We start from the raw sequence: 461373 nt of genomic DNA on the forward strand, positions 1-461373 counted from the left end.
CCTTTCACTTTTATTTTTAACGCCAGCCACATGGTACCCAAAATGCTTAGTTCCAACAAAAAAACCGTTGGGATCAGGGTGCCGGATAATAATATAGCCCGCGAAATTGTGCGCGTGTTAGGTAACCCTATCCTATCAACGTCCATCAGGGATGATGATGATATCATCGAATACTCAACCGATCCGGAACTGATCCATGAAAAATATAAAGACCTGGTTGATATTGTAATTGACGGCGGCTACGGCGACAACATCCCATCAACCGTGGTTGACTGCACTACAGGCGATTTTGATATTATACGTGAAGGCAAAGGTGATTTGGAGTTATATTTGTAAATGTTTTTCCCGACTCGTCGCTGCGAGGTACAAAGCAATCGCAAACTATACTATACAGGGATTTGCTTGTATGCGATTACTTCATACCTTATAATGACGTTGTGGATATAGTGGAAGCACGTTTCTATTACGGCCTTATTCCTTTTACAAAGCCCTCAATCTTATCCATATACCCGTCCTCTCCTAAAAGCTTCACAAAGCGGCTGCCAATAATGGCGCCGTTAGCGTAATTGCACGCCTTGGCGAAGCTGCTGCTATCGGTAATACCAAAACCAATAATAGTTGGATTTTTTAGCTGCATGGCGGTGATGCGCTTATAATATTCCTCAATGCTATCGCTCAATTGTAAATTATAGCCGGTTATGGTTGATGACGACAGGAGATAAATAAAACTATTGCTCAATTCGTCAATCTTACGGATGCGCTCTTCGGACGTTTGCGGGGTTACCAGGAATATGTTACTGAGCCCGCTATCAATAAAGTAAGGCGAATACATATTTTCGTATTCAAACAACGGTAAATCGGGTACGATAATACCGTCAACGCCCGCTTCGGCGGCGCTTTTGCAAAAACGCCCGATACCGTATTGCGCTATAGGGTTAAAATAGCCCATCAGCAATACCGGGATGCTGACACGCTTGCGTAATTCGGCAAGTTCTTTAAATAAAACCTTCAGGCTCATGCCGTTTTCGAGGGCAACTTCCGAACTATGCTGAATGGTAGGACCATCGGCAACCGGATCAGAATAAGGAAAGCCGATCTCCAGAAAATCAGCGCCAGACTTTTCGAGCGCTTCGGCAATATCAACCGTGGTATTCAGCGCGGGGTAACCGGCTGTAAAATAAATAGACAACAGGTTTTTGTTTTTTGTTGCAAAAAGCTTGTTTAAGCGGTTCATGATATTAATAGCCAAAGTATTTAATGTATGTATCCAAATCCTTATCTCCCCTACCCGATATACAGATCACCACATTATCGTTAGGCTCGAAGGTCATTTTCTCTAATTGAGCTAAGGCATGCGCGGTTTCTATGGCCGGGATTATACCTTCCAGCTGGCTGCAAAGCAAACCGGCCTGTAAAGCTTCATCGTCGGTAATACTTACGTAACGCGCACGGCTTGTTTTAAACAAATGCGCGTGCTGCGGCCCTATGCCGGGATAATCCAGCCCCGCCGAAATGGAATACGGTTCAACCACCTGTCCGTCTTCCGTTTGCATCAATATCGTACGGCTGCCGTGCAATACGCCCTCTTTACCTAAAGCGGTAGTGGCTGCAGATTCGCCGCTGCTCACACCTTTTCCGGCAGCTTCAACAGCCACCAGTTTTACGCTTTCATCATCCATAAAATGATAAAACATACCCATGGCATTACTGCCGCCGCCTACACAGGCCAGTACATATTGCGGTAACTCGCTGCCGGTATTTTCCAGGAGTTGTTTTTTTGTTTCTTCGGAGATGATAGACTGGAAACGTGCCACCATATCAGGATAAGGATAAGGACCAACTACCGAACCGATGATGTAATGGGTATCAACTGGGTTACCGATCCAATCGCGCAGCGCCTCGTTAGTAGCATCCTTTAGTGTTTTACTGCCCGATGTTGCCGGTACCACTGTAGCACCCAGCATTTTCATGCGCGATACGTTGGGAGCCTGGCGGGCCATATCAATCTCGCCCATGTAAACCACGCATTCAATACCCATCAGCGCGCAAACCGTAGCCGTTGCCACACCATGCTGACCGGCACCTGTTTCGGCTATGATACGTTTTTTGCCGAGGCGTTTGGCCAGCAGGATTTGCCCTATGGCGTTGTTAATTTTGTGAGAGCCGGTATGGTTCAGGTCTTCGCGTTTAAAATAGATATTCGCGCCATATTTTTCCGAATACCTTTTGGCATGGTATAAAGGCGAGGGCCTGCCAACATAGTTTTTAAGCAGATCATCAAATTCGGCTTTAAAACCCTCATCGTTTATGATATTGAGGTATTGCTGCTTTAGTTCTTCTACATTAGGGTACAACATTTCGGGAATGTACGCGCCGCCGAAATCGCCGTAATAACCATGCTCATTAACTCCGTATTTCATCTCTTATCTTTTATTGTTTGATGATGGCAAATGCCTGCTCTAATTTTTCGATATTTTTTAAGCCCGGTTCTATCTCAAACCTGCTGTTCAGGTCCACTCCGTAAAACCGCGAATGTTTGATATTTTTTACCTCTTCAATATTATCAGGCCCAAGTCCGCCTGATAAAAAGAAAGGGACATCTAATTCATATTGATCTAAAATCCCCCAGTCAAATGTTTTGCCCGAGCCGCCGTATTCTTTGGTTTTAGTATCGAACAGAAAAAAGTCGACATTGTTGATGTAAGCTTTCAGTCGCGTAAAATCAAAATCTTCGTTGATGCCAAAGGCCTTAATCACTGTAGCTTCGTTTTTAAATGCCGCGCAAAATTCCGGGCTTTCATCGCCATGTAGCTGGATGGCGCCCAAATCATATTGCTTTACCAAACGCTCAATATTTGCGGCACTTTCGTTTACAAATACCCCCGTTTTGTTTATGTCAGAAGGCAAATCCTGTAAAACACAGGCATTCAAATCAGCCATATAACGCGGCGATTTTCCATAGAAAATAAAACCCATATAATGGGGCTGTAAAGCAGCAACCGCTTCAATATTTTCAGGATACTTTAAACCGCAAACCTTAATTTTCATGGCTTAATTTTGTATTAGCCTGTTAAAGCTTATCAACGCCTTTTTACTCAGCAAAGCCTCTTCGGCTTCGTAATAGCAATCGGCAAAAGTTTTTTCGGGGTTGATGGTTCGGATGGCCAGCGCGGCATTGGCCAACACCACATTGTTTTGTGCCGATGTACCATCACCTTTTAATACGTTACTAAATATCGCCGCCGATTCGCTTACGGTTTCGCCGCCGGCAATTTCCCGGGGATTGAGCTTTTCAAAACCAAGGTCCTCAACCGTATTGATCTTCTCGCCATCTGCCGAGAACGTTTTAAAATCGCAGGTAAGCGATACCTCGTCATAACCTTCAAGGGCATTTACAATGGTATAGTTAGCATCCGATTTTTGGTACAGGTAGGCATAAACACGGGCCAGTTCCAAATTAAATACACCCACCAGTTGATTTAATGGCTTAGCCGGGTTAACCAGCGGACCCAGCATATTAAAAAATGTTTTCACGCCCAGTTCTTTACGGATCGGCGCTACGGTTTTCATGGCCGGGTGAAACAACGGAGCATGCAAAAAGCAGATATTGGCCTCATCGGCATTGCGTTTCAGCTGATCGGTATCATTGGTAAACCGGTAGCCTAAATACTCCATCACGTTTGATGAGCCACAGCCCGATGATACGCCATAGTTACCATGTTTGGCCACTTTATAACCGGCACCTGCAACCACAAAGGATGCCAGGGTTGAGATATTAAAAGTATCCTTACCATCGCCGCCGGTACCGCAAAGATCAATGAGATCATTAGTACCCAGATCAATAGGCAAACAAAGCTCCAGCATTGCATCGCGGAAACCTTCCAGCTCATCAACGGTAATGCTGCGCATACAGTAGGCCGTCATGAAAGCTGCCATTTGCGAGTTGTTATACTGCCCCCGGGCAATATTCATCAAAATATTTTTCGACTGCTCCCTTGTAAAGGTTTTGTGTTCAAAAAGGTGATTAAGTATCTGTTTCATTTCTCGCCCCCCGGCCCCCTAAAGGGGGAGTTGGAATAGTTTTAATTTCATTTAAATAGCCCCCGCTAAGCACTCCCCCTTCAGGGGGCCGGGGGGAATAAAAAAAGGGCTGCCGTATGGCAACCCTCCTGAATATATCTTGTTAAAAAACAAACATGGAATTGCCTTACGATTACTCGTTAAGCCACCACCAATTGTTGTTTAATTTTATCATTTTCATTTGTTGGCACAAATATGGAAATTGTTTTTATAAAAACAAACAGATTTTACTTAGTTAGTGAATTAATGATTTATTGAATTAGTGATTTAATATCATTTAACGAATTAGTGCGTTAGCGAATCAGTGTTTCAATATGGAAAACAACCCCCAGATTACTTAAATTAGGTATTTTAGCTACTAATTTATTGTATTGGTTGTACCATCGGCGTTCAAATCAAAAAATTCACTAAATCACTAATTCAATAATTGCCCCCATGTCCATACGTAAAGAGAAAATAAATCCTGAAGATGACCTCGGTTTTGGTAACCAGCCGGTTATTAAAAGCCAGCCTGTTATTAATAAAGATGGCAGCATTAATGTAAAACGTACCGGGCTCCCGTTTTTTAATACGTCGAACAATTACCATTCGCTTATTACCATGAGCTGGCGCAAGTTCTGGTTCATCGTTTTCAGCGCTTATTTTATTGTTAACATCATTTTCGCGATTATTTATTTTTCACTTGGCGCGGATGTATTGGATGGCAAAAGTGGCAGTACAGATTTCGACAGATTTATGGATGCGTTCTTTTTTTCGGCGCAAACCATATCAACGGTAGGGTACGGACATATCAGTCCGAAAGGGATCGTCCCCAACACCATCGCCGCGCTCGAGTCCATGATGGGATTGCTGGCCTTTGCTTTGGCGACCGGTTTATTATACGGCCGTTTTTCGCGCCCGTCGGCTAAAATTATGTATAGCCGTAATGTATTGATCGCCCCCTATCGTGATGGCGGCAAAGGACTGATGTTCCGCCTGGCCAACCAGCGTAAAAACATCCTGATAGATTTGGAAATGGAAGTGGTGTTCAGTTATAATGATGAGGAGAACGGCAAAACAGTCCGCAAGTTTTTCCAGTTAGAATTGGAACGTAAGTTTGTAAGCATCCTTACCCTGAACTGGACCGTGGTTCATCCCCTGGATGAAAACAGCCCGATCAGGGATATTAACCCCGAAGAACTGGAACGCCGACAGGCCACCCTATCGGTAATATTGAAAACCTTTGATGATACCTTTTCGCAAACTGTCCACTCACGCACTTCGTACACCGCAGACGATTTTATATGGGATGCCAAATTCAAACCGGTTTTTGAACGGGATGAAACAGGAAGAGTAGTTCTGGATTTACGCAGGATAAGTGATTTTGAGGTTGTTGTCTGAATCAGAATTTACAGAATTTTAGAATTGACAGAATTTAACAGAACCCATTCTGAGCATTCTTAAATTCTGTAAATTCTGATTCAGACGATTAATGTAGTAGCGGATCCCGCTCTTTCGTAAAATGCTTATAAACCATTTTATCCAAAAACGCCGGTACAAATTTGCTTAGCGCTACCGTTAGTTTACCCTGACCGGTGAGCGTTAAAGTGCGCGAACGGTTTTCAATAGCATCAGCAATGTGTTTGGCTACCTCATCGCTGCTCATCATTTTTTGCTCTTCAAGCGTGCTCTCACCTTGTTGTTTGCCATCTTTATTGAGGGCGCTATTGCGGATGTTCGACGCCGTGAAGCCCGGACAAGCGGTTAATACATGTACGCCTGTTTTGAGGTTTTCGATCCTCAATGAATCTAAAAATCCGTTCATCGCAAATTTGGATGCCGAATAGCCTGAGCGGCCTGGCAAACCCTTATATCCTGCAATAGAGGAAACCCCCACTATACTGCCTTTGGTTTTAATAATTTCGGGCAGGGCGTATTTAATGCAGTTCACCATCCCCCAAAAGTTAACGTCCATTACCTGTTTTAGTACATCAACTTTGGTATCCTGGAAAAGGGCACGCATGGTAATGCCTGCGTTATTGATCAATACATTAACCTTGCCAAAGGTTACCAGGGTTTGTTTGATGAGTTGTTTGCAATCTTCCTCGTTGGTAACATCGCATTGGATGGCGAGAGCCTTTATTTTGTATTCCTGCTGTAGTTTTTCGGTAAGCTGGCAAAGGGTAACAAACTGGCGGGCTGCCAACACCACGTTAGCGCCGCGCCTGGCGCACTCATAAGCGAGCGATTTACCTATCCCGGACGATGCGCCGGTAATTATAACAACCTGATCATTTAACTTCATACGAAGGCGGAATTAACTGGGGGATGCCTTCAACCTTAATTTCGGGCACCTTGAATAAATATTTGGTGGCGAAGATAATCATCGCCCCATAATAATCCTTCACGTGTTTCCAGCTAAATTTAACCTTGTTCTGTATATCGAAGTTGATAATATATGTTTTACCGAAGTAGTAATTCCTGAAACCGGCCAGTTTAATGCGGTACGAATAATCGATATCGTATCCGTAGGTAGCGAAACGTTCATCCATCAGGCCCGCACCGTTTACCGCGCTGCGGCGCAACAACATGAAAGCGCCGTTGATTACATCCGTTTCGGCCGTTTGAAACTCATTTACCCAATCTTTACTTGGCGGGTTGTTGAGTCGTGATTTTGAAAAATAACGCGCCAGGCCGGTCAACCTGAAAAAAGCTTCCCACGGACGGTTAAAGCCGCGTTTAGACTCTTTTAAAAAACTACCTTCCGGTGTGATCATCCTCACGCCTAAACCACCTGCATCCGGGTGCTGATCCATAAACTCAAGGGCTTTCTCAATAGTCTTCTTGCCTGTAATTGTATCCGCATTGACCAGTAAAACATACTCTCCCTGAACCTGCCTCAGGGCCTGGTTGTATGCTTTGGCAATACCTTCGTTTTTATCGTTGGCAATGATGTTGATACCCTGAAACTCGCTGTTAAGCATGGCAACAGAATTATCCAATGAAGCATTATCAACCACGAAAACCTCGTGACTGATATCCTGCGCCGCTCTGATGGCTGCGTTTAGGCCAATCCGGAGCAGGTTACATGCGTTATGGCTAACAACAACTATTGATAATTTCATGCTTTACTTAGATAGTGAATTTTCGTACGGTACACGTGTAGCGATCGATCTGCCGAGCGTTATTTCGTCTACGTACTCTAATTCACCACCAAAAGCTATGCCACGTGCTATAGTTGTGATAGGAATATTAAAATTTTTTAACTTTTTATGAAGATAAAACAGCGTGGTATCGCCCTCCATGGTAGCACTGAGGGCAAAAACCACTTCGCGCACCTCTTTATCACCGGTTTGCTTCAGGCGCTCAACCAGGCTTTCCACTTGCAAATCTGACGGCCCAACGCCGTCCATCGGCGATATTAAGCCACCTAACACATGGTACACGCCGTTAAACTGGTTGGTATTTTCAATAGCCATTACATCGCGGGTATCCTCCACCACGCAAATCAAACCATGATCGCGCCGGTGCGATGAGCAGATCTCACAAACCTTCTGATCGGAAATATTATGGCAAACACCGCAAAACTGAATTTCGTTGCGCAGCTTGGTTACCGCCGTACTAAAACGCTCCACATCCTGCTTATCCTGGTTCAGTAAGTGCAGCACCAAACGCAGGGCGGTTTTTTGACCCACACCCGGTAATTTGGCAAACTCAGCTACAGCATTTTCCAGTAATTTGGACGAGAAATTCATTGTGCGAAGATAGGGTTTTAGTCGGGAAGTCCGAAAGTCAGGAAGTCCGGAAGTCGGAAAGTCGGGAAGATGAAAGGTTTAGTTGAAAGCGGGGAAAGTTGATTGGTAAATTTTGCTATGTATTTGTATTTTGCAAACAAATCTTTCGGACTTTCCCGACACTCGGACTTTCCGACTAAAAAAACTTTCGGACTTTCGGACTCACCGACTTCCGGACTAAAAACAAACGCCTATGTCGCCCGGAGTATTATTGTCATTCATTATCGGTTACTTTTTGGTATTGCTGATCATTTCCTGGCTTACCTCCAAAAAATCATCAGATAACGATACTTTTTTTGTAGCCAACCGAAACTCTAAATGGTACCTGGTTGCCTTCGGGATGATTGGCACGGCGCTGAGCGGCGTTACTTTTATCTCGGTACCGGGCAAGGTGGGTACCGACCAATTCGCTTACTTTCAGTTTGTACTGGGTAACGCGGCCGGGTTTGTAGTTATCGCTACGGTTTTACTACCGCTATATTACCGGCTTAAGCTAACATCAATCTACAGTTATATCGAAGGCGCCTTAGGTACCTGGAGTTATAAAACTGCCGCCGCTATATTTTTAGTAAGCCGGGTTATAGGTTCGGCATTCAGGCTTTACCTGGTGGTTATTGTATTGCAGAAGTTTATTTTTGACAGTTATCATGTGCCATTCGCGGTTACCGTGCTTATCTGTTTGGCGCTCATCTGGTCGTACACGTTTAAAGGTGGGTTAAAAACCATTATTATTACCGATAGCCTGCAAACGTTTTTCCTGGTGTTATCGGTTTTCCTGTCAATTTATTTCATTTGCCAAAGCCTCCACATGAATATTTTTGAGGCTGCCGAAACCATTAAAAACAGCAGTTATTCCAAAATATTTTTCCTGGACAATTTTGCCGCCAGCAAGCTGCATTTAGGCAAACAGTTTTTCGGCGCACTGTTCATTACCATCGGCATGACTGGTCTTGACCAGGATTTGATGCAGAAAAACCTCAGCCTGAAAAATATTAAGGAAGCTCAAAAAAACATGTTCAGCTTTGTAGGCGTGTTCGTGGTGATCAACATTTTCTTTTTAAGCGTTGGCGCATTGCTTTACATGTATGCCGCCAAAAATGGCATCAACGTAACCAAAACCGACTACCTGTACCCAACCATTGCCCTGCAATACCTCGGCGTTGTGCCGGCCATGGTATTTATGCTGGGCTTAACGGCGGCAACCTTCGCCACCACCGATTCGGCATTAACGGCGCTTACCACCTCTTTTTGCGTAGACTTTTTAGGCTTTAACAAACGGGCCGATGTAAATACCCCAAAAATGGTATCGGTACGGCATTGGGTGCACATCGCTTTTTCGGGGCTAATGTTCCTAACCATTGTAATATTTAATGTTATTAATGATGATGCGGTGGTTAGCGCCATATTCACGGTGGCATCCTACACTTACGGACCATTGTTAGGCTTGTATTCATTCGGTCTATTTGTAAGCGGCAGGCAGGCAAAAGATAAGCTGGTGCCTTTTATCTGTATCCTCTCCCCGGCTATATGCTATTTTTTAAATGCTGAATCGAAAAAATATTTAGGCGGGTATGTTTTTGGTAACGAACTTATCATTGTAAACGGATTAATTACATTTATTGGGTTGTTGGTTACTTCGGGTCCGAAAGTCGGCAAATCCGGAAGTCCGAAAGTATTAAAATCTGGTAGCTAAAATTTAAACAAACAAACGGCAATTAATTTTCTTTTACTTTGCGTTAATTAATAAAGGATAAAAAAACTTCCGGACTTTCGGACGTTCTGACTTCCGGACTGAAAACACCTTCCGGACATTCTGACCTCCCAACTTCCGGACTAAACAAAGGCTATGACCGGAGAAGATAAAATAAGACAAGCATTCGAGAACAAAGACTGGCAGGAAATTAAGGTTACCGATTCCTGGCAGATATTTAAAATAATGGCCGAATTTGTTGACGGCTTTGAAAAACTTGCTAAAATTGGCCCCTGCGTATCCATCTTCGGATCGGCACGTACCCATACCGATAACAAATACTACAAACTGGCCGAAGAAACCGCCCGCCTGCTAACCGAGCATGGCTACGGTGTAATATCGGGAGGCGGCCCGGGCATTATGGAGGCGGCCAACAAAGGCGCTTACGAAAACGGCGGTAAATCAGTTGGTTTAAATATCGAATTACCGTTCGAGCAATTCCACAACAAATACATTGATCGGGACAAGCTGATGGAGTTTGATTACTTCTTTATCCGCAAGGTCATGTTCATGAAGTACTCGCAGGGCTTTATTATCCTGCCGGGCGGCTTTGGCACTATGGATGAATCGTTCGAGGCGATCACCCTGATCCAGACCGGTAAAATTGCCCGTTTCCCGATCATATTTGTAGGTGTGGATTACTGGAAAGGACTTTTTGATTGGGTGGAAGAAAAAATGCTGAACGATCAGCATAACATTAACCCCGATGATTTAAACCTGTACCGCGTAGTTGATACGCCCGAAGAAGCAGTTGAGCATATTACCCGTTTCTATAATAAATACGTGCTTAAACCCAACTTTTAAGAAGTTACAATGTAAAACGCCGCTCATCACCAGACGGCGTTTTTTGCTAAGCAATGTTTTGCCGCGGGGATACCGAGGCATCGAATTGTAAAACCTTTTTCGGCTATGCGCCAGCCTAACTATTTAAAAAACAATTATTTTAACAATTATTAACCTCAAACCTATTATTTTGCAGAATGGATTCTGCCCAAAATAAACCTCAAAAAGCATTAGGCTTTATTTTTATCACTTTACTCATTGATGTTGTTGGCTTAGGTATTATAATACCGGTATTGCCCAAGTTAATTGAAAAACTGATCCACGCGGGTTTAAGCGAGGCATCACTATACGCGGGCTTTTTAACGCTGGCTTACTCGGTAATGCAATTTTTATTTTCGCCGGTGATAGGTAACCTGAGCGATAAATACGGGCGCAGGCCGGTGCTGTTATGCTCATTGTTGGGTTTTGGTATCGATTATCTTTTCCTGGCTTTCGCCCCATCTATCGGCTGGTTATTTCTGGGCAGGGCCATTGCGGGTATAACAGGCGCCAGTTTCACCACGGCATCAGCATATATCGCCGATGTAAGCACGCCTGAAAAGCGTGCGCAAAACTTCGGGATGATTGGTGTTGCCTTTGGTTTGGGTTTTATCATTGGTCCGGCTATTGGCGGTTTATTGGGTAAAATGGATGTGCAATACCCGTTTTTCGCAGCAGCGGGTCTGGCTTTTTTAAATGCCATTTACGGTTACTTTATCCTGCCCGAATCGTTGGATGATGCACACCGCCGCCCATTCGATATTAAACGCGCTAATCCGCTGGGTTCGTTACTTCAGCTTAAAAAATATCCGTCTGTAGTTGGCCTAGCGCTATCATTGTTTTTAGTGTACTTCGCCGGGCAGGCCGTACAAAACGTATGGACTTACTTTACCTTCGAGAAATTTAAATGGGGCGAAGATACCGTTGGTTACTCCCTTGCGTTTGTTGGTTTAATGTTTGCGGTGGTGCAGGGCGGCTTGATGCGCATCTTACTTCCGAAATTAGGGATGGAGCGTTGTATATGGGTTGGCTTGTTATTATACAGTACCGGCCTGATCCTGTTTGCTATGGCAACTCGTGGCTGGATGATGTTTGCCTTTATGGTTCCATATGCCCTTGGCGGTATTGCAGGGCCGGCCTTGCAGGGTATCATGACCAACCAGGTACCGGCTAATGAACAGGGCGAGCTACAGGGTGGGCTAACCAGCTTAATGAGCCTGAGCGCTATTTTCGGTCCCTGGGTAATGACTACTTTATTTTATTATTTCACTAATAACAAGCGGCCATTTTACCTGCCGGGCGCTCCGTTTATTTTAGGTGCGGTTTTGATGCTGATCAGCGCACTGCTGGCTATCCGTAACTTTAAAAATGTTAAAAAATCATCGTTAAAAAACATTGACGCTGCTACACCATTGCATTAAATTACTTTAGCTTACTTATAAAACTACACATTTATACGATGGCTTACATTATGGTGGATATAGAAAGTGATGGCCCTATTCCGGGCGACTATTCTATGATTTCGTTAGGTGCTGTGCTGGTAGAAGAAGGCCTCTGTCAAACTTTTTACGGGCAGTTAAAACCCATCTCTGATGATTACATTCCCGAAGCGTTGGCAGTATCCGGTCATACCCGCGAAGAAACACTCACATTCGACGATCCGGCAAAGGTTATGCACGATTTTGCCGATTGGCTAAAACGTGTTTGCCGAGACAAACCGCATTTCATCAGCGATAATAATGGCTTCGACTGGATGTTTGTATGCTGGTATTTCCATCATTTTACCGGCGAAAACCCGTTTGGCTTCAGTTCGCAAAACCTTGGCAGTTTATACAAAGGGCTGGTAAAGGATATGTTTCAAAACTTTAAACACCTTCGCCGCACCCAACATACCCACCACCCGGTTGACGATGCCAAAGGCAACGCTGAAGCCCTGCTTACCCTGAAAAAAGAACTGGGGTTGAAGATCAAACTGTAAAACACAGTCCGTAAAAACTTTTATCCCGCTTAAACCTTTATCATCATTAATGAGCTCCACACCTAAAAAGAAACACACCGCCGCCTTAGGGTTTATCTTCGTAACGCTTTTTATTGATGTGCTTGGCCTGGGCATCATTATCCCGGTAATGCCCAAACTGCTCGAAACCTTGGGGCATGTTGATGTGAGTACCGCCGCGCAATATAACGGTTACCTTACGTTCACCTACGCTTCCATGCAATTTTTATTCTCATCATTTTTGGGTAACCTGAGCGACAGGCACGGGCGCCGACCGGTTTTACTGGGCTCGTTGATCGGTTTCGGGATCGATTATATTTTTATGGCTTTTGCCCCAACCATCGGCTGGCTGTTTATCGGCCGCGCCATAGCAGGTTTTGCCGGGGCAAGTAATACCACCGCCACTGCTTACATTGCCGACATCAGCACCGGCAAAAACAGGGCGGCCAACTTTGGTTTGGTTGGCGCGGCATCGGGACTGGGTTTTATAATCGGCATAGGTACCGGCAGTTTTTTGGGCGAATTAAACGTTAAATTTCCATTTATGCTTGCCGCGGGCCTGGCCCTTATTAACGCTACATACGGTTATTTTGTACTGCCCGAATCATTAGACTTAAAAAACCGCAGGCGTTTTGAATGGAAAAAATCAAACCCCATCAGTTCCCTGCGTAATTTGGGCAGATACCCTTCCTTAACCGGCTTAATCGGCGCTTTCTCGTTGGTGTATATCGCCCAAAAATCAGTTGAATATGTGCTATCCTTTTACGTTACCGAAAAATTTGACTGGACACTGAAAAGCATAGGTTTTTTAGGTTTTTTTATTGGGATTGTACTCGTAGCTATACAAGGTGGCCTCATCAGGATTACCATCCCCAAATTCGGGCAGGAAAAAAACATCATTGCAGGTTTACTATTTTACACTATCGGCCTAACGCTCATTGCCTTTGCCAGCCAGGGCTGGATGATGTATGTTTTTATGGTGCCTTACTGTCTCGGCGGCATCTCCGGCCCATCCTTACAGGGGATGATTACGGGTACCGTATCCCCCAAAGAGCAGGGCGAATTACAAGGATCACTCACCAGCATCAGCAGCCTGGCGGTGATTATCGGTCCGTTGCTGATGAGTTCTGTTTTTCATTTGTTTACGCATCGTAACACCTCTGCTTACTTTCCGGGAGCGCCCTATATTTTAGGGGCAATATTGATGTTGATTGCTGTTTTTATGGCCATGAAAAGTATCAAGAAAAACAGGCTGAACCCCGGACCAACCCTACCTGAAAACGAGGGCCTTGAATACGAAAAAAAGTCTTCCCTACCGGGGGAGATTTAAAGGAGGCTGGCTAATCCAACCCGCTTACCCCGCCTGATATTACGAATTTCATCATATCCGCGGCGCTTTTGTCAATGGGTTTTACTTTGTCGGCAGCAATGATCACTACCTGCCCGGCAAATGAATAGGAATAAGGGAAATAAACGGCAACCTCGCCCGGCAGGCCTATTTTTTCCAGGTCTTTCTGAACCAAAAAACCTATTTTTTTTAAGCCGAATTCGTTCACTTCAACCAATACCGGCTCATTAAATTTCTTCTCTTCGCCAACAAACGCCTCAGTAAGATCTTTTATGGATGAATACAAAAAAGCGAAGATAGGCAGCCGCGCAAACCAGCGCCTGAACCAGGCTTTTATCGGCTCGGTAATTACATTGGTTACCAGCACGCCCATTACCATGATCACCACGATGACATTCAGGATGCCTAAACCGGGGATATAGATATGCCTGCCTGCCTTATCAACCCAAAGGTCGCTAAGGTTAAGCGCTTTATCTATCGAAGCTACGGCCCAGTACATCAGGAAAATGGCGGCTCCCACCGGCACAACCACCAGCATGCCCTTTACAAAATACCTGAATAATGCCCGCGCTACCCTGTTCATTTATAGTACTTGAATTTACTCGTAAAAGTACACCCTTTTTACCCTTTGCGAAATATTAGTTAATATTTCATAAGGGATGGTGCCTATCTGTTTAGCCAGTTCTTCAATACGGTGCTCGGCATCAAATATAATCACCTCGTCGCCCTCCTGCACATCGAGTCCGCTTACATCAAGCATGCACATATCCATGGTAATATTGCCTACCGTTGGCACAACGGTACCCCGCACCAGCATTTTGCCTACGCCTTTGCCAAAGGCGCGTAAGTAACCGTCGGCATAGCCGATGCGCACCGTGGCAATTTTACCGTCTTTTGCCAGGCTACCGCTGCGGCTGTAGCTGATGGTATCGCCGGCGCCAATCTTTTTTACCTGCGCTACGCTGGTTTTTAAGCTGGCAATGGGTTGTAAACCCGTTTCGGACGCGGACACCGACGAATCGATACCGTACAATCCGATCCCTAATCGCACCATATCATAATGCGCCTGCGGCCAGCGGCTGATGCCCGAGGTGTTGCAGATGTGCTTAATTACTTCATAGCCCAATGTAGCTTCAATCTGTTTAAAAGCTTTCTCAAAACGTTTGATTTGTTTTTTGGTAAACTCATCATGTTCCGGCGCTTCGCTCGCGGCCAGGTGCGAAAATACCGATTGCACCCTTAAGTACCGGTTGGTTTCCAGCATATCGCATAATGTTTCTATCTCATAACCTTCAAAACCAAGGCGGTGCATGCCAGTATCAATTTTAAGGTGAACAGGATAATTAACAATGTTTTTGCCTATGGCGTAGGTAACAAAATCATCCAGCAGGCCAAAGCTGTAAATAACGGGCTCCAGCTTGTTTTCGGTTAATTTATCAAATGCCGATGCTTCGGGGTTAAGCACTTTGATGGGCAGGGTAATACCGGCCTGCCGCAACGATACGCCTTCATCAATATAGGCTACCGCCAGGTAATCAACCTTGTTATACTGCAGCATATTGGCTACCTCAAACGTGCCGCTGCCATAACTGAAAGCCTTAACCATGGCCATCACTTTTACACCCGGCTTCAGCTTAGCGCGATAAAAGTTGAGGTTGTTCAGCAAGCTGTTCAGGTTAATCTCCATAATGGTTTCATGCGCCTTTTGGGCCAGAGCTCGGCTCACCAGCTCAAATTCAAAACTTCGGGAGCCTTTGATCAGGATGGTTTCATCTTTAAAAGCAAGCGATTTTAATTGCTGCAGCAGCGTGGCGGTATCTTTAAAAAAATACTGTTCGGCCACATCGAAATAGTGCTGGTGAGCTTGTAAAGCTTCGCCTACCCCAACAAATTTATCCACCTTTTTAGTGCCGACCAATTCGGCCACCTGTTTATACAAAACATCCTGCGGTAAACCGGATTGGTAAATATCCGACAGGATGAGCGTTTGTTTCTGGTGCTGATTTTGTTGCGATAAAAAATTTAACGCAATCTCGAGCGATTGCAGATCGGAGTTGTACGAATCATCAATAACCGAGCAATTGTTTACGCCGTTTTTCAATTCCAACCGCATGCTTACGGGGGTAAGGCGTTCAATGCGTTTATCGGTTTCGACAGCGCTGTACCCCATCGCCAGCATAACGGCCCAGCAGGTAATGGCGTTCTCTACCGAGGCCTGATCTGTAAAAGGAATGAGGCATTCAATTTCTTTACCCTGGTAACGCGCCCGCAGGTAGTAATTTTTGCTGATCACCGTTTCGCTGAAAACATACAGGTCGGCCTCGCGTAACTTGCGGCTCCAGGTAAAGGTTTCCAGGGCCGTGATCTCGTTTTTAAAATCGAGCAGCTGATCATAATTATGAATGAGCAGTTTGCTGCTTTTAAACAACTTTAACTTTTCGAGTAGCTTTTGTTTTGGCGATTCAAAGCCTTCGTCATGCGCAGGGCCCATGTGGGTAAGCACACCTATTTCGGGCTTGATCATAGCCTCCAGGCGGTCCATCTCGTTAACGGTAGAAATTCCGGCTTCGAAAATACCCAGTTCATTCCGCTCACTAATCTGCCATACCGAAAGCGGCACGCCTATCTGCGAATTATAGCTTTTCGGGTTCCGCACAATATTTTTATCGGCCGAAAGCAACTGGTACAGCCATTCCTTAACAATGGTTTTGCCATTACTGCCCGTAATGCCAATTACCTGCAAATTAAAACGATTGCGGTGGTAAGCAGCCAAAGCCTGCATAGCGGCCAGCGGATCAGGAACCAATAAGAAGTTGGCGCCGGGCAGGTTAAACTCAGGGCCATGCCCCACTACAAAATTACGCACACCGGCGGCATAAGCCTCGGCAACAAACTCGTGCCCGTTGCGCCTGCCCCTCAATGCGAAAAACAGGCCTTCGGCAGGGTTATTGATTCGGCGGCTATCGGTAAACAGTGCGCTGATGGTATAATCATGCACAATATTGCCGTCGGCCTTGATAATTTGCTTAATGGCTGCTATGGTATATGTAGTGTTGGGCATGCCGCTAATTTGGAGATATTTAAAACAAATAGCATAATTTTTAACGAATTTTGACTTTTGATGGAGCAACCCCGAGCAATAAAAATAAGCGACCCGAAAATTGCCCTTACTAAAGCAGAGCATTTTTGCGCCTACCAGGAACGTTCGCAACAGGAAGTGCGCGATAAGCTTTACGAGTGGGGATTATGGCCGGATGCCATTGAACAAATCATAACCCAACTGATTGAAGGCAACTTTTTAAACGAGGCCCGGTTTGCCAACGCCTACGCGCAGGGCAAATTTAAGCAGAAGGCATGGGGTAAGATCAAGATAAAACAAGGCCTTAAATTAAAACGCGTACCCGATGTACTGATCAAAAAAGCGCTGCTGGGTATTGACCTTGATGATTACTTAGCCACCCTAACCCGGCTGTTGCAAAAAAAGGCGGCCACCTTAACCGAAAAAAACGAAATGAAACGACGTTACAAACTACAACAATACGCCATGGGCCGCGGCTATGAATCCGGGCTTATTGCTGATGTTTTGAAAAACAGCGGGTTATAAACTATTTAAAAAAAATTGAAAATTTTTCTTGCAGGCTATTCAATTCTGCCTATATTTGCACTCCCGCAAACGAGATAGGCAAACGATTAACGAAAGCCAACTCAAAAAAGCGAGAATACCAATGCGAAAGTAGCTCAGTTGGTAGAGCACGACCTTGCCAAGGTCGGGGTCGCGAGTTCGAATCTCGTCTTTCGCTCAAAGCCCTTCCGGTAACAAAGAAGGGTTTTATTTTTAAAAGGTTAACACCTGCTCAGATGGTGGAACTGGTAGACACGCAGGACTTAAAATCCTGTTCCCGTAAACGGAGTGCGGGTTCGATTCCCGCTCTGAGTACAAAAGCAGAGTAAAATCGCTTCAAAAGCCCTTAAATCAAATGATTTAGGGGCTTTTTCTTTTAAAACCCCTCCAAAAGATTCATTCAACCTCATGTTTTAGTTGAACGATTCGTTGAACTCGCAAGAGCATTCAAAATCGTTCAACGAAAAGCTTACAAAGCTTTGTATATCAACATGTTTCAGAGATGAACATCTTGATAAAAAGGCCATCAAAATCGACATTTGTTTAACTTTTTTATTGAATGATTATGTTGGAAAAAAGCTTCGGGTTAATGTTCTTCATGCGCAAACCCAAAAACAGCCCAAATGGTATTTATCCTATCTACCTGAGAATTACAGTCGATGGTAAATCTAGCGAGCTATCTACTAAAAGAAAATGCCACACTTCTACCTGGAGTGCAAAGACCGGACGTTCAACCGGTAGCAAAGAAACGACCCGGGAATTAAACTCCTTTCTGGATACACTTACACAGCAAGTCTACCAGGCAAAGCGGCGACTGATGGAAGCTGATAAAGAACTTACAGCCGAGGCCATCAAGAAGAATATGACAGGTGCCGATGAAGACAAAAAGACAATCATTGAAGTATTCAATAAGCATAACCAACAATTGAAAGCACTTGAAGGGAAGGAATTTGCAAGCAATACCATCAAGCGATACGCCACAACACTGGAGCATACAAAAAGCTTCCTAAAATGGAAATATGGCGCAGAGGATCTTGACGTCAGAAAACTGAATCATGAAACGATAGCAGAATTTGACTTCTGGCTGAAGGGCGTTCAAAAATGCAACCATAACTCAACAATGAAATATCTGTCAAACTTTAAAAAGATTGTTTTAATTGCGGTTAAAAACAAATGGCTGTCATCTGATCCCTTCGCAAACTTTAAATTCACTAAAAAGCCTGTTCAGCGACACGCTTTAACCGAGCATGAGTTAAATGCCATTGCCACCAAAAATTTTAAAAACGAAAGATTACAAAGTGTAAGGGATATTTTCATTTTTAGTTGCTACACTGGTCTCTCTTATGCTGATGTCCAAAAATTACGGACAGATGAACTGCATATCGGCATCGATAAAAATCTATGGATTTTTACTAATCGGCAGAAAACCGGCGCTTCGACAAGAATGCCCCTCATGCCAGAGGCCCTAGCCATCGTTGAGAAATATAAAGCGCATCCAAGATGTGTTGTAAGCGGATTACTCCTGCCTATTTTAAGCAACCAAAAGATGAATTCTTATCTGAAGGAAATAGCTGATACTTGTGATATAGATAAACCACTTACATTCCATATCGCAAGGCACACATTTGCTACTACGGTTACATTGAGTCATGGAGTTCCCATAGAAACAGTTTCTAAAATACTGGGACATTCATCGATTAAACAGACACAACATTATGCTAAACTTACTGATAATAAAGTCAGCGACGATATTAATCAGTTGATCACCAAACGCCATCTAATAGGTTGATATTAAAACATCAAGCATTTACAATCACTAAAAACATAACTTAATGGAGAATTTGATGATGCCAAAGAATATAGACCACGAAAAGCAGCATAAGGTATATTATAAGCTTATGCTGCTTTAAAACATCTGATTTAGATAAATTATTTTAGTTAATTTTGTATGAGAACATTACAACAGATCATGCGCAGCACAGTAAAAGACATACGTTCCAAATCGATATTCGAATTGTCGGGTCAGGAACTGGCCGACAGGCTTCGTCCTACCGCTGATGTCGTAATGCGCGAAACATTCAATAGGAATGGCTATCTCACCTACTTCGATAAAGCGGTCTGTCCCAACACCGACTACATGGTGCATGAGTATCGCGATAGAAAAGAGCTGGTACGAATAGATGACCAAGGCACAGCACACCTGATCAAAATCCTTTAGTTATGACTTTGGATAACCCGCAACTACTGATCGTGGCGGGGCCGAACGGTGCAGGTAAATCTACTTTTTCAAAAGATTTATCCGCAGCCGGTGAATTTATCTTTGACGCAGATAAAGAGGCTGCAAAGATTGAAGCACTTTATCCCGGCCTCTCAGGCGAAAGCATATCTTACGTAGTTGAGCAATATTTCCAGGACTGCATAGCACAAGTATTAAAAAACAAAACGGATTTTACGGTTGAAACAAATTTAAGAGATACGGGGCTTCTGGATATCGTAAACCGGTTTAAGGAAAATAATTATGTTGCCAGCGTAATTTATATTGGTCTGGGCGACGTTAAGCAATCCATGGAACGCGTTACAGCGCGTGTCAAAGGAGGCGGTCATTTTGTAGACACAAGTAGCATCCGTTATAATTTTATCGAAGGGTTAAAGAACTTTGAATACTTGGCGGATCGTTTTGAAAACGTTGAATTCATCGATGCCAGTGGAAATTTATACGGGCTGAAATCATTACTAAGCGTACAGAACCGGCAAATAGTTTTTGTGAGTAATGACTTGCCTGAATGGGCTAAACCTACTATTTCGGCAATTGTAAAGGTATTCGGTCGTATTTTACCGGAGCAAGACAACGATAATGAACATCGTCGAGGTCCCAGACGTTAGAGAAACGATTGAATGTATATTTCTATTTCGAAATAAAATGAAGTGTCGATATCATTTATAGGTCTTTATTTTCCACTGGCACAATGAGAGCCTAAATGCGCCACATTGACCAAATTTTTTATTAAGAGTCTTTTACTTCATAATCCTTCGATCTACAGTTCGAATCTCTCCGGGATCACTTTCTCCGGTCGGGCTATGCACGTAAGTCTTACTTCAGAGAAGAACTTACTGCAGCATAACCTATCTTCCTTATAAGTAGCGGTTCTTTTGCACTGATATGAACCAGGTTCAGAGGCTCCCCGGGGAAGAATATATTTGTTATTACAGACAAACCGTCATCAGCAAAAACCTCAGCCGAAGCCACATCAATCAATATTTTTATCGACAAGCCGGTTCCGGTTGCGATACGGGGAGCTATTGTTTTACGGGCAAAGCTTTTCTCAAACTCTATATTGCCAGACCGCGTTCTGTCGGTATAATAGGTATTACTAACCTTATCGTAACCTACAATCACTTCATTGCCCTCAGCATTGGTTAAGTGCAGTGTTAAATCCTGTAAGTCAGCCATTTCAATATTCAACACATATTTCCCTCCCAACGGTTTTATCTGCGGGGACAGGTCAAACTCCTTATCCACGTTCACATTGTAAAGATTGTTAACCGAACCGGTGATCTTAGCGAGTTCATTGACAGGCGTTGATGTCAAAAAGGCCTGCCCCTTGATATCAGCCAACCTTAATTCACGCGGAATGGTATTAGCACTTCGCCAGTTTTGGGTGGGCACCACATTGGCATATTGCCAGTTACTCATCCATCCGATAAAAATTTTGCGCGAACCGGTATTTGAAAAGGTTACCCCTGCGTAATCATCAGCACCGTAATCGATCCAACGTGTAGATGTATTATCAGGTACAAATGTTTTACCATCAAAACTACCGGTAAAGTACTGCGTGGCAGAACCACCGCTTGGGCCACCGGGATTTATGCTCACCAAAAGCACCCATTTTTTCTGGCCGTTATAATTCAGGCTGAACAAGTCGGGGCATTCCCAAACGCCCGTGTGGGCACCAAGTGTTGCACCGAAATCACTTTCTTTAGTCCAACTTTTCAGGTCGGGCGATGAATAGAATGTGATGCGGTCCTTCGTGGCGAGTGTCATTATCCACTTCTGTCCAGCTTCAAACCATTGTACTTTCGGATCGCGAAAATCCCAGATACCGGGGTTGGGCAGCACCGGGTTCCCTTTGTACTTGGTCCAGGTTTTCCCTTCGTCCGTACTGTAGGCAATGCCCTGGTACTGATGCAAGCCTGTTTTGGCCTCTTCTATTTTTTGATTGTGATACGTAAAAATGGCTACCATTGCATTTCTGCCAAAACCTGCCGTATTCTCTTTATCAACAACTGCGCTTCCGGAAAAAATCGTACCCAGACTATCGGGATAAAGCGCTATCGGCTGCTCTGACCAATGAAGCAAATCGGTACTGGTGGCGTGCCCCCAATGCATTGGCCCCCAGGTAGTGCCACCCGGGTTATGCTGAAAAAACAAATGGTAGGTACCATTTAAATATACCATGCCGTTTGGATCGTTCATCCAGTGTGCTTTTGGGGAAAAATGGAACTGGGGACGGTGCTTTTCAGCCATGTAGGGCTGCGAGGCAGTTTTTGTTGCGGCGCAACCAAAGGTCAGTGCACCAATACACAGGATCATTAATATGTTAAATTTGTTCATAATTAGCGGATGTCTTTTCAAATGTTAAAGTAATTTATTGCTCCCAAATGGTTTTAAGTTCCCAGGCTTTCAGGGAGACATTGGTTGGCCCGCCATTTGAAAAAAGCAGGATACCGAGCTGTTCCTCCGACGGAAAAGTAGCCGCACTCAATATCATCTCGCCCTCGTTGGCAAAGACCTCGACAGATGCACGATCCACAAAGATATGCAAATGCAGCTTGCCATTTTTAAGGGCAACCGGTGCTGTTATCTTCCCGGCGAATAGCCTGGTAAACGCTGTGTCGGCAACAAAATCGGTGCAATTGGTCCTATCTAAAGTTAATATGGATGTAACCGGGTCATAAGAGAGCAGCAGTTTTCTGCCTTCACCTGTCAGCAAACTCATCCCAAAGTTGGCTTTGACCGAAGGCGTAAAAACAGCCGCTATTTCATAACTGTTTTTTGTGGGTTTAAAACTGTCCAGTTTTTGCGAGCCCGTAACGTTGACCGTCGCCCTGCGTTCAGGTCCCCGTAACTGAGCCAACTGCGGTACCGGCTGCTGAATTATTTGGTAACCGCTATTAGTCTGCCTTAATGTTAACAGCCTTGGTAAAGATTCAAAGCCTTTACCCCATGTAGTTGGTACTTTCCCGGCATACTGCCAATTGCCCATCCAACCCAGAGAAAATACCGAATCACCCATATTTTTGCCGGCATCATAATTGCGCCAGGTACGGGTGGCGTAATAATCCGGTCCATAATCCAGCCATTGTGCGTGTTCCAGCTGATGGTTCATCAGCTTATTGGAGAATATAATATGATCAACTGCTATGTACGCATTAGAAGTATCCGGATTGGAATCAATTATCTCCAGCCGAGCTCTTTTCCCGATGAGTTCACGTACATCCCAGCCATTCCATTTAAGCACCTTTGTATTGTCACCGGTTGCAGTACGATAAACTTTCTTTCCGATCACCAGGCTAATGCAGATGCTTTGCTGATGGTTGCCTCCTGCCAATAAGAAATTAATGGCGCTATGCTTAATAGTAAACGTTTGTGATATCATTTTACCGGTTGAGGAACTTTTTACTGCCGAACCCGCAAAACCATTACCCAAATAGTCAGAGACATCCAACTTCTTACTCACTCGAAAAGCCGCGCCATCGTATTTCCAGCGCTTTTCAACACCGGTTTCAAAATCATCGAAGACAATACCGTCAATACCCTTGCCGTTTTTAAGATAATCAACAGTCCTGGCGGCTGGTATGAATTGCCTGCCATCAAAATCACCAACAAAGTATTGTACTTTGTTCGGCCCCCGCCCGATGATCATAACCCATTTCTTCGTATTCCTGCCCTCAACAGGCAGTTGAAAAAGATCAGGGCACTCCCAGAAGGAATTTTTGGCACCAAGTCCGCTGAAGCTGCTGCAATAACTCCAGTTTTTCAGGTCGGGAGATTCATAAATACAAATCTGTTGTATATCCGGCCGGGTTACAACCATCTTCCATCGCTTATCGGGCTGGTAGAAAAAAACCTGTGGATCCCGGAAAAAAATCTTTTTGATATCCAGCACCGGATTATTTTGGTAATAATGGAAAGTTTTTCCGCTATCGTTGCTTATTGATAACACCTGTGTTTCCGGTAGTGTATCCCCTGGAAAGTGTCTTGTAAAAACAGCTACCATGCTTTTTTTACCAAACCCACTGGTGTTGCTGTTATCAACAGCGACTGATCCGCTGAAATAAGAGAACCTGCCATCGTCTCCTTTCATGGGCCTGGGCTGTTCCTGCCAGTGTACCAGGTCGGGTGATGTAGCATGCCCCCACCAAAACAAGTGGTATAGGCCGTTATTAAAAACGAGGCCATCGGGATCGCCTATCCAGCCTTTTGCCGGACTGAAATGATAAAGCGGGCGATATTTTTGCTTAATGACTTCAATCCGGCTCTGCTGGGCTTTTAAACACATAGGGGCAAATGCAATCAGTAACAATATATAACGTTCAATTTTTTGCATATATAGTTATCAGGCAACACGTTAATGTTTAAAGACTTTCAGGTTAGTGATATTGAAATTCAGCATATCTGCAGACAGGCTCCAGGGATTTCCGGCCATGCTGTAAACACGGTTACTAAGGGCAACCTGATCGTTCACATACAGAACAGCTACCGAGGCATCCATTACTAAACTGAAATTATACGCTTTCCCTGCTTCGAATGTAAACGGTACCCGCGTAACTTCCTTTCCATTATTATATGCTGCGATGCGATGGTTGGCAGGCTCCATTTTAATGACATAAGTACTGGAATTATCTGCCCTGGTGTTTAACCCTATAGATGCGGTACCCGTAACATTACTTAAATTAAAAGTTCCCCTTAGCATTACAGTACTATCCATGGCACCGAATTTATACAGGGCCGGTGCGGTGCTTCCGTTTAAAGAATAACTCCCCCCTGTTTGGGAAACTGTACCCGCATTCCCGCTGATCGCAGGTTCGCTTTGTTTTCCGAAATATCCATTCAAAGAGGCGGGACTTCTGACGCCCAGTTTATCGCTGCCTATGGCAAAAACTTCGTGTGCTATCATATTACCGGCATAGGTTAGTGTCCCCCCGTCATTTTCGGGGGTACGGCGGTGTGCCCAGCCGAAAGCATAATACTTAGCGCCATCTGTCGTTTCCCGGCCGGCATAGAACTGGTATCCGTCGAACATATCCTGCCCGTCAGCCGGTTTTAACCATGGGCCGGCGGTTGTGCTCGCAACACGATAATGCGTTCCCGGTGTGCTCGTCCAATCCTCTGCAAACAACATAAAGTATTTTCCATTTATCTTCAGTATCTGAGAACATTCCAGCATCAGATAATCCCCTTCTACGGTCAGGGGACCTTTTATCGTCCATTTGTTGGAAGCGAGGTCATCTGCTGTATATACGAGTACGACACCTTTTCCATTCTGCTGCGTGCTTACCAGCATCCAATATTGGCTAAATTCGTCGTTATAAAAAACGTAGGGGTCCCTGAAATCAGTACCGGAATATCCCGTGGATGCCCTCAACACATAATCGCTTTTCTTAGTCCACGTCTTCAGGTCCTTACTGGTGGCATACATGACAGCTTCGCGGGTGTTGGCGTTCGCAAACCCGGGGTTGTTGTTAGTCAACCAGTTGGCATTGCCGTTAAAACCTGTGTAATAGTAATAATAGGTATCCCCTACTTTGATCATTGATCCGGTACCGATCAGGTTGTCCTGGGTATTTGCGTTCCCGTAAGGAATCGCTTCACCGTCGTCGCTGAAATTCAGCAGGTCCTTGCTGCTAAATTTATGGATATCGTGCTGACCCGGGCTGCTCTGTTTAACCTGATCCGGCGCGTCATGGAGATAAAAAAGCTCAAACTGGCCGTTAACATAGTAGGGCATTACATCACCAACCCAGCCCTTTGTGCTCCCCGTTGCCGTATTGGATACGGCTTTCGGGTATATATTGAATTTAGCGTCTGCTGTTAGCTCCAGACTGGTTTTATTTACCGTGTCTTTTTTACAACCGCCAGCCATCAGCGCTACCGTTATGGCAGCCGCCAAAATATATCTGTTTAAAATCGAGTTCATGTTAAATTGATTTTAATGGCTATTGATGTAAATAATCGATAGCATTTTTTGTGATTTTCTTGATATTATTCAGGTAGATATTGGTTGTGCTTGCACCTCCAAGTGGTTCAGAATACCAGTCGTATGCACCAAAGGCCACTATCACCACGTTGGCTTTACCGGCGGCGTTTTGCCATTCAGCTATGCCTACCCGGCCATTCAGCGTATCGTCCCAGTTTTCTGATGCAAGGTTGATACCTCCGGTCTGCGATCTCCAACCAGCACCATCGCCGTAACCGCCCCATTCGTTCACATACCACCACGCGGTATGGTTAAGCCGGAAAGTTCCTTTTTGCAACAACCACATTTTACCGGGTTCGTAAGTTTCCACACCCTGAAAGATGGGGTGGCTTTCCCTGGTTTTGAAAGAAATCCCCCAGTTATTCCCGTTTTCAATAAACCCATTAGGCGGAAAATCCCCGAAAACGTTGTTGGGCCCGCGTCCTGCTGGAACCACGCCTAACGCCTCTACATAACGGGTAGCGTAAGTGGTCAGCAACAGGCCGCCGCCACCTGCCCGGTAGGCTTTTAGGGCTGTAACGACAGGCGTTGTCAGTGACGCGGCGGGCAGATCCTGCGCTGAATCGAAATGCCACCAGATCACTTTATAATTGGATAGCTTACGGCCTCCTTCGATACTGGCGAATGAAACATAATCAGCAGTTGGATAGGTGGTAAAGAACCAATCGGCGGCCGCTTTTTCGTCGGGGTTGCTTATTGCCGCCCTTGTTGCAGCCAGTCCTAAAAACGCGTACTCACTGATAGAATTGCTGATTACATTTACATTGTACACCGCACTGGTTCCGCCTACAGATACCGTATAAGCAACGGGCCTGGAGAAATCCTGTGCAACACCCGACGCAGGTGATACGGTTGTGCCCGAAGGTAATACCAAGGTAGGTATCAGACTGCTGAGGTCGGTTCCATCCGGCAGAATCAGGGAGATATTTTTACTTTCCTGGTCGATCGTACCGTTTATGCCTTTAATGGTGAACGACGTTAGCGGCGGTATGATCTTCACCACAACGGTGTAGTCATGATAGAGATTGCCGCCGGTCACCCGGTACGTTACGTTGCCAGTAAAGTTAAGCGCCTTCCCTTTCGTAGGAGAAATGGTTGCATCAGTGCCTATTTCTATCACCGGTGTAAGGGATGTAAGATCCGTCCCGAACGGTAAACTAACGGTGATCTGACCTGTGCTGTTGTCCACAACGCCCTTCACATTGTTTATAGCAAAGGATTTTACCTGCACATCGGCAGACGTATTGAATGCAGATTTCTTATCTTTTGTGCAACCTGCCAGGCAAAATGCCGCAAGCCCTATCAGCAAAAAAAAAGCTCTATATGAATTAAAAAACCTGGTCATAATTTTATGGTTAATATTGGGTTAGTAGCCTGGGTTTTGAACATATAATCCCTCGCTAAAAAAAATCTGGTTTTGCGGAATTGGCAAATATTCGTCACGGCCTTTGGTAAAGCGTGCGCCCTGAAAAATAGAGCGGGTTGTTTTTTCGGTATTGAAATAGTCGTTAATTACCTGGTCTGCCACGCCCCAGCGAATCAAGTCGAAAAAACGTTCGCCTTCAAGTGCCATTTCCAGTCTTCGTTCAAAACGAAGAGCTTTGCGGGCATTTGCCTGGTCCCAGACGATATTTACCCCCGGCGCATACGGCTTCACGTTGTATCTGGAGATGAAAGAACCGTTCTCCATTTTTAGCCTCGCTGTACTGTTCGCTGCCCGCGTCCGCAGATCGTTTATGAGCGGCAGAGCCTCACTCTGTCTTCCGAGCTCTATAAGCGCTTCAGCTTTAAACAACATGACATCCGCCAGCCTGACAATGATACGGGCCTTGGTATTTCCGTAAAACGGCGCGATATTGATAAAACATGCACAATCGGGCGACACATTTTCCTTCATGGAATTATACGTACCGTAGATCGGCACATTACGGCTCCACCCGGTAGTTACCAATCTCGTCGGCTCGTATTTCCATGGTGCCCCCGGGCGCGATATAGTGTGATCCAGGCGTGGATCAACGGTATTAGTTCCAAAATCTATATTCTGCTGATTGAAAGTATCAAACAAAGGAATGCCGTCTGCATTCGTCCGAAACACGTTCATCAGCGTTTGTGATGGTTTCTGGAAATCGCAGCAACCAATGCCTTGCGGAACCGTTAACATGTCGCCAAAATTTACCCTTCCGCGGCCTGCACCATCATCGGTAGAGAATTGTACGGACATGATCGCTTCTGAGCCATTCTCGGTGGGGCCCGGTAAAAAGTTATTGGCAAAATCCGGCTGGAGTTTATAGCTTGAAGCCATCACCTGGTTCGCAGCATCAACCACTTCCTGCAAATGAGTATTATCAAGGCTGGTTACGTTATGCTTATCATCCTGTTTATAAGCCTGGTACAATCTCGTCTTAGCAAGTAATGCATAGGCTGCATACTTATTGGCCCTGCCAATTTGCGACTGAGTTGCAGGCAGTGTTTCTGCTGCAAACTTAAAGTCAGCGGCAATTTTCTCCAGGATCTGGTCGCGCGTAAATTCATTATTAGCTTTTTTCTTATAATCGTCAGAAGGAACATTTTCATCGATATACGGGATGTTTTTGAAGAGGTTCTCCAGCATCAAATACCAGTATCCCCTTAAAAACCTCAATTCGGCCTTACGGGTAGTTACCAGAGGGAATTCAGCTTCGGTAAATTTATTCAGGATCCTTAGGCCTTCGTTGGCACGGCGGATACCGACATAGATATTAAACCAGATACCGTCATAATTCCATTGATCAGGCCTTGAATTCACAAAAGTTTCCATCGAATGGAAGACATCACCGTCATTAATACCACCGCCGCCTTTATAGGCATCGTCCGCGCGGATATTTCCATATTGGTACATACTGAACGCCCGGTTGATCTCATCATTACCTAACTGGGAATAAGCAGCAGTTACAAAACCATCGGCCTGTTCGGGCGTAGCCACCTGCTCCTCGTTCAGAGTGCCTTTGGGGCCAACATCAAGTGCTTTCTTACAGGAGCCTAATATGAAGAAAGCTACTAAAGTGATGTAAATATATTTTTTCATAAAATTTATATTTTAAAGTTTGATATTAACGCCTGCGGTAAATACTGTAGGGTTAGGATACCCAAAGGCAGGGCTCTCCGGATCAAGGCCGGTAAATGATTTGGACTTCCAAAGTATAGCCAGGTTATCGCCTCCTATATAAAACCTTACCGACTTGATTTTAATTTTGGATGTTACATTTTTGCTCAAGGTATAACCTACCTGCGCGTTCCGCAATTTCAGGTACGAACCGTTCTCTATAAAATAGGTAGAGGGACGCGCCTCGAAATTATTATCAGTCAACGCAACGGCCGGGATGGTTGAGCCGGTATTAGTTGGAGACCATGCATTAAGCAACCTTGCACCTTTATTGGAGGAAGATTCAATAGCACTCCAAAAATCAGTGTATAATTTGGCCTCGTTACGCACATCAACAGAACCTACCCCCTGCAGCAGGAAAGAAAGGTCGAAGGTTTTGTAATTGATTCCTGTGTTGAAGCCATAAGTGAACTTTGGCAGGGGATTTCCTATCCAGGTACGGTCGTCATCATTAATTACACCATCCTTGTTAAGGTCAACATAACGTATACGGCCGGGAGCAGCCCCATTTTGCGTAGCATGCGCGGCTACCTCTGCCTGGTTTTGAAATAACCCGTCGGCAATGTAACCGAAAAAAGAACCATAAGTGCGGCCTAAAATATTCTGCCCTTTGCCGTCACCGCCGTAAGCATTGATTACCGAAGGCGGCAGCTTGGTAACTTTATTGCGCACTAGGTCGATATTACCTGTCAGGTCAAGCGACAGGTCTTTTCCAATTGTACTACGATGCCCTAATGAAAGCTCAAAACCTTTATTTTGCATCGAAGCGCCGTTCACGTAGGTGTTTCCACCCTCGCCCAGCACGCCGATATATGGCGGGAGCAGAAGAATGTCTGAGGTGTTTTTGATATAGTAACTGGCGCTACCATAGATCTTTTGATTAAACAGTGAAAAATCAAGGCCAAGATCGGTCATTTGCGTAGCTTCCCATTTCAGGTTTGGATTGGCATTCTGCGCCAGGTAAAAGCCTGATGGCAAAACGCCGCTCTTATTGCCGTTTATATCATAAGCCGTGATGTTATAGCTCGAAAGATAAATGTTGTAGATGGCGTTATTATTGATCTCCTGGTTACCGGTTTTACCCCAGCTGCCACGTATTTTCAATTCATCAAATGCGGTGGTGAGCTTTTTAAAGAATGGCTCTTCGCTCAGCCGCCAACCTGCAGAAAAAGACGGAAAGGTACCGTATTTATTATTTTTACCGAAACGTGATGAACCATCGTAACGCACTGTTGCTGATAACAGGTACCTGTCCATGAAGGAATAATTTGCTTTACCGATGTACGAGAACAACACATTTTTAGCCCCGTAACCACTATTATCTTTTATTCCGGTGCCGGCATCCAAATACATGTAGTCCGGGTCTTCGAGCACAAAGCCTTCCCGTGATGCTGTAAATGAGGTAGTTTTATCAATATAATATTCCGTGCCGGCAAATACATCCAGCCGGTGCTTTTCGGTTGCCAGCTTATAGTTGAGCGAGTTTGTCCAGGTAGTTTTAATGTTGTGTGTCTGCGTGTTGATCGCCTTGTTGACATCATTTACCAGGTAACCGCTCACATATTTTTTTTGCCAGTTACGCGAGGTATAATCACCATAATCAACACCGATATTGGACCGGAAGGTAAGGCCTTTAAAGAGGTTTACGTCTGCAAAGAAATTACCGAAAAGGCGGAAGTAATCATAACCGTTTTGTTTATTGTCTTCCAGTACCCTAACCGGGTTTTGCCGGTCGTTCATCCCTTCAACGGGCCCTCCCCAGCCAATGCCGTCCACTGTATGTATAGGAATTATAGGAAGCGCCTGCAGCGCAGAATTGATGATATCTGCAGAAACCTCATGTGTCTTGGTAAGGCTCAGATTCTCTCCGATCGTTATCAGGCCGTTCAGCACCTTATAGTCGGAGTTTATCCTTGCAGAGATCCTGTTGAATCCGGTAGTTTTGATGATACCCTTATTATCGTAATAGCCGAGTGATAAAAGGTAACGGCCATTGTCATTTCCGTTGGATACCTGCACGTCGTGATTTTGTAACACACCCACCTGCGAGATTTCGTGAAACCAATCAGTGTTGGCCGATTTAATGGTTTGCGAACTATTGAGGTATTCTGACACATAAACTTTGTTCAATACCGGTTGGTTATTTGCGGGATTTACATTCCAGTCGAACTGATAATGCAAACCATTGCTGTTCGGGTCGAAACCGCTGTTTACATTGGCTTGCCAAAGTACGCGGCCGTAACCATCTGCATCAAGCATTTTTAGCTTGTTGATATAGGTTGATATTGCACCATAGGAACTCGCGGTTACCTGGGTGCTACCTATTTTGCCGTGTTTGGTTGTAATCACAATAACTCCGTTGGCCGCACGCGAACCGTAAACACTTGCAGAAGCGGCATCTTTCAATATCTGCATCGACTCAATATCGTCCGAATTCAACTCATGCAAGGCCGCCTTCGTAGGCACACCGTCAATGATATACAACGGATCATTGTTATTTAATGTACCGATACCGCGGATACGGATTGTTGTGGGAGAACTTGGCGCACCATTACCGGTGATATAAACACCCGGTACCTGCCCCTGTAAAGCCTTCATAGGATTTGCTACGGTTTGTTTTTTAAGATCCGTAACATCTACCACGGCCACCGAACCGGTGAGGTCCTTTTTGCGCTCCGTCTGGTAACCCGTGACTACAACCTCGTTAAGGCTTTTGGTATTCGTTTCCAGCGTAATACTTAAAGCGGTCCGCTTGTTAACCGGCACTTCCTGGGTTAAAAATCCAAGGAACGAAAATACGAGGATGCCGTTATCATCCGCGTTAATGATATACTGCCCATTTAAGTTTGTGGCCGTTGCTGTAGTAGTGCCTTTAAGTGATACGCTTACGCCGGGCAAGGCCTCGCCCCTGGCATCAGTCACCTTCCCATTAATGGTGATTTTGTTCTGAGCCCTCGTTATTTGAAAAACAAAGGACAAAGAAATGATAAGTAGAAAATATTTCAATTTCATCTCCTCTAAAAATTGGTTAATAAAAATTTATAGGGCCGCGCCCTGCTCATAATTTCAATTGGTAAAAATGCCTGGTCAGGGCGAAAAAGTAATTGGTCTCGTCATAAATTGTTTTTCTTGGTTTTAAATGGTTATATCTTATTAGTTAACTGGTTATATTCTGGCATGCTGTAAGGCGTTATTCACCCCAAGCTTTTTCCTCCAAATAAACCTTCCCAGATCATACTTTGAATAAACCGGGCAGGCACCTGACTGCGACGTAATGAAAGCGCCCATCGCTACGGCGTGATCCAGTGTTATTTCTAAGGGTTCGTTCTTCAGTTTCATCGCTAAAAACGCCGCAAGGAAAGCGTCGCCGCTACCAATAGTATCAGCGACATTTATTTTATAGGCAGGATAATCATACCTGTATTGAGGAGTGTAATAAGTTGCACCGGTACTACCTTTGGTAATCAGCACCTCTTTTAACTGGAATTGTGAGAAAAGCAGGTTTACGCATTCGCTTTCGGTTTCACGGCTTTCATCGAACCATCCGGCGATAAGCGACAATTCATTAGCATTCAGCTTTACCAGATCAGCACGGCTTAGTAAATCCGAAATGGTTTGCACCGAATAATGTGGTTCGCGCAGATTCACATCGAACACGCAATACTTCGCATAATCCAGCATTTTCATTAAGGTATTACGGCTTTTCGGGTCACGTGAACCAAGGCTTCCGAAAACAAAGGCTTCGGATTGGTCCACCAGTTCGGCGAGATTCTCGTCCCAACTGATTTTGTCCCATGCAACCGGGTAAATTATTTCGTAAGACACTTCGTTATGGTCACCGATGCTCGCTAATACTTCGCTCGTAGCATGGTGATCATTGATTTGTACGTGCGCTGTGGATAAGCCAATAGAATGCAGAAACCCGGTTAAATCAGCACCGGCTTTGTCCTTTCCTATACTGCTTACGATATGACTACGCACACCCAGTTTATGCAAGTGATAGGCTACGTTCATCGGTGCTCCGCCTGGAATGCGCCTATCTGGCAGAACATCCCACAACACCTCGCCGAAACAAACTACTGATGCGTTAACTTTTTCCATGACTTGATTTAGTGAATTAGTAAATTAGTACCTATCTGCTCTAAAGATTTGCCCTTGGTTTCCGGCATCAATCGCCAAACGAAAATCAATTGCAAAACCATCATACTGCCAAAAAAGAAAAAGGTGGTGGCTCCGCCAAGTCTCTCGGCAAGGTATGGGAAACAAAAGGCTATTACGGCCGCCATTATCCAGTGGGTGGAACTGCCCAGGGTCTGCCCCTTTGCCCTCATCTCATTGGGAAATATCTCCGATATGAATACCCAGATGACGGCACCCTGCGAAAAAGCGAAAAACCCGATGAATACCATCATGTAAACCGGGATTGCAAAGCCGCTGAACTGGCCTGAATAAAATGTGAAAGCTACGAGGAATAACGAACTGATGAGCCCAACAGAACCGATAAGCATCAGCACACGCCTGCCTATTTTATCTATAATATTGATGGCAATCAATGTAAAGACGAAATTGATAAGCCCCAGTCCTACAGTAGAAAGCAGCGAAGAATGAGCACCCAAGCCAGCCATTTCGAAAATCCGAGGAGCGTAATAAATAATGGCGTTAATGCCTGATACCTGGTTAAAAAAAGCAAATAATATTGCCAGCATTACCGATGTTTTATATTGCCCTGAAAAAAGACGCGCCGTTTTCCCGGTGTCTCCGAGGGTAGAATTTTGTATGGTAATAAGCTCCTCATCGCAATTCAGCGGATTGATAATCCTGAGAATTTCCAGTGCTTTGACGGTCTCACCTTTTTTAAGAATGAGCCAGCGCGGGCTTTCTGGTATGAATTTGATCAATACTAAAAAAAGGAGCGACGGAAATGCCTGCACGCCCAGCATCCAGCGCCACGATGTTTCGCCACCCTGACTGATAAGGTAGTTGGAGAGGTAGGATACCAGGATACCGAGTACCACATTAAATTGAAACAGGCCCACAAGCTGGCCCCTTCTGTCGGCAGGAGAAACTTCGGATATATAGATAGGTGCGGTAACGGACGAAACTCCGACACCAAAACCGCCGAGCAAGCGAAATAATAGAAAAACATACCAGTTGCTGGCCATTGCGGTACCAAGCGATGATAGCAGGTAAGCTGCCGCTATAAAATATAAGGTATTTTTCCGGCCAAAAATATCTGATGGCCTTGCACCAAAAAGTGACCCGATTACTGTACCAATCAACGCTATAGAAATAGTAAGCCCATGCGCTACTACAGAAAGGTGCCAGTATTGTTGAATTGATTTTTCGGCACCGGATATAACAGCGGTATCAAACCCAAACAGGAAGCCTCCGAGGGCTACAACCATAGACCAGGCAAGGACGGAATGTTTTCTCATAAAATTTAAAAAAGGTGTTATTGGTTTTAACTATCGCAAAGTAGTGGGATTACAGCGGCAGTGGTTATTGATTTTGTACCAAAAAAGTATAAACACTATAAAACATACAAAATATTGATTATGAGATAAATAAAATAAAATGTTTAAACGCCCAAAAAAGCAATGTTAGGTTTTGTTACAAAAAAATTATGGTTTTGATACATTTTTCGATCAAAATTGGCGATCAAAAAAATGGCCATTTGCCATGTCAAAAAATTTATTTATACTTTTGGATAATGATGCACGAAATCTTAGTGTAAACCTTCAATATCCATCATTTATTACTTGACTATAAACGGACCTATGACTTTCATCGGCAAAAGGCAGATTGCTATTCTATTACCTTTGGTATGCATGTTTTTGTTAATTGGTTGCAAAAAATCCGATAAAAAATCCCTTTACACCATCGGATTTTCACAGTGCATTGGTTCCGATCTATGGCGCCGCAACATGCTTGACGAAATGAGAATGGAATTGTCACTTCACCCCGGAGTAAATTTTGTGTACGCTGATGCCAACGGGAACAGCGCAAAACAAGTGGAGCAGGTAAAATCTATGCTGAATGAAGGTATCGATTTGCTAATCATCTCCCCCAACGAGGCACAACCACTTACCGGAATTGTGGAACAGGCCTATAATAAGGGGATTCCCGTTATTGTCATCGACAGAAAAACAGCTTCAGCTTCCTATACGGCATACGTAGGTGCCGATAACTACCAGGTTGGCAAACTGGCCGGCGAGTATATGAACACGATGCTAAAGGGCAGGGGTAACATAGTAGAAGTAATGGGCCTTCCCGGTTCCTCCCCGGCAATTGAAAGGCAACGCGGGTTTTACGAAGCAATTAGCCGTTACAGGGGAATTCATATCATTAAACAGGTGTATGGCGATTGGTTAAAAGACAGCGCGGAAAAGCAATTGATCCAAATAGAACCGGCACTCCGGACAGCGGACGCCCTGTTTGCACATAATGATGTAATGGCCTTAGGTTCCCGCGAAGTACTTGAACGTTTAGGCTTACGTAAAAAGATTAATATACTGGGTGTAGATGCGCTGCCGGGCAACGGAGGCGGCTTGCAAATGGTATCTGCAGGGAAGCTCAATGCCAGCTTAGTTTATCCAACCGGAGGGAAAGAAGCTATTATGACCGCCTTCCGTATCCTCAACAAGGAATCGTTCAGCCGGGAGACGATTTTACAGTCGTTTGTGATCGATTCTGCAAACGTACAGCTCATGAAACTGCAATGGGGCAAAATTAGCAGCCAGCAAAAAGATATTGAACGCCAGCAGGTATTGCTGGCTGAGCAGCGCGAAATTTATAACAATCAACAATTGGTTCTTAATATTATCGTTATCACGCTTGTCTTAGCAATCGTTTTTGGAGGTCTTGCGTTTTATTCATTAACAGAGAACCGTAAAATCAATAAGAGCCTTGGAGCGAAGAATAACGAGATATTAAACCAGCGAAATCAATTAATCGAGATGTCGGCCCGTGCAGAGGCCGCCACGGAAGCTAAGCTTAACTTCTTTACCAATATTTCACATGAATTCCGGACTCCGCTGACACTGATCTTGTCGCCTGTCGAAGAAATGATTCAAAGCGAAAAAATCTCCCATTTAGCGGGAAAACAGCTAAAACTTATTCATAAGAATATCTTCAGATTGTTGAGGCTGGTGAACCAATTGATAGACTATCGTAAAATAGAATATGATAAACAGCAAATCAGTGTTTCGCGCAATAACCTCGTAAGCTTTGTGAGGGATATCCTTGAAAGCTTTCAGCACAATGCCCTTAAAAGGAATATCAGCCTCAGTTTGATTTCTAAAGAACAAGCGATTATGGTGTGGTTTGATGCTGACCTGCTTGACAAGGTTTTCTTTAATTTAATTGCAAACGCATTAAAATTCACCAATGACGGCGGCCGCATTCAATTGATCTTAAACCTTCGCGAGGATATGATTGAAATAGCCGTTCAAGATAATGGCATAGGCATGGAACCAGGAGAGGCCGCGCATGTTTTTGAACAATTTTACCAGGCAGATAACGGCATGGGGAGAGGCTCCGGCCTTGGCTTGTCGCTTAGTAAAGAAATCGTTTCCTTACATTTTGGCACCATCAAGGTAAGCAGTAAAAAATGGCAGGGAACGACATTTACGATCAGTTTGCCCCTGGAAAATAAGCACCAGCCCCACCCGTTGCCGAATGCTGCCGATTCGAACAAGCTCTCCATAGCCGAACGTGTAAAAATATATACCACCGATTTGGAGGAAAACGCTAAGCCGGCATCCACCGAGGCATTCCTGGCACCCAAGGAACATTCGGTGCTGATTATAGAAGACAATACTGACCTGCTGAATTACCTGGGAGAAAAACTCGGAAAAAGCTATGAAGTATTTTTGGCAGATAATGGCAGCGCGGGCCTTTCTGAAGCGTTTCAAAACATCCCAGATATTATTATTGCGGATGTGATGTTGCCCGGCGTCTCGGGTAAAGCGATTGCGGAGACCCTTAAAACGGATATGCGGACATCGCATATACCCATTATCCTGCTTACCGCACAGGTGAGCATGGAACAGCAGATCGATGGCATCAAAAGTATGGCCGACGCTTACATGACCAAACCTTTTAATTACGCCCATTTGCAAGCCACGGTTAAAAACCTGATCGGCAACCGGCTTATTTTAAAAGAACATTTCACCAGTGAGGTGAGTCATGGAACGCTGCCGGTTTCGAAAACACTGGATAAAAAGTTCATCAATGATTTTTCAGGCATAGTTGAACAGAATCTGGCAAATGAAAATTTAAATGTGGACGAGATCTGCAAGACACTCAATATTTCCAGGGTACAGCTTTACCGTAAAGTAAAAGCTCTGCTTGGCTGCAGTGTAACAGATTATATTTTAAACAGGCGGTTAAAAAAGGCGAAATATCTATTGTTAAATGAAGCTTATTCCATCGCGGAAATAACATACATGGTAGGATTTTCCAGTCCTAATTATTTTTCCACAGTCTTTAAAACGAAATATAGTTGCACTCCCAGTGAATTTAAAAAACAACATTCATAACCGACGGTTGCTGACTTCTTGTTGCAAGCTGATGTATGGCCCAGCTTAGCTATTGCTTTAAATGCGGTACAATGAAACGGATGTCAACATCCTGATAAAAATACTTCTTTCAATGATTCGACGGATCCGTTATTGTCAACCCGGATCAGTAGCATAACTGGTAACATTTATAGCAACATAAAGATTTTCTCCGTTGGGTTTTCCTGATTCTATAATATTCCTTCCGTCAAAATCGGTAAATAATCCACAACCATTGTCTATGCTTAAACCATGTTCCTAAGGTCCTTATTACTATTAAACTACTGACTTCAGCTTTTTACTGATACTACACAGCTTTTTCAAGATCATTTTCCCGTAAGTGCATTATGCCAATGGGTGAGCAAGATCACAATTCAGTGACCCTGCAACACTTCCATTAGACTACCAGTCCTCGGTTAGAATTTCTTGTTTCTGTGTATTCAATTCGGTTTACAACCAGTTAGGCGGAGTGGCGGGGCGGCCTGAGAAACTAAACCGCCCGCCAAAACTGCCGTACCATTGAAATTTCGTGAGCCTTCATGTCAATTTTAAGGCGCTATTCCAATCTTTGTTTTAAAAGCCATCCGGCATCAATTAAACGCTTTATACAATTTTGAAATGTCATAACGTCAATCGGTGGCAATACATCGAAATCCGTATGGGTCGATAAAGCAGCATGTAACCAGGCGTGTAAATTATCCCGGTAAATTTGAGGCGGAAATTCTTTGAAGCAATTTTCTAAAACACAGTATGGATCGATAATTTCGTCGTCGGAAAGATTAATCGGATAATAATCCCATTCCCGCCTTTCTATATCCAATTCATCTTTTGACATTCTTCCCGGGAAACGATTAAGGTCGTTCTGCTTTAATAGAAATAAATGAGTGGCCTCCATAAACCTCAAATTTTGATCATAAACTAAAAGTAATGGCTCAGGGCCAAGATCCGGATCATTGTAATAATCTTCTTTGATAACAAAATCCCGCCACTCATCTATTTTACCAAACTTTTTCTTTGGTAGCCCTGTATCAAAATATTCCTTTATGGTGATTAATGGATTAAGCAGTTCGCTTATCGTCAACGTCTTGGGAAGATGCTCCCATGGTGCTATTTCTCTATCGTACATCTTCTTGTATTTTTTAAACCCTATCAATTTTCTCTCAGATTTCATTACAGCGAAGCTGGTAGGGCCGGGGAGTAATCCACGACTTCTGCAGATGCTTTCGCTGCCTCCTTAGCCGTACCCGGTGTGATTTCTTTTTTTGCCAGTTCTCCTATAAGATCAATAAAGGCACTTACCTGCGTGCATAGCAGATTAGCTTCATACTCGTTTACCTGGTAATTATCTTTATATCTTGCTTCGGAATAGCTTGCGGCAAGTACCTTAAACAGGTGCTTTTCTTTTGCAAAATGCCGACGGAACAATTCGGACGGCTCCGATGAAAAGCAGTTACAGAGCTCGAGTAACCGGCTGATGTTATGGATATCGGAACGGTATCCCGTAAATAGCCTGATCAAGGCCCGGCATCCCTGTTCCACAGCCTGGTGAAGCAGGAAAATCACGTTATCATTAAACTGGTATTCCAGGCAAATAAAAGCGCTCTTAGAAAAGCCCGACGCCAGGTTATAAATCTTTTTGAAAACCTTTCTGTCTTTTAAAAGCGCTTCCTCCATTTTTGATTCATCAAAATCCGGAATCATTGTAAAACCATCTTTTGTATAAATCAGCGCTCCGTTCAGGCAGGCATTCAGAAAAAAGGTATCATAATTATAAACCAGGTTCATTACCGTTTCTATACCGTGCTGTAAAATAAAAGTACCAGGAAAGTGTTTATTGATGTAATCCTGCATCGCATGCTCGATGCGCATAATCTCGGTTGTCAAAACCAATAAGTAATATTTGTTCGTTGAATGCATTTGTGAAACCTCGAAGATGGTATTCTCGCTGGTCAATGAACTCAATGCGCCAAAGCAGATGATCTTTTCGATTTTATATTGAGTACAAAGCACTTTCGCAATTTCCTGTAGTTCCTTGCTTTGTGCATCGGTAAGTTTGATTGGATTATTTTTCATTGTAAAAGAAATATGTATAGCGCCATGTGTGACCAGCGATTCGAGGATATGAGCAGATCAATAAAAAATTATGCACCATGGCTATTCTTCAGTTGTTTCGGACATCAGGTGATGATATAAGTTTTCCACCCGGATAGCCAGAATTTCCGTACTTAGAATTAACGTGTTGATAGCTGCTTCTTCTATGGGTTCTGTCCTCTCCACGCGTATACCATCAAAACCGGCGGTCAATAGCGCAAAAGCTTTGACGCTTGATTCCGAATTTTTGTGGAACAGGTTCCAATACCGGTCTGTAAAAAGCAAGGTAATTTTGAGTAGCCGCCGGATATCAATCGTTTGAGGATCATGACCTGTTTCCATGATGATCGCGGTTCTCAAAAGATATTCGATGGCCTGGTCGGCTGTAAATACTGCCTCCTGGTAACTATTTTTAAGTTGGTATTCCCTTGCAGCGATGGAAAGCGAACAACCAATGCTTCCATATTTTTCCCAGGCATCATTTAGTTCGCCGCGGGTCATCCTTATAGCAGTAGTTTTTTCTTTTCCGGGTATTTTCAGCGACTCAGATATGTAAAGTGTTTTGTTCCAGATCGAGTTGGTAATAAACCGGGAGCCACGATCAAGCTTTTTCCTCACTCCGCGAAGTTTTTTCACAATTGCGACTATGGATACCAGCGTTCGGCACTTCTCTTCTATGTCACGGGTTATTTCTTCCTTATCATCCATATCAGTATGATCCACTACGATAAACAGGAAGAAAATAAACGGTTCGCGATGTGTGCCGAGGTGATTGATGAGTTGTACCGCCGGTGTTGATTTAATGATAAAGTCTACTACTTGTTTTAGGGTCATTTCCTCCGCAACTGTTGGTTCCGTTACCATAACCGGAACAGCCGCTTGTTCAATTTCATTTAGTGGTTTTTCTTCTTTGACATCTTTAGTTAAATACGTTTTTTTTATGCTTGTTTCGGACGTTTCCTGCGTTTGCGATTTTTCGATACTGCGCTGAAAAATCAGCCATGCAGCCGAGTACATCTTTTTGAGGTGCTCATAAACAGTGATGATTTCACCCGGCGACATAGTTTCATCGATAGCGTGCGTCGATAATACTGCTGCCAGCCATTCGCTAAGGTGATCCCTGAATTCCTGTAGCTTTACTTCTTCAAAAGCAGCTTTAAGAATAGTAAAAGGGTTCCGTAACTCTTCTTCCGTCAATTCAACCGGGTACCAGTCCCATTCTTGTTTTTCAGTATTCAATTGCTCATGAGATACTTTCTTTCTATGATAAGAATGTTCCTGATCTTCCAGGAAAAGCAGATAAAGCGATTCAATAAGGCGGACATTCAGTTCGTAATCATGATAAAGCACACTAGGGCCGAACCGTTCGTTATTGTAATATTCATCGTTCACCACATAATGCCGCCAGTTTTTTAACGCCTGTTGGTGCCCTTCCACATCATGAGCATCAAAAAAATATCTCACAGGGTTCATTGGATCCATTACTTCTGAAAAGCGCAGAAATTTAGGGGCGTGGTCCCATGGAGCATATACACCGCAATACATAAGCTTTCAATTTGATGCCGCTCTCCATTGACCGGCAAAACAAAATTGATAAACCATAACATGCTAAACCATCTCTAAAAGGTTTATCCGAAACACTGTAAGCGATATTTTACCGGTTATTATTTCTATTTTAGCACAACAGCACCTATTTATTATTTTTGCTATTTTTGACCAAAACAACGATCTATGAGTACTACCAGCGAAAAACCAACCCAAATTCATCACGGCCGTAACATCAAACGTTTCAGGGAAATGCTCGGCATCAAACAAGAGGCATTGGCTTTGGAATTAGGAGAAGACTGGAGCCAAAGACGAGTTTCGTTGTTAGAGGCCAAAGATACCATAGAAGATGATATTCTTGCACAGGTAGCCTCCATACTTAAAGTGCCGGTTGAAGCGATCAAGAATTTTGATGAGCAGGCAGCAGTAACATATTTTAATACTTTTAATGATACCAGTGTCAATCACGGTCCATTTATGGGCAACTATGGAACTTATAATTTTAATCCCGTAGAAAAGTGGCTTGAAGTTATCGAAGAAAACAAAAAGCTATATGAGCGCCTTTTACAGAGTGAACGTGAAAAAGTAGAAATCTTAAAGAATAAGGGTTAATGGAAGAGCATGCTGGTGAAAGCAATTACCAGGACAGGTTATTTGCATTTATCAACGATAATGAATTTGCTGTTATAGGTCAACGGTTTAAACCTTACTTCGAACTTCATAAGATTGAAGGAATTTTTGATCTATTTGATGATATTCAATCCGATTCCGGTGGTAATAATACAGCCAAACTCATTTGGAAAACGCAACGGGACTTACCGATTGAACTTAAGAAAGCAGTTATCGACGTTTACAGCAGGTATTTCCAGAATTAGATTTACCTCTAAATCTTAGCCTACGGGCCAGATAATCACAAACACACCCAGTCATATCACCGCTTAAACAACCGGAGCTGTTAGCAGGAAAACTGTCAAGGCCCGGCGATAGCCGGTTTATATAGCCTTGACTGTTTTCCTGCGTAGCTAACTTTGTGACTGCGGTGCTGTGACTAACCCATAGCCTGTGGGTGGGAAAGGCATGTGTGTATGAGGAATGAATACACTCCTGCACGCGCGGAGGCGAGGCTGGCGGCGTAATGAAACCCGCAGCGAAGCGCGTAGTGTAATGAAGCCGCCTGCCGCAGCCGCATCGTCTATTAAAACAAGGAATATCCATTTATAATAGCACACTGCTTCAACGCGATATCTGCTGGCCCCGGGATTTTTTCTTTCGTCGTTTCTTTTCCTCTATCTCGCTTTCCGAAACAATATTAGCACCTCCCGTATACATCGGTTCCAGCATCACCTCCAGGAAGCTTGCAGCCGTCTTACCCGCTGCAGACAGCATCCCTGCCGTTGTCGTAAACAAGCCGTCAGCAACTCCCCGGGCCATTTCATTAGCCACCGACCTGCTTTCATAATTCTGCGAAGCACCTTCTAACAAAACACCCAGCTGTTCCCGTTGCGATAGCTCGCCGTTTTTCTGCACGTTAGCGTATGCCATGGTATCTTTAAGCTGCCTGTCAAACTCAAACAGGCTGTCAAAAAGAGATTCCCCGCTCTGTTTAAATGCTACCCGGTCAAACTGTCCCATCTTTTTTGAATGCTCCGCATTCTTTCCCCTTGACGTATTCATCGGGCTAAGCTTGATCTTATTGGTTATATCCCTACGGCTCACAATAACCTGCACATGCATTTGCTCACCCTCTTTACGTTCGCCCCGTTGTTTCAGGCCTTGTTTTACTTCCGGGTCTTTATAATTGTAGTAACGGTAGTTTTCCAGCTTGGCAAACCATAACAGGTCTTCATTATTGTTTACACCATCCCGGTTGAAGTTCCTGGCATAGGCATCCATCACCCTGACCGCAAAGCCTTTCATCTGTTCTTTAGCACCATCTTCGCCATATTGTTCTTTCAAAAACCTGATCTCCTTCTGGCTCGGGCTGATATTGACCAGGAAAAACTTAGCATCGTCTTTGCCCAGTTTGGCAACGTTATTATCGATACTGCGCATTACCTCATAAGGCTCGATCCTGATCTTCTGTCCGTTAAACCAGTATTCTGGTTCCGGCTTATTGTTGATCCGGTTTTCTTTTTCAAGGTAATTTACAAGCCCCGTGCTGCTGCCTTTGTTTGCGGCTTCTTTACTATCTGTAATATTGATAAACATTAAATCCCCTACCTCCTGAAAGGAAAGTTTAATACATAATTAAAGCAAACCGACCTGCGATCTGGTAACAGCGATCAGCTCATCTTTTTCCCGGCCCGAGGTCATCATCCCGAAAGCATCTCTGGATTTAATATAACCATCAAGAATGAACAGGAACTGTTTTTTCAGGTTATCCTTGCTCTTTTGGCTTTTCGAAATCGTTTCCATCAGCGCATCTATGCCGGTTAACTTCTGCGCCAAAGCATGCTGATTATTCAGCAAGTCCGTATTTGCCTTGAGCACTTGCGTATTGAAACTCTCGATGATCTTGACCTGTGATACAATCATACTGTCCATTTCCGTTTTGATCGGAATGAGCAACATATTCTCCTGGTTTCGGATAAAACCAATATACTGCTGATGATTTTTCATCAGCGCATTTTTTAACAACTCATCATTCAGGTCCAGGGGATCTTTCTTGCTTTTATAAAAGTAATCGACCATCTGGATAAACACCTGCCGCTTCGTCCTGCCCAGTTTAAGGGCGATCTTTTCAAATTTCTGATCTACCGCAACAGGGTACCTCACTGATCTTACATTGATATCTTCCATACTCATATTCTCAAACCGACCAAATGGCTGTCTATGCAACTATGCCTTTATTTCTATATGCAGGATACCGCCGGGTATCCTGTTTTCTTTTATTCCATAGGCGCAAACGCCCTAAAGTATCCCCGGAGGATACGTAAAACCCCCGTAGCGAAGCGTAGGGCAAGCAAAGTAGGGCTCTGCCCAACTTCCGCTTGCTCCCTCCGCTTTCGCGAAGCGACCACCGCTTTTCTTCCTGATTTGCGAAGCAAATCTTTGCCGGTGTCTTTGGCTGCACCGGATTTATATATTATATAGCTAGATATCTGTTTATACCCATATCGGAATAACCAGTTATTCCGATATGGGGTTATCGGCATAGCCCTGTATACCGCTATGCCGATATAAAATACCGGGCTACACTTTCCAACCGGCAGGCCAGTAAACCTGGCTACCCAGTTTGGGATGGTATGACGGCTGATAACGGATGTAACCATATTCGTCAAGTTCTTTGATACACTTATGATAAGTTGCGATTGATGCCATCCGGCTAAAAGCCATCAGCGTCTTTCTGGTAACAGAAAACGGGCTTTTGAATCCACCGCGCTGCCATTGGACGAATAATGCACTGAACAAGCTGATGTGTGTCGTGTTCAGCCGCCCGTCTGTACTCATACGTTTAAGCAACTTACTATACCCGGCAAGTTCAGTGACCGCAATTTTATGAGTACTCATTGCAGTCCTCCTTCCAGTAGCTTGTTAATGTCGTCGAGCTTGTAATACATGATGCTGCCGATGCGGGTATAACTCAGTGTCCCGTTGATGCGCAGATTCTGTAAGGTGCCCGGAGATATTTTCAGCAGCTTTCTTACCTCGTTACTTTTGAGCCATTTTTTAGACTGGCCCTGGCCATCCACTTGTACCAGCCTTTTAATTTCTGTTAACAGTTCGCTTTTAAATTCATTCAGATCTCCTTTAGTGATCAGTTCACTTGCTTGCATAATCGCCTCCTTCGTTAATCGTTACTTAATACTTGTACCACAGGTACCGGGTACTAAGCAAAGGTGTGGGCAAACGGATATTTTTCATTACCATAGGCCAAGCTATGGTAATGGCATACAAAGCATAATGCTGAAAAAGAGCGCACTGAATAGTTTAAAGGCAATTGTTAACGTTTGCCTGCAAAAGAAAAATGAAACTAAAATCCGTTCTTAACCTGCCCTGCGTTTTGCCGGAACGATGTTAAAATTCTGGTTTTCGGAGGGAATAGAAGAAGACCTTCCACTCGGGTTACCTGCGTCACGCGGGTAATAGCGCCGTACACGGTCTAATTTAATCGGTTCACCGTCTTCCTGAAAGTACCGGCAGATTAGTTTGGCCCAGGTGATGGGCATCTGCGAAAATACGAGTTCCTTATCACCTACTTTTAATGCTTCGATCTTCTTGAAAAGGTCAACTACAGTGAGGAAATGACCGCTGGCAATATTGATCGGATAGTCGGTATCCAATTTCTCAGCCTCCCTGCGCTCATCCATCAGGCGCTGCACCTGTTCTTTGAGTATTTTGATCTGGCCTTCCTTCTCTGCAATAATCTCAGCCTGCGTGCGGCCAAGGTTCCACTCATCGATACTTTGAAGATATTCTTTAAACTGGTTGAGGTGAAATTTATACCGGAAGTTGCGAGCATGGCCGGAAGTATATCTGTCCTTATGTCTTAATTGCGCAATAGCATCCTGTATTACTTCCCAAACATACCTAAAGAACTCCTGCTCAGTTGCATCATCGTATTCAGATAGGAAAAATTGCAGGTGATATTTATACAGTTCATCGAATCCCTGTTCGCTCTTTCGATAAAGCCGATTGAGAAAGTGGTTGTCCTCAACTTTTTTATTCCAAAAAAATGGGCGGCCTATATCGTTAGAAAAGTTATTAAAATCGAATGCTGGACGGTGTTTAAAGTATTGTTCGCGCATAGGTTGGACTTTAACCTAAAGTTAATAATATTAGTAAATCTTTGCATTTTGAAAACGGAAGAATATCGAAGTATCTTAAATACTAAGTTTAGTCAGTCTTATTGTACCAACAGGACTAAAGTCGAACCGCTTGATCAGTGATTTGATAATATTCTCGACTATTTAGCTGCCGGTTCGAGCGCAGTTTCGGGACGAATCATTAATCGCATATCCTTAAATGATTGCTCCTGAGGCTGGGCTCGAACCAACGCCCCTCCCAACCAAAGTCGGGACGCCCTAACCGAACCAAATACCATAAAATTTAGCCCACAAAAAAAGCCTTACATTTCTGTAAGGCTTTATATTTTGGCTCCCGAAACCACATATTTTTCCAGAAACCTGTTTGATGATTTGAATAGAATTGCAAATATTTGGGATAATGATTACGAAAATTATAAATATCGAGTTGTCACATGGTGTACGTTTCAACAAAATTACACCATGTACAAAAAACTCATATTTTGCATTTTACAACCCATTCAACCACAAATTATAATTAATCGATTCTGTGTTTCAGCCGGAAGTCTGGGTCAGTCATGTCTCCGTGATAAAATGTAGGGATCACTTTAGGTTGACTGTAACCTATGTCACCCGCAAGACGAGGAAGTGTAATCTTAACTGACGAATGCCTAAGCGGTTTTTGGGCGTTTGCGGGATAATCATAAATTACTGTCATAAGAATGCCGGATTCCGTTGTTTCTATATTGACGTTGGTTATCCAATCCAATTCATTTGGATCCATTCCCATCATTCTGAGGTTTTCAAAAGCCCGTCCATCTGCTAATGATATACCAGCTTCATGAAAACCAGCATAGATTTTCGCCGAAAATTGCTCATCGGCTATTATAGGAGCGTAAACACCTTCAGCAAGAAGTTCGCTGCTCGGAAGTTCCGAAGGCAAATTTTCCAAAGTTTTAAGTCGATGATCGACAAAAAGTATTGGTGGGTTTAGGATAATGATTTCGGCATCCATAAGCTTAGTTATGGGATAGCTTTCGTCTGCGAGTAACGCAGCACGAGAAGAATAGCCCAAATAAGCCGCCACAAGCTCATGTGCATGGGAGGATTTTAATTTGATACCGTAATTGTTTTGGGTGAAAGCGCGTAAAGAATCTGCGCAAGCTTTTGTGATGTCAAGTTTCATAGCATCATTTGTTAATGCTGGACTTTTTAGTCGCCGAGAGTGTTTAAAGACAACCATGCCAGCGGTTTAACAAAAATTTGCTGTTATGACTTGTCAATTATTGATTTACTTTGCGTTTCAGTCACTCACAACTGGGGCGCTCAATTCCTTGGTCTAAAGTAAATATAATAATTGATTATCAACACTTTTTAGCGTAATAATTTTTCCAACCCGTCGCGTAATGATGGTGCGACAGTATTATTTATTGATATAGTTTAGCGACTTCGGATAAGGCATCTTGAATATCATTTGATTGTGATTGTGCCAAGTAAAAGTTAAATTCCATTCGCTCAATCATTGGGTGAAGAAAATTAACATTCTTAATTTGTCCATCATTCTTCTTTATGAAATCTTCGAGTGCAGTTTTTACTTTAGACAGATTTTCCTCTGAAATCAATCCAAGATTATATAAAGAATCAGAAACTATGCTATCAAAGCGGTTAAAGTCGTCCTGCATAAATTCTTCTTGATTGGCTTTCTCAAGCAACTGTAATAAAATCGGCAGAAATTCAATATCCTTAATTTGACGCATTATCTGCGACTGATGATAAAAATCAAAATTGGGCCTGGCCGTTTCAAGAAGATAATTTAAATAGAATGAGGTACCCTCTTTGTCACCTTTCTCTGTTAAGTAAGTTGCCGCAAGGAATTTTTCTGTTGGTTGAACATGTTCATTAACCAACTTTTCAGTTAAGAATTTCCGCAAATCAGCATCGATAGCGGGATAGTCTTTGATTTCACGCACAATCTCCCACAACATATCGCTGTTATGTGTCATTTTTAAACCAACTAATAATAATTCCGGATTGCCGCCTTGCTGTAAAAATGTTTTTAATACAGGGCGTCGAGAATATTCAGATTTGCGATGATCAAACAAACTATTGATAATACTGCCAATAGTATTTGGAATGTTATTTTCGAGTGCATATATCGCGTTATTACGCCAAGATTGATCGTATTCAATTCCTGCTATTAAATTATCATGTACTCGAACTTGAACCGCATCTTTACCTACTTGATTTTCAATTACACTAAATTCTAACCCTTGGTTATCATTATTTTTAACTTCATCGAACAACGTAAAATCAAGCAACTTCTCTGTGAGTACAGGGATTTTATAAATTTTTATAAACGCCCATAATACCATTACCAACTTACTGTACGTAGTACGATTACTGTTTTCAACTTTGATCGCATTAACAATATCTGTATTCAAAATTACATTTTGCACCCAGGCCGTTATTATCTGTATTTGTTCTTCGCTAACTAAAACATCTGGCCGGTTGCTTATCTTGTCTTTAATTTTTGAAAATCTGTAATTGGCAAAACGTTCTTCATCATTCACGAATTTCAATACTGATGCTAGGTCAATGCTTTGTTTATTACGAGTAAACTCTATTAATAATTCATGAATAGCTTCAGGAACATGATAATTTCGATCATTACGGTTGTATTGAAATTGCCATAAAGTATCCCAATCTAGGTCGGCGATTTCATTAGCCTGAAAAAATTGGACAAGTTCATTTGTGAAAGCTTCTATGCTAAAATATAACTCAAAGCTCTTTTGCTCGTTTTCCAAACGAATCTTAGCATAATCTATATCATTAAAATTGGTGAGCACCTGCGTTTCTTCAGTTAATATCTTTGTAAGATAGTGCAATTCTACACTCTTATCCGTCTTATATATATTCCAACGAAGATTATTATAGAATTTTAGCAATTCTTCATTGGTAGCATTGTGCGTTTTATATTGATTAACGACATAATCGATATTTTCTTGATTAACTAAATGCCTGAGCAGTAAACCTTTTTCGTAATCCTCGATTTTCTTATCGTTAAAAATCCGCTGAAAAACAGCATTTGTTTGCCCTGTTTTTTGGAAATATACCGCGATTGCTTGTGCAGTAAATTCTTCTGAATGCCGGCCATACGCCACATACGTTCTGTAAACGTCTTCCGAGAGTTCGGGATGAGTTTTAAAGATGCTTGTAGCCCTCTCGATCAAATTTTCAAGTACTTTGTTTTTCTCAAAGAAGTTTATAATACGACGGTCGTAAGGGTTCTCGAACAACTCAAGTAATTTTTTAATGTTCGCTGGTTCTTTGATATTAGTTAATCCCTGTCTTAACAGCATATCTTCGTCCATTAAACTTACTTCCCCACGATCAGCCGGGTCTAATTCATCCACAAAACCACTTATAAAGTAGTCTACATAATCATCAATCATACCAGCTTCAATGATAACCCGATATAAAGCTGAACGAATGTATTGATTGCTACGATTGCCGAATAATTCCATCAATTCGGCGATCATTTCTGCATTTATTACCCCCAAGGAATCTAATGCATAAATACCGCTATGTACGATATAATAATCGCCTGTATTTTCAATAATATGCTGCCATATTGCATTTTTTGTTTTGTTAAGGTAATCCCCGCTCAACTTAAAATACTTAAGCATGTTCATCGCGTTGAAGCGGGTTGTACGTGCATTTTCGCTGTTATTAAGTTCTGCAATCAAAAAGTCTACCGCGTCTTCACTTTCGCCAAATGATGCCAACTCTCGATCTGAAAATTTATTCGAACGCAACCATACGCGTTGCGCTTTGTAATGATTGAAAATGGTCTTAAAAATCTCAAACCTTGTGGCTGAATTTACTTTGTCAGGCTCTACACGCACTAATACTTCAGGTTCAACAATCAATATCCAGTCAATCAAATCGTTCCTTTTAGCATCGGGTAATAAACTTATGAGGAAAAATAATGTATTTAACCAACTTGGTTTGATACGCTCGTTCTTAAAGGACAGAAAAGCCTTTATCCGCTCTAAATGGAAAGCTAGCAGTGCTTTGGCCGCAAGGAACTCTTGGATATTATTATGTTCAAATCCCCAATTATTCGTACCATCCTCCATACTACGGAATGCAGTAGAGAATTTTATCAATTGTAAGTCTTCAGGGTTTGGCAACACTTTCAATAGTTCATCAAATGAAAGAAAATTGCGTCCCAGATATTCCATACAAAGCGCAATTTTTTGCAATAACTGTAGGATGTGTTCTTTGTGGTCTTTTAAATTGGTGGTTAATTCAAAATGTTGCTGGTCCAGCGTAATACGTTCATCTAACAATATATTAAGCAAATCAACACGATTAAGCGACAAATTGCCCCGCTTCTTAAATTGCTCCAACAATATTCTCAAAAAAAATGGCTGGCCTGTGAACTCCTGGAAACCACGGTCATAAGCTTCATTTCTGAATTTTTGATAATCCAATTGATATTGCTCTTCTGCAAACTCTTTAGTTTGTGCATCACCGACTTGTGCCAGGAAGTAAATACTAAAATCAGCCAAAGTTCCCCCTGAGTGCTTATCCGGCAAATGATAAAAATTGGTTCTGCAAGACACTACAATATGGACGTTTGGAAAGTCTTCTTTAAAGCTTAAAATTTTCCTAACTGCTGTATTAAAGTGCTTGGGCCGCACTTCGTCCAATCCATCTAGTATAATCAGCGCCGTATTTTCTGGAATGTCTGTCCAACCAGTAGGAAGAAAATCACGAATATCTTCTTCTACATAAGTATTCATCCGACTATACACAGGTATAAATGGTGTTTCTTCGGAAGCGTAAAAATTAGCCAATTTAGCTAATTCAGTTGATTTGCCTGAACCAGCATTACCTAATAGAACGACAAAGTTTTTTTCCTTGACTAACTTAATGAGTTCCAGGTCACCGGTTCTCTCTATGTAAGCCGTTAAAGGGTCTTTCTGTCCCTCGAACGATAATAATACCCGGGGTATAGTTGTGTCTATTTTAGGTGCCTTGGTGATAAACTCTGCTGGATTTCGTAGAACAGCCGGAATAGTTTCAGATGCAGGAGTACTCAGAAAGGCGTTTTTTTCATTGATAAGTTCTTGTTGGTCTATCTGTTCCGCACGGTTCATTAGAATCGTAGAAACCTTGTTATAAAAATCATGTGTCGGTGTAATCGGGAACTTCATGACCCACCCCAAATTACAAACCTCTTCAAAAAATTCCTGTACCTGTAAAAGCTGCCTGGTTTCTGAAGCCCCACCTTTGATAGCGCTCGGCTCTTTGAATAATAGATAAACATTTATGTTTTCGCCTGCTTGTTTACGTTGATAAGCTAAACGAAATTCTTCTTCAGTACCACTCAAATAGGCTTTACCCGTTGCTGGATCTTCGGCTCCGCTTGGGGTACCAAAACGCATCCATAACATACCAATATAGATGTCATAATCCGAGAAAATCAAATTGATTTGTTCTTGCGGTCGACCATCCATATCGGCAACAATATCCCTGAAATCTAACACCCGGAACCGAACTTTCCGTTTATTATTCATATTGAAGTTATTCAGGTTCTCACAAATCGCTTTGATAGTATCTTTCTCCGGTGTAACATCACCAGGACAAGAAACAAAAACTTTTATTTCGAGGGTATCGACCATGACAGGTTTACATTTCTGGTAAAGATAGCTGTTTTGGGATGTTTCAAAGTATATCCCAAGCTCACTGTACAGCTACACATTGTTATTAATCTATGAACTACAACATCGAACCGCTAAAGTGAGTTTGGTGTTCTCGCTAACCTATATGATTAATAGGCAATTACAAGAGAAAAAAAGAAGGGCAAGCGACCGTAAAACGTGCTTGCCCATTGTGGCTCCCCAGACTGGACGTAATTCGAACCACCGAGTAGCACAATTGAAGATTTTAGATAATTTAAAGGTTGCTAAATAAAGGTTCATTCTAAACGAGCAAGCCTATTAATTTTCGAAGGACATTAATTTGACACGAAATCAGTGATCACCTACCGCCAGAATCAGGTGGTCAACTTCGGCGGAATATCCACAAACAGCGTATCCCAGCCTCTGTTGTGAAAACAACTGTACAAGGAACCGGCGATAAGTTCGTTGGTGATCAGCGGTTTAACGTTTTTTATTACAAATATCGGAAATTTAGTGCAAGGAAAAACTCAGGTCAGCCTCAGCAGGGCCTTCAAATGCGCGCTGGCGTACTGCCGAACGAGGTCGCGGTTCAGTTTCGACAAGGGATGAAAATGGTGAGCGGGCATCTCGTATAGGGTTTTGAAAAGCTGCTCATAGTCTCCGGTGCGCGTTATGCGCGTCAGTTTGATAATGCTTTCGATCATTTCACGCGGATAACGGTCCGCAATGATCAGACTGTTGACCGCGTTGCGCTTGTGTGCGCTGTGAACGGTCTCCAGTTCAAGCAGGTCCTTGTTGCCATCATTAGGACCCGCTTGGTAGACCAGCAGGTACTGGCGCTCCGACGCAAATTCTTCGACCTCCGGATCAGCGGCCAGTATCGACGCGATCGTTTTTAACAGGGTGGATTCCCCGACACTATTCTCGCCGGCGATGATGTTGATGTTCTGTATCCGGGTGCCTAGGATGCCACGGTACAGGTCCAGCGCGCTGTCGATCGCAAGCCGTGCCCGTCGAAAGTCAGTCTCAGGTCGTCGCTGACGTTGACACTAAAAGTTTCAAAGCTCGGCTCATTCAAAATTAAAAGATAAACTAAACTGCTCATGAGGTTCAAGAAGAACGAATATAGCGTTATAGTTCAAATGCGCCATAACTTTTGCATTCCTTCATCACGAAGCAACTGTTCAGTGGGCGATATTGCGCGACTGTTAATGTGTTCCATCAGGAAGATAAAATAAGCCTGTGAAGTGGTAGCCGTAATGTGCAGAATAAGCCCGCGACCTTCATCACAGGCTATCATAGCATTGAAGCTTCGTGCCGCAAGGCCTTAAAATACTAAAAGGGAACGGTTGACGCTCTCGTGGGTGCGCGTCCGGCGACGCTCCTGGTAGGCGTTATTGATGATCGTCCGGATATAGGGCGAAGTGTTTTTGAACGTCGTACCGTGGTTGATCTTGTCCCATTCATAGGTAAAGATCAGCTTGGCGAAGCACTCGTCGGCGAAGGAACTGGATACAGCTTCTACCTCCGCGAAATCGAATTCCACGCGGCCGCAGCGGTTGAACTGCTCAATGATCTGTACGCGCACACAGGCCCCTTTAAAACGCGTACCAAGATGGGTTCCGTAATCTTTGAATCTGATGGTCATTTTTTCCATTTAAAAGGGACGGCAAAAGTAATCATAATTATGTATTAATTCCCAAACATTTAACACTTTTTAACGCAGGCGCGAATCCTTGAACGCCTGCAGGATCGGCAGCATGCCTCTGATGCACAGGTAGCTCATTTTTGCAGCGTTGTATTTGATCTCCCCTTTTTTACCATCCGATTTATGTTCGTTGGTAAAATCCATCACCGACTTCACGATCAAGCCGTACTGGGCGTAGGAAGCGAACAGGTTCGAGGCGCGTATCACGCCCAAGCTTTCCATCTCCAGGCCGACGATGTCATCATTGGTGGTCTTGGCGATATCCAAAAGCGCGCCATTGGTCTTGACCACCCAGGGACCGCAGGCATAGTCTTTAAAGTGTATCTTAAAGTTGTCATCCAATATGCTCTTCTCTACGCCGCTGGCCAGCGCGCGCATATTTGTAATGAGCTGTTCTTCGTTCGTTATCAGGTGTCCGATGAGCTGCGCGTTAGGCTCTGCCGGTAAGGGGCGCGGAATAAATTCGCCTTCGACGTATTTCCCGGACATATAATCATGGATATTACGTGGGATGACCACATCATACAGTTTGACCTCACCCTCCCGGCCGCCGCAAACGCCGCCCATGATCAGGAAACGCGGCTCGTACCGGGAGATCAGCCAGGAACTGAAGGCCGCCGCGTCGACAGCACCCATATTTTGCTGCCAGGACAATAAGAGTTCACCCTTATAATCCGCCGCAAAATTTTTGGCAGGGAGAAAGGTGCCGCAGTTCACATTCTTTTCCTCCACGATGGTGGTCGTGGTCATATTTTCATTGAAGACCTGGTGCTCATCCTTATATAACGCGGTTAGAATTGCAAAATCCAGCTTCGCGGCTAGCGCCCCGACCGTTGCGCCGCCCGTCTCCGGTGCCGGGCTGACCAGGTTACTTTTGACATTAGGCCGGTAATCGTCAAAAGTGAACTCTTCGAAGCCCAGCTCCAGGGCGTATATTGTATCGCTGTTCTTGAACTTTTCCGCGCCCTCGCGTGAAGCGAAATAATAATGGAGCTTAGAGAAGTAGGGTTGCTTTTTCAGTTCCTTTTCGAATACAATGCGGTCTATGCTGGGATTGGAAGCATGGAAGCCCGTATGGATGACCAGGTAGAAGGAAAACTCCGGCGGGACGATCTGCAAAAAGTCATTGAAGTCTTCAACCGTCGAAAACATATAGACCCGGGCTTTGGCGCGTAAATGCGAATCGTGGCGCAGCATTAAGGTATAGAAGCCGGCATCTTCCTTGGAATCCGCCTTTGCGATCACGACGAGGTTGTCTTTAACTTTTGTACTCATGATGGTGTAAGGTAATATCGATGATAAAGGGTTTTTGTTGTGCAAAGCTGACCGCATCATTGTCATCATAACCGCCGCCGAACTTATGCACGAAGTGGCGTACATTATTATATAGGCCGCCTTCGGCCCTCCGTTCCCGGAAGGCCTTGTTCTGTTCGATATTGATGAAGATGCCGTTATCGGTGATATGGCAGCGGATCACCAGTTTAAGGTCGGACATATCGCAAATACGTTCAGCGTTATTGAATATCTCTTCAAAAATGCCTTTGAAGATCGTCGTATTGATCGCCATGTTCCGGTTCTCCACGTTTTGGTCGTTGATCACCACCAGTTTCGCGTATGCACGCTTGCTGACCATATCGTTCAGCACCTGCTGGAAGTCACAGGGGTACTGCTGGCAGATCCGGAAGAAAGTGTTGGTCGCTTCGTCCTCGACCAACACGATCGTGACGAGCTCCACACAAATGGCCCGGGCATGCTTGAGTTCCTTCTCTACCAGATGGATCGGCTGCTGTCCGTTCTTGATCAGCGCCTGGTTGATCTTTTCCAGTTCATTAAGGTAATACAAAATACCCGGTTTTTCATCACCGAGCAGGTTATAGATGATCTGGTAATATTTTTTCAGGTGGATATCGCGTATCAGCTTGACATTGGGTTTGATATCTTGTTTAAAGATGGTGAGTACATTTTCCAGTTCGGCACGGATGTCGGTCAGGCTGGGCTGGGTACTGGTCAGCGTATAGATCAGCTTGTTCAAGTATTCCTTTAGCAGGAAGTGGCGCGCGCGGTACTTGCCGTTCAAAACGAATTTTTTCAAATTATAGAACGGGGCCAGCAGGTTATCGCTGTCGGCCAGGTCCTTGAAATTGTAATAATCGGTCAGGGTGCTCATGATCTCTTTCAAGCCCTCTGCCGCATCCGGGCCCAGGCCCTGTTCCCCTTTCAGCGCTGCATCGGCGCTTAATAACAATTCCTCCACCTGGGTCTTGATCGTCAGCGACACGGTCTTGCTGTAGAGCAGGTCCCAGAACTTATACTGCAGGAACAGGAAGGCATCCTTATCGGCGTAGCGAATGATTTTTTCAAGTACGGGCAGTTCGAAGATTTCCCGGAAATTCAGCGTAAACATTAGCATGACCACGGATTTCGGAGCCCAGTTATACAACGGTTGGAACTGCGCCGGACCTTCGATCAGGTGGAATAGGTATGCCTTAAGTGCGGGCATAAGCTCGTTCATAAGGCTGTTGATCAGCTCAAAGAGGTACGACTCGTGCAGGATGCAGGCCAGCAGGTTTTCGATATCGCGCTGGACCTGCCCGTTTTTTGCCCAGTCCTGGTCACGGGCGATCGTTTTGATCGTCTCATCAAAAGCCTGAAAGTATTCCGGGTAAAAGCGGTAACTGTCGATCTTGCCGATAATATCTCGGGTAATGAACAGGTGCCGGGAGTCGACCGCCCCTGTCGAGGGTAATTTCGGCAGGTAGGGTGTATCGACGAGTTCATCCTTACTGGCATGCAGCAGGGTCAGCTCTTGCTTGCGGAGGATGATGTACTTTTTAACCGCATCGGATGGCCCCTGAATATGCTTCAAGGCGATATCATCCAGGTATTCGATCTCTGCACAGAAGGGACAGGAGGTCGGCTGATAGACAGGGATATGCAGGTTGATCCCGAACAGTACTTCGATGGTGACCGTCTTTTCGCGCAGGGTGCCCTGGAAGACCATCTTATTCTTCAAGCGCTTCACTTTGATCGCCCGCAGCCGGGAGTAAAATTCCCGGTAAAAGTCCTCGATGCGGGTGATGATCGAGATCACGGTAATACTGGCGACATCCAGGAAGGCCACATTGTCGATCAGCTGAACCAATGACTCCCCCGTAAGGGAGCCGGAGTCCAGGATGAGAACCTTTTTATTTTTGGTGGTCTGGTTGTGCCGCTTGGCCGGGAAGGGGAACCGCCAGCCTTTAGGGGTATCGAAGCGCTGCAGCCCGATCACATTGTCGGGATGCACTCCGAATATTTTCCCCAGCTTAAAGTGGCGGATCTTTTCGATCCCGGAAAACACCGGATAAAAGATAAAGTCAAATTGACCGGCACGGTCCGGCTGTGCGCCAGCCTGCTGGTTTAGCGATACTTCTCGCAAACCAGTGATGGCAGCCTCGAGCTGCGCCAAGTAGAGCGCTGACGCATCCGCCGGCAGCAGGTCGCGAAGTTCATCCCGTGCCGCTTCCAGATCCAGAAAGGCTAAAGCATGGCCATCCGTACGGTTGGTGCCATCACCGCGATGTTTGCCGGAGGCGATCACATCCCGGATCTTGGAGATGATGTCCAGGCCATCCGTCGAGCCGAACAGCGGCCGCATGGCCGTCAGGTAGCCGATATGGGTCAGATTCTGGTGAAAGTGACCGATCTTAAAATATTTGGGGTCAACACCGGCTTCCACGATCAGGTCCGCGGGTTCGCGGAAAAGGATCTTATCCTGCTCGCTATGGATAGATTTGAGCTCCACGATCGTATTGAGCAGGGGATTAATCCGCTTGATCACCACCGGATGTTGTCTATTCTCCTGATATGGTCCCTTGAACTTATGCAGGCGGATGCCATCCGCATAATTGGCCAGCGTAAAGCAGAGGACCTCATAGTCATCGAAATCCACCGACTCCGCTTCGTCCGGTAAATAGGCCTCGGCAGGTACGCGGGTATCGGCGATGGAAAAGATCGCGTTGATAATCGCGTTCTTGCCGTTCTCAATCTTATCGATGAGCTTTTCAACTAGCTTGCCAGTCGAGATTACATCATTGACGATCAGCAATTTATCCAGTAATTCGATGCGGTCAAAAGGTTTCTCGGTATCAAAGGAATAATAACTGGACAGCATGATCAGGTCCGGGGAGCGGTCCAGGCTGCCCGGCGCCACGTGATCGTTACGCAGGAAGCGGTAGGATTCATCCTCCTCGATTAAATCGCGGATCGCCACCCCGATAAGCTGGCTACTGACCGTTACCGCGATGATCTTGTCGAGCTTAAAGTTGCTGATCGCCTGTCCGCGGGCTACTTCGCGGGCGACATAGCTGCAATACTTGTCCAGCAGGCAGCGCCCGAAATAGCGGGCGATGAATTTATCATGCATCGGCTCATAGAGCGTAAGGTAACTGGATTGGTAGGCGTTGTTGGATACTTGGAAGATCTCGCGGGGCTTGCCGCTGACCGGGTCGATATCTTCCTGAATGAAGCCTTTCAGCAGGCCGACGATTGCAGCCTTGCGCACTTCAAAGAAGGTCTCAGCGATCTCCTGGATGCCGGAGCAGACCGCGGTCAGCCAGCCGGCGTTCTTGACCAAAAGGTTGCCTTCCCCCTTATCCTGCAGGCCGTGAAGCTCGATGTTCAAAGCATTGCCGCCCAGTAAAAGGCTGGAGAACAGATCCGCATGCTGTTCATTCTTCAGGCCGATCCAGTTGATCATGTCTTCCTCCTTTTCGGCATCGATCTTAAAGTTCAGGCAGGGTATCGGCCGGTACAGGTAGGGTTCCGGGAATCGCTGCCGGACGGTCTCGCCGTCGCGGTCTAGCTGGAAGTAATTTCGCTTCAGGTCGCGGATGATATCGCCCTCGTCGGGCGGCAGGTTGACGATGATCGCCTTGGTGATCTCGTTGATCTTGGGCGTCAGAAATAAATAATAGATGATCTTGATCCAGGGCGCATTGCCTGAACTGAGCCCGCCAAAGTCAAAGAAGATGATGCAGGGTGATTCCCGGTACGCATCCAGGCGGCGGTTCACTTCGCAGAACAGCCGGTCATAGACATGATGAATATTGATCTCCGACTGGCTGCGCCGTAGCTCCTCGACGATCTCGTTATAGATGAACAGGATGCTGACATAATGGAACTGGTTGTGCACGAATACCTCCACGGCCTTTTCCTGGCGAAGCACATCGTCGGCCCGAATGGCGTAGGCGTAATCGGCCAGCACCGGCAATTCCTGGCGTACCGCCGGGATGACCGCCCTGTCGTCCACTGAGCCAGAATCACCAGGCCTGCGAGACAGTTCCTCCGTCCGGCGCTCGGGCAAGATGATCGTGGTCATTGTGCCGGGGAATTCATGCTCGACGCTGACGTGGGTGATCGCCTCGCGAATTCGCATCCGTGGTTCCAAAATTGCTACCGGGTAAGTACCGGTATTCCGGATAACCAGTTGGTCGCTGAAATCAAAGACGATCTTGCCATGGCCGCTGCGTACCATCATCAGGCCCTTATAGCGCCTGACCATGTCTACCAGGAAGAACAGGCCGCGGGGAACCAGATCGTAATAGGCAATGGTTTTATCCAGCGGGTTTTTGGAGGTCTCCAGTTGGAATGCGTATTCCAGGATCTGACAATCTTCATTAGCGGCATCAAAACCTTCGCTGAACAGGTGCCGCTCCCTGAAGTCCGCCGCCCGAGAAGCTTCCCGGAACATCGGCCGCAGCGAGCCCGCTATACCATCACCCAAATCCAGGAAGGCGAACTCCAGGTAAGAAATGTTCCGGTATAATGGGTAGCTCTGCAAGCTGGGCACCCGGCTGGGGCTGTGCCGGTGCTTAGGTGATCGCAGCAGCTGGGACATCTCCTTCCGGATGGCGTCCTTATCTTTATAAAAATCAAGTGTTTCCGGGTACTTCTCCTGGGAGAAGGATGGCACAAAATGCCTGCTTTCCGGGTTGGGCCACTGGTTGGAAAGAAATGCGGTCACATAACATTCCGGCAGCAGGTCGCGCTTATTCTGCTCGAAGGAGTGCTGCAGGGAGTTTATGAACAGTTCCTGTGTAATGACATTACTGAGGATCTTACTTTCAAAGGGCAAATAACTGGCATAACGCTTTAAAAGATCCTGCATATCCTTTTGAAGATCAAATATCGGGTAACTGCCCTTCTCCTTGTTGAAGATATCGTTAAAATAGGTATCGTATTTGATATGTCGCTGATCAAAGCCGATGTCAAAAAAGGTGAAAGGGATGATTTGCAGGGCATTCTGCAGGGCCACTTTTTCTTCCCTGTTCACCGTACCGAAGTCCGCGATGTTGTCAAAATCCGAGGAATCAAGCCCCAGATGGGTCCGCATGCGCCAGATGGACAGCAGATAGATATTGCGGGTGCGCCGGCGCTTGATCCTTTGCTCGTTCTCCACATAACCGCGGCCATCCTCTACGTAGCGTTGCTTCAGATATTCCAGCTGGTTAGCTTTATAATAGCCGGTCTCGGCCAGGTGATTACGATAAGGCAGCCTGACCTTGATCCTTTTACCGATCAGCTTGATATTCCGGATCCATGCGAACAGGAAGACGATCTGCTCCGTTCCGATCCACTCCATAACAGAAAGGTCAAATACTACGAATTGCGTAGTCGCTGAAAAAGATTCCGAATAATGATCGGCCCGGAGCACACCGTCCGCTGCCTTCTCCCAGATGGTCTCGTCAAAAGTGGCCTGGGTGAATTTCGGCCCGAAATAGATAGTATGATCAGCGCCTGGCATGGATCAATAAAGACAATGATGAATTATAATAAGTAGTAAACATGATGAGTTAGGTTCCGAATGTAAGTATAAGAAAATATTATTTTAAAAAACATACTTAGGCGAAATTCGCCTAAAAAAAATTTCAGGCATCATCGCTCAGAGAGAAGATGCTATAACTTTTGCATTCCTTCATAACGAAGCAACTGTCCACTTAAGCTATATTGCCGCGGCAGTTGATGTGTTCCATCAGGAAGATAAATAAGCCTGCGGTGTGGTAGCCGTAATCTGCAGGAAAAAATTCCAGTTGCCGGATACGTGCAAACAAAACTGAATCTGTGCTAACGCCTGCATGGCGGATTCGATTTCAGCTAGGAGTTCAGTGTTTTGCTTTTCGAGCTTGATGTGGGTAATGACCAGGACCGGCTGGCCGATCTTCTCGCAGTCCAAAATGTCCGTAAATTGCCGGACAACGCCGGTAGCTTTGAGTTTCGCAAACACTTGGCGACCGACGTTTTGGTAAGGTTAACCCAACGCACGAGCTGCATGAGTTCGATGCGGCCGTTCTGCTCCATTGCAGGGAAATCGATGACTACCGTATCTTCCATATCCTTAAAATAATATCTAAGGTCGTCATAAGATCGCGTGCTAATAAACTTAGTTTTCCAAAATCTTGCCGTCGCGCACATCTGTATAATGCAAAAAAAACACCTGGCTCGTACGTGTTACTTTTTACGTCCCTAATATAAATTGCCGATTACCTGAAATCTTTGGAATCGAAAGCATTTACGACGGTGAAATTTTTATACAATCAATAAAGGATAACTAAGCATTATCCTCATGATGTGGAGCTAGCCATGTTTTTGTCAGACGAAAAACCGCTTGCCGGAATACCCTGGCCAGTATACTTCACTGCGTTCTGCGTACGAAAGTCATTATCAGGCTTCAAATGGAATTATCTTTGATATTCATTACATAAAATATTTAATAAGTTATTGAGGAATTTTCTTCTTCTCAAGCATATAGTTTGTACATTTGTAACACAGCGATTAATGGCCAAATCCAGTTTTGTACAAATCGTTGAATAATCTTTTGAAGGTTTATAACACATTATAATTTAAGGACTTACAAGCGAGGTTCGATTCCCGCTCTGAGTACTTGAAAATGAGGCGATTAGGTGAAAGACACTAATCGCTTTTTTATTTCTGGTGAAACATTTGCACTCTGTTTCACCAGTTAATTTTTTTCCACCTATTGCGTTCGCCGCTCGGTCTGGTTCATCTCTTCCCAATACAATGTTTCAAGATAGATGCCGTTTTGAATGGCTACGCGGGCGCGTATTTTTTCCAGTTCGGTCCTGATCTCTTCATCGCTAAGCGCCCCGCTTAACGAATGGTAATAAATGGCGTAACCGGTTTTGCTGTTTACGCATTTATAGTGTTTATCCGCCGCTTTCATGATGAATTATTATAAAAATACAATAGCACCAGCCCTTATTTTGTTTTACAACATAAATGTGTTCCTGCTGCTTCATTTTATTACCCTGAATACAAATCGCCGAAGTATAAAAACACAAGAACTCAATTTTTTACACTCACTTAACCATTGTTAACATTAACTTAACACAACACATTGTTTTAATGGTTACTTTTACGCACTGATTAATTTATAGTAATGTATTTTAAGTTCGACCGAAATAACTACTGTAAATTTACGACTGATAAAAAAGATCAATGAAGAGCTCAAACTCAAAATCGATATTCCCAAGTTCAAACCAGCTTTTTTACGATTTATTTAATGATGCTACGGCTAACGTTACCGAAATGGCCCGCCTGCTTGATGAGGCTGTTAACGCGCCTACGTCGTACGAGCAAAAGTTTAATTTTGCCCATATTGATAAGCTGAAGTTTAAAAGTTACGAAATTACCCACAGGGTTTTCAATGAATCGGGCAGGATGCTGATCTCGCCTTTTGGCCGTAAGGACATGTGCGACCTTGCCTCGGCTATTGACGATGTGGCCGACAGTATCACCATTGCCGCGCGCCGTATTAACCTGTACAATGTACCGGAAATTACGCAGCCTATCATTAACCTTGCAGCGCTCATCTTTAAAACAAGTACCGAGCTGGAAAGGGCGGTAAATATGATGAACGAGTTGAGCCGTTCGGCCGAAATATTTGAGATCTGCGCCAATATCAAACGCATTGAAGCCGATGCCGACCGCGTTTACAATACCGCTTTTGCCGACCTGCTAAGCAACCAGACAGACGCCATCGAACTAATTAAATACACCGACGTATTTGTAGCCATGGAAACCGCTACCGATGCCTGCGAAGATGTAACCCTGATTATTGAAAGTATTTTGATAAAGATGGGGTAACCCAAGCCTCACTAAATCCGCTCCACAAGAGAGGACTTGAAAAAAGCTAAACTAAAAAGTCGATGAGTAATCATCAACTTTTTGGTTCTATAGCCCTTTTCCTCGGAGAGGGCTGGGTAAGGTTTACTTCCCTCTGTCCTGCCCCGGGCCATTATCTCCGCCGTTGTTATCCCGGTTGTCATCGCCTTTTTCCCGGTCCTTTTTAAACTCAAGCTTACCAAATTTATAGCTTAGGCTGATGCCGAACGATTGCACAGGTACCAGCCGCTCATTAGTTGCGTAAAAGTTGCTGCCAAATGTTGATGACCGCTGACTAACATATTTGGCGAACGGGTTGGTAGCAGTAAGGCCGATGCTTGCCTTTTTATCCCAGAACATTTTACGCATGGCAATGTTGTAAAACACAAATTTTGGATTGGTACCCTGAATACCTCTTTGCGATGAGTTGTAGTTGCCAAAAAACTCGGCGCTCAAATCATGACCGAAACTGTATTGCGCGTTTAAGTTGATACGATAGGCAAAGGCATTTACAGTGGCAAAACCCGGGTTGGTGGAACGCCTGTTACTGAAGATCATATTGGTGCGTAAATTCAGTTTGCCGGTTATCGGTACCGAAGCGTAAATATTAATACCCTGTCTGTCTTCCGATCCGATATTATAACGCTGGTTAAATGATACGCCCCTATAAACACGTCCGTTTACCTGCAACGAATCATAGTAGGTGGTAAATTGCTGAATATCATCCGTGTTGTGACGATAGAAAGCGGCGATATTAATATTAGCCCCCTTATCGAACGATTTATTGTAGCCCAACTCAAAATTATCACCTTTTTCAGGTTTCAGGTTAGGGTTACCTGTGTTGATGTTATGAGGATCGCTGATATTCAAGAACGGGTTCAAATCGCCATAATCCGGGCGCTGGATGCGGCGGGTATAGCTTAATTTAACAGACTGCGAACCATTGCTACCAAATTTGTGCGAAAACACCAATGATGGCACCAGGATATTATAATTAGGGATATTCACATTCTGAAAATCGGCTTTGGTGGTGGTATACTCGTCTCTTAAACCAGCTTTTACATCCAGAAAGCTGTTAAATAACGATGCCGATCCCGAAAGGTAATACGCATAGATCTTCCTGTTGTAAGTAAAACCATAGGTTTGCCTCGGGTCGAGGTTAAAACCGCCGTCGGTAGCCAGGGTATCGGTAACTACATTATTATTGATATGGTTAAAATCAAGCTTTCCACCGGTTTCAATGGTTACCTTTTTGCTGATCGGATGGGTATAATCAACCGAGATATTGGTTTCACGGTCTTTACCCGGGTTATTGTTGGAGATGCCTGTTGATGGTTTTACGCCGTTCAGGTAATCCTGCACCTGCGATGAACTGAAGCTGTTATTACCAAAGCTTTCGGTATAAAGGATGTCCAGCTCCTGTCCCTCTTTGTCAAATGTTTTTTTGTAAGCCAGGCTTACATCGGTTGACCGGCCGTTGAATTTACTGCTTGAGTTACGGATATCCGCTGTATCAGAAATAAACGCGCCCGAAGCCGAAACAATCCTCGAATCTTCGTTGGTAATGCCATTACCATGGTTACCAAAATGGTTAAAACCTACACCGGCGGTAAGGTTATCGTGTTTGCTGATGTCCCAGTTAAAGTTAATGCCCGATTCATAACCGTTACGTTTAAAATTATTGGAACCCTGCTGGAAGAAGGTGGTTTGATCGCCTTGCCCGTTGGTTGATACACGGTTACGGGTATACGGAGCATTGGTATTGATCTGGGCGTTGCCGCTAAAAAAAGCGTTTACCCCAAAATTGCCTTTACGGGCATTTAAGTTGAACGAGCCGTTTTCGCGGCGCGTACCTGCCGATAGGTTAAAGCTACCGTTAATACCCTGAACCTTGCTGTCCTTCAAAATAATATTAACAATCCCACCGGTACCGGCAGCATCATACTTAGCTCCCGGACTGGTAATTACCTCGATACTTTTAATCTGGCTGGCCGGGATACTGGCCAAAGCATCGGCCAGGCTGGCGCCGAAAATGCTTGATGGTTTGCCATTGATCAGGAAGCGGATATTGGCGTTACCCTGCAACTCCACGTTGCCATCAATATCAACAGTAATTTGCGGTACTTTTTTCAACACATCAATAGCCACACCACCCTGCGCGCTCAAATCATTTTGCGGGTTGTACACCATTTTATCAATCCGGTTTTCAACAGTTGGCACTTTGGCGGTAATGGTTACCCCTTTCAATTCGTTGGCCGTAGGCGCAAGTTTGATCTCGCCTAATGATAATGTAGCGCCCTCTTTCACTATTACATGCTCGATGATCGCTTTTTGATAACCTAAAAATTCGGCGGTTACCTTGTATTCTCCGGCAGGGATATTGCTGATACTGAAATTACCTTTCGGATCGGTACTCATGCCGTTAAACGGCGAAGCGGCACCTTGTTTAAATATGGACACGGTAGCATAATCAACCGGTAGCTTGGTAGACGCGTCGGTTACCTTACCGCTGATCTTACCTTTAGCCCCGGGAGCGGTTTGGGCCTGTATATTAGCTGTAAAAATAAGTGAAAATAGTATGACAAAAACAGACTTCATTATATGGTTGTGCATAGTGTAACCACAAAGCTGCTAAGAAAGATTGGATAAAAACTGAATTTAGCGGTATTGAAGTGTATTTGTTACAGTATGATTTCACTATGTATACACGCTTGTTACATTGTATATGAAACTGTTACAAAAAAGTTAGAAAATCAATACAATGGTACCGCCGATAATAAGCAAAGCGCCGATTGCATTTTTGAGTGTAAGCGGCTCGCCCAGAAATAAAACCGATAACACGATAGCCAGCGCAACGCTCAGTTTATCAACCGGGGCCACCTGCGTTACCTTCCCCAATTGCAACGCGCGGAAATAACAGATCCACGAAAGGCCGGTGGCTAAACCCGAAAGTATTAAAAACGTCCAATTGGTTTTAGTGAGACTGCCGATACCATTGTGTCCTCCCTTAAAGATAGCAATAGACCAGGCTAATATCAGTATAATTACGGTACGGATAGCGGTAGCCAGATCGGTATCTACTCCTTTAATACCTATTTTGGCAAATATGGCCGTAAGCGCTGCAAATAAGGCCGACAGTAATGCGTATATCCACCACATAATAATTGAATTTGATGTTTAACTTGCAACAAGTTAACGGCTAATTTGAATATTCATTCTGTATTAAATCTGTTAAAATCCAGAATCTGTACAAATTGCCCTTATACCTTTAACCTAAAAAAGTTTTGAAGATACTTATTGTTGAAGACGAAGAAGGCCTGCGCGAAAGTATAGAAGAATACTTTGCCGATGCCGGTAATATTTGCGAAACCGTAGCAACCTACCAGGCCGCGCTGGCTAAAATACAGTTATACCGTTACGATTGTATCCTGCTGGATATTACACTACCGGGTGGCAATGGAATAGATATATTAAAAACCCTTAAAGCCGGTGGGTTTCCTGATGGTGTATTGATCATCTCGGCAAGGAACTCGCTGGATGACAGGCTGCAGGGCCTGGACCTGGGCGCCGACGATTACCTGGTAAAACCCTTCCACCTTTCGGAATTGAAAGCCAGGGTATCGGCCATAGTGCGCCGCAAAATGTTTAACGGCAGCAATGTGCTTAATTTTAATGAGTTGAGCATCGATCTCATGGCTAAAACGGTAACTGTTCATGGTGTCCCGGTAAAATTTACCCGCAAGGAACTTTCGTTGTTGATTTATTTTATCAGCAATAAAGGCAAAGTGATTTCCAAAAACGCCATTGCCGAACATTTGTGGGGCGATGGCATGGATATGGCCAACAACTTCGATTTTATCTACTCGCATATTAAAAATGTTCGTAAAAAAATAATGGAGGCAGGCGGCAAGGACTATATTTATGCGGCCTATGGCATGGGCTATAAATTTGCCGATCAATAAATGAAGCTCTCCGAAAGGTACAACCGGGTAAACCTCATTGCAACCATAGTTATTATGCTGATAACAGGTGCTATATACTACCTGGCTATCAGTGTCATCCTGACTAACCAAATCGATAAATCGCTGGAGGTTGAAGAGCACGAGGCGTTCGACTATGTAAAGCTCAACCATCGCCTGCCGCAGGTTTTTGAGTCGAAAGACCAGCAGATCACTTTCACACCGGCTGAACCAAATTCGGTTAAGCGGGAGTTCATCAATACGGGTTATTACCGCGAAAAAGGTGCATCAGAAGCTGGTCGTGGTTTAATCAGTTCCGTTACTGTAAACGGCAGGTACTATAAATTACAGATAGTAGAATCGAAAGTAGAAACAGAATACCTGATCCAGATCATTTTCGGCATTACCATTGGCGTGATATTGTTGTTATTACTGGTTTTACTCATCACCAACCGGCTTATATTAAGCAGGCTTTGGCAACCCTTTTACAGCATCCTTGGCGAACTTAAACAATTTAAAGTTACTGATAACAGCGATATTGCCCCCCTAAACTCCCCGATAGACGAATTTAACGACCTGCACCAGGAAGTAACAGCCATGGCCGAACGTGTAAAACGGGATTATAAAGACCTGAAAACCTTTACCGAAAACGCCTCGCACGAACTGCTAACTCCCATAGCGGTAATCAACTCCAAACTGGATACCTTGATCCAGACAGAAAATTTTAGTCCGCAGCAAAGTAAACTTTTGGGCGACCTATATGGCGCTGTTTCACGGTTGAGCAGGCTTAATCAATCGTTATTGCTTTTGGTTAAAATAGAAAACAAACTGCTAACCGATCAGCAAACTATCAATCTCAAAGAACTGATTGAAGAACTATTATATCAGCTGGAAGATATTTTCAGCGATAAGCAGATCACCGTTTCGGCTAATTTTGAGGATAAAGAAATAACGGCCAGCAGGTACCTGATTGATATTTTGCTCAACAACCTTATTATTAACGCCGTTAGGCATAACCACCAGGGCGGCGGGATCATCGTTAACCTTACAGCAGAGGCCCTCGTTGTAAAAAACACCGGCGAAAGTATGCCCCTGGATAACGAACGCATTTTTACCCGTTTCCACAAATCGTCTTCGTCAGAGGGGAGCGGTTTGGGGCTTACCATATCCAAACAGATCTGCGAAAGTTTGGGCTATCAACTGGGTTATAGCTATGAAGCTGCTCATCATTGCTTTGTGGTTAGGTTTTAAGGCCATGCGTTGATTACCTAATTTTTTATTTTTCAGCCCCAATCCAATTTGTCAAATATTTGATAAATTGAACTTGTTTATCATTGCTGTTATTCAAATAATCAATGAATACACATTTCCAATTTAAACAACGATATTTGATGCTGTTAATGATATGGATCATCAATTAAAAAACATAACAGTTAGAGGGTATAAATCAATCGCGGAACAATCGATACAATTATCTGATATAAATGTATTGATTGGACAAAACGGTGCAGGAAAATCCAATTTCATTTCACTATTCAGGTTTTTGAGAAACATTATTGAAAGACGACTACGAAATGTATCGCTAAAAGCGGGGGCAGAAAATCTGTTATATTACGGCAGCAAAACAACCGCAGAAATTACAATTGACCTGAACTTTGATCCTAACTACTATTACCTGAAATTACAGCCTGCTAATGATGATAGTTTGTTCATTGCGTTTGAAAATTGTGCATACAGGGGCAGAGGATATATGAACCCCTATATTACGGGTATTTCTGCTGATGAAAAGGAAAGTAATCTTTCTGCACAAGCTAAAACTTACAAAATAGCCGAACACGTTTATGATGTTCTTAGAGATTGGCGTGTATATCACTTTCATGACACCAGCGAATCTGCCGGAGTAAAAAAATATGGTTCTCTTGCTGATAGCAAATTCCTCTTTGAAGACGCTTCGAATTTGGCAGCTTTTTTATATGTTTTAAAAAATACACAATATGGTTTTTATGAGCGTATTGTAAAAACAATCCAATTAGTTGTGCCGTTTTTTGATGATTTTGTATTACGACCAAATCCTTTAAACGAAGAAAATATCCGGTTAGAATGGGTTGACAGATATTCTGATAAAACATTTACTGCAAATGAATTATCGGATGGCTCATTAAGATTTATTTGTATGGCGACCTTATTGCTTCAAAAAGATTTACCCAAGCTAATATTATTGGATGAACCCGAATTAGGCCTTCATCCTTCGGCTATAACAATTTTATCGGGCTTGTTGAAAAAGGCATCTAAACGATCACAAGTAATTATTTCCACACAATCTGTAAGTTTGGTTAACGAATTCGATGCTGAAGACATAGTGGTAGTAGAAAAAGCGGAAGCCGAAACAACTTTCAGAAGATTGGATCCTGAAAAACTTGAATCATGGTTAAATGATTATTCGTTAGGTGATCTTTGGGATAAAAATATCATAGGCGGTAAACCATGATCAGATTAAATATTACGTCCGAAGGCTTTTCTGAAGAGCGTTTCGTTACCGATATTCTTCGACCTCATTTACTCTCTTTCAACATATACGCAGAAACCAGAAAGGTACTAACAAATAGAAAGTTAAGGAAGCGCGGTGGGGTTGTAAGCTACGCCAAATTTAAAAATGATATCACGCAATGGTTTAAAGAATGTCCAGGTGTTTATCATACCACATTGATTGACCTTTATGGCTTAAGCAATGATTTTCCGGCGTACGCATCAACCCAAACACTATCGCCTTACGAAAGAGTTGCTGCAATGGAAAATGCCCTAAAAGCCGATTTGAATTTTCGAAAGTTTATCCCATACATTCAACTGCATGAATACGAGAGCCTTTTGTATTCAGATACAGATCTATTGGAAGAATGGTTGGGATTATACAATAAACTGCCTAAGGATTGTTTTAATAAAATCAAAAACTCTGTTACTGATCAGAACCCTGAACTAATTAATGAAGGGCCTGCTACTGCTCCATCTAAAAGAATCTTAACCATATGCGATTCATATGATAAAATAAACGATGGGATTTTAATCATAAAAGAAATCGGGCTTCAAAAAATTCGCAAGGAATGCAAACATTTTGATGGCTGGTTAACTACACTCGAACAATTGAAATAGCTTATTGGGGCTAATTTAAGGCCCCAAATAGAATTGTCTCTCCTAATCTATCTCTTAAACAGACTATAATTTTACGCCGTTCTGGTGGTGATTTTGCTATGTTCCACAAAAAGTATTTATCTCCATTTAAAATTGTTATTCTCCCCATACCAATTTTTTCCAGAATTATGCTTTAGCTTAGCTATTGTCAACACAATACACATTATTTTGAATACCCTTATCAAATGGTTTACTTGTCTGCTACTTTGCCTGTATAGCAATGTAATACAGGCGCAAACATATAATCTTGATCATTATTTAAAGCTGGCTAAAAACAATAGCCCGCTGCTCAGAGACCTGCAGAACCAGATCGTTTCGGGGCAGTTGGATAGCATGCGCATCAAGGCGGGCTACCGGCCCCAGGTGAGCGCCAACAGTTCGGGTTTGTACGCCCCTGTTGCAGGCGGATACGGTTACGCGCCAGCCATTACCAACGAGCATACCCTGGCCGCGTTAATGGGCGTTAACCAATCGCTGGATAGCAAAAAAAATATTGCCGCGCAGATTGATGCCGTTAAACTCCAATCACAAACCATCAGCAATACGGCAAAGATCTCCGAGCAGGATTTAAAGAAAGCTGTTACCGCGCAATATATCGCGGCTTACGGCAGCCTGCAGCAGGTAAAGTTTAATCAGGATGTAATTGCCTTACTTAACCGCGAAGAAAATCTGCTCAAAAAACTTACCCGCAGCAACGTTTACCGCCAAAGTGATTACCTTACCTTTTTAGTAACCCTTAAACAACAGGAGCTTATCTTGTCGCAGGCCAGGTTACAGTATAAAAATGATTACACTACACTTAACTATCTAACCGGTATTACCGATACCTGCTATGTAGAGCTGCTCGATCCTATACTTCAAAAAAAAACATCGGTTGATGCGGCCAACAGTATCTTCTTCAGCCAGTACAAAACCGATAGTTTAAAAACGGTGAATAGCCGCGCTCTGGTGGATTTTAGCTACAAGCCCAAAATAAACCTGCTGGCAGATGGGGGCTACAACTCCGATTTTTTAAGCGGGCCGGCTTACAAGAACTTCGGTGTAAGTGTTGGCTTTAGCTTTACCCTACCGCTGTACGACGGCGGACAAAGGAAGATCCAATACCGTAAACTCTCCCTCGAAGAAGACACCCGCCGCACTTATAAGGCATTTTTCGACAGACAGTACCGGCAGCAAATCGCCCAGCTTGATCAGCAGATCACCGGCAGCGAACAACTGATAGCCCAAATTGACGAGCAAATGAAATACACCGAAAGCCTGGTAAAGGTAGACACCCAGTTGATGCAAACCGGCGATGTGCGCGTGGCCGACCTGGTGCTGGCTATTAACAATTATCTCGCCATCAAAAACCTTAAAACACAAACCAATATCAACAGGCTGCAACTCATCAATCAGCTAAATTACTGGAACAAATAATATGAAACTCAAACATATATTTATTACCGCCTGCATATTGGCAACCTTGTACGGCTGCAAGGGCAAAACCCAGGCTGCCGATGATAGCGGAGAAGATGTGGGATCCGCACAAACCCCTGTCACCGTAACCACCGTAAGCGATAGCGCTATGGTTGATTATATCGACCTTAATGCCACTTCTGTTTTTCAGCAAAAAAACATCGTAAAAGCCAATGCTAACGGCTATGTGCAAAAGGTAAGTATCCTGCCTGGTCATTTTGTAAACAAAGGTGAACTGATATTCAGCATCAAAACCAAAGAAGCCCAAAGCATAGGCAACAGCATTAATGTATTGGACACCACTTTTAAGTTTTCGGGTATTAATAAAATAAAAGCCCCGGGCAGCGGTTACGTTACCCAGCTCAACCACCAGCAAGGCGATTACGTGCAGGATGGCGAACAACTGGCCGTAATAAGCGACCGCGAAAGCTTTGCATTTATCATGCAGCTGCCTTATGAGCTTAAGGGATATTTGAAAAACAATGCGAATGTTCAGCTGATTCTCCCCGGCGGTGAAAAAATTACCGGGCAAATAGCCTCGTCCATGCCCGCGGTCGATTCGCTTGCACAAACCCAGGGTATCGTGATTAGAGTTAATGGCAACAACCCGATTCCCGAAAACCTGGTAGCCAGGGCCCGCATTATCAAAACCGTCAGGCCGCACACCACATCGCTGCCAAAATCGGCTGTATTGAGCAACGAGACACAAACCGAGTTTTGGGTAATGAAACTCATCAACCCTACAACCGCGGTAAAAACACCTGTAACCAAAGGTATTGAAGCCGGTGACAGGGTGGAAATATTAACGCCAAAATTTTCGGTAGGCGATAAAATTGTGGTAACAGGAAATTACGGGCTGACGGATACGGCAAAGGTAAAAATAAGCCCCCTCTAAATCTCCCCCGGTAGGGGAGACTTTTTGTTCGCGTTAAAAACGAGCTAATGTGGCAAAATAATTTAATAACTAATTTTCTCCGGGTATCCCACAACCGGAGCAGTATTTAAAGCCCTCCCTACCGGGGAGGGTTTGGGTGGGGCTTATATGAACCAGCAAAAAAACTATTTCATAACGCACCGCAAGCCTTTGGGGCTGGTACTGGCGCTCATTATCATGGGCGGACTTTTTGCCTATTCCAAACTGCAAACCTCGCTTTTCCCCGAAATTACTTTTCCGAAGATCAAGATCATTGCCGATCAGGGTTTACAGCCGGTGAACAAAATGATGGTTACCGTTACCAAACCGTTAGAGAATGCCATTAAACAGGTGCCCGATCTGCAATTGGTGCGCAGCACCACCAGCAGGGGCAGTTGCGAGATCTCGGCCCTTTTTAACTGGAATGCCGATATCGACCTGAGCCAGCAGCGTATCCAATCAAGCATTGACCAGATCAGGAATGATCTGCCTGCCGATGTTAATATCAGCGTGGCAAAAATGAACCCCTCCATTTTGCCGGTTAGCGGTTATACTTTAGAGAGCCATAACCTCTCGCCTATCGAGTTGAGGCAACTGGCCACCTATACGGTAAAACCATTCCTATCGCAGGTTGATGGGGTATCCGAAGTGCGGGTGATTGGCGGTAAACTAAAGGAGTATTGGCTTATGCTTGATCAGGAAAAAATGACCGCTTTAGGTCTTACGCCTGATATTATCAGTACCACGCTCTCAACCACCAACTTTGTAAAATCGGAAGGTTATTTATCAGATTACAAGCGCATGTACCTCACAGTTACCGATGCTACAATTAATACCAAAGAGCAACTGGAACAACTGGTAATCAGCAACAACCGCAAGCGCGTAGTCCGCCTGGTCGATTTTGCTAAAATACAGGTAAATGAAGGCATCGAATACACCCGCATCAATGCCAACGGACACGACGGGGTTTTGATAGCGGTAATCAAACAACCCAACGCCAACCTCATCTCGGTAAGCAATGATATGGCCGATAAGGTGGATGCGTTAAAAAAGATCCTGCCGAAAGGCGTAACCATCAGGCCATATTATGTACAGGCCGATTTTGTGAACGATTCGGTAAAAAGCGTGAGCGATAGCCTTTGGATAGGTTTGTTACTGGCCATTATTGTCGCCATCATTTTTCTGCGCTCGGTAAAGGCAAGCGTTACCATATTGATCACTATCCCGGTAACATTAGGTTTATCCCTCCTGATCCTTTACTGGTTAGGTTACACCTTCAATATCATGACCTTGGGAGCCATTGCCGCCTCGATAGGTTTAATTATTGACGATGCCATTGTGGTAGTAGAACAGATTCACCGGGTACACGAGGAACATCCCGACGAGTTGAGCAGTCACCTGGTACGCAAAGCTATCGACTACCTGTTCCCGGCCATGGTGGGTTCATCTATCAGCACCATTGTAATTTTTATTCCGTTTGTGCTGATGAGCGGCGTAGCCGGAGCCTACTTTAAGGTATTGACCGATACCATGATCATTACCCTGCTTTCTTCTTTTTTTGTAACCTGGATAGGGCTTCCGGTAATTTACCTGCTCATCACGGGTAAACCTAAACTGAAGCAAAACGCCCAAACCAAACACGGGGAAGTACATACCGTAAAGCAACAAAAGTGGGTAAGCTTTTTCATACTGAGGCCTTATGTAAGCATCATCATCATAGCAGCGCTTGCAGCAGCTATTGTAATAGTGCCGTCATTATTAGAGACCGGCTTTTTACCTGATATGGACGAAGGCGCCATAGTGCTCGATTACAAATCGCCTCCGGGTACATCGCTCGAGGAAACCGACCGCATGCTACGCCAGATAGAAAAGCAGATTATAAAACACCCTGACGTTACTGCTTACTCGCGCCGTACCGGCACCCAAATGGGCTTTTTCATCACCGAACCCAACAGCGGCGATTACCTGATCCAACTTAAAAAAGACCGTGCCAAAAGAACGGAAGAAGTAATAAGCGACCTCCGTAAAATGGTGTCAGAAACCCAGCCTGCGCTCGAGGTAGAGTTTGGGCAGGTAATAAGCGATATGTTGGGCGATCTCACCACATCGGCCGAACCTATAGAAATCAAAGTATTTGGCGATGACCAGCAAAAATTGCAAAGCTTATCCCGACAGATTGCCGCCCTGGTTGAAAAAGTTCCGGGTACTGCCGATGTGCTGCCGGGCATCATCATCGCCGGGCCTACCGTGAGCATTCAGCCGCATTACAGCAAACTGGCCCAATTTGGCATTACCGCTGCTGACCTGCAAATGCAGGTGCAAAACGCTTTGGAAGGGAACGTGATAGGCAGTCTGTTGGAAAAAGAACAACTCTCCCCTATCCGTATGGTTTATCCGGGCAACCGCGTACTTGATGTAAACGGCATCCATAACCTGCGTATATTTTTACCTAATGGTAAACTGATTCCCATAACGGAACTGGCCACGGTAGAATTGAAAGAGGGCGACGCGGAAATAAACCGCGAAAACCTGCAAAGCATGAACGTGGTAAGCGCCCGGTTAGAAGGCAGCGACCTGGGGACCGTGATCCCGGCCATACAGAAAACCATACAAGATCATGTTAACCTGCCAGGTGGCTATCACGTGGAATATGGGGGGGCCTATTCGCAACAACAACAATCATTTAAAGAGTTGTTATTGATACTCATTACCGCCTGCGCGCTGGTTTTTGGCGTGATCCTGTTCCTGTTCAGGCAATTCAGGATAGCCATACTGATCCTGGTAATTGGCATCTTAGGTATTGGCGGAAGTTTCCTCGCGCTCTATTTAACAGGCACGCCGCTTAACGTGGGCAGCTATACCGGCCTCATCATGATTGTTGGCATTATTGGCGAAAATGCCATTTTCACCTTCCTGCAGTTTAAGGAAAGTGCCCTCGGAAATCAAAACCAGGATATCGACGCGGCTATAACCTTTGCCATCAGCACACGCCTGCGCCCAAAACTCATGACGGCTTTGGGTGCCATTATCGCCTTGATGCCGCTGGCCTTAGGCATCGGTGCCGGTGCCCAACTGCATCAGCCCTTGGCCATAGCAGTGATCGGTGGTTTTTTGGCGGCGCTGCCATTGTTACTTATTGTGTTACCGGCTATGTTGCGTATATTGTACCGCAAAGGGTTTCCGGAAAATAATAACCAATTAAATGAACAACAGGTGGCTTAGTACAGCATTTTTACAGATTCGGGATATAATTTCATGGCAATAAATAAGTCAGGAAAAATGAAAAAACACATTGTTGCTGCCGCACTGCTTTTTGCCGCTGCAATTCCCTTTAAACTGAGCGCACAAACTTATGTGGCCGATAAAACCATAGCCCTTCCCGGTAACGGCGGTTACGATTACCTGGCCATTGATCAGGTAAACCGTAACCTTTATGTATCTCACGCCACTACGGTCAATATCATTAACCTGGATACCGAACAACCGGTTGGCGTTATCGAAAGCATGAAAGGTGTACATGGTATAGCCATTGTAAACAAGCTTAACCGCGGTTTTATCAGCGATGGCAAAGCGAACGCGGTTGTGGTATTTGATCTCAAAACATTTAAAACCATTACCACCGTTGCCCTTACGGGAGCAAACGGACCGGATGCCATTATGTACGACGCTTTTTCTGACAGGGTATTTACTTTTAATGGCGAAAGCAAAAACTCGTCGGTAATTAATCCTTTAACCTTAAAGCAGGTTGGTACCGTTGCACTTGGCGGCAGCCCGGAGTTCGCCGTTAGCGATGGCAAAGGACTGATCTATAATAACCTTGAAGATAAAAGCAGCCTGGATGTTATCGACAGTAAAAAACTGAAGGTAGTTAAAAACCATCCGCTGGCACCCTGCGGCGGCCCAACAGGTTTGGCGCTTGATGCGGTTAATAAACGTTTGTTTACTGTTTGCCGTGAAAATAAAGGTGTAAGCGTTGTTGATATTAATACCGGTAAAGTTATTGCTACACTGCCTATAGGTGCCGGTGTGGATGCAGTGGCTTACGATGCTGAAACTAAACTGATCTTCTGCTCGTGCGGCGATGGAGTTACCACCATCATCAAACAAAAATCAGCAAATGATTATGAAGTTGTTCAATCTCTTAAAACTGAAGAGCGTGCGCGTACTATGGCTTTGGATGTAAAAACGCATAAAATTTACCTCAGCGCAGCACAATTTGAGCCAGGCACACGTACAACAGTGCCGAATACCTTCAAAGTTTTGGTGTATAAACCAAAGTAAATTTTATATAAAATAGCTGTGAAATATTCATGAAGAATTAATTTATTCCTGATATTACTAATTAAATTTTACAAAAAAATGAACTTTAATAGACGTTATTACTATATTTAACGTTTTACCACTATATGATTAAAAAAACTGATTTTGTCTATTCACAGGAATCTGAACCCCACAGGATCCGGACGAAGAAAATTTTAAAAGAGTTTCCGCAACTGCGTAAGCTGATAGGTAAAAACCCCAAAACCATATGGGCCATTATCGGGCTTGTATCTTTCCAGGTGATATTGGCCTGGTTTGTACGCGACCAATCATGGTGGATTGTTTTTGGTGCAGCCTATCTTTTAGGTGCTTTTGCTGATCATGCCTTGTTTGTAATGATTCATGAATGTACCCACCAGTTGCTTTTTAAAAACCGTAATGCTAACCGCTGGGCATCTATGTTTGCCAATTTACCGCAAATATTGCCAAGCGCTATTTCGTTCGAAAAATACCACATCAAACACCACGCTTTTCAGGGTGTGCATGAGTTGGATGCCGACCTGCCTAACAAATGGGAAGCAAAACTGATCAACAATTCGTTTTTTGGTAAAGCCTTATGGTTATTGTTTTTCCCGGTGTTCCAGTTATTCCGTTTATCGCGTTTACGCGAGATTCATCCGTTTGATAAATGGATCCTGACCAACTGGTTGTTGCAGGCAGCTTTTACTACAGCTATAGCCTACTTTATGGGCTGGCACGCGGTAGCGTTCCTGTTACTCAGTTTTTCTTTTTCGGTTGGCCTGCACCCGCTTGGCGCCCGCTGGATCCAGGAGCATTACCTTACCGTTACCGAAGAGCAGGAAACCTACAGCTATTACGGTAATTTTAACGCGGTAGCGTTTAACGTAGGTTTTCATAATGAACACCATGATTTTCCTTCTATCCCATGGAATAAACTCCCCGAGATCAGGAAAACGGCACCGGAATATTATGATACCCTGTACTACCATACCTCATGGACCAAACTGTTCTTCCAGTTTTTGTTCGACAGGGAAATCTCGTTATTTAACCGCATCGTTCGCCGTGACAGGGGAAAAGTAGCCCTAACCGATATCTCCAAACCAGATATCGACCTGGTAAAAGCCGAAGTTTCAAAACCCCAGCTTGAAGAAGTAGAAAAATAACAAAAAGGGCCCCTTTAAAAGGGCTCTTTTTATTAGATACCGTACTCTTATCATGCTTACTAATGCCCCGGCACAAAAAATTAAACCTTTTTTATTGCACACCTTGTATCCATCCAAATAATTTACGTATTTTGCTAACAAAATTAGCAAAATGAATAACCTAAGCATATCCGACCAACTGGTAATTTTCAGCCGCTATATTGGTCAACAAGTACTGGTTAGCAGCAAGTTGAATGATAATATCAGTACCGGCACGCTAAGCGGTATAAAATCAGATGCTATTGCGATTACAATTGACGGAATAAGCCGGTGGATTCCCCTGTATGACAATTTCAGGCTTTGCGAGATCAGGTTACTACTGAAACCTTTAAGAAAACAAACCGACGATATTAAGGCAACAGCCAACAGCTTGCTCAACCAGGCTTTTATAACTGCCTATTATCAACAGTTGGGTTATGATGTACCTGTATTTATCTCACCAGGGCATCCATACAATGACGGTACATTAACGAACTTAACCTGGCTGATTATCGTACAGCTACCGAAATTTATCAACAGAATACATTGCTTTACGCCTTTAATTCGGTGTAGCTAAAGTACTGGTATGAATATTGTTAACCAGTTAACGTTTTGTTGTCCGTTTTTCATATTGAATAATAAAATCCAATAATTAATAACATCTTCATACTAAAAGACTTTATTTGCGTTATTATTCGCAATAGTTAAGATGAGCCGATCAAAAAAATTAAATATACTGATACCACTTGTTTCGCTGTTTTTTTTAGCAGCATTTGCCAAGCACCGCCTGCTTGACAAGCAGGATATAACCGGCACGTTAAGCAGTAAGGAAATGGATGAAACTTCGGGTATAGCGGCGTCAACAATCAGTCCGGATACTTACTATGTGCATAATGACAGCGGGGATACCAGTCGCTTTTTTGCTATAACTCCCGAAGGTAAGTTAAAAACTACCATCTATTTTAAAGGAGATACCCATAACCCGCAGGGCGTTGCCGATTGCGAAGACATTGATGTTGGCCCGGGTCCGCAAAAAGATAAAAGCTATGTATACCTTGGCGATATTGGCGATAATGCCGGCAACCGTAAGTATATAACCGTTTACCGTTTTTTAGAAAACAAAGCCTGGGCAGCCGGTACCAACGCTAAAACTAATGCACCGGCTGTTGCTGTAAATTTCAGATACCCCGACGGCCCAAAAGATGCAGAAGCGATGATGGTTGATCCTATTGATAAGCAGTTGCTAATTGTAAGCAAACGCGGCGATACCGTGGCTATATATTCATCCCCGTTAAATTATAAAGCGAACGATACCATAACGCTTACTAAACGCGGCAAACTCTTTTTCCCCGGATTCAAGCCATTTAAATGGATCACGGCGGGTGATATCTCAAAAGACGGACAGCAAGTACTATTAAAAAGCTACGATAAAGTATATTACTGGCGCCGTCAAAACAATGAGCCGATCTGGGAAACCATGAGTCGCAAATACCGTGAATTGCCTTATAAAGGCGAAAAGCAGGGCGAAGCGATTGGCTTTACACCCGATGGAAAAGGGTATTATACAACCAGCGAGGGGGTGTTCGCGCCGATTTATTATTATAAATCCCCGGAGTGACTAAATTTTCTTTAAGGCTGGCGCTTGCGTGTCGCTCGTATCTTTACCACGATACAAGATTTATAAACCCGGCTGTTTATCGTTTGCCTAAACTGCACACGCGGTACGCGTGCGCAAGCGTTGGGATAAAATCTTCTTTAAAGCTGGTGCGCGCGTGTCGCGCGTATCTTTACCGCGATATAAGATCCATAAACATGTCTGCTTATCGTGCCTAAACTGCACATGCGACACGCGTACGCAAGCGTTGCCATTTTATTCTATCAATAAAAAAAGCCATTCAGCGTTTAAAAACTGAATGGCTTTCTTTTTGGTGTTTCATTGGATTTTATTTCTCCAATTTCACCAGTAACACACCGTGCGGGGCTACTTTAGCGGTAAAAGTTTTGCCGGTGCTTACAATAAATTTCTGCTGCCAAACATCGCGGTATTTGGTAAAGCCTTTTAAAACATCACCGGTTTTGTCCAGATCAATAGTTTGGTATTTATCAGACAAGTTGAAGATGCCGATTGCTTTGCTGCCATCCTTCAGTTCTTTAACCCAGATCTGGTAACCATCTTTTTTAACCTGCGGCATAGCGCCTTTGCCCAAGGCATCCTGGTCAATAGCCAGTACTTCGTCGTTGGTAAGTAGGCTTAAAGTGAACCTATCCAGATGGCCCATATCACAGCCAATCAGCAAAGGTGCAGAAAGCAGGCTCCAAAGGCTGATGTGGGTATATTGCTCATCAAAACTCAGGCGCGTATTGTGCAGGCTTGGCCCCCAGCCCACTTTACCCACCACCAGCATATCCGGATCATTAAAATGCCCCGGACCGGCATATGGCGAAGCTGCATCCTGCCTGAAACCGATATCGCTCATACTTCTCCACGTATCCTCGATATCGCCGGTTGTACGCCAGCTGTTACCACCGGTTTCGGCGCCCCATTTCCATACATCCCCCCAACCGTATTGGCAAAAGCTGAACATAATATCACGGTTAACTTTATTAAGTGATGAACGCATCAGTTGGTAAGGCTTTTTCAATGCGGCCAAATCAGGGTTTGGCGGCGTAACCTCCGAATAGGAACACCAGTCATATTTCAGGTAATCGAAACCCCAGTCGGCATAAGTTTTTGCGTCCTGGTCTTCGTGTTGCCAGCTACCCAAAAATCCGCCGCAGGTACGCGGGCCCGGCGATGAATAGATACCTGTATGCAAGCCTAAACTATGCACATAATCGGTAAGGCGTTTCATATCCGGAAATTTGCTGTTGGATACTATGGCACCATCTGCCGCGCGGTTTTCGGCTTCCCATCCATCGTCAATGTTTACATAGTTCCAGCCGTAAGCGCTTAGCTTATCGGCCATAGCTTTTGCCGAAATCTTTACTTTATCCTCGTTAACACTTAATCCCCATGCATTCCAGCTGTTCCAGCCAAGCGCCGGGGTAAGGCCAATTTTATCACCAATACTAATAGTAAACTCTTTTGATTTTGTGCCGAGACTATTGCTTACGGTTAATGTAACCTTATAATCACCTGCCTGGCTAACCGAGCCGGTTATGATACCCGTAGCGGCATCCAGTTTTAAGCCCTCTGGCAGGCCTGTAGCTTTATAGGCAAGCGGCTTTTTACCGGTAGCGGGAACCAGGTACAGGAAAGGGTTACCCGGCCTTGCACCATAAACCTCTGGTCCGTTAATTTTTGGTTTGGCAGATGGAGAAGGCGTTAAGATGTACGGTGTGGTTTCGGTTTTAACAATATCCTTGCCCGATTTTTCATCATGAAAAGTATAAGCGATGTTGTATGATTTTTTTGCGAGCCTTGCTATCACAAACGAATAAGTAAACGGTTTACCCGATGTAAAATGAGCCGGGTTTGTTTTTTCGTAAATCACCGCACCGGTTTCGGGATCGGTAACTTTAAAGGCAAGTTGCCCCTGGTACTCGTACTTATTGGTAGTTTGCAGTTTGATGGCTTTGGCCAGGCTGTTATTTTCTTCAAAACTAAAATCGCCATCGGTGTTCACATGCACATTATCCATTACATCGGCCATTGCCAAAGTAAACTTCTCGCCGTAAATACCACCATCACCGCCGGTATCAAATACCCGGATAGCCAGCACATTTTCCTGATCCCATAAAATAGCGGGGTTGTTGGCCGCGATGGTATAACTACGCCGACCGTAATGGCCATCTTTTATGGAACCGCCTGCACCGCCGTATTTGGCTATCAGTTTACCATTCAGGTAAACCTCATCATTATCATCAACGCTGGCCAGGTTTAGGCGCACGCTATCTTTTAAAAACGACTTTTCTTTAAGCGATGCCGGGATCACTACATGGATGCGGTACCAGCCGAAGCCGTCGTAACTCGGATGGCCCTGACGTTCCCAATTGTGATTTACATCAATGTCCTGCCAGTTTTTATCGTTAAAAGTTGGCGACGCCCACTGTACCGAATCGCCTACGGCAAATTTCCAGCCTTTGTTAAGCTCAACCTCCTGTGCCGACACAGCAAGGCAGCCGCCGACCAGCAAAAGCAAGGTAAAAATCTTCTTAATCATTTATTAATGGTTTAAAATTTAAATTGAAGGCCCGCAGGCCGGTTAGTATCTGCATTTTAAAGGTACAATGATTTTGAAAAACAGGAAATGTATTGGTAACATTTATTTTATCCGATCATTGCGGGCCAACCTAAAGATTTGGTTAATATCAGCGTAAACAACCAAAGAGCGATATCACAGTATTAAAACTGATTATCAGTCTCTTTAGCAGAGTTTATAGCAAACAACAGGCGGGCCAAAGTAAACTTAACACACAGTTTACGTTTTGGTTTAATACCCGCTTTACATTTACCACCATAAAAAAACAGGATGAAAAAAGCTTTTTTAACCTTAGCGCTTGCAACCGCATGCATTGCGGCTGCTATAGCTGGCATTACCAACTTTGCCGGCAAATGGGAAGGCAAACTGGAAACCGAAACCGGCGACGTTTATCCGCTGCTGTATAATTTTCAGGTTGATGGCGATAAGCTGAGCGGTACGGCCAAAACGCCCAAAGGTGATATGCCAATTGAAGACGGCAAAATAAACGGCAATGAATTTAAATTCACGGTTAGCATAGAGGATATCCACATTGTCCACACCGGCAAATTTTATGGCGACTCGGTTGGGGTTGATATTGAAGCTAACGGAACCAAAGTGCACACCACACTGAAAAGGTGCCCCCCTGCCCCCTAAAAGGGGAGTTTGGCAATATGAGCTACATGATATAGTTCTTAGCAATCTTTTAATCCCATAAATCACGGTTCAGAAAAATCGGTGTAATCAAAAACAATCGACGTAATCCCAAAAAATAAAAAACAGCGAAATCATCGTAATCAAAAAAATAAACGGTTCTTTCTTTATATTTATAACAACCAAAATACAATTTATGAAAAAGAAATTTTTTACTACAACCTTATTGGTAAGCTGCTTTATGATAGCACTTGCCGCCATAGCCGATTTAAATGGTAAATGGGCCGGAAAACTGGTAATGAGCGACGGACAGGAATATCCATTATTGTACAATTTTAAAGTTGACGGCGACAAACTAACCGGTACCGCTTTAACTCCCGAAGGTGATGTTGACATTAAAGAAGGTAAAACAAACGGCACCGATTTTTCGTTTACCGTTTCAACCAGCGGCATTGTGATCCCTCATACAGGTAAATTCATGGGCGATTCGATTAGTGTTGAACTGGATATCAACGGTTCAAAAGCTAACTCGATTTTAAAGAGACCAAAACAATAAACACAAGATCACAAAATCCTTCATGCCGAACTTTTTCGGCGCCCCTGGATAAAAAACCTTACCGGTAGCGGTAAGGTTTTTTATTTTAAATAAACTTTAAAGAAATAAAATTGTATATAGTTTAACTCACAACAAAATAACATCTGCTAAAACTATATCTGCAATGAAAAAAGAATTCCTGATCGTATGCGCTTTTGTCGCTATTACTGCATTCAGTTTTATTTCGATGGCAAATATTAACGGCAAGTGGACGGGCGCTTTAAAACTGCCCGACGATAGTGATTTTCCGTTAAGTTATACTTTTAAGGTAGATAGCGGCAGGTTAACCGGCACTGCGCATGCCCCGCAAGGTGATGTAACTATTACCGATGGTATGATCAATGGCGATAATTTTTCGTTCAGCATCCCCGTACCCGGAGGCACATCGCCACATACGGGTAAAGTATACCAGGATTCGTTAAGTATGAACCTGGTTTATAAGGGGCAGCATCTGCATGCAACACTCGTCCGCAGCAATTAGTAACGTTTATCGGTAGTGTTTAAAAGTTTATTTTAAATTACACGTTGCTTGTTTAGCGCTTTGAGCTTACCTTTGCGGCATGCTGCAACGTATTACAGCCTATTTACTCATCTTTTCGCTGATCACGGCAAACTTTTCGCGTTTTTTTGTTTACGCGGGGTTTGAAATGAACAGGAATTACATTGCTGCGAAGCTTTGCGAAAACAGGGACAAGCCCTGGATGCACTGCGATGGCAAATGTTATTTCATGAAAAAGATAAAACAGGCAGAGGACAAGCAGGCCAGCGACGAAAGGCAGTCGCAAAAGAGCCTCTATCAGGAGGTTTATGTCATCAGTTCAACTGATGTTAAATTCCACTCCAGCCTGTTGCAAGTTATTTCAACCCCTTACCTCAAAACCGTACCGGCCGATCGCCCGGTTACGATATTCCGCCCTCCGCAATTAGGATAATCATTTCATTTTTTGGTTTTTGATTGAATGGGATAGGTATGCCCGATGCTTAACGCGCGTGTAACTTACTAACCTGTTCTGCGCTTCGCCGAACCACCTTCTCTCCTGCTACGCAGCAAAGAGGGTTGGGAAAACACTTTAAAAAACATACTTTAAGAGATTCTCCCTCTCCTTTGGGGAGGGCCGGTGTGAGGCTTTATCCTCCTGCCCCTATTTATGCGCAGCATAGAGAGGGGTGACGAGCGCAGCGATGCCAGGGTGAGTAACCTCTCTGCCCATCAATCAAAATCCGCCGTACCCTACACTACCCATTTTTACACCGGGAGGCAACTCCCGCAATACTATATAATGAAACGATATTTAATCCTGATCATACTATTTATACTTACTAACACCCTGACTTACGGGCAAACCACCATAAAAGGAACTGTTACTGATGCCGTTACCCACGAAGCCATTGCCGGCGCATCCATATGCAAAGCCGATGCCACCAACGGGCAAAAACTGGGCATGACAAATGCCAGGGGGCAGTTCAGCATCAACATCGATGGCGTAACGCAAATTAAATTTGCCATGGTTGGTTATAATACGCAGATCATCAATGTATCCACCATAAAAGATCAGAGGCTTGATATCGGCCTGGAGCCTTCTACTGTCGATCTGCAGCCGGTTGTGGTAACCGCGAGCCGGGAAGGGCAGGCAAGGCAGGATGCACCTATTGCCATCAGCAAAATTAACTCCACCCAAATTAAGGATACTAAAGCAACCGCGCTTTACCAGTTGCTGAACAAAGTGGCGGGCGTATATATGGTAAACCTTGGCAACGAACAGCATACTATGGCTATCCGTCAGCCCATAACCTACAACGCATTGTATCTGTATATGGAAGATGGCTTGCCTATCCGTCCTACGGGCATCTTTAACCACAACTCGTTGTATGAAATCAACATGTCGGGCGTTAAAGATATTGAGGTGGTAAAAGGCCCGGCCTCATCGCTTTACGGCAGTAACTCCATTGGCGGCGCGGTTAACTTTATTACCCAGGGCCCGCCTACGGGTTACGCCGGTAACGTATCGGTACAGGGCGACAATTATCACTACCGCCGTGTTGATGCCGATGGTGGTTTTACCCAGGGCAAATTTGGTTTATATGTGGGTGGATATTTAGCCCACCAGGGCGAAGGCTGGCAGGATTACTCTGCTTTTGATAAGTACTCGGGCAACTTCAAAACCACTTACGATTTTAGCGCGAAAACCAAACTCACCACTTCGGCTGCTTACAATTACCTCAATACCCAAACTCCGGGCAGTTTGGATAGCGCACACTTTTATAATCGCAGTTACAGCGCTAACCAACGCTTTACCTACCGTAAAGTAAAATCATTCCGCGCCAGTACAAGGTTAGACCAGCAATGGAACGATAAGAACAGCACCTTTGTAACCTTATTTTTCCGTCAAAACTCTACCGCACAGTTGCCAAGCTACTTCATTTCGGACGTAAGGGATAACAACGGCGTTTACCAAAGCAGCAACGGACAGGTAAATGATCAACGCTTTCACAGCTTTGGTTTATTGGCCCAGCACCGGGTTGATTTCGATTTTCTGCATTCGAGGTTAATAGGGGGCGTTTACGTAGATGACAGCCCAAGCTCGTACTACGCGCAGTACCTGGATATCACCAAAGATGTTGCCAACAACTACTACACCGGCTTCACCAATACCGGCCGCTATATTGATGATTATAAAATCAAACTGTTTAACACAGCCGCGTACGTTCAATACGAGGTTAAACCTACCGAGGCTTTGCGTATTACCGGTGGTTTAAGGTACGATAGGGTTCACTACGATTTTACCAACGGTATCCCGGCAGGCCAAACCAAATACAAACAACAGGAAACCAATAATTTTAATATTGTTGCTCCCAAACTGGGCCTAACCTACAACTTTGGCGCTAATAAAGGTATTTACGCCAACTACAGCGTAGGTTTCCAGCCGCCGGAAACAGGCGACTTATACAGTTCGCGCCAGTTAACCCCGCTTAAACAGGCTACTTTTGATAATTATGAGGCAGGGGGCTGGTTCGCGGCATTTAATAAGATGCTGTACTTTGAATTGAGTGTTTTTGATCTGGAAGGCCACAACGAGATCATCAGTCAGCTATTGCCTGATAATACAACACAAAATCAAAACGCGGGTGCAACCCGCCACCGTGGTATTGAGTACGCTTTAACCCTTGCTCCGGTTAAGGATTTAACTTTCCGTTTTAGTGGCACCAATGCCCGCCATACTTACGTAGAGTACAGTGAGGTGCGCACCAATTACAGTACCGGTGCCAATACCGTGATTAGCTACAATGGTAACCGCATGACTAACGCCCCGGCCTGGATAGCCAACTCCGAGCTTACTTACAAACCACATGATCTGCCAGGTTTCAGGATAGCTACCGAGTGGCAGCACATTAACCACTACTTCACCAATCCGGCAAATACCAAAACTTATGGCGGTTATGATATTTATAACTTACGTATGGGTTACGATGTTAAAAGCGGTGCGTTAAAACGTGCGGGCATCTGGTTTAATGTGCTTAACTTAACCAACAAGCTGTACGCTACAACAGTAACCGGTAACCAATGGGGCGATACCTATAATGCCGCGCCGCCGCGTACCTATACCTTAGGTATCAGTTATTCATTTTCAAAATATTGATCATGGCATCAGCAGCAATAAAAAGCAAATTTTACAAATGGCACAGGTTGCTGGGGTTAATATCCCTGGTACCGGTGATATTCCTGACACTGAGCGGGTTGTCGCATCCCTTCATGTCAAACTGGTTCAGGCCGTCAATAGCGCAAGAGCTTTTCAAACCCCTTGCGCAAAACCAGATGAAACCAGCTTTATCTTTACAGCAGGTATTGGATAAAAACGGCATTAGGGCTATCCGCAACTTCGCGCTGGTTAACTTTAAGGGCAATACCTTTTACCAGGTTTTAGGGCAGGATAGTGTTTACAATTACTATTCGGCGGGTGATGGTGTTTTGCTAAAGGATGGCGACCGCCTTTACGCCACCTACCTGGCCCGGTATTTCACGCAGGACTCGACATCAAACATCAAAAAGATCGACTATCAAACCACATTCGACGAGTTTTATCAGCCTATTAATCGTTTGCTACCCGTTTGGAAGATCAGCTTTGACCGCCCCGACGGTATGGATGTTTATGTAGAAACCGGCCAAAGCCGTATGGGTACCTTCAATAACAATACCCGTAAGGCCTTTTTGTGGACCTTTGAACAGTTCCATACATGGCAGTTTTTAGCCGATATTGGCGGCGATACTTTCCGTAATGTGGTGCTGCTGATAATTATGGCGGCGATGCTTTTCGCCCTGCTGAGCGGAATAACCGTTTATGGCCTGTTTTGGAAAAAGTTTAAATCCATCCGCCAAAATCAAAAAGTTAAGGGTACAGATGACAGGCGTTTTGTTCACCGCTTTCACAGGCAACTGGGGCTTATTGTTTCTTTCGTGATGTTTACCTTTGTTGTAAGTGGCGTATTTCATCTTGCCGTTAAACTGCATAATACGGAGCACGGCATAACCAATTACGGCGCGGTAATCGAACGGAATGAACTTGGCATTTCCAATTTGCAATTGCCGCTGGCGGATAGCCTGATCAGCCATATCGGTTTGGTTTCGTTTGCCGACAGCAGCTATTACCAGGTAACAGACACTAAAAAGCAGATTCGCTATTTTAATAGCATAAGCGGCAAAGAATTAAATAACGGCGACGAACAATATGCCCGTTTTTTGAGCGCTTATTATCATGGCAACAAACACGATACCCAAAAAAACTATGGCAGGATCAAGGTGCAACCTATTAAACAGTTTACTGAAGAGTATGGCTTTATTAACAAGCGCCTGCCTGTGCAGCAGGTAAACTATCCCGGTAACCAAAACTGGTACATTGAAACCACCACCTCAAAACTGGCTACAAAAGTTGCAGGTATTGACAGAATAGAGGGCTTTTCTTTTATATTTTTACACAAATACTTTGGCATGACCTGGGCTGGTAAAAACGTCCGCGATATGGTGAGCATGCTGGCCGCCCTGGGCGTGCTGGTGGTATCAATATTCGGTTTTGCCTCATTCATCAAAAACAAATAAACCCGATATGAAAAAAAACCTCATCCTTTTTGCACTGGCTGCTTTAGCCTTAGGCGCCTGCAACAGTACCGTTAAAAACAAAGAAAAAGCCGATACTACCGCCGCCGCCAAAAAGAAAGGGAAATATACATGCACGATGCACCCTGATTTGACCTTTGATAAACCCGGCGATTGCCCTAAATGCGGCATGGCTTTGGTTGAGCGCGATACTACCACGGATAAAAAGTAAGCCAAAAAGGCTTTTATAACTTGCGCTCGCTTGCAACGAGGGCTTAATATGGGTTTGCGTTTATAACACAAATTGCGCGATACAATTGCGAAACCACGTTAAGCACTCGTTCTGTAAACGAGCGCAAGATCAATCGCAAGGAAGCGGGTAAAAAGTAAGCTTAACATTTCGTAGATCATTTTAAAAGTGTCATTGCAGAACCAGGTAGTTACATGAGCGGGTGCAGCTCTGACTTTAGCATTACTTCATTTTGCAATGACCTTTTTTTATCCGCTATCCTCCTTAACAAATAAATCACTAATTTTGGCCGAATGAAAAAGGTGGAAGTATTGAAATTGATTGACCTGGTTGAAGAGATCAGGAAACTTGATGAGCTGATTCAGCAGAGCCGCGCAAAAAAAACTTCCGATTTTGTGATCAACCAATACGAAGCCAAAAAGGTTAAACTGGTGGGTTCTATTATTACTGAACTTGCCTCCGCTCCTATCCAATCTGTTGAAAGTTTCCTGCTTGTTCAAAAAATCCTGAACAAGTACTATCCTAACGTTAACGAAGAGGGGCTGCTTAAAGATGATGACATCAGCAAAATTGCTGCTGTTATTTAATAACCGCTATAATAACATATCCAGAAAAGCGGTTTGTTCCAACCCGCCTTCGCCTTTCCAAAAGGTTGTTTTCGGGTGAAAATGCTTCCATGAATGCCAGTATTCCTGGTAGGCCTGTACTTTGTTTAGCTTTTCGCCTTTTCGCGTACCGGAGATACAAAGCCCATCCCAATCCCAAACAGATGCCGTTTCATCGTCGGTAAGCATTCCGTTAGCATTCAGTTTAAAATGAAGGGTTTTGCCTTTTACCATTGTATTCCAGGCATGATAGCTCAGGCTGTCTTTTTCAACGCCTATCAATAAAGGCATGTGGTTAACCTCGTCATTCAGCAATCGCTTAATGCGCATATGCCGCCAGTTATAAGCTTTGGCCTGCCCGTTGATAATTACACCTATAACCCAGCTTTTACGGTTTAAGGAGTCTTTATTTTTAAGCGAACTATCCTTATCTACAGCCTGCACGCGATCATAATTTTTCAGGTCGGCATAATCAGCCGTATAAAGTTTATCCGGCTGCAGGATCAGGGTTTCCGGGTGTTTTTGCAACCATGATGACAGGGTAAGCTGCTCATAGGGCAGTTCGGTTAATTGTTTGCCCTTCAGCTTTCCAGCGGCAGCGCTGCCGGTGGCCTGGTACCACCAGGTTTTGGTACTTTCATCTTCAATAATGGCATTGTAATGCCTTGCGCCCACCAAACGGAAATTTTGCCGTACGCCATTAATAACCGGGCTGTAAACCCTGCCTGTGCGACACATGGTACAATAGGTTATTAACACCGGTTTATTGCCAACCTCATCCTGCAATTTATGATGGTAACCAAGGTATATTAACGGATAAGCTTTAGCAACGCCATTATTAACTACGCCAATAACCAGGTAGTTTAAAGGCACATGATTGGATAAGCCGGTGGAGAAAACCGGTTTATCGGTTTCTTTAAACATGGTTTCGGCTTTGTACATATAATCGGTAATATAAAAGCTGCCTATGCAAAGCATAAATACCGAAGCCTTTACCACCTTTTGTTTAAATGTATTTTTAGCGTAGTATTTAAAAAGGTACCAAACAATAAAAAGCAAACCTATAATGCGCAAAGGCATAACCACTTTTTCGAGGTAGTAGCAAAAAGTGATGGCGTTTAAATCCTGGCTACCCGGAAAAGGCATCAACAGGTAAGCATGCACCAAACCCGGAATCACAAGCAATATGATGCCGGTCCAGAATACCTTAGCGCTATTCCATTTCATTTTAGTCGGGTAACTTCGCCGATGCCTGAGCCTGTGTTTCAATGTTTACAATCGGTTTATAATTTCCTAATTTATAAAATTTTATAAAAACCAATAGCACCTGTAATAAATAGTTGCAATTGAATTTTACTTTACCCTTACGTTGATCACAGGCCCTATTCATAAATTTGAATCAACACAAAAAACTGAATGATGAAGGTAGAAATATGGTCGGACGTGATGTGCCCGTTTTGTTATATAGGTAAACGAAGATTTGAAAAGGCATTGGCGGGCTTTGAACATAAAGACGAAATTGAGATTGAATGGAAGAGTTTCCAGCTCAACCCCGATCTGAAAACCAACCCGGATATCAACATTAACCAATACCTTGCCGATATTAAAGGTTTCAGCGTTGATCATGCCGCGCAATTAAACAACCATGTTACCCAAATGGCGGCGAATGAAGGGCTCACTTATAACTTCGACAAAGCTATAGTAGCTAACAGCTTTAACGCGCACCGCATGGCCCACCTGGCCAAACAGCGCGGTTTGGGTGACGCGGCAGAAGAAGCTCTTTTTAAAGCTTATTTTACCGAAGGCCGCAATATCGATGACATTGAAACGCTTACAGAATTAGGTATGGGTTTAGGATTGCCGCCAGAAGAACTTAAGCAAACATTAGCGAGCGACCGGTATGCCGATGATGTGAAACACGATATTGCCGAAGCGCAATACCTTGGTGTAAGGGGCGTGCCGTTTTTTGTACTTAACCGTAAATATGCGGTATCCGGCGCGCAGGAGCTTCCCGTTTTTAACGATACCCTTACCAAAGCATTTACAGACTGGCAACTGGAAAACCCGAAGCCAACTTTTGATACTACGGAAGGCCCATGGTGCGGGCCGGATAGCGATTGCTGATTTTGGCCAGGAAGAAGAGTTTGGTGACTGACAGCTTCATTTTTTCAACATAATGTACAAGGCGAATAAATTGCTTATATTTAAGCACTTAAAAACTATCGCAATTGGTTTTATCATATGAAAAAAATTTACCTTCAAATTTCGGCCTGCTTATTCGTAATAACTTCAGTATTGAGCAGTTGCAAACTTGATCCCATCCTTCCTCCTGATAAAGAACTTAAAGCTATTGATAAGAAACCTGATACCGGCACCGACCCAGGTACAGGCACAGATCCTGGCACCGGTACCGATCCGGGAACAGGCACGAATCCGGGTACCGGTACAGGAACGGACCCTGGAACAGGGACAGATCCGGATAGTGGAGCGGAGGATGGCTCTGACTATCCTGCTGCTGCACAGGGAACTATTTCGTACCAGGTTAACGGGGGTGCTAAGGTAACCAAAAGCAATGCCACACTTGTTACTGTTGAGCCGGGTGGCTTTTTCGCTAACGGATCAAGTTCCGTAAACGCTGTAAATATGAATACCGGAGATATGTTCCAGTTAATGATATTGAATGTTAAACCGGGTACTTATGATATTGGCGCCCTTAACGCGGATGTTGACGGAACTTTTTTTGGAGGCAAAGTTAAGTTTACCACGTTGAACCATTCAAGCGTTTCGAATGGAAATGCCGTAGGCACATTTAAGGCAGAATTTAAAAATCTCGGCACCGGTAAGATTAATGTTATAGTGGGATCTTTCAATATAAAAAGCTAATCAATAACTCATTAAGCTTAAAAAGCGGTTATATTGTCTCTTCAGGCAATATAACCGCTTTTTTATTAAATACCTCGATACCCTATCATGAAGTTAAAAACGATTTAGCTTAACTAATTTATATTCAATTACGTATCTTTGCGACAAATACACATAGTGTCATTTAGACACATTTGATATTATTTTAACATGACCAACTCTCCTGCTTCCAAACCACCGATAAATAAGATAGCGCTCCGTATCGCCGTAGGGGCTATGTTTTTTATGGCAGGTTTAAGCTTTTCGAGCTGGGCTTCACGCATTGCAACCGTTCAGCAAAACCTTGGCTTATCTGATGCCGGCCTTGGAGCCGTGTTATTCGCCTTACCGGTTGGGTTGATGTGTTCGCTGCCATTTTCAGGATGGATCATCACTAAAATAGGCAGTAAAAAGCTTGTGATCATAGCGCTTATTGTTTATGCAATGGCATTGGTTACGCTTGGCCTGGCCCAAAACCCGTTTCAACTGGTTATCTGTTTAATGTGCTTCGGTTTTTCAAGCAACGCGGTTAACATAGCCGTAAATACCCAGGCTGTTGCCACCGAGCAATTGTACCAACGCCCTATAATGGCATTTTTTCATGGCTTATGGAGTTTAGCGGGATTTACAGGCGCAGGCATAGGCACATTCATGATAGCAAACGGCGTTATCCCCTTACATCATTTTATGGCCATGCTGATAGTGATAGCTCTTGGCGTATTGATAGCGGCACAGTATCTTAAAGACGACAAGGTTACCGATGCGGGGCCTGCTTTTGTTATGCCCGATAAATCGCTTATTAAACTGGGGGTTATAGCCTTTTGCTCGATGATTTGCGAGGGGGCAATGTTCGACTGGAGCGTGATCTACTTTAAAAAGGTAGTGCTTGCGCCAACAGCACTTGTAGGCGTAGGCTTCACTACTTTTATGTTTACTATGGCCGGGGGCCGCTTTATAGCCGACTGGTTTGCACATCGCTTTGGTTTAAAACGAACCCTGCAGGTAAGCGGCTCGTTAACAGCCACAGGCCTGGCTATTGCCGTAATATTCCCTTATGTGTACACCGCCCTGTTTGGCTTTCTACTGGTAGGTGCAGGCGTCTCGTCGGTTGTGCCTATGGTGTACAGCGCCGCGGGTAAATCAAAAACCATGGCACCAGGGGTAGCGCTGGCGGCGGTATCAACCATAGGCTTCCTGGGCTTTTTGGTGGGTCCGCCGGTAATAGGTTTTATAGCAGGTATAGCTACGTTGCGGGCGTCATTTATTCTGATAGCCTGTATGGGGATCTCGGTGGTAGTGGTTTCAACCAAGGCCAAACTTGACCAGGACAATAAAACAGCAAACATTACCGACGAACCGCCTATAGATTTCAGCCCTCCCGTGTCAGATCTTCGTTCGAAGGATTAAGGAGGTATTCAAATTGCTCATGCCCGTTGTGAAAAATAAACTTGAGCCGTTCTTTAGGGGCATCAATATCCAACGATATTAAACCAAGTGTCTGGGGTAAGTTATCCCTGATCAATTTCAAATCAGTAACGTTAGGCATCTCTACAAAAATATCATCGCCCTGCGGTTTAATGAGCCAGTTTTGCAGGTTAGCATTTCTTAATGTATCAATCCATTTTTGTTGGTAAGCATTCATATATCGTCCTATTTAAGGAATAAAATACCTTAACAGCCTTTTTGTTTTGTTACAAGCCTTAGTTTAGCTACATCAAACTGTAATAATAAGGGAATAATGGCATCATTAGTAGGCCCTGTTGGGCTGCCCGTAAACACCCAGCGGTGTAATCCTGTTTTGAAAAATAACCGTTGGGCTGTTAAAAAAACGCACAAAATCATCAGCGCTTTGCTGGCCGGGATAGGGCGCGTAATAATGATGTTCGTTACCGTTACGCCAGGCCATCGCATAACTCACTTTGTGTTTTTTAAGGATGGGAAGCAAAACGTTGGTCCACCAGTTATCCATCGGGATAGCTTCGTATCCTGTTTCGGGCAGGCAGCTTAATTTACGGTGTTTTTGGGCAACAGCGTCAACAATACCAAGTCGCTTATCCAGCTTTGTTTGATAATAAGCCACGTTTGTTGTACAATAGTTGTCAAAGCCTACAAAATCCACATAGTCGTCGCCAGGATATCTCTCCAAAAATTCTTCTTCCGATTCAAAATCCGCAGCCGAATATACAATGAGCAGGTTATGCAGTTTCCTTTTATCGCGAAGGTAATTGATGGTAAATTGCCATAACGTTTTAAAATCAGCAGGCGTACAGGTGTTTTTGCACCACCAGAACCAGTTACCCGTAAGTTCGTGAAAGGGCCGGAACAATACAGGGATAGGCTCACCATCTGAACCCTTCATACCAGCGAGATAATCGGCAGCTCTGTCGAGATATGCTTTATACACATCGTGAAAGCTACCTCCCGCAATTAGCTCTTTAACTGTTTGCATGGTGGTGTCCCAGGCAGTTTTGCCATTGACCGGGTTGTCCATATGCCAGCAGAAAGTGTTGATGCCGCCACGTTCATATACTGTTTTTACAAACTGTTGCTGTTGTTTAAACGCAATGCCATTAATATCATGAATACTATCGTGTTCAATCTTTGCTAAATCCCATCCGTATAGGGCAGGATATGATCCGGTTACACTCTTTACATCCGACCTGCCTGCCTCATCCCGCCAACCTACTCCGTAAGCCAGATCATCGTGGTGACCAAATATTACACCGCCATTAACCAAACGCTGCATGCTGTAAAATAGCTGCCGGGTTTGGGTTGTCGCTTTCCTGTCAGAAGGTTCAAACAGTTGAGCCATAGCAGTATAGTTAATTACCAACAATAGTAAAACAATCCATTTTTTATAAAGCTTCGCCATTATACAGATAACTTTTTTGAGCCAATATTATTTTATGGCAATTTGCCGCCTAAGTATAAGTTTACTGCAACAACAACCGGATAACCCAATCAGACCAGACAATTTCCTCTTAGTAATTATCAATGGTCATTTAACCTGCTCCACCAGGTGCGTTTTAGTATTAAAACAGTTACCGCCAATAAGGCTATGGTAACCATTAAAGCTATTCTTTGTGCCAAAATGAGGTACATAGGCAGTATGGTAAGGCAACACTGGGCGGTGGTACCAATCACCACATTGAACATATTCAGTTTAAAATTTTTATTCGGCACAAATGCGGGATCGTCTTTCATTACCAACGCTTTAACAGGCTCCCAAAAGCCCCAGGGGCGAACGGTTGTATAAAAAGACTTCAGTACTTTCAGATCTGTAGCGGGAGCTGCGTAGGTGCCGATGAGCGATCCGAGCAGTGATACCGCGAATAAGGCCGGAACCCAGTACAGCAATTGCAACGAGGGAATCACTACAGAAAAAACCATTGCGCATACTATCCCCGAAAGCATCCCGTAAAAAAAACCATTGGCATTAAATCGCCACCAATGCCATTTCAATATGTTGGATACGATGTAGCCCGCATACAAAGCCGATACGATCCACAGTAAAACCGAATTAACATTTTTCACAAAGAAACCAAGTATTATCCCTACCGCTACAACAAACACACCCACCAAATAATTAGCCCTGATAATATTTTTGGTAGAGGCTTTAGGGTTGATGTATTTGATATAAATATCATTTACGATATAGGCCTGTGCAGCGTTCATGGTACCGCTAAAGGTACTCATGAATGCCCCCAGTAAACCGGCAAGTAATAACCCAACCAGGCCAACGGGCAAAAAGTTATTGATCACTGCCGGTAAAATCCGCTCAAAATCAATAGCGCCGCAGGCATCCTTTAAATCCATCCGGCGATAAAACAACAGGCCCAGTACAGTTAAGCTGATAATGAGCAGGTAACGTACGGGTAACAAAATGATATTTACAAAACCGCTCATCTTGCTGGCCTCTTCCGGCGAACGGGTTGAGAGGATTTTTTGCATATCATAGTTTGGCGCGGGGCCTGCCAATGCTGCGAAAACACCTTTAAAGGTCATCATCATAAAAAACAAACCGAATAACGAGTAGCCGTCGTCCCTGATCTTATCGTTTACCTCGTTGATAATACCTGTCCAGCTTAAACCAAGTTTTTTGCCGAAAAACGGGCTATACCAGCCGTCGGGCACATTTAAATGGTGCCCCTGCAATTTAGCTGCGGCTATAAAACCTATCCAGATACAGGCCACTGTCATGATGCCGTATTTAAGCATATCACCCAGCACAATACTATGCATGCCGCCCATAACGGAGTAAAACATGGCAAACAAGGTAAATACAATACCATAAACATGCGGCACGTACTGCGGAGCCACATTAAACGGCACATAAGCGCTAACCATTTGCCACGGGATAAAAATTTCAATAAACTTGCCCAGGCCAATAAAACCATAGGCCAGGTAACCGAAACAACTTAACAGCGCAAAGCCGATCACCACCACATTAGCGCCCGTTACGCCGGTGCCGGATGTGCCAAAACGGGTGCCCAGCCATTCGGCCCCTGTAGCGGCATTTGAGCGGCGCAGCCAGCGCGAAAGGTACATCATTAAAAACACCTGGTTAAATACCGGCCAAAGCCAGGGGATCCAGATGCTTTTCATCCCGTACACAAAACACAGGCTCACCATCCACATCGTGCCGCTGATATCGAACATATCCGAAGCATCACTTAAGCCGAGTTTATACCAGGGCAATGATTTGCCGCCAAGCATATAGCTCTCTTTGTTTTCGCGCGCTTTTTTTCGGTACCAAAGCCCGATAACGACGGTACTCAGCAGGTACAGAACGATAATAGCAACATCAACTAAGTGTAGTTTCATCAATTGGCAGCATCAGAATTTACAGAATGAGGTTATCAAAATCAGTTCGCACAAACCATACTAAGCCCCGCTATTCTGAAAACCCGTAAATTCTGAAAATTCCGGTTCAGATCAAAAACTAATTTATTATCAAACAATTTCAATACTATTTTAACCTCTTTTCAACATCAGGAACCGGGTAATACGTTTTCAATTCCCGGCGATGCCCATGCGCAAGGTTAAATAAACACCCGGTTCCCGGTATAGGTTTCCCTGAACTCTTTAGGGATGCACATTTTTTTGCGCTTGAAGATCCTGTTGAAATTGGAGATATTGTTGAAGCCGCATTTATAGGCAATTTCGGCTACGGTAGCTGTCGAATCGATCAACATGCGGGAGGCATGACCGAGGCGAATCTCGTTCAAACTATCAATAAAAGTTTTACCGGTACGCTTTTTAATAAACCTGCTGAACGAGGCTTCGGGCATATTGGCAATTTTAGATACCTCGGCAAGGGTAATCTGCCTGTTATAATTAAGGTTCATGTGTTCAAAAACCTTCTCTATACGGCGGCTATTGTAATAGAACTTTTCGTTGGTAAAACTCGCGTCCGACAGCAGTTTCATATCGCGGGAAATGGAAAGTTCATGCAGGATAGACAATAACTCAAGCACCGAATCGAAACCTGTTTTTTTATCCAGCTGCATAATCCTATCCTTGAGTGCATGGATAGTTTCAGCCGGGAAGGCAATTCCGCGCTGCGAGCGATCCAACATGCTCTTCACAAAGCTTAACTGGTTACGTTTTAAAAATTTTTCATCAAACAAATCTTTATGAAACTGTATGGTAACTTCAGCAATTTGTTCGCTTTGGCACTGGTGGGTAAACCATGCATGGTACAGGTTAGGCCCGATCAGGGCCAGCTCCACCTCATCAATAACCTCGATATGGCCGCCCACTACCCTTTTTGCTCCTTTAGCATTGATAACCAGGTTCAATTCGTATTCATCATGGTAATGAAGCGGAAAATCAAACTTGTTTTTCACCCTCGAAAAAATGGTAAAACAATCACTCGGCGTTAGCGGTGTTATTTCCCGCATTACATTACTTGTAGTCATATATCCGGCAATATAAAAGGCATCAAACTGATGATACTAATTTAACCATTTTATATTATCAAAACATATAAATCACTTTTTGTTATCATCAAAAATCGGTCAAGACAAGGATTCAACTGCTGTGCCATCTGCGAAGATGCAGTAAAGGTTGCGCTTCGCCTTACTATTCAAATCGCAAAAACAAACCCGAGCGATGTAGTTATTTGCCTACACCCTTTGCCGGTGGTTTATTTGAATAACTGCTTACAGCATGTTTAAATAAACACCTCACTGTGTCAAAGATGGCATGAGCAAAGCAACATAATGAGATGAATGGTCAAAATTTTACACTTCATTTACTATAATTTCATGGCGATGCTATGCTATTAAAATTTAAAACTTTTAGGTTTGCGGGCAAATTGGATTTTAACTTTTAACCCAATTGGTCAAACTTTATTTAGCTGTAATTTAACCTGACGGTAATACTGCATTGATAATTTGCCGACTTATTACAAAAGTACTTGCCAGCCAAAATGAGTAGCAATGGTTCATAAACCGGCTTAACATCAAGTGTAATTCAATACAGGTTGAGTCATAATACTTTTTTTACATTGTTTAATTTTAAACTAACCGGAAACACTATAAAAGCGATCACAAAATCAACAGCATAAACACAGGCAATACTTTTATTTCATTTTTTAAACAAGAACGTATTATTAAGGTAAAACCACCCATTCCGGGAAAGTAACATGTTTAGGACACGAGATTCCGCAAGAGCCCCATATTCACAAAAGGATATCTTTCAAATAAACAGGCAGGCAAACAAGATCAGCTTTTTTTTGTAGATTAACCATAAACGCAAACAGCAGTACATTTTTAATGGACAATACGCAAAGCATAAACGGGGAAACACCGAAAAAGATGTCAAAGCTAAAGCAAAGCTTTGCCGACTTTTTCTTAACCCTTTACAATATCAATAAATTTATACTCCGCTTTTTCAGGGAAGCATTTGTACCACCGTTTGAACTTAAGGAAGTGGTGCGCCAGTGTTATGAGGTAGGTGTACGTTCATTTACGCTGATATCGGTAACCGGCTTTATAGTAGGCGTAATATTCACCAAGCAATCAAGGCCATCGCTATCGCAATTCGGCGCCGAATCATGGCTGCCATCATTGGTATCTATAGCTATTATGCGCGCGCTGGCGCCACTGGTTACCGCGCTGATCGCCTCGGGTAAGGTTGGTTCAAGCATCGGCGCCGAACTGGGCTCTATGCGCGTAACCGAACAAATTGACGCCATGGAAGTATCGGGCACCAAGCCCTTTAAATACCTGGTATGTACCCGTGTGCTGGCTACTACGCTTACCATCCCTATCCTGTCCACTTATACAGGCTTTGTGGCCCTTTTTGGCGGCTATTTAAATGTAACCCAAAATGAAGGCACCACCTGGACCACTTTTATACAGGAAGTGTTTGAGCCATTAACCTTTACTGATTTTGTGGCCTCGCTTATTAAATCAATTGTATTTGGTTTTACCATAGGCATTGTTGGGTGTTACCAGGGCTATAACTCCAGCAAAGGTACCGAGGGTGTAGGTAAAGCGGCCAACGGAGCGGTTATTACTGCCATGTTCCTGGTGTTTATTGAAGAAGTGATTATTGTACAGATAACCGGATGGTTCCGCTAATATATCAACATGAAAAAAGCAGCAATACAGGCAGACCATAGCAACCCGGTTATCAGCATCAGGGGTTTGAAAAAGGCATTCCAGGATTATTCCGTGCTCCGGGGTATCGATCTTGATCTGTACCAGGGCGAAAACCTTGTGGTATTGGGGCGTTCAGGTACGGGCAAATCAGTACTCATTAAAATCATTTCAGGGCTCTTAAAACCGGATGCCGGGCAGGTAGAAGTGTTGGGTTATAATATCGCTACCATCAGCGAAGATGAATTGCAGGCCCTCCGCATCAGGATAGGTTTTTCATTTCAAAACAGCGCTTTGTACGATAGTATGACGGTGCGTAAAAACCTAGAGTTTCCGCTGGTGCGCAACCGCCGTAACCTTACCCGCGGCGAAATCAATACCAATGTAGAAGCCGTGCTTGATGCCGTGGGGCTTTCGCAAACCATCAACCAGATGCCATCCGAGCTATCGGGCGGGCAGCGTAAACGTATTGGTATTGCCCGCACACTGATCCTGAACCCCGAAATTATGCTGTATGACGAACCTACAGCCGGTTTAGACCCGATAACCTGTATAGAAATCAATGATCTGATTAACGAGGTACAACAGCGTTATAACACGTCATCTATCATCATTACCCATGACCTTACCTGCGCCAAACAAACCGGCGACAGGATTGCCATGTTGCTTGACGGGCAGTTTCAACGCACCGGAACATTTGAAGAGGTTTTTGCTACCGAAGACGAACGGGTGAAACCTTTTTACGATTACAACTTTATTAAATAATAATAGCTAACAAGATATACCATCATTCAAATGGATCAGGCAGATAACAAAAAATCGATCATAGTAGGCATATTCCTGGCATTGGGCCTCGTATTATTCATATTAGGGGTATTTACCCTTGGCGGGCAGCAAAAAACCTTTGTTAAAAACATAAAACTAAGCGCCGTATTTACTGATGTTGCCGGGTTAAAAAAAGGCAACGCGGTATGGTTTTCGGGCGTTAAGGTTGGCACCATCAGCAATATTAAATTCATCGGGCCGTCGGAGGTGCAGGTGTATCTGAATGTTGACCAGGCTACGCAGCAATACATCCGGAGCAACGCCATGGTTAAAATTGGCTCAGACGGCCTAATTGGAAATAAGATCATTGTAATAGAAGGCGGCAGTCCGCAGGCGCCTGTTATTGAGGATGGCGCGACATTAAAATCAGAAAAGCTTTTATCTACAGACGATATGTTAAAAACGCTTCAGGATAATAACCAAAACCTGCTTGCCATTACTACCGATTTTAAAACCCTAAGCCATAACATATTGCAAGGTAAAGGTACCGTTGGAGCCTTATTAGCCGATAGCACTATGGCCATACAGTTACGCGCTGCCATGCGCAACCTGCAGGCTACCACCCAAAGCGCTTCGTTAATGGCCGTGCAACTGGATCAGTTCAGCCGCAAAATGAACACCAAAGGCGGTCTTGCAGATAAAATACTCACCGATACGGCTACCTTCGGCCAGATTAAGCAGGCGGCAACCCAACTGCAGCAAACTGCTGCCAACGCTGCAACGCTTACCGCTAACCTGACTAAAGCAAGCAATAAGCTCAATACCACCGATAATGCTTTAGGCGTATTATTGAACGACCCTAAAGCGGCTGTAAAAACGCAATCGGCCATCAATAACCTGCAGGCAGCATCTATCAAACTAAACGACGACCTGGAAGCCGTACAGCATAACTTTTTACTGCGTGGATTTTTCAAAAAGAGAGAAAAAGCCAAAGCCGACAGCCTGAAAGCCAAACAATAAAAATATTAGCGGGGCAGATCGCCTCACCCGGATCACCCCGCTTTCCATTTATCCTGGCGTCCTATCAGCCTCATTAAAGAAACGGCTTGCCAGCCGGTTGAAGCATCTTTATAAAAGATGTAACTAAAGAAGCCGGAATACGTACAACGTTGCACCGTATTTAATTACGATACAAATACAACCAGGCAGAGTATAAATACTTTTTGTAAAAGTTGTTTATTTAATACCTTTGACAGATTGTTCACTTACATTAATTAACTGCCCCCAATTTGAATACGCAGTGGCAAACTTCAGGCTCAATGAGCCAGAGCAAGCTATCAGCTGTCAGCACGTTGTACGCCAACTACGCCGCTAAGCTATTTGGCTACATTTTCGAAGTGGTAAAAAATCAGTCTGTTGCAGAACAATATCTTGTAGCGGTTTTTAATGATGTACCCAACGAGATAGATGATTTTTTAAAAACCGGCGCCAACGCCTTGTGCCGCCTGCAAATGATGGCCCGCAAAAAGCTATCGGAGTTTTTTGAAACATTAGATAATGAAACCGATAAGCAAGCCTTGCAAAATCTTCAACCATTGGCCAACAATAAATATGTTGCCATGATGAGCCCTTTGCAGCAACAGGTGTTTTACGCTATTCATTATCGAGGCCATACTATAGCACAGGTTGCCGCCGAACTAAGCAAAAGTAACGAGGAGGTTAAAAAAGTGTTAAAACAATGCTTTACCATTATCCGGAACGGGAGGGACAATGAAAGATTACATAGATAGTGGTGCGCTGGAGGTATTTGTGATGGGCTGCGCCACCGATGAAGAGGTGGAGGAGCTTTTATACATGAAAGCCAAATATCCCGAAGTAAATGAGGCACTGAAACAACTGGAAGCCGACATGGAAAAAATGGCTCAAAACGCTGCCATTGCGCCGCCGCCGAGGACCTGGGATAAAATTGAGGATGAGATTAACAGCCTCATACTGACAGAGGAGCGCTTGAACAAACCTGTTCAGTTCCGCGCTTATGATACCGGTTATGGCGGGCAGCCCAAAACACCTGCTGCAGATCAGTACATTGAAGTTGAAGGAGCATCAAGCCATATGCGCCTGCATAAAGCCTGGCGTTATGTGTTTGCGGCCGTGTTTATTTTAGGTAAGATATTTTTAGGCTTTGCGATATACTTCTATCTCGAAAACCGCCAGGCCCAGGAACAAATAAAGGAGTTAAAAACGGAGATAAAGGAATTGCGTCGTTAGAGGTTAGACTTCCTTTAGATATTAGATATTTATCAAGGCATCCTTTGGGATGCCTTTTTTGTTGATTAGTTAATTTTCGCTGCCTAACTTTAGTTATGAAAAACGATTACCTGGAAAGCGCAAAAAAGCAGTTCGCCTACTATAAATCCCTCGGCGAAAAGACATTTGAGCAATTAACGGATGAACAATTGTGCTGGCAGTACAATTCTGAATCGAACAGCGTGGCCATCATTGTAAACCACCTGGCGGGTAATATGCTGTCGCGATGGACGGACATCTTTACCAGCGATGGTGAAAAACCCAACCGCAACAGGGAAACCGAATTTGCAAACATAACCCCTACCCGCCAAACTATTTTAGATACCTGGCATAAGGGATGGCAATGCCTTTTTAATACACTTAACAGCTTAACTACCGATGATTTGGAGAAAATTATATACATCCGCAATCAGGGGCATACCGTTATGGAGGCTATTAACCGGCAGCTGGCGCACTACCCTTATCATGTGGGTCAGATTGTATTTTTGGGCAAAATGATGTGCAATGAAAACTGGTCTTCGCTTTCTATTCCACGCGGTAAATCTGAAAGCTATAATGCAGATAAATTTGTCCTGGAAAAAAGGAAAGCGCATTTTACGGATGCGAAATAAGATCAATTCAATCATTGAAACATCTACCTAACGTTTATAGCAATCCAGGATATATTGTTTATCGATAAATTTATTTTGATATTCGATATATTTATTTATACTTGTGCTATAAAAAAAACATTTTATGAAAAATCTGAAAACTTGGATAAAAGGGATTAAAGTGCTATTATGGATAGCGCTGATCGGGTTTGGCATCACCCTGATCAATACAACCGGTGCCTTGATCTCGTCGAGCGATATGGTTGCAAATGTTTACCTTAAAAATACCAAAACAACAACCTTATCAAAAGCTGTACTAAACGTTAACGCCGGTGTTTTATCATTCAGATCGAAGCACGTACTGGATAAACTCCTGTTTAAACACATTTACGGCTATCATGACTTTATGCAATCATTATTCACATTTGTTGTTTGCTGTTTGCTTCTGTTTGCTTTAAATAAATTAAACCCCGATCATCCTTTTAACCCGGATGTAGCTAAACACATTACGTGGCTTGGCCTACTTTATGTTTTTTATGGCGTTATTACAATTTTTGCGGCCCTGTATATGGCTTCAAGAATTGAAACCCTCAGCCACGAAGTTACCGGCGCCTACACTACGTTCAGGGACGATTTTTCCAACATAAAGATTGGGATATTCGTTCTGATTCTTTCAGTTATTTATCGGGCCGGTATTACTTTTCAGGAGGAAAATCGTTTAACGATATAAAGTATGCCTATAGTAGTGAATCTGGACGTCATGATGGCGCGTCGCAAACTATCAATGAATGAGTTACAACAAAAAGTTGGCATTACACTGGCAAATTTATCTATCCTTAAAAATGGTAAAGCCAAAGCCATCCGCTTTGAAACACTTGAATCCATTTGCAAGGCATTAAATTGCCAGCCGGGAGATATTCTGGAGTATCGGGCTGATGAATAAAATTGTTTTCCTTATTCCTTAAAACAACCAAAGGCACCCTTGCAGGTGCCTTTGTCATTGATCGGTTTAGGTTAAAAGCCTCGTCAATTATATCAGTGCAGTTGGATGGTAAAGAAGGATACTATCGCAGCAACCTGTCTCTAAGCTCCAACCTCTGATCTCTTTAAATAAGGTTTAGGTATAAAGAACGTATTATCTTAAGCAGGAGACAGCAACTAATCACTAACCTCCAATCTCTGATCTCTTAATAAAAAAGGTTTAGGATTTTGAAATTTCATGTACTCTTCCTTCAAAAATCCCTTATCAAAAACCTTTACCATGATGTATAATTTGCAGGGATTACATAACCTGCCTGCAAATTTTTATGCATCCGGATATTTCAATTATTCGCCCTTAGGAGCGGCATTGCTTTTACCTTCGTTTTCTATCTGAAGTTTTTTAAGCATCTCGGTACCAATCAGGGCATCTATCATCCCCCCGTTACCGCCTTCTTTACCGCTTACCAAAATCTCAGGGACTAACCTGATGCCGGCGGCAGCTAAAGCTTCGGCCACACGTACAATGGCGTATTGTTCGGTACCCATGGCTTCGGTTTTTTGTTTGGTAACCTCGGCTTCGGCCATACCTATGGCTTTAATTTTAGCGCCTTCGGCAATACCGTTAACTTCGGTAGCGTTGGCATCGGCTTTGGCGTTCACCGTTTTCGCTTCCGCATCGGCTTTAGCTATCGTAATCCTCACTTCGGCATCGGCTTTGGCGTTAATGGTTTTGGCTTCGGCCTCACCTTTAGATGCGGCTACCCTTGATGCAGCCATTTGCGTATTGATCTCTACCTGTCGGGTTGATTTTACTACTTCCGGCTGCATATCGGCACCGGCGCGGGCGCTTTCAAATTCCTTACGCTCAATCTGGGCATGACGCTGAATCTCGTAGGTAACTTTCTCTTCTTCGGCCAGTTTACGGTCGGTTAAGGTTTTCATGAGTGCTGCCGGTGGCACTATGTCGCCTATCAGGGTGTCCACCCCTATTACGTTGTAAGTTTCCAGTACCCGGCCAATATGTTCGCGGGCGTCGGTTTGCCTTTGGATACGGTTAGCCAGGAAGCCGATCACATCACTTTTTTGCGCCGAGTTACGGAAGTAGTTGGCAATGGTTGGCTCCAGCACCTGCGATACCAGATTTTTCATTTTACCAAACCTTGCAATCACTTTAGGCGCTTCGTTACGTGGCACGTGGATGATCTGCGATACATCCAGGTTGAAGGTAAAACCATCGCTTGATCTTACGGTAATGGTACACAGGTTTTTATCCAGCTCGTGCGATTCGGTACGGCTATCGGCCCAGTTCAGTACGATGTTGGTTGTAGGCACAATCTCTACCGCATGGGTATAAATATTTACCGGGTGTTTACCAGGGTCTAAAGGTTCGTCCCATACGCCTTTTTCGTTGCGCTTAACAATGTTACCGTGTTTAAAATTGTCGCCGCTGGTATCTTTACCTTCCGGACCAACAAATGAGTTTACTACTCCCACATAACCGATTGGAATGTAGATCATATCTACCTGCTCAACACTTACAAACCATGGGTTTAAATAGTAAGTACCCGCCAATATCACATCTTCCTGCAAACCTTTACGGCCACCCGCGTTGATGAACGCGATAGGATCCTGGTAATTTTTATGCCCATGAACCGATTCGCCGGCTATCTCGCCTTTGTTAAGCGGCTCACCATCAAGCGTTGTGATGATCCCTACCTTGTTTTCGTGAATCTGGGTGATTGGCACCATTTCTATCTCGAATAAAAAGGTATTGATACGATAACTACCCGGCGTAAGGAAAGCAGCCTGCGGGCCTTTCTGGCCGTTATTATCCAAAAATGCTATGGCATCCTGAAACTTATCGCACTCCACAGGTTTACCCAAAACACGACCGGTATCAAACGAGGCGCCATCTTTTGCCTTTACCAGGCCGAGTTTGCCTTGCTCAATAATGGTAAAGGGCTGCATTATAATAGTATATTGCCAGGGCCACATTTTCCAGTATAAACCCGGCGCTAAGGCTTTACCCTGCATACCAGCTTCACCTTTGGTGGCTATGATACGGCCATCGGGCAGACGGCTGTTACCGGTAAGGGCAAATTTTTTGATAACCAAACCAATACGGTCATCAGGAACGATAACCATACCGCAAAACACGCGCAAAACAAATTTGTACATCAGCAATAACACTATGACGGGTATAACCCACCACAGACTAACAATTAGATTGTCCATTTTTTTAAAAGATTGTTTTTGATTTTTTTTAACGGAACCCTTAAGGTGCGGGCCCTCACAATACTTATAGCTTACCTGGAAGAGTACCTTGGCTATATAGTGTCATTAAGACAGTTGCAAAATTACTTTGTTACGAAAAAAATGAAAAATATTTTATGGCACACGTCAAAACGATGCAATTAATTGATTTACAGAAAGTAAATTTTATATAATTTCCCCGAAACATTTGGGAAATAATGCAGGTTACTCAGGTATGATACGTTTAATGCTAACTTAACATTACCGTTATGAACAGTACAAAAAACAACCGGAAAGAGGGGCAGGAAGTAACCAAACCATCAGATACCAAACATAAAGAGCTGAAAACCGAAGGACCGATAAGCGAAAAGGATGAAGTAAAAAAAGCTGAAGACAGGACCAATAAAGGCACAAAAAAACAATCCGGTGCCGATTTATTTAAACACGAATGCCTGTCTATCTCTTATAATTAAATCGAATTACACGAATTTTGATTGATGCTCAAATCTGAGTTTGCGAAATTTTCGATTCGTAGAATTCAAAAAATCATTTACAACATACAAGCGTTCGTGTACTATTTTTTATTTTGGGGGCAATTACATAGTTTTATCACACAATAAACCTGATGATGATAAAACAAAGCCTTTTGTTGTTTGCCGTTGTAATACTATTCCTTACATCATGCGGCCCCAATGTTTCAGTTAGTACGCTCACGGGCAAATGGAAGTATATAAAAATAGAACACCCTAATGCAAGCCCTCCCGATACTGTAAAAAAAGCCGAACTGGATCAGGCCGCGCCTTATATACAATTCACGCCCGAAATGAAATACCTTATAGTATGGGAAAATAAATTCCTGTCGCATGGTTCGTTCACGCTGAATGGTAAAAACCTGAATGTTACCGAGAAACTGCCCGATGGCAAGACCCGCGATTTTGTTTTCACGGTTTCCGAACTAACGGATAGCAAAATAGTTTTTGAAAGCAGCGGCCCGGAAGGCTCGAAAGTTACCGCGCTCAGGGCAAGTAAATTTTAATCTAAAGGCTAAAGGCTAAAGGCTAAAGGCTAAAGGCTAAAGGCTAAAGGCTAAAGGCTAAAGGCTAAAGGCTAAAGGCTAAAGGCTAAAGGCTAAAGGCTAAAGGGCAATGCATTTTGAAATGAGTTGTTTTATTTTATTTTCATTTTTTTTTGAAAGTTTAAAAACTTAATTATATTTGTGCATGGAATTGGCAGAAGCGAGATTAAAGTTTATTGAAGCATGGGGCAAGTTGGGGTCTGAATGGGGCATTAACCGCACCATGGCCCAGGTACATGCGCTGCTCATGATCTCGCCGGAGGCCCTTACCACCGAAGAAATCATGAACGAACTCAGTATCTCGCGCGGAAACGCCAACATGACCCTGCGCGATCTGATTGATTGGGGTTTGGTTGAAAAACAACACAAGACAGGTGAACGTAAAGAATATTTTTACGCCGAAAAGGATGTATGGATCATAGCCCGCCGCGTGGCCGAAGAGCGTAAAAAACGGGAGCTTACCCCTATTATTAAAATACTCGATCAGTTAACGGAAGTAAAGGGCGACGAGAATGACCCGGCCTTCAAAACCTTTAAAACATCGATAACGGACATTAACAAACTGGCCGGCAACGTAAACAAAACCCTGGATACGATGCTGAAAGCCGAAGAGAACTGGTTTTTCGGTTCGATACTAAAAGTATTCAAATAATTTTTTTAACCTTTTATTTCAAATTTTACTGAAAATACTATATAATTAAAAATAAATAAAACCACAACATCATGAATTACTTTATCTTAACATATGCTATTTACTTATCGGCAAGTATAGCTTTAACCGTATGAGTTGCCAAAGTGTTGTTTAAAAACGGGAGAATTTTTTTAGTAGATATTTTTCACGGCAATCATGAATTGGCCGATTCTTTGAATAAATTATTGGTTGTAGGCTTTTACCTGGTGAACATAGGCTAAATGAGCCTGGCCTTAAAAGAGTACGGAACTATAGCCAGTTTACAAACGGTAGTTGAAGTATTGAGCTACAAAATCGGCTGGATCATTTTAATATTGGGCGGTATGCATTTCTTAAACCTTATCCTATTTTTCAAACTGCGCAACCGCGCTAAAACAGACAAGGCCTTTAATATAAATGTTTAGTTTTTGTTTTTTTGTTTTGATTTGGCAGGGCGGGACAGCGATTGTCCCGTCTTGTTTTTTATCAGGCCGCGGTATTTAGCTGCCGCCTTATGCTGCCCAATAAATCATCAATATCAAAAGGTTTGGCAATAAAATCATCCGGAGCACCTGCCTGGTTCAATTTTCCCGGATTGTGGCTGGCGGATACTAAAATAACTGGGATCGACCTGGTTTCAGCATCTTCCTTTAATTTCCGGCAAAGTTCCCTTCCGTCTACACTTCCCAGCATAATATCAAGCAATATCAAATCGGGCATAAAATTTTTAACGCGGTCAAAAAACTCCTTTCCGTCTGCCAGTAGGTTAACTTCGTAGCCGGATTCTTCTAAAATGTAATGTATAATTTCTAAGATGTCCCTGTCATCATCCACCGCTAATATCCGTCTCATATATAAAATCAATGGTTTAAAGTATCTGCAAAAGCTGTAGTTACGCACGGATAGTATTGTATTCGATAATAACCAAAACAATTAGTTACAATTTTCATACCACTATGATTTTGTAAACAGCTTTAGCGTTAAATGGGTACAAATTGCTGTTTATACTCCTGATAATAAAACCAGACATCAATATTTGTGCTTTTTATGTAGAGAAATAAGGTCGGATATTTCTGCAATAACAGATCACACTATTCTATTCAAGATGAGATGTGAACCTTGCGCTTCTGGTAACGCCCTTGAGTATCTACTGATCTGCTTCAGGATTAGTCCCTGTTTATAAAGATATGCTGAGGTTTTTTGCACTTGGCACAAAAGTATTTTCTGATAGGTAAAAAAAACAACACGTTTTTTACAAACCAACTCCTCTTCATTTGAAAATGATAAGGACTTCCGCATTTCGGGCAATAATAGGTTTTTCTTGGCTTAACTTCGTTCTCTATCACAAGTTTTCGAATAACAAACGCCAAAATACAACAACTAATCCATTACAAAAGAACAAAAGAATAAAAAAATCCTTTTGGCATGTATTAATTTAATATTACGAAATTAATTTCCTTAAACTAAAACATACCTTTTGCGCTGGCATTTGTAGCACATATATCGTTTTATAGGAAGAAAAAATAATAGCTTTTTTACCAAAAAAGACCGTGGCACGCGGTTATCCAATGCAGATTTGCACCTCGGGCACACCGGTGATTTTTTTGTTTTAGCTTTCAGATCATCACTTATAGGGATTACCATAATACAATCCGGGGTTATTGTATCTAACTAATTATTAAAACCTTATATAACAAAGTTAATTTAATTATTAATATTCTAACCATCAAGCTAAATAATTAGCAATAACACTATTTTAACGCAATTTTTTGAGATAAATACAATTTGATGCTTTTTTAACCGCGTTTTTTATATTTTTTGCAAATGCGCCGGGAAAGAAAGTTGGCAGCAACGGTAATTTTATCAACGCCGGTTATAAAGTAACAGGAAATTAAAGGAGATTGTTAACCTTGCCAACAAGTTCGGTTAAATCAAAAGGTTTGTTTATAATGGCATCGCAGCCATAGCTTACCAATTCGTCATCGTTATTTACATAAGCTGAAAATATGATAACCGGCGTATTGCCAAACCTTGGATGTACCTTAATAGTGCGACAAATTTCTCCGCCGTTCGTACCTGCCACCCGGTAATCTAAAATAACCAGGTCAGGCTCAAAACTTTCTATAAGCGGCAAAACTTCGGCACTGTTTGATGTACTTTTAACTTCAAATTGCTCGTAGGTTAGCGTTTCGTGTACTATATCCAATATGTCCTGGTTATCATCCAATACTAAAACACGCTTTAACATAAATGCTTTTTATTTTTGATTGCCGAAAAGGTATTAAAGTATTGCGCCTGCTAAATATAGTAACAATAGCCAAAGTATTGGGCTTAAATCTCCCTCGGGTATAATTTTTTACAAAGCTAAAAGTTTTTTTAACATCTACACCTAATTCCAACATAAATTTAACCTATTTTATAATATATACCTTAATACGATTTTTTTAGCCGATATCTTTAAATTAAAAATTAAACAAATTACCCATTTGCAATTAATACCGAAATTTAACTACTAAGGCCCGGCATATGTTAAACTCAATTATTGTTATTACATTAGGCCATAAACTGAAACGGCTTTAGGGCCTAAGCTACAACACCAACCCGATGGCATTATTAATTATATTTATTTGTATTGGTTTATTGGTTTTACTGGTTAGCTGGATAAAGGTTAACCCTTTCATCGCGTTCCTCGTGGTATCCATTATCGCCGGTGCGCTGCTGGGTATTCCTATTAATAAGGTTACAGCATCGGTGCAAAAGGGCATGGGCGATATTTTAGGCCAGCTGCTTATTATTATATGCCTTGGCGCTATGCTGGGAAAATTGGTGGCCAACAGCGGGGCCGCACAAAAAATTGCAGAATCGCTGGTTAAGGCTGTAAGTAAAAAGCAGTTCCTTAGCAACGGCGAGGCAACAGAAACCGCCAGTCCGCAACGCATTCAACTGGCGCTGGTTGCAGCCGGTTTTATTATAGGCATACCGTTATTTTATGGTATTGGCTTTGTGTTGATGGTGCCGCTTATATTTTCGGTAACTTATAAGTATAAGTTACCTGCGGTTTATATAGGCCTGCCCATGCTGGCATCACTTTCGGTTACACATGGTTTTTTGCCCCCCCACCCTTCACCGTCGGCATTAGTTGCGCTGTTTCACGGCAATATGGCAACCACTTTTATTTACGGGTTGATGATAGCTATACCGGCCGTAATACTCGCGGGGCCTGTATTTGCCCAATTCCTGAAAAAAATCCCGTCGCAGCCATTGGCAACTTTTCGCGCGGAAGAACTACCCCTTGATCGGCTGCCGGGAGCGCTCAACAGTTTTTTAACTGCTTTACTCCCTGTTATTTTACTGATGATTAGCGCTTTGTTCCCCTATTTAAATATCCAGGATCCCAATATCGCTAAAATCATCGCTTTCCTGGGCGATCCATCTATTGTAATGCTGATAGCGTTAATGGTAGCTACATTTACTTTAGGCATTAAACAGGGCAAAAGCATGGGCCAGCTTGCCGGTAATTTTACCGACGCGGTTAAAGATGTAGCCCTAATCCTGTTAATTATTGCAGGTTCGGGCGCGTTTAAAGAAGTGTTAACTGCCAGCGGTGTAAGCACGCAAATAGCCAACCAGTTACAGGCGCTTAATTTGCCGCCATTGCTGCTGGGTTGGGTAATAGCTGCAATTATCAGGATCAGCCTTGGCTCGGCTACAGTTGCCGGGTTAACAGCTGCCGGTATTGTAGCTCCGCTGGTTATTCAAAACCACGTTAACCCTAATTTAATGGTATTATCTATAGGCGCGGGCAGCCTCGCTTTTTCGCATGTAAATGATTCAGGCTTTTGGTTATACAAAGAATATTTTAACCTGAGCATTAAAGATACCATCAAATCATGGTCGATGATGGAAACGTTGGTTTCCGTTATTGGACTGATCGGTGTAAGCCTTCTTAACATTTTTGTTAAATAAGAGCCATCAAAGCATGAAAAAAACCTTAAAGCCACTGCATCTTTTACTCTTTATGCTGATAGCGGGCAATACAGCATTTGCATGGCAAGCCACACCGCCTGGTAATTACTACACCGCCCGGGATGGCGTTAAAATTTACTACGAAGTTCAGGGCGATGGCTTCCCGGTTATTTTGGTCCACGGTTTTTCAGGCACCTGTCAGGGCTGGAAAAAAGGACAACTTTACGCAGATTTGCTTGGTGCAGGCTACAAGGTGATCATCCTGGACCAGCGGGGGAACGGACAGTCGGACAAGCCCCACACCGATGCAGGCTACGCCAATGATGCCGAAGCTAAAGATATTATGGGCTTAGCCACCAGCCTTGGCCTTAAAAAGTATGATATTGTTGGTTACTCACGCGGATCGATCATTACATCGCGCGTGTTGGTTTTAGACAAGCGCTTGCATAAAGCGGTAATGGGCGGAATGGGCGATGCTTATACCAACCCCGAATGGCCGCGCCGCATTCACGCCTATAAAGCGCTCATGGGCGATACCAGCTTTCATGATGTGGATGGAATGATCAAATACATCCGCAGCAACCCGTTTGATGAACTGGCTTTAGCTTACCAACAAAAATGGCAGCCTTCAACCAGCGCCAAAGAACTGGCGAAAGTAAAGATTCCGGTATTGCTGATAAACGGTGACGACGATCACGATAACGGCGATGATATGGCATTGAATAAGCTTATCCCTGGCTCGAAACTGATACACGTTCCGGGCGACCACAACAGCGCTTCCCGCACACCAGAATTTTCAAAAGCGGTAACATTTTTTTTAAAATAACTTTTGCTTTTTAAAAACGGCCTGCTATTTGCTTAGCGGTTTATTAGTTAACACTTATTAAACACATACCGTTATGAAAAAGTTAATGATATATATGAGCCTGATTATGGGCTTAACCCTTTCAATCAATGCCAATGCAGGCGCCCAAACCAAAAAGGGCATTAGTAAACAAGGTAAAGGCGCTATTATTGGCGGTGCAGGCGGCGCCATTGTAGGCGGATTAGCTACACACAGCGCAGGCGGTGCGCTAATTGGCGGTGCTATTGGCGCCGGAGGCGGTTATATTATAGGCAATGAAGCCCGCAGGCGCGAAGAAAAAAGAAAACGCGCGGCGCGCATTGCATGGCGCAGGGCGCACCCCAACCACCATTACACCACTACTAAAACAACGGTTACCAAAACAACAACCTATCATTAAATACCCGGCTAACCGCTAAAATAAAAGCCTGCAGGTATCAAACCTGCAGGCTTTTTATTTCCCTAAATGTTAAAAAAGGTTATTAATCATGCTCATTTGAAGCGTTTTCACGATTTTGTACGTTATTGTTAAATATGCCCTACCTCTAAAACAGGGCGTTAACGTTTCGGTTTAGTATGTAATGGTTAAAGTTTTATCGGCTCTTCTTTTATGCTTTATACCCATAGCGATACATGCGCAAAGTATTGCCGATAGCGCCGTGAATGTTAAAAAAGATACGGTAGCGCAAAAAGATGTGATCGATATTTTCCGTTCGCTTTTTGATATCAAAACACGACAAGCACCCGCAGAAAAGAAAACGGTTTATTTTTCATTCTTCCCAACCACCTCAAGCGATGGGCGCAGCGGCGGCAAAGCGCTGTTTACATCAACCACCGCGGCCTTTTACCTCGGCGACCAGGAAACAACCAATATTTCGAGTTTGGTTTTTACACCCTATTTTAATTTCAGGGGCAGGTATGGTTTACCCATACGCTCCAACATCTGGCTTGCCAATAACGAGTGGAACATACAGGGCGATACCCGCCTGATGGTATATCCACAATACACCTGGGGCCTGGGCGGCAACCAGGGGCCAATGGATAGATTCCTGGTAAATTATAACTACCTGCGGTTTTACCAGAGTTTTTTAAAACAGGTAAAGCCTTACTTTTATGCCGGGCTGGGGTATAACCTTGATTATTACATAGACATAGAAAGTAACGGAGATCAAAACCTGCGTGATTTTACGGGCTATAAATACGGCACCGCTGCAGATCAGGATGCCTTTTCATCGGGCATGACGGTCAATTTACTTTACGATTCACGCAAAAACTCCATCAATCCCCTGCCCGGTGCATATGCAAATCTGGTTTACAGGTTAAACAGTAAAGTATTTGGAAGCCATACAAACTGGCAATCATTATACGTTGATGTGCGCAAATACCTGCAGTTAAGCCATAGCGGACCGAAAAATGTTTTAGCCTTCTGGGCTTTTTACTGGACAACCTTAACGCCGCGCACACCATACCTTAACCTGCCAAGCTTAGGCTGGGAGCCCTACCAGCGCTCGGGCCGCGGCTTCCCGCAGAGCCGTTACCGTGGCGACAGGCTGATATATTTTGAAACCGAATACCGGCGTGATATTACCCGCAACGGCCTGCTGGGTTTTGTGCTTTTTGCCAATGTTAACGCCGTTACCCAGCCTCAGGATCACAGCATTAAGTACTGGCACCCTGCAGGCGGCACCGGCTTGCGTTTCAAGTTCAACAAAAAATCGGGCACCAATATCAGTCTCGATTACGGGGTAAGCCGCAACTTCTCGTCAATTAGTCTTAATTTAGGCGAGGCATTTTGATTTGGTTCATAGTACATGGATGATAGTTGATAGTGCCTTGCTTGATGTACTTAACTAATAGCATATTCCGGCTATGAACTATGAACCATCAACTATGAACCCTAAAACCGCATGACCAAACAACGATATATGATACTGATCCTTATATTAGGATCGCTTACAGCAATTGGCCCTTTTTCTATCGACATGTATTTGCCTGCTTTTGAGGCCATCGCCAAGTACATGCGCGTTTCTACCGATGACGTAACGTTGTCGTTATCCAGCTATTTTATCGGTATTGGCGCCGGTCAGTTACTTTACGGGCCACTGTTGGATAGGTTTGGTCGCAAGCCGCCGCTTTACTGGGGGCTTGGCCTTTACATCGCGGCATCGATGGGTTGCTTCTTTGCCACCTCGCTTGAGGTGTTGATCATTTTACGTTTTTTCCAGGCGGTAGGCAGCTGTGCGGCCAGCGTTGCCGCCATGACGATGGTGCGCGACCTGTTTCCGGTTGAAGACATAGCTAAAGTTTTCTCCATGCTTATCCTGGTACTTGGCGCGTCGCCAATGCTGGCGCCAACCATCGGGAGTTATATCAGTACCCATTTTGAATGGCAGATCATCTTCCTGATCCTGACGATAATCTCCATATTGATCCTGTTGGCTGTGATATTCCTGTTGCCCGAAAGCTATCAACCCGACCCCACCTACTCGCTAAAACCAGGCCCTATTATCGGCAACTTTTTAACCGTGCTTAAAGATGCCCAGTTTGTAACCTACGCCCTTGGCGGGGCTTTCGCTTTTGCCGGGTTATTTGCCTACGTATCGGCATCCCCTATTGTATTTATTGATGGGTTTCATCTTACCAAAAACCAGTTCGGATGGCTTTTCGCCGGGTTATCGGTTGGCTTTATCGGTTCCAGTCAGCTAAACAGCCTGTTCATCAAAAAGTACAAAAGCGCGCAGATGATCAACGTGTCCATCGTTTGTATGGTCATTATATCAACGGTATTTTTCATCGGCTCCCTTAACCATTGGTTCGGCATGGCGGCAACTATAGCCTTAATATTCGGGGTATTGTGTTGCGTAGGCATCTGCGCGCCTAATACTTCGGCCTTATCGCTGGCGCCATTTACCCAAAACGCGGGAGCGGCTTCAGCATTAATGGGAGCCGCGCAAATGGCTGTGGGCGCCGCCGCCTCTATAGGTATTTCGGCTATTAAAATTCACAGTTCGCTGCCCATGTCGGTGGTGATGATTTCGTCATCGATAATTGCAGCGCTAATAGTGTTTATCGGGAAACGGTTTATTAAACATAAGGTTGAAGCCAGCGGCGAGGTAGTTGTTGCGCATTAACTATTGACTTATTCCAGCGGTTTGAACAGCGTACGTTTAAAACCGAAGTTGCTTTACAATACCTCTTTCAAATCCTTGTCAATCATCGCGTTCCATCTTTTCTGGGCAGCTACGTTCATACCATGGCTGGTTTCGTGATCATATTCTTCCTGTAAGCGGTTCATCTCCCGGTACGAATCGAGGTATTGCACATTGATATATCCGTCATAATTATCAGCCGGTATTTTCATGGCTAATAAGGCCTGCTGAAAGTGCCGGGCCGCAATTTTGGCAATATCAAAATGCCGTTGTTCGTGACTGAGGGCATAATCATTACGACTTCCGCTTTTTACCCATGCCGCGCTTTTAGGTAAAAATACCCGCATGCTTATCCTCACTTCAACAACTCCTTTTACCACCCCGGCCTGCTCGGTATAACCAAAGCCGGGCAGCACTTCTGCTACATACTTATCGCCATAGGGCTTATCCTTAAAGTCATCCCAGGTTAGCGGGCGTTTAGGCGAGTAGTATACCGTATCCCCTTCTGGTTGCTCGGTATAATCGGTAAATATCAGCCTAACGCCCCGGGCCAGCTTAATATTGGTATCGGCCTCGCGGTTAATCCAGTTGTTAAACCAGGTTAACCCACCCGCAAAGGCCCGGCTCAACAGTACACCAAGGTCGTATTGTTGTAAAGCGCTCCGGGTGTAGGTTGTTGTGGCCGGGTAACTTGCCAGCCTTACCATCCCAAAATCTTTCTCCAATTCAAATACAAACTCAATCTCCAGCTTGCCGCGCACCTCATCGTTACCTTTTAACTCTTCAACAATACTTAATTTTTTTATGCGGATGTTTACCGGGCGCGGGTTTTGGGCGGATTGAATGGCGTAACCGGCAAAGCGTTTTAAAGCCCGAGCCGCGCCATCCTTTACATCCACTTGATATTTATTGTAAGGGGGCGTGGTTGATAAAAGGGAAGCCACAACATTATTATCTCTACGATCATCAACAACACCGGCAATATAAAATCCCATAGCTTTTTCAGTTAATTGCCTGTTTGGCAAAACAATTGGCCCGTTTATTTTTTGTGCATTTAAAATCGACGGAAAAAATATGACAACACCTAAAAAAACCAGCAACACAGCGGCGTTCGGCCTTCTCCTAAATACATTCATAACCGGTAAAAATCAAAATGGCTTGGATAACCCACATTTACTATAATGCTTTAAATACAAATAAATTGTGTGGTTTAAAAGCCAGTTATTATTTTTGGATATCCGCTGCCGTAATCATGGCAAATACCCAACAATTTTAAAGTTTTCCACACGCATATTATCTTTAGTAGTACCTTCGTTTAAAGAAGTGTTATCCACATTTGTTAATTTCTATTGTGAAAAGCCTCTTTTTGGTTTAGCTATTTTCGCACTATCATTAGTATGCGCTTTATGATCAAAACAAAATACATCGCCCTGCTCATTCCCGTATTTATCGCTTCAGCTGCCCGGGCACAGCAAAATCCATCCACCCAAATTTACCATACCTACCACACGGCTATCGACCTGATGGATAAAGGTAAATTCGCGTCGGCTGCCGAGCAATTCCGCCTGGTTGAGGCCTACAAAATTAAAACAAGTACACAGTCGCAATTCGAAACCGAGCTGTCGCTTACCAAAGAAAACAGCCAGTACTATGAGGCCTTTTGTGCCCTGAATTTAGGTAACGACGATGCCGAAAGCATGTTTCTGCGCTTTATTAAAGAGCACCCGGAAAACCCGCTTACCAGGCAGGCGTTTTTCCAGATCGGTAAATCGTACTTTAAACAAGGTAAGTACGAAGATGCCATCCGCTGGTTTAATAAAACCGAAGCAAGCGAGCTTAACGGCCATGATAATACCGAATACAAATTCAGAAAAGGTTATGCCTATTTTGAACTGAAAGATTATAAAAACGCGCAGCTTCTTTTTGGCGAGGTAAAAAACAAACGCTCTGAGTTTACCGAAGACGCTACTTATTACTTTGCCTACATCGCCTATTTAAACAAAGATTACCACCTGGCGCTGGTAAACTTCGAGAAGCTGAAAAATTCAAAAAAATACGAAAACAGCTATCCGTATTACATATCGGCGGTTTACTTTTTAGATAAACGTTATGATGATGTGATCAACTACGCCGTACCTATTGTTAACGGCACACATCAGCAAAACGAAACCGAAATGCTGAGGATCATTGCCGCGTCGTACTTTGCGAAAGCCAATTATGATAACGCAGTAAAATACTACGCCCGCTTTGAAGACCGCGACCAGGGCCGTACCCAAAATACGCAGGATAGCTACCAGATGGGTTATACCTACTATAAGGTGGGCAACTACACCAAAGCCGCCAGCGAATTGGAAAAACTGGTTGAACAAAAGGATGTTTACAGCCAAAGCGGTAACTATACGCTGGGCGATGTGTTCCTGAAAATGAACAATAAGCAAAGCGCGCGTAACGCCTTCCTGAACGCCTCAAAAATGGATTACGACAAGCAATTACAGGAAGACGCGCTTTATGAATATGCCAAACTATCGTACGAACTTGATTTTAACCTGCAGGCTTTAGGCGCTACAAGGTTATACCTTGCCAACTATCCGCGCTCAAAACGCATTAACGAGGTAAAGGTATTATTGGGCGAAGAGTTATTGAATTCGCGCAGCTACAAGGAAGCGGTAGAAATTCTGGAACCTATTCCCAATAAAAATGAGGCGGCCCGCTTAGCCTACCAAAAAGTAACCTATTACCGCGGTTTGGAGTTTTATAACGAACGTGCCTTTGAAAATGCCATCGGCATCTTCCTGCGTTCATTAGCTGATCCTGTTGATACTAAAACACAGGCATTAACTACCTACTGGATGGCAGAGGCGATGTATGAGGTGCGCAAATACGGCGAATCGGTAGAAAACTTTGAGAAGTTTTTATCAATGCCCGAAGCTAAAGAAACCGATGTATCCAACTATGCTAACTATGCTTTGGCTTACGCGGCCTTTGGCGGTGAACAATATAAAAAGGCGGCTAACTATTTCGAGAAGTTTTTACAGGGCGATGTAAAAGACGCCGCCACCCAAAATGACGCAATAACACGTTTAGCCGACAGCTATTTTGTGCTGAAAAGCTACAGCAATGCCATGACCTATTATAACCGCATCATAGCCATGCACAACCAGGGCGAGGACTACGCCTTGTTTCAGCGAGGCATGATCCAGGGTTTGCAGGGCGCTTTAGATACTAAAATAGCTACCCTGAATGATGTACTGAACAAATTCCCTAATTCGGATTACGCGGACGACGCCTCGTTCGAGATAGCCTATACTTATTTCCTGAAAAACGACGGAGAAAAAGCCAAAACCGATCTGCAGGCCATGATCCAGAAATATCCGCGCAGCAGTTATATCCCGCGCGCGCTGGTAACCATCGGCCTGATCGATTACAACGCAGGGAATGACGACCTGGCTGTAGAATCTTTCAAAAAGGTAGTTCAGGATTACTCATCAACAGATGAGGCTAAGCAGGCCCTTAAACAGATCGAGAAGATTTATACCGATAAAGGCGACGCGCAGACATTTATCAACTACGCGGCCACTACGCCTATAGGCAACTATACCACTGCCGACCAGGAAAGTATCCTGATCACCGCGGCTAATAACCTTTATTTAAAAGGCGACTGGCAGGGAACCGTAAGCGGCGTTAACGCTTATTTTGATAAATTCCCGAGCAAACAAATTTACGAGAAACAGGCACGCTTTATCCGCGCGCAGGCTTTGGCTAACTTAGGGCGTACGCAGGAAGCCGTGGTTGATTACAATGTAATATTGAACGACTGGACCAGCGCCTACAGCGAAAAAGCCCTCATCAGCATGGCTAAACTGTACATGCAGCAGAAAAAATACAATGAGGCCGTAGTATTCCTGAAACGCCTGGAAACCAATGCCGAGTACAAGGCCGATTATACCTTCGCTATCACTAACCTGATGTACTGCTACTCGGAAATGTTAATGACCGACGATGCCATTAAGTACGCCGAACTGGTTAAAACCAACGACAAAACATCGCAGGAGGATAAATATAAAACCGGCTTATACGAGGGTAAAGCCTACCTGGCAACCGGTGATACCGCCCTCGCTGTTAAGCAGTTTACCTATACTGCCACCAACACCAAAACCGTAGCCGCTGCCGAAGCAAGGTACAACCTGGCCTTTATTGAATATGGCAAAGGCCGTTACAAAACATCGCAAAAAATGTGTTTTGAGCTGGCTAAAGAGTTACCTAACTACGATTATTGGATAGCTAAAACGTACATCCTGTTAGCCGATAACTACGTTGGTTTAAAAGACACTTTCCAGGCTAAAGCAACCCTGCAAAGCATCATTGATAACTACAAAGCCGATGATGATATCCTGCCAACCGCCAGGGAGAAGCTGGATAAGCTGAATGGCCGTAAAACCAAACAGGCACCTGTAAGCAAAGAGACCGCGCAGCCTGATACCACTAACAACCAGTAACAAAGAATAAGATAAAAGAAGACAAGCAATGAACTCAAGATACACCTACACGCTGCTTACCTTATTGATAGCATTATACTTTGTTCCTGCACAAGCACAAACAAAGAAGCCTGCCAAAAAAGCGACGGTTAAAACCGAAGTCAAAAAAACTACAGCCAAACCGGCGGTTAAAAAATCCGCCGCAAAACCGGCAAACAAAAAAGTAACCGACAATAGCTTAGGCGATGCCGCTGCCAGATCGTTACAGGATACCACCAAAAAAGGCGGGGGCAATAACCCCAACAATCCCAATAACGGCGGCAGCCTTTCGGAAGAGATTGTGGTAACAACGGCCTATAAGCCTGTACTTGCCGACGCTGTAAAAATTCGCCGCAACCCCGATCTGGAAGATAAAGCGCCCTTTAAAGCGCCCCTAACCTATGCCCCGCTGGATAAACGCCAGGAGCAAAACTCCGAGATCAGGCAGTTAGACCCCATGAAGCGCCCTGCCGAACAGGATTCGGTACTCACCAACAATATTGTTAAGGTTGGAGCAGGCAATTTGAAAACAATTTTTGGCGAGGCTTACTTTGGTAACGGTCGCGATGAGGCTTTACAGTTTGGCGGTCACCTCAAACATTTTTCGCAATCAGGCTCGTTACAAAAACAAACTGAAAGCCGCGATGAGGCCGGAGTGTTTGGTAAAAGCGTTATAGGCGATAACAATGTATCCGGCAGGATAAACTACAACCGCCTGGGCACTTATTTTTACGGTTTTAACCAGGATGCTCCAAGTACCGCCTTTGTGCCGGCCAAGCAGCACTTCAATACCATAAGCGGTGAGGTTGAACTGGCCAAGAACTATAAAGACGTTGAAAACGATTTTACCTATGCCGTAAAATTAAAAGGCTACGCTTTTAGCAACGCTTATGCCGCCCGCGAAAACAACGTGGTAATCTCCGGCTTTTTAAACCAGACGGTTAAACAGTTTTATGCCGGCCTAAGCGGATCAATAGATCTGGCGAGCCAGAAGGATAGCTTATACAGCCTGGGTAATAACATTGCCCGCGTTAACCCCTACATCAAGTTCCAGGGCGATAATTATAAAATAGAAGCGGGCGTTAACATTGTGAAGGAGTTTGGCGACTTCGGCAAGTTTTATATTTTCCCGGCTGCTAAATTGGAAATGCAGATAGTACCTAAATATGTACGTTTATTTGTAGAGGCAAAAGGAGATGTAAACCGCTCATCATTGCGTGATTTTGCCATGATCAACCCTTTCCTCGGTCAAAATATCAATATCAAAAACTCGGTAGACCAGTTGGATATTGCCGCCGGTTTAAAAGGTACCATCGCGCCGGGCTTAAGCTTCAAAGCAACAGTATTCCGCAACAGTGTTAAAAACATGCCTTTAATAGCAAGCAATTTCTTAGCAGAAGGCAACAAGTTTAATGTGATTTATGATGATGGCAAAGCCCGGGTTAACGGCTTTAACGGTGAACTGGATTTTAAAGCGACCGACGATTTTAACATCTTCGGCCGTGCCGAGTTCAGGGATTATCAATTAGCATCTGAGGCCGAAGCCTGGAACCTGCCTAAGTTTACCTTAACCGCCGGTACCGCTATCCATATCGACAGCAAGCTTACTGTTACCGGTTCGTTACTGATCCGCGGCGATTCTTACGACAGGCTTGAAGTGATTAACCCATCACCTGCACCAGGTACTCCGGGAACATCGTTTGTGAAACAGAACATTAAAAGTTTTGCCGATTTGAGCGGCAGTGTTGAATACCGCATTAACAGCAAGTTTTCGGTATTTGCGCAGGCTAATAACGTATTAAGCGCCTCTTACCAAAGGTGGTTATACTATCCTAATTACGGATTTAATATCTTTGGCGGCGTAAGCTATGCTTTTTAAGCCGCTTTGATGTTTTAAAATTAAGCGTATTTTTACCGGATGGATATAGCCAACTATTTGAGCGAATTACTTGGCCGGCACACCGAAGTGAGTGTGCCCGGTCTTGGCTGCTTTTCGCGGCAACGTGTTAACGGCTATTACGACGAAGTGCAGGCAACTTTTTTCCCGCCCGGTTTTAAGCTCGTTTTTGAGCCGCAGCCTAAAGATGACGAGATCCTGGCCCGCTATATCGCCGAAAAGAAAAAGATATCGCTGGCATCATCCAAATATTTTACCGAAAAATACATTAACAGCCTTAAGCAGGAATTGATGCTGCACGAGGTAACTTTTGCCGAACTGGGCTGGTTTTACCTGCACGATGGCAAAATAAGTTTCAGGGTACAGGAAAATCAGAGTAACGATCCGCTGTTTTTTGGTTTGGCGCCTGTTAAAATCAACAAGGTTGATCATGTACCGCCTCCACCGCCCGCTGCCCCCTTGCCGGCCACCGTTCCGTTATCATTTACGCCTCCACCCATAGCTACAACCGCCGAGCAACCGGAATACACCGAAGAAGCGCTTAAACCGAAACGCAGGACCGGCGTGTGGATAGCTGTTGCCGTAGTGATTTTGCTTGCGGGCGCGGCATTTGCCGTTTATAAATTTAAACCAGAACTGCTGCACCTTAATAAAAACAACACTACGCTGCCAGCCACCGTTGAACAGCCGCGGAGCGCGCCTGTTATAAAACAGGACAGTACCGGAAAAGATACCGTTCCGGCCGCGCATGATACCGCTAAGACAATTTCACAGGCAGGTAAAACGTTAGATAAACCGGTAGTGACCGATACAACGGCAAAACCTGAATATGCCATCATTTTAGAATCCTATAAAACTTTAGCTAAAAGTGAAACAGAGGCAAAAAAATATATCAAAAGAGGCGTTAACGCACGTGCATGGACAGGCCCCGGTACTGGTTTACGTGTAAAAATTATCATTGGTGGTTTTGCAACTGCCGAAGAGGCCGAAGCCGAGCGCAAAAAACTGATATCAGAACACAAAATAGCAAAAGACACTTACTCAAAATTAATTACTGACAGCACGAAATGACATTATTATTAATACAGCAACTAACAGATACAGCCAAACATCTTGCAGACACCACCAATCACGCCGTAACAACAGCGGCCTTGCCAACCGAAGAACTTCGTTTCGGAGATTTGTTGCTTAAAGGCGGTTGGGTAATGATCCCGATAGGTATTTTAGCAGTACTGGGACTTGTAATATTCTTTGAACGTTATTTCACCATCCGCAAGGCATCGCGTAACGAATCGAACCTGATGGTGCAGGTACGCTCCAGCATCCACTCGGGTAACCTCGAATCGGCCATTGCCATTTGCCGCAACAGCAACACACCGCTTGGCCGCATGCTGCAAAAAGGTTTGTTACGTATAGGCAGGCCGATAAAAGATATTGAAGGCGCTATTGAAAACGTTGGAAAAATTGAAGTATCCAAACTGGAAAAAAACATTGGCATATTGGGTATAGTTGCCGGTATAGCGCCGATGTTCGGGTTCCTGGGTACTATCGCGGGTGTAATCAAGATTTTTTATGATATCTCAAAAACAGATAACATCAGCATGGGCGTAATCTCGGGCGGTTTGTATGTGAAGATGGTAACATCGGCGGCAGGCTTATTTGTAGGTATCGTGGCTTACGTTTGCTACCACGTTTTAAATATGATGGTTGATAAGGTGATCCTGAAGCTGGAAACCGATGCCATCGAATTTATTGACCTGTTAGAGGAGCCGAGCAAATGAATTTAAGGAAAAGAACCAGGGGCGCATCCGCAGAGGTACATACATCGGCAATGAACGATATCATGTTCTTCCTGCTGCTGTTTTTCCTCATCGCATCAACGGTTACCAACCCTAACGTTATCAAATTGGTACTGCCTAAGTCATCAAGCGGGCAATCAGTATCTAAAAAAACAATTACGGTATCGGTAACTAAAGATTTGAGGTACTACGTTGATAAAAAAGAGATCCCGGTAGATGCCCTGCAAACTACATTGGCCGGATATAAAACCATGGCTACCGAACTAACAATTGTTTTATATGTTGATAAAACCGTAGCCATACAGGATGTGGTGCAGGTGATGGACGTGGCCCAAAAATTGAATATTAAACTGGTTTTGGCAACAGAACCAAAGGGGTAATTAGTGGCAGTTGCAGTTTTTAGTAGCAATAGCATTTTTTTTTAAGATAAACTAACTGCTACCAGCTGCTGCAACTATTCAAAAACTGCCACTGTAACTTAAAAACTGCGACTGATTAAAAATGGAGTACAGGGAAGAAAATAACTATCCGAAAGCGTTTATTGCAACAGGCATTATTATGGCTGTGCTGATAGCGGCATGTTATTTTATCGTATTCAAGAACCCGCCTGTTGAGGAGAATGGCACGGGCGGTATCCTGGTAAACTACGGTACAGTTGATGAAGGTATGGGCGATGACTATATGAGTACCGAAGAACCATCGGTAGCCGAAAAGGCCAATAACACCAAACCGGACAAAGTTACCGAAGCCAAACCAACCGAAGAAAAGCCAACGCCGCAAAGCAGCGAAAAAGCGGTAGTTACCCAAAACACCGAAGACGCGCCCGAAGTGGCTGCTCCTGATAAAAAGCCAAGCCAAACAGTAGCGACACCTCAACCTGTAAAAACTCCGCCTGCCAAGCCAACGGTTAACCAAAACGCGCTTTACAAAGGCAAAGCCTCGACGGGTACCGGCGAAGGCGACGGCACAGGCAAAACCCCAGGCAACCAGGGTAAGCCAACAGGCACTACGCTTACCAATAATTACAACGGTACAGGATCAGGCAATGGTGGCAGCCTGAACATGGCGCAGCGTAACTTTGTGAGTCGCCCATCGGTGAGTGATGGTAATCGTCAAACTGGTAAAATTGTAGTTGATATCCGGGTAGATAAAGATGGAAACGTAACTTATGCCAAAGCCGGTGCCCGCGGAACTACCATATCTGATGATGCATTGCTCCAAAAATGCGAAGATGCTGTGCGTAACTCCAAGCTTAACCCGCTTGATAATGCCCCTGATCAGCAGCAGGGTACTGTAGTTTTTGTGTTCAAGGTAAATTAATTTTTGTGGTTCATGGATCATTGTTCATGGTTCATAGTTCATGGATCATGGTTCATAGTTCATGGTTCATAGTAGCAAACGAATTATAGTTGATAGCTTAGTTGATAGTTCATGTTTTTCTGTGGAATAATATTGCACTTGTCCGGCATCTAAGCAACTCCATAATGCTATTTTTGCCCACAAGTAATGGTTCTAACCATGAACCATGAACCATGAACCATGAACCATGAACTACAACGCAACCATCCAATACCTCTACACCCAGCTCCCGATGTTTACGCGCGACGGAGCTTCGGCATTTAAAAAAGACCTCACCAATACCATTGAACTTTGTAAACGCCTGGATAACCCGCAGCATCAATTTAAAAGTGTGCATGTAGGCGGCACCAATGGCAAGGGTTCAACATCGCACATGTTGGCAGCTGTTTTGCAAACCGCGGGTTATAAAACTGGGTTGTACACCTCCCCTCACCTTAAAGATTTCCGCGAACGCATCCGCGTTAACGGCCAAATGATTAGCGAGCAAACGGTTATTGATTTTGTTGATACTCACAAAGCGGATTTTGAAGAGATAGCCCCCTCCTTTTTCGAGATGACCGTGGCTTTGGCTTTTAATGTGTTTGCGAAAGAAAAGGTAGATATAGCTATTATTGAAGTTGGCCTTGGCGGCAGGCTCGACTCGACCAATGTGATCACCCCGCTCCTATCCATTATAACCAATATTGGCTGGGACCACATGAACATGCTGGGCAACACCTTGCCGCTGATAGCCGGTGAAAAAGCGGGCATTATAAAACCCGGCGTTCCTGTGGTTATCGGCGAACGGCAACCTGAAGTGGCAGAGGTATTTATCAATAAAGCCAAAGCAACCGGAAGCAACATCCGGTTTGCATCGGAAGAGTGGGTTGTGGTGAGTCCGGAAGTCGGAAAGTCCGAAAGGCCGGATGTGAGTGACGGACTACGTAAACTGCGATTGAAGAAAAGAGATAATCCTTCGGACTTCCGGACTTCCGGACTTTCGGATTCCTTCTCCTTAGAACTTGACCTCACCGGTACCTATCAGCTTAAAAATGTAAAAGGTATCTTGTCTGCCGTTGATGAATTACGTGCCCAGGGCTTTAACATTACTAATCAACATATCCATTCGGCTTTAAAGCAGGTTAAAACCCTTACGGGTTTGCATGGCCGATGGGAAACCTTAAGCCAAAACCCACTGACCATTTGCGATACCGGTCATAACCCGGATGGCATTAAAGAAGTGATGAAAAACATCGCATCAATTAAACATGAATACCTCCATATGGTGATTGGTATGGTGAATGATAAAGATACCGCCAAAGTATTACCCATGTTTCCTAAAGATGCTACGTACTATTTTTGCAAGCCTGATATCCCCCGTGGATTGGACGCCGAAAGTATGAAAGCCCAGGCCGCAACGCATGATTTAAAGGGAGAAACATATCCGTCTGTAAAACAAGCCTTACTCGCGGCTCAAAAAAATGCCGGCGCCCAGGATTTAGTGTTTGTTGGGGGCAGCACCTTTGTGGTGGCAGAAGTTGTCTGAATCAGAATTTACAGAATTTTCAGAATTGAAAATTTAATTACTTAATTTCAATAATTTTCAACGTAGAAAATCATTCTGTAATTTTCGGCCGGAAAAAACAATTAATTAGTTTTTGTCTTACGAAATCATTCTGTTAATTCTAAAATTCTGTAAATTCAGATCAAAAATAAATGACATACATCGCATCTGCCGAGAGGTACCAAAACATGCAATACCGCCGCTGCGGTAACAGCGGGATTAAACTCCCGGCTATTTCCCTGGGTCTTTGGCACAATTTCGGCCATGTGGATGTGGCTGATAATTACCGCAAAATATTACACCTCGCGTTTGATAGCGGCATCACCCATTTTGATCTTGCCAATAATTACGGTCCGCCGCCGGGATCGGCAGAGGAGAATTTTGGTAAGATCCTGAAAGAAGATTTTCGCGATTACCGCGACGAACTCATCATTTCGAGTAAAGCCGGTTATACCATGTGGCCCGGCCCTTACGGCGATTGGGGATCGAAAAAGTATCTTGTATCCAGCTTAGATCAAAGCCTGAAGCGTATGGGGTTAGATTATGTAGATATTTTTTATCATCACCGCCCCGACCCGGATACACCGCTTGAAGAAACGATGACTGCCTTAGATCTGATCGTTCGGCAGGGCAAGGCTTTATATGTCGGCATCTCCAACTATCCGGCAGAATTAGCTTCCGAAGCTATCAAAATGCTAAAGGAACTGGGCACGCCATGCCTTATCCATCAGCCTAAATACTCCATGTTTGAACGTTGGGTTGAGGGCGGATTATTAAATGTTTTAGGTAATGAGGGCGTAGGCTGTATCCCCTTCTCTCCGTTAGCGCAGGGAATGCTTACCGATAAATACCTGCACGGCATCCCCGAAGATTCGAGAGCGGCAAAGCCTACCGGATTTTTACAAAAAGGCCAACTAACCGATGAACGCCTGAGCCAGATCCGCGACCTGAATAAACTTGCGCTTGAACGTGGCCAGTCGCTGGCACAGATGGCATTAGCCTGGCTATTGAAGGATGAGCGGGTAACCTCAGTGCTGATAGGAGCAAGCCGTCCGGCACAATTGTCAGATTCTTTAAAAGCATTGGATAATATTGTATTCTCGGCAGAGGAGTTGGCGAGGATAGAGGAAATTTTAGCCCCCTAACCCCCTGAAGGGGGAACAATGGTTGGTTATTTAATTTTAAAACGTAAAATACAAGTCTCCCCTTCGGGGGCAGAACCGTCAATTTAGAAATAAGGCTTTTGAGTTCCCCTCTTGAGAGGGGGCGCAACGGAAAAGAGCGAGAGCAGGGGTGTGTTATACGGGCGATAAACCTTGCGCAGAATAACACACTCCTCCACCCCTCTCAAGAGGGGAATCGCACAATTCCGCCGCTTTTTTGCTTAAGTTGACAGCTATGCCACCGGGGGAGATTTAGAGGGGTTATGAACACAATAAAATGGGGCATCATCGGATGCGGCAATGTAACCGAAAAAAAAAGCGGACCAGCATTTAAAAAAGTAGCAGGCAGCGATTTGATAGCAGTAATGCGGCGTGATGCGGAGAAAGCGGCAGATTACGCTGCACGGCATGGCGTAGCTAAATGGTACAATAACGCCAACGCCTTATTGGATGATGAAGGGTTGAACGCCATTTATATCGCTACTCCCCCCTCATCGCACCTTGAATATGCTTTGCAGGCATTAAAAAAGGGTTTTAATGTTTATGTAGAGAAACCGGTAACCCGGAACTCGGCCGAAGCAAGAGCCATGGCCAATGCCGTTAAAGAAAGCGGGCAAAAACTTACGGTGGCGCATTATCGGCGTGCCCTGCCTATGTTTTTAAAAATAAAGGAGCTTATCGACATCAAAAAGGTAGGTGAAATTCGCACGGTACAAATTAGGATGTGGCAGGCCCGCAAGCCCAAACTGGTAGCCGATGTGGAAACAAACTGGCGTGTACTGCCCGAACTGTCGGGCGGCGGCTATTTTCATGACCTGGCTCCACATCAACTCGACCTGATGTTATACTACTTTGGCGAACCCGAAAAATACCACGGCTTTTCGCTCAACCAGGCTGGCTCAACCCCGGCCGATGATCATGTATGCGGGCAGATCCTGTTTAAAAACAAGGTAGTGGTAAACGGCTCATGGTGCTTCAACGTAGCCGAAAGCGAAACCACCGATACCTGCGAAATTATAGGAACCGAAGGTAAAATCACGTTCCCATTCTTCGGTAACTACATTACCTGGAAAACCGAAACTGAAGAAGAAACGATAACTATCACCCATCCGGAGCATATCCAGCAACCATTCATTACCAAAATAGTTGCCTATTTTAAAGGCGAGGGACCAAACCCCTGTACTATTGAGGAAGCTGTAACGCTGATGGAGATCATCGATGCATTCACAATAAAATAAATAATGAACAACCTAACCTTATCGTATCCGCCTATGCCTGCAGGGGCGGATAAAAGTATTATTAAGCCTTCAAAAGCTTTTAAAAAGCACGTATACCTATCAATAGGGGCTATACTATTATTCATAGTATGCTATCTGCTGCTGTTTTTAAGTGCAATCGGCATAGCTGTGGCATTTGGTTACCTGGGTGTATTTGTAATGCAGTTACATGCCACTTTTTTAACCCTGGCCTTCGGCTTTGCCCTGATCATTTCGGGCTTGCTGCTAATTTACTTTGTGATCAAATTTATTTTTAAACGAACCCGTATCGATCAGTCTGATTTGATAGAAATTAAACAGGCAGATGAACCCGCATTATTTGATTTTATTCATAAGGTAACTGCAGAAGCCGGTGCCCCAAAGCCTAAGCGAATTTATTTATCGGCCGATGTTAATGCCGCGGTATTTTATAACTCCAGCTTTTGGAGCATGTTTTTGCCAGTGAAAAAAAATCTTAAAATAGGGCTCGGACTGGTTAACGCCATAAACCTATCCGAATTTAAAACTGTAATGGCTCATGAATTTGGTCATTTTTCGCAGAAGAGCATGAAGGTTGGCAGCTACATCTACAATTTCAATAGGGTAGTGTACGATATGCTGTATGATACTGAGGATTACGGCAAAATACTCAATAGCTTTTCAAAAATGCATTCGGTATTTAGTTTGGTAGCCGTGGTTAATGTAAGGATTGTACAAGGGATACAATATATTTTAAAGAAGCTTTATGTAGTGATCAACAAAGCAAACCTCGCGCTGTCGCGCGAAATGGAATTTCATGCCGATTCGGTAGCAGCCTACGTAAGCGGATCAAATCATATTGCAACTTCTCTGAAACGTGTTGACATAGCGCAGGTATGCTATGATAACCTCATTAACTACTCGCGGGCTAACCTTGCTGAAAATAAACGCACCGCCAACCTATATCCTCAGCACCTGGAATTTATCAAACAGTTTTGCCGTCATCAAAAAATGGATCTTGATGAAACTGATCTACCGGTAATAAAGGATGGATGGAACCCTGCTTACAACAGCGAAATCATCATAAAAGATCAATGGTCGTCACACCCAACTACTGAAGACAGGGAGGCGCGGGCCAATCAGCTCAATTTGCCGACAACGCCCGTAACAACATCCGCGTGGGTTCTTTTTAAAGACCCGACAGCAGTACAGGCGCAGATAACCAACCATTTATATGCCATAGTTAATACCGATCCGAAAGCCGACGTGATAGATTTTGAAACTTTTAAAGAGGATTTTTATAAGCAGATTAGTACAAGTTCATACAACCCGGTGTTTAATAACTATTTCGATAATCGCAACATAACCGAATTTAATATTGATGATACAATAAAAACCATCGATACCCCGGTTTTCGCAAGTTTTGATACGCTGCTAACTATAGAAAACTCCAACCTGCCGAAAGTAGTAAACCGGATACAACAGGACATTGATCTTCTTGCCCGTATTAACCAAAACACATCAATCAAAACCTTTGATTTCAGGGGCGATAAATACAGCGTTGATAGTATTTACGATGTTGAAGCCATACTTAAACACGACCTCGCACAAACCCAAAAACGAATAGAAGACCTTGACAAACACATCTTCCTGTTTTTTTATAATAAGGCAGATGCCGACCACAAACCGATCTTAACAGATAAATACCGGTATCTGTTCAACTTTCAAAAGGAGTTTGCGGTAGATTATGATTTTTATAATGACATTATAAAAGCCATCAGTCCTGTTTACAGCCAAATGAAACCGGAGCAAATTGTTGAGACACTTAGCGAAGTATACAAACAGGAGCGAGAGGTTAAAAAACGAGTAAAAGAAATTATAGACACTCCCGTTAGCCGGACCTATTATACCGATGCGCAAATAATTATTTTGGAAGAATATCTTGCGAGTCAGTATGTCTACTATAACAATCCGGGATATGATAACACTGCCATCAATAAATTTCATGAGGCATTAGGTGCCTACATCACTGGTATCTCCGACCATAATTTTGAAATCAAAAAGGATCTGCTTAATTTTCAGGCTGAATTACTCTAAATTAACCTTAACCCATCACAATGAAAAAAACATTCGTCCTGATTTTTGCCGCTGTTACATTTAGCCTTGCTGTAAAAGCTCAAACCTTCCATGTACCCGAAAATTATGTACTGAAAGAAAAAGCCGATTACGCCAAATATGAAGAAGACGTAATAAAAGGTATAGATTGGCTACAGGATACCCCGTGGGCGCTTGAAGAACAAAAGCGAATGGAAACCAATGCCTTTTTATTGAAATGGATGCAAGGCAACCCCGCCGTGAACATCGAAATAAATAGCAGTGTTGCAAAAATGACCGACAAAAACCCACCATTACTGATAACTTTTATGGGTGGCTACACCAAATACGCCCTGCAAAACAAAACCGGTTTTAATAAAGACAAAGCCAACCTTGCCGGTGTAAAAGCGGTAATTGATAAATACGTGCTGGAAACTGATCATAAAAACAACAGCCTGCTCAATAAACTGGTAAAAATTGATAAAGAAGGCAAACTGTCCAATTGGATAGAATCTGATTTTTACAAAACGAAATAAATAATAAACGCAATCGGGCAATGCGCCATTGCCGGATTGCTTATTAAGGTTTTAGCCTTTCTTTTTAGGCACTTTAGCACCTTCCTTACGTGCTTCAGAAAGGCCTATGGCAACAGCCTGTTTTTTGCTGGTAACCTTTTTCCCGCTGCCGCTTTTTAGTTTGCCTTCCTTCATTTCATGCATGGTTTTCTCAACTTTCTCCTGCGCTTTTTCTGAATACTTTGCCATGATAGTATGATTTGTTATTGTAATTAATTGAAAAGCAATTTTTCTGCCAAATATTTAACCTTGCTTCATAACCAGCATCTTCATACAAGGGCTGAAAACACCTTTGAACTAAATGCTTTGCGCAATAATAGTTAGCGATTGTTCAAAGCGTTTGCTATTCAAATTACAGCACAATTGCTTAAAATGAACAAGGGCATATTGCTGCCGGGCATCATTATCAGCCAAATTAATTTCACCGTTCCACATCCGGGTGTGCAATTCCTTGAAATCTGGCAGGGGGAAATCTAAATCAACCTTGCAGCCTGCCCCGGCGGCCAACAACATAAAAAATGTAAAATATGATACGTGAAGCACCTGCCGCATCAGGAAAAAACGTGCTAAATGATATTCGGTAACCTCAGGCACAAAATAAGCTTTAAGGTATGCGGCCTCTTCATCTTCATTACTTATCACAAAATTGGCAATAATGGCCAGGTCCATATACCTGTCGTTTAAAAACGCCGCTTCCCAATCAACAAGCCATATCCGCTCACCATCAAATAATATATTGTCGGGCTTTAAATCATTATGGCATGATACTAAATTATCGCTATCACGGGGATAAGCGCTTGCCACCCGACTGTACGCCTCGAATATCCCATCAGTTATACTTGCCGGCATAATACCTGCCGCTTTAAATTTTTCAACAAAGCCGGATACCACATCGATATAATTAACGCGTATGGGAAACAGCGGCAGATTATGCAGCCGTTTTAATAAGCCAGGTAGCATGGCCCTGGCATAATCTACCGGAAAAGGTTTTACATCAATAAAATCTGTAATGGCAATCCGATCATAGGCATTAAGATACCATACGCGTGGAGCAAGCCCGGCTTCGGCTGCGCTTTGCATACAGCCAAACCAATGCACCGGATCGGCCATTGCGTCTTCCCTCGTAATAATCCTCAACAAATACGGCTTACCCGAAACACATATTTTAAATATAAGTGCCGACGAAAGCCCCTGGGTTAACATAGTTACATTATCAAACCAGGCAACGCCGAATGTGCTGTACAAGGCTTGTTTTACAGCCTCTTTTTTATTTTCAGGAATCATAAAATAAGCAATAATTAACTGTGGTTTAATCAAATATATATCTGTATTTATTTATTAACCGCGTTTTTAAACTATATTTTTTCGGGCAAAATTTATTCTGAAAATTACCGTTAACCATTTGTAAGCATCCTCCAAATTGCTTTAAATCGCGGCTTGTTTTAGCTGATTTCCCAATTATTCGTTATCTTCAAAACATCTGTAATACTTACCTGTTAAGGCATCAACATACCCCAATAAGCGCTTATGCTAAAAAATAAACTACTCGTACCTTTTTACGAACGTATGGCATTGGTACTGATAGGCTTTATAGCACTCGGTTACCTCGTTATCATGGGCAAAGACCTGCTCGACCCTTTAATCTTTGGTTTTATATTTGCCATACTGCTATTACCCGTATGTAATTTTCTGGAAAAAAAGCTCCGTTTGCCGCGTAGTATGGCATCGCTTGTATCGATACTTTTGTTGGTTGGGGGAATCTCGGGCATATTATACCTGGTAGGATCGCAAATTTCAAACATGGCTAATGATTGGCCTATGCTTAAAAAGCAGGTGTCGCAATCGGTACAGGATATCCAACACTGGATCCAGCACGCGTTTCATGTTAACGCGGAGAAACAAATAGCTTATGTTGACGATACAGCCAAAAAACTGATGGAATCGGGGACGGACGTTTTAGGAACAACGTTTGGGGCCATCTCATCGCTGATGCTGTTTTATGTATTTATCCTTATTTTCACTTTTTTCATCCTTTTATACCGCCGCCTGCTTATCCGCTTTATAGTGTGGGTTTTCCGGGATGAAAATGAGCATATCGTAATGGATATTGTTGAGAATATTCAAAGCATTTTAAGGCAATATATTATAGGCTTACTGCTGGAGATGGTTATTGTTGCGGGTGTAGCCATCACGGTATTCTGGATGATCGGTATCAAATACGCCGCTTTGCTGGGCATTATTGTGGGCTTGTTTAATATTATCCCTTACATCGGTATCTTCACCGCGTTGATATTAAGTACTGTAATAACTTTTGCCACCGGCAGCCTTAGCCATACCATCACTGTTGCGGTAAGTGTAATCGGCATCCACGCGGTCGACGCCAATTTCCTGCTTCCAACTATAGTAGGATCCAAGGTGAGGCTCAATGCTTTAATTTCATTTATCGGTATCATCATAGGCGAAATGATCTGGGGATTATCGGGCATGTTCCTGTCTATACCGGTTATTGCCATATTTAAAATTATTTTCGACAGAATTGAGCCGCTCAAACCATGGGGGTACTTGTTTGGTGGCGATTACGAATACAAAGAACAGGCGGCTAAAGCGATGAAAACGGAATAAATATTCTTAATTAGGGTAAACCTATTCAATTAAACTTTCGTTTAAGGTTAGTATTGTTATAAGTTGCTAAAGCTATTGCCCCCCTATCATGATGCAAATTGTAAAAAACGATTCCCGTCCGGTATACAGATGCAGGCGATGCAATGAACCATTAAAAACACGCCGTAAACGTGGTTTATTGCTAAAAATAGCCTTGTTTTGGCTGCCCGTACGTAAGTTTTTTTGCGAACGCTGTCTTGCCAATCGTTATGTAATTTAACATTTAAAAATTACCGCATCGCGCTTTTCATAAAAACAGCTTTAATTTTACTTTGATTATTTGGGCATATCCTTAATTTAGTAGCGTAGCCAACTAAAGCTATATCTGCCTAAAAATGAATTTAAAACATAAGCTGCTGCCAATTCTGTATTTTTTGCTATTGCCTGTATTTTGCCTGGCGCAGGCAAAAAAGTTCAGGGTAGTGCCTTTGGGGGTACTGGGCGGTATTGACGAAAGCAATCTTTCGGCCTATATGGTTGCCCCCGGGGGCAGTAATAATTATATATGCCTTGACGCCGGCACACTTCATTACGGCATTGAAAAGGCGGTAAGCAATAAAAGTTTTAATACTGATGGCGCCACTGTTTTAAAGCAATATATCAAGGCGTATTTGATATCTCATTCGCACCTTGATCACATCGCGGGGCTGATCATTAACTCGCCCGAAGACAGCAGCAAAAACATTTATGCCTTTAATGACTGCATCGAAACCATCAAATCCCGCTATTTTACCTGGAAAAGCTGGGCGAACTTCGGCGATCAGGGCGAGGCGCCGACCTTAAAAAAATACCACTATAAAGTACTCGAGCCGGGCGCCGAAACCCCGATCGAAAATACCAAACTGAAGGTAACGGCTTTCCCGCTTGCCCACTCCAACCTTACCAGCACCGCCTTCCTGGTAAATAATAACGATAATTACCTGCTTTATTTAGGCGATACCGGCCCCGACGAGATCGAGAAAAGCGATCATATGCAAAACCTTTGGCAAGCCATCGCCCCGCTGGTAAAAGGCAAAAAGCTTAAGGCTATCTTAATTGAAGTTTCCTTTCCCAATGAGCAGCCCGATAAAACGCTGTTTGGCCACCTTACGCCAAAGTGGTTAATGGCCGAAATCGACAAGCTTGGCGCACTGGCAGGTACCGAAAATATAAAAGGTTTAAATATCGTGGTAACGCATCTGAAACCGCCTGCCGCAAACATCAGTAAAATTAAAATCCAGTTAAAAGCTGCCAATAAATTGCAGGTAAATCTCATTTATCCGCAGCAGGGTAAAGCGCTTAATTTTTGACCTCTAAACATCATCAATCCATGAAAATATCAATAACCGGTCTGCTTTTATTATTCGTTTTTAGTTCCGCAAACTTATTCGCGCAACAGGGCGGTAAGGTTTTGGAAGAGCAGCATATCAAAAGCAAAATATTAAAACGCAATGTTGATTATGCCGTTTACCTCCCGCCCGATTACGGTACAGCACACCGCAGCTACCCCATTGTTTATTTGCTGCACGGCTACACCGATAACCATACCGGCTGGCTGCAATTTGGCGAGATAAACCGTTATGCCGATAAGGCCATTGCCGACGGCACCATTCCCCCTATGGTAATTGTGATGCCTAATGCCGATTCGAGCTGGTATATTAACTCGTATGACGGAAAAGAAAAGTATGAAGACTTTTTTGTGAAAGAGTTTATGCCCCAGGTAGAAAAAGAATACAACATCAAAGCCGAAAAGAAATATCGTGGAATTGCAGGCCTTTCGATGGGTGGTTACGGCACTTTAATATACACGTTAAAACACCCCGAACTGTTTGCTGCCGGGGCGGCATTAAGTGCCGCCGTTTTCCCCGACGACCAGATCATCAGTACGCCCGACGATACATGGGATAAAATTTTCGGCCAGCTTTGGGGCCGAGGCCTGAAGGGTAAGGACAGGATTAACGCCGCCTGGCAAGGTTATTCGGTTTTGGGGCTGGTGCAAAGCAAAAGCGCCGATGAACTGAATGATGTGCGCTACTGGATTGATTGCGGCGACGACGATTTTTTAACCAAGGGTAACTGTATGCTGCATATAGCCCTCTCAGAAAAAAAAGTCCCTCACGAGTTCAGAGTACGTGACGGCGCCCATACCTGGACCTACTGGCGTACCGGCATTGTTGATGCCCTTGCTTTTATTGGGGATAGTTTCAGGCAGAAATAATTGGGATACGCGGATTTTTAGATATGCAAATTTCAGATGTGCGGATGTACAGATTGAAACCTCACATCAACAAAACCTAAAATTTAGATTTCATTCACTCATGAAGATGATTAAAAAGCTTTTACTGATATGTCTTCTACTCGTTGCGGGCAGCGCTTTTGCGCAGCAAACGGGCAAAGTAATTGAAGAATTATATGTAAAAAGCGATATTTTAGATAGGAACGTTAAATACGCGGTGTACTTACCGCCCGATTACGAATCATCAAACCGTACTTACCCGGTGGTGTACCTGCTGCATGGCTACGGCGACGACCATACCGGCTGGTTGCAATTTGGCGAAGTGAACCGCTACGCCGACAAAGCCATTGCCAGTGGTACCATCCCCCCTATGATCATTATCATGCCCGACGCAGGTACCAGCTGGTATATTAATAACTATAATGGCAAACAGCGTTATGAGGACTTCTTTTTTAAGGAATTTATCCCGGCCATTGAAACAGAATACCGTATAAAAAACAAAAAGGAATATCGTGGTATTGCCGGCCTGTCTATGGGTGGCTACGGTACCCTGGTGTACAGCTTTAAACATCCAGATATGTTTTCGGCAGCGGCAGCCCTGAGCGCGGCGGTGCGTAACGAAGATGATTTTATGGCAATAACCGATGCCCGCTGGAAAGAAGTCTATAGCAATGTGATTGGCCCCAACCTGCAGGGAAACGCGCGTTTGAACGCTACCTGGAGGGCCAATTCGGTACTTGACCTGGTACAAAACAAAAATGCCGAGGAGCTTAAAAACGTACGCCTCTGGCTGGACTGCGGTGATGACGACGCCCTAAGCAAAGGCAACATACTGCTGCATATTGCGCTTACCGAAAAAAAGGTTCCGCATGAATTTAGGATCCGCGATGGCGCCCACAATTGGACCTACTGGCGCACCGGGATTACCGACGCGCTGGCATTTATCGGCGACAGCTTCAGGCAGAAATAACGATAAATTTGAACGGGTGTTGCCCCGGCCCTGCGCTGAAGCAGGACTGAGCAGCACTACAAATGCGTATTGCTCCTGAACAGCTTAATAGCTATCGCCAGCAAAATAATTCCGAAAGCCTTACGTAATACGCTTAACCCTATAGGCCCAAGCAGTTTTTCGAGCCACTTTACATTTTTAAGCACCGCGTAAACCACTACGGTGTTCAGCACAATACCTACCAGGATGTTTTGTGTTTGATATTGCGATTTAAGCGAAAGTAACGTTGTCATGGTACCGGCGCCCGCGATGAGCGGGAAAGCGAGCGGCACAATTGAGGCGGCCTGCGGCAATTCTTCCTTAAAAAAGTCGACCCCCAAAATCATTTCCATCGCGATAATAAAGATCACCAGCGAACCAGCTATCGCGAATGAGGAGATATCAAGGCCTATAACCGCCAGTAACTCATCCCCAACAAACAGAAAGGTTACCATCAACACCAGCACAGCTATACTGGCCTTTTCCGATTCGATGTGGCCTACACGCTGCCTCAGCTGGATAATTACCGGTATAGCGCCCAAAATATCGATAATAGCGAAAAGGATCATTGTTACCGAAATGATCTCCTTAATAATAAACGGGTGCGGCATTGCTTTACGGGTTTTATTCTTTACGCTTTAGCCGGAAGCTGATCACAAACGCGGCCAAAATATAGCATGAAGATAAGAAGAAAATTGCATGTACCGATAGCAAAGCTGCAAGGCCGGCCGTAACCGGCCCGAGGGTTTGCCCGACGGACGCGTACGACTGGTTGATGCCCAGCACCTTGCCTTGTTCTTCATGGTCGATATGATCGGCAATAATTGCGTTCAGCATAGGGTTGCGCAGCCCGTTGAACAGTCCGTAAATGCAAATACCGGCAACAAAGGGAAAGAAACTATTAGCTAAGCCGGTTGTAAACATCGCGGCAAAACAAAGAAAAGTGGATAACAACAGGATAAGGGATTTTGATGAGAACCATTTGGTAAACAGCGGCACACAAAGTTGCATAATGATTCCGCTGACACCGAAGCCTGCATATAAAATACCAATCTGCGTAGGGTTGATCTTCAATATATCTACACTAAAAGTCTGGAAACCGATAATCATGGTAAACTGCGCCATAGTTAACAGAAAGCCCGTAAACACTGCTGTGCCTATGACCGGCCTTTTCAGGGTAGTGATCAGTGAGCCAAAGGTAAATTTTGAATTTTCTGAAGCGTTTTTCGATTTATCCGGCGGATTGGTTTCCTTTAAAAAGCAAAGGCTGCAAAGCGTACCGATCAGCGAAATTCCCGCCGCGAAGTAAAAAGGCACCTGCATGCCGTAGCGGTTAAGCAGGCCTCCAACTGCCGGGCCTATCACAAACCCGAACCCAAAGGCTGAACTCAAAATGCCAAAACGTTTGGCGCGGTTATCGGGCTCAGCCGTATCCGATACCATTGCCTGCGCCACCGATACATTACCACCGGTAAGGCCGTCTAAAATACGGGCTGCAAACAGCATGATCATACTGCGCGCTTCAGCAAAAAGAATAAAGGAAATACAGGTGCCCGCCAGGCTGATCACCAATAAAGGTTTGCGTCCCCATTTATCAGATAAGGAGCCTAAAACAGGGGTGGCAAAAAACTGCGCAACAGAGAAAGAGGCGGTAAGCACGCCCAATGTCTCGCCGGTAATGCCGAACTTTTTACCATACGAGTAAAGTATTGGTACGATAATACCAAACCCTAACGAGTTGATTACGCATATAAATACTAATACCCACAGGTTTTTATCACCCTTCATCAAGCGGTTGCATTGGTTAGCAAGGTAAAAACTGAACGTAACAAAAAAGGTTCTGAGCATTCAGAACCTTTTTTGATTTATAATAACATTGTTATATACTATTCAACAAATTTAGGGTTAATTGGGTCGTTAGCGCCTTCAACTTTACCATGGCGCACGTGCGAACGTTTGATGCTGTAGCCAAAGTAAACCGCGAAACCGATCAACAGCCAAACAATAAGCCTTGCCCAGTTTTCCCAGCCTTCACTGGCGATCATACACAAACAAATGAGTGCACCAAGCGGACAAACGATCATATAAGCAGGTGTTTTAAACGGACGAACAATATCCGGATCTGTTCTTCTTAAAATAAAGATGCCAATACACACCAACACGAAAGCAAACAAAGTACCTATACTCACCATGTCACCCACATATTTATCAGGGATAAAACCGGCAAATAATGATACGAACACAAAAAACAACCATTGCGATTTGTATGGCGTACGGAATTTAGGGTGCAATTTCGAGAAAACCTTAGGGATCAAACCATCGGTACTCATGGTGTAAAACACACGGGTTTGGCCCATCAGCATCACCAGGATCACTGATGAGAAACCTGCCAAAATTGACACGGTAACAAACGAAGCTAACCAACCATAACCAGGCATTGCTGTTTTGATTGCATAGCTTACAGAAGCTTCTTTACCTTGAATAAGGAAATCTTTATATGACACCAAACCTGTTAACACGTGCGAGAACAGGATGTAAAGCGCAGTACAAAATACCAACGAGATCAGGATGCCTTTAGGCATATCTTTTTGTGGGTTTTTAGCTTCCTGTGCTGCAGTTGAAACGGCGTCAAAACCGATGAAGGCGAAGAACACCACACTGGCCCCGCGCAATACGCCAAGCCACCCATGGTTAAAGGTATCAGAATAGTCAACCGTGCCTGCGCTCACCTTGATCACGCCCGCATCGGCAGGGATAGTGTATGGCGTATGGAATGCAGGATTAATGAAGTGCCAGCCTAAACCAATGATCATCAACACAATAGCAACCTTTACAATTACGATAATGTTGTTCACGATTGCCGATTCGGCAGTACCACGGATCAGTAATAATGTAAGCAGGAACAAAACAAAAATAGCAGGGAGGTTAACAATACCCCTGGTTCCCATTTCGTTAGCGTACATGCCAACGGTAGTGTTCGAAACTTCCATAAATGAGTGCGACCATGCGTACGGGATATGCACATTAAAGAAAGTTGTTAAAAACTCATTGAAATATTGCGACCAGCCAATAGCCACAGTAGCAGCACCGAGCGCGTATTCGAGCACTAAGTCCCAGCCAATGATCCAGGCGATGAATTCGCCCATGGTAGCATAAGAGTAAGTGTAAGCAGAACCTGCGATAGGAATCATACTGGCAAACTCCGCGTAGCACAAACCTGCCAGCGCGCAACCTGCAGCAGCGATAAGGAAAGAGATGGTAACTGCAGGACCAGCGTGTTCACCGGCAGCAGCGGCAGTACGCACAAAAATACCCGCGCCAATAATAGCGCCAATGCCCAGTGCGATAAGCGAACCAACGCCTAAAGTACGCTTAAGCGACTTTTCTGTCTCTGCCGAGGCAGCCATTAGTTGCGCAAGCGGTTTCTTGATAAATAACTTCATTTTAAATTAGTAAGATCAGTCAAAAATTAAAAATTTACATTTCCCCAAACGTACTTAAATTTATTGAAAACATAAAGCGCCGAATGAAACAACAGTTAAGGTTTAATTATCAAAATATTAAACTGTTAAAGTCGATTAGATGAGTAGAGATTTGTCTGAATCAGAATGTTCAGAAAACGGAAGGATCAACAGCATTGGAAGCCCAATTATATGCCGCGGGTTAAACGCAGCCTAAGCCGTGGTGTAAAACAGCTTAAGTTTGAAACTTAAGCACGCTAATAATATTGTCTGAATCAGAATTTACAGAATTTCATGATTAACAGAATTCTAAACGCATCTATTCTGAAAATTTAAAAATTCTGTAAATTCTGATTCAGACACCAGTCTATTACGCTTTCGCATCAGCCTTAACAATCACCTGCGTAACAGCATGCTGCTTGTCAAAACTTTTGATATGATTAGCGCTTGTATTGCCCGAATGATTTAAATGCGGTGCAATAACCAAAGAAACGATCGACATCAGTTTGATCAAAATGTTCATTGAAGGCCCGGAAGTATCTTTGAAAGGATCGCCTACAGTATCACCGGTTACAGAAGCTTTATGCGGTTCTGATTTTTTATAAAAGATCTCCCCATTGATTTCGCAACCCTTTTCGAACGATTTTTTGGCATTATCCCACGCACCGCCGGCATTGCTTTGAAAAATACCCATCAACACGCCCGAGACGGTAACACCGGCCAGTAAGCCGCCCAACACTTCCGGCCCGAAAGCGAAACCGATGACAATGGGCGTGATTAACGCGATTAAACCGGGTGCTACCATTTCGCGAATAGAAGCCTTGGTGGAGATAGCCACGCATTTTTCATATTCTGGCTTAGCTTTGTATTCCATAATACCGGGTATTTCGCGAAACTGGCGTCGTACCTCTTCTACCATCGCCATGGCTGCCCGGCCTACCGCCGAGATACATAGTGCCGAAAAAATGAACGGGATCATGCCGCCCACAAACAGGCCAGCCAGCACATCGGCCTTATAAATATCAATATGCTCAATACCTGCCACACCCACAAAGGCGGCAAACAATGCCAGGGAGGTTAAAGCTGCCGAAGCGATAGCAAAGCCCTTACCGGTAGCGGCAGTGGTGTTACCAACAGCATCTAAATTATCTGTACGATGACGAACCTCTTCGGGCAAACGGCTCATTTCCGCAATACCGCCCGCGTTATCGGCAATTGGTCCGAAAGCGTCTATGGCCAACTGCATGGCGGTGGTAGCCATCATGCCAGCTGCCGCTATAGCTACGCCGTACAAGCCCGCGAAATAGTATGAACCATAAATACCCGATGCCAGAACAAGGATGGGCAATACTGTTGATTCCATACCTACGGATAAGCCGCCAATGATATTGGTAGCATGTCCGGTTGACGACTGCCTGATGATACTCAACACAGGGCGTTTACCCATTGCGGTATAATATTCGGTAATGATAGACATTAAGGTACCTACCACAAGACCTACCACAATCGAACCAAAAACACCGTTTTTGGTGAATTCAACAACACCTGATTTTAAGGTACCTGTTGAATTAATATCTCTCAACATGCGGAAGTTTCCATCTGGCAAAATCCATTGAACAACAAAATATGTTGCTATTGCTGTTAAAACAATTGATGCCCAGTTACCGATATTTAATGCATTTTGTACACTGTCGGTCTCTTTTTTAATTTTCACCAAAGAAGCGCCAACAATCGAAAATATAAGCCCTAAACCTGCGATAACCATTGGTAATAAAACAGGCCCAATACCTTGGAAGTGATCTTGCAATGCTTTTCCATCTTGTCCCACTAATTCGCGGCCCAATACCATCGTAGCCAGCATGGTAGCCACGTACGAGCCGAAAAGATCGGCACCCATACCTGCCACGTCGCCCACGTTATCGCCTACGTTATCGGCAATAGTGGCCGGGTTACGCACGTCATCCTCGGGAATGCCTGCTTCAACCTTACCCACCAGGTCGGCGCCTACGTCGGCCGCTTTGGTGTAAATACCGCCGCCTACACGGGCAAACAACGCTATCGATTCGGCGCCTAATGAAAACCCGGCCAAAACATCAAGCGCTTTCGCCATATCATCACCATTAACGGTGCTGCCGGTAACGCCTACAACATACATCTGGTAAAAAAGAATAAAAAGCGATCCTAAACCAATAATTGCCAAACCTGCAACACCAAGGCCCATTACGGTGCCGCCTGTAAATGACACTTTTAATGCTTGTGCCAAACTGGTACGTGCCGCCTGCGTAGTGCGTACGTTTGCTTTAGTTGCAATGCGCATACCCAGGTACCCGGCAAAGGCCGATAAAAATGCGCCTATTAAAAAAGATACGGCGATAACAGGGCTTGAAGTGGCAACTGTTGTACCCGACCAGGCCAGCAACATACCGGCTACCACCACAAAGCCCCCGAGTATTTTCCACTCGGCACGTAAAAAAGCCATGGCGCCATCAGCAATGTAACCGGCCAATGTAACCATGTCGCCGTCGCCGGCATTTTGTTTAGTAACCCACGCGGCTTTACCGGCCATAACCAGTATACCGATCAACCCCATCACCGGAATTAAATAGATCAAGTAAGTGTTTAAAAAATCCATAGTCTCAAAAATTGGTTTAGTAAGAAGGTATCCAGGTAAGCACCTGGTTTTTAATAAAATTGGTTATTGCAAAATAGTAATTTTATTTATTTAGCAAGCTTACTGTCAATATTAAAGTTTTTTGAATAGTTTAGAGATTTAAACTCTGAAATAATATATGGCGAAAAACGCATCGCAAACAAAAATGAAGCACGAACTAAGCCTGCTGGATGGTACCATGCTGGTTTCAGGCTCAATGATAGGTTCAGGTATTTTTATTGTAAGCGCCGATATTACGCGTAATGTGGGCTCGGCAGGCTGGCTAATAGCAATCTGGCTCATTACCGGCTTCATGACACTTACTGCGGCCCTGAGCTATGGCGAACTGAGCGGGATGTTCCCTAAAGCGGGCGGGCAATATGTTTATCTAAAGGAAGCTTATAATAAACTTACCGCATTTTTATACGGATGGAGCTTTTTCGCGGTGATCCAAACAGGTACCATTGCCGCCGTGGGTGTGGCCTTCAGCAAGTTTACAGCCTATTTGATACCTTCATTCAGCGAAGATAACATCCTTTTTCAGGTAGGGTTCTTAAAGATCAGCGCCGCGCAAATTGTATCAATTATATTGATCATTTGCCTTACCTATGTTAATACCCGCGGTGTAAAGGGAGGCAAACTGATCCAAACAGTTTTTACATTAACCAAGCTCATCAGTTTGTTCGGTTTGATCATATTCGGCTTGTTTGCTTTTAAAGCCGATATCTGGCACAGCAACTGGACAAACGCCTGGGATTTACACAACCTGAATAAAGACGGCAGCATTACTACGCTCACCACCGGTACGGCTTTAGGCGCTATAGCGGCAGCCATGGTAGGCTCCATTTTCAGCAGCGATGCCTGGAACAGCGTAACCTTTGTAGCCGGCGAAATGAAGAACCCCAAACGCGATGTGGCGCTAAGTATGATGTGGGGAACCATCATTGTAACTTTTATTTATGTAATGGCCAACGTGGTTTATACCGGTGTTTTATCGCTGCATGATATTACTATTGCCGATAAGGACAGGGTGGCCGTGGCTGCCTCACACGTGATATTTGGTAATTGGGGCACCTATGTTATCGCCGTAATGATCATGATCTCCACCTTTGGCTGTAACAACGGCCTGATCCTTTCGGGGGCACGTGTTTATTATACCATGGCTAAAGACGGTGTGTTTTTCAAGCAAACCGGTACTTTAAATAAATTTGGCGTACCTCAGTTTGGCTTATGGATTCAGTGCGTGGTAGCGTCGTTATTATGTTTAAGCGGACGTTACGGCGATTTGCTGGACATGATCTCGTTTGTGGTAGTGATTTTTTATGTATTAACCATTCTGGGCATTTTTATACTTCGCGCTAAAAGACCAAACGCTGAGCGCCCTTACAAAGCCATAGCTTATCCAATTTTACCGGCGTTATATATTGTTATGGGTATAGCGTTTTGTGTACTGCTATTTGCGTACAAACGTGATTTTGCCCTTTATGGCCTGGTAATTGTTTTGATTGGTGTGCCGATATATTATATTTCGCAACGGAACGTTAAACAACAGGATGAGGCGCTTACTGGTAATTAGTTTTTTATTTTTTGGAGGATGGGCGGAGGCGCAAACGCTTCAGCAAAAACTGTCGGCAGCGTTTAACCGTTTGCAGGCGGATAGCCAATGCAGCTATGCATCGGTTTCGCTAACGGTATTGGATGCCAAAACCGGCGAACAGGTGTTTACCGGCAACCCCAATATGGGCCTGGCTACGGCATCAACCTTAAAAACCATCACCAGCATTACGGCATTTAATATGCTCGGCCCCGATTTTCAATATCAAACCCTATTGGGTTATACGGGCGAGCTTGGCGCAGATGGCACCCTTAACGGCGATATCATTATCAAAGGCGCGGGCGACCCCACGCTGGGGAGCTGGCGCTATGAGCAAACTAAAGAAAACCGGGTATTGGCTACCATGGCCCAGGCCCTGCAAAAAGCCGGTATCAAAAAGATAACCGGAAGGATCATCGGTGATGATAGCCTGTTCGGCACACAATCCATCCCTGAGGGCTGGATCTGGCAGGATATCGGTAATTATTATGGTGCCGGAACATCCGGGCTTTGCTGGCGCGAAAATCAGTTTGATATTAAGTTACGTACCGGTGCTGTTGGCAACCCGGTAGGCATTCTGCGCACGGTTCCATCCGTACCGTACCTTACTTTTAAAAGCGAACTTACTAATGGCGCGGCAGGCAGCGGCGACAATGCCTATGCTTTTTTGCCCGTAGGCAGTAAAGTGATGTATTTGCGCGGCACTTACGCCATCGATCAGGATAAAAAAAGCATTTCGGCCGCTTTACCCGATGCGGCCTATGATGCGGCTTTGAGATTAAACGATACGCTCAGGAGCCTGGGGATCATTATCGGCGCCGGGCCGGAATCTGCCGTCACCTTGAGCGCTAAAAACCAGTCTGTGCCGGTTATAGCCAAAAACCTGGCCACTATTTCATCTCCAACATTAAGCAAAATAGTTTACTGGCTTAACCAGAAAAGCATCAACCTGTATGCAGAGCAACTGCTTAAAACGCTGGCCTGGAAACAAGGCAAAAAACCAACCACAAGCAATGGCGTTGATGTAGTGCAGCAGTTTTGGCAGGCCCACGGCATCGATGCTAAAAGTATCAATATTTACGACGGCAGCGGCCTTTCGCCCGGCGACAGGGTAACTACGCTTACACTGGCCCGTATCCTGCAATCGGCTAAAAAGGAAAGCTGGTTTGCTGACCTATATGCCAGTTTGCCGGTTTATAATGATATGAAAATGAAAAGCGGCAGCATTAACAGCGTGCTTTGTTATGCCGGCTATCAAACCAAAAACGGGCGTGAGCTTTGCTTTTCCATCATGGTGAATAATTACAGCGGATCGAGCCGGGGGATTAAGGAGAAAATATTCAGGGTGCTGGATGAGTTGAAGTAATAACGACTGTAAACGAGCGTTTTAATTTATTATAAACCTCGTCATGAAAATATTATCCATTACTCCTCACAAACGTGTTAGCTATACCCCCGGATTAATAAGTTTGATTTTATTGCCTGTGCTTTGCCTGGTATTTCTACATCAGCAAAAAAAATTTAAACATACAGGAGTTTTGGACATTGGTATAGTTGATCCGGATATCGGCAGGATAATGGCAAAAAAATATCATTTTAAAATTCCGCCTGAAAGGAATTATGCAAAGGTCAATTTTAACGGAAGCATAAGCGGAGACAAGTCGTTACTTGATTTTGCAAAGTTGGAAATTAAAAATATGATTTGTACAAAAAGTCGGACTCTGGGTTTACAATTACATTTCGGAGCGCATGCAAAATATCAGACATTTGTAAGCGTAATTGATATGTGTTCGGCCGATGCATTGACATGGGTTCCGATTCAGGATGACATTTATGTTTATTATACCAAAAGATAATTATTGAGTTTGCCCGCATGACTAAAATTCGCTTCGATTTTCCTCAATCCATTTATCAAAGTTTGCTTAATAAACAAATTGACGCGCGGCAATTTATTGCTGAAGTTTTAGGCTTACCAAAGGGTAACCCTCATTTAGATGCCCTGACCTTAAATCTGCGTTTCAACCATGCTACTGAAGGCGGTTCGCCTGAGATTACTAATTTAGAGGTGATTAATGCTGTTTATGATGCCGCAAAACAAACAGGCTGGTTTGAGATAAGCTATCAGGTAGAACGGCATTACACCTGCTCGGATGTAAAAAGCCAACAAAAGCACACGGAAGTTTGCCCTTTCGAAATCACCCCGACCGAACAACTACTGGTGCTGCAAATCCCCGAAGATGAAAGCAGGGATACTGTATTTGAACTGTGAAAAGCTAAAGGATAATTTGTAGGTTTATTAGCAAATAAAACCTGTTTATGAAAAAGCTCACTGCTGTAATATTTTCCGCGCTTTTAACTGTAAGCCTGTTTGCCTGTAAAAGCAAAACCAACCCGGCTGATGATGTGCAATCCATCAAATTCAAATTTACCGAATTGGGCCGTGAAACCCAGTTCAGGATCACCTGCGATAAGTTTGACTATTACTTCCCCGAAGGTAAAGAGAAAAACTTTGACAAAAAGCCCGGCATTGATAGCGTAATGCAGCTGTTAACCGGATTAAAGATGGTGAACGATGGCACCGAGCCTGATGTACGCGGCAAGATTTATATCACCCGTAAAAACAAAGTCGTCGATACCTTATGTGTGGGGGTTAAAGCTTTAAAGTACAAGGGAAACACTTACGAAACACCGCAGGGTTTGTTGGTATTGATACAACAATAAGTTGTATCACCATGTTATTTTTCAAAACTAACCGGCACCTATAATGTTAAAGTAGTTATATTATTGAATTGAGATAGTCACATTTCCAGTAAAATCATCCTATTTTACCCTACCAAATTCCTAACCTCAACCGGCGACAACGTAGTTTGCTTTTTAAAAAAGTTTGAAAAATGCGAAAGCTGTTCAAAACCCAAGCTATAAGCTATTTCAGAGATATTCCAATCAGTTTGCCTCAATAGGATACGGGCTTCCTGGATCAGCCGGGCGGCGATATGTTCGGTAGTGGTTTTGCCGGTACTTTCTTTTAATACTTTATTGAGGTGATTGCTGTGTACAGCCAGCCGGTCGGCATAATCTTTGGCGGTACGCAGTGATATTTTCTGATCGGGCGATGCTATCGGGAATTGCCTCTCCAACAGCTCAATAAACAGTGATGACACCCGGGCTGAAGCGTTATGCGAATGATGATAGGCGGTTAACGGCTGTAGCTTCTGCCCGTAATGGATCAGCTCGAGCACATAGTTCCGGAGCAGATCGTACTTATACAGGTAATCGGAAGCTATTTCCTGCTGCATTTTTTTAAAGATGGCGGCTATTTCTCCGGCCTGTTCATCAGTAAGCAAAAATACAGGGTAACCACCTGGACTAAATAAGGGCAAAGCATCCAGCACTACGCCGCTTTTTGATTGCACCATGAACTCATCTGTAAAAATACAAAAGCTGCCCGCCTGTTTCAGATCCTGAGGCTTCCAGCTATAGGGGATTTTGGGGGTACCAAATACCAACGCGCTTTTTTCGATATGGATTACCTTATCGGCATATTCGGCAATGTTATGGCCCTGCACCAGGTTAATTTTATAATACAAACGGCGGTTGTAAGGCATATGCGAAGGGTCTTTTTTGATCCGCTCAAATATTTCCTTAACGTTAAACACGTTGAAGTGCCCTATTTCTTTATTAATGCCCGGAGGCAATAACGATTGGACTGTGGTATCGGCAAACACCGCGGCATCTTTATAAAAGTCTTCTACAGTTACCGTTTTCATACCTTATAACCTTTATTGAACAAAGCTATTGATTAAAAAACGAATGAGGTAAAAGCCCAGGTCAGCGGCAAGTCATAAGAAAATAGTACATCTTATTAAAAAACAACTAATTAAAACCAGGAACACCAACGCGGCCCGCTAAATATCCAGACACCGTTATTTGAATTTGATAAACAATGGATTGAAACAGATAAACGCCGGCTTATCCCCGCTCCTACTTTTATCCATTAAAAAATAAACAATGAAACTTAACAACAACACCATCCTGATAACCGGCGGCACAAGCGGTTTCGGGCTTGAATTTGCTACCAAATTAATGGCTTTAGACAACACAGTAATCATAACCGGCCGTAATCAAAGCAAACTTGATGAGGTAGGCAAAAAGCTGCCCGGCGTTTACACTTTTCAAAGTGATGTTAGCAACCCTGAAGCAATTGAACAGCTTTATAAAGAAGTAAGGGCCAAATTTCCGGCTTTAAATATCCTGATTAACAACGCAGGCGAAATGCGGGCCATCAGCCTTAACAACGCCTCAACCAACTTAAGGGATATCACCCGTGAGGTAGAGATTAACCTGATGGGACCAATCCGCATGGTGCAGCAGTTTTTGCCGCTGCTTAAAAAGCAACCGGCAGCAACCATTATGAATGTAACATCGGGTATAGCGCTGATGCCCTTCCCGGCTTCACCAATTTACGGGGCCACAAAATCGGGGCTGCGATCTTACACCAAATCCTTACGGGTACAGCTAAAAAATACCGGGATAAAAGTTTTTGAATTGGTAGCGCCGGGCTCAAGCACGCCGTTAAACGATAAGTTTATGAATATGGATGGCGTTAGTACGAATATGATGATGGACCCCGGCAAACTGATTGACCAGGCAATAGCAGGATTAAAAAAGGATCAATTGGAGATTTATCCCGGATTGGCCCGTGTAATAAAAATAATGAGCAGGCTGGCTCCCGGCTTTTTATTGAAGCAGGCGAGTAAGGTTGGGGCAAAGTTTATGGAAACAAGAAAGTAAAAAATAAAATTCTAATTTCCTATAGGCTTGACACAGTTCAGTTTACACACCCTACAAAAAAGATCCCCAGATAAGTATTGCAAAAATCAAGGGCGGAAATATTGATTTCCGCCCTTTTTGTTCCCTACAGAATTCGAACCATTATTTGTAAGCACCTTTCGGCTAACTATGCAGGTTCCTTTTCCTCAGGTATCGCAGCAATTCCCGCGGCCGGTCAGTTTGTATAATGGTAGCCCCGTGTTGGATGATCCATTCCCAGCTGTCTTTAGTATTACCTAAATCTACCGCTGTATCATCATCATGACCAGCATTAAGGCTTGCCCATAATGAATTGATCCAAATCCTTGCTCCATTCCGGTTAATAAACCGGTTGCTTTTAAGAATCGCTGAAGTATCTTTGCCGAAATTCAGTTCAAATGCTACCGGTTTGATATGACGCTGGTAATTTTCGATTGATTGTTTAGCGCCGGGCTTATCCAGGTCAATTACTGCCATAAAGGTAATGCTATCAATAATTGCGGGATATTGGTTCCTTACTGTTTCATAAGCTTCTGTGGTTTTAAAAATGGCTTGATTTAGTGTGCCGGTAGTCTTCAAAACCTGGTAAGCCTCGTTGTAGTATAGGTAACTTTTATCAAGGTTTACCAAAATTTTGCCTTTGATTAGTTTCATTACCTCCTGCAGTGTGGGTATGGCATTTACGGTAACCCTGCCCAAACCATTTTTCAGGTGAAATTTCTTTAGCTCAGCCAAAGTATAGTCACCCGGGCTTCCCTTACCATCAGTTGTACGATCGATAGTTTGATCATGCATGATCACTATTATACCATCCTTTGTTTTGTTCAAATCGAGTTCGATGATATCCACCCCTATGTCCATCGCATATTTAAAAGCAAGGAGCGAGTTTTCCGGAGCATCGCGCCAATCTCCACGGTGAGCTGCAACCATGATATGTCTATCTAACGGCTGATGTAATTGTTTTATTAAACTATCGCACTTTGTAGCTTGGGCATAACTATTTGTGAAATAAAGTAATATAGCCCAGGTAATGCTTGCGGCTGCTTTTATATTTTTCAGATACATGTTATATTTTATGATGTGTTAAATAAGGGCCGAATATTTGTTTCACCCTAATTAAAGGGCTTCTATCATCAAGGATGAATACGAAATATGATCCGCCGCCTTTTGAAACGCGGATGAGCACATGCCCTTCAAAGCTTTTAAATCCCTTAGCAATCCAGAAGCCGAGGTAGGTTTTAGTTTCGGGCTGCATATACGTGTCAAACACATCGGTGCTATCTTCCGAAGCTGTTTTATTCATCAGCCTGAACGCTACTTCCTGCCCTGGCTGATCTGAGCACCAGCTTTGTTCAACGGCAATTTTTGGAGCAAGCGCTTTTAAAAAAGCATCATTAGTTGCATCGCGATTACCGTGATGGTTGAGTGTAAGAGCATCTACCCGGCCAATTATCTTTGCCATTGGTGTTTCAACATCTCTCCGGCCGGGATAATTACTTCCCTCATAACCGGTGTTGTCGCCGCCTGAGTAAAAAATAAAAGGGCCATAGCTTATTCTTATAGCATTGCTAAGCGGGTTTTCATTGAACTTCCCCTTTTCCAGCAACTGGTCTGTTGTAAAGCAGGTGCGTGTCCCATCACCTTTTCCAGACCAGATCACGGCGTTTGATTTGATATTGCGTACCTCAAAGCCAGGATATAATTGGGGATGGATCAGTAATTTAATCTGGCTTGCGCTGCCCGCTTTTAAAGCTTCATATATCATCCCCTTATGGCCCGATTGATATTGAACAAAGGCAAGGTAATTATTGAACGTTGCATTTTTACGATAATAAGTCAACAAATCAACAGGATAAACACGGCCTCTATCCAGCATATGCTTAATCGGGATAGCATCGCCTACATCAGTCAGCCCGGATAATTGGTAAGCGCCGTTGGCCGCCTTGGGACTATTCTTTTCGATGTTGCCGTAATGATCACCATGAAAATGAGTGATCAACGCATAATCAATAGTAGCTTGTCTGTCGGCGGGGATTACCTGTTTAATATAAGATGCAATCCACTGCCCCGGTCTTAATGAACTATCGGGCAGTGCCGGTGGAATTTTTAGCGGGGCATTTGTGTTTTCAAACTCATTGGCATCCATATCGCCTGCATCGATGAGCATGGTTGTACCATCCGGAAAAACCAGGAAACTTGAATTTCCACGTCCCGTATTGATGAAATGGATATCCAATTGCCCCTCCTGCCAGGCAGGCAATTGCTCATTCACTTTTTTTTCCTGAGCATAACCACTCATTATGAAAAGCAAAGCAAGAAGCATTACAATTAATTTCTTCATAAAGCTTTTTATTAAGCGGGTCACCTTTCCGGTAACCCGCTTTTAATTTAATATCCGGGGTTTTGTTTAATAGCCGGATCTGTGTTGATTTGTGATTGAGGAACCGGCATCAGCAGGTTATGCTGATCAATAGTGATCAGGATGTTATTATCCTTAAACCATTTGTTCATCACGTTTACAGCCGTACCCGTACGAAGCAGATCAAACCAGCGGTGCCCCTCTCCAATCAATTCCAGTCTGCGTTCTAAAACAATGGCGTCGCGAAGATCGGCCTGGTTACCCGCAGTTGTATTAGCCAGGCCTGCACGGCTGCGGATACTGTTGAGGTAAGCAACAGCCTGGGCGGTGTTTCCTAATTCGTTCTCAATTTCGGCCAGCATCAGTATGACATCAGCGTAGCGTAAAACCACAAAATCGCTTGGCCCGTCGGTAATGATGGTTGTCGGGGCGGTAAGCTTATTATCAAAAGGCGCACCGCTTGGCGCAAGGGTAACATACACGCCTTTACGAAGATCATTTGAGGCGTAAAGATTGTAAAGGCTTAAGGTTGGCAAATTGTGTCCTTTCGCGCCGGTTACAGTAGCCGATGGACTAAATTGCTGAAACATGATACTACCTTCCGAATTACCGTTCACTCCTGATGTAAACTGAACCGCGAAGATAATTTCCTTATTGTTTTCATTGTTAACAGCGAAAACATCCTGCGGGCGGGTGAGCAATGCGTGTTTGCCGGAGTTTACAACCGCCAGTAACTGTGTTTCGGCATTGGTATAATCCTTCAGTGTAAGATAAACCTTACCCAGCAGGCTTTCCGCAGCGGTTTTAACCACTCGTCCGGGTTGGCCGGGCACCTCTGGCAATAAAGGGATAGCGGCTGCTAAATCAGTTTTGATTTGGTCATAAACCTGGGCTGCAGGCTGGCGGCCTAAACCAAAGTACTGGTTAGGGTTAATGGTTTCGGTAGTTACCAGCGGCACATCGCCGTACAACCGTACCATATTAAAATAAAGCAACGCCCTGATGAATAACATTTCGCCTTTGCGGGCCTGTTTCACCGCAGGATCGGTGTAAGTGATCTTATCTATCCTGTTTAATACCACATTTGCTTTCTGGATACCCTGGTATGAATCCCGCCAGGTGGTTTCTATGATATCATTTGATGGTATGGTTGTAAACTGATCAAGTTGTCCGTAGTTACCGCTATCATTAGATGGTACCTGGTCGTAAGTATTATCAGATGGGATCTCGGCAAATGCAGGCAGATACAATCCGTAAAGACCAGTTGACTGTAATGTTCCGTAAACGGCGGCTACATACTCTTCGGTTTCGGCCTGATTGGTGAGAAATTTACCGAGGTCTTTAGAGGTAGCAGGGGTTTGATAAAGTTCTTTCTTACATGATGAAGCAGTTGCCAAAAACACTGCTGCTATGATGATATATTTGATTTTCATGTCTGTAACAGTTAAAATGTAACATTAGCGCCAAAAATGAATGACCTGGCAACCGGGTAATTAGCATTCGACAAACCATCTGTTAGCACATTGCTGCTTGTTGCATCAGGATTGTAGCCCCTGAATTTTGTCCAGGTAAACAGGTTATTGGCCGAGCAATATAAACGGATATGGCTGATCTTAACTTTTGAACTTAAAGCATCCGGCAGGTTGTAGGCCAGCTGCGCATTCCTTAGCCGCAGGTAATCACCTTTGTAATAAAAGATGCTTGCGGCGCGGGTAAGCCTCCTGGCCGAAGATAAATTACCAAGATTTGGCTGTGCGTAGGTTCCGTTGGGATTATCAACAGGATGATACCTGTTTTCAAAATAGTAAACACTTGGCATAGAAAAACCTTCGCCCGAATCATCAAGGGTGGCCAAGCCGTTATCATATATTTTACGGCCGTAAACCCCGTTAAACGCAACGTTAAGTTCAAAGCGCTTATAAGCAATATTGGCACCGAAACCATAGGTGAATTTAGGACTATAGGTTCCGTAGGATACCTGGTCACGGCTGTCAATTATACCATCATGATTCGTATCCGCAACTTTATAATCCCCGGTTAATGTACCGGATAAATGCGGACTGTTAGTGATCTCATCCTGCGTTTTATAAATACCAATAACGTTGTAGCCGTACATAGCCGCAACAGGGCCGCCCACTTTGGTAATAAAATTACTTGCCGGTCCTTGTATAATCTGAGTTTGTCCCGGAGCTAAGGCCAGCACCTTATTTACGTTGGTAGCCAGGTTAGCGTTAAAACCTATTTTAAATGGCCCCGCGTTAAGGTTATTACCCGAAAGCTCAAACTCGAAACCATGGTTGGTTACTTTGCCGATATTCTGGATGGAATTGGTAAAACCTGATTGCTCCGGGATAGGTACATTCAGTAGCAGGTTTTTAGTAGTGCTTTTATAATAATCGGCCACAAGGTTAAATTTTTGAAAAAAAGCGAGGTCGATACCGATATCAGTCGAATTTTTGGTTTCCCAGGTAAGATTATTGTTGGCCGTAGTTGTAGCTGCGAAACCGGGGCTTAATGTGCTGCCAAAAACATAATTGTAGTTATAATCATTAGCACCGTTTGCAGATGCCGAACCGATTAATGCCTTTGAACTGTATGAACCTATCTGGTTATTACCTGCAGCGCCCCAGCTTGCGCGGATCTTGGCGAACGTGATAACCTTGTTTTCGGGAAAAAAAGATTCCCTGCTCAAAATATACCCGCCCGTTACTGATGGGAAGTTGCCCCACTTATTGTTATCGCCAAAGCGCGAAGAACCGTCACGCCTGATGGTTGCCGACAGTAAATACTTATCTGCATAAGCATATTGTAAACGGGCCAGGTAGGAGATCAGTGTCCACTGATAGCGTGCCGATGTTACGCTGAACGCGCTGGCGCCTGCAATATTGGTAATATTATCATCAGGGATGCCGGAACCGTTTACCACAGTATTTGCCCCATTTTCGGACTGGAAGGTATAACCAGCCAGAATATCAAAATCATGGTGACCGATGCCTTTTGCATAATCAACCGTATTTTCGGTAATGTAATTATACACATGTCCGTTAGTTTCTGTGGCTGAAGCCGGTTGTGGTGCTGCTGCGCGGTACCCGCCCACATCAGATGGTCTGTAATAGTCATAAAAATTGCTCCTGATATCCGTACCCAGTACGGTTTTGAACTTAAGCCCGGTTATTGGTTCAAAAACCAGGTAAATATTACCAAACAGGCGGGTATCGTTCAGGTTATTTTTAATTTTGGTGGCCAGGGCAACAGGGCTTTCGCCAAGGGCACCGTCTTCGGGCGTATTGCCTTTTATCTGATGGCTGATAGCAACTGAACCATCCGCATTATAAGCAGGAAAAAATGGATAGCTTATGGTAACATCACTCACTACATCGTTAGAATTGTTGGCGTTGTTGTTAAAGTATTTTTCCTTGTTAAACGATGGGCTTGCCGAAATACCGTACGTAAACATTTTGGATAGCTTTGATTCAACCTTAATTGTACCGCTGTACCTTTCCAATCCGTTATTTATCACAATACCATCCTGTTTAAAATAATTGGATGAGATATAATAACTGGTTTTACCTGATGAACCCGAAACCGAAAAATTGTAACTGCTCATCGGCGCCCTGCGAAATACTTTGTCAAGCCAGTTTGTATTGGTAAGCCCCTGCTTACCATCAAGATAAGGCTGCAGGTAATTTAAACGCAACTCCCTTAATGATGCGCCCTTTGCAACTCTGGTGGCACGGTCGTCATTGATACTCCTGTTATTCGGATCTTTTGATACATAACCCCAGTCGCGTGCTTCTGTAAAATAAGTGGCTGCCTGGTACGCATCAACATATTTCATGTTATCGTTTCTTTCCTGAAACCCTGAATATATATCCAGTGAAACTTTTACCTTATCGCCGCTGCCTTTTTTAGTGGTGATGAGGATAACGCCGTTTGCAGCTCTCGAGCCATAAATCGCAGCCGACGCCGGATCTTTCAAAATATCTAACGTTTCTATATCGAGCGGATTGATAGAATTAAAGCTGCTGCCTTCTGATAATGGAAAACCATCCACTACAATAAGCGGCGCGCGTCCGGCTGTTAATGTACCGATACCCCTGATCACGATTTGCGGGTCGGATCCGGGTTGCGCAGAAGCGTCATTGATCACCACACCGGCCGCTTTGCCTGCAAGCTGCTGGGCAAAACCTGCGCCTGAATATTTGTTTAAATCCGTACCCTTTACGGTAGTTATCGCATCGGTAATTTTTTCGCGCGATTGCTTGCCGTAACCAATAACAACTACCTGGTTTAATTGGCTAACATCGTCATCAAGGGTGATAGCCAAAGCCGTACGACCATTTACAGGTATTTCCTGTTTTTTGTAACCTACTGAAGTAATTTGCAGTACGGCTTGTTCTTCAACTACAATTTTAAAGAAACCATTACCATCGGTAACTGCCGATGATTTGCCGTCTTTAACCGTTATCGTAACTCCGGGCAGTGCAGCCCCCCTGGCATCTTTCACCGTTCCGGTTACAGTAATTGGTTTAGGAGTTTGCCTGGTTGCGGCATTTGCGGCGTTAATAACAATAATATTGTCAATTATTTTATAGGTAAGCGGCTGATTTTTCAATACCATATCAAGTACATCGGTCACCGGCGCGTTTTTAACATCAATGCTTACTTTATTAAGGGTGTTCAGCAGTTCGAGTTTGTAAAAGAAATTGTAACTGGTTTGTTTTTCGATGTTTTTAAAAACACTTTCCAAACTCACCTGCTTTTGTGAGAGGCTGATGTTTTGACTATAGCCGGCAGCGCTGATTTGCAAACATGCAGCGAGCATTAACAGTGTAATCAGTTTCATGCGAATGAGCATTGATTGTATCCGGGACATACCCGGCTTATATTTTACAGGTGTTGCACCTGCGGGCGTAGTTTGTACCGGCAGATATTGCACAAACCGGCGGCAAAGCGTATAAAATTGCATACCTTTGTAATGGTTAGGGTTACTTGTTGATTTAGTTGCCAAATTATTTGAATGAGCCTGCCCAAATCGTTGCCGGATTGTGCGCCAACACGTTCCGGCTTTTTTTATGGGCAAACTTTAAAAGGCGCCGACCTTGCCGGGCGCATTTCCATGTTTGGTATATTTCTTTATTTTACGATGATTTTTCCTCCTTCAATTGTAAAATGCATTCCACTTAACTCCAGCACCTTCAGCACCTTTGAGGCGTTTACATTCCTGGAAATTTTACCGTAATAGTGCCCCGGCTGCGGCTGGCCTTCGTACTTAACCTCCACATCATACCAGCGCGAAATCTGGTTCATAATGGTTTGAATATCCGCCTTGTTAAACCGGAAAAATCCATTTTTCCAGGCCACCACTTCGTCCATATCAATATCATCGCTTACGGTCAGTTTATTTTCGATACCAATTTGTGATTGTTGTCCCGGTTTAAGTAACACCATGTAATCTCCTGCATTTACTTTTACACTTCCTTCAAGCAGGGTGGTTTTTACAATGCCCTCATCCGGATAGGCATTGATATCAAAGTGGGTACCCAACACAGTTACCCTTTGGTTTCCGCTGGTTACGATAAATGGTTTGTATTTGTTTTTAGCTACCTCGAAATACACCTCTCCACTAATCTCCACGCGCCTGTCATTACCGGTAAACGCTACCGGGAAACGGATTGATGAAGCTGTATTAAGCCATACCCTTGTGCCATCAGGCAATACCACCTGGTATTGGCCGCCCTTGGGCGTACTAACGGTGTTATATAAAGCAGCAGTATCTTTTGCATTCACCCCCGCTGTTCCGGGGCGGTATTCAACCCTGCCTTCATCTTTTTTACTAATGGCGGTTACGCCCTGACGGGCCAATAGGCCTTTATTCCCACCTGTTAAACTAAGTGTTGAACCATTAGCCAGTTTAAGTACAGCTTTATTACTTCCTGGAACAAAATCATTTTTGATGACATTGTTCATTACCAGATGTTGTTTTGCAGGTTGCCTGTATAAATAAAAACTAACGGTAAGGCATAATAAAATACTTGCTGCGGCGGCGTAGCCCAACCAGTACCTTTTCTTCCTCATCACAACCGGAACAATATCATGAGCAACAGGTCTTGTTTCAGGTACCAGCTCATCGTTGCTCATGGCTTCGGCCAGGTACTTGTCCAGCTTTCCGTCATTAAGTAAGTGTGCAAATACTTCTAACTCATCATCGCTAACCTGCTTTTTGAGATACCTGTTTACCAACTGCCTGTAGTACGCTTCTTCCATTTATTGGCGGCTTTTAATACCATGACTGTAAAAGGCAAAAACAGGGTAGCAGAAAAATGATAGTTTTTGAAAAATTTATTTTGTGAACATAAGTGCAAGCAAAACGCTAAGCGAAATACCAAGCTCAGTTTCAACTTTCGAGCTTAAAACCTTCATGGTTAACACCATATGGTTTTTGATGGCGTTACGGGAAATACCTAATTGTTTGGCAGCCTCATCATAACTTTTGCCCTGCTCACGGCAAAGCATAAAAACTTCTCTCGAACGCCGGGGCAAGGTAGCCAGTACATTTTCTATAAACAGCAGGTACTCCCTTGTAAGACGCTCGTCTTCTACCGTGTTACGGTGTTCGGTAATAACAGCCGAGATCTGGCTGATTGCCGTTTCTGTACGGAAAGCGCTTTTCAGGTAATCAAAGGCCAGATTACGTGCCACTGTAAAAAGGTAGGCTTTAAATGATTGTACGTTAACAAGCTGCTCACGTTTATTCCAAAGTTTGATGAAAACATCGTGCGTAGCGTCTTCACTTAAAGCTGCAGTATGCAGGTACTTTTGCATAAACCGGTTTACCGGAACAGCATACCTGTTATACAATTCGGTGTAGGCAGCCACATCTCCGCCAACAAATAAATGTTGCAATTCAAGGTCGGATAATGATTCTACTCGCTGCATCTGGAAACTGCTTATGCTTTGGCAAAGTAAGCTTTGGAATATTACCTTAACGTTAAGCTATTACATTGCTTGAATAATTTATAAAGTTAGCGTTCAGCTATCGACTTATCGTGCCTGCCCATTCAGGCTGCTGATGGGGCGGAATTCGAAATGTTTATGATCCATTTATTTAGGGGCCGGGTTCTGTTTGGGTTGAAGCGGCTTTGCTAATAAAACATCGACTTTTTAATGTACGCCAAATACCACCGCCGCTTTGCGTTTTATAGATAGTAGCTGAAGTACATAAACTGAATGCATTTATGAAACTACAGGTAACAGCACAAATAATTAACCTTTACAATTATTTTTTTGCCTATGGATAAAATATGAGTTACAACGACCCCGCCCAATGCAATTCGCGGATATTAACTTAAATAATCATTCCTTTCAATTTATCTCAGTTTATAATTCTCTAATACGATTCCAATTAAAAAAAAGCTAAAGCTGGAAATTTCGACCACCAAAAGACCTGTTGATACGGAGGGTTAGGATAAATCCTTAAAAAATCAATTAATTTCGTCGTTTTTTAAAAAAAAGACAGGTTTAATCCCCGGGTAATGTCAATTTAACATTAGTTTTTACTAAATTCAGCCGAAAATTACCTGGATATAATGTCATTCAGTAGCGAAAAGCAACTTTTAATTGATTTGAGCAACGGGCATGTTGATGCATTTCATAGTATCTATGCAATTTACGCCCCCCGTTTAAGCAGGAAACTGTTTCAACTTTTAAAATCTGAAGAGTTAGCTCAGGATGTATTACAGGACATCTTTATCAAGGTATGGGAAATTCGCCAAACAATAAACCCGGAACAGAATTTCGCTGCGTTCCTCTTTAAGATGGCCGCTAATCGGTCAAAAAATATTTTCAGGGCCAACGTTTATAATGAATCCATGCGCAATGTGATCGGGCAGGAAATTAGCTATAACCCCATTGAAGATGCGATGAATGAAAAAGATGCAAAGGAGATACTTGATGCTGCGTTAAATACGCTAACCTCACGGCAACGTGAAGTTTACACGCTGCAAAAGTTAGAAGGGCATAGTTACCAGGAAATCAGCGAGCGCCTGAACATCAGCTCATCAGCTATCAATCATCATATACAAGAGGCCGGAAAAAAACTAAGAACGGTGCTCAAAAACCACCAGAATGAAATTTTAATACCTTTATTATCAGTACTTTTCAAAAAATATTTTTTTTAGGGTGCTATTTTTTTTATTTCAGGTGTATTTAGTGCGTAGGAGGTTAAACACCTCTTATCTGATACATGGACGAAGTAAAGATCATTCAAATACTATTCAGGAAATATATCGATAATACGATCAACCACGAAGAGCTGGAGCAATTGAGGGTAATCCTCGGGCAGCAAGAAGGGGAAGACGATTTAGATAAATTACTTCAGGATTATTTTCAGGATGATATAAAAGCTGCCGCTGAATCTGAGCTTAAAGGCCAGATTATTGAAAGTAGAGCGTGGAACCAAATAGAGAAAAACATCACTCCACAGGAAAGACCTCACTCCTATTTAAATTTCTTTATTAAGGTTGCTGCCGCGGTACTGATTTTTGCTATTTCAATATCGATATACTTTACAAGCTGGAAAACTTCTACCGCTACGGATAAAGCAGTATCTATCCATGATATCCAGCCAGGAACCAGCCGTGCTACATTAACGGTTGCAAACGGAACCAAATATGAGTTAAAAGGTGCAAAACATGAAATTGTTGCCGGCCGTAAAAATATACATTATACCGACGGAGAAGTGGTGACCGATGCGCAACCCGGGCAAAACACCACTTTAACTTTAACTACGCCCCGCGGAGGGCAATTCCAGGCAACTTTAAGCGATGGCACCAAAGTATGGTTAAATGCGGCTTCTTCCCTATCCTATCCGGAAAATTTTACGGGAGCAGAGAGAATGGTGACACTTGAAGGGGAAGCTTATTTTGAGGTAGCCCATGATACCCGCCACCCTTTCATTGTGAGCACCAACGGGCAGCAAATTAAGGTACTGGGCACAAGCTTTAATGTTAACGCTTATAAAAATGAGCGCAAAACCGTTACATCCTTATTGACGGGGCACGTTCAATTGAGTAACCCGGCAACTACAGCAACTGCGGAACTTCATCCGGGGGAACAAAGCTTATTTAATCATGATCATTCTGGCTTTAAAGTAGTAGCAGTAGATGCTGATTTGTATAGCGCCTGGAAAGACGGCGAATTCCGCTTTAAAGCCACACCTTTAAATGAAGCGCTGCGCCAGATTGAGCGTTGGTATGACCTGGATATCGACTACACCGGCATCCCGGAAGATATACTGATTCATGCTTCCATAAGCAGGAATAAAAAACTATCGGGTGTGTTGCACGCGCTTGAAAAAATAACCGATTTAAAATTTGATGTAAATGGAAGAAAAGTAAAGGTTATAAAGTAAAACTGCCCGGGCCGTGCAATCATTGCGAAGACTGACAGTAATGTTTACCCGGCGATTAGGTAAAAACAAATATTTAAAACCTACTCCAAAGCCGAAACAACATATCCGCTCAGCAATAAGCAACTAAACCTTATAACATAACAAATGTAAATTAAATGGTTTAAAAATTAAAACAACAAGAAAGGAGCTCAAAATATATGGATTGAAAATATACCTAAACACCACCACCCTGAAAGATCATACCAAAATAGCTGAAGGCGCTGTAACACCTCCAGCATAATAAGGTTTGATATTTAAACTAAGCTAAACTCAAACTTAAAACTCAACAAATATATGAACTATTTCCTTATTAAAAAGGATAATGGAAGGCCTGTGGCATGTGGTCAGGATTTGGAATCCATCCGCGGGAGCAAACCACACATATCTATCAAGTTTTTTCTCATTTTTTTATTACTTATTACCGTTCAGCTTTTTAATCGGGCTAAAGCTCAAACTGTAACTCTTAATTTAAAAAACGGCTCGTTTGTGCGTGCAGCCGAAGAAATCAGTAAGCAAACTAAATATGATTTTAGTTATAACGACCGCATTATAAAAAAAACAAAACCTGTTACACTAAAACTCACTAACGAACCGCTGTTAAGCGCGCTGGAAATGCTGTTTGCCGGGCAGCCCCTTACCTACGAGATCAAGGATCGCATGATCATCATCACCGAGAAAAGCAAATCTGATCAGGCTCCTTCATCCCAAGGGTCACAATCGCCTGTAAACGGACATATTACCGATGAAACAGGGAAACCTTTGGCCGGAGCTACCATTAAGGTAAAAGGGACACCTTATGCCGCCATAAGCGATAGGTTTGGCGACTTTGTTATTCCCGCTGTATATGCCGATGCAATACTTGAAATAAATCATATAGGTTACGCTAAGCTTGAGGTGGCCGCACAACGGGCCAGAACTGTGACCTTGAAAATGATGGTATTTGGCTTGAATGAGGTTGTAATTAATACAGGCTACCAGCAAATTGATAAACGGAAAGCTACCGTAGCATCTACAACCCTCAAAATGGATAGCATTATTGTGCCGGGCATCAATACCATTGATAAGTTGTTAGAGGGAAGGGTACCGGGAATGATTTATATGCAAAACTCCGGCCAGGTTGGCGCTGCCCCCAAATTAAGGATCCGTGGTACATCAACAATTTTGGGTAACCGCGAGCCGCTTTGGGTAGTAGACGGGATTGTATTGACCGACCCGGTAAATGTTGACCCTCAGCAATTAAACGATCTGGATTTTGTGAACTTACTCGGTAATGCTATAGCCGGGTTAAACCCCCAGGATATTGAACAGATTGACGTGCTCAAAGACGCCGCCGCAACAGCACTGTATGGCGCGAAGGCCGGAAACGGTGTAATTGTAATCACTACCAAAAAGGGGAAGCCCGGAAAACCTACCATATCATACTCAAATGCAATCACATTTAGCAGACGCCCGCGGTACTCAGATAAAGGCGTAAATATGATGAACTCGCAGGAACGGATGGACGTTTCAAAAGAAATGGTGGAGCGCCGTATGCAATACAATAACGTTACGCAATTTGTTGGTTATGAAGGCGCACTCCAGGATTATTACAATGGCACGATAGGGTACGATCAATTTAAAAAAATGAGTGATTACTACGCCAATGTAAACACCGACTGGCTGGGATTGCTAACTCACGACTCCTTCTCGCAAAGCCATAATCTGAATTTGTCTGGCGGTACCAATGATATCAAATATTACTCATCTATCGGGTACCTTAATGAAAACGGAACAATCAAAGGCGAAAATGGAAAGCGCTATTCATCAATGATGAACATAACCGCAGATTATAAAAAGTTCATGGCGCAAATAACCTTCAACGGAAATTATTCTACACGGGATTATGCACCGTCAGACTTGGGGGTGATGGATTATGCCTATAATACCAGCCGAACCATACCTGCTTATAATCCTGACGGTAGTTATTTTTATTTTCCGAAGACGAACGGATCCCTCTATTATAACTATAACATTTTGAAAGAAATGGATAATAGCGGCGACCATACTGATTTAATTGCCGCCAATATTAAAGCATATGTAAAGTACAGATTATTTCCGCAATTAAATCTGGAAGGAACCTTTGCTTATGGTGTCAGTAACAACGTAAGGGAAGTATATCACACCAAGGATACTTACTATATCAACCAGCTGCGGGCCGATCAATCCTTCAGATCTGACCTAAGCCCGGTTGGGGGCGAACTTGCGCGCGAAGAAACCCGTAACAATAATTACACAACCAGGTTCCAGGCCAATTATCTTAACGAATTTGGCCGTGACCACAAGCATTCTATCACCGCTTCGGGTGGTTTGGAGCTCAACTCCAACCGGTACAATGGGTTCGATATTACCAAAAGAGGCTATTTCCGGGAAATGGGCGGCTATTTCGACATTATTCCAACTACTTACTCCGGTTATTACAATCAGTTCATGAGCACCAAAGCGGCCCTGGGTTACTACAACAGGCAGCTAACCAATGAACTGGCCTGGTACGGTACAACCGGCTATTCGTGGAGCAACCGTTATATTATTAACGTGCATATTCGTGGCGAGCAATCTAATTTGTTCGGAACCCGGTCTAACAACAAGTTCCTTCCTATCTGGGCTGTTTCAGGCCGCTGGAATATAAAGGATGATTTACTAAAAAATGCATCATGGGTAAACGATCTCGCGGTAAAAGGTTCATGGGGCTGGCAGGGAAATATGCTGCCCGGACAAACGCCTTACATGATCATTAAGCAAAATCTCTCTACCGACCCTTATTATAACTCAACATCGGCTAACATCACCAATTTTCCAAATCCTGATCTGAAGTGGGAGAAAACTTCTTCTTCAAACATAGGGATAGATTTCTCCTTGTTCGGTAGCAGGATCAACGGATCGGTATCTTACTTCTACAAACGCACAACGGATGCCTTCCTGAACAAAACAGTGTCTGAAATTAATGGCGTACAAACGTATGTTATCAACAGCGGCACATTAGAAAATAAAGGCATAGAGTTGGCATTGAGCGTAAATGTTATTAACAATGTAGGCTTAAATAAAACAAACCGCGGATTTGTATGGCGCTTTGACCCGCAACTCGGGCAGGTATTGAATAAACTATTGAATAGCGCCATCAATAACCGCAATAACGTTTTAATTGACAATGTAACGTATAATAATTTCCTGAACGGATCGGTGCAACTGGCAGGTAAGCCTATCAATACCTTCTATTCCTACAAGTTCAAGGGCCTGAGCCCGGTTGATGGTTCTCCTATTTTTTATGGTACAGAGCCTGATCAGGCTGCTGCTTATCAACAAAAATATGGCAACATGAAACCGGAAGATGTTTTCCTCCAGGTAATGAGCGAATCCGGGCGCCGCGAACCATATATCCAGGGTGGATTATCCAACTATTTCGGATACCGGAATTTCGGCTTGTCTTTTAACCTTACCTATTCATTGGGCAATAAGATCCGCCTGATGAAAATTGCCTCGGGATATGCCACAACCAGTGTATATCCGCAGCAAAACCTCCGGAAAGAATTCGTGATGAGGTGGCGCAAACCTGGAGATGAAGCCTATACCAATATACCGGGGTTAGTGGCATCCAACAATGTAGGCCTTTCATGGTGGCAGCAATATCCGGCTACCAATTATCAACTGGGTGGAAGTGTTTACGAAATGTATGATAACTCCGACATCAGGGTGGTTAGTGGCGACTATCTGAAACTACAGTCTATTTCTTTGAGATATAACCTTTCAGACCGCTTTGCTCATAAGCTTGGTTTAGGATCGGCCTACGTGAGCCTGTCAGGAACAAATTTGTATACCTGGACTAACAAAATGCTGATTGGACAGGATCCGACACAATCAGGCTCTACTCCAAACATCAATCTTGCTGTAATGCCTACTTATTCAGGTAGCATTAATGTTTCATTTTAAAGCTTTAACAATATGAAATACATTTATGTCATTATACCTTTTTTGCTGGTGCTCACATCTTGCAAAAAATTTCTGGAAGAGTATTCTACAGATCAAAAGTATCTTGAAACTACCGATGATCTCAATAAGGTCATGATCGGCGAAGCGTTCATGACCAGCACTAACCTTTTCATTTACAGCCCGGCTACCATGGGCGACATGACTTCAGAAACCGGGATTACCGCACCCTGGCTACATGTTATGGATGATGACAGCGAACCTTTTATGCTTGATGTTGTAGCAACAGATCAAGCCACCCCGTTGTACATGCTGTCGGGCTTCCATAACTGGAACCAAACACCGGCCATTAATATTATGAACTATCCATGGTCTGACGAGCTTTGGAAAAAAATATATAAACGTGTAGGCGCTTTAAACGCGTTGATTTTTAAAGCCGCAGATATGGCGCAAAAATCACCGTCAGACGTTGTGCTTAAGCACCTTCGCGGCGAAGCTTATTTTTTACGCGCCTACTATTACTTTATGCTTCAGAATATTTATGGTTCACCTTATCGCGTGGCCACAGCAAGTACTGATGATGGAGTTCCTTTAAAAATTTCTGAAAAAATTGATGATAAGTATTTTAAAAGAGACAAAAACGATAAGATATACAATCAGATTATTGCCGACCTGGACCAGGCAGCACAGTACCTTGACGGGTATAATCCCCCTACTAAAATAAGGGTAGGAATAGCCGCGGTTAAGGCACTTCAAAGCAGGGTTTATCTATATACCGAGCAATATGACAAGGCGGTGGCTGCTACCAACGGTTTTGAGTTGATGGGCTATAACCTGATCAATCTCAATCAATATACCCCAAACACAAACTTTACGTCCCGTAATTCAAGCGAAACCATTTTCACTATGGGCGGCAATGTGGTTCCTGCCGTATTTATGAACGATTCGTTATCTGCCTGGGGTGGAAACGACCGTCGTGTTTCGGCCTTCAAAGTATCAGATGATCTTATCCAAAGTTATGATTCAAATGATTTAAGGCTTAACGCTTTTTATACCCGGTCAACCAAAAGCAAGGCTTTTCTGCCTGCTAAATACCGCAGTTACAATACCTATAATGATCCTGACCAGGTATCATGCATTTTCTCGTTTCGTTTTGTTGAAGTAATTTTGAACCGGGCCGAAGCCTATGCCATGTCGGGATCTGATGAAGCAGCCAGAACGGAGATCCAGAAACTCCGTGTAATGCGTTTTGCCAATGCACCAACCACCCAGTTGCCGCAAACAAACCAGGGCCTGGTTGACTTCATCAGAGCTGAACGCCGCCGCGAATTGTGTTTTGAAGGCCATCGCTGGTTTGATTTGAGGCGTTACGGTGTAAATTCCAAATATCCTTTGCCCGCAAGCTTTACCATTACGCATCCTGCCTATAGTTATGATTCACAGTCAAACTCCTACACCAAAACGGGTAAATATGTACTGAAATCTATTATGCAGGAAGGGCCAAGCTGGCAGGTCCCTATTCCTGATTATGCCATAGAGTTTAACAAGGGTACGCTAACTAATCCTGTTCGCCCCATACATAATATTCAACCTTTATAAATCCAGAACACATGAAAAGCAATATATATGTTGTATTGATGGTACTTTGTGCCGTTCTGTCATCATGCCGAAAAGAACATGCTACGGTTTTTCCGGATTACGACAAAAACTGGCTTGTTGTGGAAGATAATCCAAATGATGCCACCGTACATGACAGTTACCTTTTTTATAAAGACACCGGGATTCCGGTTTACACCAATGATACCATTGGTTCGCAAAAGCGTATCGATGTTTTTGGCCACCCATACACCTACTATGAAGTGTTATCCCTGAGCTACTCCCTGGGTGGTGTACAAAGCGGAGCCCCGCCATTAGTACAGTCTTTCAGCTATTGCGCAAAATCTGACGTACCGGCGGCACTTGCCTTTTTAAAAAATGAGATTATACCGGTTTTGCCCAAAAGTGTTCACGTGCCGAGTATCCTGCTGGTTGAGAGCTTAAACACCAACGCGTTCGGATCAGTCGCTTTTAAAGGTTTCAATACCATTGTAATGGCACAAATATCAAGGATCCCAACTATGGACCAGGCCACAAAAGCGGCCTATAAGGGTGCCATATTACGTGCAATGCTCACCAACGCTGTGCTTGCCGATAAATACGCTGATATATTGGATAAGTTTTACAGCGTATCCCGAAAGTACATGACTACACGCGATGCCTACGGAACCTATATTTATCAACTATCCTATTATGTGAGCGGACTTCCAGACGGGGTCGCCGCAACACCACAAGCCATAGGTTACCTTGACGTTGACACCCGTAACCCCTACTACACACCAATTTCAACCTGGATAGATGTAACCATGTACCTGGAAGCGGCGATGTCAAATACTGATACCCAATTCAGGCAGCTTTACGGAAATAATCCTGTCATCATGCTTAAATATGGATATATAAGGCAAATCCTTACAGATTTAGGCATTCCAGCTAAATAATTACAAGGGCATATTAGCTATTACAAATCCAACATAATTGGAAACTCGTTGCACAAGCGACAATTACGACAAAAAACAAGCTTTTTAAAATAAATACTAATTAAACGTTAATGAAAAAAACAATTATCTTACTGATGATGGCAGCCTTAGGTACCTCATCATGGGCGCAAGAGGCAGTGATTACAGGTAAGTTTAAAAAAATGCTTCCCAATGGAAGACCGGTAGACAGAGTTTTTATTTCAAAACCTGAAGCTGGTGATTTAACTATAATGGCTGAGCCACTGATTGATTCAGCCAGCCGAACCTTCCATCTGGATTTGGTTCCTGCAGACCAAAATGTGATTCGCTATGTAGGTGTATTTGACGAGCAATATCCCTTTTATTTACGTAAAGGAGAAAAACTGGACATTGATGCCGCCGACGGAAAAATCACTTACTCTGGAAAATTAAGCAAAGAAAACCAGGTTTTTGCCGATTGGTATAAGATGCTTGCCCCACTCAGATTTTACGGCTATTCGGCAAAAGGCTACCTTTTACCAAGCGAACGCTACGTTGCCCTGCTGGATTCATTATCGCAACCGGTAAATAACTTTTTAAAGGGCATCCATACCGGTAACGATGCTTTCGATAAGCAAGTTAAATATCTTTTAACGTACAGTTACAAACTTGATGTAACGATGCCTGTTGCCACAGGTTTAAACGTTGGGGCTAAAAAAGATTATCCTGCTTACCTAACCGATTTTTTCAAAAATGAAACCTTTTCAGATAAACAAATTTGGACACTGCCTTTTGCATTCAAATACATGGGATACTTTGCTTTTGCAAAACACATTATCTACGGAGGAGAGCAAGGCATAGCAGGCGAAATGCTGGTTCCGGAAATTGCCGACAAAGAGCTGCGTGCAAATTTTGTGCTGAGCCAGGCTGAAAAAGGCACCACCCAAAACCTGGTTGCATTTTTAGAGAAAAACCATTCGGCCATGATAACTGATTCGCAAAAGGCAAAGATGAAGGTATTGGAGGCCCGCGCAAAAGTACAGGTTGAGGGTGGCGAATGGATCGATTTCTCTTACCCTGACCGTAATGGCAAAATGTGTCGCTTATCTGATAATCTTGGAAAAGTGGTTTTAGTTGATGTATGGGCAACCTGGTGCAAACCGTGTTTGGCTGAGCAGCCTGCAATGGAGCGTTTGGAAAAAGCCTTTGAGGGTAAAGATGTTGTCTTCCTGGCCGTTTCAGTAGACACGGATAAAGAAAAATGGAAAGCGATGGTTGAGAGCAAAAAATTATCGGGCTTGCATTTATTTACCAACAGCAAGGGGCCTATTGTAACTGACTATGAACTTACAGGTATTCCCCGTTACATTTTATTTGACAAAAATGGCAAAACCGTTTCCTTTGATGCTCCAAGGCCTTCCGATCCGAAATTGCAGGAACTCATTAACTCAAAATTGTAAGTTATAAACACATCTAATGAAGAAACTGATCAAATCGCTGCTATTTGTAATTGCCGTGTTTTACTGCCAGGCACTTGCTGCGCAGGGCGTTAATTTTGAAACGTTAACACTTCGGGATGCCATGTCAAAGGCCAATGACCCGGCGAATCCGAAATTAATTTTAATAGATTGTTATACCAGCTGGTGCATGCCATGTTTAGAAATGGCCCAGCAGGAATTTCCAAAGAAGGTAGCAGGCGACTACATCAACCCTAAATTCGTTTCCATTAAATTTGATATGGAGAAAGGCGAAGGAAAGGAAATTGGGAAAAAATATGGCGTGACCGCCTATCCTACCTTTTTGATTTTGAATGCCCATGGGCAGGAAATCAACAGGGTGGTGGGCAAGTCGACCGCAGACGAGTTTATCGAGAAAGTAAAAACAGCCTTAGATCCTAAAAACTCCTTAGCCGGCATAAAAAAGGCTTATGAGGAAAATAAGAGTATGGCCACCGGTATGCCCTATGCCCTGGCGCTTTATAAAAACGCCAAAGATCCTTCGCCCGTTTTGGAGGAGATTTTTGATAAAGCCATGGATTTTGAGCGCTTTAGCAATGATTATCTGGAACTTGCCCTTGGAACGGTAAAGTTTGGCAGTCCGTTTTTCCGGAAAATGATGATGTACAAGGCAGAGATGGATCAGGCCATGGGTACCGAGGTTATCAACAGAATTATATTTGATAAAATCCGCAAGGACATGTACCAGATTGCCGCCGGAACAGCAGCCAGATACAATATCGTTTACACCCCTCAGCAAGTGGAAGATATTGCATACACCGTTGGCTTAATGAAATTGCCTTCTGATCGTCCTGAAACCCACATGTGTAAAATTGCCTTATACGCCATTAACAAGGATTTAGACGGAATGATCGATTATTACAAGCGTTACATCGCCTATTTCCGGCAAACCGATGTATTTAAGGGCATTCTTGACGGTATCCTGAGAGCTCAGGTATCCAAAGCTTCAGAAGCTCAAAAGGCAGCTATCAAAGCTTATTTTGAAAATAACGCAAAATCCTTAAACAAGGAGGCTCAACAATCTCAGTTTCAAGCAGAATCCATTAAATAAACGAAATGAAAACATTTAATATAGCTAATATCGGGAAAGTGCCGCGGATATTGTTATTATCAGTATGCCTGCTATTTATAGCAGGCATTGCTGAAGCTCAATTTACAGATGATGCCAAATTGCTTGAAAGCTTTCAGAAATCTGCAGACTCAATCCTGGCCAAAACCCACACCATCACAGCAGAAGAGGCTCAAAAAGGACTTTTAAATACAGGAAGCGTTGTTGCCCTTAATCTTCAAACACCTTATAAAAAAGTACTCGCAGCTCATGCGCTTTATGAACGAGCCAAACAGGCTACGGTTATTACAGGTTGTGCATATCTGTGCCCCCGTTGCAATAATACGCATATGAGCGAATCTTCCGGTTATATCATAGATCCCAAAGGAATTATGGTAACGAACTATCATGTGGCGGCACAGTATGCTTTTATGAAAGATGGCAACAAGCCGGTAGGCCTTTTTGTGCGCCTGGCCGACGGGCGTACCTACGCGGTGAAAGCGATTTTAACCGCGTCAAAGCAAAAAGACCTCGCCATCCTGCAATTGGAAACAAACGGGAAAGAATTGCTGCCTTCGCTCCCCCTGGCTGATGCCGCCCAGGTAGGCGATCATATCTATGTATTGGGCCATCCCAAAGGGATGCATTATTTCTTTTCTCAGGGCGACGTTACCAATAAGTACTTTGAAAATGCAGGGGAACCTGACCATAAATTTTTTCGTGAAATGATGGTAGTTTCAGCGGATTATGCCACCGGATCAAGCGGCGGACCAGTACTTGATGTATACGGAAACGTGGTAGGTACGGTATCTAACACCAATATGCTGATTCACAGCGAAATGAACCCAAGTGTACAGATGATCGTTAAAAACACCGTCCCAGTTGAATCGTTATGGAAACTCGTTAGTAAGGGAAATAAATAGTTGGTATAAACGGTATATTTATACCAGGAACAGCTGTCGCTATATCCTATCCGCTACGCACTTTAGCTAATAGGATATGGCGGCAGCTGTTTTAACATCGAGATATCGTTTATATTAAAAAACGTTATAGGATATTTCCATCTATTACTTTTTTCATTCTCAATATTGAATAAGCTTAATCGACATTTATCAACGAAGTGATTCGTATAGCATTCAATTAAGACGTTTTATTTAACTGAAATAAGAATATTACGACAGGGTTTAGATTACCGCTTTGAATACTTAAAATAAGGCGATTATTTGAAAAACACTTATCGCCTTTTGTCGCCAAAATCACTGATGAACATTTCAATTTACATCCCTCCCAGTATTGGATAGTTCGTTCCAGGCTCCTTTGATGTTTTCATAAAATAACGCCATATCGTTAATTAAATATCCTCGCTATTTAATTAACAAATTGGCTTGTAAGCAGTTACCCTACGGTTCCTTTTTTGAATAAAACCAACAAAAAAAGAACTTATGGAAAACCAGCCAACTACAAACGTTAACGAAAAATTTAACCCCAATAATTTCCTGATTGTACCTGCGAGGACTTTTGAAGAACTTAAAGTAGGCGAGATATTCAGGGCACCGAGCCGTACGCTGACAGATGCCCATTCGGCAGCATTTCAAACCGTTTCGTGCGATAATCATCCGGTACACTACGACGATGTATGGGCTAAAAAGCATGGCCACAAGGCTCCCGTTGTACATGGTTTGCAGGTTCTGGCTTTTACAGCCCCGGGGGCCACCCTGTTTCCGCATGTAATCGGGGAGGCGTTCGTCGCTTTTACCGAGCTGTCGTGCAAATTTCTGAAAGAGGTGAATGCCGGTGATACGCTTTATCCAGCGCTTCAAATCATCGCCCTCCATCCGCAGGGAAGTACCGGAATTGTTGAAACAGCGGCCACCATTCATAACCAAAACGGCGAACTGGTGCTGTCTGGCACGCATAAATATCTTTTAAAAGCAAATTCAACTATTTAACACATATCATCATGGAAAAAACGCAATCTGAAAAACAAATATTTGTGCTGGTGCACGGCGCATGGGCAGGGCCTTTTGCCTGGCAAATGGTTAAAGATACACTGGAAAGTTCAGGCAATGAGGTGGTAGCGCTCCAGCTGCCCGGGCATGGTACTGATAATACCCCTGCCGGTACCTTGCACATGGATACTTACATTAACTACGTAAGTGGTGCCATCGAAAAAATTGGCAGAAAGGTAATTTTGGTGGGGCACAGTCTGGCGGGTATGATCATTTCAGGCGTTGCCGAACAGGTGCCCGGGCTGGTTGAAAAACTGGTTTATATTGCCGGATATGTTCCGCAAAACGGTCAATCTGCCTATATGATCTCGCTGGAAGATACGCAATCACTACTTGGCGCTTCCCTTATAGTCTCTAACGATCAATCGGAATTTGATATCAAAAGGGAGGACATTATCAATATCGTATGCCAGGACGGCACTGAAGAGGTTCAGGAACTAATCCTCAATAATTACAAAGCCGAACCTGCGGCACCATTTTCAGACCCGATATCGCTAAGTGACGAAAAATTTGGAAGCGTTGAAAAGTATTATATCGAAACGCTGCAAGACCATGGCATTGGTAATGAGCTACAGAAAAGAATGATAGCGCAGGCAAAAATCAAAAACAGCTATCAGCTAAACAGCGGACATACCCCCCTACTCTCCCAACCTGCCGAACTTAGCAATATACTACAGGTAATAGCACAACATTAATCATTAAATAAATAACCGGGATGACCGTTTTTCACGGTTGCTCCTGGTTTATTTATTATCCCCTGTTTGATCCGGCAACTTGTTTTAAAAACTGCCGGACCAGATAATGGATAATTACAGTCTCCTATACCTTTTTCACAGCTTTGATAATATAACTACCTGATGCTACACGAAATAAAATGTGGTCATTAATCCGGCCTAAATATTTTAAAACAGCCGTGTTATCAACGGGTTTTTTGTTTGACCATACGGTGTGTTTATTGCAGCTAATCTGAACAACCTGATCTGCCGGGACACCAATAACAGCTTCTGTTCCCGGCGGTACAAGGACGGTCATATTAAAACCGGCGGCCGAGTTTTCAAAACTGGTTTTAATTACTCCTCGCACAGACTGAACCGTTGCCGAACCTATTTTTACAGCGCCTGGATTGGGCACGATCTGGAATAATTTATAGCCCGGCTCAAGGGGAGCTATACCGCACAGATATTGAGATAGTAAAGTTAACGCACCGCCACTCCAGGCATGGTTGGTAGTACCGCCTCCATAACCTTCTTCGCCAATGCCCCAGCCTTCAAACAGGGTTACATAACCCGGGTTATTCACCATGCTGCCAAAACGCTTTTTCATTCTGGCTATAGCCTCATCTGCATACCCCATCTGAAACATCGCTTCTAAAACGTATTTCTCCATATACGGGCTGGCGTGCTCTTCTGTTTTAAATACTTGCAACAGCGCGGGATATTTATCCTGATCTGCGATGCCCGAAACTACGGCAACGGCCTGGCTGCGGTCGTCCGTTTTTCCTTTATAGTCCGGGTGCCGGTAAGCCGTGCCATCCCAAAACCTGGTGTTGAAAACGGTTTTAATGCGCTGCATGTCCCGCCGGTATTCGGCGGCATCGTCTTTCAAATTGAGCGTTTCTGCCATATTCAAAGCGCCTTTCAATGCTAAATAATAGAAGCCGTTGGTCATCAGTTCCATATCGATCTCGGTACCCCAATCGCCCCATGACCAGCCCCCTTTACGGAATTTAACCGAGCCGTCATCATTCCGCTTCCATATTTTCAGATATTTTCTTACGCCCGGGTACAGGTCAGCAACAGGCTTTTTATCGCCGGTGTTCAGGTAGTAATTCCAGAATCCGTAATAGCCAACGCTGGTCAGCATCTGGATCGGTAATTCATCTTTATAGTTTCCGGCCGGGATGGGCGAAAACAAAGTACTGTCTGCCCGCTGCCAGCCAATCAGTTCGTACATGCCTTTTCTAAACAGCAAATGGCTTTTGGTATCCAGCGCATAAAATGCCTCGCCCGATTCGTTTACCTCATCGCCCCACCATTGGGCGCGTTCGCGGTCGGGGCAATCCATATAATTGTCGCGCATGGTAATATAAAGCGTGCGTAATGATTTCTGCCATATGTTATTTAAAAAATCATCCGAACTGGTAAAGTTTCCGGCAAAGGTGGTGTTGTAGCCCGTTTCCCGGTATTTAAGTTCCAGAACTTTTACGCCGGCCGGAATTTTATAAGTTACGGTTTGGCCATTCATCCAGCCATAGCTTTCGTAAGCCTGAATCCCGTTACGCGTTACGTATTGCGCATATACATTAGGGGCACCGCCGCCGTTAAAATCTTCCGTCTTCATTTCGATGACTTTACCTTCGGTTGCTTCAACTTTCAGATAAGGAGTTACCTGTAAATTAGAGGGCAGCTTGCAAATGATCATGGTATCTTTACCCGATTGAAACGGAAAAGCCGGCGCTGAACTATAAGGTAACAATTTGGAATCCTTCCATTGCGGTATCGGCCTTAGCACCAAATTATTCCAGGGAGCCGCGGATGCGGGGCCCATCACTTTAGCATTATTCCATTTAACGGTTGAATAATTAGCCGTGTACCAGTTAGCAATATCATTCCCCGCGTCGAATTTGATGCTTGATTCGGCTAAACGAAAATTAGGCAGCGGAGGCGGACAAGTGCCATATGCGGGGTGACGTATCACCTTCCACGACGTGTCGCTTAACACCTTGAACTCAGGAGTTATACATTCAAATAGTAAACCGGGCTGGCCGCTACTGATATGTGAAAAGCCGTCTTTGCCAAAGTACCAGCCTAATACCGCAATTGTATTCCTGCCATTTACCAGGTATTTTGCAATATCCACCTCGTCGTAATAGGTATCTTTCGAATTCGGTCCGCGTTTTAGCCCACCCTCAAATATTACCATCCTGCCATTGATCCACAACCAATATTTCGTATCGATAGCAATTTTTGCCAAAGCCCTGGCAGGTACTTTACCGGTAAAAAAATCTTCACGATAGCAATACCAGGCATTGGGCTCATCCCTGGCATTGGGATCAGCAATCCATTTGGCCTGCCATGGTGTTTGCGCGCTTAGGGCCAATGGCACAACCAGCAAGAACAATAGTATAATTTTCTTCATATTAAAACCTTCAAGGGTCTTTTTACCGGTTACCTGATTAAACATTGTTCAGCACCAGATCATTCGGCTTTTGAAAACCTGTTAATCGGCATTAAACAATAAAATCATAATCTCCTCAAAAGAACCTTGGAGCAATAATAATATTTACTTTCCATAATCCTGTCCCTATCACTCTTTCAGATGGTGGTTATTTTCAAGGTGCTCCCATCTCATAATTTTAGCTAAAACTGCTCCCCTCGCGGTTGGATGGCGACGTCGGAAGTTCCGCTTTGTTGCTGATAGTTCCTGGCAGATTTACTTTGTAAGCACGGTCGGCGCAAAGCGAGCGGTCAAAATCCGTCGTTCGGCGACACGCGTTTTAAAATATAGGTAAGCAGGGCAGCAAACAGCACATAACCGGCAAAAATGAAATATCCCGGCTGTAATGAAGTTCCGTTAGCTGTAATTACATTTAATGATGCTGTGTGAATGTTGAGGCTGGAAAGCTGGCTTTTCAGGATGCCGTTTAACCCTATATAGGTCATCAACATACCAACAATCATCACATCCGACATATCCCATTTGCCAAGTTCAAAAGTGAGATAGCGCACAATGCCGTTACGGCCCAATTTTTTGGGGCTGAATACGTAGATACCCTTGGCAATAAGCCGGAGTAGTGGCAACACAAGTATGAATAACAAAATAAGCACCCCAACCAAAATAGCATCGGGTTTGGGTTGCGCTATCAGTGTTTCAACAATTCCGAGTATGCTTTTGCTCTGGTAAAACAGCACCTGATTTTTAAACTCCACATCGCCGTTCAGCAGGGCCAGATGTAAAGATTGGATCCTGGCATCTACCTCAACTACCGGTAACAGGCTGCCCGTAGCCAGCATTACAAATGCAAACAGCAAAGCGAAAATGAATAAAGGCGTTTGTAAATGCACCTGCTTACGTAAGGCAAACCAAAGCAACAAGGCAACTATTACACAACCCAGCATGATACATACGTATTGCACAAGCTGAATTTTCAGCTCGGCAAGCTTCTGGTCAATACGGTTGTTAAAAGCTATAGGGTCAGCTACTTTATACTTTTTGTAAACATATTTGGTAACTGTATAGTTAGCTACGCTTACGCTATCGTAAATCTGGCTGGTTAGCTGGTTAACTTTACTCCCTGCAATATTTTTTAGCCGCTTTTCGCTTTCGGGACTGCTAATTTTGGCTACCACGGTTTTTGCGAAGGGCTTTACCTGGGCCTGTAATTCGGCAGAATCAACAAGGGTATTAAAGGCTAATTTTTTCAACTTCCCCCCCAACCCTTTCTGGGGCTTATTGATCTCGGCTACGGTTTTGCTTACCAGTCCGTGCATTTCTTTTTCAACCATCACCAGCATATCGTGTTGCTGGGCTTTGGTAATATGGAAATCCTGGATCTGGTCACTCAAAACTTCGGTAATACGGTCGCGCCACTGATCAATCGAAAATAAGCCGAAGGTAACGCTGTTGGATAAGCTGTAATCTTCTTTTACCTGTTCGCGTTCCGCAGAGATATCGGCCAGCCGGTATCCCGAATAAGCGGCCCCTGCCAGTAATATGCTGAGCCCGATAAGCATGATAATATTTAAAACGGTGTATTTCATGTTAGTGGGCATCGTGTGGGGTAATATATTTCAGAATGGTTGATAAGATCAGCCCATACAATACAAAGCTGATAAAAATAATATAGCCGGGCTGTAAGGCCGTGTTATTGGTGGTAATGAGGGTAAGATCCTGGCCGCGGATGTTGAGCATGGCAAGTTGTTTATCAAGTAAACCATTCAAACCAATGTAAGTCATCAAAACGGCTATCACAATCACATCAGCCATGCTCCATTTTCCGGATTGAAAAGCAAAGTACTTGATCACCCGGTTTTCGGCCAGCTTCCTTTTACTTAATAAATGAATGCCGGTAGATGATAATTTCATAACCGGGAACAGGATGCTGAAACAAAGGATGAGGATGCCCACGGCAATGGAATCGACGGCGGGCTGTTTTACCAAAACCTCCACCACTCCCAAAATGCTTTTACTTTCGTAAAAAAGCACCTGATCTTTAAATGAAACGTGCTCGCCAAGCAACATAAAATCCAGCTTCTTGATGCGGCAATCCACCTCTATCATTGATGCGCTGAGCCCCACAGCAAGAAGGATAAAGGCAAACAGTAACGACAGGATAAATAGCGTGCCATGAAGCTCGGTACGTTTACGCAGCACCCACCACAAACCCAATACCAGCACTATACAGCCCAGCATAAAAAAGCAGTAACGGTACATCTGTACGCGGATTTCCTGTAAAAGGCCATCAAGTTTATTATTCAACTCATCTTTAGAATGTACGTGGTATTTGCGGTACATGCCATCAAACAAGGCACGGTTGGCCCGCAATGCGCTATCAATACTTTCGCTGTGCTGCAACTGCGTAAACTTGCCCATGGCCATGTTGCTCAGTTTGTTTTTTTGATGCGGATTATCGGCTTTAGCTATGATTGAGCGCGCCAGTCCGGGTACCTGGGCTTTAACCTTATCTGTTTTAACAAAGGTTTTTATAGCAAGCTTCCTGATCTTTCCGATCAGGCTTTGAGGCTTCTTTTCAACCATGGCCTCAGCTTTATTAATCAGGGCGTACAAAACCGATTCAACCTCGGTTTGTAATTCCCGCTTCTGCTTAGGTGTGAGCTTAAAATGCTTCACCTGCTTGTTTACAATACCGGATACCTCATCACGCCATTGATCTACAGACAATAATCCATAGGAGATATTGTTGATGTTCGAATGATCGAGCTTAATATTTTCCTGCCGGGCAGATAATTGGTGCAGCTGAAAACCAAAAAAGCCCTCAAGCGCCAATAGTATAAACAGGCCGGATATAAGTAAAAGTTTGGGTAGATATTTTGGGTTAGTCAAGACTTAATTGGTAAAAAAATTCGCATAATTACAGGTTCAGCATTAAACCATATAATATCATGCCATTTCAATTTCTTACCTGAATCGGGGTTTTAATCCGCTTTCTGTACTTTTTTCCGAACATTTAAAAAGTCACCTTATATCATTCACCGGATGGCTTTCGCCCCCTACCGGATCCTGCGCCCGATTTCCAAACTATAAACCGTGTCCTTTTGATCGACCAAAAAGGGGATGGCAATTTCACTTAATCCATTCACCCAATTAGTGTTACCCGGCTTAATTCAGGTAACTGCCAGGCTAATGTGTGAGACCCCAATTAATACGGAAAACAGTTTTAAGCCGCTTCAAACTCATCGCTATTAATGCCCATAGCCGTATTTAAAGGAAACGCTATGTGGATATGAAGCCCCTTATCGCTCGTTAAGGTAAACGTTCCGCCAAGTTGTTCGCTCAAGCCCTTCATCAGGTTCATACCAAGCGAATTTAAGCTGCCTTCATCAAACCCTTCGGGCAGGCCTATGCCGTTATCCGCTATCATCAGTGTACAATTATGCGCGGTATCGCGTTGCAGTATAATGCTTACTGTACCAAACCTTTTGTCGGGAAAAGCATATTTGATGGCATTGGTTACCGCTTCGTTCAGGATTAAACCAAGCGGAACGGCCTGCGCTACGTCAAGATTAACCTCATCTGTCTCAATCAGGAAGCGGATGTTTTTATCTATATCAAAACATTCGCGCATGTACGATACCAGTTCATGCACATACCACTTCATGTCGATAGTGGCCAGGCTGTCGGACTGGTAAAGTTTTTGGTGAATCAGCGACATCGCGTACATCCGGTGCTGGCTGTTTCGTATCGCATCCATCGCATCCTGGTTGTTGATATAGGCCGATTGTGTATTTAACAGACTGATCACGATCTGCAGGTTGTTTTTAACCCGATGATGGATCTCCCTAAGCAGCCATTCTTTTTCGCTGAGCACTTTCTTCAGGGTATCATACTGCCGGTTAATTTCTTCCTGTTTAGCCTGGAGCAAGGCATTGCTTTTCTGTTTTAAACGATAACGGTTATAAATCAGGGCAAGCAGTAATAACAACAATGCCACGGCGCCCGCAATAACCTGTTTTATGGTGTTATCTTTTCGGATGGTTTCGGCCTGCAGGTTATTTTTTTGGGTAAGCAGTTTGATATTCCTGTCTTTTTGATCGGTTTCAAACTGTATTTGCAGGCTGCTGATCTGGTTAGCCTTATCAGCGTTAAAAACGGAATCGGAAAGCGATTTATACAATTTATAATGCGTGATGGCTGATTTGAGGTTACCGGCTGTAGAGTCGGCCAGGTACCATTGCAACTGGTTTTCAGACCGGAACAGGTTATTGCCGGTAGATTTTTGAAGATCATCCTGTTTTTTTAAAAAAGGATAAATTTCTTTGAGATTTTTAGTTACAACCATATAACGGATTATCGAGCTGTACAGATAAACGAGGTTAGCATCGTCGTCAGGTAGCTTTTCCTGAAAGGAGCGCAGTTTACGATAATACGGGGCAGCTTTGGCATAATCGCGCATGCTCATATAGGTATTAAAATAAATATAAGGTATGCGCAGCTTCATCTGTACTTCGGTAGGCGGGTATTTTTGTTCTATCACGGCTAACAGGTCAAGCGCTTTCCGGTATTGTTTTAACCTTACCCATGATGTGGCCATATTGGATAATATGGTTTGCATATACCCGGCGTCATTATATTTTTGCGCGATGTTTTTTGCTTTTTCCCAGTATAAAAGCGCTTCTTTATCCTGTTTTAAAAAATAGTAGGTTAGCGCGATGTGGTTATATATCGAACTCAGCTGCAAACTGTTATCGCCTAAAGATTCAGCCGTTTGGGCAGATAAGAGTTCATATTTTATCGATAAATGGTAATTTCCCAACTGCGTGTAAACATTGCCCATCAGGTTATAAACGCCCTGTAAATCCCGGAAACCAATCTGTTTGTAGATTGCCAAAGCCTGTTCCAGCGCCGTAAGGGCTTCCGATGCCCGGCCCCTTAAGTGCAGGTAGTCGCCGGTGTATTTCAACGCTGTCGCTTCCTTTTCCCTGTCACCTGCTTCATGATACAACCGGGTGGCTTTTTCCTCCAGTTGAAGTTTATGGGCAATGCCTTCGTTTTCATTATCATAAAATTGGGCTTCCGCTTCGTAGCATTGCGCCTGCTCAACTAACAGTTTGTGCTTTTGGGCAAAAACCAGGGCTGCGGCTACACTGGCCTGCGCTTTTTTCTTATCGCCGGCTTCGTTTCTTATTTTCCCATCCAGTAACAGCGCCCTTGCTTCGCCGGCTTCAAGGCTTTCCTTCCTGCTTAAATTTAGCGCAATATTTTTTAACAGCATGGCGCTGTCCAGGTCTGCTTTCAGTTCGCCCGGTTTGTTAAGATATTGCTCCGACAACCTTAAATAAAGATCAATCTGCATTTTCACGTCACTTGCAACAGCTAAATTTTTTCGCAGCTCTGTTATATTATCGTGCCGTTGTGAACGGGCCGATAAAATTGTAAATAATAGCCCCGTTAAAATGATGATCCTTTTTTGAGTTTTACAGAAGCTGATTTTCATGTTGAAAGCGATTTAAATACCCGTTTTAAGCCGGTGTTCAAAAATAACAAACTCCTCCCGGTGCAAAGACGTAGCTTCACCGGCAGGAGCGTTTTTTATGAAATTGTTGCCTATGCCGCCTCCAAGCGGCAAAGTATTATTTTCCGTTGGCTGCGGCTTCAATAACTGCGGCCACGGCCTTGGGTTGGGTCATGAACAGGGTGTGCCCGCCTGTTACCCCGGTAACTTTCGCGTTGGCGCGTTTGTACATGGTATCTTCAAGCCCCATATTAATAGTTTCGTCATTGGATGGTTTTATGGCATAAACCGGCTTGCTTTTCCAGGCTGCCACGCTTACCTTATCGGTAAATGCTTTTACAGTGAGCGGGATTTGCGAATCATACATAAAGTCTGATTTTTCTTTTGTCTGACCGTTGGCAAAAGTTTCCTGAAAAGTGGCTTTGCCTAAATAAACATTTCCTTTAGCATCAGGCGGCAGGATACCTTTGGGTTGTTCTTTAACTGTTTGTACCAGATCAAGCGTTGATTCGCCGGCATCGGGGATGAATGCGGCTACATAAACCAGGCTTTTAACGTTATCGGCTTTGCCTGCCTCTGTAATTACTGTACCTCCCCAGGAGTGGCCTACTAAAACCACCGGTCCGTCCTGGCGTTCCAAAGCGAAATTTGTTGCTGCCACATCATCTGCCAGCGAACTGGTGGGGTTTTGTACCAGGGTAACTTTGTACCCGTCTTTCACCAGTATTTTGTACACAGCTTCCCAGCCTGATGCATCGGCAAAAGCGCCATGCACAATAACAATGTTTTTAATACCGGCAGCTTGCGCCCTCGTTTTTGCCGGATTAACTGTTGATACTAAAATGGCCACTGCTGCAGCGGCTATCATTTTGATGGTAAATTTTGTTTTCATGTTTCGATTATCTGCCATAGCGATAATCTACAAACATGCCTTTATTTAAAATTTTGATTTTCAATAATTTGCAACCATTTCAAAACTAAACATTATTACGGCATTCCGTCAATTTATGAAAGCCATGAACCTAATAGCGCTAAAAATGCTGTTTGTTTAATCCTAATTTTTTTATTTTGGAGTTGAGCGTTGTAGCAGGTACCCCCAATAATTTAGCGGCGCCATGTGGCCCCGAAACCCTCCCCTTGCATAATTGAAGTACAGCGAAGATATGATCACGTTCATTTTCTTCAATGGTTTTGATCTGCTGTTTTGTACCCGTCCCGTTAACCATTGTTTTGCCGGTTACCGGGATATTCATTTCGTTAATAACCGGGCCGCTGTTTAGTAGAATCTGCCGCTGTATCAGGTGTTCCATTTCCCGGATATTGCCCGGCCAGTTATAATGGATCATTTGCTTTATTGCTTTTTTTGAGAAACCGGCCTTCTGCTTACCAAACTTTGTTAAAAAAAAGTTGGCCAGTAGCGGAATGTCTTCGCTGCGCTCCCTTAATGGGGGCAGGTTGATTGGAAACACATGCAGCCTGTAATATAGGTCCTGCCTGAACCGCCCCTGCTCCACCTCGGTTATCAAATCCCTGTTTGTCGCAGAAATAATCCTCACATCTGTTTTTATGGTGGCCTTGCCGCCAACTCTTTCTATTTCTTTCTCCTGCAATGCCCTTAGCAACTTTACCTGCAACTCTAAAGGCAGTTCGCCAATTTCATCAAGAAACAGTGTTCCGTTATTGGCTAGTTCAAATTTGCCTATGCGTTGCTCAGTCGCTCCTGTAAATGAGCCTTTTTCATGGCCAAACAATTCGCTTTCTATCAGGTTAGCCGGTATGGCGGCACAGTTTACGCTGATCATCGGGTTGTTTTTCCTGGCTGATGCCGCATGTATGGTTTTGGCGATCAGTTCTTTGCCTGTTCCCGTTTCTCCGGTAATCAAAACCGTCGAGTCGGACTGAACTACCTGATCCATCAGTGCGAAAACCTTATTCATTTTTGGCCCAGCTCCAATAATCTGCGGGTAGTTACCCGAGCTTGTTTGCTGCTGGCCTGTATAGATGCTTCCTGTTTCCTGCTTTTCGCTAAAAGCGCGGAACTCCTCCAGTTGTAATTTAAAACTCGCATTCATTGCCGGAAACAAGTCGGCCGCTTTATTTAAAAAGTCCTCCAGCGTATCTGCTTCGTTTAACACGGCCAATTTTTCGTTCAATTCGAAAAGTTGTGTAGCGGCTGCTTCAGGTCCGGCCTCATCATCTTGGTTAAACGGCCTGCTCAATTTTTCCGTTGGAGATACCACGTTGATTTGTTGCGAACGCTGCCGGGTAAAAAAAACAATATCAGCAAACAGATCGGCAATGTTGCTGCAAAACGTCAGGCACTCAGCGCTAAAATCCCGGGCGTGGTTATGCAATTCCAGTGTCCCTAAAATCTTGTTTTCCACCTCAAGCGGAATATAACAGTGAAACAGGTAACCAGCCTCACCATTAATAAGACAATGATTTTGGTTTTCTTCTTCCAGCCACTCATCTTTCGACTTAATTACCGGAAACGAAAATTCGGCGACAGTTTTTTGTGCAGCCTTAAGTTCGCAGGGCTGATTGATCACCGCTGTGCGCGGCTCATCCATACCATCTGCAATGGTTGAAACATAAGCTTCGCTGATCACTGTAATCTTTTCATCGTAAATTAACAGCGCCGCGCAATCTATTGAAAAAAGCGGGTGCAGCCTCCTGAAAACGATATCCAGAAGCTCGGCCAACCCGAGCGTGCTGCCAAGTAAGGGTATGCCTTCAAGGTGAACCGGGGCGTTTGAACCGGATGGGCTGTTTATACGGGAAGAAAGAGATTGGATTGTGCCATGCATATGCTTGCCTGTTTCAAATGATACTTGCTGCAGTATATAAAAAGAAGATGGTAGTGTGCCAAATATGGCGAATATATTGCTTTTTACTGATCAAAAAACCTATTTTTTGGTACGTAGCAGCTAACTTATAACCGCCACGGTTCCGGGCAAGTCGTAAAATCACGATATTTCATCAATTTTCAGTCGCCGGATATTTCACAAATACCTCATTATCAATTTCTTAATTTACTGGCATTGTTCATGAATAAAAGCCTGCAAAACTTTATTTTATGAAACCATCACCAGACTTACTAACTCCTGACAACCACGTATTGGTTTTGATCGACTTTGAAGGACAAATGGGCTTTGCCACCAAAAGCATCGCCATAGCCGAACTGCGTACCAACACGGCTGTTATCTCAGGCGCGTCGAAAATCTTCAATGTAGCAACCATCGTTACCACCGTAGCCGAAGCATCCTTCAGCGGTCCGGTATTCCCCGAAATTGAAGAGTACTATCCGCAAGCTACTTCAAATTACATCGACCGAACTTCGATGAATACCTGGGAAGACGAAGCCGCTTACAAAGCCATCACCGGCACCGGTAAAAAGAAAATAGTTTTGGCAGGCTTATGGACCGGCGTATGTATTGTTGGTCCGGCTTTATCCGCGCTTAGCGAAGGATACGAAGTTTATGTTATTACCGATGCCTGCGGTGATGTAAGCGCAGAAGCACATGAGCGCGCCATTCAGCGTATGATCCACACCGGCGTTAAACCGGTAACATCTATCCAATACCTGCTGGAGCTTCAGCGCGATTGGGCCCGCCAGGAAACCTATGTGGCCGTTACCGATTTGATGAAGAAACACGGCGGCGCTTACGGTATTGGCATCCAATACGCGCACCGTATGCTGGCGCACTAATAAACCGCGCTGCGGTTGCTGCAAATCCTATTTATCTGTACTTATTCAAACTCCGTGAAAAAAATCGTTTTGTCGCTACTTATTCTTTCATTGTTCAATTGCCGCGAGGCTTTGGCACAGTCGTTTAAGCTGATGCGTTTTGACGAGGATTATAGCGCGCTGAAAACGGATACCACTCATAGCGCTTATAATAAAATCAAATATATAGGGTTATCGGCAAACCGCAGCGTCTACCTCTCTGCAGGCGGCGAGATCCGGTATGAATACGCCTCAAAAATTGACGAGAACTGGATTGCCGGTCAGGGTTATAACTACAGCTTTTTGCAACGTTACTCGCTGAATACCAACCTGCAAATGGGCAGTAGCTTTCGCATCTTCGCGCAAATAAACAGCGCGCTTGAAAACGGCAGCAAGTACGGCCCTGCACCTGTTGATGAAGATAAACTCAATATCCAAAACCTGTTTGCCGAATTAAAAGTATGGCAAAAAGACGATAAAAGTTTTTCATTACGAGCCGGCAGGCAGGAACTAAATTACGGCACCGGCCGGTTGATTTCAGTACGCGAAGGCACTAACGTAAGATTATATTTTACGGGCGCCAAAGCCATGTACCGGGCTAAAAACTTTGTGCTGGATGGCTTTGCCATGATGGCCGACAATGTTAACCCCGGTGTTTTTGATAATAAACCAACGCATCAGTTAAACCTTTGGGGCGCTTATTCAAGCCTGATCATACCCAAAGGCGGAAATTTTGACTTTTACTATCTCGGCGTAAAAAATGACAACAAGCGCTTTGAAGAAGGAATAGCCAACGAGACACGGCACACCCTTGCCACCCGTTACTGGAAATACGGCGGCGGGTTTATTTACAACCTTGAAGGGGCATACCAGTTTGGCAGCTTTGGTAAGGGTAACATTAACGCCTGGACATTGGCTATTGATTTTGGTTACGTGTTTGATAAAGTAAAAGGCATGCCAAGCATCAACCTCAGGAATGATTATATCTCCGGGGATGCTAAAAAGGGGGATGGAAACCTGCAAACTTTCAATCCGCTTTACCCGCGTGGCGGCTACTTTGGGTTTAACCCGCTTATTGGCCCGGCCAACTTAATTGACCTGCATCCCTACGCTACCTATAATATATTTAACCGCCTGGATTTACAAGCCGATGTTGTGTTTAACTGGCGCTATTCCACACAAGACGGCTTGTACAGGCCAAGCGGTAATTTTAACCTGCCCGGCGCGGCTTCAAATAAAAAGTACATTGGCACAACCTACCTGGCCAGCGCCGAATACAGGTTCAGTAAATTTTTTACCCTGAGCAGCGGCGCGCAATATTTCCGCACAGGGGCTTTTATTCAGGATGTGGTGAAGCCCACGGCTAACTCCTGGTTTTACAACATGCAATTCACGTTTAAATTTTAACACCTAATAATAAAAACATCATGTTCAAATCATCTACACCCGCCAACGGAATCTGGCAAGGCCGTCTTAAGGCAACCGTATTATCTTCTCTGTTATTTATTGGTTTAAGTTCGGGCGTTTTGGCGCAAAACGCTTCGCCTCAGCTGGCCGCGGTAAATACATCGGCAATTTTAGGTAAGGCCGATGGTATAGCTATTGAAGGCAAAGTGCAAAGCCCTTCGGCACAGCCCACCCCCTTACAAATAGTGTGTGTATTTGAATATACCGAAGGCGACATGACCAGCCCACAAGCTTTACCGGCTGCGGCAAACGGCTTACTGCATGTAGATGAGGCGCTAAATGGCCTGATTACCGATTTACGTAAAAGCGGAAAATTTGCCGGCCACGCACTCGAAACTTTACTGATCACCCCACCCAAAGGCAGCATCCCGGCACAAAAGCTATTACTGATAGGCCTGGGCGATCGTAATCAATTTACACCCGAACTGATGACCAACGTAGGCCGGGTAGGCATGCGCGAAGCGCTGAGGTTGGGCGTAAGCAGCTACTCGCATGCAAGCGACCTGAAAGATGCAGGGATCGATTCGCCGACCGGCCCGGTAGCAGTTAACGTGGTTAAGGGCGCGCTGGAAGCTTATGAAACTGAAGAATACCTGGTAAGCAAAAAACTATCTGCCCATAAACCATTAACCAAAGTTACCCTTTTGGCCGGCCAGGCGTTTTTCGCCCCCTCAGGAGCGGCTATTAAGGCTTACCTGGCAACCAAACAATAATTACCGATATGAAAAAAGCCGATATGGTATTGTTTAACGGTAAGATCCACACCGTTGACGCTAAGCAGCCCTCTGCCACCGCGGTGGCCATACTCGACGGTAAATTTGTTGCCGTGGGCGATGATGCTGAAGTGCTGAAACTGGCCGGCGAAGGCACCACCAGCATCAATCTGCAAAAACAAACGGTAATACCGGGCATCAACGATTCGCACACGCACCTCATCAGGGGAGGGTTGAATTACAACCTCGAACTGCGCTGGGATGGCGTACCCTCGTTGGCAGATGCCTTGCGGATGCTGAAAGAGCAGGTTGACCGGACACCATCGCCGCAATGGGTAAGGGTGGTTGGCGGCTGGTCGGAATTTCAGTTTGCCGAAAAACGCCTGCCAACCCTGGCCGAGATCAACGAACTTTCGCCGGACACCCCGGTATTCATCATGCACCTGTACGACAGGGCCTTTTTAAACCGGGCTGCCCTTAAAGCTGTAGGCTATACCAAAGATACACCCGCGCCGCCGGGCGGACACATTGAAAGGAATTCGAAAGGTGAACCCACCGGGTTGATCCTTGCCACGCCTAACGCCCTTATTTTGTATGCAACCCTGGCTAAAGGCCCTAAATTATCATACGAGCACCAGGTAAATTCAACCCGGCATTACATGCGCGAAATGAACCGTTTTGGCATCACCAGCGTAATTGACGCGGGCGGCGGCTATCAGAATTTCCCCGATGATTACCGGGTGATAGACGAATTGAACAATGAAGGCAAGCTCACCGTACGGATAGCCTACAACCTGTTTACCCAACGCCCCAAGCAGGAGCTGGAAGATTTTGAAAGCTGGACAAAAACAGTAAAACTTTACCAGGGCGATGACATGTACAGGCACAATGGTGCAGGAGAAATGCTGGTATTCTCTGCCGCCGACTTTGAAGATTTTGTACAACCACGCCATGAACTGCCTGAGCAAATGGAAGATGAGCTGGAACGCGTTGTACGCCTGCTGGTTGAAAACCGCTGGCCTTTCAGGCTGCATGCCACTTATAACGAAAGCATTACCCGCTTTTTAAACGTTTTTGAAAAAGTGAACCGCGAGATCCCATTCAACGGCCTGCCCTGGATATTCGACCACGCCGAAACTATCCACGAAAAAAATATAGAGCGTGTTAAAGCATTGGGCGGCGGCATTGCTATACAGGACAGGATGGTTTTTCAAGGCGAATATTTTGCCAACCGGTATGGTGAAAAAGCGGCCCTGCAAACCCCGCCGGTTAAAAAAATGCTGGAGATGGGCGTACCTGTGGGCGGCGGTACCGATGCTACCAGGGTATCGAGTTATAACCCCTGGCTGGCGCTGTACTGGTTAACATCGGGCAAAACACTTGGCGGCACAACAATTTACGATGAGGAAGGCAGGCTTAGCCGCGAAACGGCCCTGGAACTTTACACCAGGGGAAGCGCCTGGTTCTCGAACGAGCAGCAGAAAAAAGGCGCGATAAAAGTTGGGCAGCTGGCTGATTTAGCTGTGCTTGACAGGGATTACTTCAGCGTTGACGAAGAACAGATTAAAGCGATAGAAGCGGACATGACTATTTTGGGTGGTAAAGTGGTTTATGCTAAAGGAGCGTTTTCATCCCATAACCCGCCGCCCATCCCGATCCTGCCAGATTGGTCGCCCACTAAAATTTATAACGGTTATTTTCCCGGCAGCAACCATTTAGCGCCGGCCAATACCCACCAGGCACAAGCCGAAAAACGCAAGGCCGACCAAACGCTAATGCAGCAGCAGATAGCCAACGCGGTACATAGTTGTATGGGGAGTTGCCGGGTACACGGGCACGACCACAACCAGGCCCGCATGAGTAATTTGCCGGTAAACGATTATACAGCATTCTGGGGCGCGTTGGGCTGTTCATGTTTCGCATTTTAACGGAGTTGTTTTTATGAACGATATTATTAAACACCTGCTTTACTCAGACCTGGGTACGCCGGTAGCTAACTGGGCCATGTTCGCGTTTCGGATTTTGCTGGCTGTTGAACTTTTCAGGGTGCATGGCATGAAAAAATTCAGGGGTAACGATGGTAAGCCCGAAGTTGTACCTAACCCGCTGGGTTTGCCCCAGGCTATCAATAACCTGGTAGCCACGCTTTCAGACACCGTTGTGCCGCTGATGGTAATATTGGGTTTATGTACCCGCGTAGCAGTGTTGCCAACCATAGGTGTAACCGCTGTTGGTTACTTTGTGGTACACCGGCACGATTCGATTGAGGTGCGCGACGTGCCTTACGTATATACCATTTGCTTTTTATTGCTGCTGGCCACAGGTCCTGGCAGCATCTCATTTGATCAATTAATTTTTAATCATTTCTTTAATATTTAAATACATTAACCATGGAACCAAAAATCGGAATATCGGCAGACAACCTGGCCAAAGTGGCCCACGCCCTGAACAGTATCCTTGCCGACGAGTATGTGCTTTATACCAAAACCCGCAACGCCCACTGGAATGTTGAAGGCCCTGACTTTCATACCAAACATCTGTTTTTTGAAAGCCAGTACGAACAACTGGACGAGATTATGGACAGCGTGGCCGAACGCATCCGCTCGCTTGGCCACTACGCGCCGGCTACTTTAAAAAGCTTCCTTGAATTAACCCACCTATCCGAAGTATTACACAGCAAAAATGACGGCGCGGGCTTTATTACCGAGTTGCTGAATGACCATGAAAGTATCATCATCCGTTTGAGGGAAGACATTAATATTTTCGCCAATGACCTGAAAGACCTCGGCACCAGCGATTACGTAACCGGCCTGATGGAAACACACGAAAAGATGGCCTGGATGCTCAGGTCGCACTTAAAATAAAACAACATGGAAAATCAACACAATATCTGGTTTGTAACACTTATTTTATCCGCCGTGGCGGGTTATTGCGATACGGTAACCTTTGTATCTGCCGGTTCTATTTTTTCCGCTCATGTAACCGGTAACTTTATCGTGTTCGCTTACCAGATCATCAAAGGTACGGATGCACAGGCCTGGGTAAAACTGCTTACATTCCCGGTATTTATGCTCTCGGTCATCATTGGCGGGCAAATTGCGGCAAGATCGGTAAACCGCTACAAAATATTGCTTGCCGAAGGGCTGGTGCTTTTGCTGAGCGGCATCATCTCCGAACTTTTTGTGCATACCCCCGCGCTAACCCTGCAAACTTATCTGGTGGTGATGCTGGTGGTATTTGCTATGGGGCTGCAAAATGCCTTCGGTAAATTGTATGCTAAAGAAACATTCGGGCCAACAACCATGATGACGGGCAACGTAACCCAGTTTTCGCTTGATCTTGGGAAATCCGCAGGTTCGGCATTTAAGGACCTTATATCGATAGAGAGCCTTAAAAAGCAAGGTGTTACTATCGGCGGTTTCCTTTTTGGATGCGTGGCCGGGGCTTTATTGGCTAAGCACTTTGGCCTTACGGTGATTGTTTTGCCGGGAGCCGGTATGATTATTTGTTATTTCAGCACAGGTAAAAACGAGCCTGTTACCACGGTTTAATCGTGACATAGTTTAAGGCCGTTATCTTTTACGGCCTTAAATTAAAAACCTTTTATCGCAAATTGACGAAATGCCGCCATCGCTCCCTAACAGGATTGTATATAAACTAAAGATTAACAGCTGGTTAAGCAATGGTATTCTTCTTGACGGCAATTGATAGGAACTTATACATGAGGCGGGTTAAAATCTTTTTATTGGCGGCAATGATGTTAACGGCCACAGCTGTTTGTTCGCAACCGGCAAAGTTGAAAAACATACTGGAGGGCTTGAAGGGCAGCGGGCAGGATACCACGAGAGTTAACTTGCTTATAGGTCTTGGCAAGTTCTATTTAAATAAGCCCGGCGAATTTAAAAGTGACCTGGACAGCGCTTTGCTGCTGAGCGGACAGGCCAGGCAGTTGAGCCAAAAGCTAAACTATAATGCAGGCGTAGGTAAAAGCCTGATACTGGAGAGCCAGGTTTTTAGTGAAACGGGCAATAAAAGCAAAGCTATGGCAACAGCGCAAAACGCGCTTCAATTTGCTCAGGGTCATCATTTGCTCAAGGAGACGGCAGACGCCTATTTATCCATCGCTAATTTTTACGGTATTGAAAACAGCGACCTTGCTGAAAGGATCAGGTACACGGAAAAAGCCATACCATTGTATCAGCAGGGCGGCTTTAAAATGGAACAGGCAGGCGCGTTAAAATCGCTGGGAGATTATTACCATTTACAGGCTGATAACCCCAAAGCGTTAAAGCTGCTGGAGGAGTCGCTGGCTTTATACAAGGCTGTTGGTTTTAAGGAACTACAGGGCGTTTACGATTTGCTGGGCTATTTGTATGCCCGCACCGGCAATGACGTTCTTTCTTTAAAATACGGCCTTATGGCAGTTAAAACAGCAGAACAGGTACGAGATACCAGCATGCAGCTGTGTACAATTTATAACAGGCTGGCCATCACTTATAACGGGCTAAAGAGATATGACCAGGCCTATGCCTATTATCAAAAAGCGCTTAATGTTGCGCTGCGGTATCAGCAAACAGATGCCGTGCAACAAATTAAATTTAACCAGATCATCTTAATGATGGGGATTAAACGGCCTGAACAATCGCTCGCAACGTTAACTGAGGTTGTTCAAAAATATCCGCCCGGCGATAACACCCGGCTCAGGATAACCGCTTTATCCCTTTTTGCAAAGATATATATGGACATGAAGCAACTGCCCAAAGCGAAGAGGTTTGTGGATTCGTTGCTGTTTTATTACCCGGACTTCGGAAAAGAATTTGGTTATGCCCCATTTGTAAACGAACCCATTATCAAATATTATTTCCTGACTAAAGCATTCAATAAGGCCTATCCTTATCTAAAAACCAATGACAGCCTGGCCAGGCTTCGCCATAATTTAACAACAATTGCCACCAATGAACTAAATTGGGCAAAAATCGATTCCGCGTCGGGAAAACCTGTTTCAGCGCTGCAGCATTACCAGGAATACAAATCGAAAAGCGATTCGATCAAAGATCTGGACCTGAAAAAGCAACTTTCAATTTTGCAGTTCCAGTTTGATGTTGATAATAAAGACAGGGATATCCTGCTGCTCAGGCAAAAAGGCCAGCTGCAGCAAAACCGCCTGCGTAACGAAACCATACTTCGTAATGTTGTTATAGGCGGATTAATTGTTGTAATGATGTTTGCAGGCCTTTTGTACAGCCGTTACAACGAAAAAAACAAGAGCAACAAACTGCTCACCAGCAAACAAACCCAGATCAACCGCCAAAACGATGAGTTGATCAGGCTTTTGCAAGAAAAGGAATGGTTGCTAAAAGAGATTCATCACCGGGTTAAAAACAACCTCCAGATCGTGATCAGCCTGCTGAATACGCAATCGGCTTACCTGGATAACCAGGACGCGCTGGAGGCCATTAAAAACAGCCAGCACCGGATGCAAACCATGTCGCTGATCCACCAGAAATTGTACCAGTCCGAAAATTTGTCAACCATTGATATGGCGGTATATATCCGGGAGCTGGTTGAATATTTAAGTGATAGTTTTGGCCGGAACAAAAATGTGGTGATGGAGATTAAGGTGGCTCCTCTGAAACTGGATGTTGCACAAGCCGTACCGCTGGGGCTGATCCTGAACGAAGCCATAAGCAACGCTATTAAATATGCGTTTCCAGGAGAGCAGCGCGGGCGTATTGATATTTGCCTTGAACCGGTGGCAGACGGCAAATACCTGCTTTGTGTTGCCGACAATGGCCCGGGCTTGCCCGAAAACTTCGACCCCTATAATACCAGCTCGCTGGGTATGAGCCTGATGTTGGGCTTAAGCCAGCAACTTGACGGCGACTTTATGCTGAAAAACAATAATGGCTTAAGAGTTTGCGTCACTTTTAAGGCCATGAAATTTAATAACTTAGAAAACGAATTAGCCTGACCGTTTGTCGGGCATGATATAAGCAATGAAAGAGCAGATTTTAATAGTTGAAGATGAGTTTATAGTCGCGAACGATCTGAGGATCATGCTTCAAAAAGCAGGTTATAAAGTTTGCGGCATTGCGCCATCGGTAGCCAAGGCTACAGACCTGATCAAGGCTAAAAACCCTGATTGGGTGCTTCTTGATATATTTTTACAGGGCAGCAAAACGGGTATAGATCTGGCCGGTCAATTAAGCGAAATGGGCATTCCGTTCATTTATATATCGGCAAATACCAACCAGGCTATATTGGAGGCCGCGAAGGCTACGGAACCTTATGGTTTCCTGGTTAAACCGTTTAGGGAAAAAGATTTGTTGGTGATGCTCGATATCGCCCTTTACAGGCATGAACAAAGTACAAGGCTTAATCAGGCGCGGGTTACATCGCTTAAAGATCAGGTAGCCATGATAGCCGCTAAATCCGATACCAGGGACGAGAAGCTGAAACAGGCGGCGGCTGTTTTGCAGGCCGTGGTGCCGTTTGATTGTTTACAGATCAGCAAAAACGACCCATCGGCCGAGCAAGAGCAGGTTTATCTCGTAAAAAACAACCTGAACCTGTTCCAGGTGCAAACACTTAACGACCTGTTGCAGCTAACGGGTGTTACACAAAGAGATTACCGGTCATGGAAACCCTCGCCAGCCGACACCAAAAACCAGTTTTACAATAATTTTGAGTTCAGGCGTTTAAAAATGGATAGCTTGTGGCTAAAAGCCCTGAGCGATCATTATCAATATCAATCCGCCTTGTGTTATGATGTGCTTTTGGATGATGGGTATGTTTATAAATTCCTGTTTTTAAGCACCGCTCCTGATGGTTACAATAAGCTACAGCTTGACTTGCTTCAAAAAAACGACGTAGCGCTGAAACAATTAATTACCGATGTACTCCTGAAAAAGGATGCGGAAGTAAAACAGACGAGAACTGTTAAAACAACGCCGCTGCCGCTCAGCCTGCCGGCGGCTTCTCAGAATTTTAATGGTATTATTGGCGAAAGTCCTCTGCTCAAGGCGGTATTTCATAAAATTACCATCGTTGCGCCCGATGAAACCTCCGTGTTAGTTGTAGGAGAAAGCGGGACCGGGAAGGAGCGCATAGCGCAAACCATCCATAAACTGTCACCAAGAAAAAATAAGCCTATGGTAACGGTTAACTGTGCAGCACTTCCCATAAGCCTGATAGAATCGGAGTTATTCGGGCACGAGCGGGGCGCATTTACCGGCGCTACCGAAAAAAGAACGGGTAAATTTGAACAGGCCGACGGCGGTACCATATTCTTGGATGAGATAGGTGAATTGCCGCTTGAAGCACAGGTTAAACTGCTGCGCGTTTTACAGGAGAAGGAAATTGAACGGCTTGGGGGCAACTACACCAAAAAGGTGAACGTGCGGATTATAACAGCTACCAACCGAAACCTGGAAAAAGAGGTAGCCGAAGGGCGTTTCAGGCTTGACCTGTATTACAGGCTCAACGTATTCCCGATAGAGCTGCCTGCACTGAGGCAACGGAAGGAAGATATCCCGCTGCTGGCCAACTATTTTTTAGACCGTTTTGCCAAAAGATCGGGCAAAAATGTTTCAGGAATCAGTGAAACGGCCATGCAGACTTTGCTACAATACGACTGGCCTGGAAATATCCGTGAACTTGAACATTTAATTGAGCGCAGTTTGTTAATGGCGACCGGTGATAGTATTGAGACGATTGAGATCCCTAAAGTTTCGGCTATGGCTGCCGGGCCGCAGAAAGAAGGCTATCGTGTAAGGACAATGGAAGAGATGGAACGGGAGCATATTCTTGAGATATTGAAAATTTGTAAAGGGAAGATCTTTGGTGAGGGCGGCGCGGCAGAAATGCTGAATATGCCATCAACAACGCTTAATTCCAAGATCAAACGATTGGGGATTAAGTATGAGTATGTGAAATAATGTCAAAAACAGGAGATCTGGCGGCGTAACGGTCAGTTCTCCCGTTCTGAAAGCTCCGGCCTGAATGTGATAACTTCCGGTTGCAGCACCGTATCAATTGCTGCGGGGATATCCCAGAACTGCCGTGCTGCCTTATTGATAAACTCCATTTCCCCGGGATAAATTACGGCGGCGGGTATTGTTACCCTCTTATAACCGCCTGTTAAAGTAAATACTACCAGGTTTGTTATTTACCCGCAAAAAAAAGTCCAGGGAATGTTTGTGCACTCCCTGGACCCCGTTATAAATATTATACGTTTTAAGACTGGATGAAGCTTAAAATATCAGCATTAATGGTAGCCGCTTCGGTTGCAGGCATACCATGCGGGAAGCCCGGATAAGATATCAGTTTACCGTTTTTCAGCAAGGTAACGGCTTTTTTGCCCGAGATTTCGAATGGTACAATCTGGTCATCTTCGCCGTGCAGCACTAATACCGGTATATCCACATTTTTCAAATCTTCAGAAAAATCGAATTCTGAGAAAGCGGCGATACCAAAATAATGCGCGTTTACAGCGCCCATCATTCCCTGGCGCCACCAGTTATCGCGGATACCTTGCGATATCCTGGCACCTTCACGGTTAAAGCCATAAAAAGGCATGGTGAAATCCTGAAAATATTGCGCCCTGTTGGTAGCGGTGTTCAGGCGGATCTCATCAAATACCTCCATGGGCACGCCGTCGGGGTTATTTTCGGTTTTCACCATAAGTGGTGTTACGGCACTCACCAGCACAGCCTTGGCCACCCGGCCTTTGCCATATTTATTCACGTAGTGGATCACTTCGCCACCACCTGTAGAGTGGCCAACGTGGATGGCATCTTTCAGGTCGAGATATGCTGTAAGTTCGGCAACATCTGCCGCGTAAGTTTCCATGTTATGATTGGTTCCTCCCTGGCTCGACCTGCCATGCCCGCGGCGGTCATGGGCAATAACGCGGTAGCCTTTTTCTAAAAAGAACATTAATTGCGCGTCCCAGTCATCGCTTGATAAAGGCCAGCCATGATGAAACATAATCGGTTGTCCTGTTCCCCAATCTTTGTAATAAATTTCGGTGCCGTCTTTTACTGTAATTTTCATGTTGTGTAGTTGTGTAATTAAAAGATCAAAAAGTTAATTAATTCTATTTTTTAACTGAACCGCGAACTTATTTACGTTGCCCGCCAGGTAATGAATTACCATTTGCGTGCCGCAATTACAACTACTTAAATTCCAACAATTTAAATAAACACTATAGTATTTTCGCTTACGCTATTTCGTGATTTTACGTATAAACGCCGACACCAGCCGCGAAAGGCGCATAAATTTTAAACCTCACTTTATAATAATAGGGCAAGACAATCAGAAAAAGGCCCTGCCTGTTAAACGGGAAACGCGATGGCAATAACCGTTCCTCCGTCGGTAGCGAAACTCACCCTGCCACCCAGCTGATCAGTGAGACCTATGATCATATTTACGCCTAATGAATTACAGGCATACATATCAAAATCGTCCGGCAAACCGCGGCCGTTATCCCTGATCACAAGTTCGTAAAGATTATCATCGGTGATGGAAGATGAAAGCGTTATGATACCGGTGGTAGTTTTATCAAAAGCGTATTTAACGCTATTGGTAATTGCCTCATTCAGGATGAGGCCAAGCGGTACTGTCCGGGCGGTATCCAGCAGGGCATCTGTCAGGTTTATTTTAAACTTGATCCGGTTATTGCCGTGGAAGGAATCAAGAATACATTCCGAAAGTTCTTTGATATAAAGTCGGATGCTGATGGTGGCCAAGTCATCCGATTGATAAAGTCTTTGATGAACGATAGAGATTGCCTGCATGCGGTTCTGGCTGTCTCGTATGGCGGCTACCGCCTGTTCGCTATCCAGGTAGGATGCCTGCGTATTTAACAGACTGGATATGATTTGAAGGTTATTTTTAACACGATGGTGGATCTCTTTAATCAGCCATTCTTTTTCCTGGAGCAGCTGGTTGAGCTGGTCGTTCTGTAGACTGATCTCCTCCTGGTTTGCCCTCAACTGCTCGTTACGTGCATTGATCTCATCCTGGTGTAATTTCAATTGCTCATTCTGTGCTGTAATCTCTTCCTGGCTCGCCTTTAATTGTTCATTCTGGTTATGGATCTCCTGCTGGCTTTTATGCAAAAGCCTGTTTGTTTTCAGCTTTACGCGATAAAAATAAAGCATCAGACCGCTAATCAACACAAAGGCACCCAACGCGATAGAGATGAGTTTACGGTGCAGCATGCCCTTTTCCAATTCGCTGTTTTGCAGATTATTGCGGTTGCGCAGATCAAGGTTTTCCCGGTCGCGCTCGGCCGTTGCAAACTGCAACTGCAGCCGCTTTGTTTGCTCCAGTTTTTTAGCGTTGTAGATAGAGTCGCTGATGTTCTTGGATTTTTTGAAATAGTTTAATGCAGATAAATAATTACCGCGGGCAGAATCAACCTTGGATTGGAACGAATAAAGCAAGGCCATTTCTGCTGCCGGAACAACCGCACCTCCGGCATCAAAAACCATCTTTAAAAAGGGAGCCGCTTTGCTAAACTGTCCATGAAGAACATAGAAGCTCGCCATTCTTTTATAAGCCGAGTAGTAAAGATAATCTTTCAGTCCGCGTACCTCAACTTGATTAATGATCACTTTATTGAAAAATTCGGCGCTATCGGTTTTATGCAGTGCTTCATAACAATTAGAACGCAGCTGCGGAAGGAAGTACGCTGTGATCTCATCATGTTTAAATAGCTTTTGCGCACTATCCAGCATGTTTAAAACCTGCCTCGGTTTCCCCGCCGCCAGCATTTCATCGGCCAGTTCAAAATAGGCCTGCTGAGGAAAATTCGCTTTTTTCAAAACTGCGGCATCACGCCATTTTTTATACCACATAGCGCTTTGCCTGTCCAGTCCCAGATCTTTACAGATGCCGGCCAGCCTTGAATAAAACCCGTTAAGGGCTATATCTGTACCGGTGCTCTCTGCTATACTGATCAGGGTGAGGCTGTAGCGCATAGCCTGATCAAGGTTGCCCCTTACCATAGCCGTAGCAACCAACAGATCGTAGGTGAACTGCAGGTTTTTATAACCCAAAGACTGGTAAACTTTTAGCACGCGATTAAGGTTTATCTCGGCAGAATCAAGGTTTCCCTGCCTTAAATAGTAATCGGCTATCTGTTTACGGCAAAATGTTTCCTCCGGCACATCGTGAACAGCCCTGGCTGCAATCTCTGCTTTATACATGCTGCCCACCAGGTTGCGGTGATAGAAATCATGAATAGCCTTGGCCTGTAAAGCCTTTAACCTGATGTAAGGTAACCGGTAAGATTCGCATAAGTTTAACACCTGCTTCAGGAAGGTCTCACAGCTCTGCTCATCCTTGCGCCTTTCTATCATCACGTTGTATCGATAAACCATGTTGATCAGTTCTATCGAGGGCATACCCTTATTGTGCGCATAGCTTTGGGCGGTCAAAAAATGCCCTTCAGCAATATCCAGGTCGCTTTTATCTTCACCGGGCTTTTCCAGGAAGTAATTACCGGCCAGGGCGTGTAACTGGCAAAAGAGCGCTCCCGATGCCTTACCGATCATTTCATTTACAGCGGCGAATTTTTCTTTGCGTAAAAGGATCCTGGCCTGCAGAATGGCGATCAGATCGGCCGATGCCTTATCGTTGATATTCTTATTGATGGATTCTGCCACAGTTACATACTTGCCCGCCGAATCTTCCACCATCTCATACCTTTCCTTATTGGTAAGAAAAAAACCACCTATGGTTACGGCCAGCCTGATCCTGGATTTATCGTCTGCGGCATTACGAAATTGCGTTTTCAGGTCGGGGAGGGAATTCTTAAGATCGATCTGCCCATAGCCCTGGTAGCCGCATAGCATGATAAGCACGGTAAAACATGCCCGGTAATACGGACGCCTGATTTGCTGAAGTATCTTCATTTTTTGCTCCGGTGGCTTCGTCACAGGTGTAAGATGGTCATGAAAAAGAGTTACGGAACTTATACCCGTCAAATATCCTTCCATTTAACAGGAAATTGATTTTAAGAAAGTTAAATAAAAACATGCCCCAAACAACTTACGATATATCGTGAATTTACCGTCGGGGTACGATGATTAAACGAAAGAGCGCTAATACTCTGCCAGTGGACAAAGATCATGTAAAAACGGCAAAGCGCGATAATCATTACCGCATCGGTTTGATGATGGAGCTATCCCCTATTCTTTTATAAACATTTAGTTATAAAAATGGGCGTATATCACCTATTGTTCAATTATTTTGGCAATCCCCTTTAAAATGAGCAGTTTTGGGGGTTTAATATTTAAAATCAAACGCAGAAGCCTGTTAAAAACGGTTTGATAAAAAAAGCCATTAAAGCAACCTCTATCCGGCATCATTAGCGCCGGCAATTCTCCGTTGCGATCACTTATGCTAAAGGGGATTGATCGGTTGGTTGTGATGGCTCCTTTTTCAAACAGCTTCTCTGCAAAAATTATAAAAAGCGGGATGCTCCCCTTAAAAGAACTTAAATACAAGAATCAAGATAACCCAATGTTTACCCAACACAATTTGATGAATTTAAAACCCGAATGGCTAAAAAGCAGGCAATTGCTACTGAAAGTAGCCGGCACCGCATCACTTTTATCAATGCTGATATTTTCATCATGTGGCAACGGTAACAACAAAAATAAAGGCGGCGAAGGCGCCGAACAGATTCTTGATTATAAAGTGCTTGAAATACAACCAAGGCAGGCAACCCTCAATGTAGATTATCCTGCAAGTATCCAGGGGCAGCAGAATATCGAGATCCGGCCTAAAGTTGACGGTTATGTAGAGAAAATTTATGTAGATGAGGGCAGCACCGTAACTAAAGGGCAACTCCTTTTTAAAATAAGCGCCCCTCAATATGAGCAGGATGTACGCACGGCCCAGGCTGGCATAAAAACCGCCGAGGCCGACCTGGCGCTTGCCCGCATGCAGGTTAACAAAGTAAAGCCGCTGGTACAGCAGGATATCATCAGCAAATATGAGCTGGAAACCGCGGAATATAATGAACAGTCAAAAGCGGCGGCGCTGGCGCAGGCTAAAGCGGCGCTTGTAAACGCGCAGATTAATGTGGGTTACACTACCATTACCAGCCCGGTTAACGGCGTAATAGGTTCATTACCGTACAAGTTGGGCAGCCTGGTAAGCGCGAATACTACCGAACCGTTAACCACTGTTTACAACACAGCTAATGTATACGCCTATTTCGCTTTAAATGAAAAGGCGCTGTTAGCTTTTACCCGCGATAGCTCAAACAAAACATCGTTAAGCGCCAAAATTGCCAAACTGCCTGATGTATCGTTAATATTGCCCGATAGCAGCGTTTATGAACATACCGGCCGTGTTGAAACCATTAACGGCTTAATTAATACGGCGACAGGTGCGGCCAACGTACGCGCAGATTTTATTAACCCACGCGGCGTGATCCGCAGCGGGAGCAGCGCTACGGTTAGGATACCCAATGTAATTAAAAATGCCATCATGGTACCACAATCGGCCACTTACGAGTTGCAGAACAAACGTTTTGTTTACGTGGTAGACGCGCAAAAGAAAGTTAAAAACACCGCCATCGACGTGATGGATAATACTGAGAGACAGTTTTATGTAGTTACCGGAGGCTTAAAGCCCGGCGATGTGATTATCCTTGAAAGCAGCGGCAATTTGAAAGATGGCACCGTAATAAAACCTACCCCGGTAAGCGCGCAAAGCGTTTACGGCGATATTAAATAAACATACAAGCACCTTACCCCATACATAAAGCAATACCATGCTTAAAAAATTTATAGAACGCCCTGTACTGTCAACCGTTATATCGGTGATCCTGGTGATATTAGGGGTACTTGGCCTTGCTACATTACCGGTATCCCAATACCCGGATATCGCCCCGCCTACCGTACAGGTACAGGCTTTTTACAGCGGCGCCAATGCCGATGTGGTACTTAAAAGCGTGATCATCCCGCTGGAAGAACAGATAAACGGCGTTGAGAACATGACCTACATGACCTCATCGGCCAGTAATGATGGTTCGGCATCCATTACCGTATTTTTTAAAGTAGGCACCAACCCCGATCTGGCCGCCGTAAACGTGCAAAACCGCGTATCAAGGGCTACCAGTTTACTGCCTTTGGTGGTTACGCAATCGGGGGTATCGGTATCCAAAAGCCAGAGCAGTGAGCTGGTTATATTTTCCCTGTACAGCGAAGACAAAACCTACGATGAAACCTTTTTGCAAAACTATACCAAAATTAACCTTGTACCGCAAATTCAGCGTGTTACCGGCGTGGGGCAGGCACAGGTTTTCGGATCGAAGGATTATTCGATGCGCATCTGGCTTAAGCCTGATATCATGTCGCGCTATGGTTTGGTGCCCGATGATATTACCGAGGCCCTGAACGAGCAGAACATTGAAGCTGCGCCCGGTAAATTCGGCGAAAACAGCCACGAACCGTTTCAATATGTACTGCGCTACAAAGGCCGCCTGCAAACACCTAAAGAGTTTGGTGATATGATCATCAAATCGGTAGGCAACGGCGAGTTGCTGCGGTTGCATGATGTAGCCCGCGTTGAACTTGGCGCTCTCGACTATTCGTTTGTGGAGCAAACCAACGGTTTGCCATCGGTGGGCGTGGCCATCAGCCAAACAGCAGGCTCAAACGCGCACGATGTAATTAATGAAACCAGGAAAATCATCGATCAGGCAGCTGAAAAATTTCCGCACGGTGTAAAAGTTGCTTACCTGGTTGATGCCAATGAGTTTTTAAATGCTTCGATAGAAAAAGTGATCAGCACCCTGATAGAAGCCTTTATACTGGTATTCATCGTAGTGTTTGTTTTCCTGCAGGATTTCCGGTCAACCCTCATTCCAGCCATAGCCGTTCCGGTAGCTATTGTAGGCACCTTCTTTTTCCTCAACCTGTTTGGCTTTACCATTAACCTGCTTACGCTATTCGCATTGGTATTGGCCATAGGTATTGTGGTAGATGATGCCATTGTGGTGGTAGAGGCCGTACATGCCAAACTCGACCAGGGCTATAAATCGGCCCGGAAAGCCTCGGTGGATGCGATGAACGAAATTTCGGGCGCTATCGTTTCCATCACGCTCGTTATGTCGGCCGTGTTTTTACCGGTTACGTTTATATCCGGCTCTACCGGTGTGTTTTATAAGCAGTTTGGTATTACACTGGCGGTGGCCATTATATTATCGGCGGTAAACGCGTTAACACTAAGCCCTGCCCTATGCGCGCTGTTTTTAAAACCACACCAAAAAGGCCAGCCTAAACACGGCTTCATCAACCGGTTTTATGTAGCGTTCAACACCTCGTTCGATATGGTAAGCGGTAAGTACCAAAAATCAATAGGCTTTTTGGCCCGCCGCAAATGGATAGTGATAGCCACGGTGCTAGTATTTGCCGGGGCTTTCGCCTTCCTGGTAAAAACCACGCCATCCAGCTTTGTGCCCAATGAAGACCAGGGTACGATATTTGCAGCCATCAGCTTACCGCCTGCCTCATCCATGGAGCGTACCGAAGCTGTAGCCACTAAAATTGACAGCATTGGCCGTACCTTTCCGGAGGTGGAAAATTCGCTTAAACTGGTAGGTTTTAACTTCCTGGCCGGGTCGGGCAGCGCTTATGCCATGGTGATCCTGAAATTAAAAGACTGGGACCACCGCAAGCAAAAAAATCAAAGTCTTGAAAGTATTATCGGTCAGCTTTTTGCTAAAACCGCCGGGCTGCGCGAGGCCAGCGTATTTTACTTTTCGCCCCCTACGCTACAGGGCTTCGGTAACAGCGATGGCTTTGAGTTCCAGTTACAGGATAAAGGCGGCCATACCATTAACGAGATCTTTAAAGTAAGTAACGATTTCCAGGCGGCCTTACGCAAACGCAAGGAAATTCAAAACCTGAACTCATCATTCAATCCTAACTTCCCACAGTTCCAGGTTGATGTAAACGTGGCCAAATGTAAGGAGGCAGGCGTTAGCGTAAACTCGGTATTGGGTACACTGCAGGGATATTACGGTGGTTTGTATGCCTCAAACTTTAACCAGTTTGGTAAACAATACAGGGTAATGGTACAGGCCGATTATGATTACCGCACTAACCAAACCGGCTTGAGCAAAATATTTGTGCGCAATAATGCCGGGGTAATGGCCCCCATTACTACCTTTGTTACGTTGAAGCGGGTATTTGGCCCTGAGTCTATCTCACGCTTTAACCTGTTTACGGCCATATCAGTATCAGGTTCGCCTAACCCGGGTTACAGTACCGGCGATGCCATTAAAGCCATCCAGGAAACCGCGGCGCAAACACTCCCGGCCGGTTATGATTACGAGTTTTCAGGGTTAACCCGCGAGGAATTAAGTACCGGTACACAATCAGCTTACATTTTTATCCTGTGCCTGGTGTTTGTTTACTTTTTGCTCAGCGCCCAGTACGAGAGCTATATCCTACCCTTTGCGGTGCTGTTGTCGCTGCCGGTTGGTTTGGCGGGCACTTACATTTTTGCCCGGATCTTCGATATCGGCAGTAACATCTATTTGCAGATCTCGCTCATCATGCTCATCGGTTTATTAGCCAAAAACGCCATCCTGATTGTGGAGTTCGCGCTCGACAGGCGCAGGGCGGGTATGGAGATCATCCCCGCGGCGATTGCCGGTGCCGAAGCCCGCTTACGCCCCATCCTGATGACGTCATTCGCCTTTATTTTCGGGATTATGCCGTTGATGTTTTCAACCGGTGCCGGGGCTAATGGTAACCGCTCCATCGGTGCCGGCGCGGTGGGCGGCATGTTTGTAGGTACGGTGTTCGGCGTATTCGTGATCCCCGTGCTGTTCATTATTTTCCAGTTACTGCAGGAGCGCGTAAGCCCGCCGAATAAATACCGCGACGAAGACGACGACGCGCCCGAAACAATCCCCGCTCCATAACTTCACCTTTTGCAATGAATAAAAAAGCTATAAAATATACCTGTTTACCTGCAATATTGCTCCTGGCGATGTCGTCGTGCCTGGTTAATAAAAAATATCAGCAACCGGGTTTAAACACCGGAAATTTGTACCGCGATGTGAATACTACAGACAGCGCTACGCTGGCATTAATGCCCTGGCAAACGCTTTTTACCGATACCACTTTAAAGGCCTTGATCCGGGAAGGATTGAATAACAACCTCGACCTGAAAAACGCTATTCAGCGCATTGCCGAAGCGCAGGCAGCTTTGCTGCAAAGCAAAGGCGCTTTGCTACCCAATGTAAGCGGCAACGCATCGGTAACCCGGTCCAAACAATCAACCGCCGGACTAAACTTTCCGTCGGGTATAGGTTTTAACACATTAACCACTACCTACCAGGCCGGCTTAAGTACCTCCTGGGAAGCAGACATTTGGGGAAAACTAACCAGCGCCAAACGGGCCGCGCTTGCAGGCTACCTGCAAACCGATGCCGCCAAACGGGCGGTACAAACCCAGCTGATAGCTGATATAGCCAATAATTATTTTTTATTACTGGCGCTTGACCGGCAGCTGGAAATAACCAAAGAGACCCTGGCCAACCGCATTAAAGATGTGGAGACGATGAAAAAGCTGAAAGAAGGCGCAGTGGTAACCGGCGCTGCCGTAGTGCAAAGCGAAGCCAATCGCTACGCCGCCGAAGTATCCATCCCCGATCTGAAACGCAGCATCCGCGAAACTGAAAACGCCCTGGATATTTTACTGGCCCGCAGCCCCGGTCCGATCAGCCGTTCAGCGCTCGCAAACCAAAATATTACTGCGTCTTTGCAAACCGGGCTGCCTTCACAACTATTGGCCAACCGCCCCGACGTACAGCAGGGGGAATACGCTTTCAGGGCAGCATTTGAAAATACCAATGTGGCCCGCGGATACTTTTATCCCCAGTTTACGATCACTGCATCGGCCGGATTTTCAAGCCTGCAGCTGAAAGACTTTTTTGATCACTCGGTATTCTATAATATTGTTGGGGGATTAACCCAGCCCATATTTAACCAGGGTATCAACAAAGCGCGCCTGCGTACGGCCCAGGCCCAGCAGCAGGAAGCGTTGAACAGCTTTCAAAAAACATTGCTGGTAGCAGGCCAGGAAGTATCGGACGCGCTTTATGCGCACCAAACCGCGGTTGAAAAGCAGGATGCCCGCGCTAAACAAATAGCAGCGCTGCAAAAATCGGTAACTTACACACAGCAGCTGCTGCGTTACAGTTCGGCCACAAATTATACAGACGTGCTTACATCCGAGCAAAACCTGCTGGCGGCGCAACTAAGCGGAGTAAATGATAAACTGCAGGAATTACAATCGGTAGTTAATTTGTACCGGGCCTTGGGCGGTGGCTGGCGATAGATTTTTAATCGATACCTTTACAGTAATCAATTATTAACCTTAGCTGCTTCAACATCATGAATACCAACACCCATAACGAGCGTATTGCGAAAATGACCTTCGCTTCGGTATATCCCCATTATGTGGCAAAAGTAGAAAAGAAAGGCCGCACAAAACAGGAACTTCACGAGGTGATTACCTGGCTAACCGGCTTTGATGATGAACAGATTGCTGATTTGGCAGACCGGAAGGTAACCTTCGAAACATTCTTTGCCTCGGCCTCGCTCAATGCTAACGCGCCACTTATTACCGGCATGATCTGCGGTTACCGGATTGAAGAGATCGAAGATCCGCTAACGCGCAATGTACGTTACCTGGACAAACTGGTAGATGAACTGGCCAAAGGCAGAAAGATGGAAAAAATATTGCGGGCCTGAACCGCATTAAATATTCAGCTACACATCGGCCAGGGTTTTACATCCCTGCCGCGTCCTTATTATAGCGGTCGCGATAGGCTAAAGGCGAAAGCCCGGTGATTTTACGAAACACCTCTCTAAAAGCTTTCATATCGGCATAGCCAACCTCGTACATCACTTCATTAACTGTTTTGCGGGTGGTTTCAAACGCTTTCTTGGCAATTTCCATTTTAACCCGCTGGGCATATTCTACAGGGGTGTTACCGGTAGCTTTAATAAAACGCCTGTCGAAATTGCGACGACCGATGGCGAAGCTGGATGCGAGTTGTTCGACAGATATTTTTTCTTCCGGATTATTTTCAATATAAACCTGTGCTTTTTTGATAAGCTCGTCGCTATGCGAGCGTTGACCCTTAAAAATAATGAAAGCCGACTGGCTGTGGCGGTCCATTTCGATCTGGAAAACCTTCGAACAGAAAATAGCCGTTTGACGGTCGTAATATTTTTCAACCAGGTAAAGGATCAGGTTAAGAAAGGAATAAGCCCCGCCGTTGGTGTAAATGCCCTGTTCATCGGTAATCAGCTGGTCGGTTTTTAAATTCACTTTAGGATAAAGCAGCTTCAGTTGGTCGGCCGCCGACCAGTGCGTGGAACAACTTTTACCGTCGAGTAAACCGGCAGCGGCCAGCAGGTAGGCACCGGTACAAATACTGGCAACGCAGGCACCGTTACGATATTGCCTGGCTATCCAATCAATTAACTCACCATTAGCTTGTATGGCTTGCTGATAGTTATGGTTAAGAGAAGGAATGATAACCAGGTTGGTACGGTCAATTTCCGAAATATGTTTATGCGGCCGGGCCGTAAAAAGGCCTCCGTAAAAATCAACTTCGCCCGAAATGCCGGCCAGTTCAATCTTAAAAACTTCCTTTTTGCCTGCATCTTTACAGTAAGCGTTGGCGCGGGTAAAAATTATGTAGGCGCCTACAATGCTGCTCAGGTTATTTTCCCCTTGGGGTACGATGATGGTAAGGTGCTTCATAACGATGGCTTTAAGATAAAGATAAGTATTTGAGGATGTCTAAATCAACCCGTCATATTGTCTAAATAACACCCCATTGCAGCTACAAATGGATTGTAGATTTGTGTGAACCACTGTTGGTTACACCATATCAATAAACCAATGAAAAAGAAAACTTTTGGGGTTTTGTTGCCCTTGCTGGGCCTTAGTCTTTATAACAGCCATGCCCGACCTAAAATGATCAACCAGCAACAACATACAGTTATGATAGCAGCACCAACAACAAGCAAACAGGTTGAACTTACGCCTAAGGAAAGAGCATATGCTGTTGATCTTTTAACGCAGACAGAATCGGCGGTTTTTGCTTCTGTAGAGGGCCTGACGGAGGCACAGCTACAATTTAAGTCGGCGACGGACAGGTGGAGTATAGCCGAATGTATTAAACACATAGCGGCAGCCGAGAAAAACCTTTGGGAGCTGGTGGATGCATCACTAAAACAACCTGCGAACCCCGAAAAAAGAGCGGGTATCCAATTTACCGACGAACAATTGATTAAAGCGGTAGAAGACAGATCGCACAAATCGAAAACCTTTGCCGCGCTTGAGCCTGAAAACTCGCCTTATAAAACTACTAAAGAAGCGCTCGCCGCGTTTAAGGAAAACCGTGAAAAGCTGATAGCATTTGTTAAAAAAACGCCGGACGACCTGCGGAACCATGTATCCGTATTACCTATCGGAACGTATGATGCCTACCAGTTTATCCTGCTGATCCCGGCGCATACCAACAGGCATACACAGCAAATTGCGGAGGTGAAAGCAGACGCCGGTTTTCCGAAAAGTTAAGCTTATGAATGATTTTAGGACTTCATTTACCGTTACCCAAACACCGCAAGAGGTGTTTAACGCTGTAACAAACGTTCGCGGCTGGTGGTGGGAAGGATTGGAAGGAGAATCGAAACAGCCGGGTGATGAATTTACTTACCGCCACAAAGATATCCACTACAGCCGGCACCGGCTAACGGAAGTTATTCCGGTTAAAAAGATTGTTTGGTTAACCACCGACGGCAGCATTAATTTTGTTGACGACAAAACCGAATGGACGGGCACCAGTATGGTATTTGATATTGAAGCGCATAACGGCCAGACAACACTTTACTTCACCCACATAGGTTTAACGCCCAACCTGGCCTGTTACGGTGCCTGCAAAGGAGGCTGGACCTACTACCTGCAAAGTTTGCATAACCTGATAATTACGGGAAAAGGCCACCCGGACCCATTGATGGACTAAAACAACCGTATAAAAACATTACGCCTCAAATAATGCCCTGCTCATGGGCGTTATTTTACCTATGCGGTTATCCTTTGCCGACACCAATTCACAGAGTTGGATAGCTGCGTTTTCAAAATCGTCGTTTTTATCGCTAAGCAGTAGCCAGGCCGTATCAAAACCTTCTTCCAGCTTAAAATCAGTCAGCGCCCTAACCTGTGTTTTCAGGCTATTATGATGCTCTCTTTGGGTAGATATCCAAATTCCGTTATGTTGAGGGTTTTTAGCCGTTTGCCTGAAAATGAAAACCAACTTTCTATCAAAATAAATATTAAACATACCGATAGCCGGTTTAATGATAATAGTAGCGGGAAGGTAATGAAGCAGAAAACTGAAAGGTACCGGCTTTTTCATTGTTCGCCTGGATTTTCCGGTTAAAAGGCTATAAAAAGCTGTTAATCAATTAAATATAGTTTAAATTTTTGATTTATAAAAAGCATAACCAGAGGCGCCTTTTCGGCGCAGGAAAAACAGGATGAGCCGGTTTGCAGCCAAAAAGCCGCCTATAATTAAAAGGATCAGCAACGTATTACCGATGTTACCAAACAAAAACACAATGCCTATCATCATTAAATTGATAACCGAAAGCAACAATGTAGCCTGTACGTGGGTAAGACCTAATGATAATAACAGGTGATGAATATGGTTCCGGTCGGCATCAAAAGGCGATCTCCCTTTGCTGATCCTGAGTACAAACACCCTCAGGGTATCAAAAATAGGTCCCGACAATATGGCTAAGGTCAGTGCCGGCCCGCATGAATGCAATAGCGGCTCAACGCTGTTGTTGCGGCTGATTTCCATAAACCTGATAGCCATTACCGCCGACAATAAACCGATAAGCAGCGCGCCGGTATCGCCCATAAATATCTTGGCGGGGGTGATGTTATATCTTAAAAAACCAACTGTAGCGCCAACCATAGCGAGTGATATAGCAGCAAGTTCATACTCGCCCATGTAAATGAACAATGCAGCGAAAGTGCTGTTGACAATGATACCGGTGGTAGCAGCCAAACCGTCGATGCCGTCAATGAGGTTAAACGCGTTAATGATGAGCATAATACCCAGTATGGATAATATTACGCTTGGGGCATAGGGCAAAGCTGAAATATTAAAGATGCCATACATGCTTGTTATCCGGATATCGCCCGGAATTACCAGGATAGCGGCAACAACAAACTGAATAAGGAATTTAGTACTTGAATTAACCCCGGAAAGATCATCCTTTAGGCCCATGGCAAACAACATAATACAAGCCGTAAGCAGGTAACTTAAAGGTAACGACTTATCAATAACACTGAACAACATGGCCGTGATGGTAAAACTCACAAAAATGGCCACTCCCCCCAACCTTGGTATTCCATGATCATGCTGCTTACGGAAATGACCAACATCATCATATAAATGGCGAGCCCGGGCAACGTGCAATATAGAAGGGATGCATAGTAATGTAATGAAGATTGAAAAAACAACAATCAATACATTATACACCAAATGAGAAGAGCGTAAAAGTTCAAGCATATGCTATTAAAATATTTATAATAATCAGCTTACTCATCTTACCTTTTATATGGCATTTAGTCAACTCTAACCTGTAATTAAAAAAACTGAAAGATTTTTCGCAGCGGCTTTAACGTGAGGGCAAACAAGGGATACCCGACTCCGTTTGTCTTCATAGCCTTAAAATCATGTGACCAGGCCTTAAAGCGGTTTATAATATTCTTGTTACTTACCCCACCAACCTGCATCTTAACCATTACCGTATTTAAATAATGGCTTTTTATATGATACTTATGCATAAATCTTACCATCAATTCATAATCGCCCGCCGAACCGTATTCAAGTCGATAAAAACCCAGTTTTTCAAACAGGTACCGCCTGCAATAAAAAGTGGGGTGAGGGGGCATAAATCCCCAATTAAAGGAATTTTTTCCACACTCCGCGCTTTGCCACTTACGTATAACCTTACCGGCCGGATTTACATAATGAAGGTTTCCATATACAATTTCGGTTTCATGAGCTAAAAAAGCGGCTGCTACAGATGATAAAACATCCTCATTTACAAAAAAATCATCTGCATTGAGCGTTCCAACAATTTCGCCGGAAGCAAGGGCTATACCTTTATTCATGGCATCATATATGCCTTTATCCGGTTCGGATATGAAAATATGGATGTGGGGGCGATATTGATCTATTACCTGGAGGGTGCCATCGGTTGATCCTCCGTCGATGATGATATATTCAATATCGGGATAATTTTGCCCGATTACCGATTCGATACATTTGCTTATGGTATCACGGGCATTGTAAACAACAGTGATGAGTGAGATTTTCAACCTGATAACTTTGAGAAAAATACACGGTATTCAAAGCCGCAAATTATGTATTTTTGGTTTTGCAGCCTAATTATATTAAATATTAAAGAGACTTTTACAGCTTTACATGCGCAATTATAAACCTGACTTTTTCCTTATTATCAGCGTGTTTTTTATATTAACATCCTGTTCAAGCAAGCCATACCAATATCTTTTTGAACAGAAAATGCCTGTTACTGATACTGCTTCAAAAAACACCGGCGCGGCAACGGTGAGCTACCGGATTAAACCCCAGGATATCCTGCAAATCAAGAACCTGCAAAATGTAAAGTATATTGTTGATGAAACTCCGGGTAGCGCAACGGGAACAACCGCGGGCGGGGGCGCCGCCAATACCCCCGGTCAAACCTTCCAGGTTGATGATGACGGAACGGTGGCTTTGCCTGTGATTGGGCACGTAAAGGTTGCGGGGCTTACCAGGTCTGAAGCGGCTAAGCAAATTGAAGATCTTTACCGTAAGAGTTTGCTCAAAGACCCTATAATCCAGTTAAAAATAGTTAACCTTAAAGTTACGCTGCTTGGTGAAGTAAAGGGACAGGGAAATTATGCGCTGACGAAAGACAGAACTACTTTGGTTGAAATGATAGGTGAAGCCGGTGGCCTTACAGAAAAAGCCAACGAATCAAATATAAAAATCATTCGCGGAGACCAGCTCAACCCGCAGGTAACCGAGATTAACCTGCGCGATCTTCAATCGATCAACGATCCGAGAGCTATTCTTCAAAATGGCGATGTTATTTATATAGCGCAAAACAAGCGGGCCGTACGTAATGACAAACTACAAAACCTGTCGGTATTAGCTCAACCTGTGTTACTGTTACTGAATACAGCATTAATTATTTTCACGCTTTCGCATAGGTAAATGGAAGAGTTAGAGAAAGTTCAAAGAAAGCTTCCCAACCAGGAAATCGATTATTTTAAAATCGGTAAAATACTGCTTAGCCGCTGGTATTGGATTGCCTTATCGGTAATTATCGCCTCGGCCATATCCTATACCTACCTGTGGTACACGCCTAAAACTTATGCTACATCCGGCACGCTGAAAATAGAAGAGAAAAAATCAGAAATTTCAGATCTGATCACCGTAATGACCACACCCGAGCGCGGCCCTTCAAAAATACAAAGCATTACATCGGTATTAACCAGCCGTAAACTTATTTTGACGGCTATAAAAGACCTCGACTACCGCATCAGCTTTTATTTATCAGGCCGGGTGCGTACTACAGAAAGTTACCCTCAAAAACCGCTGGATATTAACCTCGTAAAGTTTGACAGCCTCAATTTTTTTCACAGTATTATCACCTTTAAGCCAATTAACCGGCAAACGTTTAACCTCAGCTACAAATTAAACGGGAAAGACATTCAAACCAACTGTAATTACGACAAGCTGATTTTTATCGGCAATACCGGTTTCAGGATTAAATACCCGGGCGCTATACCTTCAACAACCATTTATCAGTTCAGATTCAACATTCCCGAAGATTTTATTGGCAGGGTTCAGGGTGGTCTTTACGCGGGCGAAACAGCAAAAAACTCGAACATTATAGCCATCCAGGAAACTGATTCAAACCCGCAGTTTGCCGCCGACGTGCTGAATGCCATCATGAACGAATATGTGATATTTGACCGAAACCAAAAAGCGCAGTCGGCATCACAAATGATCGACTTTATCGACAGGCAGCTGGAATACCTTTCAAGCGAAGTAAAAGGATCAGAAAATTCGATTGAAAAATATAAGAAGAAATCAAAGATCCTCGATGTAACTACAGCTTCTACAACTTCCATCACCAAGGCCGCCGAAGTTGAATCGAATAAATCGTTATTAAAAATACAGCTTATAGCGCTCGATCAGCTTATTGACCAGATCAATAAAGAAAAGAATAACGTAACGCTAAACTTTAATGTGGGCGGCACCAACATGCCATCTATCGAAGCCCTGGTGAGCCGTTTAGACAACCTGATCTCCGAAAGATCAAGCCTGCTGGCTACGTATAATGCAGATTCGCAGCCGATTCAAAACATCAATCAAAGCATCTTACAAATAAAAACTTCCGCGCTTAATAACATCAGGCAAATTAAAGCGGGCATCGAAAAAAACATACAATATCTTGATAGCCAGCTGGGGCAAATCAACTCAACCATAGCGGCCCTGCCTTCGGCCCAACGGGATATGGTGAGCCTGCAACGTGATTTTGAAATTAACGATAAAGTTTACTCCTTCCTTTCCGAAAAAAAACTCGAAGCACAAATCAGCAGGGCCGGGATATTGCCTGGCGCAACCATTATTGAACTTGCCCAGCCCAATTTTAACCCGGTGTCGCCCAATGAGCATAGCATTCATCGCACGGCAATTATTTTAGGTTTGGCAATAGGTTTAGGCATGATCGTGGTGATCAGGGTGCTTAACCCCTATATCTATGATAAGGAAACTATAGAAAGCCTCACGCCTATCCCGATATTGGGAGTGATCAGAAAATTCCCCGACGAAGTTGACGAGAATAATAAACAGGCGCTGGCGGTGAGCAAGCCAAAATCTATTTTTGCCGAATCGGTACGCGCGGTACGTACCAATCTTAGCTTCCTCGCTTCCGAAAAAGCCAATAAAGTGATCTGTATTACATCAGAGGTAGCCGGCGAGGGGAAATCATTTGTGGCGGTAAACCTGTCGAGCACGCTCTCACTGATCGATAAAAAAGTAATATTGATTGCCGCCGATTTAAGACGGTCGCGCCTTCACAAAACATTCCAGGTGCCTAATGATACAGGTTTAACAAACTATCTTGCGCACCAGGCCGAAATCAGCGAAATCATCTTACATTCAGATAATCAGCCAAATCTTGATTTTATAGTTTCGGGACCGGTGCCCCCTAACCCATCTGAGCTATTGCACAGTAAAAGGATGTACACCTTGGTTGAAGAGCTGAAAAAGAAATACGATGTAATTATGATAGATACAGCCCCTATTGGATTGGTATCTGACGCCATACCGCTGATCAGGATGAGCGATATCAATGTTTTTGTTATCCGCTCGGGTAAATCCAAATTTTACGCGGCTACCGTACCGCAACGTATTTCGCAGGAATATCAGCTTGACAATACCGTAATAGTTTTAAATGCTTTTGAGGAAGACTTACTGCACTCCAGGTATTACACCACCAAGTTTACCGGCGAATACACGGGGTCGCGGTATTACTATTATTCGGATTACAGCGGTTACGAAGGTTCCGGCTATTACCTTGATGATGAAAAGAAAAAGTGGTGGAACCCCAAACGGTGGTTTTAATAAGCGGGTTAATTAACAATTGTTTTTTGTATAAAACTGAGCATGGCAGTAAACAAATGGTATCCGGTTTACACCAACCCCAGGGCCGAAAAAAAGGCGTATGAAGCCTTATTAAACAAAGGTATTAAAGTTTATTTGCCGCTGCGGCGGCAACTTAAGCAATGGGCCGACCGCAAAAAATGGGTTGAAGAGCCACTTATAAAGTCGTATCTGTTTGTAAACATTACTGAATTTGAGCAGGCAGAAGTATTGATGACCAAAGGAATTGCAAGGTTTCTTTATTTCTCGGGTAAGCCGGCTGCCATGCCCGACAAACAGATTGAAGAACTCCAATTGCTGATGGCAAGCCCTTACGAGCTTGAAATAACAGAAGAAGACCTGCAGCCGGGCGAAAAAATAATTATCAGGGCCGGCGCCCTGAAAGGGATGACGGGCGAGGTGGTATCGCGCAAATCGCAAAAGCAGTTGATTTTGCGGCTTGAAAACATAGGCTACTCAATTATTGTGCACGTTGCGGCATCGCTTATTGAGCGTTTTTAAAACGGGAAAATTGTTTGGGCCTGTAAATTATATTTATTATTTACGCCCACTCACAGATAAGTAAAACGGTTTATGCCCTTACAGCATAAACATTTAATAAATAATAAGTTACAAAAAAGCGCTGTAACTTACGGGGCGAAGCTGTGAAAAATAACCAACGATGTGCCGCATAGCAGGAATTGTTTCGGGCCGGTTGCCAATTGGCGAGATCAGGGATAAAGTAAACCAGATGTGCCGGGCGCAACAACATGGGGGGCCGGACGGCGATGGTGTTTTCTATGATGAAAACGTGGGGCTGGCCTTTGGTCACCGGCGCTTATCCATCATCGATTTAAGCAGCAACGGTAGCCAACCCATGGCCGATCACCATCAAAAAGCCCGGATCACTTTTAATGGTGAGATTTATAACTATCCCGACCTGAAAATTGAACTTTTACAATCAGGCGCTAAGTTTAAATCAGATTCTGATACTGAAGTTATTTTGCAGGCCTACGTATATTGGGGTACCGCGGCTTTTTCAAAATTGAAAGGCATGTTTGCCTTCGCCTTGTATGATATTGAAAAAAACGTAACTTACCTTGTGCGCGATACCGCGGGGATAAAGCCTTTGTATTACGCTACGGCAAATCAAACGCTTGTTTTTGCTTCGGAGGTACGGGCATTTAAAGCAGCGGGCCTCCATACCGAAAATGATGGCGAATGGCAGATCAGGTTATTGGCATTCGGTAATATACCGGAACCCTATACAACGCTGAAAAACGTGTTCAGCTTACCTAAGGGACACTTTTTAAGCTGGGATAATAAAACTGCCGGTTATACATTAAATTCATATTGCGCCGATGAGCCGTTAAACACAGTTATGCATACTGAAGAGGCCCGGCAACTGATTAATTTTACACTTAACAAAAGCGTAAAAAGGCAACTGGTAGCCGATGCGCCTATCGGCGTATTTTTAAGCGGCGGTATTGATTCAAGCCTGATTGCGTTACTGGCCAATCAATATAAAAAAGAGCAGCTTAAAACCATTTCGATATTTTTTGATGAAAAAAGTTACGACGAACGCGCGTACCAGCAAATCATCTGCGGTAAAATAAACGGCCAAAATTTCTCGCACCTGGTAAAACAAGGTGATTTTGAAAACGCCTTCCCGCAAGTTATGAAGGCCATGGATATGCCTACCACCGATGGTATTAACAGTTGGTTTATAAGCAAATATGCTCATGAAAACGGTTTAAAAGCAGTATTATCGGGCATAGGCGCGGATGAGCTTTTTGGCGGTTACCCCTCGTTTAAAAGGATAAAATACCTTGGTTATTTACGTAAGTTACCTGGCAGGTTACTCCGCTCGCTAAGTTTCCTTGCCCCGGGTAACTATAAAAGATTAAGCCTGCTGGGCATTGACCATCCTGTAGCCGCCTATTTGGTGCTAAGGGGCTTGTTTTTACCTGAAGATATTGCCGCTATACTTGACACAGATACCAAACATATAAAAGAGGTACTGTTCAGCTCGTTTGGCGATGCGGTACCGGATACTTATGATAACGAGCACGCCTCCTGGTTTGAAACCGAGTTGTACATGCAAAACCAATTGCTTCGCGATACGGATGTAATGAGCATGAGCCACGGACTGGAAGTGCGGGTTCCATTTTTGGATGAAGATTTTACCAGGGCGGCTAAATCTGTTGCCCCTTCAATAAGGTTTAACGCCCAACAACCCAAAAAACTATTAATAGATAGTTTTAGCAGCCTGCTTCCCACCGAAATATGGAGCAGGCCTAAAATGGGGTTCACATTTCCGTTACAAAACTGGATGACGGAGCTTGACCAAATGAGCGACATCAATAGCTTTAAAGGAAAAAAGGCCCGGGAAATCATTACGAAATTTAAAAACAACAACCTGCACTGGTCAAAAGCATTTGCTTTGTACCAGGTACAAAACCATGGCTAAAAAAGTAACGCTGTTTACTTTACAAACATTCAGCAGTACGGGCGGCATTCAAAAGATGACCCGTACGCTCGGGCACTCGCTTTACAACGCGGCCTTAAAAAATAAATGGCGCTTTGAATTATGGTCGGCATATGACACCCCTGCCGACCTGATGCAACAGTACCTGCCAGCCGCATGTTTTAAAGGCTTCGGCGTAAACCGCATCAATTTTGTTTTAAAAACTATTTTCAACCCGGTTATACTTGATGTGGTTATACTAAGCCATGTTAACCTGGCTATTATCGGGCACGTTTTGAAGTTTATAAATCCCGGTTGTAAAATATGGCTGGTTGCTCATGGTATTGAAGTTTGGCGACCGCTTTCATTTGTTAAACGCAAGCTGCTTAACCGCTGCGATAAAGTGATTTGTGTGAGCAATTTTACCAAACAACAAATAATAACCAGGCATGGTGTCAATAAAGACAAATGCGTTGTACTAAATAACGCCATCGACCCGTTCATGCAACTACCCCATACTTTTCAAAAGCCGGAACAGCTTTTACAACGCTATGGGTTAAAGAATGATGATGTTGTTATTTTTTCATTAACGCGTCTGGCCTCAACAGAGCAGTATAAAGGTTACGACCACGTTATCAAAGCGTTAAAAAGTTTAAAAACTAAATTTCCGCAAATTAAATACCTGCTTTCGGGCAAGTATGATAGCCAGGAGTATGACCGGATCCAAGAACTGGTTGCCCGATATGATGTAAAAGATCAACTCATCCTGACCGGTTTTATTGATGAGTTTGAATTGTCCGATCATTTTTCACTGGCCGATCTGTTTGTTTTACCGAGCAAAAAGGAAGGGTTCGGGATAGTGTTTATCGAAGCTATGGCCTGCGGCTTACCGGTGGTTTGCGGCAATACCGACGGTAGTTTAGATGCTATACGCAACGGCGAGCTTGGCGACGCCATTGATCCTGATGACCCTGAACAGCTTGAAAGCGCTATTTCAAAACACCTTCAAAACCCTTTAACCGCCGCTAAACGCCTGCAACTGCAACAGGAATGCGTAGCTCACTTTAACGAAAACAATTACATGATGAAACTGGAGCAACTGATTAATGAGTAATACGGTCAACGAAAAATGGGATTTAGAAATAAATGCCAAAAGCAGCCTGTTCGATCTGAAGCTTAAAGAGCTGTGGCACTACCGCGATTTACTGATCCTGCTGGTACGCCGCGATTTTGTTTCGTTTTATAAACAAACCATTTTGGGGCCGGTATGGTTCTTTGTGCAACCGGTTGTAACTATCGCGTTTTACACTATTGTATTTGGCGGCCTGGCCGGAATTCCGGTTGACGGGTTGCCGAAAGCATTATTTTACCTGGCAGGCACTATTGTGTGGAATTATTTTTCTGATTGCCTGATTAAAACATCTACCGTATTTAAAGATAATGCCGCCATGCTGGGTAAAGTTTATTTCCCGCGATTAATTATGCCCGTTAGCATCGTGCTGTCAAATCTGGTGCGTTTCGCCGTGCAATTGCTCCTTTTTGTTGTATTATACCTCATATTTTTAGCAAAAGGCGAGCATATAGCGCCTAATTATTTCGCGTTGCTGCTGCCGCTGCTTATCCTGATGATAGCATCGTTGGGATTAGGCTTAGGGATGATCATATCGGCAATAACCACCAAATACCGCGATATCGCTTTTTTGGTAACTTTTGGCGTACCGCTTTTAATGTACGCTACCACGGTCGTATACCCTTTGTCGGTAGTACAAACACAACATGCACAGTACGCGTGGATCATCAAAGCAAATCCCATCACCGCGGTAATTGAAACCTTCAGGTTTGGTTTTTTAGGCAAGGGAACCTTTAGCTGGCAACTTTTGGGTTACAGCGCCTTATCCACAGCGCTGATCCTGGTAGCGGGCACAGTGATATTTAATAAAGTAGAAAAGGCTTTTGTTGATACGGTATAAATGAGCGCGGTAATCAAGGTTGAAAAACTGTCGAAAGCGTACCAGCTTGGCGATTTCGGTACGGGCACTATCTCGCGCGACCTGGAACGGTTTTGGGCAAGGCTTCGCGGTAAGGAGGATCCGTTTTTAAAAATAGGCGAGATCAATGATCGCAGTACCAAAGGCACAACCGGCGTAGTATGGAGCCTGAACGATATAAATTTTGAAATTGAACAGGGCGATGCCGTTGGGATTATTGGCCGTAATGGCGCCGGCAAAAGCACTTTACTCAAAATTTTAAGCCGGGTTACCTCGCCCACTACAGGTTCGTTAAAAATGCGGGGGCGGATAGCAAGCCTGCTTGAAGTTGGCACCGGTTTTCACCCAGAATTAACCGGGCGCGAAAACATCTATCTTAATGGAGCCATTCTGGGTATGCGCAAAGCCGAGATCAAACGAAAATTTGATGAAATAGTCGATTTCTCGGGCGTTGAGCGTTATATAGACACTCCGGTAAAACGCTACTCATCGGGTATGTATGTGCGGCTGGCGTTCGCGGTAGCCGCGCACCTGGAAAGCGAAATTTTAATCATTGACGAGGTGCTGGCCGTAGGCGATGCCGAATTTCAGAAAAAATGCCTCGGCAAAATGGGCCAGGTAAGTAAAGGCGAAGGACGTACGGTGCTGTTTGTAAGCCATAACATGGCGGCAGTAAAAACACTTTGCAATAAGGGCATAGTGCTGGCCAATGGTCAGCTGGTTTACCAAAACAAGCAGCTGGAAGCGGTGAGCTTTTATCAAACCAACAACAACACCAAATCAAGCTTTGAACATCACGGCGATTTGGATTCGGCACCGGGCAATGAAAACATCAGGGTTTTAAAGTTTGTGATCAGATCGCTGGAGGGCGAAAGTATCTCCATTTCTACCGGGCTTAGTTTCGATCTGACATTTTTTAACCAGAAAGCGGGGATCAACCTCGATGCCACCTTCGAATTAAAAAACAGCGATGAAATACCGGTGTTCCATAACGGTACCCTCATCTCAACCAATAACGATTCAAAAACCGGTATCTACACCGTTAAGGGGATTATCCCGCCTCATTTGCTAAATGCCGGCAACTACGCATTCAAACTTATATTTGGAGAAAACCAGCGTTACCTGCTGTTTGGAGCAGACGATTTTATAGGTTTTGAAGTTGAAAACGAAAGTGAAGGGAGCAACAGCTTTTTAGCGCCGGGCGTTATCCATCCCAAAATAAACTTTACCGTTAATTACCAGGTTTAATACGATATATGGAAAGCCCCTACATAATACAGTTGCCAAAGCTTTTAGATGACCGGGGTAACCTCTCGTTCATTGAAGAAAACAACCATATCCCTTTTAAAATTGAGCGCACTTACTGGATCTATGACGTGCCGGGCGGCGAACGCCGGGGCGGGCATGCCTACCATAACCTGCAGGAATTTATAGTTGCTTTAAGCGGGAGTTTTGACGTGGTATTGCATGATGGTTACAAGGAAACGCGTTTTAGCCTTAACCGTTCATACTACGGCTTATATGTACCCCGGATGATGTGGCGCGAGATCGAGAATTTCTCTACCAATTCATTAGCGCTTATTTTGGCCGATGGTAAGTATAACGAGCAAGATTATATCAGGGATTTTGACCAGTTTGTAAACCAGGCCCATGTGCAGTAAAATAACCACCGTTTTTGATTGCAATATCATCCACCTGCGCCGCATCCATAACCGGGCGGGTAATATTACGCCCGTAGAAAATAATATCCATGTACCTTTCGACGTAAAGCGGGTTTATTATTTATATGATATTCCGGGCGGCGAATCGCGCGCGGCACACGGCCATAAACAACTGGAACAGTTTATAGTGGCCGCGAGCGGGAGTTTTGATTTAACCATCGACGATGGGATCAACAAAAAAACGGTGCAGCTGAACCGCCCTTACATGGGGCTGCATGTAAAACCGGGGATCTGGCGCGATATTTCCAATTTCTCATCAGGCGCTATTTGCCTGGTGCTGGCTTCAATGCCCTATACCGAGGATGACTATTTAAGAGATTACGAGGTATTTAAACAATACAAGAACCTGTGATAACCTTACCCGCACATCAATACGGCTTAATTTTCAGACTGGTGGAAGAGCGCGACGCCGAATTTATTTTGAGCCTCCGTACAGATCCGAAACTTGCCAGGCATTTATCTGCAACCGAAAATGACCTGCCCAAACAACAGGCATGGATCAGAACATACAAACAAAGGGAAGCATTGGGGCAGGAATACTATTTTTTGTTTGAAAATGAAGATCATGAACCACAGGGCCTTGTACGCCTTTATGATTTTGACGGAAAAACATACACCAGCGGCAGCTGGCTGATAAAACCGGGAGCAGACGAGTTTGCAGCCATCAAAGCCGATTTGTTCAGCGCCTCCTTCGCCATGAATGAGCTCGGTTTTGAACGTTGCGTTTTTGACGTGCGAAAGGCCAATAAAAAAGTATTGCGCTTCCACCTGATGTTTGCCAGCGTAACAGGTGAAGATGAACTTAATGTATACCTGGCATTAGACAGGGCGGCTTACGAACGCAAATTTAAATACCTTACAAGCATAATCAAACCTCAAGAATAAACACTTATGAATGTTGAACAGTTTATACGCCGCTTTGCCGAACAGTTTGATGAAACACCTACCCACGATTTTACTGTTGATACCCGGTTTAAAGAAAACGATGAGTGGAGCTCGATGACTGCTTTATCGCTGATAGCGATGGTTGACGAAAGCTATTCGGTAAGGCTTACCGGAGATGACATCCGCCAATCATCAACCATAAAAGATATTTATGATATTGTTAGCGCCAAGATACCTAATCAACAGGCTTAACCCATCAATGTTCACCCCTGCTTATAATGGCTGATTATACGTACAATTTTACCGGCAAAACCATCCTGGTTACAGGCGCGTCATCAGGCATTGGCAAACAGATTTGCCTGGATTGCGCTGAAGCGGGAGCTACGGTAATCATGCTCGGCCGCGATGAAGAACGCCTTAAGCAGTTGCTGTATCAACTTGAAGGCGGCAGCCACCAGGTAATAACCGGCGACCTGAAAGACGAACAATTTATTGAGCGCGCCTGCCAGGGCCTGCCCCTGCTGGATGGTGTAGTACAATCGGCGGGATTGATGAAACTGGTTCCGTTAAAATTTATAAATGCCGCCTTTATTGATGAAATGCTGGCTGTTAACCTGCGTGCGCCCATTTTATTGCTCAGTGCCCTGCAAAAGCAAAAAAAGTTAAAGCCTGCTTCATCCATCGTTTTACTCTCATCCGTAAACGGGGTGGCTGTAGGCTCGTTGGCCAACTCGGTTTACGGGGCAACCAAGGGTGCATTACAATCATTCTGCAAATCGGCATCGCTCGAATTGGCAAAAACCAACATCCGCATTAACTGTATAGCGCCGGCAATGGTTAACACCGAGGGCACGGCAAAAATCAGCGAACATGTATCGGCAGAAGCTATTGAAGCTGATCAAAAAAATTATCCTTTAGGCCGTTACGGTACGCCTGCAGATATAGCCGGTTGCTGCCTGTTTTTATTATCAGGGGCGGGCAGCTGGATAACGGGATCTACCATAACTATCGACGGCGGTTTCACCGCACAATAACATGAACGCTTATATCAAAGCTATATCCTACCACCTACCCCAAAACCAGTTGGATAACGCCGCGCTCGCCGCGCTTTTTCCGGAATGGGGGGTTGAGAAAATAGCCCAAAAAATAGGTATCGATACCAGGCATATCGCCGCTGCCGACGAGTTTGCATCAGACATGGCCATAGCCGCGGCCCAAAAACTTTTCGCCGAGCACAGCGTCTCCCCTGCCAGAATCGATTTTATACTCTACTGCACCCAAAGCCCTGATTATTTTTTGCCAACCACGGCTTGCATCATACAAAATAAATTAGGCATCCCTGTAAAAGCCGGGGCGCTTGATTTTAACCTGGGATGTTCGGGCTATATTTATGGCCTGGCCCTGGCTAAGGGCCTGGTAGCCGCGGGAATCGCTAAAAACATCCTGCTGCTTACTTCAGAAACCTATTCAAAATTCATTCATCCCGGCGATAAGGGCAACCGTACCATTTTTGGCGACGCTGCAACTGCTACCTTGATAAGCACCGATGGATTTGCAGCCATAGGCGAATTTGAGCTTGGCACCGATGGCGAAGGGGCAACAAACCTGATGGTAAAGCAGGGCGCTATCCGTTACCCCGATAAAAATGCCGATAGCGTAAATGATGATTACGGCAACGAGCAGTCGCCGGGTCATTTATATATGGATGGGCCTGAAATTTTCGCTTTTACATCAAAGGCGGTGCCCCGTCTTGTTGCTGATACGTTAGCTAAAAATAATGTAGATAAAGCCGGTATCGACCTGTTTATATTTCACCAGGCCAACCGGTATATGCTGGAACACCTGCGCAAAAAGATAGACATCTCGGCAGAAAAATTCTTTACCTATATGGCCAATGTGGGTAATACGGTCTCGTCCTCCATACCCATCGCGTTATATGAGGCCCTGAAAGAAAAACCCGCGGGTCCTGAAGCAAAATGGCTGTTGGCCGGTTTTGGAGTGGGGTACTCCTGGGGGGCAACCGTCATAACCTTTTAACGTCGCTCATGAATATTCCCTTTTTATCGTTTACCGCCCAAAACAACTTAATTGAAGAAGAGATCCGCACGGCGTTTGAGCGAGTTTTTCAAAACAAGTGGTACGTTTTGGGTAAGGAAGTATCCGATTTTGAGCAGGCTTATGCGCGCTATAACCATGTACAGCACTGCATTGGCGTAGCTAACGGGCTCGACGCATTACATATCGCCTTAAAAACACTTGATATTGGTAAAGGCGACGAAGTAATAACACCTTCAAACACCTTTATCGCCACGTGGCTGGCTATATCGCAAACCGGCGCTACCATAGTACCTGTTGAACCCGATGCTCAAACTTATAATATTGATGTAGACCGGTTAGCGGCATCCATCACGCCCAAAACCAAAGCGATTATGCCCGTACACCTTTACGGCCAGGCCTGCCGGATGGACGCGGTTATGCAAATAGCCCAAAAACACAATTTGTTTGTTGTTGAAGATAATGCCCAGGCCCAGGGCTGCACTTATCATGGTAAACTTACCGGCAGCTTCGGCCACATCAACGCTACCAGCTTTTATCCAACCAAAAACCTGGGTGCCTATGGTGATGCGGGCGCTTTAACCACCAATGATGCAGGGCTGGCTCAAAAAGCAAACCTGCTGCGCAATTATGGTTCGGAGAAAAAATATTACAATGAGGTTATCGGCGTAAACTCGAGGCTTGACGAGCTGCAGGCGGCCTTTCTTTCGGTTAAACTAAAATACCTTAATGGCTGGCTCGATGAACGGAAACGGATAGCTGCTGCCTACACCGAACAACTTTCCGGTATTCCGGGCCTTATATTACCCTTTACCGCGCCGGGCGCAGATCACGTTTATCATTTGTATGTTGTCCGTACAACCAAACGTAACGAATTAGAAGAGTATTTAAACCGCAACGGTGTTGGTACAGGTATTCACTACCCGGTAGCGCCGCACCTGCAAAAAGCATATCAGCATCTTGGCTATAAAAAAGGGGATTTCCCTGTAGCGGAGGAAATAGCCGAAACCTGCCTCAGCCTGCCGCTTAACCCCGGGATGGGTATGGACGAGATTAATTACGTGTGCCGTCAGATTCATGGCTTCTTCAAATAAAATATTGATCATAGGCAACCTGCTCAGGATCGGGGGCGCCGAAAAACTGATTTACGAAATTGTTTGTTTCGCGAGGGCCAACGCCATCCAGCCGGAAATATTGATACTCGACAATTACGAAAAAGAACACTACGACGAAGTGTACGCCCGGATGGGGGTACGCGTAACCCGGACAAGGCTTGACAATATCAAGCACTTTCGTGCGCCTTTAAAAATGTTAAGATCGTTAATCTGGCTCATAAAACTTAAATTCTTCTCAGGTTCGGGCTACGCAAGTGTTCATGTAATCGGGCTTTACAATGTATACCGGGTGATAGGAAAGCTTAAACACCCGAAACGTTTTTTCTGGAATGTGAATAATGCTATTCAGTTTCCCGACAGAAAGTATCCGTATCCCGCCGAATACTTTGCAAACACCGATGATACCATAGTTTGCATTAACAGGTTTCAATTAATTGAAATGAACGAGCAATATGGCGCCGTAGCGTTAAAGGCTAAGCTGAGCCTGTTTAAACTTTTTATAGCAGAATGATACAGATTAACCTGGTTTCGCGGATAGATACTGATAAAAACGCTTTCCTCGACCTGGTGTATGCAGGTTACAAACTAAAAGAATCGGGCATTACCGGTTTTCAGATATTGTTTATAGGCGCGGTTTATAACACCGGCATTTACCAAAATATTTTACAGATGGCCAAACTGCTGGGCGTTTCTCATCACATCAGTTTTACACTAAAATCTATCCCGATAAACCAGTTATCGCCGGAAATCAAAAACGGGTACTTCGTGATCCAATCCGTTGGTGATTTTATAGGTTACGCGGGTATTGAAAGCATTGACATGGGCCTTAAAACAATTTACTACAATGCCGACGAACATTTTAACAGCTACTGTGCCGATCAGATCAACATATGCCGGGATATTGACGGCGTTATCAGTTTAATTAAATTGATTGATAAAGAAAAAGAAACGGTTGACGAGCAGATAACCGCCGCCAACCTCGAGGTAAAAAAAGCTTTTTACCTCGAGGCTTCGGAGAAGCATAATTTACTGTCTCTTTTGTTGCCGGGTACAACTGAATGAAACCGGGAATATCTGTGATTATATGTTGTTATAATGGCGCCGCGCGGTTGCCCGAAACGCTTAGGCACCTTGCGCTGCAACAAGTTTCGCCGCAAATTAGCTGGGAGATCATCATTGTGGATAATGCATCAACAGATGGTACCGGTGCCGTGGCCCACACCGAATGGCAGCAGTATAACCTGCCCGGTGTAAATTTTAATGTATTGAGCGAAAAGCGCCCGCGTAAATATTACGCGTTGCAAACCGGAGTGGCCAAAGCAGTTCATGAATTTATAGTGATCTGCGATGACGATAACCGGCTAAATCACAATTATATAAACCAGGCTTTCCAGATTATCAGCTCAAACAATAAAATCGCCGCTGTGGGAGGCCGGGGCATAGCGGTGTCAGATGGGCAAATCCCGGGTTGGTTTTGGCAGTATCAGCACATTTACGCTGTAGGTAAACCCGCGGCCGGGTCGGGTGATGTATCGGCTAAAGGATATTTATGGGGAGCAGGCATGGTTTTCCGCAAATCGCTGTACGATAGGGTTAACCGCGACGTGCCATCCTTATTGCTTGGGCCGGATCAACAGGAAACGGCAAGGGCGGAAGATGTTGAACTTTGTATGCGTTTTATTATGGCAGGTTACAGGCTTTACTATGATGAAGCACTGGTTTTCGAGCACTTTATTGATTCGACCAGGCTAACCGACAGCTACCGGAATAAACTCCTGGATGCAGGCAGCCATGAAATTAGGGTATTAAACCTGTACCGCAAGCAAATAGCTATTAATAATTTGCCTGCCATACAAAAAGCGTGGCTACTTTGTGCAACCTTGCTGCGCTATTTTACCTGTAAAGTATTTCCGGGCCTGCGTACCTGGAACTATCAATATGAGGCCGAAGTGCTTTACATGCTCACCGGGCTGAAAATAACCGGAATATCTGACGAGGCCGCCGGCATAGGAGCGTTAAACCGCAGCTTATCAAAAAAAAGCATTGCTTAGTATTTATAAACATTCTCATTTTTTACCCAACGCTTTTGGGCACGGCGGCGATAAAAGGACGGCGCAAATTGAGCACCTGTTAGCAGCGGCTGGCATGGTTGTAAACAAAGCTGAACTAAACTACATGATAGCTACCGGCAGCAAACTTTCTTTTTATTTAAGCGGCTTGTTGCATCATACAACCTTACACACCGGTAATAAAAGCAAATACGCCATAGGGCGATATAAGGCTATTTTTGAGCAGTTTGTTAAGCAATATAAACCGGATCTTTTTATTTGGGAGTCTACCATAGCCTACCATCTTTTATTGGCTGAGGTGCTGCACAAATACAATGTTCCGGTTGTCGCGTTACCGCATAACCTGGAGTCGCTGGTGGAAGGGTCAGCAAGTGTATTCTCCGGCAAGCTATCGCCTAACTGGCTTTTTGAAGAAATGGATTACCTGAAGTACTGTACAAAAGTTTTCACCATTTCGCGCGAAGAAAATTGGTTACTGGCCAATTACGGTATCAATTCGGCTTATTTACCCTATTACCCCAGTCCGGAGGCAGCGTCTTTTCTGCTCAACATCCGCCGCGAAAAAGAAAGCAGGATGAATAGCATAAAGCAAGGCCATCAAAACATATTATTACTTGGCACATTTCACAATCCGCCAACAGTTGCCGGATTTTTACAGCTGCTGCAACATCTGAAAACTATACGGGGGATAAAAATAAATATAGCCGGTTTCGGTTCCGAAAAGTTCGGCGATCAGTTTTCGGGCGACAATATATCCGTAATGGGTTCGGTTACCAATGAAACCCTGGCAAAACTGATCATCAATTCAGATTGTGCCATAATCCACCAGCAACCATCGGGCGGAGCCCTAACCCGCATCCCCGAGTTGCTGCTGGCCGGGTTGCCGGTTATAGCCAATACGCACGCGGCCAGAAGCTGCGAAAAAACGCCAGGATTGCATGTATATGATTCGTACCAGGAACTTACCCGCATCCTGTCGGGCCGCAACTACGTTAGTCCGGCGGTTATTGAAAAACCAGCGGAAGAACAGGCATTTATCAATTATATAAAAACCTTGGTTGGCTCGTGAAGCTGGAGAAAATTATATCCCTCGCCAATAAAAACAGCGAATTGCGGTTCCTGGCGATGGTAAGATCGCTCAGGGCTACAGGCTGCAATTTACCTGTATGGGTTATTCCTTATGATGATAATCAATTTGATTTGCCCGATAACTGCCTGTGGTGGGAACTGGAGGAAGTGACCAACATGCTGAACCGGCAAAAAGCCCACCCTATGAAGCGCAAGTACCAGTGCCTGCTTACTGCCAACTACCAGTTTGTAGATTCGGATATTGTTTTCCTAAAAAATCCCGAAGATGAGTTGAAAAACTTATCCGGCTTTATAACTTCATGCTGCCACTGGAACAATCCGGAGTATACCTTCACCCAAACATCTGCTGTGATGTTTAAAGAAAAAAGTACCACATGGCAAAAAAATGTATTTAACGCGGGGCAATTTGCCTGTGATACCAGCCTGTATTCATTAACCGAACTAAAAGCGGCTTTTGCCGAACCTGCTTATAAGGAATGCCTTATTGACTTTAATTATCATGACCAGCCCGCTTTGAATTTACTGGTGTTTTTAACAGGGATCAAGATCACCAATATCACATTGCCGCCTTATAACGCGGAATCGACCTGGGCGGGCGACTATCCTAGCGCCGACTATGAAAAATATTGGACTGATAACGCCAAAAAGCCCTATCTTATTCACTGGGCAGGCTGCAATATGAATTTAAACCGCCCTATCGACCGTCTGTTTACCGGTTACCTCACTGCTTCCGAGCTTGAGGCGTGGCAAAGCTATCTTTCGGCACAAAGCAATTACCAAAAAGCTTCAACCTTACGCAGGCTGTTTAATTTTATAAAACGAAGTTTACCAAATACCTGATTTTTCCTTGAACCTTCCTAATCTGACATCTTACCGCGAAGCATTTCTGGCCAAAGGCGTGGGGTTACCTCTGCCTGTAGTGGAACCGCATGCTGAGGGGCTGTTAAATAAAATACCTGAGCCCGCCGCAGAAAAAACCGGCTGGCCCTGGAATACCGAGGTAAACCCCGGTATTTATGATGAAAAAATAAACTGGCCAAAACTTACTATTGTATCACCCTCCTATAACCAGGTCGGCTTTTTAGAGCAAACCATCAGGTCGGTGTTGTTGCAGAACTATCCTAACCTGGAGTATATTATTATAGATGGCGGCAGTAACGATGGGTCATTGCAAATTATTGAGAAATATGCCCCATGGATAAGTTACTATCAAAGTGAAAAAGACCGGGGACAAAGCCATGCCATCAATATGGGTTTCAGCTTATCGTCGGGTAGTTACCATGCCTGGATCAACAGCGATGATTATTACCTGGAGGGTGTTTTTCACCTGGTGATCACCAACTTTATAAAAACAGGGGTTGATTTTATTTATGGCTACGGTATTGACCACAACATTTTAACCGGCGAATACAAACTCAACCGGATCCTCCCTTTTATTGACTATTTTATCAAGATACCCGGCCTGGTGCAGCCCTCAACCTTCTGGAGTTCTGGCATACATGAACCCATATGGGAAGAATTACATTGTGCGCTCGACTATGAATTGTGGCTCCGGCTGGTTAAAGGACACCGGCGATTATTGCTCAAACAACCATTGTCTGTGGCCCATATCCATGATGAAGCCAAAACGCATTCGCCCAAAATGAAAGCCCGTTGGGAAGCCGACCACCAGCTAATCTGGGGACCGGAAGCGCACGGTACGGTGCATGAATGGAAAAAGATCGTGTTTTTAAACCGCATAAGGGTTAAGCTTTACCGTTTGTTTAAACTGATATAGCAACTAATGACACTATCATTCGCTGAACTGAAAAAAAACTTAAAAAAAGACGTGACCGGCTTCCCGGCTGTTAAGGTAGCCGTTCTGGCAGATAGTGCTTCGCAGTTTATTACCACTGCCATAAAAGGTTACGGTATAGAACTGGGCCTAAACCCGGAGATTTACGAGGCTGATTACAACCAGGTGGAGCAACAGGTATACGATCCTGCATCCGGGTTGTATGTATTACAACCCGGCTATGTGATCATCATTCAATCAACCGAACACCTGCTGCAAAATTTTTATAAACAGGATAACCGCGCTGCCTTCGCGGATGAAGTTATCGCGCGCGTAGCCGGTTTATACGGCACATTATCGCAACGCTTAAAAACCCAGGTCATCATCAATACTTATATTGAAATTAACGACCAGGTTTTTGGTAGCTATGCGGCCAAAACACCGGCTTCGTTTTTATACCAGCTCCGGAAGATAAACCTTGGTTTGATGGACCTGGCCATACAGAATACAGGCTTGCATATTACCGATCTGGCTTCGTTAGCATCGGTTAAAGGCTACGAAAACACTTTTGATACCAAAATGTACATCAATGCCGATATGGTATTCGGTATTGATTTTTTGCCGGTTATTGGCCGGAGTATTGGCCAGATCATCGCCTCGACACTCGGCAAATCAAAAAAATGCCTCGTGCTCGACCTCGATAACACCCTTTGGGGCGGCATCATCGGCGATGACGGGATGGAAAGTATTATGATCGGCGCCCTTGGTATGGGGAAGGCCTTTACCGAATTACAACGCTGGTGCCTTGAACTTAAAAACAGGGGCATCATATTGGCCGTATGCAGCAAAAACACCGTCGAAATTGCGCAGGAGCCTTTCATCTCACACCCCGACATGGTGCTACGGCTGGATGACATCAGCGTTTTTGTAGCCAACTGGGAAAACAAGGTTGATAACATCAGGCATATACAACAGGTATTGAATATAGGTATGGACAGTATGGTGTTTTTGGATGACAACCCTTTTGAACGCGAAATGGTGAAAACCGCCATCCCCGAACTTACCGTACCTTCATTACCCGACGACCCAGCCGATTTTATGCTGTTTTTACGCGGGCTTAATTTATTTGATACGGCTTCATTTACCAACGACGATAAGGACCGCACAGCACAATACCGCCAGCAGGCGCAGCGCGCCGCCCTGCAAAACAGTTTCAGCAACGAAGCCGATTACCTGGCCAGCCTTAACATGCAATCCAGGGTAAAAAGCATTGACAAGTTTACCTTGCCGCGCGTAGCTCAGCTTATCTTACGCTCAAACCAGTTTAACCTGCGCACCATACGTTATACCGAAGCTGATATAGCCTCCATCGCCGCTTCGCCTGATTACTTTACGCTTACTTTTACCCTTGAAGACAGGTTTGGCGATAACGGGCTGATCGCCGCCATTATCCTTAAAAAGGCAGATAAAAACACGCTTTTTATCGATACCTGGATCATGAGTTGCCGGGTGTTAAAACGTGGCGTGGAAAATTTTACGCTTAACCAGATCGTAGAGGTTGCCAGGGCCAATGGTTTCGGTAAAATCACCGGCGAATATCTGCCCACCGCTAAAAACGGCATCGTAAAAGATCATTACCAAAACCTTGGCTTCACGCAAAACAACGGGATTTGGGAACTTTATACAGATAACTACACTACACAGCAAACTTTTATTACCAGTAAATAATAATGGATACCGAACAAATATTAAATCAGGTTAATGACATTTTTAAAGATGTGCTTGAAAACAACGACATCATACTTTCCGCCGCTACTACTGCCGCCGATGTTGAAGAATGGGACTCGTTAAACCATATCCAGCTAATCGTGGCTATTGAAAAACGTTTTGGTATCCGCTTTACCACTGCCGAGATTTATACCTGGAAAAATATTGGCGATATGTGTACCGTAATAGCGCAAAAACTGCAAAAATAAAACGGTAATCTGCCGCTATGCTTTTTAATTCACTCCTGTTCCTTCTTTTTTTCCTGATTGTAACACCGGTTTATTACCTGCTGCCACACAAAGCCCGCTGGGGCTGGCTGCTGGCCGCAAGCTGTTACTTTTACATGTACTTTAAACCGGTTTACATCCTCATTATATTTTTCACCATAGTTGTTGATTACATAGCCGGAATTTTAATTGAACGATCAGAAGGCAGTAAGCGGAAGCTGTTCCTGATTTTAAGTTTGACCGCCAACATCGGGGTACTGGCTTTTTATAAGTATTTCAATTTCCTGGCCGAAAATATCAACTTCATCGGTTCATCATTTCATGCGCCTGAAATTCCGCTGCTCAACTTTGTGTTACCTATCGGCTTATCGTTCCATACCTTCCAGGCCATGAGTTATACCATCGAGGTTTACCGCGGCAACCAGCAAGCCGAGCGGCATCTGGGCATCTACTCATTGTATGTAATGTTTTATCCGCAAATGGTGGCCGGCCCTATTGAACGCCCGCAGCATATTTTGCCGCAGCTGCACCGGGTAAATAATTATAGTACCGAAAACCTGGTAACCGGCATTTTCCTGATGCTGGTAGGCCTGCTGAAAAAAGTGGTTATTGCCGACAGGCTGGGTTTATACGTCGACCCGTTGTTTGCCAACCTGCACGCCCACTCGGCGCTGGATATGATAGTTGGTATCTTCTTTTTCGCCTTCCAGATCTATTGCGATTTTAGCGGGTACTCTGACATAGCCGTAGGCGCCGCCCTTACCCTTGGCATCAGGCTGATGCGCAACTTTAATTACCCTTTTACCAGCACCTCCATCACCGAGTATTGGCGGCGCTGGCATATCTCGCTCTCCACCTGGCTTAGCGATTATGTGTTTACCCCCATCCTCATCAACAAACGCGATTGGGGTAAGGGAGCCATATATTTTGCCTTACTGGTTACCTTTTTTATAAGCGGGTTATGGCATGGCGCAGGCTGGCCTTTTATTATCTGGGGCTTATTGCATGCGGTAGCCATGTGCTATGAAGTTTACACCAAAAAGCGCCGCGGCAAACTGGCTAAAAAGCTTCCGCCACGCTTATACCAAAGCCTTAGCGTAGTTTTCACCTTTATGTACCTCCTTTTTGCCTGGATCTTTTTCCGGGCGCATACCATACAGGATGCCTTTTTTATGCTGGGCCATATCGTAACCTTCAATAATATGAGCTACACGGCAGCGGGATTGATGAGTGTAAAAGAGATTTTTTATTGCCTTGCCATTATTATCATACTGATGACCGGCGAAAAAAGTCTGTACAAAATTGAGGAATGGAGCATCGCCAAAAAAGTACTGGCTTCGGTTATGTTGTTGGTGCTATGCTACTTTTTGGGTGTTTTTAATGAAGCACAGTTTATTTATTTCCAGTTTTAATGCGTAAGGTATTTGCCATATTAACAGCCATTACGGGCATAACGGTTTTACTGACGGCCATGAACCAGGGTTTTATAAACCGGATTAAGCAAGACCGGTATTTCGACCACCTCACCCCAGAAAGCGCCCGACCTAAATCACTATACCATAAAGTATTCATTCGCAGCGATAAATGGAACTACGGCGACCTGTACGGTATCAGCTTTATACCCGAATACCGGCTTAAACTGTTGCCGTTTAAAAACTACATTAACCCGGCCGGTAAAAAGCAAACTCATAAAGTATTGTATATTATAGGGGATAGCTTTACGGCTGATAAAATGCTGGATAACGCTTTCGCCGGTTTTGACAGGGTCGTTTTTTTTGACAGGCGGTTTCCATTCGGTCCGGTTAAGCCCGATACCGCCAATCAAAACTACCTGATCATGGAGTTTTCCGAATTAAGCATAGCCAACTACCGGTCAAAAACATCATTGGAGATTTTAAAGGATACGGCTACTCCTACTCCTACCCCACCCAAACCTGTTTCCCTTTTTGAGCGCCTGGGCAATATCATCTTCAATAAAGACCTGAACAAGAATATCGAATTGCTGCTTTTTGATGATAAAGCATTTACGACGGCTAAAGAACTGAAGGCATCTTTCAATTATCATGTTTTAGACAGGTTGCCTAAAGAGGTTGCGGTAAGTACTGATAAAAAGCGCCTGTTGTTGAACAGTGCGGTAGATACAGCCTCCGCCCGGTCGGTATTCAGGAGCTTATCAAATGCCGAAGTTGATTCGGTAACCGCGAACCTCAAAGCAGATGAGCAGCGCTATCTTTCGATGGGTTTTAAAAAAGTTTATCTGTCAGTTATCCCCAATGCCGTATCTGTTTATGATGAACACAGGCTTGCCTACAACCATTTACTGCAACGTATAGAAAGTAAAACAAACATCCCTCTTATTTCCGTTTACAATACTTTTAAACAGGATAAAAGAAATTTATACTCGCGCAGTGATGCACACTGGAACACTACAGGCTACGGGATCTGGATAAGCAAGGTTAATGAAGCTTTAAACACAGGCGCCAATTGACACCCTTTTTTTCCATCATCATCCCCCTGTACAACAGCGGTAAAACCCTGCAGCAAACCCTTGATAGTATCACCCGCCAAACTTTTAAAAGCCTGGAACTGGTTTTGGTTGATGGCGGATCGGTTGATGATACGCAGTTTATCGTAAGCAATTTCAGGAAAGCGGGAAAAACGGCTGTTCAATTTATATCCGAACCCGACAAAGGGATTTATGATGCCATGAATAAGGGTATTGATCTGGCGAAAGGGCAATGGCTTTATTTTATGGGCGGCGATGATTTGCTTGCCGAAAATGTGGTATTGCAAACCATTTACGAAGTGATTGAAAATCAAAACATAGATTTGATTTACGGCAATGTAACCGGCATCACATCAGGCACAAAATACGCCGACGACACACCAAATAAGGTTTTATCACGCGGCATCCATCACCAGGGTGTATTTTACAAACGGGAGATTTTTAATTACACCGGGAATTACCGGCTTGATTTTAAAGTGGCCGCCGATTATCATTTAACCCTGAAAGTGTTTTGCAATACTGTTTTCGCTACAAAGTACATTAATACCAACATCGCGTACTTTGGCGAAGCGGGGTTAAGCTCAACCATGTATGATTATCGCTTTTACAGTTATCATTACCGCTTTCTGGCTAAAAACAAGGGGGTAGAACAGGTTGAAGATAAGTTATCGCTCATTAATCAATCTGTTTACTGCTGCCTTTATCTCGCCCGGCAAAAACAAAGTATAGGCTTCGCCTGGATTAATATTTTATACTATGTAACTATGCCTAACCCGCTCGGTATAGCCCAACGGATAAAAACCTTTTTAAGGATGCTGGCATGGACCATCAAATCATCAAAATGAATATAGCGCTCGTTACGCCTTATTTTCCGGATGAACATACCATGGATAGCGGCATAGCTAATCATTATCAATTACTGGCGCAAAGCCTGGCAAAAAGCGGCCATCAGGTTACAGTGCTGCATGTGCGCGGGCGCTACGAAAACGAGCAGGACGCATTTAACAGTTATACGCCCGCCCCAAACATTACCGTATTAACCTATAAAGTTAAAGTGCCGCCAACAGTTTACCGGCTGTTTAAAAACAAATGGGCAATTATTGATCTGGTGATAAAACTTAGGTGCATGCTGGTTACCGCCAAAGTTTTAAATAAAATAATAAAAGCCAGCAAAATTGATGTGGTAGAAACCAGCAGTTACTTTTCGCTTTGCTATTTTACCCTGTACAAAAAAGCTAAAGCGCCCATAGCCGTAAGGGTAAGCACCACCTTCGCGCAAATGATGAAAGAGCATTACCCCTTTAAATCAAGGGGGATGGACGTGGTTGCTGCTATGGAAATTGCTTTTATAAAAAAAAGCAGCAACCTGGTTACACACGCTTACAGCCATGCCGAAGAGCTGGAAAGGCTTTATCATGTTAACGCAAATAGCTTTGTCATTATTCCGCATGGCGTAAACCTTCCGCCTGTTTCTCCACAAAATAGTAGCGGGGCCTTGCCTATTAAGGTATTGTACACCGGCAGGCTTGAATACCGTAAAGGTACTGATGTGCTGCTGGCTGCCATTCCGCTGGTATTACAGAAAAATCCTGAGGTTTTATTTGAACTGATCGGCCATGATCCCGGTAACCAATACCAAACCTGGTTTGAACAGGAAAATGAAGCGTATATTTTACAGCAGGTGAATTTTAGGGGGAGGGTACCGGATCAGGCATTGGCCGATGCCTATCAGAATTGCGACCTATTTGTTGCCCCGTCCCGGTACGAATCTTTCGGAATCATATACATCGAGGCCATGAGCTATGCCAAACCGGTTATAGGATGCAGCGTTGGCGGCGTACCCGATATTATAACCGATAACCATAACGGTGCCCTCGCAGATCCCGGCGACGCGCAAAGCCTGGCAGATAAAATACTGATGCTGGTAAACGATACCGCTTTGCGCACCGAAATGGGCCGGAACGCCCGCAAAACGGTTGAAGATAAATTTACCGGCGAAAAACTGGCGGCCAATTCATCCTTCTACTATCAAACTTTAAGGTAAAACTTGTATTAAGTGAAGCTTTCGGTTATCATCCCCACCTACAACCCAAACCAGGAACGACTGGCGCAAACGCTTAACGGTTTAAAAAACCAAACCCTGAGCATGAGCCTATGGGAGTTGATCGTGGTTGATAATCACTCATCCAATAATTTTTATGAACAACTTGATTTGAGCTGGCACCCCTCTGCCATCATCATACCCGAATTGAAACAAGGGCTAACCTATGCCAGGATCAGGGGATTCAGCGCTGCCAAAGCCGATATTGTGGTAATGGTAGATGACGATAACATCCTGAACGATGACTATCTTGAACAAATACTTTCAATTTTTGATCATCATCCAGAGGTAGCCGCGATTGGCGGGAAATCGTTGCCATTGTTTGAAACCACACCTCCGTCATGGCTTCATGAATTTTACGGCAACCTGGCCCTACGCGATTTGGGCGAAGCTGCCATTATATCGCGTTTGGACAATAAATATCCCCATGCCGCCCCAATCGGCGCCGGCATGGGGATCAGGCGGAAAGCGCTTTCTGTTTATATCAATAAAATAAGATCAGGCAAAAACAACATCAGCGACCGTAGCGGCGACAGCCTGAGCTCGGGCGGAGACAATGACCTGGTACTCGAAATGCTTAAATCGGGCTGGCAGGTTGGCTATTTCCCTCGGCTTCAACTGAAACACATTATTCCCGCCGGTCGCATGGAGGCATCGTACCTGGCCCGTTTGGCTCATAACACCAATAAATCGTGGGTGCAGCTGTTACAAAGCCATGGCATTAACCCGTGGAAAAAAATACCTGTTGCCGGTGTATTGCCCAGGAAAATAAAAGCCTGGTTCACTTACCGGGCCTGGCAAAGCAAAGCCGCCTACATTAAATGGCAGGGCGCCTGCGGCCTGTTTGAAGGTCTGGCTAATTTGCCCTAAACTAAAAATGCAAAACCTGATCAACTTTTTATACCGTACCCCAAAGGCCAGGCTCAAGCATTTTGCACGTTTTGGCGGATACATCAATTACCGCAAAATGATGGCCTCCCGCAAAATGATGGAAAAGGCATCGCTTAATTTGCCTCCCGTACCATCAGCAACAAACGGGCTTCCGGTTTACTTTTTAACCGGGCAAAATTACCTGTACCAAACCCTGTTTTGTATCTGTTCGCTGGCGCGCGTAAGCAAAATAAAATTGAAATTTGTGTTGGTTGATGATGGCAGCTTTGATGATAACCTCATTGGCCGGGTAAAAAAGCAATTACCCGGTGCCGACCTTGTTACTGCCGAAATGATATCCCAAAATCTTCAGCATGTAATTCCGGCGGCGCAATTCCCTAATCTGCACAAAAAAAGGGCTGTTTATCCGCATATAAAAAAACTAACCGATATCCATACCCTACCCGGCAACAGTTGGAAACTGGTACTTGATTCGGACATGCTTTTCTGGCATGAGCCCCTTGAAATACTTGAATGGCTTAGCGCGCCTAATCATCCACTGCATATGGTTGATTGCGGTGAAGCTTACGGATATAGTAAACAATTGATGGAAGAACTGGCTGCAACAACCGTTAAGCCACTTATTAACGTTGGCGCCATAGGTTTAAACAGCGATACGATAAACTGGCGGCAACTGGAGCATTGGGTAGCTGAACTGGAGCAACGTGAAGGCACCTCCTACTATTTGGAGCAGGCGCTATCGGCTATGTTGATAGGTGATAAGAGCACCACGGTTTTACCCACGGATAAATATATCGTAAACCCCGGAAAGGAAACCGTGGCCGCGCGAAACGGCATCCTGCACCATTACGTCGATCTGTCGAAAGAATATTATTATAAACTGGCGTGGAAGAAACTGGTTTAAATATGCCGCTTGTTTCAGTTTGTATCCCGGCTTATAACTGCGAAAAGTATGTTGGCGATGCCGTGCGATCAGTATTGAGCCAAAACTATAACAATATCGAGGTAATTATTGTTGACGACGGCTCGACAGACGGTACATTAAATGCCATCAGGAAGATTGATGACAGCCGGGTTAAAACAATCACCTCCCGCAACAAAGGGGCTTCCGCGGCACGCAACCTTGCTTATCAAAATTCAAACGGCCGGTATGTTATCTTTTTTGATGCTGACGACTTGTTGCCCGCTGATTTTATAGCGAAACAAGTGAACCGGGCAAACCGGCAACAGGATGTTGTTGTACTATCGGGATGGGGGCGTTTTTACAATGATGATCCGGGTACCTTTAAACAGGAAGAAATCCCCTACCGGGAAATGCTGCTTGCAGACTGGATCAATACTTACTGGTATCAGGGCAATCCTATGACCGCGCCCGGACGAGCCCTCATTCCGCGCCAACTGCTTGAAAATGCGGGCTTGTGGAACGAAGAACTTACTCTTAACGACGACCTGGAGTTTTACACCCGCCTGTTCATCAAAGCCCGGTGTATCTTATTTTGTACCGATGCCTTATTGTACTATCGCTCCGGCATCGGCGGTTTATCGGGGCACAAAGGCGATAAAGCTTACCGGTCGTTATTGAAATCTATCCGGCTGTCTGTAAACCATATACTACAGGCATTAGGCAACCATGATCAAATAAAACAAAGCTGCGCCAATATGCTGCAGGGCTTTATTTACGAGCTTTACCCGCGCCACCGCAAGCTGGTGCAGGAGGCACAAAATGAAATTGATACGCTGGCCAAACCCAATCTCAAGTTTATGGCCGGGGGGCTTACCGCTTACCTTGTTGCTGCAATCGGATGGAAATTTACCAAATGGGTAAAACTGTTTTTAAAGGTAATACCTATTAACCGTCAAATTATAAAACCACATTGAAGCAGGCTCCGGCTAAAATTACCATAGTAAGTCAATCGCACCTGTGCCGTAACCCCAGGGTGCTGAAGGAAGCTACCGCACTTGCTGCCGCCGGTTATAATATAAGCATCTTCACTGCTGTTTACAGCGATGAATTGTACCGCGAAGACCTGTCTCTGCTTGCGGGCACCGGGATCAGCTATGAAATTTACAGCGATCTGCGTAAACGGGATTGGGCTTCGTTCAAAGCAAGACTAAGCCGTAAACTTTGGCTAATTGCGCAAACCTGGGGTATTGAAAGCAGGTATATCCTCGGTTACAATGCCGGCAACTTAAAAAAGCGGATTACGGCGAGCCGGGCCGATCTGTATATCATGCACCAGGAATTGGCAACCGTTACCGGCGGTTTGATGGTGGATGACTACCGGGTGGCTTTTGATCTGGAAGACTGGTATTCTGAAGATCTGCTGCCCGAAGCGCGAAAGAACAGGCCGATAAAACTTTTAAAACAAGCCGAAAAAACTGCTCTTGAAAAGGGTGCCGCCTGTTACACCACGTCGCATGCCATGGCTAACGGGCTTAAGGCTTTTTATAACTCCGGGCGTACCTCAGCCGTTATTTACAACTCGTTCAACGCCAATAATACTACAGGCGAACAACAGCTACAGCAAGATTATTTGCATTTATACTGGCTATCGCAAACCATTGGCCCGGGGCGCGGACTGGAGTTTTTTATAAGCTGCATGGCCAAAAGTAAGGTGAGATGTAAACTGAGCCTGCGGGGCAATATTGCGGAAGGTTACAAAAACAGCCTGCTCGCCATACTGGCGCCCAAGGATAGCATTGAATTTTTGCCGATGATAAAAAACAGCGAGATCCAGGCGGATATGGGCTGTTACCATATTGGCCTGGCGCTTGAGCCGGATACACCGCCCAATAAGGATCTCACCGTTTCAAACAAGCTTTTTCATTACATGGCAGCCGGTCTGCCGGTTATTGCTTCATATACCCGCGGCCAGGCCGAGATTGCACAACAATGCCCCGGCCTTATTTTCATGTACCGGCAAAACCATGTTGATGAGTTGGTGGGCATATTGAATGAGCTGGGCGCAAAAATTGAAACGGGTAGTTTGCCTGCATTAAAAACACGGATGATTGAATTTTACCAGGCAAACTTTTCATGGCCAATTCAGGCCGAAAAATTAGTCAACCTTATTAAAAACATCTTTGAAACAGCCCGTTAGCTTACAGATCAGCCTTGCACCCGGCGATTACCGACATGCGTTGCACTTACTGCCGCACCAGCTAAAGCAACTCCACACGCAGGTTGATGAAATTATTTTAACGGTAGATACCCTGCCCGGCAGGGGTCGTTTTGCAGCAGGGTGGGCTCAATATAAAGACGTTTTAGATCAATTTTTGCGAACGGACATCATGCCGCATTATAACGTTAAAGTTGTTCCGGTAGACTATACCCCTGCCGTTAGACAAAAAATTTCCCGGTACTTTTTTGGCAGGGACAGTATGCCCGTTAAGGATTTTAGGGGCGGACCGTTTTACGCTTATTTTTTTGGTTTACACCACGCCACGAATAACTTAGTTTTTCATCTCGACTCGGATATGTTTTTAGGCGGCGGCAGCAAGCTATGGGTAGCTGAAGCTGTACAGCGTTACGGCGCTGATAACAACAATTTTGTAATGGCTCCCCTCCCCGGCCCCCCGCGTACCGATGATACCTTGACCGACCAACAAGTTATCAAAAAAACGGCGCCTTTTACATGGCAGCTTGGCGGCATGAGCACCCGGATTTTTTTGATAGACAAGTCGAAATTTGATAACCATAAACTGATCCTGGCCAAACCCTCGCCGCGGAACCGTTTAAAAGCCTTGATACAGGGGCATGATAACGCCGATTTACCGGAACATTTAATAGCCGACTTTATAAAAAAACATCAGTTAAAGCGCGTAGACTTTTTAGGTGACGGTGATGGCATGTGGTCGTTACATCCGCCCTACCGCACTGAAAACTTTTATGAACAGTTGCCGGCAATTATCAAACGGATTGAAAACAACGATCTTCCCGAAAATCAGCGGGGCTTTTACGACCTGGTTGATGAGGTTTGCGACTGGACAGAGGCACGGGAAAAATTGAAACGTAACAGATGGTGGAAACCACAACGATAAATAACACAACAACAGCGTCCGCCGAAACCATCGTGATGATGGTATCGATAGGTAACCGTGTACATTTGAGCAACTTCACGTACCCAAGGCTGGCGGCCTGGGCTGCATCGCACGGCTACTCATGCATGTTGGTTAAAAAGAAAATAATAACCGATGACCGGGCCCCGCATTTCAACAAGCTGATTGCGCACCGCCTGGCACCGGGCTTTAAGCGTTATATTATTATTGATGACGATTTAATGCTGAAAGCAGGCAGCCCACCGTTACCAGATTTTGATGAAAGCAAAGTTGGCCTGTGCGAAGATCCTGTTCAATCAAATACACCCGCGCCCCATGTTAAATGGACCGCCAACACCGGTTTTATTGCAGCTTACCATCATTCCCTGCATCTCCTGGAACAAGCCTACCAGAACGGCGAATACCCGTACAACTGCTGGGATGATAGCGGCAAAGGCATATGGGGTCCGCATGACCAGGCCGCGCTAAACAATATCTTGTTTCAGAAAAACCTTGTCCATCAGCTCGACAGCCGATGGAATTATCAGCTTGTGGTTGACTATTATACAAACCGGGGCAAAGGCTGGTATAAATGGACCCAAAGCCGTTTTTACCGGCTGGGCTTTTACATTTCCCTTTTTCTTCCCTTCAGCAAAAACAAAAAGCTGCTAAAACAAAGCTACGGCCTGCACATGACCATGGGGCTTTATCCAAAGTTTTTTTCATTAATTTTTAAATAGTTGCAAAAAAAACTACTGATCATATCACCATACTTTCCGCCGGTAAACGCTGCCGATATGCAACGCGTACGCATGAGTTTGCCTTATTTTGAAAATTTTGGCTGGCAGGCGGAAGTGGTAACCGTTGCGCCTCCATATACGGATATGGCGCAGGATGAGCTTTTATTACAAAGTGTTCCAACTTTTGTAAAAGTACACACGGTTAAAGCGCTGAATAAGTCGTTCACATCTAAAATAGGATTAGGCAGCATAGCGCTGCGCTCGCTTTGGTACTATCGCCAAAAGATAAACAGGATTTTAAAAAAACAGAAATTTGATCTAATCTACTTTTCAACTACGCAATTCCCGGTTTGCATATTAGGGGCATACTGGAAAAAGCGTTTCGGCATCCCTTATGTGATTGACATGCAGGATCCCTGGCATTCCGATTATTACATCAACAAACCCAAAAGCCAGCGGCCACCCAAATACTGGTTTGCCTACCGGCTAAACAAATATCTCGAACCTATCGCCATAAAGAATGTGGACGGACTGGTCAGCGTATCGGCCGGTTACGTCAGCCAGCTTAAATCCCGTTATCCTCAAATTAAAAATGTTCCGTCGGCAGTGATCACCTTCGGCGCCTTTGCCCCTGACTTGCAAATTGCCGTGCAAAATGGCGGGCGCTTTCCATCATTATTAAATGAGGGTTATTTCAACATGGTGTATGCAGGCCGGGGAGGCACAGACCTGCACCAGGCTATACGCCCGGTTTTTGAAGCATTTAAAATCGTCTTAAAACACGATTTTGCCAAATACTCAAAAATAAGGTTTCATTTTATAGGTACCAGCTACGCCCCTACCGGGCAAGGCCAGGCCACTATTTTACCGTTGGCCTTGCAACTGGGCCTGGAAAACTACGTTACCGAACTAACTGGCAGGATAAGCTATTATCATACGCTGCTTACGCTGCAGCAGGCCAACGCGTTACTCATCCCCGGTTCTGACGATCCGCAGTACACGGCCTCCAAAATATTTCCGTACCTGCTAACGGGCAAACCTGTGCTTGCTATCTTTAATAAAGCCAGTTCGGCCATACCTATTCTAAATGATTACGGTGTACAACATGTTTATAATTATGATGAGGTGAGTGAGGCCGACCTGCTAACGTTTTTTGATCAGCTTAGCAACAATAATTTTAATCATACAGAATACAATACCGATGCTGTTGCCAAATACTCGGCGGTTGAAATGACGCGGGCACAATGCCTCTTATTCAACCAGATAGTTAATGGATACCGTTAATCAAAGCAATGAACAAACGCATCTGATGCAGAAGTTAGCCATTATTATCACCCATCCTATCCAATATTATGCGCCGGTGTTTAAGCTGCTTCACGAAAGGCAAAATATCAGCATACGGGTGTTTTATACCTGGGGCGAAGCTGCACAGCAAAAATTTGATCCGGGTTTTGGCAAAAAGATCAATTGGGATATCCCGCTGCTGGAAGGCTACCCTTACCGGTGGCTGCAAAATATAGCCCGCGATCCGGGCTCGCACCATTCAAATGGTATTGATAACCCCAACCTGATTGAGGAGGTAAGTTCCTGGCAACCGAACGCGGTACTGGTTTACGGCTGGTTTTATAAAAGCCACCTTAAAGCCCTGCGCTATTTTAAAAACAAAATACCTGTTTTTTTTCGCGGAGATTCCACCCTGCTTGATGATAATGGCGGAATAAAAGGCGCGTTAAGACGCCTGTTTTTAAAATGGGTTTACAGCCACGTTGATTACGCGTTGTATACCGGCATCAACAACAGGGCCTATTTTAAAAAGTTCGGCTTGAAGGATACGCAGCTCATTTTTGCGCCGCACGCGGTTGATAACGACAGGTTTGCTGTAGCAAAACCCAATGAAGCCCTCGCTTTAAGGGAAGAAATGGGCGTAAAGCCAAACGAGAAACTGGTGCTTTTTGCCGGAAAGCTGGAAGCTAAAAAAGCGCCCGCTCTGCTGCTCAGGGCTTTCGCAGAGCTAAACATACCGGGCACACACCTGCTTTTTACAGGCAATGGCATTTTAGAGGCGGAATTAAAAAAACAGGCGGAACTGTATAAAAACATTCACTTCCTGGATTTTCAAAACCAACTGCGGATGCCGGTAGTATACCACGCCTGCGATTTGTTTTGCCTGCCCTCCCGCGGACCAGGCGAAACCTGGGGGCTGGCTATAAACGAAGCTATGGCCTGCGGTAAAGCCGTGCTGATATCAGATAAAGTTGGCGCCGGTACCGACCTGGTTAAAGAAGGCGAAAATGGCTCGATATTTAAAGCCGCCAGCTTCGACGATTTGAAAAGTAAGCTAAGCGCCTTGCTTCAAACAGATAAAACCACTTTATTTACAATGGGTCAGCGCTCCGCGCATATTATTGCCAACTGGAGCTTTACCAAACAGGTAGAAGTAATTGAACAAATAACAGTAAATGCAGGGAAACAGTAAAGCTATAGAACGGTACATTGTACTATACATCCCTTGGTTACTGGCTTTAATGTGCAAAAGCGACAGTGTTTTATCGTACCTGGTTGCCTGGCTTGGGTCGTTCTTTATTTTTTTAATTACCTTAAGCGGCTGGGTGCGCCCCATCCCCAAAGACCGCACCATGGCCGAGCAACTGATGAGGCCCCTGTTTATCATCCAGATCATATTTGCGGGTTATATGTGCTGCACCTCGATATTTTATTTTTTAAATAGCCTGGGGTACGAAAATTTCAAACAGGTAACCTTCCATGCCTTGCATGATAAGGATACGCTTGGCCTTATAGCCCAATGCCAGCGTTATTACTGCTTAGCCCACGCTTCGTTTATTACCGGGGTGCTAATCTTCATGAATTACCCCACCAAAAAAAAGTATCATATTGAAAGCACCAAACTGGCAAACCTGCTCATGGCCGCGGCGGTTATCAGCTTCCCGGTATCGTTATTCTTTTTAAAAGTACCGGGGTTATCACAATTTTATTACCAGTTCAGCTCATTAAGCTTCATCGCGGGTACCCTCGCCCTGGCGTTCGCTATCCCGCTGAAAAAGGTTGGGAACACCATTATTTGCCTGGCGCTATATTCGTTTAACTTTTACCAGGCTTTAATATCCGGCTTTAAAGAGCCTATTATTATCAGTGTGCTGGTATTAGGCATTTTCTTATATCCAAACTACAAAAAAATAGTAACCATAACCTTTGTACCGCTTATGCTGTTGCTGTTTTTGGTTTTGCCCACCTATAACCACATTTTCAGGTCGGCCGCCTGGAACGGCGATACCAGTAGCGACGAAGCCTCGCAAGCGGCTTTAAGCGCGGCACTGAACACAGATGATGGCGAAGTTGAAGATACAAACTGGGATTTTTTGGTTTACCGCCTAAGCGAGATAGACATGTTTACCAAATTTGTTCAATCTACGCCCAAAACCATCGATTATTATGGCCTTGATCTTATTAAACAATCGCTTATAGCCCTGGTTCCCCGCGTACTGTGGCCGTCAAAGCCAATTACCGAAGACCTGATCATGCAGCGGGTTTACGATGCCGGCGTAGTGAACCGCAACTCGGTTGTCTCGGCAAAACCGGCCTATGTGGTTGATGCTTACCTTTCGGGCGGCGAATTTGGTATTTTCTTTTACCTTTTTGCCTATGGCGCCATAGCACAACTTATCAGCGTTAAGGCCGAAAAACTTTTTGGGGGATATATACTGGGTACGGCGCTGATATTTTCGGGCCTGTTCCAGATCATGTGGCGCGGCATCAGTTTCGAGTTTATTTTCAATACAATTTTCTGGAGTTACGTGAGCATGCTGCTGATCCATAAAATACTGGTAGGTACGCATATTTTAAAGGAAGTATGAAAATACTCCACGTTGTAGCTTCATATAAACCCGCTTACATATATGGCGGCCCCATCATGTCGGTAGCTATGTTGTGCGAAAACCTGGTAAAAGCGGGCCATGAAGTACAGGTATATACCACCACCGCCAATGGCCTTGCCGAACTTGATATACCAACCGGGCAGCCTGTTGATGTTGACGGAGTACCGGTAACCTACTTTGCACGGATAACCAAAGATCACAGCCATTTTTCGCCCGCGTTGTTTAAAGCCGTGTATCGCGACGCGAAAAAATTCGACCTGGTACATATACACGCCTGGTGGAACCTTGCCGTTGTAATGGCAGGCTTGGCCGCTATCAGTAAAAAAGTCCCCTTATTAATTTCACCGAGGGGAACTTTGAGCGCCTATTCTTTTCAAAATAAGAACAAGGTTATCAAATCGCTTATGCACCGCATCAGCATGCCTTTTTTAAAAAGGAGCCATTTTCATGTAACCTCTGTTCATGAAATGGAAGCTGTTGAAGCTTTGGTAAAAGGTAAAAGCATTACCAGCCTGCCTAACTTTGTAAAGTTGCCGCCCTTAAAGATTAATAACAACGAAAATACAAGGCATGGCCCTTTTAAACTGTTGTTTTTTTCAAGGATAGAAGAAAAAAAAGGACTGGATATATTGATAGCCGCGCTAAACCTGGTAACATTTCCCTATCACCTTACCATAGCGGGCAGCGGCAATGACGACTATATAAACAGAATAAAGACACAGGCAGTTAACCGGGGCATTAACCATAAAATAACCTGGGTAGGCTTTGTTAACGAGGGGAAATTCGATTTATTGCGCCAGCACGACCTTTTTGTGCTACCATCATACGATGAAAACTTTGGGAACGCGGTGATTGAAAGCCTGAGCACCGGCACTGCCGTATTAATTAGTAGGGGTGTGGGTTTGGCCGGTTATATAGCCGAAAACCGGCTTGGATGGGTATGCGATAATAACGAAACATCGGTAGCCGCCCATATCAACAAAATAATCGGCAATGAAGCCGCCGCGCTCGATCGCATCAGGAAAAACGCCCCTGAAATTATTTATCAACATTTTGAAGGTGAAGCTTTAGTAAAAAAGTATACCGATATGTACCAGCAAATCATTACTTCATGAGTGCTTATAAAGATTACGGCTATCCCGACAACAGCCCATGCCATATGGTTAAATACCTTGAACAGCCGCTGATGTCATTACTGGATAAAAACACCAATACCAGTATTCTCGACCTTGGCTGCGGGAACGGCTTTTGGGTAAACTATTTACTGGCGCATGGTTTTAATGCTTACGGTATCGATGCATCGGCACAAGGTATCGCGTTGGCAGATCAAATAAATCCGGGCAGATTTTTTCTGCATGACCTCTCGGTTCCCGGCTTGCCCGGGCAGCTGGATGGAATCAAATTCGACACGATTATCTCAACCGAAGTTATTGAACACCTGTACGATCCTTTTGCTTTTGTATCGCTTTGCCGGGATGTGTTGAGCGAAACCAGGGGTGAACTGATCATCTCCACACCTTACCATGGATATTTAAAAAACCTTACGCTGAGCATCTTCAATAAATGGGATAGCCACATCAGCCCCTTGTGGCAGGGCGGGCACATCAAATTCTGGTCGGTTAAAACACTTACGCAGCTATTAAACCAACACGGATTTGAGGTAACCGCGTTCAGGGGCTGTGGCCGGATCCCTTATTTTTGGATGAGCATGATTATAAAAGCCAGACTGAAATGAGCGACAGTCTCGACATTGTCATTTTGACCTTTAATGAAGCGCGTAATATCCGGGCCTGCCTGCAAAGCGCGGCATTGTTAAATGCCAATATCTTTGTTGTCGATTCAGGATCAACGGATGAAACAATTGCTATCTGCCAACAATTTACATCAAATATTTTTCATCACCCGTTCGAAAACTATGCCCTGCAGCGTAACTGGGCGCTTAATCATTTACCGCTTACCGGTACATGGGTGTTAAACCTTGATGCCGACCACCGCGTAACAACTGAACTGGCAGCACAACTCAACCAAATTTTCGCTCAAAACGTTAACCAGGAACTTAATGGCTTTCTGATCAGTCGGCGTACCCTATTTATGAACAAATGGATCAGGCATGGCGGTCATTATCCTACATATCATGCCAACTTGTTCAGGCGTGGTTTTGGTATGTGCGAAGAAAAGCTGTACGACCAGCATTTTAAGGTAAACGGCAAAACGCAGGCCCTTAAAGCCGATATTATTGACGTTATTACCGATTCACTTACCAGTTTTACAGCCAGGCATAACCATTGGGCAACGCTGGAGGCGCAATACCAGTTTGAACAGCAAAACAAGCCCGCGCTTGACGATAATGGGCAACTGATACATCCCCGACTTTTTGGTAACCCGATAGAGCGCCGCCGGTACCTGAAAAAAAGGTATGAAGCTTTCCCGTTGTTTGTGAGGCCTGTAATTTATTTCACCATCAGGTATTTTTTTAAGCTGGGTTTTTTAGATGGCAAAACCGGCCTGGTGTTTCACTTTCTCCAGGGTTTTTGGTTCAGGTTTTTAATCGATGCCAAAATTTATGAACTACGGAAAGGGGGCACGAAATTATGATACGGCAGGCTTTGCATAACCCGGTTGTTCGTTTTGCGGTTTCGTTTGTATTCCTGTTTGCGTTGTTTTACGGTTTTAACCTCTTCTTTTTCGGCATTACAAGTCCGGGTAATCATTACAGCCATTTTTTAGCGCAGTACTTAAATTATATCGCTGCATTACGGCAACTTTTGCTTGATTGCAGTGCCCGCATCCTGAACGGGCTTGGCTATTCAGCTATTGACAATAACTACGAACTGCTGGTTGCCGGCAGGGGCAAGCTGGTGGTAGTGTACAGTTGCCTGGGCCTGGGGCTCATCAGCTTCTTTGCCGCATTTGTATTGGCTTATCCATCGCGTTTAAAATCAAAAATTATATTTCTTTTTGCCGGGATATTGATTATCGAGTTTTTAAATGTGGCACGCTTTGTATTGCTGGCTATTTTTTGGTCGAAAAAAACGGAGCGCATTGTTGATCACCATACCATTTTCAATATTATTGTTTATATCCTCATAGCTATCGGCCTGTACTGGTGGATTAAGCTTAATGATAAAACAACCTTTTTTCCGGCGACGAACAAATAAGATCATCAGGCTACATCCTCCAACCAAAGGGAGTAAATATTAAAGGCTAACCATTTAAACAGTTAGCCTTTAATATTTACTTCTTATTGATACTCCGTTGCACCTATATCAACCCTTCCAAATGCTACCCGGGCTTTGCCGTAATAATCGGCAGGTATACCGTATAAAGTTATGTCAGCCCCTTTATCAATTAACGGCGAAGATGACTTTAAGTGAAAATTATCGGCATTATAATTAATGAACTGGCATTCGCTCACATCTTTGCCAAAATAATTATTCAAAGACGTGAGCTTAACATCGCTGCTCTTGGTTATAATGGTTGGAACCCCTGTTGGTTGTATGATTACATTATTGATTACGGTATTCATCGGAACAGTTTCTGAGTTTAACTTAATCCCTCCCAACACCGAACCTATAATGGTATTATTGATAAACCGGAAATAGGGGCCGGGTGTGTATCTTGAGTCGGCAAAAATCCCGTACGATTTTGAGTTTATAATGTAGTTATTATACACCATATTATCACCTAATCCTAAAACGATGATGCCATTGCCCGGAGCATTTTTGATCACGTTATTATAACATTGACCGCCGGTACCCTCACCTATCTGGATGCCGTTATCCTGGTAAGCTGAAAAAGGCGAAACGCCAGGGTGGTTTACACTGTTTCCCCAAACTACGCAACCCGATGTTGCGCTTCCCACTTGTATACCTTCCGCGCCGGTAGAGTCAGTTACGTTTCGCCATACCCTTGCATTCACCACATCGTGCGGCAATACTGTTCCACATGAAATTGAAACACCCTCTGCATAAAATGAATTACCAATATATAAACCCTCGCCACCTGTTTGGTGAACATGATTATGATGGATATTTACATTGCGCATGGTGAAATGGCCGCGCCAGGTTGCCGGGTCGCACGATGGGTCTGTTTTTGCCATAATGCCCGCAAAGCCGCTGTTGTGTACATCAACATAGGCTATCTCAAAATCCGAGCTCAGATCGTCCATCGTCATACCAATATTTCCGCCGTTTACCTCAAATCCGTATTGAATACCCGGGGTACCGTTGCCAAGCACTTTAAAATAGCGGCAGTTTTGAGTTTTAAAACCATACGAAGCCGTAACATCAGTTGAGAAAGTAACCTTTCCGCCCTGGTTAATCACGATGATCGGAGCAGCCGATGTTCCCTTCAGGTTTTTAAGTAGCAACGAGCCCCGCCTGCCTGCCGGGATGTAAATTGTGCCCCCCGCGGGGATGTTGGTACCATCAACCATCCATTCGCTGGTTTTCACCGTGTAGGTAAAAGTTGCCGCAGCAGCTATTTGCATACCCGCTGTAGAGGTGTCCTGCATGGTTGCCATAACCGGCTTTGCTGGCTTATCAATCGTGTTTATTTTTTTGGTACACGCGCCCAAAAATGACAGTACCAGCGCACCGGCAGTCATATAAATTAAGTAATTTTGATTTACCATCTGTTAGTTAAAAACGTTCGCCAGTTATTACTTAAATCATATTTCAGGTGTTCTGATTTAAGATAGCAGGAGGTTGTACGTTTTTTTTTATTCAGGGTTGCTTAAAATTTACTTTAATTAACTGCGGTGATAAACGCGGGAATACTTTTTTTGACTTTGCCGAAATAAAACTACCTGGGTTTTAAAGGGAGATCGCTTTATACCCGGTACAAAAATTATGGTTCCTGCTAAACTTTTAACAAACCACGGAACCCTCTCGCGGCATAATATGATTCAGCTCCGTTATGATACATAAAAACGGTGTCATATCTCCTGTCGCAAAAAACAGCCCCGCCAAGTTTTCGGATATTAGCAGGGGTTTTCACCCAGCTTGATGTTTTCAGATCAAATTTCCCGAGCTTTTGCAGATCGCGGTATTGTTCTTCGGTCAGTATTTCAATACCCATATCACCGGCTGCCGCTATTGCGCTGTTAGCCGGCTTATTTTCTTTACGGGCCTCAAGCGCTTCGTGGTCATAACAATAGCTTCTGCGCCCCTTAGGACTTTCGGCAGCGCAATCATAAAAAATGTATTCGGCCGAGCTTTCATCATAAGCTACAACATCAGGCTCACCGCCGGTTATCTCCATTTCATTGAGCGACCATAATTTTCCGGCATTTGCACGCAGCTTTGCCAGTACATCAGCCCATTCAATATCTTTATGGCGGTTTGTATTTTTTTCGAACCGCGTTTTAAGTATACCCAGCAGTTCTTCCTGCTGGGCTGTAGATAGTTCCTTTTTCATTAGGTTTAATTTATTGGTTTACTGAAACAACTCTTTTATAGCCCGGATGTGCAATCATCGCCGATTCCTTTTTCGTTCCTATCAGCTGCACTATACCTGTAGCTGTCATTCCTAACGCGAGCCAAAGGGTGGCAATCCAGTAAATAACCTTATTCCTTTTGCTCATAATCTGCTATTTTAGTTTACCTGCAACCTCCTGTAATCGGTTGTGCGCCCAATTAATGCCCTGGGCAAAAGGTAATTTCAGCATTTCATCTCTTTGCGCTGCCGATTGATATATGGATTGCATATTCAGTTTACTGGTGCTATCGGTCAGTTTTTCAAAAGTCAATACCTCCAGCTGAGCGCCAAAACCTGCATTTTCCATTTCGAAGGTGCGGACTATTTTTTGGTTGGGCTTAAACTCGTGAATGGCACCGTTGGCACTGAATACAACGTTGCCTTCCTGGTTGGAGGTTTCAAAGCGGTAGCTGCCATGGTTTTTATTTTCAAGTTTCAGCACTTTAGTACCCATCCATTGCTCCACAATTTCGGGCTGGGTGTAGGCTTTAAAAAGCAGTTCCACCGGCAAATCAAATTCACGGGTAATAAGCAGGTCCTGCCTGCCGTCTTCTGCTATGATCTTTGTTTTGCGTTCCATGCTATTCGGTTTGTTTTGATTGGTATTGTTTCATAATAGCTTCCAGTTTATTGAAGCGCTCATCCCACATCTGGCGAAACGGTTCGATGAAATCCGCTACTTCCTTCATTTTTTTTGCGTTGATGTGATAGTAAATTTCACGGCCACTTTGTTCCTGCTTCAGCAATTCGCACTCGGTAAGAATTTGCAGGTGTTTGGAAACCGTCGGCCTCGCAGTATCAAAGTTGGAAGCTATTACGCCTGCCGTCATAGCCTGCGTGGCAACCAATGTGAGTATAGCCCTGCGTGTTGGGTCGGCAATGGCCTGGAATACGTCGCGTCTTAAATTCATCGTGTAGCTATTTAACTACGAACATACATGTAGTTATTTAACTACGCAAATTTTATTTGATAATTACGGTTGATCAGCGCATGTGGAAAAGTTCTCTGCATATTTTTATCTTCGCGCCATAATGAGTACCGAAAGATTAGCAGCACAGTTAGAGACCAGGATTTTTTATTTTTATTTGGTGGACCAAACCCCGGACAGGATCAGGATCACGATGTACAGCACGCCTTACACCTTACGGAAGCAGGGTGAAAAATGGCGAAACGCGTCGGCCAACGTAATGCAAATGTCGCAGGAGCTAATCGATTCGGTTGTTGCTACGGTATTATCAAAAACATCGGTATAGCCTGGGTATCCTTCACTAATCCGTTGTCATCTATTGCATAGCCTATTTCAGTTCGCCACTTTCGCTATCAACAATTCCCTTGATCTCGCCGGCACTTAAAGGTTCTTTGTAAACTTTTACCTTTTCCATATATCCATGAAAAATCCGTTCGGACGGGAACTCTTCATTCCTTCCTAAAGTCCATTTATTATTGTTAGATAAATTGGCGGTGGTTTCAATTACCGTAGTACCTGCAAGTACGCCGTCGATATATAAATACAGCGTTTTACCGGTGCATACTCCTGCAATGTGGTGCCATTTGTTGTTCCAGTCGGCAGGCAAGTTAACCATGCAGTCGCCCCTTCCCCAGCCACCGGCAAAAAAGGTGAGGGTTTTGTGGTCGCTTACCTGTAAAACATGGCTATCGCCTTTGGTGATCATATCAACCAGGCCCGCTTCGTTACCGGTTGGATAAACCCAGCCCATCATCGTTAACGTTTCGCCCATATTATCGAGCGCTGGTGCATTGGGCACCTCCACAAAAGTATTTTCACCGAAGGTTAGTTTACCAGTTGAATTTAAAGGGTCGATGATATGCCCGTTGTTCTGATAGCCTGACCGGTCTTTTATGAATTTGTCCGCAGTATAGTTTACCGGCGAAAGATCAAGTAGTAAAGAAGCCGTATGATCCTGGTAAATCTTGAACACCACTTGTTCACCGCCTACTGCTATTTTTTGAAAACCAACTGTTTGGCTATTGATTGAATGTTGTACCCGCTTTTTTTCGCCCGGTCGCAATTCAAGCTTATCGTTAAAAAGCAGCTCATCATTCCTTTTTACCGGGATTTGAAAAACCTGTTTTACGCCGCCTACGTTTTGTACAGTATAACTGATCCGCTGCTGTTCATTTAAATGCAGCATGGGTAAAATACTCAATTCAGATACCTCGAAAGGATGCAGAGACGCATTTAGGGCTCGTTTTACCTCGATATTTTCAGCAGGCATCCCCTCTAAAGCGAGGGTTGTTTTACCCAAAGGATAAAGGCGACAGATGATGGAATCTTTTTTTACGCCGCCCGAAGTAACCAGGCAGTTTTTATAAGCATAAGGCTTGCCGTTTACCATCAAGCGTACAATTTTAACGCCCGTTGCACCGGTATTACTGATTGAAAAACGTACAGTAAAAGGCTCATTCACCCTGATCTGTTTGGTTGACAAAGCGTAGCCCAGGATTTTAAAGCGCGGGCTTTGCTTTGTTTCAGATAACACAACCGTATTTTTATTCGCGGGCCATTGTGCAGGCAGATCCGCCATATCAAAAGTTATCGAACCTCCCGCTAATAATATGGTGTGGGGTAGGGTTAGCTGCGGCCATGGCTTGCCATTTACCTGAACATTTTTGACGTAATTGTTTTCTAACGACGAATTGTTAGCACCGATGGTAAAATCTTTACCGTTGGGCAGGTGCAGCGTAACAGATTTAAATAATGGCGCGCCGATAGCATAGTACGGCCTTCCTGGGCAAACGGGGTAAATACCCATGGCGCTGAACAGGTACCAGCTTGAAGTTGAACCCAGGTCGTCATTCCCCGGCAAACCACCCGGACTGTTGCCGAACCGCTGCAGCATGATTTCGCGCAGCCACTTTTGAGTTAATGCCGGCTTGCCTGCCTGGTTAAAGAGGTAAGGTATATGAAATACTGTTTCATTATCAAAGGGGATAACACCTGAAAGCACCGAATGTAACCTCAACGAAAATTGCGCATTCCCTCCGGTGATATTGATCAGATCTTTGGTGTTGTGCGGAACAAAATAGGAGTATACCCACTGATCCCCCTCTTTATAGCCCGACATGCCGGGGTTCAACTTAAACTCGTTGTTATTGCGGGGCAGCATCAGTAACTGATCAGTATTGAGCAGGTTACGGTAGTTGAAACCACGCTGCTTTAGTATCCCGTAATCTTTATCATTATGGATTACCAGCTTTGCAAACTGCGATAGTGCCCAATCGTCATAAGCATACTCAACCGTTCGGGTAACCGATTCGGAACGGGTAAAGGGGATATAGCCTTTTTGATTATAGATTTCCATATCCGATTGCACAAAAGGCGGCTCCAGAACACTTTTTTTCATCGCCGTGTAAGCCAATTGCTTATCAAAACCGGTAATTCCCTTTAAATAACTATCAACAATAATAGGGATAGCGTGGTTACCCGTCATCGATTCGGTAGGCAGGTGCCCGGTTTGCTTATAAATATCCAGCATGGATAAGATCACATCGTTTTGCTTATCCGGATAAAGCAGGGTTAATAAAGGATGCAGCGAACGAAAAGTATCCCAGGGCGAAAAAGCGCCATATTGGTTAGTTCCTGCTTTTTGATGCACTTTTCCATCCGCCCCCCTGTACCTGCCATCAGCATCGTCAATAACCCAGGGTAATAGTAACGAGTGATATAAGGCGGTGTAAAAAACGGTTTTGTTTTGCTGGTTGCTATCATTAACATCTATTACAGATAGTTTTTGCACCCATTCCCGCTCCGCCCGGTTATGGATTTCATCAAAGGCCGCTGTGCCGATTTCCTTATCGATGTTATTTTGGGCACTGGTATGATCTATCGATGAAGCGCTTATTTTAAGCCCGATAACATTGTTTTGGGTTGATTTGAAAGTGAGGAGCCAACCGTCTTTAACCTGCTTTTTATCGGTGTAAGCTTCGGTAAAATTGATAACGGTATGGTGGTTTGAAGCATGCATTACACGGTTGTTTATCGCCGTGATCTCGCCTGCATCTGATATATAGATTTGCGGAGTTACGCCAGTTGTAAAAGTAAACCGGAATAAGCCTGTTCTTGTAGTTGTAGTAGCCTCAACTGTAGTACCATCATCATTAAAAGTTACTTTATAATATCCGGGAAAGGCAAGTTCATCAGCATGAGAAAATTTCCGGTTGTAAATACCCGCTTCCGGGTTAACCGGCATAATATGAAAACTTCCTGCCGAACCTTCAGGGAAACCGCTCATGTGCCCGAAGCAACTGAAATAGCAAATAGTGGTATCGGCATAATTATAACCTTTACCCATGCGGGTTTCGGGACTAATTTGTATAAAGCCAGATGGTGTCACCGCGCCGGGATATGTACCACCCTCGCTGCCCCATTTAGTGAATACATTGCTTTTGCCTGTGCCGATAAAAGGATTAACGTATTGCAGATGGTTAGCTTGCTGGGCGTTAGCATTGCTGCCCAATATCAGCAACAGAACAGTGAATAGAATGAATTGGAGATGCTTGTTCAAATCAATTTCTTTTTAAAAACACGATTATTTTTGAAATCAAAAGTGGCTCTTTTAATTCCCTAACTCGGGAGCAAAACGGAAAATATCGCTAATACAACTATATCTTTATATAAATCTTCTTCTTATCCAGCACATAAGCAACCAACCAGCACAGCATCATATAACAAATGGCAAACACCAGCGTACCCAAAGGCCCGGGAAATACCCGCTGATAAAACACCTGGTTTATCCAGTCATAAAAACTCAGCTGAGGTGCCACCCAAACGGTTTGCAATACGGTAAGCAACAACTCTGACAACAGGTAAATAGCCAGCGAATTACGCCCCAGGATCAGGAAAAAATCAGTTCCGCTTTTAACCTTTTCTATCTCGATAATATAGATCAGCAAACCGAGGATAGCCAGATCGATACCGATGGTAAGCAGCGAAAACGTACTTGTCCACAGTTTTTTGGCAATCGGGAAAAACTGGCCGAAAAACAGCGCCAATACAATGAGCAAACCACCAACAATGAATAGCTTGGCTACCGTTTCGTAAGTTTTGCCTTTACGTTGTATAAAAGCCCCGGCTAAAAAGCCGCCTATTACATTTACAATACCGGTGAGCGTACTTAACAAACCTTCCGGATCAAACGCTATCGGACCGCCTTTATCGTGGTATAAATGATCGTTACCCATTATGGCGATATCAAGTTTTGTACCGGCGTTGCCCAGCATGGTAAACTCCTTGCCCGGTTCGCCAAACATCAGCAGGAATAACCAATAGCCCAGCAGCAATACAACCGATATGATTACCGCCGTTTTCCGGCTGCAATAATGCACTATCAGCGCGCCAAAAAAGTAACACAATGCAATACGCTGCAACACGCCCATAATACGGGTATGGCTTAGGGGGTTAAAGGCCCAGCTATTGGCCGTGCGGTGAAAAAACGGGAACCAATACATCAAGTAACCGAGCAAAAAAATGATCACCGTACGTTTTAGTATTTTACCGATAAACGCGGCATCGGTTTCAAATTTCTTTTTAGAGAAACTTAAGGCATTGCCTACCGCGAATAAAAATGAGGGAAAAACAAGATCGGTAGGTGTAAAACCAAACCAGGCCGCATGATCAAGCGGAGCCCAAACCGTCGCGCCCGATCCGGGGGCATTAACAATGATCATGAAACAGATGGTCATCCCCCTGAAAATATCCAATGCCGTGAAGCGTTCGGTTGCTATTGCCATGTTTTATCAATTAAGGTCTGCATTTATTGGTGTTATTGTGCGGCCTGCTACCTGCTCGGCCACAATTTCGGATTGGCCGGGTTGTTTACCATCTTCATCATAAACCACCAACTGGTTTAATCCATTATTTAACCAGCACTCCGGAATGTAAAAACTTGAAACCGGGATTTTTTCGGGATAACGGCCGATGTTATGCCCGTTAATCCATACCGTACCATGGCCTAAACCTTTAGGATCAAAACGCCAGATGAGGGTTTTACCTTTTACCTGTGTCACTGTGAATGATGAACGATAAAAATGCGGACCGCCGGTTGAGTCTTTACTAACCATCATTTTTGTCCAGCCATTTTTTTTAGCCGGATTCCCCGGACCGCCTTTCATTTGCCAATTGCTTACAGTCTGCGCATCACCAATGGCATTGATTTTTACAGGTTGATCGATACCGCCTTCGTTCGAGTAATTTTCAATAAATAAAGTGAGGTTTATCGGCGCTTTCAACACGGCTGCGTCGGTTATCTCTACCTCAAAAGGCTGGTTCCAGCCTTCGTGATGAAAAACTTTTTTGCCGTTGATGAATATGGTGGCATTTTCATCAACACTTTTAAATAATAAGGCAAGTTTATCAGTACCAGCAGCCTGTGCCGGTATAGTGGTATGGAACCATGCGTAACCTTCGCGGGTGTTGAACACATCCGTACCTATTTTATACTTTTTAAATTTAACAGTATCAAATGCCGGTGGGCCCTGGCTAACATCACCTTTTTGTGCGGGTGTATAATACCAGTTACCTAATTCGCTGATAAACGGTCCGCCTTTTTTAATAAGTGCCTTACCGAAGATGCCTTTGCTGTCAACCTTATCAACCGGGCCAATATAGGCGGCCAGTTTATCCCGGCCATCATGCGCCGCGAATATGGCTAAGGTGTGTTTGCCTTTTTTCAGATTTAAAGTTAGTTCGCCGTTGTTTAACTTCCATTTCGCGGCGGGCTTACCATCAATAAATGCCTGCCCCCTGCCGCCGCCGTTTACCTGCAAGGTATATTTGCCGGTTTCGGCTATATCGACCTGCGCCCTGTACCAGGCATCGGGGCTGATATCGCCATCTGCACCCATCGGCTGTGGGCTAACAGATTTGAGCCAGTTAATAGCTTTATAATCTGAAGCGGCAAAACCGGTAGCATTTTTAACCATCCAGTTATTTAAAGCTATTGATGCCGGTTGCCTAAAGGGATCCTGCCAACCTGATTTTAACAAGGTTGATTTCTTTTCGGTGTAAAGCCAAACCGCGGTATCTTGTGTTGATAACAACGGGCTTTCCTTTTCGACCAACAACTGGTTATTATTTATTGTTGCATTGCCGATATAATCCGCGCCGGTTAAAATATAGTTCAGGTCATTTACTTCATTAATATATGTTTTATCAGTCCAATGCCTGTTCATGGCCAGAACCCGGATGCTTTGATCGCCGACCTTGAAGAGATATTCTACCGGTTTCAGGATGGCTGGCATTGTTTGGCTGATACTTACCGATAAGCCGTTAATTTTTACTGCCGGATTGGTGGTGGAAGCTGGGCTTTTAGCAGCGAAGTGCAGATCAATCATCTGCCCCTTTTCCGCATCGACAATAATAGTTGTGGTATTGCCTTGTTTGGTGATAGCGAATACTCTGGTTAATGCCCAATCGAGTGTAACCTCGTCGTTAAGTTTAAAATGATGGATGAGGGGGTAAATCTCACCGGGCAAAACAGTTAAGGCGTTGTTGCTATCGCCGATATTAACTGAGGCAGATATAGCCTTTTTACCGGGATTATCGATAAATACGATGTCTCCGGCCGGGCTTTTACGCGCCGTTATCTTTAACGTGGTATCGGTGATTAATTTATTATAAGATGAATCGGCAACGCTGTTTTCCAAAACGTCCTGAAAACTGCGGGCAAACAAAGCCGCGCGTTTAAAAGTGTAATAAATCGGCCGCAGATCACCGGCCTGTCCAATGGCTGAACCATAATCATAAGATGCGGCATCTTCGTCATTATTGGTATAGCCGAAGTTCGATCCGCCGTGCACCATGTAGTAGTTGTAACCGTTACCGCCATGGGCTATGATTTTCCAGGTACGGCGGTCGTACAGATCATCATCACCCGGTTTTGCGCCGTATTGTGAATACCATACGCTCCAAAACTCCGTAGAGAACCAGGGATTAGGACGTTTAGGGTCATCCAGTTTGCCATCACCGACAGGATCGCTGGCGTGGTGCAGACCGCTGAAAAAGTAAGGCACCTGGATCCCGACTTCAAGCGCCTTGGCTTGCAGATGTTTAAAATAACTGTCGGGCATCGCCGTTCCCCAGCCGTTGGGGTGTTCATTTTCCAGCTGCACCAATATTACCGGGCCACCTTTGTTAATCTGGTTATTGGTCACGATAGGTAACAGGTGATCAAAAAAGCGATCAACATATTTTTCAAACTGCGGGTTAGGTTCCCTTACTTTCAATCCCGGCTTAAATTTGAGCCAGATGGGGTAACCGCCAAAATCCCACTCGGCGCAGTAATACGGGCCTACCCGCACTATCGAGTACATGCCCAGGTCCTTCACCATTTTCAGGAAAGCGTTCAGGTCACGATCTCCGGTAAAATCAAATGTTCCCTCTGTTGGCTCGTGAAAATTCCAGATGGTATAGATTTCGATGCAGTTAAACCCGGCGCGTTTTATCTTTAATAGTCTATCGTACCAAAGCTCGCGCGGGATGCGGGCATATTCCACCCCTGCCGAAACAATGAATGTGCGCTTGCCGTTGACAAGGAAACCTTTACTATCAAAATCGATGTATGGTTTTGCTACCGCGGATGCAGGGAAGATATGATCGTTGGAGCCCTGGCCGTATAAGGTTGCAGAAATCGATAATAATAAGCCTGTTAAAAACAGGCGAAGGATTTTCTTCATAGCTATCTTAAATCCGTCATTATAAGGAACGAAGCAATCGCGAACTATACAGGGTGGACCTGCCTATGTGCGATTGCTTCGTTCCGCAATGACGTGGTTGTATATTTATTATCTAACAGCTTATTGTTTTAATAAGCCTGCTCAATAACGTCTTTATACTTCACAAACAAAGCCTTAGCCTGCTCAACCGGGTTACCTTTGGCAACATCGGTATAAGCATTGTCATGGCGGTTAACCCAGCTCCACTCCCAGTCTTTCACCTGCTTGTCAAAGGCTTTGTCGTCAAACGGAGTCCCGGTTGCTAATGCTTTGTTGAGTTGTGTAAAGTATAACTCCCAGCGTGGTTTGTAATAACCCTTTATTAAACCTGCCCATTGCCTGTTCGAGTATTCGCGCAGGCCGCTTTCTTTATCGCCCCAAAGGGTTACCAGGTCGCGGGCATTAAATTCGTACAAGTTCTTTTCTTTTTCGGTAATACCGTTGGCGCGGGCCTCGTTTATCCATTTACCCAGCAAAAAATCCTTGCGGGTAGCGAGCAGCGCGTCCAGATCATCCATCAGTTGTAAAAAGGCGGTGCTGTACTTTTTAAAATCCGACTTGTTGCCGCTTTGGTAAGCAGCGGCCATTTTTTGCTGCAGCAGGCTTGCATAGTTAGCCAATACCTGCCGGGTTACATCCACCAGGTCATATTGAAACCCGTCGCTTTGTTGCAGGCTATAAGTAGCAGAGACAAGCAATTCCCAGGCTTTATTCAGTTTTTTAGGATCATAGTCCAGGTGAGTTAAAACACGGTCTATTTTAGGTAACATGGTAGGCCTCGCCACAATGATAGATTCCGGTCCGCCTTCGGTAAGCCCGCCCGAATAAACCGAGTTTAACAGGATATGCCATGCTTCACCAGCCTTGGCGTTTACCTGCCCATACCTCCGTTTCGCGTAATCCTGGATCCAGGCATCGGCATCTATCGGGGTATCGCGCCAAACGTTTTCCAGCATCAGGGCGAAAAGCGCAGGATTTTGTTCAATACCTTCGGGCGTAATACCTATGCCCTGCATATTTTTTGATTCAGGATCATGCAGGGCTATGGCCGGGTCGGCGGCCACGTGGCGCATCCTGCCGAACAGACTAATATTGCCGCCAAAGTTTTGCAGCATACTCCAGATCCAGGGCTTGCCATAATAAGCTTCGGTACGGTTCCATACCGGATGGGCATCGCTGTACAGGTCAAGCACAATCATGTGTTCATCGGGTACGGCGTTCAACAAAGCTTTGATCTGTGGTTGCCCCCAGAATTTGCCGTTATAATGAAACATCCAGCCCTGCATTACCCAAACCGCTTTCGGATCGGCAGCTGCCATGGAGTTGAATACCTTTTTGCTCATGCCATCCAGGTAGGTAGAATCGTTGGTAGGCGGCACGTTTTCATTAAAAGTATCGGCCGAGTAAAGATGATCGGTACCAAACGCTTTAGTTTGGGCTTCGATATATTTTTTGCCGATGGTTTCAAACATTTCATCATCCGGGTCGAGGATAAACACATCCGGGAAACCGGCATCCCAGTTAGTACGCTTAACTTTGGCTTTCGGGAACCGATCCTTAAATGATGGCGGCACGTGACCGGTAAATGACGACAATACCGTTTTCATACCAAATGAACGCTCCCGCTCCAGGATCTTTTTCTGCAGTTCCCTATGCGAATCCTTCCAGTGCTGCGGCAGCGGACCGCCCCAGGCATCGATATTCCCCATCCAGAACCACGAAAAATAAGCCGGGCCGCTAAAAAAGGTGTCAAGTTCCTTATCGGTAAAACCCATGCTTTTGTATACATCCTGCCAAACAGCTTCCTCACCGGTAATAGCCAGCGGCATATTGATGCCGTTCAGCGCCATCCAGTCAATTTCCTTTTGCCAGCGTTCCCAATCCCACCAGGCCATGGTGTAGTTAAAAGTGCAATAGTTTAGGTAGTACCTGTACTGGTATGGCGTGTTTTTATGAATAAAACCCTGTACCGTTGGTAATGTGGCAGGCAGGTTTAGGTTGGTACCATTCCAGCCGATATCGGCATTGCAATAATTTTTGAGGTAGTAATTTAATGCCGAGGCAATGGAAAGGCCGTTGTTGCCTTTCAAAACGATCTTCCCATCGCGGCTGCCTAACTCAAAAACATCTTTGCCGTTTTCCTGCGGAATAGCTTCAACCACAAACGAAACCGAACGACCGGGAATAACCCTTTCAATAAAATCATGACTGGCCTGTTGGTTTACCTGGGCCCGGGCGCTTAAACCCAATGCAATAACAATAGCTGTAAGTATGCCTTTTTTCATCAATATCACCGATATAAACTAAGGGATGTAAAATTCAATAAAAATGCCGGTAACAGCGTATAATGGTTACCGGCATTTTATCATTATGGTTTATTTAAAGTTAGGGTTCTGCACCAAAACGCCTTTACTTTTGTCAATTTCCTGTTGTGGTAACGGGAAATAATAGTTTTTAGGGCGAACAAAGGTTATTGTTTTTGATTGATCGACAGGAGCTTTTGAAACCGGCAGGTTATAAATAGCCGCGATATCAACAATGTTCTTTTTATCCCAGCGCATTAGATCTTGATGGCGCTCGCCTTCGCCGGCAAGTTCCACACGGCGCTCATGAATCAGTTCCTTCATACCTGCGCCTGAAACCGGCTTAAGAGATGCTGATGCCCTGTGCCTGATCTGGTTGATCAACGCATCGCCTGCACCCGCACCTTGCGTACGGATCAAAGCTTCTGCAACTAACAGGTAAATATCTGCCGAACGTAATAATGGCACGGCAAAGGTATGATCAACACCGCCATCGTTTGTGCCGCTTGGCGGATTAAATACAGCGTATTTTCTAAACGCAAAGCCGGTAGCCGACAGATCGGCTGTAAACACGGTTTGGCGGGTGCTAACTAAACCTATATCAATAATATCCCCAACAGCTAATAGGGTAGCCTGTTTACGTGGATCGCCAGCCTCAAATTCATTGGCAAGTCCCTGTAACGGCTGGCTAAAACCATATCCGCCCCATGGCCTTGGAATGTAGTAAACCGTAAAATCGTTTTGTACTACGTTTTGTAAAGCCTGGATGGAGAAAAGCAATTCCGTGCTGTTTTCATTGGCGCGGGTGAAGTTATCGGCATAATTAGTCGCCAATGCATAGTGCGGATTTGAAATTACCTTTTGCCCTGTAGCAATTGCTTCCGGCAATTTTTCCCAGTACATATATAGTTTGGTTAACAAACCTAAAGCAGTGCCTTTGCTTACACGTCCACGATCTGATGGGCCATAGCTTTCAGGCAGCAAGTCAACAGCTTTCAGCAAATCGCTTTCTATTTGTTTTCTAACCTCTTCAATAGGCGATTTAGGTACGTTAAACAATTGTTTTGCGTAATCCTCGTCGGTAATGATCGGCACATCACCATGAATCAGCATAGATCGCCAGTAACCAAACGCCCTTAAAAAATAGGCCTCACCCAAGCTGCGGTTTTTGATATCGGCAGAAATGGCTGTGATTTTAGGTATATTGATGATACAGTTTGTTGAACGATTAATCTCTTCATACCTCCACTTGTAGGGATACCTGATGGCGGGGTTAGAGGCGTCGTAAGTTAAGTTTTCGATAGCTTCGTCTTCACCATGGTCGCCCGAGCGCCAGTAATCATCAGATGGGGTATCGAAGGTTGATTCGGCGTGACCGATGTAATCTTCTTCCTCTAAAAGGCTGTAAATCCCGCTCACCGCGTTGATAGCGTCTGTTTCGTTGCGGAAATAATTATCAGAGGTATAAACCCCTTGCTGCTTTAAATCGAGCGCTTTTTTACAACCGCTGTTAAATAAAGCCAGTGCTATCGCTATATATAATATGTTATTCGATTTCATGATTTTATAATTTAACTGTTACACCGAATGTAATTGTGCGTACCGAAGGATATTGTGCCACATCAACACCACGTTGCTTGTTGCCATCGGTATAACCTAACTCAGGTGTGTAACCTTTGTATTTAGTTATATAAAAAATGTTTTGGCCCGAAGCGTAGACTCTTACGCTTTTCAGCGCCGCCTTTTTTGACCATGCCAAAGGCAATGTATAACCAAGGGTAGCATTTTTTAAACTAACGTAGTTACCGCTTTCAACAAACAGATCGGATGTGCGGTAGTTATCGTTAGGCCTGTCTAACGATAATCTTGGTATGGTATTGTTCGTACCCGCACCTGTCCAGCGGCCTAAGCTTTCAGCATAAAGGTTAAACGGATAAGTTGGATCTATACCCTGCATCCTGTCGGCATTATATAAGCTTACACCAAACACACCGGTAACGTTGGCCGAGAAATCGAAGCCTTTGTAGGATAAGCTACCTTGTATGCCGGCTGTAACGTTAGGGTTTGGATCGCCAATGTAAGTGCGGTCGTTACCGTCAATTACACCGTCATTGTTAATATCCACGAAGCGTACATCACCCGGGCGGATGCTTCCTTTTCTCGAATCGTTTTTAAGTGCCGGATCATTGTCAATATCGGCTTGGGTTTGGTATAAACCATTGGTTTTCCAGCCAAAGAAAGAAGCGATAGGCAAGCCTTCATACGTACGGGAAATTTCCTGGTTTGAGCGGCCGTAATTTACCGAGTTGATGTAGGCTCCTGCACCATAAAGCTTGGTAACCTTATTTTTGATGAATGAAGCGTTGGCACCGATGGTATATTTCAACTTTTCGCCACCCTGGTAGTTAATGTCAACCTCGATACCGTGGTTATTCATGTTAGCTATGTTTTTATCAGGAATAGATACGCTGCCTACTGTAGAAACCTCTGACGATGGTACCAGCATTTTTTTGGTTTCCTTATTAAAATAAGTTAACGTGGTATTTAACCGGTTATTTAAAAATCCGGCTTCAAGACTAACGTTGGTCATCGCGCTGCGTTCCCAGGTAATTTCGGGATTGGCAATGCTAACAACAGCCGCGCCGCTTACACCCGATCCGCCGAATACATATCCGCCGTTTTCGTAAGTGCTGCCTATTTTAATCAGGCTCAGGTATTGATAAGGGTTAACATTCTGGTTACCCAATTCGCCGTAGCCGCCTGTTAATTTCAGGTTGCTGATCCAGGTTAGGTTTTTAATGAATTGTTCGTTAGATAATCTCCAACCCAATGAAAACGCCGGGAAATAACCCCATTGTTTGCCTGGCGCAAATTTAGATGATCCATCCGCACGGAAAGTAACTGTTGCTAAAAACCGGCTGTCGAAATCATAAAACAACCTGCCGAAACCCGACTGCAGCGATGATGGCTGAACAGGTAGACTTGAATTAAACTGGCTGTTACCCTGGCTAAGCACCCTTTGGGCAGGGTCGGTATCATCAAAACCAATTCGTTGCGCGTTAAAACCATAATCGTTAAAGTTTTGGTATGAATAACCACCTGTAAAAGTTATGTGGCTTTTACCAAATACCTTATCATAGGTAAGAAACGATTCGAGCAATTGTGAAGAAACCTCTTCTTCGGTTTGTGTTAAAGTTGAGGTAGTATTTTGCCTGGCCTGGTTAACATCGGCAATGCTAAAATTATAGCTGCGGATCAGTGTTCCGTCAAACGCGTAATTAACACGTAATTTCAAATCCTTGGTAAAAGAAATTTCGGCAAAGGCATTGGCCAGTGCACGGTACCTTTTGGTATACTTATCAGTTTCCTGTATGGTTGCATAAGGACTGTTGATATCACCCAACTGGTTGGCAAAAGCTTTTGATGTACCATACGTACCATCAGGATTTACCAGCGGGATAGCTGGATTAAAGCGCAGTGCCGAGAAAAGCAAGCCGGTTTGCGAGCTTCTGTTATCAAACCCGTTTTGGTTACCATAAGTTAACTGTATGTTTTCGCCCAGTTTTAACCACGATGATACCTTATGTTCTGAGTTAACACGGGTGCTGTAACGTTTAAAGTTAGCCTTATCAATAATACCATCCTCGTTATAAATAGATTGAGAAAAGTAATAGTTAGAAACATCGTTGCCACCCTGTATGCTTACGTCGCCATTAATTACGTGGCCTGTCCCCATAATGGCGCGTTGCCAGTCGGTACGTTGGATGGCATAATAATTATCGGTCCACGGGGCTTCTATTGCAACGCCATCGTTAGTATATCGTTCGCGTTTTAACTTGAACAAATCGGGCGCGGTAAGTACCTTAAGATATTTGGTAGTGTTTGAAAAGCCGTTGTAGAAATTAACCGATGTTGCAAGCTTTTGATTGTAAGTACCTTTTTTGGTTGTTACCAAAACTACACCGTTTGCAGCCCTTGTACCGTAGATGGCACTTGAGGATGCATCTTTCAAAATGTCAACCGAGGCAATATCATTGGGGTTGATATCGCTTAGCGCATCGGGGTTGCTGGTAGGTACACCGTCAATTACAATAAGCGGGTTAGCATCATTAACTGTACCCGTACCACGGATGCGGATACTTGGCGCTGCGCCAGGCGAACCATCATTACGTACAACACTTACACCTGCCGCACGGCCATCCAGGGCCTGGGCTGCCGAAGCTACAGGCAGATTTTGGATATCACCACCTTTAACACTTGCTACCGAACCGGTAACATCCACTTTTTTGGTAGTGCCATAACCAACTACAACCACTTCGGTTAAAGCAGATGGCAGAGCTGTTAGGGTTATGTTTAATGATTGCGCACCGTCGACAACCACAGTCTTCTTCTCGTAGCCTATGTAGCTGATCTCCAGTACGGCTTTATCAGCCACGTTCAGGTTAAAATTGCCATTAATATCCGTAGTGGTGCCCTGGTTTGTTCCCTGTACGCGGATGTTTACGCCAATCAGTGGCTCCCCCTTGGCGTCGGTAACTTTACCTTTTATAATAACAGGGTTGTTGCCGGCCTCGGGGGTTGAAATGATAACCACATGATCATCAGCTATTTTATAGGGGAGTTTATCGTCAATAAGCGAGTTCAGGATTTCGCTTACCGATGCGTCTTTTACATCAATATCAACCTTGCCCAGCCTTTTGATGGCCGAGTAATTGTAAAAGAAGCGATAATCGCTTTGTTTTTGAATTTTAGAGAGGATAGTACTTACCTCGGTTTGCTTCAGGCTAAGTGTAAACTTTTGCTGCGAGTAAACGCTTGCAGAAGCCTGCAGGCAGGTAGCCAATATCACAAAGAAAACTGCTTTCATTAGCAAGATAACTTTAAGGCATACGGGGGCACCCGGAGTGGCAAATGCCCTTCTTGTTTTTTTCATTACATTTGTTTTGAAAATTAATGGATAGAGTAAGCTCGGTTCCAACTCGCTTACTCACAATAATAAATCCCAGATTTTTGCGGGGAAGAGTTGCACCTCTTCCCTAATTTGTTAGCAGGATTTTCAGGAATCTGATAAGTAAATGTTTTTTCTCATCCGTTTTGTTTAAGTTAGTAATGTTAGTTTGTTATCGTTTTGTTTTATAAGCCAGGTAAACGGTATCGCCCCCGGTTTTAGTTCGCAAATCAACTATCTGCTTCAAATAATTCAGCGCTGTTTCAAGGCTTTCATTTTCAAGTACACCGCTGATTTGCTCTTTTTTTAGCTTCTCATCAGTAAATACCATATGTATATTGTATTTACGCGCTATTTGCAGGGCCACATCTTCAAAAGCGCTGTTGGCAAACATTATTTTATTCACCGTCCAGGCATTCTCAACATAAGTATCACCGGCAGTCACGGGCAGGGTTGATAACTCATACTTTACTTTGCCGGTTATTGCCGGTGTTTGCTGCTTACCTGTATATTGCCGGTTATTGATGGTTAGTTTTTCGTGGGGGGCGAGGATCAGTTTTTTATCGGGATCATCTTTCAGTTCAACCTGTACCTTGCCTTTTAACAGCGTAGTTTCGGTAGATTTATCGCCGCGATAGGCTTTCACATTAAACACGGTACCTAACACCCGTACTGTAAAACCTTCGGTATGCACTAAAAATGGTTTTTTGGCATTTTTGGTAACCTCAAAAAAGCCCTCCCCTTCCAGGGTAACTTCACGCTGCGAGCCCACAAAGGCCGATGGATAACTGAAGTGACTACCCGCGTTTAATTTTACAGTGGTACCGTCGGGCAGTGAAACCTGTGCCAGGCTGCCATAAGGCACATCAACCTTCTTTATAACAACAGCTTCTGTTTGGGCTTTAATGGCTATCTGTTTATAAAACCACAAGCCGCCTATAGCAAAAACGGCTATGGCTGCCGCCAGGCCTAACCATTTAAAGTTCCTGCCAATAGGTTTAACATTTACTTCCGGAGGCAAAGCGTCAACCTGCTCCTGATTTTTGATCTTCACCCATAAATCGCTAAGGCTGTTATTTATCGCGGTTTCTGATAAACCTTCCCGGTCATTTTTGAGCGTGCCGGTAAGCGCGTTGGTTAATGCTTCAAACTTTTTATTGGCCTGATGCTGGTCTAAAAAAAATTGTAATTCGGTTAGCTCGGCCTCGGTTGCCGAACCATCCATTTTTTTAGCCATCAGTTCAATAAACCTCGATTTTCCCATATAGTTCAGTGGTTCTGTAATAAGGACACATGAACGCAGGGATATTCCTAAAAGAAATTTAAAAAAAATTAAAAGAGTTTTGAAGCTATTTATAACTACTTTATAACACTTTCCAACCTCTTCAACGCGATTACCAACTGCGCGAAAACCGTTTTATGAGAGAGGTTAAGAATATCGGCTACTTCCCTGCACGATAAACCGTCTTGCTTAACCATTTTAAAAATGAGCTTGCAACGCGGCGGAAGGCTATCAACAGCGGCTAAGATATCCGACTGCAATTCTTTGCCGATGAGTAACTGGGCAGGATCAACCGAGAGGTGAAAATAATAAGCTTCTGCGATACTGGCTTCTTTAGATTGTTTCATCAAGGTGCCACGCAGGTAATTTAAACAGGCATTTTTTACCGTTACATACATGTAAACCTGCATATTGCGGATGCTATCCAATGATGAGCGGTTGAGCCATATCTTCAGGAACAGATCGTTAACTATTTCTTCGGCGGGTTCTTTATCGCCTAAAAACGAATATGCAAACTGGTACAGCTTGTTTACCTGCAGGCGGTAAAGCCGGTTAAACGCAGCCTCATCATCATCAAACCGGATAAGATGTACAAGCTCCTGTATATTCAACGTGTCAAGTCAATTAAAAACGGCTCCAATCTGCAAACCGAAACCAAAAGTAAATGTAAAGAAAAAATTACATGAATGGGGCTACAGTCATTGAAAGAGATGTAAACAAGTGTTATATCCCAATAATTATCGAACGTTACACAAACCGCCGTAACAAGCACTAACACCACTATTTAAGCTTCACCTTATACTCATTTATTATGCCTAACTTTGTTTAACATAATTTAACTATCATTCATTTGTTGTTTCGCGTTTGCTTCCTTTTATTTATAAGCGTAATGCTGGCTTCTTTTTTTCAAACTAAAACTCGCAGGCTGTTACTTACAGGCCTGTTTTTCTGCTTTTTACCGTCGATGCTTTCGGCGCAAAGTCTGTTTCTTCAAAAAATAGATTATTGCCAATCGGCCCAATTCTGCGTTGAGTGCGGCAATCCGCGCGCATACTGCGATCAGCTAACCCTTGATTTTGTGGCCGCGAGGATCAATCAGCGTTATATGCTGAGGGATGCACAGGGTTCGATAACCTTCCAGGTATATGTTGATGAAAAGGGCTTTGCCTGCGTGCTAAGTCATAACGACGCCACTAAAAGCCCGCTCACTGCCGAGCTGATCACGTACCTTAACGGCTGCCCATGGAAGCCCGCCCTTGTTGACGGTAAACCGGTGGCCTCATCGGTAAACGTTATTTTCCGTTTCATTAGTGGTGGCATATACGGGCAAATGGCACCGATGGACCTGAGCGAACAAGCCCCTCCCGGCGATCCCGTTATCTATAATAAAAACGCGTACGCAAATCTGTCGTTAAAAAACTACGAGTTTACTACCTGGACCAAATATAACTCGCCCCTGCCTGATAACATCAGCCAATCATGCGCTATCGATCAATCGGATATGTTGTGGTATGCTACCGCTAAAGGCATGACCCGTTTTGAGGGTACAACCTTTATCCCGGTTACTGAATACAATTCGCCATTTGCCTCGGATGCTGCCATTAAAGAGGTTTTGATTGATAAAGACAACAATAAATGGGTATATGCCAACAACCAGGTGTACCTTTACAATCAAAGCGGCTGGCAGCTGTTTGATTTTAAACAGTTTTTATCGCGCGGGGTTACACAGATCCTGAACAGCCGCAATGGCGAGCTGCTTTTTGCTACCCAAAACGGACTTGTAGTGAAGCGTAAGGATAAGGTAGTGGTAATTAACAAAAAATCGATGCCCGAACTGCCTTCAAGCAATGTGATTTTTGCTTATGTTGACAGGTATAAACGCCTCTGGATAGGTACATCAAAAGGAACTATCATGATTGATGGTACCATCATCACGTCCTACAACAATTTAAATACGCCATTAAAAAACACCTGTATTACCGGCGCTGTAGAAGATGAAGCCGGTAACGTGTATTTCTCGCTTCAGGATTGTAACCAGCCCGGCAGCGAAACAGATAAAGAAGGTATAGCCGTTATAACCTCGCGCGGAAAATGGCTGCATTATAACGATGCTAATTCGGGCATGCCTTCAAACAAGGTTAATTGCATGTTGTATGATAAGTTTGAGCATGTTTTGTGGCTCGGTACCGATCAATCCGGCCTGGTAAGGTTTAACCTGACGGATAGCTGGGAAAATTATCATAACAACAATTCGCCGCTTCCCGGCTTTAAAATTTACCAGTTGCTGCAAGACTCGAAAGGTACCGTTTATGCCACAACAGCCAATGGCCTGGTACGGGTGAAGAAAAAACAGGGGCATAAATACTAAATTAAGGTATGGTTCTGTAAATTTTTTCGGACTGAAAATCAAAATTTTAAAAAATAACTGTGTGTATTTTTTGTTAACACACTTTTAATTATGCGGGAATTTATATCTTTGCACCACCAAAAAATGATACACGATGTATCATTAACAAATGCGAAAGTAGCTCAGTTGGTAGAGCACGACCTTGCCAAGGTCGGGGTCGCGAGTTCGAATCTCGTCTTTCGCTCCAAAGTCTTCCTCTAAATGCGGGGAAGACTTTTTTGTTCCGGCGCTTACCGGCATGGCGGTGTCCACCACTTACAGCATTCCAAAAATTCTTTCAGATATCAACCGGTATCTTTAGCCGCCCCCGGGTTCTGTTAATGATAATATCATATTAAACTACAGCATTACTTATCTATCATTAAGCCATGCACCCGGGAAGATCAACTGCTATTCGGTAATATCACCCTAAATACCGGCACAGGAATGTAAGATCACCCTTGCCGTCGCCCCGAAAATTAACAATCCGCCGTTTTCGCTTACAAAATTGCGCACCGCAGGTAAGAGCTGCCTGCTTTTTTAACGGTAAAAACATGGGTGTTTTTACGGGTTGCTACCGTAGCTATTTATATCGAAATTTAACGGAAACTAAGGGCTATGAATTAAAGCTTGCCGCGTTTAGACAACCGAAATCAACATCAACATCTAAATACTTATCCATGACAGCTATCAAAAATCTAAAACTCGGCTTCGCTATGGGCGGCGGGGTTTCGTTAGGCACATTTTCGGGCGCGGCCCTTGCCGAGTCAATTAAACAGGCGGTATTACGCGCCGGCTATATTGACGGAGAGGGAAAATTCCAGCAATACAACGAAGTGATTATTGATGTATTTGCAGGGGCCAGCGCGGGTTCCATGTCCTTAGCTATTATGTTGCGGGGCCTTGCGCATCAAACCGACGAAGAAATTGCACGGGCTACCAACGATTTAAAAAACGACCATTCTTTCGATTTCAATTCATTATCTGCCGAAAAACAAAGGGCGCTGATAGTTGCCCAGGTGGTAAAAAACCTTGAAGCAGATATCTGGATCAACGAAATTAATATAGATAAACTGCTTGGTGTCGGGAACACCAGCCAGCAGGCCAACCTGGTTTACGAAGCAGGGATTTTACGCCGCGGTGCCCTCGAAGATATCGCCAACAAATATTTCGCGCTCGACGAAGCTTATGCCAGCAAATTTGAAAGGAAGTGCCTCCTGGCCGACGAAGTAATTTTTGGCAGTACTCTGGCAAACCTTACCTCTATTCAATATAACTGCGCCCCGAAACAGATAAAAGACCCGGTAAATTTTGCAGGGGCAGCAGATGCCTTCACCTCGTCGGAACATAAGGAACTGCGGGTTTTCCATCTATTTTTCAGCGAACAGAACAAGGAAGAAATTGATCAAAAACCGGAAGACTTCCCGGCTAAATGGGTACGGTACCATACCGGCGATAAACAAGCCGGGTATTTTGGCAACATTTGCGACAAAGGAGCCTGGGCGCGTATGGTGGCAACATCAATGGCCTGCGGCGCCTTCCCTTTCGCCTTTGAACCCGTAGTGCTTGAACGCTTTAAGTTTGAATACGGATCGGACTGGCCCGAGGAACTGAACGATAATGTTTGCAAGCTGGCCACAGGTTATACAGGCAACGGCGAGGGTTACATCCCGTCCTATCCGTTTACCTATATGGATGGCGGAACCTTTAATAACGAACCGGTACGGGAGGCTTTCAGAATGGCCGCCTATCTTGACGCCGGCGATGCATCGGACTTTGACCGCATTGTTGTTTTTGTTGACCCAAGCGTAGACAGCTCGGGCGTAGATTACCGGCTTCCGGTACACCAAACCTATGGTATTAACAAGCCGCGCGCGTTTTTGGGCGCTTTAGATGGCTACGACCTGGTGCACCGCTCAACACTCGACAGGCTGCTGGCGCACCTTGGTACCCTTGTATCAATGATAGTTGACGAAGGACGGGTTAATGAGAATGATAAAATTGCGTATGTATATGATCTGTTTGAAAATAAAATTAAGTACTATAATTTAATCAGCAACCTGATTGTTGGCGCCAACGTTAATGCAAGCGATATCGACGGTCTTCGCGATCAGCTTGACGATATATTGAGCAAACAAAAACTGAATGATATAGTACCGGTTGGTTCACTAACCGTCCGGAACGAATTGATAAGGGTGGTTAAGGAAAACCCGGCCAAATACGGGAGTCTGAAAGATAGTATTGATATTTTTATCAATGGTCAGGCAGGCGCAGTAGATCCATCGCTGTATAAATTACTGCTCGAAGCGCTTTATACCATTTTTATTGATCTGTTAATGGGCCTTTCGGGGAAAAGCAAAGCCGATAAAATTATAGCTATAGCGCCGATAAAAGATAATAACGGCGAGGCCGAAATTGTTACCTTGCCGGGCGATTATCTCGAAGCTTTTTCGGGATTTACATCAAAATACCCCAATATTTATGCTGCCGAAGTAGCTACCTATTCGGCGCAATGGCTAATGAACAAACTGGGCTTGTTTGATAAGAACTTCAAACTGCCGCCTTTTAAAGCATGGAACAAACAGGCTGAGTACGAAAAGGATTTCAGGCAAAAACTTTTGGATATTGATGAAAGGATAGACAGCCTGTTTAAAAACTCATCGGTAATTGATCTGTTTCCGGGCGCAGATCAGATCATTTTATCGGGGATCAGCAGCATGGTGAAAAAAAGCCTGTCGCGCATGGAACTGAAGGCAGATCCTTACTATACTTTTGTATTTACTATCGAAGTAAATGACAAAAAGTTCGAGATAGACGGCAGCGGCAATTTTGAAGATATAGCCCCGGTAAAAGCAGGCAGCAAACTGCTGCTGATAACCGAACTGAAATACTATTACAACCGCGACAGCATAGCCGCGCGCTGGGATGGTCACCATGCGCAAAACTCAACCATCGTGATTGACAAAGATGGCTTTCTGCTCGACCGCAAGTTTTGCCGTATTGATCTGCCCGGACATGACGCGGTAACACTCGCCAATATGATGCCCAATCCCAAATTCACCTATCGGTTATTAAAAGATGCAGACGCGGGCAAAACCCTTCCGGCTGCAGATTGGGTGATAGACCCCGGGGTTAATATTGTTGAAAGAACCTTATTGTAACTTAAAGATAAAGTCATTTTACACAAGGGCACTTAACTGCGGGGGAGAGTGCCCTTGTGTACCTGAAGGCAGCCACAGCGTATAAATACGCATTAAAAAACTAAGGTATTTATACGCATATACACATCGTAAACCATTAGTATTTTTAGCGCAAATTAAATAAACGGCTGCCCGATCAATTCACTGTAAACGGGATATCACTGGCAGCAATGAAGTATTATCTTTTGATTATTATCAGTAATTATTTTAATAATATAACTAACTTACCTACACATTAAACCGAATTATATCATGAAAAAAAACGACCCCCCAATTATCAAATTAATCTACTTAGGCCTCGTAGCCGGTTCATTGCTGCTTATGGGTTCCTGCAATCCGACCACCCACCCTACCCGTGAAAAATTTGCGCAGGTGAAATACACCAGGGAGCAGGTAAACCACTGGCTCGACTCGTCAAAAGTCGACAATTTTATTTTCCAGTTTTACACGCCCGATGTAGCTAATGCAGCTCATCCATTGCAACTGGTATCCTACGTAATCGATACCGCGGGCAACTACCTGAATGCCCTGCATCCCGACACACTGTCCATAGCCAAAGATACCACGGTAAACCTTTCGGGTCCAGCAGTTTTAGGCAACACTTATCTTACCAAAAAGGCTATTATTGCGGTAATAACTACAGACAACGGTAAACTACGCGATTATGATTACCTTACTTTTACGCCTAAAATAATGACCTCAAACAAGCACGTGGTATATGCTATTGGCCTGGTAAAAAATGGATCTCCGATTGATTACGGAGACGCGGATACGGGTAACGCCGCCATTGATTCAAACCCTTCGCCTCCGGCAAAATTACCGTAGTTTTTAATATTATTTTAGCGTGCTCGAAATCATAAAAAGTATAGCTGACTGGTCGGAGGTTTGGGCTTTGCTCATTCCTCTGGCCATTCTTATTTTAAAACGAAAACAACCGTTTTTCAGCAAGCCGGTAGTAATATATATATGGACAGCCCTTATCATTAATATTACTATTGATGTCGTGTGGAAATTAAAGCTTTCGTTGCCGAGGCCTTACAATACCAACAATTATCTTTATAACATACATTCGGTGATAAGGCTTTTGCTGTTCAGTTCGTTTTTCAATAGGTTAAATCAACCTTTTTTATCACGAACAAAAAAGATAGCACCCTTTGCCTTTCTGGCTTTTGTGCTTGTTAATTTTAGTTTTTATCAAAACTTTTTCGATTACGGGCATTTAAGCAGCCGCCTGCTGTCGTTCGAAGCGGTAATCATGATGTTTTACTGCATGCAATATTATATATTTAAAATAACCGAAGATGAAGAGCCCGGTAAAAAACAGCCCGATTTCTGGATAGTTACCGGCATTGGAATTTATTACACGGTAAACTTTTTTATCTTTTTGCTTTACAACCAATTAACTATTCGTCTTCATAATTTTGCCATAAGCCTGTGGAACATCCACAATTTCACATATACTATTTTATGTATATTTATAGCAAAAGGCCTTTATGAATCAGACGAATGAGGATATTAAACTCCTGCTTTTTATGGGAATAGCAGTTATGCTTTCATTATTTGCGAGCATACTGCTTATTTTCATTTTTTTTCAGCGCAAAAAATACCAGTATCATAAAAACATACAACAACTGCATCAAACCCAGCAAAACCAGTTAATTGAAGCCGCCGTACGAAGCGAAGAAACCGAACGCCACAGGATAGCAGAGGAACTGCACGATGAGGTAGGCGCCATTCTATCGGCGGCCAAGTTGCATTTTCAGGGAGTGACGATCAATGCCTCTGATAAAAATAACGTGCCCCGCTACCAGAAAGGGCAGGAATTACTTGACGGCGCAATTAAGCAGGTACGCGGCATATCGCACAACCTGCATTCGAGCATATTGAAAGAGTTTGGCTTAAATGAAGCGATAAGGCATTTTACCGAAAAAATTGCGCTGCATGATGTGATTAAGATCACCACACGGCTTGATAGCGCCTATGAACCTCAAAACGCAGAAAATGATATGAGCATTTACCGCATGGTGCAGGAGTTGATGAATAATATTATCAAGCACGCGGTACCCAAAAACATCCGTATTACCTCGAAATATCATAACAGCATGTTAAACATAAGCATTTTTCATGATGGCAAAGGTTTAGCCCATGAAGAGTACGAAGCTTTTAAATTTAATAAAAACGGAATGGGGCTTAAAGCCATCCAAACCCGGATAATTTTACTGAAAGGCGAATTAAAGTTTTCAAAAACAGACACGGGCTACCGCATTGACCTCAATATCCCCCAATAATTATCAAAACATTTACCTATCAATATTTAAGGCGATGAAACATATTAAAATAGCCATAGCCGATGACTACACTATATTTAGAGATGGCCTGAAAGTTGGCCTTGCTATTGACGATAATCTTGAAGTAATATTGGAAGCAGGCGACGGTGAAGACCTGGTTAAAGGCCTTGAAACGCACAAACCGGATGTAATTATTATGGATTTGAAAATGCCTGTGATGGACGGCATGGAAGCCACCAAACTGATCAAAAAAAAATACCCCGAGATAAAAATTGTAGTGGTAACCATGTATGATGATGAAAAATTTGTGATTCATCTGATGGAAATTGGCGCCAGCGGCTACCTCTTGAAAAACGCCGACGCCGATGAGATCAGGAAAGCCGTTTATTCGGTGTATGAAACGGGTTATTACTTTAACAACGTGGTTAGTAACGCGTTATTGAAAAAGCTGGTTATAAAGGGAAACATCAAACCATCATTTAAAGAAGGCGTTGAATTAACCGAACGTGAACAGGATGTTTTGAAATTAATCTGCGCCGAAAAGACAGCCGTTGAAATGGGGCAACAGCTTTTTCTCAGTCCCCGCTCGGTTGAAGGCATCAGGCAAAGGCTTATTGACAAAGTTGGCGTACGCAATACCGCGGGGCTGGTGATGTTTGCGGTAAAAAACGGAATTATATAAAAACTTAAAACGGCTTTTATTTAAGCTCACTTCTATAAGATGACCTTGAGCCCTGAACAAAACATACAAAGTGATAAAAAAAGCAAAATCACACACAAAATCAAAAATTTTATCTAAATACCGACAATAAAAACCATAAAATCAATTTACAATCAGCAAACAATCAACATTAAACAACAAATAGATGATTTAAACTTAAAAAATTTACAACAAATACAATATTCATTAATATTTTTACATCCTAAGTTGACATTTAGGGGTAATTTTAATGAAAAGAAACATCCAGTGCGATAATAACTCTTGTTTTTTGTGTAAAAACTGCATCAATGAATGGATTCCGGCAATTTCGGCCAATAAAAAAAACTTTGCAGTTAAAAAAGGTCAGGTTATTTTCAGTGAAGGAGATTTAGTAACAGGTATTTATTTTGTTTACGAGGGCAACGTAAAAGTGCATAAAAAATGGGGGGCAGATAAGGAGCTCATTATACGCTTTGCAAATAAAGGTGCCATTTTTGGGCACCGTGCATTAGGCACACACGCCACGCGCTACCCTATCTCGGCAACAGCGCTCGAAGCCGGGATTATTTGTTATGTAGATATGTCGTTTTTTGAAGCTACATTGAAAGTGAACCCGCAGTTCACGTATAAAATGATGCTTTTTTTTGCCGACGAACTACAGGAAGCCGAACGCAAAATGCGTAACCTGGCCCACATGCCGGTAAAAGGCCGTGTAGCACAAGCACTCATTTCCCTTAAAGAACAGTTCGGCACCAATCCCGAGGGCCATATCAACGTTGAACTTACCCGCCAGGACCTGGCCTCATACGCCGGCGCCACCTACGAAACTGTCTTCAGGGTGGTTAATGAACTGACACTGGAAAAACTCATTAACACCAATGGAAAGAAAATAAGTATTTTGAATTATGACGGCTTGCTGGGATTGACTTTAGATACAGATTTGTAAAGAAATATTAACCTCATCTTTCATATTTATTTAATAAAGCCTCCAGCAATTGATCTGAAATACGAAAATCCGGATACAATTGCCAAAACCTTTCACAGTGTAATTCAAATTTCAATAAGAAATAAAAAAAATTAAAACTACTTTCCATTAACTTTTTCCGTTTTTGGAATCGTTAAAAAAGGCCAGTTTTAATTGTAAAAGTTCAGATATTATCAAGCGGAGAAACAGAACAGCAAGCCCACTTCCATATCAACCAATGAATTAAAGTCTTTCTTCAGCCATCGGTTTTTTCAAATACCTAAACTGAAGTGCTTATTGGTTGGTATGTATATCTCAAAACAAGAAAACCGTCGATAGAGTTTCCTTAGTCATAAACAACTATAAACATGTATTAAAAAGCCGGAATTTCATCCGGCTCTATTTTTATCGAAAATAGCATTGCTGACAAGTTGCACTCCTGCAGAGCTTGTTTCCTCTTATACTTGAAATTACTACTTATTATTTTCCAATTAATCTAATCAACCATTTTTGGCAATATTCGTGGATTTTGTCCCTTAAAACCGGCTTACGCGTAAGTAACGCTCAATGTAATTGGCACGCTCAGCGCTTTTGAAATAATACAGCCGGATTTGGCGCCCTCTGCAATTTCCTTAAACTTCTCTTCAGAAACGCCATCAATAGCCGAACCCTTAAGCTCCAGGTGAATACCTTTTACTTCTAAAGCCTGCATATCCAGGTCAAGGATGGCATCAGTAGTTAAATCATTGGGTGTAAAACCCGCCTGAGTTAAAGCAGCGCCAACAGCCATGGTGAAGCAGCCGGCATGTGCAGCCGCCAATAATTCTTCGGGATTGGTGCCGATACCGTCGGCAAAACGGGTTTTAAATGAGTACTGGGTTTTGTTCAATACGGTACTTTGGGTAGTAATTTCACCCTGGCCTGCCTGTAAGGTGCCGTTCCAATGTGCATTTGCTGTACGTTTCATAGTTTGTGGTTTTTGTATTTTAGTTATTTGGTTTATAGACCATGCTTCATAGTTCTTTGCTCAACTTAATGACCTCATCCATGGACCATTAGCTATGGACTTCCCCGTTAATTACTCCATTTTGCCCGCTCATATTGTACCGGCCATTTCACGTCTTCGCCAAGCTCGTGAGCGGCACGGAGGGCGAAGTGTGGGTCACGCAGCATTTCCCTTGCCATAAACACCAGGTCGGCCTGTTCGTTCTCAATAATATCGTTTGCCTGCTGTGCTTCGGTAATCAGGCCTACGGCTCCGGTAAGTATACCACTTTCTTTTTTTATTTTAGTTGCAAATTCAACCTGATAACCCGGCGTTAATGGTATTTTAACATTGGGGATATTACCACCGGTAGAGCAGTCGATCAGGTCGACCCCTTTATTTTTTAAAATGTTGGCCAGCGCTACCGAGTCGTCCGCGTTCCAGCCACCCTCTACCCACTCGGTAGCCGAGATGCGCACAAACAACAGGTTTTCTTCAGGCCAAACCTGTTTCACCTCGTCAATAATTTCTAAAAGAAAACGAATGCGGTTTTCAAAACTTCCGCCATATTCATCAGTACGCTTATTGCTGAACGGCGAAAGGAACTGGTTAATCAGGTAGCCGTGGGCGCCATGCAATTCAATCACCTCAAAACCCGCGGCAACAGCCCTAACGGTTGCGGCTTTAAAATCGGCTTTTACCTTTTCTATTCCGGCTTTATCCAAAGCAACCGGCGCTTCTTCGCCCTCTGTAAAAGGGATATTGCTTGCCGAAACGCTTTTCCAGCCATCCGGCTGATTTGAAGGAATTTGTTTGCCGCCAACCCAGGGTTGCCTATGGCTCGCCTTTCTGCCGGCATGTGCCAGCTGCGTTCCGGCAACAGCTCCCTGTGCTTTAATAAAACCGGTAATTTGTTTCAGCTTTTCAATATGCTCGTCTTTATACAGGCCGAGATCGGCAAAGGTGATGCGGCCTTCCGGCGATACTGCCATGGCTTCGGTGATGATCATTCCGGCGCCGCCTGTAGCAAAGCTGCCCAGGTGCACCAGGTGCCAGTCGTTAGCAAAACCATCGGTGCTCGAATATTCGCACATGGGCGACACCACGATGCGGTTTTTAAGTTCGATATTTTTTATTTTAAGGGGTGAAAACAGTGTAGACATATGTATTTTCTTTTCACAAATATGCTTAACAACACACGGTATGCGCATAGGTTTTTTGTAAAATAAACATCAGGGTGATAAATATGACCGTAGCTTGTTTTTTTTAGGCGATTACCCCCGATCATAAAATGATCACACCGATTCCACAGTCTTTTTATCGGGAGGGAGAGCGATTTTAGGGATTACTTTGAATTGATGATTAGTTCATTACATTTACCGCCATGTCTGTAATAACTACCCGCCTGGCAACGCCGGATGATATTCCGGAGTTGCAGCAATTGATCGGTATTTCGGTTCGTGGTTTAAGTACCGCTTACAATACGCCGCAGCAAATTGAAAGCGCTATTAAATATATTTTCGGAGTAGATACCCAACTGGTTATTGACGGCACCTATTATGTAGCCGAAATGGAAGGCGTTACCGTAGGTTGCGGCGGTTGGAGCAAAAGGAACACGTTGTACGGCGGCGATCAGCACAAAGAGGTGGAAGACCCGCTGCTTAACCCGGAAACTGATCCGGCGCGCATCAGGGCTTTTTTTGTTCACCCGGATTATGCCCGCCGGGGCATCGGCACCCATATTATTAAAGTTTGCGAAGCTGCCGCGCGACACGCCGGTTTTAAAAGCCTGCAATTAGGCGCAACACTCCCTGGAGTACCGCTTTACGTAGCTATGGGATACCAGGCTTTAGAAAATATACAACAGCCTATGCCTGACGGCCACGTATTGCCCATTATTAAAATGTACAAAAACTTGTAACAAAGCTTATATTTACTTAGTACAGGTTAGCAAGTTCCGGGTTTTATTGGCATGGCGGCCTCTATAAATTTGTAGTGTACAAATAATAATTAACGTTATGAGCACACAGGAAAATATCAATTACGGGCGTGTTGCAGAGGCAATAAAATATATTCAGCTTAACTTTAAAAACCAGCCCGACCTGGACGAAGTAGCCGAAAAAGTAAATCTCAGCCCTTTCCACTTTCAGCGACTGTTTACCGACTGGGCGGGCATCAGTCCTAAAAAGTTTTTACAATACCTGAGCCTCGATTATGCCAAAAACATTTTGAAGCAGAAACAGGCTACCCTGTTCGATACAGCCTTTGAAACGGGTCTTTCCGGGACAGGCCGACTGCACGATCTTTTCATCAATATTGAAGGCATGACGCCTGCCGAATATAAAAGCGGTGGCAAGGCACTTGAAATTAATTACAGCTTTGCCGGAAGCACCTTCGGCGACATCATTGTGGCTTCGACAGCTAAAGGCATTTGCTACCTCGCCTTCGCCGATAACCGTGAAACCGCTTTAAACGAGTTACTGCTGCAGTTTCCGAATGCAACCTACAGGCAAATGGCTGATGCGGCCCAGCAAAATGCTTTATTGGTATTTAAAAAAGATTGGTCGGAATTATCGTCTATCAAACTGCATTTAAAAGGCACGGGCTTTCAGCTTAAGGTATGGGAAGCGTTGCTTAAAATACCCATGGGTGGTTTAAACACTTATTCAGATGTATCGCAAACCATACAAATGCCAACGGCCAGCAGAGCTGTTGGCAGCGCGATTGCTGCCAACCCGGTAGCTTTTTTGATCCCGTGCCACCGGGTAATTAAATCAACCGGCGAATTTGGGCAATACCACTGGGGCCCAACCCGTAAAACAGCGATGATAGGCTGGGAAGCGGCAAAAGTTCAGGAACCCTTACACATGCAATAACCACATGAATATCAAACAAAAGATTGATAGTTTAAACTGGACTGAAATAGCCGCAAGCCTTGATGCAAAGGGATACGCGCAGGTGAAGGGAGTATTACCCCATGACGAATGTGAAAGGTTGAAAGCTGCTTATCCAAACGGGGCGCTTTACCGTAAAACGGTAGTGATGGAGCGGCACAATTACGGCATCGGTGAGTATAAATACTTTGCCTATCCGTTACCGCCGGTTGTACAGCAGTTAAGGGAATATGTTTATCCGTACCTTGCGCCGGTTGCCAACAACTGGATGCGGCAATTGAACAAAGAACATCCGTTTCCGGCTAACCTTAACGAATTGATAGAACACTGCCACCAGCACCAACAAACAAAACCAACTGCCCTGATCCTGAAGTATGAAAAAGGCGGCTTTAACGCCATGCACCAGGATTTATACGGCGAGATCTATTTCCCGATGCAGCTTGTGTTTATTTTGGATGAGCCCGGCCGGGATTATGAAGGCGGTGAATTTGTATTAACCCAACAAAAGCCCAGGGAGCAATCGCGGGCTATGGTATTGAAACCGGCCCAAGGCGATATGCTGATCTTTACCACCAGTTTTCGCCCGGTTAAGGGAACAAGGGGTTACAACCGGGTAAATATGAAGCATGGCGTAAGCGAAGTAACCGAAGGTAAGCGACACAGTATGGGTATCATATTTCACGATGCCAAATGATAAAGCATCTTGATTTAGGCGATACCAATTTTGCGCGAAGCCGGAAACTGAAACAGTTGATAGACGCCGGTGAGATTAAGTTTGGCGGCTATATGAAGTCCAAAATTTACGGCTTGTTAAAATGCCCTGCGGGCAAACGCATGAAAATGGGAAACCGGATTTTCTTCATTTCGGAAGAGGAAGCTTTACAGGCAGGCTACAGGCCTTGCAGCAGGTGTATGAAGGAGGCCTATTTAAAGTGAAAAGCCTTGCATGTATAATTTCATAGACGTGCAAGGACGCAAATACGCTAAAAAAACTTTGCGTCTTAGCGCCCTGGCGTGCTTAAAATCTCAAACTTTTTAACCTGCAAAATACTTCACGCCTTAGCGTCTGCGTGAAATAGATTTTACACCCTGCCTGCCGGTACTTAATCCACATTATCGTCGTTATAAACAAAACTAAAACCGCAATCATGTTCAGGCAAATCCTGCTGTTATTTTCCTTGCTGTTTATTGTAACCATTTCCCGTGCCCAGACGGCAACTGCAGATGAAGTATATGATAAATACCTTGATTTTAACCTTGCACGTTTACAGGGAGAGGTAGAAAAGGCAACAGACCTGGCAGAACAACTGATGAAGGATACCCTAAAACTAAAGCCCCATGTCCGGGTAAATTTTTACAATTCGGCAGCCAAGCTTTATGAAGATGGCAGCCAAAGCGTAAAGGCTATCGAATTGTATGAACGGGTGGTTGCGGCCCAGCCGCAATATTACGTGGCCCATAGGGCTTTGGGCTATCTTTACCTTAAATATATTCCCGATGCAGATAAACCATTAGATATCCCCTCAACAAATCCGGACTATATAAAAGCGGTAAAAAAATCCCTGCCCCAGCTTGAAAAGGCCCAGGCCTGCGACGCGGACGATAACACCTTAACGCTTATTAAAACTTTGTACAAAAATATCGGGGACGTTAAAGGATTAACTTCTCTGAACGAACGATTGAAGGGCTTAAGTAAAAATTGTATTGATATTTTAAGCGATGAATAATATTCAGTTAACCGCAGCACTAAGCCTTGCCACAAACATGGTATCCGCTTTGCGTTCGTAGCCCTTCAAAACGGCCTTCTCTTCGAGTTTCATCCCCAATTCGTTCACCAGGTAATCTACCACATCCTCATTCTCGCCTTTAAAAGCCGAACAGGTGATATAAATAAGCGGTTTCCCCGGCTTCAGGTATTGAAACACATTTTGAGCGATACTTTTTTGAAGCTTTTGGAAAAACTCGATCTTATGGGTATCAAACTGGGCTATCATTTCCGGTGTACGCCCCCAGGTGCCCGAACCGCTGCAGGGCGCATCAAGGATAATACCATCAAAAGCATAATCGTGCATTACCGAATCAACATTTTGGGTAAGATCGAGCGCTTTTTTTTGATACTTGCTTAGCCCGGCCAGATGAAAACGCTCATCAAGGTTAGCTAAAATCGACTCGCGAATGTCAGATACCACGAGTTTGATATTTGGTTCATCCTCATGCAGCAGGAGCGATTTACCGCCCGATGCCGCGCAGGCATCCCACCAGCTATCCCAACGCTGCGGCTTAAAATAATTGCCGGTTTGCTGCGACGAGTAATCCTGTACCTCAAACCAATGCTGTTTGGCAAAGATGGTTTCTAAACGGGTACCATTAGGCAGCGAATAGCAGCCGTTACCCTCATCTTTAAAAACTACCTGCGCCTTGGTCAATTCGGCTTTAACAAGGTGATCATAGCCATTGCGTACACGGATAAACAGATCAGGCTGGCAGAAAAATGATTTCAAAAAAGCTTTTTTATCAATCCCTTCCGAAAGTTCATTACTCCAGGGAAAAACATCTTCGAGATTGAAATCGGGATAGGCGGCTTTTACAATGGCAATTTTATCATCATCGTTAAAACCAACGCAGGCGGCCCAATCGGGCTTAAAGTTTTGCAGAAAGGAATTAATCTGGGTATTGCACAAAAACTCGGCAACCATCAGGCGCTCCTCTTCGGGCAAATTGGGTAAGGCCCTGCCCAACCTGAAATAATTGTACACTAACCGGCTGGCTACCCGCCTGTCGGTAGAGCCCATTTGTTTATTTTGACGATAAAAGCCTGGTAAAAATTTACTTAGTGGCGTATCGGCAGGGTATTCACCCAAAATTCGCTGAAACGTTTTAAGCTGGTTTATAGCCTTCATTCTACCTGTTTTAACTCAAAGTTAGTGTATGTTAATATATTTACGTGGGTATTTATCCAACCCAAGCCAGGTTTCTTTATAAAATGGAAACTGTTATGCAATCCCTTAAAATCGGTTTGCTCCATATCCGTCAGCCCTTTATTGGCAAAAAGCAGCTTACCGAAATACAAACCTTCGTCAAAACCTTTTATGGCATATTCGGTCGGTTCAACGTGATAAGCCTTGCGATAGTTACGCGAAAAGGTAATTGTAGCCCAGGCTTTGTAATTTATTTTTTCGGCGGAGGTGATGTGCGTTTGCAAACGCTGCAAAAGCTGCGGTTTCAGGAAGCTGAACTTCTCCCAGCTTGGGTGACCGAACAATACTACCGGGTAATGCTTTTTCAAAGTATCGAGCGAACGCAAGGTTACACCGAGAAAAGCCTGATCGGTAGCGGGTATAACAAATACGTTTTTATCTGTTTTGGAGAGCTGCGGCAGCAGGCTGCTCAAATTTCCCCTCACCACAAAAAGGCTAACAACCTTTATTTTCTTTTTACTCAGGCTGTCTGTAGCTCTTTTAAAATTAACGGCATATTCCTTTTCCTTGCTGAAGCCCGACCGAAGTATAAAAATCTTTTTAGGCTTAAGGGTACGGTTAATATATTCGGCGGCTCCCCAGGCGTGGTACTCCAGGGGCGGGATCACGGTAACCAGATTCTGCCTTTTAACGGTGGAAGGATTAGCGGGCGACAGCGGCGATACAATAGCTCCCTTTGAATAGGATAAGGCAGCACTAAAAGCCCTCATCCCCTCCGGAAATACAGGGCCAACAATCAGATCGGCCGAACGAACAGCCGGGTTTAACGCTATATTCCGGGCCTGCGAAATCTCATCCTGCGAATCGAACAATTGCAGTTTGAAATTACTTCCGTCGGCAGTAAGCGAATCGAGCGCAAGTTTAAAGCCCTGATAATACTCTACAGACATATTGGCTTTACTCAGATCGGCAGGGCTGTAGCGCTGTGCAGGATTTAAATGCTCAAGGCCAAAAGGCAGGATCATAGAAATGGTAGCAACCTTATCCTCAGCAGCTTTCCCGTGCTGTTTTTCGGGAGTATTATCGGACTTTTTGGTAACGTTATCAGCCGTTTTTTTTACGGTAGTTGCTACCGGCCGCGTTTTGGGTGAACAAGCGGCCAGCAGCAATGCTATGGTAAAAAATGGTAACCACTTATTCCCACTCAATAGTGGCCGGTGGTTTCGAGCTGATATCATATACTACCCGGTTAATTCCTTTTACGTTGTTGATGATCTCGTTGCTGATCTTCGCCAGCAGATCATATGGCAGATGGCACCAGTCGGCGGTCATCCCGTCAACCGATTCAACGGCGCGCAAGCAGATCACGTTTTCATACGTGCGCTCATCGCCCATTACCCCTACCGATTGTACCGGTAAAAATATTGCGCCGGCCTGCCAAACTTTATCGTAAACCCCGGCACTGCGTAAATTGTTTATATAAATCGCATCGGCCTCCTGCAAAATGGCAACTTTCTCCGGCGTGATATCGCCCAAAATCCTGATTGCCAAACCCGGACCAGGGAAAGGATGACGGCCTAAAATATTAGGATCGATACCTAAAGCTTTGCCTACTTTCCTCACTTCATCCTTAAATAAAGTGTTCAGCGGCTCAACAACTTTAAGCTTCATAAAATCGGGCAAACCGCCCACGTTATGGTGCGATTTAATGGTAGCCGACGGACCTTTAACCGAAACAGACTCGATCACGTCCGGGTAAATAGTACCCTGGCCAAGCCACTTCACATCCTGAACCTCGTGCGCGGCATCATCAAACACCTCGATAAATACCCGGCCGATAGCTTTACGTTTCTTTTCAGGATCGATCAGGCCAGCCAGTGCATCATAAAAGCGTTGTTTGGCGTCGATGCCTTTTATGTTTAAGCCCATGTGTTTGTATGATTCAAGCACCTGCTCAAACTCATCTTTACGCAATAAGCCGTTATCAACAAAAATACAATGCAGGTTTTTACCGATAGCGTGGTGCAACAACACCGCTGCAACCGACGAATCCACGCCGCCAGATAAGCCGAGCACCACTTTATCATCGCCCAATTTTTCGCGAAGCGCGGCAATGGTAGTTTCGATGAACGAATCTGGTGTCCAATCTTGTTTGCAACCGCAAATGTCAACCAAAAAGTTTTGCAGCAATTGCTTGCCGTCGATACTGTGGGTAACTTCGGGATGAAACTGGATGCCGTAAGTTTGCGTACCTGTTACCTGGTAAGCGGCAACCCTTACACTATCTGTACTGGCAATAACCTCAAAATTATCGGCAATACGCGCAATGGTATCTCCATGCGACATCCAAACCTGCGAACCGCCCGGAATATCTTTAAACAGCGGGTTTTCCTGGTTAATATATTCCAGGTTAGCCCTGCCGTACTCGCGGGTGCTTGATGGCAATACCTCGCCGCCATGAAAATGCGCAACGTACTGTGCGCCATAACAAACACCTAAAATAGGGCGCGTGGTATGGAACTGCGCAAAATCAAAGTGAGGCGCATCTTCCTGCCTTACAGAATACGGACTGCCGGAAAGGATGATACCTTTTACACTGCTGTCAATTTCGGGATAATGATTGAAGGGGTGGATCTCACAATAAATATTGAGCTCCCTGACACGGCGCGCTATAAGCTGGGTGAATTGCGAGCCAAAGTCAAGAATGAGGATTTTTTCTTGCATGGGCAAAGATAGGATTTTGACCGCTGATTTATAGTGATTTTTTTGATTTCGTTGATTACGCTGATTTTTCAGCACCGCAATTTTGTCGGAACTGACTTTATAGAATTAAGTTGAGAACATAATACTAATTAAATTCAATAAGCCTGAGTTCAGACAAGAAGATCAAGGTAATAATAAAATCAAACTAATCGGTGTAATCAAAAACACAATCGTTGTAATCACAAAAAATAAAGATCAGCGAAATCACTTACAATCAACGGTCAATATTCTGATCTCATAGTTTTTTGGCGAATAGGCTAAATGTTAATCCTTCTGGCTATCCCTTTTTACCAGCAGCACCTCATCGTTATCCAGCAATAAATACCCGTATTCGTAGTTAAAATAGTAGGTCGAATTATTCTTTGTTTGGTAGATACTGGTGATGTAATCAAAATCAAAACCTTTGGCGGTAAGTTTTTTGCGGGTAGTTTTGGTTTTTCCGGTTGGATTTAGTTCTTCCAGTATGCGGCGGTTGCGCTTTAAAGTATTGTTAATATTCCGCACCAGGTTATAGCTATTGCTGTTAAGCTGGTTATTATAATTATTGCGGCACAGATCGTTACAAAACTTTTTATCTGCACGGCCCTGCAGCGGTGTCCCGCAATCCAAACAAACTCTTTCCTGGTTCATGGTATAAAGGTAGGCAATAAATTATCCGTTTGCAAACGCTTACAAACGGATACTATCGACTATAAACGGTTAATAACCGGGTAATCTTTCTGCCCCTCCCCACCTTTGTATCGTTAACTCAAACGAACCAAAACATTTAAATAATAAAACGATGAACTCATTAAGAAACAGTGTACGTCTGGTAGGCAATTTAGGTATGGATCCTGAAGTAAAAGTTTACGACACCGATAAAAAAATGGTGCGCCTTTCCATAGCCACTAACGAAACTTACAAAAATGATAAAGGCGAAAAGGTTACCCAATGGCACAATCTTGTTTTCTGGGGAATGCAGGCCAAACTTGCCGAAGACTTTTTAAAAAAAGGCGATGAAGTTGCTATTGAAGGAAAACTGACTAACCGCAGCTATACCGATAAAGAAGGCGTTAAGCGCTACGTATCCGAAGTGGTGGTAAATGAATTTTTGAAAATGGGTAGAAACTGAAGAGCCCAGGGCCCACAGCAAAAACCGGCAGGGCGACGGGAAGCCAAATCAATAAATAATGTTGGTATGTTTCTCCAAAAGATATGCCTCCAGCCAGAAAGTGCCCCCCTTGCCTAAACAAACTATTTGGTGTTTCCGACAATAACAATACCTTTGCCGCGTTAAAAACACCAGACGGATGGTATTTTCTGCCTCGATAATATAACAACACAATACCTTAACCTTTGATTAAAACTTCTGATGACTGCCAAATTACGTGTACTACTTTTACATTTTATATTGTTATGCTTTTTTGCAACCGGGTGCAAAAAAAACAATCCGGCTCCTCCCCCGCCACCGGAAATTACAATAACTATTGATCCGCCTTTTTTAAATAAAGTTAAAACCTCAAGTTATTATTACAGACTTACTGCTACCATTCATAACGGTTCAGGATCTGAGCATATTACATGGAGTTCTGAAAACACCAGGCTCGCTACTGTTACAAGCGAAGGATTGGTTTCATGCCTGGCGGCCGGGCAAACTAATATAGTAGCCACGGTTGATAACGGAAAAGCATCCGCAAAATGCAAAGTAACCATCACCGATAACAATGACTACAAATACAGGATCATACTTAAAGACAAGGGGACATCTGCTTATTCAATAAATAAACCTAATGATTTTTTATCAGCAAAGGCAATTGAGCGCCGCAGGAAACACAATATCCTTATAGATGAAACAGACCTGCCTATTTCTCCCGATTATATTAAAACCATAAAACAAACCGGAGGCACTATAGTGGCGAAAAGCAAATGGCTTAACACAGTTTGTATTAACACATCCGACCAGTTTTTGGTAGATAAACTTAAAGCGCTGCCATTTGTAAAAGATGTGATACTGGTTTGGGAAGGTCCAAGACTTAACACACCGCCTGCTCAATATAACGACGTACCACAAAAAGGTTCAAACCAAACTACCGATACACCGCTTGATTACGGTGAAGCAACTCAAAATATTAGTCTTTGTAATGGGCAGGCCCTGCACAATAAAGGGTTTAAAGGTGCCGGAATTGATATTGCCGTTATTGACGGAGGTTTTATCAACCTTAATACCAACCCAACCTTTAGCAATGTAAGTATCAAAGGGGCAAAATCATTTGTTTATGAAAGTCCTGATCCTTATGCCATTGATAACCATGGCGTATGGGTTACCTCATGTATGGCTGTTAATAAACCCGGCACCTACGTAGGCACGGCTCCCGAAGCAAACTACTGGTTACTGCATACTGAAGACGACGCGACAGAATATCCTATTGAAGAAGACTATTGGACCAACGCTATTGAATACGCCGACAGCGTTGGGGTTGATCTTGTTAATAGTTCGCTCACTTATAGTATAAATTATTACTTGCCGGAAGCGCGTTATAAATTTGAAGATATGGATGGCAAAACCGCGCTGGCCAGCAGAGCAGCCAATGCAGCGTTTAGCAAAGGTATTTTTATTGTATGCTGTGCTGGTAACGATATGCAATGGGTAGGCACCCCCGCCGATTCCCCCGACGTACTCACAATGGGCTCTGTTAACTATCGAGGTGAGGGCGGTCTCATTACATCGTGGGGAATAACTGTTGACGGGCGGGTTAAACCAGATCTTGTAGCATTAGGCTTGAGTGCCGCCGTAATCACGCCGGGCGGCGTTCCGGAAACAAGAAACGGTACATCTTACGCCAGCCCAATTATGTGCGGCTTGGCCGCCTGTTTGTGGCAGGCTTATCCTAAACTTAACAATAAGGAATTACTTACGGTGATGCGGCAGGCAGGCAACAGGTATAATAACCCGGTTATGCCTTATGGTTATGGCATTCCCGATATGCAAAAGGCTATGAATTTGGCTAAAACTATATCTGACGGTAAATAATAGCCAAAATGAACGTTTAATGAAGTGCTGTTGCCTTTTTCTGAATTGGGTGGGCATTTAAATATATTTGTACAACAGTAGGCGCATAACTCAACTATGTTGATATTTTTGATGCCCCGTCAATACTTTCAGAATCCTGTAAAAGTTAAGCTAAACGCTCTCCTGTTATAAAAAATATGTATTCATTAGGTTGGCTGTTGTTCAAGCTTGCATCAGCATCAACACAAAAATAGTATTGCTTTTTTTGCGGGTTTATCAATAAAAACATCATCATGCTCCTTTTCAAACCAATTATTATTGCAGCTTTATTGTTCGGCGCTGCCGGTTTTTCAAATCATACCGTAAATAAAAAAAGCCTTGTTCCTCCCGGAAAGGTGGAGGGGAATTTTACCTCCCATAAAAACAAAGAATCAATTTCCGTTATCAAACCGAAGATCAATGCCGACGGAACCGGTTGCGACGGAAAATGTGAACTCATACTCCGTTTTTCCGGCGACCATACACCGCCCATCACGATTGAAGATTGTATTGGCGGCGAACCGGTTAATCTGGGTGATCTTGATGGTGATGGGAAAGATGAAATTGGTGTGCTGCGGGAATGGTTTAACAGTTGCTGGCACAACTATAACGTATATACCTTTAAAAACGGACGGTGGCAGTTTGCTGTTCCGCCGATACATACTTATTGCGACCAATGGGAAAACGGGATAAAGGCTATAGAAAAGTATCCGTTGAAAAAGGGTTATGTGAAGATCAACTATAGCATAATGGCCGACTCCAACATTGTAGTTAAAAACAAAATTATCAAAGTGAAATAAGCCATATGAGCGTACTTGCGATTGCTTAGGCTGTATCGCAGCTTCAGTCAGTACTTACCTATTATTGCGGTTGTTTGAAAATATACCTATCATCAACGCAATACCAAAGCTTTCAATATTTCCTGGTACTCTTGCAGAAATGTTTTCTTACTATGGTGCTTTTGCCGGTTTAATATATATTTTACACTCAGTAAACCTGCGACCGGCTATGGGTAAAAGCGCCATAGCCTTCCTGTCACTGAAATTTGCCTTTGGTTAGCTTTTCTTTGTTGACCCGCTCGGATGAGTCACTTTTCACAATTCGCATAAAATCAGAAATTGCCTGATTGGTATTTTACACCAACAAACATGTGTATATGATCGGGCATATTGTTGATAGCGATTATTTTATGCCCATGGTTTTGAGCAATAGCTATAATAAAATTTCTTAACCGTTCGGCCCATGTATCATCAATTAACGATGCTTTACGGCAAATTCGAAATGTAAGTACATTGTATGTACGTGTTATTGGTTGCCATGATTGCTAAGTTTAGGTTAAACCCCTCCGGGGTGGTAAATATCAGGTTTTTAATAGCAACAAAGCTACTGCCCCTCTCGGGAATCATACATAACTAATTTATTTTCAATACATTAGTAAAATCATATCGCCGGACTAATCTTTTTTTGTAAACCCCAGAGGGGGTGAAAGCTTTGTAGACATTCCAATCTCACGCCCTTTGCCCCAAAGGGGCAAAGGGCGTGAGATTGGAATGAAATTTCACCCACTGTAAAAGCCCTACAGCCTCACCCCTCTCAAAAAATCTTCAACCCCCATCCGCTTTTTTCCTTCCAGCTGCACATCTTTTAAACTGACAAAACCGTCCCTCGTTGCAAATTTCAAAAACGTTTTGTTATCTGTTAAGAAAGCTCCGGGTTGAACACCGGGTTCGCTAAGCTCAAATTCTGATGCATAAACTTTCAGTACCTTACCGTTAAGCTCGGTATAAGCGGTTGGCACCGGGCTTAACCCGCGGATTTTGTTATATACCGCTTCAGCCGGTTGAGTCCAGTCAATCAGGCAATCTTCTTTAAAAATTTTGGGCGCGTGTTTTAGTTCGGCGCCTTCGGCAAGGGCGGCCTGGGGGTGTTCGTTAAAACGACCGCTTTCAACGGCCTTAACCGTTTTTACCAGGATCCCGGCACCTTTGTTCATCAGCCTGTCGTGCAATTCGCCGGCATTTTCATTACCGGTGAGGGTTATTTTTTCAGTAAACAGGATATTGCCGGTATCAATTTCATGTTTCAGGAAAAAGGTGGTAACACCGCTTTCCTTTTCACCGTTAATCAGCGCCCAGTTAATGGGGGCTGCGCCGCGGTATTGGGGCAATAATGACGCGTGAAGGTTGATGGTACCCTTTGGCGGCATGTTCCACACACTTTCGGGCAACATCCTAAAAGCCACCACCACCTGCAAATCGGCCCTGAGAGCTTTAAGCTCGGCTAAAAACTCCGCGCTCTTTAATTTTTCGGGTTGCAGCACCTTTAAACCGTTGGCAACCGCGTATTGTTTAACCGCCGATTCGTTAACTTTTTGCCCCCTGCCGGCGGGCTTATCGGGCGCTGTTACTACGGCAACAATATCGCATCCTGCAGTGATCAGGGCATCTAACGAGGCAACGGCAAACTGGGGGGTACCCATAAATATAATTCTCATAGTATGTTTAGGTAAATGATGTTCTTGTTTGTTATTCGTACAACAGATATTTTTTTCGTGTTATTTTAAATTTTTCCAGGCCCGGCTGCCAGCTTTTCCTGATGGCGGCTTCGCTTTCACCGGCTTCAATCTGTTTACGCAATTGGGCCGAACCCGCAAGCTTATTGAAATAAGCGTTAAAAAAATGCGCCTTATCGGGCATTGCCTTGTATAATTCTATGAGCCAGCTCAGGTTAATTGAGCCCATCGCCCTTACCTCATTTGCCGACATTTTTTCCAGATCGATGCCAAAACACTCCTGGTCTTTTTGCGGCGGGTTTTCGCTCATGCCCGGTATGCTTCGGGGGGTGAACGAAAAACTGTATTTACCCTTTAACAACGGGTGCCCTATTTGCACAAAGGGCAGCATAGTGCCCCTGCCCAAACTAAAAGTAGTACCCTCAAACAAACAGGTACTGGGGTATAACAACACCGATAAATCGGTGTTTAAATTGGGCGAAGGGTTTACCGGCAATTTATAATACAGGCTATGTTTATAATTTGCCACTTTAACGATATTCAGTTTACACTTTACCGAGTTTTTAAGCCAGCCTTCGCCGTTTATCATTTGGGCATACTCGCCAATGGTCATGCCGTGGGCAATAGGGATGGTGTGCATACCTACAAACGAACGGTATGCGGTATCCAGTATCGGCCCGTCAACCAGGTAACCGTTAGGATTTGGCCGGTCAAATATCATCAGCTCCACATTATTTTCGGCACAGGCCTCCATTACATAGTGCAGGGTTGATATATAGGTGTAAAACCGGGTGCCAACATCCTGGATATCGAAGATCATCAGATCAATCCCCTTAAGGTCGTCGGCTGTGGGTTTGTAATGTTTATTGCCGTACAGCGATATTACGGGTAAGCCTGTTTTCGGGTCGTTGGCATCATTAACGCTGGCGCCGTTGCTGGCATTGCCCCTAAAACCATGCTCGGGCCCGAAGATCTTTTTAATAGCAACACCTAAATGCAATAAACTATCAACACTGGGCGTAAGGCTTTCGCCAATAACCGAGGTTTGATTAACCACCATCCCGATATTTTTTCCCTTAATATAGTCAATATAAAGCGAAACCTGGTCGGCGCCGGTTATGATGCGGGTATTTATTTTATTTTTTTTTGGCGATGGCCTTGTATCCGGCTTGCTGTTACCCGCCTGGCTGCAGGCGGTATGGGTAAGTAAAACAACTATGGAAATGTATTGCAAAAATGTTTTGAACTTCATGATAAAATATTGAGTTGAAACAATTTTAAAAATAGCAGGTTTAACAGCAAAAACCGCATATTTGCGAAGGTACAAAAAAACAATCCGCATTGAGTTTCGCCTCCTTTATATCAGCCCGCATCACCTTTAAATCAAAACGTACATTCTCTAAGTTGATTGTACGCATCGCGATTATCGGTATTATGCTGGGGCTTAGTGTAATGATATTGTCGCTTGCTATAGTTAAAGGATTTAAACACGAAATACGCGATAAAGTTCGCGGCTTTGGGGGCGATATACGCGTAGTTAAGTTTGATCTGAACAACTCGTACGAAAGCTCGGTTGTTGAAACCGACCATGCTTTTGAAAAACGGGCGCTTAAAAGCCCTTATATTATACACATCATGCCCGTGGCTACCAAACCCGGCATTATCAAAGCCAATAACGAAATTGAAGGTGTTGTGCTGAAAGGGGTTGACAAAACTTACGACTGGAGCTATTTTAAAACAACGCTGGTATCCGGTCAATTGATCAATTTTGCCGATTCGGTTGAAGCGCAGAAGGAGATCATGATATCGCAAACCACCGCCAACCGCCTCAGGCTGAAGGTAGGCGATAAACTGCTGATGTATTTTATACAGGAGCCCCTGCGTAAACGCCAGTTTAAAGTAAAGGGAATTTTTAATGTTGGCGTTGAAGAGATCGATAAAACTTTTGTCGTCGGCGCACTGTCATTGGTTAACCGCCTTAACGACTGGAAACCGGGCGAGATCGGGCAGTACGAAATCCGCGTAGCTGATTTTGATCATCTTGACGAAGCGGCCAACGCGCTGACGAATGTTTTGCCGGTTAAATTAAAACAATATACCATACAGGAAGATTATCCCTCCATATTTGAATGGCTTAACCTGCTGGATGTTAATTTTGTGGTGATGCTGGTGCTGATGATGGCCGTAGCCGTTATCAACATGATCTCGGCCCTGTTAATCATGATCCTGGAGCGTACAGCCATGATAGGTATTTTTAAAGCTATGGGCGCCAGCAACTGGGAAATACGAAAAGTGTTCCTGATCAACGCGGCTTACCTGATTGGGATAGGCCTGTTGTTAGGCAACCTGCTTGGCATAGGCCTGGGTTATTTTCAACAGCAAACGCACTTTTTTCAGCTCGACCAGGCTTCATACTACATGAAGTTTGTGCCTATTGAGTTTAATGCCGTTGATATCGTTCTTTTAAACCTTGGCACCATGGTGGTATGCCTGCTGGTGCTCATGATTCCTTCATCGCTGGTAAGCAGAATTTCGCCGGTAAAGGCTATTCAATTTAAGTAGTTTTTGAGTTGATCAGCGATTGGAGATTAGAGGTTAGTTGAAAACCACTCATCGAATCAACCCCCATTATGGCGCAAGTCTTGAGCGTTAGGTAAGCCTCGCTGACTAGCGCCTTTAAGCGGAAACTTCATTACAATCACAAATCATCATCCCGCAAGACTTTTGCTATTTCGGTATCTGTCTAAAAAATCCGGAATCGAAAATCCGATATTCGAAATTGCCCTATAAAACCATTCACTCAATCAACCGCTCACCAATCAACCACCCCTAAAACAACCTATAGCTCAATCCCAAACGCCACAATTCGCTATGGGCATCATTTACGCCGCCAATCCAGCCTTCGCGGTAATTAGTTAAACCATGGGCAAAAGAGGCGTTTAATGCATAGCGGCCATAGCTGGCTGCCGCGCCCATGCGTAACCTGACGTCGGTTGGCGATTTGGCTCTTTCATAATCAACTTTATACAATCTGCCTTCCTTGTCTTTTGCTTCGCCCTTATCGCGGGTGCTAAGCATAAGGCCAATATCCACACCTGGCAAAATATCCAGCTTAACTTTGTTAAACTGAAAACGATAGCCGATATACGGGTTAAGGTTAATGGTTTGGTTTTGCAAAGCAACGTGGCCGGTTAGCGGAAAAGTCCAATCATTGCCGGTAATTGTTGGTAAGTTTGAAGCTGTTACTATCGGCGAATATCTGTTAGCATCCGCTTTACTTCTCAACACTTCGTAACCAGTCTGTAAGCCCACAATAAAACCACCTTTTAGTACCAGTTGCGCCTGGATGCCGCCGCCATAGCTAAAGCCGTTTTTACTGCCATAAGGGTTATTAGCCCGGTTCATTGGGTCGCCGGTGGTTGAGCCCTGCAGTATCATGGTAGCAGGCGTTGCCGATGCGCCCGAAAAACGGAATAAACCCGAAGCAGCCTGTACCGAAACTTCAATTTTTTGGGCAAACAAACTCGTTCCGCAACATAGCAGAACAACGGTTAAGAAACGCTTTTTCATTTTTTATGGGTTGTAAAGTTTAGTTTCAGGTTTACGCCGCCCGCGCCAAATTTAATTTGCTGCGAGCCAAGGCCATCTAACGGGTATTTAAAAAACGGCTCAATTACAATGCGGTTGCTTTTGCCAACCGGGTAGCCCACGCCAAAAGCGAGGTTAAGCGTTTTGGCTACATAAAAGCTGTTGAAGCTTTTATGGGTTGTTTCATCGGCCGGTTGCTGTTGTACACCGGCTGCCTGGGCCAGGCCCGGGTAGCTGTAACTTGCCGTATAAGCCTCATTAACAAATGTGCCCGAGCTTACGCCAGCCAAAATATAGGTATCGGTTTTTTGCGGGTTAAATTCGTATTTAATGTTGAGCGGTATATCCAGGCCAACCAGTTTCGCATTATAATTGGTAAACGATGGCGTAGCCGATACCTTGCTGAACTCGGCAAGGTTGTTGTACGAGGCGGTTAAAACCGGCGAAAATGAAACGGCGTCGCGGGTGTTTTCGGGCTGCCGCTTATCATAGTTAAGCGTGTTTTGCGCTATTGCAACTCCCGTTGCCAGTTTCAGGTTTTTGCTCAGCCTGATCTCGGATGTAATACCTGCACCGGCGTTAACCTGGTTCTGGCTGCCCTTGGCGTAGTTAAAAAACGTAGCCGCGTAAACACCGAACTTCACCCGGCTTTCCTGAACACTGTTATCAATCTTTTCGGGCGCGTTGTCTTCGCTGGCCAACAGGGCTTCCATGCTGTTAATTTTGGGTTTAGGCTTCACAATAACGGGCGATAAAGCCGTGTTGTTTGATACCGCGTTGCCCCTATTCACCCCGCCGTTATCAGCAATAGGCTGGGTTGCCGCCGGGTTAGCCGCGTATTGCGGCTCAGTTGTTTTTGGCAGCGCCGATTTTACACTATCCATTTTTTTTGTAGCCGACTTGTCGAGGGCTGTATTACTATTGCCCGATTGTATGGGCTGCGGTGTTGTGATTTTAGCAAGCGATGCCTGTTGCCCCGGGCCTGTTGCCGGAATTTGTACAAGTATAACCGGGGAAATAGGCACAGCCGCCCCCTGCAAGCCGTTAGCCGGTTTAGGGTTAGCGCCGGTACTTTTGGCAATTGTATTTTGCAGCCCGCTGTTTGCAGCGCCAGCCGCGGCCGGGTTTGGAGCAGGCGCTTGCTTACCTGTACCTGCAGGGTTAGTGCCCGCCGCGTTGAGCGGGGCAGCCACGGTATCAGCGGCATTATTTTGTTGCTGTGCAGGTTGAGCTGGTTTAACCGCCACAAGGTTGCCATCAGTACGGGGATCTTTTTTATTTGTAAACATCCAGGTACCGATACTTAAAAATAACAACAGGGCTGCGGCTACGCCTGCCCACCACAGGTAAACCGGGCGGCGCTGTTTATCCTGCGCAGGGAATTTCTCTCTGAGCAACTGCCAGCCCTCGTCGGCGGTAGTGTCTTCGTAATTATCAAACACTTCCCTGATGCGGTTTCTTAAGTCGTTATCCAACTGGTCATCCATGGTGTGCTTCTTTTCTTAATATATTCCTTAATCGTTCCTTCGCCCGGCTCAGGTAAACACGCGATGAGCTTACCGGGATCCCAAGCATGGTGGCAATTTCTTCGTGATCATAACCATCTATCTCATACATATTAAAAATAGTACGCTGAATAGCGGGCAGCTCAACCATCAGCTTTAATATGTCCTGCGCGTTTAAATGATCAACCGGCCCCATATTGCTCCGTATAGGTGCGGCATTGTCCAACTCCACATTCAGCTGAAATTTCAGATCTTTTCGCCTCCTGTCTATAGCGGTGTTAACCATAATGGTACGCAGCCAGGCTTTAAAAGGCTTATCAGTATTATAAGTGCCAATGGCATTAAATACTTTTATAAATGCATCATTTACAGCCTCCAACGCATCATCGCGGTTTAAACTGTAACGCAAACTAATACCCATAGCATAGCCATAAAACTGCTTATACAGCAATTCCTGGTATTTTAAACTGCCTTTTTTGCATTGCCTTACAATCTCTTCTTCGGTAATGCGAGGGGGTGGATGCATTAAATGTTCTTTGTTCCGCTAAATATTTTTGTTGTTTTACGCCCTTACGGCATAAACAGGGCGAATGATACAATTTAAAAAATATTTTTTATTGAAAAAATCACCCGCTTTTAAACAAGCAAAAAAAGCCGATGCCCTTTTATAGGCACCGGCATGGTAATTAAAACAATAAAAAGCTTTTTAGTATTTTTTCAGAGCATACTGTACAGCGATGGTATCGCTGGTGCCGGTATCATTACGGCGCAGTAACTGGAAGTTATTGCCGTCGTAACCATATTGGTAAACACCTTTTAAGTGAAATTTAGCTCCGTTGCCTGATGCCAATGTGCTCGAATCGGCAAACTGGATATAAATCCCGTTATAAGCAAAAGCTCCAAAACTGGCCACATGGTGCGGGGTTTCAGCCTGAACCACAAAACGGGATGAAGCAGTTAACGCCACTCTGAAGTTAGTATCTCTGATGGTATCATAACCAGCATTGCCGGTTTTTTTCACAACGGCAGCAAATACGCCTTTAAAATTACCCTGCGGTTGGGGTATAGGCGTTACATCGCTTTTAGGTGAGCAGGCAACACCTAATGTTAACAATAATGGAAGCAGGTAAAATAAATTGCGTTTCATATCTTATCTTATTTAATCGTCGATATTTAACCATTACGCACGTAAATTTCCAAACGCTACAGGCGGCAAATTATTTTTTAAAGTTTTTTTGCCTCATCCCAAAAAACATCCATCTCGGCTAAACTCATATCCTGCAGCTGTTTGCCGTTTTCTTTGGCCTTAAGTTCAAGATACTGGAAACGTTTAATAAATTTCTGGTTTGTTTTTTCGAGCGCGTTTTCAGGATTGATATTGATAAAGCGGGCGTAGTTAATGAGCGAGAACAGGAGGTCGCCAAATTCGGCCTCCGCCCTTTCTTGATCGATGGCGCTTTCATCTTCGGCGTTAAATTCATTCCTGAATTCCTGCATTTCCTCCTCAACCTTGGCCCAAACCTGGCTTTTCTCTTCCCAATCGAAGCCAACGCCACGCGCTTTCTCCTGTATGCGCGATGCTTTTACCAGGGCGGGCAATGAAGCAGGCACACCGCCCAGTACAGACTTATTGCCCTCTTTAAGCTTAATCTGCTCCCAGTTTCGCTTTACATCCTCCTCGTTCTGCACTTCGACATCGCCGTAAATATGCGGATGTCGGTTAATCAGCTTATCGCAAACGCCGTTCAATACATCGGTGATAGTAAAATCATTGGTTTCTGAGCCTATTTTGGCGTAAAACACCAGGTGCAGCATAATATCGCCCAGTTCCTTTCTTATTTCGGGCATATCATGGGCCAGTATGGCATCGCTCAGTTCATAAGTTTCTTCGATGGTGAGGTGGCGCAGGCTCTCGAGGGTTTGCTTCTTATCCCAGGGGCAGTTGGCCCGGAGGTCGTCCATAATAATAAGCAAACGGTTAAAGGCTATGGCGGCGGTTGGGGCGGTTTCTGGCGCTTTTAAAGGCATAATATTTATAGATGAATTGCTATCACAAAGGTATGACATAGTGATTAATGAAAACCTTAAGTAACATTAATTTTAAGCTAACATTAATTAATGTTATTAGCCAATTGTTAATGCTACCTCTTCATCAAAACAATCAGTATCATGCAAAAGCTTTATTTTACGTTTATCCTTCTGGTTGCCATTGTTAATTTAGCCGTGGCGCAGCAGGTTGCAGGCAATGATGTAAACGGTACATTGAGCCAGCCCCAGCCTTTTCTGTTCACCATGAGCACGCTAAACCCGCAGGGCCGCAACTGGAGCCTGAATTACTCGGGCGGTTACGGCCAACGTACCGTTACCGCGATTGGTTTTGATGGGGTTGATCAAAATTTTTCGGCAAAAGGATACCTCGGTAATAAATTTACCTTAATGGCTATGCTGGGTACAGGCTTTGCCAATAACGGCGGGGTACGCACCATGCAACAAGCCGAAGTACTGCGCGATTTTATAGGCGGCAAGCAGCCAATGGGTTTCCGGGCCGGGGCAAGCCTGGGTTTCAGGCGCGAATTTAACAGTGACGCGGTTGCTTTTAGCAGGGTAACCGCCGCTTACGAAGTTACTAACTGGAAGCTTGGCGCCAACCTTCGTTTTGAAAAAGCATTTGATTCGCACCGCGACGGGCTTGACCTGATTACCAGCGTTGGTGTGCACCGCCATATATCCGGACAATTTTTTGGTGGCTTTGAAGCCGTTGGGCAAGACCTGGAAGGTTTTTGGGAGGCCGATGAGGCCGAAGGCGGCGCAAGGTTGCTGATCGGCCCGTCGTTAAACTATGCACCTGTTAACTCGCGGCTGGCATTTTCACTTTGCGGGGGGCCCATCATTTACGCTACCCGCAGTGCAGCCACACAAGGCCAGTTTGCTTACCGCGAACTCCCTACCACCAACGGCTTTACGCTTAAGTTTAATGTAGGCTTTCGCTTTTTGTAATTAAAGCTTAACCGCCCGCAGCATTTCGCGTTTGCCGGGTGCGCCGGGCGCTTTCTCTACCTTAAAATTCATGGCTTTGAGCATGCGTTTCAGGTTGCCGGTAATGGCATAGGTTACAAATACGCCGCCGGGCTTTAAAAAGCTAACCGTATGGCTAATGGCTTCTTCGTTCCACATTTCGGGCTGGTGGATGGCGGCGAAGGCATCAAAATAAACAACGTCAAACCGCTGTTCTGTTTCAAAGTTCAGCAGTTTGGTGTTTGCAATTTGAAGGCTTGCTGTTTCATTAATATCAACGGTGGTTTTTAACGCCTGCGGATAGCTGCTGTTAAACTGCTCCCAAAGCAAGGCCGGTACGTATTGTTGGTACCCGGTTAGCGCTATCATTTCGCTGTTTATGGGATAAGCCTCGATCCCTGTGTAATTAAGCTTTAACTGCTTGCAGGTACAGGCATCGGCGGTAAGCAAAAAGTTCAGGCCGGTACCAAAGCCTACCTCTAAAATATTTAAGCCGTTAACCTCATTCCTATCCAAAAAATACGCCATTCCCGATTTTACAAACACATGCAAACTCTCCTGCAGGGCCCCGTGCCGCGAATGGTAATGTTCGCCCACTTCGGCATTGTAAATGGTGTTGGACCCGTCGGCGGTGGTAACTATTTTTAGTTCATAGTTCATAGTTGATAGTTCATGGCTTGTAGTGGCAGATATTATTCATGTAGGTTAGTTGACAGATCATGGCTATTTATTCAAAAGTCTTGCTTCTTTATTTTGCTATGAACTATCAACTATGAACCATGAACAATTAATGTACCGCTTTCATCATTTCTGTAACCACCTCACCTAAATCATATACAGGCACTTCATTCACCCGGGCTGCGATAATGCTTGAGCCTGCGGCCGAGCGGTAGCCTGCCGCGCAATGCACCACAATGGGTTTATCTGTAGCTATTTCGCCAAGGCGTTCGCGCAGTTCGGGCAGTGGGATGTTGATGGCTGAGTTAAATACCTTACCCGTTGCAACCTCGCCGGTATTGCGGATATCAACAATGGTATAATTTGCCTCATTAGCCTTAAAATCATCAAGATCAAGCACAGGTGATACTTCGTTAGCTGATGCAGGAGCTAATAAACCGGCTTTAATATTGCTTTCGTAGCCAATTTTCGCAGCTTTTTTAATCAGCGCATCCAACTTCTCTTCATTTTCGGCAATGAGGTAAAACTGCTCGTTAGGACCGATGACCGAACCCAGCCAGGTTTCAAATTTTTCGCCATCCTGCAGGTTGATCGCGCCATGCAAATGGCCGTTCCTGAACCGGGCTTTGGGGCGGCTGTCAACAACTAAAATATTTTTATCTAAAACGGCATCGGCATCAAGGTGCGGTACCGCTGCAATACTTTGTTCAAAGCTTAAAGCGCCCGCTTTGTTCAGCTCCACGTCATGGCCAAAGTATTTTGGCACAAAGGGCTGATCGGTAGTAAGTGTTTTCACAAACTCCAGCTCATCCATCAGCTGCAATGCATAGTTTTCACGCAGCTCGCGGCCAATGGTACTTTCCAGGTCGGGACTCATGTTTTTGCCGCATAATGAACCAGGGCCATGGGCCGGGTAAACCACCACGTTTTCAGGCAAAGTCATCAATTTCTGGCGGGTGCTCTGGTACATCTGCCTAGCAAGTTCTTCTTTTTTTGCGGTGATATTGCCCACATTCTCGCGCAAATCCGGGCGACCAACATCGCCCACAAACAAGGTATCGCCGGTAAAAATGGCGCTTTCGCGGCCTTCCTCGTCAACCAGCAAAATACAGATCGAATCGGGTGAGTGACCGGGGGTATTCAGGGCTTTAAGTTTGATATCGTTCAGTTCAATCACGTCGCCGTCGTCAAAACTTTCGTGGGGGTAAGTAGCGCCGGTAAGTTTGCTGTTATAAATAACCGCGCCCGTGGTTTGATGGATCTCGAGGTGCGAGCTTACAAAATCGGCATGGGGGTGCGTTTCAATAACGCCAACAATGGTGGCATCGTGCTGTTCGGCAAAATCGTAATAAGGCTGCGGGTTACGCGCCGGATCAATCACTATCATTTTACCTGTACGGATCACGGCATATGAGCCATGCGCCAGGCCTTTATCGTAAAATTGCTGTATGATCATTTGCTGGCAAAGATAATTGTTTGTGCGGGATGTTGGGCAGGGGGAATGTTTGTGCGGGGTAAAAGATTAGAGAATATCCTTCAACGTCTGGACAATTTAAGACATAAATAATTAAATTTGATAATGACCACAACTGAATTAAAGACGGAGATCAATAAAACATTGGAAAATATTCCTGAAGAGGCCTTGAACGATGTGCTATTGTACCTGCAGCATCTGCAGGCAAAAGCGCCATCCGATATTAAATTAACATCGCATTTACGGCAGATACTCACCGAGGACGCCGAATTACTTGAAAAGCTTGCTCAATGATAAGTATTGAACAGGCGGAGCAGGTACACAATGTGCTTATTGAGAAATTTGGAGGCTTAACAGGTATTCGTGATAAGGCAGGACTTGAGGCTGCCCTGGCACGCCCATATGCTACTTTTGATAGCTTGGAACTATATCCTGAACCTGCGGATAAAGCGACGGCCATTTTTGAGAGCCTTGTAATTAACCATCCTTTTATGGATGGAAATAAACGGATATCCTATGTTTTAATGCGCCTTACATTGCTGAACAATGGATTTGATATTGTAGCTTCTCAAAACGAAAAGTACGAAATGGTTATCAACGCCAGTAAAGGTGAGATCAGGTTTGAAGAAATAAGAAACTGGATTGTAAGCCGATTAATAAAAAAAGGATGATCGTCTCATTGCTCAACAAAACAGGCCCGGCTTCGCCGGGCCTGTTTTGTTTCGTGAAAATTTTGATACTACCATATCTTAATCCTCTCTTCCGGCTTTTTATACATTTTATCGCCCGGTTTCACGTCAAATGCCTTATACCAGGCATCCATATTGGTTACCGGCGCGTTGGTGCGAAACTGCTCGGGCGAGTGCGGGTCTGTTAAGATCCTTTGCGCGGCAGCCTCGGGCGTTTGAGCCGAACGCCATACCTGTGCCCAGGATAAAAAGAAACGCTGATCAGGCATAAACCCATCTGCTTTATTACCAGACCGGGCCTGTTTGGTTTTACTGAAAGCCTCATACGCGATGTTCAAACCGCCAAGATCGGCAAGATTTTCGCCAAGGGTCAGCTTCCCGTTTACGTGCAGGCTATCGAGTACCTTGAAAGCATTGTATTGGGCAACCACCTGGTCGGCGCGCGATTTAAATTTATTGGCGTCTTCGGCGGTCCACCAGTCGCGCAAGGTGCCATCCGCATCGTACTGACGGCCCTGATCGTCAAAACCATGGGTCATTTCATGGCCAATCACAGCCCCGATTCCTCCGTAGTTAATGGCATCATCAGCATTAAAATCAAAGAAAGGGAACTGCAGTATGCCTGCCGGGAACACGATTTCGTTATTCGTTGGGTTGTAATACGCGTTAACCGTAGGCGGTGTCATGCCCCAGCGGGTTTTATCAACCGGTTTGCCTAAGCGGCTAACATTGAAATTGTATTTCCATATATTGATAGCAGTCAAATTGCCGTAATAATCATCGCGGTTAATCACAATGCCATCATACTTTTCCCAGTTATCCGGATAGCCGATTTTTACAGTAAAGGCGTTCAGTTTTTTCAGCGCGCGATCTTTGGTGGCGGGGCTCATCCACTCCAGGCGTTTTATACGATCGCCGAGGGTGGCTTTGAGGTTATTCACCAAAGCAACCATGTATTGTTTGGCGGCCGGAGTAAAATACTTCTCAACAAACAACTGGCCCAATAGTTCGCCAAGGCTATTATCAACAAAAGCGCTCATGCGCTCCTTGCGCGGTGTTTGTACTTTTTGCCCGCTTAAAGCGCTGCTAAAAGCAAAGCCCGCCTTAACAAAATCAGAGCTCAGGGAAACAGCGGCCCCTCTTAAAATATGCCAGCGAAGATAAATTTTAAGGTTAGCAACCGGCGTTGCGGCCAGCAGCGAATCTGTTGTTCTAAAAAAAGAAGGCTGCGCAACAATAATACTGTCCTGGCTACCGGCCTTAAGCGCCGGTAATATTTTGCTCCACTTTAAGTGGGGCGTTTGCTTTTCAAAATCAGCTACCAGGAATTTGTTGTAGGTAACATGCGGATCGCGCATAGCCACACGGCTTAACTGTGCCTTTGCCCAGGTATATTCGAGATTGTAAACGATATCAGCATTTTTTGCAGCTTCGTCTGCGCTGCTGCCGGTAAGCGTAAATAAAGTAACAATTAATTTTTTTAAAGCTTCCTGCGCTTTTTTTGAACGCGCATCACTTTTCAGGTAATAATCCCTGTCGGGCAGGTTGATACCGCCCTGTCCAAGGTTAACAATGTACCTGTTTACATATTTATCATCCTGATCTACACTAAACCCGAAAACAGCAGAGCCCGCGCCGTTTACACGTTCATAAACTAATTCGTTAATAACATCGTCAAGGTTTCTGATTTTGTCTATACGGTTTAAAAATGGCTTAATGGGGTCGTAGCCACGTTTTTCGATAGTGAGGGTGTCCATGCCGCTGGCATACAAATCGCCTACGCGTTGTTTCAGGCTGCCTTTGGGTTGTGATGCCGAGGTTTTGCTTACTTCATTTAACAGCCCAATCAGTTTATCGATATTTTCCTGGCGCAAAATATTGAAGCTTCCCCAACGGGTTTCTTTAGCAGGAACGGCATTACGCTTTAACCAGCCGCCGTTAGCGTATTCAAAAAAATCATCGCCCGGTTTAACGGCCAGGTCCATGTTGGCCGGATCAATAAATTTTTTAGGAGGAGCGGCGGTTTTACGCTTGGCTTTTACCGGCTTAGGGCCATCCGCAGCGAAAACATTTACCGACATGCCGAGAGCTGCAGCCAGCACAATAAAGTATAACTTTAATTTCATATTAATAATAAAAAAGTTAAAGTTAATGAATAAAGTGCAACATGAACAGGCCTGCCTGAACCGAGGCCTAACGATTGAACCAGTTGATAATGGCTTCCAGCTTTGATTTTTTTAAAATATCAAGCCACAAACGGTGCAATGGCATTGTTTTCATAATAATCGCGTTGTTAGTACTATCAATAACTGAAGGATTGTAAAAATATTGTTTGAGTTATCTGAATCAGAATTTACCGAATTTTAGAATGAACAGCATTGTTAGTAATCATGATTCAAATTTTGTGTTTTAGTTTACGTTTTTATATGACTCGGGCACCTAATTATCCTGCAAATTCTAAAATTCTGTAAATTCTGATTCAGACAATCACTAACTATCGTATTTTTGCGCGTTATGAGTATTGCTAAAACATATATCCCTAAAGAAACCGAAGAAAAATGGTACAGTTACTGGTTGCAGCACGGCTTTTTCAAGTCGGTGCCTGATGAGCGTGAGCCTTATACTATAGTCATTCCGCCGCCAAATGTTACCGGGGTTCTGCACATGGGCCACATGCTTAACAATACCATACAGGATGTGCTGGTTCGCCGCGCCCGTATGAAAGGCAAAAACGCCTGCTGGGTTCCCGGTACCGACCATGCCAGTATTGCCACCGAAGCCAAAGTTGTTGCCATGCTGAAAGAGCGCGGCATCAGCAAAAAAGACCTTACCCGAGAGGAGTTTTTGAAATACGCCTGGGAATGGAAAGAAAAATACGGCGGCATTATCCTGGAGCAGCTTAAAAAATTGGGCGCCTCATGCGATTGGGACCGTACCAAATTTACCATGGACGAGAACCTGTCTGAAGCTGTTATCGATACTTTTATCCACCTGTATAAAAAAGGCTGGATTTACCGCGGTATCCGCATGATTAACTGGGACCCGCAAGGTAAAACTGCGGTGAGCGACGAAGAGGTGATCCGTAAGGAAGTTAACCAGAAGCTTTATTATATTAAGTATAAAGTCTCAAGTCTGAAGCCCGAAGTTGTAAGTCAGGATTTGACTTCCGACTCAGAACTTCCAACTTCTGACTTCTTAACTATAGCCACCACCCGCCCCGAAACCATTATGGCCGATGCGGCGATCTGTATCAACCCTAATGATGAGCGCTACCTGCATCTGCATGGTAAAAAAGTGTTTATTCCGTTAATTAACCGCGAAATCCCGGTGATACTGGATGATTATGTTACCATGGATTTTGGTACCGGCTGTTTAAAAGTTACCCCTGCACATGATTTAAATGACTATGAACTGGGCCAGCGCCACAACCTGCCCGTTATTGATATTTTGAACGACGACGGCACGCTGAACGAAAAAGCCCAGATACTGGTTGGGGAAGACCGCTTTGCCGCCCGTAAAAAAATCGCGTTATTGCTGGAAGAAGCCGCTGCGCTGGAAAAGGTGGAAGAATATAAATCGCAGGTTGGTTTTTCTGAACGCACCAACGCGGTGATCGAGCCTAAGCTATCTATGCAATGGTTTTGCAAGATGGCCGAAATGGCTAAACCTGCTTTGGATTATGTACTGAACGGCGAAATAAAACTGATCCCTGACAAATTCATCAACACCTACCGCCACTGGATGGAAAACGTACGCGACTGGAACATCAGCCGCCAGTTATGGTGGGGACAGCAAATTCCGGCCTGGTATTTACCTACCGGCGAGTTTGTCATTGCTAAAAACATAGAAGAAGCGCTGAAAGAAGCACAGGCAATAAATCCGGCGCTTACCGCAGCCGATTTGAAACAGGATGAAGACGTGGTTGATACCTGGTTTTCGTCATGGCTATGGCCTATTTCGGTGTTTGATGGCTTTAAAGACCCTGATAACGCCGATATCAACTATTACTATCCAACCAACGACCTGGTTACCGCGCCGGAAATTTTATTTTTCTGGGTGGCAAGGATGATCATGGCGGGGCACGAGTTTAGGGGCGAAGTGCCTTTCCGTAATGTTTACCTTACCGGTATTGTAAGGGACAAGCAGGGCCGTAAAATGTCGAAATCGTTAGGCAACTCGCCCGATCCGCTTGATCTGATTGAGAATTACGGTGCTGATGGTGTTCGCGTGGGGATGCTGCTCTGCTCGCCTGCCGGCAACGATTTGATGTTTGACGAAAGCTACTGTAAACAGGGGGCAGGTTTCGCCAACAAGATATGGAATGCGTTTAAGCTGGTAAAAGGCTGGGAGGTTGATGCAACACTGCCTAACCCCAATGTTGTAGCTATAGAGTGGTTTGGCAACCGGTTTAACCAGGCCCTTACAGAAATTGAAGCCAACTTTGCGCAATACCGCCTCTCGGAAGCGTTGATGGATACCTACAAACTGGTATGGGACGATTTTTGCGCCTGGTACCTCGAAATGATCAAACCGGCCTATCAGCATCCTATTGACAAGGCAACATATGAGGCTACTATCGGCTTTTTTGAAAATATCCTGAAGGTGCTGCACCCTTTTATGCCGTTCCTTACCGAAGAGTTGTGGCATGACGAGTTGTTTGGCCAACGCACCGAAATGGACTGCTGTATTGTAGCGCAATTACCCGTTATTGGGGAAATAAATTCACGGCTGCTTGCAGATATTGAAGTGATAAAAGATGTTGTTACAAACCTCAGGAATACGCGCAAAACAAAACAGATAGCAGATAAAGAACCGCTTGAGTTATTTGTACGTCCAAATTCCGGTATTGATTATCATCAATACCAGGCTATTATCAGCCGCCTGGGTAACATCGGCAAGTTTGATACCGTTACCGACAAGGTTGAAGGCGCCATCAGTTTCCTGGCCTCTACCGATGAATTTTATGTGCCGTTTGAAGAGGAAATTGACCCGGTGGCAGAATGCGCCCGTTTGGCAAAGGAGAAAGAATATTTGCTCGGCTTTTTAAAGGCCGTTAACGGCAAATTAACTAACGAACGCTTTATGGCTAATGCTAAGCCTGAAGTTATAGCGGCCGAGCAAAAGAAAAAAACTGATGCCGAGGCTAAACTGGCTATCATAGAAGAAAACCTGCAGGCTTTGGCTTGCTAATTGCAGGATTCATCAACTTTGCACTACAGGAAACCGTACCGAAAGTACGGTTTCCTGGCAATGGCAAGGTTCATGATTTGTCCTGAATATGAATGATAATGTAAGTTTTTTTAACTTATCGATCTATAAAATCCTTCGGAAGGAACAGCCGTTTCTTGACCAGGCACGTATCCGTTTACTGTATTATGGCTTTTTCCTGGTATTTGTTGCGCTTTGCGCGCTGTACCTGAACGTGTATTTTCAAAACCAGGGTATGTTAGCCAAAACCACCCTGGTGCTCATGTTATCGGTTATAGTGCTGTTTAAATATTTAACATGGACATCCAACTGGCGGCTGGCATCACACGCGCTGCTTATAGTTGGCACCCTGGTAAACACCAGTTTGGTTTATATCAGCCTGCAAACCGTAAACATCATTGCCGTACAGGTTATTATCATCGTAGTGGCATTTAGCTTTTATATGCTGGGGCAAACCTGGGGGCTGATCTATTCCTTGCTCAATACCGTGCCGGTACTGATTTTCATGATCATTGAATATAACAGCGGCTATGTTATCGGTATAAAACCCAATAAGATAGATCAGTCGACGATCATTATCAGCCTGTTTGCCAACTTTATCCTGCTGATATTTATTCACAGCCACTTTTACACCGCTTTTTTAAAAAACATTAAAAACCTTAAGGATAGCAGCGAAGAACAAAAAAGACTTTACCATGAAATGGAAGCGGCTATTGAAAAAGCCGAAAAATCGGCCCTGGCAAAATCGGAGTTTTTGTCGACCATGTCGCACGAGATCCGCACTCCATTAAACGCTGTGATCGGCATGAGCAATTTGCTGATGATGGGCAGCCCAAGGCCCGATCAAAAAGAAAACCTCGAGATCCTGAAATTTTCGGCCAATAACCTGCTTGCCATTGTGAATGATGTGCTTGATTTCAGCAAGATCGAATCGGGCAAGGTGGTTTTTGAAAATATCAGGTTTAACCTGGTTGATCTGATGAACAATATCTGCGGCGGGCAGATGCTGAAAGCCGAAGAAAAAGGTTTATTGTTTAAGCTGGATGTTGACAGTTCATTAAAACGCAGGGCGCTTTTTGGCGATCCTACACGCCTTACCCAGATCATTTTTAACCTGGTAAGCAATGCCATTAAATTTACCGAAAAGGGCAATATCTGGGTGCGGGTTACCTGCGTTGAAGACAGGCACAACACCGTTACGGTAAATTTTTCGGTGAGGGACACGGGCATAGGCATAGAGAGCGATAAACTTGCCAACATATTTGAGCCCTTTACCCAGGAATCATTAGCTACCACCCGCAAATTTGGGGGCACCGGCCTGGGGCTGGCTATTGTTAAGCGTTTGCTGGAGTTGCAGGGCCTGCAAATGACGGTGAACAGTACACGCGGTTACGGCTCCGAATTTTTATTTAATATGGAGTTTCCGGTATCAACCGAAGTTTTACCCGAGCCTGTTGAAGCCGCCCCCGCTAACAACGCTGCGGTTGATGGTTTGCTTAGCAGCCTCAGGATATTAATTGCCGAAGATAATATGGTGAACGTAATGCTGATGAAAAAGCTGCTGGCTAAATGGAACATTACGCCAACCATTGCCGAAAATGGCGAGCGGGCGGTTGAGTTTATGCAATACGGAAACTTTGATATTATACTGATGGATTTACAGATGCCGATAATGAACGGCTTCGACGCATCGAAAGAGATTCGTAAAATGGCCGATCCGCGCAAATCACGGATACCGATCATCGCGCTTACAGCATCGGCCTTGTTTGATATTAAGGACCAGGTTTATGAGGCCGGCATGAATGATTATGTATCAAAACCCTTTAAACCAGACGAACTACTGGAGAAACTGCAAACCTATGCACCAGGTAAAATGGCGTAGGAGCCCACCCAAACCCTCCCCGGAAGGGAGGGCTTTAGAAAATTTCCCTTGCAATCGTTTGCAACGCGAACAGTGATTTTTTCTTTTTGTCTCTTGAATCTTCCTGTCCTGATTCTACCCTCCTATTTATTCAATGCATCTCCGGCTTTAATCACCGCCTCATTCACCTCTTTAACCCTATCCAATTCCATTTTTTCAACAGCGCGATCATAAGTTAACACGCCATTTACTTCATGCTCCACATCTGTTGTTTGGGTATATATGGCTACACTTAAGCCTTTGTATTTCATTAGCTGCTCCACCTCGTCAAGTAAAAAAACATAACGATCAGTAAGGCGGGAACGCGTTGGTTCGTAGTCATACGCGTTGTTGTGAACGGGCCACATGTGGTTGCGCACAAACAGGCCTACGCCTCCAAATTCGCCTAACGAAGCCGCCCGGTGCGCATCTGGTACAGAAGCGCCGTAAGGGCCCACGTAAATATGGGTATCTACATAATCCCCATTGCCCGGGTCGCCATATGGCTTTTGATAGTCGGGGTTGTTGTTAAAACCGGAGTTGCCGTTAACCAACCGTGACGGATCATACCGTTTAACCCAGTTGGTGATGTTTTTAACATCAAAGGCACCCCAGTTTTCGTTGAACGGCACCCAGGTAATTATTGAGGGCGAGTTGTAATGATCATCGATAATGGCCTTCAGTTCCTTGCGATAAACCTTGCGGTTTTGGGTAGAATCCTCGTTTTGATACCAAATGGCAGGCATATCCTGCCAAACCAGTAGCCCCATTTTGTCGGCCCAATAGTAAAAGCGCTGGGGTTCCGTTTTCATGTGTTTGCGAATGAGGTTGTAGCCCGCTTTCCTGGTGTATTCCATATCAAACTTCAGGGCATCTTCAGTTGGGGCGGTTAAAACGCCATCGGGCCAGTAACCCTGGTCAAGCAGGCCCAGCTGCATCATGAATTTGCCGTTGATGAGTGGCCGGACCACACCGTTTAGTTTACCGAGTTTAATATCGCGCATACCGAAATAGCTTTTTACCTTGTCAGCCTCGCTCCCGTCGGTATTGTAAAGCGAGAGTTGCAGATCGTACAAAAACGGTGAATCGGGCGACCATAGCCTGGCATTATTTACCGGCAGATAAAAATACGTGCCGCCAACAGCTTCCGTTTTGGAAATTTCTTTACCATTGTTCAGCGCTACGGCCTTGATCTTTCCTTTGCCCTCGGTATTGACCCAAAGTTTTAAACGTTTACCTTCCACATCAGGCAATAGCCGGATACTTTTGATATACGATTTGTTTAGCGGTTCCAGCCAAACAGTTTGCCAGATGCCCGATGAAAAGGTGTAATCACCCCGCGGACCGTTTTTGCCGGAGGGCGTTTTGCCATCATTAGGATCTTTAGCGGCTACCACAATGGTATTGCCGCCTTTTTTCAGATAAGATGTAATATTAAAACTAAAGGAATCATATCCGCCAGAATGCGAACCTACCTTTTTATCATTTACAAAAACAGTTGCATCATGATCTACCGCGCCAAAATGCAGCATAACCTGTTTTCCCTGCCAGTTTGCCGGGAGCTCAATGTTACGGCGGTACCACATATTAATTTCCTGTTTGCGCTGTATACCTGATAGTACCGATTCGGGGCAGAAGGGTACCTGGATCCTTTCGGTTTTACCTTCAAAAACGGCAGGTTTTTCAGGGTTTAAGGCATTAGGGGCATTCTTGCCGCCCATGTAATCCCATTTGCCGTTTAAACAAAGCCAGTCGGCACGTTCTAATTGAGGGCGGGGATATTCGGAGAGCGGGGTTTCTGCCTGTATGGCTTCCCTTGTCCAACGTGTGGGCAGTTTGGCCTCCTGGGCCAGGGCGGTGCATGCATATAAAAATGCTGCCAAAAGCAGGGCTTTTGCTTTGAGATAGGTATTCATGGGTAGATGTTGCAGTTAACAAGGTTATGAATGCCTAAAGTAAGGAATAGATAACCGTTATCATAACATTTTATTTGTGGGGCTTACACCGATTGATTTTTGATTACACCGATTTTAACCGTTGATTGGGGATGATTACGCTGATTTCGCTGGATTTTTTTCTTTGTGATTAAAATGATTTTTATGATTACGCTGTTTTTTCTGAACCAGAATTTATAGAATTAAGGAATTGATCGAAATTTCGCTGCATTCTGTTGATTCCTTTAATTCCCCCCAATTTAAGTTCAGACAAAACGCCATGCATCAGGTCGTGACACGACCTCCGGGAGAAAATTAACAGGATGCCTGCAAAACTCCTTATTCTGAAAATCCTACAATTCTGTAAAGTCTGATTGACGACAATCCACAGAGACAGCAGGGGATAGTTAAAGGATTTATATTATCTACATTAGCCTTACCAATGTAAACCAATTAAGAGTATGCAAGTAATTTTAGGAGTCATCTTCCATTTTATAGGTGGCTTTGCTTCGGGGAGTTTTTATATTCCCTATAAAAAAATAAAGGGCTGGGCCTGGGAAAGCTACTGGATAGTGGGCGGTCTTTTTTCATGGTTGATTGTGCCGCCGCTGGCCGCATGGCTTACCGTTCCGGGCTTTGCCGATATTATAAGCCATACCGGCTCGGCAACGCTTGGCTGGACCTACCTGATGGGCTTGTTATGGGGGATAGGCGGGTTGACGTATGGTTTGGGGGTTCGATATTTGGGGGTATCGTTGGGCAGTACTATTATATTGGGCTTATGTTCGGTTTTCGGGGCGATCATCCCCTCGGTGTATTATGATCTCTTCCCTAAAAAAGGGAAAGATACTTTTACGCTGATGCTGCACACACCATGGGGGCAATTGGTTTTATTAGGCATTTTACTGTGTGTAGTGGGCATTATTATATGCGGCAAGGCCGGTACAATGAAAGAGCGGGAATTATCTGCGGATAAAACAGTAGCCGAAGAAAACAAGGATTACCGCTTTGGTTTGGGCATAGTTGTGGCAGTTATATCCGGCGTGTTAAGCGCCTGTTTCAACTTTGGGATTGAGGCCGGAAAACCAATGGCTGAGATTGCCAACCAAGCCTGGCAGGCCTCGCATCCGGGACAGGGCGATTTCCTGTTCTCCAACAATGTACCCTACATCGTTATACTGTGGGGAGGCCTCACCACCAACTTTATATGGTGTATGATATTGAACGCCCGCAACAAAACGTTTAATAACTACACTGATAAGCAAACGCCCCTGCTTAAAAACTACCTGCTTGCCGCGCTTGCCGGTACAACCTGGTTTTTACAGTTCTTTTTTTACGGCATGGGCGAAAGTAAAATGGGCAATGGCGCCAGCTCATGGATATTACACATGGCTTTCATTATCCTTATCGCCAACACCTGGGGCCTGGTATTAAAAGAATGGAAAGGGGTAAGCAGGAAAGCATTTGTAACCGTAATAGCCGGTATAGTAGTCATTGTATTATCGGTATTGGTGGTAGGTTATGGCAACAAAATAAAAGCCAAAGCAGAGGCCAAACAAGTATCTGATTTGACAATAAAAAATTAAAATAAATCAATAATTCACTAACTCGATAATTCACTAATTTAAAATATGTCTGTTAAAACAACACCATTTAAGCATGTAAGTTACCTTTGGGATGATGACAAAGCCGCCGGAATGGAAGGTGATGAAGTAGCCCTGCTCATTTACCGATCCAACCTGTTAGGTGCCGACCTGCGCCTTACCAACTACGGCGGGGGCAACACCTCGTGCAAGCTGATGGGCAAAGATCCGCTTACCGGTAAGGAGGTGGAAGTAATGTGGATCAAGGGATCGGGCGGTGATATTGGTACGCTTAAAAAAAGCGGACTGGCAGCCCTTTACGTAGATCGTTTACGAAGCCTGAAAAATATTTACCGCGGCGTTGAATTTGAGGATGAAATGGTTGAACTGTTTAACCACTGCATTTATGATCTTAACTCCAAAGCGCCGTCAATCGATACCCCACTTCACAGCTTCCTGCCATTTAAACATATTGATCACCTGCACCCTGACGCGGCCATCGCTATAGCGGCTGCAAAAGATGGTAAAAAAATAACGCAGGAATTGTTTAACGGTACCATTGGCTGGGTTGAATGGAAAAAACCAGGCTTTGAACTGGGTTTACAATTAAAACAGTGCCTTGACGAAAACCCCGGCATCCGCGGTATTATGTTAGGTTCGCACGGATTATTTACCTGGGGTGATACCGCTTACGAAAGCTACATCAACACTCTTGAAGTGATAGAGCGCTGCGCCGAATACCTGGAAGAAAACTACGGCAAAAAAGGCCCTGTTTTTGGCGGGCAAAAAAATGAAAGCCTTGAAGAACCGGCCCGTAAAAAACAAGCCGCGGCACTGGCTCCGGTGTTACGCGGCTTCTGTTCAAGCTACCGCCATATGGTTGGTCATTTTACCGACGACGCGCGCGTGTTAGAGTTTATCAATTCAAATGACCTGGATCGTTTGGCCCCATTGGGCACCAGCTGTCCCGACCACTTTTTGCGCACCAAGATCAGTCCGCTGGTGCTTGATTTGGCACCGGACGAAGATCTGAGTGATGTCACTGCCTTGAAAGCCCGTTTGGCGCCCGCATTTGAGGCTTATCGCCAAATGTATACCGATTATTACAATACCTGCAAACATGATAACAGTCCGGCCATCAGGGATACCAACCCGGTAATTATCTTATATCCGGGTGTGGGTTTGTTCTCTTTCTCGAAAGATAAACAAACCGCCCGTGTAGCGGCCGAGTTTTATACCAATGCTATCAACGTAATGAAAGGGGCCGAGGCTATTTCTGAATATACCTCGCTCCCACGCCAGGAAGCTTTTGATATTGAATATTGGTTGCTGGAGGAAGCTAAACTACAGCGCATGCCTAAACCAAAAGCATTATCAGGTAAAATTGCCCTGATCACCGGCAGCGCGGGCGGGATAGGTAAAGCTATCGCCAAAAAATTTGTTGATGAAGGCGCGGTTGTTATTTTGAACGATATGAATGCCGAACGTTTGGAAGGCGCAGGCGAGGAATTTAAAAAGCAATACGGTAAAGATTCCTACACCACGGCCATTCTTGACGTTACCAGGGCCGAACAGATTAATGAAGCGCTTGAAATAGCGGCGCTGACGTTTGGCGGGGTGGATATTGTGGTAAATAACGCGGGCTTATCCATCTCCAAATCCATTGCCGATCATACCGAAAAAGATTGGGACCTGCTATACGATGTATTGGTAAAAGGCCAGTTCTTTATTACCCAGGCTGCTGTAGCGGTGATGAAAAAACAGGATATCGGCGGCGATATTATTAACATCGTAAGTAAAAACGCTTTGGTTAGCGGGCCCAATAATGCCGGTTACGGCTCGGCAAAATCGGCCCAGTTACACCTGAGCAGGTTGAATGCCGCCGAATTGGGTGCCGATAGGATCCGCGTAAACGTAGTTAACCCGGATGCCGTGATCAGCGACAGCAACATCTGGGCCGGCGGATGGGCCGAGGGTCGGGCTAAAGCTTACGGTGTTACCGTTGAAGAATTGCCTGCTTACTATGCTAAACGCACTTTACTAAACGAGGTAATTTTACCTGCCGATATCGCCAATGCCTGCTTCGCCTTTACAGGCGGCCTGCTCAACAAATCAACCGGTAACGTGCTGAATGTTGATGGCGGGGTGGCGATGGCGTTTGTAAGGTAAGCCCCCTCTAAATCTCCCCCGGAAGGGGAGACTTTAAAATAATACAAGGACGGGAGTTCGCGCTTAAACTTGTATGGTAGTAGGTATCCACGCTTACTATATGATTTGTAGATATTAACATGAGTGTGGACACTCATATTTTAGGTAGTTCAGGTGCGCGAGCCTCTGGACTACGAGAAACTTCAAAATAAAAAAGCCCTCCCTTCCGGGGAGGGTTGGGAGGGGCTTATGCAGTTAGAAAAATATAAAATTGATGAAGCCAATCATCAACAGATCAATGACCATCAGCGCAAATTTGATTTTGTTGCGGCCGATATAAAAAACCTGGATGCTATCCTGCAAAAACTGATCGACTTCAATATCGCTATACCAAGCTGGGCCCTTGGTACCGGCGGCACACGTTTTGGGCGTTTTTCGGGCGGTGGTGAGCCGCGCAGCCTGGAAGAGAAAATAGATGATGTAGGTTTAATCCACGCGCTTAACCGCAGCAGTAATTCTATCTCATTACATATCCCGTGGGATATCCCTTCCAATGCTTTGGCTGTTAAAGCCCACGCGGCGGAGTTGGGTTTACATTTCGACGCGGTTAATTCCAATACATTTCAGGATCAGCCTGACCAGGAGTTGAGTTACAAGTTCGGATCGTTACACCACGTAGATAAAGCAGTGCGCAAGCAGGCCATTGCCCATAACATCGAAGTGATTAAATATGGAGTTGAACTTGATTCGAAAGCCTTATCGGTTTGGCTGTCGGATGGTTCAAACTTCCCCGGTCAGTTGAATATGCGCGGTGCGTTTGAACGCACTTTGGAAAGCCTACGGGAGATTTATGACGCCCTGCCTGATGACTGGAAAGTTTGGGTGGAGTATAAGCCTTATGAGCCTAACTTTTACTCCACCACCATCGGCGATTGGGGGCAATCATACCTGCTCTCATCCAAATTAGGCCCAAAAGCACAAACACTGGTCGACCTTGGCCACCACCTGGGCAGTACCAATATCGAGCAGATAGTTTCGTTATTATTAATGGAAGGCAAACTGGCCGGCTTCCACTTTAACGATTCGAAATATGGTGATGACGACCTTACCGTAGGCAGTATTAACCCTTACCAGCTATTCCTGATCTTTAACGAACTGGTTGAAGGCATGGACGCCCGCGGCATGGCGCACGCTACATCCATAGGCTGGATGATCGATGCTTCGCACAATGTGAAAGATCCTATTGAAGACCTCTTACAATCAGTAGAGGCCATAAAAATAGCCTACGCGCAGGCCTTACTGGTTGATACGCCTGCTTTGGTACAGGCCCAACAGGATAATGATGTGGTACTGGCCCAGGAAATTTTACAACATGCTTATCGAACCGATGTGAGGCCGTTACTGGCTGAAGCAAGATTAAGAGCGGGCGGAGCTTTAAACCCGCTAACTGTTTACAGACAGCAAGGCGTCAGGCAACAACTGATCAATGAACGCGGAGCTAAAGCGATATCAACCGGATTATAAGCCTATGGAGCCGATACCCGTTATAGCCGTTTTTGACGTAGGTAAAACCAACAAGAAACTCTTCCTGTTCGACGAAAACTATAAGATAGTTTTTGAGCGTACAGCCCGTTTCCTGGAAACCCACGACGAGGATGGTGATACCTGCGAGAACCTTGACAGCCTCAGGCTTTCGGTGTTTGATTCTCTGCGCGAGATTATCAAGCACAAAGAGTTTTGCCTTAAGGCGGTCAACTTTTCAACCTACGGGGCCAGTTTTGTTTATGTAGATGAATACGGGAGGCCGCTTACACCGTTATATAATTACCTTAAACCATACCCACCGCACCTGGGCTCCCGGTTTTATGACAACTACGGCGACGAAACCAAATTTGCTTTAGAAACCGCCTCGCCCATTTTGGGCAACCTCAATTCGGGGCTGCAATTGTACAGGCTAAAGCATGAGCAACCTGCCATTTTTAAACGGGTAAAATACGCGCTGCACCTGCCCCAATACATGAGCTATCTCATTAGCGGCCAAATGGTAAGCGATTTAACCAGTATCGGCTGCCATACCGCCCTTTGGGATTTTAGCAAAAATGACTATCACTACTGGCTGAAACAGGAAGACATTCTATCCAAAATGGCGCCACTGCACCCCGCGGACAGCGTGTTAACATCAGAATTTCCGGGTAATGGTTACAAAGTTGGTATTGGGTTGCATGATAGTTCGGCAGCGCTGATCCCCTACCTCGTGAGTTTCAGTATGCCCTTTGTATTGATCTCGACGGGTACCTGGTCTATCAGCCTCAACCCTTTCAATCAAACACCGTTAACTGCGGATGAATTAAAGCATGATTGCCTCAATTACCTGCAGTACAAAGGCAAACCTGTAAAGGCCTCACGCCTGTTTACCGGTTATGAGTACGAGCAGCAGGTAAAACGCATCGCCGCTCATTTTAAGCAGGATGAGATCCGTTACCGTACCATCCAGTTTGATCCTGCCATTGCAGCCAAATTACAAAACGAACCACGGTTAAAAGCCGACGAAAAAGACGGACAATTACAACGCTCCGTATTTGAACAGTGCGATCTTGATAAGTTTACTAACGACACCGAAGCTTATCATCAACTGATGCTGGATATCATCGCGCAGCAAACAACATCAACCAATTATGTATTAAACGGCTGTGCCGTGAAACGTATTTTTGTAGATGGCGGCTTTAGCAAAAACAGCGTTTTTATGCACCTGCTGGCGGCGGCATTTCCTCATTTAGAGGTTTACGCTGCATCAATGGCGCAGGCTACGGCAGTGGGTACGGCTTTGGCTATACACCAGCATTGGAACAGTAAGCCACTGCCGCATGATTTAATTGAATTGAGATATTACTCGGGGATTCAGAGTGAGGCGGTATAATATTACAGCCTTCGCCTCTTTTATTGAAAACAAACATTTTAATAATCCGGTTATCAGCCGGATTTTTTTAATTTAGGGCAACCAATTACTGCTTTCATGAAAAAGATAGCCTTGTTTTTATTATCGTTAGGTTTTGTATTTACTGCCGAAGCCCAACAGGCAAAACACAAAAAAGCTATCATCGTCCTCACCTACGATGACGGCATCAATTCGCAATTAAACATTGCTATCCCGCAACTTGATTCGGCACACCTTACAGGCACGTTCTTTTTAACAGGCGGCATGTCAGAAACTACCATCCCCCGCTGGCGCGAAGCCGCTAAAAAAGGATATGAACTTGCAAATCATACCTTATACCACCCCTGCCTGCTTACTACGGTAAAAGGAAACCCCGCAAATAATTCCGCAGCTTATACCCCATATATGATGCTAAGGGAGATCAACGAAATGAATACCCTGCTGTTTGCGTTAGATGGCAAAACCGGCAACCGCACCTACGCATACCCCTGTACCGAAGAGATGGTTGGCGGCATAAATTACGTGGATACCCTGCGCAAAGCGGGATTGGCTAAATACGCCCGCATAGGCGGCGGGCCGGACGCCGTGATTACCGATTTTAAAAACCTCGATCCGCTTCGGGTACCATCTTTCGCGGTTACCGGAAACCCCGTAACCGGCGACATGCTGATAGCATTTGTAAAAAAGGTGCAGCAAAGCGGCGGCATGGGCGTGTTCATGTTTCACGGGGTTGGCGGCGATTACCTCATTACCCCGGCCGATGCACACCGCCAGCTTTTGGCTTATCTAAAAGCCCATCGCGACGAAATTGAAGTAACCACCTTTATGAAAGCGATGGACGAAGTAATGGCTAACAGATAATCAAATTACAAGAATATGCCCTTACTTTTTTAGTTCTTTAAAACGCCGAACTTGCTCTACTTCCCTTGTCCTAACCAAAGCAGCGAGTTAATGATCAGTTTATCCACATCCCCGTTGGCAAAGGTTTGGGATAATTCCTTATTGGTGCCCCCATCGTAATCCATATCATTGTGGCCTATGTTGAAATAAACCATCCTGTACTTTTTGTTGGTCCAGGCTACGGGATAATAACCGCTATGCCAGATCTCATACTGTTTCGGACCGTTACCCAACGGAAAACTCGTCGAATCAACTGAAAGTAATATATCAATATCCGAATTTTTGCGCAGGTCGTGTTCCCAGCGGTACCATTCGTTAGGATTGGTTTTAAAGGTTTGCGGAAGGCCTTTGGTTACCGGATGTTTAACATCTTCAACCCTTAAAATTGCCGGTGTTGGGTGCCAGGTATTGCTTACATATTGCCCCGAACCTAAAAAAACGTTGTGGTACCAATCCCAGTTTTGCGGAAAAGCCGAGGGCGTAAGCGCAAAAGCCGAGAAATGGAAACCCATCCAGGCGCCGCCTTTTTTCATATATTGTTCAAAAGCCGCGCGTTGTTCGGGGGCATCGGGCCGGGTATCTAAAAATACTACCACCTGGTATTTGGCCAGGAACGCCGGGTTCATGTTAGCCCAGTTATTGGTGCTATCGTAAGTAAAATTGTATTTCTTAGCCACCTCCGGAAACCAGCGATTTGCCTCGTGTACAAAACTGATATGCGCCAGATCGGCCCGGCCAGTGTAAAAGGCTATTACATTGAATTTCTTTTTACTTTGAGCGCTGGCGTTTAATGCTGTAAAAACTGCCGTAATAAAAATGGCAAAAAATAACATTATCCTTTTAATCAAATTTAGGTTGATGGTCATATCTGTGTGTTTATCATTGCGGTGATAAAACTAAGGGATTTGCATTGATGACGATGGAAAAATGGGATAATGAGAGGTAATGTAGGGGGTAGAATCCTGACCTACCGTATCAAAATAAGTTCCGTCGCTGGCGCACGCGTGCCGCGTGTGCCTTTCCTTTTTAAAAGCTCAAAATCGCTACTGTTAAGCCGGGGGTATATGCGGCACGCGTGCCGTCGCTGGCGCACGCGTGCCGCGTTTGCCTTTTCCGCTTTAAAAGCTTAAAATCGTTACTGTCATGCGGGGGCTGGTATCGTTGCTGGCGCACGCGTGCCGCGTGTGCCTTTTCCTTTTTAAAAGCTCAAAATCGCTACTGTTAAGCCGGGGGGTACACGCGGCACGCGTGCACCAGCATTAGGTGAGTTTACTATTTACTTTATCACAACACCATCTGCTCAAACAACCTGTTCAAAGTAGCTTCTGCATCAGTAGTCATACCAGGATGTACTTTTGATGCCTGTACCACCGTGCTTCGTGTGGCGGTAAGCCAGCGGAAACGCGAGGGTTGATCGAGTTGCGCTATCGGTCCGGCATCTTTTTCGCCATTGCAGATCCGTTCAAGCGAACGGATGTTATCCTCCAGGCAATCCAGATCCAGATCACCGCAAAAAACTGCCAACCTTTTGTTATCAAGGTTGAACAATACTTTTAAAAATTTTTGTTTGGCACAGAACAGGATCACCCCGATATTGATAAATTCCTCGCGCTCTACCCTGGGTACAACGCGGATTACGGCGTACTCAAATACCTGCATATAGCGCTTGTTTTGCGGCTGTAACAAATACTTCGGAAGCGGCCAGCCTGGTTATGATAAAACCGGCATAGATGTTTCGCACTTCGTCGGGCGTTTCTTCAAAATCACGGTAGGTGATCCACTCGTCGGGGATGAGGGCTACAATATCGCGGATTTTATCTGGGGTTAGTATGGCCTTAAACTCGGCATCAACGGCATCTAATTGAATGGCACGGGCCAGCAGCACGTGATCTTTAACCTGTGCAAACGGACGGGTTGCCATCTCCTGCCAGTTATGCCACGAGTGGTGGAAATACAGGGCTGCACCGTTATCTATCATCCAAAGCTCTTTATGCCACATCAGCATATTGGTATTGCGGGCGGTACGATCAACATTGGTAAGCAGGCAATCAAACCATACTATCTGCGAGGCCAGTTTGGCATCAACTACGGTAACCGCCGGATCAAAGGTAATAGCGCCTGATAAGTAATGCAGCGCAAGGTTAAGCCCCTCGCTAAATTTCAATAAATCCTGGATCTCCTCATCAGCTTCAGAGCGACCGAAGGCCTCATCCAGGTTAGCGAAAACCAGTTCCGGCACCTTAAAGCCCAGCAGGCGGGCAATTTCGCCGCCTAGCAATTCGGCAATAAGGGCTTTTACACCCTGGCCCGCACCGCGGAATTTGAGTACATATAAAAAGCCGTCGTCGGCCTCGGCAATGGCGGGTAACGAGCCGCCCTCGCGCAGTGGCGTTACGTAGCGGGTTACGTTTACCGTGCGGAGCTGTGGTGGTGTGTAGTTCATAGTTTTTGTTGAACAAAAGTTCAGCATTAAAGCTATTTAGCGATAGGGATTACAGCGGATACCGGCCCTGTGGCTAATGCCTGCGCAGTATGAGCGGAAAGCCCGGGCCGCAGGCAACGCCACGCTATTAATGAGCGCGTTTTCAAATGGCAATCATTCGCCGTTCATTTGCCGCGAAGCTGTTACTTTGTCTTGATGCAAAAGTAAACAAAAACCCAGTACAGAAAAACGCCTTCAAACAGCGAGGCCACCTCCCCTACGGCCCGCTTTTCTGCAAACCTACCGATTTTTGGAATGAGTATAATTTGTAGCATTATTTTTACCTTTCGCTCATTACCCGGCTGTTCTTAAAATCACATTCATACACATCACCACAATTTTTTAGTTTTTGATTGTTTAACGGCCCGGCTTATTTTTTAGCCGGGCTGTTTATTTCTATCCAATACCCATCCGGATCCTGAAAGTATAATTGCAATACACCATCGGCCCTGAAGGTAGGCTCCTTACTATCGCCTTTCCAATTGCTGTAAGGGATGTTCATTGCCTCAAGGTTTTTGGCAAAATCGTTTACCGACGATACCGTAAAGCACAAGTGTACGCCTTTAACCTGTTTTTCATTTCGCGCGGCTTGTATTACGTGTAGTTTTACATTGTTACCAAGGCTGTACCATTGATGCAAGGTATCGGCAAAGGGGTTATCTACCTTCTTAAGGTGCAGTACTTTGGTGTAAAATTCGGTGCTTTTTTTCAGGTTGCCGGTAGTTATAGCAATATGGTCAACAACGGGCACAAGGTCTGTCCCGGTTTGTGCGTGGCTTGCTAATGGCATGATGCCGCAAACCATCAGTATCAATAAAAAGTGTTTCATTTATAAATTGGCGTTTTGATCTGTTAAAGATATAGGTTTATCCCGGCCCCTAAATCAATTTGCAGATTAATTACAAAAAATATTGCTTAAATAACAGTGGCGCCTCGCTGTTTTTACGCGCGATAGTGTTTCTGATATCAAAACAAACAGGCCACACTAATAACGCGTGGCCTGTTTATTATGTTAAAGCGGATCAATTCATGCTTAGTCGTTCCAAAGTGTACGGTGAGTAAAACTATTATCCAGTTTGTTTTTGATATAGATATCGTCTTTGTGTACGATGCAATCACTTGCATGGATCTCTTCTTCGGAGGTTACCTTAATAATGGTGCCCGAAATTTGCTCAACTATACTTGATAGCGTGAGGATTTCGGTATCGGGGATTTGAACGGTTAGTATTGCCATGGGTAGATGTTGTTTTTTTGATAATTCAAAAATATGGCAATAAAATCCGGCTTATGTTTTATCAAAGTAAAATTTAAATAACCTTTATTTTATAAATCTCATCAATAATATCAATTCCCGTTTTTGGTTATCAGAACCCAATCTACCACTACTTTAGCCTGCCCGGCTTTGATTTTATCAACTGTACTTTGCGGCAGGCCGTGATAAGGTTTGGTTACCTTGTTAACCCCGCCCGGGTAGCCGCCGCCGATGGCGAAATTAAGGATGACGAATTTTTTATTATCAAAGGCCCATCTGCCGTATTTTTCAACCATAGCCCTGGTTACGGTATAGGTAACTTTACCGTCAACCTTAAAAACAAGGCTTTCGGGCGACCAGTCTACCGTGTAAATGTGCCATTGTGTAACGTCAATACCTGCTGGAAAGAATACCCTTTTGGTAAGGGGGGTATCGCCAAAGTAACCGGGGCCGTGCAGTGCGTGGCTCACCCAACTCGAATCGCCTACGGTTTCCATAACATCTATCTCGCCGCAATCGGGCCATTTACCGTTGCCCAGCGCCCAAAACGCGGGCCACAAACCCGCTCCGGCAGCCATTTTCATCCGGGCCGAAGCTGTGCCGTAGGTAAATTGCATTTTGGCGCGGGTGTTGATCCTGCCAGAAATAAAATCATACTTACGCTGCTCTTTACTGGTAAAGCCCGGTTGGTAAAGTGCTTTTAATATCAGCGCGCCATTGGTGGCGCCCTCGGCTTTGCCGTCAATCAAATATATAGTAGCTGCCGAATCCACATAGGCCTGTTGCTCGTCATTAACGGTATGCCCTGTTACTTCAACATTCCAGTAGCCGCGGTCTATAACAGGCTTGTTGAAATCTTCAAAAAATACGGTATCTGTTTTGGTTTGCGCTATGGTTCGCGTGGCCGCTAAAAGGTTTGCTGATAGCAGCAGGTATTTTAAATTCATAGTTGAAAGATAATAGCTTAAAAGTAATTAATAGTTATAAAGTTCAATTGGGTGTGATAGATATTTTACAACAACCATGTTTTTTTACAGTTACGGCTTTAAAACGCCATTGGAAGTTATGATATAACAGTTACTTGTTTAAATTGCAAACCTTGAACATTTAATATGCATAACGGCGGTTTTTTAAGGGTGGTTTTAATAGTCTCGGCTATAAGCTTTTTGCTTGATTGGTATGTACATTCAGGGCTGAAAACCCTTACTGCCGATTGGCGGTCAGGCTTGTGGCGTAACGTTGTATTGTGGGGGTACCTGTTTATTGCTATAGGTGTAACTATTATTTTTATAGCCGGTTTAGGCGCTTTCAATACTGCCAAAGGCATGCGCCCTTTTCATGAGTGGATGTTGAGCCTGTTCCTTGCTTTTTTGGTTACCAAAATATTTTTCATCATCATCCTTTTCCTGGGGGATATCAGCAGGTTTTTTGTCGGCTTATTTAACCTGATCAATGATGCGGGCAAAAACAAAGGACTGTCTGCTTTCCCCGGCCGCCGTAAATTTATAAGCGAGGTAGCCGTTTTGGTGGCGGCGGTGCCCTTTACATCGCTTTTATATGCCATGTTTAAGGGCAAGTATGACTACCGCGTACACCGTACCACCCTCTATTTTGATGACCTGCCCGATGCTTTCGACGGTTTCACCATTACCCAGTTATCAGATATCCATTCGGGCAGTTTTGATAACGTGGAGGCTATGCAGCGCGGCATCGACCTGGCTAAAGCGCAAAAAAGCGATCTGTTTGTTTTCACCGGCGACCTGGTGAATAATGCCGCATCCGAAATTGAACCCTACATTGACAGGTTCGGGCAAATTAAAGCGCCTTTCGGCCAGTTCTCTGTTTTAGGTAACCACGATTATGGCGACTATATTCAATGGGATACCCCGCAGCAAAAGGTTGCCAATCTTGAAAAACTCAAACAGCATCACCATGAATTAGGCTATCGTTTGCTATTGGACGAAAATGTAACCATCGAAAAGAACGGGCAAAAAATTTCATTGATCGGTGTACAGAACTGGGGAAGGGGTTTCATCCAGCTTGGAGATTTGAAGAAAGCGTTACAGGGTGTATCCGATGATGCGTTCAAGATATTGCTCTCGCACGATCCAACCCATTGGGAAGAACAGGTGCGATATCATCCTTCAACCATTCACCTTACCTTGTCTGGCCATACCCACGGCGCGCAGTTTGGTGTAGAAACAGCCGGGTTTAGGTGGAGCCCGGTAAAGTATCGTTACCTCGATTGGGCCGGGTTGGCTCATGAAAAAAACAGGTACCTGTACGTAAACAGGGGTTTCGGCTTCCTTGCCTTTTCGGGCAGGCTTGGGATCTGGCCGGAAGTTACAGTGATTGAGCTGAAAAAGAAAACTGATCTCAGTTGATCAGTTTGTTTATTGTTGGCAGGGTTTTTATGCAGTTATCATAAAGCATAAAATATGGCAACCAATAACATTAAACAAATAGGAAAAAGCAGCCCGCCTGTACAAACCCAATCTACCAATGCCTGGCAGGTGATGAAGCCCTTTGTACATTTTGGTATTAAGGCAACGGCCGCTATAGCGCATACGTTAATAGCTATAATTAAACATATCCCCAAGCCGGGCGACCACCAAAAGGAAAAAACCGGATCTAACAGCAAGATTGTCAAAATATAACGATTCCTGGCTGAAGTCGTCTGTTACTAAATTGCTTGTTTACCGTTTTTTTACGGATAAAAATACGGTGTTTTCACGGATTGTGAATTGGCGTTATTATGCCGAAATTTAAGCATTGATTAAAACCAGCGAAACAAAGACACCGGATAGTTTGGCGTTGACATAGTGTTGAATTGAATGCTGTTGTAAAAAAGGACTTTGTGAATAATGGTATAAACAATTTAAAAGCATGGCCGACTCTTAACCAAGTGGCAAGCTAAAATATATTACCATCTAAACCCTTCACCTTTAATGTTGTATTTACACCCGTCAATTTTTTTTGACGGGTGTTTTTTTGCCCTTATATTCAAAATTTAGGCTTTGTTAAACACGTAATTTGTGCTTACTTTCACCCTTGATGAATCATCTGCCTACCGGTTATTTAACGCTAAAAAAACTACTTTTTCCGGCGCTGTTGCTTACCGCCACGTTATCAAAAGCCCAGACATTTGGCGGCAACCCTCCGTCAATTAAATGGCGACAGGTAAATACACCTGCTGCAAGGGTAATCTTCCCGGTTGGGCTTGATTCGGCGGGTTTGAACGTGGCCAATATCATGAGCCAAATGAACAACCGCATCCGCCCTACAATTGGCGGCAGGCAAAAGCAAATAAGCGTGGTATTGCAAAACCAAACCACGGTAGCCAACGGCTATGTGGGATTAGCGCCCTTTAGAAGCGAGTTTTATTTAACCCCCGAGCAAAATAGTTTTGATATCGGCAGCCTGCCCTGGCCGCAACAACTGGCTATACACGAGTTTAGGCACGTGCAGCAGTACAATAACTTTAATGTAGGGCTTTCGCGTGTTTTAAGTTTTATTTTTGGCGAGGGCGGGCAGGCGCTGGGGAATGACCTGGCCATCCCCAACTGGCTTTTTGAAGGCGATGCCGTATTTAACGAAACCCTGGTAAGTGAACAAGGTAGAGGCAGGCTGCCGCTTTTTTTAACAGGTTACCGTGCGCTGTGGGCCGCGGATAAAAACTACAGCTACATGAAGCTGCGCAACGGCTCATACCGCGATTATGTGCCCGATCATTACCCGTTGGGCTATATGATGGTGGCTTACGGTCGCGAAAAGTATGGTAATGAAATCTGGAAAAACATAACCCACGATGCCGCAGCTTACCGTGGTGGTTTTTATCCTTTTCAGTGGGCGGTGAAAAAATATACGGGCGAAAGTTTCAAAGCCTTTTCCGTTAATACTTTCAGCTACTTTAAACAGCAATTTGTTGAAGACAGTAAGCAACCGGCTGCAGAACGGAAAAGGCATTTTGATGCTAACCGGCAATATCCGGCTTTTGTGGATGACAGTACGCTCATCTACATGAAAACTACTTATGATAACCTGCCGGCATTTGTAGCTAAAACAGGTGGCGTGGAAAGGAAGATCAGCACCCGCTCAAGTTCTATTGATAATTACTTTGACTACAGCACCGGCAAAATCGTATATGCCGCCTACCGTCCTGATTTGCGCTGGGGTTACCGCAATTACAGCGAACTGATGCTGCTTGATATCAAAACCGGCCGGGAGCATCGCATTACATCAAAAACCAAATACTTTGCACCCGCATTTAATAACAATGCAGAAAGGATAGTAGCCGTACAGGTTGATCCCTCCGGTGCAAGTACGCTTCATATTTTAGATACAGCGGGTAACCTGAAACAGGTTGTGCCAAATGCTGGAAAGCTATTTTACACATATCCCAAGTTTTATGGGGACGATAAGCTGATCTCGGCTACCCGCAACAACAAAGGTGAAATGGCGCTTACGGTTATTGATATTGCAACAGGTAAGTGCGAAAACCTGACGGCATTAAGCTACCGCCCCATAGGTTTTATCAACCTGGAGAACGATAAGTTATATTATACCCAAACCGATGGTAAAAACGACCGCCTGTTTGTGATGATGCTCGATACTAAAAAGGTTTTTGAAATGCTGCCTTCCGGGAAAGACAGCGGCATAGGCTTTTATCAACCGGCGGTAAGCGATACCAAACTGGCCTGGGTAAGCTTTACTGCCGACGGTTATCAAATTAACAAGGCCGATAAAAAGGAGTTGAAATGGATTGACGCCGGTGAACAATACGCCCGTTACCTGCCCGATCTGGGTATTACCGCGCTCCGAAGTGATTCTGCCACGCATCTGCTGGATAAGGTGGTTGATAGGCCGCTGCCGGTTACCAAATATTCAAAAGCGCATGGCCTGTTTAATTTTCACAGTATCATTCCTAACATCAGCGACCCCAATTACTCGTTCGCTATCACCGGCGAAAATGTATTGAATACTTTCCAGTCCGAACTTTCATTTGATTATAATACCAATGAAGGGTACAAGCAATTTGGTTTTGATGCCATTTACGGCGCGTTGTTCCCCTATATTTCGGCCGGGGCTGATTATACTTTAGATAGGCGCAGTTTTTTTAAAGGAAGATATGTATATTGGAATGAAACCGCCGTGCACGGTGGCCTGCGTGTGCCGTTAAACTTTAGCCAGGGCAAACGCATAACCGGGCTTACGTTTGGGAGTGATCTGTATTTTAACAGCATCAATTTTCAAAACCCATACAAAAGCAGTTTTGCCGATAGATCGTACAGTTACCTGAATAATTACATCAGCTTTAGCAGCCAAAGCCAGCAGGCGCAGAAAAATATTTATCCACGTTTTGCGCAAAGCATCGGTTTAAATTACAAATCGGCTGTTTCAGGTTCGGGAGCTACACAATTGCTTACCACAGGCGTGTTTTACTTTCCCGGTTTATTGGTGAATCACAGCTTCGCGATCAGCCTGGCCCATCAGCAAAAAGGAAAAGATAATGTGATCAGTTTCTCTAATGATTTCCCATTCTCGAAAGGATACACGGCCGAGAACCTGGATAATATGAACAAGATAGGCTTAACCTATCATTTACCTTTAGCCTACCCGGATGCCGGTTTCGGCAACCTGTTTTACATTATGCGTTTGCGTGCCGCGCTGTTTTTTGATTATACGCATGCCAATGCTACCAACTTTTTTACCGATGGCAGCAGCTTTAAACAAAACTTCCGGTCGGCAGGTGGTACGCTGTACTTCGATACCAAATTCTTTAATCAGAACAGCATCACTTTCGGTATCAGGTATAGCCGATTGTTGGACGAAGACTTTTTTGGAGGAACGGGGCGCAACAGGATAGAGTTGGTGTTGCCGGTTTCGTTTTTTTAGGGGGGAGATACTTATGCTATCCTAAGTTACTTTTCTTGAACGATGAAGTAGGCAAAATCGTTAAATTCAATTTTTATGCTTTCTAAATCCGGATTTTTAGTGGGTGTTATAAAGCCGAGACAATAATGGGTTTCATTTATAAAAACTTCCACAGCGTGTCGTTCTAAATGAGTCACTTTTGCCTTATGCTCCCAGATATTGAACAATCTGCTACGTTTTTCTTGCTTTTTATCAGACGTATCGCAATGATACAATAGCATTGTTTCGTTTCCACTTGAGTCAAAAAAATCATTGATTATTTGACGAATGGTAGGAAATACTTTTGGATCGAATGCTTTGCCCCTCAAACTTCTTGTTTGAGGGGTTTTTCTAAAACCAAAAGCATATCCGGTTTTTAAAAGTAGAGGAAAGTTTTGTGTATACTGCGAATACTCATCTGTTTTGAAATAAACACTATATACAAAGTTATCACCGGTTGCAAACCAATAAAAAAGGCTGCCGTCTTCGTCTTGTTCCTTCAGGAAGGAGTAATAACTATTCAATGATGATTATTTCTTCTTTAAAGCAGGGAATTTCTTAGCAGCCATTTCGTCAATCTTTTTAAACATTTCGGCTTTTTTCCGATCCAATTCATCAAAGAAAGCAATAGCCTTTTTGTTATCCGGAGATATAACAATTTTTTTAAGTTCCATGATCTTTGATTTTTATATCAAACTATAAATGAGATGTTTAAATCCTTATTTAGTTTAATGCAAAGATAGCAAATATATTTTGTTTCGATACAGGATTATGTAACACCGCTTAACTATTCGCCAGCCTGATCAGCTCCTTAACCCGCTCAACCCCGGTAACATCAATACTGTATTCATCGCCGCCTTCTGCACCCATCAAAATGTGCTGGTTATGGTATTTCATCTGGCTGGCTACCTTAACCCTTGCAGATGAATGCACTTCGGTAGCGCCGGTAAAGCGTACCAGATCGCCTACGTTGGTTTCACTTACGCCGCTGCCGGGCATAATGCTTAACCTGCCGTCGGCCTGTTCAATAAGGCGGTGCAGGTTGCCCGCACCCTCTATCGCGGTACTTTTACCGCCCGAGGTAAGTATACGTTCGCAGCCCATCTCAATGATTTGCTCAAGCGCCTTGTGCTGATCGGCGCACATATCAAACGCCCTGTGAAAAGTTACCCCGAGGCCCCATTGCCGGGCAAGCCGCACCATTTCGGTGCAGCGTTCAATATCAATGCTGCCATCCTCTTTTAAAATACCAATTACAATGCCATCGCATCCGGCATCTATGCAATACCTGATATCGGCCATCATCAGCTTGTACTCCATATCATTGTACAAAAAATCGCCGCCACGCGGACGGATCAATACATAAAGCTTGATATGGAGCAGGCTGCGCGCCATTAATATAGAACCGTGAGAGGGTGTAGTGCCACCATCCTTTAAATTTTCGCAAAGCTCAACGCGCACCGCGCCGCCCTCCTGGGCCGCCAGTGCCGATGTAACTGAATTCGCGCAAACTTCGAGTGATACGGTTTGAGACATGTGCGTTTTTATTAAGTTCATGGTTAATGGATCATGGTTCATAGCCAAACCAGGGAAATCGTTTTTAAAAAAGAGTTTTCATCGCCTGTTTGAAGGAGCTTCACCCCAGCCCTCTCCAACGGAGAGGGAGCGCCTTGTTTCTTAAAGTCCTCTCATTTGGAGAGGGTTTAGGTGAGGCAATTTATAGTGTATTTTTTAAAGGCGGTTTTCCGATAGCCGAACAACCTTTGCTGCAGTTTTATGCATTTTACTATGAACCATCAACCATGATCTATGAACTAATTATTTATAATAACTCTTACCAGGTACTAATAAATCCTGTTGTTGCGCATTGCATACGGCGTACGAAAAACCACTTTGTATGGCATAGGCGCCGTATTCGCCTTTTTTATTGATGGCTAAAAAGCCTACCTGGATTTTTTTGGCTGTTTCGGGTTTCTTTTTGATGATACGGTGTACGGCTTCTTTGCAGGCATCTTCGGGAGAAAGGCCCTGCCTCATCAGTTCAACCACCAAAAAGCTGCCCACATTGCGGATCACCTCTTCGCCTACGCCGGTTGAAGTGGCGCCGCCAACCTCGTTGTCAACATAAAGGCCCGCGCCAATAATGGGGCTGTCGCCTACGCGGCCATGTAGTTTAAAGGCCATACCGCTGGTAGTGCATCCGCCCGAAATATTACCTTTCGCGTCAATAGCCAGCATGCCTATAGTATCATGGTTGTATTTGCCGCCCGGTCTGCCGGCGCCGTTTTCAATGTTCATTACAGGGCTGTATTGGGCTTTTTTTAGCCACTCTTTCCATATTTTTTCTGTTTCGGGAGTTAGCAGCTTTTCTTTTTTCATACCCTGCTCTACCGCAAACTGGGTAGCGCCCTCGCCAACCAGCATTACGTGCGGTGTTTTTTCCATTACCATACGGGCTACCGAAATAGGATGGGCTATATCTTCCATGGCGGCTACCGAACCGCAGTTGCCAAACTCGTCCATAATACATGAGTCGAGGGTAACGTGGCCGTCACGGTCGGGCAGGCCGGTGCGGCCTACGGTATGGTTGGTGATATCTTCCGCTTCCGGTATCCGTGCGCCGGCTTCAATGGCATCCAGCGCTCGCCCGCCTGTTGACAGTACCTTCCAGGCACCTTTATTGGCGATGATGCCAAAATCCCAGGTGGAGATTACGATTGGATAGCCTGACTCAGGCCGCGGGGTAATGGTTTTTGCTATGCCCGATTTTGAAAGCGCTGCAAGCGAAGCACCTGCGGCTGATAGTTTGATGAACTTACGGCGGTTGTACATAAGTGCTAATATATGAAAAACAGTTTGAACTCCTAAGTCGGGAGTAGGAAGTCAAAAGTTTTAGGCGAGAGCAAATCACTTTTGACTTAAGACTTAAGACTTCTAACTTAAGACTTCAAAACGCTATTCAAAATCGCGCTGGCAGTTAAAGCAGTGCCAGGCTTTGCGGCTGTAAAAAGGAAAAATCATTAACAAAAATGAAACGATTCCTGTAAGCCAGTGTACCCTTTTTTCTGTAGCCGAACCATACCGCACATTGGTCGATCCGCAGTACGGACAGATTACAGCGTTCAGCGTTTCTTCGTCAATCTCCACATGGTCCTGATCGTGCAGGTCGCCCTCGGCGGCTAAAATTTCACGGCAGCGCTCCAGGTCGCGTTCAAATATTTTGAGTTTGATGCCGCCCACCGCCTGGTTGTACAGCGGGTTTGAGCCTATGGTATTTTCATCCGCTATAAAACATGGAATGCCGTAGCCCTCCAGTTTCGTGCGGATAATGTGGGCCAGCATAACATCGTAATAAGTTTCAAAGGTTATGATCTTGTCTTCGGGTTTAGCTTCCATATTGCAGATAAATATTGATCAAAGGTAAATTGTTTTTTAATTAATTTGGCTGCCGTGAACCGCATCGACCGTATATCAGCTATTTTAATTCAATTGCAATCGCGCAGGGTTGTAAAGGCCGGCGATATTGCCGATAGGTTTAACATTAGTTTACGCACCGTTTACCGCGACATTAAAACACTTGAAGAAGCGGGCATCCCGCTGATAGGTGAAGCCGGTGTAGGTTACTCCATCATGGAGGGTTACCGCCTGCCCCCGGTGATGTTTACCCGCGAAGAAGCTACCGCTTTTTTAACCGCCGGAAAGTTTGTTGAAAAGCTAACCGATACCAGTACCATGGCACAATACCAGTCGGCTATGTACAAGGTTAGGGCCGTGTTGAAATCGCACGAAAAGGATGCTCTGGAAAACCTTGACGACAGTATTGAAGTATTGAAAAGCAATAGCCAGAAAAGGGCCGATAATAATGATCACATCCAAACCATCCTTGATTGTATTATAGGTAAAAAAGTGATGTGTATCGATTACTTCGCGGCCCATTCACAGCAGGATTCTAAACGCGATGTAGAACCCATCGGGGTGTTTTACCTTGATAGCTTCTGGCATTTGATAGGCTATTGCAGGCTTCGCGGCGGCTACCGCGATTTCAGGATTGACAGGATCAAAAAACTGGTGGTTACGGATAAGAGCTACGTTAACAGCAAGCATCCCACATTAAAGGATTATATTGATAAAACGGCCTGCGAAAAACACCTTGAGCAGGTAGTGATTAAAGTGGATAAAGAGATCCATAATTACCTCGATCATCAAAAATATTATAGCGGTTTTGTATCTGAAAAAACCGTAGGAAATAAAATTGAAATGACTTTCCTTACCATCTCTATCGAGATGTTTGCCCGCTGGTACATGATGTTTGCCGATCATTCCGAAATTGTAAAACCGGATATCCTGCTACAGCGGATCCGGGAAATTACCGCGGGTATTACCAAAAAAATAAAATAATTTTTTTCTGTTTTTTCTGCTGACATAGGGCTGTCACCGGCCGGTTGTTACTTTGTTTCATGATAAGCAGCGCGGAGCTTTATTAGTCCGCGTTTTTTGCTCATCCGCTAAATCTCACCCTCATGAAACATTGGATAGTAGTAGTATCAAAAGATCATATCAGCCGCGGTATTTCCGGCGGATTTATCCAGGCCTGCCAAGGCAAAATTTCGCCCCTCAAACGGATGGCTGAGGGCGACTGGATTGTAGTGTATTCACCCAAACAAAAAATGAATGGCGGCGAGCCATTGCAGGCTTTTACGGCAATTGGCCAGGTGCGCGACGGGCATATTTACCAGAAGCAAATGGCTGTTGATTTTACGCCCTATCGCCGCGATGTGAATTACTATGAATGTGCCGAGGCGCCCATTGCTCCGCTAATAGATGACCTCGATTTTATCAGCAATAAAAAAGTCTGGGGATATAACTTCAGGTTCGGCTTTTTCGAAATCCCCGGCGCGGATTTTGAGAGGATAAAAGAACACATGATCACCGGTAAAAAACCAACACTGAATAAAGCAACATTATGGAAAAACTAACAGTAAATGTACAGGTAAAATTTAAAGCGCCCAAAGCAAAGGTTTGGCAAGGCCTTACCGATTCTGCTTTGGTAAAACAGTATTTTTTCGGCACCGATCTGAAGTCGGACTGGAGGATGGGGGAGCCTATTGTGTTCAGCGGCGAATGGGATGGTAAGCAATATGAAGACCACGGAACCATCCTTGATATCGACCATGGTAATTTTGTAAAATATGACTACTGGAGCAGCATGAGCGGCACCGACGACAGGCCCGAAAACTACGCTACAATCACTTATAACCTCACCGAGAACAACGGCGAGACCGAGCTTACCGTAACCCAGGATAATGTTAAAAATGAGGAGGCGAAAACACATTCGGAACAAAATTGGAGAGGCCTTTTGGAGGAACTCCGAAAATTGATAGAATAATAATTTATATTAACTGATTGTTTATATAAATAAATCATATGATTGATTAAAAGTTTTTTATAAAGTGATATAACAAATAGTAATACCCCTGTTATGGATGAATTGACAATAAAAGGCTTCTTTTTGGTTGGGATATCGGTTCGGACAACCAACCAAAACGGACAGGCCTCAAAGGATATCGGCGCGTTATGGAATCGCTTTATGAGCGAACGGATTTTGCAGCAGGTAGTGAACCGGATAAGCGACGAAATTTATTGCGTTTATACCGATTACGAAAGCGATAAAGATGGTTATTATACAACGGTACTTGGTTGCTGCGTTGCTACAAAGGATAACATTCCGGAGGGCTTAATTTGTATTACAGTGCCACCCGGAAAGTATAACAGGTACGTAGCCAAAGGAGCCCTGCCGCAAGCTGTAAGTGAAACCTGGAGGCGGATTTGGTCGGATGATATTGACAGAAGATACCTGGCGGATTTTGACGTATATGGCGAGCGGTCGAAGAACCGGGAGGAGGCGGAGGTGGAAATTTTTGTTGGGGTGAATTAAAGTTGTCTGAATCAGAATTTACAGAATTTAAGAATTGACAGAATTCAATATTTTACGCAATTTTTATTCTGAAAATTATAAAATTCTGTAAATTCTGATTCAGATATTGTTACCTGTTAAAACCCAACCTCTGCCCGGTTTTTACTTCAATCAGTTTGCCATCAGCATAGGCCAGATTTCCTGATACAATGGTATGCGTTACCTGCGACCGGAAGGTGTTTCCTTCAAAGGGGCTCCAGTTACATTTGTATAAAATATTATTCTTATTTACGTTCCATGGCTTGTTCAGGTTAACCAGCACAAGGTCGGCCCAGTAACCTTCGCGGATGTATCCGCGCTTTTCAATCTGAAACAGGATAGCCACGTTATGCGCCATCTTTTCTACAATCTGTTCCAGGCTTATTTTACCATGGTGATAAAGCTCGAGCATGGCTGGCAATGCATGCTGAACCAATGGGCCGCCGGATGGGGCCCGAAGGTAAGGCTGCTCTTTTTCTTCGATGGCGTGCGGGGCATGGTCTGTAGCGATAACATCGATGCGCCCATCTAAAACCGCCTTCAAAATTCCGTCTCTGTCGGCTTCGGTTTTAACGGCAGGGTTCCACTTAATGTAGTTGCCTTTGGTTTCGTAATCGGCATCGGTAAACCATAAATGGTGGATGCAGGCTTCGGCCGTAATCCGTTTATCTTTTAGCGGGATGTTGTTATCAAAGAGATGCGTTTCGCGCTCGGTGGAGATGTGCAGAATATGCAGACGTGTGTTATGTTTTCTGGCCAGTTCTACAGCCATAGATGATGATAAATAGCAAGCCTCCTCGCTCCTGATTTTTGGATGTAAACGTACCGGAATATTGTCGCCAAGCAACTGTTTATAGTGCGCCAGGTTGCTATTGATAGTAGCCTCATCTTCGCAATGTGTTGCGATGAGTGTGGGGGCTTGCGCGAATAATTTTTCGAGTGTATTCGGATCATCAACCAGCATGTTTCCGGTGGATGAACCCATGAACACTTTAATGCCACAAACCCTGTTTACATCGGTGCGCAAAACCTCGTCGAGGTTGTTGTTTGAAACGCCCATGAAGAACGAATAATTAGCCAGCGAACTACGCGAAGCGATCTGGTATTTATCTTCCAGAAGTTCCTGCGTTAAAGTATTCGGAACGGTGTTCGGCATCTCCATAAATGAGGTGATACCACCCGCTACTGCCGCGCGCGATTCGGTATAAATGTCGGCTTTGTAAGTTAGGCCGGGCTCACGAAAATGCACCTGGTCGTCTATACAACCGGGCAGCAAATGCAGGCCTTCGGCATTGATAATTTGATCTGCCTGCACGTCAATCTGGCTGTCGATTTTAGCGATAAAACCATCTTTTATCAATACATCGGCAACGTATTGTTTGTGCTCGTTTACGATGGTGGCGGCTTTTATAAGTATTGTAGACATATTCTGGTATTTCGGATGTTTAATTCGGATTTACTGATTGAGTTCAAACTTACGAAGTTTTTAAAACTTCATAAGCTTCAGCCTAAGGAAGCTTAGATTTCCGCGAATGATTCTTCTGCCGGAAAATCGCCAAGGCCACTGTAAATTGAAATGCCATTAGCCTCGCTATCCGCCACAGCCCATTTCGCCATAGCGTACATCACCGGCCTTAAACCCTTTCCGGTTTCACTTAACCGGTAGCTTACATAAGGCGGCACTACGGGTTTCGCTTCCCTGATGATAATGCCATCTGCTTCCAGTTGTTTCAGGTGCTGGATCAATACTTTTTCGGTAATACCGTTTACTGATTTTTTAATTTCGCTATAGCGCTTGCTGCCCGTGAGCAGTTGGAACAAAATAATAGGTTTCCAATAACCGCCTATGCGTTCCATTACATAAGTTACGGGGCAGGCTGTAAAAGCGGCCTGTTTGTTTTCCTGTATGGTTGAGCTTTCTTTAATCGCTGTCATGGTGATACATACTTTGGGGTAAGTACTTGTAAAAAAGTAAGTGTAAAAATATCTTTGCTCTCAACAAAAACAAAATATATCATGAAAATTATCGTAACCGGTTCAACCGGAAATATCAGCAAACCATTAACCCAAACATTAGTAGCCGCAGGCCACAACGTAACCGTGATCAGCAGCAATGCAGATAAAACAGCGGAGATTGAAGCCCTTGGCGCCAAGGCCGCCATTGGTTCATTGACCGATACCGGTTTTTTAACCAATACCTTTACCGGCGCCGACGCGCTTTATGCCATGGTGCCGCCAAACTTTGTTGCCGGGAGCTTACGCGTATATCAAAACGAAACCGGTAAAAGCTATGCCGAAGCTATTAAACGTTCGGGCATTAACAAGGTAGTGATGTTAAGCAGTATTGGCGCGCATTTGGATAGCGGCGTAGGCCCGATAAAAGGCATCCATGATGTTGAGCAGATTTTTAACCAGTTGGATGGCGTAAATATTAAGTTTGTCCGTGCATCTTACTTCTTTACCAATTTTTTCAGTAATATCAATCTGATCAAACACCAGGGTATTATCGGCTCAAACTACGCCGCCGATGCACGGATGGTTATGGTACATCCGAGGGATATTGCCGCAGCTGTAGCCCAGGAGTTGCAAAACGACTTTACCGGTAAAAGCGTACGTTACATTGTAAGCGCCGAAGCTACAACCGGGCAGGTAGCCGCCGCATTAGGCCAGGCCATAGGCCAGCCAAACCTGCCCTGGGTTGAATTTACCGACCAACAACTGGAAGCTGGCTTATTACAGGCAGGCGTACCCGCCGAAATGACCGGTAACTATGTTGAAATGGGTACAGCTATAAGAAGTACGAAGCTTTGGGAAGATTATGATAAACACAAGCCGGCTTCATCAGGCAAAGTTACCTTGCAGGATTTCGCTGAGGAATTTGCGGCGGTATATAAGGCGTAAGTTTACTTACGGCTTAAGCTCTGCTATGGTTATCGCGAGACTCTGTTTTTACAAACAAAAGCGCTTCATTATTTATTTTACTTTTGGGTCTTAGGCGGCTTATTTAATCTGGTTAGAGCGGCTCATTTTTTAAGCAGCTGCTCTAACTATTAAATACGGATTCATTTGCTGTTTGTATTTGCTGATAATCTGCCAGACAGGGTGTTAGGTCTCTATAAACGCTATAAGCCATTTCGAGGATTTTCTTTGGATAGAATCGCATTTTTTTAACAAGGCATCTCAAAATCATGCCTCTTTAGATGCTGGAGCCCCTATTGTTCTCCCGGCCTTCGACTAAAGCTTTCCTGCTAATGGAAAATAAGAACAGCATTCATCAACTTCATTATCATAAAGTACGAAGCAATAATAGCTTTTCTAAGCAAGCTAATACTCAAGTTCCTGGCATTGGATGCCGGCTTTTTGCAGCAAGCCCTCTATATAACGGGGCGAAACATTACTGGCTTCGATGCGCAAAATATTGTCGCAATCATCCAGATCAAAGTTCCATTGAGTAATAGCGGGTTCTTTGGTTAATAAATTTTGCACCCGGCTTACCTGCCGTTTTTGGGTTACGCTTGTTGCAAATACCAGCACATCCATATATCAAGTTTTTTTCGTGGTAAGTAATTAGCCGAAAGCTTAAGGCAGAAAGCTATTCTTTAGCTTTTTTTTCTTCGTTTACCGGGCCGTTCCCGAAATCGTCCCAATTGTGGCCAAACCTGCCTGCACCACGGCCTTTCCATCCGCACATACGGTCTTCCCATTGGGTGCGGAATTGCTCGCGTTCTTCAGGGCTCATATTTTTAAAGCGTTCGGCCATACGCCCACGCATCCATGGTGCGCCGCCGCCTTTGGGGCCGCCTTTGCCAAATCCAAACAGTATTTTACAAAGTACAAATATGCCCATGGCCTGCCAATAGGTAATGGTTGTTACGTGCAATATATCGGGGAGTAAACAATTCCAAAGCTGCATCACCACAAAGCTGATCACAGCAAGGCAGGCAATCACACCCAATGGGATGAAAATGAATCGCCTTTTATAAAAAAATGGTTTCATGTTATTTAATATCTTAATTTTAATAATCCGAAATTTCAAGGTAGAGCTGGGCAAGCCTTTTGCGCAGGTGCAATACAGCGTAGCGCTTGCGCGATACCAGGGTATTGGTGTTTACCCCTGTACGTTTGGCAATCTCTTCGAAGGGGATATCTTCCAGTTCGTGCCAAACAAAAACCTGCTTCTGCTCTTCGGGTAGTTCATCCAGCGCAAAAAATAACTGCTCCCAAAAAAGGTTGCGCAAATACTCGGTTTCGGGAGTGGTAGCTTCGGTAAGGAGTATGGCTTTAAAGTCCGGTGCTTCATCGTCATCATCTTCACCATCCGCCAGCATATCATCAATCAGGGATTCCTTCTTTTTTTTATGCTTATCAGTTATTTTATTCCGGGCCACCCGGTATAGCCAGGCGCTGGTTTGTTCAATGGGTTCAGAGTTGATCACGGCGCTAAACTGGTACCAAACATCCTGCAAAATATCCTCGGCGTCGGCATCGTTTTTTACCCTCTGGCGAATAAATCCCAACAGGCTTTTACCATACGCTGCTATTGTTTGTATGATGTGGCTGTTTTTGTCCCGGGGCATTATCGCTGTTGTCAATTTCTTTATCCTTTTAAAGATAAAGACGATTATGGTTTTAAAACATTTTAATTTTTTTTAAAAAAAAGCTGTCGGCCTAATAAATTCATTTCTCGTTGCAAAACCCGGCATTACAAACAGCCAACCGGCGACACATTAAAACGATACCTAAACGCCAAAATTCAATTTTAACAGAATTAAATTCATAAAATATTAAAATTTTTGAATTTAATTCATTTTATATGTAATATTACCGTATGACCAACGAACAAGAAATCGTTTTAGACAAAACTGATCTGCATATCCTACGCCTGATGCAGGAAAACGCCCGTATTTCCAACGCCGACCTGGCCCGCGAACTCGGCATGGCGCCATCAGGGATATTGGAGCGGGTAAAGAAACTGGAACAAAAAAACGTGATCCAGCAATACACCACACGCATTAACCCGGTGGCCCTGCAGCAAAAATTGGTAGCCTTTATTTTTATGAAAGCTGCCGACGGCCCCGGAAGTGAAGCCACCTCGCGCGAGCTGGCTAAAATACCCGAGGTACAGGAGGTACATTGTATTGCCGGAGACGATTGTTACCTCATTAAGATACGCACCTACGATTCGGCATCGCTTATGAGCCTCATTCGTACTTACTTCAGCAAGATCCCCAATATTTTGAGCACCCGCACCACCATAGTGCTCGAAACCGTGAAAGAACAACAACAATTGGTTATACCCGAAAAATAATTACGCCATGCCAACCAACGCCAACAAACCCGTTTCGCCTTTATTGGTTGTTTTAGCCTTCGCTACCGTTTATATGGTATGGGGCTCGACCTACTTTTTTATTAAGATAGCCGTAGCCGGTTTCCCGCCCTTGCTGTTAGGTGCCTTACGATTTTTTACCGCTGGCTTGCTGTTGATGGTATGGTGCGCTATTAAGGGCGACAAACTATTTGTACCCCGCAACATACTGCACGCCGCAATAAGCGGGTTCCTGTTGCTGGTAATTGGCAATGGTGTTGTTATTTGGGTGGAGCAAACCTTACCAAGCGCCATGGTGGCTATTATGGTAACATCGCCGCCAATTTGGTTTGTATTGTTAGATAAGCCAAACTGGAGCACCAATTTCAGGAGCAAAAGCACCATTGCAGGCTTACTGATTGGTTTTACAGGTGTAATACTGCTTTTCAGCGAGCAGATTGAAAGCATGCTCGGCACATCTGCCGCGTCATCAAAATTACCAGGGATGTTGCTTTTGGTGTTTGGTACGCTGGGCTGGGCATCAGGTTCATTATATTCAAAACATTACAATAACAAAGGTTCCAGTTTGGTAAATGCCGCCTGGCAAATGCTTGCTGCAGGCGCGTTTTTTATCCCTGCCAGCTTTTTAACCAACGAGGTGCAAACTGTAAAATGGAGCAACATTCCGGCGCAAAGCTGGTACGCTTTGGCCTACCGGTAGTATTCGGGTCGATAGCCGCGTTTAGCGCCTATGTTTGGCTTTTACAGGTAAGGCCGGCTACACAGGTTGGTACTTATGCATACGTTAACCCGGTAATAGCGGTATTACTCGGGGTAATTTTTGCCGGAGAACAGGTAAGTTGGATACAGGTGGCCGGTTTGTTTGTGATTTTGGGGAGCGTATTGCTGATCAATCTATCAAAATACAGGAAAGTGAAGTTAAAGGAAGGTAAGCTCCTGGTAACGGAGTAAATAGCTTTGCTTTTATTATCCTTTTACCTATTTTTGTAATAGTGAAAGCCACTAAATCAAATATACATAAACCTGCTGTTAGCAACTCCGCTGAACAAAAAAAGGTTAACCCCTTTAAGAAATTAATGGAGGATAAGGATCGTATTGCCGAAGCGGTCAATAACGGACAATCGCTGTCAACACTAAAAGACATTAAATTTGTACGACCGCTATAGCGTTGAGTTTGATGAAGGCGAAGAATACAGGTTTACTACATCAAGTGGTGATTTATATATAGCCTACTTTACTGAATTTGTTTTACTTGATCCGTCCGGGACGGAGATCAAAGTTCTTTCTTTTGGTTTCACCCGCAAACAGGCAATTGAAACCAAAAAGCGTTACGATAGTAAAGTAAAACACACAATTGTTTTTATCATAAATCATTTTTTCGAAAAACAACCCGATGATGCTGTTTTATATATGTGCATGACCAATGATGGTAAAGCAAGAAACAGAAATGTAACTTTTAATAATTGGTATCACGAATTGAATAGCAATCTTGAAAAACATAGTTCGTCATCCGAACTTGGAAGAGGGGGATTTTACGCATCTATTTTATTCAAAGTAAATAACCCAAACAAAAGAAGGCTAATTTCTTCTTTCTATTTCACGATTGATTATTGGGGATTAAACGATTATTAACCTCAACTTTCCCATTTCCCAAACTCAAAATACCTGCTGATACTTATACTGATTTTGCTTCCCACCGGGAATTTCTTCCTGTCGTGATTAATTACCCTTAAGGTAATCCCATCCTTCTCAATTATAAGTTCTTCAAAAAAACCTTTAAACAGCACCATTTTTACCAGCCATTTGCTGCCTAAGGTGCTGATCTTAACATGTTCGGCGTAAATAACGACTGTACTACGCTTACTTTTTATACCGCAAACTTTCGCGTCGACCGATGTTAGTCGGGTACAGCTGGCCAGAATTTGCGCGGTGTACAGCAGTTTGGGCGAATGGTAAAGTTGTTCAGGGCTACCGTTTTCTACGATCTCCCCTTCTTTCAGCACAATGAGTTCATCAGCCATGGACAGGATCTCGGCCGGATCGTGCGATACCAGTACCACCGTTACGCCCTGGGCTTTTACAATGTACCTGATATCATGCTGCAAAGCCTCGCGGTAGGTGGCGTCAACCTGGTTAAAGGGCTCATCGAGCAATAAAACCTCCGGACGACTGATGAGCGCCCTGGCTATGGTTACCCGCTGTTTTTCGCCGCCACTTAATTTGCCAAAGGGCATTTCCCGCAAATTATAAATGTTTAAAAGATACAAAGCTTCGGTAACACGCTGTATCGATTGGCTTTGGTCTTCATCGGGCAAGCCTTCGTTTATCGTATCCCATACCGATGTTCGCGGATCAAGGTCGGTATTGTGCTGGGCCACCATCCGCATGGCTTTATGCGCATGCTGGATGCCCTTATCGCGACTTAAAACGCGTTCTTCCTTAAAAAACACTTCGCCATGATCAGGTTCAAGCGTGCCGTAAAGTAAATTAAGTAAGGTGGTTTTCCCGCTGCCGCTCTCGCCTACTATGGCTGTTATTTTGCTTTTGGGAATAAAAATGGTAATGTTATTAACGCCTGAGGATTTATCGCCAAAAAAGTTTTTGGTAACGGAAATCGTTTCCAGGATCAGGTCGTCGGTCATGCGATATATCAATTATAACGGCTAAGCGTAATTTTCTTCAATTCTGTTAGGGACAACGAATCTATAAAAAAGTTAAAAGCAAAAAAACTTTATGTGATAACCGACTAATCATCGGCCTCAAAAAAACAAATAGGCCATAAACGCTATTTTATAGTTTAAATCAATTTACCATGAATAAAACAGTAGGAATATTACTCATTGTAATAGGTGCAGTCATGCTCATCTGGACGGGCTTCACCTACACCAAAAAAGAAAAAATAGTTGATGCTGGCCCCATCCAGGTATCGGCCGATAAAGAAAAAACTGTTAACTGGCCGCCCTACCTTGGCGGATTACTCGTTATAGGCGGAATTGTGGTCGTTGCTACAGCAAAAAAATAACTTTTTATTTGCTATTAGCAGCTATTAGCGGGCTTGTATAACTAACCGTTAATAGCTGCTGATCATTGCTGTAACCGCAAACACGTGCCATCATGATGGCGCAGTGTGCTATATTACAAATTCATCTGATCGCTGTTTAAACTTACTCAAGCAGCAGCGTATCTTCATCGTCGGTAAGTTTTAACTGGATTGTGTCACTTCCTGCTATGCCTTCAATACTCCCCCTGATGTGCGCCGCGCTTAACAATACTTTATCCAGTTGCTTTTCACGGGCCTTCCAGAGTTTTTCCATGGCATCGCGTTCGCGCTGAATGGATTGGCGCATGCTCATATACCCTTCACGAATAGCTTTCCATTGCTCAGAAAACTCGGTGCTGGTAAGATAATCATACAGCAGGTGCATTTTATCGCCTTTATTATCCTGCGATTTGGCAAGGTTTGACAATTTCATCACACCATCGCGTAAGATGTATGATACCGCTTTCACCTCATCAAAACTGCAGATCCAAACGCCATCGCGCTCGCCAAAACAATCCATGCCTTTGGGGTAACACTGAGTTACTATTACTGCCACATCAACCCCCATGCTGCGCATGTCTTTTTTCAGCTTCTCAATCCAATCCATCGAAAAAGCATTGGTACGCTTGCTTTCGTAAATAATTCTGCCGCATTCCTGTCCAAACTGGTTACGTACAGTTTGCACACAATCGGCACCACGAACGCCTTTACCCACTTCGCTGATCACGTCAAAAGGAAAATAGTTACGGAGCAGTTCCTCCAATATTAGTTCCTGGGCTTCGCCCTGTAATTGCATGGAGCCTTGTTCGGCTTTGCGTTTCATCTCGTCGGCCAGTTTTTTCTGGTCATCCAGTTGTTTCTCAAGTTCTTTAACCTTCAACTGGTATTCTGTATCCTTTATGCTGTGACGCTCGGCCTCCTGCTTACGGATCAGTTCGGTTAGCTCGTTGCGTTGCTCCTGCAACCTGCGCTGTACAGCAAGCTCCATCTCTTCTTCTTTTTGCTGTAATTGTTTTTCGCGCTGCAAAAACTCCAGTTCTTTTTGACGGGATTGTTTAAGCTTTTCTTCAGTTTCGGCGGCCGAACTTTTTAAAAGCAGCAACTGGTTTTCAAAATCCTGACTGATGGTTTTGCGCAGGTTATCTTCGAGGGTTTGCTGTAATTGCTTCTTTTCGTTGTTAAGCCTTTGCTCAAAAGCCGCCTGTTGCTGGCGCTCCTTATTTAAAAATTCCTCATCCTTTTTCCTGTACTCTTCTTCTTTCTGACGGGTATAATCCATCATTTTAAGCCGGAGTTGCTTTTTATACTCCTCGGCCATTACCTCTTCTATCGGAAAACCGTAACCACAACTCGGGCACTTAACTTCTGTTGCCATACTATTTTAAAACCGGGAAATACCCCGGTTCTTCAAAGATATGAATTTTACCTACAGCGGGCGCTTACTCCAAATAGGGTTAACATTATTGTAACAAAATGAAACTATGATGATAACAATATGTTGCTTATTCCGTTTTAAATACCGAAGTTTATAATATGCAAATACTGAGGATAGGTAAAGTAATGTGGAGCCATGATTATGACCTGGCCACGCTTGGATTAGCCAACGAGGTAGGTGCATTATTTTCGTTTACGCCGCCAACACACCATTATAACGGCGAAATTATCCTCACCCCCAAAAGCATAGTACTTGATGGCGATGGTTACGAACACATCCCATTAGATGACCTTGAACAATTGTATTTAGGTTTTGACGAGTTTTACAAGCGTTCGATGGTTCGTAACAACGGCATTTTCTGGCAGCCTTTACGCTTGCGTTACCGGATTAAAGATGAGTTAGCTACCATCTATTTGATTATTGATCATACACTTTTCGGCGCCAAAAACCAAATGTGGTTCAATATCCTTAAACAGCTTTTAGCAAGATAATCACCACTCCCCCATTTTTCCAGGTATTTAAACCGCTTCGACTACCGTTAAAATACCCTAAACCCGGTATTTCACCGTAGTTAATAAGAATGCATATTTGAATATAGCAAAGGTTATTAATATGCTATGCTTATGGTGAAAAAAGCTGAGCCTTTTCTATTGTTTAGGTGCATGCCTTTAATAGCGCTTAATTATACCGGAATAAAACCGGCATTAAATCATACATACTTTAAAACTGCTTTCATAGTGCAGCAGGCGCGACGCTGATTACGATGATATTGATCCGTACCCTGGCTATAGGATATTTAACTTAAAACATTCATTCCTTAAACCCCATCACTACACACAAAAAACGGCGCGGAATACCGCGCCGTTTTTGTTTGTATATGTTGTTTAAAGCTTATTTAGCTTTACCAAATTCGCCATTAGCTTTGATAGCCACTTCATCACTTAATATAGCAGCTCCGAATTTTGAACCAAAGTTAAAATCAGAACGTTTGATAGTGCCGGTTAACTGAAAACCTGCGTCATCAGCTTTGCTCATTGGGTTTTGGATAGTACCACGGTACCATAAATCAAACGAAGCCGGTTTTGTAACACCGTGCAAGGTTAAGTTGCCGGTAAGTTTATAGTGTTTATCTGATGTTTTGGTGATACCGGTGCTGGTGAAAGTAATAGTTGGGTAAGCAGCAACATCAAAAAAATCAGGACCAGACAGGTGTTTATCGCGATTGTCGTTATCTGTAGATACAGAAGCAGCCTGGATGCTGATCTGGAATTTAGCATCGCTAAAATCCGGTTTTGAAGCGGTGATGGTTGCATCATAGTTTTTGAAAAGACCATCAACGTCAGATACCAATAAGTGGGTTATGGTAAATTTAACATTTGAGTGTGCTTTGTCAATGGTCCAGGTAGTTTGTGCTGATGCCATTGTGTAAGTAAATACTGCTGCTAACAGGATAAGAATCTTTTTCATTGTTTTAATTTTTGTTTTTGATTTATGCTTCAAAAGTAGATAAATGATTGAGAGTTCAAAAAAATAAATGTTTAAACACCTACTTTATTAAAATCGGATGACAATATACTACTGATTTAGTGGGATTTTAAGTTAAATTTTAAAAAAATCACAGATCAGCAAGTTCATTCACTGCTCAGTTCATGGTAAGATCCGGCTGGTATACCATAATTACAGCAAGCATCATTATTAAAACAAACGAGATGGTTAAAAGGATATCCACCAGCAACTTCTTGTTTTCGGGTTTCATATTACTATTTTTTAAACAGTAAAAGCTGCAGGTAAGCTTATTAATCAGTTAGGTAAAAAACGACGTAGCAGGGCGCTTATTGTGCGTGAAAAAAAGTAATAAAAAATAATTTTAACAAAACCCTTAGCTAAAGCAATTGTTAAGCTTTTATAATTGAGTTTTTTAAAATTTAAAGTAATTATGTGAAACGGCCCGGAATAAAATCCCGGCCGTTTTTTTCTAAAGTAAATTGTTATTCGCGGCTACCTTTTATTAAAGCGGCCCGAGAAAAAATCGTCTACCTTTTTATTAAACTCGTCTGCATGTTCAACAAGGGTACCGTGGCCCGAGTCGGGTAAGATCCATAAGTATGCATTTTTTATATGTTGGGCTATCTTTACAGTATGTTCAGTTACAATCAGGTCATGATCGCCGGCAATGATAAGCGAAGGGCATTTGATTGCCTTTAAAGCCGATAATTTGATATGAGGTTCTTTATAATCGAGCAAAAAAATCTTGCGGTCGTTTTTCTGCTTGTCCGTTAGCAATTTATCAGCTTTTTTATCATTATACTCTTTCTCCATATCCTTCCACAACGATGGTATCAGCGCGGTTGAATCGGGCCACAGATTTGCCCCGGTAGACGCCAGGCTGATCACTTTTTTGGGGTGGCGCATGGCCAGCACCAGGGCATTAATACCGCCATCGCTCCATCCCAATACATAAGCCGAATCGATATGCATCACGTCGAGCAGGGCTGCGAAATCATCGGCCATCATTTCAAAAGTAAGGGAATCGCGCGGATCGGCAGATTTTCCGTGGGCTCGGCTGTCAACAGCTATCACCTTATAGCTTTTTGCAAAGTATGGGATGTTTTTTTCGAATGAATTAATACTGCCACCGTTACCATGTATCATGAGCAACGGCCTGCCCTTTCCGTACACTTCGGTATAAAGTTTTATTCCCCGCACGTCGTAGTATTTCCCCGCCGCAGCGTTATCGCCATAAACAATACCTTTTTGCTGGCCGCAGGCCGTTATTGCCAGGCATACAAACGCCAACAGGAGAAATTTCTTCAAAATCATTGTCATTTTTTAAATTTTATAAATATACACAGATAAAGCAATGTTGGTAAGCCGCTTAAGCCTGCGCTTTATTTTCACGTCATGTAAATTAAACATGTACTATATTTGCGCCCTTAAAGTAAAAACACTTTTTAAACTATACGCGTAAAACAATATCATACCTATAACGATTATAGGATGAACTGTTTATAAAACGCATACACATATTGTTCATGTTTGCTATCCTGCCAAAAAGTTGTAAAATATTCTCCCGGTTTGTTTTTATAATGTACCTGTTTGCGGGCCGATATTGTTTTGGGCAGCAAAGCGAGCCTTTATCCAACCATTTTAAATTTAAAACGGTAATTATTGATGCCGGGCATGGTGGTAAAGATCCGGGATCGCACGGGGCTTACTCTAAAGAAAAAAACATATCGTTAAGCATAGCAAAAAAGCTGCGGGATGCTATTATTGACGAAATGAATGGTGTAAAAGTGGTGATGACACGCAGTACTGATGTTTTTGTGGAGCTACACAAACGCGCCGATATCGCCAATGATAACCATGGCAACCTGTTTATCTCCATCCATTGCAACTCATCACCACAGCGCAAAGGCTCATCGCGCGGAACGCTGCTGTTGGTATATGGTTTTCACCGGAGCCAGGAACAGCGCGAAGCGCTGCGCGAAAACGCTTCGATATTTATTGAAAAGGATTACAAACAAAAATATAACGGTTATGGCGACGACGCTGTGGTGAATACCATAGTACTTAACGCGTTTCAGCAAAAGTACCGCAAGCAAAGTATCCGCTTTGGCGACCTGGTTGATTACCAGTTTCGAAAAGCCAACGGCAGGCACAGCCTGGGCGTAAAAGAGCAGGGCGTACTTGTACTTGCCCAAAGCGGGATGCCCGCGATTTTGGTAGAAACAGGTTTTATTAATAACCCTGCCGATGAAGAATACCTGAACTCCGCCAGCGGACAAAATGAGATTGTGCGCTCAATATTGAATGCGCTTAAGCAATATAAAAACAACCTGGAAGGTAACTGATCAAGTAGATACCAAACGTTTATTCCATAATACAACTATAGCAACCGGAAAGCTACACGTTAGCTGTCCAACTTTCTGTATTCGTAAAACAGGTAAACTTTTTGAGGTTTTTTCAATAATTAAAAGTAATTGGCTTTTTACCAGGCCAATTTAAAAGCGCAGCCCCACCAATTCATTTTTTAATTAGATGCACGTATTTTTTTACAAACAAACCGGGTTGTAAACTGTAACTTTATGAGGTAAACCAATCATAATCAAACATCTTACCATCCTGACTATGGCAACTGTACAAAAAACATCCAGAAGAAACTTTATCCGTAGCGCCTCATTAGGTATTGGCGCGTTGGCACTGAGTCCGGCATTGGTGCAGCTATCAATGGCCCGGTCCGCTAAAAAGCTAGGGATAGCTTTAGTTGGCCTGGGCGGCTACGCGGGCGGACAACTGGCACCGGCCCTGCAGCAAACTCAAAACTGCTACCTGGCCGGTATTGTAACAGGAACGCCATCAAAAGCGGATGATTGGGCTAAGAAATACAATATCCCGCAAAAAAACATTTACAGTTATGAAAACTTTCATGAGATAGCCAAAAATCCGGATATCGATATCATATACATTGTGCTGCCTGTAAGTATGCATAAGGAATATACGATCAAGGCCGCGCAGGCAGGCAAACATGTAATTTGCGAGAAACCGATGGCTCTAAACGCCGGGGAATGCAGGGAGATGATAGCGGCCTGTAAAAAAGCAGGTAAATTATTATCTATAGGTTATCGTTTACATTTTGAACCCCATACCATCGAATTGATGCGGCTTGGGCAAAAACAGGTTTACGGGAAGGTGAAAAGTATCGATACAGGTAATGGCTTTACTTACCGGGGCGACCCTAATGCCTGGAGGTTAAAAAAAGCTCTTGCCGGCGGCGGCGGGTTGATGGATATGGGAATTTATTCCATCCAGGGCTCCCGGTATACCCTGGGCCAGGAACCTGTAGCAGTTAAGGCTACCCAGGAAAAAACCAAACCCGAGTTATTTAAAGATGTGGATGAAACCGTTTTTTGGGAATTGAAATTTCCGGGAGGGCAAAAAGTTAACGGCAAATCAAGCTACAACCATGATTGGGGATACCTGAAGGCTGAAGCCGAAAAAGGAAATTTTGAATTGAGCCCCGCATTTGGTTATGGCGGGATTAACGGAAAAGTAAATGGTAACGCTATGCATTTTCCGCAAATAAACCAGCAAGCCGCGCAAATGGATGATTTTGCAATGTGTGTGTTACAAAATAAGCAAAGCCGTGTGCCCGGCGAGGAAGGACTGAAAGATATGATGGTAATTGACGCCATTTACCGCAGCCTCGACAGCGGTAACTGGGAGAAGATAAGCTGATTGACAAAGCGTTACAGTACCGCTAAACCAGAAAAAATATCAGAACGACAATTTAAAGGTTTAGGAAATGAATAAGGGAGTTTTTAAAGCCCTGGTCGCGATAAGCCGGTAATTAAAATTTAAATACAAGCTCGGCTCCGAGTGTAAAGGAATTCCAGCTTCCCGACAAATGATAGTCGCCCGAGTCGGACTTCTGGGTATAAAAATTGTATTTCGATTCGACATTTATGCCTAATTTAGGTGTTAGCGGGAACGAAATGCCCACTTTCGGCGCGTAGTGCAATGATGTTTTCCAACCGTCAAATATAATCAGGTTTCCATTGTCATAAACATAAGCCAAACCAAAATCAGTAAAATAGGCACCTAAGTCAACGCCGCCGTAAGCCCTGAAATTATCTGCTATATCAACATTATATGCCGCTCCAAAACCAGCCGAAAATACAGGCATATTCGTGTAAATAATGGTCAAACCATCTTCGCTGTATGAATCTTCGTCGGGTTTAAAGTTTCTGTATCCGGCGTTAACATTAAAGGTAAGCGGACCCAAAAACTTGTAAACACCTGCATTAACATTAATGGCAGGTTTAAAATATGAATTGAAATCGCCTTGCGGCACATCTACCCCGGTACCTACGGCAACTCCCCAGCCATCGGTAAAGTTTGCGGCTCCATTTCCGCCGCCCCCGTAGGTTAATGCTTTGGATGACCTGCGCTGCGCCGTGGCTGTGTTAAAGCAATAAAAAGCAAGTACGATGAAAAAAAACTTACGATAAAAGCCCGACTTATTTAAAAAAGCAGATGTTTTACCGACACGGTTTGGATAACTATGTTTAGGACTCATTTACCAGTAAAATTATAAAAAAAACCGCATAATCCAATCTTTAAAAGTAAATTACGGTGTAAACAGCGCCTGCAAAAAACCCGGCTATAACCTTTTTAGGGTGCCGGGTACTGAACTTACTGCTGTATAGGTTTATAAAACGATGCTGTATATATTAAAGAGTAAAACAAAGTACTTTTACAACCGGTTGCCTGCTGTGTTTCCAGCTTTCCTGATCACGGCAATTTTTAAGGTACATATCATGATGAAAAGGATTAAAGCAACCTCGATATAAATATGTACCGGTGATATGCTACCGAATGAAGATGTGATAAAGGTTGCACAATCCGGCAAAAGCAATCCAAATAAGGGCAAACTGGCAAACATGCGTAGTATCACTAACTTTTCCATATACTTAAGGTTTGGTATTTAAAATATTTAAATTATTTGATGCCGATAAATTAGATGATCATTGTAAAATACAAGCAGCGTCCGGTTGCGGAACTATGAAAACTTGCAATACTCTTCAATATGCCGGCCTATTTCCTGTACGGGAATTAAATGATCGCCAAAACGGTGCTCAACTATTTCCCAATAGCCCTTGCTTAGCCGGGTTATGGTATAAAACGAAGAATAATTGATAATACTGAAGGTAGCCTGGTTACTACCCGATGGGATAACTTTATAAGTTCGCTTATCAACGTTTAGTAAAAAAGGTTCCATAGTGCTGTTTCTACAAAATTACCATGTAGCCTACATCCGTCCAAATAGAACCCGCCCCGTATTTTAACCTACCAAACTGCGTACTTATACGCAGCTTTAAAAAGGCATGGCCCTAACCAGTTCAAGCACATTTTGCTGCACTGCGGGGTCGTTGCTGATAATCTGCTCCAGTTCTGCATCATTTGATACATAAACAATTATAAAGTTTTTATCCTGGTTCCAAAAGTTACCGCTCATTACTACTTTGCCGTTGCTTTTAAGATCATCGTAATAATTGGCCCTTGCCGATAAACACTGATGCGCATTTACCGCGCTATTGGTTTGTTCAAAAAACAGCATCACATGATGCGGATTTTTATAAGCTGATGCCTGTACCATTTTATTTATTGTTGTTTTTATAGCTATATGATGTTTTGATAAAAAGCGCTTGCTTTATGATGTCATCCCTTGCGTTAATACGCTACTCCTGCGTAAACGGCCTGTGCCCCAACCACCGCCAGCCCAAAGCCGGTAACTCAAAAAGCAGACATTCGTCCCGTTTACTTTACGGTTAAAGCACTATGGTTTAAGCGCCTTGATCACCAATTGCAAGGCTTTTTCAAGCAGTTGATCATCCAGAACAAAACTGCTGTTAACATAACTGTTTCCCTCGGTGTGAAACTTTATTAACTGGTAAAGCGGGGCATACGCAACAGACCAGTAAACCTCAAAAGGCAACGGTACAAGTTGTTGTTTCTCTTCGGCATTACGCATAAATTGCCTAAGCACCGATCCAAAATTAGCGGTCACCATCTGGCTCACTTTTTCATAAAAATTGGTGTACCGCATAATTTCGATAAATTCCATATCCAACGGATTTTCTAAAAAGTAATGGAGCCGGTTATGCCACTGAACTTTAAGCCCTGCGGCAAAGTCCATATCCGGCGAAAAATTTCGCAGGCTAAAGGCCATCATCTTTTCGGCCACGCCAATACACAAATTGGTAATCAGGTCCTCTTTATCTTTATGATAAATGTAGATGGTAGCCGGAGACACACCTGCGGCTTTAGCCAGTTTATTAACGCCAAAGCCATCAAGGCCTTCTTTCACAATCATTTCTATCGCCTTTTGGCGAATCAGGAGTTCCTTATGCTCGTCTCTTGGTCTCATATACACCACAAATATAAGTGAGCGTTCGCTTATTTAAAAATATATTTTTTACCAAATCCACTGTATAAAAAAATCAGGCTATGAGTTTAGTATAGGTAACTATCAAAACTGAAATGACGACGAGGCCAATCACCCATAAACTACGCTTTACATTCGCGAACCCGCGATATTTCATGATATTGAAAAAGCAGTAAACAAAGGTTGTGAGGCTAATGGCTGCACATACACCAACCGCTATTTTATTGTCAACAAAATAAACGCCCATTACCGGCAAGGCAATTAGCAGCGATAAAAGAAAGGTGTACCGTTCCCACCAGGCTGTTTTTACATCGGTTGTTATAGGCTTAATAGCCGCTAAAACTTCTTCCAGTTTATGGTAGTTTTCAATTTGAGCAGGAATGTGTATCTTTTTTAGCGGATCGTTGCTTATCCCCTTAATTACAAATTTTCCGTCTGTTTTCTTTTCAATTGCAGTAATTTCTGATAGCGGGATCAGGAGGTCGGTCCATTTTTGCTGTACCCGCGTAATGCTCTGCTCATCAATGCTTATACTATAGCTCTCATAAATAGCCTTTCTCTTTTTCATTCCTCTCCACACCATCCAGGCATATAAAAACAGTATAAAAATAAGATTCCCTATCCAAAATATAAGATCCTCGTGGTTTGCATCCTTCATGGTGTAAACAGAAATTACAGCGAGCAAAAAAGCCACTAAAGCTACCGAACGGATGAGCATTTTCTTTTGCAGCGCAGGATATTGAAGCGGATCAAGTTTAAATTTTAAAGGTTCCATCAATCATTTGTAAGGTATGGGCATTCAAATAAACAAAATAAAGGAAATCTTTTTACCAGAAAGATAAGCTGCCGTCAATTTAACCTTATTTTTAAACACATGAATATCGTCAAATCATTAGTGATTTTTATTATTGCCGGAATATGTGAAATAGGCGGCGGATACCTGATCTGGTTGTGGCTAAAATTGGATAAACCATTATGGTATGGTATAGCAGGCGGCTTGGTATTGGCGCTTTATGGCGTAGTAGCTACATGGCAAAGCGCCGACTTTGGCAGGGTTTACGCAGCCTACGGCGGTATCTTTATACTGATGGCCCTGCTTTGGTCCTGGAAGGTTGACAGCTTTAAACCTGATAAATACGATGTAATTGGTGCAATGATAGCCTTGTTTGGGGCTTGCATCATTATCTTTTTTCCGCGTAACAAATAGTCCGCATCAAAAGTGCAAGTTCCCTCCTATTGCAGTAAAGGCTAATCCGCTTGCCATTACCGCTATTTAACGAGCATATCCGGCGGTAATCTGTACAGCGCAAGCCATAACGCTTACGTTAAAAATACCAGTTAATCTATAGTTTAAACACATCAGGAGTACAATAGATAAATCCATTTAAATAACGGCTTACACTTAGCAGGAATAATTATTGATTTTTTTTCTTAAATTATAAAAAAATTATCCGTACCTTAGCAAAATCATACTAAATGTTAGTAATTATGGAAAAATTAATAATATTAAGAATGTTTTTTTGCTTCCCGCTTTTTGGGTTGATCCTGCCAGACGCTGCGGGTGTTTTACTTTCAGGTAATGCTGGTCGCGTACCATCAAGCCACTTAATTATCGAATTGGTTTTAATTGCTTGTATCTCGTTTTGCAGCGCTGTAATTTTTTATAACAGAAAACGCGGCGAAAATGAGACCGGTAATACCAACGAAGCTTCATTTTCATAAATCTTAACTCAAAGGCAAGCGTTTAGCTTAATTTGATATTATGGCTAAGCGCGCTTGCCATATTGTGGTTATAAAACCCCAATTATCCCCACTTTTCAGCCACGGTGGTTAATTGGGCTTATTTTCTTTGCTTTTTAAACCCGGTACGTACTTTGCTTTATCAATATTAGTCTTTTTACTGATATTTGGTAAACCGTTATTGGGCTCATGAAAAAAATTCTTCTATTACTTTTACTACCACTCTACTCCATTGCCCAAACAGCAGGTAATTTTATTCAAAACGGCAACGCGAAAGCCAATCAGCGCAATTACAAAGGCGCTATTGAGGATTTTACCCGTGCTATCCAGTTAAATAATAAAAATGCCGATGCTTTTTATTATCGGGCAAACGCTTATGCCAATATAAAAGATTACAACGCCGCCATTGCAGATTATAGCCAGGCTACCGCCCTCAACCCCGGCTTAACCAACGCTTACCTGTACCGGGCCAATGCCGAAGCAGCTATTAAGGATTACCAGGCAGCCATTGCCGATTTTGACCGCGCTATCAGCACCGGACCAAAAACAGCAGACATGTTCCATTACCGGGGCAATGCAAAAAGCAATATCAATGATTACACCGGTGCCATAGCTGATTTTACTGCCGCGCTGCAATTCAAGCCTAATGATGCGGATTTATACAAATACCGCGCGCTTGCCAAAAATAACAAAGGAGATTTTACTGGCGCTATTGCTGATTATAACCTGGCCATAAAATTAAGTCCGCGAAGTGCCGAAATTTACCAATACATGGCCGGTACCAAGGCCAACATCAATGATTATAAAGGCGCTATTGCAGATTATACCACATCGTTGGCCATTAACCCCAATAATGCAGAAGCTTATTTTTACCGCGCCAATATCAAAGCCAGGCTAACTGATTATAAAAGCGCCGTTGATGACTATAAAAAAGCGGCTGCCATTAACCCGGATCTCCCTAACCTGTTGCTGTATATGGCCAACGCGCAAAACAAAACGGGCGATACCAGGGGAGCACTTGACTATTTTAACAAAGCCATTAACCAGTTTCCGAACAACGGCAACTTGTATGCCTATCGCGGCATCATAAAAAGCGACCAAAAAGATAACGAGGGAGCCCTGGCCGATTTTAATAAAGCTATAGCGCTCGGCGCAAAAAACCCGGAAACCTATCAAAGCCGATCGTTTTCAAAACTGGCGCTGGGCGATAACGCAGGCGCCAGGCTTGATGCCGATACAGCTGTTAAATTAAACCCTAACAGCATAGGCGCATACATCAGCCTGAGCAAAGCCAAAATGGCGATGAAAGATACGGCCGGGGTTATTGCCGATTTAACCCGCGCCATTGCAATCAACAATAAAAGCGATGAAGCCTACCTGGCCCGCGGAGACGCTTACCGCGACCTGGGCATACCCCTTGCGGCAATTAATGATTATACGAAAGCGATTGCTGTCAACCCGGCTTATACCTACGCATTCCTGAACCGCGCTATAGAAAAAACAAAGCTTGCAGATTATGCCGGCGCGGTAAAAGATCTTGAAAAACTGATCAGCATTTCACCGCAACAGCAGGCAGGCTATTTACGGTTAGGCAAAATCATTGATTTTTATAAATATACAGGTAACGGCATTGCGCTGTTTACCAACGCCATTGCACTGAACCCGGCAAATGCCGTTTATTACCTTAACCGCGGCGAAGCGAAAGCTGCCGCAGGCGATAGCAAGGGGGCCATGGCCGATTATAACACCGGCGCACTCAAAGACCCAAAGAATATAACCATACTGCTAAAACGCTCTATAGCTAAAGCCGCATTGGAAGATAATAACGGCGCTATTACAGATTTGACAAGCGCCCTTAAAATCGATTCGCTTTCCGATTCTACTGCGGTTGTATGGCAAACAAGGGGTTATGTAAAATCAAAACTTAAAAACTATAACGGGGCGATAGCTGATTTTGACCGGGCCGTATCCATTTACTCAACCGACGAAACCTTTTTGCTTAGAGGCGATGCCAAACTGGCCATGAAAGATTACGCCGGCGCCGCAGACGATTATCATAACGCCACCTACATGAACGATAAAAACACCAAGGCATTTGCGCATAGCGGGCTTGCAAAAAGCTACCTTGTCGATGCACAGGGGGTAAAAGATGATTTTAGTGCCGCGTTAAAACTTGAACCTAACAACGCCGACATACTAATTGACCGCGCAAAGGCCAAAGTAAATCTCAAAGATCCTAACGGAGCAATCCTTGACTGCAACGCGGCTATAGCCATCGACCCCAAAAATGGTCGCGCCTATTTACAAAGAGGACTTTCTAAAATTGTTATCAATGATAAAACAGGTGGCTGCGCCGATATGGGCAAGGCTTTAAGTATGGGAGTAAAAGAAGCCGCCGAATGGATAAATCAATATTGTAAATAAACCTTAAAGTGGTAATCATTAAGTTAAACAGCTTTTCTTTCGGCTATCTGTAATTGCCCGCGCAGTTCCTTAAGCTCTAACTCATAGGCTCGCATGCGGGCCTGCAAAATATCAACTTCGGTACGCATCATCTGTATTTCGGTAATGAGTTTAGCGGATTCGGGTTTGTTGATCATCTTTTCGCCGGTACCAAGGATAAGCCACTCGGGCGAGTATTTGAGCTGAAAACAAAGCTTGCGGATCAAATAATAACTGATATCCTGTTTCTTGTTGATCACCTTGCTAATGAAACCCTGGTCAACCCCGATAGCTCCCGCAAGACCCAACTGGCCGCCGTGTTCTTTAACAACAACCTTTAACCGTTTTATTATAGCTTCGTCAGACATACGTGACTACAATAATAAACATTTTGTTTATCCGCGCAATACATATTTATTTTATTGGTAACCGGGTGAAATAAAAAAGGCCAATACCCCAACGCAAATGGCCTCAAAGTAAAACTAACTAACAAAAACTATATACAATTAATAAACTCCGTATTATTTACTTCTCCCCTGCTTTTTCAAGCAATTCGCTCAACTTGTTATGATAAACCTGCATGCTGATGTGGCCTTTGTGGTAATCGCTGGTTGTTTGTTTCAACATTAATTCAATTTCCTGTTTTGTACTATCAGGCATCGCGACCTGATAGGCATTAGCGGTGAGAACCGTGTTGATCCTGTCAAGTTTTTCGCCAAGGCTCCGCATCATTAGCAAGGGTTGCACATTGTTAGTGCTTTTTAACAATGTATTCACCCGCTTACGCTGCTGTTTATCAAACTGCAAAATAAGAAACACCAACACCGATCCGCCTGTTAAAAAAATATAAAAATAGCTCATATTAAAATGCTTTATCAAACACCCCTTATACATTTTAATACGATACTGATAAATATAAAGTTGCACTATATTTAAACATTTTATCAAAATGTTTATTTAAACGAAAAGCATTTCAGCGTAACAATTAAAATCGCCGTTTATAAATACGTTTAAAAATTGCACCTTTACACTAAATACTTCAATTTAAAACGAGCCAGAGATTATGAAACCGGGCGATAAAGTAATTTGTATTAATGATAAGATAGATCCGGAAAAGATGGAAGAAATACGACGCGACTTCGAGATCTGGATAACTAAAGATAAAGAATATACCATACGCGAAGTATTGGATAACAATGGCATTGTACCCGGCGTTTTATTAGAAGAAGTTCATAATTTTCCCAAATTTTTTAAACTGATAAACAAGTTCCAGGAACCAGCTTTTGCTACCTGGCGTTTCCGTAAACTTAATTATGCCCAACAACCTGCAGAAGCACTTAGCGAAGTTGAAGAGTTGATTGAACATGGCGTAAAAGAGCGGGAACAGGTTAACGTGAAATAGTGGCTATTACAGTTTAACAATACCCTATCTGGTAAATCCGTTTATAACCTGATGTCTAAAGCCATCATCATCAAGCATCCCCTGCATGATAAAAATGCCATACGGCATACCATCACTCATCAATAATCATAATCGGCAGCGGCGCCGGTTTCTACCAATTGGGTTAGCAATGCTTTCAATACCGCCTCGCGTGCCCATTGCTGCTCAGCGGGCGAGGCATCGTCCCGGTACCACTGTACGGGTGCGCTGATTTCGATCCGGGTTTTGTATGCGAAATTCTTCGTTGGATGTAATTTAGTACCCTCATAACTGTTCAGGTTTTCATTTTTAATAATCCGGGCAAAGTCGCGGGTACGGATTTCGAGTTGCAGGCATTCGTCTATCGAATTTTTAAAGTCCTGTTTATCCTCAAGCCAAAGTGTAAGCAATTCGTCAGTAAGGTCGTGTTCGGCTATGGTTATCCGGCTGTAATTATAATCAACCGATATGATCAGCCACCAAAGCTGGCTTTTCAATTTTTGTGAAATTTTTATCATGAGTTCAGATAATTGATTTGGTTTATAAAATGTTATTTGCCAGCTATGCGCTACCTGTTAAATAAGGGCTTCCATCCTGGCATATATTTTTGAATAGCGGCAATTTCGTGCCTGTACTTTTCGCAGGCTGCCACATAGGCTTTAAAGCGTAGCAATGCCTCGGAGTTTGCTAAACACTTATTATCGGGCCTGCCATTGTTATCAGGCTGAGGGCTTAAAGCAGAGAATGCTATGTACATGATAAAGTTTATTAAGTTATTTGATTGTTATTATTCTTTATTTCGCCTTAGAATTTCCTGTATTTTAAATACAAAAAATTTCTTGATTATAAGTTTTGCTAATTTTGTTTTGAAAATAATTTGCCTTACATTAGCTATTATCGACGAAACAAATATACAGAATAATCTTTAATTAAATCAAGATATTTCTTTAAAAAAATCCAACCATGAATGAAGGATCAAAACCCGGTAAAATAAAGACGATACGTCCAGAGACGCTTGAGTTCATCATCTTATACAACCAGTTAAAAGGCAAAGCCTTCACCGGGAACGCTCAACTGGCCGAGATATTAGGATTTAATTCAGCAAGCTCCATTACTGAGATTATGAAGAGCAGGCAAAATATCGACCCCGAAAAACTCAGAATTTTTAAAGAAACTTTTAAAGAATTCATCAATGGCGATAGGAATAAAAACTTTTCTGAACCAAAGCCTGTAAAAAAGCATAGCGACGGGATCCCGATGTACGAAATTTCGGCGACAGCATCAGGCGTAGAGGTGTATAATGACATCAATGATTCGCAACCCGTAGGTCATATGAATTTCCCGGGAATTGAGGATTGCGATTTCGCGCTGCCTGTGTGGGGGCACAGCATGTACCCCTATCTCGAAAACGGCTGCTGGGTAGCCCTGAAAATAATTCATGATAAAAAAATCCTGCCCGGCGAGGTGTATTATATTGAATGGGGAGACTATCGGATGTATAAGCGGCTGCTTGCAGGCGATAACCCGGACGAAGTAATAGCGCACTCCGACAATACTACCGAAATGGTGGGTAACCGATTAAAATATGCGCCGTTTATTATCAAAGTAAACGACATCAAAAAGCTTTGCCTGGTTAAGGATATCCACAAAAAGCACAACCACTAAACCGGCTAACTGCTGGTTACCTGTTTTTTTGAATTACCCTTTGCTAAAAAAACAGGACTGTAAACGGTCCTGTTTTTTTACTGATCAAAACAATTCGATATTGTTAGCCCCGGCAAAGAATCGTGAATATTCAATTTAAATCGAATTAAATTGAATATTCATCAACTTTTTTGCAACCCAAATGTTACACAACCGTTAAAATTGATTAAAGCAGTACAACCTGACTTATCACGACCGGAATTTCATTACCAGCAAGTAAAAACAGACACGTACTACTGAAATAATAAACTTTTAATTAATACATTCCTGAAAGTTGTGTTAAATTTGCATATCCTAATTAACAATTTACAAAAATCACCGCATAAAGAAATCCCCTTTGCTTTATAATAAATAACGCTGTAATGCAGAACAGTATAGTACAATATATAGTAAACAACCTCAGCGTAGGCAACTGGGCTCAAAACCTTGCGTTTTACACGTTTATAGTGCTTTTAAGCTGGGTTTTAATTGTACAGGTAAAAACAGCCCGTTTAAGAGTTAAACGCAAACGGACAACAAAATAAACTTTCCAAAGCTATTTCATACAGCGTAAACACGGGCTAACTTTAACTTTGCTTATCTTACGCCGTAAATTTCCATTATATACATGACCATCCGCCGCGCTACACACGATGATATTCCTCAAATAACAAACCTGGTAGCAGAAGTAGTACCTGTAATGCGGGCCGCAGGCAATTTTCAATGGGGAAATGATTATCCCAACGCTGAAGTTTTCAGGGAAGATATAAGGCTTAATCAACTTTGGATAGCCGAGATTGACGAGCAGATAGCCGGTGTAGCAGCCTTTACTACTGATCAGGACGACGAATACGCCGATGCTGGTATTGATATCACCGAAACAGCCATTGTTACCCACAGACTTGCAGTAAGCATTCATTACCAGGGCCGGGGTGTAGCCGCTGCTCTTTTACAACAAGCCGAAACCGAAGCGATCAACAGGGACATCAAAACGCTTCGGGTTGACACCAATACCGCGAATACTGCTACCCAAAGGCTTTTCCCTAAACTCGGTTATACCTTAATGGGCGAAATCAGTTTAAAAATACGGCCCGGCCAGACATTTATATGCTACGAAAAAAGACTTGTATGATATGTAATAAGCGTATACAATGCTGTATATAGATCAAACGGCTGTATTCTACTTCCTATACAGGCATATTTTGTTGATAAAAGCTATTTATACTGATAAATCTCAATAGTTATCAACAATTAATTGTTTTTTCAACATTTTCTTTTCCTATTATTTCCCGTTTCACTATATTAGGTTAATTATAAACGCCGGCACACTCCGCCTGGCACCTAACAAAGAGAAGAAAGAAGATGGATCCTATCATGATGCTGGTAATTGCAGCTATTATCGCTGCGATAATTTTAGTTGAATTTAACAAACGTCAAAACACCAAACCGGTCGACAATCACATATCTGCCGATGTTCAGCAACTTTATTTACTCAAAGCTGCAGAACATAAAATAGAAGTAATTGAAGATATGCAAAAAAGCATCGGCAACGCCAACAAAACCAAGGCCGACGTGGAGACCGAGTTAGCTAACCTCACCACAGCTTTCGAAAATGGGGAGATCCCACTAAAAGAGTTTAACCTGAAACTCGATTCGTTGCTCAACAACCTTGACATTAATAACACTTCGCTGGCGCAGGCATCTTAACAGCAGGCTATTTTTAAAACAGGAATAACGGCGTACAGACGGTTTGCTATTGCATAGGATTTAAGCGGATATGGCAATGGGAGCCCGAACACTCCAAAAACACCATACAAATTAACAATCAATACCTTCTGTTTTAATAGCGATGGCATGCATATTAATGCCTGTGCAAATTCAGCATCAAAGGTTAGAGGGTGATGTGTGGCGATATTTAAGATCAATAAATTAAGATGGTTCGACTTACATCCCCGGCTACACACAAAAAAAGCCGGTCGGTGCCGGCTGATATGTAAAAGAAATAAACACTTTTTAATGGATTAGTTTCTCCTGAAACCACCTTTTGAACCGCCGCCGTTAAAACCGGGACCTTTGTCTTCGGCTATATTAACTGTAATCCTGCGGCCATAGTAACTCGCGCCGTTCATACAGCGAATAGCTTCTTTAGCTTCATCTTCATTAACCATTTCAACAAAGCCAAAACCTTTACTTTCTTTTGTTTCGCGGTCTTTAATAATTCTGAGCGATTTCACCGGCCCAAAGTCACCAAAAACAGCTGTAAGTTCGGCCTCATCTACTTCTAAAGGAAGACCTGCAATAAATACTTTCATCAATATTTTTAAAATTTGAGCAAAGGTACAAAAAAAGCTCCATATTACCGAGGCGGAGCGCGGCTAACGCCACCTGTAAAGGCTTTTTTACCTTAAAATTACGGAGTAAAAGTCTGTAAAATTACGAATTTACGGAAGGGGCGCTTTACTTCAGCTTTAATTCAAAACTACCTTCCACACGGTAAAACGGGGAATCGGATTTATCATCCTTGGCTAAAAAGGTGAAGAAAGTGCCTTTAGCAATCATGCCTTCATGATTATAATCATCCATATCAATTTTGCCAAAATCCTGCTGCCTGGCGTACTTGGTGAGCGTATATTGTAACAGAGGCTTTTTATCGTCAACTTTAAACAAAAACTGGCTCCCGGCAACATCACTGCTTGCTTTAACAGTTGCCAGCCCTGACGAGCTGATTCCAAAACTCATATTGTGCGCCTTGTTTATAGCGGTAATGCCAAAATATTTATTGTTGCCATCAGATACGTTTATAAAAGCAATCGAGTCTTTAGCAGCGTCAAACAAATAGGTCGAATCTTCGATAGTTACCTTTAATGTACCTTTGCCTGCAAGAAAATTACCTGGAGTATTGATGATATTTACAGCAGATATGCTATCCTTGCCGGTTACCGCAGTACTTTTAGCCTCGTCAATATCCTTCACTTCCGAGTCTTTCTGGCATGAAGAAATACACACCGAAACGGATAACATCAGTAAAATAAACCATTTGGTAAAGCTGGTACGGATCATAGGCTTATCGGTGCATAAACTTACAATAAATAATTACAATTTTCGTCAAATAGTAGCTATCAAATTAAATATTTAACTTTTTTTAACTTCTTCTAACAATCATCAATTTTCATGCTATGATGCTCACAATCAGCCATGAAACATCTTTTTTACAAAAAATGTAAAAAACACAGTTACAACAAGCGTTTTAAGGGGAAAAAGGCAACAAAAATATATCATTTCTTTAATCCTGACCGGCAACACAAAAAATACCGCCGATCAAAATCTGGGCAAGTTAAAACACTTCGCCCACGTTAATGAACAAACCTTTTGAGCCCTGGCGGCCAAAGCCATAATCAATGGCGATATTTGTTTTTGACACTTTGTTTAATTTTATCCTGAGGCCGGGGCCAAAACCGGGCTGAATACTTTGCAAAGCCGTACCGGGTGCCGCCGAAAACGACTGCGCGTTAGCAAACAACACACCGCCAAGCAACCCGTTACGGGTTATTTTAAAACGGTATTCGCTTTCAAGGTAAACCATTTGCGCACCCCTGAACCGGCCCTGTATATACCCCCTGCCCGTTGTAAAGTTAGGATCGTGCCCGGTGGCGGGCAAATCAAGATAGGCAGGCCTGCCATTAATAATTAACCAGTTGTACGACCAGAATGCAAGCACATTATCTGAATGTTCGGGGAATCTGAAATACTTACGGATATCAATTATTAGTGAGCGCCATGCCGTTGTGCTGCCTAAAAAAGTGAAGTTGTCACGATACTGCAGTGAGCTGTAAAAACCGCGCGACGCGTTGATGGGATTATTCCGGCTATCATACAAGGCGCTGAACGTTATACCGGTAGATATGGATTTACTTACAGGGCCGTATCTTTCATAATCAGACGTTTGCCCGTTTAACTGGCCTTTTTCATACATATTCCACCTGTCATCAAAAATATAGCCCAAGCCCGCAAAAAAATTGCCTTTTATATTGCGCAATACGGTTTCATGAAACCTGAAAAAACTGTAAACCAGCGGGTTTTCGTTGGCGATATTGGAGTTGCTGCCCAGGCCAAAGCTGCTTTGCGGATACTTATAAAACCTGAAATCGCCGATAAAATTGTATTTATCATTTTTTGACCAGATATTCGATTGTATAGGGACGATCACCTGCTTATTTTGGGTGTATGCAGGGTTTATAGTTATGGTAGAGATTCGTGTATCCGGTGCCATCCGGAAAATCACATTGCCGGATATGGTACCGGCAAACCCGGTTTGCAACGTATAGCCTACCGCCGGTATAATAGATATTACCGGCTTTGAAGTAACAGAATCAACCTTACCCGGCTTTTTGTTTTCATGAAAAACAGAACTTATAACATCGAATATATCCCGCTCAAAAGTGGTATCGGGATGAGTAACCAATACGGTATCTTTATATTTTGTATGCCCGATGGGTATATAGCGCGTATCCTGGGCTTTTACCCCAACAGCAATCAGTAAGCCCGCAAAAATTAAAATACTTATTTTGTTAACAACCATCTATAATTACTTAAGCGCAGGGATTGATTAAAGGTTTACACTGCAAGTATAAAATAATTATTGCTTATTTGTTTTGATGGCGCTATTGCGCCTTAAGCCGTTTATCAAAAGTAAACTTGCTTACACTGCTGATGGTTATTTTATTGTAGTCGGGGTGCAGCGGGTTAAAAAGGTAATTATATTCCAGATCGATAATAGCCGAAGGTACTTTTAAAACCGCCGTTTCCATTTTTCGCAGCCAGGTATCGCCCAGCATTTGGGTAAGCGGATAATTGATCACCCTTTGCCAGTCTTCGTTCAGTTTCCGGAGCTTATTTATCCTTATTTCAAAAACCGGCAAATCATCAGGTATATCAAATATGATAACCGAAAAATCGCCGGTATATAACGAGGTGCCCGGCGTATGTACCAGCTTTTCCAGGCATGAAAGTGCCAGCGAGCCGCCGGTGTATATCATATACTGCCCCAGCGAGTTCCAGCGGCCATCAATGCCGGGGCCCTTTCTGTCGTAGGCATATTTGGTTTGACTTATCCGGTAAACGTTCAAAAGAAATGGATTAATTTATCAGCGGTTTCCACATCTGTTACTAATTAACCTACGCGAGCACGCCGTAATCAATACGGATAAGCTGGCTTATCACAATACTGATGCCCGTAATGGTATCCAGCAAATCATAAGGCACGGCATCAATACCCGGATTATAATGCCTTAACCAGCTTTTAAATTCATCAGGCGAACCGAAAGTATCGAGGCCTTTATCAAAAAGTTCGAAAAGCTGGATAATATGCTCGCTGAGGCCCTGGTTTAAATCATGAGGGCCTTGTAAATGTTTGCGCAAAGTGGGCTCTGTAATATGCAGCCATTTGGCCACGTCGCTTTGAGTAGCGCCGGTTATCTTTAATAAATCAGAGATAGCGTTTGAACCGATACCATGCCTTATGGCCCCTAATTTTGCCAAAGGCGATTTAAAATAAGTTTCATAAGGCACCAACAGCTCATTAAAAGCCTGCATGGGAGCCTCTGTAAACACATAAGGTTTGGATGCAGCCTGCCCGCCCCTTTGCTGCACACCTGCATTGCTGTTTTTAACCGTTTTACTCATACACAAATGTAAATATTTTCTATTTAAATAGAAAATATTTACATTTTGTTTTACAGCCTTCTTGCATACCTTTCATAAGAACAGAACACAATTGGGCTTCCTTATTTAATTTAATTTTTTACCAATAAAATTAGCATATGTAAATTATATTTTCTATCTTTGAGTATTCATTTATGCCAATCGACATTACAAACATAATGACACCAAGCCTTTTATACTGCGATAACGCTGTCCGGGCCGGGCAGCTTATCGACAACTATTTCACTTACATTGAAGGTGAATATCATATTGAACAAAAACCTGTAAAAGTTACCAAAGATCATGTAGAAACAGTAGACCAAAAAGTGTGGGACCGCCCCCCGGAACCTGCAACCATATCAGGCCTTGCGTTTTACCTCGGCTTTAACAGCCGCGACGAACTGGAAGCATACCGACGCGCGGGCCCTTTTGCAAAAGCTTTAAACCGTGCAGTACTACGTATTGAGGCAAGCTATGAAGCAGCGTTACACCAAAATGCTACCGGGGCCATGTTCGCGCTAAAAAGCATAGGATGGAATGAAAAGCCACCCGAACCCGTAAACAGCAACGACAATAACAACACCCTTAAAGTGGAGATCATCAATACCGGCCCCCCACCTGCCGGTAATGAAAAAGATGTTCCGCTATGAAAGGAATTTTATTCCAGGCGGTTAAAACCTAAACCATGACCAATGAAACAATCATAACCGACGAAATATTCACCACGCCCGAGGGCTTTAGCTGCTCGGTGCTTTTTAAACAAAACTATCAGTCTACCGCACATATTGTAGTTAACCAGGGTGGCACCAGCAGCGGTAAAACCTTTGCTATTGAACAGGTATTGTTTTGCCTTGCAGGCGAAACCGCCAAACAGATCATTACCATTGTTGGGCAGGATATTCCAAACCTTAAGGCCGGTGCCCTGCGCGACGCGCTAACCATATACCACAGTTCGGAAATATTGCAGGGCAAAATAAAAAGCTATAATAAAACCGACCGTACCTTTGAGTTTGCCAACGGCAGTGGAACAATGGGATAAGCTTGCGCAAAGCTGGGAAGCACAGGCCCTTAAACCCGGCGCCTTTATGGATTATGAAGGCGTTGTGGACCTGTCGGATTTTATGGTACAGCGTTACTTAACCAAAATACAAATTGCTAACGAGCGTTTGTACTGGTTAGGCAAAAGCGCTACTAAAGAAGCTGCTTTCACTGCCGATTTCCCGGGTTTATTACCCTCTATAGCTGCTGCATCAGGCGTGTACAAGGTTGGCCTGAGTAAACCGGCCACCTCATTGGCTGCTACGGCTATAGATGCAAACGGCATTGTAACGGTAGGGGATACCTCGAACTTAGCAGATGGCGATGTGGTTACCATTACGGCGGTTACCGGTACAATCAAGGATACAACTAACGGTACGCCGGGCGTTGCAATTCAGGGGCAATCCTATTTTATACAGATTGCGGGCGCTACTACTTTTAAACTGGTACGTAATTACAATGAAGTAAACAGCCGCAAACCGGCCACTTTTACAGGCACCGCTACCGCCGCCACCGTAAATTACATTAACGTAAGCAACGTATTACAGGTATTAGGCAGCGTTTACGCCCAGCTTGATCCGGCCGACAGGATTCAGGATGATTTTAACCTCCAGATTCCGCTACATGTTGGTTATGCTTACGCACAGGCCCAGGCTAACAAAGCACTTAACGTGATCAACGCGTTTACCGACATGAAAAAGATGGACTATTTGGGCATACCTCTGCAGGTGATGAATCACTGGCAGGCCAATACTATTTTGGGTGCAAGGTCGTCAAACTTGTTCCTGGGTGTGGATTTGCTGGGTGATGCTTCCGAGTTATCAACCGTTTACCTGAAACCTTACACCAACGATAATGTGGTGCGCATGAAAGCCCGTATGAAGGCGGCCGTAAACTTCAAATTCGCTAACGAACTGTTTTACCTGTCAGCCTAAATCAATTAGTGAATTATTGAATTAGTGAATTAGTGATTTCTTAAAAGCTTGCTAATTCGATAACTCACTAACTCATTAATTATCTAAAATCAATTAGTGAATTATTGAATTAGTGAGTTAGTGATTTTTTAAGCTCTGACTATTCAATATCTCAAATTCGCTAATTCAACAACTCTCTAATTCACAATTCATTAATTCAATAACTCTCTAATTCACTAATTAATCAACACGCATGTCAATTTACAATAAAATAAACGCGGGCTTTAGCCTGGGGGCTGATGAGCCCGTTACATCGGGCATTGAAGATGTGATTTACATTTTTAACGCCGACGATGTTGTACTTACGTACGATACAACCAACCCGCTTATTGTTAAGGGTATAACCGCTGTAAACAACGCCAAAGTTTACAGGTTTGAAGGTACCAACAACAGCTTTAATACCATGTCGAAACTGGCAAAAACGCAGGTAGGTCCGCGTTATACCGAAGAGATAGATTTTAATATCGCCGGTTTATCGGTAGATATTAAAGGCCAACTGATGGCTATGGGTTACGGCAGGGTTCGTGCCATTGCGGTTAACAATTACAAAGCAAGCGATTCGGCCATCGAGCTTTTTGGCGCGGTGAACGGATTGATCCTTACAGAAGCCGAACGCAACGCGGCCGACGAAGCTATGGATGGCGGCTACAAACTAAAGCTAACCAATCCTGATAAGATGAAAGAACCTTATCCCCCACGCGCGGTATCTATCGCGCCCGGAAGCGGTACTGCAACTTATGCCAGTACAATAGCGGCCTTAGAAGCTTTGGTTGCGGCTTAATTATTCTGTAAAAGCAGGTCATTAGTCGTTGATATGCAACGGCTAATGACTATTGCAACTCATGATCAACTAAAACAACATTTCAATGGCTGACGACCTGAAAACCAAAAAACACATCCTTAAACCGGGGCTGCATCAATTCGTGCCCGGCTCGGCGGCTGTTCATTGTAACGAAAATCTGGGCGATGAAGAGGCCGAATGGTATATACAAAGATACCCGCATATCGCAGCGTTATTTATTTCGAAGGTAATTGAGGATATGACTATTGCATCGCCCGGGGCTGCCAGGCCTGACAGCAGTAACGCGAAAGCCGGAAAAAATTCAAAAGCAGGAGGATCCAAATGAAAACCTACCTACCGCAAATTGAACGCCGGATATTGGTAAGGCCAAATCAAACTTATGGTATCCTCAATTACGATTTGGATAACGCTTATCCGCAGCGTATGCTTGAACTGGTATCCGGCTCGCCAACGGCAAAAGACTGCTGGAATAAACGAACAAAGTTTATTGCCGGTACCGGCCTGGAAGAAAAAAACCTGGGCAAAACGGTGATCAATCCGCGGGGCTTAACCCTCGGCAAATTATTGAAAGCTTTAGCTACCGATAAAGCTTTGTTCACCGGTTTCGGTATCCATGTAAACTACGATGCCAACTTTAAGATAGTAGCGGTTACCCACGTGAAGTTTGAAGATATCCGTATGGGTGATACCGACAATCCGGAAACGGCCGACAAATATGCTTTGTACAGTGATTGGGGCCGAAAAACCTGGAAAAATATCATGCGCAGCAAAATAACTTTTGTTGACAGGTACAATCCCGATCCGGAAATAATCAAAGCGCAGGTTGCTGATGCCGGTGGCTGGGAGAATTATAAAGGCCAGTTATTTTATTTTAACCCCGAAATTGACGACTACCCCCTGATTGAAGCCGACTCGGTGTGGGAGGATTTTGAAACTGAAGCCGGTATCAAAATATTTAACAACCGCGAAGTTACTACCGGCTTTTTGCCATCCACCATGCTGTTTATGCAGGCACGCCGGGAAGAAGCAGACAATAGCCAGCCGGATGCGGAAGAATTTACCGGCATCAACGTACCATCGCAACTGGAAAAAGATCTCGGCTCGTTCCAGGGAGTAAAAAGCTCGCAGAAAATTATCGTTATTGAGTATGAAGACGAAAATTCAAAACCTGAATTTAAGGCTTACCCTATCCAGAACAACGATAAACTATTTGAAACCACCGAGCGCGCGGTTGAAGCGAGGATCATCAAAGGATTTTCGGTACCCAAAGAGCTGATCAATCCTGAAAAATCATCTGGCCTGAGTAACGGCAGCGAGAAAAAACAGGCCATATTAGAATTTAATGATAACACCGCCGCCGACAGGCAGGAGCTTTCAGAAACGCTGGCCGAAATCTTCAGCCATTTTCATGTAGATATTAATCCGGGCAACAACTGGAATATTATCCCGGTACCAGCCATAGCGGCAGATGACCTGGCAGGCATTAAAGCGGGTAGCAGCATCAACGATCTGTTACAATCAACCCTTCCTCAAAAAAATAAAATAGCCGCTTTAATGTACGCTTATGGCTTTAAACAAGCCGAAGCCGAAGCGATGTGCCCCTGATACTGCTAAAAGGGGAAATAAAAATAAATCATAAAAAAATTAAACTTCCCCTTTTTGGGGTTAGGAGGCTATGCTATGACCTATTTAATTAACCAAACCATTTTTCAGCAATACGAAGATATCAACGTAAACATAAAGCCCGAACGCCTTAAGGTGTTTATAAAAAAGGCCCAGGAGCTTGATTTAAAACCCTTTTTGGGGCATGCGCTGTATTATGAGCTGATCAAAAACTGCAACGAAGACGGTACTATAAACAACGAAGCCCCACAGCATTATAAAGATTTGCTTAACGGCAGCGAATATCTTGACAGATATGGCCACATTGTTTTATATGAAGGTATTTTACCAACGTTAGTGTATTTCACCTTCGCGCGTTTTATTGAAAACGACGCTATTCATTATACGGCTACCGGGCCGGTAATTAAGCGCCATGACAATGGCGATCCGTTAACTTCGCCCGAGGTGGTAAAACTGGTGCAGCAGCAGCGCAGCATTGCCAACGCCTATGCCAATGATATCGAAAAGTTTTTGTGGGATAACCAGGAACACTTCCCGCTTTGGCACTACAATGAAAAAAACAGGAGCGGCAGGCAGGCGGGTCCGAGGATAAGGGGTGTGGACCGTACTGATTTTAATTACCCGGGAACTATTAACAATTATAATTTACCTATAACCGATTTTTTAAACTAATGGCAAACGATAAAAAAATAAGCGAACTGCCCATAGCCCAGACTATAAACGCTACCGATAAATCAATACTGATCAGCAACAATGCCGATTACCAGTTTGATTTCGCATCACTGCTTCAATTTATAAACAGCGGTTTGGCGGCGGGGGCAAACCTTAGTTTCGGCACGGTACTTCCTCAAAATACCTTCGCGAAAAACGGAGATGTGTTCATTAATACAGCTACCGGATCCTTTGCCCAAAAAATAGCAGGTGTGTGGACGGTAGTTTACACCATCGCGGCGGCATCTGCAGCAACCGGCAACACCGTTTTATTTGGCAACGCCATTCCGGGCTCGGCTACCGGCAGCAATGGCGATACCTTTATCAATACCCTAACCGGCATATTTTACAAAAAAAACGGCGGCAGCTGGAGCCAGGTATTTTCGATGCAAACAGGTCCGCAAGGCCCCCAGGGTGTTAGCGGAACAAACGGAGCCAACGGCGCCAATGGTAAAACTATCCTTAACGGCGCGGTAAACCCAGCAAACAGTATAGGTACCGATGGCGATTTCTATATAAACACTTCATCATACTATTTATTCGGCCCCAAAACCGCAGGCGTATGGGGAGCAGGCATATCATTAATTATCTCGGGTGTTCAGTTTGAAGAAACGGCAAATAAAAATATCCCTAACGGTTATGCCGGACTGGATGGTACCGGCAAAGTGGCACCCGCGCAACTCCCCTCCTATGTTGACGACGTACTGGAATTTTCAAACGTATCGGCCCTGCCTGTAACCGGCGAGGCCGGTAAAATTTATATCACTACCGATAACAATAACCAATACCGCTGGAGCGGCACTTCATACATCCAGATTGTAAGCTCACCCGGCACAACAGACGCGATCCCCGAAGGCACCAACAACAAATACTTCAGCGTTTCGCGGGTATTAAACGCCCTACTTGCAGGTATCAGTTTCGGTACATCTGCAGCTATATCCGCAACCGACACCGTTTTGCAGGCCCTCGGCAAGCTCCAGGCACAAATAAACAACCTGTTTAAAATACCCAACGGCGGTACCGCAGGCCAGGTGCTGGCGAAGGTTGATAGTACAGATGGGAATGTGCATTGGGTGGATGCGGAGAGTGGGGGGTACAATAATGAAAGTGAGTCCAATTTATATCCTTTACTCGCTGTAAATTCGGCTGCCTACTTATATAGTTTTGGGACAAGTATGACTGCGGCATATCTTTTACAGTTCCCTTTTTGGGATTCATATTCTGCGCAATTTGCCGTTAGGTTAGGGCTTTATCAAGATAATACAAATTACGCGCAAAGTGCATCAAACTCATTTTCTGCATTAAGACAAGCATATGCCCATCTGCCGACGAAGCAAAACAGAAACATAGCTATAATCGTAGAAATGGGGCTAAATGATTTTCAAGGAGGGATACTGCAAAAAGAATATAATCGACTTGAAGGTATACTAACTTCCTTTTTAGCAAATTCTTTTTTGGAAAGTGCATATCCAGGAAATGCTCCAGGAAGCGTCAAGACTGGTTCTTGGAATAGCTTTGATAGTACGTCGCATGGAGGAAAAGCAAACTCATTAAATGGCACAGCACTACAGTCAACCACAGTTGGCTCAACTTACACGCTATTTAATACCTCAAATGAAGTTGTAATTGGAACATATGCAAATGATGGAACTGGCACAAACCCTACTGGTGGTTTTGAGGTGTACTTGAATGACGTTCTATATACAACATATAACCCGGATGGTAAAACGTCAGGGATTACCGATGTTACTGGATATGATAATTCTATAACCCCTGATGCCGTAATAATAAAAGGATGTTCTGGAAAAACTGTTAAAATTGTAACAACTTCCAATAAGCCAACTATAATAGACTATTTTGGCAGTTTAGGTGCCAGCAACAATTTCGCACCTGTATTTGTGAGCCTCATACCACGTTTAGCAGATGCTGCTTACATTCTTGACGGGCCATCGAGAACTCCTGAAATCTTAAGTGAAGGGGATCGGATAATTAAAAGAGTTGTTGATTCCTTTAGAGGATACCCTGTTACAGTCGTTGAGATTAACAAATATTACGATCCCAACACACAAACAATAGATAACCGACATGCTAATATTGATGGACACAAAGCAATCCTTAAGGCTTTTTTAGAAAAAATACAAGCTGGCGTTAATGGCTGGCCCGTGCCTCATGTACCCATAATTGGAGCTGAACGCTTTTTAACTGTTGGCAACAATGGAGTCATGACAAATTATGATGCTGCAGATTATATTGTAAATCCAACAGAGCTGACATCTGCAAATTTTTCTACAGGAAGAGCGGATATCGCTGGCAAAACAGGTCAAATATCTGCCGATACTGATTTCTTATATCTCTGTGTTGGTATTAATACTTGGGTAAGAGTAGCCTTAATTCAGGATAAAATAGATCTTTTTCTCGCTCCCATAGATGATAGTAGTGGAGCAAAAACATCCTCTGAGTTAAATTCAACCTATCCTGCAGCAGTAATTTATCAAGTAGTCAGAGGTATTCAATTCAATTATCAAAAAGTATCATCAATTGTTTGGGAAAAAACTGCTAAATCTACAGCATAATGTCACATATTTTAAAATCAGGTTCGTCTCTCTTTACGACAAGCGGTTCAATAATAAGAATTAAAGACACCATAAATGTATTAAGAGAGCCTATAAATATTAATTTAAATTACCCTCAATTTATTGAATACGACAATGCTACGCATCGCTATTATATCGCTAACAGTAATACTATCAAAGTATACAATGAAGCTTTTAACTTGCTTGCGACCATAAATGGAATAGCTGGAATAGTTTCACTTCAAATTGACGCAATAAATAACAGGCTGATTGCAACAGATAGAAGCACATCTACGTTCTACGCTATTGATACAACAACTTATTCAATAACAAACATATTCTCTGCTTCCGGGCTAACCGAATCTGTAAGAACCGGTTATTACGATAGCCAAACTAACAGGTTTTTTATAGGTACTAACAAGATTTACATTTACTCGAATACAGGCATCTTATTGGGCATGATTACAGATAGTCGAATTCAAGCATCTAATGTTATAAATCTTTTTGTTAACCCCTACACGAACTTCTTATTAATATCGATACCTGGTAAAATATTATTAGCAGACACCACGTCTATGCTAGTTCAAGCGAACGCAATAACCGGCTCGGGCGTAACCACACCTGCATTTATAAGGCTGGATCCTATTAATCCAAACTCCTATTGGCTTTGTAATACAGCGGAGACATATTTAACTGAAATGAGTGTAGCAACAAATACTGCAATAAGGATAGTAAGATTAGGAGAAAGCACTCCATACTCAATTTGGGTTAATAACCAAATTGGACTATACTCAATACTCGTAGCAGATACGGGATATAACCAGTTCTATAAATTGAGTGAGAAATTGGTTTAAAATTTGTTTAAAATTGACTGCTTAGCGGCCATCTTCGATAACTTTTTTCCGATATTAATCGAAGGCAACTCAATATACTTATATGTCAATTTTGAAATACAAATCAATCCCAATAATAGTAATATATCCAAAAAAAAGTTCAACAATGAATTAAATCTAAAAGGAGCAAGCCCCCTAAATTGATCAAAACAGTAAACAGTTAATGGTATGTGGATTAAATAAATAGAATATGATATATCACCTAATCTACTAATGGTATTATTCGGTAATGGTTTATAGTGAGCAATAGCGATCAATATTGCCGTTAGAATACTGGCTATAAAAAAATGAACACTTTGATGGGCGGGGTAAAATGCGAATAAAGCCAAGCAAAGTAAAAATACATTTAAAATCAATTGCGACTTACTATCATTCAGTATCTTAAATAAGGCAATCCCTAAACAAAACAATGGCCAGAATTTAAAAAAAGATAAAAAGCCCAAATCTGTTGACGGCACAACATAACTCCCTATTGTTATTAATATTAATAGAAACATAAAATACTGTTTCTTAAAGCACGAACTAAGAAATACTGTAATATAAAATAGCACTTCGTAGAGCAAAGTCCAATATGACCAATTAATTGGTGCTATCTTAGTAAAAGGGTAAGTCAACATACAGATAGTAAAAAATATATCACGACCAGTTTTGGGTAGTATTGCTACTGAATTATAGCCATACAATAATCTTAGAAGAACAATTATAAAAAGCGTAAAAATCAAACTGAACCAATATGGTGGGAAAATCCTAAAAAGTCTTCTAATAATAAACTCAATCGGATTTTTTGTGTGACGTAACGCGATCATAACGCAATAACCACTTATTACGAAAAACATAGGAACCCCTAACTTACCATACTTGAAAAAAAAATTAGCATAAAAATTATCGGGCCTACTAGTGGGATGATAATAAATATGATATAATACTACAGATATGGCTGCAATAAACCTTAAAAAATCTATTAAATTATTGCGTTTAGATTCGGTCATTTCTACAAAGTAAATAATTATATTCTTTAAGTTACTCTTCTTTAGTATCTTTTAGTAAAAGCCTAACTACCATTACAATTAAAGGATTTCAATTATATAATAACAATTTACTTAACGGTTCTTTACTCCCTCTCACCTTATCCCCATCCCCCCACCCATGACAACATTCGAACACCAGGAAATTCGCGGCATAACTATCAAGAACATGATCGTTACTATTGCCAGCACCATCAGCATCGTAGTATCCGTAATGACGGTTTACTTTCAGCTCAAAGGCGACATTCAGGACATCCGTTCATCCCAGGAAACACAAACGCGTATCAACGAAATCAGGCTTAAAGTAATTGAAGGCCAGGTTGCTATATTACAGCAGGAGGTAACCAGGCTTAAAGAACAGAAAGGATCTTAAAAAATTATTATTTTATACTGAAGATAAAGAGGTGTGCCCAGAACGAGATTCGAACTCGTACATCCTTACGAATGCCACCCCCTCAAGATGGTGCGTCTACCAATTTCGCCACCTGGGCTTTTTTTAAAGTTGTTAGTTTTAAACGTACTTAAAACTAACAACTTTGTTTCCGGCGTGCCCGAAGAGAGACTCGAACTCTCAAGAGACAATTCTCAACGGCTTCTGAGACCGCAACGTTTACCAATTTCGCCATCCGGGCTTATCGTTTTATTAACAAGCGTGCAAATATAAACCTTTCCGGCAAAATGCAAACTCAATAAATTAAAAAATCTCAGAAAGTTGTCTAACCACCGGCTAAAGGTTAATTTAAGCCTTTTAAGTTACTATATATCAAACTTTATGAAGCAGGCACTCCTTTTCACTTTTAGCATTTTTAGTTGTTTATTATCTTCAACATCGCTCCTGAAGGCCCAAACCGTAACCATATTACAGCAGGATAAACCAACAAGTATCCGCGGATTATCGGTGGTGGATGATAAAACAGCCTGGATTAGCGGCAGCAAAGGCTACATCGCCAAGACTGCCGACGGCGGTAAAACGTGGGACTGGCAGCAGCTAAAAGGCTACGAAAAATCAGATTTCAGGGATATCGAAGCTTTTAGTGATAAAGAGGCCGTTATTATGAGTTCGGGAAGCCCTTCTTATATCCTTAAAACAACCGATGGCGGCCTTACCTGGCAGGAAAAATATCAAAAAACCGATACCTCTTACTTTTTAGATGCCATGGATTTTGCGGATGCCACGCATGGTTACATTTTAGGCGATCCGATCAATAACAAATTTCTGTTGCTCGAAACCAAAGACGGCGGCGAAACCTGGGCCAAATCAACCAACCCGCCTACCGCATTACCTGGTGAAGCTGCTTTCGCGGCCAGCGGCACATGCCTCCGGGTTTTGGGAGAAGGCGCTATTTATATAGCGTCAGGAGGTAAAAGCAGCCGCCTCATTTCGTTGAGCAAAGGAAAAAGCGAATGGGAATATGCCAATTTGCCCATCAGCCAGGGCAAAAGTAGCGAAGGCGCGTTTTCAGTCGCCATCCAAAAAAATAAGGGGATAATTGTGGGCGGCGATTATGCGAACGATAAAATGAAGGATTCGGTAGCGGTTATAACCACTTACAAAAACCGCCATGCTTTTCAAGTAGTAACACATGGTCCGGAAGGCTTTCAGTCGTCGGTAGAGCACATCGCCGACGGCATTTTCCTTTCAACCGGCACACCCGGAAGCAACCTTACAACCGATGGCGGCCTCACCTGGAAGCAAATTGACACCACAAGCTTTAACGTTTGCCGCAAAGCTAAACGCGGAAAACTGGTTTTACTTGCGGGTAACGGCGGTAAAATAGCACTATTTAAAATGTAGTTTACTGTGAATTAATACCTTAAAAAAAGCTTTACATTAATTTAAAAAATAGCTTGCAGGGAATAATAAAGAACTCTATATTTGCACCACTTTAAACGGAAACGGTAATCGGACCGAAAAAGTTTAAAGAATGATTCCGTAGCTCAGCCGGTAGAGCATAACACTTTTAATGTTGGGGTCCTGGGTTCGAGTCCCAGCGGGATCACTGAAAAGCCACCGAACGGTGGCTTTTTTGTTAAATACGCTTTTATATCGGATTCTCAGGGATCAAGCAGGAATAATTATAAACGACCAACCTAAACCCGACTTAATTAACTAATTAACAACACATTGCACTATAGAAACAAGCTTTTCAATTGCTATATCAACTGTATTTTTCAATTTCCTCCATGCTCATCCCAAACTGAACTTAAAGTCGCCGTCAGTTTACGATATCTGTTTTAGTACTCGCTTATAGTTATAACGACCTGCTCAGATTAAATTCCCCGTCGGTTATATCAATATAGCTTGAGGGCGAGCTACCTACTTTGACCAGATGACCTCTGAATGTTCCTGTTACATGGTCAGCGGCTAATGATGTGAATTGCAGGGTAAGAGAAGTAGAAGCAAGGGTACCACTGGCATAATAGTTTGTTCCATCATCGTCTTTATAGGTAATGGTACCCTGCACCGTTGTTTTGCCTTTAATCGTGATGAATTGCTCGGTATAGGTTTTGCCTGTTTGATAGGCAGTGCTATCATTTAGTACAATCGAAATCCCGTCAACATGGTTGTTGTTAAACTGTCCTACAAGCTGCGCTGCATAAATGGGTAAGGGCTTCGTAAAAAGCGTGGTTGGATTGTAATCCATTTCTTTTACCACGTTGCCTATCTTCAGCCTGACATAAAATTTCGTGGTGTCGTTATTTTTAACATCCACAGTTTTGCTATCTTTTTTACACGAAGTTACCAGCGCTAACAGCGTTAAAACCGGTATAAGTAAACGGACAGTTGTTTTCATAGAATTTTTGTCCCAATTTATCCCACCCGATGCTATACATCAACCATCATTTATTAAACGCGGGGAAATAATTATTTTTCGCGGCGTTTACAGTGCATTTATTTTTTCCAGGAAAAGTTCTCTTCTGCGTATAGAAACATCTATAACGGCATTATCGGCCATAATTACCGTTCCAGACTTGGTTCGCTGGTATTTCCTGATATGGTCGAGGTTAATAAGATGCGACTGGTGCACCCGGAAAAAATTATTATCGGCTAACAACTCGTCAAAATATTTCAGCGTTTTTGCTACGGTATGTTTAAGCCCGGATATGGTGAAGATGTGTGTGTAGTTCACATCGGCTTCGCAGCGTACAATGTCGGTTATATTTAAAAAAATCATTCCGTCGCCGGTTGGAACCGTAATCTTTTTTCGTTTCCCTTCTAAGGAGAGGTTACCTAGCAATAGCCGCACTCTTTCATCTGAATAATTTTTTTCTGCTTGTGTTATGGCCCTGCCCATAGCACGTTCAAAATCGGCTTTGCTTACCGGTTTAAGCAAATAATCCAAAGCAGCGTATTGAAAAGCCTGAATGGCGTAACGCTCGTAAGCCGTAGTAAAGATCAGGACAAAATCTATTCGCGACAATTGCTTTAAAAGTTCAAAGGCGGTGGTTTGGCCGAGCTGTACATCCAGAAATACCACGTCAGGATGGTGTTTTGCAATACCCCGTAACGCATCGTCAGCATCATGATGAATAGCGGATATGATCGCCTTGTCGCGGTAATCTTCCAGTAAAGTCACGATTTGCTCAGCGCAATGCTGCTCGTCGTCTATAATTGTTATGCGGATCATACCTGTTCATTTTAAAAAGCCATCTTCAAAGGAACGCTCAATTCCACTTTGGTTCCTTTTCCATTTAAGTTTTCGCTGATCTGCAATTGTCCGCCAGCCTGTTTTTTCCCATTAAGAATAGCCAATCTGCTCTCGGTGAGTTCCAACCCGAAAGATCTCTTTTTTGCTGTTTGTTGTCTTGCATCCGTCACTTTGCCAACACCGTTATCTTCAACGGTACAGATCAGCAGGCCATCCTTTTTGTTAAGGCTAATGGTAATCAAGCCATCGGCGCTACCAACTTTAGGCGCCATGCCATGCCAGATGCTGTTTTCGATAAAAGGTTGGAGCAGCAGCGGTGGGATAAGCGTATTTTCAGTATCTATGTCCGGATCGATGTTAATTTCAAACGCAAAAGTATTTTTTAACCGTCGTGCTTCCACCTGCAGGTACTGCCTAATAAAGTCCAGGTCATCGGCAAGCGGTATTTCACTAAAATGGGAATTTTCGAGTGTCTGCCTCATTAACTCTGCAAATTCAACCAGGTATTGTTGCGCCGTTTCCTTATCGTTTTTAGCGATGTAATCGTTAATGGCATTCAATGAATTAAAAATAAAATGAGGATTCATCTGCGACCGAAGTACTTTTAATTCTGTCTCGGCTACGGTAGCTTTATACTCCGCTGCTTTTTTGCGGTTCACGGCATCCTGTTTCCGTTTATACAGTAAAAATCCACCACCCAGCATAACCAATAAAACCAGGCTACCAGCAACAACAGCTTGCCGAACCATTTTTTGGCGTTGTATTTCGGCCTTTGTTACCAGTTCCTTCTGCTCAAAATCAAACTCAAGTTGCTTACGCAAAATTTCCTGGTCTTTAGCCTTATTGAAAATAGTATCCTGTAATAAAATATGCTTTTTATACGCGTCTAAAGCAAGCTGAAATCTGCCGGCCTTTTCATAGGTGTTACTCAGCGCTTCGAGCGCTTCGCTTTTCCTTAATGGTGAGCCGCCGGCTTCAGCTGCCTGCAACGATGCCTTTTGCAACCGCTCTACAAGACCTGCCCGGTCACGGGTTCCCGGGCGTTTTTCCTCATTAGCCGCAAGGGCAAGCAACGCTTCGGAGAGATCGTTTTTATCAGTTGTTTCGGAATAAAGGGCGACTGCCTCTTTCAAGTACTGCTCCGCCCGGGAAAAGTCACCAGCATCATGGTAAAGCACACCAATATTGGTGAGGTCACTCGCGATGTGCGCCTTATTACCTATTGTCCGGTTGATAGTAAGCGCCTGCTTGTAAAAGACAAGTGCCTGCCGGTCTTTATGGGAAAGATCGTAAACCGTAGCTATATTGCCAAGGCTATTGGCAATGCCCTGCTGATCGCCGACAGACTGATAAATCTTTAAAGCTTGCTGCTGATATGATAAAGCTTTCGGATAAGTTTTCATGTTCTTGTAAACCAGTCCGATATTAACCAATAGGTCAGCTTGCGCCGTATTGACTGGACCACGCTTGATACGGCTTGCTTTCAGGAAGTTATCCAAAGCCCTCGGGTAATCGTTCAAGGCCAGGAAAACAACTCCCATGTTATTATAGGAGTTCTGTATCCCTAACGGAAAGTTTAACTTTTTGAAGATCGCCAACGCTTCTTCATGGTCATGTATTGCCGCAATATAATTCTCCAATGCATAATGGTTTAGTGCGCGGTTATTCAATGCTTTGGCATATCCCAGCAAATTACCCGAAAGTTTATAATAGCGTATAGCTTTTTCGCTGGTTTGCATTGCCAGCCAATCCTGTCCTTTCGCCCAATAATTAACACTCATCCTGCTAAAAGCAATGGCAAGCCCACGGGTGTAACTTAAACTGCTTGCCAAAGCGGCGGCAGCCTTTGCCTGTTCGAGCCCTTTGTCAGGGTTAACCACATAGTAAGCGTAGGCCAAATCATTAAGCAGCATAACTCGGGCAGTGTCTTGCCCGGTGTGTTTTTGCAATTGTAAGGTAAGCGAATGTATTTCTTTTTGCACAGCCTGTGCGGACACCCGGTTACAGTACGTAACCAAAAAAAGGACCGGGATTAGGATTTTTTTCATGGCCGCATTTTAAACACGACAATATACTTAATTACAGATAATAAACGGTAACGGCGCTTCAATATCTGTTTTACTGCGGATAATCATATCGCATTGCCCCATTTGCAAACGCAGCTTATCTTGGATAAAGAAAAAAGTTTTTATGGAAAATAACGAACCATCGCAGCTTAAAGCGCCATTGATGAATAAAGAAGATTTGGCACTGTTTTATAAAAAACGCTTGCCCGCGTTGATTAAAACGCTTTTCACGAAACCGGTAGAAGGCACAAGGCAGCTTTTTGAAAATACAGGCGACGATGCCTACAAAAACTCGATGATGCTTATCCTAAGCGTTATGGTGCTGTATCTGATTACGCCATATTTTTTAGCAGGCAGTGAATTGCGGGAGCTGGTCACGTTTTCAGTGCTTATCAAAGCTTGCTTAATAGCCGGATTGTTTATGGTATTGGTATCGCTGTTGTCATTCGGCATTAAAATGTTCGGCGGCAAGCCGGTATTTAAAAAGGAGTTATTAACGGGCGCGTACTGCGGCATAGGCCTGGTACTGATGCTTCTGGTAGTAGTTTTAGCTAAGCTGTTTATTGGAGAGCTTAGTCTTTACGACCTTATGAGCCCGGCCGGTATGATCGGTAAGATGCAGTACCTGTTTCTGTTGAATTTATATGTATTGCTCTTCATGGTCAATATCTTTCAGCAATCGCTCAGGGCAGGCGGCGTAAGCGAAGCCGGAAGCTGGTACCTCGCTCCGTTATCTGTGCTGTTATGTTTTTATCTGACTTTTAAAATTTCCTCGATTTTCTTTTAAGCAAAATCAGCATGTCATGAAATATCAAGTAATTTTCGTATTATCATTCTTAGCGATAACCATTTGCGACAGCAGCCCAGGTTACAGCCAAAACAATTCCGGTAACAATGCAATCGGAAAGGCAATCAAAGATATAGGGGCGATCCTCAAGAAAAAAAGGGGCAATCCCGCTCAGCCTGCTTCAAGCGGGACAGACAAAAGCCCGGCCATTAAAAAGGGAAACGCGGGTGAAATTGCGCCAGGAGCCGTTTCACTTGATGTTGACCGCATGTACGATTTTAACAACGGCCTGGCTGTTGTACAAAAAGGATCTTCTACAGCCGTTATCAACCCGAAGGGCACTATCGTTGTGCCGTTCAATACCTATGATTTTTCTTATTACAATATCAATGTAGCGTCAACCTATGCATACTTTAGTAACGGCATGTTTCATCTCCGGACCATGGATCATCAGCAATGGGAATTTATGAACAGTTCGGCCAAGATCATAGCTGTCGGGGTACTTAATGAGCTTACCGAGAACAAAAGACAGCTTCAGATCAATAACAGCGGGAAATGGACATACACCACACCTGATGGTAAAAAGTATAGTCCCGGCGATCAACTTTACGATGTTAATGAAGGTATTGGCATTATACACCGCCAGGTTCAGAGCGGCGTTTATAATAGCTATAAATGGTTAGACGGCAGACCGCTCGTGCAAACTAACTTCGACGAGTTATATGCATTCTCAGAGGGATTGGCTGTAGTTGGCAAAAAAGACCAGTTCGGCGAGATTAAATACGGATACCTAAACAAGGAAGGCAAAATAGCTATCCCGCTGATGTATTCTGTTAAGCCGGGGGCATTTTCCGGTGGATATGCCAAAGTTATTCCGAAAGATAAATCGGCCTTTGAATATGCTTTTATTAACAAAAAAGGCGAAATCGTTTGCAAACAAACACAGGCCGATATCATCAAATACGGAATTTTTGACCATTTCAACCCATTTGGAAAAGCTTTCAGCGGGAAATATATATTGGACTCTACGTTCAAACTAACCAGCTATGCCGATTTCTTCAAGTCTTTCGGTTTGCCGGCCGACTCATGGTTGCTTAAAGAACAAAATTTCGTTGAAAACGAGCCTAATCCAAAATTGCTTTTCGGTATAAGGGGCGTCAATAGCCGTTATACTCAGCAACCGCTCACCGGGTTCATTAACCTGAGCACCGGCAAGGTGGTTGCGCCCGTATTCGATTTGTTAAACGTGAATTACATCTACTTTGATCCTGCGGCCAAACTGGCATATGCCAAGGTATGCATCGGCAAAAGTAACGGTGGCGGACTGATATATCGCGAGGGTTACATTAATGAAGACGGACAATTTGTGATTGTACGGGGAGAAAGTGGGAAATGGTAGCGATTAACGTATAAAAGTCAACTGACTTTTGATTGCTTTTTATGATTATCATTTACGCTTGCCCTTAATTCCAAAAGCATATCGCACATTAAGCGCAGGTAGAAAATGCTTTCAAAGCAGTTTTTTTTCAAAACTCTGCCACCCCTATCTATCCCCTTCGGGTAACGAAAAGTCGCCCTGGGGGCCAAATTGTGGCAATAACTGCAAACTGTATTAAAGATTGCGGCTCACCTTGAGGGATTGAATTGCATTCTACACAACTAATTTACAAATACCTAAGCCCATCAAAAACGCAACACCTTGTTTATAAATTTGTTATCTACGTTAAAAACATTATTTTAGGGTATATTTTTCCCGATGCCCACAACCAGCTTAGCCCCAGCCTCCAATAAACGTATTGATAGTATTGATATTCTTCGCGGCATTATTATGCTGGTTATGGCCCTGGATCATGTGAGGGATGTTTTTCACCAGGGCAGCCCCGATCCTACAGACTTGGCAACTACAACTCCGTTTCTTTTTTTCACCAGGTGGATTACCCATTTTTGCGCGCCAAACTTCCTTTTTTTAAGCGGGATTTCTGCTTACCTGGCCGGGAAGCGGCGCACCAAAAAAGAGCTGAGCATTTTTTTGATCCAGCGTGGGATTTGGCTCGTACTGGTAGAAGTACTGATCATCAACACCGCTTTCGAGCTTAATTTTCAATTCCATTTTCTTGTATTACAGGTAATGTGGGCAATTGGCGTAAGCATGATCCTGCTTGGCCTGATCATATGGATGCCCATAGAACTCATCGGCATCATTGGCCTGCTGATTTTCTGCGGCCATAATTTATTTGATTATTTCCATACTTCTGGCTTCATGAGCAAGCTGCTGTTCAATGCCTCCGGCTTCGGACCGCAAAACATTATCCGCCTGGATGCCTCACATAACGTTTTGGATGCCTACGCCGTATTACCATGGACAGGGGTTATGTTGCTCGGCTATTTCTGCGGTCAGTGTTATCAAAGCACATTTGATGGCAAGCGGAGGCAACATTTGCTCCTGCGCCTTTCAGCGCTCTTGTTATTTACATTTCTGCTATTGCGCTATTTCAACCTCTACGGAGACCCTGCACCCTGGAGCCATCAAAAAACGGCAGTACTCAGCATTATCTCCTTCCTCAACGTTACCAAATATCCGTGCTCACTTCATTACCTTTGCATGACTCTCAGCGCAGGCCTCTTTCTACTTGCAATGGCCGAAAGGTTTGGTAACAGGCTCACACGCTTGTTCGCGATGTATGGCAGCGTACCTTTCTTCTATTACATTTTGCACTTTTACTTGTTAAGGCTCTTTAACATCATCATTTTCTTTGTATCGGGCTTCAACACAACTGATATACAGCCCAAGCCAACAGATTTCAGTTTCCATCCTGCCAATTTCGGTTTTAGCCTATGGGGTGTTTACCTGGTATGGCTGGCCGTAATCTGCACCTTATACCTGCCATGCCGTTGGTTTAGCGCTTACAAAAAGAAACATCGGGCGTGGTGGCTCAGCTACTTATAGCTAAGTCCGCTATCATGCTGATTTTTAGTAACAGGCCTGGAGCAGATACTACAATGTTCACAAAAAGGCGCAAGATAATTTGTGCCTTTTTCGATTTTAGCACCTTTTACGCCCGGCTAAACCGCTGCTCCTGCCCTTTCTCTGCCCACATTTACTATCTTTGGGCATGAGCATCCCCGATATACTGGCTTTTATCATTGTATTGGCAGCGGCATTTGCCTATGTCAATCACCGTTTTATCAAGTGGCCGCCCGCTATCGGCATCATGGTATTATCTCTGGGTTTATCCATGCTGTCTGTTGTGCTCCGCGGGTTTGCCTGGGTCCGGCTTGACCATCTCGCATCGGTTATCAACGCCATCGATTTCAGGGACGTTTTGCTCAATTTCCTGTTAAGCTTCCTGCTGTTTGCCGGTGCTATTCACATCGACGCCAAAAAACTGTACAAGGAGCGGTTGCCGGTTACCGTTCTGGCTTTGTTCGGCACACTAATCTCTACAGGCCTGGTTGGGTACCTAACCTGGTTACTGCTTGGTTGGTTTGGTTACCCCGTACCTTTTATATACTGCCTTATTTTTGGCACCATTATTTCGCCCACTGATCCGGTTGCGGTTTTAAGTATTTTGAAAGAGGCCCGTATCCCCGTTTCGTTAGAGCTTAAAATAGCCGGCGAATCATTATTTAACGATGGTATAGGCATCGTTCTATTTGTAACCATGACGGAGATTGCCCGCACCGGGCATTTTTCCCTGGGCAATTTTGGCTTACTCTTCGCGCGCGAAGCATTAGGGGGCCTCGCTTTCGGCGCTTTGCTGGGATACCTTGGCTTTCACCTGCTCCGCTCGGTTAATGATTACAAGGTAGAGGTATTGATTACGCTGGCCCTGGTTACCGGCGGTTATGCAACGGCTGATCACCTGCATATTTCCGGTCCGCTGGCCATGGTTGTAGCGGGACTGATTACCGGTAATAAATCGCGGCGTGAGGGACTATCGGCCATAAGCTGGGATTATTTAGGTAAGTTTTGGGAACTGATAGACGAAATCCTGAATGCTATACTGTTTATGCTGGTTGGGCTCGAATTATTGGTAATTAACGTAGAGCCTGTTTTGCTGATTGTTGGCTTGGCCGCTATCGGCGTTATGCTGTTGTCGCGCTGGATTTCGGTTGCGTTGCCGGTGTGGCTGCTGAAACGGAAAATTAATTTCGAACGCCATGCCATCGCCATTTTAACCTGGGGAGGATTGAAAGGGGGCCTTTCTATAGCCCTTGCGCTTTCGCTCGAAAAGGGCATGTACCGTGATATGTTCGTGCTGATCACTTACACCATTGTGGTGTTCTCCATTTTAGTACAGGGCTTGAGCATTGGCGGCTTTACCAAAAACCTGTTAAAAACCCCAAAAACATAAAACAGAGATAAAATAAAAAGCTGCCCGCGATGGCAAATCGCGGGCAGCGTAACGTGAAATCCTCTTTAAACTTCTTTACAAAAAGGCCTCACCTCAACCCTATCCAAAGGCGAGGGAGCGCCTTGTTTCTTAAAGTTCTCTACTTTAGAGAGGATTTAATCAGGCTATATCAAACCGATCAAGATTCATTACCTTGGTAAAGGCTTTTACGAAGTCCCTCACGAATTTGGCTTCTCCATCGGCGCTTCCGTAAACCTCGGCTATTGCCCTCAGTTCAGAGTTTGAGCCGAATACAAGGTCGGCGCGGGAGGCTGTCCATTTTACCTCTCCGGTTTTGCGGCTTGTGCCTTCATACAGTTCACGGTTGGCAGATACGGCTTTCCATGCGGTACCCATATCCAGCAGGTTCACAAAAAAGTCGTTGGTTAATACACCGGGCCTTGATGTAAAAACACCATGCTTTGAACCGTCAAAATTGGTATCCAATACCCGCATCCCGCCTACCAGTACAGTTAATTCCGGACCGGTTAGGGTAAGCAGCTGGGCTTTATCAATCAGCAATTCTTCGGTGAAAACTGATGATCTTGATTTACGGTAATTGCGGAAACCATCGGCCTGCGGTTCCAGGTAAGCTACCGATTCAACGTCTGTTTTCTCCTGCGAGGCATCCATACGGCCTGCAGTGAACGGAACTGTAATATCATAACCTGCATCTTTGGCTGCCTTTTCAACCGCGGCGCTACCGGCCAGTACAATCAAATCAGCAACAGAAATTTTCTTTCCATCCTGTTGTGCTCCGTTAAAATCATTTTGAATGCCTTCAAGCACACCCAATACTTTTTGCAATTGCGTTGGGTTGTTTACCTGCCAGTAGCGTTGCGGAGCAAGGCGGATGCGGGCACCGTTAGCACCGCCACGCTTATCCGAACCGCGGAAGGTGGAGGCGGAAGCCCAGGCTGTTGAAACAAGCTCAGATACAGTTAAGCCCGATTCGATTATCTTAGATTTTAAGGAAGCGATATCATTGTCATCCACCAGCGGATGGTCAACTGCAGGGATAGGATCCTGCCATAACAGTTCTTCAGCCGGTACATCCGGGCCAAGGTATAAGGCACGGGGCCCTAAATCGCGGTGGGTTAGCTTAAACCAGGCACGTGCGAAAGCATCGGCAAACTCATCAGGGTTTTCCAGGAAGCGGCGCGAAATTTTCTCATAAACCGGGTCAAACCTTAACGACAAATCGGTAGTGAGCATGGTTGGCGCATGTTTCTTCCCTGCATCGTAGGCATCCGGAATAATGCTTTCGGCATTTTTAGCTACCCATTGATGCGCCCCCGCCGGGCTTTTGGTAAGCTCCCATTCAAAGCCAAACAGGTTTTCGAAAAAGTTGTTGCTCCATTGCGTTGGGGTTTTAGTCCAGATCACTTCCAGTCCGCTGGTAATGGTATCGGCACCTTTGCCCGAACCGTAGCTGTTAACCCAACCCAGGCCCTGCAATTCCAGGTCGGCGGCTTCTGGTTCTTTACCAACATGTGTGGCCGGGGCCGCGCCGTGTGTTTTACCAAAACTATGGCCGCCTGCAATCAGCGCCACGGTTTCTTCATCGTTCATAGCCATGCGGCCAAATGTATCACGGATATCTTTTGCTGCCGCGATAGGGTCAGGGTTGCCATCCGGCCCTTCGGGGTTTACATAAATTAAACCCATTTGTACGGCGGCAAGCGGTTTTTCAAGATCGCGCGAGTGGATATTGCCATCGGCATTATCATCAGTTACCAATACCCCATCACCTTCCACACCCGGCGAGCCATGAGCGTAACGCAGATCGCCACCCAGCCAGGTAGTTTCCGAACCCCAATATACATCCTCCTGTGGTTCCCAAACATCGGCACGGCCACCTGCAAAACCGAAAGTTTTAAAACCCATCGATTCGAGCGCCACATTACCGGTAAGGATCATTAAATCGGCCCACGAAATTTTGTTGCCATATTTTTGTTTGATAGGCCACAGTAAACGGCGCGCCTTATCCAGGCTCACGTTATCGGGCCAGCTGTTAAGCGGCGCGAAACGCTGCTGCCCGGCCCCTGCCCCACCGCGGCCATCGGTAACACGGTAAGTACCGGCACTGTGCCAGGCCATGCGCACAAACAGCGGACCGTAATGACCAAAATCGGCCGGCCACCAGTCCTGCGAGTCGGTCATGAGTGCGTGTAGATCTTGTTTTACAGCTTCCAGATCAAGGCTTTTAAATGCTTCGGCATAATTAAAATCTTTATCCATCGGATCGGACAGCGACGAGTGCTGGCGTAAAATATTCAGCTTTAGCTGGTTTGGCCACCAATCGCGGTTCCGGGTGCCGCCACCTCCGGTATTTTGTTTTAAAGTACCATTGTGGAATGGGCATTTACTGATGTCGTTCGATTCTTTTTCCATGTTTTTTGCAATTTTATGGTATTGGAGTAATTACAGGGCTATCCCCGCTGATGATAAAATTAGAGGTTCAAATCATATAATCAAAATCGATTAATTCTATAATTCTATAATCAAAAACTATTAGAAAACATTATCGCTACTCGTCAACAACCTAACAACAGCACTCAAAAAGCACGTTTACAATAGTTTAAACATTCAACTATCTGTCTGCCGTCAAAGTCTCTATACATCAAATCCGGATAAGAAAACCGCTTGTGTACTGGTTGCTCTGGCCGAAAAATCAACTAATAACCAATTCATTCGCGCTTGCTTTACTTCCTACAAAAGTCTTTTTAACATCCATCTACCTTATTCCACAAACTGAATATCCTTCAAACTCAAAATACCATCGTTAGGCTTTGATCGTTTAATGGCGAAAAAGTACACATCGTGCTTGCCGCTTACGGGTTTTGTAAGCGTTCCTTTTACCTCGCCGGTTTTATCCCAGCCGCCGGTTACCTGGTACGCCACCGAGCTGATAACCGGGCCTGCCTGCGAATCTATCCGTACTTCTATCTCTCCTGCATAATCCTTAGAGGCATATTTATAAGCAAAGGCGCTGATATTGGTCAGGTCGATATTTTTGAACAGCACGTACGATTTATGGCTACCTGCCGAAAGATCATCTTTAAACCGGTTAAACCCTTTCAATTCATCGGCATAAACAGCCTTAACAGTTGCGTTACGCAGCACCACCATGTCGGTTGCTCTTAGCGGCCCTACAACCTTACCGCCTTTATCGGTATACGATGCCAGCAAGGTATACTCACCGCGGGGCTCGGCATCGTTAAATTTAGGGTTAAGCGTTCCGCTAACAGGCAAAGGCAGTACCGGGCTTTTTTTATCGGTAAGCGAAAAAATGTATTTCACTATTTCCTTCGTATCGGCAGTTGAAAGCTGCGGGTGCGCGCTCATTACATGTTCGGTACCCCAACTCCCTGCGCCGCCCGCTATAATTTTTTTAGCCAGCTGATCGATAGCGCCTTTCTGGGTTTTATAGCGTTTGGCAATAGCCATAAAGCTTGGCCCAACGGCTGTTTTATTAACGGTATGGCACGATTTACAGTCGCTGTTGGCCATCAACGCCTTACCGGGATAACTAACCTCGGTGGTTGCCAGGGCTGTAAGGTTTTGCGTAGTACTGTTGGCAGATGGCTGGGGGTTGTAGATGTAAAACAGTTTTACTTTTTTAGGGTCGATCCTCCCATCCTCCTTATCGCTTACCACCACGTGATAACTAAAAGGTTTGCCCTTCCAGATAAACGACCTGTTATCCGCGCTGGCAATGGTTATTTCGGGTTTGGTATTGCCAACCCTTACTACCACAGTGTCGCGGCCAACCAATCCGCCTTTATCGGTCACTTTTAAAATGGTTTTATATACCCCCGGTTTGGTGAAAGTATATCGGGCTGATGCTGTGGTAGCGCCAACTGTTTTACCATCAAACAACCATTGATAGGTGATTTGATCGTCATCGTCCGGATCTTTGCTGTTCTGGCTGCTGAAGCTTACTTTAAGCGGAGCCTGGCCTGCGATTTCCTTTTTAACAGGAAAGTCCTTTAATTCGGACGTGATAAACCTGGTACGGGCAAAATTATTAAACGCGGCAGTATCTAAAATACCGGCTTTGGCAACAGGCGCACGGTTGCCGGTGTTGTATTCTATCTTCACCAAACGGGCATCCTCATTCTGCGCGCCGTAAACCGATCCGTACTCCAGCATATACAATGCCCCGTCAGGGCCGAACTGCATATCAATGGGCCTCCTGAAGTCGCCGCTTAAGGGCATAAAGGCTTCGTTGCGCAGGTAGTTTTCATGCTCGTCAAAACGCAGGCTGATTACCCAGTTGCGCATCCAGTCGGCAACAAACAATGTCCCGTCATAATATTCGGAGAACTTATTGGGGTTTTTAACATTTTTGTCAAACTCATAAAAATCGCCGCCGATGGCGCAGCGCCCGCCCATGCCTAATTCCGGAAACTCGTCTGAAGCGGCATAAGGGTACCAGATCATGGCCGGCTGGGCGGGAGGCAATACGTTAAGCCCGGTATTGTTCGGCGAATTATTTACCGGCGCTTTTGGGTCGAAGTACGGCCCCGGTTTGGCATTCACAAAATCCCAGTGCGAGTAAGCAAAATTATTACCCACAAAATAGGGCCAGCCAAAATTGCCTGCTTTACGGGCCTGGTTAAACTCATCATACCCGCGCGGACCGCGGGGCGAATCTTTACCGGCATCCGGCCCAATCTCGCCCCAATACAAAACCGAAGTTTTGGGGTTTACAGCAATGCGGTAAGGGTTGCGGCAACCCATCACATAAATTTCGGGCCTGGTTTTAGCGGTTCCTTTCGCAAAAAGGTTTCCTTGGGGGATGGTGTAAGTGCCATCAGCTTCAGGATGAATGCGCAGTATCTTCCCTTTAAAATCGTTGGTGTTACCGGCGCTTCGCTGCGCGTCGAGGCTGTAGTGTTCGGTACCCGGACGTTCATCTAAAGGAGCGTACCCGTCTGATGGAAAAGGGCTCGAACTATCGCCGGTAGACAGATATAGGTTTTTATCCTTATCCCAGGCCAGCGAGCCGCCGTGGTGCGCGCCGCTTACCTTTTGCACGGGCACTTTCAACAATATTTTTTCTGATTTCGGGTCGAGCACATCTGCGGGGCTTAATTTAAAACGCGACAATTGAAAATTAAGCGGCTCGATGGTTTGCCCGGCAGGCATATAATAGATATAAACAAACTGGTTTTTATCAAAATCAGGGTCGAGGGTTAGGCCAATCACGCCTGTGCCTCCCTCGTAAGTGATAGGAAACTTATGGATCACCTTAAATTGATGGGTTTTGGTATTATAAACCGAAAAATTGCCCATCAGCTGCGTAAAGAAAACACGCCCGTCTTTAGCCGTAGCCAGCTCCATTGGCGAGGCGATATTGCTTACCAAAACTGTTTTGATAAAGCGGCTTTGATCCGGCGCCACCCTCGAGTAGGCTTTACCATAATCAAGCGGTTTACCATTTCCCATCGCATACCTGATACCGCCAAGCAGCTGGCCTAAAAACAGCGGGTCGCTGTAGCTTTCATCCGTATGGCCGCAACCGGTGTAAAACGACCGGCCGCCATCAAATTCGTGGTACCAGGTGATGGGATGATCGGCGCCGTTGGTGCCGCCATCATAGGTATTCTCGTCCAGGCTGGCCAGTACGTGTATACCGCTATAAATGGATTTGTAGTTGTACCACTCGTCGGTACGCTCCCATTTATCGGGCAGGTTGGCGGTAGCCGGGTGGCTTTTATCGGTTACGTTAATAACAGCCTTGCGGATATTGGAATTGTTTGGATGGCTCGAAAAATAAGCGCCTACCAGTTTGCCGTACCATGGCCAGTCGTACTCGGTATCGGCTGCGGAGTGCAGGCCTACAAAACCACCTCCCGCCTGGATGTAACGCTCAAACGCTGCCTGCTCAACCGCGTTAAGTACATTACCGGTAGTGCAGTTAAAAATAACCGCCTGGTATTTTTTAAGATTTTCGTCGGTAAAATTGGCCGCATTGGTGGTAGTATCCACATCAAAACCATGATCGCTGCCCAGCTTTTGAATGGCGGCGATACCATAAGGGATGCACGAATGGTGCCAGCCCAGCGTTTTGGAAAACACCAAAACACGCGGCTTATCGGCAGGCTTTTTAAATGCGAAGAGCAGGACTGTTAATCCCGTCAAAAAAACGTAGGTAAGGTTTGTTTTTAACGACATATAGTGATTATTGGTTGATCGTTTTTCATTAAACAGCCGAAAAAGCAACACGAGCATAGAACACGGCTTAAAAACTTAGGCGACTGTAAAAAAAAGTTAAACTAAAAGGGTTGTTCAATCAATTGGCTAACACAATAATACTATTTAAAACACCTGATGTATAGCGGTTAAAGTTTAATTTTTGGCGACTATGTATTTGTAATTGAATTGTTACGGCTTAAGGTACCTGCGCCGCAACAGCAAGGGAGGCGTACTAAAACTGAAGATAAAAGGAAACTAAACCAATAATTGGTTGCGGTATTGGCGCGGACTTGTTTTTTTAATTACTTTAAAAAAACGGTTAAAGTTTGATACGTTATTAAAACCGCATTCGTAGGCTATATCTGTAATGCTATAGTCTTTATTGGCCAGCAGTTTGCACGCATAACCAATTCTTGTTTCGTTAACAAACTGGGTAAATGATTTTTTGGTGCGTGCCTTGAAAAACCGGCAAAACGCGTAGGTGTTCATATTGGCAACATCGGCAATGGTATTGAGTGAGATATCTTCGCGAAAATTATCGAAAATGTATTTAAAAACCTGGTCCATGCGTTTGCTGTCATGATATTGGTACTGGTTGGTATAATTGGTACTGGCCAGTAAATTATACCCCTCGTCTGAACTCATAAGATCCAGGATCTCCAGCAGGGTGATAATCTTTGGTAAACCTTCCTGTTGTAAAATCCGGTACATCAGTTTAACAACCGCTTCCCTGCATTTTCCCTTTAACTCTACCCCCCGTTGGGCTTTATTTAAAAACGATTCGATTTTGCGCACATTTCCAAAGGCCGAAAGGTGCATGATCAGTTTTGCAGGATTGAAATAAATGGTTAATGAATGCGAGTAAGGCACCTCTTCAACATCGGCAGGCTGCTCCCGGGTGTTATGCCAAACATGCGGGATGTTTGATCCTAAAAAAATTGTTTCGCCGCTTTCAAAGTAATCTACCGAATCGCCGATGATGCGCTTTCCGGAGCTTTTTACAATATGTACCAGCTGGCATTCTTCATGAAAATGAAACTCGTTCGAAAAAAATGGCAGTATCACTTCCCTGGCTAAAAAAAGGTCTTCCGACTGTACACCGTCGGACAATACGGCTAAAATTGGCTTCATTTTAACAAAAATGGCTCAAAAAATTCAAACACAAGCAAAAATACTATCAAAAGTTGCCAATTTAAATGAAAGTAAAAAACATGCGCCGCCTAATTTTACATCAGCGTACCTCATCCGGAAGAGGCAGCTAAAACCAATCTATAAATAAGCAACTAATACAGTTTTCATTTTTAACGGGACACTATCCCTTAAAATATCTACTTACATGTATATTACAAAAATTGAAGTAACCGATAAGCGCTTTAACTTAGGCAACGGCGCCGGTTCGGATGCAGTGAACGACTCAACGCAATACGCCTACGCTATTTGCGAACTCCATACCGGTGGCAACACTAAGGGCATTGGCCTTGCATTTACGTTAGGTGCAGGTAACGACCTGGTGTGCAAAGCCATCCAATACCTGTCTGAGCCTTTAAAAGGTAAAGAAATTGAAGCGTTGATGGCCGATTTCGGACCGGTTTACCGTTCCATATTAGATTCGCCAGCCTACCGCTGGCTTGGGCCGCATAAAGGCGTTATGCAGTTGGCGCTTGCAGCCATTGTTAATGCCTGCTTTGATTTGTGGGCCAAAAGCCGCCAGGTACCGCTTTGGAAGCTTTTAATAGACCTGACACCAAAACAACTTGTAGCTACGCTTGATCTGCATTATCTTGAAGATGTGCTAACCGTTGAAGATGCCGAAAACCTATTGAGCCATAACCTGGCCGGGCGTACTTTGCGCAAAGGGGTTTTGCAAACAGGTTATAAAGCTTACGATACATCGGTGGGATGGTTCAATTACACCGACGAGAAGATCAAAGAAAACGTTAACCGCGCTATTGACCGTGGTTTTACGGCCATGAAACTGAAAGTAGGCTCGAACGACCCGCAACGGGATATCCGCCGGGCAAAACTGGTGCGTACAGAAGCAGGCGACAAAACCACCATTATGCTTGACGCCAACCAGAAATGGAACCTGCCGCAGGCCATCAGCATTTGCAAAGAGTTAAATTCCATCAACCCTTACTGGATTGAAGAGCCAACCCACCCTGATGATGTGATAGCGCACCAGACACTGGCTAAAGAAATTTCGCCGTTAAAAATCGCCGCCGGCGAACATATCCCCAACAAAATCATTTTTAAAAACTTTTTGCAGGCCGGGGCGATGGATTTTTGCCAGGTTGATTGTGTTCGCGTTGGGGGTATATCGGAGTTTTTGACCATCAGCCTGCTGGCTAAAAAGTTTAACATCCCGGTAGTGCCGCATGTGGGCGATATGGGGCAGATCCACCAGCATTTAGTGTTATTTAACCATGTTGCTATTGGTCACGAAAACCTATTTTTGGAACATATCCCGCATTTGTCGCGTTATTTTAAACATCCGGCCAATATCAGCGGCGGTTATTACGCCGTACCGGCCGAAGCGGGCAACAGCAGCGATTTACTGATCAGCTAAAAACCAAAATGAACCAGTTATTAAACAAAGTGATTTTGATTACCGGAGGCGCGTCCGGCATAGGCCTGGCCTGTGCCGAGGCTTACATACGTGAAGGCGCAACCGTTTTTATAATGGATGTGAATGCACCGGCGCTGGGCAAAGTATTGGCAAACCTGGGCGGTAACCACAAAGGTATTGCAGGCGATGTAGCCAAAAGTACCGATGTAAAAGCAGCGATTGATGAAATACAAAAGCATTACGGCCGGCTTGATGCCATTCATAACAACGCGGCTATAGCCCATCCCTCCAAACCTGTTGATGAAACGGAAGAAGATGAATGGGACGCGTTGATGAACATTAATCTTAAAAGCCTTTTCTGGACAACCAAACACGGCATCGGTTTACTTAAGGCATCTAAAGGCTGCATTTTAAACACCAGCAGTATGGCGGGCGATATCGGCCAGAGCCTGCATGCGGCCTACACGGCAACCAAAGGCGGCATTAACGCGCTCACCAAATCGATGGCGCTGGATTATGCGGCCTTCGGCATCAGGGTTAACGCCATTTCGCCGGCCGGGGTCTGGACACCGCTGCTTAAACAATGGGCGGCCGAACAGCCTGATCCGGGATCAATTGAAAAATATTTGAACGGGATTCATGCCCTTGGCTACTGCCCGGAAGCTGATGTAGTGGCCGACGCCGCGGTTTTCCTGCTATCAGACGCGGCCCGGTTTGTAACCGGCTGTATCATGCCTGTAAGCGGAGGTGCCGAATTGGGTTACAAAAGATAAAATTGAAATGATGAATAAAACTAACGGCAATTCGTCAAGATACCTGGGGCCGCTGTTGATAGTGATGAGCCTGATGTTTTTCTGGAACCTGAGCCGCAACATCAACGATGTGCTCATCCCCCATTTAAAAAGGGCCTGCCAGTTAACAGATCTGCAATCATCGCTGATCCAGTCGGCTTTTTTTGGCGCTTATTTTTTGATGGCCTTGCCCGCGGGTAGGTTTATCGAAAAAAGAGGGTACAAAACCGGGATGATCACCGGGTTGGTACTGGCTGCCATTGGCGCGGCCATATTTTACCCGGCGGCCATAACAAGGTTTTACCCGGTGTTTTTGCTTGCCTTGTTTACCATGGCTTCGGGCTTTGCCATTTTAGAAGTTACGGCGACACCCTATATTTCCAGACTGGGCGACCCCGACCATGCTTCAAGTCGGCTAAGTTTGGCGGCCGCTATAGGTTCGGTGGGTGCAACCATTGGGCCATACCTGGGTTCGGCTTTTTTATTGCATGATCAGGATATATCCGCAAATTTAATAGCATCTCTCAATCCGCAACAGCTGCAAAACTTTTTAAATGGCGAGGCGCATATGGTTATAGCGCCTTACCTTACACTCGCCGGGCTTTTTATCGCGCTTTGTATTTTGCTGTATTTTTTAAACTTTCCGGTAATTAACGAAGGTGTATCGAATAAAAAACTGTCGGATGTTTTTAAGTTTAAACACACCATGCTGGGTGTATTCGCCGTTTTCGCTTACCTCGGTGCCGAAGTTGGTGTGGTGAGCTTTATTATCCGCTACACTAAAACGTTAAATATTGTCGGCATGACCGAAAAGAAAGCCGCCCTGTTTATTACGCTCTATATGGCGTTGGTACTGGCGGGGCGTTTACTGGGCGCGCTGATACTTAAACATAACAAACCGAATAAGGTACTTATTATTTGCAGCACCGGAGCCTTTGGCCTGGTGTTGGTTTCGGTTTTAACAAGCGGATACCTTTCTATCATCACCTTATCAATTGTTGGATTTTTCACCTCGGTTATGTACCCCATCATCTTTACGCTAAGTATTAAAAATATCGGCGGGTATACCAAAGTAGCTTCTTCTTTGCTGATTATGGGGGTTGTGGGCGGAGCTATCATTCCTCCGGTAATGGGTTTGATATCCGATCATGCAGGCATCAGGCTTGCCTTCACAGCACCCTTAATCTGTTACCTGTATGTTTTATTTTATGGATTGAAAGGTTATGTGGTGAAGCACGCCCCATTAGCTGATGACATAGACGAGGCCATAATTACCGTGGCCGGCCATTGAGTTGAAGCTGCACCGTTTTTTGCAACAACAAATAAAAGTTGCGCTTATTTTGTTGTCAAATACACACTTATTGCACACAAATTGCTACTAAATCGTTTTTTTGACCTAATTAAGAAAATACATAGTCAAAATAGTATCGAAACTCATCAATTTTAGCGCAATTTATTGCCGGTGTTCGCTCTACTTTTATTTTAATTATAAACAGCAACTACTGAAGGTTTACTAAAGAATTTAAACCAGGTACAACGGCCCGAAAAAAAAGCCGCGAACCTGGACTGGGATTGCTATAACCGTTACTGAATGATTAAAACTTTACTAATTGCGCTATTATTTGGGTTCGCGGCCGGCATTGCCTCAGCACAGCATCATGAAAATGAGCTTGCGGGCAATGCCCCAGCCGCATATACTATACAAAAAACCACTACCGACAGTTGGAAAGGTTTTGAGCGCATCAACCTGAACGTTGGTCCGCACAGCGCTTATTTTGTAAACCCTAAGAAATCGCTCGACGGCAATCCGTGGATCTGGCGGGCATCCTTCCCCGACTGGCATACCGATATTGATAGTATTTTGCTTAGCAAAGGGTTTCATGTTGCTTATGTTAAGGTTGATAACCTGTACGGAAGCCCTTACGCCTTACAGGTATGGGACGTTTTTTATAAATACCTGACCACAGAACAAGGATTTGCCTTTAAGGCGGCGCTGGAGGGTGTTAGCCGCGGCGGCTTATATGTTTATGGATGGGCCAAACGCAACCCGGATAAAGTGACCTGCATTTACAACGAAGCCCCCGTTTGCGATATTAAAAGCTGGCCCGGCGGCAAACTAAGCGGTCCCGGCGACGCGGCTCTGTGGAAACAGCTACAGGAGGTTTACCACATTACCGAACAACAGGCGCTTGCTTATCATGATAACCCCATCGATAACCTGGACGGGCTTGCCGCCTTCAAGGTACCGGTAATGCACATCATCGGCATTGATGACAAATTAGTGCCTAATGCCGAAAATACCAATATCCTTGCACAACGCTATACAGCTTTAGGTGGCCCGATGATGGTGTACCCGGTAACTGCCGGTCCGCAGGAATTGAGCGGACACCACTTCCCCATAGAAAATCCGGAGCAATGGGCTAACCTAATTACGGGTTACAGCTACCCGGTAAAAAAGATACTTCCTTATAACAATTATTTCAAAGTTCGCGATGGATTGGCGAACAGCCTGAACCTTTTCAAAACAAATAAAACCGCTACGGTAGCATTTTTAGGCGGTTCGATAACCTACAACCCCGGCTGGCGCGAAAAAATAAGCCGCTATTTTACCGAGCGCTTCCCCGCTACCAAATTTCATTTTATCCAGGCCGGTATCCCATCCTTGGGCAGCGTTCCGCATGCCTTTCGTTTACAGCGCGATGTGCTGGATTCGGGCCGGGTAGACCTGTTGTTTGTTGAAGCAGCCGTAAATGATAATGTGAACGGGTTAGACAGCCTAACCGAAGTTAAAGCCTTAGAAGGCATCGTTCGCCACGCCAAAACAGCAAACCCCGCAATGGATATTGTGATGATGGAGTTTGTTGATCCGGACAAGATCAGGGATTACAACAACGACAAAACACCGTTGCAGGTTGCAAACCACGAGCTCATCTCGGGTTATTACGGCCTGCCGTCGGTTAATCTTGCCAAAGAAGTTACCGACAAACTGAATAACCAGGAGTTTTCATGGCAGTATGATTTTAAAGACCTCCACCCTGCCATCTACGGCCAGGAACTTTATTTCGCTTCGATAAAAAGCCTGCTGGATCAATGCTTTGCCGGATATCCTTCCTCCACAAAGTTGGTTAATAAGTCATTGCCCAAACCATTAAACGCGTTAAACATCAGCAAGGGGCAATACTACAGCATCCAAAATGCCAAAAATTTAAACGGCTGGGTTATAAATCCGGATTGGACACCGACCGATAACACTGCCACCCGCGATGGCTTTGTACACAAACCAATGCTCATCGGCACAAAACCGGGTTCAAGCTTAACCTTGCCATTTAAGGGAACAGCCATAGGTATGGCCATTGTTTCAGGGCCGGATGCAGGCATCATCAATTACAGTATTGATGGCGGGGCCGAAAAAACGATGGATTTGTATACGCAATACAGCTCCTGGTTATACCTGCCCTGGTATGTAACCTTCAGCACCGATCTGAAAAGGGGGCGGCACACACTCAAACTTAAAATAGATAGCCATAAAAACATGAACAGCAAGGGGACCGCGTGCCAGGTGATCTACTTTTTAACCAATTAATTTTTTAAAAGCAAAGCCGGTCAGCGTAAACGGGTATCCGGTTTTTTAATTGTCAGTTTAACATATTTTAAAGCTCTATACCAAATGATTAAACCCAATGCAAAACCATTACTCCGCCTTTAACACGGAGGTCAAAAAACACAAGCCAATTTAAAAACCCTTTAATCAATTTATTAAACCAATTTATGAACAAACTTTACCAACTGATCAAAACCCGGGGGGAGCATAAACGCTCTTTTAAACCTGCACCGGGTTTTTATTGTTTTGTGTTATTGCTGCTGAGCCTGCTTTGTTCGGCGCAATTTTCGCATGCGCAAACCAAGGTAACTATTACCGGTACCGTGACCGATACCCTTGGCGGAAAAATAGCCGGGGCAAACATCATAGCTACCAACCGTAAAAACCTGGGCACCACTACAGATGTTAACGGCAAATTTGTTATTGATGCCGAACCGGGCACCATTTTCAAGGTATCGTATGTAACCTTCCTCGATCAGACATTTACCGTTACCGGGAGCAAACTGGTGGTTAACATCGTATTGAAAGAGTCAAAACGCGGCCTTGACGAGGTGGTGGTTTTGGCTTACGGTAAAAAAGAACGCCGTGAAGCCGTGGTTGGTTCGGTTACTACCGTTAAACCGATGGACCTGAAAATTCCGGCCAGTAACTTAACCAACGCGCTTGCCGGCCAGGTTGCAGGTGTTATCGCATTTCAGCCTAACGGGCAGCCGGGTTTGGATAATTCCAACTTCTTTATCAGGGGCGTAACCACCTTTGGTTATAAAAAAGACCCGCTTATCTTAATTGATAACGTAGAGCTGACCGCTAACGACCTTGCCCGTTTGCAGGTTGACGATATTGCCAGCTTTTCGATTTTGAAAGATGCCAGCGCCACAGCCCTTTACGGTGCACGTGGCGCTAACGGTGTTATTTTAGTAAGCACCAAAGAAGGTAAGGTAGGTAAAGCCAAGATCAACGCCCGCGTGGAGAACTCGATCAGCCAATCGGCCAAAACCCTGCAACTTGCTGATCCTATTACTTACATGAAGCTTTTTAACGAAGCGACCATTACCCGCGACCCGACAAGTCCGCCGCCCTTCACCCCCAACAAAATATTGAATACCGAAGCAGCCCTCCGCGGCGATCCGGGTAGTAATAAATACGTTTACCCGGCTGTAGACTGGCTGGACATGCTTTTCAAAAAACGTACCGCCACCCAGCGTGCCGATTTAAGTGTAAGCGGCGGCGGCGATGTTGCCCGTTACTATGTATCAGGTTCGTACAATGTTGACCATGGTATATTGAAAGAGGATATAGCCAACAATAATAACAACAACGTTAAGTTTGAAAACTTCCAGCTCCGCTCGAACGTGAATATCAACCTTACCAAAAGCACCGAACTGGTAGTAAGGCTGGTGGGCTCATTTAACGAGTATAATGGCCCCATGACCAGCGACGCTTCGTTCTCGACCGATCTGTATAACGTGGCCGTACACACCAGCCCGGTATTATTCCCGGCCTATTTCCCGGCCGATTCGGCAAACATGAACGCCAAGCACATTTTATTCGGTAACGCCGCGCCAAGTGTTGCCAACGGAACCGCAGGACCAAACGCCATAGCTTACAATAACCCCTACGCGGCATTATTGCGTGGCCATAAAAACTTCTCCGAATCAAGGTTATCAGCGCAGCTGGAGTTAAACCAAAAGCTGAATTTCATTACCGATGGCCTTAATTTTCACGGCTTGTTCCATACCAACAGGTACGCGTACTTCCAATCGCACATGAATTATTCGCCGTTTTATTATTTCGCGGATGAGAGTAACTATGACAAAGCTACCAACACCTATAAATTAACCTGGCTCAACTCGCAACCGGCAGGCAACGGTGTGCCTAACGTACCAACCGAATACCTCACTTACAGCCGCGACCGGGATTATGACAACCTGAATACCTTTATCTTTTTCCAGGGTGTTTTAGATTACAACCACGCCTTTGGCGATCATAACGTGAGCGCTTCATTAATCGGTACACGTCAGCAAACAGTATACTCTGATGCTAAAGACCCGGTATTAAATTATACAACCCTACAATATTCGTTACCCTACCGCAACCTTACTGTGGCCGGTCGCGCAACTTACTCATTCAAAAGCCGTTACTTTTTAGAGTTCAACTTTGGGTACAACGGTACCGAACGCTTTTCTGCTAATCACAGGTTTGGTTTCTTCCCTACCATCGGCGGTTCGTGGATTGTATCGGATGAGAAATTCTGGGGCCAGGGATTGTACAATGTATTCAGCCGTGTAAAACTACGGGCCAGCTACGGGTTGGTAGGTAACGACGCTATCGGTCAGCAGCGCTTTTTCTTCCTTTCGGACGTTAACCTTAACGGGGGTAACCCGGCCTACTTTGGCACCTTCAATAACTACAGGCGCGAAGGTGTTTACATCAACAATTACGAAAACCCGAATATTACCTGGGAAACCTCACGCCAACTTAACCTTGGCCTTGAGTTTACCATGTTTAAAAATCTGAACGTAGTTGCCGAGGTTTACAAATACCACCGCTACAACATTCTGCAAACGCGCTCGTCGTTACCTACCACCATGGGCCTTGAGGCGCTTGACCAGAACGGCAACCCTAAAGTAACGGCCAATATTGGTACAGCCGACTCGAAAGGTATCGACCTGTCGGCAGATTACAAGGCCCCTATTGGCAGAGGCGGCGCCTGGTTACAGGGCCGTGGCAACTTCACACTCGCTACCAGCAAATACGGTAACTACGAAGAACCGCAATGGGCTGAGGCTTACCGCTACCAATCTGGCCAAACCATAAACAGGGCCTATGGCTACATTGCCGAACGTTTGTTTGTTGACGATAATGAGGCACGGAACTCTCCTTCGCAAATATTCTCGAACAACGGCGTGCCCCCGGGCGGTGGCGACATCAAATACCGCGACCTTAACGGCGATGGTAAAATTGACGCTGCCGATCAAACATTTATCGGTAACCCTACCGTTCCCGAAATTGTGTACGGCGCAGGTTTATCGGGCGGTTATAAAAACTTCGATATTTCCTGCTTTTTCCAGGGGCAGGCGCGGGTATCATTCTTTATAGATCCGAGCCGGGTTAGCCCATTCATCCAAAGCCCTGATCCATACATCTATGGCAACACCCAGTTAATTAAAGCTTTTGCCGATGACCACTGGAGCGAAGAAAACCAAAACCTGTACGCTACCTACCCGCGTTTAGGCGTTACCGGTAACCAGATTGAAAACAACCGCCAAAACAGTACCTGGTGGATGCGCGACGGCAGCTTTATCAGGCTGAAATCGGTAGAGATTGGCTACTCCTTACCGCCATCAATACTGAAACGCTTAAACGTAACCAAATGCCGCATTTACTTTAACGGCTTAAACCTGTACACCTGGAGCCCCTTCAAATTATGGGATCCGGAGCTGCGCGGCAACGGTTTTGCCTACCCTATACAAAAGGTATTCAACTTAGGCATCAACGTTAACCTATAATTTTTACTGATCAATACTGAGTATTATGAAACAATATTATAAACTTTTATTACTGGTAGGGCTCCTGATTTCGGGCGCATCATGTAAAAAATACCTTGATGTAACGCCTGATAATACCGGTACCCTCGAGTACGCTTTCAGGAACCGTAACGAAGCCGAAAACTACCTGTTTACCTGCTATGCTACGTTACAGCAGTTCTATGATCCTACATCAAATGTGGGCTTCACTACCTCTTCAGAGATTATTTATCCCAACAACCTTACCAATAAGCCCCTAAACGAAAACGGTTTCAACCTCATCCGCGGCGCTCAAAACAGCAGTAACCCGGGTGTTAACTGGTGGGACGGCGAAAACGGCGGGCAGGCCTTATTCCGCTCGCTACGGAGGTGTAATATTTTCCTCGAAAACATTGACAAGGCCTTCGATCTTACTCCGGCAGAAAAAGCACGCTGGGTTGCCGAGGTAAAATTTCTAAAGGCTTACTATCATTACTACCTGTGCCGCCTGTACGGTCCGGTACCACTGATAAAAACCAATGTTGATATTTCGGCCGCAACCGAAGAAGTAAGGGTAAAACGAGCGCCGGTTGATTCGGTATTTAACTATTGTGTGCAGCTGTTGGACGAAGCGATCCCCAATCTGCCCCCGGTAATCACTAACCAGGCTAAAGAACTTGGCCGTATAACCCAGCTAACCGCCTTATCTATCAAGGCCGAGATGCTGGCAACACAGGCCAGCCCGCTGTTTAATGGCAATCCGGATTATGCCAGCATGAAAAACAAGGATGGACAGTTGCTGTTTTCAACCATTGCCGATCCGCAAAAATGGAAACGAGCTGCCGATGCGGCCAAGGCAGCTATAGATGCCTGTACCGCTAACGGTCTTAAATTATACACCTTTGTTTCGCCGCCAACGGTTGGCACCCTGTCTGACGAGTTACGTGCCGAATTAACCATTCAAAACACCGTTACCGAAAAATGGGACCAAAACCCGGAATTGATCTGGGCTTTAAACCCAACTTTTCCGTGCCAGGGTTATGCTACACCAAGGCTAACGCCGAAATCGGCGGTGAACATCTTCTCCAACCCATCAACCTTCGCTGTACCTATTTCAACCCAGGAGCTTTTTTATACTGCTAATGGTGTACCCGTTAACGAGGATAAGAACTTTGATTACGCCAACCGATACGCGCTTAAAACAGCAGGCGATGCCGATAAATACCTGATAGCTAAAGGTTACACCACCATTAACGAGCATTTCGGCCGCGAAACACGCTTTTATGCCAACATTGCTTTTGACGGCGCCATCTGGTATGGTAACGGTATTTACAACCAGGACCAGGCTTACCATGTGGAGGCACGTGGCAATACGTCACTGGCCGGACCTAAAGACCGTAACACACTAAACATTACCGGTTACTGGCCTAAAAAACTGGCCAATTATTTATCAGTTTATGATGATGGCTTTCAACCTATCGAATTTCACCTGCCATTAATGAGGCTTGCAGGTTTATACCTGCTTTATGCAGAAGCATTGAACGAAGTTGGCGGCCCAACTGCCGAAGTGTACGATTACATTGACAGGGTAAGGGCAAGAGCTGGTTTGAAAGGTGTGGTTGAATCATGGTCCACCTATTCTAAAAACCCGAATAAACCAACTAGCAAAGAAGGTTTGCGTGATATCATCCACCGCGAGCGCCGGATAGAGCTTTGTTTTGAGGCGCAAAGCGGGTGGGACCTTCGCCGCTGGAAGGAGATACAACAGGTGCTGAGCGTGCCTATGCAGGGTTGGAACATTTACGAAACCGAGCCGGGCAACTACTATCGCCCTAATACGGTGATGACACCCGTTTTTGGCTTGCGCAATTATTTCTGGCCGATAAAAGATTACGATTTAACGGTTAACAACAACCTGGTGCAAACCACCTACTGGTAGGCCGCCCATCAATTATAAACGAACTAATTCAATATAAATAAAGAATTATGAAACGCATTAACAATTATCCGGTAACAGCATGGGTGCTAATGGCGCTGCTGTTTACAGCATGCTTAACCTCATGCAAAAAAAACGACGGATATATTAAAGAGGTATCAAATGATTTAAGCAAGCCTGCTACCGTTACCAATGTAAAGGTTAAAAACTTTAATGGCGGCGCTTATATTACCTATGATTTACCAAACTCAGATAATCTGCTTTATGTACAGGCCGAATACCGTATCAATGATAAAACAACACGCCAAACCAAATCGAGCTATTACTCGGATACGGTAACGGTTGATGGTTTTGCTAAAAGCCAGGATTATGATGTAACCCTTTATTCGGTGAGCAGGGCCAATGTAAAATCTGATCCGTTAACGGTTAAGGTTCACCCCGATCAGCCTTATTACCAGCTGATCAAGTCAACCCTCGCTATCACGTCTGACTTTGGGGGTGTAAATATCAAAGCCCTGAATCCGGCAAAGCGCGATGTGGGTATAGTTTTACTTGATTTTCAAAAATCAACCCAGGCGCTTGAAGTTGCCGATCAGCATTACACCAATACCGATACCCTAAACTATTCGGTAAGGGGCTACCAGGCGGTACCGCAGCAATTTGGCGTATACGTTACTGATAAATTTGGCAATATATCTGATACAACCCTGGTTACGCTAACCCCTATTTTTGAAACACTGCTTAACAAGGCCAACTTCGCGGTTTATAAAACCCCTACTGATAGCCAGACCGCCTACGGCTGGGAAGTGCCGTACCTTTGGGATAACAAAACAGACGGCTATTCAAATGGCTGGCACACCGCTCCCGGCGGCGCGGCGCCCATGCAGGTTACTTTCAGCCTTGGCGTATCGGCACAACTCAGCCGTTTTATTTTGTGGGAAAGGCCTGATCAATATGCTTATGGCCACGGTAACCCAAAAGATTTCTCGATATGGGGATCAAACGTTAACACACCACAAGACATGAGGCTGCCCGATTACGCGCCGGTAGGAACCGTAATGGGCGATTGGGTAAACATAGGCAACTATCATTATCCGAACCCGCCATCGGGCCTTACACCCGGGTTTACCAATGCAGCCGACGCGGCTTTTGTGGCGGCAGGTGTAAATTTTAACATCCCGCCTGGTTCAACGCCAATTAAATACTTCAGGTTTATGGTGCATACCACATGGTCAAACGGGGATTTTGCTCACATGATGGAGCTTTCAATATATGGTAAACCGCAATAAGCATTAATAATTCAGATTAAAATGAAAACAAAAAATATTATCAGAATAGCTGCTTTGGGTTTAATGGGATACCTGATGTATGGCTGCAGCAAGCAAGACACCGAGTTTGAATCATTCCTGAACGGCAAAGAGGTTAAATATCCCGGTACCATCAGCAAAATAACGCCACGCCCCGGCAACCTGCGCGCCGGTATCACTTTTCATCCCAGCAGCGATCCGAGCGTAACGCGCTATGTGGTGTATTGGAATAACAAAGCCGATTCAATTGTTTATACATCGGATAACCACAACCCTTCGGATAGCCTTACCGTTATTGTACCCAACCTTAACGAGTATATCTACTCGTTCACCATGTTTTCGTACGATGCCAAAGGCAACCGCTCGGTTCCGCGCGATATCAATAATGTTAAAGTTTATGGCCCGGTTTATCAATCGGGGCTTTCAAACCGCAACTATAACCTGGCTAATCCTTACGGGATCAGTGCCGATGGAAAGGTGAAGCTTAACTTCAATTTGATGGACACCGCGGCCCACAACGTGTTTACCGATATTAAGTACACCAATAAAGCCGGACAAGAAACCATTGCACGGATAAACGCCGACAGCCTGTCTATCGTACTACCTGATTACAAGGCGGATACCAAAATCCAGTTCCGTTCGGCATTCATCCCTGTAAAAACAGCTATCGATACCTTTTATGTATCCGATTACGAGGATTTTGCTACCATTAACGCGGTTGCCGTTTGCGATAAAAAACTGTTCAAAAAAGTATCGTTACCTTACGACGCAGGGGCTTTGGAAGGCGGAACCGACCTGGATAAACTGTGGGATGGCAGTAACGGTCCGCAGGGCTATCCCAATATCTGGCATAGTGATGGCCATGGCCCGCTGCCTGTGGTATTTACCTTTGATATGGGCGCGGTTTACAAAGGCCTTGTAGCGATTGAAGAAACCGGGCGCAATTGCTGCCATAACCCCGATGATTTTGAAGTTTGGGGTATAGCCGATATTACCAATGCGGCAACCAGCCTTAAAGCAAACGATGCGGGCTGGGCTGCCGAGGCCACCGCCAAAGGCTGGAAACTGCTCAAATCGATCAAGCGCAACGATGACGGCAGCGCGCCGCTAAAGGTTAATTTTGACCCTAACCCGCCGCCTGTACGTTATATCCGCATCAGGATTAAACATAACTCGAACGGAGAAGGCAACTACACCAACATGAGCGAGCTAACTTTCTGGAACAACGCTTTACTATAAGCACGATAAAATTACCGGGGCGATTAATGGCCCCGGTAATTTTTAGTTTAAAACAACCGACATTTGGCTAAACACCTACTTTAAACCAACCCCAAACACAGAAACCTACTATGCAAATAAAAACGCCGCTGCTGATAACGGTGATACTAACAGGAATTACAACCTTTACACAAGCGCAAACTAAACAATTAAAACTGTGGTACAAGCAGCCGGCACAGCGCTGGGAAGAAACCCTGGCCCTGGGTAACGGCAGGCTGGGTATGATGCCCGATGGCGGTATCACCGCCGAAAAGGTGGTATTGAACGATATCACCATGTGGTCGGGCTCATCGCAGGATGCCAATAACTACGAGGCCTATAAGCAACTGCCCGAGATCAGGAGGCTGCTGGCCGCCGGTAAAAATGTGGAAGCGCAAGCCATTATCGATAAATCATTTGTTTGTACTGGTAAAGGATCGGGCGGTGTGCCGTTTGGCTGCTTCCAGATGCTGGGCGATTTGAATATTAACTACCAGTACAAAGACACTGATGATAAGCAGATTAAATTTGAAAATTATGAGCGCGAGCTGTCATTAAACAATGCCCTTGCCAAAACCACCTTCAAAATAAACGGCGTTACTTACAAACGCGAATACTTTACCAGCTTTGGCGATGATGTGGATGTGATTAAGCTAAGCGCCGATAAACCGGGTATGCTGAACATGAACATCAGCATTACCCGCCCCGAGCGGGGCATTACCTCAACTACCGGCAATGAGTTGGACCTGACCGGTCGGCTGGATAACGGCACCGACGGCAAAGGGGTGGCTTACAAAGCGGCAATTAAGGCTAAACTAACCGGCGGTACATTAAGCACTACCGCCACTTCGCTGGTAATTAAAGATGCTACCGAAGTTTTGATCTATATATCGGCCGGTACCGATTTTAAAAACCCGCAATATCTCAGCAAATTAAATAACAATATGGCTGCTGCTTTGGCTAAACCTTATGCTTTGCAAAAGCAGCAGCATATTGCAAACTTTCAAAAGCTGTTTAACCGGGTAAAGGTTGATCTCGGATCGTCGGAAGCAGAGAAACTGACTACCGATCAAAGATTGATCGCTTTTCGCACCAATCCGGATGCTGATAACGCCTTGCCTGTATTATTTTACCAGTTTGGCCGCTACCTGAACATTTGCAGCACCCGCGTAGGCTTATTGCCGCCAAACCTGCAGGGCTTATGGGCCAACGAGGTACACACGCCATGGAACGGCGATTACCATTTAGACATCAACATTGAAATGAACCAATGGCCGGTTGAGGTTTCAAATTTATCAGAATTGAACCTGCCCCTTGCCGACCTGGTTAAGGGCATGGTACCTCACGGCGAAAAAACAGCCAAAGCTTATTATAATGCCGATGGCTGGGTTGCCCACGTAATCACCAACCCATGGGGCTTTACCGAGCCGGGCGAAAGCGCATCGTGGGGCATATGTAAAGTTGGCTCGGGCTGGCTTTGCGATAACCTGTGGCAACACTATGATTTTACCGGCGATAAAAAGTACCTGGAACAAATTTACCCGATATTGAAAGGCGCGGCGCAATTTTATAGCAGCATGCTCATCAGCGATGCCAAAACCGGCTGGCTGGTCACCTCGCCGTCCTCATCGCCCGAAAACAGCTTTTACCTGCCTGATGGCACACACGCCAGCATCTGCATGGGGCCAACTATTGATAACCAGATTATCCGCCAGTTGTTTAACAATGTGATTACTGCAAGTAAAGTATTGGGTAAGGATAAAGCCTTCAGCAAAACACTGGCCGCTAAAGTAAAAAAGCTGCCCCCTCCGGGTATTATTGCAAAAGACGGCCGCATCCAGGAGTGGCTGGAAGATTATAAGGAAACCGAGCCCCAGCACCGCCATGTATCGCATTTGTATGGCCTGTTCCCCGCATCGCAAATTACCCCGGAAGCTACCCCTGCCCTTGCCGAAGCCGCTAAGAAAACTTTAGAAGTAAGGGGCGACGACGGCCCGAGCTGGTCTATCGCCTATAAAATACTTTGGTGGGCACGTTTGCACGATGGCAACCGCACTTACAAATTATTTAAAGAACTGATGAAGCCAACCCTCAAAACCGATATCAATTATGGGGCAGGCGGCGGCGTTTATCCAAACCTGTTATCTGCAGGTCCGCCGTTCCAGATTGATGGTAACTTTGGTGCAGAGGCCGGTATTGCCGAAATGCTGATTCAGAGCCATGCCGGATTTATCGACCTGATCCCATCAATACCTGATGCCTGGAAAGCGCAGGGCGAAGTTAAAGGATTGAAAGCCCGCGGCAATTTTACGGTAGATATGAAATGGAAGGATGGCAGGGTAACCGCTTACAAAATAACCTCGCCTGCGCCGCGCGCCGTTAAGGTGAAAATTAACGGCGTGATTAAAAGTATCATGGCGACTAAAGGGTAATGTTGAGAACGTTTAAAACCGAATAAAGATCTCCAATCGTCATTGAAGGTACGAAGCAACCGCGCGGAAGCAGGTACACCCTATAAAGTTCGCGATCGCTTCGTACCTCGGTGACGCTTTTATAGCATTACAGGTTTAAAGTATTTTGTAAAGAAACCGTTATGATTTCAAAAAAACATCATGCTTTAAAATTAAAATGTATTTTAGACATTTATAAACCATCAATCCATGCAAAAACTCCTTAACCGTTTTATAATTGCTGTGCAGTTGTGCGGCTTGCTTTGCGTTTGGCAGCCGGCAACTGTTTCAGCTTTCGTTTCTACAACCAATCAATCGCCAAAGGCGGAGGCAATATCAATCCCCTACAGTAAAACAGGGAACATTATTTACGATCAAAAAACGGGCACCTTTTCGGTACAGGAAAACGGGAAAATTGTACTTGCCAACTGTTATGCTAAAGTGAAGATTGATGGTAAGTTTATTACTTCTAAAGATTATAAGCAGATCGGCTTTAAAACCACCGCCCAAAAAGATGCGTTCGGCAACGGTGTTAAGTATGAAGTTACCTTAACCGGCAAAAATCTGCCTGTAATGGTGCAAACATTTTACAGCTACCCATTAGCCGGAAAAAATTATTTCTTTGCCGAAGTAAGCCTGAAAGGCAGCAGCCTTAAAACCAATTACATGGAGCCTATTGCCGGTGATCTGGCTACTGTAAACGGCGATACGCGTTCACTTTTTGTACCTTTTGATAATGATACTTTTATCAGTTACGATTCAAAAGCCTTTAGAGCGCCACTCACCAATACCAGCGCCGAAGTAGGAACCGTATTTGATAATAATAGCCGTAACGGCGTAGTATTTGGCTCGGTTGAGCACGAAACCTGGAAAACAGGTGTGCGCACCATCGCCAAAAAAGACAGCGCCAATACTTTTGAAGTATGGGGCGGCTATACTGAAGAAGCCGTAAACCGCGACAAGATAGCTCACGGCGAAATCAGCGGGAACGTGATCAAATCGCCCAGGGTATTTGTAGGCTGGTTTGCCGATTGGCGTACCGGGCTGGAGGAATTTGGCAAAGCCAACCGCATAGCTGAGCCCCCTTATGTTTTTAACTGGACAAAGCCCACACCGGTTGGCTGGAACAGCTGGGGCGTAATGCAGGAAAAACTGAGTTATGATAAAGCCCTTAGGGTCGCCGATTTTTTTGCCGACAGCATCCCGGCGTTTAGAAACGGGAATACGGCTTTTATCGATCTGGATTCGTTTTGGGATAATATGATTAAAGGTGGCTGGGAAGGCGATTTCGGTCAGCTGAAAGCATTTGCCGATTACTGCAAAATGAAGGGCTTACAGCCCGGGGTTTACTGGGCTCCGTTTACCGACTGGGGCTGGAAAGGCGGCCCCGACCGTAAAGTATTGGGCAGCAACTACACCTATGGCGAAACCTGGACCAAGGTTGGCAACGGCTACCACGATATCGACGGGGCCCGCGCTACCGATCCAACCCACCCCGGCACCCTGCAGCATATCGATTACGTGATAGGTAAACTGAAAGCATGCGGTTTTAAAATGATCAAGATAGACTTTTTAGGTCATGCCGCCGCAGAATCGAGCCATTTTTACGACACGAAAATTACCACGGGGATGCAGGCTTATAAAAAAGGCATGGAGCACCTGATTGACCAGTTGGGCAACCAGATGCTGGTTTACGCCGCCATTTCCCCGAGCCTGGCAACGGGCCGTTATGCGCATATGCGCCGTATTGCCTGCGACGCTTTTAAAACCATTAAAGATACCCGTTACACACTAAACAGCGTAAACTACGGCTGGTGGCAAACTTACCTGTACAACTATATCGACGCCGACCATGTGGTGTTATCAACAGAAAGTGAAGGAGCTAACCGGGCAAGGATGCTTTCGGCAGTTGTTACCGGTACGTTTATTACGGGCGATGATTTTTCAACCCACGGGCAATGGAGCGAGAGAGCCAAGGCTTTATTTCAAAACCCCGAAATCTTAAAGATAGTGGCCAATGGTAAAGCATTCAGACCGGTTGAAGGGAACACAGAAACAGGTACTACCGAACAATTTACCATTAAAATAGGTAATAGTTTTTACCTGGCGCTATTTAACTATGGCAGCGAAGACAAAACCTACACTATAAACAGGAAAAGATTAGGCATTGAAGAAGAGAAAGAATTTGGTGTTAAATCGTTACTGCAAGATTACGGTGTGAATACCAACGGTAGCGTTGTGTTAAAAGCGGGCGACGCGGCAATGCTTAAATTTGAAGAGATAAAATAACAGGCAAAGGCACCGGTAACAGATTTAATTCCCCTCGCTTTAGTTACCGGATGCCTTCTTCGGGTGGATGAAACCCGTATATTTTTAAGCGTTATATTTCACATATTTAGCCCGTTTGGCTGCAAGCGGGCATTTTGCTTTTTTAACGTTTGCACAGCATTTATTTGAATAACGTTTTGAACCCGAAAGGCCGATTTTTTCAACCGGTAACGAATTGAAATACAATCCGCCGGTTACGGCCAGCAATGTAAAAAATTTCATAGCTAATTGGTTTATATAAACAGACGACAATTTTGGGGGAATGTTACAGGAGATTGGCAAATGTTGATTTTCGCACACTTTAAACCCCGTGAGGACGTAGTATAGATGGGCCCATATCGGTCTCTGCACCTTTGCGTGCCAAACATCCAAACACGCTTTATATACATGAAATTCTCAACCCATCTGCGCGAAAAATCTCCTAAAAAACAAAAGTCAGCAACCTCGCGTTACTGACTTTCAATTAACTATTAACTGACCAAATATCTTCGAAAAAACTATCTGGTATAAACGCAAACACAGAGGCTTATTTAGTAGGGCTATGCGTAAAAAACACCCGTCTAAAAAGCTTTCATTAAATCCATACTACGCTGACTGCCTGTACTTTAAAGGCGTTATGTTATAATGCGTACGGAACAGGCGGATAAATGAACTCGGGCATTCAAAACCTACCATACTAACCACCTCATTAACAGGGTAACGGGTATCTTTCAACAACATTAATGAGCGTTTTAAACGCAGCTGAATTAAAAACTGGTGCGGCGTTAACCCAAAGGCCTGTTTAAAAGTACGCAACAGGTGGTTTACCGAAAGGCAGGCATGTTCGGCCAGGTCTTCAAGGCTAATATTCTGATTATAATTGCTGTACATATACTCTTTAGCCAGGTTTAACCGCCGGATGATTTCGATTTTGGTTCCGTGGTTTAAAAAGTCGAGCTTCTCGGCCTTTTTATATACTTCATCGTTATAAATATTGAAATAGTTGATCAGCGTATGGTGCAGGTACTCGCTGATGAGCATTTCATCCTGCATACCCTGGTCAAGATGCTGCTTCAGGTGAAATACATTGTACCTGATGTCACCTGCAAAAGGGTAAATGGTTTCGCTAAATTCGGGTTGTAAAATAATGGTTTCGCCGCCTTTATCTAACAGTTCTTCGTAGCCACAGGTACGGAATTGCTGAAAATCCTGTAAAAATTGCTGATCGAAATGGATAGCGAACGATTGCACAGGGTCGCCCGCTTCGGTCCCGACAGCATATTTTGTTCCCCGGTTCAATACCAGGAACGAATCAGGGTAAATAGATAGCTGCCTGCGGCCAATATCATAACGTTCGTTTCCGCTTAAAACAAAACGCAGGCTCAGATCGGAAGTATACTGTATACCCTGCCCCTGTGTGCCGGTACGGCTCACTATTTTGTTGTTATTGCGTAATACTTTTGAATAATCCATTGTGATATGCGTTTATTATTCGTTATGTTTTCCTTTTCCCGGTATCATAAACCTATTATTTAACGGGCATGCCAGATAGATGATTTTGTTTTGCTCCGCGATTTAGTAACCGGTGGTTTGATACTACTTTACCTTATCAAAGGTACGGTGAGCAAAGGCGGGTAGTATCCCCCTGTTTGGGGGATTTGTGAATTAGTGATTTGAGTGCCTGAAGGAGTTTTTGGCCTGCAACTGCAAATCACAGGAATAGTATGTTATTGTTTTTGGCATTAAAATGCCTTATATTTATATATCGCAAACGCAGTTTATGTCACCCACAAAAAAATCGGATAAAGCAACAAACGCAAACAACCCTATCGTTAAGATGATAGAGGACAAGAAGCGTATTGTTAAAGCGATAAAAAATGGCGAAAGCTTATCTACTCTAAAAGACATAAAAATTGTCTCTCCTTTATAGTTTCCTGAAATTAGAAGACGGTTCTTACAATTTCATTTCAGAACAAGGGCACAGCTATCTAATCTACTTTTCTGAATCAACGCTACCGGATTCGGATGGGAATGTTCATACTGTTTACAATCTCGGGTTCAGCAGAGATGGCGAGCATGAATCTGAGCCTTTCTGAATTAAACATGATCCAAAAATCAGAAAAACCATTACTTCAATAATAAACAACTTCTTCAAACTCAGTGACCATAAGGTATTGATATACTTTTGCTTTGGCGATGACGGTTATGCTCGCCACAGAAACATCGTGTTTAACCAATGGTTTGCAGATTTAGATACATCAGTTGAAAAATACAATAGTGTTATTCCTTACGAGGATGGTAAAGTTTATGGGGCATTATTGGTAGTAAAAGAGAACCCGCTTAAAAAACTTATAGTTGATTCTTTCAACAGCTTTTTAAACGAATTAAAATAAATCTATAAGAGGTTTATATCAACTTATTTTGCCTCGCCAACTTAATGGCGTCAGCCCGCGAGTTTACATCCAGTTTCAGGTAAATATTCTTAATATGGCTCCTGACCGTCTCCAGGTCAATAAAAAGTTCGGCGGCTATCTGCCCCCGGCTTTTACCCTCTCCTATCAGTTCCAGGATCTGTGTTTCGCGTTTTGACAGGGGCGACTCCTGGTTTTTTTGAAATGAGCGGATTACCAACCGGGCAATATTGATACTCATGGGGCCGCCGCCATCCCGTACTTCCTTTATCGATTCAATAATTTTGGCCGATGGGGTATTTTTGGTAAGGTACCCGGAAGCGCCGTTAGCCAGCGCGTTAAAAACCTGCTTTTCCGATTCGTAAACCGTTAGGATGAGGATGTAGCAGTTGGGCAGCAGTTTTTTTAATTTTGGAATGGCGTCGATACCATTTACGCCTGGCAATTCAATATCCAACAGGATCACATCGGGCTTATCTGTCGCGATCTTCTTCGCGGCTTCATCGTATGAGCAATATGAACTTACCACCTCATAACCCTCGGTAGCGCCAATTAAAAAAGCATAGCCATCGCGTAGCGTTTCATCATCTTCAATTATACTTACCTTAATATTGCGCCGCATATTAATAGTTCAACTGGTTTATGCCGAATGTTAATATTGTTGTAGAGCCCTTTCCTTCCGATGAATTGATATCGAGCCTGGCATTAATGCGCTTAGCCCGGGCGTTAACATTATTAATACCACGGCCGCGGTGGGCAGCGTTCATGTCAAAGCCTTTGCCATCATCGGTAACTATGAGGGCAATCTCATGCTTATGACGCTGATCCAGCTCAAATGTTACTACCGAGGCATTAGCATGTTTTAAAATATTATTCAGCAGCTCCTTAAATATCATGGTAATGTTGCGGCTGTATTCCATGGGCAGTTTAATCAACCGGATATCTTCGTCAATCGCTGCAAATTCAAAATCAACCGGTACATCATGAAATAACTCTACCCCTATCTCCCGGATGTGTGCCAGGGTTTCGTGAAGATTATCGCTTTTGGGGTCGAGCGCCCAAAGAATGTCTTTGGTGCCGTTATACAACGACGCCGCATTTTGCCTGATCTGGTCTACAATTCCTCGCTGATCAGATTTTTCCTGGTCTATTTTAGCGCTCAGGATTTCAGAAAGCACCGTGATGCGGGTAAGTTTGTTGCCCAGGTCATCATGAAAATCTTCGGCGGTTTGCTGGCGGATCTTTAGCTTTTCTTCGCGCTTCATAGCCTCAATGGCCTTCTGCCGCTTTACTTTGCGCTGATGCACCAGGTTTTGCACACCGAAACCCAGCAACACCAATAGCATAACGGCCACCAACCTAAAGGTAAAAGTCTGATAAAAGGGCGGGATGATTTCGAAGTGAAAATCGGCCATATTTGTGGATTGCTGTCCGTCAGGGCCAATCGCTTTTACTTTAAACGTATAGCTGCCTGGCGGCAATGACGGATAATTGACCACATTGTTGTGCATAGGCGCGCTGAAGGCGCTATCTAATCCTACTAATTTATATTGGTACGATACCGCGTCGGGGTTTTTAAGATAAACCCCAAGAAAAGTAATGGACAAATGGTTTTGATTGTGTTTGAGCCTGACCCAATCATCCAGATCAATTGATGAACGCTTCTCGCCGTCTTCCTTTAATAATTGCACTGATTTTATCATAACATGCGGCGGCGGCGCAGGTTCCATTTTTGTTTTGGTACTGTATACCATAACCGATTTGGTGGTACTGATCCACACCTCGTGCCCGCGGTGTAAAATGGCGTTTTGATTGGCTTCAACCACCGGCTCTTTAAAACCAACGTTATCTATCACGCCAAAGGTTTTTGTCACAGGGTCATATTTCATCCGGTTTATCCCGCGGCCCGTACCCAGCCAGAGCCTTCCGCGCTCATCGGCGACCATGCTGTAAATACTGTTAGCTTTTAAACCATCCTTAACCGTATAGATACGCGTAGCACCCGTTTTCATGTCGCAGGTATAAAGGCCGCTATCGTCGGTACCAACCAACAACATCGTTTTATAAATAATCATGCAATAAACACCGGTAGCCGGGAAAGATTTCAGCTTAAAATTGCTGACTATGCTTTTGTTAACAGCCAGCATCACACCGCCCTGCGTAGCTATAAAAACCGAATCGCGCCCAAGGGTTACTATAGATGAAGAATATGAAGGAATGCCGTTTAACTGCTTCAGCACGCCATTATTGTAGTAAAAGCAACCCTGTGATGTTGCCAGCCAAACAGTGCCGTCATCGCTGCTGGTTATAAAGTTGTACGCATAGTTTTTCCAGCTATCCTTAACTTGTTTAAAACCGCTTTTATCGTACTGCCATAAGCCGGCTTGAACGGTACCTATCCAAACAGTTCCGCTCTTATCGGTGTATAAGCTTTGTATGTTTTTTAAATAAGCATCAATACCTTCCGGAACCAAAATATTACTCAATTTTTTACCGTCATACCGCAAAATACCGCTACCCTCAATACCCATCAGCACATTATTGTTCCAGTCGGTTGCTAACGACATCACAATTTTTGATTCGGGGATACCTTGCGATCTGTCAAAAACCGTATACCTGTCGCCTTCGCAACGGTACAGACCGTTGCCCAGGCTTCCGAGCCACAGGTTTTTATCAGCATCTAAAAAAATATCGGCAATAGCGTTATCTGTTAACCCGTTTGCCGAATTATAGTGCAGTGTACCACCATCATTACAAATACAATACGCCCCATTATCGGTACCCAGCCAGATGTTGGCTTCGGCATCCTGCTCAATGCACAGCAATTGGCCCTTTACTCCGGGCGGAAAAACCCCGGCATGTAAGGGTTGTGCCGTGCCATCTTTAACACATAACAGATTGGTAAGGGTTAACAGGTAGGTTTTCTGCGGGGAAAAGCGGTCGAAAAAAATACGTTTAACCGGCTGGTTGGCATATTCGGGGTTTACATCCACCACGTGCCGCCACATTTTTCCTGTTAGCTTATATATCCCGTTTTTATAAACAGCCACATGTAATTTACCGTCAGCATTTACAGCAATACTGGTAACTATAAGTTCGTTGTTATCATCAACCGTTACATGCTGCATTTTGCCGTTTTTAACTTTGAATAGCATACCATCTGATGTAACCCAGATAGTTCCTTCGCCATCCTGCGTAATATTGCCAATTAAATACCGGTGCAAGGCGATATCCGGGTTATACTTCACGATTTGGCCATTATATAACCGGGCCAAACCACTTAAAGTACCAAACCAGGTACCTCCGTTTTTATCCGAAAAAATGGTTGAAACATAGTTATCGGGCAGGCCTGCACGACGGTTATAACCGGTAAACTCCTTGCCATCAAAGCGGCAGACACCGCCAAAGGTGGCTATCCAGAGCCGGTGATCGACATCCTGGGAAAGTTTATTAACCTGCGACTGGATCAAACCGTCTTCAATATCATAATGCGCAAAAATGTATTTCTGTGCCCCTGCCCGGCGTAAACCCAATAATGTAAACGCCAGCGAACACAAAAATACAACAGACAGAAAACGTGATAGCTTATTCAATTACAGTTAAATTAAATACTTGTATGGGGCAACATTAAAAAGTTAAATTAAAGCTAATTAAAATAAAAAAAATCACCCCATTGGGGTGATTAGTTATCTGCCTGTTGCGGCGTTTCTTAATTTCAGGCCGCAAATTGCGTATCTTATACAGCCCTGAATACGGCAATACCGTTATGCCCGCCAAAGCCAAAGGTATTACTCATGGCTACCTTCACCTTATGATCAATGGCCTCGTTCAATACAAACTTTAAATGACCGGGAATGGCCGGATCAATAGCCGTGGTATTAATAGTTGGCGGGATCACACCATTCTCGATTGATTTGATGGCAACAATAGCTTCAATGGCGCCTGCCGCACCAAGCAGGTGGCCGGTCATGGATTTGGTTGAGCCTATAATGGCATTGATATTTTGACCTTTGCTCACTGCCAGCACAGCATTCACTTCCGAAATATCGCCCACAGGTGTTGAAGTGGCATGCATGTTCAGGTAATCAACATCGGCAATGGTTAAACCGGATTCGTTCAGGGCCTGTTGCATGGCGCGCGCTGCACCCAAACCTTCGGGGTGGGTTGCCGTCATGTGATAGGCGTCGGCAGTCATCGATGCGCCTGTTACCTCGGCGTAAATATGCGCGCCGCGGGCAACCGCATGTTCATACTCTTCCAAAACCAGCGCACCCGCGCCCTCGCCCATCACAAAGCCGTCGCGTTCTACATCAAACGGCCTTGAAGCATGCTGCGGATCGTCATTACGGGCCGACATCGCTTTCATCGAGCTAAAACCACCAATTGAAGCGGGTGTGATAGGAGCTTCTGAACCACCCGTAACAATAATTTTGGCTTTGCCCAGCCTGATGTAGTTAAGCGCGTCCATAATAGCCGTGTTTGAAGTGGCACAGGCCGAAACAGTGGTATAGTTAATCCCCATAAAACCATTGCGGATAGACATCATGCCCGAAGCCATATTGGATATAAACTTAGGCACAAAAAACGGGCTGAACCTTGGCTGTCCGTTACCTTTGGCATACTCGGTTACCTGTTCTTCAAAAGTTTCCATACCGCCCTGGCCGCTTCCCCAGATAATCCCCACATCAAAGGGATCCATTTTATTCAGATCAAAACCCGAATCTTTGATAGCCTCGTCTGACGCTACAAGCGCGTACTGGGTAAAAGTATCGGTGCGTTTCAAATCGGCCTTATCCAGGTGATCGGCAATATTAAAATCTTTCAGTTCGCAGGCAAATTGCGTGCGGAATAATGATGCATCAAAACGGGTGATGGTGGCCGCGCCACTCTTACCGGCAACTATGTTTTCCCAATAGGTTTTCACATCGTTTCCGAGGGGTGTCAGGGCACCCATACCGGTAATAACTACTCTTTTTAACATGATGGTTTTATTAAAATCGGCGCAAAGATATAATTATACCAAATTGCATCAGGAAAAAATTAGCGCATACGAGTTTAGCAGCCTGACATTACGGAATTTATGGCAGTAAACACCTCTTTGTTTAAAGCGCCTGTATGTTAACGAACAGAACGCGGTTCAACTACAGCGGAGGAGTAAGACGCTGTTAATGCTATCCTATTTTCTTATTATTGCGGTAGCTTAACCATGAAACAGAAACTGGATCTCGAAACCTGGAACAGGAAAGAACACTATAACTTTTTTAAACAATTTGAAGAGCCTTACTACGGTGCAAACGTGAACATCGACGTTACGGCCGCCTACAAATTTGTAAAAGAAAACGGGCTATCATTTTTTCTGTACACGATGTACCAATCGCTGGCTGCATCGCAGGTTATCGAACCATTCAGGTACCGAATAGAGGGCGATGACGTTGTTGTTTACGACAGGATTGACGGCGAATCAACCATTCCGAGGGCCAACGGAACCTTCGGCTTCGGCAAATTTCTTTTTTACCCCGATTTTGCGGCGTTTAACACAGAAGCAATTAAAGAAATTGAACGGGTGCAAAGCAACAATTTGCTGGAACTTTCAACCGTGAACAACACCATCCGTTATTCATCCCTGCCCTGGATCAATTTCACTTCGCTATCGCATGCCCGCAAATTTTCTTTTGTTGATAGCTGCCCTAAAATCTCGTTTGGCAAAATGACCGAACATGATGGTAAACGCACAATGCCATTATCAATTCATGTAAACCATGCATTGGTTGACGGCTTGCATCTGGGCCAATACATTGATTGCTACCAGGATTTATTGAACCAGGGCATTTGACCCGGATCAGGTAGACTGGATATAGCTATGCAACTGCTCGATGGTTTCCCGTTGTGAGTGAATTGTTTCATAAACAACATCGCTCATTGAAATAATTCCGCAAAGTTCATTGGCCACATCAAACACCGGCAGGTACCTGATGTTGTTCTCGCTCATAATCAGCATACATTCATCAACGGATGATTGCGGGGTGATGACCGGAAAATCGGTGCTTATAATCTCGCCGGCAGTGGTTTCGTCAGAGTGTTTTCCCATTAAAATGATTTTGCGCGAATAATCCCTCTCGGTCATCAGGCCTATGTATTTACCATTTTCAGTTACCACTACCGATCCAATATTTTTATCGGCCATTAATTTTAACACATTAAACACCGTAGTTTCGGCAGGCACGGCAACAACGTTGCCGCCCTTACGGGCGAGGATATGCTTTACTCTTTTCATAAATACTTCAGGTTAATTTGGCACCTTTAATATACGGATAACCAACAGAAAAACAATAGATTGTGAAAAACAAAATACAACCGGCGTAAAACCCGCGTTTTTACGCGTGATTAACTATTACTATTCAGAAATATTACGTTACTACTATCCCGCTACATAAACCGGCGATAATTGCGGCTCCAATATTCCTTAATAAATCCCCATTTATTGTTTTTGTGCTTATAAATGTCATTAATGGGGTACGCTTTAACCTGTGTCTTTTTTGTGCCCCGCATTTTGAAGATGTAAATCCCGGTTTTCCCATCACCACATCCCTGGCCACACATATTGCCCATTTTTACGATTTTGTTATTAACAACTTTAAATAAATCGCTATTCCAATCGGCATCAGCGCACCCGCCTCTGCTGTAAGAATAATACAGGCCTGTACCTCTCAGCCTTTTTGGAACGGGATAATTAGGAAAGTCCTTCACAAGCTCAAAGCTCCTGGTATAGCCGTTGTACATTAAAAGATCACACCTGCCAGGTATATTTGACATATATTCAATCAGCAGATCCTGATATCCGTCGCCATTAAAATCAACGAACTTAAACGACGAAAAACCCTCATCATAGCGTTCAGCAGTGCCTAAATGCAATACCACTTTGCCGCCGTTTTTTACTATAGAGATTGACCAATCACTGCTTTTATAAATCGCCTTATAAGATACGCCGGCAACGCGTGCGCTCGTGGTTATATAAGTATCCTCCTGAGCAAATAAAAGCCCGGTATAAAAGAATAAAATAAGCGCGATAAGAAAGGTTTTCATTAAAACATTTTAGTAGGCAGCTAAAATAGGGCAAAAAAGCGTTCAAAGGTACCTTAAACGCTTTTTGCCCTCTGTAAAAGTTTAGTTATTATGGATATGTAAACCATTAAATTGTTTCTTACCATCCTGGTACGAGCTGCTACCCTGCGCAAAGCGCTTGTACTTACCGGCATATTTTTTAAACACACTATCGGGCTGTTTAACGCCGTTCACAATCATTTCTTCACTGTTAAATGAGAGGTCATGCAATGCTTCTTCGTTTGGGATAATGTGGTCTGCTACTAAATCGCCGGTTAACTGTTGTAACAATCGCCGGTCTTCGGTGGCGCGTTCCTGGTCCTTTTTGGCCCGGATTTGATCTAAACGAGCCTGTGCCTGGTCGCGCCTGGCCTGTTCCTGATCACGCACAGCTTGTTCCCGGTCACGTTTGGCTTGTTCCTGGTCCTTAGCCGCCCGTTCCTGTTCAATTTTAGCCCGCTCCTGATCACGGGCTGCCTGTTCCTGATCGAGTTTAGCCTGTCGCTGGTCGCGTGCGGCCTGTTCCTGGTCAAGTTTGGCCTGTTGCTGATCATGGTGTGCCTGAACCTGGTCCTTTTTAGCCTGGATCCTGTCTTTCCTGGTTTGTTCGCGGATAGCGGCTACTTCCTTGCTATATTCATTCCATTTTGTTGATGGGATAACCTCTCCATCCACTACCAGGGCCAGCAGTTTATTATTGGCCAGTTCCATGCGGTAGTTTTTTCCCTTATAATTGGTTTCGATACGCTCACGCCCTTTGCCGCCAATATCATCGTATTTAGTATTCGCCAGATATGACTTTTTGTTTGCCGGGCTTTGCGCGTTCGCAGCATGGGTTAGCGCCGTCATCGTTACAAGCAACAGGGCGCCCTTTAAATAATTTGTTTTCATTTTTTTGTTGATTTAAAAGGTTAAAAAATTGAACAATAGCCTCCCACTCCACCGCAGGGGTAGCTTTAAAAATTGTTAATTAAGTTTTTAGATTAATATATACTCCGGCCGGTAAAGCAGTGTGCACTCCTGCTTTATCAACCCAAGAAAGAAATTACCTGCTTACTCCTGAACGTTTGTTTTGCTTTTAATTGGTTGTGTTGAGGTTCTGGTTATCTGCGCCTGCTCGCGCCTCGCCTGTTCCTGGTTACGACGGGCCTGCTCCTGGTCGCGGGCGGCTTGCTCCTGGTCTAATTTAGCCTGCGCCTGATCTCGCCGGGCTTGTTCCTGGTCGCGTTTGGCCTGTTCCTGATCTAACTTAGCCTGTTCCTGGTATCGTTTAGCCGCTACCTGATCGGCCCGGGCGCGTAGCTGATCACGCCTTGCCTGTTCCTGTTCACGGCTCAACAACGCTCTATCTGCCTTTGCCCGCCGCCTTTCTTCACCAGCGGTGCGTTGTCTCCTGGCTAAACCGTTATCCTTCACCTGTCTGGGAGCCACAACAGTCCGCTCAGATGCCGTCGTTAAACCCTCCCGCAACCGCACCGGTTTTTCCATAGCTATGGTATGTTTTGCTCCCGGGTGTTTGGGATTATCTGCCTTTTTTATAACAAACGTGGCTTGCATATCTGCTACCCTTGCGGTATGTTGTTGCGAGTACGCATGGTTTTTATAGCTTTCGCTAATTTTTCCTGCCCGGACAATTGCAGCGGTTGCTATAATGGCCGAAAAGATCATCAGGCCGCTTACCAGGAATGCTTTCTCGCCGGTAGTTATTACTTTACTGTTATGCCCCAATATCCGGCTTACCCTTAGCAGCAATTGGTTCTTTTTACCGGGGAACGCTACCGCATAGTTATCACCATAAAGCGAATGTTCCTTAAAACTGATGAGCGCCTGTATAAACTCCCGTTTATCCTGTATTTGCGCTATAGCAATATCGTCGCAGCAATTTTCTCGTTCGTCGCGCAGCAAGGCCGAAATCCATAGCAGGCCCGGATTAAAGAAAAACACCGTTTCGGCAAGGGATTGCAACATATTAACCACGTAATCGTGCCTGCGGATGTGGGCCAATTCATGTAATAGTACGGCTTCTACCTGCCCGGGCGGCAAACCGGCCAGCAGGCCCGCCGGGATCAGGACCAGCGGTTTCAGGTGCCCGATAACCATTGGCATTTTTACATAGCCCGATTCAAGCAATCTTACCCTTCGGTTCAATTGCAGTTTAAGACAAAGCTGTTCAACCCTTCTTTTCCAATAATCCGAGGGTTCAGAAACCTGTCTGTGCCTGGCTACCCTGATAAAAATAAGCCCGCGCATCATTTTAACCCATCTAAACAGAAAAAACACAAACCATAACAGCACAACCATAGGTGCATTAGCTGTAAAATAATTAATGCAGGAATCGGCAAAAAGCCTTACGCCAACACCATTGAGGTTTAAAAAAGCTGATGCCATACCACCAATCGCCTTGCTGGGTTGCACCATGTTTTGTTGCGGATGTTTATCCAGTTCCCAGAAGAAGGTGAACAGACAGGCACCCACAAAAAATAAAAACTGCGCAAGGATCAGATTGTATCTCAGCATTGAACCGGCCCTTTTGGTAAACAGCATGATCAGCGCGCTCATAATAGCCAGCAATAACCCCTGCCATAGCGAATGGATCAGCATCCAGCTAAAAGCTTGTATCAGGTTGGGGCTAACGTTGTTGGCGTTAAGGAGCAGGTACATACGGTTCGCGCTTTACTTATTTATCATCCAGTTTATTGAGCAGCTCTTTTATTTTTTTGAGTTCATCGGCCGATGTTTTATCATTACCCAGCAAAGCCACTATCAAATCGCTCGGCGAACCGTTATACATCGAATCAACAAAACGACCAAGCAGGTTACCCTTTACTTTGCTTTCTTCAACCGCCGCGCTATAGATGTGCTTCATATTGGTTTCGTCGCGTTCAAGCATCCCTTTCTCTTTCATCACCTGCATCAGCTTCAATGTACTGGTATAAATTACCGCCTCTTTTTTTTCATTAAGCTTATCATGCACAAATCTCACCGTTGACGGGCCATACTGCCATAAAACCTCCAGCACATCCATTTCGGTTTTGGTGGGCGTTAAATCGGCATTATTATCCTTTTTAAACAAACTCATGAATCAAAGATATGTATTAAAAACGTACGTTGCAATAGGAATGGTATTTTTTGAGGTACTATCACGTATAAAAATAAATAAACAACTAATAATCAAATATTTATTTTAAAAACTTAAATAAATATTCATTTATACCACTATGTAAACACACTTTTTATCACCCGATCCGCGCAATCATTAAAAAGGATAAAGAAAAATCAAAGCAAAAAAATCCCCACTTCACCGATCCGTAAAGTGGGGAGCACAAGCCGAGCAGCAACTGAATAAGTACCGCCCGATTAAAAACTTTTGGCGAAGGTTAACCCAAACCTTCCCTGCTGGTAAGTTGGTAACAGTAACGAATTATTATTACTTTTTTCGTTACCGCCACGAAACAGGCTGTTACGGATTAGCGGATACAGGTAGTAAGCTGCCTTGGTAGACAGGATACCGAAACCGGCGCCCGCAATGATATCACTAAACCAATGCTTATTGTTATAAACCCGCAAAATAGCGGTAGTGGTTGCAAAGGCGTACCCGACACCGCCATATACGGGCGAACGCTCACCGTATTCCTGGGCCATAAACTCGGCGGATACGAAAGCGTTACCGGTATGACCTGAAGGAAACGACATATTATCTGAGCCATCCGGCCGTGTACGGTGCGTAATCCGTTTTAATCCGAATGTAGTACCGGCAAATATCGCTTCAGATAAGGCCAATAAAAGCGTACGGTCAATAAACGTATTTTTACCATGAACACCTACCGCGTTCAAGCCATAAACCGATATGATTGGCGCATATTGAAGGTAATTATCAACACTGGTATGAAAGCCGGGATGATCTTTATTCATATCGTCTCTCACATCATAATCAATATTGCGGATAAATTTCACCTTTAAGGATAGCAAACCATAGGTTACGAAAGCCGCGGGCGGTATGTACGAAGGGAACTTACTTTGAAGGTGTTTAACCGTATCGGGCAATGTAAGGATATTACGGGCAGAATCTTTTTGTAAAGAATCTGTTTTGACAGCGCCCCTTTGTAAGGTGTCTTTAACCTGGGCATAAGATGGCAGTGAAAGCGCTACCGCCAGGAGCATCGAAATAAAATAAAAACTGATTTTTTGCAAAGGATCCCCCTTATTAACCGCTGAGACAAACACAAGTATACTGATTAATTCTGTAGAATTTCTGAAGCGGGTAAACAATAAATTAATGCCATATTAACGTAAACAACACATCAAGTGTTACATTAATTTACTCACAATTTGGTTTGATGTGGTTTTATGAATCCGCTTTTTAAGAAGTTATCAGCATTTGTTTGCATTCATTTTTACAAATCCGCCAGATTCAAGCTCGCCCAAAAGCCAATCAAGGCAGGCAAAACACCAATGTGATTTTTAATTGTATTTTTAACACTAAATAAAAAAACTATATTTGGTCTCCTTGATTTAATCAACCCAAACAACCTAAATGAAAATCTTCAAACCAATTATTTGCATTCTGCTGTTTATCAGCGCGCAAACTTTTGCCCAGCAAACGGCAACCATCAACGTTAACCTGAATGATAAAATTGGCGACATGTACCCGTTTTGGGCGTGGTTTGGCCACGATGAGCCCAACTATACCTACATGAAGGATGGCCGCAAACTGCTTGGCGAACTGGCGGCCTTAAGCCCTGTGCCGGTGCGTATGCGGGTACATAACCTGCTTACCAGCGGAGACGGAACAGCGGCGCTTAAATGGGGATCTACCAATGCCTATACAGAAGATGCTGACGGAAAGCCGGTTTATAACTGGCGCCTGGTGGATAGTATTTTTGATACGTATATTAAACTTGGCATAAAACCTTATGCGCAGATAGGTTTTATGCCCGAGGCTTTGTCTACACACCCCTCCCCTTACCGCCATTATTGGAAACCCGGCGATAGTTATGACGATGTATTTACCGGCTGGGCTTATCCTCCTAAAGACTATGATAAGTGGGAAGAGCTTGTTTACCAGTGGGTAAAACACTGTGTGCAGCGCTATGGCCGTAAGGAGGTTGAAAGCTGGTACTGGGAAGTATGGAACGAACCCAACATAGGTTATTGGAAGGGTACCATGAAGGAGTTTTTTAAGCTTTATGATTATGCAGCCCACGGGGTGAAACGCGCCTTACCAACGGCACATGTAGGCGGCCCCGAAGTTGCAGGCGGCTCAAGCCAGGGCGGTATGAAATTTTTAAACGCCTTTATAAAACATTGTATTGCAGATACTAATTATGCCACGGGCAAAATCGGCTCGCCGGTTGATGTGATCTCCTTTCATGCCAAAGGGCAGCCGGCGCTGGTTAACGGGCATGTGCGGATGAATATGGCCCCGCAAATCCGCGATATCAGGGAAGGTTTTAAAATAGTAGCCTCATACCCCGAAACCAGGAACACCCCGATAGTAATAGGCGAATCTGATCCGGAAGGCTGCGCGGCGTGTGGCATGGCAACCAATCCATCCAACGCGTACCGTAACGGCACCATGTACTCCAGCTACACGGCGGCTTCGATAGCCCGCGAATACCAACTGGCCGATTCATTAGGCGTAAATTTTATGGGATCGGTATCATGGTCGTTCGAATTTGAAAACCAGCCCTGGTTTTACGGTTTCCGCGATCTGGCTACCAACGGCATAGATAAACCGGTATTAAACGTTTTCAGGATGCTGGGCATGATGAAAGGAAAACGCCTTAAAGTAAGCGGCAACAACATGTACACGCTCAAGGCCGTAGCCGATTCAAGTATCCGCGGTAAAAATACGGATATAGGGGCCTTAGCCGCTGCCGGTAAAAAAGAAGTTACACTGCTTTTATGGAACTACCATGATGATGACCTTCGGGATACAGCCCGTACCGTAAAAATCAGGGTAGATCACTTACCGCCTACTCCTGTAAAATTAACCCAATACCGTATTGATAATGAGTGTAGCAATGCTTATGAGGTATGGAAAAAAATGGGTTCACCCCAACAACCAACCACCGCGCAGATAAAACAGCTTGAAACCGCAGGGCAATTGCAAAAATACGGCAAGCCTGCAACCTTCAGCACAAAATCTGGCGTGGGCGCCGCCACCGTATTATTGCCACGGCAGGGCGTAGCGCTTTTAAAATTTAGCTGGTAAAACATGGCCGGTAATGGTATCAGCAATTACCTTTTATGCCGATGGATAGCCCTCTCCTAAAAATAAGGGAAGGGCTATTTATTAAGAACAAGCCAATTTAGAGAAGCGGCTCAGGCGGAGTTTACAATTATAAACCAAACCCGTAAGCCAGTCGTAGGCCAACCAAGCCAAAATGATCCTGCCCTGCTCCCGAGAAATTTTCGTATCGTACACTTACATCCCAGGTTTTATTGGCGTAGCCTAAGCCCGGAGAAAGATCAAGCCTGTGCGGGCCCCAGCCTTTTTCCAGTTTTTCGTAGGCAATACCCGCTTCGCCTGCAACATAAATATCAGGAACAAAAAACTCCTTAAAGCCGAATTTAATAGGGATCTCGCCGTAGCTGCCATACCGCTTACCTGTTGCCGGATTTTTTTTTGGAAAAAAGTGATAGCCACCCATGGTATAAGTAAGCGCAAAACTATCGCTGATACCGTATTGTAAACGTGCCGTACCGCCCAGTGTAAATGTACTGCCCAGCCTTGCCGAACCGGTAGGCACCCCGGTTTCGATGCCTAAACCCAGGCGAAAAGCGTTTGCAGGTGTGGTTTGCGCTTTAGCCGTATTGGTAAAAAACAGAGCGCCGGTTACAAGTGCTGCCGCCGTTAACTTTGATAGTAGTTTCATGTTGTGATTTTTTTGTGTTCGTAATGATTACTACTATTTTATCCCGTGAGTTGCCTTGGTTATTAGTTTTTTAACAAAACAAATTTTTATTTTAGCTTTTTGTTCAACGCGCAATGAAAATCGCAATCGCTTCTCCTCCCTTCCCACAATCCATCAACGACGCATTAAACCAGGCCGAAAAACTGATACAGGAGGCGGCGGAGCAGCAAGCCGGAATTATCTGCTTCCCTGAATCATATATTCCCGGTTACCCGGGTATGATAGCGGAACCGGAAGCAAAATCGCCCGCGATATTACAGCAAGCCCTGGACAAGGTTTGCACAATAGCCTCCGCGAATAATATAGCGGTGATTATGCCGATGGACTGGTACGGCGATGAAGGCTTGTTAAACATAGCCCATGTGGTATCCAATAAAGGTGAAGTTTTGGGTTACCAAACCAAAAACCAGTTAGACCCAACCGAAGACAACATCTGGGTGCCAGGCACCCGACGACAAATTTTTGAGGTAAACGGATTAAGATTTGGGATCACTATTTGCCATGAAGGTTTCCGCTATCCCGAATCGGTGCGATGGGCTGCCCGCAACGGCGCGCAGATCGTTTTTCACCCGCATTTCTCGGGCAGCAATACCCATGGTGAATTATTGAAAGAATGGGGAAGCATGAATAACCCCTATTACGAAAAAGCGATGATGATGCGGGCGTTGGAGAACACGATATACTTTGCCAGTTCAAATTATGGTTCTTTATACCCTGAATCGGCCAGTTCAATTATCGCGCCCGACGGCAAATGCCTGGCCTGGCAAAAATACGGCACAACCGGGGTAATTGTGGCCGACATCGATTTAGAAAGAGCGACAGGCTTACTGGCAAAACGGTTTAAGCCACAGCTTTACAATTACGGCCAATAAAGCAGGGCATCAAGCTGGGCTAATCAGAATCAGGAGTAAACAGGTAAAGAAAATGAAAATACAGAACCTTTACCTACTTCACTACTCACATCGATTTTACCGTTGTGATCAGCCATTATGCGCGAGGCAATATATAAACCCATACCCAGGCCATTATATTTTTTGGTAACCTGCTCACTGCGATAAAATTTGGTAAAAATATGTTCAAGCGTTTCAGCAGACATGCCTATACCCTCGTCTTCCACACTAACTATCAAAAAGTTATCAGTTAAACTGCTGCTTACGATAATGGTACTACCAGCCTCCGAATATTTAACGGCGTTTACAACAATGTTTGTGAGCACCTGCTCAATACGCAGCTCATCGATATTGATCAAAGTATCGGCACCAAGCTTTACCTGCAGCGTATGCGTGGGTATAAGCACTTTAATATTTTCGAGCCAGGCTGTAATCGATTCATTGGCGCCAACAGGTTTAAAGTTATAGTTGATATTGCCGTGCTCAATTTTTGAAATATCAAGCAGCTGCTGGATGAGGGTTACCAGCTTGGCAGATTGCTGATCGATCTTTTTTAAGCGGCCGGTAAGCTTTTCATCTGCGCCGTTATCCTGCCGAAGGGCCATTTGTGTAAAAGACCTCAATATGGTAAGGGGCGAATTTAATTCATGGCTGGCTATAGATAAAAACTCGTTTTTTTGCCTATCCAGCGATTCGGCACTTATCAGGGCTATTTCATGCTGCTGATTGATATTCTGGAGTTGCGCGTTTTTTTGCTTGATCTCTTCATAAGCACTTATAGGCCCTTCCTTCTCCAGTTGCAACTTAATCAGTCCGGCCTTCTTTTGGTCGATTTTTGCAGATCGCGGGATCCCCAATTTAAGCAGAATGGTTAAATGGTAGTTTTCATAAACTGTAGATAATACCGGTACAAGTTTACGCGCGTAATCAAAGCCCGGGTTATTGCGTTCAAAATCAGCATCGATACGGCAATTGATATTGGCTGCCAAAAAAAAACGGCCCTCATCTGCAAAAGCCACCATTTTAGCAACGCCATCATAAGCTTTATCAATAACCTCACGGCAAACTTCAGAAACGGCTGTGGCGAAAGCGGTTTGCGTGGCTATAGTTAAACCCAGCACCTCGGCCACCCGTATTGATTTTTTGTAAGCCAATATCAGGTCCATTTCGTTTTCGAGGGTTACAATGCCAAGTTGTGTCATGATTTAAAATTTTGCTATCACTACAGACATATCATCGGTTTGCCTGCCGAAATCTTTATAAATAGCGGCTGCCTGGATGGAGGCGTCGGCCCGCGAAATACCCGGCAATTTGCCTGGCTCCCAACGCGACCTGATACCGTCAGAACAGAGGATCAACTGGTTAAAATCAGCAAAAGCAGCTACCTGGTCATTCATCGTATTAGGAATATTATGCCCGATAATGCCGTTATAAGCTAAATGTGCTTTTTGAACCACGCCTCCTAAAAGCTTTGCCGATATATTACCTACACCTGCTATTTTGATCTGCCTGTTTTCTAAATCAAAAACAACAACGGTACCCACCAGGCCGCGGGTTTTGCGAACTTCGGGATGTATATAACGGATAATTTCGATTGGAGAATGGTGCGGGCATTGCTTAAATACCTTTACCGCTTCATTTACCGCTTTATTGGCTTCCGGACCATGCCCCAGCCCGTCGGCTACCAGCAACTTAACGTACTGATTGGTTGTTTTGAAATAAAAACCATCTCCGCTTGTCACTTCAGATGGTTTTGCCACCACAACCGCATTGACAGTCACAGCGAGTTTTTCTCTTCTTTTTTTTTCTGGTTTTACCTTATAAACGCGGCTTAAAAGAATAGTTCCCCATCCTTTATGCGAATAAACTTCAAACTTATCAGACAAACGCTTAATACTGCCCAAACCATGCCCCATGGTATTTGAACTCGAAAAACCATCAGACATTACCCTTTGCAAATCGGCAATGCCCGGGCCGTTATCAATGCTTATCAGTTCAATATAATCTTCGTCACCCTTGTTAAAATGGCCAACCAAAATCTCTCCATCCTTTGTATATTTATGGAGGTTGGAGGTGATCTCGGCAAGGATAAGATCCAGTTCGGCGGTTGTTTTCTCATCAAAACCCGCGTTAACCGCCATGTTATGGGCCTCTTTTTTTATAATGGCGTGATAGCTTCTGTCGGATGCCGTGAAACGTTTATGCGTAGCATCAACCATTGGCCCACTTTAAAATTGTAACTTTTGTACCTTTTCCCACTTCGCTTTTTATTTCAAACTCATTAACCAGCCTTTTTGTTCCGGGTAAACCCAGGCCAAGGCTTTTACCGGTTGAGTAACCATCTTTCATGGCCATACCGATATCGGCTATGCCGGGGCCGTCGTCTTTAAAAGTAAGCCTGATGCCATTATCGCGGCCGCGAGAAACCACTTCGATAAGCACCTCCCCCCCGTTGCCATAACGCAGCATATTACGTACTAATTCGCTGGCGGCGGTAATCAGTTTGGTTTGATTCACCAGGCCCATCTTTATTTTTACCGCATACTCTTTCACACGGTTCCGGAAAGGTACCACATCCTGTTCGCGAACAACAGTCATTTTATCTTTATTCAGTGATATCGTCGCTGTCGTCATCATCAGGATCTATTTCTTCATCATCAATTACCTGAATCTTCGATTTTAACAGATCCATGCCCCGCTCAACATTCAGGGCTGTATAAACGCCTTTTAATGGCAAACCAAGTTCAACCAATGTAATAGCTACCGCCGGTTGCATACCAACAACAACAGTTTCGGCATCCAATAGTTTTGACATTACACCGATGTTGCCAATAATGCGTCCCATAAACGAATCAACAATACTTACCGCCGAAATATCTATAAGGATACCTTTGGCACCGGTTTTACTTACCATTTTAACCAGGTCGGCCTCCAGATCGAGGGCAAGCCGGTCATACAAATCTACCTGGATGGTTACGAGTAGAAATTGTCCCATCCTTAAAATAGGAATCCTATCCATCCTGCTTATGTTGTTTTAAACGATCCCTGTTTCCTCACCTCAAGCTTTAATGTTTTAAACGCATAAATCAACGCGCTTGCAAGGCTTGCTTTGGTTACTATTCCCGACAGATCGATACCGAGGTGTACAATGGTTTGTGCTATTTCCGGGCGGATACCGCTAATCACACACTCGGCACCCATGAGGCGGGTGGCGCTAACGGTTTTAAGCAGGTGCTGTGCCACCAGCGAATCAACCGTTGGTACGCCCGAAATATCCAATATGGCTACACTGCTGCCCGAATCAACAATGGCGGTGAGCAGGTTTTCCATAATAACCTGGGTACGTGAACTATCCAGGGTACCTATAATAGGTAAAGCCAGTATACCTTCCCAAACCTGTATGACCGGGGTAGAGATTTCTGTGATTTCATCAGTTTGGCGCAAAATCACTTCTTCTCGGCCTTTTATAAAAGTTTCGAAAATAACTATCGAGAAATTATCAAACAATTTGTTTACCCGCAATAATGCAATCAGTTGTTCCTGTACATCCTGAATTTCCTCATTCAATACCTGTTGCAGGGCTTCTTTCAGGCTCAGGATATACAGGCAGGTTTCGCGGGGGCTGTACCCCTGCCTTGCGCGTGAAATAGAAATACCGCTTAAAATTTCGGCAACATGATCAAAATCGGCCGAGTTAACATCATCAATATTATCTTCGGTAAGCGCTCTGATCAAAGATACGATCAGTTCTTCCGATTCGATGCGAAGATCTTCGTTGCTCATCAAATCTTCTCTCAGGCCCGCGTCGGCAAGCTGATTCTGCATCCATCTTTCTAAAATAGCTGCTTGATTCTTTTTAAATAGCCGGGTAATTTCTGTTGCCATGGGTTTTTTAATATAGTGTAATGTTACAATATTTTCCGCATACCCCGGCTTGAATACTAAGAAATTTTTTATATTAGAAAGCGGGGCGATCCTAAACCGCGAACGGGAAGCGAAATATACTTTTAGAGCTTGACATCAATAAAACACTGGTTAACAAAACCATCATTTAAAGCAACTCAAGCGTTATGATAACCGCGTTGTTACTCAGCGCTTCTATATCAATTTCGCTTCCGCCCCACAAGGCCAAGCCATCGCGCTGATGCAGTAAACGGCCCTGTACCTCAAAGGCCCCGGCTATAACAAATGCGTAAAAAAGGGAATTGCTATCCTTTAAACGGCACAAGGCATCGGCGCGACCTGCAAACATACCCATGCGTAAACGGAATGGTAAGGATCTCTGGTTGTGATCTGCACCAATCAGTTCATTCGGCTTACCAGCCAGGTCAAAATCAAATATCCGGCTATCAATAAAAGCCGCGTCCGAGCTGTCAACAAAAAAATACAGGTAATTGATCGGATCATCCGGGTACCGGTTCACCAGGGTTAACACTTCGCCGGGAAAGGCATGCTGTACGTATGCCTTCGCGATATCAATCACCTGGCTGCCTTGATTGTCACCCTGCAAAACCAACTCGCCGATAATGGGAATAAAAACAGCATAACCGGGTTTTCCGGGCTGGAAGAACGTTGCTTCTCCGCCTGCCAAAACCTCTTCGTTAAATACCCGCAGACACCCAAGGGGTTTACGGTGCTCATTGAAATAAGTACCGTAATTGAAACTGCAATAACGCTGCAGGATACCGGTTTCAGTATATCCCCTTTGATAGCTCAGGTGTATTTGCCCCGACAATGGTTTTTGCATTTTTTAATTGAGATATTGTAATGAAGATATATTGAGATATGGCTGAATTTGAATTAGGTTGGTGATTGCTTTATTATTTTCGCCCGGTAGCTGATTTTCGGGCAGATGATCTGAGACCAGCAAAAAATCACCTATGGTATCATGCCACACCATAGGTTCCGAATAAAAACTTATAGCTACCTGGTGTTTAGCCATATCAATAATGTCAGAGTTAATGATCTCTAACTTAAATTTTTTGAATGTAAGGAAGCGCCGGCCAAGGTTGTTCAACAGATCAGGCATGATGCCGTTAAGTTGCTGAACGTAGCCCGTAACCGATGGCGTGACCATCCCGTTTAAACGCCGGGCACCGGGCAGGTTATGTAGCAGTTCGGCATATGATGTATATTCCGTACCCACGCTGAAGTTTTGCGCCTGCATTTTAAATTCAAGGTAGCTGCTCTCAAACACCATCTTATCCCAGGCTTTAACCGCGTTTAACCCTATAATTTTCCGGTAGCACAGCACTATTACACGCTTTGGCATCATATCCCCCAGTATATGTAAAATGATCAGGCGGGTACGCTTAAGCTGATGGTTAATACAAAACCATCGGTAGTATTGCCTGTAACCGATGCCAGCTCAAGCGAATAGCCGTCGCTAAATACATTATCGTTGGCATTGTAGGTATAACCGGTCATCCCCTTGGCGTAACCGTTTACGGCGGTTAAGGCGGTGCCTGTACCTTCAGGAAAGGCGATCTGGGTTACTTTTAAAGATGTACCTGTTGAGTTGTACACATGCACATGGATATGCGTAGCCCTGCCGGTATACCAGCCCGGAAAAATAGAGGTAAATGTTACCAATCCGTTGGCATCGGTAGTTTGCCTGCCGCGCAAAAAGTGTACAGATGTATAATTGGTTGATTGCGTACCGCTGCCGCCATACTCAGAGTAATTACCCGCCGCGTCGCAATGCCATATATCCACCAACGCGCCCGAGAGTGCGGCACAACTATTATTACTGTTGTTAATGGTAATTTTCACGGTAAGCTTGTAGCCGGTACGGTCGTCGGTAATATTACTCCTTACGTATGAAGCAGGGGAATGGGTTGGATATGGCCCCTCGGTTTCTGTAGGAACAACACTGCATGTACCGGTATCGGTTGAGCCGGACGAGCTGCTTCCGGATGAAGAACTGCCTGAACTGCTGCTTGTGGTGGTGGCCACATCCGTGTCTTTTTTACAGGCTTCTACCAGTACCGGGGCAGCTATGGTGCCGATAACGAGGCTTTTTAAAAAACTCTTTCTTTCCATGGTTTACGCTCCTTTAAGTTTAAATCAATTTATTGGTTCAAAGCTAAAAACGCCTGGTAAACAATGCTAAAATGAGTCGTCCATTGGCCTCTTTGTGTCGATAAAGAGCTGATAATTGCGCTGTTTACAGCTGCCTTTTAATAAACATACAGTTGCGTGACAACTACAAACCGGCAAATTTCCCTATCTTTGCATGTTTTTTGAGAATACACAATATATATGGCATTAAAAAGCAATGCGGTGATAACGGGTATAGGAGGATACGTTCCTGACAACATTTTAACTAACAGCGATTTAGAAAAAATGGTGGATACTAACAGCGATTGGATAGTTTCACGTACAGGTATCAAAGAAAGAAGGATCCTTGCCGACAGATCGCTCGCTACTTCAGATATGGCGAGTTTCGCCGTAAAAAATTTACTTGAAAATGCCAAGGTTGATCCCGCCGAAATTGACTGCATCATTATAGCTACATCAACCCCCGATTACCTGCTGATATCCACTGCCAGTATTGTGGCCGAAAAATGCGGCCTTGTTAATGCCTGGGCAACTGATGTTAACGCAGCCTGTAGCGGTTTTCTTTATGCTTTTACCCTCGGCTCGAGCCTGGTTGAAAGTAACCGTTACAAAAAAGTGATTGTGATTGGAGCCGATCAAAACAGCGCCATTGTAAACTATGCCGACCGCAACACTTGTATCCTTTTTGGCGACGGTGCCGGCGCGGTATTGCTTGAACCAACAGCCGGAGACCAGGGTGTGGTTGACAGCGTATTTAAAACCGACGGCCACGGTCGCGAACACTTACTGGTACGCGGCGGCGGTTCAATGAACCCGGCCTCGGAAGAAACCATTGAAGCTAAACTCCACTACATACACCAGGATGGCCGCGTTGTATTTAAAGCCGCCATTAAAGGCATGACCGAAACCTGCACCGCCGTTTTACAACGCAATAATTTAAGTATCGATGATGTTAACTGGCTTATCCCTCACCAGGCCAACTACCGAATTATCCACGCCGTTGGCGATGCGCTGGGTATACCCGAAAGCCGCGTTAAAATAAACATCGACCGGTATGGTAATACTACGGCGGCAACTATCCCGTTGGCGCTTTGGGATTATAAGGAGGATTTTAAAGAGAATGACAATGTGATACTTACCGCCTTTGGCGCCGGCTTTTCATGGGGCGCTACCTACCTGAAGTGGGGTAAACTCAGATAATTTTTGTCGTGCAAAACACGGAACGATATAATAAGGCTTTCCCGAAACAGGAAGGCCTTTACTTTTTATACAGCTAATAAAATCCAATGACAACAGAAGAGAGAATACAGGAAGCGGAATCGCGCATATTTAAAACCGTTTTCCCGAGCGATACCAACCATTACGATACCCTTTTTGGAGGCGCAGCCATGGCCATGATGGATGAAGTGGCGTTTATTACAGCCACCCGTTTTACACGCAAAAGGATGGTTACCGTATCGTCAGACAGGATTGATTTTAAACGGCCCATTCCGGCGGGCACCATTATTGAGTTGGTGGGTAAAATAAACCATATTGGTAATACCAGCCTCAAAGTTACCGTTGAAATTTATATTGAAGAGATGTACTCCTTTGTACGCGAAAAGGCTATTACAGGCAGTTTTACTTTTGTTGCTATTGATGAGCACAAACACCCGGTAAGCGTTCTTTAAGCTAAAAGCTGAAAGCCTAAGGCCGAAAGCTATTAAAACGAGGTATTAGCGTAAACTATCTTTATCATCGAAAATAAAAAAGCTTTGAGCCTTAGGCTTTAAGCTTTCTGCTCAATCAATGGAGTTTCTTCCGCTTTAACAACCCTCCGGTAGTATCATCAATGCTTTGTTGCACAATAAACGCCTTGGGGTCTATCCGCAGAATGGTTTGTTTAAGTGAAGGAATTTCCAGACGGGTAGCAACGGTAAAAACAATATCCCGCGGATCGTTAACATGCCCGTCTTTACCATAGCCGCTTTTGCCCTGGTAAATTGTTACGCCACGGCCAAGGGTTATGGTAATGGCCCGGCGAATGGCGTCGCTTTTGGTTGAGATCACCGTAATGCCCGAGTATTGTTCAATACCATTCAATAAAAAGTCGATCATTTTGGCAGCGGCCATGTAAGTCAATATCGAATACATAGCTGGTTCAACACCCAGCACCGAAGCCGCGATGCCGAATATCAAAACATTAAGCAGCAATATAAAATCGCTCACCTTTAGTATCTGTGTTTTTTTGCTTACCAATACCGCGGCAATTTCGGTACCGTCAAGTACAGCTCCGCCGCGCATGGCTAACCCGCTGCCCGTACCTATAAAAACACCTCCAAATACCGCGGTAAGCAATTTATCGTGAGTAACATCAGGAAAACTAACCAGCGCGAGACAAAGCGAAAGCAAGCCTATGGCGATGGTGCTTTTAATAGCGAACCAAAGCCCGAGCTTGCGGTATCCTAACCATAAAAAAGGTACGTTGATAACAAACAGCAGTACTGAAATAGGAATGGGTGTAACATCTGAGAGCAGCATGGATACGCCTGTAGCCCCACCATCAATAAAATGACTTGATAGTAAAAAACCTTTCAGGCCAAAAGCAGCGGATAAAATTCCAAGCCCGATATTTGCAGAATCTCTGACGGTGTTAATTGCCTTCATGCCCAAATATAACTTTTTGAGGCTATAAACGGGCATAAAACACGCAGCAGCCGATTTTAAAAGCTGTTTTATTTTCTACATTTGTTGTTATCGCACTGTTTATCAAACAAATTATGAAAACATTTATCCTGCTTATTGCTGCCTTACTAATCAGCGGCATCACCTTCGCGCAAGGTGCTATCACACCGGCCGCTCCGGGAGTTACTTATGGTAAAACTATTACTGCCGATAATGCCATAAACGTTAGCCAGCTCAGTACCGCTTTAAATGCCGATTCGGTTTACCAGGGCCGGGTAAGCGGTAAAGTTGTGGAGGTGTGCACCAAAAAAGGCTGCTTTATGAAAATAGCCCGCGAAAATGGCAGCCCGGTCATGATCAGCTTTACTGATTACGCGTACTTTATGCCGCAGAACATTGTAGGCAAAAATGTGGTGGTTGAAGGTAAAGCTAAAGTAAATGAAACCAGTGTGGCTAAACTGCAGCATTATGCCGCCGATGCCGGTAAAAGTAAGGAAGAGATTGCCAGGATCAACCAGCCTAAAAAAGATATTGAAATTATGGCTGATGGGGTTTTGGTGGTGAATTAATAATCTTACACCATTCCCCGTTGTCGTGTCTCCACGATAACCAAAACATTGCCCGACCAATAATGCGGGGTGAAGAATTACTTGATGAACTTTAACAGAGTTTACCTGCCCCGCGGTCGCATACAACTGTCGTCGCCCGAATTATTAGGGCGTGGAGACACGCCCTGCAGGTTGGAGGGTTTAATAACTTAAATCAGCTTATCAAATGCAAATTATGCAATTTTAGAACCGCACCTACCCCAATAACATGCCTATGATGGTTCTCACATAATAGCCAATCGTAATCCTTATCTATGATATAATATTCGAAATGAAAACAATTATTTAGAATATCAGGAATATAGTTAGGATCGACATCGTAAATAGGATAAAACTTTTCCTGAACGTCTTCAATCATCAACCACACCTTTCGTTCCAGGTTTGGGATGATCCTCTTTAGGTGATCGGGAGGGTATTCAAAGTCATTAAAACTAAAAGACGACTTAAAAGCTTCCCACCACCACCTTCTATCTCGGCCATCTACAAAATAAGCGAGAAGCTCATAATAAAGAGCTTCGTTATGTTGATAATCTATTTTTGAAACGATATCCGCACTCAGGTTCAATATCGCTATAGCATCTTCTATTTCCCTGGCAACTTCTCCCATCTACAACTTCACTTCACCACCACCTGCGCGGTATTCCTGCTCACCTGCTCCAGTAAAACCGTTTTGCCATGAGTTAATTCAGCAATGGTATCATCGGCATAGTGGCGCGTAGTGATGAGCGTTAGCCTATGGTTATACTTCACCTTAAAATCCTGCTTAAGGCCAGACAATAGCTTTTCAAAACGTTCCTCGTTCAGATCAAAACAAACTGAAAAACTCAGCGCCGAAGTTTGCATAACGTTAACCTTAACATGGTTTTGCGCAAACAGGCGAAACACATCGCTCAAATGGTTCTCAGTTATAAATGAATAATCCTTAGCTGATACCGATAATAAAACCTGGTTTTGCTTTACAATAATCACCGGTTTGGTAAAACTATTCTGCCCATCCTCTTTAATTACGGTACCAGGTGCCGAAGGATCAGTAAAGGGTTTTACCAGCAAAGGTATTTTAGCGTTTTGCAGCGGCTTAATGGTTTTAGGGTGGATCACGCTCGCGCCATAGTAAGTCATCTCGATGGCTTCGGTGTAGGATAGTTCATCAAATTTGATGGTATCAGCAAAATGTTTAGGATCCGCGTTCAGGATACCGGGAACATCTTTCCAGGTGGTTACAGATTCGGCACCCAGGCAGGCCGCGAATATTGAGGCTGTATAATCCGAACCCTCACGGCCTAATGTGGTGGTAAAGTTTTCGGAAGTTCCGCCCAAAAAGCCCTGGGTTACTACGATGGTTTTTTCCAGCAAAGTTGGAATCTCTTTGCTGATGCCGACTTTGGTTTTATCCCAATCAACAATTCCCTCGCGATAGGTGTTATCTGTATGGATATAGCCACGCACATCCAGCCACTTGCTTTTAATACCTTCTTTGTTCAGATAGGCGGCTACTATCCGGGTTGAAACCAGTTCGCCGATGGATACGATCTGGTCGTAAACAAAATCATAGCTGTCGTGCGGTTCATCTTCAATAGCCCAATCCACCTCTACAAAGGTATTGGCTACTTCGTCAAAAACCGGGTGACCGGGTTCAAAAAGCTCACTCATGATATTGTAGTGATAGGCTTTGATCTCATCAAATATCACATACATCTCCTCATCCTGCTCCATATAGGCTTTGGTAAGCTTTTCGAGCGCGTTGGTAGTTTTACCCATGGCCGATACCACAATGAGCAATTGTTTACCGGTGTATTGTTTAACAACATTTGCAAGGTTGGCAACCCCTGCGGCATCTTTTACTGATGCCCCTCCGAATTTAAAAACAAGCATTTATTTAATATATTGACTTACAACCGTATTAGGCTGCAGTAATGATTTGATCTGACTGTAAGGGATAAACAATTCGGTAATACCCGCCGCGTAAGGCTTGATCTCGTATTGGTTATATAAAAATTTGATCCCCAGTGGTGTAACTGAAAAATTATTATTCAGGGCGAACTTATCATCCTTAAAAAAATAATTATCCTTTAGCGAGGCAGTGTCGCTCAATTTCTCATTCTTCCTGAAAATCCTTTCGGCAACGGCTTTCAATTTATCCTGATAACCCGGAGCAAAAATATCATCTAACCTGAGGTTCTTACCGGCTTTGGTATCCCAGTTAACAAAACCGGTAAATGAACCGCCGTGCGCTCCGCCGGTATAAGAATAACCTTTAACCTGAAGGGTGGTAAGGCTCGAATCCTGCCTGAGTACGCGTACACTATCATCCAAAGTAAAAAACATGACCGAACGCGGGTCTGTTTTCCGGAAATCGGTATATGATTTCAGAAAGTTTTTGGTAAGGGCCTGGAGGCTGCTATCAGCTTTACCTTCAAACGCGAACATGCCCGTGAGTTTACCCGTAACGGTATCATTAAGTGTTTTGGCGCTGTCAAAAAGCGGGTATACTATTTTAACCACGGTACAGGCACTATCCGGCTTAGTGCCGCAATCGGCCGCACGTTGTTTAATAGTTTGGTAACTGTACTTAAGCGTATCTTTAAATGGCGTATTATCAGGTTTATTTTTAGGTACGCCCCACTGGCATGAGGCCAGCATAACGGCTATACAAATTAATACACATAGGTTTTTCATAGATATAGTAGATTAGAAATTTAGCAATTGCTCGCGCGATAGGGACGCGTTAAGCCAGCCGGCGTCATAGCTTGTGCCATACTTATTGTAAAAATTGATGGCCGGCTCATTCCAGTCAAGCACCTGCCAAACCATACCGCTGAAGCCGCGCTCCTTAACCTCCTGAAAAAGGCGATCAAACAATAACTTGCCTATTTTTTTGCCTCGCATTTCTTCAGTCACAATCAAATCTTCCAGGTACATGCGGCTGCCTTTCCAGGTTGAATAGCGGATATAATATAAAGCGAAACCAACCACCACACCGTCAACTTCGGCTACAAAGGCTTTCCAAACCGGGTTGGGGCCAAAACCCGCATCCTCAAAATGTTCAAGAGTTACGGTAACTTCGTCAGGTGCCTTTTCATACAGGGCAAGCTCGCGTACCAGTTCCATCAGTCGCGGGCAATCCTGTTTTACGGCATAGCGAATAGTAGGCCCCCCCGCCCCCTGAAGTGGGTGTTGATTGGCAGGTGTATTTTGTTCGGTGTTATTCATATCTTATTTTGTCTGAATCAGAATTAGAATTGACAGAATATCAAAGCGAAAAATTCTGATTCAGACGGTTAATTATTTTTCCAATGCTTAATTACCCTGCTGCCAAAAATGGTACTGCCTAACCTCACCAAAGTACTCCCCTGCTCAATAGCCAGCTTATAATCCGACGACATACCCATCGACAAGGTATCAAAACTCGCCTCCTTGCGGAAGTAGCTCAGTTTTATACCATCAAAAAAGGTTTTCAGCTCGTAATATTCTTCTTTAATCTGCTTTTCGTTATCGGTGTTGGTGGCAATGCCCATTAATCCGCGAATGCGCACATTTTTCAGCGAGGCGTATTCGTCACTACGCAGCAATTCAATAGCCTCATCAAAGCCTAAACCATATTTGGTTTCCTCATCAGCTATGTAAATTTGCAATAAACAATCAATAACACGGCCTGCTTTTTCGGCATGCTTGTTTATCTCCTGCAAAAGCTTCAGGCTATCAACCGATTGGATCATGCTTACAAAAGGCGCTATATATTTTACCTTATTGGTTTGCAGGTGACCGATCAGGTGCCACTCGATGTCTTTAGGCAGCTGCTCGTATTTTTCAACCAGTTCCTGCACCAGGTTTTCGCCAAATAAACGCTGCCCGGCATCGTAAGCTTCCTGCACATCGCTGGCCGGTTTTGTTTTTGATACCGCCAATAATATTACCTTATCTCCCGCCGTTTCCTTTTTTAAGCTTTTGATGTTATCTGCAATGCTCATTTATCCGTAAATTTGCTTAATTATTTAGCCGCTAAAATACTGAATGCATAAATATATCACCTTGTTTTTTTCAGCAGCACTTTTTTTATGTGCCTGCAATGGCAAAAGTATTCCACGCGATGTGTTGCAGCCAAACGCCATGGCTGCCGTGCTTACCGAGATCCATATTATTGACGGCACCCTGTACAATGTTATGCAGGCACCCGACAGCCTGTATAAATACGGTGCCGGTAAATATGTTGCCATGTTTAAACGCCTGCACACAGATACAGCGCAGTTTAATAAAAGCATGCGGTTTTACACTAACCAGCCCGATAAACTGATTGCCGTGTACGACCAGGTTGACCTGCTTATAAAAAATAAAATGGACTCGGTTAATAAAGTACAGGTTGAAGAAAGTAAAGCCGCGCGCAAGGCCGACTCGCTGAAAAACCTGAACATTAAAACCAAAACAGATTCGGCGCTAAAAGTTGCTCCGGCTCAAATTAACCGGCCCGGCAAAGCCGATTCATTAAAACATTTAAACAATAAAACCAAAGCCGAATTGCTTAAAAAATTACGTTCGCGCAAGCGCCAAATGAACGATAAAGCGCAACCGGCCACAAATCCAAACATATAACCAAATGCTTTACCCACCCAATAGTGTAGATAAGCTGGGTTTTACCGAGATAAAAGAACTGATAAAAGCGCATTGCCTTAGCGAAATGGGTCAGCAGATGGTTGACAAGATCGGGGTGATGAGCAATTACGACCAGATCCATAAATTTCTGAGCCAGGCCAACGAGTTTAAAAACATCCTGGTTAATGATGAAGCCCTGCCTATTCAGCATTTTTTCGATATAAAAACCCTCGCTAATAAAGCCCGCATTGAGGGCGTTTTTTTAACCGAGGAAGAGTTTTACCAGGTTCAGGCCTCGCTGAACACCGTATTCGCGGTTATTGCTTACTTTAATGAGCGCGAAGGCCTGTACCCCAACCTCGAAGCCCTTTTTGAGCACCTGCCCATAGAAAAAGCTATCCTGAAAAAGATAGACGCGGTTATAGATCAGAAAGGCAAAATCCGCCCCAATGCCTCGCGCGAGCTGATGGAAATTACCACCGGCATTGCCAAAGCCGAACAGGAAGCCCGCAAAAAGATCGACATGATCTTTAAAAACGCCACCACCAATGGCTGGGCTGCCGATGGCTCGTTAACCATACGCGATGGCAGGCTGGTAATTCCTTTACTTGCCGAAAATAAGCGCAAGTTGAAAGGCTTTGTACATGATGAATCCGCCTCGGGCCAAACCGTTTACCTGGAGCCGGAAGAAGTGTTCGTACTCAATAACCGAATCCGCGATCTGGAGTTTGAGCGCCGGCGCGAGATTGTAAAGATCCTGACAGCCTTAACCACCGAGTTAAGACCCTACGTTCCGCTGCTGCTATCCTATCATGGCCTGCTTACCAAACTGGATTTTGTGCGGGCCAAGGCCTTGTTTGCTATTGATATTGAAGCAGAAATGCCCCAGGTAGTGAACGAAGCCAGGGTTAAACTGCATAATGCCCGCCACCCGTTGCTGTTCCTGAATTTTAAGGCCGAGAAAAAAACCGTTGTACCGCTTAACATGCAGATAGATGAGGGCACCCGCATCATCGTGGTATCGGGCCCAAACGCCGGCGGCAAATCTGTTTGTATGAAAACTGTTGGCTTGCTGCTGATGATGGTGCAGGCCGGTTTGCTGATCCCGGCAGATGAAACCAGTGTAGTTGGTGTGTTTAAGCAAATTTTTGTGGATATCGGGGATGACCAGTCTATCGAGAGCGATTTGAGTACCTACAGTGCCCATCTATCCAAAATGAAAAATTTTGTAGAACAGGCCAATGGCAAAACCCTGATCCTGATTGATGAGTTTGGTACCGGTACCGATCCGCAGTTTGGCGGCCCCATTGCCGAAGCCGTACTGGAATCGCTTAACCAGAAGAAGGTTAAGGGCATGGTTACCACGCACTACTCCAACCTTAAAATATTTGCCAGCAACACCGAGGGGATCGAAAACGCCTCGATGTTGTTCAACAACATCGAGATGCGACCTTTGTACCAGTTAGAAATTGGTAAACCCGGAAGCTCATACGCCTTCGAGATTGCTCAAAAAATAGGTTTGCCTCCAAACGTGCTTAACCTCGCCAAAAACAAGATCAGCGAGGGGCAGAAAAAAGTGGATACGCTACTGGTTGACCTTGAACGTGAAAAACGTTCCATTTTTGAAACCAAACAGAAACTTGACAAGCAGCAGCGCAAGGTAAACGAGCTTTTAGCCGAGAACGAAAAGCTGAAAAGCTACCTTGAAGAGAATAAGCGTACTTTAATAAAAGAAGCGAAGGACCAGGCTAAAAACATCATCCTGAACGCCAATAAGCTGGTTGAAAACACTATATCTGAAATTAAAAGCAGCAATGCCGATAAGGAAAAAACCCGTCAGCTGCGCGAAAACCTGAACGTTGAACTTAAAAAGAACACTGTTAAGGTTGAAGCGCCCAAACCAACCGCCCCTGGCGACGAAGAGCTGAAACCGGGCGACTGGGTAAAACTAACCGACTCGGAAACCACCGGCCAGGTAATTGAGATTATTAAAGAGAACGTGGTGATTGCCATTGGCGATTTGCGTACCGTTGCCAAAAAGAAACGGGTGGTTAAAGTGTCGAAATCGTCGGTACCTAAGGAGATCAGGAGGAGCTTTTCGGCACAAACCAATGATATGGCCAGCTTTAGTCCAGAGATTGATGTCCGGGGCCAGCGTACAGAAGACGCGCTGCATAACATCGAAAAACTGTTTGACCGCGCGCTGATGATGGGCTTCAACAACCTCAAAATCATCCACGGCAAAGGCGATGGCATCCTGCGCAAAATGATCCGCCAGTACCTCAAAAAATACGAGCAGGTTGACCGCATGGAAGATGAGCATGCCGACCGTGGCGGGGATGGAATAACTTATGTATATTTGAAGTAAACCAGCCTCACCCAACCCTCTCCGGAGGAGAGGGCTTTTAAAACCTAAAAATTTAAAGTCTCCCCTTCCGGGGGAGATTTAGAGGGGGCTAATTAACTTATATCAAAATATGTCATTAAAATCTATCGCGCCTATGTTATATACCCGGCAAATTCGGGAAAGTGTTGATTTTTACGTTAACAACCTCGGCTTTACCTGTATTGGGTACGACGAGGATTGGGGTTGGGCAACAGTAAGCCGCGATGATATCGAGATTATGCTGGCCCTGCCGGTTGATAATGCCAGTTTTACCATGCCTAAATTTACAGGCTCGTTTTACATCCGTACCGATAAGGTTGATGCATTGTGGAATGAGTTGAAGGAAAGAGCCGTGATTTGTTACCCGATAGAAGATTTTAACTACGGTATGCGCGAGTTTGGGGTATTTGATTATAATGGCTACCTGCTGCAGTTTGGTATGCCGATAGAATAATATTGATGCTTTTATAACAATTTAATGGCGATAAAGCACCCGGCTTATCGCCATTGTTATTTAATTTTTATTTTTAAGGCTGATAAACCACGTTTCAAAATGCGAAAACTATACGGCCTTATATTTTTTATTGCCATTAGCGGCGCTTTAACCAATTGCAGCGCCCAAAGCGTAATATTAAAAAGCAAAGATCAGCGTATCCGCTACACCGGGAGGATCAATCAAACCGACGAGGCAGCCGAATTTTACTGGACGGGCTCATCGGCAAAAATCACTTTTAGCGGCACGGGAGCATCTGCCCTGATGCAGGATGAACGCGGCGAAAACTACTACACTATTATTGTTGATGATAAGGTGGTGAACACTATACATTTAGATAATACCAAACAGTTATATACCCTTGCCGAAAATCTGCCCGCAGGAAAACATACACTCGAACTTTTTAAACGCACCGAATGGGATAAAGGTAAATCTTATTTTTACCAGTTTAATTTGGCGAAAGATGCAGGGGCGATGTCGGCCCCGGAAGCTAAAAAACGTAAGATTGAATTTTTCGGCAATTCCATCACCTGCGGTTATGCAGATGAAGATACTACCGGAAAAGACCGGGGCACCGCCCCTTACGAAAATGGCTACCTGAGTTACGCCGCTCTTACGGCCAGGCATTTCGATGCGCAATATGTTTGTACCGCTAAAAGCGGAATCGGTATTACGGTAAGCTGGTTCCCGCTGATTATGCCCGAAATGTACAACCGCCTCGACCCTACAGACCCCACCAGTGTCTGGGACTTTAAAAAGTACACACCGGATGTCGTGGTGATCAACCTGTTTCAAAACGATTCGTGGATTACCAAAATACCGGATAACCCACAGTTTAAAGAGCGCTTCGGCACCAAAGCGCCCGAGCCGGAGCAATTGATCAAGGCATACCGCGATTTCGTAAAAAGCGTGCGTAAAGTTTACCCTAAGGCACAAATACTTTGCATACTGGGTAGCATGGATGCCACCAAAGAAGGTTCGCCGTGGCCGGGGTATATTGAAAAGGCAGTTTCTGCTTTAAATGATAAAGCAATTTTTACGCATTTCATTCCATATAAAAACACGCCTGGACATCCAAGCATCAAGGAACAGCAGGCGATGGCTGATGATTTGATCGCTTTTATGGAGAAGAATGTTAAGTGGTAGTGACGTTCTCCTTATCATCTTTTCATAACCTTTCGCTCGTTTACAACAAGCGCTTAATATGGGTTGGCGATTGCATCGCCGGTCGCGTTACAAACGCGATCCCAGGTTAAGCACTCGTTGTAAACGAGTGCAAGGAAATTAAACACACGTTATAAACGAGCGCAAAGAGCACCCCCTTATCATTTTTTCATAACCTTGCGCTCGTTTACAACGAGCGCTTATATGGGTTGGCGATTGCATCGCCAGTCGCGTTACAAACGCGAGCCAGGTTAAGCACTCGTTGTAAACGAGTGCAAGGAAATTAAACACACGTTATAAACGAGCGCAAGATTTAATGTGAGCTTCTACTCTCCCACCCTTTGCTGATCAGGTACCTCATTCGGTCCGGGGATATTGGTTTGCTGCTTTTTATCACTATCGCCGTCATCATCGGCTGTACCTTCCTGGTAGGGTTGCTGCGGGTTGGGTTTGCCATCGCTGCTTTCGGTTTGCGCACCGCTGTCTTCATCCGATCTCCCGTTTTGCGAGGCGTTCATCGCATTGCTGTAGTTGGCATTGCCAGCCTGGTTCGGATCTTTAAAATTACTGTTTTCAGGATGTTCTTCAGCAGGTTGCGTACGGTTAAAATAAGCGTTATTATCGCCGGTGAGTTGTGATGGATTAGCTTCATCATTACCCGCCGGGGTAATATTATTCCGGCCGAAATTCTGGCCTCCCATGCCTTTGCCTTCCATGCCTTCGTCGTCCGGGCTTTTCATTTCCGAATCGCCGAATAAGTAGTTGCGTTCCAGGTCTTTTTCTGTTTCGCTATTATCATCGTCAACCCTGTAAGCATTGGGTTTGTCGTTGTGGTGTTCGGGGCGGTTAGGCTCATCGCTCCCGAACTGGTGCTCATTTAATTCCATAGGTTTTTGATATTGATGTATTACTTATTAATAAATAAATTTTCCAATTGTTTTATTCAGCCTGACCTAAATCTTCAGCAATCACTTTAAAAATTAATAGTCCCACCTAAATGCTCTCCAGGAGAGAGAACTTCAAAAATCTTCAAAAAGATAGCTCCCTATCCTCCGGAGCGGGTTGGGGTGAGGCCTTTTTTTGTACTTTTACTATAACCAATTATAACATATGAATAAAGTAGTGAGTGGTGCCGATGAGGCCATCCGCGATATTACCGACGGCGCAACCCTGATGCTGGGCGGTTTCGGCCTGTGCGGCTTGCCCGAAAACTGTATTGCCGCACTGGTTAAAAAAGGCGTTAAGCAGCTAACCTGTATCTCCAACAATGCCGGAGTTGATGATTTTGGCATCGGCCTGATGTTGAAACAGCGCCAGGTAAAAAAAATGATCTCATCCTACGTTGGCGAAAATGCCGAGTTTGAACGCCAGCTACTCAGCGGCGAACTGGAGGTTGAACTCATCCCGCAGGGAACCTTGGCTACCCGTTGCATGGCGGCCGGTTATGGTATGCCCGCCATATTTACCCCGGCCGGTATAGGTACCGAAGTAGCCGAAGGCAAGGAAGTGCGTAATTTTAACGGCAAGGATTATTTAATGGAACTGGCCTTTGATGCTGATTTCGCTATTGTAAAAGCATGGAAGGGCGATACCATGGGCAATTTGGTATACCGTTCAACCGCCCGCAATTTTAACCCTGTAATGGCTATGGCCGGCAAAGTTACCATTGCCGAGGTGGAAGAACTGGTTGAACCGGGCCAGCTTGATCCGGACCATATCCATACCCCGGGGATTTACGTGCACAGGATTTTTAAGGGCGTGAATTACGAAAAACGAATTGAACACAAAACAGTAAGATCAAGAACAGAATAACACATATGCACACGTCATTGCGAGTATACGAAGCAATCGCGAACTATTCATTCAGAGCGGCTATGCTTCCGTGCGATTGCTTCGTATACTCGCAATGATGTGGCGGAGAGTGATCAGAATAACAAAAACATCATGTTAGATAAACAAGGCATCGCGAAGCGAATAGCGAAAGAAATAAAAGACGGTTATTACGTTAACCTCGGTATAGGCATACCCACACTGGTAGCCAATTACATTCCCGATACTATGGATGTGGTATTACAATCGGAGAACGGCCTGCTGGGTATGGGGCCCTTCCCTTTTGAAGGCGAAGAAGATCCGGATACTATTAACGCGGGCAAACAAACCATTACCATGCTGCCCGGCTCGGCCATATTTGATTCGGCGATGAGTTTCGGGATGATCCGGGCAAAAAAGGTAAACCTCACCATCCTCGGAGCTATGGAAGTATCCGAAAACGGCGACATTGCCAACTGGAAGATCCCCGGTAAAATGGTAAAAGGGATGGGCGGCGCGATGGACCTGGTAGCCTCGGCCGAAAATATCATCGTAGCCATGCAGCATGTAAATAAAGCAGGCGAATCAAAACTGCTGCCTCAGTGTACCTTACCACTAACAGGCGTACGCTGTGTAAAAAAAATTGTAACGGAACTGGGCGTATTTGATGTTTTACCCGAGGGTTGTTTTAAACTACTTGAACGGGCGCCGGGAGTAAGTGTAGAGGAAATTAAACAGGCTACGGCGGGAAAGTTGATTATTGAGGGAGATGTGCCCGAAATCTCTTTAATTTACTGAATTTAAACCTCATAAAACTCCAGCGGTAGCCCATCCGGATCGGCAAAAAAAGTAAAACGCTTACCGGTAAATTCATCCACACGGATAGGTTCAACCTCCACATCAAACGAAGTGATATGCGCTACGGCTTCATCGAGGTCATCAACCTCAAAGGCTAAATGGCGTAAGCCTGCCGCTTCGGGGCGGGATGGCCGTGCCGGAGGGTCGGGAAAAGAAAAAAGCTCGATCTGGTAGAGGTTGCCCACCGCCAGATCAAGCTTGTATGATTGTCGTTGTTCGCGATAAACTTCGCCAACTATTGTTAAACCTAATACCTCAACATAAAACTGTTTGGATTTTTGATAATCCGAACAGATAATGGCTATATGATGTACGCGGTTAAGTTTCAGCATTATTATTCGCCTAAAATACCGTGAAGGATGTTGGCGTGAACCATTTTCAGATCGGTTACATGGCCGAAGTTTTCTTCGTCGACAGTTAAGCCGCCGTTGGTTACGGTACCTAACAGAGTAAATTCAACCTCGCTGGTAGCCATCACCTCAACAAAACGTTCCTGCTCTTCGGGGGCAACGCTCACCACTACGCGGCTTTGCGCTTCGCCGAATAAGAAAGCGTCTTTACGGATGCTGTCGTCTGTAGAGATCTCGAAACCTAAGCCGTTTGGCATGGCCGATTCTAACAGGGCGATGTATAAACCACCATCGGCAACATCATGGGCCGATTCAACCACTTTGTGTTTGATCAGTTCTTTAACCACCTGGTGTACGTCGTATTCCTGATCGATATCGAAATGCGGCGCTGGCGCTTTGGTTATTTTATGCCACGAAGCCAGGTATTGTGATGAAGCGATGTCATTAACCGATTCGCCAATCAGGTAGATCATATCGCCGGGCTGTTTAAAGTCGGCAGTCATGATGTTATCTACATTGTCCATCACACCTAACATACCGATAGTTGGCGTAGGGAATACCGAACCACCATCGGGCGACTGGTTGTAGAAACTTACGTTACCACCGGTTACCGGGGTATCGAATTTGCGGCAGGCATCGCCCATGCCTTTAATGGCGCTTACAAACTGCCAGTAAACTTCGGGGATGTAAGGGTTACCAAAGTTTAAGCAGTTGGTGATAGCCACAGGCTCGCCGCCGGCACAGGTAATGTTACGCGCTGCTTCAGCAACGGCAATGGCGGTGCCTTTGTATGGGTCGGCGTAAACGTAGCGCGAGTTACAGTCGGTAGTTAAAACAATGGCTTTGTCGGTGTCTTTAACGGCAACAACGGCGGCGTCGCAGCTGCGGTTGGCAGTCATGGTTTGTACACCTACCATGCTATCGTACTGATCGGTTACCCAATGTTTTGAAGCGATATTCGGGTGACTTACCAAATGCTCGGCAACCTCAACCAAATTTGCAGGCTCGGCAACTTCATCAATATTAAATTTCTGGTTTTCGGCAAAGTAAGCAGGCTCGCGGTATTCGCGTTGGTAAACCGGGGCGCCGCCGCCTAATACCAGGTCGTCGGCAGGTACATCGGCCACTTTTTCGCCGTACATAAAGTACTCTAAACGTTTGGTATCGGTTACTTCACCAATAATGGCGCAGTTCAGGTCCCATTTATCAAAAATGTCTTCAACCTCTTTTTCGCGGCCTTTATGAACTACAATCAGCATGCGCTCCTGCGATTCAGAAAGCAGGATCTCGTAAGGTTTCATGTTATCCTGGCGGGTTGGCACTTTATCCAGGTCAATCCGCATACCATGCTCGCCTTTGGCGCTCATTTCTGAGTTTGAGCAGATAATACCGGCAGCGCCCATATCCTGCATACCTACAACCGCGCCGGTTTTAATAACCTCGAGGGTGGCTTCCAGTAATAATTTTTCCTGGAACGGGTCGCCCACCTGCACGGCAGGAAGGTCGTTTACCGAATCTTCGGTGATATCTTTTGAAGCAAAGGCGGCACCGTGGATCCCGTCTTTACCTGTAGCCGAACCAACAATATAAACCGGGTTGCCCACACCATATGATGTAGCCGAAACGGTTTCGCCGGCCTTAACAATACCGGCCGACATGGCGTTAACCAGCGGGTTAACATTATAGCAATCGTCAAAATATAATTCGCCGCCTACGGTTGGAATGCCGAAAGCGTTACCATAGTGGCTGATGCCTTTAACCACGCCTTTAACAAGCCATTTGGTTTTGTCGAGGCTCAGGTCGCCGAAACGCAGGGAGTTAAGCTGCGCGATAGGCCTTGCACCCATGGTAAATATATCGCGGTTAATACCGCCTACACCTGTGGCAGCACCCTGGTATGGCTCAAGGGCCGAAGGGTGGTTATGCGATTCGATTTTGAAGGCGCAGCCAATGCCGTCGCCAAGGTCAACCAGACCGGCGTTTTCTTCACCAGCTTTAGCAAGCATCCGCGGACTATCCTTAGGCAAAGTTTTAAGCCATGTAATTGAATTTTTGTATGAGCAGTGCTCGCTCCACATTACCGAAAAAATAGAAAGCTCGGTAAAGTTGGGCACTCGCCCTAATATTTCATTTATACGTGCAAATTCTTCGGGTAAAAGGCCCAGATCTTTGGCGGTTTCAACGGTGGTTAATTCCTGGTGCTCCAATGTAATATTGTTTTATTTGAAAGGATGCGCAAAAGTATGAATTTTTGAGAGAAAGGTGAAAGCATAAAGGCGAAAGGTAAAAGGTTAAGAGCGAAAGGTAGAAATTTGCATAATTTTACCTGCAAACAGATCACCGCTACAGTTATAGAAAAGCGTACAGATATCCAACTTAACTTCAAAATGGATTTTGCCCGCTTAATACTACCCCAACCAGGCGATTTATATATGATGATAAAGTACGTTTCAAGTCTCGTGGAAATTCTTTTACAATTCCCGGTACGGGCATGCACGCAGAGTACACATTAGGATCATTTTGGTCTTCATCAAGAAAAACGAAAAGAAATTGATCAGATGCATTATATACATCGATAACAAAAAAAGGTCGCTGTATACTTACGCCACATTCGTTCATTAATTCCCTTGCACTTTCCTGCATTTCGTGCTGTGAATTGTTTAAGCCATAGTCCAAAACATAACAATAATTTCCGGCGATGAACAATAACTCTCTTAAAGCTACGGGAAATTGTGCGCCGGCATTATATGTTTTTTCCAAATAGATAATTTCCTCGAGCGAAATTGGTTGCAGCGTTTTTGAGAAGCCGCTAATTCCATCTATTGTTCGGTTATTATCTAATTGTGTTAAATATTTAATTTCCATATCCAATCGTTCTGGCACAAATGCAAACTTGCGTTAGTAAACTCCCTGCTGCCGCAAGCGTCGGCACAATTTGTAATTCTTAAACTCATGCAGCCTTTTCTCCCTTAAATATTCAATCATCAGCTTCGGCCTGTCGGTTTGGATGATGGTTGCGCCGTGGGCGATGATCCAGTCCCAGCTGTCTTTTTTGTTACTATCTTCAACAGCGGTATCATCATCGTGCCCGCCGTTAAGCGAGGCCCATAAAGAGTTGATCCAAATTTTTGCACCTGTTTTGGTGATAAACTTATTATCCTTCAGTACAGCCGAGGTATCCTTTGTAAAGATAAGTTCGAAGGCGTATGGCTTCATATTTTTCAGGTAATCAACAATAACCTGTTTCGCCTCGGGTTTGTCCAAACTAATCACAGGCATATAAATAATACTGTCTATCAGTTGCGGATAGCGGGCTTTTAATTCAGGATAGCTCACTTCCGACTTAAATATAGCCTGTTTCAATGTCCCGGTTTCTTTTAGTATGGCATAGGCTTCGTTGTAAAAATCATAGCTTTTATCAAGGTTAACTTTCACACCGGTACCCTTGAGCGCCAGCATCACCTCTTTCAAAGTGGGGATTTGATTTTTAGTTACGCGGCCTATCCCGTTTCTGAGGCCAAACTTTCTGATCTCATCAAAAGTAAAATCAGATGCTTTCCCCCTACCGTTGGTGGTACGGTTAATGGTTTCATCGTGCATAATAACGATCACACCGTCTTTAGTTTTCTTCAGGTCGAGTTCAACAATATCCACACCCATTGCCGCGGCATATTGAAAAGCGCGAAGGGAGTTTTCCGGCGCATTGCGCCAGTCGCCGCGGTGGGCGGTTACCTGGATTTTGTTTTGGGCCTTTACCGATAGTGTTACGGCAGAAGCAAGGATTAATAGTTTTAGTTTCATTTGTTTTAAATTATTTCACCATCAAAAAATTAAGCGACTTTCTATTTTTAGCATGTTAATTATGGCTATCCAAAACTTCTATTTCATTTCAATATCCGAAATCCATTGATCTGTAACACCAAACTGCTTGTTTGGCTTATCAGCAGCAATAATTATTAAAGTACCGCCCTGCATAATTTCCTGGTGCGTAAGCCAGTTACGATTCAGCTTTTTATCGTTCAATATTACTGATTGGATATATTTTCTGCCTTCCACATAATTGGGTACGCTGATATTAAAAGTTTTACCCCCCGGCCATGTAAACGTTACCTGCTTAAACAAAGGCACATTTAAATAATAAACCGGCCAGCCCACACAAGCCGGCGAAATACCGGTAGCCGCAAACACAAACCAGGCCGACATGGCACCGGCATCATCATCCATGGTGCGCACATAAGTATCGGGCTTGTTTTGATAAATCACATCTATAAAAGGATCGATGCCGCGGCTGTTATCATTAAAATAGTACTGCACCACGGTATCCGCAGCATATTTATGCACCATAGCCTGCGATTTCCAGGGTTGTGACGACGCATTGTACATGTAGGGAACCTGGATATCCGGCTCGTTAGCGTGGTTGTAATAATCGTTATCAAAAAAACGATCGAGTTGACCAATGTATTCGTTCTCACCGCCCGTTAGTTCGGTTAAACCTTTAATATCAAATGGCACAAACCAACGGTACTGCCATATAGTGCCCTGGTAAAGGCCCCGGGCCGATACACGGTCGACATCATTTTTGGTCAGATCCTTAAAATCCCTGATCCAGTAGTCCCTGTATCCCAATGCCTTCTGCTTGTAGCGATCGCTCAGTTCTGTTTTACCCATAATAGATAGGATCTGCGAGAATGCCCAGGTATCATAACTCGACTCCAGCGCTTTATCAGGGTGCGAAAAATCCAATTTATCCACATCGGCTTTCAATGAATCGGCAATGGCGGCAAAATCAACAGGGTAACCTTTTCGGTAGGCGTCCAGCAACACAACTATGGCATGCTCGGTGCGCACCGTGTTTGATGGCTCGTGTTTGGTGGCGTAGTCCTTTTTGCCAAAACGGTACAGGTTAGCAATTGATGTGCTTATTGCTTTGTACCTGTCGGGATATAAAATGGATAACAAAGGCAACTGCGTGCGGTAATTATCCCAGATAGCCCATCCATTGTAAACGCTGTCTGTTGTTTTTTGCAGCGTACCATCGGTAGCACGATAAGTACCGTCAGGTTCTGAAACTATATAAGGAGATTGTACCGTACGATACAGCATCGAATAAAAAAGCTTTTCCCTTTCCGGGTTGCCTGTTACTTTGATACGGCTTAAAACGCTGTTCCATGCGGTACGGCTTAGTGCCTTTAGCTGCTCAGGGCTTTGATTGGTAACCGATGCTTTGGCATGCGGCACATCTACCGATGATACCGCCACATTTACCTGCACCTGTTGCAGCTTACCGGCAATTAAAGCGGTAAGCTGATGTTCACCGCCGGGTACAAAGGTTACCGGCCTGCTAAATTTAATACAATAATAAACGCGGTAAGTGCCCACATTACAGGTAGTACGCGAATCGATCCAACCGACAATTTCATCCTTACCAAGCGTGTGTTCTTCGGCCACAAAACGGTTGGCAAGCGTGTGGCTTAAATCAATATAAAAGCCCTTTTTTTCCTGTGGGAAGGTATAATCCTCTATCCCGGAATTTTTATCGACTGCTATTTTAACCCCTATTCCGTTATCGAACGATACATTGTAATAACCGGGACCTGCCGACTCTGTAGCTTTATTTAAAACACAAGCTTTGACATCATCGCCCAAAAACGGCTTAATAAGGATATTTCCGCCGCTGCCCTGGCAACCAACACCTTCAAAACGGTTATGGGTAAAACCCAAAAACACTTTGGCTTTATACTCATAACCCATGTGCAGGTTAGGATAAGTTTGCGGTCCGATGCTCAGCATACTAAACGGAGCCGATGCCGCAGGCGACATTTGCCCATGATCGCCGGATGAGCCTACAAATACGTTTACCACATCGGCAGGCGTTTTCCCTGCTTGCTTTTTGGTTTGTGCCGATAGATTGAATACTGTGGCTGATAAGAGAAGAAAAGAAAAAGCGATGAATGTTTTTTTCATAGCGGCAAAATAAAAAAAGGAGGGGTTAGCTCCCTCCTTCCTGATATAACATCAATATTAATAACCCGGGTTCTGGTACATTTTAACAGGATCAAGCTTGGTCTCGTCAAACGGAATCGGGAAGTAACGGTCTTTGGTGCTAAAGTTTGCCAGCTTAGCCAAGCCAAAATCGGTTTGTTTTTTGGCGTGGAAGTAGGCAACCAACTCCGCATCGTTAAAGGTGCGTGTTAAATCGAACCAGCGGTGGTGCTCAAAAGCCAGTTCAACCCGGCGCTCGTGCAAAATAGCCAGTTTTAAGGTTGGATATTTGGTAGCATAATCGCTGTTGGTCATCGATACAGCGTAAGATGGCATGCCTGCACGGGTACGCACCTGGTCAAGATAACCGATAGCGGCGCTGGTTTCGCCCAGGTAGTTGCTAACTTCGGCCAACGAGAGGATCACATCGGCATAACGCATCAAAATCCAGTCGTTACCGCCGTAGCCGTTTACACCTGCTTTATCGCTCGCATCCCTGAATTTGGTAACAAACCAGTCTCTCACAATAGGGTCGGTAGCAAATTTTACCGAAAAATCCATACGCGGGTCGCCGGTTTCATACTCGTTAATCAAATCGTGTGTAACGTTGTAGCCTACGCCGGTAGATACCTTTTTCGAGTTAATGGTTTCGCCTTTAGCCTGGAAGCTACCCGCTATTGATGAATAGTAGGTTTGATCGCCCTGGATATTCTGGATCTGGAAGATCAATTCCGGACAGGTAGTTTTTTTGTTAACATCAAAAACATCAGTGTAAGGAATAGTGTTCAAGGCACCAAAAGTACGCATGTTATAAGCAGCCAATAAATAAGTTTTGGCGTTAGTTAGGTTAGCGGTACGGTTTGCCTGATCTAAAGTAGTAGCCATGGTAAGGTACACCTGGCCCAACAGGAAGTTAGCAGCCGCTTTTGAGGCACGGCCGGTTGGAGCCTGCAGATTAGGCAGCGGGCTGTTAGTGATCACATCCGTTAAATCGGCAATAATCTGTTTATAAATCAGATCCTGTTTTACGCGGTAGGTTACGGCCGCAACATCAGCCGAGTTTAACAATTGTTTGGTAACCAAAGGCACATCGCCCCAGGTACGCACAATATCAAAGTAAATGAAAGCGCGCAAGAACTTAGCCTCGGCAGTGTATTGCAACTTCTGATTATTATCAGCAAATGTCACCCTGTCTATATTCGACAATACGGAGTTTGCACGGGTTACAGTACCGAACATAGAAACCCAGTGGCTTTTAAGGTAAGTGTTGCTTGGTAAAATTGAAAAATCGCCAAACTGGAAAGGCTCACCCGCGTTCGATTGGTTATCCTGTGTACCCGTATCGTCAGATCGTTGGTCGGTCCACAAATCGCTGGTTTCGCCAACGTTGTTACCGCTGCGTAATGATTGGTAAATTCCATTCACAGCCAACAATACATCATTAGGAGTTTTATAACTCGCGGCAACGCCTATAGCGTTGGGATCACTTTCATTTAAAAAGTCTTTTTTGCAAGACGGGCTGATTGCCACAACTGCCGCAAGGCAGGCCATGGCTATAAATTTCTTATTCATCATCTATATCTCTTTAAAAAATTTATTAAAAAGTAACATTTACACCTAAGTTGTACGACCTAACCAGCGGATAGGTACCATAATCAATACCCGGCGCAAGGTTGGCAGGCTGCGTATTGTTGGTTGCGGCACCCGAGTAGTTGTAATCAACATCAGGGTTATAGCCTTTATATTTGGTGATGGTAAAGGCATTCACCACGCTTGCAAACACACGTGCTCTGCTAAGGCCCAACGTGTTTTGCAAAAAGTTAGGCAGGGTATAACCTAAAGTAAGGTTGGTACAACGCAGGTATGAGCCGCTTTGCAGGTAAAAGCTTGATAAACGGGTGCTGTTGCTTTGTGTACCGGCACGTGAAGCACGGTAAAATGAGCCATCGCCAGGTTGAGCTTCGCTGCGGTAACGGTTTGCAACGTTAGCATACTGGTTGCCCGAACCTTCGCCATTGTACAGATAGTAATCCTGGCCATCAAGAATCTGGTTACCATACGAACCGTTGAAAGAAGAGCTGAAGTCAAAATGCTTATAAGTAGCGTTGAAGCCAAAACCATAAGTAAATTTGGCGTAAGGCGTACCTATAATGGTTTTATCGGCGTCATTCACTTTGCCATCGCCGTTGGTATCAACAAACCATAAATCGCCCGGCTTAAGCGGATTACTTGATGAAGCCGATGGGGCAACTTTGTTAACGTTTTCGGGGGTTACAATACCACCTACTTTAAAGCCGTAAAACATACCTATAGGCTGCCCGTTGGTAGTAATACTGGTTAGGTATGAACGCTCGGCGCCGTTAATGATAATATTGTTTTGAGCAGGTAAGCCGATAACTTTATTACGGTTTACATTGATGTTACCGGAAGCACCCAAAGTAAAATCTTTAGTGGTGATTATTTTGCCATCCAACTGAACATCGAAACCGGTGTTACGGATTTTTGAACCTTTTAAGTTGGTTAAGATAGTAGTACTGCCTGAAATAGCCGAGATGGGCTTGTTATAAAGCAAATCGCCGGAGTTACTGAGGTAATAGTTGGCGATAATTTGTAAACGGCCTTTAAACAAACCGATATCAGTACCGAAGTTATATTGCGAAGTGGTTTCCCAGCTTAAGGTATTATCCTGGATACCGCCCGGATAGGTAGCAGTAACAATGCCGCCGTTTAACACAGTACCTGTAGGCGAAGCCAATGTTTGCGCTATGCGATAGTTACCAATGTTGTAGTTACCGCTTTTACCCCAGCTTGCACGGATTTTAACTGTCGACTGGTCGCCAAGGAAATCGTGATAAAATGGCTCGCTTGATAGGTTCCAGCCGGCAGATACCGATGGGAAATAACCATATTTATTAGCCGGACCGAAACGTGACGAACCATCGGCACGGAACGAACCGATCAGGAAGTATTTACCATCATAGCTGTAGCTTGCGCGACCTAAGTAGGACAGCAAGGTGTAAGCGCTTTTTGCAGCCGAGTTAAGGGTAAAGAATGCAGGATCAGCACCTTTGTTCGAAATTTCAGGAATGTTATCATTCTGGAAACCAGAAGCGCGTACGCTGATGTAATCGCCGGTGGTACGTTGCGCGGTATAACCGCCCAATAAGTTTAAACGGTGTTTACCAAATACCTTATCATAGTTTAAGGTAAACTCGGCAAGCCTGTCGTTTACAATGTTGTCCGAAGCCTGGGCGTTTGCTGCCAGGATAGATTGCTGCGATCCCGGAGGGAATGCACCGCTGCTTAAAGTTGTGGGATAATAGTAATCATATTTTTCGGTGTAGGTGGAAGTACCCAGGTTCACCTTAAAGTTTAAGCCCGACAGGATATTGTAGGTAACGTTTGCATTGTAGTTGCTACGGTAGCCTTTACGGTTAATTTTAACACGCTCGGCCAAAGCAACCGG

Annotated in this window: 404 protein-coding genes and 6 tRNA genes (2 of these 410 only partly in view); 232 read left to right on the plus strand and 178 right to left on the minus strand. The window is 44.2% G+C overall.

Features of this window, described 5'->3' with window-relative positions:
* Window positions 1–336, plus strand: the 3' portion of a protein-coding gene (locus LX99_RS00710) for an L-threonylcarbamoyladenylate synthase (RefSeq protein ID WP_109605497.1). 285 nt of this gene lie to the left of the window's left edge; 336 of the gene's 621 nt are visible here — the last part of the coding sequence; its start codon lies off the left edge, out of view; the stop codon is at window positions 334–336.
* 127 nt (window positions 337–463) lie between these two features.
* On the opposite strand, the gene trpA is transcribed toward LX99_RS00710, so the two are convergent.
* Genes trpA through trpD form a run of 4 tightly spaced genes read right to left on the minus strand, consistent with a single transcriptional unit; the run spans window position 464 to window position 4041 of the window.
* Window positions 464–1234 carry a tryptophan synthase subunit alpha gene (gene trpA / locus LX99_RS00715; protein WP_109605500.1) on the minus strand — a complete coding sequence of 257 codons (771 nt, stop codon included), beginning with the start codon at window positions 1232–1234 and terminating at the stop codon, window positions 464–466.
* 4 nt (window positions 1235–1238) lie between these two features.
* Window positions 1239–2420, minus strand: coding sequence for a tryptophan synthase subunit beta (gene trpB / locus LX99_RS00720; RefSeq protein WP_109605502.1), 1182 nt, complete (start codon window positions 2418–2420; stop codon window positions 1239–1241).
* Between the two features lie 10 nt (window positions 2421–2430).
* The gene (locus LX99_RS00725; RefSeq protein WP_109605504.1) at window positions 2431–3048 is read right to left on the minus strand and encodes a phosphoribosylanthranilate isomerase; all 618 of its coding nucleotides are present in this window, start codon (window positions 3046–3048) and stop codon (window positions 2431–2433) included.
* A gap of 3 nt (window positions 3049–3051) precedes the next feature.
* A complete protein-coding gene (gene trpD / locus LX99_RS00730) occupies window positions 3052–4041 on the minus strand; it encodes an anthranilate phosphoribosyltransferase (RefSeq protein WP_109605506.1) in 990 nt (329 codons plus the stop codon).
* Between the two features lie 474 nt (window positions 4042–4515).
* Between trpD and LX99_RS00735 the strand changes: the two genes are divergently transcribed.
* Window positions 4516–5460 (plus strand): ion channel, encoded by a 945-nt coding sequence (locus LX99_RS00735; protein WP_109605508.1) that lies wholly within the window; start codon window positions 4516–4518, stop codon window positions 5458–5460.
* Between the two features lie 88 nt (window positions 5461–5548).
* On the opposite strand, the gene LX99_RS00740 is transcribed toward LX99_RS00735, so the two are convergent.
* The 3 genes from LX99_RS00740 to recR are packed head-to-tail and all read right to left on the minus strand — an operon-like array spanning window position 5549 to window position 7814.
* A complete protein-coding gene (locus LX99_RS00740) occupies window positions 5549–6364 on the minus strand; it encodes an SDR family oxidoreductase (RefSeq protein ID WP_109605510.1) in 816 nt (271 codons plus the stop codon).
* The gene (locus LX99_RS00745; protein ID WP_022830516.1) at window positions 6351–7184 is read right to left on the minus strand and encodes a glycosyltransferase family 2 protein; all 834 of its coding nucleotides are present in this window, start codon (window positions 7182–7184) and stop codon (window positions 6351–6353) included. Before LX99_RS00745 ends, LX99_RS00740 begins: the two co-directional genes overlap by 14 nt.
* 3 nt (window positions 7185–7187) lie before the next feature.
* Complete coding sequence (recR, locus tag LX99_RS00750; RefSeq protein ID WP_109605512.1) at window positions 7188–7814, minus strand: recombination mediator RecR; 627 nt, start codon at window positions 7812–7814, stop codon at window positions 7188–7190.
* 232 nt (window positions 7815–8046) lie between these two features.
* On the opposite strand from recR, the gene LX99_RS00755 reads away from it, so the two are divergent.
* The 5 genes from LX99_RS00755 (at window position 8047) to LX99_RS00775 (ending at window position 13751) form a co-directional block, all read left to right on the plus strand.
* Window positions 8047–9546 carry a sodium:solute symporter gene (locus LX99_RS00755; RefSeq protein WP_022830518.1) on the plus strand — a complete coding sequence of 500 codons (1500 nt, stop codon included), beginning with the start codon at window positions 8047–8049 and terminating at the stop codon, window positions 9544–9546.
* A 153-nt stretch (window positions 9547–9699) separates the two neighbouring features.
* Complete coding sequence (locus tag LX99_RS00760; RefSeq protein WP_022830519.1) at window positions 9700–10407, plus strand: LOG family protein; 708 nt, start codon at window positions 9700–9702, stop codon at window positions 10405–10407.
* A 176-nt stretch (window positions 10408–10583) separates the two neighbouring features.
* Window positions 10584–11846 (plus strand): TCR/Tet family MFS transporter, encoded by a 1263-nt coding sequence (locus tag LX99_RS00765; RefSeq protein ID WP_109605514.1) that lies wholly within the window; start codon window positions 10584–10586, stop codon window positions 11844–11846.
* Between the two features lie 38 nt (window positions 11847–11884).
* Window positions 11885–12403, plus strand: a complete 519-nt coding sequence (locus LX99_RS00770) for a 3'-5' exoribonuclease domain-containing protein (RefSeq protein ID WP_109605516.1) — start codon at window positions 11885–11887, stop codon at window positions 12401–12403.
* Between the two features lie 49 nt (window positions 12404–12452).
* Window positions 12453–13751, plus strand: coding sequence for a TCR/Tet family MFS transporter (locus tag LX99_RS00775; RefSeq protein ID WP_109605518.1), 1299 nt, complete (start codon window positions 12453–12455; stop codon window positions 13749–13751).
* A gap of 10 nt (window positions 13752–13761) precedes the next feature.
* Here LX99_RS00775 and LX99_RS00780 read toward each other — a convergent pair whose 3' ends face one another.
* Window positions 13762–14352 (minus strand): DUF502 domain-containing protein, encoded by a 591-nt coding sequence (locus tag LX99_RS00780; protein ID WP_109605521.1) that lies wholly within the window; start codon window positions 14350–14352, stop codon window positions 13762–13764.
* 15 nt (window positions 14353–14367) lie between these two features.
* On the minus strand, window positions 14368–16830 hold the full coding sequence (locus LX99_RS00785) for a bifunctional UDP-N-acetylmuramoyl-tripeptide:D-alanyl-D-alanine ligase/alanine racemase (protein WP_109605523.1): 2463 nt from the start codon (window positions 16828–16830) through the stop codon (window positions 14368–14370).
* Window positions 16831–16890: 60 nt separating this feature from the next.
* On the opposite strand from LX99_RS00785, the gene LX99_RS00790 reads away from it, so the two are divergent.
* From LX99_RS00790 to LX99_RS00815, 6 genes are all read left to right on the plus strand, one after another.
* Window positions 16891–17373 carry a regulatory protein RecX gene (locus tag LX99_RS00790; RefSeq protein ID WP_022831730.1) on the plus strand — a complete coding sequence of 161 codons (483 nt, stop codon included), beginning with the start codon at window positions 16891–16893 and terminating at the stop codon, window positions 17371–17373.
* 123 nt (window positions 17374–17496) lie between these two features.
* Window positions 17497–17569 (plus strand) — tRNA-Gly (locus LX99_RS00795).
* 52 nt (window positions 17570–17621) lie between these two features.
* Window positions 17622–17706 (plus strand) — tRNA-Leu (locus LX99_RS00800).
* 250 nt (window positions 17707–17956) lie between these two features.
* Entirely contained in the window at window positions 17957–19180 is a 1224-nt protein-coding gene (locus LX99_RS00805) for a site-specific integrase (protein ID WP_109606918.1), read from the plus strand.
* A gap of 180 nt (window positions 19181–19360) precedes the next feature.
* Window positions 19361–19609, plus strand: a complete 249-nt coding sequence (locus tag LX99_RS00810; RefSeq protein ID WP_109605525.1) for a hypothetical protein — start codon at window positions 19361–19363, stop codon at window positions 19607–19609.
* A gap of 2 nt (window positions 19610–19611) precedes the next feature.
* Window positions 19612–20274 carry a zeta toxin family protein gene (locus tag LX99_RS00815; RefSeq protein ID WP_109605527.1) on the plus strand — a complete coding sequence of 221 codons (663 nt, stop codon included), beginning with the start codon at window positions 19612–19614 and terminating at the stop codon, window positions 20272–20274.
* 208 nt (window positions 20275–20482) lie between these two features.
* On the opposite strand, the gene LX99_RS00820 is transcribed toward LX99_RS00815, so the two are convergent.
* The 8 genes from LX99_RS00820 to LX99_RS00855 all read right to left on the minus strand — a co-directional run bounded on the left by LX99_RS00820 (window position 20483) and on the right by LX99_RS00855 (window position 34226).
* Entirely contained in the window at window positions 20483–22003 is a 1521-nt protein-coding gene (locus tag LX99_RS00820; protein WP_109605529.1) for a glycoside hydrolase family 32 protein, read from the minus strand.
* A gap of 34 nt (window positions 22004–22037) precedes the next feature.
* Complete coding sequence (locus tag LX99_RS00825) at window positions 22038–23999, minus strand: glycoside hydrolase family 32 protein (RefSeq protein ID WP_109605531.1); 1962 nt, start codon at window positions 23997–23999, stop codon at window positions 22038–22040.
* Window positions 24000–24020: 21 nt separating this feature from the next.
* Window positions 24021–25589, minus strand: a complete 1569-nt coding sequence (locus LX99_RS00830; RefSeq protein WP_109605533.1) for a glycoside hydrolase family 32 protein — start codon at window positions 25587–25589, stop codon at window positions 24021–24023.
* Window positions 25590–25608: 19 nt separating this feature from the next.
* Window positions 25609–26994 (minus strand): DUF4960 domain-containing protein, encoded by a 1386-nt coding sequence (locus LX99_RS00835; RefSeq protein ID WP_109605535.1) that lies wholly within the window; start codon window positions 26992–26994, stop codon window positions 25609–25611.
* A 21-nt stretch (window positions 26995–27015) separates the two neighbouring features.
* A complete protein-coding gene (locus LX99_RS00840; RefSeq protein WP_109605538.1) occupies window positions 27016–28713 on the minus strand; it encodes a RagB/SusD family nutrient uptake outer membrane protein in 1698 nt (565 codons plus the stop codon).
* 12 nt (window positions 28714–28725) lie between these two features.
* Window positions 28726–31803 (minus strand): SusC/RagA family TonB-linked outer membrane protein, encoded by a 3078-nt coding sequence (locus LX99_RS00845; RefSeq protein ID WP_109605540.1) that lies wholly within the window; start codon window positions 31801–31803, stop codon window positions 28726–28728.
* 153 nt (window positions 31804–31956) lie between these two features.
* Window positions 31957–32892, minus strand: coding sequence for a carbohydrate kinase family protein (locus LX99_RS00850; protein ID WP_109605542.1), 936 nt, complete (start codon window positions 32890–32892; stop codon window positions 31957–31959).
* A gap of 8 nt (window positions 32893–32900) precedes the next feature.
* Window positions 32901–34226, minus strand: a complete 1326-nt coding sequence (locus LX99_RS00855) for a sugar porter family MFS transporter (protein ID WP_109605543.1) — start codon at window positions 34224–34226, stop codon at window positions 32901–32903.
* A gap of 393 nt (window positions 34227–34619) precedes the next feature.
* Between LX99_RS00855 and LX99_RS00860 the strand changes: the two genes are divergently transcribed.
* Complete coding sequence (locus tag LX99_RS00860; protein ID WP_211318933.1) at window positions 34620–37331, plus strand: substrate-binding domain-containing protein; 2712 nt, start codon at window positions 34620–34622, stop codon at window positions 37329–37331.
* A gap of 574 nt (window positions 37332–37905) precedes the next feature.
* Here the strand turns inward: LX99_RS00860 and LX99_RS00865 are convergent.
* The 3 genes from LX99_RS00865 to LX99_RS00875 form a co-directional block, all read right to left on the minus strand.
* The gene (locus tag LX99_RS00865) at window positions 37906–38520 is read right to left on the minus strand and encodes a hypothetical protein (RefSeq protein ID WP_109605545.1); all 615 of its coding nucleotides are present in this window, start codon (window positions 38518–38520) and stop codon (window positions 37906–37908) included.
* The gene (locus tag LX99_RS00870; RefSeq protein ID WP_109605547.1) at window positions 38520–39422 is read right to left on the minus strand and encodes a HEPN domain-containing protein; all 903 of its coding nucleotides are present in this window, start codon (window positions 39420–39422) and stop codon (window positions 38520–38522) included. The genes LX99_RS00865 and LX99_RS00870 overlap by 1 nt, the downstream gene beginning before the upstream one ends.
* Before the next feature lie 81 nt (window positions 39423–39503).
* Window positions 39504–40985: a HEPN domain-containing protein gene (locus tag LX99_RS00875; RefSeq protein ID WP_109605549.1), complete on the minus strand. Its 1482-nt coding sequence runs from the start codon at window positions 40983–40985 to the stop codon at window positions 39504–39506.
* 186 nt (window positions 40986–41171) lie between these two features.
* Between LX99_RS00875 and LX99_RS00880 the strand changes: the two genes are divergently transcribed.
* Window positions 41172–41597 carry a helix-turn-helix transcriptional regulator gene (locus LX99_RS00880; protein ID WP_109605551.1) on the plus strand — a complete coding sequence of 142 codons (426 nt, stop codon included), beginning with the start codon at window positions 41172–41174 and terminating at the stop codon, window positions 41595–41597.
* Window positions 41597–41860 (plus strand): hypothetical protein, encoded by a 264-nt coding sequence (locus LX99_RS00885; RefSeq protein ID WP_109605553.1) that lies wholly within the window; start codon window positions 41597–41599, stop codon window positions 41858–41860. Before LX99_RS00880 ends, LX99_RS00885 begins: the two co-directional genes overlap by 1 nt.
* Window positions 41861–42218: 358 nt before the next feature.
* Here the strand turns inward: LX99_RS00885 and LX99_RS00890 are convergent, their stop codons facing one another.
* From LX99_RS00890 to LX99_RS00945, 13 genes are all read right to left on the minus strand, one after another.
* Window positions 42219–43193, minus strand: a complete 975-nt coding sequence (locus tag LX99_RS00890) for a DUF5712 family protein (RefSeq protein ID WP_109605555.1) — start codon at window positions 43191–43193, stop codon at window positions 42219–42221.
* A 39-nt stretch (window positions 43194–43232) separates the two neighbouring features.
* The gene (locus LX99_RS00895) at window positions 43233–43790 is read right to left on the minus strand and encodes a BfmA/BtgA family mobilization protein (protein ID WP_170122588.1); all 558 of its coding nucleotides are present in this window, start codon (window positions 43788–43790) and stop codon (window positions 43233–43235) included.
* A 387-nt stretch (window positions 43791–44177) separates the two neighbouring features.
* Complete coding sequence (locus tag LX99_RS00905; RefSeq protein WP_109605560.1) at window positions 44178–44495, minus strand: hypothetical protein; 318 nt, start codon at window positions 44493–44495, stop codon at window positions 44178–44180.
* Window positions 44492–44761 carry a helix-turn-helix domain-containing protein gene (locus LX99_RS00910; protein WP_109605562.1) on the minus strand — a complete coding sequence of 90 codons (270 nt, stop codon included), beginning with the start codon at window positions 44759–44761 and terminating at the stop codon, window positions 44492–44494. Before LX99_RS00910 ends, LX99_RS00905 begins: the two co-directional genes overlap by 4 nt.
* Window positions 44762–44971: 210 nt before the next feature.
* Window positions 44972–45733 carry a hypothetical protein gene (locus tag LX99_RS00915; RefSeq protein WP_109605564.1) on the minus strand — a complete coding sequence of 254 codons (762 nt, stop codon included), beginning with the start codon at window positions 45731–45733 and terminating at the stop codon, window positions 44972–44974.
* A gap of 535 nt (window positions 45734–46268) precedes the next feature.
* A complete protein-coding gene (locus tag LX99_RS00920; RefSeq protein WP_146203035.1) occupies window positions 46269–46916 on the minus strand; it encodes a hypothetical protein in 648 nt (215 codons plus the stop codon).
* A 241-nt stretch (window positions 46917–47157) separates the two neighbouring features.
* Complete coding sequence (locus LX99_RS00925; RefSeq protein WP_109605569.1) at window positions 47158–51420, minus strand: NACHT domain-containing protein; 4263 nt, start codon at window positions 51418–51420, stop codon at window positions 47158–47160.
* Between the two features lie 527 nt (window positions 51421–51947).
* Entirely contained in the window at window positions 51948–52124 is a 177-nt protein-coding gene (locus LX99_RS25475) for a hypothetical protein (protein ID WP_170122589.1), read from the minus strand.
* Between the two features lie 623 nt (window positions 52125–52747).
* Window positions 52748–53077, minus strand: a complete 330-nt coding sequence (locus tag LX99_RS00930) for an STAS-like domain-containing protein (RefSeq protein WP_109605571.1) — start codon at window positions 53075–53077, stop codon at window positions 52748–52750.
* Between the two features lie 60 nt (window positions 53078–53137).
* Window positions 53138–54403 (minus strand): phosphorylase family protein, encoded by a 1266-nt coding sequence (locus LX99_RS25480; RefSeq protein WP_170122590.1) that lies wholly within the window; start codon window positions 54401–54403, stop codon window positions 53138–53140.
* A complete protein-coding gene (locus tag LX99_RS00935) occupies window positions 54387–59912 on the minus strand; it encodes a hypothetical protein (protein WP_109605573.1) in 5526 nt (1841 codons plus the stop codon). The genes LX99_RS25480 and LX99_RS00935 overlap by 17 nt, the downstream gene beginning before the upstream one ends.
* 228 nt (window positions 59913–60140) lie before the next feature.
* Entirely contained in the window at window positions 60141–60392 is a 252-nt protein-coding gene (locus tag LX99_RS00940; RefSeq protein WP_109605575.1) for an Lrp/AsnC family transcriptional regulator, read from the minus strand.
* A 750-nt stretch (window positions 60393–61142) separates the two neighbouring features.
* Complete coding sequence (locus LX99_RS00945; protein WP_109605577.1) at window positions 61143–61349, minus strand: hypothetical protein; 207 nt, start codon at window positions 61347–61349, stop codon at window positions 61143–61145.
* Between the two features lie 275 nt (window positions 61350–61624).
* Here LX99_RS00945 and LX99_RS00950 point away from each other — a divergent pair, with 275 nt between their 5' ends.
* The gene (locus tag LX99_RS00950) at window positions 61625–62272 is read left to right on the plus strand and encodes a DUF47 domain-containing protein (RefSeq protein ID WP_109605579.1); all 648 of its coding nucleotides are present in this window, start codon (window positions 61625–61627) and stop codon (window positions 62270–62272) included.
* A gap of 123 nt (window positions 62273–62395) precedes the next feature.
* On the opposite strand, the gene LX99_RS00955 is transcribed toward LX99_RS00950, so the two are convergent.
* Window positions 62396–64888: an outer membrane beta-barrel family protein gene (locus tag LX99_RS00955; protein ID WP_170122591.1), complete on the minus strand. Its 2493-nt coding sequence runs from the start codon at window positions 64886–64888 to the stop codon at window positions 62396–62398.
* Window positions 64889–65035: 147 nt separating this feature from the next.
* A complete protein-coding gene (locus tag LX99_RS00960) occupies window positions 65036–65449 on the minus strand; it encodes an EamA family transporter (RefSeq protein ID WP_109605583.1) in 414 nt (137 codons plus the stop codon).
* 125 nt (window positions 65450–65574) lie between these two features.
* Between LX99_RS00960 and LX99_RS00965 the strand changes: the two genes are divergently transcribed.
* The 11 genes from LX99_RS00965 (at window position 65575) to LX99_RS01015 (ending at window position 78883) form a co-directional block, all read left to right on the plus strand.
* Window positions 65575–66252, plus strand: a complete 678-nt coding sequence (locus LX99_RS00965) for a response regulator transcription factor (RefSeq protein WP_109605585.1) — start codon at window positions 65575–65577, stop codon at window positions 66250–66252.
* Window positions 66253–67500: a sensor histidine kinase gene (locus tag LX99_RS00970; protein ID WP_109605587.1), complete on the plus strand. Its 1248-nt coding sequence runs from the start codon at window positions 66253–66255 to the stop codon at window positions 67498–67500.
* A 154-nt stretch (window positions 67501–67654) separates the two neighbouring features.
* The gene (locus LX99_RS00975; protein WP_109605589.1) at window positions 67655–68737 is read left to right on the plus strand and encodes an AAA family ATPase; all 1083 of its coding nucleotides are present in this window, start codon (window positions 67655–67657) and stop codon (window positions 68735–68737) included.
* Window positions 68734–69396, plus strand: a complete 663-nt coding sequence (locus tag LX99_RS00980; RefSeq protein ID WP_109605591.1) for a DUF4276 family protein — start codon at window positions 68734–68736, stop codon at window positions 69394–69396. The genes LX99_RS00975 and LX99_RS00980 overlap by 4 nt, the downstream gene beginning before the upstream one ends.
* A 207-nt stretch (window positions 69397–69603) precedes the next feature.
* Window positions 69604–70851, plus strand: a complete 1248-nt coding sequence (locus tag LX99_RS00985; RefSeq protein WP_146203036.1) for a TolC family protein — start codon at window positions 69604–69606, stop codon at window positions 70849–70851.
* A gap of 1 nt (window position 70852) precedes the next feature.
* Window positions 70853–71785 carry an efflux RND transporter periplasmic adaptor subunit gene (locus LX99_RS00990; protein WP_109605595.1) on the plus strand — a complete coding sequence of 311 codons (933 nt, stop codon included), beginning with the start codon at window positions 70853–70855 and terminating at the stop codon, window positions 71783–71785.
* Between the two features lie 147 nt (window positions 71786–71932).
* The gene (locus LX99_RS00995; RefSeq protein WP_109606920.1) at window positions 71933–75025 is read left to right on the plus strand and encodes an efflux RND transporter permease subunit; all 3093 of its coding nucleotides are present in this window, start codon (window positions 71933–71935) and stop codon (window positions 75023–75025) included.
* A gap of 57 nt (window positions 75026–75082) precedes the next feature.
* On the plus strand, window positions 75083–76084 hold the full coding sequence (locus LX99_RS25485) for a YncE family protein (protein ID WP_170122592.1): 1002 nt from the start codon (window positions 75083–75085) through the stop codon (window positions 76082–76084).
* A gap of 125 nt (window positions 76085–76209) precedes the next feature.
* A complete protein-coding gene (locus LX99_RS01005) occupies window positions 76210–77247 on the plus strand; it encodes a fatty acid desaturase (protein WP_109605599.1) in 1038 nt (345 codons plus the stop codon).
* 151 nt (window positions 77248–77398) lie between these two features.
* Complete coding sequence (locus LX99_RS01010; protein WP_109605601.1) at window positions 77399–77842, plus strand: hypothetical protein; 444 nt, start codon at window positions 77399–77401, stop codon at window positions 77840–77842.
* Between the two features lie 132 nt (window positions 77843–77974).
* Entirely contained in the window at window positions 77975–78883 is a 909-nt protein-coding gene (locus tag LX99_RS01015; RefSeq protein WP_109605603.1) for a hypothetical protein, read from the plus strand.
* Between the two features lie 325 nt (window positions 78884–79208).
* On the opposite strand, the gene LX99_RS01020 is transcribed toward LX99_RS01015, so the two are convergent.
* Entirely contained in the window at window positions 79209–81428 is a 2220-nt protein-coding gene (locus tag LX99_RS01020; protein WP_109605605.1) for a putative Ig domain-containing protein, read from the minus strand.
* A gap of 309 nt (window positions 81429–81737) precedes the next feature.
* Between LX99_RS01020 and LX99_RS01025 the strand changes: the two genes are divergently transcribed.
* The 8 genes from LX99_RS01025 to LX99_RS01060 all read left to right on the plus strand — a co-directional run bounded on the left by LX99_RS01025 (window position 81738) and on the right by LX99_RS01060 (window position 88621).
* The gene (locus LX99_RS01025) at window positions 81738–82103 is read left to right on the plus strand and encodes a glycoside hydrolase (RefSeq protein ID WP_109605607.1); all 366 of its coding nucleotides are present in this window, start codon (window positions 81738–81740) and stop codon (window positions 82101–82103) included.
* Between the two features lie 193 nt (window positions 82104–82296).
* The gene (locus LX99_RS01030; RefSeq protein WP_022831675.1) at window positions 82297–82656 is read left to right on the plus strand and encodes a hypothetical protein; all 360 of its coding nucleotides are present in this window, start codon (window positions 82297–82299) and stop codon (window positions 82654–82656) included.
* A gap of 163 nt (window positions 82657–82819) precedes the next feature.
* A complete protein-coding gene (locus LX99_RS01035; protein ID WP_109605611.1) occupies window positions 82820–83176 on the plus strand; it encodes a hypothetical protein in 357 nt (118 codons plus the stop codon).
* Between the two features lie 79 nt (window positions 83177–83255).
* Entirely contained in the window at window positions 83256–83627 is a 372-nt protein-coding gene (locus LX99_RS01040; RefSeq protein ID WP_109605613.1) for a hypothetical protein, read from the plus strand.
* 216 nt (window positions 83628–83843) lie between these two features.
* The gene (locus LX99_RS01045; protein ID WP_109605615.1) at window positions 83844–86333 is read left to right on the plus strand and encodes a TonB-dependent receptor; all 2490 of its coding nucleotides are present in this window, start codon (window positions 83844–83846) and stop codon (window positions 86331–86333) included.
* Between the two features lie 2 nt (window positions 86334–86335).
* On the plus strand, window positions 86336–87787 hold the full coding sequence (locus tag LX99_RS01050) for a PepSY domain-containing protein (RefSeq protein WP_109605617.1): 1452 nt from the start codon (window positions 86336–86338) through the stop codon (window positions 87785–87787).
* Window positions 87788–87794: 7 nt separating this feature from the next.
* Window positions 87795–88016 carry a heavy metal-binding domain-containing protein gene (locus tag LX99_RS01055; RefSeq protein WP_109605619.1) on the plus strand — a complete coding sequence of 74 codons (222 nt, stop codon included), beginning with the start codon at window positions 87795–87797 and terminating at the stop codon, window positions 88014–88016.
* Window positions 88017–88327: 311 nt separating this feature from the next.
* Window positions 88328–88621 (plus strand): hypothetical protein, encoded by a 294-nt coding sequence (locus LX99_RS01060; RefSeq protein WP_109605621.1) that lies wholly within the window; start codon window positions 88328–88330, stop codon window positions 88619–88621.
* A 6-nt stretch (window positions 88622–88627) separates the two neighbouring features.
* On the opposite strand, the gene LX99_RS01065 is transcribed toward LX99_RS01060, so the two are convergent.
* Window positions 88628–89866 (minus strand): DUF3179 domain-containing (seleno)protein, encoded by a 1239-nt coding sequence (locus tag LX99_RS01065; RefSeq protein ID WP_109605623.1) that lies wholly within the window; start codon window positions 89864–89866, stop codon window positions 88628–88630.
* Window positions 89867–90055: 189 nt separating this feature from the next.
* On the opposite strand from LX99_RS01065, the gene LX99_RS01070 reads away from it, so the two are divergent.
* The 3 genes from LX99_RS01070 (at window position 90056) to LX99_RS01080 (ending at window position 92947) form a co-directional block, all read left to right on the plus strand.
* Complete coding sequence (locus LX99_RS01070; protein ID WP_245927816.1) at window positions 90056–90763, plus strand: DsbA family oxidoreductase; 708 nt, start codon at window positions 90056–90058, stop codon at window positions 90761–90763.
* 117 nt (window positions 90764–90880) lie between these two features.
* On the plus strand, window positions 90881–91522 hold the full coding sequence (locus LX99_RS01075) for a hypothetical protein (protein ID WP_109605625.1): 642 nt from the start codon (window positions 90881–90883) through the stop codon (window positions 91520–91522).
* Between the two features lie 189 nt (window positions 91523–91711).
* Window positions 91712–92947 (plus strand): MFS transporter, encoded by a 1236-nt coding sequence (locus tag LX99_RS01080; RefSeq protein WP_109605628.1) that lies wholly within the window; start codon window positions 91712–91714, stop codon window positions 92945–92947.
* On the opposite strand, the gene LX99_RS01085 is transcribed toward LX99_RS01080, so the two are convergent.
* From LX99_RS01085 to LX99_RS01100, 4 genes are all read right to left on the minus strand, one after another.
* Window positions 92910–93182, minus strand: a complete 273-nt coding sequence (locus LX99_RS01085) for a hypothetical protein (protein ID WP_109605631.1) — start codon at window positions 93180–93182, stop codon at window positions 92910–92912. The two genes, LX99_RS01080 and LX99_RS01085, sit on opposite strands and share 38 nt — an antisense overlap.
* A gap of 105 nt (window positions 93183–93287) precedes the next feature.
* Window positions 93288–94352, minus strand: a complete 1065-nt coding sequence (locus LX99_RS01090) for a glycoside hydrolase family 26 protein (protein WP_170122593.1) — start codon at window positions 94350–94352, stop codon at window positions 93288–93290.
* Between the two features lie 179 nt (window positions 94353–94531).
* Window positions 94532–96364, minus strand: a complete 1833-nt coding sequence (locus tag LX99_RS01095; RefSeq protein WP_109605635.1) for a sodium:solute symporter family protein — start codon at window positions 96362–96364, stop codon at window positions 94532–94534.
* Between the two features lie 218 nt (window positions 96365–96582).
* Complete coding sequence (locus LX99_RS01100) at window positions 96583–97461, minus strand: AraC family transcriptional regulator (protein WP_109605637.1); 879 nt, start codon at window positions 97459–97461, stop codon at window positions 96583–96585.
* A 900-nt stretch (window positions 97462–98361) separates the two neighbouring features.
* Here LX99_RS01100 and LX99_RS01105 point away from each other — a divergent pair.
* The 8 genes from LX99_RS01105 to LX99_RS01140 all read left to right on the plus strand — a co-directional run bounded on the left by LX99_RS01105 (window position 98362) and on the right by LX99_RS01140 (window position 103752).
* Window positions 98362–99129, plus strand: coding sequence for an MlaE family ABC transporter permease (locus LX99_RS01105; protein WP_042727518.1), 768 nt, complete (start codon window positions 98362–98364; stop codon window positions 99127–99129).
* Between the two features lie 9 nt (window positions 99130–99138).
* The gene (locus tag LX99_RS01110) at window positions 99139–99912 is read left to right on the plus strand and encodes an ABC transporter ATP-binding protein (RefSeq protein WP_109605639.1); all 774 of its coding nucleotides are present in this window, start codon (window positions 99139–99141) and stop codon (window positions 99910–99912) included.
* A gap of 30 nt (window positions 99913–99942) precedes the next feature.
* Entirely contained in the window at window positions 99943–100932 is a 990-nt protein-coding gene (locus LX99_RS01115; protein WP_109605641.1) for an MlaD family protein, read from the plus strand.
* 299 nt (window positions 100933–101231) lie between these two features.
* Entirely contained in the window at window positions 101232–101702 is a 471-nt protein-coding gene (locus LX99_RS01120; protein WP_022831092.1) for a sigma factor-like helix-turn-helix DNA-binding protein, read from the plus strand.
* Window positions 101683–102180, plus strand: coding sequence for a hypothetical protein (locus LX99_RS01125; RefSeq protein WP_109605643.1), 498 nt, complete (start codon window positions 101683–101685; stop codon window positions 102178–102180). The genes LX99_RS01120 and LX99_RS01125 overlap by 20 nt, the downstream gene beginning before the upstream one ends.
* A 95-nt stretch (window positions 102181–102275) precedes the next feature.
* Window positions 102276–102830, plus strand: coding sequence for a DUF1572 family protein (locus LX99_RS01130; protein ID WP_109605645.1), 555 nt, complete (start codon window positions 102276–102278; stop codon window positions 102828–102830).
* A gap of 124 nt (window positions 102831–102954) precedes the next feature.
* Window positions 102955–103539 (plus strand): DUF2975 domain-containing protein, encoded by a 585-nt coding sequence (locus LX99_RS01135; protein ID WP_022831094.1) that lies wholly within the window; start codon window positions 102955–102957, stop codon window positions 103537–103539.
* Between the two features lie 3 nt (window positions 103540–103542).
* Window positions 103543–103752: a helix-turn-helix domain-containing protein gene (locus tag LX99_RS01140; RefSeq protein ID WP_022831095.1), complete on the plus strand. Its 210-nt coding sequence runs from the start codon at window positions 103543–103545 to the stop codon at window positions 103750–103752.
* A 383-nt stretch (window positions 103753–104135) separates the two neighbouring features.
* On the opposite strand, the gene LX99_RS01145 is transcribed toward LX99_RS01140, so the two are convergent.
* Window positions 104136–106025, minus strand: a complete 1890-nt coding sequence (locus LX99_RS01145; RefSeq protein WP_109605647.1) for an SPFH domain-containing protein — start codon at window positions 106023–106025, stop codon at window positions 104136–104138.
* A 287-nt stretch (window positions 106026–106312) separates the two neighbouring features.
* On the opposite strand from LX99_RS01145, the gene LX99_RS01150 reads away from it, so the two are divergent.
* The 4 genes from LX99_RS01150 (at window position 106313) to LX99_RS26005 (ending at window position 108213) form a co-directional block, all read left to right on the plus strand.
* The gene (locus LX99_RS01150; RefSeq protein ID WP_109605649.1) at window positions 106313–106516 is read left to right on the plus strand and encodes a hypothetical protein; all 204 of its coding nucleotides are present in this window, start codon (window positions 106313–106315) and stop codon (window positions 106514–106516) included.
* Between the two features lie 152 nt (window positions 106517–106668).
* Window positions 106669–107079 (plus strand): hypothetical protein, encoded by a 411-nt coding sequence (locus LX99_RS01155; protein WP_022831098.1) that lies wholly within the window; start codon window positions 106669–106671, stop codon window positions 107077–107079.
* A 184-nt stretch (window positions 107080–107263) separates the two neighbouring features.
* The gene (locus LX99_RS01160) at window positions 107264–107770 is read left to right on the plus strand and encodes a GbsR/MarR family transcriptional regulator (RefSeq protein ID WP_109605653.1); all 507 of its coding nucleotides are present in this window, start codon (window positions 107264–107266) and stop codon (window positions 107768–107770) included.
* A gap of 260 nt (window positions 107771–108030) precedes the next feature.
* A complete protein-coding gene (locus LX99_RS26005; protein WP_245927817.1) occupies window positions 108031–108213 on the plus strand; it encodes a hypothetical protein in 183 nt (60 codons plus the stop codon).
* A 61-nt stretch (window positions 108214–108274) separates the two neighbouring features.
* Here LX99_RS26005 and LX99_RS01170 read toward each other — a convergent pair whose 3' ends face one another.
* Both LX99_RS01170 and LX99_RS01175 read right to left on the minus strand, forming a co-directional pair.
* Window positions 108275–108640, minus strand: a complete 366-nt coding sequence (locus LX99_RS01170; protein ID WP_022831101.1) for a response regulator — start codon at window positions 108638–108640, stop codon at window positions 108275–108277.
* Window positions 108641–109679: 1039 nt separating this feature from the next.
* Window positions 109680–110036 (minus strand): response regulator, encoded by a 357-nt coding sequence (locus LX99_RS01175; RefSeq protein WP_022831103.1) that lies wholly within the window; start codon window positions 110034–110036, stop codon window positions 109680–109682.
* A 356-nt stretch (window positions 110037–110392) separates the two neighbouring features.
* Here LX99_RS01175 and LX99_RS01180 point away from each other — a divergent pair, with 356 nt between their 5' ends.
* The 5 genes from LX99_RS01180 (at window position 110393) to LX99_RS01200 (ending at window position 115729) form a co-directional block, all read left to right on the plus strand.
* Window positions 110393–111754, plus strand: a complete 1362-nt coding sequence (locus tag LX99_RS01180; RefSeq protein WP_109605656.1) for a gluconate:H+ symporter — start codon at window positions 110393–110395, stop codon at window positions 111752–111754.
* Between the two features lie 13 nt (window positions 111755–111767).
* Window positions 111768–112580: an alpha/beta fold hydrolase gene (locus LX99_RS01185; RefSeq protein WP_109605658.1), complete on the plus strand. Its 813-nt coding sequence runs from the start codon at window positions 111768–111770 to the stop codon at window positions 112578–112580.
* 73 nt (window positions 112581–112653) lie between these two features.
* The gene (locus LX99_RS01190; protein ID WP_022831107.1) at window positions 112654–112998 is read left to right on the plus strand and encodes a glycine zipper domain-containing protein; all 345 of its coding nucleotides are present in this window, start codon (window positions 112654–112656) and stop codon (window positions 112996–112998) included.
* A gap of 181 nt (window positions 112999–113179) precedes the next feature.
* Window positions 113180–114394, plus strand: coding sequence for a BamA/TamA family outer membrane protein (locus LX99_RS01195; protein ID WP_109605659.1), 1215 nt, complete (start codon window positions 113180–113182; stop codon window positions 114392–114394).
* Between the two features lie 111 nt (window positions 114395–114505).
* Window positions 114506–115729: a multidrug effflux MFS transporter gene (locus LX99_RS01200; RefSeq protein ID WP_109605660.1), complete on the plus strand. Its 1224-nt coding sequence runs from the start codon at window positions 114506–114508 to the stop codon at window positions 115727–115729.
* Window positions 115730–115782: 53 nt separating this feature from the next.
* Here LX99_RS01200 and LX99_RS01205 read toward each other — a convergent pair whose 3' ends face one another.
* The gene (locus tag LX99_RS01205; RefSeq protein ID WP_146203037.1) at window positions 115783–116742 is read right to left on the minus strand and encodes a DUF922 domain-containing protein; all 960 of its coding nucleotides are present in this window, start codon (window positions 116740–116742) and stop codon (window positions 115783–115785) included.
* Between the two features lie 411 nt (window positions 116743–117153).
* On the opposite strand from LX99_RS01205, the gene LX99_RS01210 reads away from it, so the two are divergent.
* The 11 genes from LX99_RS01210 (at window position 117154) to LX99_RS01260 (ending at window position 131887) form a co-directional block, all read left to right on the plus strand.
* Window positions 117154–120243 (plus strand): tetratricopeptide repeat protein, encoded by a 3090-nt coding sequence (locus tag LX99_RS01210; RefSeq protein WP_109606923.1) that lies wholly within the window; start codon window positions 117154–117156, stop codon window positions 120241–120243.
* A gap of 28 nt (window positions 120244–120271) precedes the next feature.
* Window positions 120272–122140, plus strand: coding sequence for a hypothetical protein (locus LX99_RS01215; RefSeq protein ID WP_109605662.1), 1869 nt, complete (start codon window positions 120272–120274; stop codon window positions 122138–122140).
* 39 nt (window positions 122141–122179) lie between these two features.
* On the plus strand, window positions 122180–123229 hold the full coding sequence (locus LX99_RS01220; RefSeq protein WP_109605663.1) for an HU domain-containing protein: 1050 nt from the start codon (window positions 122180–122182) through the stop codon (window positions 123227–123229).
* Window positions 123226–123939, plus strand: coding sequence for a MotA/TolQ/ExbB proton channel family protein (locus tag LX99_RS01225; protein WP_109605664.1), 714 nt, complete (start codon window positions 123226–123228; stop codon window positions 123937–123939). The genes LX99_RS01220 and LX99_RS01225 overlap by 4 nt, the downstream gene beginning before the upstream one ends.
* Window positions 123936–124337 carry an ExbD/TolR family protein gene (locus LX99_RS01230; RefSeq protein WP_109605666.1) on the plus strand — a complete coding sequence of 134 codons (402 nt, stop codon included), beginning with the start codon at window positions 123936–123938 and terminating at the stop codon, window positions 124335–124337. Before LX99_RS01225 ends, LX99_RS01230 begins: the two co-directional genes overlap by 4 nt.
* A 121-nt stretch (window positions 124338–124458) precedes the next feature.
* Window positions 124459–125277, plus strand: coding sequence for an energy transducer TonB family protein (locus LX99_RS01235; RefSeq protein ID WP_109605668.1), 819 nt, complete (start codon window positions 124459–124461; stop codon window positions 125275–125277).
* Between the two features lie 226 nt (window positions 125278–125503).
* Window positions 125504–126841 (plus strand): bifunctional folylpolyglutamate synthase/dihydrofolate synthase, encoded by a 1338-nt coding sequence (locus tag LX99_RS01240; protein WP_109605670.1) that lies wholly within the window; start codon window positions 125504–125506, stop codon window positions 126839–126841.
* Between the two features lie 170 nt (window positions 126842–127011).
* Window positions 127012–128004 (plus strand): L-glyceraldehyde 3-phosphate reductase, encoded by a 993-nt coding sequence (gene mgrA / locus LX99_RS01245; RefSeq protein ID WP_109605672.1) that lies wholly within the window; start codon window positions 127012–127014, stop codon window positions 128002–128004.
* Window positions 128005–128285: 281 nt separating this feature from the next.
* Window positions 128286–129260: a Gfo/Idh/MocA family protein gene (locus LX99_RS01250; protein WP_109605674.1), complete on the plus strand. Its 975-nt coding sequence runs from the start codon at window positions 128286–128288 to the stop codon at window positions 129258–129260.
* Window positions 129261–129263: 3 nt separating this feature from the next.
* The gene (locus tag LX99_RS01255) at window positions 129264–131354 is read left to right on the plus strand and encodes a M48 family metalloprotease (RefSeq protein ID WP_109605676.1); all 2091 of its coding nucleotides are present in this window, start codon (window positions 129264–129266) and stop codon (window positions 131352–131354) included.
* A 20-nt stretch (window positions 131355–131374) separates the two neighbouring features.
* A complete protein-coding gene (locus tag LX99_RS01260; RefSeq protein ID WP_109605678.1) occupies window positions 131375–131887 on the plus strand; it encodes a hypothetical protein in 513 nt (170 codons plus the stop codon).
* A gap of 51 nt (window positions 131888–131938) precedes the next feature.
* Here LX99_RS01260 and LX99_RS25490 read toward each other — a convergent pair whose 3' ends face one another.
* Complete coding sequence (locus LX99_RS25490; RefSeq protein ID WP_022830625.1) at window positions 131939–132115, minus strand: DUF6496 domain-containing protein; 177 nt, start codon at window positions 132113–132115, stop codon at window positions 131939–131941.
* 108 nt (window positions 132116–132223) lie between these two features.
* On the minus strand, window positions 132224–133210 hold the full coding sequence (locus LX99_RS01265; protein WP_109605681.1) for a phosphotransferase: 987 nt from the start codon (window positions 133208–133210) through the stop codon (window positions 132224–132226).
* Window positions 133211–133453: 243 nt separating this feature from the next.
* On the opposite strand from LX99_RS01265, the gene LX99_RS01270 reads away from it, so the two are divergent.
* The 4 genes from LX99_RS01270 to LX99_RS01285 all read left to right on the plus strand — a co-directional run bounded on the left by LX99_RS01270 (window position 133454) and on the right by LX99_RS01285 (window position 137772).
* Window positions 133454–134548, plus strand: coding sequence for an AI-2E family transporter (locus tag LX99_RS01270; RefSeq protein ID WP_109605683.1), 1095 nt, complete (start codon window positions 133454–133456; stop codon window positions 134546–134548).
* Between the two features lie 374 nt (window positions 134549–134922).
* Window positions 134923–135876, plus strand: coding sequence for an MBL fold metallo-hydrolase (locus LX99_RS01275; RefSeq protein ID WP_109605686.1), 954 nt, complete (start codon window positions 134923–134925; stop codon window positions 135874–135876).
* 20 nt (window positions 135877–135896) lie between these two features.
* Window positions 135897–136784: an alpha/beta hydrolase gene (locus LX99_RS01280; RefSeq protein WP_109605688.1), complete on the plus strand. Its 888-nt coding sequence runs from the start codon at window positions 135897–135899 to the stop codon at window positions 136782–136784.
* Between the two features lie 100 nt (window positions 136785–136884).
* Window positions 136885–137772 (plus strand): alpha/beta hydrolase, encoded by an 888-nt coding sequence (locus LX99_RS01285; RefSeq protein WP_211318934.1) that lies wholly within the window; start codon window positions 136885–136887, stop codon window positions 137770–137772.
* A 56-nt stretch (window positions 137773–137828) separates the two neighbouring features.
* Here LX99_RS01285 and LX99_RS01290 read toward each other — a convergent pair whose 3' ends face one another.
* The 4 genes from LX99_RS01290 to LX99_RS01305 all read right to left on the minus strand — a co-directional run bounded on the left by LX99_RS01290 (window position 137829) and on the right by LX99_RS01305 (window position 143883).
* Window positions 137829–138401 carry a MarC family protein gene (locus LX99_RS01290; RefSeq protein WP_109605692.1) on the minus strand — a complete coding sequence of 191 codons (573 nt, stop codon included), beginning with the start codon at window positions 138399–138401 and terminating at the stop codon, window positions 137829–137831.
* 13 nt (window positions 138402–138414) lie between these two features.
* Window positions 138415–139638 carry an MFS transporter gene (locus LX99_RS01295; RefSeq protein ID WP_109605694.1) on the minus strand — a complete coding sequence of 408 codons (1224 nt, stop codon included), beginning with the start codon at window positions 139636–139638 and terminating at the stop codon, window positions 138415–138417.
* Window positions 139639–139676: 38 nt separating this feature from the next.
* Window positions 139677–141233 carry an amino acid permease gene (locus LX99_RS01300; protein ID WP_109605696.1) on the minus strand — a complete coding sequence of 519 codons (1557 nt, stop codon included), beginning with the start codon at window positions 141231–141233 and terminating at the stop codon, window positions 139677–139679.
* A 388-nt stretch (window positions 141234–141621) separates the two neighbouring features.
* The gene (locus LX99_RS01305) at window positions 141622–143883 is read right to left on the minus strand and encodes a sodium-translocating pyrophosphatase (protein ID WP_109605699.1); all 2262 of its coding nucleotides are present in this window, start codon (window positions 143881–143883) and stop codon (window positions 141622–141624) included.
* A 157-nt stretch (window positions 143884–144040) separates the two neighbouring features.
* Here LX99_RS01305 and LX99_RS01310 point away from each other — a divergent pair, with 157 nt between their 5' ends.
* Genes LX99_RS01310 through LX99_RS01330 form a run of 5 tightly spaced genes read left to right on the plus strand, consistent with a single transcriptional unit; the run spans window position 144041 to window position 148216 of the window.
* Window positions 144041–145477 carry an APC family permease gene (locus LX99_RS01310; RefSeq protein WP_109605701.1) on the plus strand — a complete coding sequence of 479 codons (1437 nt, stop codon included), beginning with the start codon at window positions 144041–144043 and terminating at the stop codon, window positions 145475–145477.
* The gene (gene dacB / locus LX99_RS01315; RefSeq protein ID WP_109605703.1) at window positions 145455–146861 is read left to right on the plus strand and encodes a D-alanyl-D-alanine carboxypeptidase/D-alanyl-D-alanine endopeptidase; all 1407 of its coding nucleotides are present in this window, start codon (window positions 145455–145457) and stop codon (window positions 146859–146861) included. The genes LX99_RS01310 and dacB overlap by 23 nt, the downstream gene beginning before the upstream one ends.
* 43 nt (window positions 146862–146904) lie before the next feature.
* Window positions 146905–147351, plus strand: a complete 447-nt coding sequence (locus LX99_RS01320; protein WP_109605705.1) for a hypothetical protein — start codon at window positions 146905–146907, stop codon at window positions 147349–147351.
* A 17-nt stretch (window positions 147352–147368) separates the two neighbouring features.
* Complete coding sequence (locus LX99_RS01325; RefSeq protein WP_109605707.1) at window positions 147369–147764, plus strand: hypothetical protein; 396 nt, start codon at window positions 147369–147371, stop codon at window positions 147762–147764.
* A gap of 47 nt (window positions 147765–147811) precedes the next feature.
* Window positions 147812–148216, plus strand: a complete 405-nt coding sequence (locus tag LX99_RS01330; protein WP_109605709.1) for a hypothetical protein — start codon at window positions 147812–147814, stop codon at window positions 148214–148216.
* Window positions 148217–148320: 104 nt separating this feature from the next.
* On the opposite strand, the gene LX99_RS01335 is transcribed toward LX99_RS01330, so the two are convergent.
* Entirely contained in the window at window positions 148321–149262 is a 942-nt protein-coding gene (locus tag LX99_RS01335; protein ID WP_109605711.1) for a helix-turn-helix domain-containing protein, read from the minus strand.
* Between the two features lie 241 nt (window positions 149263–149503).
* Here LX99_RS01335 and LX99_RS01340 point away from each other — a divergent pair, with 241 nt between their 5' ends.
* Complete coding sequence (locus tag LX99_RS01340; RefSeq protein ID WP_109605713.1) at window positions 149504–150286, plus strand: SDR family oxidoreductase; 783 nt, start codon at window positions 149504–149506, stop codon at window positions 150284–150286.
* A gap of 162 nt (window positions 150287–150448) precedes the next feature.
* On the opposite strand, the gene LX99_RS01345 is transcribed toward LX99_RS01340, so the two are convergent.
* The 6 genes from LX99_RS01345 to LX99_RS01370 form a co-directional block, all read right to left on the minus strand.
* The gene (locus LX99_RS01345) at window positions 150449–151234 is read right to left on the minus strand and encodes a glycerophosphodiester phosphodiesterase family protein (RefSeq protein WP_245927818.1); all 786 of its coding nucleotides are present in this window, start codon (window positions 151232–151234) and stop codon (window positions 150449–150451) included.
* 136 nt (window positions 151235–151370) lie between these two features.
* Complete coding sequence (locus LX99_RS01350) at window positions 151371–152645, minus strand: ComEC/Rec2 family competence protein (RefSeq protein ID WP_146203038.1); 1275 nt, start codon at window positions 152643–152645, stop codon at window positions 151371–151373.
* A 47-nt stretch (window positions 152646–152692) separates the two neighbouring features.
* Entirely contained in the window at window positions 152693–154096 is a 1404-nt protein-coding gene (locus LX99_RS01355) for a RagB/SusD family nutrient uptake outer membrane protein (RefSeq protein WP_109605719.1), read from the minus strand.
* A gap of 11 nt (window positions 154097–154107) precedes the next feature.
* On the minus strand, window positions 154108–157632 hold the full coding sequence (locus tag LX99_RS01360; RefSeq protein WP_170122594.1) for a TonB-dependent receptor: 3525 nt from the start codon (window positions 157630–157632) through the stop codon (window positions 154108–154110).
* Between the two features lie 167 nt (window positions 157633–157799).
* A complete protein-coding gene (locus LX99_RS01365) occupies window positions 157800–158930 on the minus strand; it encodes a FecR family protein (RefSeq protein WP_109605723.1) in 1131 nt (376 codons plus the stop codon).
* 75 nt (window positions 158931–159005) lie between these two features.
* Entirely contained in the window at window positions 159006–159602 is a 597-nt protein-coding gene (locus tag LX99_RS01370) for an RNA polymerase sigma factor (RefSeq protein WP_109605725.1), read from the minus strand.
* Between the two features lie 650 nt (window positions 159603–160252).
* Here LX99_RS01370 and LX99_RS01375 point away from each other — a divergent pair.
* The 10 genes from LX99_RS01375 (at window position 160253) to LX99_RS01420 (ending at window position 173874) form a co-directional block, all read left to right on the plus strand.
* The gene (locus LX99_RS01375; RefSeq protein WP_109605727.1) at window positions 160253–160843 is read left to right on the plus strand and encodes an RNA polymerase sigma factor; all 591 of its coding nucleotides are present in this window, start codon (window positions 160253–160255) and stop codon (window positions 160841–160843) included.
* A gap of 65 nt (window positions 160844–160908) precedes the next feature.
* Window positions 160909–162075: a FecR family protein gene (locus LX99_RS01380; protein WP_109605729.1), complete on the plus strand. Its 1167-nt coding sequence runs from the start codon at window positions 160909–160911 to the stop codon at window positions 162073–162075.
* Window positions 162076–162408: 333 nt separating this feature from the next.
* Complete coding sequence (locus LX99_RS01385) at window positions 162409–166077, plus strand: SusC/RagA family TonB-linked outer membrane protein (protein WP_109605731.1); 3669 nt, start codon at window positions 162409–162411, stop codon at window positions 166075–166077.
* A 12-nt stretch (window positions 166078–166089) separates the two neighbouring features.
* Window positions 166090–167673, plus strand: coding sequence for a RagB/SusD family nutrient uptake outer membrane protein (locus LX99_RS01390; RefSeq protein WP_109605733.1), 1584 nt, complete (start codon window positions 166090–166092; stop codon window positions 167671–167673).
* Between the two features lie 11 nt (window positions 167674–167684).
* Window positions 167685–168608: a hypothetical protein gene (locus LX99_RS01395; protein WP_109605736.1), complete on the plus strand. Its 924-nt coding sequence runs from the start codon at window positions 167685–167687 to the stop codon at window positions 168606–168608.
* 110 nt (window positions 168609–168718) lie between these two features.
* Window positions 168719–170065 (plus strand): TlpA family protein disulfide reductase, encoded by a 1347-nt coding sequence (locus tag LX99_RS01400; RefSeq protein WP_109605738.1) that lies wholly within the window; start codon window positions 168719–168721, stop codon window positions 170063–170065.
* A gap of 16 nt (window positions 170066–170081) precedes the next feature.
* Window positions 170082–171173: a thioredoxin family protein gene (locus tag LX99_RS01405; RefSeq protein WP_109605741.1), complete on the plus strand. Its 1092-nt coding sequence runs from the start codon at window positions 170082–170084 to the stop codon at window positions 171171–171173.
* Between the two features lie 5 nt (window positions 171174–171178).
* Window positions 171179–172093 carry a S1 family peptidase gene (locus LX99_RS01410; protein WP_109605743.1) on the plus strand — a complete coding sequence of 305 codons (915 nt, stop codon included), beginning with the start codon at window positions 171179–171181 and terminating at the stop codon, window positions 172091–172093.
* A gap of 519 nt (window positions 172094–172612) precedes the next feature.
* Complete coding sequence (locus LX99_RS01415; RefSeq protein ID WP_109605745.1) at window positions 172613–173119, plus strand: MaoC family dehydratase; 507 nt, start codon at window positions 172613–172615, stop codon at window positions 173117–173119.
* 11 nt (window positions 173120–173130) lie between these two features.
* On the plus strand, window positions 173131–173874 hold the full coding sequence (locus tag LX99_RS01420; RefSeq protein ID WP_109605747.1) for an alpha/beta fold hydrolase: 744 nt from the start codon (window positions 173131–173133) through the stop codon (window positions 173872–173874).
* A 124-nt stretch (window positions 173875–173998) separates the two neighbouring features.
* Here LX99_RS01420 and LX99_RS01425 read toward each other — a convergent pair whose 3' ends face one another.
* From LX99_RS01425 to LX99_RS01455, 6 genes are all read right to left on the minus strand, one after another.
* Window positions 173999–176317, minus strand: a complete 2319-nt coding sequence (locus tag LX99_RS01425) for an alpha-L-rhamnosidase-related protein (RefSeq protein WP_109606924.1) — start codon at window positions 176315–176317, stop codon at window positions 173999–174001.
* Between the two features lie 329 nt (window positions 176318–176646).
* Window positions 176647–177951 carry a paraquat-inducible protein A gene (locus LX99_RS01430; protein WP_109605748.1) on the minus strand — a complete coding sequence of 435 codons (1305 nt, stop codon included), beginning with the start codon at window positions 177949–177951 and terminating at the stop codon, window positions 176647–176649.
* Window positions 177941–179242, minus strand: coding sequence for a paraquat-inducible protein A (locus LX99_RS01435; protein ID WP_109605750.1), 1302 nt, complete (start codon window positions 179240–179242; stop codon window positions 177941–177943). Before LX99_RS01435 ends, LX99_RS01430 begins: the two co-directional genes overlap by 11 nt.
* 334 nt (window positions 179243–179576) lie before the next feature.
* Window positions 179577–181712 carry a histidine kinase dimerization/phosphoacceptor domain -containing protein gene (locus LX99_RS01440; protein ID WP_170122595.1) on the minus strand — a complete coding sequence of 712 codons (2136 nt, stop codon included), beginning with the start codon at window positions 181710–181712 and terminating at the stop codon, window positions 179577–179579.
* A gap of 277 nt (window positions 181713–181989) precedes the next feature.
* A complete protein-coding gene (locus LX99_RS01450; protein WP_211318935.1) occupies window positions 181990–182763 on the minus strand; it encodes an alpha/beta hydrolase in 774 nt (257 codons plus the stop codon).
* Window positions 182764–182902: 139 nt separating this feature from the next.
* Window positions 182903–184678, minus strand: coding sequence for a sigma-54-dependent Fis family transcriptional regulator (locus LX99_RS01455; protein WP_245927819.1), 1776 nt, complete (start codon window positions 184676–184678; stop codon window positions 182903–182905).
* A gap of 269 nt (window positions 184679–184947) precedes the next feature.
* Between LX99_RS01455 and LX99_RS01460 the strand changes: the two genes are divergently transcribed.
* The 9 genes from LX99_RS01460 (at window position 184948) to LX99_RS01500 (ending at window position 195715) form a co-directional block, all read left to right on the plus strand.
* Entirely contained in the window at window positions 184948–185580 is a 633-nt protein-coding gene (locus LX99_RS01460) for a hydrolase (protein ID WP_022829610.1), read from the plus strand.
* Window positions 185581–185634: 54 nt separating this feature from the next.
* On the plus strand, window positions 185635–187005 hold the full coding sequence (locus tag LX99_RS01465; protein ID WP_109605757.1) for an alginate export family protein: 1371 nt from the start codon (window positions 185635–185637) through the stop codon (window positions 187003–187005).
* A gap of 20 nt (window positions 187006–187025) precedes the next feature.
* Window positions 187026–187778, plus strand: coding sequence for a M17 family peptidase N-terminal domain-containing protein (locus LX99_RS01470; RefSeq protein ID WP_109605759.1), 753 nt, complete (start codon window positions 187026–187028; stop codon window positions 187776–187778).
* A gap of 8 nt (window positions 187779–187786) precedes the next feature.
* On the plus strand, window positions 187787–189706 hold the full coding sequence (locus LX99_RS01475) for an amidohydrolase (protein ID WP_109605761.1): 1920 nt from the start codon (window positions 187787–187789) through the stop codon (window positions 189704–189706).
* A gap of 13 nt (window positions 189707–189719) precedes the next feature.
* Window positions 189720–190157 (plus strand): DoxX family protein, encoded by a 438-nt coding sequence (locus LX99_RS01480; RefSeq protein ID WP_022829606.1) that lies wholly within the window; start codon window positions 189720–189722, stop codon window positions 190155–190157.
* Between the two features lie 11 nt (window positions 190158–190168).
* On the plus strand, window positions 190169–190642 hold the full coding sequence (locus LX99_RS01485) for a Dps family protein (RefSeq protein WP_109605764.1): 474 nt from the start codon (window positions 190169–190171) through the stop codon (window positions 190640–190642).
* 6 nt (window positions 190643–190648) lie between these two features.
* Window positions 190649–191329: a YoaK family protein gene (locus tag LX99_RS01490; RefSeq protein WP_109605766.1), complete on the plus strand. Its 681-nt coding sequence runs from the start codon at window positions 190649–190651 to the stop codon at window positions 191327–191329.
* Window positions 191330–191499: 170 nt separating this feature from the next.
* On the plus strand, window positions 191500–193749 hold the full coding sequence (locus tag LX99_RS01495; protein WP_170122596.1) for a tetratricopeptide repeat-containing sensor histidine kinase: 2250 nt from the start codon (window positions 191500–191502) through the stop codon (window positions 193747–193749).
* 25 nt (window positions 193750–193774) lie between these two features.
* The gene (locus tag LX99_RS01500) at window positions 193775–195715 is read left to right on the plus strand and encodes a sigma 54-interacting response regulator (protein WP_109605771.1); all 1941 of its coding nucleotides are present in this window, start codon (window positions 193775–193777) and stop codon (window positions 195713–195715) included.
* Between the two features lie 298 nt (window positions 195716–196013).
* Here the strand turns inward: LX99_RS01500 and LX99_RS01505 are convergent, their stop codons facing one another.
* The gene (locus tag LX99_RS01505; RefSeq protein ID WP_109605773.1) at window positions 196014–196832 is read right to left on the minus strand and encodes an alpha/beta fold hydrolase; all 819 of its coding nucleotides are present in this window, start codon (window positions 196830–196832) and stop codon (window positions 196014–196016) included.
* A 281-nt stretch (window positions 196833–197113) separates the two neighbouring features.
* Complete coding sequence (locus tag LX99_RS01510) at window positions 197114–199723, minus strand: tetratricopeptide repeat-containing sensor histidine kinase (protein ID WP_170122597.1); 2610 nt, start codon at window positions 199721–199723, stop codon at window positions 197114–197116.
* Between the two features lie 607 nt (window positions 199724–200330).
* Here LX99_RS01510 and LX99_RS01515 point away from each other — a divergent pair.
* Genes LX99_RS01515 through LX99_RS01530 form a run of 4 tightly spaced genes read left to right on the plus strand, consistent with a single transcriptional unit; the run spans window position 200331 to window position 206569 of the window.
* On the plus strand, window positions 200331–201533 hold the full coding sequence (locus LX99_RS01515; protein ID WP_109606927.1) for an efflux RND transporter periplasmic adaptor subunit: 1203 nt from the start codon (window positions 200331–200333) through the stop codon (window positions 201531–201533).
* A gap of 37 nt (window positions 201534–201570) precedes the next feature.
* Window positions 201571–204732: an efflux RND transporter permease subunit gene (locus LX99_RS01520; RefSeq protein ID WP_109605777.1), complete on the plus strand. Its 3162-nt coding sequence runs from the start codon at window positions 201571–201573 to the stop codon at window positions 204730–204732.
* A 14-nt stretch (window positions 204733–204746) separates the two neighbouring features.
* Window positions 204747–206153 carry an efflux transporter outer membrane subunit gene (locus LX99_RS01525; RefSeq protein ID WP_109605779.1) on the plus strand — a complete coding sequence of 469 codons (1407 nt, stop codon included), beginning with the start codon at window positions 204747–204749 and terminating at the stop codon, window positions 206151–206153.
* 56 nt (window positions 206154–206209) lie between these two features.
* Window positions 206210–206569 carry a DUF2200 domain-containing protein gene (locus tag LX99_RS01530; protein WP_109605781.1) on the plus strand — a complete coding sequence of 120 codons (360 nt, stop codon included), beginning with the start codon at window positions 206210–206212 and terminating at the stop codon, window positions 206567–206569.
* A gap of 37 nt (window positions 206570–206606) precedes the next feature.
* On the opposite strand, the gene LX99_RS01535 is transcribed toward LX99_RS01530, so the two are convergent.
* Window positions 206607–207590 carry a GlxA family transcriptional regulator gene (locus LX99_RS01535; RefSeq protein WP_109605783.1) on the minus strand — a complete coding sequence of 328 codons (984 nt, stop codon included), beginning with the start codon at window positions 207588–207590 and terminating at the stop codon, window positions 206607–206609.
* A gap of 141 nt (window positions 207591–207731) precedes the next feature.
* On the opposite strand from LX99_RS01535, the gene LX99_RS01540 reads away from it, so the two are divergent.
* The gene (locus LX99_RS01540; RefSeq protein ID WP_109605785.1) at window positions 207732–208412 is read left to right on the plus strand and encodes a DinB family protein; all 681 of its coding nucleotides are present in this window, start codon (window positions 207732–207734) and stop codon (window positions 208410–208412) included.
* A gap of 4 nt (window positions 208413–208416) precedes the next feature.
* Window positions 208417–208857, plus strand: coding sequence for an SRPBCC family protein (locus tag LX99_RS01545; protein ID WP_109605787.1), 441 nt, complete (start codon window positions 208417–208419; stop codon window positions 208855–208857).
* An 18-nt stretch (window positions 208858–208875) separates the two neighbouring features.
* On the opposite strand, the gene LX99_RS01550 is transcribed toward LX99_RS01545, so the two are convergent.
* The 3 genes from LX99_RS01550 to LX99_RS01560 form a co-directional block, all read right to left on the minus strand.
* Window positions 208876–209250, minus strand: a complete 375-nt coding sequence (locus LX99_RS01550; protein ID WP_109605790.1) for a hypothetical protein — start codon at window positions 209248–209250, stop codon at window positions 208876–208878.
* 60 nt (window positions 209251–209310) lie between these two features.
* The gene (locus LX99_RS01555) at window positions 209311–210414 is read right to left on the minus strand and encodes an MraY family glycosyltransferase (protein WP_109605792.1); all 1104 of its coding nucleotides are present in this window, start codon (window positions 210412–210414) and stop codon (window positions 209311–209313) included.
* A gap of 77 nt (window positions 210415–210491) precedes the next feature.
* Window positions 210492–211229, minus strand: coding sequence for a glycosyltransferase family 2 protein (locus LX99_RS01560; protein WP_109605794.1), 738 nt, complete (start codon window positions 211227–211229; stop codon window positions 210492–210494).
* A gap of 106 nt (window positions 211230–211335) precedes the next feature.
* Between LX99_RS01560 and LX99_RS01565 the strand changes: the two genes are divergently transcribed.
* The 39 genes from LX99_RS01565 (at window position 211336) to xrtY (ending at window position 249053) form a co-directional block, all read left to right on the plus strand.
* Window positions 211336–212130: a polysaccharide biosynthesis/export family protein gene (locus LX99_RS01565; protein WP_109605796.1), complete on the plus strand. Its 795-nt coding sequence runs from the start codon at window positions 211336–211338 to the stop codon at window positions 212128–212130.
* Entirely contained in the window at window positions 212131–214551 is a 2421-nt protein-coding gene (locus LX99_RS01570; RefSeq protein WP_109605798.1) for a GumC family protein, read from the plus strand.
* Between the two features lie 42 nt (window positions 214552–214593).
* Window positions 214594–215091: a UpxY family transcription antiterminator gene (locus LX99_RS01575; RefSeq protein ID WP_109605800.1), complete on the plus strand. Its 498-nt coding sequence runs from the start codon at window positions 214594–214596 to the stop codon at window positions 215089–215091.
* A gap of 160 nt (window positions 215092–215251) precedes the next feature.
* Entirely contained in the window at window positions 215252–217039 is a 1788-nt protein-coding gene (asnB, locus tag LX99_RS01580; protein ID WP_109605802.1) for an asparagine synthase (glutamine-hydrolyzing), read from the plus strand.
* Window positions 217032–218150, plus strand: a complete 1119-nt coding sequence (locus LX99_RS01585; protein WP_109605804.1) for a glycosyltransferase family 4 protein — start codon at window positions 217032–217034, stop codon at window positions 218148–218150. Before asnB ends, LX99_RS01585 begins: the two co-directional genes overlap by 8 nt.
* Window positions 218143–219006 carry an ABC transporter permease gene (locus LX99_RS01590; RefSeq protein WP_109605806.1) on the plus strand — a complete coding sequence of 288 codons (864 nt, stop codon included), beginning with the start codon at window positions 218143–218145 and terminating at the stop codon, window positions 219004–219006. Before LX99_RS01585 ends, LX99_RS01590 begins: the two co-directional genes overlap by 8 nt.
* Complete coding sequence (locus LX99_RS01595) at window positions 219007–220272, plus strand: ABC transporter ATP-binding protein (protein WP_109605808.1); 1266 nt, start codon at window positions 219007–219009, stop codon at window positions 220270–220272.
* Window positions 220273–220280: 8 nt separating this feature from the next.
* Complete coding sequence (locus LX99_RS01600) at window positions 220281–220685, plus strand: sugar 3,4-ketoisomerase (protein WP_109605810.1); 405 nt, start codon at window positions 220281–220283, stop codon at window positions 220683–220685.
* The gene (locus LX99_RS01605) at window positions 220675–221097 is read left to right on the plus strand and encodes a sugar 3,4-ketoisomerase (protein ID WP_022833924.1); all 423 of its coding nucleotides are present in this window, start codon (window positions 220675–220677) and stop codon (window positions 221095–221097) included. The genes LX99_RS01600 and LX99_RS01605 overlap by 11 nt, the downstream gene beginning before the upstream one ends.
* On the plus strand, window positions 221094–221630 hold the full coding sequence (locus LX99_RS01610; protein WP_170122598.1) for a GNAT family N-acetyltransferase: 537 nt from the start codon (window positions 221094–221096) through the stop codon (window positions 221628–221630). The genes LX99_RS01605 and LX99_RS01610 overlap by 4 nt, the downstream gene beginning before the upstream one ends.
* A gap of 6 nt (window positions 221631–221636) precedes the next feature.
* Window positions 221637–221882, plus strand: a complete 246-nt coding sequence (locus tag LX99_RS01615; protein ID WP_022833926.1) for an acyl carrier protein — start codon at window positions 221637–221639, stop codon at window positions 221880–221882.
* A gap of 26 nt (window positions 221883–221908) precedes the next feature.
* A complete protein-coding gene (locus tag LX99_RS01620) occupies window positions 221909–222664 on the plus strand; it encodes an SDR family NAD(P)-dependent oxidoreductase (RefSeq protein WP_109605814.1) in 756 nt (251 codons plus the stop codon).
* Between the two features lies 1 nt (window position 222665).
* On the plus strand, window positions 222666–223667 hold the full coding sequence (locus LX99_RS01625; RefSeq protein WP_109605816.1) for a 3-oxoacyl-ACP synthase III family protein: 1002 nt from the start codon (window positions 222666–222668) through the stop codon (window positions 223665–223667).
* Window positions 223668–223675: 8 nt separating this feature from the next.
* Window positions 223676–224779 (plus strand): DegT/DnrJ/EryC1/StrS family aminotransferase, encoded by a 1104-nt coding sequence (locus LX99_RS01630; RefSeq protein WP_109605818.1) that lies wholly within the window; start codon window positions 223676–223678, stop codon window positions 224777–224779.
* Window positions 224763–225311 carry a glycosyltransferase family protein gene (locus LX99_RS01635; RefSeq protein WP_109605820.1) on the plus strand — a complete coding sequence of 183 codons (549 nt, stop codon included), beginning with the start codon at window positions 224763–224765 and terminating at the stop codon, window positions 225309–225311. The genes LX99_RS01630 and LX99_RS01635 overlap by 17 nt, the downstream gene beginning before the upstream one ends.
* Complete coding sequence (locus LX99_RS01640) at window positions 225308–225862, plus strand: hypothetical protein (protein WP_109605822.1); 555 nt, start codon at window positions 225308–225310, stop codon at window positions 225860–225862. Before LX99_RS01635 ends, LX99_RS01640 begins: the two co-directional genes overlap by 4 nt.
* Window positions 225859–226851 carry a glycosyltransferase gene (locus tag LX99_RS01645; RefSeq protein WP_109605824.1) on the plus strand — a complete coding sequence of 331 codons (993 nt, stop codon included), beginning with the start codon at window positions 225859–225861 and terminating at the stop codon, window positions 226849–226851. The genes LX99_RS01640 and LX99_RS01645 overlap by 4 nt, the downstream gene beginning before the upstream one ends.
* Window positions 226844–227938, plus strand: coding sequence for a glycosyltransferase family protein (locus LX99_RS01650; protein WP_109605826.1), 1095 nt, complete (start codon window positions 226844–226846; stop codon window positions 227936–227938). Before LX99_RS01645 ends, LX99_RS01650 begins: the two co-directional genes overlap by 8 nt.
* Window positions 227935–228798, plus strand: a complete 864-nt coding sequence (locus LX99_RS01655; protein ID WP_109605828.1) for an alpha-mannosyltransferase — start codon at window positions 227935–227937, stop codon at window positions 228796–228798. The genes LX99_RS01650 and LX99_RS01655 overlap by 4 nt, the downstream gene beginning before the upstream one ends.
* Window positions 228799–228805: 7 nt before the next feature.
* Complete coding sequence (locus LX99_RS01660; protein ID WP_170122599.1) at window positions 228806–229735, plus strand: glycosyltransferase family 2 protein; 930 nt, start codon at window positions 228806–228808, stop codon at window positions 229733–229735.
* A gap of 6 nt (window positions 229736–229741) precedes the next feature.
* On the plus strand, window positions 229742–231460 hold the full coding sequence (locus LX99_RS01665) for an HAD-IIIC family phosphatase (protein WP_109605831.1): 1719 nt from the start codon (window positions 229742–229744) through the stop codon (window positions 231458–231460).
* 2 nt (window positions 231461–231462) lie between these two features.
* Complete coding sequence (locus LX99_RS01670; RefSeq protein ID WP_022833937.1) at window positions 231463–231708, plus strand: acyl carrier protein; 246 nt, start codon at window positions 231463–231465, stop codon at window positions 231706–231708.
* 17 nt (window positions 231709–231725) lie between these two features.
* Window positions 231726–233138: an MBOAT family O-acyltransferase gene (locus LX99_RS01675; RefSeq protein ID WP_109605833.1), complete on the plus strand. Its 1413-nt coding sequence runs from the start codon at window positions 231726–231728 to the stop codon at window positions 233136–233138.
* Complete coding sequence (locus tag LX99_RS01680) at window positions 233138–234214, plus strand: hypothetical protein (RefSeq protein ID WP_109605835.1); 1077 nt, start codon at window positions 233138–233140, stop codon at window positions 234212–234214. The genes LX99_RS01675 and LX99_RS01680 overlap by 1 nt, the downstream gene beginning before the upstream one ends.
* Window positions 234211–235077, plus strand: a complete 867-nt coding sequence (locus tag LX99_RS01685; protein WP_109605837.1) for a glycosyltransferase family 2 protein — start codon at window positions 234211–234213, stop codon at window positions 235075–235077. Before LX99_RS01680 ends, LX99_RS01685 begins: the two co-directional genes overlap by 4 nt.
* Window positions 235074–236276, plus strand: coding sequence for a glycosyltransferase family 4 protein (locus LX99_RS01690; RefSeq protein ID WP_170122600.1), 1203 nt, complete (start codon window positions 235074–235076; stop codon window positions 236274–236276). Before LX99_RS01685 ends, LX99_RS01690 begins: the two co-directional genes overlap by 4 nt.
* Before the next feature lie 12 nt (window positions 236277–236288).
* On the plus strand, window positions 236289–237203 hold the full coding sequence (locus LX99_RS01695) for a glycosyltransferase (RefSeq protein ID WP_109605841.1): 915 nt from the start codon (window positions 236289–236291) through the stop codon (window positions 237201–237203).
* Between the two features lie 7 nt (window positions 237204–237210).
* Window positions 237211–238128 (plus strand): glycosyl transferase, encoded by a 918-nt coding sequence (locus tag LX99_RS01700; protein ID WP_109605843.1) that lies wholly within the window; start codon window positions 237211–237213, stop codon window positions 238126–238128.
* Complete coding sequence (locus tag LX99_RS01705; protein ID WP_170122601.1) at window positions 238110–239102, plus strand: glycosyltransferase family 2 protein; 993 nt, start codon at window positions 238110–238112, stop codon at window positions 239100–239102. Before LX99_RS01700 ends, LX99_RS01705 begins: the two co-directional genes overlap by 19 nt.
* Window positions 239099–240325: a glycosyltransferase family protein gene (locus LX99_RS01710; protein WP_109605847.1), complete on the plus strand. Its 1227-nt coding sequence runs from the start codon at window positions 239099–239101 to the stop codon at window positions 240323–240325. Before LX99_RS01705 ends, LX99_RS01710 begins: the two co-directional genes overlap by 4 nt.
* Entirely contained in the window at window positions 240309–241265 is a 957-nt protein-coding gene (locus tag LX99_RS01715) for a hypothetical protein (protein ID WP_109605849.1), read from the plus strand. The genes LX99_RS01710 and LX99_RS01715 overlap by 17 nt, the downstream gene beginning before the upstream one ends.
* On the plus strand, window positions 241244–242002 hold the full coding sequence (locus LX99_RS01720; RefSeq protein WP_109605851.1) for a hypothetical protein: 759 nt from the start codon (window positions 241244–241246) through the stop codon (window positions 242000–242002). The genes LX99_RS01715 and LX99_RS01720 overlap by 22 nt, the downstream gene beginning before the upstream one ends.
* A complete protein-coding gene (locus LX99_RS01725; protein WP_245927820.1) occupies window positions 242003–243286 on the plus strand; it encodes a glycosyltransferase in 1284 nt (427 codons plus the stop codon).
* Window positions 243273–244478, plus strand: coding sequence for a glycosyltransferase family 4 protein (locus LX99_RS01730; protein ID WP_245927821.1), 1206 nt, complete (start codon window positions 243273–243275; stop codon window positions 244476–244478). Before LX99_RS01725 ends, LX99_RS01730 begins: the two co-directional genes overlap by 14 nt.
* Window positions 244462–245874 (plus strand): exosortase Y-associated Wzy-like protein, encoded by a 1413-nt coding sequence (locus LX99_RS01735; RefSeq protein WP_022829651.1) that lies wholly within the window; start codon window positions 244462–244464, stop codon window positions 245872–245874. The genes LX99_RS01730 and LX99_RS01735 overlap by 17 nt, the downstream gene beginning before the upstream one ends.
* On the plus strand, window positions 245871–247010 hold the full coding sequence (locus LX99_RS01740; protein WP_109605853.1) for an XrtY-associated glycosyltransferase XYAG1: 1140 nt from the start codon (window positions 245871–245873) through the stop codon (window positions 247008–247010). Before LX99_RS01735 ends, LX99_RS01740 begins: the two co-directional genes overlap by 4 nt.
* Window positions 247007–247630 carry a class I SAM-dependent methyltransferase gene (locus LX99_RS01745; protein ID WP_022829653.1) on the plus strand — a complete coding sequence of 208 codons (624 nt, stop codon included), beginning with the start codon at window positions 247007–247009 and terminating at the stop codon, window positions 247628–247630. The genes LX99_RS01740 and LX99_RS01745 overlap by 4 nt, the downstream gene beginning before the upstream one ends.
* Window positions 247627–248490, plus strand: coding sequence for a glycosyltransferase family 2 protein (locus LX99_RS01750; RefSeq protein ID WP_109605855.1), 864 nt, complete (start codon window positions 247627–247629; stop codon window positions 248488–248490). The genes LX99_RS01745 and LX99_RS01750 overlap by 4 nt, the downstream gene beginning before the upstream one ends.
* Window positions 248487–249053: an exosortase Y gene (gene xrtY / locus LX99_RS01755; protein ID WP_109605856.1), complete on the plus strand. Its 567-nt coding sequence runs from the start codon at window positions 248487–248489 to the stop codon at window positions 249051–249053. The genes LX99_RS01750 and xrtY overlap by 4 nt, the downstream gene beginning before the upstream one ends.
* An 83-nt stretch (window positions 249054–249136) precedes the next feature.
* Here the strand turns inward: xrtY and LX99_RS01760 are convergent, their stop codons facing one another.
* The 5 genes from LX99_RS01760 to LX99_RS01780 all read right to left on the minus strand — a co-directional run bounded on the left by LX99_RS01760 (window position 249137) and on the right by LX99_RS01780 (window position 252284).
* On the minus strand, window positions 249137–250528 hold the full coding sequence (locus LX99_RS01760) for a right-handed parallel beta-helix repeat-containing protein (RefSeq protein WP_109605858.1): 1392 nt from the start codon (window positions 250526–250528) through the stop codon (window positions 249137–249139).
* A gap of 227 nt (window positions 250529–250755) precedes the next feature.
* On the minus strand, window positions 250756–251313 hold the full coding sequence (locus LX99_RS01765) for a DUF4256 domain-containing protein (protein ID WP_109605860.1): 558 nt from the start codon (window positions 251311–251313) through the stop codon (window positions 250756–250758).
* Between the two features lie 10 nt (window positions 251314–251323).
* Window positions 251324–251479 carry a hypothetical protein gene (locus LX99_RS01770; protein ID WP_245927822.1) on the minus strand — a complete coding sequence of 52 codons (156 nt, stop codon included), beginning with the start codon at window positions 251477–251479 and terminating at the stop codon, window positions 251324–251326.
* 6 nt (window positions 251480–251485) lie between these two features.
* Entirely contained in the window at window positions 251486–251953 is a 468-nt protein-coding gene (locus LX99_RS01775; RefSeq protein WP_109605863.1) for an SRPBCC domain-containing protein, read from the minus strand.
* A gap of 1 nt (window position 251954) precedes the next feature.
* The gene (locus LX99_RS01780; protein ID WP_022829661.1) at window positions 251955–252284 is read right to left on the minus strand and encodes an ArsR/SmtB family transcription factor; all 330 of its coding nucleotides are present in this window, start codon (window positions 252282–252284) and stop codon (window positions 251955–251957) included.
* A gap of 121 nt (window positions 252285–252405) precedes the next feature.
* On the opposite strand from LX99_RS01780, the gene LX99_RS01785 reads away from it, so the two are divergent.
* Window positions 252406–252627, plus strand: coding sequence for a hypothetical protein (locus LX99_RS01785; RefSeq protein WP_109605865.1), 222 nt, complete (start codon window positions 252406–252408; stop codon window positions 252625–252627).
* A gap of 42 nt (window positions 252628–252669) precedes the next feature.
* Here the strand turns inward: LX99_RS01785 and LX99_RS01790 are convergent, their stop codons facing one another.
* From LX99_RS01790 to LX99_RS01825, 8 genes are all read right to left on the minus strand, one after another.
* Window positions 252670–255900: a GH92 family glycosyl hydrolase gene (locus LX99_RS01790; RefSeq protein ID WP_146203040.1), complete on the minus strand. Its 3231-nt coding sequence runs from the start codon at window positions 255898–255900 to the stop codon at window positions 252670–252672.
* 97 nt (window positions 255901–255997) lie between these two features.
* Window positions 255998–257125: an acyltransferase family protein gene (locus LX99_RS01795; RefSeq protein WP_022829664.1), complete on the minus strand. Its 1128-nt coding sequence runs from the start codon at window positions 257123–257125 to the stop codon at window positions 255998–256000.
* Window positions 257126–257131: 6 nt separating this feature from the next.
* On the minus strand, window positions 257132–260068 hold the full coding sequence (locus tag LX99_RS01800; protein ID WP_109605869.1) for a beta-galactosidase: 2937 nt from the start codon (window positions 260066–260068) through the stop codon (window positions 257132–257134).
* A gap of 128 nt (window positions 260069–260196) precedes the next feature.
* Window positions 260197–262392, minus strand: coding sequence for an alpha-N-acetylglucosaminidase (locus LX99_RS01805; RefSeq protein ID WP_109605871.1), 2196 nt, complete (start codon window positions 262390–262392; stop codon window positions 260197–260199).
* Between the two features lie 90 nt (window positions 262393–262482).
* The gene (locus LX99_RS01810) at window positions 262483–263970 is read right to left on the minus strand and encodes a RagB/SusD family nutrient uptake outer membrane protein (RefSeq protein WP_109605873.1); all 1488 of its coding nucleotides are present in this window, start codon (window positions 263968–263970) and stop codon (window positions 262483–262485) included.
* Window positions 263971–263974: 4 nt separating this feature from the next.
* On the minus strand, window positions 263975–267277 hold the full coding sequence (locus LX99_RS01815) for a SusC/RagA family TonB-linked outer membrane protein (RefSeq protein ID WP_170122602.1): 3303 nt from the start codon (window positions 267275–267277) through the stop codon (window positions 263975–263977).
* 253 nt (window positions 267278–267530) lie between these two features.
* A complete protein-coding gene (locus tag LX99_RS01820; RefSeq protein WP_109605877.1) occupies window positions 267531–268622 on the minus strand; it encodes a FecR family protein in 1092 nt (363 codons plus the stop codon).
* A gap of 95 nt (window positions 268623–268717) precedes the next feature.
* Entirely contained in the window at window positions 268718–269251 is a 534-nt protein-coding gene (locus tag LX99_RS01825) for an RNA polymerase sigma-70 factor (RefSeq protein ID WP_109605880.1), read from the minus strand.
* Between the two features lie 278 nt (window positions 269252–269529).
* On the opposite strand from LX99_RS01825, the gene LX99_RS01830 reads away from it, so the two are divergent.
* The 8 genes from LX99_RS01830 to LX99_RS01865 all read left to right on the plus strand — a co-directional run bounded on the left by LX99_RS01830 (window position 269530) and on the right by LX99_RS01865 (window position 278160).
* On the plus strand, window positions 269530–271008 hold the full coding sequence (locus LX99_RS01830) for a ligand-binding sensor domain-containing protein (protein WP_109605882.1): 1479 nt from the start codon (window positions 269530–269532) through the stop codon (window positions 271006–271008).
* Between the two features lie 150 nt (window positions 271009–271158).
* Window positions 271159–271234 (plus strand) — tRNA-Gly (locus LX99_RS01835).
* Window positions 271235–271706: 472 nt separating this feature from the next.
* Window positions 271707–274187 carry a patatin-like phospholipase family protein gene (locus LX99_RS01840; RefSeq protein ID WP_170122603.1) on the plus strand — a complete coding sequence of 827 codons (2481 nt, stop codon included), beginning with the start codon at window positions 271707–271709 and terminating at the stop codon, window positions 274185–274187.
* Between the two features lie 291 nt (window positions 274188–274478).
* Window positions 274479–275051 (plus strand): hypothetical protein, encoded by a 573-nt coding sequence (locus tag LX99_RS01845; RefSeq protein ID WP_109605886.1) that lies wholly within the window; start codon window positions 274479–274481, stop codon window positions 275049–275051.
* Between the two features lie 19 nt (window positions 275052–275070).
* Entirely contained in the window at window positions 275071–275736 is a 666-nt protein-coding gene (locus LX99_RS01850) for a hypothetical protein (RefSeq protein WP_022830806.1), read from the plus strand.
* 22 nt (window positions 275737–275758) lie between these two features.
* A complete protein-coding gene (locus LX99_RS01855) occupies window positions 275759–276514 on the plus strand; it encodes a sensor histidine kinase (RefSeq protein WP_170122604.1) in 756 nt (251 codons plus the stop codon).
* A gap of 34 nt (window positions 276515–276548) precedes the next feature.
* The gene (locus tag LX99_RS01860) at window positions 276549–277196 is read left to right on the plus strand and encodes a response regulator transcription factor (protein ID WP_022830804.1); all 648 of its coding nucleotides are present in this window, start codon (window positions 276549–276551) and stop codon (window positions 277194–277196) included.
* A gap of 268 nt (window positions 277197–277464) precedes the next feature.
* The gene (locus LX99_RS01865; protein WP_022830803.1) at window positions 277465–278160 is read left to right on the plus strand and encodes a Crp/Fnr family transcriptional regulator; all 696 of its coding nucleotides are present in this window, start codon (window positions 277465–277467) and stop codon (window positions 278158–278160) included.
* A 565-nt stretch (window positions 278161–278725) separates the two neighbouring features.
* On the opposite strand, the gene LX99_RS01870 is transcribed toward LX99_RS01865, so the two are convergent.
* Together LX99_RS01870 and LX99_RS01875 are read right to left on the minus strand one after the other, a co-directional pair.
* Window positions 278726–279145: an OsmC family peroxiredoxin gene (locus LX99_RS01870; RefSeq protein ID WP_022830117.1), complete on the minus strand. Its 420-nt coding sequence runs from the start codon at window positions 279143–279145 to the stop codon at window positions 278726–278728.
* A 107-nt stretch (window positions 279146–279252) separates the two neighbouring features.
* Window positions 279253–280326: an NADH:flavin oxidoreductase/NADH oxidase gene (locus LX99_RS01875; RefSeq protein WP_109605888.1), complete on the minus strand. Its 1074-nt coding sequence runs from the start codon at window positions 280324–280326 to the stop codon at window positions 279253–279255.
* Window positions 280327–280547: 221 nt separating this feature from the next.
* Here LX99_RS01875 and LX99_RS01880 point away from each other — a divergent pair, with 221 nt between their 5' ends.
* The 5 genes from LX99_RS01880 to LX99_RS01900 all read left to right on the plus strand — a co-directional run bounded on the left by LX99_RS01880 (window position 280548) and on the right by LX99_RS01900 (window position 283784).
* Window positions 280548–281084, plus strand: coding sequence for a GNAT family N-acetyltransferase (locus LX99_RS01880; protein WP_109605890.1), 537 nt, complete (start codon window positions 280548–280550; stop codon window positions 281082–281084).
* A gap of 97 nt (window positions 281085–281181) precedes the next feature.
* Entirely contained in the window at window positions 281182–282039 is an 858-nt protein-coding gene (locus LX99_RS01885) for a bifunctional helix-turn-helix domain-containing protein/methylated-DNA--[protein]-cysteine S-methyltransferase (RefSeq protein WP_109605892.1), read from the plus strand.
* Between the two features lie 4 nt (window positions 282040–282043).
* Window positions 282044–282751, plus strand: a complete 708-nt coding sequence (locus LX99_RS01890; RefSeq protein ID WP_109605894.1) for a 2OG-Fe(II) oxygenase — start codon at window positions 282044–282046, stop codon at window positions 282749–282751.
* On the plus strand, window positions 282748–282993 hold the full coding sequence (locus tag LX99_RS01895; protein ID WP_109605896.1) for an Ada metal-binding domain-containing protein: 246 nt from the start codon (window positions 282748–282750) through the stop codon (window positions 282991–282993). Before LX99_RS01890 ends, LX99_RS01895 begins: the two co-directional genes overlap by 4 nt.
* Window positions 282994–283205: 212 nt before the next feature.
* The gene (locus LX99_RS01900) at window positions 283206–283784 is read left to right on the plus strand and encodes a hypothetical protein (protein ID WP_109605898.1); all 579 of its coding nucleotides are present in this window, start codon (window positions 283206–283208) and stop codon (window positions 283782–283784) included.
* 3 nt (window positions 283785–283787) lie between these two features.
* Here the strand turns inward: LX99_RS01900 and LX99_RS01905 are convergent, their stop codons facing one another.
* The 4 genes from LX99_RS01905 to LX99_RS01920 form a co-directional block, all read right to left on the minus strand.
* Window positions 283788–284957, minus strand: coding sequence for an RsmB/NOP family class I SAM-dependent RNA methyltransferase (locus LX99_RS01905; protein WP_109605900.1), 1170 nt, complete (start codon window positions 284955–284957; stop codon window positions 283788–283790).
* Window positions 284954–286213, minus strand: a complete 1260-nt coding sequence (locus LX99_RS01910; RefSeq protein ID WP_146203041.1) for an ABC transporter substrate-binding protein — start codon at window positions 286211–286213, stop codon at window positions 284954–284956. The genes LX99_RS01905 and LX99_RS01910 overlap by 4 nt, the downstream gene beginning before the upstream one ends.
* A complete protein-coding gene (guaA, locus tag LX99_RS01915; RefSeq protein WP_109605904.1) occupies window positions 286170–287699 on the minus strand; it encodes a glutamine-hydrolyzing GMP synthase in 1530 nt (509 codons plus the stop codon). The genes LX99_RS01910 and guaA overlap by 44 nt, the downstream gene beginning before the upstream one ends.
* Window positions 287700–288002: 303 nt before the next feature.
* A complete protein-coding gene (locus tag LX99_RS01920) occupies window positions 288003–288368 on the minus strand; it encodes a hypothetical protein (RefSeq protein ID WP_109605906.1) in 366 nt (121 codons plus the stop codon).
* Window positions 288369–288519: 151 nt separating this feature from the next.
* On the opposite strand from LX99_RS01920, the gene LX99_RS01925 reads away from it, so the two are divergent.
* From LX99_RS01925 to LX99_RS01935, 3 genes are all read left to right on the plus strand, one after another.
* On the plus strand, window positions 288520–288849 hold the full coding sequence (locus LX99_RS01925; protein ID WP_109605908.1) for a single-stranded DNA-binding protein: 330 nt from the start codon (window positions 288520–288522) through the stop codon (window positions 288847–288849).
* A 240-nt stretch (window positions 288850–289089) separates the two neighbouring features.
* The gene (locus LX99_RS01930; RefSeq protein ID WP_109605910.1) at window positions 289090–290748 is read left to right on the plus strand and encodes a S8 family serine peptidase; all 1659 of its coding nucleotides are present in this window, start codon (window positions 289090–289092) and stop codon (window positions 290746–290748) included.
* Window positions 290749–291020: 272 nt separating this feature from the next.
* Window positions 291021–291566, plus strand: coding sequence for a hypothetical protein (locus LX99_RS01935; protein ID WP_022833105.1), 546 nt, complete (start codon window positions 291021–291023; stop codon window positions 291564–291566).
* 311 nt (window positions 291567–291877) lie between these two features.
* On the opposite strand, the gene LX99_RS26425 is transcribed toward LX99_RS01935, so the two are convergent.
* The 3 genes from LX99_RS26425 to LX99_RS01955 form a co-directional block, all read right to left on the minus strand.
* On the minus strand, window positions 291878–292075 hold the full coding sequence (locus LX99_RS26425) for a transposase (RefSeq protein ID WP_109606930.1): 198 nt from the start codon (window positions 292073–292075) through the stop codon (window positions 291878–291880).
* Window positions 292076–292342: 267 nt separating this feature from the next.
* Window positions 292343–293260 (minus strand): methionyl-tRNA formyltransferase, encoded by a 918-nt coding sequence (gene fmt, locus LX99_RS01950; RefSeq protein WP_170122605.1) that lies wholly within the window; start codon window positions 293258–293260, stop codon window positions 292343–292345.
* A gap of 31 nt (window positions 293261–293291) precedes the next feature.
* A complete protein-coding gene (locus LX99_RS01955) occupies window positions 293292–294530 on the minus strand; it encodes an exo-beta-N-acetylmuramidase NamZ domain-containing protein (protein WP_109606931.1) in 1239 nt (412 codons plus the stop codon).
* A gap of 89 nt (window positions 294531–294619) precedes the next feature.
* Between LX99_RS01955 and LX99_RS01960 the strand changes: the two genes are divergently transcribed.
* On the plus strand, window positions 294620–295840 hold the full coding sequence (locus tag LX99_RS01960; RefSeq protein WP_109605916.1) for an ABC transporter permease: 1221 nt from the start codon (window positions 294620–294622) through the stop codon (window positions 295838–295840).
* A 267-nt stretch (window positions 295841–296107) separates the two neighbouring features.
* Here LX99_RS01960 and LX99_RS01965 read toward each other — a convergent pair whose 3' ends face one another.
* From LX99_RS01965 to mazG, 5 genes are all read right to left on the minus strand, one after another.
* Window positions 296108–296848 carry an outer membrane beta-barrel protein gene (locus tag LX99_RS01965; RefSeq protein WP_109605919.1) on the minus strand — a complete coding sequence of 247 codons (741 nt, stop codon included), beginning with the start codon at window positions 296846–296848 and terminating at the stop codon, window positions 296108–296110.
* On the minus strand, window positions 296845–298353 hold the full coding sequence (locus tag LX99_RS01970; protein ID WP_109605921.1) for an outer membrane beta-barrel protein: 1509 nt from the start codon (window positions 298351–298353) through the stop codon (window positions 296845–296847). The genes LX99_RS01965 and LX99_RS01970 overlap by 4 nt, the downstream gene beginning before the upstream one ends.
* On the minus strand, window positions 298346–298897 hold the full coding sequence (locus tag LX99_RS01975) for an RNA polymerase sigma factor (protein ID WP_022833100.1): 552 nt from the start codon (window positions 298895–298897) through the stop codon (window positions 298346–298348). Before LX99_RS01975 ends, LX99_RS01970 begins: the two co-directional genes overlap by 8 nt.
* 180 nt (window positions 298898–299077) lie before the next feature.
* Window positions 299078–299518 (minus strand): hypothetical protein, encoded by a 441-nt coding sequence (locus tag LX99_RS01980; protein ID WP_109605923.1) that lies wholly within the window; start codon window positions 299516–299518, stop codon window positions 299078–299080.
* Window positions 299519–299595: 77 nt separating this feature from the next.
* On the minus strand, window positions 299596–300399 hold the full coding sequence (gene mazG / locus LX99_RS01985; protein WP_109605925.1) for a nucleoside triphosphate pyrophosphohydrolase: 804 nt from the start codon (window positions 300397–300399) through the stop codon (window positions 299596–299598).
* 141 nt (window positions 300400–300540) lie between these two features.
* Here mazG and LX99_RS01990 point away from each other — a divergent pair, with 141 nt between their 5' ends.
* Window positions 300541–301368: a hypothetical protein gene (locus tag LX99_RS01990; protein ID WP_109605927.1), complete on the plus strand. Its 828-nt coding sequence runs from the start codon at window positions 300541–300543 to the stop codon at window positions 301366–301368.
* Here LX99_RS01990 and mnmD read toward each other — a convergent pair whose 3' ends face one another.
* Together mnmD and LX99_RS02000 are read right to left on the minus strand one after the other, a co-directional pair.
* Window positions 301369–302046 (minus strand): tRNA (5-methylaminomethyl-2-thiouridine)(34)-methyltransferase MnmD, encoded by a 678-nt coding sequence (gene mnmD, locus LX99_RS01995; protein WP_109605929.1) that lies wholly within the window; start codon window positions 302044–302046, stop codon window positions 301369–301371.
* A gap of 127 nt (window positions 302047–302173) precedes the next feature.
* Entirely contained in the window at window positions 302174–303520 is a 1347-nt protein-coding gene (locus LX99_RS02000) for an MBL fold metallo-hydrolase (protein ID WP_109605931.1), read from the minus strand.
* Between the two features lie 123 nt (window positions 303521–303643).
* Between LX99_RS02000 and LX99_RS02005 the strand changes: the two genes are divergently transcribed.
* Window positions 303644–303832, plus strand: coding sequence for a hypothetical protein (locus LX99_RS02005; RefSeq protein ID WP_109605933.1), 189 nt, complete (start codon window positions 303644–303646; stop codon window positions 303830–303832).
* Window positions 303829–304209, plus strand: coding sequence for a type II toxin-antitoxin system death-on-curing family toxin (locus LX99_RS02010; RefSeq protein ID WP_109605935.1), 381 nt, complete (start codon window positions 303829–303831; stop codon window positions 304207–304209). Before LX99_RS02005 ends, LX99_RS02010 begins: the two co-directional genes overlap by 4 nt.
* Window positions 304210–304277: 68 nt before the next feature.
* On the opposite strand, the gene LX99_RS02015 is transcribed toward LX99_RS02010, so the two are convergent.
* Complete coding sequence (locus LX99_RS02015; RefSeq protein ID WP_109605937.1) at window positions 304278–306353, minus strand: M13 family metallopeptidase; 2076 nt, start codon at window positions 306351–306353, stop codon at window positions 304278–304280.
* Between the two features lie 388 nt (window positions 306354–306741).
* On the opposite strand from LX99_RS02015, the gene LX99_RS02020 reads away from it, so the two are divergent.
* Both LX99_RS02020 and LX99_RS02025 read left to right on the plus strand, forming a co-directional pair.
* Complete coding sequence (locus tag LX99_RS02020) at window positions 306742–309417, plus strand: valine--tRNA ligase (protein WP_109605939.1); 2676 nt, start codon at window positions 306742–306744, stop codon at window positions 309415–309417.
* 88 nt (window positions 309418–309505) lie between these two features.
* Window positions 309506–311317 carry an ATP-binding protein gene (locus LX99_RS02025; RefSeq protein WP_109605941.1) on the plus strand — a complete coding sequence of 604 codons (1812 nt, stop codon included), beginning with the start codon at window positions 309506–309508 and terminating at the stop codon, window positions 311315–311317.
* Window positions 311318–311439: 122 nt separating this feature from the next.
* Here the strand turns inward: LX99_RS02025 and LX99_RS02030 are convergent, their stop codons facing one another.
* Window positions 311440–313251: a glycoside hydrolase family 2 protein gene (locus tag LX99_RS02030; protein WP_109605944.1), complete on the minus strand. Its 1812-nt coding sequence runs from the start codon at window positions 313249–313251 to the stop codon at window positions 311440–311442.
* Between the two features lie 479 nt (window positions 313252–313730).
* Here LX99_RS02030 and rhaT point away from each other — a divergent pair, with 479 nt between their 5' ends.
* The 5 genes from rhaT (at window position 313731) to LX99_RS02055 (ending at window position 320796) form a co-directional block, all read left to right on the plus strand.
* Window positions 313731–314855, plus strand: coding sequence for an L-rhamnose/proton symporter RhaT (rhaT, locus tag LX99_RS02035; RefSeq protein ID WP_109605946.1), 1125 nt, complete (start codon window positions 313731–313733; stop codon window positions 314853–314855).
* A 45-nt stretch (window positions 314856–314900) separates the two neighbouring features.
* Window positions 314901–317021 (plus strand): bifunctional aldolase/short-chain dehydrogenase, encoded by a 2121-nt coding sequence (locus LX99_RS02040; RefSeq protein ID WP_109605948.1) that lies wholly within the window; start codon window positions 314901–314903, stop codon window positions 317019–317021.
* A 228-nt stretch (window positions 317022–317249) separates the two neighbouring features.
* A complete protein-coding gene (locus LX99_RS02045; RefSeq protein ID WP_109606932.1) occupies window positions 317250–318524 on the plus strand; it encodes a TIM barrel protein in 1275 nt (424 codons plus the stop codon).
* 4 nt (window positions 318525–318528) lie between these two features.
* Window positions 318529–319917: an FGGY-family carbohydrate kinase gene (locus tag LX99_RS02050; protein WP_109606933.1), complete on the plus strand. Its 1389-nt coding sequence runs from the start codon at window positions 318529–318531 to the stop codon at window positions 319915–319917.
* Window positions 319918–320013: 96 nt separating this feature from the next.
* The gene (locus tag LX99_RS02055; protein WP_109605950.1) at window positions 320014–320796 is read left to right on the plus strand and encodes a polysaccharide deacetylase family protein; all 783 of its coding nucleotides are present in this window, start codon (window positions 320014–320016) and stop codon (window positions 320794–320796) included.
* Window positions 320797–320852: 56 nt separating this feature from the next.
* On the opposite strand, the gene LX99_RS02060 is transcribed toward LX99_RS02055, so the two are convergent.
* From LX99_RS02060 to LX99_RS02085, 6 genes are all read right to left on the minus strand, one after another.
* Window positions 320853–321701, minus strand: coding sequence for a ThuA domain-containing protein (locus LX99_RS02060; protein WP_211318936.1), 849 nt, complete (start codon window positions 321699–321701; stop codon window positions 320853–320855).
* A 418-nt stretch (window positions 321702–322119) separates the two neighbouring features.
* A complete protein-coding gene (locus tag LX99_RS02065) occupies window positions 322120–322494 on the minus strand; it encodes a DUF3037 domain-containing protein (protein WP_109605952.1) in 375 nt (124 codons plus the stop codon).
* Window positions 322481–323278, minus strand: coding sequence for a HipA family kinase (locus tag LX99_RS02070; RefSeq protein ID WP_109605954.1), 798 nt, complete (start codon window positions 323276–323278; stop codon window positions 322481–322483). The genes LX99_RS02065 and LX99_RS02070 overlap by 14 nt, the downstream gene beginning before the upstream one ends.
* Window positions 323279–323687: 409 nt before the next feature.
* On the minus strand, window positions 323688–324146 hold the full coding sequence (locus LX99_RS02075) for a VOC family protein (protein ID WP_109605956.1): 459 nt from the start codon (window positions 324144–324146) through the stop codon (window positions 323688–323690).
* A gap of 204 nt (window positions 324147–324350) precedes the next feature.
* On the minus strand, window positions 324351–324551 hold the full coding sequence (locus LX99_RS02080; protein ID WP_109605958.1) for a hypothetical protein: 201 nt from the start codon (window positions 324549–324551) through the stop codon (window positions 324351–324353).
* Window positions 324552–324661: 110 nt separating this feature from the next.
* On the minus strand, window positions 324662–325516 hold the full coding sequence (locus LX99_RS02085) for a glycoside hydrolase family 16 protein (protein ID WP_109605960.1): 855 nt from the start codon (window positions 325514–325516) through the stop codon (window positions 324662–324664).
* 165 nt (window positions 325517–325681) lie between these two features.
* On the opposite strand from LX99_RS02085, the gene LX99_RS02090 reads away from it, so the two are divergent.
* The 3 genes from LX99_RS02090 (at window position 325682) to LX99_RS02100 (ending at window position 330464) form a co-directional block, all read left to right on the plus strand.
* Window positions 325682–326953 carry a metallophosphoesterase gene (locus tag LX99_RS02090; RefSeq protein WP_109605962.1) on the plus strand — a complete coding sequence of 424 codons (1272 nt, stop codon included), beginning with the start codon at window positions 325682–325684 and terminating at the stop codon, window positions 326951–326953.
* Between the two features lie 54 nt (window positions 326954–327007).
* On the plus strand, window positions 327008–327226 hold the full coding sequence (locus LX99_RS02095; protein WP_109605964.1) for a hypothetical protein: 219 nt from the start codon (window positions 327008–327010) through the stop codon (window positions 327224–327226).
* Between the two features lie 397 nt (window positions 327227–327623).
* On the plus strand, window positions 327624–330464 hold the full coding sequence (locus tag LX99_RS02100) for a TolB family protein (protein ID WP_109605966.1): 2841 nt from the start codon (window positions 327624–327626) through the stop codon (window positions 330462–330464).
* A 26-nt stretch (window positions 330465–330490) separates the two neighbouring features.
* Here LX99_RS02100 and LX99_RS02105 read toward each other — a convergent pair whose 3' ends face one another.
* The 5 genes from LX99_RS02105 to LX99_RS02120 form a co-directional block, all read right to left on the minus strand.
* A complete protein-coding gene (locus LX99_RS02105; RefSeq protein ID WP_109605968.1) occupies window positions 330491–331006 on the minus strand; it encodes a DUF6169 family protein in 516 nt (171 codons plus the stop codon).
* Window positions 331007–331012: 6 nt separating this feature from the next.
* On the minus strand, window positions 331013–331156 hold the full coding sequence (locus LX99_RS25495) for a hypothetical protein (RefSeq protein ID WP_170122606.1): 144 nt from the start codon (window positions 331154–331156) through the stop codon (window positions 331013–331015).
* Window positions 331157–331265: 109 nt separating this feature from the next.
* The gene (locus LX99_RS02110; RefSeq protein WP_245927823.1) at window positions 331266–332039 is read right to left on the minus strand and encodes a copper homeostasis protein CutC; all 774 of its coding nucleotides are present in this window, start codon (window positions 332037–332039) and stop codon (window positions 331266–331268) included.
* A gap of 261 nt (window positions 332040–332300) precedes the next feature.
* Entirely contained in the window at window positions 332301–333314 is a 1014-nt protein-coding gene (locus LX99_RS02115; protein WP_109605970.1) for a N(4)-(beta-N-acetylglucosaminyl)-L-asparaginase, read from the minus strand.
* A 123-nt stretch (window positions 333315–333437) separates the two neighbouring features.
* Window positions 333438–333878, minus strand: coding sequence for a putative signal transducing protein (locus tag LX99_RS02120; RefSeq protein ID WP_022832547.1), 441 nt, complete (start codon window positions 333876–333878; stop codon window positions 333438–333440).
* 54 nt (window positions 333879–333932) lie between these two features.
* On the opposite strand from LX99_RS02120, the gene LX99_RS02125 reads away from it, so the two are divergent.
* The 4 genes from LX99_RS02125 (at window position 333933) to LX99_RS02140 (ending at window position 336417) form a co-directional block, all read left to right on the plus strand.
* Window positions 333933–334880, plus strand: a complete 948-nt coding sequence (locus LX99_RS02125) for a helix-turn-helix transcriptional regulator (RefSeq protein WP_109606936.1) — start codon at window positions 333933–333935, stop codon at window positions 334878–334880.
* Between the two features lie 122 nt (window positions 334881–335002).
* Window positions 335003–335458 (plus strand): EVE domain-containing protein, encoded by a 456-nt coding sequence (locus LX99_RS02130; protein WP_109605972.1) that lies wholly within the window; start codon window positions 335003–335005, stop codon window positions 335456–335458.
* The gene (locus LX99_RS02135; RefSeq protein ID WP_109605974.1) at window positions 335446–335868 is read left to right on the plus strand and encodes an SRPBCC family protein; all 423 of its coding nucleotides are present in this window, start codon (window positions 335446–335448) and stop codon (window positions 335866–335868) included. Before LX99_RS02130 ends, LX99_RS02135 begins: the two co-directional genes overlap by 13 nt.
* A 93-nt stretch (window positions 335869–335961) precedes the next feature.
* Entirely contained in the window at window positions 335962–336417 is a 456-nt protein-coding gene (locus LX99_RS02140; RefSeq protein WP_109605976.1) for a GyrI-like domain-containing protein, read from the plus strand.
* A gap of 109 nt (window positions 336418–336526) precedes the next feature.
* On the opposite strand, the gene LX99_RS02145 is transcribed toward LX99_RS02140, so the two are convergent.
* Window positions 336527–337861, minus strand: a complete 1335-nt coding sequence (locus LX99_RS02145) for a dihydroorotase (protein WP_109605978.1) — start codon at window positions 337859–337861, stop codon at window positions 336527–336529.
* A gap of 92 nt (window positions 337862–337953) precedes the next feature.
* Window positions 337954–338370, minus strand: coding sequence for a winged helix-turn-helix transcriptional regulator (locus tag LX99_RS02150; RefSeq protein ID WP_109605980.1), 417 nt, complete (start codon window positions 338368–338370; stop codon window positions 337954–337956).
* Between the two features lie 81 nt (window positions 338371–338451).
* Between LX99_RS02150 and LX99_RS02155 the strand changes: the two genes are divergently transcribed.
* Window positions 338452–339336, plus strand: coding sequence for an NmrA family NAD(P)-binding protein (locus LX99_RS02155; protein WP_109605982.1), 885 nt, complete (start codon window positions 338452–338454; stop codon window positions 339334–339336).
* A gap of 423 nt (window positions 339337–339759) precedes the next feature.
* Here the strand turns inward: LX99_RS02155 and LX99_RS02160 are convergent, their stop codons facing one another.
* The 3 genes from LX99_RS02160 to LX99_RS02170 are packed head-to-tail and all read right to left on the minus strand — an operon-like array spanning window position 339760 to window position 341012.
* Window positions 339760–339975, minus strand: coding sequence for a hypothetical protein (locus tag LX99_RS02160; protein WP_109605984.1), 216 nt, complete (start codon window positions 339973–339975; stop codon window positions 339760–339762).
* A gap of 52 nt (window positions 339976–340027) precedes the next feature.
* Window positions 340028–340432: a hypothetical protein gene (locus LX99_RS02165; protein WP_109606937.1), complete on the minus strand. Its 405-nt coding sequence runs from the start codon at window positions 340430–340432 to the stop codon at window positions 340028–340030.
* Window positions 340433–340451: 19 nt separating this feature from the next.
* Window positions 340452–341012, minus strand: a complete 561-nt coding sequence (locus tag LX99_RS02170; RefSeq protein ID WP_109605986.1) for an RNA polymerase sigma factor — start codon at window positions 341010–341012, stop codon at window positions 340452–340454.
* Window positions 341013–341263: 251 nt separating this feature from the next.
* On the opposite strand from LX99_RS02170, the gene LX99_RS02175 reads away from it, so the two are divergent.
* From LX99_RS02175 to LX99_RS02185, 4 genes are all read left to right on the plus strand, one after another.
* Window positions 341264–341743 (plus strand): Lrp/AsnC family transcriptional regulator, encoded by a 480-nt coding sequence (locus LX99_RS02175; RefSeq protein WP_109605988.1) that lies wholly within the window; start codon window positions 341264–341266, stop codon window positions 341741–341743.
* A 7-nt stretch (window positions 341744–341750) separates the two neighbouring features.
* Complete coding sequence (locus LX99_RS02180) at window positions 341751–342461, plus strand: EamA family transporter (protein ID WP_245927824.1); 711 nt, start codon at window positions 341751–341753, stop codon at window positions 342459–342461.
* Window positions 342413–342712, plus strand: a complete 300-nt coding sequence (locus LX99_RS26535; RefSeq protein WP_245927825.1) for an EamA family transporter — start codon at window positions 342413–342415, stop codon at window positions 342710–342712. The genes LX99_RS02180 and LX99_RS26535 overlap by 49 nt, the downstream gene beginning before the upstream one ends.
* A gap of 198 nt (window positions 342713–342910) precedes the next feature.
* Entirely contained in the window at window positions 342911–343393 is a 483-nt protein-coding gene (locus tag LX99_RS02185) for a DUF6169 family protein (RefSeq protein WP_109605990.1), read from the plus strand.
* Window positions 343394–343395: 2 nt separating this feature from the next.
* Here the strand turns inward: LX99_RS02185 and LX99_RS02190 are convergent, their stop codons facing one another.
* Window positions 343396–344403, minus strand: a complete 1008-nt coding sequence (locus tag LX99_RS02190) for an ABC transporter ATP-binding protein (RefSeq protein ID WP_022831237.1) — start codon at window positions 344401–344403, stop codon at window positions 343396–343398.
* Between the two features lie 170 nt (window positions 344404–344573).
* Between LX99_RS02190 and LX99_RS02195 the strand changes: the two genes are divergently transcribed.
* Window positions 344574–344783, plus strand: coding sequence for a hypothetical protein (locus tag LX99_RS02195; protein ID WP_022831236.1), 210 nt, complete (start codon window positions 344574–344576; stop codon window positions 344781–344783).
* Between the two features lie 142 nt (window positions 344784–344925).
* Here LX99_RS02195 and LX99_RS02200 read toward each other — a convergent pair whose 3' ends face one another.
* Complete coding sequence (locus LX99_RS02200; RefSeq protein WP_170122607.1) at window positions 344926–346176, minus strand: DUF2130 domain-containing protein; 1251 nt, start codon at window positions 346174–346176, stop codon at window positions 344926–344928.
* A 158-nt stretch (window positions 346177–346334) separates the two neighbouring features.
* Between LX99_RS02200 and LX99_RS02205 the strand changes: the two genes are divergently transcribed.
* Window positions 346335–346727, plus strand: coding sequence for a hypothetical protein (locus LX99_RS02205; RefSeq protein ID WP_109605992.1), 393 nt, complete (start codon window positions 346335–346337; stop codon window positions 346725–346727).
* 400 nt (window positions 346728–347127) lie between these two features.
* Here the strand turns inward: LX99_RS02205 and LX99_RS02210 are convergent, their stop codons facing one another.
* Both LX99_RS02210 and LX99_RS02215 read right to left on the minus strand, forming a co-directional pair.
* Window positions 347128–347703 carry a YceI family protein gene (locus LX99_RS02210; protein ID WP_031266331.1) on the minus strand — a complete coding sequence of 192 codons (576 nt, stop codon included), beginning with the start codon at window positions 347701–347703 and terminating at the stop codon, window positions 347128–347130.
* Window positions 347704–348234: 531 nt separating this feature from the next.
* Window positions 348235–349062 carry an alpha/beta fold hydrolase gene (locus LX99_RS02215; RefSeq protein WP_109605994.1) on the minus strand — a complete coding sequence of 276 codons (828 nt, stop codon included), beginning with the start codon at window positions 349060–349062 and terminating at the stop codon, window positions 348235–348237.
* Between the two features lie 260 nt (window positions 349063–349322).
* Between LX99_RS02215 and LX99_RS02220 the strand changes: the two genes are divergently transcribed.
* Together LX99_RS02220 and LX99_RS02225 are read left to right on the plus strand one after the other, a co-directional pair.
* Window positions 349323–350087 (plus strand): N-acetylmuramoyl-L-alanine amidase family protein, encoded by a 765-nt coding sequence (locus tag LX99_RS02220; protein ID WP_170122608.1) that lies wholly within the window; start codon window positions 349323–349325, stop codon window positions 350085–350087.
* Window positions 350088–350364: 277 nt separating this feature from the next.
* Window positions 350365–351471 carry a Gfo/Idh/MocA family protein gene (locus LX99_RS02225; protein WP_109605998.1) on the plus strand — a complete coding sequence of 369 codons (1107 nt, stop codon included), beginning with the start codon at window positions 350365–350367 and terminating at the stop codon, window positions 351469–351471.
* Between the two features lie 112 nt (window positions 351472–351583).
* On the opposite strand, the gene LX99_RS02230 is transcribed toward LX99_RS02225, so the two are convergent.
* The 5 genes from LX99_RS02230 to LX99_RS02255 form a co-directional block, all read right to left on the minus strand.
* Window positions 351584–352312, minus strand: coding sequence for an outer membrane beta-barrel protein (locus LX99_RS02230; protein ID WP_109606000.1), 729 nt, complete (start codon window positions 352310–352312; stop codon window positions 351584–351586).
* 483 nt (window positions 352313–352795) lie between these two features.
* A complete protein-coding gene (locus tag LX99_RS02240; protein ID WP_022831224.1) occupies window positions 352796–353014 on the minus strand; it encodes a hypothetical protein in 219 nt (72 codons plus the stop codon).
* A 96-nt stretch (window positions 353015–353110) separates the two neighbouring features.
* Window positions 353111–353392, minus strand: coding sequence for a YciI family protein (locus tag LX99_RS02245; RefSeq protein ID WP_109606004.1), 282 nt, complete (start codon window positions 353390–353392; stop codon window positions 353111–353113).
* A gap of 180 nt (window positions 353393–353572) precedes the next feature.
* Window positions 353573–354163 (minus strand): TetR/AcrR family transcriptional regulator, encoded by a 591-nt coding sequence (locus LX99_RS02250; protein ID WP_109606006.1) that lies wholly within the window; start codon window positions 354161–354163, stop codon window positions 353573–353575.
* A 73-nt stretch (window positions 354164–354236) separates the two neighbouring features.
* Window positions 354237–354956, minus strand: coding sequence for a hypothetical protein (locus LX99_RS02255; protein WP_109606008.1), 720 nt, complete (start codon window positions 354954–354956; stop codon window positions 354237–354239).
* A 99-nt stretch (window positions 354957–355055) separates the two neighbouring features.
* Between LX99_RS02255 and LX99_RS02260 the strand changes: the two genes are divergently transcribed.
* From LX99_RS02260 to LX99_RS02270, 3 genes are all read left to right on the plus strand, one after another.
* Complete coding sequence (locus tag LX99_RS02260; protein WP_109606011.1) at window positions 355056–355388, plus strand: YnfA family protein; 333 nt, start codon at window positions 355056–355058, stop codon at window positions 355386–355388.
* A 281-nt stretch (window positions 355389–355669) separates the two neighbouring features.
* Entirely contained in the window at window positions 355670–355903 is a 234-nt protein-coding gene (locus tag LX99_RS02265) for a hypothetical protein (protein WP_109606013.1), read from the plus strand.
* 207 nt (window positions 355904–356110) lie between these two features.
* Complete coding sequence (locus LX99_RS02270) at window positions 356111–358345, plus strand: tetratricopeptide repeat protein (protein ID WP_109606015.1); 2235 nt, start codon at window positions 356111–356113, stop codon at window positions 358343–358345.
* Window positions 358346–358368: 23 nt separating this feature from the next.
* Here the strand turns inward: LX99_RS02270 and LX99_RS02275 are convergent, their stop codons facing one another.
* Window positions 358369–358731, minus strand: coding sequence for a helix-turn-helix domain-containing protein (locus LX99_RS02275; RefSeq protein WP_022831217.1), 363 nt, complete (start codon window positions 358729–358731; stop codon window positions 358369–358371).
* Window positions 358732–358888: 157 nt separating this feature from the next.
* On the minus strand, window positions 358889–359224 hold the full coding sequence (locus LX99_RS02280) for a hypothetical protein (protein WP_109606016.1): 336 nt from the start codon (window positions 359222–359224) through the stop codon (window positions 358889–358891).
* Between the two features lie 202 nt (window positions 359225–359426).
* On the opposite strand from LX99_RS02280, the gene LX99_RS02285 reads away from it, so the two are divergent.
* Window positions 359427–359765, plus strand: coding sequence for a hypothetical protein (locus LX99_RS02285; protein ID WP_022831215.1), 339 nt, complete (start codon window positions 359427–359429; stop codon window positions 359763–359765).
* Between the two features lie 119 nt (window positions 359766–359884).
* On the opposite strand, the gene LX99_RS02290 is transcribed toward LX99_RS02285, so the two are convergent.
* Both LX99_RS02290 and LX99_RS02295 read right to left on the minus strand, forming a co-directional pair.
* Window positions 359885–360301 (minus strand): hypothetical protein, encoded by a 417-nt coding sequence (locus tag LX99_RS02290; RefSeq protein ID WP_109606018.1) that lies wholly within the window; start codon window positions 360299–360301, stop codon window positions 359885–359887.
* Window positions 360302–360351: 50 nt separating this feature from the next.
* Window positions 360352–360540, minus strand: coding sequence for a hypothetical protein (locus LX99_RS02295; protein ID WP_109606020.1), 189 nt, complete (start codon window positions 360538–360540; stop codon window positions 360352–360354).
* Window positions 360541–360746: 206 nt separating this feature from the next.
* On the opposite strand from LX99_RS02295, the gene LX99_RS02300 reads away from it, so the two are divergent.
* The 4 genes from LX99_RS02300 (at window position 360747) to LX99_RS02310 (ending at window position 363173) form a co-directional block, all read left to right on the plus strand.
* Window positions 360747–361448 (plus strand): S24 family peptidase, encoded by a 702-nt coding sequence (locus LX99_RS02300; protein WP_109606022.1) that lies wholly within the window; start codon window positions 360747–360749, stop codon window positions 361446–361448.
* A gap of 401 nt (window positions 361449–361849) precedes the next feature.
* Window positions 361850–362011: a hypothetical protein gene (locus LX99_RS25500; RefSeq protein ID WP_170122609.1), complete on the plus strand. Its 162-nt coding sequence runs from the start codon at window positions 361850–361852 to the stop codon at window positions 362009–362011.
* A gap of 83 nt (window positions 362012–362094) precedes the next feature.
* Entirely contained in the window at window positions 362095–362598 is a 504-nt protein-coding gene (locus tag LX99_RS02305) for a GNAT family N-acetyltransferase (protein ID WP_109606025.1), read from the plus strand.
* Between the two features lie 230 nt (window positions 362599–362828).
* Window positions 362829–363173, plus strand: coding sequence for a hypothetical protein (locus tag LX99_RS02310; RefSeq protein WP_022831210.1), 345 nt, complete (start codon window positions 362829–362831; stop codon window positions 363171–363173).
* Window positions 363174–363487: 314 nt separating this feature from the next.
* On the opposite strand, the gene LX99_RS02315 is transcribed toward LX99_RS02310, so the two are convergent.
* The 5 genes from LX99_RS02315 to LX99_RS02335 form a co-directional block, all read right to left on the minus strand.
* Complete coding sequence (locus tag LX99_RS02315) at window positions 363488–363778, minus strand: RNA recognition motif domain-containing protein (protein ID WP_109606027.1); 291 nt, start codon at window positions 363776–363778, stop codon at window positions 363488–363490.
* Between the two features lie 145 nt (window positions 363779–363923).
* A complete protein-coding gene (locus LX99_RS02320; protein WP_109606029.1) occupies window positions 363924–364526 on the minus strand; it encodes a hypothetical protein in 603 nt (200 codons plus the stop codon).
* Between the two features lie 274 nt (window positions 364527–364800).
* Window positions 364801–366045: a BamA/TamA family outer membrane protein gene (locus LX99_RS02325; RefSeq protein ID WP_022831206.1), complete on the minus strand. Its 1245-nt coding sequence runs from the start codon at window positions 366043–366045 to the stop codon at window positions 364801–364803.
* 82 nt (window positions 366046–366127) lie between these two features.
* Window positions 366128–366592 carry an RES family NAD+ phosphorylase gene (locus LX99_RS02330; RefSeq protein WP_170122610.1) on the minus strand — a complete coding sequence of 155 codons (465 nt, stop codon included), beginning with the start codon at window positions 366590–366592 and terminating at the stop codon, window positions 366128–366130.
* Window positions 366593–366641: 49 nt separating this feature from the next.
* On the minus strand, window positions 366642–367148 hold the full coding sequence (locus LX99_RS02335) for an antitoxin Xre/MbcA/ParS toxin-binding domain-containing protein (protein WP_109606032.1): 507 nt from the start codon (window positions 367146–367148) through the stop codon (window positions 366642–366644).
* 197 nt (window positions 367149–367345) lie between these two features.
* On the opposite strand from LX99_RS02335, the gene LX99_RS02340 reads away from it, so the two are divergent.
* The 9 genes from LX99_RS02340 to LX99_RS02380 all read left to right on the plus strand — a co-directional run bounded on the left by LX99_RS02340 (window position 367346) and on the right by LX99_RS02380 (window position 375741).
* Entirely contained in the window at window positions 367346–367816 is a 471-nt protein-coding gene (locus LX99_RS02340) for a terminase small subunit (RefSeq protein WP_170122611.1), read from the plus strand.
* Between the two features lie 35 nt (window positions 367817–367851).
* Window positions 367852–368205, plus strand: coding sequence for a P-loop NTPase family protein (locus LX99_RS02345; protein WP_109606035.1), 354 nt, complete (start codon window positions 367852–367854; stop codon window positions 368203–368205).
* Window positions 368171–369139: a hypothetical protein gene (locus tag LX99_RS02350; protein ID WP_146203042.1), complete on the plus strand. Its 969-nt coding sequence runs from the start codon at window positions 368171–368173 to the stop codon at window positions 369137–369139. The genes LX99_RS02345 and LX99_RS02350 overlap by 35 nt, the downstream gene beginning before the upstream one ends.
* Window positions 369140–369371: 232 nt before the next feature.
* Complete coding sequence (locus LX99_RS02355) at window positions 369372–369959, plus strand: hypothetical protein (RefSeq protein ID WP_109606039.1); 588 nt, start codon at window positions 369372–369374, stop codon at window positions 369957–369959.
* A gap of 85 nt (window positions 369960–370044) precedes the next feature.
* Window positions 370045–370305, plus strand: coding sequence for a hypothetical protein (locus LX99_RS02360; RefSeq protein ID WP_109606041.1), 261 nt, complete (start codon window positions 370045–370047; stop codon window positions 370303–370305).
* Window positions 370302–371585: a hypothetical protein gene (locus tag LX99_RS02365; protein WP_109606043.1), complete on the plus strand. Its 1284-nt coding sequence runs from the start codon at window positions 370302–370304 to the stop codon at window positions 371583–371585. The genes LX99_RS02360 and LX99_RS02365 overlap by 4 nt, the downstream gene beginning before the upstream one ends.
* A 75-nt stretch (window positions 371586–371660) precedes the next feature.
* On the plus strand, window positions 371661–372275 hold the full coding sequence (locus LX99_RS02370) for a DUF6712 family protein (RefSeq protein ID WP_109606045.1): 615 nt from the start codon (window positions 371661–371663) through the stop codon (window positions 372273–372275).
* Between the two features lie 134 nt (window positions 372276–372409).
* The gene (locus tag LX99_RS02375) at window positions 372410–374887 is read left to right on the plus strand and encodes a hypothetical protein (protein WP_146203043.1); all 2478 of its coding nucleotides are present in this window, start codon (window positions 372410–372412) and stop codon (window positions 374885–374887) included.
* Complete coding sequence (locus LX99_RS02380; protein ID WP_109606050.1) at window positions 374887–375741, plus strand: hypothetical protein; 855 nt, start codon at window positions 374887–374889, stop codon at window positions 375739–375741. The genes LX99_RS02375 and LX99_RS02380 overlap by 1 nt, the downstream gene beginning before the upstream one ends.
* Here the strand turns inward: LX99_RS02380 and LX99_RS02385 are convergent.
* A complete protein-coding gene (locus tag LX99_RS02385; RefSeq protein WP_109606052.1) occupies window positions 375738–376769 on the minus strand; it encodes an acyltransferase family protein in 1032 nt (343 codons plus the stop codon). The two genes, LX99_RS02380 and LX99_RS02385, sit on opposite strands and share 4 nt — an antisense overlap.
* A 157-nt stretch (window positions 376770–376926) precedes the next feature.
* Here LX99_RS02385 and LX99_RS02390 point away from each other — a divergent pair, with 157 nt between their 5' ends.
* Window positions 376927–377178 carry a hypothetical protein gene (locus tag LX99_RS02390; protein ID WP_109606054.1) on the plus strand — a complete coding sequence of 84 codons (252 nt, stop codon included), beginning with the start codon at window positions 376927–376929 and terminating at the stop codon, window positions 377176–377178.
* Between the two features lie 34 nt (window positions 377179–377212).
* Here the strand turns inward: LX99_RS02390 and LX99_RS02395 are convergent.
* Both LX99_RS02395 and LX99_RS02400 read right to left on the minus strand, forming a co-directional pair.
* Window positions 377213–377296 (minus strand) — tRNA-Leu (locus tag LX99_RS02395).
* A gap of 57 nt (window positions 377297–377353) precedes the next feature.
* Window positions 377354–377437: transfer RNA gene (locus tag LX99_RS02400), tRNA-Leu, on the minus strand.
* Window positions 377438–377577: 140 nt separating this feature from the next.
* On the opposite strand from LX99_RS02400, the gene LX99_RS02405 reads away from it, so the two are divergent.
* Complete coding sequence (locus LX99_RS02405) at window positions 377578–378600, plus strand: WD40/YVTN/BNR-like repeat-containing protein (RefSeq protein WP_109606056.1); 1023 nt, start codon at window positions 377578–377580, stop codon at window positions 378598–378600.
* A 132-nt stretch (window positions 378601–378732) separates the two neighbouring features.
* Window positions 378733–378805, plus strand: a tRNA-Lys gene (locus LX99_RS02410).
* Window positions 378806–379057: 252 nt separating this feature from the next.
* Here LX99_RS02410 and LX99_RS02415 read toward each other — a convergent pair.
* The 3 genes from LX99_RS02415 to LX99_RS02425 all read right to left on the minus strand — a co-directional run bounded on the left by LX99_RS02415 (window position 379058) and on the right by LX99_RS02425 (window position 382503).
* A complete protein-coding gene (locus LX99_RS02415; RefSeq protein WP_109606058.1) occupies window positions 379058–379600 on the minus strand; it encodes a hypothetical protein in 543 nt (180 codons plus the stop codon).
* An 87-nt stretch (window positions 379601–379687) separates the two neighbouring features.
* Window positions 379688–380434 carry a LytR/AlgR family response regulator transcription factor gene (locus LX99_RS02420; protein WP_109606060.1) on the minus strand — a complete coding sequence of 249 codons (747 nt, stop codon included), beginning with the start codon at window positions 380432–380434 and terminating at the stop codon, window positions 379688–379690.
* Window positions 380435–380445: 11 nt separating this feature from the next.
* Window positions 380446–382503 (minus strand): tetratricopeptide repeat-containing sensor histidine kinase, encoded by a 2058-nt coding sequence (locus LX99_RS02425; RefSeq protein WP_109606062.1) that lies wholly within the window; start codon window positions 382501–382503, stop codon window positions 380446–380448.
* Between the two features lie 142 nt (window positions 382504–382645).
* Between LX99_RS02425 and LX99_RS02430 the strand changes: the two genes are divergently transcribed.
* From LX99_RS02430 to LX99_RS02445, 4 genes are all read left to right on the plus strand, one after another.
* On the plus strand, window positions 382646–383308 hold the full coding sequence (locus LX99_RS02430; protein WP_109606064.1) for a hypothetical protein: 663 nt from the start codon (window positions 382646–382648) through the stop codon (window positions 383306–383308).
* 16 nt (window positions 383309–383324) lie between these two features.
* Window positions 383325–384707, plus strand: a complete 1383-nt coding sequence (locus tag LX99_RS02435; RefSeq protein WP_109606066.1) for a WG repeat-containing protein — start codon at window positions 383325–383327, stop codon at window positions 384705–384707.
* A 357-nt stretch (window positions 384708–385064) separates the two neighbouring features.
* Window positions 385065–386255, plus strand: coding sequence for a DUF1624 domain-containing protein (locus LX99_RS02440; RefSeq protein WP_109606068.1), 1191 nt, complete (start codon window positions 385065–385067; stop codon window positions 386253–386255).
* 166 nt (window positions 386256–386421) lie between these two features.
* Window positions 386422–387663, plus strand: coding sequence for a cation:proton antiporter (locus LX99_RS02445; protein WP_109606070.1), 1242 nt, complete (start codon window positions 386422–386424; stop codon window positions 387661–387663).
* A 159-nt stretch (window positions 387664–387822) separates the two neighbouring features.
* Here the strand turns inward: LX99_RS02445 and katG are convergent, their stop codons facing one another.
* From katG to LX99_RS02460, 3 genes are all read right to left on the minus strand, one after another.
* A complete protein-coding gene (katG, locus tag LX99_RS02450) occupies window positions 387823–390096 on the minus strand; it encodes a catalase/peroxidase HPI (protein WP_109606073.1) in 2274 nt (757 codons plus the stop codon).
* A gap of 348 nt (window positions 390097–390444) precedes the next feature.
* The gene (locus tag LX99_RS02455) at window positions 390445–393885 is read right to left on the minus strand and encodes a ThuA domain-containing protein (RefSeq protein WP_211318937.1); all 3441 of its coding nucleotides are present in this window, start codon (window positions 393883–393885) and stop codon (window positions 390445–390447) included.
* A 276-nt stretch (window positions 393886–394161) separates the two neighbouring features.
* Window positions 394162–395037 (minus strand): AraC family transcriptional regulator, encoded by an 876-nt coding sequence (locus LX99_RS02460; RefSeq protein WP_109606077.1) that lies wholly within the window; start codon window positions 395035–395037, stop codon window positions 394162–394164.
* Window positions 395038–395242: 205 nt separating this feature from the next.
* Between LX99_RS02460 and LX99_RS02465 the strand changes: the two genes are divergently transcribed.
* The 10 genes from LX99_RS02465 to LX99_RS02510 all read left to right on the plus strand — a co-directional run bounded on the left by LX99_RS02465 (window position 395243) and on the right by LX99_RS02510 (window position 413609).
* Window positions 395243–396472 (plus strand): enolase C-terminal domain-like protein, encoded by a 1230-nt coding sequence (locus tag LX99_RS02465; RefSeq protein ID WP_109606079.1) that lies wholly within the window; start codon window positions 395243–395245, stop codon window positions 396470–396472.
* Between the two features lie 8 nt (window positions 396473–396480).
* Window positions 396481–397245: an SDR family NAD(P)-dependent oxidoreductase gene (locus LX99_RS02470; protein ID WP_109606081.1), complete on the plus strand. Its 765-nt coding sequence runs from the start codon at window positions 396481–396483 to the stop codon at window positions 397243–397245.
* A gap of 7 nt (window positions 397246–397252) precedes the next feature.
* Complete coding sequence (gene fucP, locus LX99_RS02475; RefSeq protein WP_211318938.1) at window positions 397253–398554, plus strand: L-fucose:H+ symporter permease; 1302 nt, start codon at window positions 397253–397255, stop codon at window positions 398552–398554.
* 300 nt (window positions 398555–398854) lie between these two features.
* Entirely contained in the window at window positions 398855–400846 is a 1992-nt protein-coding gene (locus LX99_RS02480; protein WP_109606083.1) for an SGNH/GDSL hydrolase family protein, read from the plus strand.
* A 185-nt stretch (window positions 400847–401031) separates the two neighbouring features.
* Window positions 401032–404373 (plus strand): SusC/RagA family TonB-linked outer membrane protein, encoded by a 3342-nt coding sequence (locus LX99_RS02485; RefSeq protein ID WP_109606085.1) that lies wholly within the window; start codon window positions 401032–401034, stop codon window positions 404371–404373.
* A 25-nt stretch (window positions 404374–404398) separates the two neighbouring features.
* Window positions 404399–406309 (plus strand): RagB/SusD family nutrient uptake outer membrane protein, encoded by a 1911-nt coding sequence (locus LX99_RS02490; RefSeq protein ID WP_109606087.1) that lies wholly within the window; start codon window positions 404399–404401, stop codon window positions 406307–406309.
* Between the two features lie 47 nt (window positions 406310–406356).
* On the plus strand, window positions 406357–407595 hold the full coding sequence (locus tag LX99_RS02495) for a DUF5000 domain-containing lipoprotein (protein WP_022832029.1): 1239 nt from the start codon (window positions 406357–406359) through the stop codon (window positions 407593–407595).
* Between the two features lie 21 nt (window positions 407596–407616).
* Window positions 407617–408852 (plus strand): DUF4998 domain-containing protein, encoded by a 1236-nt coding sequence (locus LX99_RS02500; RefSeq protein WP_022832028.1) that lies wholly within the window; start codon window positions 407617–407619, stop codon window positions 408850–408852.
* Between the two features lie 110 nt (window positions 408853–408962).
* The gene (locus LX99_RS02505; RefSeq protein WP_109606088.1) at window positions 408963–411302 is read left to right on the plus strand and encodes a glycoside hydrolase family 95 protein; all 2340 of its coding nucleotides are present in this window, start codon (window positions 408963–408965) and stop codon (window positions 411300–411302) included.
* Between the two features lie 228 nt (window positions 411303–411530).
* Window positions 411531–413609, plus strand: coding sequence for an alpha-amylase family protein (locus LX99_RS02510; RefSeq protein ID WP_109606089.1), 2079 nt, complete (start codon window positions 411531–411533; stop codon window positions 413607–413609).
* A gap of 84 nt (window positions 413610–413693) precedes the next feature.
* Here LX99_RS02510 and LX99_RS25505 read toward each other — a convergent pair whose 3' ends face one another.
* Window positions 413694–413870, minus strand: a complete 177-nt coding sequence (locus LX99_RS25505; RefSeq protein ID WP_170122612.1) for a hypothetical protein — start codon at window positions 413868–413870, stop codon at window positions 413694–413696.
* A gap of 363 nt (window positions 413871–414233) precedes the next feature.
* A complete protein-coding gene (locus LX99_RS02515; RefSeq protein ID WP_109606090.1) occupies window positions 414234–415100 on the minus strand; it encodes a helix-turn-helix domain-containing protein in 867 nt (288 codons plus the stop codon).
* 641 nt (window positions 415101–415741) lie between these two features.
* Between LX99_RS02515 and LX99_RS25510 the strand changes: the two genes are divergently transcribed.
* A complete protein-coding gene (locus LX99_RS25510) occupies window positions 415742–416020 on the plus strand; it encodes a DUF6169 family protein (RefSeq protein WP_281270920.1) in 279 nt (92 codons plus the stop codon).
* Window positions 416021–416033: 13 nt separating this feature from the next.
* On the opposite strand, the gene LX99_RS02520 is transcribed toward LX99_RS25510, so the two are convergent.
* The 3 genes from LX99_RS02520 to fabF form a co-directional block, all read right to left on the minus strand.
* Window positions 416034–416660: a response regulator transcription factor gene (locus LX99_RS02520; RefSeq protein ID WP_022833033.1), complete on the minus strand. Its 627-nt coding sequence runs from the start codon at window positions 416658–416660 to the stop codon at window positions 416034–416036.
* A gap of 1 nt (window position 416661) precedes the next feature.
* On the minus strand, window positions 416662–419631 hold the full coding sequence (locus LX99_RS02525) for a ligand-binding sensor domain-containing protein (protein WP_109606091.1): 2970 nt from the start codon (window positions 419629–419631) through the stop codon (window positions 416662–416664).
* A 143-nt stretch (window positions 419632–419774) separates the two neighbouring features.
* Entirely contained in the window at window positions 419775–421019 is a 1245-nt protein-coding gene (fabF, locus tag LX99_RS02530; protein ID WP_109606092.1) for a beta-ketoacyl-ACP synthase II, read from the minus strand.
* Between the two features lie 225 nt (window positions 421020–421244).
* Here fabF and LX99_RS02535 point away from each other — a divergent pair, with 225 nt between their 5' ends.
* Window positions 421245–421871, plus strand: coding sequence for a chloramphenicol acetyltransferase (locus LX99_RS02535; RefSeq protein ID WP_109606094.1), 627 nt, complete (start codon window positions 421245–421247; stop codon window positions 421869–421871).
* Window positions 421872–421877: 6 nt separating this feature from the next.
* Here LX99_RS02535 and LX99_RS02540 read toward each other — a convergent pair whose 3' ends face one another.
* From LX99_RS02540 to LX99_RS02565, 6 genes are all read right to left on the minus strand, one after another.
* Entirely contained in the window at window positions 421878–422312 is a 435-nt protein-coding gene (locus tag LX99_RS02540) for a CBS domain-containing protein (RefSeq protein ID WP_109606096.1), read from the minus strand.
* 152 nt (window positions 422313–422464) lie between these two features.
* Window positions 422465–423121: an XAC2610-related protein gene (locus tag LX99_RS02545; protein WP_109606098.1), complete on the minus strand. Its 657-nt coding sequence runs from the start codon at window positions 423119–423121 to the stop codon at window positions 422465–422467.
* A gap of 81 nt (window positions 423122–423202) precedes the next feature.
* Window positions 423203–424030, minus strand: coding sequence for a flotillin family protein (locus LX99_RS02550; RefSeq protein WP_109606100.1), 828 nt, complete (start codon window positions 424028–424030; stop codon window positions 423203–423205).
* 162 nt (window positions 424031–424192) lie between these two features.
* Complete coding sequence (locus LX99_RS02555) at window positions 424193–425800, minus strand: M56 family metallopeptidase (protein ID WP_109606102.1); 1608 nt, start codon at window positions 425798–425800, stop codon at window positions 424193–424195.
* A gap of 16 nt (window positions 425801–425816) precedes the next feature.
* Entirely contained in the window at window positions 425817–426218 is a 402-nt protein-coding gene (locus LX99_RS02560; RefSeq protein WP_022833042.1) for a BlaI/MecI/CopY family transcriptional regulator, read from the minus strand.
* 278 nt (window positions 426219–426496) lie between these two features.
* Window positions 426497–427330: a phosphatase PAP2 family protein gene (locus tag LX99_RS02565; protein WP_146203044.1), complete on the minus strand. Its 834-nt coding sequence runs from the start codon at window positions 427328–427330 to the stop codon at window positions 426497–426499.
* A 343-nt stretch (window positions 427331–427673) separates the two neighbouring features.
* Here LX99_RS02565 and LX99_RS02570 point away from each other — a divergent pair, with 343 nt between their 5' ends.
* A complete protein-coding gene (locus LX99_RS02570) occupies window positions 427674–429353 on the plus strand; it encodes a GH39 family glycosyl hydrolase (protein WP_109606106.1) in 1680 nt (559 codons plus the stop codon).
* A gap of 127 nt (window positions 429354–429480) precedes the next feature.
* Here the strand turns inward: LX99_RS02570 and LX99_RS02575 are convergent, their stop codons facing one another.
* Window positions 429481–430017, minus strand: a complete 537-nt coding sequence (locus tag LX99_RS02575) for a hypothetical protein (protein ID WP_109606108.1) — start codon at window positions 430015–430017, stop codon at window positions 429481–429483.
* 113 nt (window positions 430018–430130) lie between these two features.
* Here LX99_RS02575 and LX99_RS02580 point away from each other — a divergent pair, with 113 nt between their 5' ends.
* Window positions 430131–430928, plus strand: a complete 798-nt coding sequence (locus LX99_RS02580) for a carbon-nitrogen hydrolase family protein (protein ID WP_109606110.1) — start codon at window positions 430131–430133, stop codon at window positions 430926–430928.
* A 29-nt stretch (window positions 430929–430957) separates the two neighbouring features.
* Here the strand turns inward: LX99_RS02580 and LX99_RS02585 are convergent, their stop codons facing one another.
* The 8 genes from LX99_RS02585 to LX99_RS02620 form a co-directional block, all read right to left on the minus strand.
* Window positions 430958–432148, minus strand: coding sequence for a sensor histidine kinase (locus LX99_RS02585; protein ID WP_022829483.1), 1191 nt, complete (start codon window positions 432146–432148; stop codon window positions 430958–430960).
* 3 nt (window positions 432149–432151) lie between these two features.
* Window positions 432152–433165 (minus strand): ATP-binding protein, encoded by a 1014-nt coding sequence (locus LX99_RS02590; protein WP_022829482.1) that lies wholly within the window; start codon window positions 433163–433165, stop codon window positions 432152–432154.
* Window positions 433158–433544, minus strand: coding sequence for an anti-sigma regulatory factor (locus tag LX99_RS02595; RefSeq protein WP_245927826.1), 387 nt, complete (start codon window positions 433542–433544; stop codon window positions 433158–433160). The genes LX99_RS02590 and LX99_RS02595 overlap by 8 nt, the downstream gene beginning before the upstream one ends.
* 7 nt (window positions 433545–433551) lie before the next feature.
* Window positions 433552–433941: an STAS domain-containing protein gene (locus LX99_RS02600; RefSeq protein ID WP_245927827.1), complete on the minus strand. Its 390-nt coding sequence runs from the start codon at window positions 433939–433941 to the stop codon at window positions 433552–433554.
* 29 nt (window positions 433942–433970) lie between these two features.
* The gene (locus LX99_RS02605; RefSeq protein ID WP_109606116.1) at window positions 433971–434831 is read right to left on the minus strand and encodes an STAS domain-containing protein; all 861 of its coding nucleotides are present in this window, start codon (window positions 434829–434831) and stop codon (window positions 433971–433973) included.
* A 166-nt stretch (window positions 434832–434997) separates the two neighbouring features.
* Entirely contained in the window at window positions 434998–435693 is a 696-nt protein-coding gene (locus LX99_RS02610) for a pirin family protein (protein ID WP_109606118.1), read from the minus strand.
* Between the two features lie 3 nt (window positions 435694–435696).
* A complete protein-coding gene (locus tag LX99_RS02615) occupies window positions 435697–436221 on the minus strand; it encodes a hypothetical protein (RefSeq protein ID WP_109606121.1) in 525 nt (174 codons plus the stop codon).
* Window positions 436222–436244: 23 nt separating this feature from the next.
* Window positions 436245–436988, minus strand: coding sequence for a dioxygenase family protein (locus LX99_RS02620; protein ID WP_109606123.1), 744 nt, complete (start codon window positions 436986–436988; stop codon window positions 436245–436247).
* Window positions 436989–437207: 219 nt separating this feature from the next.
* Between LX99_RS02620 and LX99_RS02625 the strand changes: the two genes are divergently transcribed.
* A complete protein-coding gene (locus tag LX99_RS02625; protein ID WP_109606125.1) occupies window positions 437208–438206 on the plus strand; it encodes a beta-ketoacyl-ACP synthase III in 999 nt (332 codons plus the stop codon).
* Window positions 438207–438292: 86 nt separating this feature from the next.
* A complete protein-coding gene (locus LX99_RS02630; protein ID WP_022829485.1) occupies window positions 438293–438676 on the plus strand; it encodes an acyl-CoA thioesterase in 384 nt (127 codons plus the stop codon).
* Between the two features lie 115 nt (window positions 438677–438791).
* Here LX99_RS02630 and LX99_RS02635 read toward each other — a convergent pair whose 3' ends face one another.
* Window positions 438792–439652 carry a YitT family protein gene (locus tag LX99_RS02635; RefSeq protein ID WP_109606940.1) on the minus strand — a complete coding sequence of 287 codons (861 nt, stop codon included), beginning with the start codon at window positions 439650–439652 and terminating at the stop codon, window positions 438792–438794.
* 113 nt (window positions 439653–439765) lie between these two features.
* Between LX99_RS02635 and LX99_RS02640 the strand changes: the two genes are divergently transcribed.
* Window positions 439766–440239 carry a DUF4920 domain-containing protein gene (locus LX99_RS02640; RefSeq protein WP_245927828.1) on the plus strand — a complete coding sequence of 158 codons (474 nt, stop codon included), beginning with the start codon at window positions 439766–439768 and terminating at the stop codon, window positions 440237–440239.
* A gap of 193 nt (window positions 440240–440432) precedes the next feature.
* Here the strand turns inward: LX99_RS02640 and LX99_RS02645 are convergent, their stop codons facing one another.
* The 5 genes from LX99_RS02645 to LX99_RS02665 form a co-directional block, all read right to left on the minus strand.
* Window positions 440433–440885, minus strand: a complete 453-nt coding sequence (locus LX99_RS02645) for a DUF6756 family protein (protein ID WP_109606129.1) — start codon at window positions 440883–440885, stop codon at window positions 440433–440435.
* An 8-nt stretch (window positions 440886–440893) separates the two neighbouring features.
* Window positions 440894–442150 (minus strand): aspartate kinase, encoded by a 1257-nt coding sequence (locus LX99_RS02650; RefSeq protein WP_109606131.1) that lies wholly within the window; start codon window positions 442148–442150, stop codon window positions 440894–440896.
* Window positions 442151–442954 carry a DUF3298 and DUF4163 domain-containing protein gene (locus tag LX99_RS02655; RefSeq protein WP_109606133.1) on the minus strand — a complete coding sequence of 268 codons (804 nt, stop codon included), beginning with the start codon at window positions 442952–442954 and terminating at the stop codon, window positions 442151–442153.
* 12 nt (window positions 442955–442966) lie between these two features.
* Window positions 442967–443386 (minus strand): GNAT family N-acetyltransferase, encoded by a 420-nt coding sequence (locus LX99_RS02660; RefSeq protein ID WP_245927852.1) that lies wholly within the window; start codon window positions 443384–443386, stop codon window positions 442967–442969.
* Window positions 443387–443556: 170 nt separating this feature from the next.
* Window positions 443557–444246 (minus strand): YggS family pyridoxal phosphate-dependent enzyme, encoded by a 690-nt coding sequence (locus tag LX99_RS02665; protein ID WP_109606137.1) that lies wholly within the window; start codon window positions 444244–444246, stop codon window positions 443557–443559.
* Window positions 444247–444289: 43 nt separating this feature from the next.
* Here LX99_RS02665 and LX99_RS02670 point away from each other — a divergent pair, with 43 nt between their 5' ends.
* The 4 genes from LX99_RS02670 (at window position 444290) to LX99_RS02685 (ending at window position 448890) form a co-directional block, all read left to right on the plus strand.
* Window positions 444290–444865 carry a DUF4296 domain-containing protein gene (locus LX99_RS02670; RefSeq protein ID WP_022829491.1) on the plus strand — a complete coding sequence of 192 codons (576 nt, stop codon included), beginning with the start codon at window positions 444290–444292 and terminating at the stop codon, window positions 444863–444865.
* A 4-nt stretch (window positions 444866–444869) separates the two neighbouring features.
* A complete protein-coding gene (locus LX99_RS02675; RefSeq protein WP_109606139.1) occupies window positions 444870–447233 on the plus strand; it encodes an endonuclease MutS2 in 2364 nt (787 codons plus the stop codon).
* A 109-nt stretch (window positions 447234–447342) separates the two neighbouring features.
* Entirely contained in the window at window positions 447343–447705 is a 363-nt protein-coding gene (locus LX99_RS02680) for a VOC family protein (protein WP_211318939.1), read from the plus strand.
* Window positions 447706–447804: 99 nt separating this feature from the next.
* The gene (locus LX99_RS02685; RefSeq protein ID WP_109606942.1) at window positions 447805–448890 is read left to right on the plus strand and encodes an SGNH/GDSL hydrolase family protein; all 1086 of its coding nucleotides are present in this window, start codon (window positions 447805–447807) and stop codon (window positions 448888–448890) included.
* 344 nt (window positions 448891–449234) lie between these two features.
* On the opposite strand, the gene LX99_RS02690 is transcribed toward LX99_RS02685, so the two are convergent.
* Window positions 449235–449795 carry a hypothetical protein gene (locus tag LX99_RS02690; RefSeq protein ID WP_109606142.1) on the minus strand — a complete coding sequence of 187 codons (561 nt, stop codon included), beginning with the start codon at window positions 449793–449795 and terminating at the stop codon, window positions 449235–449237.
* A 223-nt stretch (window positions 449796–450018) separates the two neighbouring features.
* Between LX99_RS02690 and LX99_RS02695 the strand changes: the two genes are divergently transcribed.
* Window positions 450019–450720: a CoA transferase subunit A gene (locus LX99_RS02695; protein ID WP_109606144.1), complete on the plus strand. Its 702-nt coding sequence runs from the start codon at window positions 450019–450021 to the stop codon at window positions 450718–450720.
* Window positions 450721–450852: 132 nt separating this feature from the next.
* A complete protein-coding gene (locus LX99_RS02700; protein ID WP_109606943.1) occupies window positions 450853–451515 on the plus strand; it encodes a CoA transferase subunit B in 663 nt (220 codons plus the stop codon).
* Window positions 451516–451517: 2 nt separating this feature from the next.
* On the opposite strand, the gene gloA2 is transcribed toward LX99_RS02700, so the two are convergent.
* The 7 genes from gloA2 to LX99_RS02735 form a co-directional block, all read right to left on the minus strand.
* Window positions 451518–451907, minus strand: a complete 390-nt coding sequence (gloA2, locus tag LX99_RS02705; protein ID WP_109606146.1) for an SMU1112c/YaeR family gloxylase I-like metalloprotein — start codon at window positions 451905–451907, stop codon at window positions 451518–451520.
* 2 nt (window positions 451908–451909) lie between these two features.
* The gene (gene purL / locus LX99_RS02710; protein ID WP_109606148.1) at window positions 451910–454132 is read right to left on the minus strand and encodes a phosphoribosylformylglycinamidine synthase subunit PurL; all 2223 of its coding nucleotides are present in this window, start codon (window positions 454130–454132) and stop codon (window positions 451910–451912) included.
* A 175-nt stretch (window positions 454133–454307) separates the two neighbouring features.
* Window positions 454308–454790 carry a hypothetical protein gene (locus LX99_RS02715; protein ID WP_109606150.1) on the minus strand — a complete coding sequence of 161 codons (483 nt, stop codon included), beginning with the start codon at window positions 454788–454790 and terminating at the stop codon, window positions 454308–454310.
* A 33-nt stretch (window positions 454791–454823) separates the two neighbouring features.
* Complete coding sequence (locus LX99_RS02720) at window positions 454824–455726, minus strand: glycerophosphodiester phosphodiesterase family protein (RefSeq protein WP_109606152.1); 903 nt, start codon at window positions 455724–455726, stop codon at window positions 454824–454826.
* Window positions 455727–455804: 78 nt separating this feature from the next.
* The gene (locus tag LX99_RS02725; RefSeq protein WP_109606154.1) at window positions 455805–457889 is read right to left on the minus strand and encodes a glycoside hydrolase domain-containing protein; all 2085 of its coding nucleotides are present in this window, start codon (window positions 457887–457889) and stop codon (window positions 455805–455807) included.
* Window positions 457890–457946: 57 nt separating this feature from the next.
* A complete protein-coding gene (locus tag LX99_RS02730; RefSeq protein ID WP_245927829.1) occupies window positions 457947–459482 on the minus strand; it encodes a RagB/SusD family nutrient uptake outer membrane protein in 1536 nt (511 codons plus the stop codon).
* Between the two features lie 22 nt (window positions 459483–459504).
* A protein-coding gene (locus LX99_RS02735; RefSeq protein ID WP_109606159.1) for a SusC/RagA family TonB-linked outer membrane protein crosses the window boundary here: on the minus strand, window positions 459505–461373 show its 3' portion. 1407 nt of this gene lie beyond the right edge of the window; only the last 1869 of its 3276 coding nucleotides appear in the window; the start codon falls outside the window, past its right edge — the gene reads right to left on this strand; it ends in the stop codon at window positions 459505–459507.

The sequence above is a fragment of the Mucilaginibacter oryzae genome (genome assembly GCF_003148845.1).
GTDB classification, from domain to species: Bacteria; Bacteroidota; Bacteroidia; order Sphingobacteriales; family Sphingobacteriaceae; genus Mucilaginibacter; species Mucilaginibacter oryzae.

Coding starts and splice junctions, on each gene's coding strand:
- trpA (WP_109605500.1), bottom strand. CDS start 1,234: ATGAACCGCTTAAACAAGCTTTTTGCAACAAAAAACAAAAACCTGTTG.
- trpB (WP_109605502.1), bottom strand. CDS start 2,420: ATGAAATACGGAGTTAATGAGCATGGTTATTACGGCGATTTCGGCGGC.
- LX99_RS00725 (WP_109605504.1), bottom strand. CDS start 3,048: ATGAAAATTAAGGTTTGCGGTTTAAAGTATCCTGAAAATATTGAAGCG.
- trpD (WP_109605506.1), bottom strand. CDS start 4,041: ATGAAACAGATACTTAATCACCTTTTTGAACACAAAACCTTTACAAGG.
- LX99_RS00735 (WP_109605508.1), top strand. CDS start 4,516: ATGTCCATACGTAAAGAGAAAATAAATCCTGAAGATGACCTCGGTTTT.
- LX99_RS00740 (WP_109605510.1), bottom strand. CDS start 6,364: ATGAAGTTAAATGATCAGGTTGTTATAATTACCGGCGCATCGTCCGGG.
- LX99_RS00745 (WP_022830516.1), bottom strand. CDS start 7,184: ATGAAATTATCAATAGTTGTTGTTAGCCATAACGCATGTAACCTGCTC.
- recR (WP_109605512.1), bottom strand. CDS start 7,814: ATGAATTTCTCGTCCAAATTACTGGAAAATGCTGTAGCTGAGTTTGCC.
- LX99_RS00755 (WP_022830518.1), top strand. CDS start 8,047: ATGTCGCCCGGAGTATTATTGTCATTCATTATCGGTTACTTTTTGGTA.
- LX99_RS00760 (WP_022830519.1), top strand. CDS start 9,700: ATGACCGGAGAAGATAAAATAAGACAAGCATTCGAGAACAAAGACTGG.
- LX99_RS00765 (WP_109605514.1), top strand. CDS start 10,584: ATGGATTCTGCCCAAAATAAACCTCAAAAAGCATTAGGCTTTATTTTT.
- LX99_RS00770 (WP_109605516.1), top strand. CDS start 11,885: ATGGCTTACATTATGGTGGATATAGAAAGTGATGGCCCTATTCCGGGC.
- LX99_RS00775 (WP_109605518.1), top strand. CDS start 12,453: ATGAGCTCCACACCTAAAAAGAAACACACCGCCGCCTTAGGGTTTATC.
- LX99_RS00780 (WP_109605521.1), bottom strand. CDS start 14,352: ATGAACAGGGTAGCGCGGGCATTATTCAGGTATTTTGTAAAGGGCATG.
- LX99_RS00785 (WP_109605523.1), bottom strand. CDS start 16,830: ATGCCCAACACTACATATACCATAGCAGCCATTAAGCAAATTATCAAG.
- LX99_RS00790 (WP_022831730.1), top strand. CDS start 16,891: ATGGAGCAACCCCGAGCAATAAAAATAAGCGACCCGAAAATTGCCCTT.
- LX99_RS00805 (WP_109606918.1), top strand. CDS start 17,957: ATGTTGGAAAAAAGCTTCGGGTTAATGTTCTTCATGCGCAAACCCAAA.
- LX99_RS00810 (WP_109605525.1), top strand. CDS start 19,361: ATGCGCAGCACAGTAAAAGACATACGTTCCAAATCGATATTCGAATTG.
- LX99_RS00815 (WP_109605527.1), top strand. CDS start 19,612: ATGACTTTGGATAACCCGCAACTACTGATCGTGGCGGGGCCGAACGGT.
- LX99_RS00820 (WP_109605529.1), bottom strand. CDS start 22,003: ATGAACAAATTTAACATATTAATGATCCTGTGTATTGGTGCACTGACC.
- LX99_RS00825 (WP_109605531.1), bottom strand. CDS start 23,999: ATGCAAAAAATTGAACGTTATATATTGTTACTGATTGCATTTGCCCCT.
- LX99_RS00830 (WP_109605533.1), bottom strand. CDS start 25,589: ATGAACTCGATTTTAAACAGATATATTTTGGCGGCTGCCATAACGGTA.
- LX99_RS00835 (WP_109605535.1), bottom strand. CDS start 26,994: ATGACCAGGTTTTTTAATTCATATAGAGCTTTTTTTTTGCTGATAGGG.
- LX99_RS00840 (WP_109605538.1), bottom strand. CDS start 28,713: ATGAAAAAATATATTTACATCACTTTAGTAGCTTTCTTCATATTAGGC.
- LX99_RS00845 (WP_109605540.1), bottom strand. CDS start 31,803: ATGAAATTGAAATATTTTCTACTTATCATTTCTTTGTCCTTTGTTTTT.
- LX99_RS00850 (WP_109605542.1), bottom strand. CDS start 32,892: ATGGAAAAAGTTAACGCATCAGTAGTTTGTTTCGGCGAGGTGTTGTGG.
- LX99_RS00855 (WP_109605543.1), bottom strand. CDS start 34,226: ATGAGAAAACATTCCGTCCTTGCCTGGTCTATGGTTGTAGCCCTCGGA.
- LX99_RS00860 (WP_211318933.1), top strand. CDS start 34,620: ATGTTTTTGTTAATTGGTTGCAAAAAATCCGATAAAAAATCCCTTTAC.
- LX99_RS00865 (WP_109605545.1), bottom strand. CDS start 38,520: ATGAAATCTGAGAGAAAATTGATAGGGTTTAAAAAATACAAGAAGATG.
- LX99_RS00870 (WP_109605547.1), bottom strand. CDS start 39,422: ATGAAAAATAATCCAATCAAACTTACCGATGCACAAAGCAAGGAACTA.
- LX99_RS00875 (WP_109605549.1), bottom strand. CDS start 40,985: ATGTATTGCGGTGTATATGCTCCATGGGACCACGCCCCTAAATTTCTG.
- LX99_RS00880 (WP_109605551.1), top strand. CDS start 41,172: ATGAGTACTACCAGCGAAAAACCAACCCAAATTCATCACGGCCGTAAC.
- LX99_RS00885 (WP_109605553.1), top strand. CDS start 41,597: ATGGAAGAGCATGCTGGTGAAAGCAATTACCAGGACAGGTTATTTGCA.
- LX99_RS00890 (WP_109605555.1), bottom strand. CDS start 43,193: ATGTTTATCAATATTACAGATAGTAAAGAAGCCGCAAACAAAGGCAGC.
- LX99_RS00895 (WP_170122588.1), bottom strand. CDS start 43,790: ATGAGTATGGAAGATATCAATGTAAGATCAGTGAGGTACCCTGTTGCG.
- LX99_RS00905 (WP_109605560.1), bottom strand. CDS start 44,495: ATGAGTACTCATAAAATTGCGGTCACTGAACTTGCCGGGTATAGTAAG.
- LX99_RS00910 (WP_109605562.1), bottom strand. CDS start 44,761: ATGCAAGCAAGTGAACTGATCACTAAAGGAGATCTGAATGAATTTAAA.
- LX99_RS00915 (WP_109605564.1), bottom strand. CDS start 45,733: ATGCGCGAACAATACTTTAAACACCGTCCAGCATTCGATTTTAATAAC.
- LX99_RS00920 (WP_146203035.1), bottom strand. CDS start 46,916: ATGAAACTTGACATCACAAAAGCTTGCGCAGATTCTTTACGCGCTTTC.
- LX99_RS00925 (WP_109605569.1), bottom strand. CDS start 51,420: ATGGTCGATACCCTCGAAATAAAAGTTTTTGTTTCTTGTCCTGGTGAT.
- LX99_RS25475 (WP_170122589.1), bottom strand. CDS start 52,124: ATGATCGAAAGCATTATCAAACTGACGCGCATAACGCGCACCGGAGAC.
- LX99_RS00930 (WP_109605571.1), bottom strand. CDS start 53,077: ATGGAAAAAATGACCATCAGATTCAAAGATTACGGAACCCATCTTGGT.
- LX99_RS25480 (WP_170122590.1), bottom strand. CDS start 54,403: ATGAGTACAAAAGTTAAAGACAACCTCGTCGTGATCGCAAAGGCGGAT.
- LX99_RS00935 (WP_109605573.1), bottom strand. CDS start 59,912: ATGCCAGGCGCTGATCATACTATCTATTTCGGGCCGAAATTCACCCAG.
- LX99_RS00945 (WP_109605577.1), bottom strand. CDS start 61,349: ATGAAAGCGGCGGATAAACACTATAAATGCGTAAACAGCAAAACCGGT.
- LX99_RS00950 (WP_109605579.1), top strand. CDS start 61,625: ATGAAGAGCTCAAACTCAAAATCGATATTCCCAAGTTCAAACCAGCTT.
- LX99_RS00955 (WP_170122591.1), bottom strand. CDS start 64,888: ATGAAGTCTGTTTTTGTCATACTATTTTCACTTATTTTTACAGCTAAT.
- LX99_RS00960 (WP_109605583.1), bottom strand. CDS start 65,449: ATGTGGTGGATATACGCATTACTGTCGGCCTTATTTGCAGCGCTTACG.
- LX99_RS00970 (WP_109605587.1), top strand. CDS start 66,253: ATGAAGCTCTCCGAAAGGTACAACCGGGTAAACCTCATTGCAACCATA.
- LX99_RS00975 (WP_109605589.1), top strand. CDS start 67,655: ATGGATCATCAATTAAAAAACATAACAGTTAGAGGGTATAAATCAATC.
- LX99_RS00980 (WP_109605591.1), top strand. CDS start 68,734: ATGATCAGATTAAATATTACGTCCGAAGGCTTTTCTGAAGAGCGTTTC.
- LX99_RS00990 (WP_109605595.1), top strand. CDS start 70,853: ATGAAACTCAAACATATATTTATTACCGCCTGCATATTGGCAACCTTG.
- LX99_RS00995 (WP_109606920.1), top strand. CDS start 71,933: ATGAACCAGCAAAAAAACTATTTCATAACGCACCGCAAGCCTTTGGGG.
- LX99_RS25485 (WP_170122592.1), top strand. CDS start 75,083: ATGAAAAAACACATTGTTGCTGCCGCACTGCTTTTTGCCGCTGCAATT.
- LX99_RS01005 (WP_109605599.1), top strand. CDS start 76,210: ATGATTAAAAAAACTGATTTTGTCTATTCACAGGAATCTGAACCCCAC.
- LX99_RS01010 (WP_109605601.1), top strand. CDS start 77,399: ATGAATAACCTAAGCATATCCGACCAACTGGTAATTTTCAGCCGCTAT.
- LX99_RS01015 (WP_109605603.1), top strand. CDS start 77,975: ATGAGCCGATCAAAAAAATTAAATATACTGATACCACTTGTTTCGCTG.
- LX99_RS01020 (WP_109605605.1), bottom strand. CDS start 81,428: ATGATTAAGAAGATTTTTACCTTGCTTTTGCTGGTCGGCGGCTGCCTT.
- LX99_RS01025 (WP_109605607.1), top strand. CDS start 81,738: ATGAAAAAAGCTTTTTTAACCTTAGCGCTTGCAACCGCATGCATTGCG.
- LX99_RS01030 (WP_022831675.1), top strand. CDS start 82,297: ATGAAAAAGAAATTTTTTACTACAACCTTATTGGTAAGCTGCTTTATG.
- LX99_RS01035 (WP_109605611.1), top strand. CDS start 82,820: ATGAAAAAAGAATTCCTGATCGTATGCGCTTTTGTCGCTATTACTGCA.
- LX99_RS01040 (WP_109605613.1), top strand. CDS start 83,256: ATGCTGCAACGTATTACAGCCTATTTACTCATCTTTTCGCTGATCACG.
- LX99_RS01045 (WP_109605615.1), top strand. CDS start 83,844: ATGCGCAGCATAGAGAGGGGTGACGAGCGCAGCGATGCCAGGGTGAGT.
- LX99_RS01050 (WP_109605617.1), top strand. CDS start 86,336: ATGGCATCAGCAGCAATAAAAAGCAAATTTTACAAATGGCACAGGTTG.
- LX99_RS01055 (WP_109605619.1), top strand. CDS start 87,795: ATGAAAAAAAACCTCATCCTTTTTGCACTGGCTGCTTTAGCCTTAGGC.
- LX99_RS01060 (WP_109605621.1), top strand. CDS start 88,328: ATGAAAAAGGTGGAAGTATTGAAATTGATTGACCTGGTTGAAGAGATC.
- LX99_RS01065 (WP_109605623.1), bottom strand. CDS start 89,866: ATGAAATGGAATAGCGCTAAGGTATTCTGGACCGGCATCATATTGCTT.
- LX99_RS01070 (WP_245927816.1), top strand. CDS start 90,056: ATGATGAAGGTAGAAATATGGTCGGACGTGATGTGCCCGTTTTGTTAT.
- LX99_RS01075 (WP_109605625.1), top strand. CDS start 90,881: ATGAAAAAAATTTACCTTCAAATTTCGGCCTGCTTATTCGTAATAACT.
- LX99_RS01080 (WP_109605628.1), top strand. CDS start 91,712: ATGACCAACTCTCCTGCTTCCAAACCACCGATAAATAAGATAGCGCTC.
- LX99_RS01085 (WP_109605631.1), bottom strand. CDS start 93,182: ATGAATGCTTACCAACAAAAATGGATTGATACATTAAGAAATGCTAAC.
- LX99_RS01090 (WP_170122593.1), bottom strand. CDS start 94,352: ATGGCTCAACTGTTTGAACCTTCTGACAGGAAAGCGACAACCCAAACC.
- LX99_RS01095 (WP_109605635.1), bottom strand. CDS start 96,364: ATGAAACTACACTTAGTTGATGTTGCTATTATCGTTCTGTACCTGCTG.
- LX99_RS01100 (WP_109605637.1), bottom strand. CDS start 97,461: ATGACTACAAGTAATGTAATGCGGGAAATAACACCGCTAACGCCGAGT.
- LX99_RS01105 (WP_042727518.1), top strand. CDS start 98,362: ATGTCAAAGCTAAAGCAAAGCTTTGCCGACTTTTTCTTAACCCTTTAC.
- LX99_RS01110 (WP_109605639.1), top strand. CDS start 99,139: ATGAAAAAAGCAGCAATACAGGCAGACCATAGCAACCCGGTTATCAGC.
- LX99_RS01115 (WP_109605641.1), top strand. CDS start 99,943: ATGGATCAGGCAGATAACAAAAAATCGATCATAGTAGGCATATTCCTG.
- LX99_RS01120 (WP_022831092.1), top strand. CDS start 101,232: ATGAGCCAGAGCAAGCTATCAGCTGTCAGCACGTTGTACGCCAACTAC.
- LX99_RS01125 (WP_109605643.1), top strand. CDS start 101,683: ATGAAAGATTACATAGATAGTGGTGCGCTGGAGGTATTTGTGATGGGC.
- LX99_RS01130 (WP_109605645.1), top strand. CDS start 102,276: ATGAAAAACGATTACCTGGAAAGCGCAAAAAAGCAGTTCGCCTACTAT.
- LX99_RS01135 (WP_022831094.1), top strand. CDS start 102,955: ATGAAAAATCTGAAAACTTGGATAAAAGGGATTAAAGTGCTATTATGG.
- LX99_RS01140 (WP_022831095.1), top strand. CDS start 103,543: ATGCCTATAGTAGTGAATCTGGACGTCATGATGGCGCGTCGCAAACTA.
- LX99_RS01145 (WP_109605647.1), bottom strand. CDS start 106,025: ATGGACAATCTAATTGTTAGTCTGTGGTGGGTTATACCCGTCATAGTG.
- LX99_RS01150 (WP_109605649.1), top strand. CDS start 106,313: ATGAACAGTACAAAAAACAACCGGAAAGAGGGGCAGGAAGTAACCAAA.
- LX99_RS01155 (WP_022831098.1), top strand. CDS start 106,669: ATGATGATAAAACAAAGCCTTTTGTTGTTTGCCGTTGTAATACTATTC.
- LX99_RS01160 (WP_109605653.1), top strand. CDS start 107,264: ATGGAATTGGCAGAAGCGAGATTAAAGTTTATTGAAGCATGGGGCAAG.
- LX99_RS26005 (WP_245927817.1), top strand. CDS start 108,031: ATGAGCCTGGCCTTAAAAGAGTACGGAACTATAGCCAGTTTACAAACG.
- LX99_RS01170 (WP_022831101.1), bottom strand. CDS start 108,640: ATGAGACGGATATTAGCGGTGGATGATGACAGGGACATCTTAGAAATT.
- LX99_RS01175 (WP_022831103.1), bottom strand. CDS start 110,036: ATGTTAAAGCGTGTTTTAGTATTGGATGATAACCAGGACATATTGGAT.
- LX99_RS01180 (WP_109605656.1), top strand. CDS start 110,393: ATGGCATTATTAATTATATTTATTTGTATTGGTTTATTGGTTTTACTG.
- LX99_RS01185 (WP_109605658.1), top strand. CDS start 111,768: ATGAAAAAAACCTTAAAGCCACTGCATCTTTTACTCTTTATGCTGATA.
- LX99_RS01190 (WP_022831107.1), top strand. CDS start 112,654: ATGAAAAAGTTAATGATATATATGAGCCTGATTATGGGCTTAACCCTT.
- LX99_RS01195 (WP_109605659.1), top strand. CDS start 113,180: ATGGTTAAAGTTTTATCGGCTCTTCTTTTATGCTTTATACCCATAGCG.
- LX99_RS01200 (WP_109605660.1), top strand. CDS start 114,506: ATGACCAAACAACGATATATGATACTGATCCTTATATTAGGATCGCTT.
- LX99_RS01205 (WP_146203037.1), bottom strand. CDS start 116,742: ATGGGATTTTATATTGCCGGTGTTGTTGATGATCGTAGAGATAATAAT.
- LX99_RS01210 (WP_109606923.1), top strand. CDS start 117,154: ATGATCAAAACAAAATACATCGCCCTGCTCATTCCCGTATTTATCGCT.
- LX99_RS01215 (WP_109605662.1), top strand. CDS start 120,272: ATGAACTCAAGATACACCTACACGCTGCTTACCTTATTGATAGCATTA.
- LX99_RS01220 (WP_109605663.1), top strand. CDS start 122,180: ATGGATATAGCCAACTATTTGAGCGAATTACTTGGCCGGCACACCGAA.
- LX99_RS01225 (WP_109605664.1), top strand. CDS start 123,226: ATGACATTATTATTAATACAGCAACTAACAGATACAGCCAAACATCTT.
- LX99_RS01230 (WP_109605666.1), top strand. CDS start 123,936: ATGAATTTAAGGAAAAGAACCAGGGGCGCATCCGCAGAGGTACATACA.
- LX99_RS01235 (WP_109605668.1), top strand. CDS start 124,459: ATGGAGTACAGGGAAGAAAATAACTATCCGAAAGCGTTTATTGCAACA.
- LX99_RS01240 (WP_109605670.1), top strand. CDS start 125,504: ATGAACTACAACGCAACCATCCAATACCTCTACACCCAGCTCCCGATG.
- mgrA (WP_109605672.1), top strand. CDS start 127,012: ATGACATACATCGCATCTGCCGAGAGGTACCAAAACATGCAATACCGC.
- LX99_RS01250 (WP_109605674.1), top strand. CDS start 128,286: ATGAACACAATAAAATGGGGCATCATCGGATGCGGCAATGTAACCGAA.
- LX99_RS01255 (WP_109605676.1), top strand. CDS start 129,264: ATGAACAACCTAACCTTATCGTATCCGCCTATGCCTGCAGGGGCGGAT.
- LX99_RS01260 (WP_109605678.1), top strand. CDS start 131,375: ATGAAAAAAACATTCGTCCTGATTTTTGCCGCTGTTACATTTAGCCTT.
- LX99_RS25490 (WP_022830625.1), bottom strand. CDS start 132,115: ATGGCAAAGTATTCAGAAAAAGCGCAGGAGAAAGTTGAGAAAACCATG.
- LX99_RS01265 (WP_109605681.1), bottom strand. CDS start 133,210: ATGATTCCTGAAAATAAAAAAGAGGCTGTAAAACAAGCCTTGTACAGC.
- LX99_RS01270 (WP_109605683.1), top strand. CDS start 133,454: ATGCTAAAAAATAAACTACTCGTACCTTTTTACGAACGTATGGCATTG.
- LX99_RS01275 (WP_109605686.1), top strand. CDS start 134,923: ATGAATTTAAAACATAAGCTGCTGCCAATTCTGTATTTTTTGCTATTG.
- LX99_RS01280 (WP_109605688.1), top strand. CDS start 135,897: ATGAAAATATCAATAACCGGTCTGCTTTTATTATTCGTTTTTAGTTCC.
- LX99_RS01285 (WP_211318934.1), top strand. CDS start 136,885: ATGAAGATGATTAAAAAGCTTTTACTGATATGTCTTCTACTCGTTGCG.
- LX99_RS01290 (WP_109605692.1), bottom strand. CDS start 138,401: ATGCCGCACCCGTTTATTATTAAGGAGATCATTTCGGTAACAATGATC.
- LX99_RS01295 (WP_109605694.1), bottom strand. CDS start 139,638: ATGCTCAGAACCTTTTTTGTTACGTTCAGTTTTTACCTTGCTAACCAA.
- LX99_RS01300 (WP_109605696.1), bottom strand. CDS start 141,233: ATGAAGTTATTTATCAAGAAACCGCTTGCGCAACTAATGGCTGCCTCG.
- LX99_RS01305 (WP_109605699.1), bottom strand. CDS start 143,883: ATGGATTTTTTAAACACTTACTTGATCTATTTAATTCCGGTGATGGGG.
- LX99_RS01310 (WP_109605701.1), top strand. CDS start 144,041: ATGGCGAAAAACGCATCGCAAACAAAAATGAAGCACGAACTAAGCCTG.
- dacB (WP_109605703.1), top strand. CDS start 145,455: ATGAGGCGCTTACTGGTAATTAGTTTTTTATTTTTTGGAGGATGGGCG.
- LX99_RS01320 (WP_109605705.1), top strand. CDS start 146,905: ATGAAAATATTATCCATTACTCCTCACAAACGTGTTAGCTATACCCCC.
- LX99_RS01325 (WP_109605707.1), top strand. CDS start 147,369: ATGACTAAAATTCGCTTCGATTTTCCTCAATCCATTTATCAAAGTTTG.
- LX99_RS01330 (WP_109605709.1), top strand. CDS start 147,812: ATGAAAAAGCTCACTGCTGTAATATTTTCCGCGCTTTTAACTGTAAGC.
- LX99_RS01335 (WP_109605711.1), bottom strand. CDS start 149,262: ATGAAAACGGTAACTGTAGAAGACTTTTATAAAGATGCCGCGGTGTTT.
- LX99_RS01340 (WP_109605713.1), top strand. CDS start 149,504: ATGAAACTTAACAACAACACCATCCTGATAACCGGCGGCACAAGCGGT.
- LX99_RS01345 (WP_245927818.1), bottom strand. CDS start 151,234: ATGGTTGCAGCTCACCGTGGAGATTGGCGCGATGCTCCGGAAAACTCG.
- LX99_RS01350 (WP_146203038.1), bottom strand. CDS start 152,645: ATGAAGAAATTAATTGTAATGCTTCTTGCTTTGCTTTTCATAATGAGT.
- LX99_RS01355 (WP_109605719.1), bottom strand. CDS start 154,096: ATGAAAATCAAATATATCATCATAGCAGCAGTGTTTTTGGCAACTGCT.
- LX99_RS01360 (WP_170122594.1), bottom strand. CDS start 157,632: ATGCAATTTTATACGCTTTGCCGCCGGTTTGTGCAATATCTGCCGGTA.
- LX99_RS01365 (WP_109605723.1), bottom strand. CDS start 158,930: ATGGAAGAAGCGTACTACAGGCAGTTGGTAAACAGGTATCTCAAAAAG.
- LX99_RS01370 (WP_109605725.1), bottom strand. CDS start 159,602: ATGCAGCGAGTAGAATCATTATCCGACCTTGAATTGCAACATTTATTT.
- LX99_RS01375 (WP_109605727.1), top strand. CDS start 160,253: ATGTCATTCAGTAGCGAAAAGCAACTTTTAATTGATTTGAGCAACGGG.
- LX99_RS01380 (WP_109605729.1), top strand. CDS start 160,909: ATGGACGAAGTAAAGATCATTCAAATACTATTCAGGAAATATATCGAT.
- LX99_RS01385 (WP_109605731.1), top strand. CDS start 162,409: ATGAACTATTTCCTTATTAAAAAGGATAATGGAAGGCCTGTGGCATGT.
- LX99_RS01390 (WP_109605733.1), top strand. CDS start 166,090: ATGAAATACATTTATGTCATTATACCTTTTTTGCTGGTGCTCACATCT.
- LX99_RS01395 (WP_109605736.1), top strand. CDS start 167,685: ATGAAAAGCAATATATATGTTGTATTGATGGTACTTTGTGCCGTTCTG.
- LX99_RS01400 (WP_109605738.1), top strand. CDS start 168,719: ATGAAAAAAACAATTATCTTACTGATGATGGCAGCCTTAGGTACCTCA.
- LX99_RS01405 (WP_109605741.1), top strand. CDS start 170,082: ATGAAGAAACTGATCAAATCGCTGCTATTTGTAATTGCCGTGTTTTAC.
- LX99_RS01410 (WP_109605743.1), top strand. CDS start 171,179: ATGAAAACATTTAATATAGCTAATATCGGGAAAGTGCCGCGGATATTG.
- LX99_RS01415 (WP_109605745.1), top strand. CDS start 172,613: ATGGAAAACCAGCCAACTACAAACGTTAACGAAAAATTTAACCCCAAT.
- LX99_RS01420 (WP_109605747.1), top strand. CDS start 173,131: ATGGAAAAAACGCAATCTGAAAAACAAATATTTGTGCTGGTGCACGGC.
- LX99_RS01425 (WP_109606924.1), bottom strand. CDS start 176,317: ATGAAGAAAATTATACTATTGTTCTTGCTGGTTGTGCCATTGGCCCTA.
- LX99_RS01430 (WP_109605748.1), bottom strand. CDS start 177,951: ATGCCCACTAACATGAAATACACCGTTTTAAATATTATCATGCTTATC.
- LX99_RS01440 (WP_170122595.1), bottom strand. CDS start 181,712: ATGCAGATTGATCTTTATTTAAGGTTGTCGGAGCAATATCTTAACAAA.
- LX99_RS01450 (WP_211318935.1), bottom strand. CDS start 182,763: ATGAAAACAAAATTTACCATCAAAATGATAGCCGCTGCAGCAGTGGCC.
- LX99_RS01455 (WP_245927819.1), bottom strand. CDS start 184,678: ATGCATGGCACAATCCAATCTCTTTCTTCCCGTATAAACAGCCCATCC.
- LX99_RS01460 (WP_022829610.1), top strand. CDS start 184,948: ATGAAACCATCACCAGACTTACTAACTCCTGACAACCACGTATTGGTT.
- LX99_RS01470 (WP_109605759.1), top strand. CDS start 187,026: ATGTTCAAATCATCTACACCCGCCAACGGAATCTGGCAAGGCCGTCTT.
- LX99_RS01475 (WP_109605761.1), top strand. CDS start 187,787: ATGAAAAAAGCCGATATGGTATTGTTTAACGGTAAGATCCACACCGTT.
- LX99_RS01480 (WP_022829606.1), top strand. CDS start 189,720: ATGAACGATATTATTAAACACCTGCTTTACTCAGACCTGGGTACGCCG.
- LX99_RS01485 (WP_109605764.1), top strand. CDS start 190,169: ATGGAACCAAAAATCGGAATATCGGCAGACAACCTGGCCAAAGTGGCC.
- LX99_RS01490 (WP_109605766.1), top strand. CDS start 190,649: ATGGAAAATCAACACAATATCTGGTTTGTAACACTTATTTTATCCGCC.
- LX99_RS01495 (WP_170122596.1), top strand. CDS start 191,500: ATGAGGCGGGTTAAAATCTTTTTATTGGCGGCAATGATGTTAACGGCC.
- LX99_RS01500 (WP_109605771.1), top strand. CDS start 193,775: ATGAAAGAGCAGATTTTAATAGTTGAAGATGAGTTTATAGTCGCGAAC.
- LX99_RS01505 (WP_109605773.1), bottom strand. CDS start 196,832: ATGAAAATTACAGTAAAAGACGGCACCGAAATTTATTACAAAGATTGG.
- LX99_RS01515 (WP_109606927.1), top strand. CDS start 200,331: ATGAATTTAAAACCCGAATGGCTAAAAAGCAGGCAATTGCTACTGAAA.
- LX99_RS01520 (WP_109605777.1), top strand. CDS start 201,571: ATGCTTAAAAAATTTATAGAACGCCCTGTACTGTCAACCGTTATATCG.
- LX99_RS01525 (WP_109605779.1), top strand. CDS start 204,747: ATGAATAAAAAAGCTATAAAATATACCTGTTTACCTGCAATATTGCTC.
- LX99_RS01530 (WP_109605781.1), top strand. CDS start 206,210: ATGAATACCAACACCCATAACGAGCGTATTGCGAAAATGACCTTCGCT.
- LX99_RS01535 (WP_109605783.1), bottom strand. CDS start 207,590: ATGAAGCACCTTACCATCATCGTACCCCAAGGGGAAAATAACCTGAGC.
- LX99_RS01540 (WP_109605785.1), top strand. CDS start 207,732: ATGAAAAAGAAAACTTTTGGGGTTTTGTTGCCCTTGCTGGGCCTTAGT.
- LX99_RS01545 (WP_109605787.1), top strand. CDS start 208,417: ATGAATGATTTTAGGACTTCATTTACCGTTACCCAAACACCGCAAGAG.
- LX99_RS01550 (WP_109605790.1), bottom strand. CDS start 209,250: ATGAAAAAGCCGGTACCTTTCAGTTTTCTGCTTCATTACCTTCCCGCT.
- LX99_RS01555 (WP_109605792.1), bottom strand. CDS start 210,414: ATGCTTGAACTTTTACGCTCTTCTCATTTGGTGTATAATGTATTGATT.
- LX99_RS01565 (WP_109605796.1), top strand. CDS start 211,336: ATGCGCAATTATAAACCTGACTTTTTCCTTATTATCAGCGTGTTTTTT.
- LX99_RS01570 (WP_109605798.1), top strand. CDS start 212,131: ATGGAAGAGTTAGAGAAAGTTCAAAGAAAGCTTCCCAACCAGGAAATC.
- LX99_RS01575 (WP_109605800.1), top strand. CDS start 214,594: ATGGCAGTAAACAAATGGTATCCGGTTTACACCAACCCCAGGGCCGAA.
- asnB (WP_109605802.1), top strand. CDS start 215,252: ATGTGCCGCATAGCAGGAATTGTTTCGGGCCGGTTGCCAATTGGCGAG.
- LX99_RS01585 (WP_109605804.1), top strand. CDS start 217,032: ATGGCTAAAAAAGTAACGCTGTTTACTTTACAAACATTCAGCAGTACG.
- LX99_RS01590 (WP_109605806.1), top strand. CDS start 218,143: ATGAGTAATACGGTCAACGAAAAATGGGATTTAGAAATAAATGCCAAA.
- LX99_RS01595 (WP_109605808.1), top strand. CDS start 219,007: ATGAGCGCGGTAATCAAGGTTGAAAAACTGTCGAAAGCGTACCAGCTT.
- LX99_RS01600 (WP_109605810.1), top strand. CDS start 220,281: ATGGAAAGCCCCTACATAATACAGTTGCCAAAGCTTTTAGATGACCGG.
- LX99_RS01605 (WP_022833924.1), top strand. CDS start 220,675: ATGTGCAGTAAAATAACCACCGTTTTTGATTGCAATATCATCCACCTG.
- LX99_RS01615 (WP_022833926.1), top strand. CDS start 221,637: ATGAATGTTGAACAGTTTATACGCCGCTTTGCCGAACAGTTTGATGAA.
- LX99_RS01620 (WP_109605814.1), top strand. CDS start 221,909: ATGGCTGATTATACGTACAATTTTACCGGCAAAACCATCCTGGTTACA.
- LX99_RS01625 (WP_109605816.1), top strand. CDS start 222,666: ATGAACGCTTATATCAAAGCTATATCCTACCACCTACCCCAAAACCAG.
- LX99_RS01630 (WP_109605818.1), top strand. CDS start 223,676: ATGAATATTCCCTTTTTATCGTTTACCGCCCAAAACAACTTAATTGAA.
- LX99_RS01635 (WP_109605820.1), top strand. CDS start 224,763: ATGGCTTCTTCAAATAAAATATTGATCATAGGCAACCTGCTCAGGATC.
- LX99_RS01640 (WP_109605822.1), top strand. CDS start 225,308: ATGATACAGATTAACCTGGTTTCGCGGATAGATACTGATAAAAACGCT.
- LX99_RS01645 (WP_109605824.1), top strand. CDS start 225,859: ATGAAACCGGGAATATCTGTGATTATATGTTGTTATAATGGCGCCGCG.
- LX99_RS01665 (WP_109605831.1), top strand. CDS start 229,742: ATGACACTATCATTCGCTGAACTGAAAAAAAACTTAAAAAAAGACGTG.
- LX99_RS01670 (WP_022833937.1), top strand. CDS start 231,463: ATGGATACCGAACAAATATTAAATCAGGTTAATGACATTTTTAAAGAT.
- LX99_RS01675 (WP_109605833.1), top strand. CDS start 231,726: ATGCTTTTTAATTCACTCCTGTTCCTTCTTTTTTTCCTGATTGTAACA.
- LX99_RS01680 (WP_109605835.1), top strand. CDS start 233,138: ATGCGTAAGGTATTTGCCATATTAACAGCCATTACGGGCATAACGGTT.
- LX99_RS01690 (WP_170122600.1), top strand. CDS start 235,074: ATGAATATAGCGCTCGTTACGCCTTATTTTCCGGATGAACATACCATG.
- LX99_RS01700 (WP_109605843.1), top strand. CDS start 237,211: ATGCAAAACCTGATCAACTTTTTATACCGTACCCCAAAGGCCAGGCTC.
- LX99_RS01720 (WP_109605851.1), top strand. CDS start 241,244: ATGGTGGAAACCACAACGATAAATAACACAACAACAGCGTCCGCCGAA.
- LX99_RS01730 (WP_245927821.1), top strand. CDS start 243,273: ATGGATACCGTTAATCAAAGCAATGAACAAACGCATCTGATGCAGAAG.
- LX99_RS01735 (WP_022829651.1), top strand. CDS start 244,462: ATGCAGGGAAACAGTAAAGCTATAGAACGGTACATTGTACTATACATC.
- LX99_RS01740 (WP_109605853.1), top strand. CDS start 245,871: ATGAAAATACTCCACGTTGTAGCTTCATATAAACCCGCTTACATATAT.
- LX99_RS01745 (WP_022829653.1), top strand. CDS start 247,007: ATGAGTGCTTATAAAGATTACGGCTATCCCGACAACAGCCCATGCCAT.
- LX99_RS01750 (WP_109605855.1), top strand. CDS start 247,627: ATGAGCGACAGTCTCGACATTGTCATTTTGACCTTTAATGAAGCGCGT.
- xrtY (WP_109605856.1), top strand. CDS start 248,487: ATGATACGGCAGGCTTTGCATAACCCGGTTGTTCGTTTTGCGGTTTCG.
- LX99_RS01760 (WP_109605858.1), bottom strand. CDS start 250,528: ATGGTAAATCAAAATTACTTAATTTATATGACTGCCGGTGCGCTGGTA.
- LX99_RS01765 (WP_109605860.1), bottom strand. CDS start 251,313: ATGAAAAAGGAACTATCTACAGCCCAGCAGGAAGAACTGCTGGGTATA.
- LX99_RS01770 (WP_245927822.1), bottom strand. CDS start 251,479: ATGAGCAAAAGGAATAAGGTTATTTACTGGATTGCCACCCTTTGGCTC.
- LX99_RS01775 (WP_109605863.1), bottom strand. CDS start 251,953: ATGGAACGCAAAACAAAGATCATAGCAGAAGACGGCAGGCAGGACCTG.
- LX99_RS01780 (WP_022829661.1), bottom strand. CDS start 252,284: ATGAATTTAAGACGCGACGTATTCCAGGCCATTGCCGACCCAACACGC.
- LX99_RS01785 (WP_109605865.1), top strand. CDS start 252,406: ATGAGTACCGAAAGATTAGCAGCACAGTTAGAGACCAGGATTTTTTAT.
- LX99_RS01795 (WP_022829664.1), bottom strand. CDS start 257,125: ATGGCAATAGCAACCGAACGCTTCACGGCATTGGATATTTTCAGGGGG.
- LX99_RS01800 (WP_109605869.1), bottom strand. CDS start 260,068: ATGAAGAAAATCCTTCGCCTGTTTTTAACAGGCTTATTATTATCGATT.
- LX99_RS01805 (WP_109605871.1), bottom strand. CDS start 262,392: ATGAAAAAAGGCATACTTACAGCTATTGTTATTGCATTGGGTTTAAGC.
- LX99_RS01810 (WP_109605873.1), bottom strand. CDS start 263,970: ATGAAATCGAATAACATATTATATATAGCGATAGCACTGGCTTTATTT.
- LX99_RS01815 (WP_170122602.1), bottom strand. CDS start 267,277: ATGAAAGCAGTTTTCTTTGTGATATTGGCTACCTGCCTGCAGGCTTCT.
- LX99_RS01820 (WP_109605877.1), bottom strand. CDS start 268,622: ATGGGAAAATCGAGGTTTATTGAACTGATGGCTAAAAAAATGGATGGT.
- LX99_RS01830 (WP_109605882.1), top strand. CDS start 269,530: ATGCTGGCTTCTTTTTTTCAAACTAAAACTCGCAGGCTGTTACTTACA.
- LX99_RS01840 (WP_170122603.1), top strand. CDS start 271,707: ATGACAGCTATCAAAAATCTAAAACTCGGCTTCGCTATGGGCGGCGGG.
- LX99_RS01845 (WP_109605886.1), top strand. CDS start 274,479: ATGAAAAAAAACGACCCCCCAATTATCAAATTAATCTACTTAGGCCTC.
- LX99_RS01855 (WP_170122604.1), top strand. CDS start 275,759: ATGGGAATAGCAGTTATGCTTTCATTATTTGCGAGCATACTGCTTATT.
- LX99_RS01860 (WP_022830804.1), top strand. CDS start 276,549: ATGAAACATATTAAAATAGCCATAGCCGATGACTACACTATATTTAGA.
- LX99_RS01865 (WP_022830803.1), top strand. CDS start 277,465: ATGAAAAGAAACATCCAGTGCGATAATAACTCTTGTTTTTTGTGTAAA.
- LX99_RS01870 (WP_022830117.1), bottom strand. CDS start 279,145: ATGAAACGTACAGCAAATGCACATTGGAACGGCACCTTACAGGCAGGC.
- LX99_RS01875 (WP_109605888.1), bottom strand. CDS start 280,326: ATGTCTACACTGTTTTCACCCCTTAAAATAAAAAATATCGAACTTAAA.
- LX99_RS01880 (WP_109605890.1), top strand. CDS start 280,548: ATGTCTGTAATAACTACCCGCCTGGCAACGCCGGATGATATTCCGGAG.
- LX99_RS01885 (WP_109605892.1), top strand. CDS start 281,182: ATGAGCACACAGGAAAATATCAATTACGGGCGTGTTGCAGAGGCAATA.
- LX99_RS01890 (WP_109605894.1), top strand. CDS start 282,044: ATGAATATCAAACAAAAGATTGATAGTTTAAACTGGACTGAAATAGCC.
- LX99_RS01895 (WP_109605896.1), top strand. CDS start 282,748: ATGATAAAGCATCTTGATTTAGGCGATACCAATTTTGCGCGAAGCCGG.
- LX99_RS01900 (WP_109605898.1), top strand. CDS start 283,206: ATGTTCAGGCAAATCCTGCTGTTATTTTCCTTGCTGTTTATTGTAACC.
- LX99_RS01905 (WP_109605900.1), bottom strand. CDS start 284,957: ATGAAGGCTATAAACCAGCTTAAAACGTTTCAGCGAATTTTGGGTGAA.
- LX99_RS01910 (WP_146203041.1), bottom strand. CDS start 286,213: ATGATATCAGCTCGAAACCACCGGCCACTATTGAGTGGGAATAAGTGG.
- guaA (WP_109605904.1), bottom strand. CDS start 287,699: ATGCAAGAAAAAATCCTCATTCTTGACTTTGGCTCGCAATTCACCCAG.
- LX99_RS01920 (WP_109605906.1), bottom strand. CDS start 288,368: ATGAACCAGGAAAGAGTTTGTTTGGATTGCGGGACACCGCTGCAGGGC.
- LX99_RS01925 (WP_109605908.1), top strand. CDS start 288,520: ATGAACTCATTAAGAAACAGTGTACGTCTGGTAGGCAATTTAGGTATG.
- LX99_RS01930 (WP_109605910.1), top strand. CDS start 289,090: ATGACTGCCAAATTACGTGTACTACTTTTACATTTTATATTGTTATGC.
- LX99_RS01935 (WP_022833105.1), top strand. CDS start 291,021: ATGCTCCTTTTCAAACCAATTATTATTGCAGCTTTATTGTTCGGCGCT.
- fmt (WP_170122605.1), bottom strand. CDS start 293,260: ATGAGAATTATATTTATGGGTACCCCCCAGTTTGCCGTTGCCTCGTTA.
- LX99_RS01955 (WP_109606931.1), bottom strand. CDS start 294,530: ATGAAGTTCAAAACATTTTTGCAATACATTTCCATAGTTGTTTTACTT.
- LX99_RS01965 (WP_109605919.1), bottom strand. CDS start 296,848: ATGAAAAAGCGTTTCTTAACCGTTGTTCTGCTATGTTGCGGAACGAGT.
- LX99_RS01970 (WP_109605921.1), bottom strand. CDS start 298,353: ATGGATGACCAGTTGGATAACGACTTAAGAAACCGCATCAGGGAAGTG.
- LX99_RS01975 (WP_022833100.1), bottom strand. CDS start 298,897: ATGCATCCACCCCCTCGCATTACCGAAGAAGAGATTGTAAGGCAATGC.
- LX99_RS01980 (WP_109605923.1), bottom strand. CDS start 299,518: ATGAAACGCAATTTATTTTACCTGCTTCCATTATTGTTAACATTAGGT.
- mazG (WP_109605925.1), bottom strand. CDS start 300,399: ATGCCTTTAAAAGCGCCAGAAACCGCCCCAACCGCCGCCATAGCCTTT.
- LX99_RS01990 (WP_109605927.1), top strand. CDS start 300,541: ATGCAAAAGCTTTATTTTACGTTTATCCTTCTGGTTGCCATTGTTAAT.
- mnmD (WP_109605929.1), bottom strand. CDS start 302,046: ATGAACTATGAACTAAAAATAGTTACCACCGCCGACGGGTCCAACACC.
- LX99_RS02000 (WP_109605931.1), bottom strand. CDS start 303,520: ATGATCATACAGCAATTTTACGATAAAGGCCTGGCGCATGGCTCATAT.
- LX99_RS02005 (WP_109605933.1), top strand. CDS start 303,644: ATGACCACAACTGAATTAAAGACGGAGATCAATAAAACATTGGAAAAT.
- LX99_RS02010 (WP_109605935.1), top strand. CDS start 303,829: ATGATAAGTATTGAACAGGCGGAGCAGGTACACAATGTGCTTATTGAG.
- LX99_RS02015 (WP_109605937.1), bottom strand. CDS start 306,353: ATGAAATTAAAGTTATACTTTATTGTGCTGGCTGCAGCTCTCGGCATG.
- LX99_RS02020 (WP_109605939.1), top strand. CDS start 306,742: ATGAGTATTGCTAAAACATATATCCCTAAAGAAACCGAAGAAAAATGG.
- LX99_RS02025 (WP_109605941.1), top strand. CDS start 309,506: ATGAATGATAATGTAAGTTTTTTTAACTTATCGATCTATAAAATCCTT.
- LX99_RS02030 (WP_109605944.1), bottom strand. CDS start 313,251: ATGAATACCTATCTCAAAGCAAAAGCCCTGCTTTTGGCAGCATTTTTA.
- rhaT (WP_109605946.1), top strand. CDS start 313,731: ATGCAAGTAATTTTAGGAGTCATCTTCCATTTTATAGGTGGCTTTGCT.
- LX99_RS02040 (WP_109605948.1), top strand. CDS start 314,901: ATGTCTGTTAAAACAACACCATTTAAGCATGTAAGTTACCTTTGGGAT.
- LX99_RS02045 (WP_109606932.1), top strand. CDS start 317,250: ATGCAGTTAGAAAAATATAAAATTGATGAAGCCAATCATCAACAGATC.
- LX99_RS02050 (WP_109606933.1), top strand. CDS start 318,529: ATGGAGCCGATACCCGTTATAGCCGTTTTTGACGTAGGTAAAACCAAC.
- LX99_RS02055 (WP_109605950.1), top strand. CDS start 320,014: ATGAAAAAGATAGCCTTGTTTTTATTATCGTTAGGTTTTGTATTTACT.
- LX99_RS02060 (WP_211318936.1), bottom strand. CDS start 321,701: ATGACCATCAACCTAAATTTGATTAAAAGGATAATGTTATTTTTTGCC.
- LX99_RS02065 (WP_109605952.1), bottom strand. CDS start 322,494: ATGCAGGTATTTGAGTACGCCGTAATCCGCGTTGTACCCAGGGTAGAG.
- LX99_RS02070 (WP_109605954.1), bottom strand. CDS start 323,278: ATGAACTACACACCACCACAGCTCCGCACGGTAAACGTAACCCGCTAC.
- LX99_RS02075 (WP_109605956.1), bottom strand. CDS start 324,146: ATGAAACACTTTTTATTGATACTGATGGTTTGCGGCATCATGCCATTA.
- LX99_RS02080 (WP_109605958.1), bottom strand. CDS start 324,551: ATGGCAATACTAACCGTTCAAATCCCCGATACCGAAATCCTCACGCTA.
- LX99_RS02085 (WP_109605960.1), bottom strand. CDS start 325,516: ATGAATTTAAAATACCTGCTGCTATCAGCAAACCTTTTAGCGGCCACG.
- LX99_RS02090 (WP_109605962.1), top strand. CDS start 325,682: ATGCATAACGGCGGTTTTTTAAGGGTGGTTTTAATAGTCTCGGCTATA.
- LX99_RS02095 (WP_109605964.1), top strand. CDS start 327,008: ATGGCAACCAATAACATTAAACAAATAGGAAAAAGCAGCCCGCCTGTA.
- LX99_RS02100 (WP_109605966.1), top strand. CDS start 327,624: ATGAATCATCTGCCTACCGGTTATTTAACGCTAAAAAAACTACTTTTT.
- LX99_RS25495 (WP_170122606.1), bottom strand. CDS start 331,156: ATGGAACTTAAAAAAATTGTTATATCTCCGGATAACAAAAAGGCTATT.
- LX99_RS02110 (WP_245927823.1), bottom strand. CDS start 332,039: ATGAACTTAATAAAAACGCACATGTCTCAAACCGTATCACTCGAAGTT.
- LX99_RS02115 (WP_109605970.1), bottom strand. CDS start 333,314: ATGTACAACCGCCGTAAGTTCATCAAACTATCAGCCGCAGGTGCTTCG.
- LX99_RS02120 (WP_022832547.1), bottom strand. CDS start 333,878: ATGGAAGCTAAACCCGAAGACAAGATCATAACCTTTGAAACTTATTAC.
- LX99_RS02130 (WP_109605972.1), top strand. CDS start 335,003: ATGAAACATTGGATAGTAGTAGTATCAAAAGATCATATCAGCCGCGGT.
- LX99_RS02135 (WP_109605974.1), top strand. CDS start 335,446: ATGGAAAAACTAACAGTAAATGTACAGGTAAAATTTAAAGCGCCCAAA.
- LX99_RS02140 (WP_109605976.1), top strand. CDS start 335,962: ATGGATGAATTGACAATAAAAGGCTTCTTTTTGGTTGGGATATCGGTT.
- LX99_RS02145 (WP_109605978.1), bottom strand. CDS start 337,861: ATGTCTACAATACTTATAAAAGCCGCCACCATCGTAAACGAGCACAAA.
- LX99_RS02150 (WP_109605980.1), bottom strand. CDS start 338,370: ATGACAGCGATTAAAGAAAGCTCAACCATACAGGAAAACAAACAGGCC.
- LX99_RS02155 (WP_109605982.1), top strand. CDS start 338,452: ATGAAAATTATCGTAACCGGTTCAACCGGAAATATCAGCAAACCATTA.
- LX99_RS02160 (WP_109605984.1), bottom strand. CDS start 339,975: ATGGATGTGCTGGTATTTGCAACAAGCGTAACCCAAAAACGGCAGGTA.
- LX99_RS02165 (WP_109606937.1), bottom strand. CDS start 340,432: ATGAAACCATTTTTTTATAAAAGGCGATTCATTTTCATCCCATTGGGT.
- LX99_RS02170 (WP_109605986.1), bottom strand. CDS start 341,012: ATGCCCCGGGACAAAAACAGCCACATCATACAAACAATAGCAGCGTAT.
- LX99_RS02175 (WP_109605988.1), top strand. CDS start 341,264: ATGACCAACGAACAAGAAATCGTTTTAGACAAAACTGATCTGCATATC.
- LX99_RS02180 (WP_245927824.1), top strand. CDS start 341,751: ATGCCAACCAACGCCAACAAACCCGTTTCGCCTTTATTGGTTGTTTTA.
- LX99_RS26535 (WP_245927825.1), top strand. CDS start 342,413: ATGGAGCAACATTCCGGCGCAAAGCTGGTACGCTTTGGCCTACCGGTA.
- LX99_RS02190 (WP_022831237.1), bottom strand. CDS start 344,403: ATGACCGACGACCTGATCCTGGAAACGATTTCCGTTACCAAAAACTTT.
- LX99_RS02195 (WP_022831236.1), top strand. CDS start 344,574: ATGAATAAAACAGTAGGAATATTACTCATTGTAATAGGTGCAGTCATG.
- LX99_RS02200 (WP_170122607.1), bottom strand. CDS start 346,176: ATGGCAACAGAAGTTAAGTGCCCGAGTTGTGGTTACGGTTTTCCGATA.
- LX99_RS02205 (WP_109605992.1), top strand. CDS start 346,335: ATGCAAATACTGAGGATAGGTAAAGTAATGTGGAGCCATGATTATGAC.
- LX99_RS02210 (WP_031266331.1), bottom strand. CDS start 347,703: ATGAAAAAGATTCTTATCCTGTTAGCAGCAGTATTTACTTACACAATG.
- LX99_RS02215 (WP_109605994.1), bottom strand. CDS start 349,062: ATGACAATGATTTTGAAGAAATTTCTCCTGTTGGCGTTTGTATGCCTG.
- LX99_RS02220 (WP_170122608.1), top strand. CDS start 349,323: ATGTACCTGTTTGCGGGCCGATATTGTTTTGGGCAGCAAAGCGAGCCT.
- LX99_RS02225 (WP_109605998.1), top strand. CDS start 350,365: ATGGCAACTGTACAAAAAACATCCAGAAGAAACTTTATCCGTAGCGCC.
- LX99_RS02230 (WP_109606000.1), bottom strand. CDS start 352,312: ATGAGTCCTAAACATAGTTATCCAAACCGTGTCGGTAAAACATCTGCT.
- LX99_RS02240 (WP_022831224.1), bottom strand. CDS start 353,014: ATGGAACCTTTTTTACTAAACGTTGATAAGCGAACTTATAAAGTTATC.
- LX99_RS02245 (WP_109606004.1), bottom strand. CDS start 353,392: ATGGTACAGGCATCAGCTTATAAAAATCCGCATCATGTGATGCTGTTT.
- LX99_RS02250 (WP_109606006.1), bottom strand. CDS start 354,163: ATGAGACCAAGAGACGAGCATAAGGAACTCCTGATTCGCCAAAAGGCG.
- LX99_RS02255 (WP_109606008.1), bottom strand. CDS start 354,956: ATGGAACCTTTAAAATTTAAACTTGATCCGCTTCAATATCCTGCGCTG.
- LX99_RS02260 (WP_109606011.1), top strand. CDS start 355,056: ATGAATATCGTCAAATCATTAGTGATTTTTATTATTGCCGGAATATGT.
- LX99_RS02265 (WP_109606013.1), top strand. CDS start 355,670: ATGGAAAAATTAATAATATTAAGAATGTTTTTTTGCTTCCCGCTTTTT.
- LX99_RS02270 (WP_109606015.1), top strand. CDS start 356,111: ATGAAAAAAATTCTTCTATTACTTTTACTACCACTCTACTCCATTGCC.
- LX99_RS02275 (WP_022831217.1), bottom strand. CDS start 358,731: ATGTCTGACGAAGCTATAATAAAACGGTTAAAGGTTGTTGTTAAAGAA.
- LX99_RS02280 (WP_109606016.1), bottom strand. CDS start 359,224: ATGAGCTATTTTTATATTTTTTTAACAGGCGGATCGGTGTTGGTGTTT.
- LX99_RS02285 (WP_022831215.1), top strand. CDS start 359,427: ATGAAACCGGGCGATAAAGTAATTTGTATTAATGATAAGATAGATCCG.
- LX99_RS02290 (WP_109606018.1), bottom strand. CDS start 360,301: ATGATAAAAATTTCACAAAAATTGAAAAGCCAGCTTTGGTGGCTGATC.
- LX99_RS02295 (WP_109606020.1), bottom strand. CDS start 360,540: ATGTACATAGCATTCTCTGCTTTAAGCCCTCAGCCTGATAACAATGGC.
- LX99_RS02300 (WP_109606022.1), top strand. CDS start 360,747: ATGAATGAAGGATCAAAACCCGGTAAAATAAAGACGATACGTCCAGAG.
- LX99_RS25500 (WP_170122609.1), top strand. CDS start 361,850: ATGCAGAACAGTATAGTACAATATATAGTAAACAACCTCAGCGTAGGC.
- LX99_RS02305 (WP_109606025.1), top strand. CDS start 362,095: ATGACCATCCGCCGCGCTACACACGATGATATTCCTCAAATAACAAAC.
- LX99_RS02310 (WP_022831210.1), top strand. CDS start 362,829: ATGGATCCTATCATGATGCTGGTAATTGCAGCTATTATCGCTGCGATA.
- LX99_RS02315 (WP_109606027.1), bottom strand. CDS start 363,778: ATGAAAGTATTTATTGCAGGTCTTCCTTTAGAAGTAGATGAGGCCGAA.
- LX99_RS02320 (WP_109606029.1), bottom strand. CDS start 364,526: ATGATCCGTACCAGCTTTACCAAATGGTTTATTTTACTGATGTTATCC.
- LX99_RS02325 (WP_022831206.1), bottom strand. CDS start 366,045: ATGGTTGTTAACAAAATAAGTATTTTAATTTTTGCGGGCTTACTGATT.
- LX99_RS02335 (WP_109606032.1), bottom strand. CDS start 367,148: ATGAGTAAAACGGTTAAAAACAGCAATGCAGGTGTGCAGCAAAGGGGC.
- LX99_RS02340 (WP_170122611.1), top strand. CDS start 367,346: ATGACACCAAGCCTTTTATACTGCGATAACGCTGTCCGGGCCGGGCAG.
- LX99_RS02345 (WP_109606035.1), top strand. CDS start 367,852: ATGACCAATGAAACAATCATAACCGACGAAATATTCACCACGCCCGAG.
- LX99_RS02355 (WP_109606039.1), top strand. CDS start 369,372: ATGTCAATTTACAATAAAATAAACGCGGGCTTTAGCCTGGGGGCTGAT.
- LX99_RS02360 (WP_109606041.1), top strand. CDS start 370,045: ATGGCTGACGACCTGAAAACCAAAAAACACATCCTTAAACCGGGGCTG.
- LX99_RS02365 (WP_109606043.1), top strand. CDS start 370,302: ATGAAAACCTACCTACCGCAAATTGAACGCCGGATATTGGTAAGGCCA.
- LX99_RS02370 (WP_109606045.1), top strand. CDS start 371,661: ATGACCTATTTAATTAACCAAACCATTTTTCAGCAATACGAAGATATC.
- LX99_RS02380 (WP_109606050.1), top strand. CDS start 374,887: ATGTCACATATTTTAAAATCAGGTTCGTCTCTCTTTACGACAAGCGGT.
- LX99_RS02385 (WP_109606052.1), bottom strand. CDS start 376,769: ATGACCGAATCTAAACGCAATAATTTAATAGATTTTTTAAGGTTTATT.
- LX99_RS02390 (WP_109606054.1), top strand. CDS start 376,927: ATGACAACATTCGAACACCAGGAAATTCGCGGCATAACTATCAAGAAC.
- LX99_RS02405 (WP_109606056.1), top strand. CDS start 377,578: ATGAAGCAGGCACTCCTTTTCACTTTTAGCATTTTTAGTTGTTTATTA.
- LX99_RS02415 (WP_109606058.1), bottom strand. CDS start 379,600: ATGAAAACAACTGTCCGTTTACTTATACCGGTTTTAACGCTGTTAGCG.
- LX99_RS02420 (WP_109606060.1), bottom strand. CDS start 380,434: ATGATCCGCATAACAATTATAGACGACGAGCAGCATTGCGCTGAGCAA.
- LX99_RS02425 (WP_109606062.1), bottom strand. CDS start 382,503: ATGAAAAAAATCCTAATCCCGGTCCTTTTTTTGGTTACGTACTGTAAC.
- LX99_RS02430 (WP_109606064.1), top strand. CDS start 382,646: ATGGAAAATAACGAACCATCGCAGCTTAAAGCGCCATTGATGAATAAA.
- LX99_RS02435 (WP_109606066.1), top strand. CDS start 383,325: ATGAAATATCAAGTAATTTTCGTATTATCATTCTTAGCGATAACCATT.
- LX99_RS02440 (WP_109606068.1), top strand. CDS start 385,065: ATGCCCACAACCAGCTTAGCCCCAGCCTCCAATAAACGTATTGATAGT.
- LX99_RS02445 (WP_109606070.1), top strand. CDS start 386,422: ATGAGCATCCCCGATATACTGGCTTTTATCATTGTATTGGCAGCGGCA.
- katG (WP_109606073.1), bottom strand. CDS start 390,096: ATGGAAAAAGAATCGAACGACATCAGTAAATGCCCATTCCACAATGGT.
- LX99_RS02455 (WP_211318937.1), bottom strand. CDS start 393,885: ATGTCGTTAAAAACAAACCTTACCTACGTTTTTTTGACGGGATTAACA.
- LX99_RS02460 (WP_109606077.1), bottom strand. CDS start 395,037: ATGAAGCCAATTTTAGCCGTATTGTCCGACGGTGTACAGTCGGAAGAC.
- LX99_RS02465 (WP_109606079.1), top strand. CDS start 395,243: ATGTATATTACAAAAATTGAAGTAACCGATAAGCGCTTTAACTTAGGC.
- LX99_RS02470 (WP_109606081.1), top strand. CDS start 396,481: ATGAACCAGTTATTAAACAAAGTGATTTTGATTACCGGAGGCGCGTCC.
- fucP (WP_211318938.1), top strand. CDS start 397,253: ATGATGAATAAAACTAACGGCAATTCGTCAAGATACCTGGGGCCGCTG.
- LX99_RS02480 (WP_109606083.1), top strand. CDS start 398,855: ATGATTAAAACTTTACTAATTGCGCTATTATTTGGGTTCGCGGCCGGC.
- LX99_RS02485 (WP_109606085.1), top strand. CDS start 401,032: ATGAACAAACTTTACCAACTGATCAAAACCCGGGGGGAGCATAAACGC.
- LX99_RS02490 (WP_109606087.1), top strand. CDS start 404,399: ATGAAACAATATTATAAACTTTTATTACTGGTAGGGCTCCTGATTTCG.
- LX99_RS02495 (WP_022832029.1), top strand. CDS start 406,357: ATGAAACGCATTAACAATTATCCGGTAACAGCATGGGTGCTAATGGCG.
- LX99_RS02500 (WP_022832028.1), top strand. CDS start 407,617: ATGAAAACAAAAAATATTATCAGAATAGCTGCTTTGGGTTTAATGGGA.
- LX99_RS02505 (WP_109606088.1), top strand. CDS start 408,963: ATGCAAATAAAAACGCCGCTGCTGATAACGGTGATACTAACAGGAATT.
- LX99_RS02510 (WP_109606089.1), top strand. CDS start 411,531: ATGCAAAAACTCCTTAACCGTTTTATAATTGCTGTGCAGTTGTGCGGC.
- LX99_RS25505 (WP_170122612.1), bottom strand. CDS start 413,870: ATGAAATTTTTTACATTGCTGGCCGTAACCGGCGGATTGTATTTCAAT.
- LX99_RS02515 (WP_109606090.1), bottom strand. CDS start 415,100: ATGGATTATTCAAAAGTATTACGCAATAACAACAAAATAGTGAGCCGT.
- LX99_RS02520 (WP_022833033.1), bottom strand. CDS start 416,660: ATGCGGCGCAATATTAAGGTAAGTATAATTGAAGATGATGAAACGCTA.
- fabF (WP_109606092.1), bottom strand. CDS start 421,019: ATGTTAAAAAGAGTAGTTATTACCGGTATGGGTGCCCTGACACCCCTC.
- LX99_RS02535 (WP_109606094.1), top strand. CDS start 421,245: ATGAAACAGAAACTGGATCTCGAAACCTGGAACAGGAAAGAACACTAT.
- LX99_RS02540 (WP_109606096.1), bottom strand. CDS start 422,312: ATGAAAAGAGTAAAGCATATCCTCGCCCGTAAGGGCGGCAACGTTGTT.
- LX99_RS02545 (WP_109606098.1), bottom strand. CDS start 423,121: ATGAAAACCTTTCTTATCGCGCTTATTTTATTCTTTTATACCGGGCTT.
- LX99_RS02550 (WP_109606100.1), bottom strand. CDS start 424,030: ATGAAAACAAATTATTTAAAGGGCGCCCTGTTGCTTGTAACGATGACG.
- LX99_RS02555 (WP_109606102.1), bottom strand. CDS start 425,800: ATGTACCTGCTCCTTAACGCCAACAACGTTAGCCCCAACCTGATACAA.
- LX99_RS02560 (WP_022833042.1), bottom strand. CDS start 426,218: ATGAGTTTGTTTAAAAAGGATAATAATGCCGATTTAACGCCCACCAAA.
- LX99_RS02570 (WP_109606106.1), top strand. CDS start 427,674: ATGAAAATCTTCAAACCAATTATTTGCATTCTGCTGTTTATCAGCGCG.
- LX99_RS02575 (WP_109606108.1), bottom strand. CDS start 430,017: ATGAAACTACTATCAAAGTTAACGGCGGCAGCACTTGTAACCGGCGCT.
- LX99_RS02580 (WP_109606110.1), top strand. CDS start 430,131: ATGAAAATCGCAATCGCTTCTCCTCCCTTCCCACAATCCATCAACGAC.
- LX99_RS02585 (WP_022829483.1), bottom strand. CDS start 432,148: ATGACACAACTTGGCATTGTAACCCTCGAAAACGAAATGGACCTGATA.
- LX99_RS02590 (WP_022829482.1), bottom strand. CDS start 433,165: ATGGTTGATGCTACGCATAAACGTTTCACGGCATCCGACAGAAGCTAT.
- LX99_RS02595 (WP_245927826.1), bottom strand. CDS start 433,544: ATGACTGTTGTTCGCGAACAGGATGTGGTACCTTTCCGGAACCGTGTG.
- LX99_RS02600 (WP_245927827.1), bottom strand. CDS start 433,941: ATGGGACAATTTCTACTCGTAACCATCCAGGTAGATTTGTATGACCGG.
- LX99_RS02605 (WP_109606116.1), bottom strand. CDS start 434,831: ATGGCAACAGAAATTACCCGGCTATTTAAAAAGAATCAAGCAGCTATT.
- LX99_RS02610 (WP_109606118.1), bottom strand. CDS start 435,693: ATGCAAAAACCATTGTCGGGGCAAATACACCTGAGCTATCAAAGGGGA.
- LX99_RS02615 (WP_109606121.1), bottom strand. CDS start 436,221: ATGATGCCAAAGCGTGTAATAGTGCTGTGCTACCGGAAAATTATAGGG.
- LX99_RS02620 (WP_109606123.1), bottom strand. CDS start 436,988: ATGGAAAGAAAGAGTTTTTTAAAAAGCCTCGTTATCGGCACCATAGCT.
- LX99_RS02625 (WP_109606125.1), top strand. CDS start 437,208: ATGGCATTAAAAAGCAATGCGGTGATAACGGGTATAGGAGGATACGTT.
- LX99_RS02630 (WP_022829485.1), top strand. CDS start 438,293: ATGACAACAGAAGAGAGAATACAGGAAGCGGAATCGCGCATATTTAAA.
- LX99_RS02635 (WP_109606940.1), bottom strand. CDS start 439,652: ATGAAGGCAATTAACACCGTCAGAGATTCTGCAAATATCGGGCTTGGA.
- LX99_RS02640 (WP_245927828.1), top strand. CDS start 439,766: ATGAAAACATTTATCCTGCTTATTGCTGCCTTACTAATCAGCGGCATC.
- LX99_RS02645 (WP_109606129.1), bottom strand. CDS start 440,885: ATGGGAGAAGTTGCCAGGGAAATAGAAGATGCTATAGCGATATTGAAC.
- LX99_RS02650 (WP_109606131.1), bottom strand. CDS start 442,150: ATGCTTGTTTTTAAATTCGGAGGGGCATCAGTAAAAGATGCCGCAGGG.
- LX99_RS02655 (WP_109606133.1), bottom strand. CDS start 442,954: ATGAAAAACCTATGTGTATTAATTTGTATAGCCGTTATGCTGGCCTCA.
- LX99_RS02660 (WP_245927852.1), bottom strand. CDS start 443,386: ATGGAACTGGTACGCGAGCTTGCCCTGTATGAAAAGGCACCTGACGAA.
- LX99_RS02665 (WP_109606137.1), bottom strand. CDS start 444,246: ATGAGCATTGCAGATAACATCAAAAGCTTAAAAAAGGAAACGGCGGGA.
- LX99_RS02670 (WP_022829491.1), top strand. CDS start 444,290: ATGCATAAATATATCACCTTGTTTTTTTCAGCAGCACTTTTTTTATGT.
- LX99_RS02675 (WP_109606139.1), top strand. CDS start 444,870: ATGCTTTACCCACCCAATAGTGTAGATAAGCTGGGTTTTACCGAGATA.
- LX99_RS02680 (WP_211318939.1), top strand. CDS start 447,343: ATGTCATTAAAATCTATCGCGCCTATGTTATATACCCGGCAAATTCGG.
- LX99_RS02685 (WP_109606942.1), top strand. CDS start 447,805: ATGCGAAAACTATACGGCCTTATATTTTTTATTGCCATTAGCGGCGCT.
- LX99_RS02690 (WP_109606142.1), bottom strand. CDS start 449,795: ATGGAATTAAATGAGCACCAGTTCGGGAGCGATGAGCCTAACCGCCCC.
- LX99_RS02695 (WP_109606144.1), top strand. CDS start 450,019: ATGAATAAAGTAGTGAGTGGTGCCGATGAGGCCATCCGCGATATTACC.
- LX99_RS02700 (WP_109606943.1), top strand. CDS start 450,853: ATGTTAGATAAACAAGGCATCGCGAAGCGAATAGCGAAAGAAATAAAA.
- gloA2 (WP_109606146.1), bottom strand. CDS start 451,907: ATGCTGAAACTTAACCGCGTACATCATATAGCCATTATCTGTTCGGAT.
- LX99_RS02715 (WP_109606150.1), bottom strand. CDS start 454,790: ATGGAAATTAAATATTTAACACAATTAGATAATAACCGAACAATAGAT.
- LX99_RS02720 (WP_109606152.1), bottom strand. CDS start 455,726: ATGAAACTAAAACTATTAATCCTTGCTTCTGCCGTAACACTATCGGTA.
- LX99_RS02725 (WP_109606154.1), bottom strand. CDS start 457,889: ATGAAAAAAACATTCATCGCTTTTTCTTTTCTTCTCTTATCAGCCACA.
- LX99_RS02730 (WP_245927829.1), bottom strand. CDS start 459,482: ATGATGAATAAGAAATTTATAGCCATGGCCTGCCTTGCGGCAGTTGTG.